This is a genomic window from Mesorhizobium sp. RCAM 05104 (genome assembly GCF_059683645.1).
On sequence record NZ_CM185033.1, the window covers coordinates 5838235 to 6286440 of the forward strand.

General features: G+C 63.9%; 431 protein-coding genes, 1 tRNA gene, 1 other RNA gene, 7 pseudogenes and 1 riboswitch (2 of these 441 cut by a window edge). Of the genes and pseudogenes, 252 read left to right on the forward strand and 188 right to left on the reverse strand.

The features are described 5' to 3' along the window. The 6 genes from ligD to AC56QP_RS28590 all read left to right on the forward strand — a co-directional run. A protein-coding gene (ligD, locus tag AC56QP_RS28565; RefSeq protein ID WP_489862445.1) for a DNA ligase D crosses the window boundary here: on the forward strand, positions 1–1583 show its 3' portion. 907 nt of this gene lie to the left of the window's left edge; the window shows 1583 of its 2490 coding nt (coding positions 908–2490); the start codon falls outside the window, past its left edge; the stop codon is at positions 1581–1583. A 116-nt stretch (positions 1584–1699) separates the two neighbouring features. Further along, positions 1700–1987, forward strand: a complete 288-nt coding sequence (locus AC56QP_RS28570; RefSeq protein WP_489862444.1) for a GIY-YIG nuclease family protein — start codon at positions 1700–1702, stop codon at positions 1985–1987. A 303-nt stretch (positions 1988–2290) separates the two neighbouring features. After that, complete coding sequence (gene ku / locus AC56QP_RS28575) at positions 2291–3196, forward strand: non-homologous end joining protein Ku (RefSeq protein WP_091585560.1); 906 nt, start codon at positions 2291–2293, stop codon at positions 3194–3196. Further along, complete coding sequence (locus AC56QP_RS28580; RefSeq protein WP_489862443.1) at positions 3193–4320, forward strand: tetratricopeptide repeat protein; 1128 nt, start codon at positions 3193–3195, stop codon at positions 4318–4320. Before ku ends, AC56QP_RS28580 begins: the two co-directional genes overlap by 4 nt. Before the next feature lie 189 nt (positions 4321–4509). Further along, on the forward strand, positions 4510–5148 hold the full coding sequence (locus AC56QP_RS28585) for an alpha/beta hydrolase family protein (protein WP_489862442.1): 639 nt from the start codon (positions 4510–4512) through the stop codon (positions 5146–5148). A 241-nt stretch (positions 5149–5389) separates the two neighbouring features. Continuing rightward, positions 5390–6160, forward strand: coding sequence for an exodeoxyribonuclease III (locus AC56QP_RS28590; RefSeq protein WP_489863495.1), 771 nt, complete (start codon positions 5390–5392; stop codon positions 6158–6160). A 39-nt stretch (positions 6161–6199) separates the two neighbouring features. On the opposite strand, the gene AC56QP_RS28595 is transcribed toward AC56QP_RS28590, so the two are convergent. Beyond that, on the reverse strand, positions 6200–6676 hold the full coding sequence (locus AC56QP_RS28595; protein WP_497100962.1) for a hypothetical protein: 477 nt from the start codon (positions 6674–6676) through the stop codon (positions 6200–6202). A 72-nt stretch (positions 6677–6748) separates the two neighbouring features. Beyond that, positions 6749–7405: a DUF6064 family protein gene (locus tag AC56QP_RS28600; protein ID WP_489862440.1), complete on the reverse strand. Its 657-nt coding sequence runs from the start codon at positions 7403–7405 to the stop codon at positions 6749–6751. Between the two features lie 210 nt (positions 7406–7615). Here AC56QP_RS28600 and AC56QP_RS28605 point away from each other — a divergent pair, with 210 nt between their 5' ends. From AC56QP_RS28605 to AC56QP_RS28615, 3 genes are all read left to right on the forward strand, one after another. Further along, on the forward strand, positions 7616–9232 hold the full coding sequence (locus AC56QP_RS28605; protein ID WP_489862439.1) for a WD40 repeat domain-containing protein: 1617 nt from the start codon (positions 7616–7618) through the stop codon (positions 9230–9232). A 143-nt stretch (positions 9233–9375) separates the two neighbouring features. Beyond that, positions 9376–10113, forward strand: a complete 738-nt coding sequence (locus AC56QP_RS28610) for a hypothetical protein (RefSeq protein ID WP_489862438.1) — start codon at positions 9376–9378, stop codon at positions 10111–10113. Positions 10114–10232: 119 nt separating this feature from the next. Next, positions 10233–10784, forward strand: coding sequence for an isochorismatase family protein (locus AC56QP_RS28615; protein ID WP_489862437.1), 552 nt, complete (start codon positions 10233–10235; stop codon positions 10782–10784). Positions 10785–11318: 534 nt separating this feature from the next. Here the strand turns inward: AC56QP_RS28615 and AC56QP_RS28620 are convergent. The 6 genes from AC56QP_RS28620 to AC56QP_RS28645 all read right to left on the reverse strand — a co-directional run bounded on the left by AC56QP_RS28620 (position 11319) and on the right by AC56QP_RS28645 (position 16095). Further along, positions 11319–11579: a hypothetical protein gene (locus tag AC56QP_RS28620; protein ID WP_489862436.1), complete on the reverse strand. Its 261-nt coding sequence runs from the start codon at positions 11577–11579 to the stop codon at positions 11319–11321. 76 nt (positions 11580–11655) lie between these two features. Beyond that, positions 11656–11862 (reverse strand): hypothetical protein, encoded by a 207-nt coding sequence (locus AC56QP_RS28625; protein ID WP_497100961.1) that lies wholly within the window; start codon positions 11860–11862, stop codon positions 11656–11658. A gap of 396 nt (positions 11863–12258) precedes the next feature. Continuing rightward, positions 12259–14046, reverse strand: coding sequence for an ATP-dependent helicase (locus AC56QP_RS28630; protein ID WP_497100960.1), 1788 nt, complete (start codon positions 14044–14046; stop codon positions 12259–12261). Continuing rightward, positions 14028–15644 (reverse strand): AAA family ATPase, encoded by a 1617-nt coding sequence (locus tag AC56QP_RS28635; RefSeq protein WP_489862432.1) that lies wholly within the window; start codon positions 15642–15644, stop codon positions 14028–14030. The genes AC56QP_RS28630 and AC56QP_RS28635 overlap by 19 nt, the downstream gene beginning before the upstream one ends. A 26-nt stretch (positions 15645–15670) precedes the next feature. Further along, positions 15671–15811, reverse strand: coding sequence for an AAA family ATPase (locus AC56QP_RS28640; RefSeq protein WP_489862431.1), 141 nt, complete (start codon positions 15809–15811; stop codon positions 15671–15673). A 77-nt stretch (positions 15812–15888) separates the two neighbouring features. Next, positions 15889–16095: a hypothetical protein gene (locus AC56QP_RS28645; protein WP_489862430.1), complete on the reverse strand. Its 207-nt coding sequence runs from the start codon at positions 16093–16095 to the stop codon at positions 15889–15891. A gap of 137 nt (positions 16096–16232) precedes the next feature. Between AC56QP_RS28645 and AC56QP_RS28650 the strand changes: the two genes are divergently transcribed. Further along, the gene (locus tag AC56QP_RS28650) at positions 16233–16493 is read left to right on the forward strand and encodes a hypothetical protein (RefSeq protein WP_143019543.1); all 261 of its coding nucleotides are present in this window, start codon (positions 16233–16235) and stop codon (positions 16491–16493) included. 3 nt (positions 16494–16496) lie between these two features. Next, the gene (locus tag AC56QP_RS28655; protein WP_143019542.1) at positions 16497–16757 is read left to right on the forward strand and encodes a hypothetical protein; all 261 of its coding nucleotides are present in this window, start codon (positions 16497–16499) and stop codon (positions 16755–16757) included. Here AC56QP_RS28655 and AC56QP_RS28660 read toward each other — a convergent pair. After that, positions 16754–17467, reverse strand: a complete 714-nt coding sequence (locus AC56QP_RS28660; RefSeq protein ID WP_489862429.1) for an SOS response-associated peptidase — start codon at positions 17465–17467, stop codon at positions 16754–16756. The two genes, AC56QP_RS28655 and AC56QP_RS28660, sit on opposite strands and share 4 nt — an antisense overlap. A 763-nt stretch (positions 17468–18230) precedes the next feature. Between AC56QP_RS28660 and AC56QP_RS28665 the strand changes: the two genes are divergently transcribed. The 3 genes from AC56QP_RS28665 to AC56QP_RS28675 are packed head-to-tail and all read left to right on the forward strand — an operon-like array spanning position 18231 to position 19730. Beyond that, on the forward strand, positions 18231–18533 hold the full coding sequence (locus tag AC56QP_RS28665) for a DUF1236 domain-containing protein (RefSeq protein ID WP_489862428.1): 303 nt from the start codon (positions 18231–18233) through the stop codon (positions 18531–18533). 8 nt (positions 18534–18541) lie between these two features. Then, a complete protein-coding gene (locus AC56QP_RS28670) occupies positions 18542–18922 on the forward strand; it encodes a hypothetical protein (RefSeq protein WP_489862427.1) in 381 nt (126 codons plus the stop codon). A 10-nt stretch (positions 18923–18932) separates the two neighbouring features. Next, the gene (locus AC56QP_RS28675; protein WP_489862426.1) at positions 18933–19730 is read left to right on the forward strand and encodes a hypothetical protein; all 798 of its coding nucleotides are present in this window, start codon (positions 18933–18935) and stop codon (positions 19728–19730) included. A 50-nt stretch (positions 19731–19780) separates the two neighbouring features. Here AC56QP_RS28675 and yghU read toward each other — a convergent pair whose 3' ends face one another. Then, positions 19781–20647, reverse strand: a complete 867-nt coding sequence (yghU, locus tag AC56QP_RS28680) for a glutathione-dependent disulfide-bond oxidoreductase (protein WP_489862425.1) — start codon at positions 20645–20647, stop codon at positions 19781–19783. Between the two features lie 371 nt (positions 20648–21018). On the opposite strand from yghU, the gene AC56QP_RS28685 reads away from it, so the two are divergent. Then, complete coding sequence (locus AC56QP_RS28685; protein ID WP_489862424.1) at positions 21019–21924, forward strand: S1C family serine protease; 906 nt, start codon at positions 21019–21021, stop codon at positions 21922–21924. A gap of 16 nt (positions 21925–21940) precedes the next feature. Next, on the forward strand, positions 21941–22915 hold the full coding sequence (locus AC56QP_RS28690) for a LysR family transcriptional regulator (protein ID WP_489862423.1): 975 nt from the start codon (positions 21941–21943) through the stop codon (positions 22913–22915). Positions 22916–22932: 17 nt separating this feature from the next. Here the strand turns inward: AC56QP_RS28690 and AC56QP_RS28695 are convergent, their stop codons facing one another. After that, positions 22933–23661, reverse strand: coding sequence for an SDR family oxidoreductase (locus AC56QP_RS28695; RefSeq protein WP_489862422.1), 729 nt, complete (start codon positions 23659–23661; stop codon positions 22933–22935). Positions 23662–23966: 305 nt separating this feature from the next. Here AC56QP_RS28695 and AC56QP_RS28700 point away from each other — a divergent pair, with 305 nt between their 5' ends. Further along, positions 23967–24566 (forward strand): YdeI/OmpD-associated family protein, encoded by a 600-nt coding sequence (locus tag AC56QP_RS28700; protein ID WP_489862421.1) that lies wholly within the window; start codon positions 23967–23969, stop codon positions 24564–24566. Positions 24567–24572: 6 nt separating this feature from the next. Here AC56QP_RS28700 and AC56QP_RS28705 read toward each other — a convergent pair whose 3' ends face one another. Both AC56QP_RS28705 and AC56QP_RS28710 read right to left on the reverse strand, forming a co-directional pair. Next, positions 24573–25202, reverse strand: a complete 630-nt coding sequence (locus AC56QP_RS28705) for a glutathione S-transferase family protein (RefSeq protein WP_489862420.1) — start codon at positions 25200–25202, stop codon at positions 24573–24575. 99 nt (positions 25203–25301) lie between these two features. Continuing rightward, the gene (locus tag AC56QP_RS28710; RefSeq protein ID WP_489862419.1) at positions 25302–25862 is read right to left on the reverse strand and encodes a LysE family translocator; all 561 of its coding nucleotides are present in this window, start codon (positions 25860–25862) and stop codon (positions 25302–25304) included. Positions 25863–26084: 222 nt separating this feature from the next. Between AC56QP_RS28710 and AC56QP_RS28715 the strand changes: the two genes are divergently transcribed. Beyond that, positions 26085–26792, forward strand: a complete 708-nt coding sequence (locus AC56QP_RS28715) for an SDR family NAD(P)-dependent oxidoreductase (protein ID WP_489862418.1) — start codon at positions 26085–26087, stop codon at positions 26790–26792. Between the two features lie 347 nt (positions 26793–27139). Further along, positions 27140–28240 (forward strand): transporter substrate-binding domain-containing protein, encoded by a 1101-nt coding sequence (locus AC56QP_RS28720; RefSeq protein WP_489862417.1) that lies wholly within the window; start codon positions 27140–27142, stop codon positions 28238–28240. Between the two features lie 101 nt (positions 28241–28341). Here the strand turns inward: AC56QP_RS28720 and AC56QP_RS28725 are convergent, their stop codons facing one another. Both AC56QP_RS28725 and AC56QP_RS28730 read right to left on the reverse strand, forming a co-directional pair. After that, positions 28342–28623, reverse strand: a complete 282-nt coding sequence (locus AC56QP_RS28725) for a hypothetical protein (protein ID WP_489862416.1) — start codon at positions 28621–28623, stop codon at positions 28342–28344. A 33-nt stretch (positions 28624–28656) separates the two neighbouring features. After that, positions 28657–28944: a hypothetical protein gene (locus AC56QP_RS28730; protein WP_489862415.1), complete on the reverse strand. Its 288-nt coding sequence runs from the start codon at positions 28942–28944 to the stop codon at positions 28657–28659. Between the two features lie 410 nt (positions 28945–29354). Here AC56QP_RS28730 and AC56QP_RS28735 point away from each other — a divergent pair, with 410 nt between their 5' ends. Further along, positions 29355–30977, forward strand: a complete 1623-nt coding sequence (locus AC56QP_RS28735; RefSeq protein WP_489862414.1) for an ABC-F family ATP-binding cassette domain-containing protein — start codon at positions 29355–29357, stop codon at positions 30975–30977. A gap of 84 nt (positions 30978–31061) precedes the next feature. Here AC56QP_RS28735 and AC56QP_RS28740 read toward each other — a convergent pair whose 3' ends face one another. Next, positions 31062–31502 (reverse strand): lipid-binding SYLF domain-containing protein, encoded by a 441-nt coding sequence (locus tag AC56QP_RS28740; RefSeq protein ID WP_489862413.1) that lies wholly within the window; start codon positions 31500–31502, stop codon positions 31062–31064. A gap of 214 nt (positions 31503–31716) precedes the next feature. Between AC56QP_RS28740 and AC56QP_RS28745 the strand changes: the two genes are divergently transcribed. Then, the gene (locus AC56QP_RS28745) at positions 31717–32082 is read left to right on the forward strand and encodes a hypothetical protein (protein WP_489863494.1); all 366 of its coding nucleotides are present in this window, start codon (positions 31717–31719) and stop codon (positions 32080–32082) included. A 59-nt stretch (positions 32083–32141) separates the two neighbouring features. Here the strand turns inward: AC56QP_RS28745 and AC56QP_RS28750 are convergent, their stop codons facing one another. The 8 genes and pseudogenes from AC56QP_RS28750 to AC56QP_RS28785 all read right to left on the reverse strand — a co-directional run bounded on the left by AC56QP_RS28750 (position 32142) and on the right by AC56QP_RS28785 (position 41034). After that, the gene (locus tag AC56QP_RS28750; protein WP_489862412.1) at positions 32142–32783 is read right to left on the reverse strand and encodes a glutathione S-transferase family protein; all 642 of its coding nucleotides are present in this window, start codon (positions 32781–32783) and stop codon (positions 32142–32144) included. A gap of 141 nt (positions 32784–32924) precedes the next feature. Next, on the reverse strand, positions 32925–33641 hold the full coding sequence (locus AC56QP_RS28755; RefSeq protein ID WP_489862411.1) for a hypothetical protein: 717 nt from the start codon (positions 33639–33641) through the stop codon (positions 32925–32927). Between the two features lie 218 nt (positions 33642–33859). Next, entirely contained in the window at positions 33860–34456 is a 597-nt protein-coding gene (locus AC56QP_RS28760; RefSeq protein WP_489862410.1) for an alpha/beta hydrolase, read from the reverse strand. Beyond that, positions 34456–35433 (reverse strand): glutathione S-transferase family protein, encoded by a 978-nt coding sequence (locus AC56QP_RS28765; protein ID WP_489862409.1) that lies wholly within the window; start codon positions 35431–35433, stop codon positions 34456–34458. The genes AC56QP_RS28760 and AC56QP_RS28765 overlap by 1 nt, the downstream gene beginning before the upstream one ends. Positions 35434–35584: 151 nt before the next feature. Next, positions 35585–36214 (reverse strand): NADPH-dependent F420 reductase, encoded by a 630-nt coding sequence (locus tag AC56QP_RS28770; RefSeq protein WP_489862408.1) that lies wholly within the window; start codon positions 36212–36214, stop codon positions 35585–35587. 109 nt (positions 36215–36323) lie between these two features. Continuing rightward, positions 36324–37223 carry a LysR family transcriptional regulator gene (locus tag AC56QP_RS28775; RefSeq protein WP_497100959.1) on the reverse strand — a complete coding sequence of 300 codons (900 nt, stop codon included), beginning with the start codon at positions 37221–37223 and terminating at the stop codon, positions 36324–36326. Between the two features lie 141 nt (positions 37224–37364). Next, a pseudogene (locus tag AC56QP_RS28780) lies at positions 37365–39999 on the reverse strand (bifunctional diguanylate cyclase/phosphodiesterase). Positions 40000–40140: 141 nt separating this feature from the next. Then, on the reverse strand, positions 40141–41034 hold the full coding sequence (locus tag AC56QP_RS28785) for a LysR family transcriptional regulator (RefSeq protein WP_489862405.1): 894 nt from the start codon (positions 41032–41034) through the stop codon (positions 40141–40143). A gap of 103 nt (positions 41035–41137) precedes the next feature. Here AC56QP_RS28785 and AC56QP_RS28790 point away from each other — a divergent pair, with 103 nt between their 5' ends. The 3 genes from AC56QP_RS28790 to AC56QP_RS28800 are packed head-to-tail and all read left to right on the forward strand — an operon-like array spanning position 41138 to position 43036. Beyond that, a complete protein-coding gene (locus tag AC56QP_RS28790) occupies positions 41138–41890 on the forward strand; it encodes an SDR family oxidoreductase (RefSeq protein ID WP_489862404.1) in 753 nt (250 codons plus the stop codon). Positions 41891–41900: 10 nt separating this feature from the next. Next, positions 41901–42794, forward strand: coding sequence for an SDR family oxidoreductase (locus AC56QP_RS28795; RefSeq protein WP_489862403.1), 894 nt, complete (start codon positions 41901–41903; stop codon positions 42792–42794). 29 nt (positions 42795–42823) lie between these two features. Further along, complete coding sequence (locus AC56QP_RS28800) at positions 42824–43036, forward strand: tautomerase family protein (RefSeq protein WP_489862402.1); 213 nt, start codon at positions 42824–42826, stop codon at positions 43034–43036. A gap of 47 nt (positions 43037–43083) precedes the next feature. Here the strand turns inward: AC56QP_RS28800 and AC56QP_RS28805 are convergent, their stop codons facing one another. Then, on the reverse strand, positions 43084–44040 hold the full coding sequence (locus tag AC56QP_RS28805) for an AraC family transcriptional regulator (protein WP_489862401.1): 957 nt from the start codon (positions 44038–44040) through the stop codon (positions 43084–43086). Positions 44041–44158: 118 nt separating this feature from the next. Between AC56QP_RS28805 and AC56QP_RS28810 the strand changes: the two genes are divergently transcribed. Beyond that, entirely contained in the window at positions 44159–45199 is a 1041-nt protein-coding gene (locus AC56QP_RS28810) for an SDR family oxidoreductase (RefSeq protein WP_489862400.1), read from the forward strand. A gap of 21 nt (positions 45200–45220) precedes the next feature. Here AC56QP_RS28810 and AC56QP_RS28815 read toward each other — a convergent pair whose 3' ends face one another. Beyond that, positions 45221–46108 carry a hypothetical protein gene (locus AC56QP_RS28815; RefSeq protein WP_489862399.1) on the reverse strand — a complete coding sequence of 296 codons (888 nt, stop codon included), beginning with the start codon at positions 46106–46108 and terminating at the stop codon, positions 45221–45223. Positions 46109–46234: 126 nt separating this feature from the next. Next, complete coding sequence (locus tag AC56QP_RS28820) at positions 46235–47899, reverse strand: acyl-CoA synthetase (protein ID WP_489862398.1); 1665 nt, start codon at positions 47897–47899, stop codon at positions 46235–46237. Positions 47900–48116: 217 nt separating this feature from the next. Here AC56QP_RS28820 and AC56QP_RS28825 point away from each other — a divergent pair, with 217 nt between their 5' ends. Continuing rightward, positions 48117–49244, forward strand: a complete 1128-nt coding sequence (locus AC56QP_RS28825) for a KamA family radical SAM protein (RefSeq protein ID WP_489862397.1) — start codon at positions 48117–48119, stop codon at positions 49242–49244. A gap of 35 nt (positions 49245–49279) precedes the next feature. Here the strand turns inward: AC56QP_RS28825 and AC56QP_RS28830 are convergent, their stop codons facing one another. The 3 genes from AC56QP_RS28830 to AC56QP_RS28840 are packed head-to-tail and all read right to left on the reverse strand — an operon-like array spanning position 49280 to position 54897. Continuing rightward, positions 49280–50374 (reverse strand): GNAT family N-acetyltransferase, encoded by a 1095-nt coding sequence (locus tag AC56QP_RS28830; protein ID WP_489862396.1) that lies wholly within the window; start codon positions 50372–50374, stop codon positions 49280–49282. 19 nt (positions 50375–50393) lie between these two features. Further along, the gene (locus tag AC56QP_RS28835; protein WP_489862395.1) at positions 50394–54524 is read right to left on the reverse strand and encodes a Pls/PosA family non-ribosomal peptide synthetase; all 4131 of its coding nucleotides are present in this window, start codon (positions 54522–54524) and stop codon (positions 50394–50396) included. Between the two features lie 46 nt (positions 54525–54570). Next, positions 54571–54897: a hypothetical protein gene (locus tag AC56QP_RS28840; RefSeq protein WP_489862394.1), complete on the reverse strand. Its 327-nt coding sequence runs from the start codon at positions 54895–54897 to the stop codon at positions 54571–54573. 39 nt (positions 54898–54936) lie between these two features. On the opposite strand from AC56QP_RS28840, the gene AC56QP_RS28845 reads away from it, so the two are divergent. From AC56QP_RS28845 to AC56QP_RS28890, 10 genes are all read left to right on the forward strand, one after another. Next, the gene (locus AC56QP_RS28845; RefSeq protein WP_489862393.1) at positions 54937–55176 is read left to right on the forward strand and encodes a DUF680 domain-containing protein; all 240 of its coding nucleotides are present in this window, start codon (positions 54937–54939) and stop codon (positions 55174–55176) included. A 42-nt stretch (positions 55177–55218) separates the two neighbouring features. After that, positions 55219–55437, forward strand: a complete 219-nt coding sequence (locus AC56QP_RS28850) for a DUF680 domain-containing protein (RefSeq protein WP_489862392.1) — start codon at positions 55219–55221, stop codon at positions 55435–55437. A 129-nt stretch (positions 55438–55566) separates the two neighbouring features. Next, positions 55567–56538: an MBL fold metallo-hydrolase gene (locus tag AC56QP_RS28855; protein WP_489862391.1), complete on the forward strand. Its 972-nt coding sequence runs from the start codon at positions 55567–55569 to the stop codon at positions 56536–56538. 31 nt (positions 56539–56569) lie between these two features. Continuing rightward, positions 56570–57049: a tetratricopeptide repeat protein gene (locus tag AC56QP_RS28860; RefSeq protein ID WP_489862390.1), complete on the forward strand. Its 480-nt coding sequence runs from the start codon at positions 56570–56572 to the stop codon at positions 57047–57049. 253 nt (positions 57050–57302) lie between these two features. Then, positions 57303–57827, forward strand: a complete 525-nt coding sequence (locus AC56QP_RS28865; RefSeq protein WP_489862389.1) for a DoxX family protein — start codon at positions 57303–57305, stop codon at positions 57825–57827. A 127-nt stretch (positions 57828–57954) separates the two neighbouring features. Then, positions 57955–58569: a BA14K family protein gene (locus AC56QP_RS28870; protein ID WP_489862388.1), complete on the forward strand. Its 615-nt coding sequence runs from the start codon at positions 57955–57957 to the stop codon at positions 58567–58569. A gap of 610 nt (positions 58570–59179) precedes the next feature. Then, complete coding sequence (locus AC56QP_RS28875; RefSeq protein ID WP_489862387.1) at positions 59180–59434, forward strand: hypothetical protein; 255 nt, start codon at positions 59180–59182, stop codon at positions 59432–59434. A gap of 297 nt (positions 59435–59731) precedes the next feature. Further along, positions 59732–60049 carry a DUF2934 domain-containing protein gene (locus tag AC56QP_RS28880; RefSeq protein ID WP_489862386.1) on the forward strand — a complete coding sequence of 106 codons (318 nt, stop codon included), beginning with the start codon at positions 59732–59734 and terminating at the stop codon, positions 60047–60049. A 20-nt stretch (positions 60050–60069) separates the two neighbouring features. Further along, the gene (locus AC56QP_RS28885; protein ID WP_013894378.1) at positions 60070–60219 is read left to right on the forward strand and encodes a hypothetical protein; all 150 of its coding nucleotides are present in this window, start codon (positions 60070–60072) and stop codon (positions 60217–60219) included. Between the two features lie 189 nt (positions 60220–60408). Continuing rightward, positions 60409–60834 carry a globin family protein gene (locus AC56QP_RS28890; RefSeq protein ID WP_489862385.1) on the forward strand — a complete coding sequence of 142 codons (426 nt, stop codon included), beginning with the start codon at positions 60409–60411 and terminating at the stop codon, positions 60832–60834. A gap of 112 nt (positions 60835–60946) precedes the next feature. Here AC56QP_RS28890 and AC56QP_RS28895 read toward each other — a convergent pair whose 3' ends face one another. From AC56QP_RS28895 to AC56QP_RS28905, 3 genes are all read right to left on the reverse strand, one after another. Then, positions 60947–62104, reverse strand: a complete 1158-nt coding sequence (locus AC56QP_RS28895) for a sulfite oxidase (protein WP_497100956.1) — start codon at positions 62102–62104, stop codon at positions 60947–60949. Positions 62105–62387: 283 nt separating this feature from the next. Further along, entirely contained in the window at positions 62388–64250 is a 1863-nt protein-coding gene (locus tag AC56QP_RS28900) for a CHASE2 domain-containing protein (RefSeq protein WP_497100955.1), read from the reverse strand. 7 nt (positions 64251–64257) lie between these two features. Further along, the gene (locus tag AC56QP_RS28905) at positions 64258–64788 is read right to left on the reverse strand and encodes a FecR domain-containing protein (protein ID WP_489862384.1); all 531 of its coding nucleotides are present in this window, start codon (positions 64786–64788) and stop codon (positions 64258–64260) included. 371 nt (positions 64789–65159) lie between these two features. Here AC56QP_RS28905 and AC56QP_RS28910 point away from each other — a divergent pair, with 371 nt between their 5' ends. Continuing rightward, a complete protein-coding gene (locus tag AC56QP_RS28910; RefSeq protein ID WP_489862383.1) occupies positions 65160–65309 on the forward strand; it encodes a hypothetical protein in 150 nt (49 codons plus the stop codon). Between the two features lie 152 nt (positions 65310–65461). On the opposite strand, the gene AC56QP_RS28915 is transcribed toward AC56QP_RS28910, so the two are convergent. The 4 genes from AC56QP_RS28915 to AC56QP_RS28930 all read right to left on the reverse strand — a co-directional run bounded on the left by AC56QP_RS28915 (position 65462) and on the right by AC56QP_RS28930 (position 70369). After that, positions 65462–66556: a hypothetical protein gene (locus AC56QP_RS28915; protein ID WP_489862382.1), complete on the reverse strand. Its 1095-nt coding sequence runs from the start codon at positions 66554–66556 to the stop codon at positions 65462–65464. Positions 66557–66744: 188 nt separating this feature from the next. Then, positions 66745–68694: a DUF3732 domain-containing protein gene (locus AC56QP_RS28920; RefSeq protein ID WP_489862381.1), complete on the reverse strand. Its 1950-nt coding sequence runs from the start codon at positions 68692–68694 to the stop codon at positions 66745–66747. Then, positions 68691–69179, reverse strand: coding sequence for a three component ABC system middle component (locus tag AC56QP_RS28925; protein WP_489862380.1), 489 nt, complete (start codon positions 69177–69179; stop codon positions 68691–68693). Before AC56QP_RS28925 ends, AC56QP_RS28920 begins: the two co-directional genes overlap by 4 nt. Continuing rightward, entirely contained in the window at positions 69176–70369 is a 1194-nt protein-coding gene (locus tag AC56QP_RS28930) for an ABC-three component system protein (RefSeq protein WP_489862379.1), read from the reverse strand. Before AC56QP_RS28930 ends, AC56QP_RS28925 begins: the two co-directional genes overlap by 4 nt. Positions 70370–70792: 423 nt before the next feature. On the opposite strand from AC56QP_RS28930, the gene minC reads away from it, so the two are divergent. From minC to AC56QP_RS28950, 4 genes are all read left to right on the forward strand, one after another. Next, positions 70793–71602 (forward strand): septum site-determining protein MinC, encoded by an 810-nt coding sequence (minC, locus tag AC56QP_RS28935; protein ID WP_489862378.1) that lies wholly within the window; start codon positions 70793–70795, stop codon positions 71600–71602. A gap of 79 nt (positions 71603–71681) precedes the next feature. Then, positions 71682–72497 (forward strand): septum site-determining protein MinD, encoded by an 816-nt coding sequence (minD, locus tag AC56QP_RS28940; protein WP_091585454.1) that lies wholly within the window; start codon positions 71682–71684, stop codon positions 72495–72497. Then, on the forward strand, positions 72494–72766 hold the full coding sequence (gene minE / locus AC56QP_RS28945) for a cell division topological specificity factor MinE (protein WP_091585453.1): 273 nt from the start codon (positions 72494–72496) through the stop codon (positions 72764–72766). Before minD ends, minE begins: the two co-directional genes overlap by 4 nt. Positions 72767–73075: 309 nt before the next feature. Beyond that, positions 73076–74524: a coiled-coil domain-containing protein gene (locus AC56QP_RS28950; RefSeq protein ID WP_489862377.1), complete on the forward strand. Its 1449-nt coding sequence runs from the start codon at positions 73076–73078 to the stop codon at positions 74522–74524. Positions 74525–74660: 136 nt separating this feature from the next. Here the strand turns inward: AC56QP_RS28950 and AC56QP_RS28955 are convergent, their stop codons facing one another. Continuing rightward, the gene (locus AC56QP_RS28955; protein ID WP_489862376.1) at positions 74661–75902 is read right to left on the reverse strand and encodes an ATP-binding protein; all 1242 of its coding nucleotides are present in this window, start codon (positions 75900–75902) and stop codon (positions 74661–74663) included. Then, positions 75899–76627, reverse strand: a complete 729-nt coding sequence (locus tag AC56QP_RS28960; protein WP_489862375.1) for a response regulator — start codon at positions 76625–76627, stop codon at positions 75899–75901. The genes AC56QP_RS28955 and AC56QP_RS28960 overlap by 4 nt, the downstream gene beginning before the upstream one ends. 214 nt (positions 76628–76841) lie before the next feature. On the opposite strand from AC56QP_RS28960, the gene AC56QP_RS28965 reads away from it, so the two are divergent. From AC56QP_RS28965 to AC56QP_RS28995, 7 genes are all read left to right on the forward strand, one after another. Next, on the forward strand, positions 76842–77573 hold the full coding sequence (locus AC56QP_RS28965; protein WP_489862374.1) for a hypothetical protein: 732 nt from the start codon (positions 76842–76844) through the stop codon (positions 77571–77573). Between the two features lie 113 nt (positions 77574–77686). Further along, positions 77687–77815, forward strand: a complete 129-nt coding sequence (locus AC56QP_RS28970; RefSeq protein ID WP_489862373.1) for a hypothetical protein — start codon at positions 77687–77689, stop codon at positions 77813–77815. A gap of 378 nt (positions 77816–78193) precedes the next feature. After that, positions 78194–79462 (forward strand): efflux RND transporter periplasmic adaptor subunit, encoded by a 1269-nt coding sequence (locus AC56QP_RS28975; protein WP_489863493.1) that lies wholly within the window; start codon positions 78194–78196, stop codon positions 79460–79462. A 3-nt stretch (positions 79463–79465) separates the two neighbouring features. Next, the gene (locus AC56QP_RS28980) at positions 79466–82618 is read left to right on the forward strand and encodes an efflux RND transporter permease subunit (RefSeq protein ID WP_489862372.1); all 3153 of its coding nucleotides are present in this window, start codon (positions 79466–79468) and stop codon (positions 82616–82618) included. A gap of 10 nt (positions 82619–82628) precedes the next feature. Then, the gene (locus tag AC56QP_RS28985; RefSeq protein ID WP_489863492.1) at positions 82629–84161 is read left to right on the forward strand and encodes an efflux transporter outer membrane subunit; all 1533 of its coding nucleotides are present in this window, start codon (positions 82629–82631) and stop codon (positions 84159–84161) included. A gap of 389 nt (positions 84162–84550) precedes the next feature. Further along, positions 84551–85015, forward strand: a complete 465-nt coding sequence (locus AC56QP_RS28990; protein ID WP_489863491.1) for an Hsp20 family protein — start codon at positions 84551–84553, stop codon at positions 85013–85015. Positions 85016–85091: 76 nt separating this feature from the next. Next, entirely contained in the window at positions 85092–85571 is a 480-nt protein-coding gene (locus tag AC56QP_RS28995) for a hypothetical protein (protein WP_489862371.1), read from the forward strand. 150 nt (positions 85572–85721) lie between these two features. Here the strand turns inward: AC56QP_RS28995 and AC56QP_RS29000 are convergent, their stop codons facing one another. After that, positions 85722–85937 (reverse strand): hypothetical protein, encoded by a 216-nt coding sequence (locus tag AC56QP_RS29000; protein ID WP_489862370.1) that lies wholly within the window; start codon positions 85935–85937, stop codon positions 85722–85724. Between the two features lie 182 nt (positions 85938–86119). Here AC56QP_RS29000 and AC56QP_RS29005 point away from each other — a divergent pair, with 182 nt between their 5' ends. Beyond that, positions 86120–86422, forward strand: coding sequence for a hypothetical protein (locus AC56QP_RS29005; RefSeq protein ID WP_489862369.1), 303 nt, complete (start codon positions 86120–86122; stop codon positions 86420–86422). Positions 86423–86497: 75 nt separating this feature from the next. On the opposite strand, the gene AC56QP_RS29010 is transcribed toward AC56QP_RS29005, so the two are convergent. Together AC56QP_RS29010 and AC56QP_RS29015 are read right to left on the reverse strand one after the other, a co-directional pair. Then, the gene (locus AC56QP_RS29010; RefSeq protein ID WP_489862368.1) at positions 86498–87001 is read right to left on the reverse strand and encodes a hypothetical protein; all 504 of its coding nucleotides are present in this window, start codon (positions 86999–87001) and stop codon (positions 86498–86500) included. Between the two features lie 52 nt (positions 87002–87053). Further along, positions 87054–87458: a host attachment family protein gene (locus AC56QP_RS29015; protein ID WP_489862367.1), complete on the reverse strand. Its 405-nt coding sequence runs from the start codon at positions 87456–87458 to the stop codon at positions 87054–87056. Between the two features lie 368 nt (positions 87459–87826). Here AC56QP_RS29015 and AC56QP_RS29020 point away from each other — a divergent pair, with 368 nt between their 5' ends. From AC56QP_RS29020 to AC56QP_RS29030, 3 genes are all read left to right on the forward strand, one after another. After that, the gene (locus tag AC56QP_RS29020; RefSeq protein WP_489862366.1) at positions 87827–88708 is read left to right on the forward strand and encodes an EamA family transporter; all 882 of its coding nucleotides are present in this window, start codon (positions 87827–87829) and stop codon (positions 88706–88708) included. 154 nt (positions 88709–88862) lie between these two features. Beyond that, the gene (locus AC56QP_RS29025; RefSeq protein WP_489862365.1) at positions 88863–90245 is read left to right on the forward strand and encodes an NfeD family protein; all 1383 of its coding nucleotides are present in this window, start codon (positions 88863–88865) and stop codon (positions 90243–90245) included. Beyond that, a complete protein-coding gene (locus tag AC56QP_RS29030) occupies positions 90242–91012 on the forward strand; it encodes a slipin family protein (RefSeq protein ID WP_489862364.1) in 771 nt (256 codons plus the stop codon). Before AC56QP_RS29025 ends, AC56QP_RS29030 begins: the two co-directional genes overlap by 4 nt. Before the next feature lie 53 nt (positions 91013–91065). Here the strand turns inward: AC56QP_RS29030 and AC56QP_RS29035 are convergent, their stop codons facing one another. The 6 genes from AC56QP_RS29035 to AC56QP_RS29060 all read right to left on the reverse strand — a co-directional run bounded on the left by AC56QP_RS29035 (position 91066) and on the right by AC56QP_RS29060 (position 98775). Beyond that, the gene (locus tag AC56QP_RS29035) at positions 91066–93360 is read right to left on the reverse strand and encodes a xanthine dehydrogenase family protein molybdopterin-binding subunit (RefSeq protein WP_489862363.1); all 2295 of its coding nucleotides are present in this window, start codon (positions 93358–93360) and stop codon (positions 91066–91068) included. After that, positions 93357–94340, reverse strand: a complete 984-nt coding sequence (locus AC56QP_RS29040) for an FAD binding domain-containing protein (RefSeq protein WP_489862362.1) — start codon at positions 94338–94340, stop codon at positions 93357–93359. The genes AC56QP_RS29035 and AC56QP_RS29040 overlap by 4 nt, the downstream gene beginning before the upstream one ends. Then, positions 94337–94810 (reverse strand): (2Fe-2S)-binding protein, encoded by a 474-nt coding sequence (locus AC56QP_RS29045; protein ID WP_489862361.1) that lies wholly within the window; start codon positions 94808–94810, stop codon positions 94337–94339. Before AC56QP_RS29045 ends, AC56QP_RS29040 begins: the two co-directional genes overlap by 4 nt. 164 nt (positions 94811–94974) lie before the next feature. After that, the gene (locus AC56QP_RS29050; RefSeq protein WP_489862360.1) at positions 94975–97233 is read right to left on the reverse strand and encodes a xanthine dehydrogenase family protein molybdopterin-binding subunit; all 2259 of its coding nucleotides are present in this window, start codon (positions 97231–97233) and stop codon (positions 94975–94977) included. Continuing rightward, a complete protein-coding gene (locus AC56QP_RS29055) occupies positions 97223–98281 on the reverse strand; it encodes an FAD binding domain-containing protein (protein ID WP_489862359.1) in 1059 nt (352 codons plus the stop codon). The genes AC56QP_RS29050 and AC56QP_RS29055 overlap by 11 nt, the downstream gene beginning before the upstream one ends. Further along, entirely contained in the window at positions 98278–98775 is a 498-nt protein-coding gene (locus AC56QP_RS29060; protein WP_489862358.1) for a (2Fe-2S)-binding protein, read from the reverse strand. Before AC56QP_RS29060 ends, AC56QP_RS29055 begins: the two co-directional genes overlap by 4 nt. 289 nt (positions 98776–99064) lie before the next feature. On the opposite strand from AC56QP_RS29060, the gene AC56QP_RS29065 reads away from it, so the two are divergent. The 8 genes from AC56QP_RS29065 to AC56QP_RS29100 all read left to right on the forward strand — a co-directional run bounded on the left by AC56QP_RS29065 (position 99065) and on the right by AC56QP_RS29100 (position 109500). Continuing rightward, positions 99065–99694 carry a TetR/AcrR family transcriptional regulator gene (locus AC56QP_RS29065; RefSeq protein ID WP_489862357.1) on the forward strand — a complete coding sequence of 210 codons (630 nt, stop codon included), beginning with the start codon at positions 99065–99067 and terminating at the stop codon, positions 99692–99694. Between the two features lie 267 nt (positions 99695–99961). Continuing rightward, positions 99962–101620 (forward strand): ATP-grasp domain-containing protein, encoded by a 1659-nt coding sequence (locus AC56QP_RS29070; RefSeq protein WP_489862356.1) that lies wholly within the window; start codon positions 99962–99964, stop codon positions 101618–101620. Positions 101621–101657: 37 nt separating this feature from the next. Beyond that, a complete protein-coding gene (locus tag AC56QP_RS29075; RefSeq protein ID WP_489862355.1) occupies positions 101658–103190 on the forward strand; it encodes a hypothetical protein in 1533 nt (510 codons plus the stop codon). After that, entirely contained in the window at positions 103190–104704 is a 1515-nt protein-coding gene (locus AC56QP_RS29080; protein WP_497100954.1) for a pyridoxal phosphate-dependent decarboxylase family protein, read from the forward strand. Before AC56QP_RS29075 ends, AC56QP_RS29080 begins: the two co-directional genes overlap by 1 nt. Before the next feature lie 89 nt (positions 104705–104793). Then, entirely contained in the window at positions 104794–105534 is a 741-nt protein-coding gene (locus AC56QP_RS29085; RefSeq protein ID WP_489862354.1) for a DeoR family transcriptional regulator, read from the forward strand. Positions 105535–105686: 152 nt separating this feature from the next. Next, positions 105687–107258, forward strand: a complete 1572-nt coding sequence (locus AC56QP_RS29090; RefSeq protein WP_497100953.1) for a sugar ABC transporter ATP-binding protein — start codon at positions 105687–105689, stop codon at positions 107256–107258. Beyond that, on the forward strand, positions 107255–108262 hold the full coding sequence (locus AC56QP_RS29095) for an ABC transporter permease (protein WP_489862352.1): 1008 nt from the start codon (positions 107255–107257) through the stop codon (positions 108260–108262). The genes AC56QP_RS29090 and AC56QP_RS29095 overlap by 4 nt, the downstream gene beginning before the upstream one ends. Positions 108263–108342: 80 nt before the next feature. After that, positions 108343–109500, forward strand: coding sequence for a substrate-binding domain-containing protein (locus tag AC56QP_RS29100; protein ID WP_489862351.1), 1158 nt, complete (start codon positions 108343–108345; stop codon positions 109498–109500). A 107-nt stretch (positions 109501–109607) separates the two neighbouring features. Here the strand turns inward: AC56QP_RS29100 and AC56QP_RS29105 are convergent, their stop codons facing one another. From AC56QP_RS29105 to AC56QP_RS29115, 3 genes are read right to left on the reverse strand one after another with little or no spacing between them, the layout of a single operon-like run. Further along, positions 109608–110033, reverse strand: coding sequence for a VOC family protein (locus AC56QP_RS29105; RefSeq protein WP_489862350.1), 426 nt, complete (start codon positions 110031–110033; stop codon positions 109608–109610). A 53-nt stretch (positions 110034–110086) separates the two neighbouring features. Beyond that, positions 110087–110506 (reverse strand): BA14K family protein, encoded by a 420-nt coding sequence (locus tag AC56QP_RS29110; protein ID WP_489862349.1) that lies wholly within the window; start codon positions 110504–110506, stop codon positions 110087–110089. A 38-nt stretch (positions 110507–110544) separates the two neighbouring features. Then, positions 110545–110955 carry an EF-hand domain-containing protein gene (locus tag AC56QP_RS29115; RefSeq protein WP_489862348.1) on the reverse strand — a complete coding sequence of 137 codons (411 nt, stop codon included), beginning with the start codon at positions 110953–110955 and terminating at the stop codon, positions 110545–110547. A 259-nt stretch (positions 110956–111214) separates the two neighbouring features. Here AC56QP_RS29115 and AC56QP_RS29120 point away from each other — a divergent pair, with 259 nt between their 5' ends. From AC56QP_RS29120 to AC56QP_RS29160, 9 genes and pseudogenes are all read left to right on the forward strand, one after another. Further along, the gene (locus AC56QP_RS29120) at positions 111215–111649 is read left to right on the forward strand and encodes an EF-hand domain-containing protein (protein WP_489862347.1); all 435 of its coding nucleotides are present in this window, start codon (positions 111215–111217) and stop codon (positions 111647–111649) included. A gap of 41 nt (positions 111650–111690) precedes the next feature. Then, a complete protein-coding gene (locus tag AC56QP_RS29125) occupies positions 111691–112074 on the forward strand; it encodes a hypothetical protein (RefSeq protein ID WP_489862346.1) in 384 nt (127 codons plus the stop codon). Between the two features lie 96 nt (positions 112075–112170). Next, positions 112171–112755, forward strand: coding sequence for an RNA polymerase sigma factor (locus AC56QP_RS29130; protein WP_489862345.1), 585 nt, complete (start codon positions 112171–112173; stop codon positions 112753–112755). Continuing rightward, positions 112752–113201 (forward strand): hypothetical protein, encoded by a 450-nt coding sequence (locus AC56QP_RS29135; RefSeq protein WP_489862344.1) that lies wholly within the window; start codon positions 112752–112754, stop codon positions 113199–113201. The genes AC56QP_RS29130 and AC56QP_RS29135 overlap by 4 nt, the downstream gene beginning before the upstream one ends. Then, positions 113198–113599, forward strand: coding sequence for a periplasmic heavy metal sensor (locus AC56QP_RS29140; RefSeq protein WP_489862343.1), 402 nt, complete (start codon positions 113198–113200; stop codon positions 113597–113599). Before AC56QP_RS29135 ends, AC56QP_RS29140 begins: the two co-directional genes overlap by 4 nt. 89 nt (positions 113600–113688) lie before the next feature. Next, positions 113689–114849 (forward strand): hypothetical protein, encoded by a 1161-nt coding sequence (locus AC56QP_RS29145; RefSeq protein WP_489862342.1) that lies wholly within the window; start codon positions 113689–113691, stop codon positions 114847–114849. Further along, positions 114842–115600: an ATP-binding cassette domain-containing protein gene (locus AC56QP_RS29150; protein ID WP_489862341.1), complete on the forward strand. Its 759-nt coding sequence runs from the start codon at positions 114842–114844 to the stop codon at positions 115598–115600. The genes AC56QP_RS29145 and AC56QP_RS29150 overlap by 8 nt, the downstream gene beginning before the upstream one ends. Before the next feature lie 140 nt (positions 115601–115740). Further along, positions 115741–116215, forward strand: a pseudogene (locus tag AC56QP_RS29155) (carboxymuconolactone decarboxylase family protein). Then, positions 116212–117072 carry a sigma-70 family RNA polymerase sigma factor gene (locus AC56QP_RS29160; RefSeq protein WP_489862340.1) on the forward strand — a complete coding sequence of 287 codons (861 nt, stop codon included), beginning with the start codon at positions 116212–116214 and terminating at the stop codon, positions 117070–117072. The pseudogene AC56QP_RS29155 and the gene AC56QP_RS29160 overlap by 4 nt, the downstream one beginning before the upstream one ends. A 36-nt stretch (positions 117073–117108) precedes the next feature. Here AC56QP_RS29160 and AC56QP_RS29165 read toward each other — a convergent pair whose 3' ends face one another. The 3 genes from AC56QP_RS29165 to AC56QP_RS29175 all read right to left on the reverse strand — a co-directional run bounded on the left by AC56QP_RS29165 (position 117109) and on the right by AC56QP_RS29175 (position 118761). Next, positions 117109–117381, reverse strand: a complete 273-nt coding sequence (locus AC56QP_RS29165; protein WP_489862339.1) for a hypothetical protein — start codon at positions 117379–117381, stop codon at positions 117109–117111. Positions 117382–117525: 144 nt separating this feature from the next. Beyond that, a complete protein-coding gene (locus AC56QP_RS29170) occupies positions 117526–117780 on the reverse strand; it encodes a hypothetical protein (RefSeq protein ID WP_489862338.1) in 255 nt (84 codons plus the stop codon). Positions 117781–118011: 231 nt separating this feature from the next. Then, on the reverse strand, positions 118012–118761 hold the full coding sequence (locus tag AC56QP_RS29175; protein ID WP_489862337.1) for a DUF899 domain-containing protein: 750 nt from the start codon (positions 118759–118761) through the stop codon (positions 118012–118014). Between the two features lie 324 nt (positions 118762–119085). Between AC56QP_RS29175 and AC56QP_RS29180 the strand changes: the two genes are divergently transcribed. From AC56QP_RS29180 to AC56QP_RS29190, 3 genes are all read left to right on the forward strand, one after another. After that, a complete protein-coding gene (locus AC56QP_RS29180; protein ID WP_489862336.1) occupies positions 119086–120306 on the forward strand; it encodes a helix-turn-helix domain-containing protein in 1221 nt (406 codons plus the stop codon). A 36-nt stretch (positions 120307–120342) separates the two neighbouring features. Next, entirely contained in the window at positions 120343–120975 is a 633-nt protein-coding gene (locus tag AC56QP_RS29185) for a Vgb family protein (protein WP_497100951.1), read from the forward strand. A 170-nt stretch (positions 120976–121145) separates the two neighbouring features. After that, positions 121146–121976 carry an aldo/keto reductase gene (locus AC56QP_RS29190; RefSeq protein WP_489862334.1) on the forward strand — a complete coding sequence of 277 codons (831 nt, stop codon included), beginning with the start codon at positions 121146–121148 and terminating at the stop codon, positions 121974–121976. Positions 121977–122077: 101 nt separating this feature from the next. Here the strand turns inward: AC56QP_RS29190 and AC56QP_RS29195 are convergent, their stop codons facing one another. Together AC56QP_RS29195 and AC56QP_RS29200 are read right to left on the reverse strand one after the other, a co-directional pair. Beyond that, positions 122078–122383, reverse strand: a complete 306-nt coding sequence (locus AC56QP_RS29195) for a hypothetical protein (RefSeq protein ID WP_489863489.1) — start codon at positions 122381–122383, stop codon at positions 122078–122080. A gap of 404 nt (positions 122384–122787) precedes the next feature. After that, on the reverse strand, positions 122788–125355 hold the full coding sequence (locus AC56QP_RS29200; RefSeq protein WP_489862333.1) for a caspase family protein: 2568 nt from the start codon (positions 125353–125355) through the stop codon (positions 122788–122790). Positions 125356–125782: 427 nt separating this feature from the next. Here AC56QP_RS29200 and AC56QP_RS29205 point away from each other — a divergent pair, with 427 nt between their 5' ends. Next, the gene (locus AC56QP_RS29205; RefSeq protein ID WP_497100950.1) at positions 125783–127285 is read left to right on the forward strand and encodes a helicase HerA domain-containing protein; all 1503 of its coding nucleotides are present in this window, start codon (positions 125783–125785) and stop codon (positions 127283–127285) included. A 419-nt stretch (positions 127286–127704) separates the two neighbouring features. Here the strand turns inward: AC56QP_RS29205 and bla are convergent, their stop codons facing one another. Further along, positions 127705–128694: a subclass B3 metallo-beta-lactamase gene (gene bla, locus AC56QP_RS29210; RefSeq protein WP_489862332.1), complete on the reverse strand. Its 990-nt coding sequence runs from the start codon at positions 128692–128694 to the stop codon at positions 127705–127707. A 571-nt stretch (positions 128695–129265) separates the two neighbouring features. On the opposite strand from bla, the gene AC56QP_RS29215 reads away from it, so the two are divergent. After that, positions 129266–129952 carry an NHL repeat-containing protein gene (locus AC56QP_RS29215; protein WP_489862331.1) on the forward strand — a complete coding sequence of 229 codons (687 nt, stop codon included), beginning with the start codon at positions 129266–129268 and terminating at the stop codon, positions 129950–129952. Between the two features lie 7 nt (positions 129953–129959). Beyond that, positions 129960–132257 (forward strand): endonuclease/exonuclease/phosphatase family protein, encoded by a 2298-nt coding sequence (locus AC56QP_RS29220; RefSeq protein WP_489862330.1) that lies wholly within the window; start codon positions 129960–129962, stop codon positions 132255–132257. A gap of 264 nt (positions 132258–132521) precedes the next feature. Here AC56QP_RS29220 and AC56QP_RS29225 read toward each other — a convergent pair whose 3' ends face one another. The 5 genes from AC56QP_RS29225 to AC56QP_RS29245 all read right to left on the reverse strand — a co-directional run bounded on the left by AC56QP_RS29225 (position 132522) and on the right by AC56QP_RS29245 (position 137521). Next, positions 132522–133721 carry a mandelate racemase/muconate lactonizing enzyme family protein gene (locus AC56QP_RS29225; RefSeq protein WP_489862329.1) on the reverse strand — a complete coding sequence of 400 codons (1200 nt, stop codon included), beginning with the start codon at positions 133719–133721 and terminating at the stop codon, positions 132522–132524. A 9-nt stretch (positions 133722–133730) separates the two neighbouring features. Beyond that, a complete protein-coding gene (locus tag AC56QP_RS29230) occupies positions 133731–134057 on the reverse strand; it encodes an NIPSNAP family protein (protein WP_489862328.1) in 327 nt (108 codons plus the stop codon). 103 nt (positions 134058–134160) lie between these two features. Then, on the reverse strand, positions 134161–135519 hold the full coding sequence (locus tag AC56QP_RS29235; protein ID WP_489862327.1) for a mandelate racemase/muconate lactonizing enzyme family protein: 1359 nt from the start codon (positions 135517–135519) through the stop codon (positions 134161–134163). A gap of 70 nt (positions 135520–135589) precedes the next feature. Further along, positions 135590–136756 carry a mandelate racemase/muconate lactonizing enzyme family protein gene (locus tag AC56QP_RS29240; protein WP_489862326.1) on the reverse strand — a complete coding sequence of 389 codons (1167 nt, stop codon included), beginning with the start codon at positions 136754–136756 and terminating at the stop codon, positions 135590–135592. Positions 136757–136810: 54 nt separating this feature from the next. Then, the gene (locus tag AC56QP_RS29245) at positions 136811–137521 is read right to left on the reverse strand and encodes a GntR family transcriptional regulator (RefSeq protein ID WP_489862325.1); all 711 of its coding nucleotides are present in this window, start codon (positions 137519–137521) and stop codon (positions 136811–136813) included. Positions 137522–137752: 231 nt separating this feature from the next. On the opposite strand from AC56QP_RS29245, the gene AC56QP_RS29250 reads away from it, so the two are divergent. The 6 genes and pseudogenes from AC56QP_RS29250 (at position 137753) to AC56QP_RS29275 (ending at position 144235) form a co-directional block, all read left to right on the forward strand. Then, positions 137753–139231, forward strand: a complete 1479-nt coding sequence (locus AC56QP_RS29250; RefSeq protein WP_489862324.1) for an ABC transporter substrate-binding protein — start codon at positions 137753–137755, stop codon at positions 139229–139231. Between the two features lie 77 nt (positions 139232–139308). Continuing rightward, positions 139309–140268, forward strand: coding sequence for a carbohydrate ABC transporter permease (locus AC56QP_RS29255; protein ID WP_489862323.1), 960 nt, complete (start codon positions 139309–139311; stop codon positions 140266–140268). After that, on the forward strand, positions 140265–141155 hold the full coding sequence (locus AC56QP_RS29260; RefSeq protein WP_091581481.1) for a carbohydrate ABC transporter permease: 891 nt from the start codon (positions 140265–140267) through the stop codon (positions 141153–141155). The genes AC56QP_RS29255 and AC56QP_RS29260 overlap by 4 nt, the downstream gene beginning before the upstream one ends. Positions 141156–141167: 12 nt before the next feature. Then, positions 141168–142265: an ABC transporter ATP-binding protein gene (locus tag AC56QP_RS29265; RefSeq protein ID WP_489862322.1), complete on the forward strand. Its 1098-nt coding sequence runs from the start codon at positions 141168–141170 to the stop codon at positions 142263–142265. Between the two features lie 33 nt (positions 142266–142298). Continuing rightward, a pseudogene (locus tag AC56QP_RS29270) lies at positions 142299–143461 on the forward strand (mandelate racemase/muconate lactonizing enzyme family protein). A gap of 24 nt (positions 143462–143485) precedes the next feature. Then, positions 143486–144235: a ribonuclease activity regulator RraA gene (locus AC56QP_RS29275; protein ID WP_489862320.1), complete on the forward strand. Its 750-nt coding sequence runs from the start codon at positions 143486–143488 to the stop codon at positions 144233–144235. A 277-nt stretch (positions 144236–144512) separates the two neighbouring features. Here AC56QP_RS29275 and AC56QP_RS29280 read toward each other — a convergent pair whose 3' ends face one another. The 8 genes from AC56QP_RS29280 to AC56QP_RS29315 form a co-directional block, all read right to left on the reverse strand. Then, positions 144513–145646 (reverse strand): substrate-binding protein, encoded by a 1134-nt coding sequence (locus AC56QP_RS29280; RefSeq protein WP_489862319.1) that lies wholly within the window; start codon positions 145644–145646, stop codon positions 144513–144515. A gap of 70 nt (positions 145647–145716) precedes the next feature. After that, a complete protein-coding gene (locus AC56QP_RS29285; protein ID WP_091581466.1) occupies positions 145717–145989 on the reverse strand; it encodes a hypothetical protein in 273 nt (90 codons plus the stop codon). 90 nt (positions 145990–146079) lie between these two features. Further along, the gene (locus AC56QP_RS29290; RefSeq protein ID WP_489862318.1) at positions 146080–147657 is read right to left on the reverse strand and encodes an HD domain-containing phosphohydrolase; all 1578 of its coding nucleotides are present in this window, start codon (positions 147655–147657) and stop codon (positions 146080–146082) included. Between the two features lie 239 nt (positions 147658–147896). Next, a complete protein-coding gene (locus tag AC56QP_RS29295; RefSeq protein ID WP_489862317.1) occupies positions 147897–149216 on the reverse strand; it encodes an HlyD family type I secretion periplasmic adaptor subunit in 1320 nt (439 codons plus the stop codon). Positions 149217–149218: 2 nt separating this feature from the next. Continuing rightward, entirely contained in the window at positions 149219–150982 is a 1764-nt protein-coding gene (locus tag AC56QP_RS29300; protein WP_489862316.1) for a type I secretion system permease/ATPase, read from the reverse strand. A 33-nt stretch (positions 150983–151015) separates the two neighbouring features. Beyond that, positions 151016–152440, reverse strand: a complete 1425-nt coding sequence (gene eglC / locus AC56QP_RS29305; protein ID WP_489862315.1) for an endo-1,3-1,4-beta-glycanase EglC — start codon at positions 152438–152440, stop codon at positions 151016–151018. A gap of 481 nt (positions 152441–152921) precedes the next feature. Beyond that, on the reverse strand, positions 152922–153344 hold the full coding sequence (locus AC56QP_RS29310) for a hypothetical protein (protein WP_489862314.1): 423 nt from the start codon (positions 153342–153344) through the stop codon (positions 152922–152924). Between the two features lie 75 nt (positions 153345–153419). Beyond that, complete coding sequence (locus AC56QP_RS29315) at positions 153420–154427, reverse strand: NADP-dependent oxidoreductase (RefSeq protein WP_497101025.1); 1008 nt, start codon at positions 154425–154427, stop codon at positions 153420–153422. Between the two features lie 102 nt (positions 154428–154529). Here AC56QP_RS29315 and AC56QP_RS29320 point away from each other — a divergent pair, with 102 nt between their 5' ends. Beyond that, entirely contained in the window at positions 154530–155468 is a 939-nt protein-coding gene (locus AC56QP_RS29320) for a LysR family transcriptional regulator (RefSeq protein ID WP_489862313.1), read from the forward strand. A gap of 145 nt (positions 155469–155613) precedes the next feature. Here AC56QP_RS29320 and AC56QP_RS29325 read toward each other — a convergent pair whose 3' ends face one another. The 8 genes from AC56QP_RS29325 to AC56QP_RS29360 form a co-directional block, all read right to left on the reverse strand. Further along, a complete protein-coding gene (locus AC56QP_RS29325) occupies positions 155614–156600 on the reverse strand; it encodes an ABC transporter permease (RefSeq protein WP_489862312.1) in 987 nt (328 codons plus the stop codon). 10 nt (positions 156601–156610) lie between these two features. Beyond that, complete coding sequence (locus AC56QP_RS29330; protein ID WP_489862311.1) at positions 156611–157585, reverse strand: ABC transporter permease; 975 nt, start codon at positions 157583–157585, stop codon at positions 156611–156613. Next, the gene (locus AC56QP_RS29335; RefSeq protein WP_497100948.1) at positions 157582–159141 is read right to left on the reverse strand and encodes a sugar ABC transporter ATP-binding protein; all 1560 of its coding nucleotides are present in this window, start codon (positions 159139–159141) and stop codon (positions 157582–157584) included. The genes AC56QP_RS29330 and AC56QP_RS29335 overlap by 4 nt, the downstream gene beginning before the upstream one ends. A gap of 248 nt (positions 159142–159389) precedes the next feature. After that, a complete protein-coding gene (locus AC56QP_RS29340; protein ID WP_489862309.1) occupies positions 159390–160424 on the reverse strand; it encodes an ABC transporter substrate-binding protein in 1035 nt (344 codons plus the stop codon). A gap of 187 nt (positions 160425–160611) precedes the next feature. Beyond that, positions 160612–161526: a sugar phosphate isomerase/epimerase family protein gene (locus AC56QP_RS29345; RefSeq protein WP_489862308.1), complete on the reverse strand. Its 915-nt coding sequence runs from the start codon at positions 161524–161526 to the stop codon at positions 160612–160614. After that, positions 161523–163106: a mannitol dehydrogenase family protein gene (locus tag AC56QP_RS29350; protein WP_489862307.1), complete on the reverse strand. Its 1584-nt coding sequence runs from the start codon at positions 163104–163106 to the stop codon at positions 161523–161525. The genes AC56QP_RS29345 and AC56QP_RS29350 overlap by 4 nt, the downstream gene beginning before the upstream one ends. Beyond that, on the reverse strand, positions 163103–163885 hold the full coding sequence (locus AC56QP_RS29355) for an SDR family oxidoreductase (protein ID WP_489862306.1): 783 nt from the start codon (positions 163883–163885) through the stop codon (positions 163103–163105). Before AC56QP_RS29355 ends, AC56QP_RS29350 begins: the two co-directional genes overlap by 4 nt. A 78-nt stretch (positions 163886–163963) precedes the next feature. Next, positions 163964–164857 (reverse strand): MurR/RpiR family transcriptional regulator, encoded by an 894-nt coding sequence (locus tag AC56QP_RS29360; RefSeq protein ID WP_489862305.1) that lies wholly within the window; start codon positions 164855–164857, stop codon positions 163964–163966. Between the two features lie 351 nt (positions 164858–165208). Here AC56QP_RS29360 and AC56QP_RS29365 point away from each other — a divergent pair, with 351 nt between their 5' ends. Both AC56QP_RS29365 and AC56QP_RS29370 read left to right on the forward strand, forming a co-directional pair. Further along, positions 165209–166396: a Gfo/Idh/MocA family protein gene (locus tag AC56QP_RS29365; protein ID WP_489862304.1), complete on the forward strand. Its 1188-nt coding sequence runs from the start codon at positions 165209–165211 to the stop codon at positions 166394–166396. A 174-nt stretch (positions 166397–166570) separates the two neighbouring features. Beyond that, positions 166571–167104, forward strand: coding sequence for a sterol desaturase family protein (locus AC56QP_RS29370; protein WP_489862303.1), 534 nt, complete (start codon positions 166571–166573; stop codon positions 167102–167104). Positions 167105–167157: 53 nt separating this feature from the next. Here the strand turns inward: AC56QP_RS29370 and rsgA are convergent, their stop codons facing one another. The 4 genes from rsgA to AC56QP_RS29390 form a co-directional block, all read right to left on the reverse strand. Next, positions 167158–168192 carry a ribosome small subunit-dependent GTPase A gene (rsgA, locus tag AC56QP_RS29375; protein WP_489862302.1) on the reverse strand — a complete coding sequence of 345 codons (1035 nt, stop codon included), beginning with the start codon at positions 168190–168192 and terminating at the stop codon, positions 167158–167160. Positions 168193–168532: 340 nt separating this feature from the next. Continuing rightward, a complete protein-coding gene (locus tag AC56QP_RS29380) occupies positions 168533–169054 on the reverse strand; it encodes an SRPBCC family protein (RefSeq protein ID WP_489862301.1) in 522 nt (173 codons plus the stop codon). A 235-nt stretch (positions 169055–169289) separates the two neighbouring features. After that, the gene (gene dinB, locus AC56QP_RS29385) at positions 169290–170537 is read right to left on the reverse strand and encodes a DNA polymerase IV (protein ID WP_489862300.1); all 1248 of its coding nucleotides are present in this window, start codon (positions 170535–170537) and stop codon (positions 169290–169292) included. A gap of 153 nt (positions 170538–170690) precedes the next feature. Then, complete coding sequence (locus tag AC56QP_RS29390; RefSeq protein ID WP_489862299.1) at positions 170691–171119, reverse strand: winged helix-turn-helix transcriptional regulator; 429 nt, start codon at positions 171117–171119, stop codon at positions 170691–170693. A 153-nt stretch (positions 171120–171272) separates the two neighbouring features. Here AC56QP_RS29390 and AC56QP_RS29395 point away from each other — a divergent pair, with 153 nt between their 5' ends. After that, positions 171273–171860: a dihydrofolate reductase family protein gene (locus AC56QP_RS29395; protein WP_489862298.1), complete on the forward strand. Its 588-nt coding sequence runs from the start codon at positions 171273–171275 to the stop codon at positions 171858–171860. Positions 171861–171986: 126 nt separating this feature from the next. Here the strand turns inward: AC56QP_RS29395 and AC56QP_RS29400 are convergent, their stop codons facing one another. The 5 genes from AC56QP_RS29400 to AC56QP_RS29420 all read right to left on the reverse strand — a co-directional run bounded on the left by AC56QP_RS29400 (position 171987) and on the right by AC56QP_RS29420 (position 175614). Next, complete coding sequence (locus tag AC56QP_RS29400; protein ID WP_489862297.1) at positions 171987–172730, reverse strand: 2OG-Fe(II) oxygenase; 744 nt, start codon at positions 172728–172730, stop codon at positions 171987–171989. Further along, positions 172727–173281: a methylated-DNA--[protein]-cysteine S-methyltransferase gene (locus AC56QP_RS29405; RefSeq protein WP_489862296.1), complete on the reverse strand. Its 555-nt coding sequence runs from the start codon at positions 173279–173281 to the stop codon at positions 172727–172729. The genes AC56QP_RS29400 and AC56QP_RS29405 overlap by 4 nt, the downstream gene beginning before the upstream one ends. Positions 173282–173431: 150 nt before the next feature. Continuing rightward, positions 173432–173665, reverse strand: a complete 234-nt coding sequence (locus tag AC56QP_RS29410; RefSeq protein WP_489862295.1) for a hypothetical protein — start codon at positions 173663–173665, stop codon at positions 173432–173434. A 21-nt stretch (positions 173666–173686) separates the two neighbouring features. Beyond that, complete coding sequence (gene ada, locus AC56QP_RS29415) at positions 173687–174820, reverse strand: bifunctional DNA-binding transcriptional regulator/O6-methylguanine-DNA methyltransferase Ada (protein WP_489863488.1); 1134 nt, start codon at positions 174818–174820, stop codon at positions 173687–173689. 101 nt (positions 174821–174921) lie between these two features. Continuing rightward, entirely contained in the window at positions 174922–175614 is a 693-nt protein-coding gene (locus AC56QP_RS29420; RefSeq protein WP_091581431.1) for a winged helix-turn-helix transcriptional regulator, read from the reverse strand. A gap of 177 nt (positions 175615–175791) precedes the next feature. On the opposite strand from AC56QP_RS29420, the gene AC56QP_RS29425 reads away from it, so the two are divergent. Together AC56QP_RS29425 and AC56QP_RS29430 are read left to right on the forward strand one after the other, a co-directional pair. Then, a complete protein-coding gene (locus tag AC56QP_RS29425) occupies positions 175792–176118 on the forward strand; it encodes a DUF1330 domain-containing protein (protein WP_489862294.1) in 327 nt (108 codons plus the stop codon). 109 nt (positions 176119–176227) lie between these two features. Next, positions 176228–176764 carry a hypothetical protein gene (locus AC56QP_RS29430; protein ID WP_489862293.1) on the forward strand — a complete coding sequence of 179 codons (537 nt, stop codon included), beginning with the start codon at positions 176228–176230 and terminating at the stop codon, positions 176762–176764. 54 nt (positions 176765–176818) lie between these two features. Here the strand turns inward: AC56QP_RS29430 and AC56QP_RS29435 are convergent, their stop codons facing one another. Further along, the gene (locus AC56QP_RS29435; RefSeq protein ID WP_489862292.1) at positions 176819–177904 is read right to left on the reverse strand and encodes a phosphatase PAP2 family protein; all 1086 of its coding nucleotides are present in this window, start codon (positions 177902–177904) and stop codon (positions 176819–176821) included. A gap of 274 nt (positions 177905–178178) precedes the next feature. After that, positions 178179–178628, reverse strand: coding sequence for an ester cyclase (locus AC56QP_RS29440; RefSeq protein ID WP_091581423.1), 450 nt, complete (start codon positions 178626–178628; stop codon positions 178179–178181). A 281-nt stretch (positions 178629–178909) separates the two neighbouring features. On the opposite strand from AC56QP_RS29440, the gene AC56QP_RS29445 reads away from it, so the two are divergent. Further along, a complete protein-coding gene (locus AC56QP_RS29445) occupies positions 178910–181006 on the forward strand; it encodes an EAL domain-containing protein (RefSeq protein WP_489862291.1) in 2097 nt (698 codons plus the stop codon). 49 nt (positions 181007–181055) lie between these two features. Here AC56QP_RS29445 and AC56QP_RS29450 read toward each other — a convergent pair whose 3' ends face one another. Then, positions 181056–181250: a hypothetical protein gene (locus AC56QP_RS29450; protein WP_489862290.1), complete on the reverse strand. Its 195-nt coding sequence runs from the start codon at positions 181248–181250 to the stop codon at positions 181056–181058. A gap of 189 nt (positions 181251–181439) precedes the next feature. Between AC56QP_RS29450 and AC56QP_RS29455 the strand changes: the two genes are divergently transcribed. Continuing rightward, positions 181440–182165 carry a 3-keto-5-aminohexanoate cleavage protein gene (locus tag AC56QP_RS29455; protein WP_489862289.1) on the forward strand — a complete coding sequence of 242 codons (726 nt, stop codon included), beginning with the start codon at positions 181440–181442 and terminating at the stop codon, positions 182163–182165. A gap of 13 nt (positions 182166–182178) precedes the next feature. On the opposite strand, the gene AC56QP_RS29460 is transcribed toward AC56QP_RS29455, so the two are convergent. Together AC56QP_RS29460 and AC56QP_RS29465 are read right to left on the reverse strand one after the other, a co-directional pair. Beyond that, positions 182179–183693 carry an AMP-binding protein gene (locus tag AC56QP_RS29460; RefSeq protein WP_489862288.1) on the reverse strand — a complete coding sequence of 505 codons (1515 nt, stop codon included), beginning with the start codon at positions 183691–183693 and terminating at the stop codon, positions 182179–182181. Positions 183694–183736: 43 nt separating this feature from the next. Further along, positions 183737–184552 (reverse strand): p-hydroxycinnamoyl CoA hydratase/lyase, encoded by an 816-nt coding sequence (locus tag AC56QP_RS29465; RefSeq protein WP_091581651.1) that lies wholly within the window; start codon positions 184550–184552, stop codon positions 183737–183739. A 112-nt stretch (positions 184553–184664) separates the two neighbouring features. Here AC56QP_RS29465 and AC56QP_RS29470 point away from each other — a divergent pair, with 112 nt between their 5' ends. Together AC56QP_RS29470 and AC56QP_RS29475 are read left to right on the forward strand one after the other, a co-directional pair. Beyond that, on the forward strand, positions 184665–185153 hold the full coding sequence (locus AC56QP_RS29470) for a MarR family winged helix-turn-helix transcriptional regulator (RefSeq protein ID WP_244529728.1): 489 nt from the start codon (positions 184665–184667) through the stop codon (positions 185151–185153). 94 nt (positions 185154–185247) lie between these two features. Beyond that, positions 185248–185823 (forward strand): cytochrome b, encoded by a 576-nt coding sequence (locus tag AC56QP_RS29475; protein ID WP_489862287.1) that lies wholly within the window; start codon positions 185248–185250, stop codon positions 185821–185823. 112 nt (positions 185824–185935) lie between these two features. Here AC56QP_RS29475 and AC56QP_RS29480 read toward each other — a convergent pair whose 3' ends face one another. Together AC56QP_RS29480 and AC56QP_RS29485 are read right to left on the reverse strand one after the other, a co-directional pair. Further along, on the reverse strand, positions 185936–186748 hold the full coding sequence (locus AC56QP_RS29480) for a class I SAM-dependent methyltransferase (protein ID WP_489862286.1): 813 nt from the start codon (positions 186746–186748) through the stop codon (positions 185936–185938). A 253-nt stretch (positions 186749–187001) separates the two neighbouring features. After that, complete coding sequence (locus AC56QP_RS29485; RefSeq protein ID WP_489862285.1) at positions 187002–187904, reverse strand: LysR substrate-binding domain-containing protein; 903 nt, start codon at positions 187902–187904, stop codon at positions 187002–187004. Between the two features lie 128 nt (positions 187905–188032). On the opposite strand from AC56QP_RS29485, the gene AC56QP_RS29490 reads away from it, so the two are divergent. The 4 genes from AC56QP_RS29490 (at position 188033) to add (ending at position 191642) form a co-directional block, all read left to right on the forward strand. After that, positions 188033–188737, forward strand: a complete 705-nt coding sequence (locus AC56QP_RS29490) for an SDR family oxidoreductase (RefSeq protein WP_497100947.1) — start codon at positions 188033–188035, stop codon at positions 188735–188737. 133 nt (positions 188738–188870) lie between these two features. Beyond that, complete coding sequence (locus tag AC56QP_RS29495) at positions 188871–189320, forward strand: hypothetical protein (RefSeq protein WP_489862284.1); 450 nt, start codon at positions 188871–188873, stop codon at positions 189318–189320. A gap of 34 nt (positions 189321–189354) precedes the next feature. Beyond that, a complete protein-coding gene (locus AC56QP_RS29500; protein WP_489862283.1) occupies positions 189355–190413 on the forward strand; it encodes a Gfo/Idh/MocA family protein in 1059 nt (352 codons plus the stop codon). Between the two features lie 236 nt (positions 190414–190649). Beyond that, positions 190650–191642 carry an adenosine deaminase gene (gene add, locus AC56QP_RS29505; RefSeq protein ID WP_489862282.1) on the forward strand — a complete coding sequence of 331 codons (993 nt, stop codon included), beginning with the start codon at positions 190650–190652 and terminating at the stop codon, positions 191640–191642. A gap of 72 nt (positions 191643–191714) precedes the next feature. On the opposite strand, the gene AC56QP_RS29510 is transcribed toward add, so the two are convergent. Beyond that, positions 191715–192947, reverse strand: a complete 1233-nt coding sequence (locus tag AC56QP_RS29510; RefSeq protein WP_489863487.1) for a cytochrome-c peroxidase — start codon at positions 192945–192947, stop codon at positions 191715–191717. A gap of 245 nt (positions 192948–193192) precedes the next feature. Between AC56QP_RS29510 and AC56QP_RS29515 the strand changes: the two genes are divergently transcribed. Next, positions 193193–194731 carry an acid phosphatase gene (locus tag AC56QP_RS29515; RefSeq protein WP_489862281.1) on the forward strand — a complete coding sequence of 513 codons (1539 nt, stop codon included), beginning with the start codon at positions 193193–193195 and terminating at the stop codon, positions 194729–194731. A 31-nt stretch (positions 194732–194762) separates the two neighbouring features. Here AC56QP_RS29515 and AC56QP_RS29520 read toward each other — a convergent pair whose 3' ends face one another. Next, positions 194763–195359, reverse strand: a complete 597-nt coding sequence (locus tag AC56QP_RS29520; protein WP_489862280.1) for a DUF922 domain-containing Zn-dependent protease — start codon at positions 195357–195359, stop codon at positions 194763–194765. A gap of 110 nt (positions 195360–195469) precedes the next feature. On the opposite strand from AC56QP_RS29520, the gene AC56QP_RS29525 reads away from it, so the two are divergent. Beyond that, on the forward strand, positions 195470–195964 hold the full coding sequence (locus AC56QP_RS29525; protein WP_489862279.1) for a hypothetical protein: 495 nt from the start codon (positions 195470–195472) through the stop codon (positions 195962–195964). Positions 195965–196009: 45 nt separating this feature from the next. Here the strand turns inward: AC56QP_RS29525 and AC56QP_RS29530 are convergent, their stop codons facing one another. The 3 genes from AC56QP_RS29530 to AC56QP_RS29540 all read right to left on the reverse strand — a co-directional run bounded on the left by AC56QP_RS29530 (position 196010) and on the right by AC56QP_RS29540 (position 197166). Beyond that, positions 196010–196210: a YjiS-like domain-containing protein gene (locus tag AC56QP_RS29530; protein WP_489862278.1), complete on the reverse strand. Its 201-nt coding sequence runs from the start codon at positions 196208–196210 to the stop codon at positions 196010–196012. A gap of 62 nt (positions 196211–196272) precedes the next feature. After that, positions 196273–196803: a hypothetical protein gene (locus AC56QP_RS29535; protein WP_489862277.1), complete on the reverse strand. Its 531-nt coding sequence runs from the start codon at positions 196801–196803 to the stop codon at positions 196273–196275. An 87-nt stretch (positions 196804–196890) separates the two neighbouring features. Continuing rightward, on the reverse strand, positions 196891–197166 hold the full coding sequence (locus AC56QP_RS29540) for a DUF4242 domain-containing protein (protein WP_489862276.1): 276 nt from the start codon (positions 197164–197166) through the stop codon (positions 196891–196893). A 147-nt stretch (positions 197167–197313) separates the two neighbouring features. On the opposite strand from AC56QP_RS29540, the gene AC56QP_RS29545 reads away from it, so the two are divergent. The 4 genes from AC56QP_RS29545 to AC56QP_RS29560 all read left to right on the forward strand — a co-directional run bounded on the left by AC56QP_RS29545 (position 197314) and on the right by AC56QP_RS29560 (position 201680). Continuing rightward, entirely contained in the window at positions 197314–199035 is a 1722-nt protein-coding gene (locus AC56QP_RS29545; protein WP_489862275.1) for an AfsR/SARP family transcriptional regulator, read from the forward strand. Between the two features lie 186 nt (positions 199036–199221). Further along, complete coding sequence (locus tag AC56QP_RS29550) at positions 199222–200421, forward strand: aminotransferase-like domain-containing protein (protein ID WP_489863486.1); 1200 nt, start codon at positions 199222–199224, stop codon at positions 200419–200421. A gap of 336 nt (positions 200422–200757) precedes the next feature. After that, complete coding sequence (locus AC56QP_RS29555) at positions 200758–201186, forward strand: VOC family protein (protein ID WP_489862274.1); 429 nt, start codon at positions 200758–200760, stop codon at positions 201184–201186. Positions 201187–201401: 215 nt separating this feature from the next. Further along, a complete protein-coding gene (locus AC56QP_RS29560) occupies positions 201402–201680 on the forward strand; it encodes a PilZ domain-containing protein (RefSeq protein ID WP_489862273.1) in 279 nt (92 codons plus the stop codon). 65 nt (positions 201681–201745) lie between these two features. On the opposite strand, the gene AC56QP_RS29565 is transcribed toward AC56QP_RS29560, so the two are convergent. Continuing rightward, the gene (locus AC56QP_RS29565; protein ID WP_489862272.1) at positions 201746–202495 is read right to left on the reverse strand and encodes a hypothetical protein; all 750 of its coding nucleotides are present in this window, start codon (positions 202493–202495) and stop codon (positions 201746–201748) included. Between the two features lie 324 nt (positions 202496–202819). Here AC56QP_RS29565 and AC56QP_RS29570 point away from each other — a divergent pair, with 324 nt between their 5' ends. From AC56QP_RS29570 to AC56QP_RS29580, 3 genes are all read left to right on the forward strand, one after another. Beyond that, on the forward strand, positions 202820–203437 hold the full coding sequence (locus tag AC56QP_RS29570) for a cysteine peptidase family C39 domain-containing protein (protein WP_489862271.1): 618 nt from the start codon (positions 202820–202822) through the stop codon (positions 203435–203437). Between the two features lie 18 nt (positions 203438–203455). Further along, positions 203456–204535: a D-alanine--D-alanine ligase family protein gene (locus AC56QP_RS29575; protein WP_489862270.1), complete on the forward strand. Its 1080-nt coding sequence runs from the start codon at positions 203456–203458 to the stop codon at positions 204533–204535. 205 nt (positions 204536–204740) lie between these two features. After that, positions 204741–206723 carry an AI-2E family transporter gene (locus tag AC56QP_RS29580; RefSeq protein ID WP_489862269.1) on the forward strand — a complete coding sequence of 661 codons (1983 nt, stop codon included), beginning with the start codon at positions 204741–204743 and terminating at the stop codon, positions 206721–206723. Positions 206724–206821: 98 nt separating this feature from the next. Here the strand turns inward: AC56QP_RS29580 and AC56QP_RS29585 are convergent, their stop codons facing one another. The 4 genes from AC56QP_RS29585 to AC56QP_RS29600 form a co-directional block, all read right to left on the reverse strand. Further along, positions 206822–207052 carry a DUF378 domain-containing protein gene (locus AC56QP_RS29585; RefSeq protein ID WP_489862268.1) on the reverse strand — a complete coding sequence of 77 codons (231 nt, stop codon included), beginning with the start codon at positions 207050–207052 and terminating at the stop codon, positions 206822–206824. 143 nt (positions 207053–207195) lie between these two features. After that, the gene (locus AC56QP_RS29590; protein ID WP_256754080.1) at positions 207196–207441 is read right to left on the reverse strand and encodes a DUF982 domain-containing protein; all 246 of its coding nucleotides are present in this window, start codon (positions 207439–207441) and stop codon (positions 207196–207198) included. Positions 207442–207612: 171 nt separating this feature from the next. Next, positions 207613–207813 carry a hypothetical protein gene (locus tag AC56QP_RS29595; protein ID WP_489862267.1) on the reverse strand — a complete coding sequence of 67 codons (201 nt, stop codon included), beginning with the start codon at positions 207811–207813 and terminating at the stop codon, positions 207613–207615. Between the two features lie 105 nt (positions 207814–207918). Next, on the reverse strand, positions 207919–208227 hold the full coding sequence (locus AC56QP_RS29600; RefSeq protein ID WP_489862266.1) for a hypothetical protein: 309 nt from the start codon (positions 208225–208227) through the stop codon (positions 207919–207921). 271 nt (positions 208228–208498) lie between these two features. On the opposite strand from AC56QP_RS29600, the gene AC56QP_RS29605 reads away from it, so the two are divergent. After that, positions 208499–208720 (forward strand): hypothetical protein, encoded by a 222-nt coding sequence (locus AC56QP_RS29605; RefSeq protein ID WP_489862265.1) that lies wholly within the window; start codon positions 208499–208501, stop codon positions 208718–208720. A 240-nt stretch (positions 208721–208960) separates the two neighbouring features. On the opposite strand, the gene AC56QP_RS29610 is transcribed toward AC56QP_RS29605, so the two are convergent. Beyond that, complete coding sequence (locus AC56QP_RS29610; RefSeq protein WP_489862264.1) at positions 208961–209137, reverse strand: DUF982 domain-containing protein; 177 nt, start codon at positions 209135–209137, stop codon at positions 208961–208963. A gap of 397 nt (positions 209138–209534) precedes the next feature. Here AC56QP_RS29610 and AC56QP_RS29615 point away from each other — a divergent pair, with 397 nt between their 5' ends. Both AC56QP_RS29615 and AC56QP_RS29620 read left to right on the forward strand, forming a co-directional pair. Next, positions 209535–209837: a DUF982 domain-containing protein gene (locus AC56QP_RS29615; protein WP_489862263.1), complete on the forward strand. Its 303-nt coding sequence runs from the start codon at positions 209535–209537 to the stop codon at positions 209835–209837. Between the two features lie 273 nt (positions 209838–210110). Beyond that, on the forward strand, positions 210111–210791 hold the full coding sequence (locus AC56QP_RS29620) for a Crp/Fnr family transcriptional regulator (protein ID WP_489862262.1): 681 nt from the start codon (positions 210111–210113) through the stop codon (positions 210789–210791). Between the two features lie 367 nt (positions 210792–211158). On the opposite strand, the gene AC56QP_RS29625 is transcribed toward AC56QP_RS29620, so the two are convergent. After that, positions 211159–211232: transfer RNA gene (locus AC56QP_RS29625), tRNA-Gln, on the reverse strand. A gap of 74 nt (positions 211233–211306) precedes the next feature. Then, positions 211307–211600: a hypothetical protein gene (locus AC56QP_RS29630; RefSeq protein WP_489862261.1), complete on the reverse strand. Its 294-nt coding sequence runs from the start codon at positions 211598–211600 to the stop codon at positions 211307–211309. Between AC56QP_RS29630 and AC56QP_RS29635 the strand changes: the two genes are divergently transcribed. The 4 genes from AC56QP_RS29635 (at position 211560) to AC56QP_RS29650 (ending at position 213830) form a co-directional block, all read left to right on the forward strand. Then, on the forward strand, positions 211560–211904 hold the full coding sequence (locus AC56QP_RS29635) for a hypothetical protein (RefSeq protein ID WP_497101067.1): 345 nt from the start codon (positions 211560–211562) through the stop codon (positions 211902–211904). The two genes, AC56QP_RS29630 and AC56QP_RS29635, sit on opposite strands and share 41 nt — an antisense overlap. 169 nt (positions 211905–212073) lie before the next feature. After that, a complete protein-coding gene (locus tag AC56QP_RS29640; protein ID WP_489862259.1) occupies positions 212074–213144 on the forward strand; it encodes a sensor histidine kinase in 1071 nt (356 codons plus the stop codon). Positions 213145–213302: 158 nt separating this feature from the next. Further along, positions 213303–213605: a hypothetical protein gene (locus tag AC56QP_RS29645; RefSeq protein WP_489862258.1), complete on the forward strand. Its 303-nt coding sequence runs from the start codon at positions 213303–213305 to the stop codon at positions 213603–213605. Positions 213606–213695: 90 nt separating this feature from the next. Next, complete coding sequence (locus AC56QP_RS29650; RefSeq protein ID WP_489862257.1) at positions 213696–213830, forward strand: hypothetical protein; 135 nt, start codon at positions 213696–213698, stop codon at positions 213828–213830. A gap of 102 nt (positions 213831–213932) precedes the next feature. Here the strand turns inward: AC56QP_RS29650 and AC56QP_RS29655 are convergent, their stop codons facing one another. From AC56QP_RS29655 to AC56QP_RS29670, 4 genes are all read right to left on the reverse strand, one after another. Continuing rightward, positions 213933–214178: a DUF982 domain-containing protein gene (locus AC56QP_RS29655; protein WP_489862256.1), complete on the reverse strand. Its 246-nt coding sequence runs from the start codon at positions 214176–214178 to the stop codon at positions 213933–213935. Positions 214179–214190: 12 nt separating this feature from the next. After that, complete coding sequence (locus AC56QP_RS29660) at positions 214191–214427, reverse strand: DUF982 domain-containing protein (RefSeq protein WP_256754068.1); 237 nt, start codon at positions 214425–214427, stop codon at positions 214191–214193. Positions 214428–214764: 337 nt separating this feature from the next. After that, complete coding sequence (locus AC56QP_RS29665; RefSeq protein ID WP_489862254.1) at positions 214765–214944, reverse strand: DUF3606 domain-containing protein; 180 nt, start codon at positions 214942–214944, stop codon at positions 214765–214767. A gap of 528 nt (positions 214945–215472) precedes the next feature. Then, a complete protein-coding gene (locus tag AC56QP_RS29670; protein ID WP_489862253.1) occupies positions 215473–215664 on the reverse strand; it encodes a hypothetical protein in 192 nt (63 codons plus the stop codon). Positions 215665–215878: 214 nt separating this feature from the next. On the opposite strand from AC56QP_RS29670, the gene AC56QP_RS29675 reads away from it, so the two are divergent. Then, positions 215879–216838, forward strand: a complete 960-nt coding sequence (locus tag AC56QP_RS29675; protein WP_489862252.1) for a prohibitin family protein — start codon at positions 215879–215881, stop codon at positions 216836–216838. Between the two features lie 55 nt (positions 216839–216893). Here the strand turns inward: AC56QP_RS29675 and AC56QP_RS29680 are convergent, their stop codons facing one another. After that, the gene (locus AC56QP_RS29680) at positions 216894–217262 is read right to left on the reverse strand and encodes a VOC family protein (RefSeq protein WP_489862251.1); all 369 of its coding nucleotides are present in this window, start codon (positions 217260–217262) and stop codon (positions 216894–216896) included. Between the two features lie 202 nt (positions 217263–217464). Here AC56QP_RS29680 and AC56QP_RS29685 point away from each other — a divergent pair, with 202 nt between their 5' ends. Continuing rightward, positions 217465–217890 (forward strand): DoxX family protein, encoded by a 426-nt coding sequence (locus AC56QP_RS29685; RefSeq protein ID WP_489862250.1) that lies wholly within the window; start codon positions 217465–217467, stop codon positions 217888–217890. Positions 217891–217903: 13 nt separating this feature from the next. Here the strand turns inward: AC56QP_RS29685 and AC56QP_RS29690 are convergent, their stop codons facing one another. Both AC56QP_RS29690 and AC56QP_RS29695 read right to left on the reverse strand, forming a co-directional pair. Continuing rightward, positions 217904–218209 carry a hypothetical protein gene (locus AC56QP_RS29690; protein ID WP_256754061.1) on the reverse strand — a complete coding sequence of 102 codons (306 nt, stop codon included), beginning with the start codon at positions 218207–218209 and terminating at the stop codon, positions 217904–217906. 114 nt (positions 218210–218323) lie between these two features. Then, entirely contained in the window at positions 218324–218593 is a 270-nt protein-coding gene (locus AC56QP_RS29695) for a hypothetical protein (RefSeq protein WP_256754060.1), read from the reverse strand. A 245-nt stretch (positions 218594–218838) separates the two neighbouring features. On the opposite strand from AC56QP_RS29695, the pseudogene AC56QP_RS29700 reads away from it, so the two are divergent. Continuing rightward, a pseudogene (locus tag AC56QP_RS29700) lies at positions 218839–219034 on the forward strand (CrcB family protein); the annotation flags it as partial. A 95-nt stretch (positions 219035–219129) separates the two neighbouring features. Here the strand turns inward: AC56QP_RS29700 and AC56QP_RS29705 are convergent. From AC56QP_RS29705 to AC56QP_RS29720, 4 genes are all read right to left on the reverse strand, one after another. Further along, positions 219130–219654, reverse strand: a complete 525-nt coding sequence (locus tag AC56QP_RS29705; protein WP_497109001.1) for a hypothetical protein — start codon at positions 219652–219654, stop codon at positions 219130–219132. Between the two features lie 151 nt (positions 219655–219805). Continuing rightward, positions 219806–220039: a DUF2188 domain-containing protein gene (locus AC56QP_RS29710; protein WP_489862248.1), complete on the reverse strand. Its 234-nt coding sequence runs from the start codon at positions 220037–220039 to the stop codon at positions 219806–219808. Between the two features lie 216 nt (positions 220040–220255). Next, the gene (locus AC56QP_RS29715) at positions 220256–220486 is read right to left on the reverse strand and encodes a hypothetical protein (protein WP_489862247.1); all 231 of its coding nucleotides are present in this window, start codon (positions 220484–220486) and stop codon (positions 220256–220258) included. A gap of 177 nt (positions 220487–220663) precedes the next feature. Next, the gene (locus AC56QP_RS29720; RefSeq protein WP_489862246.1) at positions 220664–221083 is read right to left on the reverse strand and encodes a hypothetical protein; all 420 of its coding nucleotides are present in this window, start codon (positions 221081–221083) and stop codon (positions 220664–220666) included. Positions 221084–221190: 107 nt separating this feature from the next. Here AC56QP_RS29720 and AC56QP_RS29725 point away from each other — a divergent pair, with 107 nt between their 5' ends. The 4 genes from AC56QP_RS29725 (at position 221191) to AC56QP_RS29740 (ending at position 223040) form a co-directional block, all read left to right on the forward strand. Beyond that, positions 221191–221583 (forward strand): hypothetical protein, encoded by a 393-nt coding sequence (locus AC56QP_RS29725; protein WP_489862245.1) that lies wholly within the window; start codon positions 221191–221193, stop codon positions 221581–221583. After that, positions 221576–221959 (forward strand): hypothetical protein, encoded by a 384-nt coding sequence (locus tag AC56QP_RS29730; RefSeq protein ID WP_489862244.1) that lies wholly within the window; start codon positions 221576–221578, stop codon positions 221957–221959. Before AC56QP_RS29725 ends, AC56QP_RS29730 begins: the two co-directional genes overlap by 8 nt. Continuing rightward, entirely contained in the window at positions 221916–222620 is a 705-nt protein-coding gene (locus AC56QP_RS29735) for a terminase large subunit domain-containing protein (RefSeq protein ID WP_489862243.1), read from the forward strand. Before AC56QP_RS29730 ends, AC56QP_RS29735 begins: the two co-directional genes overlap by 44 nt. Before the next feature lie 63 nt (positions 222621–222683). After that, positions 222684–223040, forward strand: a complete 357-nt coding sequence (locus tag AC56QP_RS29740; RefSeq protein ID WP_489862242.1) for a hypothetical protein — start codon at positions 222684–222686, stop codon at positions 223038–223040. 760 nt (positions 223041–223800) lie between these two features. On the opposite strand, the gene AC56QP_RS29745 is transcribed toward AC56QP_RS29740, so the two are convergent. Together AC56QP_RS29745 and AC56QP_RS29750 are read right to left on the reverse strand one after the other, a co-directional pair. Beyond that, positions 223801–224073, reverse strand: a complete 273-nt coding sequence (locus AC56QP_RS29745) for a hypothetical protein (RefSeq protein ID WP_489862241.1) — start codon at positions 224071–224073, stop codon at positions 223801–223803. 134 nt (positions 224074–224207) lie between these two features. Next, entirely contained in the window at positions 224208–224915 is a 708-nt protein-coding gene (locus AC56QP_RS29750) for a hypothetical protein (protein WP_256753518.1), read from the reverse strand. Between the two features lie 348 nt (positions 224916–225263). On the opposite strand from AC56QP_RS29750, the gene AC56QP_RS29755 reads away from it, so the two are divergent. Together AC56QP_RS29755 and msrA are read left to right on the forward strand one after the other, a co-directional pair. Beyond that, positions 225264–226838, forward strand: a complete 1575-nt coding sequence (locus tag AC56QP_RS29755) for a glycosyltransferase family 39 protein (RefSeq protein WP_497100945.1) — start codon at positions 225264–225266, stop codon at positions 226836–226838. A gap of 144 nt (positions 226839–226982) precedes the next feature. Then, a complete protein-coding gene (gene msrA / locus AC56QP_RS29760; RefSeq protein WP_269907251.1) occupies positions 226983–227501 on the forward strand; it encodes a peptide-methionine (S)-S-oxide reductase MsrA in 519 nt (172 codons plus the stop codon). Between the two features lie 54 nt (positions 227502–227555). Here the strand turns inward: msrA and AC56QP_RS29765 are convergent, their stop codons facing one another. After that, on the reverse strand, positions 227556–228224 hold the full coding sequence (locus AC56QP_RS29765; protein ID WP_497104099.1) for an SDR family oxidoreductase: 669 nt from the start codon (positions 228222–228224) through the stop codon (positions 227556–227558). A 222-nt stretch (positions 228225–228446) separates the two neighbouring features. Here AC56QP_RS29765 and AC56QP_RS29770 point away from each other — a divergent pair, with 222 nt between their 5' ends. The 9 genes from AC56QP_RS29770 to AC56QP_RS29810 all read left to right on the forward strand — a co-directional run bounded on the left by AC56QP_RS29770 (position 228447) and on the right by AC56QP_RS29810 (position 235471). Beyond that, positions 228447–229367, forward strand: coding sequence for a LysR family transcriptional regulator (locus AC56QP_RS29770; protein ID WP_489862238.1), 921 nt, complete (start codon positions 228447–228449; stop codon positions 229365–229367). Positions 229368–229432: 65 nt separating this feature from the next. Beyond that, entirely contained in the window at positions 229433–229528 is a 96-nt protein-coding gene (locus AC56QP_RS29775; protein ID WP_489862237.1) for a putative RiPP precursor, read from the forward strand. A gap of 681 nt (positions 229529–230209) precedes the next feature. After that, a riboswitch (TPP riboswitch) is annotated at positions 230210–230323 on the forward strand. Further along, the gene (locus AC56QP_RS29780) at positions 230314–230922 is read left to right on the forward strand and encodes a YkoF family thiamine/hydroxymethylpyrimidine-binding protein (RefSeq protein WP_489862236.1); all 609 of its coding nucleotides are present in this window, start codon (positions 230314–230316) and stop codon (positions 230920–230922) included. Its footprint overlaps the riboswitch before it by 10 nt. A gap of 45 nt (positions 230923–230967) precedes the next feature. Beyond that, positions 230968–231786, forward strand: a complete 819-nt coding sequence (locus AC56QP_RS29785) for an ABC transporter permease (RefSeq protein ID WP_489862235.1) — start codon at positions 230968–230970, stop codon at positions 231784–231786. After that, positions 231783–232562, forward strand: a complete 780-nt coding sequence (locus AC56QP_RS29790) for an ABC transporter ATP-binding protein (protein ID WP_489862234.1) — start codon at positions 231783–231785, stop codon at positions 232560–232562. The genes AC56QP_RS29785 and AC56QP_RS29790 overlap by 4 nt, the downstream gene beginning before the upstream one ends. After that, positions 232555–233577 carry an ABC transporter substrate-binding protein gene (locus tag AC56QP_RS29795; protein ID WP_489862233.1) on the forward strand — a complete coding sequence of 341 codons (1023 nt, stop codon included), beginning with the start codon at positions 232555–232557 and terminating at the stop codon, positions 233575–233577. The genes AC56QP_RS29790 and AC56QP_RS29795 overlap by 8 nt, the downstream gene beginning before the upstream one ends. 189 nt (positions 233578–233766) lie before the next feature. Continuing rightward, on the forward strand, positions 233767–234555 hold the full coding sequence (locus AC56QP_RS29800) for a methyltransferase family protein (protein ID WP_489862232.1): 789 nt from the start codon (positions 233767–233769) through the stop codon (positions 234553–234555). A 302-nt stretch (positions 234556–234857) separates the two neighbouring features. After that, positions 234858–235022, forward strand: coding sequence for a DUF3309 family protein (locus AC56QP_RS29805; RefSeq protein WP_091581271.1), 165 nt, complete (start codon positions 234858–234860; stop codon positions 235020–235022). A 275-nt stretch (positions 235023–235297) separates the two neighbouring features. Further along, the gene (locus tag AC56QP_RS29810) at positions 235298–235471 is read left to right on the forward strand and encodes a hypothetical protein (RefSeq protein ID WP_489862231.1); all 174 of its coding nucleotides are present in this window, start codon (positions 235298–235300) and stop codon (positions 235469–235471) included. Positions 235472–235643: 172 nt separating this feature from the next. Here AC56QP_RS29810 and AC56QP_RS29815 read toward each other — a convergent pair whose 3' ends face one another. The 3 genes from AC56QP_RS29815 to AC56QP_RS29825 all read right to left on the reverse strand — a co-directional run bounded on the left by AC56QP_RS29815 (position 235644) and on the right by AC56QP_RS29825 (position 237670). Further along, the gene (locus AC56QP_RS29815; RefSeq protein WP_489862230.1) at positions 235644–236714 is read right to left on the reverse strand and encodes a sensor histidine kinase; all 1071 of its coding nucleotides are present in this window, start codon (positions 236712–236714) and stop codon (positions 235644–235646) included. 189 nt (positions 236715–236903) lie between these two features. Further along, complete coding sequence (locus tag AC56QP_RS29820; RefSeq protein ID WP_489862229.1) at positions 236904–237197, reverse strand: hypothetical protein; 294 nt, start codon at positions 237195–237197, stop codon at positions 236904–236906. A gap of 215 nt (positions 237198–237412) precedes the next feature. After that, on the reverse strand, positions 237413–237670 hold the full coding sequence (locus AC56QP_RS29825; protein ID WP_489862228.1) for a hypothetical protein: 258 nt from the start codon (positions 237668–237670) through the stop codon (positions 237413–237415). Between the two features lie 71 nt (positions 237671–237741). Between AC56QP_RS29825 and AC56QP_RS29830 the strand changes: the two genes are divergently transcribed. The 10 genes from AC56QP_RS29830 (at position 237742) to AC56QP_RS29875 (ending at position 246679) form a co-directional block, all read left to right on the forward strand. After that, a complete protein-coding gene (locus tag AC56QP_RS29830) occupies positions 237742–238032 on the forward strand; it encodes a DUF982 domain-containing protein (protein WP_497100943.1) in 291 nt (96 codons plus the stop codon). A gap of 211 nt (positions 238033–238243) precedes the next feature. Continuing rightward, positions 238244–238969, forward strand: a complete 726-nt coding sequence (locus AC56QP_RS29835) for a GntR family transcriptional regulator (protein WP_256753534.1) — start codon at positions 238244–238246, stop codon at positions 238967–238969. Between the two features lie 3 nt (positions 238970–238972). Then, positions 238973–240013: an ADP-ribosylglycohydrolase family protein gene (locus AC56QP_RS29840; RefSeq protein WP_489862226.1), complete on the forward strand. Its 1041-nt coding sequence runs from the start codon at positions 238973–238975 to the stop codon at positions 240011–240013. Beyond that, a complete protein-coding gene (locus tag AC56QP_RS29845) occupies positions 240010–240993 on the forward strand; it encodes a PfkB family carbohydrate kinase (RefSeq protein WP_489862225.1) in 984 nt (327 codons plus the stop codon). The genes AC56QP_RS29840 and AC56QP_RS29845 overlap by 4 nt, the downstream gene beginning before the upstream one ends. 39 nt (positions 240994–241032) lie before the next feature. Then, a complete protein-coding gene (locus tag AC56QP_RS29850; protein ID WP_489862224.1) occupies positions 241033–242094 on the forward strand; it encodes an ABC transporter substrate-binding protein in 1062 nt (353 codons plus the stop codon). A 67-nt stretch (positions 242095–242161) separates the two neighbouring features. Next, on the forward strand, positions 242162–243031 hold the full coding sequence (locus tag AC56QP_RS29855) for an ABC transporter permease (protein ID WP_489862223.1): 870 nt from the start codon (positions 242162–242164) through the stop codon (positions 243029–243031). Then, positions 243031–243819, forward strand: a complete 789-nt coding sequence (locus AC56QP_RS29860) for an ABC transporter permease (RefSeq protein WP_489862222.1) — start codon at positions 243031–243033, stop codon at positions 243817–243819. The genes AC56QP_RS29855 and AC56QP_RS29860 overlap by 1 nt, the downstream gene beginning before the upstream one ends. Continuing rightward, the gene (locus tag AC56QP_RS29865; RefSeq protein WP_489862221.1) at positions 243819–244886 is read left to right on the forward strand and encodes an ABC transporter ATP-binding protein; all 1068 of its coding nucleotides are present in this window, start codon (positions 243819–243821) and stop codon (positions 244884–244886) included. Before AC56QP_RS29860 ends, AC56QP_RS29865 begins: the two co-directional genes overlap by 1 nt. A gap of 72 nt (positions 244887–244958) precedes the next feature. After that, positions 244959–246209: an aconitase X gene (locus AC56QP_RS29870; protein ID WP_489862220.1), complete on the forward strand. Its 1251-nt coding sequence runs from the start codon at positions 244959–244961 to the stop codon at positions 246207–246209. Then, entirely contained in the window at positions 246206–246679 is a 474-nt protein-coding gene (locus AC56QP_RS29875) for an aconitase X swivel domain-containing protein (RefSeq protein ID WP_489862219.1), read from the forward strand. The genes AC56QP_RS29870 and AC56QP_RS29875 overlap by 4 nt, the downstream gene beginning before the upstream one ends. On the opposite strand, the gene AC56QP_RS29880 is transcribed toward AC56QP_RS29875, so the two are convergent. Together AC56QP_RS29880 and AC56QP_RS29885 are read right to left on the reverse strand one after the other, a co-directional pair. Beyond that, positions 246640–247725 (reverse strand): SIP domain-containing protein, encoded by a 1086-nt coding sequence (locus AC56QP_RS29880; RefSeq protein ID WP_489862218.1) that lies wholly within the window; start codon positions 247723–247725, stop codon positions 246640–246642. The genes AC56QP_RS29875 and AC56QP_RS29880 overlap by 40 nt on opposite strands. A gap of 2 nt (positions 247726–247727) precedes the next feature. After that, positions 247728–249851, reverse strand: a complete 2124-nt coding sequence (locus AC56QP_RS29885) for a TonB-dependent hemoglobin/transferrin/lactoferrin family receptor (protein ID WP_497109002.1) — start codon at positions 249849–249851, stop codon at positions 247728–247730. Positions 249852–250034: 183 nt separating this feature from the next. On the opposite strand from AC56QP_RS29885, the gene AC56QP_RS29890 reads away from it, so the two are divergent. Further along, positions 250035–250988 carry a heme/hemin ABC transporter substrate-binding protein gene (locus AC56QP_RS29890; protein ID WP_489862216.1) on the forward strand — a complete coding sequence of 318 codons (954 nt, stop codon included), beginning with the start codon at positions 250035–250037 and terminating at the stop codon, positions 250986–250988. Between the two features lie 9 nt (positions 250989–250997). On the opposite strand, the gene AC56QP_RS29895 is transcribed toward AC56QP_RS29890, so the two are convergent. Beyond that, the gene (locus tag AC56QP_RS29895; RefSeq protein WP_489862215.1) at positions 250998–252026 is read right to left on the reverse strand and encodes a LacI family DNA-binding transcriptional regulator; all 1029 of its coding nucleotides are present in this window, start codon (positions 252024–252026) and stop codon (positions 250998–251000) included. Positions 252027–252361: 335 nt separating this feature from the next. Here AC56QP_RS29895 and AC56QP_RS29900 point away from each other — a divergent pair, with 335 nt between their 5' ends. From AC56QP_RS29900 to purU, 12 genes are all read left to right on the forward strand, one after another. After that, on the forward strand, positions 252362–253975 hold the full coding sequence (locus tag AC56QP_RS29900) for an extracellular solute-binding protein (protein WP_489862214.1): 1614 nt from the start codon (positions 252362–252364) through the stop codon (positions 253973–253975). 82 nt (positions 253976–254057) lie between these two features. Next, on the forward strand, positions 254058–254918 hold the full coding sequence (locus AC56QP_RS29905) for a carbohydrate ABC transporter permease (protein WP_489862213.1): 861 nt from the start codon (positions 254058–254060) through the stop codon (positions 254916–254918). Next, positions 254915–255874, forward strand: a complete 960-nt coding sequence (locus AC56QP_RS29910; RefSeq protein ID WP_489862212.1) for a carbohydrate ABC transporter permease — start codon at positions 254915–254917, stop codon at positions 255872–255874. Before AC56QP_RS29905 ends, AC56QP_RS29910 begins: the two co-directional genes overlap by 4 nt. After that, positions 255871–256962 carry an ABC transporter ATP-binding protein gene (locus AC56QP_RS29915; RefSeq protein ID WP_489862211.1) on the forward strand — a complete coding sequence of 364 codons (1092 nt, stop codon included), beginning with the start codon at positions 255871–255873 and terminating at the stop codon, positions 256960–256962. The genes AC56QP_RS29910 and AC56QP_RS29915 overlap by 4 nt, the downstream gene beginning before the upstream one ends. Positions 256963–256965: 3 nt before the next feature. Then, positions 256966–258042, forward strand: coding sequence for an ABC transporter ATP-binding protein (locus AC56QP_RS29920; protein WP_489862210.1), 1077 nt, complete (start codon positions 256966–256968; stop codon positions 258040–258042). 35 nt (positions 258043–258077) lie between these two features. Then, the gene (locus AC56QP_RS29925; protein WP_489862209.1) at positions 258078–259166 is read left to right on the forward strand and encodes a Gfo/Idh/MocA family protein; all 1089 of its coding nucleotides are present in this window, start codon (positions 258078–258080) and stop codon (positions 259164–259166) included. Between the two features lie 35 nt (positions 259167–259201). Next, positions 259202–260116 carry a sugar phosphate isomerase/epimerase family protein gene (locus tag AC56QP_RS29930; RefSeq protein ID WP_489862208.1) on the forward strand — a complete coding sequence of 305 codons (915 nt, stop codon included), beginning with the start codon at positions 259202–259204 and terminating at the stop codon, positions 260114–260116. 58 nt (positions 260117–260174) lie between these two features. Further along, on the forward strand, positions 260175–261356 hold the full coding sequence (locus AC56QP_RS29935; protein ID WP_489862207.1) for an aldose 1-epimerase family protein: 1182 nt from the start codon (positions 260175–260177) through the stop codon (positions 261354–261356). A 73-nt stretch (positions 261357–261429) separates the two neighbouring features. After that, the gene (locus tag AC56QP_RS29940; RefSeq protein WP_489862206.1) at positions 261430–262524 is read left to right on the forward strand and encodes a fatty acid desaturase family protein; all 1095 of its coding nucleotides are present in this window, start codon (positions 261430–261432) and stop codon (positions 262522–262524) included. Positions 262525–262563: 39 nt separating this feature from the next. After that, on the forward strand, positions 262564–262875 hold the full coding sequence (locus tag AC56QP_RS29945) for a MocE family 2Fe-2S type ferredoxin (RefSeq protein ID WP_489862205.1): 312 nt from the start codon (positions 262564–262566) through the stop codon (positions 262873–262875). Positions 262876–262921: 46 nt separating this feature from the next. After that, entirely contained in the window at positions 262922–263722 is an 801-nt protein-coding gene (locus tag AC56QP_RS29950) for a 3-methyl-2-oxobutanoate hydroxymethyltransferase (RefSeq protein ID WP_489862204.1), read from the forward strand. After that, complete coding sequence (gene purU / locus AC56QP_RS29955; RefSeq protein WP_489862203.1) at positions 263719–264600, forward strand: formyltetrahydrofolate deformylase; 882 nt, start codon at positions 263719–263721, stop codon at positions 264598–264600. Before AC56QP_RS29950 ends, purU begins: the two co-directional genes overlap by 4 nt. Before the next feature lie 11 nt (positions 264601–264611). On the opposite strand, the gene AC56QP_RS29960 is transcribed toward purU, so the two are convergent. Both AC56QP_RS29960 and AC56QP_RS29965 read right to left on the reverse strand, forming a co-directional pair. Beyond that, on the reverse strand, positions 264612–266093 hold the full coding sequence (locus AC56QP_RS29960) for an HAL/PAL/TAL family ammonia-lyase (protein ID WP_489862202.1): 1482 nt from the start codon (positions 266091–266093) through the stop codon (positions 264612–264614). Then, on the reverse strand, positions 266090–267091 hold the full coding sequence (locus AC56QP_RS29965; RefSeq protein ID WP_489862201.1) for an ornithine cyclodeaminase family protein: 1002 nt from the start codon (positions 267089–267091) through the stop codon (positions 266090–266092). Before AC56QP_RS29965 ends, AC56QP_RS29960 begins: the two co-directional genes overlap by 4 nt. A 121-nt stretch (positions 267092–267212) precedes the next feature. Here AC56QP_RS29965 and AC56QP_RS29970 point away from each other — a divergent pair, with 121 nt between their 5' ends. The 7 genes from AC56QP_RS29970 to AC56QP_RS30000 all read left to right on the forward strand — a co-directional run bounded on the left by AC56QP_RS29970 (position 267213) and on the right by AC56QP_RS30000 (position 276514). Then, positions 267213–268646, forward strand: a complete 1434-nt coding sequence (locus tag AC56QP_RS29970) for a DHA2 family efflux MFS transporter permease subunit (RefSeq protein ID WP_489862200.1) — start codon at positions 267213–267215, stop codon at positions 268644–268646. A 272-nt stretch (positions 268647–268918) separates the two neighbouring features. Further along, entirely contained in the window at positions 268919–269905 is a 987-nt protein-coding gene (locus AC56QP_RS29975; RefSeq protein ID WP_489862199.1) for an ABC transporter permease, read from the forward strand. 59 nt (positions 269906–269964) lie between these two features. Beyond that, positions 269965–270990: a sugar ABC transporter substrate-binding protein gene (locus tag AC56QP_RS29980; RefSeq protein WP_489862198.1), complete on the forward strand. Its 1026-nt coding sequence runs from the start codon at positions 269965–269967 to the stop codon at positions 270988–270990. An 85-nt stretch (positions 270991–271075) separates the two neighbouring features. Continuing rightward, the gene (locus tag AC56QP_RS29985; RefSeq protein ID WP_497100942.1) at positions 271076–273199 is read left to right on the forward strand and encodes an ABC transporter permease; all 2124 of its coding nucleotides are present in this window, start codon (positions 271076–271078) and stop codon (positions 273197–273199) included. Then, positions 273196–274251 carry an SMP-30/gluconolactonase/LRE family protein gene (locus AC56QP_RS29990; protein ID WP_489863484.1) on the forward strand — a complete coding sequence of 352 codons (1056 nt, stop codon included), beginning with the start codon at positions 273196–273198 and terminating at the stop codon, positions 274249–274251. The genes AC56QP_RS29985 and AC56QP_RS29990 overlap by 4 nt, the downstream gene beginning before the upstream one ends. Then, a complete protein-coding gene (locus AC56QP_RS29995; RefSeq protein WP_489862197.1) occupies positions 274251–275747 on the forward strand; it encodes a sugar ABC transporter ATP-binding protein in 1497 nt (498 codons plus the stop codon). The genes AC56QP_RS29990 and AC56QP_RS29995 overlap by 1 nt, the downstream gene beginning before the upstream one ends. 359 nt (positions 275748–276106) lie before the next feature. Further along, positions 276107–276514 (forward strand): carboxymuconolactone decarboxylase family protein, encoded by a 408-nt coding sequence (locus tag AC56QP_RS30000; RefSeq protein WP_489862196.1) that lies wholly within the window; start codon positions 276107–276109, stop codon positions 276512–276514. A gap of 10 nt (positions 276515–276524) precedes the next feature. Here AC56QP_RS30000 and AC56QP_RS30005 read toward each other — a convergent pair whose 3' ends face one another. The 12 genes and pseudogenes from AC56QP_RS30005 to AC56QP_RS30060 all read right to left on the reverse strand — a co-directional run bounded on the left by AC56QP_RS30005 (position 276525) and on the right by AC56QP_RS30060 (position 287298). After that, the gene (locus AC56QP_RS30005) at positions 276525–277412 is read right to left on the reverse strand and encodes an amidohydrolase family protein (RefSeq protein ID WP_489863483.1); all 888 of its coding nucleotides are present in this window, start codon (positions 277410–277412) and stop codon (positions 276525–276527) included. Further along, complete coding sequence (locus tag AC56QP_RS30010; RefSeq protein ID WP_489862195.1) at positions 277412–278539, reverse strand: vWA domain-containing protein; 1128 nt, start codon at positions 278537–278539, stop codon at positions 277412–277414. The genes AC56QP_RS30005 and AC56QP_RS30010 overlap by 1 nt, the downstream gene beginning before the upstream one ends. Beyond that, positions 278536–279417 carry an AAA family ATPase gene (locus AC56QP_RS30015; RefSeq protein WP_489862194.1) on the reverse strand — a complete coding sequence of 294 codons (882 nt, stop codon included), beginning with the start codon at positions 279415–279417 and terminating at the stop codon, positions 278536–278538. Before AC56QP_RS30015 ends, AC56QP_RS30010 begins: the two co-directional genes overlap by 4 nt. 9 nt (positions 279418–279426) lie before the next feature. Continuing rightward, the gene (locus tag AC56QP_RS30020) at positions 279427–280431 is read right to left on the reverse strand and encodes a xanthine dehydrogenase family protein molybdopterin-binding subunit (RefSeq protein ID WP_091581178.1); all 1005 of its coding nucleotides are present in this window, start codon (positions 280429–280431) and stop codon (positions 279427–279429) included. A gap of 1 nt (position 280432) precedes the next feature. Continuing rightward, a pseudogene (locus AC56QP_RS30025) lies at positions 280433–281799 on the reverse strand (xanthine dehydrogenase family protein molybdopterin-binding subunit). A gap of 11 nt (positions 281800–281810) precedes the next feature. After that, complete coding sequence (locus AC56QP_RS30030; protein WP_489862192.1) at positions 281811–282293, reverse strand: (2Fe-2S)-binding protein; 483 nt, start codon at positions 282291–282293, stop codon at positions 281811–281813. A 59-nt stretch (positions 282294–282352) separates the two neighbouring features. Beyond that, positions 282353–283147, reverse strand: coding sequence for an FAD binding domain-containing protein (locus tag AC56QP_RS30035; protein ID WP_489862191.1), 795 nt, complete (start codon positions 283145–283147; stop codon positions 282353–282355). Positions 283148–283168: 21 nt separating this feature from the next. Beyond that, entirely contained in the window at positions 283169–283612 is a 444-nt protein-coding gene (locus AC56QP_RS30040) for an SRPBCC family protein (RefSeq protein WP_489862190.1), read from the reverse strand. A 117-nt stretch (positions 283613–283729) separates the two neighbouring features. Next, the gene (locus AC56QP_RS30045) at positions 283730–284557 is read right to left on the reverse strand and encodes a helix-turn-helix domain-containing protein (protein WP_489862189.1); all 828 of its coding nucleotides are present in this window, start codon (positions 284555–284557) and stop codon (positions 283730–283732) included. A gap of 179 nt (positions 284558–284736) precedes the next feature. Continuing rightward, positions 284737–285504 (reverse strand): SDR family oxidoreductase, encoded by a 768-nt coding sequence (locus AC56QP_RS30050; RefSeq protein WP_489862188.1) that lies wholly within the window; start codon positions 285502–285504, stop codon positions 284737–284739. 13 nt (positions 285505–285517) lie between these two features. Next, positions 285518–286516: an ABC transporter permease gene (locus AC56QP_RS30055; RefSeq protein WP_489862187.1), complete on the reverse strand. Its 999-nt coding sequence runs from the start codon at positions 286514–286516 to the stop codon at positions 285518–285520. A gap of 41 nt (positions 286517–286557) precedes the next feature. Beyond that, positions 286558–287298, reverse strand: a complete 741-nt coding sequence (locus AC56QP_RS30060; RefSeq protein ID WP_489862186.1) for an ATP-binding cassette domain-containing protein — start codon at positions 287296–287298, stop codon at positions 286558–286560. A gap of 470 nt (positions 287299–287768) precedes the next feature. Between AC56QP_RS30060 and AC56QP_RS30065 the strand changes: the two genes are divergently transcribed. Together AC56QP_RS30065 and AC56QP_RS30070 are read left to right on the forward strand one after the other, a co-directional pair. Beyond that, entirely contained in the window at positions 287769–288758 is a 990-nt protein-coding gene (locus tag AC56QP_RS30065; protein ID WP_256753587.1) for a sugar-binding protein, read from the forward strand. Between the two features lie 183 nt (positions 288759–288941). Further along, a complete protein-coding gene (locus AC56QP_RS30070; protein ID WP_489862185.1) occupies positions 288942–289724 on the forward strand; it encodes a FadR/GntR family transcriptional regulator in 783 nt (260 codons plus the stop codon). A gap of 24 nt (positions 289725–289748) precedes the next feature. Here AC56QP_RS30070 and AC56QP_RS30075 read toward each other — a convergent pair whose 3' ends face one another. Continuing rightward, on the reverse strand, positions 289749–290687 hold the full coding sequence (locus AC56QP_RS30075; protein ID WP_489862184.1) for an NAD(P)-dependent oxidoreductase: 939 nt from the start codon (positions 290685–290687) through the stop codon (positions 289749–289751). Positions 290688–290834: 147 nt separating this feature from the next. On the opposite strand from AC56QP_RS30075, the gene AC56QP_RS30080 reads away from it, so the two are divergent. Together AC56QP_RS30080 and AC56QP_RS30085 are read left to right on the forward strand one after the other, a co-directional pair. After that, positions 290835–291731 carry an NAD-dependent epimerase/dehydratase family protein gene (locus AC56QP_RS30080; protein WP_489862183.1) on the forward strand — a complete coding sequence of 299 codons (897 nt, stop codon included), beginning with the start codon at positions 290835–290837 and terminating at the stop codon, positions 291729–291731. 102 nt (positions 291732–291833) lie between these two features. After that, positions 291834–292610: a FadR/GntR family transcriptional regulator gene (locus AC56QP_RS30085; RefSeq protein WP_489863482.1), complete on the forward strand. Its 777-nt coding sequence runs from the start codon at positions 291834–291836 to the stop codon at positions 292608–292610. Positions 292611–292790: 180 nt separating this feature from the next. Here AC56QP_RS30085 and AC56QP_RS30090 read toward each other — a convergent pair whose 3' ends face one another. Beyond that, the gene (locus AC56QP_RS30090; protein ID WP_489862182.1) at positions 292791–293078 is read right to left on the reverse strand and encodes a DUF3175 domain-containing protein; all 288 of its coding nucleotides are present in this window, start codon (positions 293076–293078) and stop codon (positions 292791–292793) included. 172 nt (positions 293079–293250) lie between these two features. On the opposite strand from AC56QP_RS30090, the gene AC56QP_RS30095 reads away from it, so the two are divergent. The 7 genes from AC56QP_RS30095 to AC56QP_RS30125 all read left to right on the forward strand — a co-directional run bounded on the left by AC56QP_RS30095 (position 293251) and on the right by AC56QP_RS30125 (position 301253). Next, entirely contained in the window at positions 293251–294480 is a 1230-nt protein-coding gene (locus AC56QP_RS30095) for an MFS transporter (protein WP_489862181.1), read from the forward strand. Between the two features lie 179 nt (positions 294481–294659). After that, on the forward strand, positions 294660–295688 hold the full coding sequence (gene gntR / locus AC56QP_RS30100; protein ID WP_489862180.1) for an HTH-type transcriptional regulator GntR: 1029 nt from the start codon (positions 294660–294662) through the stop codon (positions 295686–295688). 301 nt (positions 295689–295989) lie between these two features. Beyond that, complete coding sequence (locus tag AC56QP_RS30105) at positions 295990–297117, forward strand: sugar ABC transporter substrate-binding protein (protein WP_489862179.1); 1128 nt, start codon at positions 295990–295992, stop codon at positions 297115–297117. 77 nt (positions 297118–297194) lie between these two features. Beyond that, a complete protein-coding gene (locus tag AC56QP_RS30110; protein WP_489862178.1) occupies positions 297195–298742 on the forward strand; it encodes a sugar ABC transporter ATP-binding protein in 1548 nt (515 codons plus the stop codon). Continuing rightward, positions 298739–299719, forward strand: a complete 981-nt coding sequence (locus tag AC56QP_RS30115; RefSeq protein ID WP_489862177.1) for an ABC transporter permease — start codon at positions 298739–298741, stop codon at positions 299717–299719. The genes AC56QP_RS30110 and AC56QP_RS30115 overlap by 4 nt, the downstream gene beginning before the upstream one ends. Next, positions 299716–300702: an ABC transporter permease gene (locus AC56QP_RS30120; protein WP_489862176.1), complete on the forward strand. Its 987-nt coding sequence runs from the start codon at positions 299716–299718 to the stop codon at positions 300700–300702. Before AC56QP_RS30115 ends, AC56QP_RS30120 begins: the two co-directional genes overlap by 4 nt. Before the next feature lie 2 nt (positions 300703–300704). Continuing rightward, positions 300705–301253, forward strand: coding sequence for a gluconokinase (locus AC56QP_RS30125; protein WP_489862175.1), 549 nt, complete (start codon positions 300705–300707; stop codon positions 301251–301253). Here the strand turns inward: AC56QP_RS30125 and AC56QP_RS30130 are convergent. The 10 genes from AC56QP_RS30130 to AC56QP_RS30175 all read right to left on the reverse strand — a co-directional run bounded on the left by AC56QP_RS30130 (position 301248) and on the right by AC56QP_RS30175 (position 316962). Further along, a complete protein-coding gene (locus tag AC56QP_RS30130; RefSeq protein WP_489862174.1) occupies positions 301248–302396 on the reverse strand; it encodes a hypothetical protein in 1149 nt (382 codons plus the stop codon). The two genes, AC56QP_RS30125 and AC56QP_RS30130, sit on opposite strands and share 6 nt — an antisense overlap. Positions 302397–302478: 82 nt before the next feature. After that, complete coding sequence (locus tag AC56QP_RS30135) at positions 302479–302928, reverse strand: RrF2 family transcriptional regulator (protein WP_013530871.1); 450 nt, start codon at positions 302926–302928, stop codon at positions 302479–302481. Positions 302929–303184: 256 nt separating this feature from the next. Then, entirely contained in the window at positions 303185–304171 is a 987-nt protein-coding gene (locus AC56QP_RS30140; RefSeq protein ID WP_489862173.1) for a sulfate ABC transporter substrate-binding protein, read from the reverse strand. Positions 304172–304400: 229 nt separating this feature from the next. Next, positions 304401–305441, reverse strand: a complete 1041-nt coding sequence (locus tag AC56QP_RS30145; RefSeq protein WP_489862172.1) for a sulfate/molybdate ABC transporter ATP-binding protein — start codon at positions 305439–305441, stop codon at positions 304401–304403. 69 nt (positions 305442–305510) lie between these two features. Further along, positions 305511–306395, reverse strand: coding sequence for a sulfate ABC transporter permease subunit CysW (gene cysW, locus AC56QP_RS30150; RefSeq protein ID WP_489862171.1), 885 nt, complete (start codon positions 306393–306395; stop codon positions 305511–305513). Continuing rightward, on the reverse strand, positions 306388–307239 hold the full coding sequence (gene cysT / locus AC56QP_RS30155; RefSeq protein ID WP_489862170.1) for a sulfate ABC transporter permease subunit CysT: 852 nt from the start codon (positions 307237–307239) through the stop codon (positions 306388–306390). Before cysT ends, cysW begins: the two co-directional genes overlap by 8 nt. Before the next feature lie 36 nt (positions 307240–307275). Continuing rightward, a complete protein-coding gene (locus tag AC56QP_RS30160) occupies positions 307276–308301 on the reverse strand; it encodes a sulfate ABC transporter substrate-binding protein (RefSeq protein WP_489859980.1) in 1026 nt (341 codons plus the stop codon). A gap of 223 nt (positions 308302–308524) precedes the next feature. After that, positions 308525–309247, reverse strand: a complete 723-nt coding sequence (locus AC56QP_RS30165; RefSeq protein ID WP_489862169.1) for a M15 family metallopeptidase — start codon at positions 309245–309247, stop codon at positions 308525–308527. Positions 309248–309265: 18 nt separating this feature from the next. Further along, positions 309266–311356: a penicillin-binding protein 1C gene (gene pbpC, locus AC56QP_RS30170; protein WP_489862168.1), complete on the reverse strand. Its 2091-nt coding sequence runs from the start codon at positions 311354–311356 to the stop codon at positions 309266–309268. Between the two features lie 107 nt (positions 311357–311463). Next, a complete protein-coding gene (locus tag AC56QP_RS30175) occupies positions 311464–316962 on the reverse strand; it encodes an alpha-2-macroglobulin family protein (RefSeq protein ID WP_489862167.1) in 5499 nt (1832 codons plus the stop codon). Positions 316963–317234: 272 nt separating this feature from the next. On the opposite strand from AC56QP_RS30175, the gene AC56QP_RS30180 reads away from it, so the two are divergent. The 6 genes from AC56QP_RS30180 (at position 317235) to AC56QP_RS30205 (ending at position 331848) form a co-directional block, all read left to right on the forward strand. Continuing rightward, on the forward strand, positions 317235–319163 hold the full coding sequence (locus tag AC56QP_RS30180) for an autotransporter assembly complex protein TamA (protein WP_489862166.1): 1929 nt from the start codon (positions 317235–317237) through the stop codon (positions 319161–319163). A gap of 3 nt (positions 319164–319166) precedes the next feature. Continuing rightward, positions 319167–325220 carry a translocation/assembly module TamB domain-containing protein gene (locus tag AC56QP_RS30185; RefSeq protein ID WP_497100941.1) on the forward strand — a complete coding sequence of 2018 codons (6054 nt, stop codon included), beginning with the start codon at positions 319167–319169 and terminating at the stop codon, positions 325218–325220. A 265-nt stretch (positions 325221–325485) separates the two neighbouring features. Beyond that, the gene (locus AC56QP_RS30190; protein WP_489862164.1) at positions 325486–327138 is read left to right on the forward strand and encodes an ABC transporter substrate-binding protein; all 1653 of its coding nucleotides are present in this window, start codon (positions 325486–325488) and stop codon (positions 327136–327138) included. 225 nt (positions 327139–327363) lie between these two features. Continuing rightward, positions 327364–328398: an ABC transporter permease gene (locus tag AC56QP_RS30195; protein ID WP_489862163.1), complete on the forward strand. Its 1035-nt coding sequence runs from the start codon at positions 327364–327366 to the stop codon at positions 328396–328398. Positions 328399–328410: 12 nt separating this feature from the next. Further along, positions 328411–329568 (forward strand): ABC transporter permease, encoded by a 1158-nt coding sequence (locus AC56QP_RS30200; protein ID WP_489862162.1) that lies wholly within the window; start codon positions 328411–328413, stop codon positions 329566–329568. Positions 329569–329631: 63 nt separating this feature from the next. Then, complete coding sequence (locus tag AC56QP_RS30205) at positions 329632–331848, forward strand: dipeptide ABC transporter ATP-binding protein (protein WP_489862161.1); 2217 nt, start codon at positions 329632–329634, stop codon at positions 331846–331848. 27 nt (positions 331849–331875) lie between these two features. On the opposite strand, the gene AC56QP_RS30210 is transcribed toward AC56QP_RS30205, so the two are convergent. Continuing rightward, complete coding sequence (locus AC56QP_RS30210) at positions 331876–332466, reverse strand: transglycosylase SLT domain-containing protein (RefSeq protein ID WP_489862160.1); 591 nt, start codon at positions 332464–332466, stop codon at positions 331876–331878. Positions 332467–332683: 217 nt separating this feature from the next. Here AC56QP_RS30210 and AC56QP_RS30215 point away from each other — a divergent pair, with 217 nt between their 5' ends. Further along, positions 332684–334222 carry a trimethylamine methyltransferase family protein gene (locus tag AC56QP_RS30215; protein ID WP_489862159.1) on the forward strand — a complete coding sequence of 513 codons (1539 nt, stop codon included), beginning with the start codon at positions 332684–332686 and terminating at the stop codon, positions 334220–334222. A 64-nt stretch (positions 334223–334286) separates the two neighbouring features. After that, positions 334287–336713: a GcvT family protein gene (locus AC56QP_RS30220; RefSeq protein WP_489862158.1), complete on the forward strand. Its 2427-nt coding sequence runs from the start codon at positions 334287–334289 to the stop codon at positions 336711–336713. Between the two features lie 22 nt (positions 336714–336735). On the opposite strand, the gene AC56QP_RS30225 is transcribed toward AC56QP_RS30220, so the two are convergent. Continuing rightward, positions 336736–337128, reverse strand: a complete 393-nt coding sequence (locus tag AC56QP_RS30225; RefSeq protein ID WP_489862157.1) for a DoxX family protein — start codon at positions 337126–337128, stop codon at positions 336736–336738. Between the two features lie 199 nt (positions 337129–337327). Here AC56QP_RS30225 and AC56QP_RS30230 point away from each other — a divergent pair, with 199 nt between their 5' ends. Beyond that, the gene (locus tag AC56QP_RS30230) at positions 337328–337816 is read left to right on the forward strand and encodes a hypothetical protein (RefSeq protein ID WP_489862156.1); all 489 of its coding nucleotides are present in this window, start codon (positions 337328–337330) and stop codon (positions 337814–337816) included. Positions 337817–337898: 82 nt separating this feature from the next. Here the strand turns inward: AC56QP_RS30230 and AC56QP_RS30235 are convergent, their stop codons facing one another. Beyond that, positions 337899–338675 (reverse strand): VOC family protein, encoded by a 777-nt coding sequence (locus AC56QP_RS30235; RefSeq protein ID WP_489862155.1) that lies wholly within the window; start codon positions 338673–338675, stop codon positions 337899–337901. 179 nt (positions 338676–338854) lie between these two features. On the opposite strand from AC56QP_RS30235, the gene AC56QP_RS30240 reads away from it, so the two are divergent. From AC56QP_RS30240 to otsB, 11 genes are all read left to right on the forward strand, one after another. After that, positions 338855–339571 (forward strand): gamma-glutamylcyclotransferase, encoded by a 717-nt coding sequence (locus AC56QP_RS30240; protein ID WP_489862154.1) that lies wholly within the window; start codon positions 338855–338857, stop codon positions 339569–339571. Between the two features lie 141 nt (positions 339572–339712). Beyond that, complete coding sequence (locus AC56QP_RS30245; RefSeq protein ID WP_489862153.1) at positions 339713–341068, forward strand: NAD(P)-dependent oxidoreductase; 1356 nt, start codon at positions 339713–339715, stop codon at positions 341066–341068. 5 nt (positions 341069–341073) lie between these two features. Continuing rightward, positions 341074–341916 (forward strand): class I SAM-dependent methyltransferase, encoded by an 843-nt coding sequence (locus AC56QP_RS30250; protein WP_489862152.1) that lies wholly within the window; start codon positions 341074–341076, stop codon positions 341914–341916. A gap of 12 nt (positions 341917–341928) precedes the next feature. Further along, positions 341929–343242 carry an NAD-dependent dihydropyrimidine dehydrogenase subunit PreA gene (gene preA, locus AC56QP_RS30255; RefSeq protein WP_489862151.1) on the forward strand — a complete coding sequence of 438 codons (1314 nt, stop codon included), beginning with the start codon at positions 341929–341931 and terminating at the stop codon, positions 343240–343242. Positions 343243–343351: 109 nt separating this feature from the next. Then, positions 343352–343870 (forward strand): RrF2 family transcriptional regulator, encoded by a 519-nt coding sequence (locus AC56QP_RS30260; RefSeq protein WP_489862150.1) that lies wholly within the window; start codon positions 343352–343354, stop codon positions 343868–343870. A 10-nt stretch (positions 343871–343880) separates the two neighbouring features. Continuing rightward, complete coding sequence (locus tag AC56QP_RS30265) at positions 343881–344339, forward strand: carboxymuconolactone decarboxylase family protein (protein WP_489862149.1); 459 nt, start codon at positions 343881–343883, stop codon at positions 344337–344339. A gap of 68 nt (positions 344340–344407) precedes the next feature. Next, positions 344408–344785 carry a DoxX family protein gene (locus tag AC56QP_RS30270; protein ID WP_489862148.1) on the forward strand — a complete coding sequence of 126 codons (378 nt, stop codon included), beginning with the start codon at positions 344408–344410 and terminating at the stop codon, positions 344783–344785. 157 nt (positions 344786–344942) lie between these two features. Continuing rightward, a complete protein-coding gene (locus AC56QP_RS30275) occupies positions 344943–346004 on the forward strand; it encodes a glycosyltransferase family 4 protein (RefSeq protein ID WP_489862147.1) in 1062 nt (353 codons plus the stop codon). A gap of 50 nt (positions 346005–346054) precedes the next feature. Continuing rightward, on the forward strand, positions 346055–348217 hold the full coding sequence (locus AC56QP_RS30280; protein WP_497100940.1) for an amylo-alpha-1,6-glucosidase: 2163 nt from the start codon (positions 346055–346057) through the stop codon (positions 348215–348217). 163 nt (positions 348218–348380) lie between these two features. Further along, positions 348381–350159 (forward strand): alpha,alpha-trehalose-phosphate synthase (UDP-forming), encoded by a 1779-nt coding sequence (locus tag AC56QP_RS30285; protein ID WP_489862146.1) that lies wholly within the window; start codon positions 348381–348383, stop codon positions 350157–350159. Beyond that, the gene (otsB, locus tag AC56QP_RS30290; RefSeq protein ID WP_489862145.1) at positions 350156–350896 is read left to right on the forward strand and encodes a trehalose-phosphatase; all 741 of its coding nucleotides are present in this window, start codon (positions 350156–350158) and stop codon (positions 350894–350896) included. Before AC56QP_RS30285 ends, otsB begins: the two co-directional genes overlap by 4 nt. Before the next feature lie 437 nt (positions 350897–351333). Here the strand turns inward: otsB and AC56QP_RS30295 are convergent, their stop codons facing one another. Both AC56QP_RS30295 and AC56QP_RS30300 read right to left on the reverse strand, forming a co-directional pair. Beyond that, a complete protein-coding gene (locus AC56QP_RS30295; RefSeq protein ID WP_489862144.1) occupies positions 351334–352056 on the reverse strand; it encodes an SDR family oxidoreductase in 723 nt (240 codons plus the stop codon). Next, positions 352053–352898, reverse strand: a complete 846-nt coding sequence (locus tag AC56QP_RS30300; RefSeq protein WP_489862143.1) for an SDR family NAD(P)-dependent oxidoreductase — start codon at positions 352896–352898, stop codon at positions 352053–352055. The genes AC56QP_RS30295 and AC56QP_RS30300 overlap by 4 nt, the downstream gene beginning before the upstream one ends. 103 nt (positions 352899–353001) lie before the next feature. On the opposite strand from AC56QP_RS30300, the gene AC56QP_RS30305 reads away from it, so the two are divergent. Beyond that, positions 353002–353880 (forward strand): helix-turn-helix transcriptional regulator, encoded by an 879-nt coding sequence (locus AC56QP_RS30305; protein WP_489862142.1) that lies wholly within the window; start codon positions 353002–353004, stop codon positions 353878–353880. 16 nt (positions 353881–353896) lie between these two features. On the opposite strand, the gene AC56QP_RS30310 is transcribed toward AC56QP_RS30305, so the two are convergent. Next, entirely contained in the window at positions 353897–354520 is a 624-nt protein-coding gene (locus tag AC56QP_RS30310) for a TetR family transcriptional regulator C-terminal domain-containing protein (protein WP_091580580.1), read from the reverse strand. Between the two features lie 254 nt (positions 354521–354774). On the opposite strand from AC56QP_RS30310, the gene aptA reads away from it, so the two are divergent. The 5 genes from aptA to AC56QP_RS30335 all read left to right on the forward strand — a co-directional run bounded on the left by aptA (position 354775) and on the right by AC56QP_RS30335 (position 359801). Next, a complete protein-coding gene (gene aptA, locus AC56QP_RS30315; protein WP_379103532.1) occupies positions 354775–356103 on the forward strand; it encodes an omega-aminotransferase AptA in 1329 nt (442 codons plus the stop codon). Between the two features lie 136 nt (positions 356104–356239). Next, complete coding sequence (locus AC56QP_RS30320) at positions 356240–356653, forward strand: endonuclease domain-containing protein (RefSeq protein ID WP_489862141.1); 414 nt, start codon at positions 356240–356242, stop codon at positions 356651–356653. Then, the gene (locus AC56QP_RS30325) at positions 356654–357904 is read left to right on the forward strand and encodes a Zn-dependent hydrolase (protein WP_489862140.1); all 1251 of its coding nucleotides are present in this window, start codon (positions 356654–356656) and stop codon (positions 357902–357904) included. Between the two features lie 65 nt (positions 357905–357969). Then, positions 357970–359421, forward strand: coding sequence for a dihydropyrimidinase (gene hydA, locus AC56QP_RS30330; protein ID WP_489862139.1), 1452 nt, complete (start codon positions 357970–357972; stop codon positions 359419–359421). Continuing rightward, a complete protein-coding gene (locus AC56QP_RS30335) occupies positions 359421–359801 on the forward strand; it encodes a hypothetical protein (RefSeq protein WP_489862138.1) in 381 nt (126 codons plus the stop codon). Before hydA ends, AC56QP_RS30335 begins: the two co-directional genes overlap by 1 nt. Before the next feature lie 23 nt (positions 359802–359824). Here AC56QP_RS30335 and AC56QP_RS30340 read toward each other — a convergent pair whose 3' ends face one another. Further along, positions 359825–360229: a cupin domain-containing protein gene (locus AC56QP_RS30340; RefSeq protein ID WP_489862137.1), complete on the reverse strand. Its 405-nt coding sequence runs from the start codon at positions 360227–360229 to the stop codon at positions 359825–359827. A 130-nt stretch (positions 360230–360359) separates the two neighbouring features. Between AC56QP_RS30340 and AC56QP_RS30345 the strand changes: the two genes are divergently transcribed. The 4 genes from AC56QP_RS30345 to AC56QP_RS30360 all read left to right on the forward strand — a co-directional run bounded on the left by AC56QP_RS30345 (position 360360) and on the right by AC56QP_RS30360 (position 364335). Continuing rightward, positions 360360–361151 (forward strand): ABC transporter ATP-binding protein, encoded by a 792-nt coding sequence (locus AC56QP_RS30345; RefSeq protein WP_489862136.1) that lies wholly within the window; start codon positions 360360–360362, stop codon positions 361149–361151. 141 nt (positions 361152–361292) lie between these two features. After that, entirely contained in the window at positions 361293–362171 is an 879-nt protein-coding gene (locus AC56QP_RS30350; protein WP_489862135.1) for an ABC transporter permease, read from the forward strand. Further along, positions 362168–363322: an ABC transporter permease gene (locus AC56QP_RS30355; protein WP_489862134.1), complete on the forward strand. Its 1155-nt coding sequence runs from the start codon at positions 362168–362170 to the stop codon at positions 363320–363322. The genes AC56QP_RS30350 and AC56QP_RS30355 overlap by 4 nt, the downstream gene beginning before the upstream one ends. A 41-nt stretch (positions 363323–363363) precedes the next feature. Then, positions 363364–364335 (forward strand): ABC transporter substrate-binding protein, encoded by a 972-nt coding sequence (locus AC56QP_RS30360; RefSeq protein WP_489862133.1) that lies wholly within the window; start codon positions 363364–363366, stop codon positions 364333–364335. A 43-nt stretch (positions 364336–364378) separates the two neighbouring features. On the opposite strand, the gene AC56QP_RS30365 is transcribed toward AC56QP_RS30360, so the two are convergent. Continuing rightward, complete coding sequence (locus AC56QP_RS30365) at positions 364379–364837, reverse strand: Lrp/AsnC family transcriptional regulator (protein WP_489862132.1); 459 nt, start codon at positions 364835–364837, stop codon at positions 364379–364381. After that, the gene (locus AC56QP_RS30370; RefSeq protein ID WP_489862131.1) at positions 364818–364961 is read right to left on the reverse strand and encodes a hypothetical protein; all 144 of its coding nucleotides are present in this window, start codon (positions 364959–364961) and stop codon (positions 364818–364820) included. The genes AC56QP_RS30365 and AC56QP_RS30370 overlap by 20 nt, the downstream gene beginning before the upstream one ends. Between AC56QP_RS30370 and AC56QP_RS30375 the strand changes: the two genes are divergently transcribed. Together AC56QP_RS30375 and AC56QP_RS30380 are read left to right on the forward strand one after the other, a co-directional pair. Beyond that, positions 364960–366243 carry a cystathionine gamma-synthase family protein gene (locus tag AC56QP_RS30375; protein WP_489862130.1) on the forward strand — a complete coding sequence of 428 codons (1284 nt, stop codon included), beginning with the start codon at positions 364960–364962 and terminating at the stop codon, positions 366241–366243. The two genes, AC56QP_RS30370 and AC56QP_RS30375, sit on opposite strands and share 2 nt — an antisense overlap. 185 nt (positions 366244–366428) lie before the next feature. Continuing rightward, a complete protein-coding gene (locus AC56QP_RS30380; RefSeq protein ID WP_489862129.1) occupies positions 366429–366869 on the forward strand; it encodes a CHRD domain-containing protein in 441 nt (146 codons plus the stop codon). Positions 366870–366907: 38 nt separating this feature from the next. Here AC56QP_RS30380 and AC56QP_RS30385 read toward each other — a convergent pair whose 3' ends face one another. The 3 genes from AC56QP_RS30385 to AC56QP_RS30395 all read right to left on the reverse strand — a co-directional run bounded on the left by AC56QP_RS30385 (position 366908) and on the right by AC56QP_RS30395 (position 370795). Continuing rightward, entirely contained in the window at positions 366908–368557 is a 1650-nt protein-coding gene (locus AC56QP_RS30385) for a thiamine pyrophosphate-binding protein (protein WP_489862128.1), read from the reverse strand. Beyond that, a complete protein-coding gene (locus tag AC56QP_RS30390; protein WP_489862127.1) occupies positions 368554–369729 on the reverse strand; it encodes a CaiB/BaiF CoA transferase family protein in 1176 nt (391 codons plus the stop codon). The genes AC56QP_RS30385 and AC56QP_RS30390 overlap by 4 nt, the downstream gene beginning before the upstream one ends. 133 nt (positions 369730–369862) lie before the next feature. Further along, on the reverse strand, positions 369863–370795 hold the full coding sequence (locus tag AC56QP_RS30395; RefSeq protein WP_489862126.1) for an alpha/beta fold hydrolase: 933 nt from the start codon (positions 370793–370795) through the stop codon (positions 369863–369865). Positions 370796–370985: 190 nt separating this feature from the next. Between AC56QP_RS30395 and AC56QP_RS30400 the strand changes: the two genes are divergently transcribed. Then, positions 370986–371999: a ribonuclease T2 family protein gene (locus AC56QP_RS30400; RefSeq protein ID WP_489862125.1), complete on the forward strand. Its 1014-nt coding sequence runs from the start codon at positions 370986–370988 to the stop codon at positions 371997–371999. A 129-nt stretch (positions 372000–372128) separates the two neighbouring features. Here the strand turns inward: AC56QP_RS30400 and AC56QP_RS30405 are convergent, their stop codons facing one another. Then, positions 372129–373415 carry a GGDEF domain-containing protein gene (locus tag AC56QP_RS30405; protein WP_489863481.1) on the reverse strand — a complete coding sequence of 429 codons (1287 nt, stop codon included), beginning with the start codon at positions 373413–373415 and terminating at the stop codon, positions 372129–372131. Between the two features lie 256 nt (positions 373416–373671). Between AC56QP_RS30405 and ettA the strand changes: the two genes are divergently transcribed. The 5 genes from ettA to AC56QP_RS30430 all read left to right on the forward strand — a co-directional run bounded on the left by ettA (position 373672) and on the right by AC56QP_RS30430 (position 378469). Beyond that, on the forward strand, positions 373672–375321 hold the full coding sequence (ettA, locus tag AC56QP_RS30410) for an energy-dependent translational throttle protein EttA (RefSeq protein ID WP_489862124.1): 1650 nt from the start codon (positions 373672–373674) through the stop codon (positions 375319–375321). Between the two features lie 65 nt (positions 375322–375386). Beyond that, on the forward strand, positions 375387–376157 hold the full coding sequence (tam, locus tag AC56QP_RS30415; RefSeq protein WP_489862123.1) for a trans-aconitate 2-methyltransferase: 771 nt from the start codon (positions 375387–375389) through the stop codon (positions 376155–376157). A 115-nt stretch (positions 376158–376272) separates the two neighbouring features. Beyond that, positions 376273–376608, forward strand: coding sequence for a hypothetical protein (locus AC56QP_RS30420; protein ID WP_489862122.1), 336 nt, complete (start codon positions 376273–376275; stop codon positions 376606–376608). 105 nt (positions 376609–376713) lie between these two features. Beyond that, entirely contained in the window at positions 376714–377835 is a 1122-nt protein-coding gene (locus AC56QP_RS30425) for a beta-ketoacyl-ACP synthase III (RefSeq protein ID WP_489862121.1), read from the forward strand. A gap of 217 nt (positions 377836–378052) precedes the next feature. Continuing rightward, entirely contained in the window at positions 378053–378469 is a 417-nt protein-coding gene (locus AC56QP_RS30430) for a GFA family protein (RefSeq protein ID WP_489862120.1), read from the forward strand. Positions 378470–378495: 26 nt separating this feature from the next. Here the strand turns inward: AC56QP_RS30430 and AC56QP_RS30435 are convergent, their stop codons facing one another. The 4 genes from AC56QP_RS30435 to AC56QP_RS30450 all read right to left on the reverse strand — a co-directional run bounded on the left by AC56QP_RS30435 (position 378496) and on the right by AC56QP_RS30450 (position 380655). Then, complete coding sequence (locus tag AC56QP_RS30435) at positions 378496–379062, reverse strand: methyltransferase family protein (RefSeq protein WP_489862119.1); 567 nt, start codon at positions 379060–379062, stop codon at positions 378496–378498. A gap of 143 nt (positions 379063–379205) precedes the next feature. Continuing rightward, positions 379206–379715 (reverse strand): hypothetical protein, encoded by a 510-nt coding sequence (locus AC56QP_RS30440; protein ID WP_489862118.1) that lies wholly within the window; start codon positions 379713–379715, stop codon positions 379206–379208. A gap of 93 nt (positions 379716–379808) precedes the next feature. After that, positions 379809–380207: a VOC family protein gene (locus AC56QP_RS30445; RefSeq protein ID WP_489863480.1), complete on the reverse strand. Its 399-nt coding sequence runs from the start codon at positions 380205–380207 to the stop codon at positions 379809–379811. 25 nt (positions 380208–380232) lie between these two features. Further along, positions 380233–380655 carry a tautomerase family protein gene (locus AC56QP_RS30450; RefSeq protein ID WP_091580250.1) on the reverse strand — a complete coding sequence of 141 codons (423 nt, stop codon included), beginning with the start codon at positions 380653–380655 and terminating at the stop codon, positions 380233–380235. 239 nt (positions 380656–380894) lie between these two features. Between AC56QP_RS30450 and AC56QP_RS30455 the strand changes: the two genes are divergently transcribed. Both AC56QP_RS30455 and AC56QP_RS30460 read left to right on the forward strand, forming a co-directional pair. Beyond that, positions 380895–381419: a TetR/AcrR family transcriptional regulator gene (locus tag AC56QP_RS30455; RefSeq protein ID WP_497103811.1), complete on the forward strand. Its 525-nt coding sequence runs from the start codon at positions 380895–380897 to the stop codon at positions 381417–381419. Between the two features lie 4 nt (positions 381420–381423). Then, positions 381424–382041: an MOSC domain-containing protein gene (locus AC56QP_RS30460; protein WP_489862116.1), complete on the forward strand. Its 618-nt coding sequence runs from the start codon at positions 381424–381426 to the stop codon at positions 382039–382041. Positions 382042–382090: 49 nt separating this feature from the next. On the opposite strand, the gene AC56QP_RS30465 is transcribed toward AC56QP_RS30460, so the two are convergent. After that, complete coding sequence (locus AC56QP_RS30465; protein WP_489862115.1) at positions 382091–382933, reverse strand: SDR family oxidoreductase; 843 nt, start codon at positions 382931–382933, stop codon at positions 382091–382093. 132 nt (positions 382934–383065) lie between these two features. After that, positions 383066–384028, reverse strand: coding sequence for a D-amino acid aminotransferase (locus AC56QP_RS30470; protein WP_489862114.1), 963 nt, complete (start codon positions 384026–384028; stop codon positions 383066–383068). Between the two features lie 158 nt (positions 384029–384186). Between AC56QP_RS30470 and AC56QP_RS30475 the strand changes: the two genes are divergently transcribed. Further along, positions 384187–384684 (forward strand): hypothetical protein, encoded by a 498-nt coding sequence (locus AC56QP_RS30475; protein ID WP_489862113.1) that lies wholly within the window; start codon positions 384187–384189, stop codon positions 384682–384684. Between the two features lie 14 nt (positions 384685–384698). On the opposite strand, the gene AC56QP_RS30480 is transcribed toward AC56QP_RS30475, so the two are convergent. Together AC56QP_RS30480 and tsaA are read right to left on the reverse strand one after the other, a co-directional pair. Further along, positions 384699–385013, reverse strand: a complete 315-nt coding sequence (locus tag AC56QP_RS30480) for a DUF2293 domain-containing protein (RefSeq protein ID WP_489862112.1) — start codon at positions 385011–385013, stop codon at positions 384699–384701. Continuing rightward, a complete protein-coding gene (gene tsaA, locus AC56QP_RS30485; protein WP_489862111.1) occupies positions 385010–385534 on the reverse strand; it encodes a tRNA (N6-threonylcarbamoyladenosine(37)-N6)-methyltransferase TrmO in 525 nt (174 codons plus the stop codon). The genes AC56QP_RS30480 and tsaA overlap by 4 nt, the downstream gene beginning before the upstream one ends. Positions 385535–385712: 178 nt before the next feature. On the opposite strand from tsaA, the gene AC56QP_RS30490 reads away from it, so the two are divergent. Together AC56QP_RS30490 and metF are read left to right on the forward strand one after the other, a co-directional pair. After that, positions 385713–386735 carry an ArsR/SmtB family transcription factor gene (locus AC56QP_RS30490; protein ID WP_489862110.1) on the forward strand — a complete coding sequence of 341 codons (1023 nt, stop codon included), beginning with the start codon at positions 385713–385715 and terminating at the stop codon, positions 386733–386735. Then, complete coding sequence (gene metF / locus AC56QP_RS30495; protein ID WP_489862109.1) at positions 386735–387652, forward strand: methylenetetrahydrofolate reductase [NAD(P)H]; 918 nt, start codon at positions 386735–386737, stop codon at positions 387650–387652. The genes AC56QP_RS30490 and metF overlap by 1 nt, the downstream gene beginning before the upstream one ends. A gap of 487 nt (positions 387653–388139) precedes the next feature. Here the strand turns inward: metF and AC56QP_RS30500 are convergent, their stop codons facing one another. After that, positions 388140–389057: a DMT family transporter gene (locus AC56QP_RS30500; protein ID WP_489862108.1), complete on the reverse strand. Its 918-nt coding sequence runs from the start codon at positions 389055–389057 to the stop codon at positions 388140–388142. A gap of 207 nt (positions 389058–389264) precedes the next feature. Between AC56QP_RS30500 and AC56QP_RS30505 the strand changes: the two genes are divergently transcribed. Continuing rightward, the gene (locus AC56QP_RS30505) at positions 389265–390485 is read left to right on the forward strand and encodes an alanine racemase (protein ID WP_091580275.1); all 1221 of its coding nucleotides are present in this window, start codon (positions 389265–389267) and stop codon (positions 390483–390485) included. 38 nt (positions 390486–390523) lie between these two features. On the opposite strand, the gene AC56QP_RS30510 is transcribed toward AC56QP_RS30505, so the two are convergent. Next, positions 390524–391702: a lytic murein transglycosylase gene (locus AC56QP_RS30510; protein ID WP_489862107.1), complete on the reverse strand. Its 1179-nt coding sequence runs from the start codon at positions 391700–391702 to the stop codon at positions 390524–390526. Positions 391703–391829: 127 nt separating this feature from the next. After that, a complete protein-coding gene (locus AC56QP_RS30515; RefSeq protein ID WP_489862106.1) occupies positions 391830–392624 on the reverse strand; it encodes a glycoside hydrolase family 25 protein in 795 nt (264 codons plus the stop codon). 283 nt (positions 392625–392907) lie between these two features. Between AC56QP_RS30515 and AC56QP_RS30520 the strand changes: the two genes are divergently transcribed. Beyond that, complete coding sequence (locus AC56QP_RS30520; protein WP_489862105.1) at positions 392908–394287, forward strand: serine hydrolase domain-containing protein; 1380 nt, start codon at positions 392908–392910, stop codon at positions 394285–394287. A gap of 4 nt (positions 394288–394291) precedes the next feature. Here the strand turns inward: AC56QP_RS30520 and AC56QP_RS30525 are convergent, their stop codons facing one another. Genes AC56QP_RS30525 through AC56QP_RS30535 form a run of 3 tightly spaced genes read right to left on the reverse strand, consistent with a single transcriptional unit; the run spans position 394292 to position 399916 of the window. Continuing rightward, entirely contained in the window at positions 394292–394957 is a 666-nt protein-coding gene (locus AC56QP_RS30525) for a class I SAM-dependent methyltransferase (RefSeq protein ID WP_489862104.1), read from the reverse strand. Continuing rightward, the gene (locus AC56QP_RS30530; protein ID WP_489862103.1) at positions 394954–396252 is read right to left on the reverse strand and encodes a BtaA family protein; all 1299 of its coding nucleotides are present in this window, start codon (positions 396250–396252) and stop codon (positions 394954–394956) included. The genes AC56QP_RS30525 and AC56QP_RS30530 overlap by 4 nt, the downstream gene beginning before the upstream one ends. A 31-nt stretch (positions 396253–396283) precedes the next feature. Then, complete coding sequence (locus AC56QP_RS30535) at positions 396284–399916, reverse strand: hydantoinase B/oxoprolinase family protein (protein ID WP_489862102.1); 3633 nt, start codon at positions 399914–399916, stop codon at positions 396284–396286. Between the two features lie 179 nt (positions 399917–400095). Between AC56QP_RS30535 and AC56QP_RS30540 the strand changes: the two genes are divergently transcribed. From AC56QP_RS30540 to AC56QP_RS30570, 7 genes are all read left to right on the forward strand, one after another. Beyond that, positions 400096–400302 (forward strand): hypothetical protein, encoded by a 207-nt coding sequence (locus AC56QP_RS30540; RefSeq protein ID WP_256751097.1) that lies wholly within the window; start codon positions 400096–400098, stop codon positions 400300–400302. Between the two features lie 170 nt (positions 400303–400472). Then, entirely contained in the window at positions 400473–401192 is a 720-nt protein-coding gene (locus AC56QP_RS30545) for a J domain-containing protein (RefSeq protein WP_091580597.1), read from the forward strand. After that, positions 401189–401944: an N-acetylmuramoyl-L-alanine amidase gene (locus AC56QP_RS30550; protein WP_489862101.1), complete on the forward strand. Its 756-nt coding sequence runs from the start codon at positions 401189–401191 to the stop codon at positions 401942–401944. Before AC56QP_RS30545 ends, AC56QP_RS30550 begins: the two co-directional genes overlap by 4 nt. Positions 401945–402199: 255 nt before the next feature. Further along, positions 402200–402862 (forward strand): lytic transglycosylase domain-containing protein, encoded by a 663-nt coding sequence (locus tag AC56QP_RS30555; protein WP_489863479.1) that lies wholly within the window; start codon positions 402200–402202, stop codon positions 402860–402862. Between the two features lie 133 nt (positions 402863–402995). After that, an RNA gene (rnpB, locus tag AC56QP_RS30560) (RNase P RNA component class A) lies at positions 402996–403394 on the forward strand. 173 nt (positions 403395–403567) lie between these two features. After that, positions 403568–403843: a type II toxin-antitoxin system ParD family antitoxin gene (locus AC56QP_RS30565; protein ID WP_489862100.1), complete on the forward strand. Its 276-nt coding sequence runs from the start codon at positions 403568–403570 to the stop codon at positions 403841–403843. Continuing rightward, positions 403840–404142, forward strand: coding sequence for a type II toxin-antitoxin system RelE/ParE family toxin (locus AC56QP_RS30570; RefSeq protein ID WP_489862099.1), 303 nt, complete (start codon positions 403840–403842; stop codon positions 404140–404142). The genes AC56QP_RS30565 and AC56QP_RS30570 overlap by 4 nt, the downstream gene beginning before the upstream one ends. An 8-nt stretch (positions 404143–404150) precedes the next feature. Here AC56QP_RS30570 and AC56QP_RS30575 read toward each other — a convergent pair whose 3' ends face one another. After that, entirely contained in the window at positions 404151–405266 is a 1116-nt protein-coding gene (locus AC56QP_RS30575; protein WP_489862098.1) for a cystathionine gamma-lyase, read from the reverse strand. 407 nt (positions 405267–405673) lie between these two features. Between AC56QP_RS30575 and mraZ the strand changes: the two genes are divergently transcribed. The 23 genes and pseudogenes from mraZ to AC56QP_RS30690 all read left to right on the forward strand — a co-directional run bounded on the left by mraZ (position 405674) and on the right by AC56QP_RS30690 (position 433012). Beyond that, positions 405674–406132 (forward strand): division/cell wall cluster transcriptional repressor MraZ, encoded by a 459-nt coding sequence (gene mraZ, locus AC56QP_RS30580; RefSeq protein WP_489863478.1) that lies wholly within the window; start codon positions 405674–405676, stop codon positions 406130–406132. After that, positions 406129–407145, forward strand: coding sequence for a 16S rRNA (cytosine(1402)-N(4))-methyltransferase RsmH (rsmH, locus tag AC56QP_RS30585; protein WP_489862097.1), 1017 nt, complete (start codon positions 406129–406131; stop codon positions 407143–407145). Before mraZ ends, rsmH begins: the two co-directional genes overlap by 4 nt. Before the next feature lie 4 nt (positions 407146–407149). Next, positions 407150–407545: a cell division protein FtsL gene (gene ftsL / locus AC56QP_RS30590; RefSeq protein ID WP_091580313.1), complete on the forward strand. Its 396-nt coding sequence runs from the start codon at positions 407150–407152 to the stop codon at positions 407543–407545. After that, positions 407542–409251 (forward strand): peptidoglycan D,D-transpeptidase FtsI family protein, encoded by a 1710-nt coding sequence (locus tag AC56QP_RS30595; protein WP_489862096.1) that lies wholly within the window; start codon positions 407542–407544, stop codon positions 409249–409251. Before ftsL ends, AC56QP_RS30595 begins: the two co-directional genes overlap by 4 nt. A gap of 54 nt (positions 409252–409305) precedes the next feature. Beyond that, positions 409306–410760 carry a UDP-N-acetylmuramoyl-L-alanyl-D-glutamate--2,6-diaminopimelate ligase gene (locus AC56QP_RS30600; RefSeq protein ID WP_489862095.1) on the forward strand — a complete coding sequence of 485 codons (1455 nt, stop codon included), beginning with the start codon at positions 409306–409308 and terminating at the stop codon, positions 410758–410760. Continuing rightward, positions 410757–412190 (forward strand): UDP-N-acetylmuramoylalanyl-D-glutamyl-2,6-diaminopimelate--D-alanyl-D-alanine ligase, encoded by a 1434-nt coding sequence (locus AC56QP_RS30605; protein WP_489862094.1) that lies wholly within the window; start codon positions 410757–410759, stop codon positions 412188–412190. The genes AC56QP_RS30600 and AC56QP_RS30605 overlap by 4 nt, the downstream gene beginning before the upstream one ends. Before the next feature lie 24 nt (positions 412191–412214). Next, positions 412215–413297, forward strand: a complete 1083-nt coding sequence (gene mraY, locus AC56QP_RS30610; RefSeq protein ID WP_027029717.1) for a phospho-N-acetylmuramoyl-pentapeptide-transferase — start codon at positions 412215–412217, stop codon at positions 413295–413297. A gap of 9 nt (positions 413298–413306) precedes the next feature. Then, positions 413307–414707, forward strand: a complete 1401-nt coding sequence (gene murD / locus AC56QP_RS30615) for a UDP-N-acetylmuramoyl-L-alanine--D-glutamate ligase (protein WP_489862093.1) — start codon at positions 413307–413309, stop codon at positions 414705–414707. Next, positions 414707–415858 (forward strand): putative lipid II flippase FtsW, encoded by a 1152-nt coding sequence (ftsW, locus tag AC56QP_RS30620; protein WP_091580325.1) that lies wholly within the window; start codon positions 414707–414709, stop codon positions 415856–415858. Before murD ends, ftsW begins: the two co-directional genes overlap by 1 nt. 6 nt (positions 415859–415864) lie before the next feature. Beyond that, positions 415865–416992, forward strand: coding sequence for an undecaprenyldiphospho-muramoylpentapeptide beta-N-acetylglucosaminyltransferase (gene murG, locus AC56QP_RS30625; protein ID WP_489862092.1), 1128 nt, complete (start codon positions 415865–415867; stop codon positions 416990–416992). Continuing rightward, positions 416989–418395, forward strand: coding sequence for a UDP-N-acetylmuramate--L-alanine ligase (gene murC, locus AC56QP_RS30630; RefSeq protein WP_489862091.1), 1407 nt, complete (start codon positions 416989–416991; stop codon positions 418393–418395). The genes murG and murC overlap by 4 nt, the downstream gene beginning before the upstream one ends. Then, positions 418392–419357: a UDP-N-acetylmuramate dehydrogenase gene (murB, locus tag AC56QP_RS30635; protein WP_489862090.1), complete on the forward strand. Its 966-nt coding sequence runs from the start codon at positions 418392–418394 to the stop codon at positions 419355–419357. Before murC ends, murB begins: the two co-directional genes overlap by 4 nt. Before the next feature lie 302 nt (positions 419358–419659). Beyond that, positions 419660–420586 (forward strand): D-alanine--D-alanine ligase, encoded by a 927-nt coding sequence (locus tag AC56QP_RS30640; protein WP_256751111.1) that lies wholly within the window; start codon positions 419660–419662, stop codon positions 420584–420586. After that, positions 420574–421515 carry a cell division protein FtsQ/DivIB gene (locus tag AC56QP_RS30645; RefSeq protein WP_489862089.1) on the forward strand — a complete coding sequence of 314 codons (942 nt, stop codon included), beginning with the start codon at positions 420574–420576 and terminating at the stop codon, positions 421513–421515. Before AC56QP_RS30640 ends, AC56QP_RS30645 begins: the two co-directional genes overlap by 13 nt. Beyond that, positions 421512–422818: pseudogene (ftsA, locus tag AC56QP_RS30650) on the forward strand (cell division protein FtsA). Before AC56QP_RS30645 ends, ftsA begins: the two are co-directional and overlap by 4 nt. 67 nt (positions 422819–422885) lie before the next feature. Beyond that, positions 422886–424564: pseudogene (ftsZ, locus tag AC56QP_RS30655) on the forward strand (cell division protein FtsZ). 282 nt (positions 424565–424846) lie between these two features. Beyond that, complete coding sequence (gene lpxC, locus AC56QP_RS30660; RefSeq protein ID WP_489862086.1) at positions 424847–425797, forward strand: UDP-3-O-acyl-N-acetylglucosamine deacetylase; 951 nt, start codon at positions 424847–424849, stop codon at positions 425795–425797. A 262-nt stretch (positions 425798–426059) separates the two neighbouring features. After that, complete coding sequence (locus tag AC56QP_RS30665; RefSeq protein ID WP_489862085.1) at positions 426060–426929, forward strand: outer membrane protein assembly factor BamD; 870 nt, start codon at positions 426060–426062, stop codon at positions 426927–426929. 120 nt (positions 426930–427049) lie between these two features. After that, the gene (gene recN / locus AC56QP_RS30670) at positions 427050–428723 is read left to right on the forward strand and encodes a DNA repair protein RecN (RefSeq protein ID WP_497100939.1); all 1674 of its coding nucleotides are present in this window, start codon (positions 427050–427052) and stop codon (positions 428721–428723) included. Positions 428724–428981: 258 nt separating this feature from the next. Next, a complete protein-coding gene (gene ligA / locus AC56QP_RS30675; protein WP_497100938.1) occupies positions 428982–431186 on the forward strand; it encodes an NAD-dependent DNA ligase LigA in 2205 nt (734 codons plus the stop codon). Further along, complete coding sequence (locus AC56QP_RS30680) at positions 431186–431878, forward strand: DUF2461 domain-containing protein (protein WP_489862084.1); 693 nt, start codon at positions 431186–431188, stop codon at positions 431876–431878. Before ligA ends, AC56QP_RS30680 begins: the two co-directional genes overlap by 1 nt. A gap of 112 nt (positions 431879–431990) precedes the next feature. Next, positions 431991–432719 carry an AzlC family ABC transporter permease gene (locus AC56QP_RS30685; protein WP_489862083.1) on the forward strand — a complete coding sequence of 243 codons (729 nt, stop codon included), beginning with the start codon at positions 431991–431993 and terminating at the stop codon, positions 432717–432719. Next, on the forward strand, positions 432716–433012 hold the full coding sequence (locus AC56QP_RS30690; protein ID WP_202353569.1) for an AzlD family protein: 297 nt from the start codon (positions 432716–432718) through the stop codon (positions 433010–433012). Before AC56QP_RS30685 ends, AC56QP_RS30690 begins: the two co-directional genes overlap by 4 nt. Positions 433013–433139: 127 nt before the next feature. Here the strand turns inward: AC56QP_RS30690 and AC56QP_RS30695 are convergent, their stop codons facing one another. From AC56QP_RS30695 to AC56QP_RS30705, 3 genes are all read right to left on the reverse strand, one after another. Beyond that, complete coding sequence (locus tag AC56QP_RS30695) at positions 433140–434984, reverse strand: aminopeptidase P family protein (RefSeq protein WP_489862082.1); 1845 nt, start codon at positions 434982–434984, stop codon at positions 433140–433142. A gap of 130 nt (positions 434985–435114) precedes the next feature. Then, a complete protein-coding gene (locus tag AC56QP_RS30700; RefSeq protein ID WP_489862081.1) occupies positions 435115–435987 on the reverse strand; it encodes a 50S ribosomal protein L11 methyltransferase in 873 nt (290 codons plus the stop codon). A gap of 86 nt (positions 435988–436073) precedes the next feature. Next, entirely contained in the window at positions 436074–436652 is a 579-nt protein-coding gene (locus tag AC56QP_RS30705) for an SCO family protein (RefSeq protein WP_489862080.1), read from the reverse strand. A 193-nt stretch (positions 436653–436845) separates the two neighbouring features. Between AC56QP_RS30705 and AC56QP_RS30710 the strand changes: the two genes are divergently transcribed. The 3 genes from AC56QP_RS30710 (at position 436846) to AC56QP_RS30720 (ending at position 438744) form a co-directional block, all read left to right on the forward strand. Further along, entirely contained in the window at positions 436846–437334 is a 489-nt protein-coding gene (locus AC56QP_RS30710; protein ID WP_091580363.1) for a CreA family protein, read from the forward strand. An 85-nt stretch (positions 437335–437419) separates the two neighbouring features. Continuing rightward, positions 437420–438061: a DapH/DapD/GlmU-related protein gene (locus AC56QP_RS30715; protein ID WP_489862079.1), complete on the forward strand. Its 642-nt coding sequence runs from the start codon at positions 437420–437422 to the stop codon at positions 438059–438061. Between the two features lie 257 nt (positions 438062–438318). After that, a complete protein-coding gene (locus AC56QP_RS30720; RefSeq protein ID WP_489862078.1) occupies positions 438319–438744 on the forward strand; it encodes a low affinity iron permease family protein in 426 nt (141 codons plus the stop codon). Between the two features lie 87 nt (positions 438745–438831). Here the strand turns inward: AC56QP_RS30720 and AC56QP_RS30725 are convergent, their stop codons facing one another. Further along, a complete protein-coding gene (locus tag AC56QP_RS30725) occupies positions 438832–439698 on the reverse strand; it encodes an SDR family NAD(P)-dependent oxidoreductase (protein WP_489862077.1) in 867 nt (288 codons plus the stop codon). A gap of 156 nt (positions 439699–439854) precedes the next feature. On the opposite strand from AC56QP_RS30725, the gene AC56QP_RS30730 reads away from it, so the two are divergent. Then, entirely contained in the window at positions 439855–440136 is a 282-nt protein-coding gene (locus tag AC56QP_RS30730; protein WP_091580374.1) for a hypothetical protein, read from the forward strand. Positions 440137–440219: 83 nt separating this feature from the next. Here the strand turns inward: AC56QP_RS30730 and AC56QP_RS30735 are convergent, their stop codons facing one another. Next, positions 440220–440795: a TMEM175 family protein gene (locus AC56QP_RS30735; RefSeq protein WP_489862076.1), complete on the reverse strand. Its 576-nt coding sequence runs from the start codon at positions 440793–440795 to the stop codon at positions 440220–440222. A 168-nt stretch (positions 440796–440963) separates the two neighbouring features. Beyond that, positions 440964–442436, reverse strand: a complete 1473-nt coding sequence (locus AC56QP_RS30740; protein ID WP_489862075.1) for an MATE family efflux transporter — start codon at positions 442434–442436, stop codon at positions 440964–440966. Between the two features lie 263 nt (positions 442437–442699). On the opposite strand from AC56QP_RS30740, the gene AC56QP_RS30745 reads away from it, so the two are divergent. Beyond that, positions 442700–443488: a L,D-transpeptidase gene (locus tag AC56QP_RS30745; protein WP_489862074.1), complete on the forward strand. Its 789-nt coding sequence runs from the start codon at positions 442700–442702 to the stop codon at positions 443486–443488. A gap of 55 nt (positions 443489–443543) precedes the next feature. Here the strand turns inward: AC56QP_RS30745 and AC56QP_RS30750 are convergent, their stop codons facing one another. Then, a complete protein-coding gene (locus AC56QP_RS30750) occupies positions 443544–445022 on the reverse strand; it encodes an esterase-like activity of phytase family protein (RefSeq protein WP_489862073.1) in 1479 nt (492 codons plus the stop codon). 303 nt (positions 445023–445325) lie between these two features. On the opposite strand from AC56QP_RS30750, the gene AC56QP_RS30755 reads away from it, so the two are divergent. Together AC56QP_RS30755 and AC56QP_RS30760 are read left to right on the forward strand one after the other, a co-directional pair. Then, on the forward strand, positions 445326–447740 hold the full coding sequence (locus AC56QP_RS30755; protein WP_489862072.1) for a GcvT family protein: 2415 nt from the start codon (positions 445326–445328) through the stop codon (positions 447738–447740). A gap of 12 nt (positions 447741–447752) precedes the next feature. Then, positions 447753–448206, forward strand: partial view of a trimethylamine methyltransferase family protein gene (locus AC56QP_RS30760; RefSeq protein ID WP_497100937.1) — the start only. It continues 1100 nt past the right edge of the window; only the first 454 of its 1554 coding nucleotides appear in the window; it begins with the start codon at positions 447753–447755; its stop codon lies off the right edge, out of view.

The window sequence follows — 448206 nt, forward strand, 5'->3', positions numbered from 1 at the left end:
ACGCCAAGGGCATCAGCCGCTTCGCGTTGCTGCAGGACGCGCTGGCCGAAGGCGCCGGCAGCAAGCTGCATTTCTACGCCTTCGATCTTCTCCATCTCGATGGCTGGGACCTGACGAAAGCGCCGCTCGTCCGGCGCAAGGCGCTGCTGGCCGAATTGCTCGCCGGCCTCGGCGCCAATTCCGCCATCCAGTTCTCCGATCATGTCGAAGGCTCGGGGCAGGGGCTCTACGACCAGGCATCCGAACTCGGGCTGGAAGGCGTCGTCTCCAAGCGGGCGACCGCGACCTATCAGAGTGGCCGTACCAAAAGCTGGACCAAGACCAAGGCGCTGCAGAGCGGCGATTTCGTCATTGCCGGCTACACCACGTCGGACGCGGCCGAGGGGCTGGCGGCACTGGGCCTCGCCGAATTCGATAATGGCGAGCTGCATTATCGCGGCAAGGTCGGCACCGGCTTCGATGCCGGGACCGCCAGCGAGCTGCTTTCCCGGCTGGAGCCGCTTACATCAGGCGCGTCCGCGCCCGAGGGCGTGCCGCGCGAAATCATGCGCGAGATGAACTGGGTGAAGCCGCTGTTCTCTGCCCGCATCCATTATGCCAACCGCACGGCGGACAATGCGCTGCGCCACGCGGTATTTCGCGGCCTGCGCGATGTCGGCCTGTCGACGCCGGTGTCGGCCAAACGCAAGCGGCTGATCTCGGAGGCCGACCTTGCCACCATCTGGGTGACCAACCCGACGCGGCGGCTGTTCGGCAAGACCGGCCCGACCAAGCTCGACATCGCCGTCTACTACGCGCTGGTCGGCGATTTCATGCTGCCGCATATCCTCGGCCGCCCGGTGTCGCTGGTGCGCTGCCCGACCGGCCTGCCGAAAGACTGCTTCTTCCAGCGCCACGCCTTCACCGGCATGCCGCCTTCGGTGGTGACCTTCGAGGCGACCAATTCCGAGGGCGAGACCAAATCCTATCTCTCGGTCGAAGGCGCCAAGGGCTATCTGGCGCTGGCGCAGTTCGGCGTCGTCGAGTTCCACACCTGGGGCACCCACCGCTTGAGCCTCGACAAGCCCGACCAGATCGTCTTCGACCTCGACCCGGGCGAGGGAATTTCCTGGCGCGAGGTGGTCGAGGCCGCCGTGCACATCAAGGCCGAGCTGGAGGGTCTGGGGCTGGTGCCCTTCGCCAAGACGTCCGGCGGCAGCGGCATCCACATCACCGTGCCGGTGACGTGCAAGCAGAACTGGAAGAAGCTGCACCAGGCAACCAGTGCCATCTCCACGCGTCTGGCGGCCACCGCGCCCGACACCTTCACCACCACCATGGGCAAGGACAACCGCAAGAGGCGCATCTTCATCGACTATCACCGCAACGCGCGCGGCCACACCTCGGCGGCGCCGTACTCCTTGCGCGCCCGCACCAACCTGCCGGCCTCGACACCGGTGAGCTGGACGGACCTGGAGAGCATCGATGCACCGCAGGATCTGAACTATTCCTCCCTGCCGGGGCTGTTGGCGACTTCGGGCGATCCGTGGGCGGATATCGGGGATTTTGCGCGGGATTTGCCTACCCATCTTTCGTCATCCTAGGGCGTAGCAAGGAGCGAAGCGACGCGGCGCAGACCCTAGGATCCATGCCGTGACGTTGACCCTAGAATGCGCACATCAGGATGGTTGGCGATCGTGCTATTCGTTATCGTGACCACATGACCGGCTACGTCTATATGACCGCGAGTCAGAAACGCGGCACGATCTACATCGGTGTGACCAACGACCTTGGCCGACGCATGCCCGAACACAAGTCTGGCCAAGGCTCGCGCTTCACCAGTATCTACGGTGTGCAGCGACTGGTATGGTACGAGGAATATTTCGACATCACCGACGCCATCCAGCGGGAGAAATCACTCAAACGCTGGCCGCGCCAGTGGAAGATCGACCTGATCGAGAAGGCGAATCCAGACTGGTTCGAACTCTTTCAGGGAACTGGATGGTGAGCTTTCCGCACCGTTGTGGGGCTCTCAGGTTCCGGCATGGATCCTAGGGTCTGCGCCGCGTCGCTTCGCTCCTTGCTCCGCCCTAGGATGACGAAGGGAAGGACGGCTACTTCCTCGCCCGCCATCGACGCTTCCGACAATTTGAATTATTCTCCGCCCCCGACCCCTCCGGCGAGATGGAAGATTTCGTCAGGGATTTGCCGGTATCGTGCGGGGTCGGTGTAGGATTTGCGCAGCCTTGTTCGTCCTTCGGACGAAAAGCGCTGCAGTCAATGTCAGTGCATGGCCGCGTAGGAGTGTTTCATGGCGCCCAGGGCAAGTTGGAAAGGTTACCTCAAGCTCAGCCTCGTCAGCTGTCCGGTCCGGCTCTATCCGGCGACGACGACCAGCGAGCGCATCAGCTTCAACCAGCTGCACAAGAAGACCCACAACCGCATCAACATGAAGCCGGTCGACCCGGAACTCGGGCTGGTCGAGCGTTCGGATCTGGTCAAGGGCTACGAATACGAGGACAAACAGTACATCATCATCGATGATGCCGACCTCGACGCGGTGCGCATCGAATCCAACCACACTATGAACATCGAGGCTTTCGTCGACGAAGGCGAGGTCGACGTCATCTATCAGGACGCGCCCTATTACCTGGCGCCGGATGGCGCCATGGCGGAGGAAACCTTCGCCGTGCTGCGCGAAGCCATGCGCAAATCCGGCAAGCTGGCGATTGCCCGCCTTGTGCTGTCCAGCCGCGAGCGGGTGGTGACGATCGGCGCGCGCGAAAACGGCATGTTCGTGTGCACCTTGAGGAACCCGAACGAAGTGCGCGGCACGGCTGAGTATTTCGGCAACATCCCGGCCGGCAAGCCCGATCCGGAAATGCTCGAACTGGCCGAAGCGCTGATCAAGCAGAAGGAAACCACCTTCGATCCGAAGAACTATGAGGACCGCTACGAGATCGCGCTGATGGCGATGATCCGCGAGAAGCTGAAGGGCCACAAGCCGATCATCGCGGCGGCGCCCGAACGCGGCAATGTCATCAATTTGATGGACGCGCTGAAGGCGAGCCTGTCGCAGTCGAAGCCGCCTGCCAAGTCGAAGAGCAAGGCCGACGAGGCAGCCAAGCCCGCCGCCAAGAAGGCTGCCGCGGGTGGTGCGGCTGAAAATCCGCTGAAGGCCAATCTGCTCAAGGCGGTCGGCAAGAGCAAGAAATGACGGCACAAGCCGTCCTGGTGCCGGGGGCCGTCTTCGGCACGATCGGCGCGCTGGCGGCGTTTCCGCTGAGACTGGCGGCGCGCGAGGTCGAGCGCCAGCATGGCCAGTTGCGGCGCGGCGTCACCAGGCGCACCACGCATGTCGTGTTCGGCCGGACTTTTCTCGCCAAGGCCGGGCCGGCCAAGAACGGCGATGCCGAGATCGAGCGCCGCGCTGCCGCCGAGCGCACAGCCGGGCGAACGCTGATCAGCGAGAACGGTTTCCTGCGCCTGCTCGGGCTGATGAAGGCGCCGGAGGCCTCCTCGCTGTCGCGGCAATCGCTGATCGAGCAGTCGCGGCTGTCAGGTGCCGACCTCGATTTGCTGTCGCTGTTCGACGCCTTCGAGCATGACAATGAACCCTATTCCTTCCGCGACCTGATCCTGGCGCGCAAATATGCCGGGCTGGTGGCCGGCGGCGCGACTTGGGGATCGATCGCGCGCTCCGTGCACCGCTCCGGCCCGGTCGCTTCGCTCACCGCCAAGTCGCTCAATGTTGGTTCGCAGTATGGGCGATCCGATGCGATCTACCTCGAAGGCGGGCAGAGCGAACTCGACGGGCAGTTGCTGTTCGACCTGGGCAATGCCGGGTCAGCCGGCGACGACACTTTGGAAGAGCTGTTTGCCGAGGCCGAAGCGGCGGAGGAGGGCGGCGACCATGATGGGGCGGCCGCGCTCTACCAGCGCTGCCTTGCCATCGACCCGAGCGACGCCATCGCCGCCTTCAACCGCGCCAACTGCCTGCGCGCCGGCGGCCACGCGGCGGAGGCCGCGCACGACTATATCGGCGCCATAAAACTCGACCCGGCCTTCGTCGAAGCCTGGTTCAACCTCGCCGGGCTGATGAGCGAGCAAGGCCGCGACGCCTCGGCGCGGAGGCATCTGCAGAAGGCGATCGCGCTCGACAAGACCTATGCCGATCCGGTGTTCAACCTGGCGCGGCTGGAGTTCGACGCCGGAAATCTGCTGGAGGCGCGCCGGCTGTGGGCGCGGTATCTCGAACTCGACGCGGAGTCCGAATGGGCGCGCGTGGCGGCCAAGGGAGTGCAGTTCGTCGATCTGCAGCTGGCTCGGACGGCGGGGTGAGGGGCGCTGCGCAGGTTGTTCCTTCTCCCCTTGTGGGAGAAGGTGGATCGGCGCGCAGCGCCGAGACGGTTGAGGGGTGCTGGACGGAATGAGACGCTGGTTTTCCCTGGAACACCCCTCATCCGACCTCGCTGCGCGAGGCCACCTTCTCCCACAAGGGGAGAAGGGAACATCGAGGTCGGAGTCCCCATGACACACTTCCTCTTTGACGGCTTCGACACCGCCCCCGTCACCATCCTGCTCGCGCATGGCGCGGGCGCGCCGATGGATTCTCCTTCGATGACCGCGACGGCCAAGGCGCTGGCGGCGGCCGGCTTCCAGGTCGCCCGCTTCGAGTTCCACTACATGGCCGCACGCCGTTACGGTCATCGCAAGCCGCCGCCGCGCGCCGAAACGGTGAACCCCGAATACATCAAGGCGATCGCCGACCTCCGGGCCAAGGGCGTGGCTGGTCCGCTGATCATCGGCGGCAAGTCGATGGGCGGGCGCGTCGCTTCGATGGTCGCGGACGAGATGTTTGCCAAGGGGGAGATTTCGGGTCTGCTGTGCCTCGGCTATCCCTTCCATCCGCCCGGCAAACCTGACCAGTTGCGCACGAAGCATCTGATAGGGCTGAAGACGCCGACGCTGATTTTTCAAGGCACGCGCGACGAGTTCGGCACGCGCGATGAGGTGGCGACCTACGACCTTTCCGACAACATAGAGGTCATCTGGCTGGAGGATGGTGACCACGACCTCAAGCCGCGCAAGAGCGTTTCGGGCTTTTCGACGGCCGATCATTTGATGACGCTGGCCGAGACTGTGAAGGCGTGGACGGCGCGGATTTAGGAAGATCGGTCGAGCCACTCATTCCGATGTTGGCGCTGCCCCTCACCCTTACCCTCTCCCCGTGAAGAACGGGGAGAGGGGGCGCCAGCGCTGGAGCTTGACCCTTCTCCCCGTTCTTCACGGGGAGAAGGTGCCGGCAGGCGGATGAGGGGCAGTACGGACAGTGGCCATTGGCCAGCACCCAACGCATAAGTTCAACCACCCTTGCGACCCTCTTCAGCTTCCTGCTTTCATGCACGCAATGAAAATCGCCACCTTCAACATCAACAACATTAACAGCCGGCTCGAAAACCTCCTGGCGTGGCTGGTGGCGGCAAAACCCGATGTCGTCTGCCTGCAGGAACTCAAGGCGCGCGACACGCAGTTTCCGCGTACCGCGCTCGCCGACGCCGGCTATGGCGCTGTGTGGAAAGGCGAGCCGACCTGGAACGGCGTCGCCATCCTCGCGCGCGGCGCCGAACCCGTCCTGACCCGCGATGCCTTGCCCGGCGATGATGCGGACCGGCAGAGCCGCTATATCGAGGCAGCCGTCAATGGCATCGTCATTGCTTGCCTCTACGCCCCGAACGGCAACCCGCAGCCGGGGCCGAAATTCCAGTACAAGCTCGCCTGGCACGCGCGGCTCGAGGCGCATGCCGAACAACTCATCGACACCGGCCTGCCCGTCGTGCTCGCCGGCGACTACAACATCGTGCCCGAGCCGCGCGACATCTACCCCACCCGCTCCTATGACGACAATGCGCTGGTGCAGCCGGAAAGCCGCGCCGCCTTCGCAGCGCTGCTGGAGCAGGGCTGGACGGATGCGCTGCGCAAGAAGCACCCGAAGGAGACGCTCTACACGTTCTGGGATTACCGCCGGAACCGCTGGCCGCGCGACGCGGGCTTGCGGCTCGACCACATATTGCTGTCGAAGACGCTGGCGCGCCGGCTCATCGCCGCCGGCATCGACCGCGACGTGCGTGGGCAGGACGGCGCCAGCGACCACGCGCCGGTGTGGGTGGCGTTGCGATAGCCAGCGAGCGCCGGCGAGTCCGCGGACGCCTACCTGCGCCTAGGGAACAACGCCAACGCCCGCATATATCAAGCCGGCGAAGAACAGGGGAAAACCGACCAGACAGGTGGCCATGACGACGACAACGGCGTTGGCTATCCGCTCGCCTCGCCGGCAAAGCGCGTCGGCGGCGGCATCGTCTTGCGGGATGAGCACTCGCAAGAAATCCACAACTTCCTGGTTCGCGGGTATCTGATTGTCGTTTGCGGGCAGGGGGGCCGGAGCCTTGGAAATAGGTGTCTTTGGAACTGGATTCACACTTTGCCTCACAATCGATCGCGTGCCCCAAACGTCGAAACCCGGCAATGGTTCCGGATCTAAATTAGCAATAACCGCCGTTCGAGGGGCGTGAGTGGCGTTTTGCGACACGATGTTGGCGCTGATAGTCTGACTGTACGGTCCGAAACCCGGCGAGCGGAGCCCGATGAACAGGTCGGCTGACAGGTTGCTTGCGCATGCCCTGGCTGTGGTCGCCATCGGCTGCCTGGATGGCGCAAGCGGTCATTCGCCGGTCTGGGTGAAACCGGGTGAGGGCGAACCATGGCACCGCTAGCCGGTGATCTTGGCGCCCGACGGATGTCTGTCGCCGAGGGCGATCAACGGAACCGCAATGATGCCGCTGGCGAGCAGCAGCCAGTCCTGGGGCACACCCAGAAGGAATGCCGCACTTCCTCCAATCAAAGACCAGATGAACGGGATCGCAAGCAGCCACCGCGTCAGGGGTGGCTTGGCGAGGAGGAAGAATCCCAAGGTGAAGATCGTCACCGGACAGGGGGTGACACCGAACGCCGGCATTTCCGGATAAGGGTGACCCATCCAGATGCCGAGAAGAGGATAGAGCATGGTTGCGTAGGCGACAAAGGCAATCCCCACACTCACGGCAAGCCCGAAATCCCGGCCGAAACGCAGCTGTCTCCTGAAGACGCCGCAATAGACCAGCAAGGCTCCCTGGGTGACGAACATGGCGCCAAAGATCAACGCGGCCTTGTTGATCTCGGTGAAATAGAGCCAGTGATATACGATGCCGGTCCACAGCCACATAACCGCCAGGATAACCGCGACCGGGCGATCCGCCATTCGTGGCCGCCAGAGGAGCAGGACCATGGCGAGGGTGCCGCATGCGAGTGCCACCGGTTGCATTGGCCAGATCGCTTCATTGTAGGCAACCAGATTGGCAAGAAACTGGTCACTGGTGAACGGCAGCATCGGGGAGCCTCCAACATGCCTGACGCTAGCCAGGGCCGTGGCATGCTTCATTGATCTGGCACAATTTTTCCTTGCTTGCGCACCGGCCGCACGACAGGGTGTGGTTCGGCGCGGATGTAGTTATGCGCCGGCTGCCTGGGTCCTGAACCGTGCGACGGGGCAGGACTCGCGATGCGGAGCGGGCGGTGCAGGCGGCAGCGAGGGGGCGCGATGGACAGGTTGGCTGAGCGGCTGTTTGCGCTTCCCCTGCTGGCGGCTTCCCTGGCTTGTCTGGTTCGCGCCTATCTGCTCATGGGCGGCAGGGATTTCGCTTGGGGCGGGGTCGTCCGTATGCTGCGTGGTCCGGCCACATTGTGGCCGGTGGTGTTCCTGGCGCTGGGCTCTCTCTGCCTGCTTGGCGCCTTGTTGTTCTGGGCTGGACTGTTGCCCGGCCGGCCGGGCCGTCCCACCGGGACGCCACTTTTTGGCCGCGACGCCGAGATCGATCCCAAGGGCCGTCCGGGCTTGCGGCGCGCCTTCCTTGTCCTGCCGGTGATTGCCGTGCTGACGCTCATGGCCGATCAGGTCCTGTGGCGGGGGCAAGGTTCGGGCAGCGAGGTGGCCTCGCCAAGCCAACCCAAGGCCAACGAACCAAAAACCCCCGAACCTAAGGGCAGTGAGCCCAAGGAGCAGGATGTCGCCAGCGCGCCACCGGCACCGGAGCCGGCAGCCCCGCCAATAGCCTCGCCGCCAGCGTCGCCACCCGTGCCTGCTGCACCGCCCGCTTCGCCACCGGAGGCCGCCAACCCGCCGGCGGCACCGGTGCCACCGCCGCCCGCGATCGTGCCGCCGCCGCCCGCTGCCCCGGCACCGCCGGAGGTCGCGGTCATTCCGCCGCCCACCGTGGCGCCCTTGCCGCCACCGCCGCCGGCCGCTCCGACGCTGCCCGACGGCCATCGTGACGCCGTCGTCTGGCTATCGGTGGCGCCCGACGGGCGCTCGATCCTCAGCGCCAGCACCGACCATGTGATCAAGCTGTGGGACATCGGCGGCAAGCATCTGATCCGCAACCTCGGCGTCCACAAGGACATGGCGCGCACCGCGCTCTACATGCCCGACGGCCTGCGCGCGCTGACGGGGGGTGACGATGGCGAGATCGTGCTGCGCCAGCTTTCCGACGGCGCGGTGCTGCATGTCTTCCAGTCCGGCGGCAATGGCGGCGTCAACAAGCTCGCCATCACGCCGGATGGCAAGCGCGCCGTCAGCGGACACGATACCGGCAACGTCATCGTCTGGGACCTCGCCAACAACGCCGTGCTGCACGTACTGACCGGGCATGACTGGTCGATCAGCGCGGTGGCCGTCTCGCCCGACGGCACCCGCGCGGTTTCAGGGAGCATCGACGGCACGTTGAAACTCTGGGATATCGAGAGCGGCAGGCAAGTGCGCAGCTGGCACGGCCATGAGCAGGGCACTTATGGCGCCGTGTTCACCGCCGACGGGCATCATCTGATCACCGGCAGCGGCGACCTGACGATCAAGGTCTGGGATCTCGACAGCGGCCGCGAGGTGAAGCGCTTCGAGGGCCACGAGGGCACGGTCTACACGCTGGCGCTGTCGGCCGACGGAAGGCGGCTGCTGTCGGGCTCGCTCGACGGCACCGCACGGCTGTGGGACATGGAAACCGGCAACCAGATCGCCATGTTCGACAGCCAGACCGGCCCGATCTACGCGGTGGCCTTCGCCGCCGACGGCACCGTGCTGACCAGCGGCTACGACCGCACTATTCGCGACTGGCCGGCCACCGGCGGCGACGGCGTGGTGCTGTTTGCCGGGGCGCCGGGATGAGCGGTGCCTGCGTCATGAGCGGCAGTATCGGATGACAGAGCGGCGCTAGTCTGCCAAGTTGGGTCGACAAGGCTGAGCAAGTTGTGTGAGTAATGCTCAGGAGGGGTTTTGTTGTGTATGGGTCGGCTCCGCTGAGCGCTCAATTGCGTTCGAGATTGTTGCAGGTCATCGGGGTGTTTGGCGCCCTGGCGTGCCTGATCGAGGGCTGCGCGAATCCGCGCATCATTGAAAGCGCCGTGCCGACGGCTCCTCCGGCCGAGGCCCAGCAATCCTGCACCGCGCAATGGCATGCCCGAGGCCATACGACCCAGGCCGAGGCACAGGCATTCGCCAGGAAATGCCTCCATGCGCAAGGCGCGCTGGAAAAGCAATTCGACAACAAGACCGTAACCCGCAAGGTGACGGCGCTGATCGATGCCGATCAGCCGTTGACCGCCCTCGAACCATCCGACGTCGCCATCTTTTGTCCGGGCTATTTGCTGCAAGGCAGGCAAGGGCGCGCGGTTTTCTGGCGCACGTTGATTGCCAACCTGGCCGGCGCGGAATCCGTCAACAACAGCGCGGCTGCCTTTTGGGAAGCGGACCAGGACCAGTACTCCATCGGGCTGCTGCAGCTCTCGTTGGCCGACGAGGGGAGATACCGATGCGGTTTCAAGTCGGAGGTCGACATCACCGATCCTGACCGCAATCTCGCCTGCGGCATCAAGGTCGTGACGATGCTTGTCAGGGCGGACGGCATGATCGGCGGCGGCGCTGGCCACGAGATGAAAGGCGCCGGCGCCTACTGGCAGAACCTTCGCCAGCCATCCGAAGTGCGCAACCGGCTGATCAACGCCACCAAGGCGGTCGCGGAGTGCAAGCCGGACCCCCGAAACGCCTAGAGCGGTCGGAAACCGTTGCGCACTTTTCCCGGAATTGCTCTGCATGCGAATAGGGATCGACAGCCTGCGTCGAGCGGTTTTATCTTTGACCACTAACCCCCAAGGCAATCTTCGCAGCCATGTCAGCAAACATACCTTCCGCCACCGCGCCGCTTGTCGTCATCGATCTCCAGACCGGCATGTTCGACGGCGTGCACGAGCCGCCGATCCATGATGCGCCGGGTATCGTCGAGCGCACGCGGGCGGTGATCGACTGGGCGCGGCGCGGTGGGCGCAAGGTCGCTTTTATCAGGCATGACGGACCGGCGGGCGACCCGCTGGCGCCAGGCGAACCGGGCTGGCCGGTGTGGCCCGCGCTTGGCCAGGCCGAAGGGGAGCCGACCTTTGCCAAATCCGTGCGCGATGCCTTCAGCAATCCCGCTTTTGCCGACTGGGTGGCCGGGCAGGGCGCCGGCGCGGTCGTGCTCCTCGGCGCGCAGACCGATTTTTGCGTGGCGGCGACCGTCAAGGGCGCGCTGGCCAGGGGGCTCGGCGTGACCGTGGTTTCCGATGCCCACAGCACGCTGGACAGCGCCAGCGAGAGCGCGCCGCAGATCATCGCGCGCCACAATGCCGGCTTCGCGGGGGACGGTGTCGATCTGGTGACGACGAAGGCGCTGGTCGGCGGCTGAAGCCAGGGGGCAGGATGATAACGCCAAGCGCTTCCTGCCGTGGTCGACACGGACGGGGGGGCGCATTGTTGGGGTGAGCTTGGCGCCCGCGTCGACCAGGGCGGCTCCTCGCCGCAACAAAAGCATCGCATATTGCCCGCCGAAAGAAACTTCCGCGAAAGCGGAATAGGCCGGGCTGAAATACGCAATCCGCGTCGGTCCATCAGGATGGTGGCGCGTTGACCGCATCGCCGAGCGAGCGCGAACTTCAGGAAAAATGGCCCGGCGGCCAGGTGCAAGGGCAGGCACGCCGGGCCCAGCCGGCTTCTGGCGGTCGCCGACCGACTTTTATATTCGCAATCTCTAATGTTTAGAGCAAGGCGGCGCCGAACCTCTCCTGGGGATAAAGGCGTCTAGTCCTCAGAAGCCGGCCGCTCCCGTCACCATCAACACCAGCATGACGACCGCCGCGCTCCAGACGGCGGCCGTTGCCAGGGTTGTTGCGTTTGGACGAATTCTGCGATGGGCCCTGGGCGGCGGCGATTTTGGCATCGCTCAGTAGCGGCGCAATTCGCAGACGCGCACCTTCTCGATGACCCAGTGATGATGGCGCCAATGCTTCCTCACCTTCACGAAGCAATGGCGATTATGATGCCTGCGCCAATGATGATCGCGCCAGCGATTGTCGCGCCAGTGGTGCCGGCCCATATTGCCATTGTCCGTCGTGATGACCAGGCTTGCGGCTTGCGCCGGAGCGACGATGACCGGGGACACGACGGAGATCGCGACAAGTGCCGAAAGAATAAAGTTTTTCACAGTGGATATCCTCCGTTATTAGCATTTGCTCATGTCAATTCGAAAGGCGGCTAAATGTTCCGCCGGCCCTGCGGGATCAGTTCGCCGCCCTCCGGTCGGCCGCCTGAAACGATCGGGCGGGCGGGGAAGACAGTGCGCGTTGATCCGATGGCTGCTCGTTCAGGTAGAGCGAGCCCCCCAGAACAAGGAACACGGTGCCCACCGCCAACAGTCCCGCCATCAGCACGGCAATCGCCGTGTCCGGCCCGCGGCCTGTCTTGACGATGGTGGATCGATGGGGCATCGCGCTTTCCTCCCGAAATGGGTCCGGCGGCGCCGGAGACCTCGCAGCAAACGACAAGCGTGGCCGGATGTTCCATTGGCTGGCTCCAGTCCCGCCGCGTCGGGCTATTGCGTTTTCGCATCGGACCAAGGTCTGAGGTGCCGGCCGCAAAGGTCCGAAGGCCCTGTTCGGTTCCGGCAATGTCCATTGGACGTTCCGTTATTTTAGTCAAAACTGATATAATGGTGTGACCCGGTCGTCATGCCGTTGTCCATCGATCCCCAGGGCCGAGGCCTGCCCCGCAGTCTCATGGCAGCCGGCGCGGCCAGCTCAAAATGATTGACCAAAAGGTCGAAGCCGCGACGGCCTAATGGGCCAAGATGCGGATGTGGGCTGCCAAAACGTCTCGCTTTCCAGTTACCGCTGAAACAACCCTATCCCGCCGGAGCCCAGGAAGGGACTAGGAGGGTTCCCGAACCGGTCGGGGGCAGATACATACATTAGCACACGCTCAGCCCTTGTCAGGCCAACGTAAAGAAGTCGTTTGTCCTCATCGATCGATGCGGGTGTACGGCTGTAGTAATGGGGGTATTTTCCATTGGTGACGTCAATGATGGCTACACCTTTGTATTCCCGTCCTTTTGCATGGTGTATAGTTGAAAGGCGTAGTGCCCTATCAGGGCTCGCAAACAACCCGAGGTCTTCGACACTCAAGTTCCGTAGGTCCACATTTTGCCGCACGATGTCGGCCTTCATTTCTTGAGCTGAGGCATAGAACATTCCTGCTTGGGTTTCGTCGACAAACCCAAGCTCTCGAAGCACCTCACCCGTGGCGACACTCATCTGGTCTAAAAAGACAGATGCCGAACCGTTCTCGGCAGAAGATCGCGCCTGTTTTAGAAGTCGCACAATGGCAAGTCGGCCATCGGTCGAAGAAATATTCAGCCGTGCGTCGCCTGTGGTATCGCGAACTGCGTGAAATAGGGCGCGTTCGACTTGGCGAAGGGTGTCTGCCGACGGGTCAACAACAGCTCCGCAAAGTTGTTCAGCAAGGGATGCGAATAGTCGCGAGCGTTTATACGGCCTTGCTCCAGGGCCAACAACGGGTATGCCCGCATCCCGAAGTCCTCTCGCTAGCGGTATTAGGGGGCCCCATTCGCGGCAGAGAATAGTCGCCTTACCGAAGGCAATCCCCGCGTCAGCCAACGCCGGGAGAAACCTCTCGGTAATCGCAGCGAAGTTTGAACGGTCCCGAACGAGGATGGGTTCGATTGTGGTTGTACGTTCGGCTCCCTCAGCGGTCATAGGGGGGACTCGCGGAAAGAGGCGATTGGCTTGCGCGACTATCGGAGTACTGGAGCGATAGTTGGCAGAAAGAGACAGATCGGAACGCGCGTCGATATGCTTGCCAAAGGGGCTTACTAACTCCGGGCGTGCGCCCGCAAATCCAAAAATGGATTGCGCGAGATCGCCGACGATAAAGAAGCTAGACAGGCCAACAGAGTTAATAAGTTTCAGTATCTCAATCTGAAGCTCGCTAGTGTCCTGAAATTCGTCAACCAAAAACCATTTATACTTTGCCCCAAGCGCCCGACCAATCATCGCATGGTCACGTATCAATTCGTACGCCTCATAGACTATTGCACCGAAATCAATGTAGCCGAGTTCCCGACATCGCTCCCAAAAGTGTGGGGCGGCACGGCTCACGGCCTCGTTTTGAGCGGCGATGCCAATGAGCTTTCCTTGTGCATTCAGCGCGATTGACTCAAACGCCTCGTAGTCTTTACTTTGGAGGTTGAAGAAATTAACCTTTCCTGCCGCATGTCGAGCGATAACCTCGAACTGAGGGTCTTCTCTGGTTAACACCTTTCGATCCGCCAAGAATCCTGGTTTTAGCCAGCCGAACGGCCGGATGATCTCGTTCAGACAGAATGAGTGGATTGTTGAAACAAGAACGTTTTGTTCGTCTCCCGGAGAAAGCTGTTCCAGCGCACGATGCTCAATTTCCTCTACCGCAGTGTTCGTGTAGGTGATGCAGCAAATAGCGCGAGGTGATCCACGCAAATCCTCGAGTTCGTGGACGAGCTTCGCAATTAGCGTGCGCGTTTTACCGCTACCCGGACACGCTGCCAGAAGTACGTTGCCGCCTGAGACAACCGCATCTCTTTGCTGATCAGAAAGAGGTTTTAGTTTCTCAGCAGCCACGAAACAGCCTTTTCGATGTACGGTGGTACATGGGCGTCATCATCCAAATGTCGCGCGAAAATCTGCGCGAACCTAGCCTTGCCGAAGCGTTTTGCAGTGCGGAGAACCAAGTCCTTAAGGTCCGGTGGTATCTCTCCGCCGGACCTTAGCTGACCCACTATAGCGTTGCGCATTTTAGGCGCCCCCAGTGTTATCGCCGTCTTAAGAAGTATAGGAAGGTTATCTGGATAGACAAGCTCGCGCTCAAAGGTCGATTCGCCGAGAAATACTTTTACAAAATCCCCCTGCAGTGCCATCAGATTGAGTTTTTCAGGAGCATCTCCGTCAAGTTCGTTTATTTCATCTTGATTTAGATCCGCATCCGCTACGATAGCACATGGTTTGGGCATACTCGTTTCGCTGAACAGTTTCGTGTAGGCAGCGAAATGAGCTCCATGGATAGCCAGAACTGAAATGCCATTGCGCTCAAGATCAATGTCGAGGGCAGCCTTTACCAGGGGAGGGATCAGAAGCAGCTCAGCTGCTCCCTCGACCAACATAATCCGCTTTGCGAACAGTAGGTTGGATTTTGTGGCATCGAGATATCGTTCCAGATCCTGTGTCTCAGCGGCGGTAAGGTTGCCGCCTTTGGATGGGACGCTGGCTAATGGGGATTTTCCTGGGCGGCTAGTTATGATGACGAACGACGAGAGCGACGCCTTGGAGGTCACCTGCGTACTGTGGGTGGTCATTATGGTCTGAAATGGCATTTCCACAAGCGACTGAATCAGAGTGTTCTGTAGTTGAGGATGCAGATGAGCTTCTGGTTCTTCGATAAGGATGAGTTCCCCGGCGGAATGGCCTTTGGTTGCTCGTTGTCGGAAATGTTCTACCAAGATCGCAATGTAGAGAATGTTGTTCAGTCCAAGCCCGTTTCGGCGTGGTTCAAACTGCCTGACCAAATCATTTGTCAGAAGGACGATCAGGTTGCGTACTATCGACTGAAACGTCGGCGAGGAAAGCCCGAGGTCAATGTCCAACCCAAAGGCAGGCCCTGTGATTTCGTTGAACGAGGTATTGATCGAACCGGCTACTGCTTTAATCGCGGGTGAACTCTCGATGCTATCGTTGGCTGCCTTCACGATGGCCACAAGTGAATCTTGCTCGGACCTGCTAATTCCTATGGAGTCAATAAGGCGCGCAAGCGGGGATCGACGGCTTTGCTGCAGATCGCTTTCAACGTCGCGAAGCGCTGGGAGGAAAACAACCTGATAGGTCTGGAGGTTCTGTAACTGAAAGCTAGTAGCCCCAAGAGTCGAGAGATCATCATCCCATTCAATATCAGCTAGATCGACTTTCGGATTTCCTGAACCTGCCATTTCCCAGCTAAAATCATCAAGCGTGAGGTTTAGGTCGATCCCTTTAGCGAGGGCCTCGCGTACTGTTCGCTTGGGTCTAAATCGGTAGAACAGGCGCGCGCGGTCCGGCTCGATTTGTGTACCAAGAAGCAAAGCCTCTTCATTCTCATTGCCCGCAAAGCCCGCAAACTCTACGCCAATAAAAACATGAAATGGCTTGGCTTGGTCCACCTGGCTGAAAATGTCTTCCTTAAGGAGCATGCGGTATGAAGACGGCAAACCTACGTCTAAACAAATTCGCAATGCGTGAATGAAGTTGGATTCCCCACATTGTTCTCGCCGATAACGACTGTCGGTTGGGCTGAGAGTGGCACATCCACATTCTCCAACGACCGGAAGTTCTTTATTACGACACGACTTATGTGCATTTTGCCGACTCTCCCAAGAGATCAGTATATCTTGAGAAAATCGACATGGGAAAGCTAACTTAGGGCCAACCATGGAGTTATCCGATGACAACGGGCGTCATCTGGACCCGATCTTCACGGTCACGCCCCTCCACCGCATCCAGCCTTTTCTGCAGATGCCCGTTCAGCACGATCATCTCCTTCAGCGCCTTCACCGCGTCGCCCTTGTGCTGGGCGATGAATTTGTCGGCGACGGCTTGAAGGGCGGCTTCCTGGCGGCTGTCCAGCGTTACGATGTGGGCCATTTCGGCACCTCCTGATGTCTGGTGGGGGTAGTGAACAAAAACGGAACAAAACTGTCAAGCGCGAATTGACTTGGCGAGGAATGCGTTCCTATTTGTCAGGAGGTGGGGCGGTTGCTCGCAAGCCGAGGAGAGCCGCGATGGGCAGACGGAAGAGCCGCTATGACAGATTGTTTGCAAGCGATGCGGAGGCGATCCTGCGGGATGCGCTGCGCCTGCGCACCACGGTGCTTGCGGCGCAGCTGAACCTCAAGGCCAATGGAGAGCTGTTCTGGCACCTGTCGGGGCTGACCGACAAGCTGCATGCGGTGATGGGAATAGTCGCGGAAAAGGAGCCCGATTTCCGCACGGCGTGGCTTGGCCTGCTGCCGCTGCCCGAGGACTATTCCACCCGGAAATGAGCCATGGCCGGACCAATGGACAGCGTCGGTCGGGCCGCCAAGGCCAACATGCTGCTTGTCGTCGAGTGCGGCCATTGCTGGCATGTCGGCCGCTTTCGCGCCAATGACGTGGCCAAGGTGGTGGGCTGGAACAAACCGCTGGAAGCCATTCGCTTCCGCTGCAAGCGCTGCAGCCGCAAGGATGCAACGGTGAAGACCCAGTTCATCGACCAGGACCATCCGCCGAAGGGCTATATCTGGGTGCTGCAGAAGGCGAGGGGTTAAAACAGCGAACCCTGCACCGGTGGCGGCGGAGCCTGTGGCGGGAACTTGATCTGCGTGGCGGGCTTGTCGACAATCACCAGTGCGTCGTCGGGCGCGGTGCGCTGCAGGTGCCTTGCCTGCGACCACGGCGCGGTCAGCCAGGTCTCGGTTTCCTCCGGCGTGGTCAGGATGACCGGCATGGCCTTTTCGTGGATCGGCGCGATCAGCGCGTTGGGCTTCGTGGTCAGGAAGCCGTAGAGCTCGAAGTCGCCCGGGCCGTCCTTGACCTTGCGCACGCCTTGCCAGCGCGTCCACAGGCCAGCGAAGAAGAACAGCGGCTTCTCCTTGTTCAAGGCGAACCAGACATTGCGCTGGATACCGGTCTCGGGGTCCTTGTCACCGGGTGTCGGCGAGGGCTCGGCGAAGCTGGTCACCGGCACCAAGCAGCGGTTCTCGATGCCGACATATTGCTGCCAGTGGCCATATTGCGGGTTGCGGATGTTGGTGGTGCCGTAGTCGGCCTTGCCCTTCACCCGCTCGATCGGCGTCGGCATGCCCCACAGAAGGTTGGCCAGTTCGCGCTGCCCGTCCGGCGCGTTGCGCGCGACCGGGCCGGGCTGGTTGGGATAGATATCGATCGAGGGTTCTAGGTTGCCCAGGATGTCGCGCAGCGCGCGCGTCCACTGGCGGATCGCCTCCTGGCTGGTGGTGAGATTGTAGAGGTTGCACATCTCAAGCCCTTCCCCGATGCCCGCGCATCTTGTGGGAAAGGGCCGGCAATTTCCAGCCGTCGCTCGCGTCTCGTCGAGTCGGTCTTGGCAGCGTGTCCTGGCGCGTCAGACGGGTAGACATGGCAACGCCCGACGGTAAATTAGCAGCCTGCAAGCGCGGTCCCTACCAGCCCATCCACTCGCGCGTGCGCCAGGCAAGGCCGGCAAACGGCGCCATCAACGCGATCACGACAAACATCAGCGTGAAGGGATGCCTGGTCACTGGGGGTCGAGGAGCCATCTGGTCGTCATCCTTGCTGGTGATTTTTGCCACAACGTCATCGAGATCACATGGTTGCATGCCGACCAGACCGCATTTCATGCGGGGGCAGACTGGCGCCAGCGATGGTGGAACCAAGCCGCGACCCTTGCGTTTTTCGATCGCGACCCGCGAGGCTGCCACCTCCATCGGGCGCCGTTGAAGGCTCGCCCTGCTCCCGGCGGGGCGGGCCTTTTTCGTATTCCGGAGAGGCACGCGTTCACCTCTGGGGGTACTCGCCCATGCGACGCTATTAATATGTCTGCTTTTAGATTGAAATTTATCCACAGCTTTCGAAGCATATATCGCGACAGATGCGCCATTGACTCGAATGGTTTTAAATAAGTGAACCTCTCTGCGGCCTGTTAAACAAACATTTATTTCACAATTTGAGATGGAACCTCCATGGATCGATCGAGTTTCCACACAGGGCGGTTCTTCAGATAGCCCTTTATGGAGATTATCATGAAACATTATCTTTCGAGTACAGCGGCCGCGATCCTTCTGATGAGCGGCATTGGTGCAGCGGTGGCGCAAGACGTCGTCGTCGTCCAGCCGGAACAGGAGACGGTCGTTCGCGAATACGTCAAGAAGCAGCCGCTGGCATCGGTGAACCTTCTGGGCGTGGAGCTCAAGCTCGGCTCGCCGGTACCGGACACCGTTGAATTGCGCGAGGTGCCCAACGTCAAGTACCGCGTCGCCGTCATCAACGACCAGACTGTCCTGGTGGATCCCGAGACCCATCAGATCGTCGAAGTCCTGAACTGATTGATGGCTTGACGCCGGGGGCGGGAGTTGCCCGCTTCCACGCCAGGCTGGCCTTGGGAAAAGCCCGTCACGACTTCGCGTCGGTGGCGGGCTTTCGTTTTAGGGCCGGCCTTTCCGTCGCCTACTGGGCGGCGGCCGCCATGCGTCTTCGTTTCGAAGTCGCCGCGTCGCGGTGCTGCCGCGGTTGGGATGACCAGGTCGCCGAAGGCACGGTCGACCACGTCCCGCGCTCGACAGAGGGGCGCGCCAGCGGCCGCATGCATTGGGCTGGAAAATCGGCCCGCCAAGGTGCAGGGTGTGGCCATGCGGGACATTCGCGCGCCGGCTTCCGCGCCGAAGCCGGCACCGATGCATCGCATGTGCGGCCGGCCTTTGCGCGGAAGACCTGAAAGCCCTTCGATGACCATTCAGCCAGTCGAGACGAGTGTTCGCGACAACGCGCCCCGCATCATGCTTTTGCTTGGCAGTGCGCCCGACGCGGTGCGTTGCGAGCCGTGGCCGAAGCAGGCCTTCAGCAGGATCGTCGCCATCAACAATGCCTGGCGCGTGCGCCCCGACTGGGATTTCCTCGTCCATGCCGGCGATTTCCCATCGGAGCGGCTGCCGCACGATGCGACCTTGCGGCAGGCTCGGATATTCAGCGCCACGCAGTATGTTCCGGCGCAGAACGCCTTCGGCGGCTTCGTCTATGCCGGCGCCACGATGGCGCTGACCGCCGCCTACTGGACCATTCACAGCCAGAAGCCCGATGTGCTGGCATTCCTGGGCTGCGACATGATCTACGACCGGCCGGACAAGACACATTTCTACGGCATCGGCCGGCCAGATCCATTGCGCGACGACGTCACGCTGCGCAACCTCGAGGCCAAGTCGGCGCGCCTGCTCGTGCAGGCGCTGAAGCACGGCTGCCTGTGCATCAACCTGTCGGACCTGCCGCGCAGCCGGCTGGTCTTTCCCAGGCTCGCCTTCGACGCGCTTGGCGGCCTTTCGCTGGCGCGGATTGCCGAAATGAAGGCGGAAATCCTTGGCAACATCCGGCTCGACAAGGCCGAAAAGGCCGAGGAGATCGAGAAGGACCTCGGCTATTTCTACGAGGACGGCATGTACTGGAACCATCTCGACGAGATCGACGAGACGTTCCTTGCCGACATCGACCGGCTATGGATATCGGCCGTCGAGAGGGAGCAGGTGGGCTGAAGCGGTCAACCTCCCCCGCAGGGGAGGGAGGTTGACGCGTTTCGGCCGGGTTACTCGGCCGCCAGCTTGTCCTGCGTCTTCGTGTCGAAGTCGCTGGCGTCGTGGCGCTCGTGCAGTTGCAGGGCCGGTTCGCCAAAGGCGCGGTTGACCATGCGGCCGCGCTTGACAGCCGGGCGGGCGTCGATCGCCCGCGCCCAGCGCTGCACGTGCTTGTAGTCCTGCACGGACAGGAATTCGCCGGCATCATTGTACATGCGGCCAAGCGCCAGCCCGCCATACCAGGGCCACACCGCCATGTCGGCGATCGTGTAGTCCTTGCCCCCGAGATATTCGGTCTCGGCTAGGCGACGGTCGAGCACGTCCATCTGGCGCTTCACCTCCATCGAGAAGCGGTCGATGGCATATTCGAACTTTTCCGGCGCATAGGCGTAGAAATGGCCGAAGCCGCCGCCCAGATACGGCGCCGAACCCATCTGCCAGAACAGCCAGGACAGGACTTCGGCGCGGGCCGGCTGTTCGGTGGGCAGGAATTCGCCGAACTTCTCGGCGAGGTAGACGAGGATCGAGCCGGATTCGAAGACGCGGACCGGCGTCTTGCCGCTGCGGTCCATCAGTGCGGGAATCTTGGAGTTTGGGTTGACCTCGACGAAGCCGCTGCCGAACTGGTCGCCATCGTTGATCCGGATCAGCCAGGCGTCGTATTCGGCGCCCTTGTGGCCGCGCGCCAGCAGCTCCTCGAGCATGACCGTCACCTTGACGCCGTTTGGCGTCGCCAGCGAATAGAGCTGCAGCGGGTGCTTGCCGACCGGCAGTTCCTTGTCATGCGTCGGCCCGGCGATCGGCCGGTTGATGCTGGCGAAGGCGCCGCCATTTGCCTTGTTCCAGGTCCATACTTTCGGCGGGGTGTACTCGGTCATCTCGGAGCCTCGTGTCTTGGGGAAAGGAAGGGGCGGTCCATCTACAACTAGGGCTGCAAACGAGAAAGTTCAACTTGTGTTGAACTATTGTTTATGTCGGCGCCGCCCCTCATTGCCCTGCCGGGCATTTCTCCCCGTAAAGTGACGGGGAGAAAGACGCCGTCGCCACCGATTTCGCCAACTGTTGGCATTGCAGATAGGGCGCCGAAGACCGCGACAGCCTCCCCTTCTCCCCGTCACTATACGGGGAGAAGGTGCCGGCAGGCGGATGAGGGGCAGCACAAACCTAAAAGACAGTGCCTTCGCCCTCGGCTCTTGCACCATCCCCGGCGTGGCATACCTATAGAAACACCACGTACCAGGAAGACAGAATGACCATCACTCCCAATCCGCGCTCCGTCGTCGCCGTCCGGGCCACCGTTCCCGATGATGCGTTCACCGCCAGCGCCCTCGGCACGCTCCGGGAAGGCAGCGGGGTCGTCATCCGTGACGACGGGCTGGTGCTGACCATCGGCTATCTCATCACCGAAGCGGAAGAGGTCTGGCTGACCAGCCAGGACGGCCGCGTCATCCCCGCGCACGCGCTGGCCTACGACCAGGAATCGGGCTTCGGCCTGGTGCAGGCGCTGGCGCCGCTCGGCCTGCCGGCCGTGGCGCTGGGCGATGCCGGCAAGGCCAAGGTCGGTGACGCCGTCGTGCTTGCCGACGGCGTCGGCCGCTCGGTCCAGTCCAGGATCGTCACCAAGCAGGAATTCGCCGGTTATTGGGAGTATCTGCTCGACGAGGCAATCTTCATCGCGCCGGCGCATCCGTCCTGGGGCGGTGCCGGGCTGTTCGGCGCCGATGGTTCGCTGCTCGGCATCGGGTCGCTGCGCCTGCAGATGAGCCGCAACGGCGAAGTGGCCGATATCAACATGGTGGTGCCGATCGATCTGTTGCCGCCCATTCTCGACGATCTCCTGACCCGCGGCCAGGTGGCCAAGCCGCCGCGCCCGTGGCTCGGCGCCCTGTCGGCCGAAAGCGATGGCAAGGTGGTGGTGATGAGCGTGACCGAAGGCGGCCCGGCGGCAAAAGCCGGCCTGCGCCAGGGCGACGTCATCTCCGACATCCGCGACGGCGCGGTCGACGGGCTCGCCGATTTCTATCGCAAACTGTGGGAAAGCGGCTCGGCCGGCGCCGAAATCCCGATGCGGGTGGTGCGCGACGGCCGCGAAACCTGGCTGCGGGTCAAGTCCGCCGACCGCGGCAGTTTCCTGAAAAAGCCGCAGCTGCAATAGGCGCGTCGGCCCGTCGATGCATCCAAGACTGCTCAAGACCTTCCTGGCGGTGGCGCGCAGCCGCAACATCACCCGCGCCGCCGAGGCGGTGCACCTTGCCCAGTCAAGCGTCAGCGACCAGGTCCAGATGCTCGAGGCCGAGCTTGGCACGGCCCTGTTCACGCGCGCGAAAACGGGCCTGGAGCTGACGCCGGCGGGGCTGGCGCTGAAGCCCATCGCCGAAGACCTGCTGCGGCTCGATGGCGAGGCGCGCACTGCCGTGCAGGCGGCGGCCGGGCAGATGAAGGGAATGCTGACCATCGGCGCGCTGGAGACGATCGCCTCGGCCCGGCTGGCGCCCTGGCTGCCAGGGTTCCAGGCCAGCCATCCCGACATCACTGTGCGGATGAAAGTGACCGACAGCGGCACGCTGCTGCGCCAGCTCGAGGACGGCGACGTCGATGTCGCCTTCTGCTTCGATCGTCGCGGCTTTGCGAAGGGCGCGTCCGATGAACGCCTCGCCAGGCGCACCATCGTGGCCGAACCGCTGGTACTGGTCGCGGCTCCGGGGCAGGGCACCGCGCCAGGCGGCCTTGCCGCGCTTGCCACACTGCGCTTCGTGGCGACCGAGCCCGGATGCATCTACCGGCACATGTTCGACAGCGCCTTTGCCGAGGCGGGTTTCGACGCGCCAAAACTTGCCGCCGAAGTCGGCAGCATCAGCGCCATAGCGCGGCTGGTGGCTGCCGGCGCGGGCCTCGGCCTCGTTCCACGCCTTGCCGTCACCGATGCGCTGGCGCGCGGCGACATCGTCGAACTGCCGTGGCCCGGCCAGGCGCAGACCGCGCCGCTGACGATGATCTGGCGGCGCCGGCGCGTTCAGCCGCCGGCGCTCCGGCAATTGCTTGCCGCCGTGCGCGAGACGCTGGCGCCGGTCCCCTCACGCTTCGAGGCGAGTTCAGGACTTGAATCGGCCGATCGTTCCAAGGCCTTGTTTGCAAACAACTCCTGACGGAAAACCGACGCCGCCTAGACCAGGCGATGTCCGCCTTCGACATGCAGGGTCGTTCCCGTCGTGAACCCGTTGCCGATCAGGAAGAGGATGGCGTCGGCGATATCATCGGGTTGGCCGATCCGCCCGACCGGCAGCCGCTCGGCCATCGCACCAAGCGTCTCGTCTTTCCTGTCGCCGGCAACCTTCGCCCAGATCGTGGTGTCGACCCAGCCGGGCGACACGGCATTGACGCGGATCGGCGCCAGTTCCACCGCCAGCGCCCGCACCAGTCCTTCGAGTGCGGCATTGACCGCGGCGACCACCGAGCCGCGCGCGGTCGGCCGGTAGGCGGCGATACCGGAGACGAAGGTCATCGAGCCGGTGACGCCAAGCAGCGGCGCGCCGTGCTTGGCGAGCAGCAGCGGGCCGTAGAGTTTGCTCTCGACCACGCGTTGCGCCGCCTTGAGTTCAAGCGCCGGCAGCAGCTGGTAGGCGCCGTCGATGTCGGCGGCGGTGCTGACGATGTGGTCGAGCCCGCCGATCCCAGCGAAAAGTGCTATGACCTCGTCCTCACGGGTGATGTCGATAGCGGTTACCTCCAGGCCGGCGGGATTGCCAAGCGCCTCGCGAGCCTGTTGCAGCCTGTCCTTGCCGCGTCCGGCGATGATGGTCTCGGCACCGGCTTCCACGCAGCGCCTGGCCAACGCCAGACCCATGCCGGAGCCGCCACCGACGATCAGGATTTTCTGGTTCGAGATGTTCATATCCGCTCTGCCTCTGTTTGGATGGACAAGGGCAGGGATTGGCAGTTCGGTATGCTGACGGGAAACGGAAGAAACCGATGGTGTTATCGGAGATGCCGATGGTGGCGCGGTGAGGGATGGAAGCTTGGCCAAGTTGCGCGAAGGAACGCCGTACGCGCCGACAAGTTTGCTGACGCAAACTGACAGGGACCCATGCCAAGATGCCGGCCGATGACGATGGCCGCGATTCTGGCGGCTGAAGCGACAGGGAAAGCGGGAGACAAGGTGATCCGAGCCGCAACAGCACTGAACGGGCAGGCCGGCTGATGGCGCCCGTCAAGGTCGACCCGGACAAGGTCAGGGAATTCCCGGACCCGGCCAGCTTCCATGCCTGGCTCACCAAGCATCACGCCACCGAAACCGAAGTGTGGATCAAGGTGCACAAGGTCGGGTCGGGGCTGAAGTCGATCACGCCCAAGGAAGCCATCGACGTCGTGCTGTGCTTCGGCTGGATCGACGCGGTGCGCAAGGGGCTCGACGACAACAGCTTCCTGCAGCGCTACACGCCGCGCGGCAAGAAGAGCATCTGGAGCCAGATCAACATCGACAATGTCGCGCGGCTGGTCGCGGAGGGCCGCATGACCGAGCATGGGCTGAGGGAGGTCGAGGCGGCCAAGGCGGACGGGCGATGGGCGCGCGCCTATGGCAGCGGCAAGGCGATGAAGATCCCCGACGACCTGCAGGCGGCCATCGACGCAGAACCGGCAGCCAAAGAAATGCTGGGCAAGCTCAGCGCGCAGAACCGCTTCGCGCTCGCCTTCCGCACGCACAACATGAAGACCGAGGCCGGGCGCAAGAAGAAGATCGAGACCTTCGTCGCGATGCTGAAGCGCGGCGAGACGATCCATCCGCAGGGCAAGAAATAGGGCCCTTCAGGCGCCCGAGTGCGGATCGATGCTGTATGGGTGCACCGGGTAACCAGGACCGATGGCGTCGCGCACGCGGTCAGCCCATGCAACGAATGCCGGGTAGTCCGAGAGACGGAAGCCGCAATCCTCGGCGCGATGGCTGTAGGCATAGACAGCGATATCGGCGATCGTGAAGTCGTTGCCGATGAGAAACGGCGTTTCGCCGAGGCTGCGATCCAGGGCGGCGAGTGTGCGAACGCCGGCTTCGCGCTTGCCCGCAACCATGCCCTGGTTGCGCTCGAGCCGTCCGGTCAGCGCCCAAAAGCGCAGCGAGCCGATGACCGGCTCGACATTGTATTGTTCGAAGAACAGCCACTGCATGACCTTTGCGCGCCGATAGCGGTCCGCCGGCAAAAAGGGCGTCCCTTCAGCGAGGTAGGTGAGGATCGCATTGGATTCGGAGATGGCGCTCCCGTCTTCGAGCTGAAGCATGGGGACCGCACCGGCCGGATTGAGTTCAAGGAAGGCGTCAGTGTGGCTTTCGCCCTCGAAGATCGAGACGATGCGACTGTCATACGGGATGTCGAGCAGCCCGAGCAGGACCCGCACCTTCCAGCCATTCTGCGATGGCAAATAATCATGGAGCGTGAGCATGGCCCGTCCTTCCGCCGCTGTGGGGATAGCGTCGCATGCGGCCTCGCCACTCGCCACCCGATTCCTGCGCCGGGCATCCGGCGCCGGTCCGAGGCGGCGCTACAGGCTGCTGCCGGCAAGGATGATGCCGAAGCCGGCAAGGCAGATGGCGCTGGCTCGGCGCAGCGACCGCTGGCTGAGCAGGTTTGAACCGTTGCGGCGGACCACCAGACCAACGGCGATCCACGCCGCTCCGGCAACAGCGACCAGCGCGGCGATGGTGGCCAGAAACTGGGCTGTCATGCCTTCGCTCTGTACCAGCAGCGCGACGATCATCGCCTTGGGGTTGATCAGCGTGGTGACGAAAACCTGCCTCACCGTGACCAGCCGGACCTCGGCGCCGTCGTCCTTCGTGGTCCAGACGCTGTAGGCGAGCCAGAGCAGCCACAACACCGCACAGATCCTTACGCCGGTCCGCAGTTCGACCTGGTTCGCGGCCGGGATCAGGGCGGCAAGCGCCGCGACCGCCAGGATGATCGCCATATAGGCAAGCACGACCGCCGCCAGCATCGGCACCGTGCGCCGCACTCCGGACGAAACGGCCGAAAAGGCCAGAAGGATGTTGGTTGGTCCGGGCGTCAGCAGCAGCCCGCCCAGTGCCAGCAGATCAAGGTCGAGCATCCGAGGCCCCGCATCGTGTCAATCGGCCGGGACTGTTAGCGGCAGCGGCGCCAGGAGTCGAGTTGACACGCTGCCGCTGCGCGCGCCCAATTCATGCACTGCATCGAACAAGGATTGCCATTCCCGCGCCCTAATCAATCTATCCAGCTCGTGCGATTGTTGCGCGTGGTTGCGGTCCGCGGGAGCGGACGGGACCGGGCAAGACCCAAAGGGAGCCGCGTGATGACCGGGCAGACAGCGCATTCGGGCAAGGTCGCCCTCGTCACCGGCGCCAATCGCGGCATCGGCCTGGAAACCGGGCGCCAGCTGGCAAAACTCGGCTTCGCCGTGCTGCTTGGTGTGCGTGATCTCGCCAAGGGCGAGGTGGCGGCGAAAGGACTTGATGGTCAGGTCGAGGCCGTCCAGTTCGATGTCGCGGCACCTGACGCGGCATCGCTGGCGGCCACTGAAGTGCGGCGCCGGTTCGGTCGTCTCGACGTGCTGATCAACAACGCCGCCATCCACTATGACACCGGCGCACGGGCGCTGCGGCCGGACTGGATGGTGATCCGCGAAGCGTTCGAGACCAATGTGTTCGGCGCCTGGCGGGCGGCGTCCGCCTTTGCGCCGCTGCTGAAGGCCAGTGGCCATGGCAGGCTGGTCAACGTTTCCTCCGAGGGCGGCTCGCTGGCCTCGATGGGGGCAGGGGCGCCGGCCTATTCGACGTCGAAGGCGACGCTCAACGCGCTGACCTGCGTGCTGGCGGCGGAACTGCGCGGCACCGGCGTGCTGGTCAACGCCGTCTGTCCGGGCTGGGTCGCCACCGATATGGGCGGACCGGGCGGACGCCCGGTCGCGCAAGGGGCGGCAGGGGTCGTCTGGGCCGCGACTTTACCGGACGATGGCCCGACCGGCGGCTTCTTCCGGGACGGCAAAAGGCTGCCGTGGTGAGCAGCGATCCTGCCCAGGAGGAGGCGAAGATGAAGATCGGAATTCTCGCGCACGGGCATGATCGGCGGCACGGTCCGTCGGCTCTGGGCCGAGGCCGGGCACCGGCGTCTTCGACCGCAATATGAGCGGGCCGCAAGTTCGGGCGGCGCTTCGCGTCGCTCGAGGCGGTTCAACATCTGAATCGTGAAATTGCTCTAACTGCTTGTTTTTAGCCAAGTCGTAGCCTGGGCCGTCGTGCGTCGAGCGGTGGGCGTCGACATCGCCGATGGACGAAGCACGGCACGGCGACTATTTTTCGAAGGCCGCGATGATCGAGCGGCAGAACTGGTCGCTGGGAGCCGTTGCCGGTGAGAAGAGTTGCTTCGTGGACGATGGCACTGGTTGCCATTGTCGTCGTGGCGTGTGTCGGGGCTGGCGCCACGGTCGCTCAGACTTCCCCCGACCTGTCTTCGAAGGAGATTTCGGTCGGGATAAAGGCCGCGCCGCCTTTCGCCTTCAAACTGCAGGACGGCAGTTGGTCCGGACTGAGCATCGACCTCTGGCAGAAAATAACCGGGCGGCTCAACCTTCGTTTCCGTTATGTCGAGGTGCCGACCGTGCAGGACCAGATCGATGGCGTCGTCAGCGGCAAGTTCGATGCGGCGATGGCCGCGATCACCGTCACGGCCGACCGCGAAAAGGCCGTCGACTTCACGCAACCCTTTTTCTCGACCGGGCTCGGCATCGCGACACCGCTCAACAATCAACCGTCATGGCGGCCGGTGATGAATGCACTGACGTCGTTCGGTTTCCTGCAGGCGGTGCTGGCGCTGATCGTCATATCGGTCGTTGTCGGCGTTTTGATCTGGCTGTTCGAACGTCGCCACAACGATGATTTCGGCGGCGGCGTCGCCAAGGGCCTGTTTTCCAGCATGTGGTGGTCGACCATCGCCGCGACGCAGGCCAGCACCGGCGACTTCGGCCCGCGAACCGTGCCGGGACGCGTGCTCGCCGCGATCTGGATGATGGGATCGATCATTGTGATTGCGGTGTTTACCGCGGGCGTCACATCGGTCCTGACCGTAACGCAGATGGAAGGGATGGTGCAGGGCGAAGGCGACCTCGCCACGGTCAGGGTCGGCAACGTGCGGGATTCGTCGACGGCTTCCTATCTGGATTCGACGCATGTCCGCCATCAAGGCTTCGCCTCGATCCAGGAGGGTCTCGACGCGCTACGCGCGGGCAAGATCGACGCGCTGGTTCACGACAAGCCGCTGCTCGGCTGGCTCGTTGGGCAGAACTACGCGACGAGCCTGCAGGTTCTCGACGCGACCTTCGACCAGCAGCAATATGCCATCGCGCTGCCGCTCGGCAGTCCGTTGCGCAGGCCTCTCGATGTCGCCTTGCTGCAGACCGTCGAAAGCGACTGGTGGAAGCAGGCCGTTTTCCAGTATCTGGGTGAAAAGTAGCCCGACAGGGCTTGATCCCCAGGGGCTGCGCGCAAGAAAAAAGCCGTCCTCGCTTTTGCGAGGGCGGCCTTTTTCCGGAAGGAAGTCAGGAAGAGAGGCGATCAATAAGCCTTGGCATGCTTGTTGCCGTGCTTCTTGCCGGTGTGCTTGTGGGTGTGCTTCTTCACGTGCTTGCGGTGCTTCTTGACGTGCTTGACATGCTTCTTGACGTGCTTGTGCGCGGCGGCCTGGACCGGTTTGTTGACGGCAGCGGACGCCGCCGGGGCGGCGCTCGACGCGGCCGTGGTGGTCGCGGCCGCGTTGGCAGTGCTGGCGCCGACTAGCGGCATGGCGAGGCCGAGGGCAATGGCCAGGGCGAGCGCGGAGAGGAGGGGCTTGTTCATGATAGGCATTCCTTCAGGGGTTGATGGTTGCTGTCACTGGTTCAGATCGACCGGTGTGACTCCAAGAAGTCTCAAGGCGTTGGCCAAGGTCCGGATGCCTTGTGCCTGCTTGCGCTCGGCACAAAACCGGTTCGCCTTGTTCTGGAGTGCCGTTGCCTCGGCGATCTCTGTCGCATTGGCACCGGGGCTTGCTTTGGTTTCGATGGCCTCGTCGAGTTGAAGACTGAGCCGGCTGCAATATTCGCTTCGGGTCACCGCCGCTTCCGCACCCGACTGTGCGACCGCAAACATGGCGAGCGAAATGCCGATCAGGGCACCCATCCATCCGGTCGAACGTCGTTGCATCTCTCGGGACCATCCCTTTGCGTTGTGCGGCGACCCGCTTCGGCCGCCGCGGGATGGTTATGACACGCGATTTTTTCGCCAGTTTTTCCGGACTGTTGAATCTTGTTTCTGGAGTGTGTCTGGCAGGCGATCTTCCTTCTCCCCTTGTGGGAGAAGGTGGCCGAGCGAAGCTCGGTCGGATGAGGGGTGTTCCAGGGAAAACCAGCGTCTCATTCCGTCCAGCACCCCTCAACCGTCTCAGCGCTGCGCGCCGATCCACTTTCCCCCACAGGGGGAGAAGGAAGAGCGCCGCGCCTGCTGCGGCGCTTGCACCTCTTCCTCTGGCGCTCGCCATCGCGTATGGCCCCGGGGAAAATCCTCCCAAGTTCCAATTCCCCGGAAACCGCATGATCAGACTCGAAAGCATCAGCAAGCAGAACGGCCGTCAGCTTGTCTTCATCGAGGCGTCGGCCGCCCTGCAGAAGGGCGAGAAGGTCGGCCTTGTCGGCCCCAACGGCGCCGGCAAGACGACGCTGTTTCGCATGATCACCGGACAGGAGCAGCCGGACGAAGGCCAGGTGCAGGTCGATCGCGGCGTCACCATCGGCTATTTCAGCCAGGATGTCGGCGACATGGAGGGCCATAGCGCTGTGGCCGAAGTGATGAACGGCGCCGGACCGGTCAGCGAAGTCGCGGCCGAAATGGCGGCACTCGAGGCGGCCATGGCCGATCCCGACCAGGCCGACCAGATGGACGAGATCATCGAGAAATACGGCGAGGCGCAGCACCGTTTCGAGGAACTCGACGGCTATGCGCTGGACGGCCGTGCGCGCGAGGTGCTCGACGGGCTCGGCTTCAGCCAGGAGATGATGGACGGCGATGTCGGCAAATTGTCCGGCGGCTGGAAGATGCGCGTGGCGCTGGCGCGCATCCTGCTCATGCGCCCCGATGTCATGCTGCTCGACGAGCCGAGCAACCATCTCGACCTCGAAAGCCTGATCTGGCTGGAATCCTTCCTGAAGGGCTATGACGGCGCGCTGCTGATGACCTCGCACGACCGCGAGTTCATGAACCGCATCGTCAACAAGGTGGTCGAGATCGACGCCGGTTCGCTGACCGCCTATTCCGGCAATTACGAATTCTACCAGCAGCAGCGGGCGATCGCCGACAAGCAGCAGCAGGCGCAGTTCGAGCGCCAGCAGGCGATGCTGGCCAAGGAGATCGCCTTCATCGAGCGCTTCAAGGCGCGCGCCTCGCACGCCGCCCAGGTGCAGAGCCGGGTGAAGAAGCTCGACAAGATCGACCGCGTCGAGCCGCCCAAGCGGCGTCAGATCGTGAATTTCGAATTCCAGCCGGCGCCGCGCTGCGGCGAGGATGTCGTCACCTTGAAGAACGTGCACAAGGCCTATGGCAGCCGCACCATCTATGAGGGGCTCGACTTCCAGGTCCGCCGCCGCGAGCGCTGGTGCATCATGGGCGTCAACGGCGCCGGCAAGTCGACGCTGCTGAAGCTGGTGGCCGGCGCTTCCGACCCGGACAACGGCACGGTCGCGCGAGGCCCGAGCGTCAAGATGGGCTATTTCGCCCAGCACGCCATGGAGCTGCTGGAAGGCGAGCGCACCGTGTTCCAGACGCTGGAGGACGCGTTTCCCCAGGCTGGCCAGGCGCCGCTTCGGGCACTCGCCGGCTGCTTCGGCTTTTCCGGCGACGAGATCGAGAAGAAATGCCGGGTGCTGTCAGGCGGTGAAAAGGCGCGGCTGGTGATGGCGCTGATGCTGTTCGACCCGCCCAACCTTCTGGTGCTGGACGAGCCGACCAACCACCTCGACATCGCCACCAAGCAGATGCTGATCGAGGCGCTGTCGCAATATGAAGGCACAATGCTGTTCGTCTCGCACGACCGGCATTTTCTGGCCGCCCTCTCCAACCGCGTGCTGGAGCTGACGCCCGAAGGCATCCACACCTATGGTGGCGGCTATACGGAATATGTGGAGAGGACGGGGCAGGAAGCGCCGGGCTTGAGGAGCTGAACGAAGGGGCGGTGTCGACTCGAAGCCGGCACCGCCCCTTGAATATCGTCCGTGTGTGAATATCGTCCGTGTGGAATGATGGCCTTAGTCGAACGAGATCGCCATGCCGCTGAGGTCTGCGTTGACCTGCAGACCGACCTGCTTGCCTGACAATTCGAGCTGGGCGCCCTTGTCGTTGGTCATGATGATCACCTGGGCTCCCTTGCCGATCGTGCCGCCGCCGCCGGCCGCTCCGTAGACCCCGGTCACGTCGCGGGCCCGGCGGATGTGGCGCACGGTGCCGCGGAAGTATGTCTTGGAAACACCGAAAGCCAGGCCTCCGGACACGGCGCCGACCGAGATCGGGTAGCTCTTGCCATGAAAGGTGAAGGTGCCTTTTCCGCCGGAGCCGCCGACGAAGAAGGCCGCCTTGTAGACGGCGAAGCGGATCGTGCCGCTGTCGGCATGCGCGGCGCTGGCGACGCTGACTGCCCCGGCGGCGATGACGGCAAGCGAGACGGAACGAATTGTGGACGAAATATTCATGATGGGAGCTCCTGGAGGTCGCCGCTTACCCGGCCGGGCTTGCCAGCGTCATATGAAAGTTACAACTGAACAGTCTCGCCCGTCATTGGTTCCCGGCACGCGGCGAATGGCGGTTTCGACCGACAAGCGTATCCCGACCTGTCTCATCGAAGCTGTCTGCCTTGTGGGAAGAAGAGTTCTGTGTACTCTCCCCACTGGTTGGGAAGGGCTCGGGATGAGAATTGCGATAAGAATTGCAATGTCGGTCGCATTGGCCGCGACGCTGGCTGGATGCGCGACCTCTCCGGTCGACTATGGGACCTCGCTTTCGCCGCAGGATCCGAAATGGACGTCGCCGGAATGCCAGCAGGCCCGGGCGGCGGCTTCGGACTACGCGGTTCGCGAGAAACAACATCCGGGATGGGAATTCGCAGCCCTTGGCCCGTATGGGCTGGGGATCATAGCGGCCACCAAGGAGGCCGAGCAGAAGCAGCGGAAGCTTTACGCCCGCAACGTACACCAGCAATGCTCGAGCCTTCCGCTGCCGAAGGAATTGCAAGGCGATCTGAACCCTGCGGTCGCAAAGGCGAAATATCCGTAGCCCCCGTGAGCCCAGAGGCTCGGCGGCATGCTGACTTCAAACCTGCTGTCGGCCCAGCTTTATGATGGCGCATTGACCGCAAATTGCGCGGCGAAAGCCCTGGCATAAGCGGGCCGGGCTTCCCCACGCGCCACATAGGCAGACAGGTTCTGATATTCATCCAGAAGGCCTGACATACGCAGTCGCAGCAGCACCGATACCATCAACAGATCGCCCGCGCTGAACGCGCCATCAAGCCAGTCGGCGGCGCCCAGGTAGACCGAGAGCTTGTCCAGCCGCGCGCGAACGCGGTCCTTGACCAAGGGCAGGCGCACCTCGCTCCAGGACCTTTCAGCTTCGAATATCCTTGCCGTCGTCAATTCGAGGATCGGCGGCTCGACGGTGTTGAGCGCGGCAAACATCCAGGTGATGGCGCGCGCCCGCGCATCGCGGTTTTTGGGCAGCAGGCCCGCATGCTGCTCGGCAAGATGGAAGACGATCGAGCCGGTCTCGAACAGGCACAGAGACCCTTCCTCATAGGTGGGGATCTGGCCGAAGGGATGGATGGCCAGATGCTCAGGCGCCTTCATCCCGGCGAAGGAAACGAGACGAACCTCATAAGGCTGCCCGACTTCTTCGAGCGCCCAGCGAACGCGCGTATCGCGCGCCAGTCCCTTGCCGCCATCGGGCGATCGTTCAAAGGCGGTGATGGTGGGGATCATGGGAGGCTCCGGGTGGTTGGTCAGGTGTCCGGTTCTTGGTTGCACCCAAAGGACGCACGGCGGAGGTGCTTCCCGACACCCTACCTCGTTTTTCGACCATCTGGATTTCGCGACCCGAACCGAAGGCGCGCGTCCCCGGTCCTAGCGCAGCAGTCCTTCCGCCTCGAATGTGTCCCAGCCTTCCAGCTTTGGCCGTGGAGCATCATCCTTTCCCGGATTCCTGACACTGCGCACCTTGCGCTCACGCTTTCCTGCTCGCGTCAGAGCGGCCTTGCCGGCACCGCGCCGTCTGTTTTCGGACGCTTCCTGTGTATCCTCCTCCCGCCAGGTGCTCGCCAGGTCACGATCGAGAATGTCCTCGATGTGGCGTGGATCGAAGACATGGAAGGTCACAGCTTTGGATCGCCCGCGCATCTTCACGGTGCGGGTGCCGATGCTCTTCAGGCGACCGTCCTTGAGCCATTTGTGGCGCTCGCGGGCGGAGATGGTGAGAATGTCCTCTGCCTCGCGCGGAAGCACGGCCAGAGCTTCGATGCCCTCCAGCGTCCTGGAGATGGTTTCGGAGGCGGCCTGGAACGCATCCGCGTCGGTTCGCAACATGCGCAACACGATACGGCCCGTCTCGGCCTTGGCGAACTTCCTCACCGCCCAGGGCAGGCGGGCTCGAATTTCACGTTCGATCCCCTTCAGGCGCAAGGAGGAGCCAAGCGTTGCCGATGGCGGCAGCGGCCATTCCGCGACCACTGACGCTGTAGCCGTGCTCACGCCGGGCTCGGACGTGCGATCAGGCGCGGCGGCAATTGCCGCCACGATGCCACTCAGGATCTTTCGAAAAGAGCCGCGCTTCTTGACTGCCATGTTTCATGTTCGCTCATCGGGTGCCCTCGTGGAATGTAGGTTGCACAGCAGACAACCGAAATCAGGCTCAAACAGTTCCTTTGGCATGCGCAAGCACCTATTCGGGTTCGCCAAACCATCGTGCCGCGGCCTGGGCTGCTTCCTCGATGTTCGGGCGCGCTGCGCCATAGCGTTGCGTTTTGCCTTGTTGCTGCGCCGTCCGCACACGGCTGGGATGATCAGGGCAGCACGTCGTCGAGGAACCTGGCCGCCTCGGTGAGGCCGCCGTTTGAAACCTGATGGCCCAGACCGGGCTCAATCGCGATCCTGGCCCGGACACCGGCCGCCTTCAGCTGCTCCGCCGCCCGGATGCTCTCGCCCGAAGGCATGATCGGGTCGGCGTCGCCGTGAACCAGGAGCAATGGCGTGCCGGTCGCGGGCGCCAGGGGTGGCGGGGATGCCAGGCGGCCCGAGAAAGCGACCACCGCCCCTACAGGCCAGCGCCCGCTGGCCAGCGCGTCGAGCGCCATGATCGATCCTTGTGAGAAGCCGAGCAGCGCCACGCGATCAAGCACATTCGAGTAACCGTGTTTTGCGATCAGAGCGGCGACAGTCGCGTCAAAACCGGGCCGCGCCGCGACGACGCGCCCGGGGCGATTGGCCTCGCTGACGCCGATGACGCTGAACCACTCGCGATGCGGGCCGCTGCCATGGGGCGCATCAGGGCTTTCGAAGACGAAACCGGGCAGTGCGTGTGCCAGCGCCCGACCGAGCACTGCCATGTTGGCGCCGTTGCTGCCGACGCCGTGCAAGAGGATGACCAGGCCGCGATCCATCAGCTCTGCCCTGTCACGGAGACGGGCGCGAGGCCCGGCAGGTCGGGCCCTTTCGGCACGATGCCGTTAGGGTTGAGGGCCTTGACCGAATAGTAGCCGGCCTTGATGTGCTCGATGCTGACGGTTTCAGCGACCCCCGGCACGGCCAGCATCGCAGCCATATAGGCACTCAGCGCCGGATAGTCGGCGAGGCGCCGCAGATTGCATTTGAACAGGCCGTGATAGGCGGCGTCAAAGCGCACCAGGGTGACGAACAGCCTGATGTCGGCCTCGGTCAGGGCATCGCCCAGAAGGAAAGGCCCACCCTTGACGAGCCGGGCCTCGAGACTTTCCAGCATCGAGAACACGTCATCGAAGGCTTCCTCATAGGCGACTTGCGTGATGGCGAAGCCGGCGCGATAGACGCCGTTGTTGAGCCGTGGATAGATATCCGCGTTGAGCGCGTCGATCTCGGCCCGCAACGGCGCGGGATAGAGGTCCGGTCCACTTGCGAGGTCGCCAAAGCCCGAGTTGAGCATGCGCATGATATCGGCGCTTTCGTTGTTGACGATGGTGCCAAGCTGCTTGTCCCAAAGGACAGGCACGGTGGCGCGCCCGGTATAGAGCGGGTCGGCCCTGGTGTAGATTTCATGCAGATGGCGGGCCCCGTTGATGTCGTCGGGGCCAGTGCCGGGATAGCCGCCGAACGCCCAGCCTTCATCATCCAGGCGGGGGTTGACGATGCTGATGGAGATGGTGTCCTCAAGCCGCTTGAGCTTGCGCGCGATCAGCGTGCGGGATGCCCAAGGGCAGATGAGTGCGACATAGAGATGATAGCGGCCCGCTTCGGCTGCAAAACCAGCATCACCCGTCGGTCCGGCGCTGCCGTCAGGCGTCACCCAGTTGCGAAAGCCGGAAACCTGCCTGATGAAGCCGCCCTTGGCATCGCTTGCCTGCACCGGCTGCCAGTTGGCCGTCCATTTTCCTTCAATGAGCATCGTCTTCGTCCTTCACGCAATCACTGGGGGATTGTCCACGGGTGCAGCGGCGCGCCACTTGACCGATATCAAGTGGCGCGTCGCGGCTTGCTATTTTGTTCTTCGATGGCGCGTTCCGGCCGCCGAGGCCGCAGCGCGATCAAGGCCTGGATCAGATGCCGACCCAGGTCGGAGCGATATCGGTGCCTTTTCCCTGGCCGTATCCGAGGCCGATGTTGAGGGCGGCGACAGCCTCGATGTTGCGCGACGCCGCCAAGGGGCCGGCGACGATGGCCTTGAGGCCGGCTGCTTTCACCAGCGCCTCGACCTGGGCAACGGCGCCCGCGTCGTCGCCCGCGAGCAGCACCGTTGCCGGAGTGCCGGCGACCTTGCCGCCATTCTGCAGCACCGACGCAAACAAGGTGTTGAAGCCCTTCACCACCTTGGCCTGCGGGGCGAGCCGCGCGATTTCTTCAGCGGCGCTGGTCGAGAAGCCGATGGCCAGGCCGGAAAAGTCGGCCTTCATGGGATTGGTCAAGTCGACGACGATCTTGCCCGCCAGGCCTCCGGCGGCTTTCACCACCGCGGCGGCGGCATCATAGGGCACGGCGAGAAAGACAATGTCGGCCTTGGCGACGGCGTCGGGGATCGAGGCGGCGGACACGGTGTCGCCGAAGCCGCTGGCGAGCGAGGCTGCCTCCGACGGATGGCGCGAACCGAAGACGATGGCGTTGCAGCTGCCCGAAAACACTGTGGCGAGGCCTTTGGCCATATTACCGGTACCGATGATTGCGAGTGTCATGTCCTGTGCTCCTGTCAGCTTGCCCTGCGGCGATGACGGGAATATGGACCTGTTCCGTATCGACTTCTATCTGGCGAAATCGCAGAAGATTTCTTCCAAATTGGAAAGTCTACCAGCCCTGGTCCCAAGGCGGGCTGTCCTGAAAATGCGAGACGAGGAAATCCACCATCACCCGCACCTTGGCCGCCAGGTGCCGGCCGGTGGTGTAGACGGCCCAAAGAGCCATCGGGTCGGCCTCGTGGTTGGCCAGCACGGGAATGAGCTGACCGGTCCGGATGCGCTCGCCGGCGACGAAGCTGGGGCCCTGCACCAGACCCAGGCCGATCGCCGCCGCGGCCGCGCAGGCCTCGGCGTTGGAGAAGCGCAGCCGGCCACGGATCGGCACCGTCAAGCCGCGCGCAAAACGCCAACTGGCCCCGTCGGCGAAGTTGGTGTCGAGGATGCAGGCGTGCCGGGTCACGTCCCCGGGACGGTCCGGAGCGCCGAATGCGTGCAGATAGGATGGCGCCGCCGTCGTCACCAGCCGGATCGGGCAGAGCTTTCGCGCAATGAGGGTGCTGTCGCGCAAGGTGCCGATACGCAGGGCGAGGTCGAAACCCTCTTCCACGAGGTTGACGACGCGGTCGGAGAACGACACGTCGAGCTCAATCAGCGGATGCGCCCGCGCGAACTCGGCCAAAAGCGGCGCAAGGACCTGGGTGCCGAAGGTAATCGGCACGGACATGACCAGTCGCCCACGCGGTGCCCCCGACGTGCTGCGGATGGTGGAATCCAGCTCGTCCATCTCCTCGAGCAGGCTTTTGATCCGCTCGAAATAGGCGCGCCCGGCCTCCGTGGGAGAGACGGAGCGGGTCGTGCGATGAAGCAGCTGCACGCCCAGCTCTTCCTCGAGCCGGGAAACCAGCTTGGACGCCTGACCCGAACTCACGCCGAGTTTTTGCGCAGCGGCGGACAGGCTCCGGCGCTCGATGACCGCAACCAACATCCGGTCACATGCCAGTCTGTCCATGCTGGGAACCTCAATCGCGGCGACTGTCGAGTATCTACCATAACCGCAAATGGCGCGAAGGCGCACGCACGGGCTTCGTAACGATACGTCGGGCCGCTGCCGTCGAGCGGACCGGGGCGCGAGGCGAGCGGGGTGGGCGCACTACCCCGTGGCCAGCCATTTGCGCGACTGGGCGAAGGCCTTGAAGGCCTTGGCCTCCATCGGGCGGCCCAAAAAGTAGCCCTGCAGGATATCGCAGCCAAGCTCTTTCAGGATGCGCGCGTGCTCCATCGTCTCGACCCCCTCGGCAACCACTTCGATGCTGAGTGACTTGCCGATCTCGATGATCGACGACACCAGGTGCCGCTGCGCGCTTGAGCCGGTGATGGGCGTGACCAGCTGACGGTCGATCTTGAGGCGGCGCGGCTGCAGCTTGAGCAGGGAGACGATCGAGGCGTGGCCGGTGCCGAAATCGTCGATCTCGATGTCGATGCCGAGCTCCTTGATATGCTCGATGTTCCAGGTGACCAGATCGTCGTTCTCGTCGAGGAAGATGGACTCCACCAGCTCGAACGACACGGTTCCTGCCTTGATACCGAGCTTGCGCAAGCCACTGATCAAGTCCTTGTCCTCCAGGCGCCTGGCCGAGACATTGACCGACACGCGCGGGATGTTGAGGTGGCCGCGCGACCAACGCCCGAAATTCTCCAGCGCCTGTTCGAGCACGGTGCGGTCGATCAGCGCCACGACATTGAGCTCTTCGGCCACCTTGAGATAGGTGTCGGGGGGCAGGATGCCGCGCCGCGGATGCTTCCAGCGCGACAACGCCTCGACGCCGACGATCTCGAGCGTCTTGGCATCGAACTGCGGCTGGTAGTAGGCGATGAATTCGTTCCGCTCCAGCCCGCCAAGGATCTCATCGGCGATCTGCTTGGTCCGCACGATCTCGCTCTGCAGCTCTTTGTTGAAGAACTCATAGCGGTTGCGACCGCGATCCTTCGCCCGGTAAAGCGCGAGATCGGCGTTGACGAGCAGCTGCCTGGCGTCGATGCCGCTGTTGGCGGCAATGCCGATACTCACTCCGAACCGGCACGGATGGCCCCGATAGTCCACAGGCTGGCGCATCTCCTCGATGATGCGGTCGGCGAGTGCCGCCAGCTGGTGATCGTCGAGCCCATGGCTCACCACGACGAACTCGTCGCCGCCGATGCGCGCAACGAAATCGTTGCGGCCCACATTGGCCTTGATGACCTTCGAGGCATGCACCAGCATGGCATCGCCCGCGGCGTGGCCGAGCGTGTCGTTGATCTGCTTGAAGCGGTCCAGATCCAGATGCAGCAGCGCCGTGTGGCGGTCCGGTTCGCCGGTTTCGGCCAGCAGCTCGTCGAGATAGCGGCGGTTGGGCAGGCCGGTCAGCGAGATCGTGCAGCGCCGCATACTCGATATGCGCCTTGGCGAGATTGAGTTCGGCGTTCTTCGATTCCGTCAATTGGCGCTCGCGCATGAGGGTCTCGTTGAGCAGCACGTCGCTGGTCACGTCCCATTCGGCGCCGATCAGCTTTGGCGTGCCGTCGATATCCTGGAAGAAGCTGGCGCGGGTGCGTACATGGCGGACGGTGCCGTCGGGGCGCAGGAGCCGGTATTGTGAGGAGTAGGGGCCTTTTTTCACGGTGGCCAGATCGAAATCCCGCAGCGCCCGCCCGATGTCTTCAGGATGGATCGCCTGTGCCCAGTCGTCATAGCCGCGCGGCTTGCCGTCGGCCGGCTTGCCGTAGATTTCGTTGACGCGGTCATCCCACACCATTTTGTGGGTGGCGAGGTCGTGTTCCCAAACGCCGATGCCCGAGGCCTCCAGCGCCAGCTCCAGGCGCCCGGACAGGCGTCTCAGCTCGGCGTAGTTTTTCTGCCTTTCGCCGAATAGCCGCCCGGCCACCATGATCGGCAGCACCACAAGCGCGCCGGCGAGCAGCATGAGCGCCCGCAGGGCCAACTCGTTCTTCGGGGCGGCTGGCCAGCCGCCTTTGGGGATGGCCGAAATCTGCCAGGAGCCTGAAGGCAGCTGCACGTCGGTCGAAACGGGATTTCCGGCGATGACATTGCCGCCGCCGAAGAAGCGTTCGCCGCCGCCGCCCAGCGCATCCTTGCCCGTGAGTGCGACATCGATGTCAAGATCCGGGTCGGTCAGCCCGCTCGCCGCGTAGAGCCGGTCGACATCGACCACCGCCGAGACGATGCCCCAGAAGCGGTCGCCGCCGCTCGCCGTCGGCACGAACACCGGAATGCGGCCGATGAAGCCGCGCCCACCCTGGGCAAGGTCGACGGGGCCGGCAAACACCATCACGCGCTGGTCGCGCGCGCGAAATGCCGCCATGCGTTGCGCCTCGTTCTTGCGATAGTCGAGGCCGATCGCCTTCTCATTGCCCTTCAGAGGGTACATCAGCGAGATGACGAGGTCGGGCGCGCCGGCGATGTTGCGCAGTTGCGATTTCTGCTGGAACAGATTGGTCGCGAGCGAGGCAAATCTCTGCTGGCCCATGTAGGGCTCCGTAACGATGGTCGAGACGAGGCCCTGAACAAGCTGGAGATTGCCGCCTATGTTGCCTTCAAGCTTGGCGCGGATGATGTTGACCTTGGCCAGCACATCGGCGCGCGCCAGTTGATCGGAGACCCTGCTGTTCTGCTGGTCGGCAATGATGGCGCAAGCCAAAAGCACAACAAAAGCAATGGCCGCCGGCAAGTTGGCGGAAGAGAAAACGGCCTGTTTGACACGGCCGAGATTGAATCTCGTTATGGCCAATTCGACCTGAATACCTTTCCTGAACAGCAGCCCCCGGTCGCACCTTAGTAGAAAACGCTTAAATTTGAACTTCCAAGCTGAATGTAAGTTTCGGCATCGGGATTTCGGCTCGCAGGCTGAGCCAGGGCTTAATGGACGGGACTACAGGTTCGCCTCGGCGAAGATGCGCGACGCCCAGTCGAGGAAGACGCGAAGGCGTGGCGAGAGCTGCCTATTCTGCGGGTAAAGCGCCGACAGCGGCGTCGGCGATGGCGGGTAGTCGGCCAGCACCTCGACCAGCGTCCCGTCGGCAAGGTCCCTCTCGAAACGATAGCGCGGCGCCTGGATCAAGCCCAGCCCAAGCCGCGCCAGATCGGCGGCGGTGTCGGAATTGTTCGCAGCGACGCGACCCGGCAGCCGGATTTCAACGGTCTTGCCACCGACGGTGAATTCGAACGGGAGGGTCTCGCCGGTCCGCGACGAGACGAAACCCACCGCCTGGTGCCCATCGAGCGCATCTGGGGAGGTGGGTGTGCCGTGCCGTTCGAGATAGGCGGGACTGGCGCAGGTGATCTCGCGGATCATCGCCAGCCGCCGCATGATCATGCCGCTGTCGGGCGGCTCGCCGACGCGTATGACGCAGTCGACACCCTCGCGCACGAGGTCGACCAGCCGGTCGCTCTGGCCGATCTGCAGGTCGATCCTGACATAGCGGGCGAGGAATTCGGGCAGGCGCGGCAACAGGAATGTGCGGGTGAGCAGCGTGCTGGCGTCGATGCGCAGCAGGCCGAATGGCTCGGCATTGCGGAAGGCAGCCTCGGCATCCTCGATCTCGGCCAGGATCGACAGGCAGCGGTGATAGTAGGCCTCGCCATCCTGCGTGGCGTTCACCTGCCGTGTCGTTCGCTCCAGCAGCCGCGCGCCGAGATGCTCCTCGAGCCGCCTGATCGCTTCCGTCGCGGTTGAACGCGGCAGGCCGAGATCGGCGGCGGCAGCGGTGAAGCTGCGCCGCTCCAGAACGCGAACAAAGAGCCGCATCGTGTCCAGACGATCCATGGCCTTTGTTCGCAATTTCCGAATAGTGATGTCAATAGGCGGCCGATTATCCGGGAAACGGGTTGGCCTATATCCGTGTCACCAACAACACGGAGAGACTTCCATGACAAATCAGCAAGCGATCCAACAAACCAGAACGGCGATCGTAACCGGCGCCTCCAAGGGCATCGGCGCGGCCATCGCGCAGCGGCTGGCCCGCGACGGCGTCGCCGTCGTCGTCAACTATGCGCGGGGCCGCGCGGAGGCCGGAGAGCTTGTGCGTGCGATCGAAGCCGGCGGCGGCAAGGCGATCGCCGTTCAGGCCGATATCGCCGATCCGGCTGGCATCGCCGCTCTTTTCGACGCCGGCGAAAAGGCCTTCGGCGGCATAGACATCCTCGTCAACAATGCCGGTATCATGAAGATCTCGCCGATCGCGGGTACCGACGACGCCTCGTTCGACACGCAGATCGCGATCAATCTCGGCGGCGTGTTTCGCGGCATGCGGGAAGGCGCGCGCCGGCTTCGCGAAGGCGGCCGCATCATCAATTTCTCGAGCAGCGTCGTCGGCCTCTACCAGCCGGGATACGGCGTCTACGCGGCCACCAAGGCGGGCGTCGAGGCGATGACCCACATCCTGGCCAAGGAGCTTGGCGCGCGCCGTGTCACCGTCAACGCGGTGGCGCCGGGGCCGATCGAGACGGCGCTGTTCCTGGACGGCAAGAGCGAGGCGCAGATCGAGGCCATCGGCAAAATGATCCCGCTTGGCCGGCTCGGCCAGCCCGACGACATCGCAGGCGTGGTTTCGTTCCTGGCCGGGCCGGACAGCTTCTGGGTCAATGGGCAGATCATCCGCGCCAATGGCGGCGTGATCTGAGGAGATGACCATGCAACAGACAATCCTGATCACAGGCGCTTCCAGCGGCTTCGGCGCGATGACGGCGCGGGCGCTGGCAAGGGCGGGCCACACGGTCTATGCCTCGATGCGCGACCCGGCGGCGCGCGGTGGCGTGGCGGCGGCCGAAATGGAGAAATTCGCCCGCGACGAGGGTCTGGCGCTCAAGCCCATCGCGCTCGATGTCACTTCCGATGCTTCCGCCGAAGCGGCGGTCCGGCTGATCCTGGGCGAGGCCGGCCGGCTCGATGTGCTCATCCACAATGCCGGGCATATGGGGTTTGGACCGACCGAGGCTTTTGCGCCCGAACAGCTGGCGCAGCTCTATGACGTCAATGTCGTCGGCACGCAGCGCGTCAACCGTGCGGCCTTGCCGCATATGCGCTCCCTCGGCAGGGGGCAGATGATCTGGGTCGGCTCGAGCAGCACGCGGGGCGGCACGCCGCCATTCCTCGCGCCCTATTTCGCGGCAAAGGCCGGCATGGATGCGCTGGCGCAGAGCTACGCGCTGGAACTCGCCCGCTTCGGCATCGAAACGACGATCGTCGTGCCGGGCGCCTTCACCAAGGGTACGGAGCATTTTCACCACGCCGCCGCGCCCGTGGATGCGGAGCGAGCCGCGCTCTACTGGTCCGGGCCCTACGCCGATGTCGATCAGCAGGTGCTGAAGGGGCTGGCTTCGCTTGAGCCGGCGGATGCCGATCCGGCCGATGTCGCCACGGCGATCGTCGACCTCGTCGCCATGCCGCACGGAAGGCGCCCGCTGCGCGTGCACATCGACCCCTCCGACGATGGCGCGGCGATCGTCAACGGCATCGCCGACCGCGTGCGTGCGCAACTCATGGAGCGGATCGGCCTTGCCGACCTGCTTCATCCCAAAGCCTGAACCCCACCCTCAAAGAGAAGGAAACGATCATGCCATTCGCCAACATCAAGATGCCGCAAGCGGCTCTCTCCAAGGCGCAGAAGGAAGACCTCATCCATCGCACGACGGCGATGTTCGTCGAATTTTTCGGCGAAGGCGTCCGACCCTACACGATGGTGCTGGTGGAAGAGGTCGCCGATGGCGGCTACGGCCGCGCCGACGAAGTCTTCATCGTGCCGGAAGCCTATCGCGCCAAGGAATAGCGCATCAACAGGAGAGGGGGCGGCAGCCTGTTTGCCCCTGCCCCCTCTCAGGACGCCAGGCTCAACGACCGCGATGCCGTCTCGTCCGGGCGGGCGGCTCGCCTGGCCAACCGGTAGCGCTTGGGTGCGCTGCCGGTGACGCGCTTGAAGGCGTTGCTGAAGGCGCTTTCGGAGGTGTAGCCGAGCGAGCGGGCAAGAACCGCCACGGGCACGTCCTCCTCGCGCAAGGCGCGTTCGGCCAGATGCATGCGCCATTCGGTCAGGTAGGTCAGTGGCGCCACGCCGGCGGTCTGCCTGAAATGGAAGGCGAAACTGGTGCGCGACATGGCTGCGGCCCTGGCGAGTTCCTCGAGATGCCAGGCGCGGCCGGGATCGCCATGCATCAGCCGCAGTGCGGGCGCCAGACGCGGATCGCCGAGCGCACGCAGCCAGCCGGCGGGCATCAGGCTCGACGTCTTCAGATGCGCCCGCAACACCTGGATGAACAGGAGCTGGGCGAGCTGCGCCGAGGCGAGGCTGGCGCCCGGCTGATCCTCGGCCTGCTCGCTGACCAGCTGGTCGAGAATCCAGCGCAGGATCGTCGCCTGCGGCGATGAAGCGTGAATGTGGATCCATGGCGGCAGCACATCGGCCAGCAGCCGCCCGCTCGCCTGGTCGAGAAGGACATGGCCGCCGATATGCGCGAAGTCATTGCCGTCGCCGAGCCGCGCGATCTTGCAGCCGGCAAACACCGCCATCGCGTCGAGCGGCGGGACGGACAAGTCGCTGGCGAGGATGAAGGAGCGCCGAGAAGCGAGCAGAAGCACGTCTCCGGTCCGCGCGTGCACCGGCTCGTCCTCGCCCTCGAGGCGGATCCAGCAATCGCCCTTCACCACGGCGAAGAACTTGATCTTGTCGGGCGCCGGAAAGCGCAATGCCCATGGGCCGCCGGCGGTGAAGCCGCCGGTCACCATGGTTTCGGCGCTGGTGAATTTGAGGATGTCGGAGAACGGGTCAGCGGCCATTTCCGTACTCTGGCGCAACTTATGCGGATTTTCAAGCATTCACAATCCGAGCACTCGCGCATAGCTGATAGGTCCATGAACGCACCGCCTGGAGCGGCGGACACATCAGGAGACCGACATGAACGACGAACTGGTGCTGGTGACCGGTGGCTCCGGCTTCATTGCATCGCACTGCATCCTGAAGCTGCTCGACGCCGGCTATCGCGTGCGCACGACCCTGCGTTACCTGAAGCGGGAAGGCGAGGTGCGCGCGATGCTGCGGCAAGGTGGCGCCGAGCCCGGGGACAGGTTGTCCTTCGTCGCCGCCGACCTGTCGGCGGATACCGGCTGGGCGGATGCTGTGGCGGGCTGCACCTACGTGCTCCACGGCGCCTCGCCGACGCCTTCGGGCAGCCAGACGCGGGAGGAAGATTGGGTGCGGCCCGCCGTCGACGGCGTGCTGCGGGTGCTCGGCGCCGCACGCGATGCCGGCGTGAAACGTGTCGTGCTGACTTCGGCCATCGGCGCGGTCGCCATGGGTCATGCGCCGCAGACCAGGCCTTTCAACGAGACGGACTGGTCCGATCTCAGCGGCAATGTCGCGCCCTATCAGAAATCGAAGACGCTGTCGGAACGCGCCGCCTGGGATTTTGTCGCCAGGGAAGGGCGGGGTCTCGAACTGTCGGTCGTCAATCCGCTCGCGGTGCTCGGCCCGGTTCTCAGCCCCGACTATTCGCATTCGATAGGGCTGATCAAGCGGCTGATGGACGGCATGCCCGGCTGTCCCCGGGTCAATTCCGGCTATGTCGATGTGCGCGACCTTGCCGATTTGCATCTGCTGGCAATGACCAGCCCTGCGGCAAAGGGCGAGCGCTTCATCGGCATTTCGGGTCACAGCCTGTGGATGGCCGATGTCGCAAGAGTGCTGCGGCGCAGAATGAGCGCGGCCGCGGCCAAGGTGCCGACCCGGGAAATCCCCAACTGGGTGATCCGCCTGCTGGCGTTGCGCGGTGATCCGACGACGAAGATGCTGGCCAGGCATCTCGGCGTGATGATGGACGCCACCAGCGAAAAGGCGACGCGCCTGCTCGGCTGGACGCCGCGACCGGCCGAGGAGGCGATCGTCGCCACGGCCGAAAGCCTGCTGCGGCTGGGGCTTTTGGGTGGTTCGAACGCGTAGGCGACGCGCCAGGGGAACCGCCTACTTGCCGGCCATGTGATCGGCAAGCTCCTGCGCCTGGCTGAGAAGCGCCGGGAAGACCGGGTCGCTCGGCAGGCGCTCGCCCATGCACTTGCGGTAGTCGCCGTCACCTTTTTCCCAGGCGGCGTTGGCGGTGTCATATGCCTTTTCATCCTGCTGCTCGGTAGCCTGGGCGGCCAATTTCTGGGCAGCGGCGTCGGCCGAGGTCCATATGGCCTCGCAGGCCGCGATCTTCGGAACAGGCTGCGCGGCGGGCGCCGAGGCAATCATGACGCTGTTGCCCTTGACGAGCGTGACGATGACCTGCTGTTCCTGGATAGGCCCCACGTCCTGCGTCCAGCCGCCAAGCCGCGCAATGGCGATGTCGGCGCCCTCGGGCTTCTTCAGCGGAAAGTCGAGCGTCCCCATGAACGCGGCGTCGCTGTTGATCGCCTGGGTGTAGAAGGCATCGAGTTTCAGCGCCTCGTCGATGCCGGTGGGCAGTTTGAGACTCGCGTCCGTCTCGGTGGCCCTGGAGCGAAGCCAGCGATCGAGTAGCCCTCGCGTCGTCGCCACGAGGCTCGGACCGTCGTCAGTCCTGGCGTATCTCAGCCCGTCGAGCATGCCGTATCCGATATCGGCGTCGCTCAGGCTTTCGAGATTGCTGGTGCCGGTCGCCGGAAAACCCGCAACCGCCAGGGGGCCGAGAAGAGAGGAAAGGCGCCCTTCAAGATCGGCGCGCGCCTTGGCATCGGCAGCATCGAGCGTTTCCACCGGAGCATTCGCGCTGTTGAGTGCGGCGATGGCGGCAATCGCCTTGTCGCGCGCGGCGATATAGTCGTCCTCCGGCGAGGCCGCGAAGGCCACGCCGCTCGCCAGCGCGAACACGATCGTCCAGACCAACCGCATGACCCAAGCCTCCCGCTTTTTTATCCTGGCTTTGGGAGCCTATCGGGCGTCTTGTGGCTATTGTGCGGCACCACGTCAACGAGAAGCGTCTCGCGACGCCCGGACGATCGAAAGCCTCGCCATCCGTCACACTCCCTTCCGCTTCTCGACCTCGGCCTTGCGCAGCAAAAATCGCTGGATCTTGCCGCTCGGTGTCTTCGGCAGTTCTGTCACGAAATCGATCTCGCGCGGATAGGCGTGGGCCGACAGGCGTTTGCGGACATGCTGTGCGAGTTCCTCGGCGAGTTCCGGGCTGCCTTGCCAGGAGGGCGCCAGGATGACGAAGGCCTTGACGATCTCGGTGCGCTGCGGGTCGGGCACGCCGACCACCGCCGCCTCGTTGACCGCCGGGTGCTCGATGAGCGCGCTTTCGACGTCGAACGGCCCGATGCGATAGCCGGAGGAGGTGATGACGTCATCCGACCGGCCGATGAAGCTGATCGAGCCATCCGGCTCGAACTCGACCGTGTCACCGGTGCGGTAACATCCGCCCGATATGGCCGGGGTTTCCGCCTGGTGATAGCCGCCGAACCAGCGCAACGGCGAGTTGGCGATGTCGACGGCAAGGACGCCGGGCTGGTTGGGGCCAAGCTCGTGGCCGGCCTCGTCCAGAACGACGATGCGGTAGCCCGGCATGGCAAAGCCGGCCGAACCCGGGCGCACGGGGTGCGACAGGCCGTGATGGTTGTTGACCATCATGCCGTTCTCGGTCTGGCCGTAATGGTCATGGATCGGTGCGGCGAGATGGGCGTCGAACCAGCGGATCACTTCCGGGTTGAGCGGCTCGCCGGCGCTGCTCACCACGCGCAGGCGGCCCTGGATGCGGGCGGCGGCCTCGGGCCCTTCGGCCAGCAGCAGGCGGAAGGCGGTGGGCGAACCGGCGAGGCTGGTGACGCCAAGGCGCTCGATGATGTCGTAGGTGCTTTTGGCGGTGAAGGCGCCTTCGTTGAAGGTCGTCGCGACGCCGAGCAGCAAGGGACCGGTGATGGCGTAATAGAGGCCGTAGGCCCAGCCGGGATCGGCGATGTTCCAGAAGACGTCGTCCGGGGTGAGCCCGATCGCGTCGCGCATATAGACGCCGAAGGCCATCAATGCGCTCAGCGGCACTGGCACGCCCTTGGGCAGGCCGGTCGTGCCCGAGGTCGACATCATCATGAACAGGTCGTCGCCCGTGCGCAGGATGGGCTCGCAGTCGGACGAGGCGGCGGCAAAGGCCGCGCGGAAATCGATGTCGCCCGCCGGCAAGGCTTCGCCAAGAGCGAGGATGGTCGCAACCCGGGGGCAGTGCTCCACCTCGTCGAGCTTGCCGCGATTGGCCGTGTTGGTGACGACGAGCTTGGCGCCGCTGGTCTTCAGCCGGTGGTCGATGGCCTTCGGCCCGAAGGCGGTGAACAGTGGCTGATAGACGGCACCGATGCGCCACGTGCCGAGAATGGTCGCCACCAGTTCGGGAATGCGCGGCAGCATGCCGGCGACGACATCGCCGGGGCCGACGCCTGCCGCCTTCAGCAGATTGGCGACGCGGCCCGACATGTCGTCGAGATCGTCGAAGGTGAATTCCCGCAGCTCACCGCTGGCGGAGATCGCGCGCAATGCCAGCCGGTTCTGCCCGGTGTGGCGGCCGCAGCATTCGACATAGGCGTTGATCCCGGTCGCGGGATCGCCAGAAAGACGCGCTACTTCATCCTCGATGCGGAACCGCGCAACGGCATCGTCATAGCGCGGCAACCGCGCCGGAGTTGTTTGGGTCATGGCAGTCCTCCCTGGCGGCGCCCATCTCCTCCATGGGCGCTGTCGGTTCATTAGATGCATGAAATCGCGCTGTTGGTCGATGCGGCGAAAGTTGGTGGCGGGGTAGGTCTGTGCTCCCTGAAGGATCGCGGTGCTGACGATCTGCGGCAACCATTGCCATTGACCGCGCCAGCCTTCCGGCCGATAGCTCCGCGCGATTTGCGACTCCGAGACCTCAATGACCTCAGACGCCAACCTCCACGATATGGCCACTGCCGAAGAACGCGCCCTCAACGCCGACGCCGCCTGGCAGGACGATGTTCGCCAGGGCGTGCGCCATGTGCGCGATCTCGCTTCGCTGCCGCTGTCGCCGGGCGAGCGCGCGGCGGCTCAAGGCGCGGCGGCGAACCACAAGGTTCGCATCCCCAAAGCCTATCTCGACCTGATCGACTGGAACGACCCCGCCGACCCGATCCGGGCGCAGGTTATCCCGGAGCCGCACGAACTGATCGAGCAGGACGGCGAGCTCGGTGATCCGATCGCCGACCATGATTTCAGCCCGGTGCCGCGGCTGACGCATCGCCATGCCGACCGGGTGCTGTTGTTCCCAACCTATCAATGCGCGGTCTATTGCCGGTTCTGCTTCCGCAAGGAATCGCTGACCGCGATCGGCCGCGGCTACACGCGCGAGGCGCTGGAGCCGGCGCTGGCCTATATCGCCGGTCATCCCGAGATTCGCGAGGTGATCCTGACCGGCGGCGATCCGCTCTCGCTGCCCGACAAGGCGCTGGCCGAAATCTTCGCGCGCATCGAGGCGATCGCGCATGTGCGGCTCGTGCGCATCCACACGCGCGTGCCGGTCGCGCTGCCGTTGCGCATCACGTCAGGGCTGGTCGAGGCCTTGCAGGGCCGGCTGATGGTCACCGTCGTCACCCATTTCAACCATGCCCGGGAGATCACCGATGCCGCCGAGGCGGCCTGCCGCAGGATGCGGCAGGCGGGCTTCGTGCTGCTCAACCAGAGCGTCCTGCTCAAAGGCGTCAACGACACGGTCGAGGTGCTGGAGGAGCTCTGCCGCGAGCTGATGTACCGCCTCGGCGTCAAACCCTATTACCTGCACCATGGCGACCTCGCGCGCGGCATGGCGCATCGGCGCACGACCATTGCGCAGGGCCAGGCGCTGGCCAGCGCGCTGCGGGCGCGCCTGTCGGGCATCTGCAACCCCGTCTATGTGCTCGACCTGCCGGAAGGCGGCGGCAAGGTGCCGCTCGGGCCGTGTTATGTCGAAGCACAGGAAGGGGAGCGCTGGCGGATGCGGGGGCTTGATGGCGAGGTCCGGACCTATACGGAAATCGTCGGGACGTAGAACACCAGGCCACGCGTAGCGCCCGGTTCCCGATCCTAACCCGCACCCCGTTCAACAAAGGCCAAGACGACCACACGCGGGGCAACGCAGTAGGCGAGGCTGACCCTGCGGCCGGTCTTTGTCGTCGCAGAACCTGTATTGAGGTCCACTGTGATGTCCTCATAGCCGAGGATCTCGCGATCAAGCGGATAGGCCGCCTTGTAGACCGCTTCCTTGGCGGCAAAGAGGATACGACCGGCAAGATGCCGATCCGCCGCGTCCGTCCGGTCCGCAGGGATTGCGACGAGCGCGAGGATGTCGTCGGGCAGGGCCAACGCGGGCTCGACGTCGATGCCGAGGGAGGCGATGTGGCCAACAGGCGCAACCGCCGCCACGGCCATGTCGTCGTCATGGGCGAGCGAACCCGTTATCCCGTCGGGCCAGACCGGCGCGCCGGATGGCGCGCGAAGGATGGTGGCGTCATTGATGCCAAGCTCCGCCAGCAGTTCGTGCGCGATCCAGCGGGCCGCTCCGCTCGCGCGCCGCATGGCTGGCTGGCGCGCGGGGATGGAACGCGCTTCCTCGGGCAGCAGATGGGCTTCGTCCGCGTCGCGTATGACCCGGCATCCGATGCGAACACTGCCTGGCGCGATGGCGGCCATCGCCCGCAGCAGGGATGTCTGCGCAAGCGGCAGGACCAGATCGGCGATCATTTCTCCGTCCTCGTCGAGCCCTTCTTCCACGAAGCCGGCGGCGCGATAGAGTTGTCGTGCCGCGTCATTCTCCGGTTCGTAGCAAATGGAAACGTGCCTGACATGGCCGAGACTGCGGATTTCGCCCAGCACTTCGCGCAACGCGGCCTTGCCATAGCCTTTGCCCTGGCTGGCGCGGTCGATCATGAAGCGGTAGATGCGCGCCTCGTCGTCATCCTGCGGCGCCTCGTACATCAGGAAACCGATGACACGATCCCCGGCCATGACGACGCGCGGCCGCGCGTCGTCATCAAGGCCGGCCTCGTCCAGGGACTCCGCATTGCTGGCGACGAAATCCATCTGGTCCGGGGCCAGCTCCAGGGACGCAACCGAGGCCCAGTTGGCCTCGGTCACCGGGGCGAGACGGATTTCCACGCCCTTGCGGGGCCCGTTCGTCAAGCCGCGGCCTCCAACGCAATCAAGCCGATGTCTTGGCGCCATCGTCCGTGACGGGGGTCACGAACCGGTGCAGCTTGGCCGGGTTGCCGCGCCATATGGAGTAGGGCTCGAGCTCTTCGCCCTTCATCACGAAGGAATCGACATCGGCCACCGACCCTTCGCCCATCACCACGCCGTAATGGACAAAGGCGGAAGGTCCGAGCGTGCAGCCCTTGCCGATGCGGATGTAATCGGACTTGAACGCGCCTTCCTCCAGCGAATGGGCCTGGATGACGCAGCCCTCGTTCAGGGTGACGTCGTCGCCGATCTCGACCAGCGAGCGTTCGGTCAGGTTGCTGCCGCCGTCATAGACCCGCTTGCCCACCTTGACGCCCAGCAGGCGCAGGATCATTGGCCGGAACGGCGTGCCGCCGAACAGGTTGACAATCGGCGAATCCGCGAGCTTCCAGTGGCGTTCGTGGCGCCAGAACGCAACGTCGTAGATCGTCGTCATCTGAGGCTTCAGCCTGCCAAAACCAAGGCTTGCCCGCTCGACCAGGATGTAGAACGGAATGGTGATCGCCGAGGTCAGGAGCACGGCGACGAACAGCGCGACCTCCGCCCATTCGGTATAGTAGTTCAGCGCCCGGTCCCAGATCGCCAGCGTGGCGAACAGCATGACCCATTGCGTCGCGATGAACAGGATGATCGTCACCGCGTTGTGAAGGTTCTTGTGCGGGATGCGCTGGCGCCGGTCCGCCTCGTCGACGCCGGCGATGAGCTCCTTGTCGCGGTTGACCATACGCGGGATTTCAAAGGCAGGCGAACCGAGAAGCCCGACATTCTCGCGCAACGGCCCGTCGATGGGGATCATCACCTTGGTGCCGAGCAGGACATTGTCGCCGGTGCGGCCATCCGGCGGATAGTAGATGTTGTTGCCGAGATAGTTGCGCTCACCGATCCTTGTCGGCTCGAGCCGAAATGCGGAAGCGGACTTGTGCATGTTGATCATGAACAGGCCGTCCGACACCATGGTCTCGGTGCCGATCTCGCACAGAAGCGGGTTCTCGTGCTGCTGGTTGGAGCCGAAGTTGGAACCGGTCTGCACCACCTTGTTGAGGTTCCAGCCGATGGCACGCATGTAGTGCACGATGGCCGAGCTGTCGCCGAACAGCAGACCCAGGATACGGGAATTGCTGGTGAATTCGGTGGCGGCCTGCAGCCAGTAGCGGAAACCGTAAAGCGCGTAGGTACGGCCTGGCTTCAGCACCAGGCTGGTCAGGCGGGGCAGCAGTGTCGCCGCCAGGAAGGCCGCGGCGATATAGCCGAAAAGCGTGACCGTGGTGCCGATCGCGACGAGGCCGATCGTCTCCTGATAGTCGTCGCCGACATTCTCCCAATAGCTGTGGAACAGCAGCGGCAGCGGGATGACAATGGCAAATAACCCAATCAGCTGGACCGCTTCGAAGAGGAAGCGCCGGATGTTGGAAGGGTTCTCATTGCGCACCTTGCAATAGTCCGCCGTGGTCGGCACGGCCGGCGATCCATGCCAGTGTTCACCGTCCGGGATGCTTTGCCCGCGCAGCAGCGCGGACGCATGGCCGAGCTGGGCGCCGTTGCCGATCGCGGTGTCGATGTCGAGCGTCGAGCCCACACCCACGAAGGCATCGCGGCCGATGGTCAGCGGACCCATATGGATGTAGCCGGACTGGGCGCGAAAGCCGAGGATCAGCGATTCCTTGCGCAGGATCGTATTGGCGCCAATTGAAATCAGATCCGTGCAGACGGGTACGGATTTGGATTCGATGACGGCGTTTTTCCCGATCCTGGTTCCCAGAAGCTGCAGATAGAAGCTGTAGAGCGGGCTGCCGCGGAACAGGACGACGGGTGCTGTGCGGATCAATGTCTTGACGATCCAGAAGCGATAGTAGCGCACGCCCCAGATCGGAAACGCCTCGGCCTTCCAGCGGCCGACGAGCACCCATTTCGCAAGGACGGCAAAGCCCGTCATGCCAAAGAACACGCCGGCCGAAAGCGCCACGCACCTGATATAGAGCTGCAGCGGATCGTCGAGCGCGTCATACATCCAGTTGAGGCCGATGTTGATCGCCCACAGGGCCACGTAGCTGTAGATCCCGTAGAACAGGAGCTGTGCCGCGCCGCAGGTCCAGTAAGCGAAATTCGAGGCCCGCCGGGTGAGAACAGGCTCGTTGGTGGCCGCCGTCATCTCCTCCGGCACGCCCAGATGCCGCGCGAGGCGCGCCACGGTCGGATAGAGATAGATGTCGCGCATGGACGTCGTCGCCCATTCCTTCCTAGTGCGCACGCGCGCGCAGAAATGCGCCATCAGCAGGGAGTTGGCGCCGAGATCCTCGAAGAAATTGTCCTCGACCGACACCTCGTCGAATTTCAGCACCGACGCCAGCGCTTCGGCCAGGAAGCGCTCGTCGTCATTGCCTGGCGCAACCATCTCCCGGTCGGCCGAAAGCCGGACGCTTGTCGGCTTCGGCAACTGGCGAAGGTCGACCTTGTTGGAGACCGTCATCGGGATCGCCGGTAGCTCCTCCAGATAGGAGGGCACCATGTAATCCGGCAGGCGCCGCTTCATCGTCTGGGCGAGATCGGCACGCGAGATCGCCGGCGCGCCGGCCTTTCTTGCGTAATAGGCAACCAGTTCGACGCGGCCAGGCTCGATCTCCCAGGTGGTGACGGCGGCCTGCGCGATCTCCGGCTGGTCTAGCAGCACCGCCTCGATCTCGCCGAGTTCGATGCGATAGCCGCGGATCTTCACCTGGGTGTCGATGCGCCCGGCATATTCGATCTCGCCGTCGTCATTGATCCGGCCAAGGTCGCCCGTCCGGTAGATGCGCCTCGACGGATTGTTCGGCAGGCCGACGAAATCGGCGATGAATTTCTGTTCGGTGAGGTCGGCCCGGTTGAGATAGCCGACCGCAAGCCCGATGCCGGCGATGCCGATCTCTCCCAGTTCACCAGGCTGGGCAAGCGCGGGCATCTCGGGGTCGAGAATGACGATGGAGTAGGTGGGCAGCGGCGCGCCGATGGTGACGGGCTTGTCCGGCGTCAGCACGCCCATCGTTGCGGTGACGGTTGCCTCGGTCGGGCCATAGGTGTTGAGGATCCGCCGCCCTGGCTTCGACCAGCGCACCACCAGATTGTGCGGGCAGGCCTCGCCGCCCACCAGGAGCGTGCGCAGGCTGGGCACGTCCGATGTCATCGACGACAGCAAGGTCGGGCTGCAGGCCATGCAGGTGATGTCGTGGTGGCGCAGGAAATCGGCGAGCTCTTCGCCGACAAGAGGCAGCTGGCCAGGTGCGGGCACCACCGTCGCGCCGGCGACAAAGGGCACCCAGATCTCCTCGGAGGAAAAGTCGAAGGCGATGGTCATGCCCTGGTAGACGCGATCGCCCGGCCGGTAGCCGTAGGACGCGGCGGCGACATGGATGAAATTGACGAAGCTCTGGTGCTTGATGACCACGCCCTTGGGCCTGCCTGTCGTGCCCGAGGTGTAGAGGATGTAGCAGGTGTCGTCGACCGCAGTGGGGGCCGGCGCCTTGTGGGGCTTCAGCGGCGCGCTGGACTGTTTGGAGATCTCGGCGGCGGCGCTGTCGATCAACAGGTGGGGAACGGGCAGTTGACCGGCGCGCGACGCATAGGCGGCGATGCTGACGATCAGGCTCACGCTGGCGTCTTCGATGATGAGCGCCATGCGCTCTTCGGGAAACGCGGTGGCCAGCGGCACGAAGGCCGCGCCTGCCTTCATCACCGCGAGCAAGGCAACATAGGTCTCGGCCGACCGGTCGAGAATAAGCCCGACGCGGTGGCCCGGCCGCACGCCGCGCTTGATCAGCACACGGGCGAACTGGTTGGCCCGCTTGTCCAGCTCCTGATACGTCCAGACACGTCCGTCGGAGATCACCGCCGGCGACGAGGCGAATGTCTCGGCGAGCCGCTCGAAGACCGTGTCGAGCCGCTCACCGGGCTGACCTGCCCGGGCGAAGTCCGCGCCCGCCAGGACCTGGCTGCGCGCGATCAACCCGGGATCGGAGGCAATCCTTACGAGCGCTTCGATGCTTCCGAGGCCGGCTTCGGGCTCTCTGCCCGGTCTTGCCGTGTCCCTGTCCAGTTCGGCGATATCGACACCGTGATCCATTTCCAAACTTTCTCGTCCTGGCCGAGCTGCGCCAGGAACATCCCGATCATGCCGCCGCGACGCCAGGCATTGTCGGCTGCGCCGCCGCTGCAATTTGACCCTTGTTGATGGAGGACCGAATCTTCCGAAACGGAAGAACCCGGAATCCACTCCGTCCGCGGTAGTGCCGCGGGCTTTTTCCGGCCGCTGCGGGATGGTTATGCCATCCGATCTTTTCGCCATTTTTTCCGAACTGTTTAATTTTGTTTCTGGATTGTGTCTCGGCGCTCATCCGCATGGCCGTTGCCGCCAGTTTCTGCTCTTCCCAAAAAAAATCTGACACCTCCCGGGAATAAAGCGCGGCCCTCCCGGGTCTTGTTGTCAGCGGGGCCAATCTCCCGGCCCGCGACCCGAAGAAACAAGGACCTATGACATGACCAAGCTCGCTTTCAGCGTGGCTGCGATGCTGCTTGCCTCGAGCGCTGCCTTTGCCGGCAGCGATCATTTCGGCGCCAACAATGCCAACCAGCCTGTCGCCACCGTCGACACCAACGCCACTGCCTCGATCCCCGCGCGCCAGTACGTCGACACGAAGGTGACGACAGGGCCGAGCCAGGGGTCGGTTCAGGACATCATCGTCCGGCACAACAACGACAGCCTCTGGGGCCGCTGAGCGCGCCTTCAAGCAACTTCTCAACAAACAGGAACCATCGACATGAAAAACATCGCTCTCACCGCCGCCGCCATCCTCGTCGCCACCACCGGCGCCTTTGCCGGCAGCGACCATTTTGGCTCGCGCACCGCAGACCAGACGGCCATCGACACCACCACCACCACCGCGTCGATCCGCAAGGCGGACATGGTCCGCCACGGCATGCAGGCGGCGATGCAATCTGATGCGGAGGAACCCGGCCAGGGCATCTGGGGCCGCTGAGTTCAAGGGGCCGGCACCGGATCCCGACCGTGCTCGCCCCAATCCGCAATCAGCGACGGAGGGCCAGGGGCTTGGCCCTCCGTCATTTCCTTCGCGACTTTAGCCACCACTCAACCGAGGAGAACATCCATGTTCAGCATGACGCGTCGCACAGTTCTTCAATCCGCCGCCGCCGCTGCCGCCTTCGGGCTTGCCGGCAGGCTGGAATTCACCCCGCCGGCCTTTGCCGAAACGCCGGTGGAGCCGACCGTCGGCTTCTACAAATACAAGGTCGGCGATATCGAGATCACCGCCATCTATGACGGCATCTGGCGCAAGCCGCACGACCCGGCCTTCATCAAGGATGTGTCCGTCGACGACACCAAGGCGGCGCTCGCCAAGGCGGGGCTGCCCACCGATTTCATGCCCATCCCGCTCACCGTCGTCGTGCTCAAGATGAACGGCAAGCTGATCATGATGGATGCCGGCTCGGGCGTCGGCCAGTGGCAGACCAACGCCACGCATCTGCCGGCCAACATGGCTGCCGCCGGCATCGACTACAAGGCGATCGACACCATCATGATCTCGCATTTCCACCCCGACCATGTCTGGGGCCTGATGGAGAAGGGCACCAACGCGCCGGTGTTCCCGAATGCGGAGCTGATCGTCAACGCCACCGAATACAATTGGTGGACCGACCCCGGCCGGCTGGCCAAGCTGCCCGAGGGGCGCAAGCCGGCGGGCAAGCGCATCGCCGAGAACTTCCCGAAATGGAAGAACTGGAAGCTGGTCGAGGACGGCGCCGAGGTCGCGCCCGGCATCCAGATCATCGCCGCCCCGGGCCACACGCCCGGCCACTCGGTGTATCTCGCCAACTCCGGCAAGGAGCAGATCATGATCTCGGCCGACACCATGTATGTGCCCGCACTTCTGGCGCCGCATCCGGAATGGCAGGGCGCCTACGATCAGGACGGGCCGACGGCGATCACCACGCGCCACAAGATCATCGACCGTGTGATTGCCGACAACATCCGTATCTCGGGCTCGCACTTCCCGTTCCCGGGCACCGGCGTCTTCGTCAAGGACGGCAAGGCCTACGGCTTCACCCCGGTTCAAATATGAGCGTGAGCTCCCAACCCAAGCGAGAAAGACAATGAAACCTTCCCTTTTTGGCAGGAATGCCCTGTTCGGCCTGCTCGGCGCGGTTGCCGTGCTGACCGTGGTTCCCGTTGCCACCGTCATGCCGGCCTATGCGGTCGACAACATCGAGGGCGGCGACGCGCCCGACCTCACCGCCGTCAAGGCCAAGATCGAGGCCAAGGACTACCAGGGCGCGCTGGCCGAGCTGCGCGACCTGGCGCAGGACACGCAGCAGCCCGACGTCTACAACCTGCTCGGCTTCACGCTGCGCAAGACCGGCGACTACAAGACGGCGCTCACCTACTACACCAAGGCGCTGGAGCTGAAGCCCGACCACAAGGCCGCCCGCGAATATCTGGGCGAGCTCTATGTCGAGACCGGCGACATGCCCAAGGCCCAGGAGCAATTGGCGTCGCTGGAAAAACTCTGCCCGGCCGGCTGCGAGGAGCTATCGGACCTGCAAAAGGCCATCGACACCAAGGTGACGAAGTAAGGCCGCGGCGCATTTCCTCTCCCCCACGGACGTGGGGAGAGGTGGCCGCGAAGCGGCCGGAGTGGGGGCCTGGCGCCAAGCCCGGACCCCAACTCACCGTATTTTTGGGCGCTGGTGGCTGGCGCCCAAAAACCGGAGCCGGCGTCTCTCCCTCCGCCGGCTCCACCCTTTCAAGGATCGGACGTTGCAGCGCCATTGCGCGCGTCCGGCCGGGCGCGCCGCGCCCGCCTGTTACCAGAATTGGAGCCTGACCATGACACGGACCGAATTTGCCGCGAAGCTGCACCTCCTCGCCACCAGGCACCAGGCCAGCGACGTGACCCTGCTGGCCGGCCGGCTGCTTCTGTCTCTCATCTTCCTGCATGAGGGCGTGACGCTGGCCACCCATTTCGACGGCGCCGCCAAGGCGATGGCCGCCTTGGGAGTCGGCCTGCCGCTGTTTGTCGCGACCATCGCGCTGCAACTGGGGGCAGGGCTCTGCGTCGCGACAGGCCTGCTGACGCGGCTGGGCGCCATTGGGCTTGGCCTGTTCTGCCTGGCAACGGCCACGCTGTTCCACACCAATTTCGCCAGCCAGAACGAATTGCTGCATTTCGAAAAGGATCTGGCCATCGCCGGCGGCATGTTCGTGCTGGCGGTCGCCGGCGCCGGCACGTTCTCGCTCGACCGGCTGGTCGCCGGCTATCTGCGTCAGCGGCAGCGCGACAAGGAGATGGTGGCGGCGCTGCTGGCGGCGGAAAACCAGATGTCCCTCGGGGAGGTGAGGCTGCCGGTTTGAGGGCTTGAGGCTCGCGGCCTTGCGCATCGGCATGCCGGCGAGAAGGCGCCACATCTGCCACAAGCTCGCCTGCTGGAACCAGTAGCGATGCCCCGCATTCTATTGGCTGAGGCTCAAGGAGTGTGGGATGAAAGCGATATTGGCACTGGTCGGCGGCTTCGCGCTGACCCTCGCGGTGTTCGCCAGCGGGCTGGCCTTCGCTGCCTGGCTGCTGGTCGCCAAGCCCTCGCATCAGGCAAGGCCCGCCGACAGTGTCGCCGAGCTGTGGACCAAGGGTGCGCAACCGGTGGACAAGGCCGCGCAGAGCCTGGAGCGAGTGGCCGCCGCGCAGCCCGCGGCGCCCGATGCCGCCGCCAGGGCGCAGGCGGTGCCGCCCGACCCAGCCGTAATAGGCGCGGTGGCGTCCGCGGCGGGCGAAGAGCAGGCCGGGCTGCCGGCTTCCCATGTCAGGTGGTGCCTGAGCCGCTACCGCTCCTACAATCCGGACGACAACAGCTACGTGTCCTATGGCGGGGAACAGCGCCCCTGCATCTCGCCCTATCTCGACGCCGGCGCCGTCGACCAGGCCGTTCAGCCGTCCACCCAAGTCAGCTTTGTCGAGGGGGGCGCCGCCGCTCAGGCCGCCACGCTCGAGGTTTCCGCCAGCCACGTCCAATCCTGCTTCAGCCGCTACCGCTCCTACCGGCCCGAAGACAACAGCTACCAGCCCTACACCGGTGGACCCAGGCGCCAGTGCGAGTAGGCGCCGCCTGCCGCTTGCCATCGCCGGTGCGGGCAGTATTTCGCTGGACAGGTTGGTCGCCGGCTCCCTGAAGCGGCGGCAAGCGTGACGCTGCCGGTTTGAGCGCGCGCAGACCATCCCGGCTGCGTCCGCCGGGCTTTTCGGCCAAATTCAACGCAAAATTCCACTCTTGCGGCGCTTCGTCCCACGCCCTCTCCCACGCCCGCGCCCACGCCATGCCCCTATTCTATTACCGTTACCGTTGATCACGTCGATCATCGGCATGTTCCCGTGCAGCATTTGCAGGGCGTCGAAGCAATTCGGACCCGATGCCGGCACGGGGGGCGAGGTGGAGCGTGAGGCTCCCCCGTCGCACGGATCGCGGCCGGATGGTTCGGCTGCGGCCTTGGAAGAGGAACCAGCATTCTCGAAGAGTTCGGCTGCCTTGAGTAGCCCTTCGAACAGCGCACGAACGGACCAAGACGACGTGCGCTGAACGGCCTGCCGCCGCAAAATCCATTGGGGATGGCGGTTGGTCGATTTCGCCCCAAGAGTGTGAAGAGACGGCCTCATGAACGCGGTGCGGGCGGCGCGCCGAGGCCAAATGTCAACTTTCAAGAGGAGAATTGAAATGAAGAAGATCGTTCTTAGCCTTGCCACGCTTCTGTTTGCTTCCGGCATGGCTTTTGCCGGCAGCGACCACTTTGGCGCGGACTACATCCCTGCCGCCGGCAGCTATCCGACTGCCGGTTCGCATTCGATGGTGTTCGGCGGCGCCAACGCGGTCGACCTGAGCGGCACAAAAAGCGTCACCGACAGCACGGCGTGGAATGCGAACTCCGGCATGCCTGCACCGGGCTACGGCCAGGGCATCTGGGGACGCTGACAACAAAGCCGGCCGCCACGGCCGGCATCCAGGCGGCGGGGGATCCCGCCGCCTGGATCATCTCGCGGCCGTCGGCGGCCGCGCCGGTTCGAGCGGACCGCAAGACGCAGGTTCCTCGCCCCCGCCAATCCCAAGGCCGCGCCATTCCCCCTCTCCGTCTCGGGCTTCGCCCGAGCCACCTCTCCCCCATTTCATGGGGGCGGGGGACCTTCGTCCCGACCAGCCAACGATCACGCAAATTTTTTGGATCGTTCGGATTGGTGCGGCGTTCTTCCTTGACGCAAAGGAGGAATGACCATGGGCGACGACCGGCACGAGAAGATCCAGAAGCGCGCATACGAGCTGTGGGAACGCGACGGCGGTGGCGATCCGGAGCGGCACTGGTACCAGGCCGCGACCGAGATCGACAGGGAGGCGGCGCTGCCGCTGACGGCCGACGATGCGCTGCCGCAAACCCGCGAGATCGCCAGCTCCGATGTCCTGACAGTCGAGGAACTGGCGGTGCGCACCGGCATATCCGGCGACGAGGCGCAGGAACTGCTCGACAGGCTGGGCAGCGACCGCGCCGCGACCGAGCAGGCCGCCCGCAACCTCACGGGCAAGCGGCGGTCTTAGCCAGGAGCTGGGAGAGCGAGATGATCCGGAAACTCAAGGACGGGAAATACCGCCTCTATTCGCGCAAGAAGGACGAAAAGACCGGCAAGCGGCGCAATCTCGGCACGTTCGAGACCCGCGAGGCGGCGGAGAAGCACGAGCGCGAGGTGCAGTACTTCAAGCGGCATTGAGGCGGCTGGCGGCTGCCGAGCCGGAAGGGTTTGGTCACGTGAGGCCCAGCCCTGGCGGCGAACGATAACGCAACCTGAGACCAGATCGAGACCGGGCTGAAACGCCCGGACGCGACTGGCGACATGCATGCGAAACACTCCGGGAGGATGGTCGCGGCTCACCGAGGCCAGCACCAAAGGAGCGCGCCGATGACGCCCGACCAGATCAGACTTGTCCAGGATAGTTTTCGTGAAGTCGTCCCGATACGCGTGGCCGCCGCCGCCCTGTTCTATGAACGCCTGTTCGCCATCGACGGGAACCTTCGGGCGCTGTTTCCGGTGAGGGACATGACCAAGCAAGGCGCCAAGCTGATGGCGAGCCTGGGCTTCGTCGTGCATGGACTGGATCGTGCCGACACCATCCTGCCCATCGTGCGCGAACTCGCCAAGCGTCACGTCGGCTACGGTGTCGAAGAGCATCATTACCCGATCGTCGGGCAAGCGCTGATCGAGACGCTGGCGGCCGGCCTCGGCCCCGCTTTTACGCCGGCGGTGCGCGAGGCCTGGGCGGCAGCCTACGCCTTGCTCGCGGGTGTCATGATCACGGCCGCCCGCGAGGTCCAACTCGCGGCGTGAGGGCTGGTACGCACGATGTGACGACGCCTCGAATTGTCATGCCGCGCGGCGACGGCATGACAATTTTCGCCGCTTCGTCGGCCTCCCGCGGGCTTGCCGGCGCTTTGGCTTCTCAACCGATCTTGACGTGCCGCGTCACCTGGCCATTGCTCTCCCAATATGTGTGCTTCTTGGCAATCAAGGGGTCGTCCATCGCGGGTTGAATTTGTCCCGTGGTGCTGACCGCGCGCGAGGTCACGGTGTGTTCCCCCGGCGAGGGGTTCGCCCATGCCAGGGACCAGATCTTCCAGGCGTGTTCGGCCTCCTCGCTGTGGTCGATGGTCGCCGGCATCCAAGGCGCTTGATCGATCTGCACTTCGACCCGGTCGATCGGTGCCCCCCAGGCTGCCCCGACGATGGCGTAGTCCGAGCCTTTCCGGGTGACCTTCGCCGGGGCCGACTTGATCAGCGCCCGGCCCACCGAGGTCTCGGCCCATACGGTCTCGCCATTGTGGTCTTCCTCCCGGATGGTGACATAGTCGCGGGCCATCAGCAGGCTCATGAACCGGGTGTCGCGAACCTCGATGCGCTTCAGCCACTTGACGTTGGCGATCCCGTACCAGCCCGGAGCAATGAGCCGCAGCGGGAAACCATTGGCCGCCGGCAAGGCGGCGCCGTTCATTTCATAGCAGAGCAGATTGCCGGGATTCATGGCGTCGGCGAGCGACATGCTGCGCGCGAAATTCTGCTTCATCTTGACGTCGCGTATCGGGATCTCGCTTTCGTCGGTGCCGAAAAAGACCACCTCGATGCCATTTTGCAGCACGCCGGCCTCCTCGAGGATCGGCGCGAGCGGCGTCCCTGCCCAACGGGCATTGCCGATGCCGCCGGTGAAAAAGGGAAAACCGTGGTTGCCCGAGCATTCCACCGTGAAAACGACCTCCTGGCGCGGCCGCGCCCGGATGTCGGCGAGCGTCAACTTCAGGGGTTTCTTGACCAGCCCCTCGATCTGCATGGACCAGGTCTTCTCATCGATCGTTGGTCGATTGAAATGCGAGATGCTGAAGAACTTGTCGTTTGGCGTTATCCAGCTATCCAGATCCTCCCAGACAAGCTGCGTCTTGATACCCGCTGGATTGGGATTTTCGGTCGGCTGATCCAGCCACGGAACAACCTCCCCGCCCGCCTGTGTTGGAAAAGCGTAGGCGCGACGCGAGGTATGAAGAGCGGCGATCGCGACAAGAGCCGCGCTTCCTTGAACAAGAAGTTCCCTGCGTTGAAAATTATGCATGTTGTTACCTCCCAGTTGATCCGGAACAGGCTGCAACGTGCGTTAGGCCATAGCCTGGTCACGGATAGGCGACACAATGAGAATCATACCCAGCCGGAAGTATCCGGACAGGTCGGACAGTCACCGACGCACCTCAAGCATGCGAAGTGTTGGGCGAAACTCTGGCATGCGTTTCGCAATCCAAGAGTGCGCCTTTGAAAAGGAAGTGTCCACAACCTGGACGGGACATGATGACTTTGTAGCATTGCCGAGCGGGACGCCCGCCGGTCACGCTGTCCCCGATCTATTGCGGCGTCCGCGCACTTTGCCAAAACCAGATCGCGAGCAAGCCGGATCGGCCACGGATCTGTGTTTCCACGGGTCCTCTCAGGGCGCCGGATTTGAACAGCGCGCAGTCGCGGCCGGCGGCCTCGAGCATCTTGTCACTCACCGCGACCTCGGCATTGTGGTCGGCCGCGATCTCCATCAGGCGGCTGGCGACGTTGACCGTGTCGCCAATGGCCGCGATGTGCTGACGGCCTTCGCCGCCGAGCCGAGAGGCGACGATCGTTCCGTGGTGGGCGCCGATCTTGAAGCCGAGCCGCGACGCGGTCGATGCCGGCAGCGAGGCGAGCCAGGCATTGGTGCGGCTCGACAGCCCCACGCAACAGCGGGCGGCATTGAAGGCGTCATTTGCTGAGGGTTGCGGCAGGCCGAACAGGATCATGGCGCCGTCGCCCATGAAACTGGTGACGACGCCACCGCAGGCCGTTACTTCCTCGTCGACCAACGCATGAAAACTGTTCAGGAGTTCGCGTGTGGCGATCGGTCCCAATGTTTCACTCAGCCCGGTGAAGCCGGACAGGTCGATGAACAGAATGGCGGCGTCTCCCCGGACGGGGTCCGAGAGGAAGTCGCCATGCCTGGCGAGCCACTCCCCCATGCCCGGGGCTTCGACGCGTTGCAGCAATTGGCTCTGCGTGGCGAAAAATTGCGCCCGGCTCCTGCCCAGCCAAAGCTGCGCCGCCCCGAACAGGATGGCCGGCGGAACGGCGGCGGTGATCGGCAGCGCGGCGCTCAGCCAGATATGGTGTGAGAAAGCCGTCATGTTGACCACGACCCAGAGCAGGACCACGCCGGCGACCGCCGCCAGGCCGCTGGCGTTTCGCCGCCACGCCAAGAGCCCGACAAGAAGCATGGGCAGCACCACCGCGAAGCCGGCATCGGCAAGGCGAACGGAGCGGTCGCGCACGATCCCGTCGCCGGTCATCAGATGGGCAATCGCCGTCGACATGACTTCGACGCCCGGGAGCACGGGATCGAACGGTGTCGGGAAAACATCGCCGGTGCCGGTCGCGGTCGCTCCGATCAGGACAATCCGATCCCGGATGATGCCGGGATCGAGCTGGCCGTCCAGCACGGTGGCCGCGCTGATCGTGCGGATCGTGCCGCGCGGGCCATAGAATGCCAGGGGCAGGATGTGACCGATGTCCGTCCGGATCGACCGTCCGCCCAGCGACAGATGATCGGGGGCGATTTCTGGATCCTCTCCCGCCGCCACGGTGGCGACACGCAGGGAGAAGGACGCTTCTAGCCGGTCCGCGGCCCGAAACAGCAGCGGTACGAAGCGGGGCGTTCCCGTCCGGTCGGTGATCACATTGACGACGCCGACAGCGGCGGCATCCGAGAACGCCCTGAGCGGCCACAGGAACCGCTCGGCATCCGGCACGCGGGCGAGGGGGCCTTCGCCCAGTGTCCATTGCCTGCCTCCGGGGTAGACCGCCGCGGCAGCGATGACGCTTCTGCTGCCGCCCAGCGAACGCGCCAGCGCCTCGTCATTGTCCTTTGCCCCGGGGTCGACCAGCAGCAGGTCGAGCGCGATGGCTTTCGGGCCAAGGCGCCCTATCGTGTCGACGATCCGGGCCAGCGTGGCGCGGCTGAGCGGATAGCTGCCCTCGTGCCGCACGGCTTCGTCGTCTATCGCGACGATGGTGACCAGATCCGGTGGCGTTGCCGGTCCGCGAAAAAGCGTTCGAAGATCGGTCATCGTCGCTTCGAAGCGATCGAGAAACGCCATGTCGCCGCGCCAGTGCGCGAAGCCGAGGCCGGCGCCCCACAGACCCGCCAGGACGAGCGCGATAAGCGTCGGAAGCGCTCGTCGGCTCATTGCGGGTTCACTGGCCGAAACGGGCCATCAATGCGGTGACGCGCTTGGTGGGCCAGCGCTTGACGGTCAATGGTGCTGTCCCGGCTTCGACGTCGACGCCTTCGCCCGGTGCGAGGACCACGCCGGCGGTGGAGGCCGGCCTTTGCACGGCGACGCGACCCCTGAGGACGAAAACGGACGTCTTGCCCTGGCCGACGTCGACGACCCATTTTGTCCCGCGCACCGCGGCGATCGCCTGCGGGGTGACAACCGCGAAGCCACCCGGGACCGAGCCGGACGGAGCGTCGAGCAGCAGCGCCTTGCGCCGCAACTTGACCGCATCGGCATTGCCGTTTCGATCGCTGTCCTTCAGCGTGAACCGAGCGCCGTCTTCCATGATGATGGTAAGGCCTTCCCGACACTTCAGGATCTGCCGGGTCGTACCGGCCACCGGCACCAGCCCGCACCCCGCGTCTTGCGCCAGGGCGGTCTCCGCCAGGCAGACGCCGGCAAAGAGGCCTGCCACCAGGCTACGGAAAAATCGGCCCCTTGCGCTCATCGACGTCTCCTTGCTCTTGCGAAATTCGCGGCAAAAATCTTGCCGGCGGCCTGGCGGTCTATTCATGCGTACGAACCGGCTGCGTACGAACCGGCGCTTGGCGGCCGCGTTGCGCTGAAGCAGCCCGACGGGCAATCCTAGCACGACAAGCTGCTTCGACAGCAAGGCGCGGGGGCGAATGTCGGCACGACGCTCACTGCCGGCGACACGGTCAAGGTGGGCGCCGGGAGCTGATGCACCGCCCCGACGTCGAGCCACGGCGGCGAAGGAGTTGATCGACCGCCTGGGCACCTGCGCCGCGACAGAGCAAGTCGCCCGCAGCCTTAAGGCCAAGCGGAAATCCTGATCGGGCCTAGCCAAGAGAGAGCGAGATGATCCGCAAACTCAAGGACGGCAAATACCGGCTTTGTTCACGCAAGAAGGACGAGAAGACCGGGAAGAGGCGGAATTTGGGGACGTTCGAGACGCGCGAGGCGGCTGAGCAGCACCAGCGGGATGTGCAGTATTTCAAGCGGCATTGAGGGGGCCGTTTGGCTCTTGCGTTGACTGTCGCAATGGCTATACGCCGCACGCTTCCGTGATTGGTTTGATACAGCGGAGGCTGTGCGCCTCATTATCCTGAGGTTGGAGCATATGTCTTTCGCGTGAAGCAACATAAAAAATCTCCAACAACTCACGACCACATAGGGTTTCCTTCTCGTTGTGAGCTAGCCTGATAAGCCATCTGAAGAACCTCCCACCAGAAATTTCCCATCGAGATTGCTTCTTCGATCCTTCTATCGCCTGTGAAGAAGCTGGTCATCGACATAAATGGAAAGAATTCTTTGTTCGATTTGACGCTGTATACACCGCTCCCGTCAATACTTGCTTCAGAGACAGCGCTGAATAGACCTTTGACAATCGGATGAGTCGCGTTGGGGTTGTGGAAGAACACAGCTTCTTGTCCCCAAGTCTCTTCCGGAGCATTCTCCTGCGCGACCATGTATACGAAGGGCAGTGGCGCATGGGCGTTGGGGTCCCAGTCGTAGTAATTCCCGTATCTTAGAGCAATAACATCATCACTCGGATAGGTGCTGCCCAGCCCCATTCGCGTAAATTTCGGGACAGTGCCGGCATTCGACCAAAGAATGCCAGATATGTTTTCAGCATCTGGCTGGTAAAAAAAGCCAGACCGAATTTTCTTACCGTCAGATTTTCTAACATGCTCTGATAAAGGTTGCGATTTGACAATCAGGTTGCCGTCATCGTCCCATTCAGGACGATGAGCGATGCCATAAAGGTATTCGGCTACGCCTGCATCACTGAAGCTGAGCGAACCATCCTCGTGAAACGTTTGAACCGCAAGGATGAACGGCTTGTCGAGGCAGTGGGGTAGCTCCCAGTATTTCACCCGGTTCTCGCCGACTTTCACGCCTTTCATCATCTTGGAGTGGAGGGCGCCACCGACTCTGATTGGAATCTCATTGTGCGAACGATCCTTGACATCATCCAGAGAAGCGTCGCGGTCGTTCATGGGGCGATAGGGCGTCAATCGAGCCCCGTTGCCACTGTCCGTAGGATTGGCCGTCGTGCACTCGATAGTAAGCGAAACGCCGTTCTTTGAAGCCTGGAAATCTGGCTGAGGCTCCGCGCCGCTCAGAACGAAACCCTCCGATCTGAGCAATTCGCTTACGTAGAGTTCGAACGTTCTGCTGTCGAATCCTGTCGTTTGAAATTGTTCAACGAAATTGCCGTCACGATCAGGAAACCGACCAAACGCTTCTTCCATCAACGACCGACCAGAGGCGAGCCTTGGGTCGTCCCGCAACCTGACGAAGCTAGGATGAAGCTCATTGTCTGGTCGCGATGTCTGAAAGAGCATAGGTCATCAAATCTCAATGAGCGTTCAATCTATCTGAAGCCAGACAGATCGCCAATCGTCTGCGTTGGTGACGCGCGACGCCATGTGCTAGGCGGTCACGCCAGAGGTAGTTCAGGCCAGTCGTCGGGAACCAAGGCTGGCGGTTTCGTCCATGGATCTTCGACCAGCGCTTCTTGGAACCAGTCGTCACGCAGGTTAGCATGCTCAGTAACGATCAACTGGAAACCAGGCGCATCTTCGGTGGTGAAGCGCCGAAGCAACTCAAACAGACGACGTACTGCCGCGAGATCGGCGTCGGGCGCTTGCTCGGTCTGTTCAACAGACCCGTCAACGGACTTGTACGCGCTTTCGGATGGAAAGTAGACTTGTGTAGGCTGGTCAATAAGCATGAATCTAGGGAGTGGCTGATCGTAGTTCGAAGCGAAACGGTGAAGGGAAAGAAGTGCCGCCAGATGGTAGGCGAGGTGGTTCTGTCCTCCCCCCGATTTATTCATGTAGACTGGTCTTCCCGGTCGATCAATCACTACCGTAAGATTGTGAAGGTCCAGCCTTGCGGGGTACTGACTGAATTCGCCATGCAAATCCCGGATGTATCCCGACATGTGCATGGCAATATTGCTCAGCGTCGAAGCTAGGCGCGAGTCGGATTCGTCAGCACCCAAGCGATTTTCTAGATCCGCGACGCGCGCCTTAAGCCGACGTTGCTCGTTCAAAAGTCGCGTCAATTCTTCATCGGTGACTAGGTTCTCCAAGAAAAGGCTTATGCGTCCAACCACACGAGACGCGGCGTTATTTCTGTTGCCCAGTTGCGCGATAATCTCGTTTGTGGCGATTGCCGAGGCCAATTCGATTTCCTTGCTGCGCATCTGATCTGTTAAGGAAGCGACCTCCTTAGTTTGGCTGAGTAGATATGCCTCCAGGGCTGGTCGCTCGCCTGTCACAGCTTCCAATTCTCTGTCTAGATTCTCCAGCTCGAACAGCAATGCTGAGGCGATGGGTGTTTCCATACCCATATTTTGTTGGGCAAACGGCCATTGCCATTCGCCGGTCTCCTTATTGAAAGGCAGCGCCTTTATCGAAGTGAGGCGGTCTCGTTGCTCAAGAACCTCGCCTTGAAATCCATCTGCGCGCTTGGCGAACTGTTGAGCGCTTTCAATCTGCTTCTGGAGATCGCGCCGGTGGATATGCATGGAAGCTAGTTGATCCTCAATAGATGCGACACGATCGCTGTCGTCATCTGGAACCGTTTCCGGTTGCCAATTGAGAGCCTGGCGCAACATGTCGATGACCTCTGCACCACCGCCTGTTCTAACGGGAATGCCCGCCGCCCTTGCTTCAGAAAGCAGACCGATTGCCCGTTGCTCCGAATTGTCAACGGCTTCCTGTGCCTGCTGGACGAGCTTGGCGTTCAGACGGAGATCACGTTGCGCCGTTCGAAGTTGGCCCTCCAAAGTAAATTTGTCCTTTCCCGACACACCTATGAGAATGGGAAGAGTGTCTTTGATCGCTTGAGGCTGGAACTGTTCATTTTGCCGATAGAAGAGCTGATCTTTGTTGGTAACAATTCCTTGTTTCTGAAAAAGATAGTAGTAAGTATGCTTGATATTTGCGTCATAGCTCTCACGACTGCTCTCCAACGGCACATCGGTCGTGTTCTCTGGGATGCCTAGGAGTTGGGACAAAAGCGCTATCACGCCGTCATCGCTATCATTTATGGCGAGTTCCCCAGGCTCCGGCGCACGAACATCGGCACCTCGTCTGAGCATCACGCTGCTAGAGCTCAACGCGCCTGGCGCCGGTGCTGGTTTCGCCACCAAGACCTCTTCGCCTCTGAAGCGGAAGATGACTGCGTACCAGGCGACTTTATCCCGGATCACACCTTCCGGGATATTGAAGGTTGATCGACCCATACAATACTCAATGATTTCCGATAGGGCGGACTTACCAGTGGACGACTGCCCGGTAATAACGTTGAGGCCATCATGAAACGGCAAATCCCGCTTCCGACCGTCGTCACTGTAGATGTGTATCGATTTGATCTTCATGGCCGTATGCCTAACGTTGAGTAGACCGTGCTATCGTGACCGATTTTCGCGAACTCTTTCCCCAAATACACCGCAGTGCGCTGACAGGTTTTAGACTCATCAGTGCCAGCGATTGTTCGTTTCACACCTTCCGGCTGGACAATCAGACGACCACCAGTCTGAACCTCCATGACGCGCAAACTCGTCAGCACACCCATGGCCTCCATCGTAAAGGGAAAGATGTCCGTGCATCGCTTTGCAAAGCCGATTTGAAGTTCCGGGTGCTCGGCTAGGACTTTGAGGAAGTGGCTTCGACTGCCATGTTGGAGGATTTCACGTGATTGGCGCTGTAGGGTCAACGGCAGGATCAACAGTGACAACGAAAAGGACATTCCCCTACGGTCACGTTCTTGGAAGGCACTCATAGATCGAAAAAGAACCAAACCACAGAAGGCCGGATTGAAAAGGTTTCGCACTTCGATTGGACGTTGGTCCCAGCGTTTCATGCTGCTGGATCCAAGATCTTGGCCAGATGCTCTAGGAATCGCGGATGCCAGTGGACTTTCGGCTCCGGCCTATCGTTGGCGAGCATTTGAAAAGTGCCGCGCACTACGTATCCTTCGGTCACTCGCTCACGAATTCTGAGGTGATCCGTGTGAGAGATCGCCCAAGTGTAGAGCTCGTTGCCGGCTGCGGTGCAGGTATCATCGTGGGTGCTGTCGTCAATCTTCTCGCAAACAACCGCTTTATGCCGCTCCCACTCTTCCACCAAACGATCTTCGTACTCTTCGAGTTCACCGGCTACTACTAAGCTCTCGCGTGCCCAGGCCGAACGTTGTTCGAAAGCTCTATAGTAGTCGATGATTGCGTGCCGAATCCTGAGCTCTGACAGCCTCAATGCACGAAGTTGCGCGACGAATGTGCGATTGTCGTTTTTGGCATCGATTTCGTTCGGCTTCTTGTTGCGGAAGTCTATAGGAAGATTATCAGATCGGAATTCTTCGTTTAGCAATGCGAGCTTGTCGCTAACATCCTGCACCCTAATAGCAGGCCCGACTTTGCCAGTAAGAACATTGATCACCAAATCCGACCACCAGCCCTCCAGTCTCAGGAACAACGGCATACGGAGTTCCTTCCTGATCAGGCGCCACCGGGGCTCGATCAGCCCGGGCACTTCATCAATGCGGGGCGCAGGAGGAGCGATAGTTATGCGGCCGTAGAAATCCTGTGCTTCCTCGGCGCTGAGGTCGCTCAGATCTGCTTTCACTTTCTCTATTTCTTTGGATGCACTCGAAGCAAGAATTGCTGCGGCCTTGGCAGTGCGCACTTCATCAGAGGCACCTTCACCAACGAAATCCTCCAGAAACGATCCGCGCGAAACAGTCGCGGTGCTATAGAGGATGAAAGACGCATCAGATCCTACCCGGCCCGATTTCTTGTAATGATTCACCCATACCCGCACCGACTTCCAGAAGTCGACCGACAAGTCCGATAGATGCTCACCTACAGCCTTGTGTTTGAGCGATCCAAGCGAGATTTTGCCGTCTGTGGCGACAAACTCGACGTCGTCATTTCGCTCTATGTATACGTGACTATCTTCACGAAGCTCCAGCGCCTTCAGAAGTGCGAATCTTGATTGGTAAATGTAACCAAGGCCAGGCTCCGCGGCTGAGAATTGATTCGGGTTGCCGGCCATGCTGTCAGAAGACCGTGCTCATGCGGTTTTTGAAACTAGTCAATTGCTTTTCCCCCCGAAGCATACGAATCGACATTGATGCTTGCGCGTTCAGGAATCAATCGAAACAGCATGAAAAACTTTCCACGATCCTTGCTGGTTGTGGACAGATGGACGAAGTGCTGAAAGCACAAATGCGTAGATGTGGGCGCAACGACGCTACTCCCGACGCCCACGATGGCGGTTTTGGCCCATAGGACGCTGAAAAGCTGCCAGTCAGCAAACCGCCACCAAGACATTCGGTGCCTCGCCTAGTAGAGGCCTTAATTAGCGGTTGGCCGACCTGCGAATCGAACTGCTGCCCAGTTGCACCAATCCGTCCCATTAACCATTCGTTAACCATTCCCTCGCTAGCGTTTACCTATCAGTAAGGATTCGCCAGCCGTGACCTTTGCCGCTCCCCTCGAGGCCAAATCCATTCGCTTTCGCGCCCGCTCCTTCGTCGCTTTCACGCTGACGCCGGACGCGCCCCTGGCGGCCTGGCTGGAGGGGCTGGACCACTGGATCGGCAACTCGCCCGGCTATTTCAGCGGCCGCCCGGTGCTGCTCGATCTCAACACGCTGAAGCCGCAGCCAGGCGAGATCGCCGCACTGGTGGCGGAGCTGGCGACGCGCGGCATCCGCATCTATGCCATCGAGCTTGAAGGGGCAGCACTCGGCGCCGAACTGCCGCCGCTACTGGTCGGCGCCAAGGAGGCGACGACGGATGGCCTGCTGCCCGGCCGCAAGGCGAGGGCGGAGGTTTCGGACAAGGCCGAGGGCAAGGCGCCCGAACACGCTGTGGGAGCGGGTCGCGAAGATGCGGCCAGCGCGGGCAAGCCTGGCGCAAGCAAAGCGGGCGAAAGCGAGCCGCAGCAGGAAGCTTCGGGCACGCTGATGATCAAGTCGCCGATCCGCTCCGGCCAGGCGATCGTGCATCCGCATGGCGACGTCATCGTGCTCGGCTCGGTCGCGTCCGGGTCGGAGATCATCGCGGCGGGCTCCATCCATGTCTATGGCACGCTGCGCGGGCGCGCTTCGGCGGGTGCGCTCGGCAACAAGGGCGCGCGCATCTTCTGCCGCCGCAACGAGGCCGAGCTCCTGGCGGTCGACGGCTGGTACGTCACCGCCGAGGAGATGGAAGGGTCCTCGCGTGGCAAGCCGGTGCAGGCGTTTCTCGACGGCGAGAGCCTGCGCGTCGCGCCGCTGAGCTGACATTCGTTTCGATAGATACCGGGCGGCCGGCAAGGAGCCGCCCGACCGACAACAAACAAACAACAACGGAGGCTTTTCAATGGGCAAGGTAGTGGTGGTCACCTCGGGCAAGGGGGGCGTCGGCAAGACGACCTCGACGGCGGCCCTTGGGGCGGCCGTGGCCAAGACCGGCAAGAAGGTGGCGCTTGTCGACTTCGACGTCGGCCTGCGCAACCTCGACCTGATCATGGGCGCCGAGCGGCGCGTGGTGTTCGACCTGGTCAACGTCATCCAGGGCTCGGCCAAGCTGTCGCAGGCGCTGATCCGCGACAAGCGGGTCGAGACGCTGTTCCTGCTGCCGGCGTCGCAGACGCGCGACAAGGACGCGCTGACCGAGGAGGGCGTCGGCGAGGTCATCGACAAGCTGCGCTCGGTGTTCGACTACGTGTTCTGCGACAGCCCGGCCGGCATCGAGCGCGGCGCGCAGCTCGCCATGCGCTTCGCCGACGAGGCGGTCATCGTCACCAATCCGGAAGTGTCGTCGGTGCGCGATTCCGATCGCATCATCGGCCTGCTCGACGCCCGCACTTTGCGGGCCGAGCAGGGCGAGCAGATCGCCAAGCACGTGCTGGTCACCCGCTATGACGCGGCGCGTGCTTCGCGCGGCGAAATGCTGTCCATCGACGACGTGCTGGAAATCCTGTCGACGCCGCTGCTCGGCATCATTCCCGAGAGCCAGGATGTGCTCAGGGCCTCCAACCTCGGTTCGCCGGTGACGCTGTCGGAGCCGCTCAACGCGGCCGCGAAGGCCTATCTGGACGCCGCAAGGCGACTGGAAGGCGAGGACCTGCCGGTCGTCGTGCCCTTCGAACGCAAGGGTTTCCTCGATCGTCTTCTGGGAAGGAGGGCGGCATGAGCCTGCTCGACATCTTCAAGCGGCGCTCCAGCGCGCCGGTGGCGCGCGAGCGGCTGCAAGTGCTGCTCGCCTATGAGCGCCGCAACCGCAGCCAGCCCGACCTCGTCTCCATCCTGCGCGAGGAGATCATGGCCGTCATCGCCAAGCACGTGCAGATCGACCAGGACTACCTGCAGGTGTCGATGGACCGCGGCGAGACCATGTCGACGCTGGAAATCGACATCCAGATCCCAAACAAGAGCGCCAGGCCGCTGGCGATGGCGGGGTAGCGCGGACGCCATTTCCTCGCCCCCGCAAAGCGGGGGAGAGGTGCCTCGCGTAGCGAGGCGGAGAGGGGGCCTGCCACACCAGCGAGCTTCCTCTGAATTCATTTGAGGCCGAGCCTTTCCTCCACTCGTGGGGGCGAGGAACCCAAGCTTTTCCACGGCCGCGGCATGGTTACTCGCAGTATCCAAACCCCCAAATGTCCCGGATCACCCTCCCACCAATGGGGGGCTTCCCCTATGCAATCAGTGGATGTAGGGTCATGTTAGCAATTCGTTAAGTACCGGGTTGGTGATGAGTGGGGGAGTTCGGGCATGAACTTCAAGGCATTGATCAAGCGTGCTGAAGACGTAGACAAGACATTCCAGGACTTGCAGATCGAACTGGCTGACGCGCTGAAATCGGATCTCGACGCCGAGGGCCGGGCGCCGCCAAGGAGCGACGATGTCGCGGATCCCGCGGCAGGGCCCGACGAAGCGCCGCCCGAGGCGAATGCGGCAAATCCGGAGAGTGCGGACAATACGGACAGCCCCGAAACCGCGCCGCGACTGACGTCCCATACCCAGACCCGGCTGGCTGCGTTGAATGCCTTTGAAGGGCTCTTCCATGATTCCAGGGAGTATCTGGAGGAGATCAACAGCAAGCTCTCGGAGGTCGCGACCTCATACCATCTGACGCGCGAATTCCTCAACATCCTCCACAGCGACATTCTTCGCGCGAACGAGCTGGAGCTTGCAAATACCGGGCTGGGCGCGGAACAGAGAACGCTGTCGGAAAATCTGCACGACGCGTTGAGAAAGCTGCGCGAGCGTGAAGGCGCCTACGAAGTGCTGCAACAGCGCGAGACAAGCCTGGTTCAGGAGAGGGAGGCGCTTCGTGCCGCGCTTGCCGCGGTAAGGCTGGAACTCGTGGAGACAGCCAATGCGAGCGCAAGACGCGAGGCGGAGTTCGGCGACATCGCCAAGCGGCTGACCGCCAGGACGGTCGAGGCCAACAGGCGCTTGCGCGAGAGCAAGATGCTGCGGGAAAAGCATGTCAGCCTGTCGCTCGATCTCGACAAGGCGCTGAAGCGGGAATCCCAGGCGCGCCACAGGCTCGACGAGCTCTCGACGGTCCATGCCAGCGATGCAGCGCGGCTCGCGGAACTGCTGGCCGCGCTCGGCAAGAGCGAGAAAGAGGAGATGCGGCTCCAGAAGGCGCTTGAGGCCGCACAGGCGAAGCTGTCGGAAACAATCGAAGCGGCCCGCATGGCGGAAGGCGACAGGGAAGCCGAGCTGGCTCGCGGTCAGGCGGAAATGCGCGGATTGCGTTCGGAGATCCAGGACCTGCAATCGCGACTGGAGCAGGCCTCCAACGAGAACAGCGAGGCCGCCGGCGAAATCGCCAGGCTCAAGACCGAATTGAACGACACCATGGCCGAAAAGAAAATCGCCGACGAAAGATTGGCTGCTCTCACCCATGAGAACGAAAACGACAAGATGAACCTCTCGAAAGTGAACGCCAACCTTTCACAGCTTACGCTGCAACAGGCATCGGAACAGATACAGCTCGATGTCCAGAGGCAGGAATGCGAGGACCTCAGGGCCGAAATCGCGACACTGAATGCCCGGATCAAGGAATTGCTGCCCTACGAGCGGCTCCACAAGGCCACCAACGGCAGACCGCGCGAGGGCGGCGTGGTCGAGATTGCCGGCGTGGTGGCGGAGAAAGCACGTGCAACGGGCAGGCGGCGTATCCGCAGGAACCTCCGCGTGGCGCCGTAGCCGACTTCGCCATTCCCGGGTTCCCGCGACGTCGCCTCGCTCTCCGTCTCGACTTCGCCGAGGCACCTTGCCGGGGCGAGCCACGGGGTCTCGCCCCTCCTTCGGACCCCCACAAAGGGGGAGGTGGGGCGCCAGTTCACACCGCCGCGAACACCACCGTCTGGGCCAGCCCGCCGCCCTTGCGGTTTTCCAGCGTCACGGTGCCGCCGTAGCGCTCGATGATTTCCTTGGCGATGGCCAGGCCCAGCCCGGCGCCCGGAATGGATTGCAGGCGGCCGGGATCGGCGCGGAAGAAGGGCTCGAACGCCTTGTTGAGCAGCTCCTGTGGAATCCCCGGTCCATGGTCGGAAATGGTGAGCACGGCGCGGCCGTCGGCCGCGGCAAGGTCGACGCGGCACGCCTTGCCATGGGTGGCGGCGTTGATGATCAGGTTGCGCAAGGCGCGGCGCAGGCCGAGCGCGCCGGCGCGCACCGAAACCGCATCCAGATGGCCGATCGCCACGACATGGCCGAGCGATACCATCTCGGTCGCGATGTCTCGCACTATCCTGTCCAGCTCGACCGGTTCGACGGCATCCTGGTTGACCTCCTCGCGCACCAGCCGGATGGCGCTGTCGGCGATGCGGTCGAGCTCGTCGAGGTCGTGAAGCCATTTGTCGCGCTCGTCGTCGAGGAACTCGGCGCGCAGCCGCATGCGCGTCATCGGCGTGCGCAAATCGTGGCCGGCGGCGGCGACCAGCCGCATGCGGCTCTCCATGGCGGTCCGCAGCCGCGACGAGAGCTGGTTCAGCGCGTGCGCCGTCGCCTTGACCTCGGCCGATCCCACTTCCGGCACCGCGGCCAGCACGCCATCCGACCCGATCTTGGAGACGGCCGCCTCGAGCATTTCGAGCGGCCGGATCAGCACCGAGGTGAAATAGACCGAGACGGCCGTGGCGCCGGCCACGATCAGCGAGATCCAGCCGGCGAGAACCAGCCACTCGCGATTTGGCGGGTCGATGTGGGGAACCTGCATGATCGCCCAGCGACCGTCGGGCAGGCGCACCGAGGCGATCTGGCCGGGCTTGTCCACCCTGTCGCTGACGATGGCGGCAACGTCGAAGCCGCGGCGGTGCAGGATATCGCCGAGCATCGCCGTTTCCGGCCCGGCCACCTTGCCGCCCGCCGGATGGTCGCTGAAGTCGACCCGCAGGACGTCCGGCAACGGACCAGGCAGCAGCCGCATCACCAGTTCCATCTGCTGGGCAACCCAGGGCACGGTCAGTTCCGGCGGCGGCCCTCCGCCCCGGACGCTGATGACGGCGGCCGTCGCCAGGCCGACGACGCCGACGATCGAGATGACCAGCAACAGGATGAGGCGACGCCGCAGCGAGTTCACGCTTGGCCCTCCACCGTCTCGACGCGTGCGGTGAGCTGGTAGCCGCCATTGCGCACCGTCTTGAACAGCGGCCCGTCGCCGGTCTCGGTGAACTTGCGGCGTAGCCGGCTCATCAGCACGTCGACCGAGCGGTCGAGCGGATCGCGCTCGCGGCCTTGCGTCAGGTCGAGCAGCTGGTCGCGCGACAAAAGCCGGCCGGGACGGTCGAGGAACACCTGCAAAAGGTCGAACTCGGCGCCGGTGAGGTCGACGGCCACCCCTTGATCATCCGTCACCTTGCGGGTGTCGGGCTCCAGCCTGTAGCCGGCGAAACGGTAGGCGCGGGGGCGGGGCGCCACGGGCGCGTCCTCGGGCGATGAGCGCCTGAGCACGGCGCGGATGCGGGCGGTGAGCTCACGCGGATTGAAGGGCTTGCCGAGATAGTCATCGGCGCCGAGCTCGAGGCCGATGATGCGGTCGACATCTTCCTTCAGCGCCGTCAGCAGGATGACCGGCATGTGCGGCTTGCGGTCGCGCAAGCCGCTGCAGATATCGAGGCCGGAGCCGTCGGGCAGCATGACATCGAGCACGAGCAGGTCGAACTGGCCCGCGCCGAGCTTCTGTTCGCATTCGCGCCGGTCCGCCGCCACCGAGACGCGAAAGCCCTGGCCGTCGAGATAGCGCTGGAGAAGCGTCCTGATCTCGCGGTCGTCGTCGACGACAAGGATATGGGGTTGTACCTGCATTGCTCGCCCGTTTGCCTGTTCGTTTCGGATTATAGGGAGAGCCGCCGGCAAACGGCATGGAAAATTGCAACGCAATGTTGCCAGTGCCCCGCTGGAAACATTGGGAAACAAATCTCCTTTTTGCGGAAACCTTGGGAAACACACCGAAACAAAGCGGAAAAGGATGGTTCCTATCCTCCTGGCCATACGAAGCATGAGAGAAAGGAACAACATCATGCGAAGCACACTTCTCGCGCTCGGCCTGTTTTCCGCCGCGGCCATCCATCCGGCGCTGGCGGCGCAGCCTGATCCCGCCGCGCCCGGCGATGCGCCACCGATGATGGCAATGCAGGATGGGGCAATGCAGGATGGACCGGACCACGGCCCGATGGCCTGGTTCGGCCAGAATGGGCCCGGCCCGCACGGGCCGACACGGCAAGGTCCGCAAGGCTTTGGGCCGCAAGGTTTTGGCCCGGAAGGCTTCGGCCCGCACCGCATGGGACCGCCGCCGGAATTCATGCTGGCGACGCGGCTTGCCGCGCTCGAGACCCGCATTGGCGTGCGGACCGAGCAGCTCGATGCCTGGCGCGACTACACCAGCGCGTTGCAGGCGATGCTTTCGCCGCCACGTCCCGATCACGGACCCGGCGGTCCGGGCGGACCTGGCGGGCCGGAGGCGAAAGGCCCCGATGCGGCGGGCGGCAAGCCCGATGCCTTCGCCTTCCAGGAAAGGCTGGCGGACGACGTCACCGCCCGCGCGGTTTCGGCCGGCAAGCTGAAGGACGCCATCACCGTGCTGCGCACCAAGCTGACCCCCGACCAGCTCGAAATCCTCGCCTCGGCGGAACGCCCCCACGGACCACCCCCCGGCCCCTGGGGCGGCCCGCCGAATGATGCAGCCGGGCCCCGGGGCCTGCCCGACAGGCAGCTCCCGCCGCCCCAGCCCGGGAACGGCGAGCAACCCTGACCGGCTGCGCCGGCCGGCCCGGTACCCAACCCGTTCCCGGGCCGGCCGGTCCCCTTGGTGGGATGGCGCCCCGCCATCCCACCGCTCGAAATCCCCGAAATGGAAGTACGACAATGTGGGAAGCCATGATGCCGCACCGGCTGATCGCATCGGTCGGCCCCAAATTCTCGATCGGCCATGCCGGACGCGGCTTGCCGCTGACCGCGCGTGCCATGCCGACGGCCCTGCCGGTCAACGGGTGAAGGGCCCGATCCGCCTGAGCTTCGCCGCCTCGTGCCTCCGCTTTCGGAGCGGCCCATGGCGGCCATGGCCGCACGATCGCGAAAGGCTTGGCTTGTCGCCGCTGATCGGGATACTGATGCCGATGGGCAGCGCGGCCAGGAACTCGCTTTTTCGTCGGGTACGCTCCGGGGGCGGAGAAGGAACGCGACATGAGCCGCCTCAGGGCATTGCTCGACGCCGCCCACGGATTGGCGCGGCCCGTCATCATGACGGCGATCGCCATGATGGCGGCCCCGCAGCCGTGCCCAGCCTCGTCTCGGTTGGCTGGCTCCTGGCGGAACGATCCGATGCCGACAGCCAGGCGGCGACCGCAACTCCAGCGAAACATCATCCAGGACATGTCCATGCAGTCTAGCCAACCCCCTTTGCCGGCACGCCGGCGCGCGCCCCGGGCCGCAATGCTGGCCGTCGCCCTTCTTCTGGCGGCCTGCTCGCAGGAGGAAAGCAAGACTCCCGCCGGCATGGGGGCGGCCGGGCGTCCCGAAGTCAGCGTGGTGACGGTGCATCCGCAGTCGGTGGCGATCACCGCCGAATTGTCGGGGCGCACGTCGGCTTCGCTTACGGCGGAGGTGCGTCCGCAGGTCAACGGCATCATCCAGGCACGCCTTTTCCAGGAGGGCAGCGAGGTCGTCGCCGGACAGCCGCTCTACCTCATCAATCCGGCAAGCTATCAGGCGGATTACGACAGCGCGGTGGCGTCGCAGCAGAAGGCCGAGGCCTCGGTGCCGAGCGCGCAGGCGAAGTTCGACCGCTATGCCGGCCTGATCCAGCAGAATGCGGTCAGCAAGCAGGACTATGACGACGCGGCGGCATCGCTGGCGCAGGCCAAGGCCGACGTCGCGTCCGCCAAGGCAAGCGTCGAAACCGCGCGCATCAACCTCGATCACACCAAGATCACCGCGCCGATCGGGGGCCGCATCGACAAATCGTCGCTGACGCCCGGCGCCCTGGTCACCGCCAACCAGGACACCGTGCTGACCACCATCCGTGCGCTCGATCCGATCAATGTCGATGTCACGCAGTCGAGCACCAATTTGCTCAACCTGCGCCAGGCCATCACGGAAGGAAGGCTGAAGTTCAGCGGCCCCAATGTCAGCGTCAAGCTGAAGCTCGACAACGGCACCATCTATGCGCAGACCGGCAAGATGGAGTTCGCCGGCGCCAATGTCGACCAGACGACCGGCACATTCGCACTGCGGGCCGAGTTCCCGAACCCGGACCGCCTGCTGCTGCCGGGCATGTATGTGCGCGCCGTCGTCGAAGAAGGCGTTGCGCCGAACAGCTTCCTGGTTCCGCAGCGCGCCGTCAGCCGCAACGCCAAGGGCGAGGCCACGGCAATGGTCGTCAAGGCCGACGGCAAGGTCGAGGAACGCATCCTTGCCGTCGGCAACAGCGTCGGCAACAACTGGCTGGTGAGCCAGGGTGTCAGCGATGGCGACCGGATCATCGTCGAGGGCATGCAGCTGGTGCGCGCCGGCGCCGAAGCGACGCCGGTCGAGGTGACGATCGACGAGGCGACCGGCGAGGTCAAGGACCGCGCGCAGGGGACTTCGGCCGTCACCACCCCTTCCAAGACGGCCAGCACCGGCCAGTCGACCGGGAACTGAGCCATGTCCGCATTTTTCATCAACCGGCCGATCTTTGCCTGGGTGATCGCCATCGTGATCATGCTGGGCGGCCTGCTGGCGCTCAACTCGCTGCCGATCTCGCAGTACCCGCAGATCGCGCCGACCACGGTGAGCATCAGCGCCACCTATCCCGGCGCCGACGCCCAGACCGTCGAGAATTCGGTGACCAAGGTCATCGAGCAGGGCATGACCGGCATCGACAATCTCGACTACATGACGGCGACCTCGACCTCGACCGGCTCGGCCTCGATCACGCTGACCTTCACCACGGCCGCCGATCCCGACACTGCCCAGGTGCAGACGCAGAACAAGCTGCAGCTGGTCCAGTCGCAGCTGCCGCAGGTGGTGCAGAACAACGGCATCACCGTCTCCAAATCCTCGACCGGCTTCCTGATGGTCATCGGCTTCGTCTCCAGCGACGGCAAGATGAACTCGACCGATCTCGCCGACTATGTCGACGCCACCGTCAACGACACGCTGAAGCGCGTCGAGGGCGTCGGCACGACCCAGCTTTTCGGCTCCGGCTATGCCATGCGCATCTGGCTCGATCCCGACAAGCTCGCCAAATATGCCCTGATGCCGAGCGACGTGGCCTCGGCGATCGAGGCGCAGAACACGCAGGTCTCTGCCGGCCAGCTCGGCGGCCTGCCGGCGCGCAAGGGCCAGCAGCTCAATGCCACGGTGACGGCCAAGAGCCGGCTGCAGACCGCCGAACAGTTCCGCAACATCATCCTGAAGAGCCAGACCGACGGCTCGCTGGTTCGCCTCAACGATGTCGCCACCGTCGAGCTCGGCGCCGAAAGCTATACGACGCAAGCCCACTACAATGGCAAGCCGGCGGCGGGCCTCGCCGTCAGCCTGGCGACCGGCGCCAACGCCATCAACACCGCCGAGGCCGTGCGCTCGACGATCAACCGCCTGAGCTCGACCCTGCCGCAAGGCGTCGAGGTCGTCTATCCCTACGACACTTCGCCCTTCGTGCGGCTGTCGATCGAGGAGGTGGTCAAGACGCTGGCCGAGGCGATCGTGCTGGTGTTCCTGGTGATGTTCATCTTCCTGCAGAACCTGCGCGCCACCATCATCCCGACGATCGCGGTGCCGGTGGTGCTGCTGGGCACGTTCGGCGTGCTGTCGCTGTTCGACTATTCGATCAACACACTGACCATGTTCGCCATGGTGCTCGCCATCGGCCTGCTCGTCGACGACGCCATCGTCGTCGTCGAGAATGTCGAACGCGTCATGCAGGAGGAGGGCCTGTCGCCGAAGGAGGCGACGCGCAAGTCGATGAACGAGATCACCGGGGCGCTGATCGGCATCGCCACCGTGCTGTCGGCGGTGTTCGTGCCGATGGCCTTCTTCGGCGGTTCCACCGGCATCATCTACCGGCAGTTCTCGGTCACCATCGTCTCGGCGATGGTGCTTTCCGTGCTGGTCGCGCTGGTGCTGACGCCGGCACTTTGCGCCACGATCCTGCGGCCGCCCAAGGACCATGCGATGCAGACCGGCCCGTTCGGCTGGTTCAACCGCGTCTTCGACCGCGGCGCAACAGCCTATCGCGACGGCTCGCATGGCATCATCAACCGCGCCAAGCGCTCCCTCGTCGTTTTCCTCGCCATCGTCATTGCCATGGGCTGGATGTTTGCGAGGCTGCCGAGTTCGTTCCTGCCGGAAGAGGACCAGGGCATTCTGATCACCAGCGTGCAGCTGCCGGTCGGCGCGACGCAGGACCGCACCGAGCGCGTGCTGACCCAGGTCACCGACCACTATCTGAAAGAGGAAAAGGACGCGGTCGAAGGGGTGTTCAGCGCCTCCGGCTTCGGCTTTGGCGGCGCCGGGCAGAATGTCGGCATCGCTTTCGTGCGGCTGAAGGATTTCAGCCTGCGCAAATCGACGGCCATGGCCGCACAGGCGATCGCCGGCCGCGCGATGGGCGCCTTCTCCAGGATCAGGGACGCGCAGGTGTTCGCGCTCGCCCCGCCCGCCATCCAGGGGTTCGGCAACACCAACGGCTTCGATTTCTACCTGCAGGACGTCAATGGCGCCGGCCATGACGCGCTGCTCCAGACGCGCAACCAGCTTCTGGCCCTGGCCGGGCAGAGCAAGGTGCTCGCCAACACCAGGCCCAACGGCCAGGAGGACCAGCCGCAATTCTCGGTTGACATCGACCAGGAAAAGGCCAGCGCGCTCGGCGTTGGCCTGTCGGACATCAACGACACGCTTTCCACCGCCTGGGGCAGCGACTACGTCAACGATTTCATCGATCGCGGGCGGGTGAAGCCGGTCTACCTGCAGTCGGACCCGAATTTCCGCATGCAGCCGGAAGATCTGGAGAAATGGCAGGTCCGCAATTCCAGCGGCACCATGGTGCCGTTCTCGGCCTTCGCCTCCAGCCACTGGACGTTCGGCTCGCCCAGGCTCGAACGCTACAATGGGTCGGCGGCCGTCGAGATCCAGGGCGCGGCGGCCACCGGCGTCAGTTCGGGCGCCGCCATGGACGAGATCGACAAGCTTGTGGCGCAACTGCCCGCCGGCTATTCCCACGAATGGACCGGGCTGTCGCACCAGGAGCGGCTTTCCGGCAACCAGGCGCTGTCGCTCTACGCGATTTCGGCGCTGGTCGTGTTCCTGTGCCTGGCCGCGCTCTATGAGAGCTGGTCGATCCCGTTCGCGGTCATGCTCTCGGTGCCGATCGGCATCTTCGGCGCGCTTCTGGCGGCGACCCTGTTCGGCCAGTCCAACGATGTCTATTTCAAGGTCGGGCTGCTGACCACGATCGGCCTCGCCGCCAAGAACGCCATCCTCATCGTCGAGTTCGCCATCGAGCGGCAGACCGCCGGCATGGGGCTCGTCGAGGCGACGCTGGAGGCGGCGCGACAGCGGCTGCGGCCGATCCTGATGACGTCGCTGGCCTTCATCCTCGGCGTCACGCCGCTGGCGATCGCCAGCGGCGCCGGCTCGGGGGCGCAGAACTCCGTCGGCATCGGCGTCATGGGCGGCATGATCGCGGCGACGGTGATCGGCGTGTTCCTGGTGCCGCTGCTGTTCGTGACGGTGCGCCGCATCTTCAGGGGCGGGGCGGCCAGGCAGGATGCCGCGACCGAGACCAGGCCCGAGGCGACGATCCATGACAATTGAGGGTAAGGGTATGACGGGTGATGATATCGCCAGCAGGGGGGCCTTGGCGCGGATCGGCAGCGCACCGGCAAGACGCGCTGTCGGGGCGCGGCTGATCGTCGTGACGCTGACGGCGACGGCGCTCGCCGGCTGCGTCGTCGGCCCGGATTACCAGAAGCCCTTGCTGGCGATGCCGGCAAGCTGGAGCGATCACAACAAGGCCACGCCGGCCAAGCCGGCGCAATTGTCGAAATGGTGGCAGCGGCTGCGCGATCCCGAGCTGAACACGCTCGTCGACGAGGCGGTTGCCGGGAATCTCGACGTCGCCACGGCGAAGGCCAAGATCCGCGAGGCGCGCGCCAGCTATCGCCAGAGCAGCGCGGCCCTGTTCCCGTCGCTGGACGGCTCCGGCTCGGCCACCCGCAACAAGTCGGCCGCGACCACGTCGGGCTCGAGCACCGTCTACAGCGAATATCAGGCCGGCTTCGACGCCAGCTGGGAACTCGACCTGTTCGGCGCCAACCACAGGAGCGTCGAGGCGGCCCGCTATGGGCTGGACGCGTCCGAGGAGGAGCTCCGCTCGACCCTTTTGACCCTGGTTGGCGATGTCGCCTCGTACTATGCCCAGGCGCGCGGCTATCAGGCCCGCGTCGCGCTCGCCCGGCGCTCGGCCGCATCGCAAAGACAGACCGCCGAACTCACCCGGACCATGGCGCAGGCCGGCACCGCGACGGCGGCCGATGTGGCGAAAGCCATGGGCCAGGCAAGCAGCACCGAAGCCGACATCCCGACGCTGGAGGCAAGCTATGCCGAGGCCGTGCATCGTCTTTCCGTGCTCACCGGCCGTCCGCCGGCGGCGCTGAGCGAGCGGCTGAAGCGCGGCGCGCCGATCCCGGCGCCGCGGCTGCCGATGCCGACCGGCATTCCCGCCGACATCCTGTTGTCGCGCCCCGACGTGCGCATGGCGGAACGGCAATACGCGCAATACACCGCCAAGATCGGCCAGGCGGAGGCGGCGCGCTATCCCTCGGTCAGCCTGACGGGGGACATCAGCACTTCCGCCTACAAGCTTGGCGACCTCGGCAAGAATTCGTCGATCGGCTGGTCGTTCGGGCCGACGCTCAGCGTGCCGGTGTTCAATGCCGGGCAGCTGAAGGCCGCCGTCGAGGTCGCCGAGGCCCAGCGCGATCAGTATTTCATCGCCTACCGGTCATCGGTGCTGAGCGCGCTCGAGGATGTCGAGAATGCGCTCGTGCTTCTGTCGCAGGAGCGTATCCGGATCGGCAAGCTTGCCTCGTCGGCGAAATCCTACGGCGAGGCGGCACGCATCGAAGGCACGCTGTTCAAGGCCGGCGAGACGAGCCTTCTCGACGTGCTCGACGCCCAGCGCTCGCTCTATTCGGCCGAGGACACGCTGCTGCAAAGCCGCGTCCTGCTGGCGACCAACTACATCGCCCTCAACAAGGCGCTCGGCGGCGGCTGGGACGGCGTCGTCGACACCACGACGCCGGAGATCATCGACGTCAAGACCGGCCCACGGCTGGCGAAGCTGGCGGTGCCCTGACCGGTTGCAAGCTGCAGGGTGAGGTATCGAACGGCCCCCATCCGGCACGGCCTTTCGACGCCCCACCGCTGTTCATGCTCAGGCACGCATGCGGCGCGCCCAGCCCCGCTCGAAGACCACGCCGCGAGGGGCACCTGCAGAGCTCTTGTACGACTTCTCCGGGCCCCCTGCACGTGTATCGCCGAGGTCGTTCGCAGATCTTGTGAACCTCCTCCCGGCAGGCGGTTTTCTCACCATGAGGAGCTCTTATTTTTTCTTGCTCGAGGCTCTTGAAGCTGTTTTCGACGGTCCCCAAATCGTTTGCCGTCGAGGCTTCAAAGCTCGACAGCAGGCGGCGCCGCATTGGGCGGCGCACCTTGTACCCATGTTGCTTCAAGGAGAATGTGGCTATGAGAACCTTTGACTCGCTTTATCGCACCACCGTCGGCTTCGACCGTCTTTTTGACATGCTCGACAACAGTAACCGGACCGACTGGCCGCCTTACAACATCGAGAAGACGGGCGAAAACGACTATCACATCGCCATGGCTATAGCGGGCTTCAGCTCCGATGAGGTGGAATTGACGCAGAACGGTCACGAGTTGGTGGTCGTCGGCCAGAAAGCCACCAGCACGGAGGGGCGCCAGATCCTGCACCAGGGCCTTGCCTTGCGGAACTTCAGACAGGTATTCAAGCTGGCCGACCATATGAAGGTGGTTGCGGCGAGCCTCGAAAACGGCCTGCTCAGCATCGACATCGTCCGGGAAATCCCCGAGGAACTGAAGCCTCGCCGCATAAGCATCGGCGCCAGCGATGCCGTGGCGGTCGGCAAGCAGATCAGCCAGGACGTGGAAAAGTCGCGCAAGGTTGCCTGACGGCCAAGCTTTCAACCCCTAACGCTGCGGTCCCCTCCCGGTTTCGGCCGGGAGGCCCTGATTGCGGAGATTGGAGATGAACCAGCAGACTGAAATATCCCGCGCTGCAACCAAGCGCGCCACTTTGTTCGAAGGTCTTTCTTTCCTTCTCGACAGTCCCGAGCGTGTGCTCAACCATTCGCGCATGAGCCTGGATGAAAAGCGTGCCGTGCTCGCATCGTGGGCGTCGGACGCTTGTGCAGTCGAAAACCAGCCCACCTTACGAAAACTGGACAACGGGACGATTATCCCGCTCGAGGAAATACTGTGTGGGCTGCGGGCTCTCGATCAAGACGGTGGTCGCGGCAAGCGTCCGTTGCATCGGGTCATGCCGTCGCACACCGCGTTTGATCGCCGCAGCGCCCTCATCAGTGGATGGAGGCGTAAATGGCGGTTTACGGGCAAGGATGATGAGGATGATCCACCGCCATGCCCGGCGTCGGTCGCCCCACGCTGGCCCCGCGGGGGGCAAAGTGGCCCTTGCGTGGCGGCTGACCGCGAACCAATTTATGCCTGATGGATAGGCTTCCCGCTTGACGCAAGCCATATCAAACCCGCTGCGCCGGCCCGCAGCGGGTTTGGAGTCACGTCCTTGCGCTGCAGAGCAAAACAAAAGAGCACACTGCGCCGACGGATTTCAAGAAGATGATCCGACGCCTCCAAGAGGCTATTTCTTCCGGATAGTGCCGTGATTCAGGTCGAAGGCCTGGGTGTGCCCGGCCTGCTTTTGAAAATCATCTTGCAACTCGCCCCATTCGCCGAGGTAAGCGCCGCAAAGACTGCAATGAATGGCGGTGTGTTCTTCCGCCTTGTCCGGGATGTCCATCAGGATTGTGCCGCAAGCCTTGCAATCCAGCTTGTGGTCGAGCCGCTTGCCGTCCATCGTTGCTGGAACCCTCCGCTCGACAAGGGGTTATTTTATCCGCCTGCCTGTGCACAGTCCACACGTTTCACAGCGGGCGAGGGGGCGGTCACCATTGTTGACTCCGGCGACCCCGAAAGCGTAAGTCGTGGTTCGCGTCTCGCGTCCAAGGCGCTGCGTTTCAACCGTAAAGGCACAATAAAATGGACGAAAAATATTCCAATGCGCGCGAGCACTTTTTCGCTGCAATCAGGACGCTGGCAGCCTCTGCCGACAGCGTTCAAACGCGCCTGATCGATGCCAATTTGAACATTTTGCACGTTACGATCGACGAATTCGATGGTGATCGCGAGCTCAAATTCAAGTTTGCAAAAATACTGGACCTAATGGCCATCGATCAGGACGATATGGAAACGGTCGCTGTCGAGACAGCCGCGCACATGACGGATTTTGAAGCCATTAAAGTCGCGGATCTGATTTGCGATTTCTACTACGAGCTAACATAGTTCGGCGGCATCGGCGGACGTTTGAGCTTCGCCCGCCTGCCGGCCCGAATGTAGGATGTCGGCCAATCAAAAACGCTATTTGCGGTTGAGGTTGATCTCGCTGATCGTGATGTTCTTGCCGGTGGCCGGGTCCTTGTCGATGGTCGTCAAACGCATCCCGTTGTCTCCAACCTTTTCCAGCTTCAGCTGGGCGGCCCGGTCGCCATTGACTTCTTTTGCCCAATGGATGCCGAGGACCAAAGCGTTGCCTGAGCGATTGCCGCTCAGGCCTGCCGGGCCTGTGCTCGATCCGGTGTATGTGCCGGCATATGTTTTGCCATCGGTCTTGACGTCGGCGCCGATCGCTCGCGAGAAGACCACGTAACCTGTACATTTGCCATCAAGGGACAACGAGCTCTCGGTTGCGTCGGACGCGAATTTACAGTTGATCTTGATGGGCTGAGAATCTGCGTCGACTTTGACCGTGCCCTTGCCAACCCAACTGCCTGCGAAAGATTTCAGAAAGGACCCGTCAGACGCCTGGGCGGGGACCGCGATGCAAAGCATCGCTGTGGCCAATAAACCAAATAATCTTGTCATGATTGATTGTTTCAATCCAATGGAGGAATAGTAAAATTGGGATGTGGATGGCTTAGGCGGCGGCAACGACTTTCTCGATCTCCTGCGCCGAATGACCGGTGAGATCTTTTGCGATTTCGCCAACAAGCACCGCCGAAAGTTTCTGATGATAGTGCTTGCGCAGTTCCCCAAGCGTCCGGGGAGCGGCGATGATGATGAGATTGGCGATCTGTCCGCCGAGCACCTGCCGGTTGAGGAGATCGGCTGTTCCCGCAGCGAAACTATCTTCCTCGATCTGACTGCTGTCCGGATTGGCGGAACTGCTCTGATGGCGCGCGCCGGAGCCCTTGTTGTCGTTTGTCACGTCTTCAGCCACCGAGGCCGTGAGCTTTGGATTGGCCTCGTCTCCCGAGTTCCGGAACAGGTTGAGCCTCTCGCCGTCAGCTACCGCGACGGTCGCACCCTTGGGAATGTCCATTTGTGAGTCTCCGCTATTGCGCCAGTCGTTGGCTAAACCGATGGATTGCCTGCTGACATTGTTCTCAACGCCTCAAGTCGACATTGGATGCCTTGTGTCGGAGCCTTTGTTGCAATCGCTCCATGGCGGCTGACCTATGATTGACCGGCGGATTGCTGATGAGGTCGTCGCGATGTCGAAGCAGCGGCGCCTGCCACGCGAACAGGAAAGCGACTGATCCCGGCAGGCGTTTGTCCCGCACTTGCTCTCCAGCACCTTGCCCTATTAGCCAGCCGCCTGCTGCCTCACGACAGCCAGGCCAGTTCAGCCTATCCCCATGCCACTGGGCCGCGCGGATGCCCGACAGGGCAGGGAAGGATGAAACCAAAGTGACATCGACGCCGATTGCCCGTCGTGAAGCGGCGCCCTTGCCCATAGCGGCGCTGATGGGCGCCATGGTGTCGATCCAGATCGGCGCCACCTTCGCCAAGGGGCTGTTCCCGCTGATCGGCGCGCAAGGCACCACGACGCTGAGGCTGGTCATCGGCGCGCTGATGCTGGTCGCGGTGCTGAGGCCGTGGCAGAGGCAGCCGTCGCGCGCCACCTTGCCGTGGCTGGTCGCCTATGGCGTGACGCTCTGCGCGCTCAACCTTCTGTTCTATGCCGCGCTCGCCAGAATTCCGCTCGGCATCGCGGTGGCGCTGGAGTTCTCCGGCCCGCTCCTGGTGGCGACGGCGACCTCGCGGCGCGCCAGCGACTTTGCCTGGATCGTGCTGGCGGTGGCCGGCATCGTCTTGTTGTCGCCCTTCGTCCGTTCGCTCCAGCCGCTCGATCCGACCGGGGTGATGCTGGCGCTGGCGGCCGGCGGCTTCTGGGCACTCTACATCGTGCTCGCCCAGAAGGCCGGCGCCGAGCTTGGCACCCGCACCACCGCCTACGGCATGGCGATCGCCGCCGTGCTGGTGTTGCCATTCGGCGTGGCGCAGGCGGGAACCGCGCTGCTCGCGCCGTCGATCCTGGGAAGTGCCTTGCTCGTCGGCCTGTTCTCCAGCGCGCTGCCGTTCTTTCTGGAGATGGTGGCGCTGACCCGGATGCCGGCGCGCATCTACGGCACGCTGACCTGCCTGGAGCCGGCGCTGGGCGCGTTGGCCGGCTTCCTGTTCCTGCATGAAACCCTGACCGCGCCGCAACTGGCCGGCATCGCCGCCGTCATTGCCGCCGCCTTCGGCACCGCGCTGACATCGCGGCCGCCGGTGCCGTCGCCGGAATAGGCTTTCCAGATCTCGCAATTTGCCGCGCCCAACCTTGCTCAAGGAGACCGGTGGGGCCGTGGCCGACCACAGCTTCGCAAGCTTGAAGGACACCACTGCTCCCCCATGGACTTCTCCAAAATACAACCCATATGGATTCCGTGGAGCTTTGAGCGTGACCTTCGCGCGGGTGGCCCTTCTTGCCGCGGCCTTTGTCGCCGTGGCTGTCTTTTCTCCCTTCTCTTCGGCCGGGAGCGAGAGGGTCGCGCTGAGCGTCGCCATTGACGGCGCCATCGGGCCCGCAAGCACCAGGCAGCTCGAGGAAGCGCTTGACGTCGCTGCCAGGCGGGACGCCGCGGTCCTCATCCTTCAACTCGACACGCCCGGCGGACTGGTCACCTCGATGCGCGAGATGATCGCCGCCATTCTCGCTTCGCCGGTGCCCGTCATTGGCTATGTCGCGCCGGCCGGCGGCCATGCGGCGAGTGCCGGCACCTACATCCTCTACGCCACCCACGTGGCGGCCATGGCGCCCGGCACCAATCTCGGCGCCGCGACGCCGGTCGAGATGGGCGGCCTGCCGTCGCTTCCCGGCGGCGAGAAGGACAACGGCCCGGCCAAGGACGAGAAGGACGCCACCGGGCGGCCGGCGGGCGACGCGATGATGGCCAAGGTGACCAATGACGCCGTCGCGCTGATCCGCTCGCTCGCCGAACTGCGCGGGCGCAATGGCGACTGGGGCGAGAAGGCCGTGCGCGAGGCGGCAAGCCTGTCGGCCAATGCGGCGCTGCAGGAACATGTCATCGACTTCGTCGCCCGCGACACCACCGAGCTGTTGCAACTGGCCGATGGGCGCACCGTCGACGTGGCCGGCAAGAAAGAGGTGCTGGCGACGAAAGGGCTGCCGGTCGAGACCCTGGAGCCCGGCTGGTTCATCCGGCTGCTCGCCATCATCACCGATCCCAACACCGCGATCATCCTGATGCTGGTCGGCGTCTATGGCATCCTCTTCGAATTCATCAGCCCAGGTGCCGTGGCGCCCGGCGTCATCGGCACCATCTGCCTCGTGCTTGGCCTCTATGCGCTCAACCTCCTGCCGATCAACTATACCGGCCTTGCCCTGATGCTGCTCGGCATCGCCTTCCTCGTCGTCGAGGCCTTCAATCCCACCGTCGTGCTTGGGCTCGGCGGCGTGGCCGCCTTTCTGTTCGGCGCCGCCATGCTGCTGAGGGTCGAGGGGCCAGGCTTTGCCATGTCATGGGCCATCATCGGTCCAGCCGCCGCGCTGACGCTTGGGCTGGCGCTGCTGACCGGCACCTATGTCTGGGCGGCGCGCCGGAATCCGCCGCGCGTCGGCGGCGAGGCCATGCGCGGCTTGCCGGCCAAGATCCTCGACTGGCAAGGCGGCGAGGGCCACGTGCTGGCCCAGGGCGAGCGCTGGCGGGCGAAGGCCGACGAACCTATCGCACCCGGCGACAGCGTCGAGGTGACCGATGTCAGCGACCTCGTGCTGACGGTGCGGCGGCGCGATGCGGCAAGGAACGGAGCAAAACAATGAGCATCGGTTACGTGGCCTATCTGTTGCTTGCGCTGGTCGTGGTCATATTCCTGTCCGCGGCCATCCGCATCCTCAGGGAATATCAGCGCGGCGTGGTCTTCACGCTCGGCCGCTTCACCGGGGTCAAGGGTCCCGGTCTCATCATCCTCGTTCCCTTCGTCCAGCAGATGGTGAAGGTCGACCTGCGCGTGGTGGTGCAGGACGTGCCGCCGCAGGACGTCATTTCGCGCGACAACGTCTCGGTGAAGGTCAACGCGGTGCTCTATTTCCGCATCGTCGACGCCGAGCGGGCGGTCATCCAGGTCGAGGACTTCATGGCCGCCACCAACCAGCTGGCGCAGACCACGTTGCGTTCGGTTCTCGGCAAGCACGAGCTCGACGAGATGCTGGCCGAGCGCGACAAGCTCAACAGCGATATCCAGGAGATCCTCGACCAGCGTACCGACGCCTGGGGCATCAAGGTCTCCAATGTCGAGATCAAGCATGTCGACCTCAACGAGAACATGATCCGCGCCATCGCCAAGCAGGCCGAGGCGGAGCGGCTGCGGCGCGCCAAGGTGATCAACGCCGAGGGCGAACAGCAGGCGGCGGCGAAACTGGTCGAGGCGGGCCGGATGCTGGCGGCCGAGCCGCAGGCCATGCAGCTGCGCTATTTCGAGGCTTTGCACGACATCGCCGGCGAGCGCTCGTCCACGGTGGTGTTCCCGCTGCCGGTGGATCTGCTCAGCCAGTTCATGAAGGGGCAGGGTGGAGGCGGAGGCGGCTGAGCGCGCAATCTCCCCGCAAGGGGGAGATCGGCAGTTTCGGCGTCGGCAGATACTTAAATCAGTTTCTCCAGCGTGATCGGCAGGTCCCGCACGCGCTTGCCCGTCGCGTGGAACACCGCGTTGGCGATCGCGGGCGCGACGCCGACGATGGCGAGTTCCCCGACGCCCTTGCCGCCGAGCACCGAGGAGTGCAGGTCGGGGATGCCGACCGAGATCACCTCGATGTCGGGAATATCGGCATTGGTCGGCACCAGATAGTCGGCGAGGTTGTTGTTGACGATGCGGCCGTGGCGGCGGTCGACGATGCCTTCCTCCAACAGCGCCTGGCCGATGCCCATGATGATGCCGCCCTTCCACTGGCTTTCGGCAAGCTTCGGATTGTAGAGGCGGCCGGAATCCAGCGCCGACACCACGCGTGATACGCGCACCGTGCCGAAATCCTCGTCGACGCGCACCTCGATGAAATGCGCGCACCAGGAGTGGCGGGAATAGTCGCCCTCGGTGTGCGGCAGCGACATGGCGATGGTGGTGTAGTTCTTGTAGCGATCCTCGGCGGTCGAGTTGACCGGCATGGTGTCGCCGGTGGCCTCGATGTGGTCGCGGCCGATGCTGGCCAGCAGTTCGGCGATGGAGAGATCGGGGCCGTCACCGCGCGGCGAAGCTATGCGGCCGTTGGCGACGACCAAAGTGTTGGCCTGCAGCGCGTGGAAGGGCGAGCGCGGATCGCTGATCGCCAGCCCAACCAGCTGGTCGAGCGCGGAGGTCGCCGCCTTGTAGACGGCGCCGGTCATGACACCGGCCAGCCGCGAGCCGCCGGTGACGCCGGCGCGGGGAAAGCGGGAGTCGCCCAGTTTCACCACCACGTTGTCGGCCGGCACGCCGACCGTCTGGGCGGCGGTCTGCGCCAGGATGGTGTAGGTGCCCTGGCCCATGTCGATCGAGGAGCTCTCGACCTCGACCGAGCCGTCGGCGAGGATGCGCACGATCGCCTCGCCATAGGCGCGCCGCACCGGATAGGTGCCGGCGGCGACGCCCCAGCCGATCAGCTGGTTGCCGTCGCGCATCGAGCGCGGTTCGGGTGTCCGCCTCGCCCAGCCGAAGCGTTCCGCTCCCGCTGCAAAAGCCTCGCGCAACTGCCTGGTCGACCAGGCTTTTTTCGCATGGGGATCCTGCTCAGCATAATTCCGCAGCCGAATCTCCAACGGGTCGATGCCGACCTCGTAGGCGAGCTCGTCGATGGCGCTTTCGATGCCGAAGGCGCTAGGGTTTTCGCCCGGTGCGCGCATGGCGCCCGGCACCACGGAATTCACCCGCACGACATTCTGCCGCGAGGAGAAATTGGGCGTCGCGTACATGATCGAGGTGACCGATCCAAGCGGCTCGACCCACATGCCGTCCATGGAGGTCTCGTTGACGCCGCGATGCACGATCGACTGGATTTTTCCGTCATGGTCGGCGCCGAGCGCCACCGTCTGCCGCGTCGCCGCGCGCCCGCCATAGCTGGTGAAGGTCTGCGGCCGCGTCATCACCAGCCGCACCGGTCGGCCGAGCATCTTGGCGGCACATGCCGCCACCGCGCCATGGCTGAGCGCCAGCGCCTTGGAGCCGAAACCGCCGCCGATATAGGGCGAGAGCAGCCGCACATTCTCGAACGGCACGGCGAACCATTCGGCATAGGTGCGCGCCATGCCGTCCAGCCACTGGCTCGGCTCCCATACGGTTAGCTTGTCGCCTTCCCAGCGCGCGATCAGGCCATGCGGCTCCATCGGCGCCTGGTATTCGCGCGGCGTGTTGTAGGCGGCGCAGACCCGGACCGGGGCCGAGGCGAAAGCGGCTTGCGCGTCGCCCCATTCCTTGGTCATGGCGTCGATCGGAATGCCGTCGCCGGCCTTGCCGTCGCTGAGGTCGACGATGGTTGGCGCCTCGTCGTAACTGACCTTGACCAGGGCGGCCGCGGCGACCGCCTGCTCGAAGGTTTCCGCCACCACTGCAGCGACGTGCTGGCCCGAGAAGGTGATGTCGCGCGCCAGCGGGCAATAGGGTTTGTCGGGTGGCGGCGTGCCGAACCAGTCCGAGGCGGTCCTGAGGCTGATGATGGTGTCCGGTGTCAGCACTTGCAGCACGCCCGGTGCGGCTTCAGCGGCGGTGGTATCGATCGCGCGCACCTTGCCCGATGCAATCGTGCTCTCGACCAGCACGGCATAGGCGAGGCCTTCGAGCTGTTGCTCGACGGCGTATTTCGCGGCGCCGGTGATCTTGGCCGGGCCGTCGACGCGCGACAGCCGGCCGCCGACGGCTTCCGCCGTCACGCCATCCGAAGCATCGCCATGTCTTGTGTGAACGGTCATGCCGTCTCTCCCAATTTGAGGATGGCGCGCGCGACGACGCGCGGCGCGAGCTCGATCTTGTAATGGTTGGCGCCATGGTCGACGGCGCCTTCGACGGCGAGCAGGCTGGCCGCGCGGACGGTTTCCGGTTCCAGCACCTTGCCTTTCAGCGCCGCTTCCACGGCGCGCGCACGCCACGGCTTTGTGGCGACACCGCCGAGCGCGACGCGCAGGTCAAGGATGGTGCGGCCGTCCGCCTCGAACTCGATGCCGACGGCCGCACTGGCCGCCGCAAACTCGTAGGATTGCCGATCGCGGATCTTGAGGTAGGTCGAGCGGCGGGCAGCGGCGGTCCCGGGGATTTCGATGGCGGTGATCATCTCTCCCGGTTCGATCGCGTGTTCCCTGTCGGGCGCGCTGCCGGGCAGCAGGAAAAAGTCGTCGACCGAAACCCGGCGCTCGCCGAGATGGACGGCCGCGTCGAAGGCGACCAAGGCCACGGCGAGGTCGCCGGGATACATGGCGATGCAGGCCTCGCTGGTGCCGAGCACGGCATGTCCCCTCGTGACGCCGCCGATCGCCGAACAGCCCGAGCCGGGTTCCCGCTTGTTGCAGGCGGGGAAATTCGAGGGATCGCGGAAATAGGGGCAGCGGGTGCGCTGCATCAGATTGCCGCCCATGGTCGCCATGTTGCGGATTTGTGCCGAAGCCGCCTGCCACAACGCTTCCGAGACGGCGGGGAAGCGGCTCTTGATATCGGCATGGTCGGCGACATGGCCCATTTTGGCCAGCGCGCCGATGGTGGCGCCGCGCTCGGTCACCTCGATCGAGTCCAGCCCCTTGAGATGGGTGATGTCGACCAGGCTGTCGGGTTCTGCAACGCCGCATTTGGCGAGGTCGATCAGCGTGGTGCCGCCGGCGAGCAGCATGGCGCCGGGCAGGGCGGCCGCCTCGCGTGCCGCATCGACCGAGCCTGCGCGAAAATAGGAAAAATCCCTCATGATGCGACCTCCAAAGCTGCCTGGCGCACAGCGGCGACAATGTGCGGATAGGCGCCGCAACGGCAGAGATTGCCGGCCATGTATTCGCGGATTTCGTCATCGGAGCCGGCATGGCCCTCGCGGATGCAGGCCACCGCCGACATGATCTGGCCTGATGTGCAATAACCGCACTGGAAGGCGTCCTGCTCGAGGAAGGCAGCCTGCACGGGATGCAGTTCGCCCTCCCGTGCAAGCCCCTCTATAGTGGTGACGGCGCGGCCCTGAGCCTGAGTGGCCAGCGTCAGGCAAGCCAGCACGCGCTCGCCGTCGACATGCACGGTGCAGGCGCCGCACTGGCCGTGGTCGCAGCCCTTCTTGGTGCCGGTCAGGCCGAGCCGGTCGCGCAAGGCGTCGAGCAGCGTGACGCGCGGCTCAAGCTCCAGTTCGTGATGGTTGCCGTTGATGTCGAGATGGACAGGGATTTTCGTCATGGGCGTCTGGCTCCAGTTGCTTGACGCGAAGTCGGTTGATCTCATGTTGGGCAGGCGGGACAGCCGGCGGCCCTAGCGCCAGCCGTCCGGCCCATCGCTTTCGCTCCGGGTGTTCGTCGTTCGGAAAGCCAGGCCCTGGCTTTCCGGTTGTTACGCGGTCTCCCTCAGATCAGCAGGTCCTCGATGCGGATCGGAAAGCGCCGGGGCCGCACGCCGGTTGCGTGCCAGACCGCATTGGCGACCGCGCCGGCGGTGCCGGTGATGCCGATTTCGCCAACGCCCTTGATGCCGAGCGCGTTGACGTAAGGGTCGTCCTCGTGGACCAACAGCGCCTCGACCGACGGCACATCGGCATTCACCGGGACATGGTATTCGGCGAGGTTGGCGTTCTGGATGCGGCCCGAACGCCGGTCGGTGATGGCTTCCTCATGCAGCGCGAAGGAGACGCCCCAGATCATGCCGCCATAATACTGGCTGCGCACCAGCCTGGGATTGATGACCCGTCCGGCGGCGAACGCGCCGACCAGCCTGGTGACGCGGATCTGCCCGAAATCGGGATCGACCTTCACCTCGGCGAAGACGGCGCCATGCGCGTGCTTGGCGTGGGTCTCCTGCGATGCCGGATCCGGAGCGCCCTTGCCACGGCCTTCGATCTCGGTGAGACCGGCGCGCGCCAGGATCTCGGCATAGCTTTCGCCGCGGCTTTCATCGTCGCGCCGGTACAGGCGGCCGCCGCGCGCCAGCACGCCTTCATTGCCCGCGCCGAACAGCGGCGAGGCCTCGTTGCCGGTGGCGAGATCGGCGAGCCTGGCGATGACGGCGGCACCCGCATTGTGGATCGCCATGCCGGCCGTCGCCGTGTGACCGGAGCCACCGGCAATGCCCGCATTGGGCAGATCGGAGCTGCCGGCCCTGAAATCGACCTGGTCGATGTCGAGCCCCAGTCCGTCGGCGGCGATCTGGGCAAAGGCGGTCCAGGCGCCTTGCCCCATGTCCTGCGCGCCAGTCTCCATCAGGCCGCTGCCATCGGCCCTCAGCACCGCACGCGCCTCGGCCTGGAACATGATGGCGGGGAAGGTCGCCGTGCCCATGCCCCAGCCGGTGAGGAAGCCGTCGGCGTCGCGCATCAGCCGCGGCTGAAGCGGGCGGCTCGCCCAGCTAAACGCCTCAGCGGCTTGGCTGTAGCATTCGCGCAGCGCCTTGGAGGAAAACGGCTTGCCGGTCATCGGCTCGACCTCGGCATAGTTCCTCAGCCGGAATTCCAGCGGGTCCATGCCGCAGGCGTGAGCCGCCTCGTCGATGGCGCTCTCCAGCGCGATCGAGCCGGTGGCTTCGCCGGGCGCCCGCATGAACAGCGGCGTGCCGGTGTCGAGCCGCACTGCCTCATGCGACGTGGTGATCGCCGGGCTGGCATAGAGCGTGTGCGAGGCGTCCGCCGCCGGTTCGAAGAAATCGTCGAACGTGCTCGACGCGGTCTTGGCGTGATGGTGGATGGCGGTCAGCCGCCCCTGGCCATCCATGCCCATGCGCAAGGTCTGGCGCGTCGGCGCGCGATGGCCGACCGGCCCGTACATCTGCTCGCGCCGCAGCACCAGCTTGACCGGACGGCCGACCAGCCGCGCCGCCAGGATGCCCAGCACCTGCGGCCCGGAGATCAGGCCCTTGGATCCGAAGCCACCGCCGAGGAAGGGGCTGCGGATGTGGATGTTTTGCGGCGCGATGCCGAACAGGCCGGCGATGCGGCCCTGCGCCATGGCCAGGCCCTGGCTCGGCGTGTCGATCGACAGCCTGTCGCCCTCCCAGGCGACGACGATCGCATGCGGCTCCATGGCGTTGTGGTACTGGGCCGGTGTCTCGTAGGTCGCCTCGATCCGCGTCCTTACCGATTTGAGGCCGGCCTCGCTATCGCCCTTGTGCTGCACCGCCGGACCGCCGACGCCGACACCGCGCGGCACGAAGCTTTCGGCGTCGTCGAGACCGACGCGCGCCGGCAGCGCTTCATAGCGCGGCGACAGCAGCGCCGCTCCTTCGGTCGCCGCCTCAAGCGTCTCGGCGATCACCACGGCGATGGTCTGGTTGGGGTAGCGGACCTGATCGTTCTGCAACAGGTCGAGCCGGAACATGAAAGGATGGTCCTTGGCATCCGGATCGGCGGCCAGCGCCGGCCGGTTCGTGGGCGTCATCACCTCGACCACGCCCGCATGCGCCTTGGCCGCCTCGATATCCAGCGCGGCAACGCGGCCGCGCGCGATGCTGCTGACGGCCAACACGGCATGGAGCATGCCGGGCGGATGGTTGTCGGCCGCGTAGCGGGCCGCGCCGGTGACCTTGAGGAAGCCATCGCGACGGGTCAGTGGCTGGCCGATGCTGGAGCCCTGCCGGGCATGGGTGGGTTGCTGGTTGAGGCTGAGTTCAAGCGTCATGGCGCGCTCCTGGAATGTTCGAGAACGGGGAGGCGGGAAGGGCCGGCAGCCGCTCGGGCGTTCCCGCCAGGGCAGACATCAGCGCCCTGACCACGATGCGGCGGGCAAGCTCGATCTTGAAAGCATTGTCGCCGGAGGGGCTGGCATCGGCCAAAGCGGCATCGGCAGCGCTGGCGAAGGTTGCCTCGTTCGCATCGGCGCCGAGCAGGACGGCTTCCGCCGAACGCGCCCGCCATGGCTTGGCCGCGACGCCACCCAATGCCAGCCTTGCGGCGCGGATCTTGCCGCCGTCGACGACAAGTGCCGCGGCGGCCGAGGCGACCGCGAAGGCATAGGAGGTGCGTTCGCGCACTTTCAGGTAACGGGCATTGGCGGCGAAGGAGGCCGCCTCCGCCGGCAGCCGCACCGCCACGATCAGCTCGCCGGGCTCCAGCGCATTCTCCCGCTGTGGCGTGTCGCCGGGAAGCCGGTGGAATTCCGCCAGCGTGACGTGGCGCCGGCCCTCCTTACCCTCGATCTCGAGCACGGCGTCGAGCGCCACCAGCGGCACGCAGAAGTCCGACGGATGGGTGGCGATGCAGGCATCGCTCCAGCCAAGCACGGCGTGCAGGCGGTTTTCGCCGCCAAGTGCCGCGCAGCCGGCGCCGGGCTCGCGCTTGTTGCAGGCGCTGGCGGTGTCGTAAAAATAGCTGCAGCGCGTGCGCTGCAGGAGATTGCCGCCGACGGTGGCGGCGTTGCGAAGCTGCGCCGAGGCGCCCGACAGCAGCGCTTCTGCCACTGCCGGATAAGCCTTGGCGAACGCCGCGTCATGGGCGAGATCGGCGTTGCGCACCAGCGCGCCGATGCGCAGGCCGCCATCGTCGAGCCGTTCCATGCGGTTGAGCTCCGGCAGCCGCGAGATGTCGACGATGCGCTCGGGGCGGGTGATGCCGCCCTTCATGAGATCGAGCAGATTGGTGCCGCCGGCGAGATAGGCCGAACCCGGCTCGGCCGCCGCCGCGATGGCATCGGGAATGGTGGCGGGCCTGACGTAATCGAAGTCTCTCATGCCGCGGTCCTCCGGTCGGCTTTGGCAAGATTCTGCTGGGCTTCCAGGACGGCCTCGACGATGCCGCCATAGGCCGCGCAGCGGCATATGTTGCCGCTCAGCCCCTCGCGGATGCGTTCGGGATCGTCGCCGGCCTGTCCTTCGGCGATCAGGCCAAGCGTGCTCATGATCTGGCCGGGTGTGCAGAACCCGCACTGGAAGCCGTCATGGGCGATGAAGGCGGCCTGCACCGGATGCAGCTCTTCACCACGGGCGACGCCTTCAATGGTCATGACATTGGCACCGTCCTGGCTGACCGCCAGCGTCAGGCAGGAATTGATGCGCTTGCCGTCGACCAGCACCGTGCAGGCGCCGCACTGGCCACGGTCGCAGCCCTTCTTGGTGCCGGTGAGATCAAGCCGTTCGCGCAGCAGGTCGAGCAAGGTTACGCGTGGATCGACCTCCAGTTCGTGTCGGTGTCCGTTGATGGTAAGCGTGATGGGAAGGCTGGTCATGGGCGTCTGGCTCCAGTTTGCTTGACGCGGATGGGAAATGAACTGGTGCCTTGCCGGCGAAGGGCAAGGTAACCTTGTGGTCAGGTGTTGGCGGAAGTGGAGATGGCAGCGAATCTCGCGTGAGACAGGCGGGCAGGGGAGATGTCGGCTTGCAGGTTTGAAAGACGTGACATACCGGTTCCCCTGATTATATGATAAAGGTGCTCCACTAAAGCGGAGGCGCCTCCGTTTATTACGTGGGGGTTGACCCGACTGGGTTCAAGCCCTCGACACGACGTGGAGAAAGAAATTGGCCGCAGAGCCGTCCAGCGCTGGACAGAAGACCGACGCCGCCGAGGCCAAGCGGCTGCGTGCCGATGCGCAGCGCAACCGCGACCGGCTGGTCGAGGTGGCCGCGATCGTCTTCGCCGAGCGCGGCATCGATGCCTCGCTCGAAGAGGTCGCGCGGCGTGCCGGCGTCGGCATCGGCACGCTCTACCGGCATTTTCCGACGCGCGAGCATCTGGTCGAGGTGGTCTACCGGCGCGAGGTGGAGGCGCTGTGCGCGGCCGCCGGCGAGCTCGCCGAAAAACATCCGTCCGATGTCGCGCTGGAGCAGTGGATGCAGCGCTTCGTCGACTACATCGCCACCAAGCGCGGGCTGGCGACCAGCCTGCGCATCCTGCTTACCACCAATTCGACGCTGTTTTCCGACACGTCGGGAAGGGTATCGCAGGCCCTGCGGCAACTGGTTGACGCAGCGGTGGCCGACGGTACCATCCGCGGCGACGTCGACGCCTCCGACGTGCTGCACGCGCTTTCGGGCATCTATTCGGCCCCCGACACCCCGGAATGGCGCGACCGCTCGCGCCGGCTGGTCAAGCTCTTGATGGACGGGTTGCGGTTCGGGGCGGGGACCTCGACGAAGAGTGGCGAGTGAGGCATAGCCTTCCGCGACCGCGAAACCACCGAAACCACGCAAAGTCCGATGCACGCCCGAGCCTGTAATCCCTCAAGCCACGCATTCTTCCGACCTGCGCATCAGGACGCCACAAGGCTCGCACAAGCGCGGGGAGCCAGAGTGGAGCCGCACATCGTGCAAGCGGCGTGGAGGCTGAACCGGCCGTAACCACCGCGTGACGGAAGGCTTGAGGGCTTGAAAAGCGCGGCAGTTCAAATCGAGGTCCTTGACGAACCGAATCTCATCATGGGCAAGGCGCCCATCGTGCGGGCCGTCTTCGAGGGGCGCAATATTTCTCCCTTGTGGGACACGCTGTTCGGGCGCATTTCGGCCGATATCACCGACGCCGGGGCGTTCCTGGATGTGTCGATCCTGCTTCATGCGATCGGCGAGGAAGACAAGGCGGCGCTCAGCCAGAAGGCCGCGCTCGAGATCAGCCGCAAATATCTGATACGCAACGGACGCGGTACGGGACCGAGCGTCCTTGTCTTCATGACGGCCGGCGACTTCATGGCCAACACGCCGATCGAATTCCTGCTCGAGCACTCCGACGCGAACCTGCTGCTCTACTATGTCGACGCCGACACGGCGGACCTCGGGGATGTTCCCGAGCACGATGTCGCCTTCGTGGCTGTCGGCGAGTCCGCCGAAAACCTGGCCGTGCTGGCAAACCTCGACCGGCTGCTGCGCGACTGGACCGGCCCGATCCTGAACAACGCGCCGCGGCTCATCATGGCGCTGTCCAGGGACGGCGTCGCGGAAGCGCTGAAGGACGAACCCTCGATCCTTGCGCCTGCCGCCGCGCGCGTCGATCGGACCGTGCTCGAGAAACTGGCGTCCGGCGACATCGAGGTCGACGCACTCCTCGTGGCGAAGGCGTTTCCGGTGATTGTCCGCCCGCTCGGCACGCATGCCGGCAAGGGAATGGAGAAGATCGCCACCCGAGCGGAGCTTTCGGCCTATCTGAATTCGCACGCCGAGACCGAATTCTATGTCACGCCCTTCATCGACTACAGCGGGACGGACGGCAAATTCCGCAAGCAGCGCGTCGCCTTCATCAACGGGCGGCCCCATGCCAGCCATCTCGCGGTTTCCGAGCACTGGATGGTCCATTATCTCAACGCCGGCATGACCCAGCACGAAGACAGGCGTGCCGAGGAAGCGCTGTGGATGGCCAATTTCGACAGCGATTTCGCGGTGCGCCACGCGCGTTCCTTCGATGCGCTGCATCGACGTCTCGGGCTGGACTACTTCGCCATCGATTGCGCCGAACTCGCCGACGGCCGCCTGCTGGTGTTCGAGGCGGATGTGGCGATGATCGTCCATTCCATGGATTGGGAGAGCATCTTTCCCTACAAGAAGGGCGCCATGCGCAAGCTCTTCGCGGCATTCGAACACGCGCTGGCACGGCGCGTGGCGCGGACGCTGCCAACACCGACGACCGAATGTGCCCATACCGGAAAACCGGCCGTCTACCAGAGAACCCACGACGACTGCCTGGTCTGTGCCCTGGCGATGCTCACCGGCCGAACCTACGAGGAGATCGAGGACATCGCGCGAGGCTGCGATCCGGCCTATCCGCTTGGCGGCCCGATGAGCCATTCGATCATGCGCGGCGTTGCCAACAAATGCGGTTTCGTCCTCCTGAGCAGCATCTACATGCTGTGGGCCAAGCCGGCGATCATAGGCGTGGTGTCGCCGACCGTTCCCAACACCGGCCACGCCGTTTTCTGGGATGGCGAGAAGATCATCGATCCGGGTTTCTGCGAACGCGTCGATCGTGCCTATGTCGACCGGTGCGGGTTGGAATTCACGCAGCGGGCGAGCGATCTGCAACCGCTGATCAGCCATGACATCCAGATCTCCTACCTGGCCGGTGCCGTGGCGGCCAATGAACCGCTTTGATCACCTCGCTACCGCAGCCCTGACCACGGAGACCATCATGCCTGCAACTCAGCGCGGGATCCTGCAGGTGCCGGCGAACCCGGTCCCGGAAACGGAGGGCCCGGAGCGCCGTTCCCCGGCCTCCGTTTCCTTCCTGCTCGGCACGGGTGGCGACAGGCGCATCTGGCCGGATGCGATCACGCGCCGCAACCGCTATGGAACGCGCGCAACCCCGGCCGACGACGAGATCTCATTCTCATCGACAACGGCAAGCAACATCTCGCGTGAGGGTTTTCAGGCGGCCGGGGTCGAATTGGCGCGCCTCATGGATATCGCGTCGCCTTTCCCTGTAGATCAATGGTTCGCCGACATTCGCGACCGGATTGCCGGCAATCTCGGCTGTGCGGGGGCGGACGTCGTTCTCGCCGCCTCCGGAACGGATGCGGAGCTTCTCGCGCTGTGCATGATTGCAGGCGTCTCCAGGCGCCCCTTGACCAATGTGCTTGTCGCGCCTGACGAGACGGGGAATGGCGTGCCACGCGCGGCGGCGGGGCGTCATTACTCGGATCTGACGGCACTCGGCAGCGCCGTCGAGGCTGGCGCGCCGCTTGACGGCCTGTTGCCGGACCGTATCGAGGTGCGCACGATCGCCATCCGCAACGAGGCGGGCGAGCCTCGCCATCAGCACGAAATCGACGCCGAGATCATCGCCACCGTCGAGCTGGAATTGAGGCGGGATCGCGATGTCCTCGTCCACGTGCTCGATGCGTCCAAAACAGGTTTGCCGGCCGTAACGCGGCAGGCCGCGCGCCATGTCGCGGCGCTTGCCCCTGGACGGGTGCGGGTCATCGTCGATGCCTGCCAGTTCCGCGGCTCGATTTCGCGGCTGGGGCAGGATCTGGCGGATGGCTTCGTGGTGGCCTTGACCGGCTCCAAGTTCATCGCCGGCCCGCCTTTTTCCGGCGCGCTTCTCATCCCCCCGGCACTGGCCGAGGAGCTTGCGGCGAGGTCCGATATCCCGGTGGGCCTGGCGGAATACACCGCGGCGCAAGACTGGCCGGCGGCCCTTCGCCAGCGGATGAGCTTCGCGTTCAAGTCGGAATTGAATTTGGGGCTGGGTTTGCGCTGGGTCGCGGCGCTCGCCCATCTCGAGCGCTATGCCGCGATCGACGAGGCCCGGCAAAGCCTCGTCAAGGATGAGTTCGTCCGACTGGTGCGGTCTCGCATCGACGCCGTGAAAGGCATCTCACTGCATCAGGACGATGAAGGCGATCATCTCGGCTCACGCGCCATGGTCCCGTTGACCGTCACGAACCGCGCCGGCGCTTTCGCGTCGTTCGAGGAGTGCCAGGTCATTCAGCTGTCGATGCGCGGTCTCAACGGAGGCCCGATCTGCCATGTCGGGCAAGCCGTGCGCCTGGGCTCGCGCACGGTGCTGCGTGTTGCCGCCTCCGCTCCCGATGTGATCGGCGTTTCGACGCGACTGTCGGCCGGCCAGTCGCTGCAGCAGGCGTTTGGTCCGATCGAATCCAGGCTCGACGTTTTCTTCCAGAAACTGGCGGCGGTCCTGCACCATCCGCGAGATGCCTGATGCCGCGATCCACCGAGCAGAGCGACCCGGCCGCCGATAGTGCGGCCGAGACCAGCCTCGATCCAGCGGACTGGGATCAGTTTCGCAAGACCGCGCACGGCATGCTGGACGACATGATCACCCACATCGAGACGATCAGGCAGAGACCGGTGTGGCAGCGGCCGAGCGATGAAACGCGCGCGCGGTTTGCCCGGCCACTGCCGAACGGACCTCGCGAACTGGGCGATGTCCTCGATGATGTGCGCATGCACATCATGCCGTTCGCAACCGGCAATTTGCATCCCTCGTTCATGGGTTGGGTTCACGGCGCGGGCACGCCGATCGGCATGGTGGCGGAAATCGTCACGGGCGGCCTGAACATGAATTGCGGCGGCCGCGACCATGCCGGTCTCGTGGTCGAACAGCAGATCGTGCGCTGGATGAGCGAGGCGCTCGGCTACCCCAGTGGAGCGAGCGGCTTGTTCCTCACAGGATCCTCGATGGCAAACTTCGTCGCGCTGACGATCGCCAAGACCGAGGCACTCGGCCAGTCCGTCCGCGAGACCGGCCTGCGCGACTGCGACCGCCAGTTGGTTGCCTATACGTCCACCGAGGCGCATTCCTGCATCGCGCAGGCAATGCAGCTGTCCGGCATCGGATCGGCAAATCTGCGGACCATCGCGGTCGACGATGCCGGAAGGATGCTGCCGGGCGCATTGCGTGCGGCGATCGAACAGGACCGCACCGACGGGTTCCTGCCATTTCTGGTCGTAGGCACCGCGGGAACGGTGAACACCGGGGCCATCGATCCGCTGGCCGACATCGCCGAAATCGCATCGAGGGAAAAACTCTGGTTCCATGTCGATGGCGCGATCGGTGCGCTCGCCGTGCTGTCCGATTCCTTGCGCGGATTGTTCAAGGGCATCGAAAAATCGGCATCGGTGGCGCTCGACTTTCACAAAGGGGGCCAGGTTCCCTACGACGCCGGGTTCCTTCTGGTGCGCGATGGCGATGCCCACAAGCGCGCGTTCGCACAGCCGGCCGCCTATCTGCAGCGGGCAAATCGCGGGCTTGCCGCCGGCGAAACATGGCCCTGCGATCTCGGCCCCGACCTGTCGCGCGGGTTCCGCGCCTTGAAAACATGGATGACGATCGAAGCGCTCGGGACGGACCGCATCGGCGGCTCGATCGCTCACACATGCCTGCTCGCCCGCCATCTCGCCAAAGCTCTGCAACGCCATCCGGCATTTGAATTGAAGGCGCCCGTGGCGCTCAACATCGTCTGTTTCGGCATTCGCGGCGCGGACTCCGAATTTGTCCGCAACCTGGTGCTGGATCTTCAGGAATCCGGCCTGGCCGCGCCTTCGTGGACAACCATCAGCGGCGAGCTGGTCGTGCGCTGCGCCATCGTCAACCATCGCACGACGGTGGCCGATATCGACGCGTTCATGGATACGCTCAACCGGTATCTGCCCGATCGCGGCTTTCCTCCTGCCTCATCCCCTGAACCGTCAATTCGGCCTGTCCGTTCATGACAGCAGGGCGGCTCGGCACACCGCGCTTGCAACTGAATGCGAGCAGTTGTTAAGTTCCTCACATTTCACGTGACCAACAGGCCCGACGCATGACTTCTCGCAAAGCGCAAAGGACAGCCCGGCTGATCCATCTGCTGTCGGAACGGCGGGTCATTCATCTCAGCGAAGCGGCAATTCTTCTCGGCGTCTCAGAGATGACGGTGCGGCGTGATATCGCCACCAACCAGGGACAGATCGCCTATCTCGGCGGGCATATACTGGCGGCGGCCGAGATCGACACCGACGCTCCTTACGAACTGGCGACCGCGGCCGACAGCCATGCGGCCGCGAAGCGCGAAGCCTGCCTGCACGCGGTGCGCAAGATACGGCCCGACGAGACGATCTTCATCGACTGCGGCACGACGCTGATCCATCTGATCGACCTCATTCCCGATAATTATCAAATAACGGCAATATGTTACGCCATGAATGTCGCGGAACGCCTGACCCGCAAGGCCAATGTGACGATCATCATGCTGGGCGGTGTCTATCACCCCGCCTCGGCGTCTTTCTCGGGCACGCATGATTTCGACATCTTGAAGAGCGTTGGCATCAACGTCGCTTTCCTGTCGGCCTCGGGCGTCGATGCCAAGCGCGGCGCCACCTGCGAGCATTTCCACGAAGCGGTGGTGAAGCAGAAGGTGATGAGCCTGGCGCGCGAAAACTACCTGGTTGTCGACTCGAGCAAGATCGGCAAGCTCAAGCGCGCCTTCTTCGCGCCGATGGACGGCTTCGACGCCGTCATCACCGAACATGGCGAGGTCGGGCCGGAATCTTTCAGCGAGGCCTGAGCTTGTTTCAAAATGCCTCATGCGGCGACCAGCCTTCATTTGACATTTCGTATCACTGATGGAAAAGTTACAAAAAAAGTAAGAGAAGTCTCAAAAAGACGATCTCGTCATGAAGGGTAGGGGACGCGTCAACGGGAGGAAGCGCAGGCGTCATGGTCGAACAGGGTTCGATTGTGCTGATGTCCGAGGCCCCCTTGCTGCGCGTCGAGGGCGTCAGGAAGCGGTTCGGCGGCGTCAATGCGCTGCGCGGCGTCAGTCTCGAAATCCGGTCCGGCGAAGTTCACGCCCTGCTTGGCGAAAATGGAGCCGGCAAGTCGACGCTCATCAAGATCCTGAGCGGCGTGCATGTGCATGATGGCGGCTCGATCGAAATCGACGGCAAGTCGGTCTCTTTCGTTTCGCCCGCCCAGTCGCGCGGCGCCGGCGTGGCGGTCGTCTACCAGGATCTGAGCCTGGTCGAATCGCTTTCGGTTGCCGACAATCTGCTGCTGGGGCGAGAGCCGAGGACCCGCTTCGGCTTCCTGAAGAAGCGCCAGCTGGTGGCGCAGGCCGAAGCCTTCCTGAAGTCGCAGAACATCCCGCTCGATGCCCGCGCCATGGTCGGCTCGCTGCCCTTTGCCTATCGCCAGATGACCGAGATCGCCAAGGCGCTGATGGGCGACGTTCGCCTGCTCATCCTGGACGAGCCGACCTCGGCGCTGACCGACGATGAAGAGAAGATCCTGTTCGAGGCGATCCGCGCGGTCGCCGCGCGGGGCGTCGGGGTGATCTACGTCACCCATCGCCTCAACGAGGTCTTCCGCATCTCGAACCGGGTGACCGTGTTCCGCGACGGGCAGAACGCCGGAACATTTGTCACGGCGCAAACCAATATGCGGCAATTGGTCGGCGCGATCGTCGGGCCGGATCACGCCGTTCTGAAGGCGGACGGCGGGCCAGCTGGGCAAAGCGTGCCATCCTCCACTGGTTCTCCTGAAAAGCTGGTGCTCGAACTGAAGGGCGTCGGCAACGACCGGCTGGACCGGACCGATCTCGAGCTGCACAGCGGCGAAATCCATGGCCTTGCCGGACTGATCGGCAGCGGACGCACCGAAATCCTGCAGACGATCTTCGGCCTGCGGCCCGTGCAGTCGGGCGAGGCCAGCCTGGATGGCGTTTCGCTGAAGGGAACCGATCCCGCGGCGGCAATACGACAAGGCATCGCCCTGGTGCCGGAGGACCGTCACGTCCAGGGCCTGGTGCTCGAACATTCGATCGAGCGCAACCTGACCCTGCCTCGGTTGCCCTATTTCTCCCGCCTTGGCTGGCTGCAGCGCCGTCCGGCGAACGAGCACGCCAATGCCGCGATGCGCAGACTGGCCGTCAAGGCGCCAGGCGCGTCGACCACGGTGAAGAACCTGTCCGGCGGCAACCAGCAGAAGGTCGTGTTCGGCAAATGGAACGAGCCGCGGCCGCGCGTGCTGTTGCTCGACGAGCCGACGGTCGGTGTCGATGTCGGTGCCCGCGAGGAGATTTACGGCGTCATTCGCGCAGCGGCGGCGGCTGGCAGCGGTGTGCTGCTGGTGTCTTCGGATCTGTCCGAACTGCTTCAGCTCTGCGACCGCATCTCCATCGTCGTCGATGGCCGGATCATCAGGACGATTGCCAGAAAAGACCTCGGCAGCGCCGAGGACCTTCATCACCTCATCCAACTTTCGCAGCCATCGGAAGAGCACGCGGCATGACCGACACAAAAAGCCCGGCGAAGGCACCAATGGCAAGCGTGGCAGGTGCCGCCAACCAGCCGGGCGGGCGCGCCACGCTGCGGCATCTGCTTCAGGGCGAGCGGCCCTACATGCTCTACGTCGCCTTCGCCATCATGCTGATCGTCTTCAGTCTGGCATCGCCCTGGTTTCTGTCGATCGACAATTTTCTCAACATCGGCCGGCAGACGACATTGGTTTCGATCATCGCCGTCGGCATGACGTTCGTCATCATCTCCAGGCAGATCGACCTGTCCGTCGCCTCGACGCTGGCGCTTTCGGGCATGAGCGCGTCACTGGCCATGGCTTTCGTCGCCAACAACTGGGTCGTCGGCGCGGTGGCGGGACTGGGCACCGGGGCGCTGATCGGGCTGATCAACGGTGTCTTGACCACCCGCCTCGAAATCCCGTCCTTCCTGGTGACGCTCGGCACGTTGAGCGGCGCGCGCGGCCTGGCGCTGATGGTCACCAACACCAAGCCGGTCATCATCACCAACGAGTATTATTTCGCGATCTTCGGCGAGGGCTCCCTGCTTGGCATTCCGGCGCCGATCCTGTGGACGCTTGGCGTCACCATCGCCGGCATCCTGCTCCTGCACTACAGCGTCTACGGACGGCAGGTCTATGCGGCGGGCGGCAATCCGACGGCGGCACTCTATTCCGGCGTCCACATCAAGCAGGTCACCACGCTGGCCTTCGTGCTGACCGGGACGCTCGCAGGCCTGGCATCGCTGATCCTGTCGGCGCGTTCGCACGCGGCGCGGCCCGACGTGGTGCAAGGCATGGAGCTCGATGTCATCGCCTCGGTGATCCTCGGCGGCTGCAGCCTTTTCGGCGGCCGTGGCTTCGTGCTCGGAACGCTGCTCGGCAGCCTGATCATCGGCACGCTCAACAACGGACTGGTGTTGCTCGGCGTCAGCTCGTCACTGCAACTCGTCATCAAGGGAGCAATCATTGTCGCCGCGGTCGCGTTCACGAGGAGGTAAGGCGCGCATCCCGCGGATATCAGCAGAAAATTGTCGGCTCCAAACGGCAACGAAACGTCAACGATCAACGGAGGAAAGTCATGAAACAATCGGCACGGATCCATTCGCTTTTCTGTACATTGAGCCTCGCCGCCAGCGCGTTCGCGCTGTCGACGTCCATGAGTTTTGCGCAGACGCCGGACACATGTGTTACCGGCGTCGACCTGGCCACGCTTGGCCCCAAGGGCATCGTCGGGCAGGGCCCGCATGGCGAAAAGGCAGCCTCGCCGGACGAGCTGAAATTGAGCGACGACGAAGCCGCCAAGGTCAAGGCCGGCAAGTTCAAGGTCGGCATTTCCATGCAGACGGTGAACCTCGACTGGTCGCAGCTGCAGGTGCAAGGCATCAGCGAAACGCTGGCCAAATATGGCGTGACCGTCACTGGCGTGGCGTCGGCCGAATATCAGGTCGACAAGCAGATCGCCGATATCGAGAACACCATCCAGCAGCATCCGGACGGCATCATTTCCATCCCCGTCGATTTCACCGCCACGGCGCCAACCTACAAGAAGGTGGGCGAGGCCGGCATCAAGCTGGTGTTCATGGACAGCATCCCGGTTGGTCTCGAATCTCCAAAGGATTTTGCCTCGATGATCTCGGCCGACAGCCAGGGCAATGGCCAGATCGCGGCGCAGATCCTTGCTTCCTGTATGCCCAAGGGCGGCACGATCGGCCTGGTGAATTTCGGCGTCGACTATTTCAGCACCAATGAGCGCACCAAGGGCGTCAGTGAGTGGATGAAGAAGAACCGGCCCGACATTGTCATGAAGCAGGTCGACTTCACCGACCCCTCGAAGGTCTCGCAGATCGCTGGCGACTTCCTGACCGGCAATCCCGACGTGAAGGGTGTGTTTGCGGTGTGGGATCAGCCGGCGCTCGACACGCTGTCCTCGATGCGCGCGCAAGGCATCGATATCCCGATCACCACGGTCGATCTCGGCCTGCAGTCGGCGATCGAGATCGCCAAGGGCGGCCCGCTCAAGGCAACCGGTTCGCAGCGTCCCTATGACCAGGGTGTCGCCGAGGCGCTGGCGATGATGAAGGCGCTTATCGGTGAAACCACGCCCGCCTGGGTTGGCGTAAAGTCGCTGCCGGTGGTGCAGTCCAACGTGCTGGAATCCTTCAAGACCGTCTTCCACAAGGATCCGCCGGCCGAGCTGGTCGACGCCTGCAACAGTGCCAAGCCGAAATGCAACTGAGGTCATGAGACAGCCATGGCACCCGGGGCGATCCTGTGCCATGGCCGTTATGCCGTCCGTGGTGTCGGCGCCAGCCAGCACGACGGACCGGCGTCGGCCGAGGCCGCTCAATTGCCGATGGCAATGCCACCCCAGTCCTCCGGCGCGACATCGGCGATCGACTGCGAGAAGGTCCAGTCATGGCCGCCGAGATCGCGGCAGGAATATTGACGCTCGCCATAGGGATAGCTCGTCGGTGGGCTCAGTATGGTGGCGCCATGGCGCGCGGCACGACGATGGTGGGCATCGACATCCTCGACGCGCACCATCACGGCGAATGGCTTGGCTGTCCGCGCCTCTATCCGTTCGCCACTCTTCAGTTCGGTGACGACGACAGCCCCGTCACCGAAGCCGAGCTGGGCCCGGTGGGTGCCGATCATCAGCCGCGGCTCGAAGCCGAAGGCCTTGCAAAGCCAGCGGCTGGCTTTCTCGACATCGGGATAGGAAAGCACCGGTATGACCGCGCTCGCGGGCATGGAGCGATTGTCGATCATGTCGTCCCCCGTGCCGCGTTGAACAGGGCTCTTCGTGAGGAGCTTTCATCGCCTCAGCTGTAGGGCGACCAGCACTGCTGGCGCGGTCCGTCGTAGGGCTGGTAGCTGTTGTCCCAGGCGCGGTAGGAGACGTAGCGCTCGTGACACCAGCGCACATGCGCGGCGGCCAGCCGGGCGGCCGGACGTGGCGGCACGGTCGCCGCCGCGACGCCGGCGGCAAAGGCGGCGGCGGGGAACCAGTAGCCATTGTAGTAGCGGTAGCCGGGCCGCACGCGGACATAGCCCCGGTAGCCATTGTAGTAATAGCCGCCGCCGACGACGTAGAAGCCGCGCCGGAACCAGACCGGCGTCGGCGCGGTGGTGGCCGATACCGGACCCGAGGTCGGCACGATCGGCAAGGCCTCGGCCGGTGAGGCCAGCACCGAGGCGCCAATCATCAGGCCGCAAAACGCCGTGAGTGTCCGTTTCATCATCTCTCTCCTTTGTTGGGTGGTGTGGAAGGTCTCGGGGATCACTGGCGCCGGAGCGCCCGCAGTTCGGAAATCGAAAGCGCGCCGTCGCCGTTCGTGTCCGCCCGCACCAGCCGGTCGGGAATGAAGGCGGCAAACTCGTCGCGCGAAATTTTTCCATCGCCATTGCGATCCATGCGGTCCGCTTGCGCCTGGACGCCGGCGAACTGCGCGGCCTGGAAGTCGCGCTTCGACTTCACCTGCTCCACGGCCGCGCGCACTTCGCCCGCATCGAGCAGGCCGTTGTGGTTGGCATCCATCCGGTCGAACATCTGCGCCCGTGCCGCCTGGATCTCGCTGAATTCGAGCCTGCGGTCGCCGTTGGTGTCGATGCGCCGGAAGAGTTCCCGGGCGTTGCCGCCATCCGCGGCACAGGCGCTGCCCGCGCCAAGCAGCAGGCCGGCAAAGGCCATGACGATCTTGTTCATGTTGGTCTCCGCGTTGGGTTGGACGACCCGCCGCGGCGCGTCCTGCTGGGCCTTCTACGCACCGCCTCCTCCGCCCCTACGCGGCACGCGGTGTTTTTTTTGAGGGCGCCGCCGGGCGCAACCGCCGGCCTCACGGATTGGCAGCCTCGGCAAAGAATCTTTCGCGCCGGGCGTAGGGGCAGGGCGCTTCCTGCGTATCGGTCAGCAGTCGCCCCCGCGACCTGACAACGAAAGGACCATCATCATGAAACGCTCAACACTTGCCGCGGCCCTGCTTCTGGGGCTCGCACCACTCTCCGCCGCGCAGGCACAAGACATGCCGGGTCAGCGCATCCTGCAACGGATCGACACCAACGATGACGGCGCCATCTCGAAGGACGAGATGGCGGCCGCCCGCGAGCGCCTGTTCAAGAAGCTCGACCGCAATGGCGACGGCGTCATCGACGAGAAGGAGATCGAAAGCGCCCGCGATGCCATCATGGATCGGGCAGATGCCGCGCAGGCGAGGCTCGGCAACCGCTGGCGGCGCCTGGACACGAATGGCGACGGCAAGGTCTCCGACCAGGAGTTCGCCAGCAGCATGCCGCTGTTCGACCTCGCCGACCGCAATGGCGACGGCAGGCTCTCGGCCGACGAGATCGCGTCGGTCCGCAAGCTGATCGCCGAGCGTGCCAACTGACGATCCACGGCGATCATCCCTATCAAAACCAGGAGTACAAAATGCTCTCTTCAGCCAAATTCCCTTTGCTCTGTCTTGGCGCGATGCTCGTCTGGTCGGCTGCCTCGCCAGCCGCCGCCGAGGAATGGAAACGGCCCACGGCGCATGGCGGCGAGATCAGCCGCAGCGTCAGCAAGGATGGCAACATCCATACCGGCTCGACCACCCGCACCGGCCCCAATGGCGGCACCTATACATCGAGCTCCAAATGCGTCGGAGGCGTTGTTGACCGCTGCGCCAGAAGCTATTCTGGAACCGGACCCGACGGGCAGTCCTTCTCCGGAGAGCGGGTGTCGGCGCGTGGACCGTTCCGTGGTCGTTCGGCTGGCAGCTTCACCGGCCCGAACGGCAATACAGTCCACGGCTTGCGCCGCTGGCGCCGCTGACATCTGGTGTGATGGATTTGCATCCGAAATTCGTTTCTGCGCTTATCCGGATCGATGCGTTTTTCGGATTCGCCAAGCCGACAGGTGCCTGCCGCCGTGTCGCATGAGAGGGCCCGTGGCGACGACGACCTTCTGGCGCGCATCGCGGCGGGCAGCCAGGGCGCGCTGTCCGAGTTCATCGCCCGCCATGGCCACGGCCTGCGGGTGTTTGCCGCGCGCTATCTCGGCAATGCCGGCGACGCCGAGGATGTGGTGCAGGAGGTGTTCGTGACTGTCTGGAAACAGGCCGCTCGGTTTGATCCCGCCAGGGCGCGGGCCTCGACCTGGCTGTACCGGATCACCGCCAATCGCTGCATCGACCAGCGCCGCCGCCGGGCGTTGCGCAGCTTCATCGGTCTCGACGACATCAGGGATGAAGTCGCCTCGCCGGAGGCCGACGCCGAGGCGACGACAGCGGCGCGGCAGGAACTGGCGATTGTCCGCGACGGCCTCTCGCGCCTGCCGGAGCGGCAGCGCATGGCGGTTCTGCTCAGGGCCGTCGGCGACCTCGATATCGCGGCGATCGCCGAGGTGATGGGCGGCAGCGTCGGTTCGGCCGAGCAACTGCTTGTCCGTGGCCGGCGCGCACTCAGGGATCATATGGCAATGGCGGCCGCGGGCCGCGAAAGGAAGTCCTCATGACACGGGACGAATTCGAACGAAACCGGCGCCGCTTCGGCGACACCGTCGAGGCATGGCCGGCGCCTTTCCGGCAGCAGGCATTGGCCTTCATGGCGGACGAGGCGCCGCCTGAGGACGATCCGGACGCCGCGCTCGACCGGCTTGTGCTCGAAGCGACGCTGATCGAAGGCGACGACCAGGCGCTGGCGCGCAAGGTGCTGGCCCGTATCGACACCGGCTCGGCGCGCCCCCCGTCCTTGCTGCCGCGCTTCCTGTTGGCGCCGGCAGGGCTGGCGGCCTGCGCCGCGGCCATTCTCATCGCGGTGACGCTGGCGGGCTACCAGGCGGCGCGGCTGCAGGACGATCTGCAGGATTCGGAACTTCTGGCGCTGGCGTCCGGGGCGCGGCTCTCCGGCGATGGCGGGGCCGACATGGCGGCTGACCCAGCAGAGGAGGATTCGCTTTGAGGCGCTCCTGGCTATGGACGGCGACGCTGGTGCTGCTCGCCCTGTCGCTCGCCCTCAATTTCTTCCTGGTCGGTTATGCCATGCATGGCCTGCGGCAGGGCGCGGCGGCGCGCGTGCTCCTGTCGGAAATCGCCAGCAGCTATCCGCCCGAGGTAAGGAAGGAGTTCCGTGGCGTGCTGCGCGACAACCGGGCGCGCACCTTCCAGGCGCTGCGCGAACTGCGCACCGCACGCGCCAATCTGGCGGCGGCGCAAAAGGCCACGCCCTTCGACGAAGCGGCGGTGAAGGACGCGATGGCGGCGGTGCGCACCGCCACGACCAGCCTCCAGGCGACCATGCAGGACTATCTCCTGACCGCCCTGAAGAACGTCAATGCGAACTCCGCTTCGGGAAGTTGAGCCGCGTTGGCCCCACTGGTGGCACAATCGTCGCCGACTTATGTCGGGTGTCCAACTGGCTTGCGAGGCCTGATCGCGAAGATGAAACCATGCGGCACGACAGGCTTGTCCTGACCCTGCTCTGGCGCGAGCTGCTGGCTGGCTTGCGCTCGATGCGTCGCCGCGACCTTGCCTGGATCGGGCTGGGCGGTGGCGCTCTGCTGGTCTACGCGATTGCCGACATCGTTCTCGCCCTGCAAAAGGCGGCGGCCACGCTACGGCAGGCGTGGGCATTGTGGATGTTCGGCCTGCCCGTGGTACTTCTTGGCCTGGGATGTTTCGCGGGCAGCGCACTTGCCGACCTTTGCCTGTCGCGCGCCTCCGCGCCCTTCCTGAGGGCATTGCCGCTGTCGCTCGGAGCGCGCCGGCGCATGGCGGCGGTTGCGGCTTTTGCCATCGGCGGTCCGCTGGCGATGATGGTCGCGGCGGCGGTCGGGCTTGGCTGTGCCGTCATCGCAAAACCGCTGGCGCCGGTCTGGGGCTTTGGCGCCGCGATCCTGTTTGCCGCCGGTTTCGGCGCGGCGGCCAGATGGCGCCTGCTTTGGGGCCGCGACATGATTTACATCGATACCGCGGCCTTGGCGGGCGAGGGGAGTGGGCGCCGGCCTTGGCTCGGTGCCTTCGATCTTTCGACACCCGCCTGGCTCTCGAGCTGGGCGTGGAACCTGCCTGCTGGCCGCATCCGGCCGTCATGGCGCCTGACCGGCGCTGCCGTCCTGCTCGGTGTCGCCGCCGGCCTTGCCGCTGCGACCAGCCTCATCCACCGCAACGCCGCCCCGGCAGCCATGGCCGCCCTAACCGGCGGCCTTGTCGTGTTCATGCTGAGCGCGCGTTTCCACCCGCTCGGCTCGCCTGTGCTGCGCACCGCTCCGCTTGGCTTCGCCAGGGCCTGGCTGCGCCTGGCACGGCTGCCCCTGCAATTGTCCGTCGCCTTCTTCGCACTGCCGGCGAGTGCTGCCCTGGCGGCGGAGCCGTCGGCATGGGCGTTGCCGGTTGCCAGTGGTTTATGGCTGCTGGCGCTGAACGGCGCCTACGCGGTCTTTGCCGCCTATTTCATGACCACGCCGTTCGTCGCCGCGCTGAGCTTCCTCGGCGCCATCGCCTACGCCACCTACGAGTCGCTCGAATATGGGCGCACCGTGCTGATCGGCATTGCCGCCCTTGTCCTGTGGCTATGGCACCGGGCGCGCCTCAGGTATCGCCATGGATAGTACCGCCGATGTGCCCGAGATCCTCGCTGTTCGCGGTCTCGGAGCCGGCTATGGCGGTCGGCCGGTTGTTGGCGGCATCGAGATCACGCTCAATCCGGGCGACGTCCTCGGCCTTCTCGGCGCCAACGGATCTGGCAAATCCACCTTGCTGAAAGCCGTCACCGGTCAGATCCGCCTGCTTGCCGGGAGCGTCGCGATCAACGGCGTCGATCTCACCGGCGCGCCGGAACGCGCCAAGGCCGGTTTTGGTCTCGCCATCGATCCGCCCGACCTGCCGGCGGCGCTCACCGGCCGGCAATATCTCCAGCTCGTCGCATCGATCCGCGGCTGTGCGGAGGACGATTGGCCTGGCGCCGACGTCGCCATGCGGCTCGGGCTGGGGCGCTGGATGGAGCGGCCGATCGGCGAATATTCGCTGGGCACGCGGGCCAAGATCGCCATCGCGGCGGCACTGCTGGGCGTGCCGCCGCTGTTGATCCTCGACGAAGCCCTGAACGGCCTTGATCCGCTCGCGGCCTTCGAGGTCAAGCGCATGGTCCTGGCCCTTGCGGCGGGCAGCCGCCATGCCGTCATCATCTCCACCCATGTCGTGGAAGCCGTGCCCGGCCTGTGCAACCGCGCCCTGCTTCTGGCCGAGGGCCGCGTGGCGCGACAGTGGGATGCCCGGCAACTGGCCGAGGCCGGACGCGTGCCTGGCGCCTTCGAAGCCAGCGTCATGCAGGCGCTTGCGACCCACGGCGCCGAGGCATGAGGCGACAGTCGCAGGCATCGCCGCGTGCAATCGTGGCGTTGAACCTCCCGGGCGGCACGCATCAAAAAACCTTGGTGTGCATGTCACATTGGCGGACGCTGTCTCGTCATGATGCCGGAACCAACAGAAGGAAGCCAATCATGACCGCCAAACTTGATCTCTTCGCCGCTGCCCCCTCGCTGATGAAGGAATGGCAACGCGCATCCTTTGCCATTTCCTCAAGCCTCGAGCCCAGCCTGAGCGAACTGGTGAAGATCTCGCGCGTCCCAGATCAACGGCTGCGCCAACTGCCTCAACATGCACACCGTGTTTGCCCGCGAAGATGGAGAAACCGAGCAGCGCATCTATTTGCTGTCGGCCTGGCGCGAGGCCCCTTGCTATACCGATCGTGAACGCGCCGCGCTCGGCTGGACCGAGGCGCTGACGCGGCTCTGCGAAGGACATACGCATGAAAGTGCCTATGAAGCCCTGAAGGCCGAGTTCACGCCGGAAGAGCAGGTCAAGCTGACGTTGATGATCAACGTTATCAACGGCTACAACCGCCTCGCGGTTGGTTTCGGTGGCTGGGCCGATCCGGCGGCGATAAGGTCCGCTGCCAAGGCGGCCGCCGCTTGACGGCGAATGCGGGATTCGAGGACGCAGCAGCGAATTTCGAGCCGCTGCGTCCAAAGCTCATGCGTGTTGCCTACCGCATGCTCGGCTCCGTGGCGGACGCCGAAGACATGGTGCACGAGGCCTTCATCCGCTGGATGAGGACCGACCGCGGCGAGGTGCGCGAGCCCGAGGCGTTCCTGCGCCGCACGGTCACCCGGCTCTGCCTCGACCAGCTCAAATCCGCTCGACGCCAGCGCGAGAGCTACGTCGGTCCCTGGCTTCCCGATCCCGTCGTGGAAGAGGACGACGAGGAAGACGTCACCTTGCCGCTGCTGCTTGTGCTGGAGCGTCTTTCTCCGCTCGAGCGGGCGGCCTTCCTGCTGCACGATGTGTTCGGGCTGGGATTTGTGGAGGTCGCGGCCGCCATCCAGCGCGAACCCGCCGCCTGTCGCCAGCTCGCTGCTCGCGCGCGCACCCATGTCCGCGAGGCGCGGCCTCGTTTCAAGGCGGAAAAGCAGCAAGGCCTCGCGCTTGCCGAGGCCTTTTTCGCCGCCTCGCGCAGCGGCGACATGAAGGCGCTCGGAGCGATGTTGACGGCCGATGTCAGCGCCCATGCCGATGGTGGCGGCAAGCGTCCAGCAGCCATGGAAGTGGTCCTGGGCCACGATGCCGTCATGACCCAATATGAGCGCGTGGCGGCCTGGCTCCAGGAGAACGGCTCAAAACTCGTCCGTGTTGGTTTCGTCAACGGATTGCCCGGATTCATCACGCTGGAAGCCGATGGCGAACTGCAAACGACCGCGCTCGAAATCGAGAACGGAAAGATCGCGGCAATCTACGTGATGCGCAATCCCGACAAGCTCAGGCATCTGCATTAGGTCCACCGCCGAACGGGGAACAGCGAGCCGGAGCAGCTATCCCTTCTCTTCGACCAGGATCACCAGCGATTCCGGCACCACGCCATCGTGGGCCATCGCGTCGGCGGCTGCCTTGGTCTGCATCAGCGCGGCCATCTTGTCCATGTCCGGAACGTCCATCATCACGGCCACCCGTTTCGGGTTCTGCGGATCGACGAACGTGCGGATGTTGGTGATCCCAAGCGCGCCGAAAAGCTCCTTGCGCTTGGGTGAACCGAGCCAGTGCTTGCTATCTTTCGTGATGTTGTGATGGCCAATGACAGTTGGCATGGCACCCTCCCCGAGGTGACGCCGGCGGTCGATGTCGCCCGCCTGATGCTGCGATCCACCTCTGCGTTCCAGTCAGCGCCGTTTCTTCCAGACTGTCAATTAGCTGTTGCTGATGGATTGTTTCCGGATCGGATGGCGCGGCCGCTATTGCCGGCCGGACATCACCCGCAGCCAGGGCGCCAGGTGGAAGGCACTCATCAGGAGATACATCGCCGCCATGCCGGTGAGCGGCGAGGCATTGGCGCCCATGCACAGCATGGCGGCGTCGCCACCCTGAAGACAGGAGAGCAGCGCCATCACGGCGAAGGTGGGTGCCGCCGCGAGGCATAGCCAGTCGGCGATGCCGAAGGCGGTGTTTTCAGGGGTCGCGCCGCCGGCGCTTGTGTGGATATTGCTCATCGTCTTTTTCCTTTGATGGTTGCGACCCGTCAGAACCAGGGTTCCTCGCCACTGCCAAAGGCGGGGGGTCCAAAGGACGGGCGAGACCCGAGGCTCGCCCCGGCAAGGTGGCCGCGTAGCGGCCGGAGGGGGCTCTCGTAGGGCGCGGCCCCTCTCCGTCTCGGCTTCGCGAGCCACCTCTCCCCACTCCGTGGGGCGAGGAACCCAAGCTGGATAGGCAGCCAGTCCTTCTTACTCACCCTTGTCCCGGAACGCGGCTTCGCCGGCAGCCGACACCTCGGCCCATTTCTTGTCGTGTCCGGCGTCGTAATTGTCGTGCCAGTTCCACCACGAGTAGAGAGGGGTCTGCGGATAGCCTTCGGGCGAGTCCTCCCAGAGCTCCTGGCGGCCGAGCGGGGTGGCGTCGAGATAGCTCCAGACCGTGCCCATCGCCTCGTCACCGCGGCTGTTGATGAAATAGGTGCGGAAGATACGGTCGCCGTCATGGAAGAACACGTTGTGGCCATGCCATTCGTCGACGCCGAAGTCTTTGTCGAAGCTGTCGGTGATGGTGTACCAGGGCATCTCCCAGCCCATGCGCTTCTTCAACCGCGCGATGTCGGCCTGCGGGGCACGCGAGGCGTAGGCGAGCGTGGTGTCGCGGGCGTTGAGATGGGCGAGATGGCCGACCTGGTCGGCGCCGAGCGAGCAGCCGCGGCAGGCGTGATCGGGCCAGCCATACACGCCGGGTTCGAAGAAGGCGCGGTAGACGATCAACTGGCGGCGGCCTTCGAACAGGTCGAGCAGGCTCGCCTTGCCATTGGGGCCCTCGAATAGATAGGCCTTGTCAACTTCCATCCATGGCATGCGCCGGCGCTCGGCGGCGAGCGCGTCCTTGGCGCGCAGGGTCGCCTTCTCCTTTACGAGCAGTTCTTCGCGCGCGGCCTCCCACGCCTGCCGTGAAACGATCGGCGGGGTCTTCATCGTGACGTGCTTGGTCATTGGTCGTCTCCTTGTCAGTTTGCCGTCGCGCCGTCGCGACGTGTTGCTGCTTGCTGGTCGTGAGGTAGGGTAGGGCGGTCAGGTGCTTCGGTGGGAGTTACAAGTGTGACGGGATTTGAATCGTCTGGCCCGCCGCAGCAGGGGTGGCGCCCGGCGTGCTTGGCCGCGTCTATTGTCGCGTCGAGGGGCAGATCGGCTGAACTATTCATCTTCTTCTCCTTTGGCGCGCCGTCGGTTGCCAGCACGGCTTGCTGGTTGACGGTGCTGGCTTAAGCTAGGGCGGCGCGGCGCGGGGGTGGGAGTTACAAGTGTGACGGGATTTGAATGGACTCGCTGATCACGGCGGCAGGCATGGCGCTGGCCGCGGGCGATCCGCTCGGCGCGCTCGACCGCGTCGCCTTGCGCGACGATGCGCCGGCGCTGGCGCTGCGCGGCATCGCCATGGCGCAGCTCGGCGACCTCGAACGCGCCAAGGCGCTGCTGCGGCGGGCCGCGCGCGCCTTTGGCCCGAAAGAGGCGGTGGCGCGCGCCAGATGCGTCGTCGCCGAGGCCGAGATCGCGCTGGTCTCGCGTGACCTCGGCTGGCCGGCCAGGGCGCTCGACGCGGCGCGGACAACGCTGGAAAAGCATGGCGACCGGCTGAACGCCGCGCATGCCGGCCACCTCAAGGTGCGGCGGCTGCTCTTGATCGGGCGGCTCGACGAGGCCGAGCACGTGCTGGCCGGGCTCGATCCGGCGCCGCTTCCGCCGGCCTCGAGGGCCGCGCACGAACTGGCCGTCGCCGGCATCGCGATGCGGCGGCTCAAGACGAAGACGGCGCGGACGGCACTGGAGTGGGCACGCCACGCCGCCCGCCGGGCCGGCATTGCCGGCCTCATGGCGGAGGTCGACAGTGCGTTCCTGGCGCTGGACACGCCGGCGGCGCGGCTGATCGCGCGCGGCCAGCAGCGCCCGCTGCTGCTCGAGGAGGTCGAGGCGCTGCAGGCGTCGCCGGGGTTGGTCGTCGATAGCTTTCGCTATGCCGTGCGCAGCGGCGAAACGATGATCTCACTGGCAACGCGCCCGGTGCTGTTCGCGCTGGCGCGCACGCTCGCAGAAGCGTGGCCGGGCGATGTGTCGAGAGAGGAACTCGTGGCGCGGGCCTTTGGCGGCAAGCACGCCGATGAGTCGCATCGCGCCAGGTTGCGGGTCGAGATCGGCAGGCTGCGCGCCGAGTTGCGGACGTTGGCCGACATCGGCGCGACCAAGCGCGGCTTCGCGCTGGCGCCGCGCCAGGCTGGCGAGGTGGCGGTGCTGGCGCGGCCGATCGAAGAGCGGCACGCGGCGGTGCTCGCCTTGCTCGCCGATGGTGAATCCTGGTCGAGCTCGGCGCTGGCGCTGGCGCTTGGAACCGGCCAGCGCAGCGTGCAGCGGGCGCTCGAGCAGCTTTGCGAAACCGGCAAGGTGCAGTCGTTCGGCCACGGGCGGGCGCGCCGCTGGATGACGCCTCCGGTGGTGGGATTCACGACCACCTTGTTACTCCCCGCACCGCTGCCGAATGGTTAGAAAGGGGCACGACCAACACGGTTTGAGGATCAAGACATGAAACATTCAGCGGCCGAAATCCTGCGGGAGTATGGACCGTTTCCCGGCGTGGAGCGGGTCGGTGGCGTAAGCTTTGATGGCAAGAACGTCTGGTTTGCCTCGGGTGACAGGCTGAATGCCTTCGATCCCGCAAGCGGACAGTCGCTGCGCTCGATCGATGTGGCAGCACACGCCGGCACGGCCTATGATGGCAGGCATCTCTTCCAGCTCGCCAATGATCGCATCCAGAAGATTGATCCTGACACGGGCGAGGTGCTTTCCACGATCCCGGCACCTGGCGGCGGCCGCGACTCCGGGCTGACCTGGGCCGAAGGGACGCTGTGGGTGGGGCAGTACCGCGAGCGCAAGATCCACCAGATCGACCCCGAGACCGGGGCAATCCTGCGCACCATCGAATCCAATCGTTTCGTCACCGGGGTGACCTGGGTCGATGGCGAGCTGTGGCACGCCACCTGGGAAGGCGATGACAGCGACCTGCGCCGCGTCGACCCGCAGACCGGCAAGGTTCTGGAGACGCTGGACATGCCGGCTGGCATGGGCGTCTCGGGGCTGGAATCCGACGGCGGCGACCGGCTCTTCTGCGGTGGCGGATCGGTAGGGGTGGTGCGGGCGGTGCGCCGGCCGAGGTGAGGGCAAGGCGCCGGTGACAATGGCGAAGGTTGGTGCTCCACGCCAACCTTGCATCATATCGCCAGCCGACAAATGTCCCTCGATGGCTGGCCATCCGACCACCTCGCACCTAGTTAGGTTCTGCACCGGGCGGACCGCGCCCCGAGACATCTTTGCAGAAGGACCTGACCATGCCCGAACAGATTGCGTTGAACGACGGCGCCACCATTCCTCAACTCGGCCTTGGCGTCTGGCAGGTCGATCAAGCCATCACCGCCCAGGTGGTGCGCTGGGGGATCGAGGCCGGTTATCGCCTGATCGACACCGCCGAGGGCTACCAGAACGAGGAAGGGGTCGGGGAGGCGATCCGGACCGCCGGCGTGCCGCGAGGCGAACTGTTCATCACCTCGAAACTGCGCAATGGCGCGCACCAGCCCGATGCGGCTCGCAAGGCCTTCGACGAGACGATGAAAAAGCTCGGCATCGAGCAGCTCGACCTGTTCCTGATCCACTGGCCGGTGCCCAGCCAGGACAAATATGTCGAGGCGTGGAAGACCCTCATCGAGCTGAAGCAGGCCGGTCGCATCAAGTCGATCGGTGTTTCGAATTTCAACCAGGACCATCTGGAGCGGATCATCAGCGAGACCGGCGTCACGCCCGTCGTCAACCAGATCGAGCTGCATCCCCGGTTCCAGCAGCGCGGCATCAGGGAGTTCCACGCCCGGCACGGCATCCATACCGAAAGCTGGAGCCCGCTGGGCAGCGGCCGGCTGCTGAGCGACCCGACCCTATCAGGTATTGCCAGGAAACACGGCAAATCCGTCGCGCAGACGATCATCCGCTGGCACCTTCAGCAAGGGTTGATCGTCATTCCAAAGTCGATCCATCAGGATCGTATCACCGCCAATTTCGACGTCTTCGATTTCGAGCTGGACGCGCAGGACCTGGCGCTCATCCGCGGCATGGATTCAGCCACCGGCCGCGTCGGAGCGGACCCCGCCACGGCTTCGTTCTTGTTCTGAGGGCGAGCCGGCGGCGAAGCTGCCAATCCCCCCGTGTGGGGGAGATTGGCGCTTCGTCCTTTTCGCTAATCTTCAGCCATGGCGGTTGGCCTCGCGGCCCCTCAAATCCCCGAGCCGTCGAGTTGCTGGGCGTCGTCGCCTTCCCAGGGCGCCGGCATCGAGGCGCGGCTGAGGTTGGCCGTGGGCAGCGGCATCCAGCATTTCAGCTCCGGTTCGGCGTATTCGATGACGCGTCCGGGTGAGGAATCCGACGCGCGCCAGCCTTCGCTGGCGAACTGGTCGCCGCGCGACCAGTAGGCGAGATCGACTTCCGCCGGCCCCTGTTCGGACGGACGAACCGTGACCAGGATGCGGCTGCCATCCCTCGGCGCCGTCGACATGTGGCGCCACCGTTCGGGCTCGTCCATCGCAATTCCTCCTCGCGCCTGCGCGTCGGGCAAGTCCAGGCCAGCCATGGGCATCCCCGGAAGTGCTCTTCGGGTGAAGTGTCGCCTCGCGATCCGGGCCGGTCAACCCCGGCTTTGCGCCAGCAGACGGGTTTCAGTTGGCGGATCCAGCGCCGGGGCTCGACAGGCACCGTGAAGCTGGCTGTTGCCGCGCGAGAAGAACCAGGGGTGGCGACCGGCGCATACTGAATGGAGAGAACTTGAAGGCGCCGGCCGCCATTGGGGGCGTTGGGGACGCATCACATTGGGGGGTGATGCAGGGTCAGGCTACGCGGATGCCGGATGCCTTCAATCGAAACGCCGGCCCATGGTAAACATCTGGTTACTATCCACAGGCCTTGCACGGGCCGGCGTTGCCGTCCGGTTCATTTCGCCTGGGCGAGTTGCTGCTCCACGAGGTCGAGTTCCTTCCGGTAAAAGCCCTCGAAGCCGGATGAGTAATGCTGCTCGCGGAAGATGTCGCGGGCGGAGATGAAGGCGTCGCGGGCCGCCAGCAGGCTCGCTCTGTCGTGCGTTCTTGTGCCGATGGCGAGCAGGATCTCACCGCGCACCGAATGGGTCTTGCCCCAGATGACCGGCGACTTGTCGCGCGTCAGTTCGGTGAGCGCGAGGTCCATCCGTTCCAGTGCCTTGCGGTAGAGCGGCACGCTGTTTTCGGTATCGCCGATGAAGCGGTAGGCACGGCCCTGGTTGTAGGTGATGGTCGCCCAGGTGAAGGGATCCAGCTTGCGGGTGATCACCTCATGCGCCTTGTCGAAGGCAGCGATGGCCTGCGTGAAACAGTCGGGGCACTTGCCGCGCTGGCCGAGCGACAGGAGCACGGAGCCGAGATTGTTCTGCGTGTTGGCCCAGTCGACCGGCTGCGTTTGCCGGGTGCGGAACTCCAGTACGTCCTGAAAAGCGGCCCGCGACGCTTCCAGTTTCTCCGTGTCGTCCGCGATGTCGCCGAGCTTCTGCAAGGAGACCGCGAGGTTGCCCAGTGCCATGGCCCACTGCATCGGCACCTTGTCGCGGGTCCAGACGGTGAGCGCGGCGTGAAAGGCCTCGATCGCGGCAGTGTAGTTCTTTCGGGCATCACCGGCATCGCCAAGGGCGGTGAACTCGTTGCCGATGTTGTTTTGCAGTCCCGCCCATTCGTCGGGATTGGTCTTCTTCGTGTAGACCTTCGTCGCCTGACGGAAGACCTCCATGGCCTTGGCATAATAGGCCGTGCCGCCGGCGCGCTGGCCCATCAGGTCATAGGCGTTGCCGAGATTGATCAGCACGGTGGCCCACAGCACCGGCGTGCGTTTGCGGGTGAAGATATCAAGCGCGTCCTCGTAGACCTTGATCGCCTGCTCGACGCGCGCCGTGCCGTTTTCGCGCGCGGCGAGCGCCGTCAGCGTGATGCCCTCGTTGATGGCGACGCCCGCCGGGCCGCCGGTGAAGACGGTGACGCCGGGCAGCAGCTTGGCCGCTTCGTAGACGTCGACCGCCTCCGACAGCGCCGCGTTCTCGCCCTTGATCATGCCCTGGTCGGTCAGCGCGTCGGCCTCGAAGATCTTGTAGATGAAGGCGGTCTTCGGATCCCAGCGCTCGGCCTGGCGGAAGGCGTCCTCGTAGCGCCGGGCGGCGGTGCGATAGTCGAAATTCAGGATTGCGGTGCGGGCATGGTCGGCGAAGGTGTCGGCCAGTTCCAGCCGTCGCTGCCTGATGTTGGCCTCGGCCTCGTCGAGCTGCTTGTCGATCTCCTCGGCGCGGAAGCTGGCCCTGGCGCGGAAGGTCAGCGCAAGCTGGATCGCGCCTTCCGATTGCGCACGATCGGCAAGGCCGGAAAGCCGAATCAATTCCGGATCCTGCCTGGTTTCGGTGTCGTGCTGGGTGAGGATTTCGTGCAGCTTCTGCGCGCCCGCCGCGAGCTGCGCCTGCAGATCGCCGGGTCCGGCCGATGTGTCGACCCGCAGGGCGCCCAGCATGCCGTAGAGCTGGTCGAGCGGCACTTCATTCTGTGCCGCCACGGTCTCGACCATGGAGCGCTGCTCGGCCGGTGTCGCGGCGATGGTCAGCAGAAGCTTGCGCCGCTCGGAGCGGATCGAGGCCTCGTCGCCGCCGGTCTCTTCCGGCGCCTGGCCGAAATAGAGCAGGCGCCGCAGGCTGGCATTGGTCCATGGCAACTGCCGGCCGCCGGTCTTCACATAGACCTCCTCGGCGACCATGGTCATGACATCGCCGAAAGCGAAGCCGCCGGCGGCGAGATGTTTCAGCAAGGCGGCGGCATAGGGGCTGTTGCCGCCGGGCTCGCCATCGAGCGCCGCATGGCCGGGCTCGGCGGCGAAACCGATCACCTCGCCCAGGCTTTGCGGCGCGCCGGATGCATCGGCCAGCGGTGCGGCGCCGCGCGCCAGATCGAGCCCTGCGGCGGCGACGGGTGACGCGCCGGACGGGGCGGCAAGCGTCGCGCCCGGCGGAAACGGATTGGTGCGGCAGGCGTCGAGCAGCACGATCGCCACGGGCACGCTGGCCTTGAGCTGGGCTAGCAAGGCCGAGACCGGAACCAGCCGGTTCGCCGGATCGGAAAGCGAGGAGGCGTCCGCTTCGACGGGGACAAGATAGTTCTCGCCGCCGGCCTCGATGCCATGGCCGGAATAATAGAGCAGTGCGACATCGGCGCCGGCCGCGTCCTCGACGAAGTGTTTCAGGCCACGCGCCAGGCGAGGACCGTCGCCATCGGGGATCGAGCTGACCTCGAAGCCGAGACCGCCGAGCAACTGGGCGACGGCACGCGCGTCGTTGGCCGGGTTGGGAAGCGCGGGCAGGGACTCGTATCTGGACTCGCCGATGACCAGCGCCACGCCGCGCAACGGCCTGGCGTCTTCAGCGGACGCCGGCCATGCCAGCAGCAGCTGCATCAGCAGCAATGCCGCGAAAACGGTGACGCGATGCCAGCCCGCCATGCCCAACCCCGATAAGCCCAGCCCATGCTAACCGGCACAAAGTGGCGGCTCAATGACGGATGTTCGAGGTGGTTTGAGGGGCAATCGGCAATTGCCGAAGCCGGAGTAGCCCCTCACCTGCCTGCCGGCATCCTCTCCCCGTAAACGGGGCGAGGGAGGCTCCCGTCGATTGTTTCGCCAATTACCAGCGTCGCAGATGGTGCCGGCGCTACGGCCAGCCTCTTTCTCCCCGTTTACGGGGAGAAATGCCCGGCAGGGCAATGAGGGGCGGCGCGAGCGTCTTGAATCGAGCAGTCTCCGGGTCGTGCCGCTTATCCAGGCCAGCGTCATCCACAGCTGTGCGCAACACCGGGCAGGCGGGCATCGGTGCTCGACGGGCTATCCTGGGGTTGATAAGTCCGTGGGCGAAGGAGCCTTGAGTCGAGACATGACCGTTGCGATCGAGATGGGACACACGACCGCCGGCGCCCCGGCGACCCTGGATCTCGAGGAACTGCTGGCGACCCGGCTTCTGGTGCAGGGGAATTCGGGATCCGGCAAATCGCATCTCTTGCGCCGGCTCCTGGAGCAGAGCGCCCCCTGGGTGCAGCAGACCATCATCGACCCCGAAGGTGACTTCGTCTCGCTGGGCGACCGTTACGGCCATCTGGTGATCGATGCCGAGGAGCATACCGAGCGCGGCCTGCAGAGCGCCGGCGAGCGGGCGCGCATCCATCGCGTCTCCACCGTGCTCAATCTCGAAGGGCTCGACGCCGAGAACCAGATGCGGCGCGCCGCCGCCTTCCTCGGCGGCCTGTTCGAGGTCGCGCGCGACCACTGGTACCCGATGCTGGTGGTGGTGGACGAGGCGCAGCTGTTCGCGCCGGCGGTGGCCGGCGAGGTTTCGGACGAAGCGCGCAAACTCTCGCTCGGCGCCATGACCAATCTGATGTGCCGTGGCCGCAAACGCGGGCTTGCCGGCATCATCGCCACCCAGCGGCTGGCCAAGCTCGCCAAGAATGTCGCCGCCGAGGCGTCCAATTTCCTCATGGGCCGCACCTTCCTCGACATCGACATGGCGCGCGCGGCCGACCTTCTGGGCATGGAGCGGCGGCAGGCGGAGGCGTTTCGTGACCTGGAGCGCGGGCAGTTCATGGCACTCGGCCCGGCGCTGTCGCGCCGTCCACTGGGCTTGCGCATCGGCCCGACCGATACAAGCCCGCGCAATGGCACGCCGCGGCTGATGGCGATGCCGGAGTCAGCGCTCGAGGACGCGCGCGCGATCATCCTGGCCGCCCCGCCGCCCGAAACCGTGCGGGCGCAGCGCCGGTCCTCGCCAGACCTGCTCGATCAGCTGATGGCGGCGAAGTCGGCGGCGCTGGAAATCCGCCCCGAACCGGCGGAGCCGCAAATCAGCGCCGAGGACCTGGCGGAGCGGCGTGAGCGCGTCGACCGTGTCCTGCGCGCCATCCTGGCGCAGCCCGACGCGGGTTTTCGGGTGATCGGCGTGCTCTACCAGGAGTTCGTGGTCCGCTGCCGCATCGAGGGCTTGGCCTCGGTGGTGCCTGACCTGCCGGAGTTCCGCCGCATGCTGACGCGCGCCCGCGCCGGGCTGGGCTCCGACATGACAGCGGGCGATGACGCCTGGCAGGACGTATCGGTGCGCGCCTCGCTGCTGCCCGACGACATGCAGGGCGTGTTCATGATGATCGCGCGTGCGGCCAAGGAAGGCTGGCCATGCCCGAGCGACGCCGCCATCGCCCGCGCCTATGGCTCGCACTCGCTGCGCCGCGCCCGGCGCCTCTTGACCTATATCGAGGAGCAGGGCCTGATCGTCTGCCAGCTCGACGGGACCGGAAGGCGCACCGTGACGCTGGTGGAACTCGCCTGGGCGACCGCGCCGGGCGACCCCAATGCGGGGGAGGTGGAGCAGGGGAGTTTGGCGCTGTGAGGGGATAATAGGAAAATACCCTCAAGCCGTGGCTGTAGCCAAACGGCAAATGCAGCGCCGAAGTCTGCATTGCGCCATGAGCGGTCATTGACCGAGCAGATGTTCTGATGTCGCCTTTGGGCACGAAGGTGGACTGGCGGCTCCCGGGCCGAAGTTACCGACAAGGAGCCGTGCCGCTGACGACCTCTTTCGGTCATGCAACGGATCCGCCAACAAACTGCTCGACCGAGCCAGACGTCCTTTTCTCCCTCGATGCCCCGTCCTGAACGAAGTAAGCCAAACGCCAACAGCTGTCGAAACATGACATCCTGCTAGCGGCAGATGGGTCATCCGCGGCTTTGGCCGCCGCATTCTATCCTTGACGGCCGGTGGACCCGACTCGCAGCTGACGAAAACGGCCAGCTGACTTGGGTTGAACCCTATTTTTTGGTGACCGCCACTCCCAATTCCGAATCGACCTCATCTTCAAATGCGCGCTTCTTGCTGGCGATAAACTCGCGATAACCTTCGGGATCCACCCAGGCATTTACTCCCTCGGTGGCGGCGCGCTTGAGCTTGCCTTCCATGTTGAAATACTCGGTATGGAAGCCAAACCAGATGTCTGGTTTCAGCATCTCGTGAAAATGATGCGTGCGGCGGAAATCATCGGCAATTCCCGGGTAATCGGCCTTCGGACCGACGAGACGATAGCCGGGGTTGAAGCCACCTCCGTCGGGAAAAACAACCTCATAAGTCTTGCCTGCTTCTGTGACGTGCGTGATCCAAGTCGTCGATCCCCGGGTATGTCCGGGCGTGTTGTAGCCAGTCAAAGTGACGTCGCCGAGGCTGACCCGATCGCCGTCACGTAACACGCGATCGACGTGGACCGGGTCCTGTCCCATCACTTCCCAGTCCTTGCCGTAGTGAAAATCGCTCTTGCCGCCGTCCTCGATCATTGCCACGTCTGGCTCCATGATCGCGAGTTGTGCATCGGACAATTTCTTCAGGTAGGCGAATCCGCCTGCGTGATCCGAATGGCCGTGACCATTTATCATGATCTTGATGTCTTCGGGCTTGAAGCCAAGCTTTTTGATGGAGGCCTCGATCATCGGGCCCGATTTGGTATCGCCGGTGTTGAGCAGAATATCCCCCTGAGACGTTACGAAAAGGAACGAACTCAGGCCGCGCGTGCCGACAAAATAAAGCGGCCCGGCAATGTGAAAGGGCTCCTGCGGTTCTTGCCAGTGCAAAAATTTTGTCGCGAGGGTGATGAAGAGCTTGTTGTCCTGGGCCAGTCTTTCCTTGGTGATTCCCTCCTTGGCGATATCCTCGGCAGTGAGTTTCTCTTCGCTGGAGATGTCTTGAGCCATCGCGATGCAAGAGATCATTGAAAAGCAAGCTATTAGAATGGAAAGCGGCATTCTGAACATGATCTTCCCCTTTCGGAGTACGTGAAGCATGATCGTGTTTGTGCCAGCGGGATTATCGCGTCCCGGACTATTCGCGATGCAATCATACCAGAGTATATAGCTCGAGACGAGTACACGCTCGATGGCATTGAAGCTCAGCAAACAACGCGAATGCTTGGCGTGGCAGTAGTGCTGGACCACGCTCGGAGCGACCACGCGCGTGGCTTAACCTCCAGCTGCGCGCACCGGGCTCTGTGAACTGGGCCTAGACGCAGGGCCTAAAGACGCCGACATCAATCATCATTGACTGGGATCGGCTTCAGCCGCACATTTAGTCTCGCCTGTCTCAGTGAGCTGTTTCACACCGGTGTCTTGCTGGTTGCAGTATTCAATGGCAACCAGGGCTGGAGAGTCATCGACTGGCAGCTGGAACAACCGCGGCTGAGATTATGAGATGGCTAGACTTGCTGTTTCCGACCTGAGGCGAGGAGTTTCAATCCTCGAGGCGAATCCGTCCGATCCCCCGGCTGACGTGCCGGCGCCCGCTGGTTTCGGCCTTCCGTATGGCTTGGCCCGCATTCCGGACGGACGGTTGTTGACAGCCGACCGCAACCAAAGCCGGATCATCGCCTGCGCCGAAGACGGCACGAATTGGGAAAGTTTCGGGTCGCAGGGTGCCGGGGTTGGCCAGTTTCAAAACCCGATGGGAGTTGCCGTCTCCGACGAGGGACGGATTTTCGTCGCCGATACCGGCAATTTCCGAATAGTCGCCATGGATGCCTTTGACGGAACCGGTTGGCAGACTTACGGCCAGAAAATTGCCGCAGGCTCCGTCGGGCCGGGCAGGTTCGCAGGTCCGGCCTGCATCCAGCACGGACCGGGTGGGCTGGTAGTAGCGGATCCAGCGGCGGCGCGTATCGTGCAGCTTGCTCAGCTCGACGATGCTCATTGGGATGTGAGTTCGCAGGGCACGTTCCGAAATCCCGCCGCGGTCGCCGTGCTGCCCGACGGTACGATCATTGTGGGAGACCTGACACGCGAAGGACTATCCATCATGGCCTCGCCGTCAGGCGGGATCACGGAGACGATCCTCGGGGATGTCTTGCGCTATCCGGCGGCACTTGCCGTGACAAGCGCGGATTCCTTGGCTGCATTCTGCCTTCCTACGCTTGCGCTCTGCTCTGTTGTTCGCGACGCCTCGGGCTGGAATGTGTCCCTCGATGCCAGGCTCGATCAAGTCGGCATTCGCCGGCCAACCGCCCTCTGCCAGCTGCCTTGAGGACAAGATGAGCGCGTCGATCAGAGTTCTGACCTACAATGTCCAGATGCGGTCGTGGGCCATGGAAGCCGGCGCGCAAGGATCCCTGACGCCATACGAGAACGTCGAGGACCGCGCCAAGCTAATTTCGAAGAGGGTTCTCGGCAGCGAGTGGGACTACGACGTCTTGTGCTTCCAGGAAGTATTCGACGAGGACGGACGCGATGCGTTGATCTCGCATCTCAAGGGCAAATACCCGTTCCGCGTCGAGAAGGCGCAAGGTGACTCGGTTTCAACCGTGTGCGCGACGCTTTTGGGTGTTGCCGGCTATGCGGCGACCATTCCCGGCGGCGCCGCGCTGTCGATTGTCGCAGGCGTCATCGGACTGATCCTTATCCCTTTCAGCAAGTTCGAAGACTCGGGTCTGATGATTTTCAGCCGCATTCCGTTCGACGGCATACCGGTCCCAGCCGAGTTGCAGGATATTGTTGGACAGGACAAGATCCCCATCGTCGCGTTCGTGGAATACGAAGACTCGGTTTGGGACGATTCCGCCGCCTCCAAGGGAGTGCTGTACGCCAAGCTCGTGCAGGATGGGAAGGCATTCCATCTGCTGAACAGCCACACACAGGCCGACGCGACCGACAATGTCGAGGCACACAAGGACATACGCCGCAAGCAGCTAAACCAGGCCTTCGATCTCATCAAAACAATGACGGGCAACGTCGAGGATGCCGAGATCCTGATGTGCGGCGATCTCAACATCGACGGTATGAGCCATCCGACCACTGGTTTCCGGCAGGAGTGGACCGAACGCTTCAACACGCCCGGCGCCCCTTTCACGAAGGTGCTGCACGACTCGTGGATGCACGAACAGTCGCCGGGCGACGTGCGCCTCGGCATGCTGACTTTGCCTGATTGGTTCGACCGGGGAATGACGGTGCACAACCAGCGGCTCGACTACGCGTTGCGCGGCCGTGGCCCACTGAACGGACGGCGGGCGATGCAGCATATGTGCATCGCCTATGACATTGCGACAGACGCGACGAATCCGACGTCCTATGTTAGCGACCATCTTCCGGTCCGCATCGATCTCGACCTTGACCGACCCTTCGCGTCGATAGCCACGTCCGAGCAGATCAACATGCCGATCGGAAGCGGCGACAAGATATTCAACGGCTTCCTCGTTGAAGGCCAGATGCACTGGATCTGCATCAAGGATCCCGGCGGCTATGCGATCGACCTTACGCTCGGCGGCCCCGACGTGAGGATGGACATCTTCACCGCCGACAATCTTTCGGTTCCGGTGAAACCATTCAGCATCCAGGACGAAGGCGGGCCGCGCCAGGAAAAGATGACGCGCTTCGCATTGCCACTTGCTCCCTTCCTCATCCGCATCGCCCATCCAAGTCGGCGCGGCGAACGACGCTACAGGGTGCGGGTCCATCGCTATGCTGGCACGAGCCGCCTGGACGCCATTCCCTTGCAGCGCAACGTGCCGTTTGTTGCCCAAGCCAAGGTCGGTGCACCGCACTCGCTAAATGACCCGTCCACGCCCGATTTCGATGAGATGGACACCGTCTGGTTCTGCGCGGCGCTAGACACCGAGCCGGATGGCAGCCTGAACGCCAACTCGACCATATCTATAAGCAATTCGGACATGGATGCATTCGGCCTGCTCGTGGTCGCTTCCAAGCCCGGATCGACCGACTTGGCTCTATTGGACAAAGTGGATGCCGGCCCTGCTGTCGTCTCGCAGGTAGGCTATGACCGCCCGCTGAACGGCTATTTTCTGGCGCAACGTCACGATCCAAGCTTTACTGCAGAGCGCTTCACCATCACGCTGAAGTCGAACGTCAGCTACCTCTACGGCAACCCGAACAACGCCGGCTCCCGCGCCCGGACGATGGCGCGCCTTTTCTGCCGCGACGAGACGGACGGCTTCCTGGGAAGCGAGGCTGGTTCCGATGACATCCAGATCAATGTCAGCGTTGGTGGTCAGCTTCGCGTTCATATCCCAAACAGCGACGAATTGGAGTTCGACGACGATTCGTTCCGCGATCTGCCTCAGATCAACATGGTTCGGTACATCGATTCGGCTGAATTCGAGTTGGTCGAACTGGACGACCTCAGCCCGGCTGACCGGACGTCCATCCAGATACCTTCCTTCGACATGCTGGCCAACACGGATAAAGTTCTGGAGGGAATAGGCGCCAGTCTCACAGTTCAGCTTTCCCTGGTCTTCAACCCGGCTGAAGACGACGATGACGACGATGACGGGGTATATGACCTTCAGATCACCGTATCGTGCGAGCCGCCCCCATAATTGGCGGCGAGTTTCCGTCTTTACCCCATAGACCGTCATTCCGCGGCAATCGCGGAGCGTTCGCTTCTGGGCGCGATCAAAGTTCAACCGAATGTCGGACTTGAGACGCATTGCCGCCGGCATCATTGGGGCCGAGTGCAGACCGTCAGCTTCAAGATGCAAATTGTCTGAAGCGGACGTTGAGGCACCCCGCTTGCATAGCCGTGAATGATCCGAAGCGGTCATTGCGGATACCAGGGTGCTGGGTGGCGAAGGAGGAATGGTTCAGTCGAAGAAGCCCGCATCCTCTTCCCTGAGATACTTCCTGGCGGCTTCGGCGTCGATATCGAGGCCAAGCCCCGGCGCCTCCAGCAGGTCCACCATGCTGTCCTTCACGATCTGGGAGGGCAGGCCGATTACGAGGTCCTCCCACCAGGGGTCGGAGGCGCTCGGGTATTCGAAGGCGACGTAGTTGGCGGGCAAGGTGGCGCAGACATTGATCAGCGCGCCGAGGCCGAGCAGGCCATTCGCGGTGCCGTGCGGCGCCATCAGGATCGAGTGCATGTAGGCATGCTCGGCGACCCATTTGAGCTCGGCGATGCCACCAATATCGGCGGGATCGGGGCCGATGACGCGCACCGCCTGCGTCTCGATCAGCTCCTTGAAATTGTGCCGCAGGTAGATCTGCTCGCCGGTGTGGATTGGCGTCGAGGTGGAGGTGGTCAGTTCCCGGTAGGCCTGCGGATTGACCCACGGCACATAGTCGCCGGTCAGCATGTCCTCCAGCCACATCAGATTGTACTTCTCGACCGCGCGAGCGAACTTGATCGCATCGGGCAGCATCCAGCCCGGGCCGCAGTCGAGCGCCAGGCTGACCTTGTCCCCCAGCACTTCCTTCATCGCGATCACGCAGTCGAGCATGTGATTGAAGCCGCGCTCGCTGATCACGCCCTGATCCATGGCACCGTGATAGCCGGCCTTCTTCTGCGTCACGCCGTAGTGGAAGCCGTCGATGCTGTCCTTCATGTTGGAGTGGAACGAGATTCCTTGCTTGACCATGAAGAAGTTCTGCGGCTGCTCCATCATCCATTTGACGTCGGCGGCATAATCCTCCGGCCGGTCGCCCGTGCGCTTCTGGCGGATCGAGCCATTGTAGACGCGGACCTTGTCGCGCACCTTGCCGCCGAGCAGTTTGTAGGCCGGAACGCCCGCCGCCTTGCCGGCGATGTCCCACAAGGCATGCTCGATGGCGGAGACGGCGGCGCCATAGGGCTTGAACGAACCGCGCTGGCGGATCTTCAGCATGACCCGCTCGACGTCGGTCGGATCCTCGCCGATCAGCGCCTCGCGGAAATGCAGCACGAAGGGCTTGAGGTAGGTCTTGGTGAACTCGACTTCCCCAAGGCCATAAAGGCCCTCGTCGGTAACGATGCGGACGATGGGATGCTTGCCGATGACGGCGCAGCGGAGGTCGGTGATCCTCATGGCGCGGTCCTATTTCACAGACGAGAAAGCTGTCGGCGTGAGCAGCTGGCTGCTGATATTGGCAATGATCTGCCCGTCGCGCTCAGACTCGTCCCGGGCCCTGTGCCATGCCGGATCGGTGACGAAGGCCGCCCATTTCGCCTCACGCTCGGCCAGCGATTCCCAGGCGAGGAAATAGGTGAGGCGATTGCTGTTTTCGCCGATCGTCGTGGTGAAGAACCCGGCTTGGCGGATGCCATGCCTCTCCCAGATGGCCAGCGTCTGGTCGGAAAAGCGCTTGAGCAAAGCCGGCAGCCTGCCCGGCAGGCAGTCATAGATACGCAGTTCGTAGATCATGGTTTCGTCCGTTTCTTTCTTTGCCTCTCCCTTGGGAGAGGTCGACACGAATGCTCGGTCGTTGGCCCTGTGTGCCTGAGGAAATGAGGGAAGGGGGTCTGGGCTAACTCCAGGTCCGGTCCCAGCTATATTCATTGTCCCAATGCTCGGTGGATTGCCATATCCCCGTGACACCCGGTTGCAGGTGCAGCGAGATTACCTCGTCGACGACGTCGTCAATCCCCAGGCCCGGCTTGTCCGGAACAGTGATAAAGCCGTCCTTAACGAGCGGCTTGGGCAGGCCGGTGACGATATCGTCCCACCAGTCGACATCGGCGGAGTGGTATTCGAGCGCCATGAAGTTTTCGGTCGCGGTGGCGACATGTGCGGCGGCCATTGCGGCGATCGGGCTTTCTGCCATGTGGATCGCCATGGCGACGCCGTGGTCCTGCGCCATATCGCCGATCTTCTTGGTCTCGAGGATGCCGCCGCTGGTGAGCAGGTCCGGGTGGATGACGGAGAGGCCGCCGCTCCTGAGCAGAGGCTCGAACCCCTCCTTGAGGTAGATGTCCTCGCCGGTGCAGATCGGCACCGTGGTGGCGTCCTGCAGCTGTCGGTACTGCTCGGTGTATTGCCAGGGAATCACATCCTCGAGCCAGGCAGGGACGTATTTCTCGATACGGCGCGACAGGCGTATGCCGTCCTGCAGCGAGATGTGGCCGACATGGTCGATGGCGAGCGGGACCTCGTATCCGATGACCTCGCGAACCTCGTGGATATACTGCTCGAGCAGGTCGATCCCCTTTTCGGTGAAATGCAGGCCCGTGAACGGGTGCTGCACGTTCTGCGCATCGTAAGCGAGATTGCGAGCCTTGCGCTCGTCGAGCGTGCCGCCACGGCCACGTGGATTGGCGTGAAACCCTTCGAGCACGCCGGCGGGCGCGACCACGGCGCCCGGGACATGGGCGATCTGCATCAAGCCCAGGTCCATCTTGAGGAAGGTGAAACCGCGGTTCATGCGCTCCTTGAGGCGCTTTCCGGTTTCGGTGCCGCTCGGTTTCTCGGCGTCGGTATCGCAATAGACGCGCACGCGATCGCGAAACTTGCCGCCGAGCATCTGGTAGACAGGGACGCCATAAGCCTTGCCGGCGAGATCCCACAGCGCGATCTCGACCGCCGAGACGCCGCCGCCTTGCCGGCCGTGCCCGCCGAACTGCTTGATGCGGCGAAACAGGCGATCGATATCGCAAGGGTTCTCGCCAAGCAGCCGGCTCTTCAGCATCAGCGCGTAAGTGGCGCTGGCGCCGTCGCGCACCTCGCCAAGCCCGACGATGCCCTGGTTGGTGTAGATCTTGAGCAGCGCCGAGGTGAACGGCGCGCCGACGATCTCGGCTACCCGCATGTCGGTGATGCGAAGCTGGGAGGGCTTGGAGTTGGTGTTCACCCGATTGAGCGCCGCGTCGGCTCCACCCGTCTTTGGCATGACCTATCCTCCTTCTGGTGGCTTCTGGTCGCGAGGCTTGTCGCCCGCACGCTGGCGGCGCAGAGCGTTGTTAGCCCAGCTCAATCTCGTGGGCCTGCAGGTACTCGCGGTTCATCTCAACGCCGAGACCAGGCTTCGACGTCAGCTTGAGGCTGCCGTTCGAAACGTCGAGCGGTGTGTCGATCAAGTGATCGTATTTGCCCAGGTTCCACTCCGACGTTTCGAGTTTGTAGAAGTTGGGAACGGTCATCATCACCTGCGCTCCCGCAACCACGTTGATCGGTCCCGCGGCGTCATGCGGCGAAACCGGGATGTAGTAGGCTTCGCACAGGGCGGAAATCTTCTTGAGTTCGGTAATGCCGCCGGTCCAGGTGACGTCAGGCATGATGTAGTCGGCGAGCTTGTTTTCGAGCACCGGCACGAAATCCCACTTGGTGTGGCCGCGTTCGCCCCACGAGATCGGGGCACTGACCTTGTCACGAACCTGCTTGAGGGCGTTCAGGCTCTCGGGCGGGCAGGGCTCCTCGAACCAGTCGATCTGGCCGGCTTCCTCGAGGCTCCGGCAGAGGCGAATGGCGGTGGGAACGTCGAAGCGGCCATGCGCATCGATGAGAATATCGACATCGGGCCCCGCCGTTTCGCGGATCAGCGCCGTGAGTTCGGCGGCCTCGCGCTCGTCCTTGCGGGTCATGCTGCCATCGAGATAGCCGTCGCGCTGTTCGCGGGACAGGCCATCGGCGGTGCGGCCCTGGTGCGGGAAAGGATCGAACTTGAGCGCGGTGTGTCCGGACTCGACGATGTCCAGGATTTCGCGGACCACAGCCTCCTTGCTGGTGAACTTGGCCTGGTTGGGATGGGTGTAGAGCGCGATTTCCTCGCGTACCGGTCCGCCCAGCAGCTCGTAAATCGGCTGGCCGAGGACTTTGCCGCGGATGTCCCAGAGGGCTATATCGATGGCGCTCACGCATTCGACGGCGGCGCCGCGGCTGCCCATATAGGTGAAGCTGCGGAAGATCTTGTGCCACAGATGCTCGATCCGCGCTGGATCCTCGCCGGTCACGGCGGCACCGATCTGCCGCAGGATCGTGCAGAGAGCACGGTTGGCGAGCTTGGTGGTGGTGGTGATCTCTCCCCAGCCACTCACCCCCTCATCGGTCGTCACTTCGACGAACAGGTACTCTCCCCAATAAGAAGCATCGGATTTGATCAGCCACGGCCGAATGCTCGTGATTTTCATCTCTCAACTACCTTTATCTGATGGTCAGGCTAACGATGTTCCTGAGGGGAAATTCTATCCGGCCCGAGCGGCGTTGCGCGCGCGCATCTGTTCGAGAACATGCCGGCCGGAACCCTCGACATGACGGGAAATGAGTTCGGCGGCCTTGTCTGCCTCTCCCGCCTTGACGAGGGCGATGAGTTCGCGGTGCTCGCGCATGATCGCGGCACGCCGTGCGAGCGTGAAATTGAAACGACGGCTCACGGCTCGCAGCACTTCGCGATGCTTCCACCAAAGCTCGGCGGCATGGCGGTTGTAGTGCCGCTGGTACATCACCGTGTGGAAGGCGGTATCCAGCTCGCTGTGCCTGAACGTGTCGGCGAAGTTGTTCTCTTCGATCAGGCCCTGGAGACGTTCGAGTTCGGCGATGTCCTCGCTGGTGGCCATGTTCACGAACCATCGCGTCAGGGCCGGCTCGATCAGAACACCGATCTCGTAGATATCCCGGACAAAATCCTGATCTATGGGCCGGACGCGCGCCCCGCGGTTGGCGACAAAGGTGACAAAGCCCTCTCCGCGTAGCAACTGCAGAGCCTCGCGGACGGGGTTGGTCGAGGTGCCGTGACGCCGGGCGAGGTCGGTGACCACAAGCCGTTCGTTGGCGGCGAGCCGTCCCTCGATGATGTCTTCCCTGATCCGTTCATAAAGCGAGGCGCCCTCGCTGGAGGCCCCGATAGGGTCAATCCCCGCCGGTGGCTTGGCTTTAAAATAACTTGTTTCGGCCAAGGCCCCGGCTCCCCCAATTAATACATACTCTGCCCGATATCACACACGGTTTTCACAAACAATGTACGATCTAACGCGTTGACAGGCAATCTACGATCTGAAAACGTACGAAGTGATCGAAGGGATACATCGAAAGGAACGTTGAGCAGAAAGACGCGTCCCCGCGGTTGAACAAGCAAGGACCGCTCGCCTCGATGCAGAGCGGCATGGGAGAGAACCTGGAGGATACCTATGACGAGGATTACACTCGGCGGTGCCGTCCTGCGCGGCACTGTCTCCGCTGCTTTAATGGTATCGCTTATGTCCGCGTCGGCGCTGGGTGCGGCGCCGGTCGATTTGAGCAAGTGGTCGCCGGAATATGTGCGCTCCATTGCGGGCACACAGGATTTTGATACGGCGGCCGATTGCGGCAAGGTCACCCCGCTCGACTACAAGGGGCGGCTGACTTTCTGGTATCAGGGCGTGTTCGAAGGCGACCCCGATCTCCTGCGCCAGTATTACAAGGAGTTCTTCGAGACCTTCCGCAAGACCTATCCGAACATCCAGCTCGAGGAACAGGCGCTCACCTACAACGACCTTCTCGACAAGTTCCGCACGGCGCTCCTGGGCAATGCCGCGCCGATGGCGGTGCGCCTGCAAATCCTGGGGGGTACCGAGTTCGCCGCAAAGGGCTATCTGCAGCCGCTGAAGCCCGAGGACGTGGGGTATTCGACCGAGGACTTCTGGCCCGGCGCCTTGAAAGCCGTGACCTGGGACGGGGTAAGCTACGGCATTCCGACCAACAACGAGACGATGGCGTTCATCTGGAACGCCGACATCTTCAAGCGCGCGGGCCTCGACCCGGACAAGGCTCCGGCAACCTGGGACGACGTCGTCAAGTATTCCAAGCAGATCCACGACAAGCTCGGCATTGCCGGCTACGGCCTCGTGGCCCGCAAGAATGCCGGCAACACGCCGTACCGCTTCATGCCGCAGCTGTGGGCCTATGGCGGTGGCGTCTTCGACGAAGCCACCGCGAGCCCGACCTACAAGGAGGTTCAGCTCGATAGTCCGCAGAGCAAGGCGGCGCTGCAAGCCTCCTACGACATGTATGTTCGCGACAAGTCGGTTCCGGTTTCGGCACTCACCAACCAGCAGGCCGATAACCAGCCCCTGTTCCTCGCCGGCCAGCTCGGCATGATGATCTCGCACCCGTCCGACTACAACGTCATGCTCGACCTGCAGAAGAAGGCGACGGGCACCGACAAGGACAAGGCGCAGACCGTCATCGACAACATGCGCTACGGGCTGATTCCGACCGGGCCCGACGGCAAGCGCGCCGTCGTCTTCGGCGGCTCGAACATTCACATCCTGAAGCCCGAATATGTCGAGGGCGGCAAGGTGGACGAGCCGGCTGCGAAGGCCATCATCTGCATGTGGACGAGCCCTGAATGGTCGCTGAAGATGGCTTACGCCGGCTCGAACCCGGGCAACCTCAACGGCTTCAAGACCAAGTGGATGAAGGAACGCCTGGACAGCATCAAGTTCCTTGATGTCACGACCTCGATGCTGCCTTACGGCATCCCGTTCCCAGCGCTGCCGCAGTCTCCCGAGATCATGAACATCATCATCCCGGACATGCTGCAGAATGCCCTGACCGGAGCGATGACCGTCGATCAGGCAGCTAATGACGCGGCCCAGAAGGTAAAGGACCTGATGGGCGGACTCTAGTCCGAGCCGGACCCACGATCTGACCGGCTGCGCCGAAGGTGCGGCCGGTTCGTTCCGAAGAACAAGGGCACGCCACAGTGACGATCGTGACCGGCAAGACCGAGGCTCGCCGAAGATTGCAACCCGGTATGTCCGGCGTGCTGCGGAAGATCTGGGAGCATCGCGCTGACTACGCGTATGTGCTGCCTGCGATCGCCATTATGCTCATCGTGATCGCCTATCCGATCTACTACACGATCGAGCTGTCGTTCTTCAGTACGCCGCCCGGCCTGCAGCTCCGCGACAAGACCTTCATCGGCTTCGACAACTACACGGCCATCCTCACCAGCGCGGTGTTCTGGAAGGTCACCTGGAACACCCTGATCTGGACGGTGGGATCCACCTTGATCTCCTTTGTCCTGGGGTTCGCCGCCGCGCTGGCGCTCCACCGCGACTTCATCGGCCGTGGCGTCCTGCGCGCCATCCTGATCATTCCCTGGGTCATCAGCGCGGTCGCCGCCTCCTATATCTGGAAGTGGATCTACCATTCGGACTTCGGCATCATCGGCGCGGTGCTGGTCGGCCTCGGATTGGCCGACCGGCCACCGAATTTCATCGACAGCGTCAGCACGGTGCTGCCCTCCCTGATCGTCGTTAATATCTGGCGCGAATTTCCGTTTGCCATGATCATGATGATGGCGGGCCTGCAGACAGTCCCCGACCAGTTGCTGCGCGCCGCCAAGGTCGACGGGGCCAATGCGTGGCAGCGCTTCTGGCACGTCACCTTCCCGCATCTGAGCAATGTCTCGACAGTGACGATCCTGCTGCTCGCAGTCGCCAACTTCAATTCCTTCATCATCCCCTGGATCATGACCGGCGGCGGGCCGTCGAACGCATCGCATATCTGGATCACCCACATTTATGAGCTCGCCTTCGGCCGGCAGCGCTGGGGGGTGGCATCGGCCTATTCGGTGCTGCTGTTCCTCATCCTGATGACGCTGGGCTACTTCTACGTCCGTGCGCTGAGCGGCAACGAGCGGAAAGAGGGGGGCGCATGAGCACGATTGCCGAGACAGCCCCTCGAGGCCAGACCCGCCGCCGCATGCGCGTCGACGGATGGCGGTGGGCCGGGCGCATCTTCCTCGTGTTCATGCTGCTTTACACCGCGTTGCCGATGATCTGGATGCTGATCACTTCGATCAAGTCCGGATTCGCGGCGATGCAATTCCCGCCGCAATGGTGGCCTGACGAGCCTACCCTTGCCAGCTACCAGAAGCTGCTCGATCCGCAGAACAGCGTCGGCCAGGACTTCCTCCGCTTCTTCTGGAACAGCCTTTACGTCTCGACCGTCACGACGATCCTGTCGGTGATCGTGGCTGTCCCCGCGGCCTACGCGTTTTCGCGCTTCACTTTCCCGGGCCGGAACTTCCTGTTCTTCGCCGTGCTGCTGCGCAACATGTTCCCGGCGGTGATCTTTCTGGTGCCGCTCTTCATCCTGATGCGCGCGCTCGGGCTGGTGAACACACATGGCTCGCTGATCTTGACCTATCTCACCTTCGGCCTGCCGCTGGCGATCTGGCTGCTCAAGGGCTTTTACGACAACATCCCTGTGCAACTCGAGCAGGCGGCGCGCATCGATGGGGCAACGCGGTTCCAGGCCTTCATCCTGATCGTGATGCCGCTCTCGACGCCTGGAATCATCGCCACGGCGATCTATTCCTTCATCGGCGCGTGGAACGAGTACATCTACGCCTACACCTTCCTCTCCAAGAACGAACAGTTGACGCTGCCGGTCGGCATCCAGCGCTTCTTCTCGGAAAATACAACGGACTTTCCGGGCCTGATGGCGGCCAGCTTCATGATGAGCGTGCCCGTCGTGGTGCTGTTCCTCGTCCTGCAACGATACTTCGTACGCGCCCTTACAGAAGGCGCGGTCAAGCATTAGGGAGTCCCGCCGATGGCCCACGTGGTCCTCAAAGATCTCGTCAAGACCTATGGCAATTTCAAAGCTGTCAACGACGTCTCGCTGACGGTCAATGACGGCGAGTTCGTCGCGCTCGTCGGCCCTTCAGGCTGCGGCAAGACCACCACGCTCAATCTCGTCGCGGGGCTGATCCCGATCACATCGGGCGACATCGTCATCGGGGACCGGGTGGTCAACGACCTCGACCCCAAGGACCGGGACATCGCGATGGTGTTCCAGAACTACGCGCTCTATCCGCAGAAATCGGTTTACAAGAACCTGGCGTTCCCGCTGCAGATGCGCAAACTGCCCAGGGACGAGATCGACAAGAAGGTCAGGGAAGCGGCGCGAGTGCTCGACATGACGCAGCTGCTCGAGCGCAAGCCACGCGAACTTTCGGGCGGGCAACAGCAGCGCGTGGCCCTGGGCCGCGCGCTCGTTCGAGATCCGGCGGTATTCCTGATGGACGAACCGCTCTCTAATCTCGACGCAAAGCTGCGCGTGCAGATGCGGTCCGAAATCAAGCGGTTCCATCAGGACCTCAAGGCGACCATCATTTACGTGACGCACGACCAGCTCGAGGCCGTGACCATGGCCGACAGGATGGCCGTGATGAACGGCGGCTATCTGCAGCAATACGATTCGCCGGCGCAAGTTTTCGCCCATCCCGTCAACATGTTCGTCGCGAGCTTCATAGGCAGCCCGGCGATGAGCCTTATTCCGCTGGAAGCATCGACGGCAAACGGCAACACCGTTCTGACGAGCGCGGAAGGCTGGAGCCTCGAGTTGTCGCAGCCAAACGCGCGCAAGGTCCAGAAAGCGACCACCAGGAAGGTCGTGCTCGGTGCGCGCCATTCGACGATCAAGCTGCACAAGAGCGCGGTCCCCGGTGCCATTCCGGCCAAGGCCTATACGGTGGAACCAACCGGAGACGTCACCTTCGTGCAGGCGTTCCTCTCCGGCGCCATCGTCAACATCAGCGTGTCCCCCAACATCGCCGTCAAACCCGACGAGCAGATCTGGCTCGAGTTCGACCAGGAGCGGATACACCTGTTCGACGGCGAAACTGAAATGGCTCTCGAGGCCAACTGAGACAGGGTGGATGCGTTTGGGACGTGGGCGTGGATGACGACGAAGCTTAAGATCACCGCGATCAAGCCTTATCCAGTGTGGGTAGGAACGCGCAACCAGATGCTGGTCAAGGTCGAGACCGACCAGGGCATCCACGGCTGGGGGAGAGCGGCTTGAGCGGCCGCGAGAGGGCCGTGGCCGGCGCGGTCGAGCACTATCGCGAGTTTCTCATCGGCCGCGACCCGATGCAGATCGGCCGGATCTGGCAGGAGCTCTATCGCAGCCAGTACTTCGAAGGCGGGCGCGTTCTGCAGGCGGCGATTTCGGCCGTCGACATCGCGCTGCACGATATCAAGGCCAAGGCGCTGGGGGTGCCGGTCCATGAACTGCTGGGCGGCAAGCAGCGCGACCGCGTCCCCACCTTCGCCTCGACCGGTGACGAGGCCGAGGGCGATGTTGCCATCGAGCGAGCCCGCGAGCTGCACGAACTGGGGTGGCAGGCGATCCGCTTCTTTCCCTTTGGGCAAAACAGCAAGGACATCTTCGAGCCGCGCGAGTCGATCGGCGCGACCGCGAGGATGCTGAACAAGGCACGCGAGTCGCTGGGCGACGACGTGGTCCTCGGCCTCGACTACCATCATCGGCTGTCGGTGGCGGAGGCGGCGAGCTTCTGCAACAAACTCGGCCGCGGCGTTCTCGATTTTCTCGAGGAGCCGATACGCGACGAGACACCGGAGGCCTACGAATCCCTGCGCACGATGACCGACGTTCCCTTTGCCATCGGCGAGGAATTTGCCAGCAAGTGGCAGTTCCTCCCCTACATCGAGCGCGGCATCCATCAGTTCAACCGGCTCGATGTCTGCAATGTCGGCGGGCTCACCGAGGCGATGAAGGTCGCCGGCTGGAGCGAGGCGCACTATGTCGACCTGATGCCGCACAATCCGCTTGGTCCAGTGTGCACGGCCGCGACCGTGCATCTCGCCGCCGCTGTACCCAACTTCGCGTGGCTCGAGACCAGGGTGCCCGAAACAAAGCTTGGCTTCGACAATTCCGACTTCTTCCCCGTGCAACCACGGCTCGACGGGACCGACTATCCGGTCGGCGATCTGCCGGGGCTCGGCGTCGAGGTCAACGAAGCGGCTGTCCAGGCGCAGAGCTTGCGTTTCTGGGAAGCGCCTCACCTCAAGCGCCGCGACGGTTCCGTCACGAACTGGTAGTTCCCTTTCAACCGGAGTCCGATAATGACGCATACCCCCGACATCACCCGGCCGCCCAAGGACCTGATCGACGCGCTAAGGGAGATCGGCGCCGCGACGGTTGCCGGCACGCTTGGCCACATGGGTTTCCGCAATCCGCACATGGTCGGTCCGGTGGCGCAGAACCACGGCAAGTCGATCGTCGGGCCGGCGCTGACGCTGCAGTTCCTGCCGCAGCGGCCGGACCTCTTTAGCGAGGGAGAATATGCCGATCCGGAGACGCAACTGCACCGGCACGTGCTCTATCACGCGCGGGAGGGCGATGTGGTCGTGGTCGACGCGCGCGGCGACATGAGCTCTGGCGTCTTCGGCGATATGATGTCGACCTATTTCAAGGGCAGGGGCGGCGCGGGCATCGTCATCGATGGATGCATGCGCGACCGGCCCAATGTCGAAAAGCTCGACCTGCCCCTGTGGCTGCGCGGCTGGACGCCCAACTACCATGTGCAGACCAGCATCTATCCGAACGCCGTCAACGTTCCAATTGCCTGCGGCGGTGTCACGGTGATCCCCGGCGACATCATCGTCGCCGACGACGACGGGGTGGTCGTGCTTCCCGTCGCAATGGCCGCCAAGGTGATCGAAGAATCCCAGAAGCATCACGATTGGGAGGAATTCTCGCGAATGAAACTCATGCAGGGCGCGCCGTTGCAACGCTATTATCCGCTGCATGACGATGCCCGCGGGGAGTACGAGGAGTGGCGCAAGACAAACCGCTTGGACAACGCAAGCTAGCGCATGGGTCACCCGGCCGTCGGGCGTCAGTTTCGATCTCGCGGCCGGGATAGGTGTATTGCCACCCGCGGCCTTTGGACCGTTTGCGGACTGTCCGTCTTCGGGATGGCGAGATTGGAAAGCGGACCGACGCGTCCAGCGTATCGCGGACCGCAACGCACCGGCGCCGGAGATAGCGCCCGATAATCTTCAGTTGCTGTGCTATTGCCCGGCTGGGTGGCAGGGCAACTTGCTGGCCGCCCCACCACCTGGAAGAACAGTCATCGACGCGGCCGTCTCAGCCCGCTTTGCTGAGTTGGAGTTCGTCGGCGAGCACGCGTTCGTTGGGATCGATCGGACCCAGGTTCTTGACGACCCGGAAGCGACCGCCCTGCGCCTGCGCGATGTACATGTTCATGCGAACATGGTGCTGGCCGGGAACCATTTCGGCCGGGCCACCCGGTCCCTCGCTGATCCGCGCGTGATCGAGCGCCCGGATGACCTCATCGCGCTCGACCGTGCCGGCCTCATTGACAGCCGCTTCCCACATCTTGATCGCCCGGTAGTGGCCGGTGCAGCCGCTGCCCGAGGTCAACATGGCGCTGCCGGGGAAACGGTCCTGGTAGCGACGCAAGAGCGCGCGGCCAAACGGATCCTCGAGTTCCTGATAGTAGTCGAGGCAGCTGTAGAGGCCTTCGATCTGCTCGGACGGCACGAGATTGAAGAAGTTTTCGTCGAAGTAGGTGCAGATGATCTTGCCGCCGCGTTTGCCGAAACCGGCCTTGTGCAGCTCGTCGAGGAACGGCGTCAGGCCCGGCGGGACGAGGGTGTTGAATACGACGTCGGCGCCGCTCGCCATGATCTGCTCGACCGTGCGCCGGAAATCGACGGTATCGAGTGGGAAATACTCCTCACCGACGATCTCACCGCCGCTTGCGCGCACCACCCGGCTCGCGGCCTTGTTCAGCAGATGGGGCCAGATGTAGTCGGCCGATGGCAGGTAGAACTTCTTCGCCCCGGTGCTCTTCATGAACCATGGGATCAGCGGCTCGACCTGCTGCGCGGGCACCGGACCGGTGCAGAAGATCAGCGGATCGTTTTCCTGTCCCTCATACTGCTCGGTGTAGATGTAGAGCGTCCTCCCGCGCGCGACCGCCTCGCTCTTGATGGCCTGGCGGGTCGAGCTGTAGATGCCGCCGACGACCAGGTCGACCTTGTCGACATCTATCAGTTTCGCGGTCCTTGCCTTGGCGGCGCTGTCGTTGGTCTCGCCATCCTCGACGATGACCTTCACCGGCCGGCCCAGCAGGCCGCCTTTGGCGTTGATGTCGTCGACGAGCATGGTCGTCAGGTTTGCGTTGGCGACGCCCATGAAGGACAACGGGCCGCTGAGTTCGGCGATAAGGCCGATCTTGATGGGTTTCGGATCCATTTGATTTCTCCAAATCTGGGGGTTCGTCGGGGAGGCGCCGCCGCCGGGCGGCAGGCGGCGCGCGGGGACCTCAAGCCTCGTAGTGGCCGAGCAGCAGTGCCGCCTGTGGCTTGCCGACATGGCCGGCTTCCTGCAGGATCGCGGGCACCTCCGGATCCGACACGAAATTCTTCCAGCCCTCGGCGTCCCAGTCGAAGATCGCCCAGACGCGGTCGGGCTCGCTGGGGTCGCGGAAGACGGTTGCGCCGTTAGAGCCGTGCAGCCGGCGCTTGTCGGCGCCCTTGGTTGAAAAGATACGGATGAAGCGGTCGACGTCCGCCACCTTGGTTGTTGCGAGAAGCATCTGATTTCCTCCTGTCGGTCGCGGCCACCATCGGTCCGTCGACAGGATCACGATGCGCGCCCCGGAGCGGGCGCACATGGGGTGTATTCCCTATGCCTGCGTCTCGCCCGGCCGGACAAGGCCATGCTCGACCGCGTAGAGTGCCGCGGCGGCGCGGGTGGTCACGCCGATCTTGGCATAGACGCTCTGGATATGATGGTCTGCGGTCTTGGGCGAGATATCCAGCTTGCGCGCCGCTTCCTTCGCGGTAAGGCCGGCGGCGATCAGGCGCAGCACCTCGATCTCACGCGGCGTCATTCCGGCCAGCGGCCGGGGCGGCGCCCGGCGCGACGGCTGTCCGGCGAAGGACAGCACGGCCTCGGCGGCATCGGGGCAGATACAGCCCTCGCGAACGGCGGCGCGCAGCTGCGTTGCCGCCGCCTCGCTGGACAGCGCCTTGCGGTGCGGACGTTCCTCTCGCGACGTCTGGAAGGCTTCGGCGGCGGCCAGGATCCTCGCCGCCGGCGACAGGTCGGAGCCGTGGACCTTGCGGTGATAGCCCGAGCCGTCCAGGCGTTCGTGATGGCGAAGGACGAGGGCGGCCATCGCATCGCCCTCGCGGCCGAACGAGGCCAGCGCCCGCTCGCCATAATAGGCGTGCAACTGCGCCGCGTCGCGCTCGCGGACCGACAGCGGACCATTGCGCATCCAGGTGGCCACCGGCACCACGAGTTCGCCGATGTCATGGATGCAGCCCGACCAGTGCAGCGCGCGGACGTCAGGGTCGGGCAGCCCGATCCGTTTGCCCGCGCCCGTGGCCAGTTCCGACACCATCCTCGAATGGCCCTGCGTAAACGGCATGCGCATGTCGATCATGTCGGCGATGGCGAGGAACGCCTCGTCGCAAGCCTCCTCGTCCAGCGTCACCGGAGGATCGGGCTCGAGCGCCAGGATCGTCTCGCGGTCGACCGTCGCGCCGATGCCCGCCATCAGCGCCGGCGCGTTGGCCGAGACGAGCCGGGCCAGTTCCGCTTCATATGGGCCGTCAGCACGGCTGGCGATGGTTTCGGCCATCCCGTCGATGCCGACGGCATCGCAGAGCGCAATGGCGTCCTGCGCCAATGTGATCAGGCGCACGGCTGGCAGGACATCCTCGCCGCTCAGCCCACGCGGCAGGCCCTTGCCGTCCCAGCGCTCGTAGATCTGTCCAAGATTGCGTCGTATCTCCTCCGACAGGCCCAACCGCTCGCCGATCCGCTGCGCGACCTCGCAATGCGCGGTCAGGACCGGACGGGCGACGGCGATCGCCTGCGATAGCCCAGCCTCGATCGCCTTGGCCTGCGCGTCGGGCTCAAGATCGTAGTAGAGCCGCTTGAAAGCCTGGACGAAGACCTTGCCCAGTTCCGCCCGGTTGCCCATATCGAGACCGACAAGATCCTGGCGGAGCGCAATTTCGTCGCCGAAGGTGGCCGACAGGAGGTCCGTGTCGGCATTGCAACCGACATAGCGGAGCATGGACTGGTGGTAGGCGTTGCGCCGAACCTCATCGGAAACGCCAGCAAGATCGGCGATCCGCATCGCAAGCACGCAGGATTTCAGTGCGAAGTCGCGAGAATGGCCGGTGGCAAGGTCCGACGCATAGGCGAGGACCATCATGAAATCCGCCCGGCGGATCGAGACGTCTGTCATCGCCCACCTCCCAGTGGCGCTACGCTAGCCCCGCCTGCCGTTTATGCCTAGGGAAAAAACCCCAACCCTGGTTGTGCTATCCGACGAGAAACAGAACGTTCCGTTTTGGGGCCGAAGGCGGACCGGCGGCTTTGGGCCGCGAATCTTCAGGAGCGGATATTCAAGTTGGGGTGGGCATCGTGCGGCCTGACCCTTGGCGATATTGACGGCGTGCCGACGGACACTGCGGTCCGCGAGATCTACCGCTCCGTGAAAGCGCGAGCGAAGGAATCGAGCATCGGTCGTGCGAGATACTCGAAGAAGGTCCGGTCGTCGGTGCTGATGAACGCCTCGACCGGCATTCCAGGGTAAAGCTGCTCCGCTTTCACGCCGGGCGGCAGGTCGGGGGCAATCTTCAGCTTGGCGCGGAAATAGGGTTCATGCGTAGCCTCATCGATGAGCCGGTCCGCGGAAACCTGTGTCACCTCGGCTGAAATCTCAGGCGTGAGCCGCATGTTCAACGCGGACAATCGCAGTTTTGCCGGCTGGCCGACACGAACCTGATCGATGTCCTTCGTCCGCAGCCGTGCATCGACGATCAGGCCCGACGCCGTGGGCAGGATCTCCATGATCTTCTGTCCGGGGGCAATCACGCTTCCCTTGGAATTGTAGGTCGACGACACCACGATGCCCGCGGCCGGCGCCTTGATCGTTGTCCGCCTCAGCACCGCCTCGGCTGCCCGGATCTGTTCCTCTATGTCGGCCAGGTTGGTACGGACGTCGTCCAGCTTGGTCAGCGCTTCCTCCACGCGTTGCGTGGTCGCACGCTCGATCTGCGCCTGCGCTTCGACGATCTGGGTGGCGGTCGCCGCAACATCCGCCTCCAGCGCCCCTGCCTGCCCGACAAGATCGGCCTCGCTGCGCAAAAGCTGCGAATATTCGCTGCGATTGGTGAGGCCCTTGTCCAACAGGCTGGTCTTGATGCCGAGCTCTTTCTTCACGATTTCGGCCTGTTGCTGGATGGCGAGTTTCTGGGCCTGCAATCCCACGACCGACTGGCGATGCATGGCAACCCGTTGCGTGAGGATCGATTGTTCCGATCGAAAGCGGGCGAGCCTGGCGTCGAATTCCTTCTGCTGTTCTCGAACCAGAGTCTCGAAATCGTGCTGGAACGGTGCCGGCGCGGTCCCTGTGACTGGTGCAAGCCGGTCCAATCCGTCGCGTTCCGCCTCGAGCCGCGAGGCGCTCGCCTTGAGCGCGATCGACTGTCTCGTCAGCCGGTTGAACTCGGCCTGCGCGGCTGTTCGATCGAGCAGGATCAGATCCTGGGCCTGTTGGACGCGATCACCTTCATGGACCAACAACTCCTGGATGATGCCGCCTTCGGGGTGCTGGATGAGGATGTTGCCACCCGTCGCCGAGATCGTGCCTTGCGTGATCACCGCGCCGGCCAAGGGCGCGCTGACGGCCCAATAGCCAAAGCACCCCGCCAGCAGCGCTATTGCGGCGTAGCCAGTGAAGGCCACCCGTCGGATGTCGGTGCGTGGTCGGCCTTCCCAGGCCAGGCTCTGCGCCGCCATCCTCACGATCCAAAGCGGACGTTGTGCGAGGCGCCGCGGATCGTCGTGGCGAACGACCCTGTCACCACCGTGTTGCGCTGTGGGGGAAGGCCCTTGCCGGCGGTCGACTGCCGCAACACGTCGCCGCTTGGACCCAAGGCTTCGACCACTCCACCGCGCAGAAGCATCACGCGGTCGCAGGCCGCGGCGATCGAAGGGCGGTGCGTTATCACGATTGTCGTGACGCCCGCTGCCTTGGCGGCGGAAAGCACCGCTTCGAGCGCCGCTTCGCCGCTGCCGTCGAGATGGGTACTGGGCTCGTCCAGAACGAGAATGCGCGGATTGCCGTAGAAGGCGCGCGCCAGTCCGATCCGCTGGCGCTCGCCACCCGACAGCGTCGTGCCGGATGGACCGATGGTGGCCTGGTAGCCGTCGCGCAGCGCCAGGATCAACTCGTGCGCCTCGGCGCGCCTGGCGGCCTCGACGATCGCGGGGTCATCGGCATCGGGGTCGAAGCGGGCGACATTCTGCGCGATCGATCCGGGAAAAAGCTCCACTTCTTGCGCGAGGTAGCCGATGTGCTTTCCGAGCTGGTTTTCGTCCCAGGTCCTGAGGTCGGCGCCGTCGATCCTGACCGAGCCGCCGGTCGGCTGGAGCGCGCCGACAAGCAATTTCGCCAGCGTCGATTTGCCGGCGCCGCTCGGGCCGATGATTGCCACCGCCTCGCCGGCGCCGATCACAAAATTCAGCCGCTTGAGGATGGGTTCCGTGCCGAAGGAGGCGTTCGGCGCGATGAAGAAAAGGTCCTGCGCGGTGATCGCGCCGGAGGGGTCCGGCAATGTCAGCTTCCGCGCTTCCGTCGGACGGGCCGCAAGCGCGGTCTCCAGCCGCTTCCACGAACGCCTGGCATCGACGATCTGCCGCCAGGACCCGATCAGCTGGTCGAGTGGCTGCAGCGCGCGCGACGACACCAGCGAGGACGCGAAGATCATGCCGGCTGTCATCTGCCCCTGCAGCACCAGCCATGCGCCGGCGCCCAGTATTGCCAGCTGCAGCATCATGCGCAGCGCCCGCGACGCCGCGCTGAAGATGGCGTTGGCGCCCGATGAACGGTCATGCAGGGTGAGCGCTTCCGCGACGTGCCTGCCCCATACCTCGGAGGCGGCTCGCACCATGCCCATGGCGCGCAGCGTTTCGGCATTGCGGGCAAAGGCCTGCTCCGCCTGGCTCGCGGCGGCCGAGCGTTCCGCCGACAGGGCATCGTTCCTGCCAATGGCAAGCTGATTGGCCACGACCAGAAGAAACAAAAGCACCGCGCCGGCGAGCGTCAGCCAGAACAGCACCGGATGGATGAGATAGAGCAGGGCGAGAAAGACAGGAGCAAAGGGCAGGTCGAACAGCACCGCCACGCCGCGCGACCTGATGAAGGCGCAGACCGAGGCAAGGTCGCGCAGCGGCGACAGGCCGCCGCCGGCATATTTGGCGCCAAGCGAGGCGGCGAATGTCGTCGCCCCCAGCTTCTGATCGACCGCAGCGGCGACGCGCTGCGTGTAAAAGGCGCGCACCGCGTCCAGCAAGCCGAGGAAGGCGAGCGCGACGACCGCCATGGCCGACAGATAAAGCAGCGTCTCGACGCTGGAGGATGGCAGCACGCGATCATAGACCTGCAGCAGGTAGAGCGGGATCACCAACAGCAGGATGTTGATCAGCAGCGAGAAGACGCCGATATCGGCAATGGCGCGCATGAACACCGGCCGCAGGCCCTGCTGCCTCGTCGCATCCCTCAATGGCGCATGATCCCGCAACATCGCACTGGTCGCCTAGACCGTGTGCTCGCCTGTTATGCTCAGATGGCTCTGCTGCACATCATCCAGCGTGTAGGCGCGGATATAGTCGATCTTCATTTGTGCCGGCGTCGCTAGATGGTCGGGAGGCGCGCCGGCGAAACCGCCGACCGCGAGATCGACCAGCATATACATGGGGCTATGCATGTCCGACGGCGTCGCGGCTTCGGCGACCTTGACGCCATCGTAGGTCCAGATCAGCTGGTCCGGCGTCCACAGCAGGCCATAGGTGTGGAAGCCGTCGGTGCTCGAAACATTCACCGAGGACGAAATCTTGGTGTGCTGTCCCGTCTCGTTGGTGTGCGCCGTCATCTGCAGCGTGTTCGGTTCCTGGCCGCGCATTTCGAGCACGTCCAGCTCCGGCGGCCACGAGCCGTCTTCCGGCAGCAGCCAGAAGGCCGGCCATGCTCCGGCGGTTTCGGGCAGGTCGGCGCGCATTTCGAAATAGCCATAGGTCTGCGAGAAGGTGTCGTGCGTCGTCAGGATCCCGGACGTGTATTCGTAGTTGTTGATGAGCGGCTTGATGTCGTCCGGGGCCTGCGCCGCGGTGATGGTGAGAACGCCGTTTGCCACGCTGAACGGGTGGACCGAGCTCGTCGGGCCGTAACTGGCGTCGATGTACCATTGCAGCTCACCGTTCTGGGTCAGCGTGCTGCCGTTCGGAGCGCCCCACCAGAAGTTGGAATCCCAGGTGCCGCTGTGGCCGTTCCAGAGATTCAGCGTGTTGAAGTAGTCGACGAAGGACACCGTCATACCTGTTTTGTCGATCGGCAGTTCGAACTGGGCGGGCTGAAACTTGTCGATCGTGGTGTTGTTGAACACCAGAACCTCGCTGGAGCCGAGGTTGAGCTGCACATTCGCTCCCGCCTGGACCATGTTGGCCTGCACGGCCTCGAACGAGGTGAGGGCGTAGCCATTGAGACGCACGGTGTCTGTCGCGCCGAAATCGAAGATCAGGTCGCTTCCATTGCCCTTCGAGACGATGAAGACATCGGCGCCGTCGCCGCCGATGAGGACATCATTGCCCTTGCCGCCATCCAGCGTCTGGCTGCCGGCGCCGCCCGTGATGATGTTGTTCAGCGTATTGCCGAACGCGTGGCGGCCATCGCCGGTGACGACGAGGTTTTCGAAATTGGCGGGCAGCTTGTAGCTCATCCAGGTGTCGATCGTGTCGACACCTGCCCCAGGATTTTCGACCGCCTTGTTGATCGTGGAATAGAGATGGTAGTAGTCGTCCCCCGCGCCACCATACATCGTGACATTGACACTGCTGTCTCCCCAGAAGGAGTCGTTGCCGGGAGTGCCGTGCAGTTCCGGTCCGGACCCTGTCGCCGAGTACCAATGGGTGGAAGCACCGGTGTAGGGAAGAGGGATGCCTTTGGCGTTCGTGACGGTGCTCATCAGAAATCCTTCCTCGTGGTGCCTGGCCTGCTCAAATCATTCGATAAGAGTCCCGGCGACCGCTTCCCGAGCAACGTTGCAACGAACAATATCGTTCCAGGGAATCGTCACTCGATTCACCATAGCATTGGCTCTTCGGAAGACATACCCTGAATAAGCAGCAAAGAGTCAGCCCTGTTGCCGACAGCAAGACATAATGACCATAAAGATATTTATTAAAATTTTGCATATCATGCCAAAATTATAGGCAGATTTGCTTGAATGGGGCCAATTAATATTAGTCTATGCTAACACTTTGAGGCGCACGTATCTGCGGTGGAGCAGGGGAGTTTGGCGGTGTGAGGCGAGGGTGCATTGGAAAAACACGCCTCATCAAAGGGAGTACGCCGCAACGTTGCCCTCCTTTAGTTCTCCAATCTTCCTGGCGAGGGATCGCCCGCGATCAGCAGTCCAGGCAGAAGTCCCGTCCCCACCTCGCGAGCTAAATTGTACGGCTCACGATAGGATCGTGCACCGCGTTCAGCCAGCCGCCCATCCGCAAAGGGTCGCCCTCCACCCGCATCTCCCCCGTGCTCAAAAAGCCCTGGAGCGCGGCGGTATAGTTCGGATCGGCACTACGCAATGTGTTCAGCTCGCGCGCCGCCGCGGCCGTTATCTCGATCATCACGTCCGCCCGCTCGTCCCGCCGCGCCCCGACCCTGAACGACGGCTTGCCACCGAGGATGTCGAAGCGAAGGCCTTGAACAAGGCCTTCGGACAATTCGACGCCGTCAGTGTAGCGCTCAACCAGCGACAGACTGAGTTCTGGCGAAAGTCCGGACTGCGAAGCCGCCTCGCTCATCAACGTTCCCACCATCTCGAACCAAGCCGTCGTTCCCTGGCAAACCTTCGCGTCCATGGTCATCAAACCGCTTCTTTCATCAGGTGTCACTTTCGCGACGAGGCGTCAGTCAAAGGACGATCCTTCAAGCTTCGGCCTTCAATCCACGTTGAGCACGATCTTGCCTTGAATGTGCCCTTGGGCCGCCCGCTCGTGCGCCTTGCGAGCGTCGGCGAGCGGATAGATGCTGTCCAGGACGACGCGAATTGTCCCGTCATCGAGCAAATGGGCGACGTCCCTCAACTGAGCCCCGCTCGAACGGACCTGGGTAGCCGAAACCGTGACGCCCAGCCTCTCGGCCTCCTCGGCACCGGAGAAGCCCAGGGGAAACACTGGGAACAATGCGCCGCCGCGCTTCAGCGTGCGCAGGAAACGACCGGTGCTCGGTCCGCCGAGGGCGTCGATGACAAGATCAATGTCATGCGCCAGGTTCTCAGGAGGCGTTTTTGTGTAGTCAATGAACTCGCCAGCACCGAGATCGCGCAGAATTGACTCATGTTTAGCCGATGCCACGGCGATGACGTGCGCACCTTTCAGCTTCGCTATCTGCACCGCGAAGTGCCCCACACCGCCTGCGGCGCCGTTTACGAGGACGATCTTCCCCTCGAGCGGCACCGGCTCATGCTGGTTCGGCTGAAGCGGGTTCGGCTCATTGTGCCCCAACTCCACCAGGAACTGCCACGCGGTGAGCAGCGACATCGGTGCTCCAGCGGCATGCACATGATCGATGCCGGTCGGCTTGAGCGCGACTTCCGACGCTGGCGCGCTGACGTACTCGGCATAAGCCTTGCTGTCCCCCGCAAGGCCCACGGGGAAGCGAACCATTGAATACACTTCGTCTCCGACGGAGAAATTCTCAACATCGTCAGCGATCGCCTCGACAACGCCCGATATGTCTGTTCCCAGAATGACGGGGAACGACACCTGCGGTTGCCACGCGGGAGGGAGCATCTTGTACCCGTCGCGCAGATACCAGTCGGGGGGATTGATACCGATCGCGTGAACGCGGACGAGCACCTCGCCCGCCTTCAGCTCAGGTTTCGGCGCATCCTCGTAGCGCAGCACCTCGGGACCGCCGAATGCATGTAATCGGATCGCCTTCATCATATCGCTCACTAGAATCTCCACGAGAACGCATATTGCTTCAGCGGTCATGTATGCTGTAACCGTGGGGTTGATAATTGCAGCCAATTTCGTTTCAATAATGCCATGAAGGAACAAATGGCTTTCGAACGATTGACCGGCTTGATCGCTTTCGCGCGCGCTGGGTCGATGGGAAGCTACACCGCCGCCGCCCGGTCCCTGTCGATCTCGCCCTCGGCCGTCAGCAAGAGCGTGCAGCGGCTCGAGCAGCATCTGGGCATTTCGCTCTTCACCCGCACGACCCGCTCGCTGACGCTCACGCCAGAGGGCCGCGAGCTGCATGAGCGCGCGCTCAGACTGCTGCGCGACGCGGAAGAGATTGAGCAGGCGGCGATGACGGCGCGCTCAGAGCCGTCGGGTACCTTGCGGATAGCAGCGCCGTTGCCGATCGGCGTCCATGTGATAGCGCCCGCGCTGCCGGCGTTCCGCAAGCTCTACCCCAAGGTGATGGTCGATCTGCGGCTGAACGACCAGATCGTAGATATCATCGAGCAGGGGATCGACATCGCGGTACGCATTGGCGACCTCGCGGACTCGCGGTTGTTGTCGCGCCGGCTCGCACCGCATCGGCTCTGCGCCTTTGCTTCGCCAGCCTATCTGGCAGCGCGTGGCACCCCGATGCACCCGGACGAGTTGGAGGGGCACGACACCGTCAACCTTCGCTACCAGAGCACGAGCCAAGCCTTGCGCTGGCCTTTTCGGATCGGCGACCGGGTGATCGAGATCGTGCCGCGGTCCGGCCTCGTCGTCGACGTGAGCGATGCGCTGGTCGCGACACTCGTGGCCGGCGGCGGGATCGGCATCAGCGCGACCTTTATCGCGGCGCCCTATGTGGCGCGTGGCGAACTGGTCCCGGTGCTGTCCGAATTCGCCGTCGAGCGGCACAATATCACCGCGCTCTGGCCGGAAAGCCGCCGTACCAATCCCGCCGTGCGGGCCTTCCTGACCCGGTTGCAAGAGGTCTTTCAAGAACGGATGAAGGCCGCGGCCAGAGTGTCGGTCTGACCGCGTCCTTGTCAGAGAGCGGGCAGTCGTTGCTGCTCAGTTGGCGCGGCCTGAACGAAAGGCAAGCTATCAGGATCTCGCGCGCCGAGCGACGGAGATGCCGTTGGCGGCGGCTTCGGGCAAAAGCAGCCCTTCATTCGGCCCCCTACCGCTCCTCGACAATCCGCAAATACGCCGCCGTGACGAACAGCACGATCAGCCCGAACAGGATCCGCCTTGCCCCCTCGGGCATTTGCAGGATGGTCAGCAGGGTGGTCAGCACGGTGAGGATGAGGGCGCCGATGATGGTGCCGGTGTAGCCGCCGCGGCCGCCGAAGATCGAGGTGCCGCCGATCACGGCGGCGGCCACCGAGGGCAGCACCAGCGGTTCGGCGAGCGACAGGGAGGGGGCCTTGATCAGGCCGATATAGAGCAGGCCGGTGATGCCGGCGAGCAGGCTGGAGATGATGTAGAGCGCCGATATCACCTGCCAGTAGCGCACGCCGGACAGGCGCGTGGCGTGCTCATTGTCGCCGACGGCGTAGAGCAGGCGGCCGAAGCCGGTGCGGCTCAAGGTGAAGACGATGAGGGCGGCCAGCGGCACGAACAGCAGCAGCGCGTTAGGGATGCCCCAGCTCAGGCCGGTGCCGAGCCAGGCGAGGAAGTCGGGGATCTTGGCGCCCGACGCGATCACCGTGCGCTGGTAGACCTGCAGGCAGCCGGTGCCGATCAGGCTGGTGCCCAGCGTCATGATCAGCGGGTGGACGCGGAAGACGCCGACGCCGATGCCGTTGACGAGGCCGATCAGCACCGCCGGCATCATCGCCAGCAGGAAGGCCACCGCCGGGTCCTGGTTGACGACTTGCGTGGCCATGATGAAGGCGCTCATCGTCGCCACCGTGCCGACCGACAGGTCGATGCCGCCGGTCAGCATGGTCATGGTCTGGCAGCCGGCGAGGATCGCCAAGGGAATGGCGAACTTGATGGTGTTGGCGATCCAGCGCTCGTTGACGATGCCGGGGCGCAGGATCTGCAGGATCACCACCAGGATGACGAGCAGGATGATGAGCGGGACCAGCGGCCGGTCGGCCATGAAGCGTTTTACGCGGCGGCCGAAGGGGACGGATTGAGAGATGGTTGCGGCGTTGCTCATGCCCATATCCTCATGACTGCCGCCCCCTCATGGTGATGAAGGCGCCGAACATCACCACGGCGACCATGATGGCGCCTTCGATGATGGCGGTGACGTTGGGATCGATGGCGAGCAGCGTCAGGTCGGTGCGCACCAGACGCAGCACGAAGACGGCGACGATGGGACCGAGCAGGCCGCCCTTGCCGCCGCCGAGCGCCACGCCGCCCAGCACCACCGCCGCGACGCTGGCGAGCAGATAGGGGCCGGGGATGGGGGCGCCGATGCCGGTGCTCATGGTCAGCGCCAGCCCGCCAAAAGCGGCGAACAGGCCAGACAGCGCATAGGCGATGATGCGGGTGCGCGCCACCGGCACGCCGCTGCGGAACGCCGCCAGCTCGCTCGAGCCGATGGCGTAGATGGAGAGGCCGAGCTTTGAGCGCCGGAGCGGGATCCAGATGATGCAGATGCAGATGATGAGCAGCAGCAGCGCCTTCGGGATCCAGGCGTCGATGCCGTCGGGCAGGCCCGGTATCGGCACGGTGCCCGAGATCAGCGCCTTCAGCCATTCGGCGGCCGCACCGCCCGGCGCGTCGAGCACCAGCAGGGCGGCGCCCTGCAGCACGAACAAAGTGGCGAGCGTGACGACGATGTCGGGCACGCGGGTGACGACGATCAGCAGGCCGTTGACGGCGCCGAGCACCAAACCCATGGCGAGCACGAAGGGCACCACGAACAGCGCGTATTCCTCCGAGGCACCATTCATCATCGAGGCGGCGGTGACGCTGGTCAGCGCCATCATGGCGGCGACCGACAGGTCGATGCCGCCGGCGATGACGACGACGGTCTGGGCGGCCACCGCGAAAGCGTAGGGCAAGACGGCCCGCGCGAGCGAGCCGAAATCGCCGCTGCCATAGGCCGGCTGGATCAGCCTGGTGATGACGAACAGGACGACGAAGAGGGCGAACAGGCCGGCGACCCAGCCCTGGCGGCGCAGGAAGTGGCTCATGGCGTCGTCCCCGGCGCGGTCGAAGCGTTCGAGGTTTCCGGGGAAGAAGAGTGGGGATCGGCCAGAATGCCGATATCTGCCTTGGCGCCGCGCGGCAGGCCGTAGGCGGCGCGCATCAGCGTCGGCTCGTCGGCCTCCTCGACCGGAAAGATATCGACGACGCGGCCGCCGAAGATGACGATGACGCGGTCGCAGACACGCTGCACCTCTTCGAGTTCCGAGGTGTAGAACAGCACCGACTTGCCGTTGCCGGCGAGCTCGCGCAGCAGCTTGTAGATCTCCTGCTTGGTGCCGACATCGATGCCGCGCGTCGGGTCGAAGCACAGGATGGTGCGAGCGTCGGCCGCAATCCAGCGGGCGATGGTCACCTTCTGCTGGTTGCCGCCGGACAGGCGCTGCACTTCCCCTTGCGCGCGGGTGTCGATCCGCAGCCGCTCGATGGCGCTGACCACTTTGGCGCGCTCCTGGCGCATGTTGATCGGGCCCCAGTTGCGGAGCGCGGCGCTGAAGGGCAGGGCGATGTTCTCGCGCACCGAGCGCTGCATGGCGAGCGCCTCGGCGCGGTCGCCCGGCACATAGGCGAGGCCGGCGCGGATGGCGTCGATCGGGTGCGTGAATTTCACCGGCTGGCCGTCGACCTCTATTGTGCCGCCCGAGGGCCGGATCGAGCCGGCAAGGGCGGCGAACAATTCGTCCTGGCCCTGGCCCTCGAGCGCGACGACGCCGGCGACTTCACCGTCAGCCAGATCGAAGGAGACGTCGTTGAGCTTGGTGCCGACGCGCAGATTGCGCACGCCGAGGCGCGGGCGGCTGGCGGCGGCCTGGCTGGCGTTGCGCGCGGCGACGTGGGTCTTGACGATGCGGGCGCCGAGCATCAGCTCGACGATCTTTTCCTCCACACCGGGCACGATGTCGACGACGCCGACGGTCTCGCCGTCGCGCAGCACGGTGGCGCGGTCGCACAGCGCCGAGATTTCGACGAAGCGGTGCGAGATGAAGATCACGGCGCGGCCGCTGTCGCCCTGGCGGCGCACGACTTCCAGCACCTTTTCGGCAAGATTGGCGGGCAGGGCCGCGGTCATCTCGTCAAGCAGCAGCACGTCGGGTTCGACGGCCAGCGCGCGGGCGAGGTCGAGCACGCGCAGCACGGCCAGCGGGATGTCGCGCGCGGTGTCGCGGATGTCGAGATCGGGAATGCCGAGTTCGCGCACCCAGGCGCGGAACGGCTCGACCGGCGTGCCGGTGAGGCGCAGGTTGGAGAGCACGTCGAGATCGGGAATCAGCGACGGCTCCTGGTAGACGGGCAGCAGCCCGGCGCGGCGCGCGGCGGCGGGCGAGCGCACGTCGCGGGCCTCGCCACGGATCAGGATGCGCCCGGCGGAGGCAGGAACCGCGCCGGTCAGGATCTTCACCAGCGTCGACTTGCCGGCGCCATTGGCGCCCATCAGCGCATGAACTTCGCCCGGCAGCACCGACAGCGACGCGTTGCGCAGCGCTGCCACCGCGCCGTAATTCTTGGCGACGCCTGACGCGTCGAGGAGGGGGGTGCTGGTCAAATCGCAGAGTTCTCGATTCATGAGGCAGGGTTATCGCGTGTGGAGAGGCCCCCTCATCCGACCGCTTCGCGTCCACCTTCTCCCCGTGGGGGAGAAGAGGTTGGCGCTTGTGCCGGCTCCCTCCTCTCCCCTCGGGGAGAGGTCGGATTGCCCCGAATTGCCCTTTGCAATTCGGTTGGCAATCCGGGTGAGGGGGCCTTTGCCATATGTGATATCCCCAACCCTTCCAAGGCAGGGGATATCGAGACTTACTCGCCCGGGCCCTTGCACGCCACGATCTGGTCCTTGGTGTAGGTGGTCCAGTCCGGGATCGAGATCGACACCGGCCATTCGGGGCTCAGCGACGGGTCGGCCGCTGCCTTCAGCTTGGCCTTGCCTTCCTCGGTGGCGTTCTCCCACAGCTGCGGCTCGACCAGCACGGTCTGCTGTGCCGGCTTCTTGCCGTCGAGGATCTGCAGCGCGAGCGTCACGCCGGCACCGCCGATCGAGCCAGGATTGGTCACCGCCGCGCCGACGAGGGCCTTGACCGAGCTGAGCTGGCCGACGAAGCCGGCATTGTCGGCGCCGACGATCGGCACCAGCGGCGCCTGCGATTCCACCAGCGCGTCGACGATGACGTTGTCGATGCCGGAGGTCCAGATGCCGTTGATCGGCGTTCCCGTCGACAGGAAGGAGAGGATCTGCTGCTTGGCCTGGTCCTGCTGCCAGCCGGTGAAGACCTCCTGCGCCACCTTCACATCGGGGAATTCGGCCAGCGCCTTCTTGAAGCCCTTGTCGCGGTCGCTGTCGGCGGACGCGCCGGCGGCACCACGCATGTAGAACACCTCGCCCTTGCCGCCCATCTGCTGGAATAGCCACTTGGCGCCGAGATAGGCGTATTGTTCCTGGTTGTTGGAGATGATGTAGGCGGACGGTTCGGTGACCGCCTGGTCGACGGCGACGACGACGATGCCGGCCTTGGTGGCTTCCTCGAGGCCAGCCTTGATGCCGGCCGGATCGGCCGGGTTGACGACGATGGCGTCGACCTTGGCGCTGATCAGGTTGCGGATGTCTTCCAGCTGGCCGGCCGCGTCGGTGTTGCGGTGGGCGATGTTGAGCTTGGCGACCTCGCCGGAGGCCAGCGCCTGCGCCTTCATGGCGCAGACCATCTCCTCGCGCCAGCCATTGCCCTGCACGGTGTTGGAGATGCCGATCGTGTATTTGCCCGCGGCGGACGAGGCGCCCACCGAAGCCAGAAAGGCCGCGCCGGCAAGCAGCGGGACCATGGTCAGGTATTTCTTCATTTCAGTACTCCTCCACATTGATTTTCAGTTTCAATTCCAAGTCGTTGAAGCGCGTCGCTTAGAAAGAGAGTCAGGCGCCGTGCTTCAAGTCTTTGTCCTCCCCATGTCGTCGCCGACATGCGCTCTCCTCACCCATGTCGTTGTCCCAAAACCGCAATGCACTTTTGGGCGACATGCATATCCGCCGTCACTTGACGAAGGGACGCAACACATCGCGGGCGAGCAGGAATCCCCGCTTCATCTGATCGTCGCTGCCCTCGAACCGCCGGTCCTCGTGCTCGATGATGATGGGGCCGTCATAGCCGGCCCGGTAGAGGCCGGAGAAGAAGGCATTCCAGTCGACATCGCCGAGCCCCGGCATGCGCGGCACCTGCCAGCCTATGCCAGCCGAAAGGATTCCGCGCTCATAGAGTCCATCATGATCAATCATCAGGTCCTTGGCGTGGGCATGCAGCATGTAGGGGCCGAATTCCCGGATGAAGCGGGCCTGGTCGATCATCTGCCAGACCAGATGCGAGGGGTCGAAATTCATGCCGACTTCGCCGCCCCAGGCTTCGAGGATGCGGCGCCAGACCAGCGGCGAATAGGCGATGTTGTGGCCGCCCGGCCACTCGTCATAGCTGAAGATCATCGGGCAGTTCTCGAAGGCGAGCTTGACGCCATGGTCGCGCGCATGGGCGACGATTTCGGGCCAGACCTTGAGCGCCTCCTGCCAGTTGACGTCGACGGTTTTCGAGGCATCGCCGCCGCAGAAGGTGTTGACGACGGGCACGCCCATAGTGGCGGCCAGCACGATCACCTTCTTCAAATGGCCGATCACCGCCTCGCGGTGGGCGGCGTCCGGGTGCAGCGGATTGGGATAGTAGCCGAGGCCCGAGACCGACAGGTTCTTCTCCGCCAGCGAGGCAACGATCTCCTTCGCCTGTGTGGCGGAAGTCGAGGCGGCGTCGATATGGCTGGTGCCGGCATAGCGGCGGCTGGCGCCCGATGATTTCGGCCAGCAGGCGATTTCCAGCGCCTCGAAGCCGGCACCACTTGCCCAGTTGGCGACCTCGCCAAGCGGCGTCTGCGCGAATGGCGCGGTGAGCACTCCAAGTTTCATCGTGCCTCCCCTTGTCGTGAATTCACGGCCGATACCGATAATGCCGATTGTGAGGGCGGCTTCAACCGTGCGGCCTCGCCCTGTTCCAGACTACGCCTGACGGCTGCCATCGGATCGTTCGAAAGCAGCCCGTCGAGCGCTGACGTGACGGCCGTGCGGAACGTCTCGTTCGCGGCAAGGCCGGGGTCGAAAATGGTGTCGATGGCAAGGATGCCGGCGGCCAGTGCCTTGGCGTCGTGGCCGATCGCGTCGGCGATATCAGCGACCTTGACGGCGTAGGGGTCCGACACCGGCCAGCGTGTGCCGAACCGTGCCGAGGCCTGGATCAGATAGGCCATCCAGCCGGCGACCGGCACCGCCAGCAGCGCGATGCTTTCGCCCTGGCGCAGCCGGTCGCGGATCGGGTTGAGCAGGCGCTGCACGATCTTCTGCGAACCGTCGGTGGCGATCTGGTGGTTGCGGTGGCGGATCGCGGTGTTGCGCAACCGGCCGAGGCTCTGCTCGACATAGGCCAGCGGTGAAACGCCGGGCACCGGCGTCAGCGTCGGCAGCGTCTCTTCGACAAGCATGCGGCGGACGAAATCCGCCAGCAGCGGATCGGCGATGGCATCGAATGTGTGTTCGAGCCCGGCCAGCACGCCGAGCGTGGCGAGCGTCGTCTGGGCGCCATTGAGCACCCGCATCTTGAGATGCTCGTACGGCGTGACATCATCCACGAAACTGGCGCCGACCAGGTCCCAGCGCGGCGTGCGGCCGGCGAATTTCTGCTCGATGACCCACTGCCGGAACGGCTCGCCGACGACGACGGCTGCATCGCGGTAGCCGAAACGCTGCTCGACGCTGTCGAGGTCGGCCTGCGTGACCGCCGGCGCGATGCGGTCGACCATGGCCGAAGGGAAGGCGGCGTTGGCCGATATCCAGTCGGCAAGGCCATTGCCGCGCCGCTTGGCAAAGGCCTGCACGACATTGGCCAGGATGACGCCGTTGGTCGGGATGTTGTCGCAGGACAGCAGCGTCAGCGGCTGGCCGTGCGTGGCCCGGCGCAGTTCCAGCGCCCTCGCGAGGATGCCGGGCACGCTGCGCGGTGTCTCGGGGCTGGCGAGATCATGAACGATGTCGGGATGGTCGAGATCGAGTTCGCCGCTCGACGGGATGTGGCAATAGCCCTTCTCGGTCACCGTCATCGTCACCAGTTCGATGTCGGGTGAGGAGAGCACGTCGAGCGCGGGGACGGCACTGGACTGGCTGTCGACCACCTTGACGATGCTGCCGATGACGCGTGCCTCCATGCGTTGGTCTTCGCGGATCAGCCTTGTGTAGAGCCCGCCTTGCCGGCCAAGCGTGTCGGCGAGGCTGGGTGGCCGGATGTTGATGCCGACCACGCCCCAGCGGTCGAACCGGAGCGAGAGCAGATCGTCGGTGTATTCGGCCTGGTGGCAGCGGTGGAAGGCGCCGACGCCGAGATGCGCCATGCCGGGCACCAGCGCCGCGCGGTCATAGGATGGCTTCTGGACAGCGGCAGGCAACCGGTCGAGCAATGCCGGCCCGAGGGTTTCCAGCGATGCGGAAGCACCGATCACCGGTTCGCCCCGATCACCGACTGCTCCTGGTCGATCACGGCGCCGGTCATCGGGCCGGCCGCGTCGGACAGCAGGAAGACGGCAAGGTTGGCGACGTCGCTTGGTGTCAGCAGCCGGCCGAAAGGCTGCGCGGCGTTTGCCGCATCGAGCCAGCCGGGACCATGGCCCAGCCTCTCCGCCTGCATGATGCGTTCGGCCGGGGTGTCGGTCCAGCCGACATTGATGCCGTTGACGCGGATGCGGTCGAAGCGGTGGGCGTTGGCGGCATTCTTGGTCAGCGTGGCGAGCGCGCCCTTGGTGGCGGAATAGACGGCAAGCTCGGGCGAGCCGCAATGCGCGTTGATCGACAGGATGTTGACGATCGCGCCGGGCTCCCCACGCTTCCTCATGTCGGCGATGGCAGCCTGCATCAGGAAGAACGGCGCGCGCGCGTTGACGGCGAACAGCGACGCCCAGTCGTCGAGGCTGGCATCGAGGAAGGAGGCGCGGTCGGTCAGTCCGGCGGCGTTGACGAGACCGTCGATGCGGCCGAAGCGCTCGATGCAGGCTTGCGCCAGCAGGGCGGGCGCTGTGGGGTCCCCCAGATCGGCGGCGACGAAGAGTGTCGGCGTACCGAGCCGCGAAAGCTCTGCCGCCACCGCGTCGCCGCGCGCCTTCTCGCGGCCGGTGACCAGAAGGCCAGCGGCACCGGAGCGCGCCAGCGTCTCGGCGATCGCGCGGCCGATGCCTTGTGTTGCGCCGGTGACCAGCACGACCTTGCCTTGAAGATGAAGCTCCATTCCTCCTCCCGGAACAAAGTTTCTATTTTTCCGAATATGGAACGGCAATTCCCGATAGTCAATTGTGCCAGCAGCGCCTCATGTGCCGCGGCGCGCGACGACGCCATGGACCAGTGCCATGCCGACGGCCAGCGACGCGGCCAGCGAACGGAAGCCGGCAAAGTCGGACTCCACCACCTCCAGCCAGCTGTCCGACAGCTTGATCAGCGGACTGAAGGTGCTGTCGGTGATGGTGACGATGCGGGCATTGCGTTCATGCGCCACCGCGACGAGGTCGGGCGTGATCGAATTGTAGGGGCTGAAGGAGACCGCCAGCACGGCATCCTGCCTGCCGATGCAGCCGACCTGATCGAGCGCGGTGGAGCCGACATTGTCGACCAGCACATTACGCACGCCCTGCTGCGACAGCGTCAGCGACAGATAGGTGGTGACCGGAAAGGCGCGCTTGGAGCCGATGACATAGATCAGGTCGGCGCCCGCCAGCAGCGCCACCATCTTCTCGAAGCTCTCGACGTCGAAGCCGCTCTCGATACGGCCAAGCGAGGCCTGCGAGGCGCCGACCATGCCGTGCAGGAAATGCAGGTCGGCATTGGGCTCGGCCGCCGTCCGTTCCTGGCCGCGTCCTTCCGGCCAGGACCCCTTGACGTGGTCCTTGAACAGGCCCTGGAAATCGGAAAAGCCGGAATAACCGAAGATCTGGGCAAAGCGCACCAGCGTCGACGGCTGCACGCCGGCCTGTTCGGCCACCTGGGCGATGGTGCCGAGCGCGACGTCGCTTGGATGCTGCCACAGGAAGATCGCGACCTGGCGCAGCCGCTTGGGGAAATGCACGGTGCCGGACGACAGCACCGCGCGCAGTTCCTCATAGGTTTGCGGCTTGATGTAGCCGAGGGCGGCAAGCGAGCGTCCGCGTTTGCGGGTCGCCGCCTCGTCGGCAGCCGATCGTCCCGATGATTTGCGCGCCCCACTCATGATTTCAGGCTAGCGCGATACGATCGTTTTACAATATGGAAATTGGAAATCCTGTTCGAAAGTGGTAGGGGGCTTGGTAGCGCGGAAGGTGGACTGGAGAATACTGTTGTCGCCGTACGCAGGGTTGGCGAAAGCCCTTCTGACGTCGTCATCCTAGGGCGAAGCAGGAGCGTAGCTCCGTCGCGGAGACCCTAGGATCCATGCCGCGACGGCTGTCGAGGAATGCGGCGGAAGAGAAGATTCTGCACGGCCACAACGCCTTGAAGCCACGGCATGGATCCTGGGGTCTCCGCGTCGCTGCGCTCCTTGCTCCGCCCCAGGATGACGAAGCGATAGGTGGAGGAGTTTGAAATGGTCTATGCAACATCGGACGGATCGGCGGGCAAGCGCCTGAGGGTCGGCATGGTCGGCGGCGGGCGCAACGCCTTCATCGGCGCCGTGCACCGGCTGGCCATGCGCCTTGACGACCAGATCGCTCTGCTGGCCGGCGCGCTGTCCTCGGATCCCGACAACGCCGCCGCCTCGGCCGCCGAGATCGGCATCGCGCCGGAGCGCAGCTATGCCGACTATCGCGTGATGGCACGGGCGGAAGCGGCGCGGCCGGACGGCATCGAAGCCGTCGTCATCGTCACGCCCAACCATCTGCACGCGCCGATCGCCACCGCCTTCCTCGAGGCCGGCATCGACGTGATCTGCGACAAGCCGCTGTCGACGACACTGGCCGACGCGGAGGCACTGGTGGCGCTGGCGCGGGCGAGAAAGCGCCGCTTCGTCGTCACCCTCAACAACACCGGCTACGCCATGGTGCGGCAGGCGCGCGAGATGGTGGAGGCGGGCGAGCTTGGACGGATCGTGTCCGTGCACGGCGCCTACATCCAGGACTGGCTGACTAGGCCGATCGACGCCGAGGGCCAGAAGCAGGCGGAATGGCGCACGGATCCGGCACGCGCTGGGCAGTCGGCGGTGCTGGCCGATATCGGCGTGCATGCCTTCAACCTGGCGAGCTTCATCTCGGGCTGCGAGGCCGAGGCGGTGTCGGCCGACCTGTTTACCGCCGTGCCGGGGCGCCGGCTCGACGATAACGCGCATGTGATGATGCGCTGGACGGGCGGCGCACGCGGCACGATCCTGGCCAGCCAGACATCGCCCGGCCACTACAACGATCTCTCGGTGCGCATCTATGGCGACAAGGCGGGGCTCGAATGGTCGGGCGCGCGGCCGGAGGAACTGCGCTTCTCCCGCTATGGCGAGGAAACCCGCACGCTGGTGCGCGGCGGCCATGGCTCGACTGAGGAAAGCCGGCGCGTGTCGCGCATGCCGGCGGCGCATCCCGAGGGCTATATCGAGGCCTTCGCCAATTTCTATCGCGACGCCGCCGACATCATCCGCGCCCATCGCTCGGGCGGCGTGGTCGATCCGGTCCGCGCGGCGCAGGTGCCCGATGTCGTCGACGGCGCGCGCGGCGTGAAGTTCGTCGCGGCGGCTGTGGATTCGAGCGCGGCGGGCGGGGCGTGGACGCCGGCGCGGTTTGCCGGATAACAATACGATCCGGCCCTCACAGCGCCGACTGTCCCCGCAAATCCTTTGGCGTGGGCTTGCGCCGGGTGACTGCGATGCTATGTCAGGTGCACCTGCATTGCTCCTCAGCCGCCGGGCTGGCAATCTGATGCCATCTTCTGTTGGCGGCACCGAAAGCTAGGTGAGGCGTCTCGGATGCAACTCGGTCTTATTGGCTACTACAGCGACTTCGTGGTCTATCCGCTGGTGATCGCCGTGCTGGCGGTGGCCGGCCTGATCGAGGCCGGCGAAGAGAGTGCGCCAGGCTGGATGGGCACGGTTCTCGCCTGTCTTGGCCTGTGGACGTTGATCGAATATGTCCTGCACAGGTTCGTCCTTCATCACATCCCCTACATCAGGGACTTGCATGACCGCCACCATGTCGAGGAGCGCAGTTCGGTGGGGACGCCGACCTGGCTCAGCCTCGGGGTGCATGCGCTGGTGGCGTTTTTGCCGGTATGGATGGTGTCGGATTTCGCTACCGCGAGCGCGGCCAGTTGCGGGCTGATGCTGGGCTACCTCTGGTACATCAGCATCCACCACATGATCCATCACTGGCATCCCACCCATCCGAGCTATCTCTACACGCTCAAGCGCCGCCACGCCGTGCACCACCATGTCGACGAAACGGCCAATTTCGGCGTGACGTCAGCCTTGTGGGATCGGGTTTTCGGCACGGCGCGGCTCTAAGGGCAGTAGGCAGTAGGCAGTAGGCAGTAGGCAGTAGGCGGTAGGACGGTCGTTCAGCGCCGCCTGCCGCGGCCGGCGGGAGACTTGGCGCCGCGAGGTCCTGTCTGGACCGGCGTGTTGTGCTGGTTTTCGTCGGACAGTTTTCGCCAGCGGGCGAGGCGCTCGGGATCGAGCGTACCAGCCTTCAGGGCAGCCTGCACCGCGCAGCCCGGCTCATGCACGTGGGTGCAGTCGCGGAACTTGCACAGCGGGGCAAGCTCGGTGATTTCGGCGAACAGCGTGTCGATGCCGGAGGCAACGTCGCTGACATGCAGCGTGCGCATTCCCGGCGTGTCGATCACCCAGCCGCCACCGGCAATGGCGTGCAGCGATCGTGCGGTGGTGGTGTGGCGTCCCTTGGCATCGTGCTCGCGGATGCCCGCGGTCTGTTGCGGCAGTTGCTGCGCCGCGCCGGCCAGCGTGTTCACCAGCGTCGATTTGCCGACGCCGGAGGAACCGACCAGCGCGACCGTCTGTCCCGGGCCGCACCAGGGAGCGAGGGCGGCCGCGGCATCCGATGTGCGCGGGTTCAGCGTCACGACGGGCAATCCGCGCTGCAGCGCGCTCGCCTGCTTGTGGTACGCCTCGGCGTCTTCAGCGGTATCGGCCTTAGTCAGCAGGATCACCGGGGTCGTTCCAGCCTCGTTGGCCAGCGCCAGATAGCGTTCGAGCCGGGCGATGTTGAAATCGGCGTTGCAGGAGGTGACGATGAACAGTGTGTCGACATTGGCCGCGGCAAGCTGCGGGACCCTGCCGCCCTGGGTGCGGCGCTCCAGCACCGTCTTGCGGGTCAGGCGGCGCCGCAGCAGGCGGCTATGCGGCTCGACCAGCACCCAGTCGCCGACGGCATAGTCGCCGGTGTTGGCTTGCGGCGGCAGTGTCAGGTCCGTTTGCCCGGTCTGAGACATGCCGCTCAGGCGGTCACGATGCACCATGGCAATGCGTGTCGGGACGAGGTTCGCCTCATCGGGACCGAGCTGATCGCCAAAAAAATCCGACCATCCGAGGCTTGCAAGCGACAGTGACGGGGTGTCGGGAGAGGGCTTCACGGCTTTGACCAAGGGTAGGGCGTCGCAGACATCGGACAGTATCCCCGGCGAAATGAGAGAGGGCGCGGACCTCTCGGGACAGGCGATCCACCCGAGAGGGTGTATGGGCGGCATGACGGGATTTGGCAAGCATTGCTGGCGAGAAGGGGCGGCTGGATGGTTGGGTGAGGGGCGGGGCGAGACGTGGATCCGCCCCCCATGCAGACCTAACCGCTTCAATTCGGGCCAGAAAGACCAGGGACCAACGGCCGATGCCGGCTACGGACTGGGACCCAACCCATCCCGATGGAATCGGGATGGGTTCTATCAAGGATCACAGCCGTGCCGACCCTCGCCTCGCTCAGCCTGTCGAAGGGGCTGGCTGCGCCCCCGCCGTCTTGAAATAACGGGCTGCGTCTTTCGCCATCCGGCCTGTGCACCAGCGTGCGTATGCATTCGCAAAGATCAGGCCAAGCCAACGGGCCGGCGCCGCTTCCGGCAGGTCGTATTCGATGAAGACCCGAAGCCGGGACCATTTCGCCTCGGGTGCTATTTCAAAACCCATCCGATAGCGGCCGACTACCCAGAGATTTGGTGTTCCGATGATTTCCCAGACCTTCAGTCTGGGAGGCATCCGGATCGTGACCACCTGTTCCGCAGACAGTGCAATTCCAAGTATTTTTCCATGGAAACCGAACTTGGAGCCGACCAAACGAGCTTTCCCTGCGTCGAACTCGTAGTCCATTTTCGAACCGAGCATCATCCAGGACGAGGCGCTCATGTGAGCCCCGAGGTGCCTGTGGTCGTCGAGATAGGCGAACACGGTCTCAGCCGTGGAGTCTATTGTGGCAGTAGCCTCGGTGGAACGCGAGAATGCCGGCATAATCTCACCTCCGGTTCATCCCCACGTTTCAGGGAAACTTGGGAAAAATCCGATCCTGTCGAATGAGACTTGGCAAACTAGCGCTACCCAAGGTGCACGGCATTGATTTGTGTCAAGCAGCGATGCGCAATCGGTGCCGTGCTGAACAGTGTTCTCGGCTTGGTGTGTCGGTGGCCTCATGGCGGCGTCTTGTACGTCGCTCATGAGCACCCGACTGGCGCGCTCCGGGCACGGCTCACAATTCCTTCTCCGCCAGTTCCCTGAACTCGTCGGGCACCGAGCGCGCCGCCTCCAGCGCAACCGTGCCGTAGCCGACCGCCTGCTTGCCGAAGCGTTGGCGGATTTTGTCGATGGCGCGGTCGGCGCCGAAGCGCGTCAGGCCCTTGCGCGTACCGGGCCGGCGCTTCTCGTCGGCGAGGCCGAGCGGCAGTTCGAGCTGCAACTCGGCGCTTTCCTCGAGATGCGAGACCGAGATTGCCAGCAGCGAGATCGTTTTCTCCTGGCGGTGGTCGGCGAGCACGCCGCGCACCAGATCGCCGGCGATCTCGGCCAGCATCGTTGTCGCCGAGATCGGCTGGTCAAGCGTGATCGAACGGGTAACGGCGCTGAGATCGGCGAAGCGCACGCGCACGGTCACGGTGCGGCCCGGCCGCGCCTTGGCGCGCAGCCGGCAGGCGACACGGTCGGCCAGATGCAGCAGAGTGGGCACGTAGACGTCGGCCACGGCCGGTTTGCGGCCGAGCGCCGACTGGGCGCCCGCGGAGCGCGCCCTGCGCTTCGTCTCCAGCTTTCGCGGGTCGCGGTTCCAAGACAGCGCGGCGAGCTTTTCGCCGGCCGCCGGACCGAGCAGGCGCGTCAGCGCGCCGCTGTGCGTCCGGGCCAGCTGGCCGATGGTCTCGACGCCGATGTCGGCCAGCCGCGCCTTGGTCGCCGGGCCGACGCCCCACATCAGCGAGACCGGCAAATCATGCAGGAAGGCCAGTTCGGTGCCGGGATGGACCACCACCAGCCCGTCGGGCTTGGCCACTTGCGAGGCGATCTTGGCCAGATGCTTGGTGCGCGCCACGCCGATCGAGATCGGCAGTCCGAGTTCGGCCCGGACGCGGCGGCGGATCGTCGTGGCGATCTCTTGCGGCGAACCGAACAGATGCGTGCAGCCGGCGACATCGGCAAAGGCCTCGTCGATGGAAATGCGCTCGACCACGGGTGTGAAATCGTCGAGCACCTTGATCGCCGCGTCGCCCAGCCGCTGGTAGTCGCCGAAATTGCCGCCGACGAAGATCAGTTGCGGGCAGAGCTCGCGGGCCTTGCGCCCCGGCATGCCGCCGCGCACGCCGAAGGCGCGCGCTTCATAGGAGGCGGCAAGCACGACGCCGCCGCCGACCGCGATCGGCTTGCCGCGCAGCGACGGATCGAGCAACTGCTCGACCGAGGCATAGAAGGCGTCGAGATCGGCATGCAGGATGGTGGCTGTCGTTTCCATGCCGACCATTCGCTCGCGGTGCACCGGCCGCATATCCGGAGTTGCTTATGAATAGGAACAAATAGAGAACAAAGATAGCTCGCTGTCAAGCTGATGAGACCGGCGTTGGCGGGCTCGGCGCTTCATTTCCTCCGCGCGGGAAAGCGCGGTGCCTCAGCCTGTCGACTGGCCGACATGCTCGGTCCGCAACGCCATTTTCATGCGATCGAGCGCTGCCTCGCCACCCGCCGCCAGGTCGTCGGCGATCCGGGCGAGCCTGTCGTCGGCGTTGCGGTGCTTGCTCCCCCAGGCGCCGAGCGTTGCGAGCACGGGCAGAAGGTCGATGCCGGCCTCGGTCAGCCGGTAGACCGTCTTCAGCCCATGCGTCGGGTCGTCGCTTCTGGTGAGGATGCCTTCGTCCTGAAGGGTCTGCAGCCGCTCGGCCAGCGTGCGCGACGAGATGCCCTCGTCGGACTGCAGGAATTCGCGAAAATGCTTTTTCCCGGCGAAGACCAGGTCGCGGATGATGAGCAGCGTCCAGCGGTCGCCGAGCAGTTCGAGCGACAGGTTGATCGGGCAGCCGGACTTTCTCCTGGTCGACATCGCTATGCTTCCATTTGTAAATCACTTTACTATTGACACCATTATCGGCATGCGTCAAATGGTTCCAAAAGTAAATCGTTTCCAACCGTGACGGCTCGCCAGGAGCACAATTTCGCGCGTCCCTTTGATCGCAAGCGAACGAGGAGAATGACGATGAGAAAGCTCATCCTTCAGATGCAGATGTCGGTCGACGGCTTCGTCGGCGCCTTCGAGGACCATCACTGGCAGCTGTGGGAATGGGGCGACGACAGCGCCTGGGACGACGAGCTGAAAAAGGACTTCAACGCCGTCTTCGCCGGTATCGACACCATCCTGCTGAGCCGCAAGATGGTCGAGGAGGGCTATCTGACCCATTGGGGCAACGCGGCGAGGAACTATCCGCGAGACCCTTTCCATGCCTTTGCGCAACGTGTCGTCGAGGTCGACAAGGTGGTGCTGAGCGACAGGCTCAAGGTCTCGCGGTGGGAACGCACCACGGTCGCCAGCGGCGACCTACCGCGCGAGGTGGACGCGCTGAAGAAGACCAACGGCGGCGATATCGCGGTGTTCGGCGGGGCGGGGTTTGCGTCGGCGCTGATCGCGGCCGGGCTGGTCGACGAGTTTCAGCTGTTCATCAACCCGGCGGTGCTGGGCGAGGGGCGCCGGATCTTCGACCTGCGCGGTTTCCAGAAGCTGCGCCTGCTCGGTTCGAAGGCCTATGCCTGCGGCATGGTGGTCAACCGCTACGCGCCGGCCGGCTGATACGGAATGCCGCGCGAAGGCATCGCGCGGCGGAAAATAGTGTTTGGGTGGAATCGCTTGCCCGCTTTCCTTCGTTTTCAAGATGCGGTCACCGGCGGAGCGGCCGCATCGGATCGCGGAGGCCACTTACCTGGCATCGTGAAAGATGATGCCGACGGTGTGGCGCATGCCTGAGCGCAGCCGGCTGACGCCGTGGCGCAAATTGACGCGGTAATTGCCTTTCGTTCCCTGCACCGGCCGATTGTGGACGGCGAAGGCAACCGCATCGCCCTGGCGCAGCGGCACCACTTCGACCCGGCTCTGCATGCGCGGCCGCTGCTCGGTCAGCGCGAATTCGCCGCCGGTGAAATCCTTGCCCGGCTCGGAGAGCAGGATCGCCACCTGCAGCGGGAAGGCGAGGTCGCCATAGAGGTCCTGGTGCAGGCAGTTGAAGTCGCCGGGGACATATTGCAGCAGCAGGGGCGTCGGCCGTGTCTGGCCGGCGGCGTGGCATTGTTCGAGAAACTCGGCATGCGCCGCGGGGTAGCGCATGGCGAGGCCCATGCGTTCGTTCCACCGGTTGGCGACCTCGGCCAGCCTGGGATAGAGCGCGCTGCGCAGGCCGCCGAGCAGGTCCGGCAAGGGATAGCGGAAATAGCGGTACTCGCCCTTGCCGAAGCCGTGCCTGGCCATATGGATGTGGCTGCGGAAATGTTCTTCCTCGGGATAGAGGCCGGCGATCCGCCGGCATTCCTGTGGCGACAGCAACTTTTCCATCACCGCGCAGCCGAAGCCGTCGAGTTCGGCGCTCAATGCCGGCCAGTCGTAACCGGCGACGCGTGTTTCCGCTGCCTCGACGACGGATGCGGCAACCTCGGTGTGGGTGTTCATATGGTGGCCTCCTTGTCGAGCAGAGCGCGCTTGCGTTCGGCCCCCCAGCGGTAGCCGGCCAGCGTGCCGTCGGTGCGCAGGACACGGTGGCACGGAATGCCAAGCGCGATCGCGTTGGCGGCGCAAGCCGTCGCCACGGCGCGGGCGCCGTCCGGCTGGCCGAGACGCCGGGCAAGTGCCGTGTAGGTGATGGTGGCGCCGCACGGGATGGCGCGCAGCACGTCCCACACACGCTGCTGGAACGGCGTGCCGTGGCGCATGTCGAGCGGCAGGTCGAGACCGACGCCGGGCGTTTCGATGAAGCGCGCTATCGCGGCGAGATCGTCGTTCAAGGTAGCCTCGTCCTCGACCAGCATCCTGTCGGGGAAACGGTTGGCGAGGTCCAGCTCCAGCGCGTCGGCGTCGGAGCCGATCAGGATGGCGCAGACGCCGATATGGCTGCGGGCCGCCAGGATTTTGCCGATCTCGGATTCGCCGATCGCATAGGCAATGGTGTCGAGGGCGGCAGCGTAGGGGGCAGCCGTCTTCCCACTGGTTTGCATGAGGTTCATTGTCTTCACTCCTTTGTCTGTGCCTGAACCCTAGCCAGGTGCCGGCCGGCCCTCACTCCGGTGCTTGCTTTCAAATTCAAATCTCAGAATCTGGGGTCTGAATGGCGCAAAGTAGCTGCTCTATGGCGCTGATTCTGAACCGTTCGCACTTCACGCGATACGAGTGACGGAGACCTCGCCGAGCAGGAACACTTCGCCGGTCAACAGCCGCAGCTCGATCTCGCCGGTCGCGGTGCGGTTCCACTCGGCTTTGCCGTCATCGACAAGCGCGCCGATGGTGGCCATCACCAGGGACTTCGCGTTGGAGGCGCGCCGGCTGCCGGCGGCTTGGGTCTGGCTCGTCGCATCGGCGCTGCTCTCGGGAGACCTTGCCATCGCGCCCATTGCCGCCAGGTCCTCCTGCTCTCAGGCCGGTGAGGAGCGGTATGCGTCATCGGGTGCCTTCACCGATCCGCCGGGCGCGGCCTCGCGGTCGAGCAGCGCGCGCTTGCGCTCCGCTCCCCAGGCGTAGCCCGACAGCGCGCCGTCCTTGCGGATCACCCGGTGGCAGGGAATGGCCACGGCAAGATTGTTGGCGGCGCAAGCGGCGGCAATGGCGCGGGTCGCCTTGGGCGACCCGATGCGCTGCGCGATCTCGGCATAGGAGACTGTCCGGCCGGCCGGGATATCCTGCAAGGCTTGCCAGACACGCTGCTGGAACGCGGTGCCGCGCACGTCAAACGGCAGGTCGAGACCGAGCGCCGGCGCCTCGACGAAACCGACGACGCGAGCGACCAGCGCTTCATAGTCGCGGTCGCCGCCGATCAGCAGCGCCTTGGGGAAACGGTCCTGCAAGTCGCGCACCAGCGCGTCGGGATCGTCGCCGAGCAGGATCGAGGCGACGCCCTTCTGGCTCGACGCGACCAGGATGGCGCCGAGCGAGGATTCGCCGACGGCGAAGCGGATCTCCTCGTTGGCGCCGCCTGCGCGATAGCGTGTCGGCGTCATGCCGAGCATGCCGGTCGATTTCTCGTAAAAACGCCCGCTCGAATTGAAGCCGGCATCGTAGATCGCCGTTGTCACGCTGGCGCCATCTTCCAGGCCCTGGCGGACCCGGGCGGCGCGGTGGGCGGCGGCATAGTCCTTCGGCGTCAGCCCGGTGACGGCCTTGAAGATGCGATGGAAATAGCCGGCGCTACGGCCGGCGGCGTCGGCCAGTTCGCCGAGCGACGGTTCTTCCTCGCTCTGTTCAATGAAGCGGCAGGCATCGGCGACCATCGCGGCGTTGCCGGCCTCGAGCGAAGGGCCATCCGGATTGCAGCGCCGGCACGGGCGAAAGCCGGTCGCCCTGGCCTGATCCAGCGTGTCGTGCAGCTGGACATTCTTCGGGTTGGCGCGCCGCGACGGGCAGGAGGGCCGGCAATAGACGCCGGTCGTCGCCACCGAATACCAGAATTGTCCGTCGGCCGATTTGTCGCGCGCGACGATGCGCGCCCAGCGCGGATCGTCGGCAACCGGCAGCGGCGTGGCTTTCAGGTCTCTTGCCAGGGTGATGAACATGGCCGCATTGAAGCCGCCAGAAGCCGGCCTCGCCACCCGTTTCCTGACAAGTGTCAGGGTGGGCAAGCTTCCGGCCCCCTATCCTCAAGCCCTCGGCTCTCCTACGCCGCGCGCTTGGGCTCGATCGCGAACGGGCTGAGGCCGAGCCAGGTCTGCATCTTCTTGCCGATAGCCTGGTCGCCGGTCAGGGAAACCTTCGCTCCGGCCTTCTCGACCGTAAGCAAGCCCATCCAGATCGCCGTCATCGTGTGCAGGTCGGTCGAGACGTACAGGTCGACATCGAAGCCCGGATCGTACCAGCACAGATCGACCTCGCCGTGCTTTTCGACGATCAGCCACCACGACCGTTTGGACGCCGGTAGATCCTGATACAGAAATTGTATCACCGTGCGCCCCTCGGGTAGCGGCGAGGGGTTCAAGTTGCGCCGCATGTCCCACATCAGCAGCGACGGATCGAGGTTCTTGAGCGACAGCCGGGACTCGACCCATTTCTGCCCCCAGAAGCCCATCGCCTCGACGACCGGGCGCAAATCCCGGCCGGCCTCGGTCAGCCGATACTCGGAGATGCCTTTCTCGCCCGGCACTTCCTTGCGCTCGATGATCCCCGCCAGTTCGAGCTCCTTCAGCCGTTGCGACAGAAGGGTGGGCGACATTTTTGGCACGCCGCGGCGCAGGTCGTTGAAGCGGGTCGAGCCCGCCACCAGCTCGCGCAGCAGGACCATCGTCCAGCGTGTGCACAGCACCTCGGCGGCCATCGATAGCGGGCAGAACTGTTTGTATCCGTGCTGGGCCATGATTTGTGGTCCTCCCTCGAAGCTGGGCCGAACATTAGCCCTTCATGATTGAGGCGGCGAGTACAGAAACTGTACCAGCCCAGTACAGATCGCGGACTGGTTGGCGCGGGCCCTGCCATGCGAGCCCTTTGGCCGGTTGCACGGGATACCCCTGTGCGCCGCAACCAGGAGACCACCATGACCACTTACGTTATCGCAGACATCAAGATAAACCACCCGCAGTGGGTGCCGGCCTATGCCGCCTCGGTGCACGACCTCGTCCACAAGCACGGCGGCAAATATCTGTCGCGCAGCGGCAATGTGAAGACGCTTGAAGGCAAGCCGCTCGACACCACGCTGATCGCCCTGATGGCATTCCCGTCGGAAGCGGCGGCGCGCGCCTTCACCAACGATCCTGCCTATGCGCCTTTCGTTTCGGCCCGTCAGGATGGCAGCGACAGCCGTTTCCAGATGATCGACAACACCGATCTGGCCGGAACGATCCCGTATCTGCCGAAGGGATGATCGGCATTCGTCGCCTCGGGATATCCAAGCAACAACAGCCACGGCGCTTGCCTGCCGGGCCTCCGTATTTTCGGCGGCCGGCCCGCTGTGCTTTTTCAAGAAGAATGGAATGAACATGATAACAAACTTTCGCAACAGGCTTCTCATGGCGGGGGCCATGCTGGCCGTCTGCACCACCTTCGCTCAGGCGCATCAGGAAGCAGTTGCGCCCGCGGCCGGCTCCAGTCCGCTGGCCGACAAGGTGCGTGCCGCCAACAGCCGGTTTCTCGACGTCAAGGCCGCGACGGCCGAGGGCTATGCGCCCATTCCCTGCGCCAGCGGCATCACCGGCGGCGCCATGGGCATCCACTACGTCAACGGCCAGTATCTTAAGGACGACAAGATCGACATCGCCCGCCCCGAAGCGGTGATGTACGAGCCGATGGCCGATGGTACGCTGCAGTTGGTGGCGGTCGAATACATCACCTCGAAGGGGCCGGCGTCGCTGGACGGACAACTGTTCAACTTCAACAGCGCGCCCAACCGTTACGGCCTGGGTGAATTCTACGAACTGCATGTCTGGGCCTGGAAGGGCAACCCGACCGGTACCTTTGCCGACATGAACCCGAAAGTGTCGTGCGAACACACGATGGCGCCGAGCCAGTAGCCGGCAAGGCCAGGCGGCCAATGCCGTCTGGCCACTCTTCCACAGCCAACGGCGTCAGCTGAGCTCGCTCACCGCGGCGCCGGGGTCGGGAAGGGCCAATCCCGCGTCGGTGGCGCCCCGGCTCGCTTGCGGCAAAACGAAACGCCCGGTCAGGTACCAGAGCAACGACACGACAAGGATCGAGAGGTAGCCATCCACGGCATAGTGCCAGCCGGCGTAAACCGAGCCGAACAGGATGAGCGCCGCGAAGGACCAGCCGGCCATGGCCCACCGGCGTCCGAAACCGGTCAGGAACAATGCGTTGAGCGTGACGAAGGCGACATGCATGCTTGGCATCGCCGAGATGCCGGTGCCCAGTTCCGGGCGGCCACTTTCGTAGGTTGCAAGCAGGTAGTTGGCATAGGCATGGACCGGCATGGCGTGGCCGTTCTGCGCCAGGGCGATTTGCAGCCCGGCAAACCGGTCACCGCCGTAGAGCTGGTCGTAGAATATCGGGCCAGCGGACGATAGCAGGGTGGCCAGAACGGTACCGCACAGGATCGTGGTCAGCGCGAACGCCCATAGATAGCGCAGGCGCCTGGCCGGGCTGTTCCAGAAGGCGACGAAGAGCAAGGTGCCGAACCATTGGGCGAACCAGCCAAACCCATAGCTGGCAAAAATTATGGCCGAGACCGGTTCGGACACGACGCCGTGCGCCCACGCCCAGGGATCCGTGCCATGCAGCCGAAGATCAAGCCCGGCCAGGACCCGGTCGGCATAGAATGGCACGACGTCGGGGATGGCGACCTTCAAGGTGGTGAAGGCGGTGATGCCGAGAAAGAACAAGACGATGACCGGCGCGGCGCCCAGCCAACGCTGCGTGAGCATGTCGAGCATGAACCTTGTTGGAGCATGCCGGGCAAATATCAGCGCCGCCACGCCAAGGCCAGCCGCCAGCAGCGAGGGCAAGAAGAAGACGAACGGCTCGGCATAGGACTGCGCCAGATGCAGGTAGCGATGCGGCTGCAGACAAAGAGCGGCCACGGCATAGGTCAGACACAGAGCAACCAGCAGCCAACCGCCCCTGGTTGCCGCCACGTCAAGATCAAGAATGGAGGCTGAGCGGCCATTGCCACCCCGCTGCTCGCCATACGCACTCATCGAAGGACATCCCGCCAGCTGTCCAGAAGACTGTTATGGGTATTTCACAGGCAATGTATTACCATCTGGTTACACTTGGAGTTTTGTTAAATTTCTAATATTTTTAGTCGATAATATTTTGTTTGACACTAACGAACCGTTGATGAAGAGGTTGCGTGGCAACGCAACAGCAACATTCGTGGCCGCCGCGATTTTCAACTGTAGAGCGGCCTTGTCATCGGGCTTCGACCGCGATTGAAAGTGGGCCATCGCCTGGACGGCGATGGCCCCGCAATCACGCGGCCTTGATCAGGCCGAGCTGGGTGAGGGCGGCAACGCCGTCGTCGAGGCCGATCTCCTCGACGATCCGGCCGTCGACAAGCTTCAGCACGGTGGTGCCGGTGAAGCGCATGGTGCGGCCGGTGGCGGCGGGCAGCGAGCCGACGAGGAAATCGCTGAACGCCGGGCCGGTATGCGTGCCGCCACCTTCCCACTGGCCGACGACATGGTCGCCCTCGGCGATGAGGTCGGCGGTGGCCCAGAAGTTGAGGTCCGGGAAGGCGGCGCGAAAGTCGGTCATGAAGGCCTTGATGTCGTCGCGGCCACGGCGCGGCTCATGCAGCGAGTATTTCAGCAGCATGTCGGGCGCGGCGATATCGTCGACCACCGACAGGTCGCAGGTTTCACCCCAGAAGTCGGTGAACCATCTGACGACGACGGCCTTGTTGTCTTCCTGTTTGGTCATTGGGAGGTCCTCTTGTTGCTGTCAGGGATCGCCGGCTGGCCGGCGACCCCGGGATCAACGGCTGGCCGGCGACCCCGGGATCACCGGACTTGCCGGCGACCTCGGGCATCACTAGGACGATCCAGTGGCCGCAAAACTCCGGTTCTTGCCGGCCAATCGAAAGGCGAACGATGAGGATGGTGGAGGAGAGGCCGGGTCTGCCGTCCGTCCGCGACCAAGTAACGCTTTCTTCTCTGGTTTTGCTGCAGATTGCCGCTTGATGGAGGTGAGCGAAACAGAAGATGACGGGTCAGGACAAGAAAAATCGCAATGGGGCCTTCTGGGCGAAGGCGCTGGAACGCGCCCATCTCGGCGTCTGGGACTGGGATCTTCGGACCGGAGAATGCTTCTATTCCGCGACCTGGGCGCGGATGCTGGGCTATGATGAAAGCGAACTTGCCAACACCAGCGACCTGTGGCTGCAGCTGACCCATCCCGATGATCGCGAGCGGGCGCTGGCCAGCGGCGACCGTCACATCGCCGGACAGACCGACGCCATCGAGACCGAACTGCGGCTCCGGCACAAAGCCGGCCACTGGGTGTGGGTGCTCGATCGCGGTGGCATCGTCGAGCGCGACGCGTCCGGGAAACCCGTCAGGCTGATGGGCGTGCAGACCGACATCTCCAAGCAGAAAGCCGCCGAAGCCGAGCTCGAGCAGGTCAATGTGCGCTTCCGCCTGGCGCTCGCCGCCAGTGGCACCGGCATCTGGCATCACGACCTAGACACCAACAAAAGCTATTGGGACCAGCGCACGCGCGACATCTTCGGGCTGGTCTCCGATACCGACGAGGTGACCGACGACCTCTGGCATACGTTCCTGCATCCCGAGGACAAGGCGGCGACCGAGCAGGCGCATCTGGCACCGATCGGCACGCAGGACGTCGTCGCCGTGCAATACCGCATCATCAAGCGCGACGGCGAGGTCCGCCATGTCGAATCGCTGGTGCGGTTCATCGCCGACACGCAGTCGGCGGGCCAGATCCTCGGCACCGTGCGCGACATTACCGAGGAAAAACTGCGCGAGATGGAGCTTGCCTATGCGGCCCGTCATGATGCGCTGACCGGCCTGTGGAACCGCTCCGCCTTCGATCGGCTGCTCGCCGACCATATCGCGGCGGGTGCGCCGCTGGCGGTGTTCTATGTCGATCTCGACTACTTCAAGGCGCTCAACGACTTTGCCGGCCACGCGGCCGGCGACCAGGCGTTGAAGAGCGTTGCCGCCGGCATCCGCGCCAGCCTGCCGCGGGCGGCGCACGCGGCACGGCTGGGCGGCGACGAATTCGCGCTGCTGGTGCCGCATTGCGATGCCTCGCAGGCCGAGCGGATCGCAACCGCCGTGCTCGGCGCGGTGCGTGAGGCCGACCTTGGCACGGCCGCGTCGGCGCGCAAGCTGGCGGCCTCGATCGGCATCGCCTTCATCGACGACGCCACCACCACGGTCGCCGACGCACTGGCTTGCGCCGACGACGCCTGCTACGCGGCGAAGGCTGCCGGGCGCAATCGTTTCGCGGTGTTCTCCGCGACGGTGGAATCGGGGTCCGGCGGGCTCAACGCGGCGCGCGTCGCCGCCGACACGGTCGACGCCATGGAAGACGGACGGCTGAAACTGTTCGGCCAGGAAATCCATCTGCTCGGCAGGCCCTGGCAAGAGAGCCGCCATGTCGAAGTGCTGGCCAGGCTCGTCGGGCGCAACGGGCGGCTGGTGCCGCCGGGCGAGTTCATTCCAGTTGCCGAGCGGTTCGGCATCGCCTCCAGGCTCGACCGCTGGATCATCCGCACCGTTTTGTCGCGGCATGGCGCGGCCCTGCGCTCGGGTGCGCTGACGCTCGGCTTCAACCTGTCGGCGCAGACGCTGAGCGATCCGCAGCTCTGGGAGTTCGTAGACAGCGTCATCGACGAGACCGGCGCGCCGCATTCGGCCATCGGCTTCGAGATCACCGAGACCGCCGCCGTCACCAATTTCGACGCCGCCGAGCAGTTCGTGCGCAAGGCGCGCGAGCGCCGCTGCCGGGTCAGCCTCGACGATTTCGGCGCCGGCATGAGTTCGTTCGAATATCTCCGGCGCTTTCCTGTCGACACGATCAAGATCGATGGCTCTTTCATCCAGCACATCACGGAAAGTCGCTTCGACCGTGAGATCGTGCTGGCCATCACCAGCATCGCTCGCAGCCTCGGCTGCAATGTGGTGGGCGAAAAGATCGAACGGCACGACACACTGACGATGCTGAGCGACATGGGCGTCGCCTTCGGCCAGGGATTTTTGCTGCACCGGCCGGAGCCTCTGGAGCAGATTGTCGCGCGCGCGACTGGGGTGGCGACGGCCCGCAAGGCCTCGTGACCCGCGGCGTGTCGAGGTTCAGGTGAGGCCGGCCTCACCTGAACACGTTTCAGCCGGCTTGCCGCGCCGGCGATAGCGGAAACTCCAGCACACCGGCCTTGGGTCGCATGTGCTGGGCTTCCGTCACCGTTTCGATCAACAGATCGAGGGTGTCACATGCCGCGCGGCTCGTTTCGTCGTCGCCACGCAGATAGTAATAGGCTCGTTCGAGGTGGACACGGGCTGCCGAAAAATCGCTGGTCAAGGGTCCCTCCATGATCCCGCCCTAATATAGGTTGCCGGACGGGGCGGAACGCGAGGTAAATATCCACAGGCGGCTTTTATTCAAATGCCGCCAAATCTTGCCAGGCCTGTCAGGAGTCGCGCCACCCAACTCTTTGCCGTGCCTTGCCGCGCGGCTAGAGTGCGGTCACTCTTGACCGAGGCGAGATCAATGATTGTCCAGGCCTGCATCAACGGCGCGCGCTCGCGTGATTTCCACCCGAGGCTGCCGCTCGACGCACAGGCGATGGCCATCGACGCGGCGGCCTGCGTCGCCGCCGGAGCGGCAGAACTGCACATCCATCCGCGCGGCGCCGATGGGCACGAAAGCCTGGCGGCTGTCGATGCGACGGTCCTCGCCGTGCGCCAGGCCTGCCAGGGCACGCTCATCGGCGTGTCGACCGGCGCCTGGATCGAGAACGATGCCGAGCGGACCCGCGCCGCGATCGCGGGCTGGCGGGAACTGCCCGACTACGCCTCGGTCAATCTGTCGGAGGCCGACGCGCCCGGGGTGATGGAGCTGCTGCGGCAGCGCGGCGTCGGGATCGAGGCCGGGCTCGCTACCGTTGCCGATACCGAGCGTTTCGTTGGCGTTGCCGGCCGCGACCGGGTGCTGCGCATCCTGATCGAGATCGACATCCAGGACCTGCCGGCCGCGCTGGACGAGGCGCATGGCATCGCCGCCGTGCTCGAACGCGCCGGGGTGCGGCGGCCGATCCTGCTGCATGGCGTCGACGCCACGGTCTGGCGGTTCGTCGAGCTTGCGCACCGCAAGCGTTGGTCGACGCGCGTCGGGCTGGAGGACGGCAAGACGCTGGCCGATGGCGGGACGGCGAGAGACAATGCGGCAATCGTCGAGGCCGCCGCGGCGATTTTTCGCGGCGCGCCGGCGGGCTGATTGGTGGTCTGCTTCAGTTGTGCCCGCTGGCTGGTGCTGTCCAGGTGTGCAAAATGTGTTTTTGGATCTTGCCGGATGCGGTGCGGGGCAGGACATCCGTGATCAGGAATTCCTTCGGCACTTTGTAGCGGGCGATGCGGGCGCCGCAATGGCTGGCCAGCGCCGCCGGATCGGCAACACGACCTGGCTTCAGCACGACGAAGGCGCGCCCGACTTCACCCCAGCGCCGATCGGCGACACCTATCACGGCTGCCTCGGCGATGTCGGGATGGTCGAGCAGCACCATCTCGATTTCGACCGGATAGACGTTCTCGCCACCGGAAATGAACATGTCCTTGCGGCGGTCGACAAGGGTGACGAAGCCTTCGTCGTCCCGCCGCGCGATATCGCCGGTGCGGAACCAGCCATCGGCAGTGAAGGCGGAGGCCGTCTCTTCCGGCCGGTTCCAGTAGCCTGATGTGATGGAGGGACCGGACAGCCATATCTCGCCTGGCTCGCCGGCGGCGACGTCGCGGCCATCCTCGTCGACGATGCGCAGGCCGATCGTTGGCGCCGGCAGGCCGGCCGAGCCCGCCTTGCGGGCGATCCGGTCGGCCTCGACCGGCATGCCAAGCACCGTGCCTGCTTCCGTCATGCCGAAGCCGTCGACCATGCACACGCCCTGTTCCAGCCACCAGTTGATATTGGCGGCCGGATTTGGCGCGCCGCCGGTGAAGATGGCGGTGAGCGATGTCCAGCGCGCCGGCGCAAAGTCCGGATGTTCACGCAGCATCCTGGCCATCTGCGGGACACAGAAATAGTGGGTGACGCCAACGGTCGGATCGGCGAGGCGACGGTTGGTGAGACCGGCATCGAAGCCGGGTGAGATCAGCACCGTGCCGCCCTGCAGCAGCGGCGGACGCAGGCTGGTGATGAGGCCGATGACATGAAACATCGGCGCGTCGCAGAGAAAGATGCTGGCATTGGCGACCCGTCCCAGCACGCCGAAATTGACCGCGGTCGCCAACGCATTGCCTTCCGTGACGATGACGCCCTTTGGCCGGCCCGACGTGCCCGATGTGTAGAGGATGATCGACGGCGCGTCGCCTGCCGGTAAGGGGCGGCGCGGCGCCGGTGCCCGCGCCGCGACCGCTTCAGCGAAGGCCGGGACTCCGATTGGCATGCAGCCCCTGGGCAACGCCATTTCGGGCGCGGCGTCATGCAGCAGCAATACCGGATCGCAGTCCTCGAGGATCGCCCGCTGTTCCGCACTGGCGAGCCGCCAGTTGAGCGGCACGAAGATGGCGCCGAGCCGCATGGCGGCCTGTTGCAGGATCAGGAGATCGGCGCTGTTGCGGGCAAGCGTGGCGATCCGTTGCCCCGGTTCGATGCCGTGGCCGGTTTCAAGGACGCCGACGGCGCGCTGGATGGCTGTATCTAGCGCCGCATAGGTCCATTTTCGGCCCGATGCCAGGTCGACGCAGGCGACACGATCCGGCTGCGTCCGGGCGTGCAGGGCCACGGGATCTGGCGTCGTCCAGGCCGGCATTTCGCATCTCCTCCCAGATTGCGGCGATGGGTTTATCGTGGCGTCATCTGGCCTTGTCGTAAGCGCCGAGGCCCGGCTTGTAGCTCTTTTCGTCGATGAACTGGCGGATGCCTTCCTTGCGGCCCGAATTGTCATGGAAATTGGCCGCCTCCTGCGCCCGCACCAGATAATCCTCGGCATTGTCGTAGGTCATCTCGGCGACGCGACGGATGGCATCCTTGGTCGCCTTGAGCGCAATCGGGTTCTTCTTCAGCAAGATGTTCGCAACCTCGGTGACGCGCGCCTTCAGGTCGGCCAGAGGCAGGCTTTCATTGACCAGCTTCCAAGCGGCGGCCTTCCTGCCGTCGATGAGTTCGCCGGTCAGCGCGTGGTACATGGCATCGCGCATCGACAGCAGGTCGACAACCACCTTGGTGGCGCCGCCGCCCGGCAGGATGCCCCAGTTGATCTCGGACAGGGCGAACTGCGCCTCGTCGGCGGCGAAGGCGAGGTCGCAGGCGAAGAGTGGGCCATAGCCGCCGCCGAAACACCAGCCATTGACCATGGCGATGGTCGGCTTGCCGTACCAGCGCAGGCGCCGCCACCAGCCATAGGCTTCGGACTGCGCCTTGCGGACGGCGCCGAGCCCCTTGGCTTCGGTCTCGCGGAAATACTCCTTCAGGTCCATGCCCGCCGACCAGGCGCTGCCTTCGCCCGACAGTACGAGCACGCCGACATCGTCACGGAATTCCAGCTCGTCGAGAACCTCCATCATGCGCCGGTTGAGCGCCGGGTTCATGCAATTGCGCTTGTCCGGCCGGTTGAAGCGCACCCAGGCGATGCCATTCTCGACATCGAAGGCAACGGTCTCTTCGGTCATGGTCAGCGTCCTCCCGTTTCGCATCGACATTGATGAAAATCGCTATGTAACATAGCTATCACGATTGCTATGTCGCATAGTCTTTTTCGCTTGACAAGAGGAGGCGATCGCGGTGATCGATTATACCATGGATGACACAGAGGTTCACGCCAGTACAGCCGCGCGGGGTGCGATGGCCGAGGACGCGCTCGACGCGCAGATCGGTTACAATCTGAGGCGCGCCTCGGCCTTCGCCTTGAATGATTTCGCGGTCGAGCTGGCCGATGCGGCGCTGCGCCCGGTCACTTATGGCATGCTGGCGCTGATCGACGAGAGGCCCGGCATCCGCGCCGCCGAACTGTGCCGCCTGCTCGGCATGAAGAGCGCCAACATGGCGCCGCTGCTGGCCGAGCTCGAGGAGCGTGGGCTGGTCGAGCGCGACGACCATGCCGAGGACAAGCGCGTACGGGTGCTGACCCTGACGCCGGCCGCGAGGGAGGCTATGCCCAGATGGCGGCAACAGGTTCGCCGGCACGAGGACCGGTTCCTGCATCGGCTGACGAAAAAGGATCGGGCAACGCTGCTGCGCATGCTGCGCCTGATCTGGACGGACGAAGACTGAGGAGCTGCCGCATCGCCTTCGATGTCGCTTGAGGAACGATTGAAATGGGGGCACGGTGCGGAGATCGTCCGCCGCTGCGTTCAGGAGTTCTCGCATGTCGCTATCTGGTACCGCAACCCGCTACGGAAGCCTCGCCCAGGCGCTTCACTGGCTGACGGCCTTGCTCGTGCTCATCGCCTTCCTGGTCTCGGAAGGTGGTCCCGCCACGCGCGTCTATTCAACCGCCAACGCCTCGACGCTGCTGCTTCACGAGTCGCTCGGCTTCGCCGTTTTCTGGTTGCTGGTCATCCGCCTGATCTGGCGTTTGTTCGACCGCATTCCGGACGCTCCTCCCATGCCCGGGTGGATGGACCTCGCCTCGAGGGCAACACACTGGGCGCTCTATGCGCTCCTGTTCGCGGTTCCGGCGACCGCTATGCTCGGCGCATGGTTTGGCGGCCACCCGGTGACGGTCTACGGCCTCGGAGCGATCGGCCCGTTTTCCGGCACATGGGGCACGTCGCTGGCGGAGATCCATGGCACGCTCGGCGACATCATCCTGTGGCTCGCAGGCTTGCACGCCGCGGCCGCCATCTACCACCACGTCATCCTTCGCGATCGCGTGCTGAGCCAGATGGTGCCGGGCCTGGCCAACCCCTCGTCCGGGCTGGGGCGGCAAGCGCGGCCCTGATGCCCGCCCCGGAATGTCGAGAAGTGCCGGAACCGGGTGTTCCCGCACCTCTATCTCTTCGTCCTGACCCAATTCCGGACGAAAAACCGCTCACGGTCTTTCGTGGATAGCCCTAGACCTGAGCCACGACTACGTGTGCCTGAATCTTGGCGGCAACCTCGCCGCTGCCATGTCTGTCCGCAATCGCGGAGGCGGCATAGTCGGTTGCAGCTTCCAGCTTTCCCGGGTCCCTGGCCTCGATTTCGCTTCGAAGAACAGTTCCCTGGCAGTAAGCAACGGCCGGAAGGCGCGGCGAGGAGGCACGGCTTTGTTCGGCCCTCGTTTCGATCACCACACGGGAGAAACCCGCGTCTTCCAGATCGCTGCGGATCAGTGCCGTATCGTGGTAGCCGTGCGGCGTGCGTGCCAGAAAGCGCGGCGGATCGTCCGGAAACATCCTTGCGAGAGCATTTGTCACATCGTCGGCAAAGACATTCTCCTCGATGCGATCCCACACGTTGAACAAGAAATGTCCTCCGGGCTTCAGGACTCGCTTTGCCTCGCGGTAGGCGGATGTGCGGTTGGGGAAGAACATCGCGCCGAACTGACAACAAACAAGATCGAAGGCCGCATCTTCAAACGGCAGCGCCATGGCGTCCGCCTGGCGCCATTCGATGCGACTGTCGGGCGCTTGTCGCGAAGCGGCGTAGTCGAGCATCGGCTGGTTGAGGTCGGTCACGACATAGGTTGCGCCAGGGGACAGTCGTGGCGCCAGTGCGCGGGTGACAACCCCGGTGCCCGCGGCGATTTCCAGGACGGCGCCGGGCGACAAGGACGCTGCTCGTTGTGCAAGATCCGCGGCGAACGGCTCGAAAATCAACGGCACCATATAGCGGTCGTAGTTTTCCGGAATCGAGCCAGCAAAAACCTTGTCCGCTTCCAACATCGCTATCTCCCGCCGTTGGTTCGATGGCTCGCGAGATTAACATATAAATATTGCCCTGGGTCGCTTTCGACCGAAAGGCATCCAACAGCATATGTGGGCCATGTCGGCTTAACTCCGCGTAAGTGTCCGGGAGAAGCATGCCTACGCGATCGCCAATGGGAAGCCGGACGCCTTGCCGCCGATCCAGCCGGAGCATGATCCCGATAGCGGGTGCCGGTCTTCGGAAAAGCTCAAACAGGCAGAGAGCGGGGGCTCACGACAAAGGCTGTTTCTCTCCCGCATCGAGCAGCCATTGCCGCACGGCCCGCGTCGGCTCGGGATGGCGCTGTCTTCTCGGCACCACGAGTTGGAAATCCTGCGTGCCGCGCATTTCGCCGCTCACCGGCTGGATCAGCCGGCCGGCGGCGAGATCGGCGGCGACGAGAAAGCGGCTGGCCAGCGCGATGCCCTGGCCGGCGATGGCGGCGTCGATGGCCAGGCTCGTCTGGTTGAAGCGCATGCGCTTCAGTTCGGTCGTCATCTTCAGGCCGACCACCTTTTCCATGAATTCCGGCCACAGATTGTGCGCGTCGTGCAGCAGGACATGATGCTGGATCTCGGCCGCCGCGATCTCGACGGCGCCGTGCGGAAGCAGGGCCGGGCTGCAGACGGCGATGATCTGCTGCGCGAACAACAGGTCGACGATCAGGCCGGCGCCGAAGGGAGGGCGACCTTGCCGCACCGCGATGTCGACGCCATCGGCTTGAAAACTCGACAGGCTTTCGCTGGCCAGGACACGCAGGTCGACCAGCGGATTGTGCGCCATGAAGTCCTGCAGCCTGGGGATCAGCCATTTGGTGGCGAAGCTCGGCGTCACGCTGATCGTCAGTCGCGCCGGCTCGGGGCGCAACAGCAGCGTCGCCTCCGAGATCAGGTCGAAGGCGCGGCGGATGTTGGGCACATAGGCGCGGCCCTCGTCGGTCAGCGCCAGGCCGCGCGGCAGCCGCTCGAACAGTTTTGTGCCGAGATCGGCCTCCAGCCCGCGAATGTGCTGGGCCACCGCGCCTTGCGTGACGTTCAATTCCTCGGCGGCGATGCGGAAGTTGAGATGGCGCGCCGAGGCCTCGAAGGCGCGCAGCGCATTCAGTGGCGGCAGGCTCAGGAAGGCTTCGGGCATGCAGGAGCTTTTCTACAGGCTGATTTCAGGCATTCTGGTTCGAACCGGGCGAGAAAACCAGCTATATCACCGCCCGGATCCCGAAAACACTGCTTGCAGAGTCCTGCCAACCCCGAGAGGAAAATCCAATGAGTGTAGAAAAAGTGGCTGTTGTGGTGGCTGGCGGCAGCGGCATGGGGGCGGCGGCGGCGAAGCGCCTGGCGGCGGACGGCTTCAAGATTGCCATCCTGTCCTCGTCGGGCAAGGGCGAGGCGCTGGCCAAGGAGTTGGGCGGGCTCGGCGTCACCGGCTCCAACCAGTCGAACGACGATCTGCAGCGTCTCGTCGACCTGACGCTCGAGCGCTTTGGCCGCATCGACGTGCTGGTCAACAGCGGCGGCCACGGGCCGCGCGCGCCGATCCTCGAAATTACCGACGAGCAATGGCACACCGGCCTCGATGTCTATCTGATGAACGTCATCCGGCCGGTGCGCATCGTGGCACCCCACATGGTCAAGCAGAAGGGCGGCGCCATCATCAACATCTCGACGGCCTGGGTGGTCGAGCCCAGCCCGATGTTCCCGACCTCGGCGGTGTTCCGCGCCGGGCTTGCCGCCTACACCAAGATATTCGCCAACACCTATGCCGCCGACAATGTGCGCATGAACAACGTGCTGCCCGGCTGGATCGACAGCCTGCCCGCCACCGAGGAGCGCCGCGACAGCGTGCCGATGCAGCGCTACGGCACGAGCGAGGAGATCGCCGCGACCATCGCCTTCCTGGCGTCGGAAGGCGCCGGCTACATCACCGGCCAGAACATTCGTGTCGACGGGGGCATCATCCGCGCTATTTGATGGCAAGCCAATGACAGGCGCCGCATGTCGGCGAGCACTGACATCAAGTAGTGGTCGTACCTGGTCAATCGGCAGTCGGCCATTGCGTGACATGCTTCGAACCGTCATCCTCGACTCATGATGAGGAGGGGCCATGTCCGACACGTTTCTGCGCCTGGTGCCGAATGAACCGCACTGGCATCCCGACGAGACGGCTGCCACGGCGGCCGTGAAGGTTGCACGCGGTTTGTTCCCGATGGCCGGCCATGTCGCCGTCGAATATGAGGAAGGCGTGACGTTCTTCGACGCCGGAGCCAACACGGAAAGCGTTCATTGCCCGTTCTGCGCCAGCGATCTGGAAGATTGGTGGGGTGAAGCGATGAATGAAGCCGCGGCGTCCCGCTTCGAAGATCTGTCCGTCACCATGCCATGCTGCCACAGGAATACCTCGCTGAACGACCTGCGGTATGTCTGGCCGGCGGCGTTCGGCGTCTGCGCTCTTACGGTCGTCAGCCCTGGGGTGACCTCCGTTGCCAGTGAGCAATTGCGGGCGATCGAGCAAGCCTTGGGCTCGCCGTTGAAGGTGATCTGGCAGCACCTTTGAGACGGCGAATTCCGATATCCTCAGGGAGCAACACATGCGGCTTTTGATACTCGGCACCGGCTGGATGGCGCAGGAACATGCCCGCCGCTTCAGCGCCATCGAGGGCGTCGACATCGTCGGTGCCGTCGATGTCGATGCGGCGCGCGTCGGCGAATTCGCCGACAGCTTCAAGATTCCCAACCGCTTCACCTCGCTGGAGGCGGCGCTGGAATGGGGTGCCTTCGACGCGGTGGCCAATGTCACGCCGGACCGCATCCATCACCCGACCACCATGGCGCTGATCGCCGCCGGCAAGCCGGTGCTGTGCGAAAAGCCGCTGGCCGAGAATTTCGGCAAGGCCACCGAGATGGCCGACGCCGCCGAGGCCGCCGGCATCGTCAATATGGTGAACCTCACCTATCGCAACGTCGCGGCGCTGCAGAAGGCCCGCCAGATGGTGCAGGTGGGCGAAATCGGCACGGTCCGGCATGTCGAGGCCTCCTACCTGCAGAGCTGGCTGGTGTCGAAATTCTGGGGCGACTGGCGCAGCGATCCGAAATGGCTCTGGCGGCTGTCGCGCGGCCACGGTTCGAACGGCGTGCTCGGCGATGTCGGCATCCATATCCTCGATTTCGCCAGCTACGGTGCCGCTCTCGACATCGATCACGTCTTCTGCCGGCTGCGCGCCTTCGACAAGGCGCCCGGCAACCGCATCGGCGAATACGGGCTCGACGCCAATGACAGCTTCGCCATGACGCTGGATTTTTCCAACGGTGCCTTCGGCGTGGTGCATGCCAGCCGCTGGGCGACCGGCCATCTCAACGAACTTCGCCTGCGCATCTATGGCGACAAAGGCGGCATCGAGGTGGTGCACAATCTCGACGGTTCGGTGCTCAAGGCTTGCGTCGGCGAGAATGTCGAGAACGCCAAATGGGAAGTGCTCGACGCCGGCACGGTGGCGACCAACTACCAGCGTTTCGTCGAGGCGGTGAAGAGCGGCGTCCAGGCCGAGCCGTCCTTCCGCCATGCCGCCGGGCTGCAGAAGGTGCTGGACCTGGCGGTGGTGTCGGATGAGAAGCGCGCCGAGCTGAGGGCCAACGCGGATACGCAGTAGCTCCTTTCCTCGCCCTCGCCAGAGGCGGGGGAGAGGTGGCCGCGAAGCGGACGGAGAGGGGGCTTTCGTAGGGCGCGGCCCCTCTCCGTCTCGGCTTCGCCGAGCCACCTCTCCCCCACTTCGTGGGGGAGAGGAACCAGCTCCCGTGCAGCGCCGCGCAATTCTTTCAATCATTTCTTGAAACGGGGGCCGGTCGTTTCATGATTTGATGACGCTTGCCAATATGGGAGGCGTCATTGACCGACTTCATCGGACTGCCGAAGGCCGAAGTGCATATCCACGTCGAGGGCTGCTTCGAGGCCGACGATGTGATCAGGAACTGCGAGGAGGCCGGCATTCCGCTGCGTGCGCCGCGCGACAGGCTCTTCGAAGCCCATGACCTCAAGAGCTTCCTCGAGATGCTCGACTGGTTGTGCGGCACATTCCGGACGCGCGAGCAACTCGCCACCACGGCCTACAAGTTCGCGCAGCGCATGGGCCGAAGCGGCGTGCGTTACGCCGACGTCATCGTCAACCCGACGCACTGGCCGCATTGGCACAAGAACATCCCCCGGATGATCGACGCATTCGATGCGGGTTTCGCGGCCGCCGAGCAGGACGGACACCCGCCGGTCGGACTTTGCGTCAGCCTGCTTCGCACCCAGTCGGCGGCGGAAGCGATCGAACTGGTGGAGTTGCTGAGCGCGATCAGGCACAAGCGCGTCGTTGCCCTGTCGATCGACGGCAACGAAGCGGCTGCCGGCCGCACCGGACCGCGCTTCGCCGAGGCGTTTCGCCGTGCCGGCGCGGCGGGCCTGCGGCGCACCGTCCATGCGGGCGAGTCGAGCGGCCCGGAAGGTGTTCGCGACGCGATCGAGCTGCTGGCCGCCGACCGTATCGACCACGGCGTGCGGTCGATCGAGGACCCGGAGCTCGTCGACTTGCTGGCGCGCAAGCGGATTCCCCTGGGCGTCTGTCCGATCTCCAATTTGGCGCTCGGCGTCTATCCGTCGCTTGCCGAACATCCGCTCGACGCCCTTCGCAAGGCCGGTGTCCTCGTCTCGATCAACACCGATGATCCGTCGCTGCTCGACACCACGCTCGAAGCCTCCTATGCCGCCTGCGCCGAGGCCTTCGCCTGGGACAGCGAAACCATCCGCCAGCTCGCCGCGACATCCGTGCATGCGAGCTACGCCGACCCAGCGTTGAAGGCGCGGATCCTGGCCGATCTGGCGGTCTGGCGGAGTTAGGGGGCCGCTACCGGTTCCTGGCCATTCCGGCAGGAAGGTCCTTGCGGTTCTTCCAGCCCAACCGGCAAGGATTCAATTCGCCGGTACCGGCTCGGCCTGCTGGTCCGCGTCCGTCAGCGTCTGCAGGAACGCGACGATGGCATCGATCTCGGGGTCGGTCAGTGCAGGCTTGTCGCTGGGCTTCCCGCCGAAGGGCGGATCCTGGTTGAGATTGGGCCAGTAAGCCTTTGGCAGATCGTCATATTCGCGCACCGTGCCATCGGCGTTTTTCGGGTACCAGCGGCCGGGATCGCTGTCGCGGCTGGCATAGAAGGCGACCGCGTCGCGCAGCGTGTGGAAGTATCCGTTGTGGAAGAAGCTCTTTCTCAGCGCGACGTTGCGCAGCGTCGGCGTCTTGAACAGGCCGCAATAGTCCGCCCGGCCGAGGAAGTCGGTGCGCAGCGGTCCGCACAGGCCAAGATCGAAATAAGCGGGGTCGGCATTGGCCGATATGGCCGGGTTGCGCGGCACGGCGACGGCGATCAGGCCATAGTCGGTGAACTGCGGCGGTTCGCCGTCATTGGCGGGTTCGCTCAGATGGCAGCTGGCGCAATTGCCCTTGGTCTCGTCCTCGAACAGCGCGCGGCCGCGCAGTTCCTGCGCCGTGAGCGTCGCCTTGCCGGCGAGGAAGGCGTCGTAGCGGCTGGAGTAGGGATAGAAGTCGGCGGCACTCTGCTCGAAGGTGCCCAGCGCCTCGGCGGCGGCGTCGAAGGCGTCGTCCGGGTGGTCGAACACGTCGTCGCCGAAAGCAGCCTTGAATGCATCGGCATAGGCGGCCCTGCGCAGGGCAACGGTGACGGCGGCGGCGTCCTTGTTGGCCATCTCGAATGGCGACAGCAGCGGGATCTTGGCCTGATCCTTGCCGCGGTCGACGCGGCCGTCCCAGGTCAGGCCGCCGGTCGGGCCGTTGTCGACGCTCTCGTCGCCTTCGTCCTCGGAATCATGGAAATGCTCGGTGAAGGCAGGCACCGCCTGCAGGTAGCGAAGCGAAGGCACGGCGCGCAACCCCGGCCGGTCGAGACGCGGCCCGCCCATCTCGACCGGTGCCGCCGAGGCCGGGCCGAAGGCATGATGCGGGTCATGGCAGGACGAGCAGGCCTGTTTGCCCGAGGCAGACAGTGACGGATCGAAGAACATTTTACGGCCAAGCGCCGTCAGGGCCTGCGCCCTGGCGAAGGCATCGGCCCGCGACATCGGCCCGGGATGGACGCTGCCGGTCCCGGCGCGGCCAATGCTTGCCGACAAAATCGCGGCGCTGCCGAGCATCGATGCGGCGATGATGATCCTCTTCCATTGTCCTGCCGCCATGTCGTCCGGTCCGCCTTTTCGCCCGGGACTTAAGGCCGCACTGCTACGGATTCATGACCGGTCTGCCCGCTCACGCAACCGTGTTCGCAGGCAAGGCAAATGTCACAAAGGTGACAAGGCACCGATCTAACGTTTTCATCCATGGCTCGTCGAGCGACCATGCATTGCCCCTCCAGCCATCCCCCAAGCCACGAGGCAACCCGATGACGACGCTGAAGTTCCTTACCTCGCTTTGCCTCGCCGGCACGGCGCTGGCCTCCGTTCCGGTCACCGCTTCCGCAGCGCCCCCCAACTACGACAAGATCGACACCGTCGTCGTCATCTATGCCGAGAATCGCAGCTTCGATAATCTCTATGGCGGCTTTCCCGGCGCCAACGGCCTGGCCAATCTGTCGTCCGGCCAGGTGCGCCAGCTCGACCGCGACGGCAAGCCGCTCGCCGAGCTGCCGCCGGCCTGGGGCGGCCTGACCGCCAAGGGGGTGACGCCGCCGGTGACCGAGGAGCAGTCGGCGCACCTGGCCAATGCCAGCTTCGCCATCGACGATCCCAAGGGCTTCAACGAACAGACCTCGGTGATCACGCGCGATCTCTGGCACCGTTTCTACCAGGAGCAGATGCAGATCGATGGCGGCCACAACGACAAGTTCGTCGCCTGGGCCGATTCAGGCAGCCTGGTGATGGGCCATTATGACGGCTCCGGTTTGCCGATGTGGGCGGTGGCCAGGAAATACGTGCTCGCCGACAATTTCTTCCAGGGCGCCTTCGGCGGCTCCTTCCTCAACCATTTCATGCTCGCTTGCGCCTGCGTGCCAGTCTATCCCAATGCCGATACGAGCCCGGTAAAGGGCCAGATCGCCGTCGTCGAGGCCGACGGCACGACGCTGAAGGTCGCCGACAACTCGCCGGCCTCGGCGCTTGGCGGCGCGCCGAAATTCGTCAATGACGGCGCCATCACGCCCGACTTCCATGCCGTCAACACCATGCAGCCGCCCTATCAGCCGAGCAACAACAAGCCGGCCGCGGGCGGCGATCCGGCCTTGGCCGATCCGTCCGCGGCGAGCACGCTGCCGCCGCAGCACGACATCACCATCGGCGACCTGCTGTCGCTGAAGGGCGTCGGCTGGGCCTGGTATGCCGGCGCCTGGCAGGCAACGCTCGACGGCAAGAACGCGACGCCGGTGCCGAACTTCCAGTTCCACCACCAACCGTTCAACTACTTCGCGGCTTACGCGCCTGGCACCGCCGCGCGGGTCGAGCATTTGCGGGATGGCGGCATGGACGGCGCTGCGTTCATCAAGGACATAGACGACGGCAAGCTGCCGGCCGTCACCTTCTACAAGCCGCAGGGCAACCTCAACGAACATGGTGGCTATGCCGATGTGGCAAGCGGCGACCAGCATCTCGCCGATGTCGTCTCGCATCTCGAGAAAAGCCCGCAATGGAGCCACATGCTGGTGGTCGTCACCTATGACGAGAATGGCGGCTTCTGGGACCATGTCGCGCCGCCGAAGGCCGACCGCTGGGGGCCGGGCAACCGCATCCCCGCCTTCATCATCTCGCCCTATGCGAAGATGGGTACCGTCGACCACACGCAATATGACACGACGTCGATCCTGCGCTTCATCACGGCGCGCTACGACCTGCCGGTGCTTCCCGGCATCGTCGCCCGCGACAAGGCACTGCGCAACAACGACCAGCCGCCGATGGGGGATCTCTCCGCCGCGCTCGACCTTAGCCGGTAGGGGCCGGGCGGGCCCTTGGCACGATGTGTTTCTAGCCGCCATTCACCAGGGCGAGAATGAGCTTCTGGAGATTGCCGCCCTGGCCGAACTCGACGCGATCGAAATCGCGGCTGGCCTGCCGCTGCGCCTGCGACAGTTCGGACAGCCGCTTGGTCATCTCGACCCGGATCTTGCTGCATTTGGGATCGTCGGCAACGCTGAGGCCAACGGTCGCCGCCTCGATCTTGCGCACCATGTCGACGATGGTCTCGCCATGCACCTTCTCGTGGGCGCTGACGCCGGCGATGAAAACCTCCCAGTTCTTCTGGATGGCTGGCGGCAGGGGCGCGGACGGGCTGGGCAAGGTGTAGGTGATGATGAGCTTCGGCCTCGCCGACACCAGCACGCAGGCTTCGGCTCGTGCCTGATAGTCCCTGGTCCAGGTCAGCTTGAAATTGGTGTGGGCGATGGCACGGACGACACCGAGCTTGGGGCCGTTCTCGCCGATCGATTGATAGAGCTCCGGCCCGGACTGGCCTGATATGGCGTAGGTCTCGACCTTCTCGACCGGCTTCCAGTCGGCACGGGCGGCGAGCGGCAAGGCCAGCAGGGCGGCCAGCAACAGACACAGACGAACACAGGCTCTCAACACCGCTCTCCGCGAAATCAGGACGACCCTGCCGCAGCGGGCAATGCCATCGGAAGACTTTTGCTATATGCTGCCAAGGGGTGAGGCCGCAAATGGGGAGGGGGAAAATCATGAGAGCGAACTGTCTCATAGTCGCCGGTGCGGTGGCGGCGCTGCAGGCCGCGCAGCCGGCGCTTGCCGCGTCGTGCAGCGGCTGGAGCGCGAAGATGGAGGAAGACGAGGGCGGCAAGGTGCTGACCGCTTCGGTCTGCGGCGGGCCGAAAGGCGATGCGCATCTGATGCTGGTCTGTTTCGACACGCCGGTGCTGAGCTACGACCTCGGCACCGCCGGCCAACAGTTGGAGCCCGGCATCAGCGGCTCGTTCGACTTCAAGGCCGACGGCAAGACGGTGGCGAAAACGCTGCAGCTGGAGGCCATGTACAACTATTTCACGGTGGACCTGGCCCGGGCCGATCCGCTGCTGGACCTGCTGCGTTCGAAGGGCGAGGTCAGCGTCAGCGCCGCCAAGTATGGCCACAGCAGCTTTCCGCTGAAGGGCTCGAACGCGGCAATCGGCAAGGTGCTGGCGCAGTGCGGCAAGGCCAAACCTGCGGATGGGGACTGATTGGCGGGCCTTCCGGCACCGCCAACGCCTGGTGTGACGCGGCATCTACCGCCTGGTCTCGCCATGCGCCGCGACATGGTCGATATCGGACCGGCTGATGCCGATGTCCTTGAGCATGAAGTCCGGCATCGCCTCCAGGTGACGCCGGTCACGACGGTGGCGCCAGCGGCGCAGCAGGCGTGCCAGCAAGATTGAAGCAAAACGCCATTGTCGGGCGCGCCTCGGAACGCTTTCGGTTTGGGTCATGGCTTCCTCGAAAATCCAGCGCGAAGGGCTTGCCGGCGTGGCGCCGGCAAGCCCTGACGGCTTCAATCGCCCATCTTCATCGCGTCGCACGACACGTTCGGGTTCATGTCGGCGAAGGTGCCGGTCGGGTTCCTCTTCCAGGCCCAGACATGCAGTTCATAGAACGGGCCGAGGCCGTAGCGGTTGGGGGCGCTGTTGAAGTTGAACAGCTGCCCTTCCAGCGACGCCGGGCCTTTCGAGGTGATGTATTCGACCGCCACGAGCTTGAGCTTTCCGTCGGCCATCGGCTCGTACATGACAGCCTCGGGCTTGGCGAGCTCGACCGCATCGTCCTTGAGATAGCCGGCATTGACATAGTGGATGCCCATCGCGCCGCCGGTGATGCCGCTGGCGCAGGGGATGGGTGCGTAACCCTCGGCCGTGGCCGTCGCCACGTTCTCGAAGCGGCCGTTGGCGGCACGCACCTTTTGCGCCAGGACATTCGTGTCACCGGTTACAGAGGTGTTGGCCCCATGGGCATGAACCGCCGTCAACGCGATGGCTGGCAGCATGGACAGGGCGGCAAGGCGCCGGGTCCAAGGAAAGATAATCATGTTAGCTCCATAAGTTTGCTATCGCACCGCCCTCTTGGCCCGGGCGCCCCGGTCGTGGACGGACGCGTGGTCCGCCCGGATGGCTGGTCAGGATCCTGCGGTCTGCGGGCCGATGAAGGCGGCGATCTCGGTCACCTTGTTGGCGGGAAAGCCGCCCTCGCGGGCATGCCTCTCGACCACGTCGGCGCTTTCGGCCTCATGAATGCAGTAGATCTTGTCGCCGGCGACATAGGAGGTGAGCCATTTGTAGGGCACGCCGAGCCCGGCCACGACCTCGTTGGACTTGGCCGAGATCTCCTTGAGTTCGCTGGCGCTCAATCTGTCGGCGCCAGCGATTTCGCGTTCGATGATGAAAGTTGGCATTGTCGGTCTCCGTTGTGATTGACGGCCCGATAAAACCGATCGACGTTGGACCCGGCGTGCCGCTCGCCAAGGAAACAGCGCGAGGATGGTCACACGCTTCGTCCCACGGCGGCGGCGCATGCCCCGTACGAGGATGGGCAAGCGCATATGGTGGGACAATTGGGTGGTACGATCAGGCTTCTCGGCGAACCCGCCATTCTCGATGCGGATGGGCGGAGCCAGCCGGTGCGTGGTCATCAGGCCTGGGCGCTGCTCGCCCGCGTGCTTCTGGCGCGCACGCCGCTCGACCGACGCGCACTCGCGATCGAGCTGTTTCCCGAAACCGTCGATCCGCTGGGTTCGTTGCGCTGGTGCCTGGCCTCGCTGCGCAAGGCGCTCAACACCTCCGACTGTCTGAATGGCGACCCGATCGAGGGTGGCTTTGCCGATGATATCGACATCGACGTTTTGCGGCTCGACCGCGACGATTTCGACATCGAGGCCGCCGGCCCGCTGCTCGGCGCGCTGGAGCCGCGCTGCAGTCCGGAATTCGCCACTTGGCTGCTGGTGGAGCGCGCGCGCATCGCCGGCATCGTCGAAGCCCGCATCCGGCAGGAAACCATCCGCGCCATGTCGGTCGAGGATCATGCCCGCGCCACGCGGCTGGCCGAACTTGGCGTGCGGCGCAATCCCTATGACGAAAGCGCGCATATATTGCTGGTGAAGAGCCTGGCGCTGGCCGGCCGCTACCAGGCGGCGCTCGATCAGGTCGAGGCGACCGAGGCGGTGTTCATGGCCGAGCTCGGCGAAAAGCCGTCCGCCGCGTTGCGCAGCGCCGCACGCCGCACCATCTCGTCGCCGCCCAGCGGCATCTCGCGCCAGGCCTTCGTCACCTCGCTCATGCAGTCGGGCCTGGCCGCGCTTTCGGCGGGTGCGGTGGATGCCGGCATCGATTGCCTGCGCCGCGCCGTTCGCGACGCGGAGAAACACAAGGACGCGCAACTGACGGCACGCGCCATGTTCGAACTGGGCACGGCGCTTGTGCATTCGGTCAAGGGCTATGATGACGAAGGCTCGGTGCTGCTGCGCCGGAGCACGGAACTGGCGCGCCAGGCGGGCAACGCGGCGATCGCCTCGGCGGGGTTTCGCGAACTCGGCTATGTCGAGGCGCTGGCGGGGCGGCGCCCGTCGGCCGCGACCTATCTGGCGCAGGCGCTGGAACTGGCCCTTGGGGGCGAGAATCTTGCCGGCATTCATGGCGTCATCGGTTTCAACCTGGTCGACTGGGGTCGGCTCGGCGAGGGGCTCGACCACTACGCGCTGTCGCTGGAGCATGCGCGCTCGGCCGGCAACCGCCGCCGCGAGATCTGGTCGCTGGGGCTTGGCGGCTGGGGTCTGCTCGCCGCCGACCGGCTGGAGGAGGCCGATCGCTGGCTGGAGGACTGCCTGGCGCTGGTCGAGGAGCAACGCTGGATATCGTTTCGGCCCTGGCCGGTGGCGGTGCTCAGCGAAGCCCGCACGCGACGGCAGGCGCGCCCGGATGATCTGCGTCCCCGGCTGGAGGAAGCCTTCGCCCTGAGCTGCCAGATGAACGATCCCTGCTGGGAAGGGGCGGTCGCCCGCGCGCTCGCGCTGACCTACGCGGCGGAAGGGGCATTCGTGCCGGCCATGGAATGGTTGGGCGAGGCGCGCCGGCGCTGCATGCGCGACATCGACAGCTATGCCGGGCTGCAGGTGGAGATCCTGGCGAGCCAGGTGGACGTCAATCTGAAGCTGGAGCGGCCTGAGATGGCCGACGCCATCGCGCGCGAATGGCTGGCGCTGGCGGCGCGCACGCATCGCGACGCGCATGTCGCCCGCGCCGCCGCGTTTATCGCGCGGCGCAACTGAACCGCCAGCCATCCCGGCTGCAAGATGACTTTTCAGGCGCTCGCGACCTTCTGCCGGTTCCGGGCCGGCAGCGACTGGCGTATACCGGAAGTCGCCCAGGCTCTATTCAAATTGCCGGGGAGGGCTGATATAGGTCAGTCAGGTTGACCTATATCCAGTTGTCGCGGGAGGCGCGCTTTGACCTTGATGAATCTGTTGGCTTCGCGCTCGTCGCGCATGAAAGCGTCCGAAATCCGCGAGCTGCTGAAGCTGCTCGACCAGCCCGACATCATCTCGTTCGCCGGCGGCATTCCCGATCCGGCGCTGTTTCCGACCGAGGCGATCCGCGATGCCTATGCTTCGGTGCTGGGTGGCGGCGAGGCGGGGGCGGCGCTGCAGTACCAGGTCTCGGAGGGCTATCTGCCGTTGCGGCGTTGGCTGGCCGGGCAGATGGGCAAGCTCGGCGTTGCCTGCGACGAGGCTAACATCTTCATCACCTCCGGGTCGCAGCAGGCGCTGGATTATCTCGGCAAGCTGTTCCTGTCGCCGGGCGATACCGCACTGGTGACATGGCCGACCTATCTCGGCGCGCTGCAGGCCTTCAACGCCTACGAGCCGCGCTACGACCGGCTGCGGCCCGAAGGCGGAAACATGACGCCCGATGCCTATCGCGCGGCCGCCGCCGCGAATGGCGGCAAGGTCAAGTTCGCCTATCTGGTGCCGGATTTCGCCAACCCGACCGGCGAGACCCTGAACCGCCAGCAGCGCGAGGCGGTGCTCGACCTCGCCGGCGAACTCGACATCGCCGTCATCGAGGATGCCGCCTATCGCGCGCTGCGCTATGACGGCGAAGGTGTGCCGCCGATCCTGGCGCTCGATTGCGCCCGCTCCGGTGGCATCGACAAGGCGCGCACGCTCTATTGCGGCTCGTTCTCGAAAATCCTGTCGCCTGGCATGCGCGTCGGCTGGGTGTGCGCACCGCGCCACGTGGTCGAGAAGCTGGTGCTGATGAAGCAGGCTTCCGACCTGCACAGCCCGTCGATCAACCAGGTGGTGATGCACCGCGTGGCCGAGACCGTGTTCGACTGCCAGGTGGAAAAACTCATCGGCGCCTATCGCGAGCGCCGCGACGGCCTGCTCGCGGCACTCGAGGCCAACATGCCGAAAGGCGTGACCTGGAGCCGCCCGGAAGGCGGCATGTTCGTCTGGGTGACGCTGCCCGAAGGCTCCGATGCCACCGCGCTTCTGGCACGGTCGGTGAAGGAGGCGCGCGTCGCCTTCGTGCCCGGCAACGCCTTTTATGCCGACGGCAGCGGGCGCAACACGCTGCGGCTGTCGTTCACGCTGGCCGACCGCCGCGCGGTGAGCGAGGGCATCCCACGGCTGGCCGCCATCCTGAAGGGGTAAGGCCTGGTCTAGATAATGCGCCTCCGGTTTGTGCTGGGGGACGAGCTAATAGCCGAAGTTGGCGCCGCCCCTCATCGCCCTGCCAGCCCCTTCTCCCCGTATAGTGACGGGGAGAAGGGGCTGGTCGCAACATTGGTGCCCTTCTTGCACCGGTTGTGATTGGCGAACCATCGATGGCAGCCCCCCTCTCCCCGTTCTACGGGGAGAGGATGCCGACAGGCAGGTGAGGGGCAGCGCAAACGCCCGGAGATGACGAAGTCGCCCTGGCCCGCTAGTTCCCGCATTGACGGCGCCCCGTCCGAACCTAAATTCGCAGCCTTGCGAGGAGGAATTTGCATGGAAACCCAGGAACTGCATCGCGGCCGTCTCATCGATCATATCCATCTGGTGGTCAGGGATCTTCCTGCCAGCCGGCGTTTCTACGAGGCGGTCTTGCGGGCGCTCGATGTTCCGATCGGTGGTGTCGGCGAGGACTATTTCTGGGCCGATGAACTGTTCGTCTCCAGTGCCGACAGCCGGGCGGCCCTGGGACAACTCACCGGCCGCCACCATCTGGCGTTCCAGGCCAGGGACCGCGCCATGGTCGATGCCTTCCACAAGGCGGGGCTCGCCGATGGCGGCAAGGACAATGGCGCGCCGGGCGAGCGACCCTATCATCCCGGCTACTACGCCGCCTTCCTGCTCGATCCGGACGGCAACAACATCGAGGCCGTCCATCACGGGCCAGCCACGCGCAGCGCGGCCTCGGTGAAGATCACATTCTGAGGGACTGTTGGAAATTCCACTCCGGCGGAGCGGCGTTTTCCGCGCTTCCGGTTTCGTGCCGACTGAAATTCACCTCAGCACGGTCAGATCGGGAAACGGTGACCCCGGAATTCTCTCGATCCAGACCACGGAAGGGCGATTGGATGTTGCGCTCGACCGTCCAGCAGCAGACGCTATTGTGAACGATCACTTCAGGATTCCGGGAGGAAAGAGCCATGAACCCCATTGATCCTCCAATAGAGCGACGCTCACACCCACGTGGAATTGTTCTGAAGGATGCGACCATCATCACCGATGACGCGAGGATCAGCTGCTCCGTGAGAAATCAGCACCTTCACGGCGCGGAACTGAAGGTGGACCCCAGCGTGACAATTCCCGATCGCTTCGTCCTTCACGTGCCTGCTGATGAGGCCAGCTATCGTGCCGTGGTGCGGTGGAGAAAGAACGGACGGCTTGGCGTGCAATTCTATGGTGCCGACAATGGCCGTGGCTGAGAAGGACCAGGAACGCATGCCATCGGCGTGGATGTGTGGTTCGCCGGCGCGTGTATGGCGAGGACTTATCTGCCGGCCACAAATGCCATCCGGCGTGCAGACGGCGCAGGTGGTCGCGCTCTAAGGTAGGAGCGTGACAACACGACGGACGTCATGACGATTTGATAGGCGGTAATACTGGCGCCGACGACCGGCAGAACCAGGGACAGGGACCCTGGATTTTTGGCATCGATGCCCAGTAGTGAGAACAGCAGCATCAATGTCGCTATGAACAGGACAGTGATCAGGCCGAACGAGATGAGCAGACGCGGAAACGCATAGCCGAACACCTTGGAACCGCGCTTGCCGGCAACCGCAAGTGTTTGATCATCATCGGCAATGACGGCAGGCAACATCGTACCCCATTTTGCGAACGCAGCGATGCCGGAAAAAACCCAGACAAGAAGTGCCGCCAACAGGGCGACGGACGGATGAACGCCGCCGACGACCATGGCAATCCCAACCGCAATGGGAGCTATCGCGCCGAGGAAGCCGAGCAAGAGGCAACGTCTTACGAAACTGAAAAATGCCTTAGGCCTTTCCTTCAGCCAATTGGATACCTGGTCGGCATCAAGCTGCGTCAAAACGGCGATGTGGGCAGGAATAGCCAAGAAGGTCGACGTCATTACGCCGATGAAGATTGAAGCTCCTGAATTGACCTTCACGAAGCTTTCAAGCACCGCCAGCCCGCCAGCCAAAACGATGTATCCGAGAACCCATTTCCGGTTGCGGATATAAATTTCGAGCGAAGCCACCCAGATATTGTCTTCGACCATCACCTAATCCCCCCTAGTCACCCCTGACGTGCAAGCAGTATCGGCACCGCGTTGCAGTTTTCTTAATTGCAGGGACGAATCTTTATCTTTGCAAAAGGAGTTAATTAGGGACGGCTAACTAACACTACTTGCCGCGAATAAGTGGATAAGGCATTACTTTTTCACCTGGACAGTCTACCGAACAATCCTCGTCGCCAGAGGGCACTATGAGGCCGGCACTCCCGAGTGATGCGGCCCAGACCTGCCGCGTTTTCGCTGTGCTGGTGGCTTTTCACCAATCTCGTATTCCCGTATACGAGATCGGATTGAGCCCCAAGGAGTCGCATGAAGCCCCTGACTGAAACCGTGCCGTTTTTCAGCCAGTGGGAAACTTCGGACCTGACGCTGGACGTGCTCGCCGAAGGCGCCGAAGTTGCCCTCAGGCGCGATCCGCTGTGGCGGGGTTCAGGCGCCGAAACGCTCGACGAATACGCGGTCTGGGCCGCAAACATCTGCGGCATGGCCTGCCTGAAGATGATCCTGGCGACGCGCGGCGAGATCGTTCCGACGATCGAACTCGCCAGGCAATGCACCGGATATGGCGGCTATGTCGTCAACGAGGGATCGATCAAGGGGCTGATCTACGCGCCCTTCGTCAGCTTCGTGAAGGAGGCCTTCGGCCTGCGGGCCGAGGTGATGACCAATATCGCGGCCTCGGACATACCTGCGATCCTTTCACGGTCGCGCTTCTTCATCGCTTCGGTCAGCAGCTGGATCCGCTGGCCCGAGCGCGAGCCGCCGTCGAAGGGCGGGCATCTGGTGCTGGTCACTTCCGCCTCGGACGAGGCTTTCCGCTTCCACAATCCATCCGGCCATATCCGCGCCACACAGGCAAACGCAGTGTTGGCGCCAGCCGATGCCGACCGTTTCTTTGCCAATCGCGGCATCGCGGTCACCATTTGATTTTTTGAGGGATTTTCGATGAAGGACAAGACAAGCGTTGCCATCCTCTATGGCGGGCGCTCGGCCGAGCATGACGTGTCGCGCCTTTCGGCCGCCAATGTGCTGAAAGCGATCGACCGGACGCGCTACGAGGTGATCCCGATTGCCATTTCCAGGGATGGCAAATGGCTGCTGCAACCGTCGTCGGTTGCAGCCGGTGACGGGGCAGGGGCTCCAGTGTCAGAGGATGGTGTAGAGGTCGCCCTGCTGCCTGGCGGCAAGGGCAGGCTGGTGGCCGCGCCGCATGGTGGCAAACAGCCCGATCTGCCGCCGGTCGATGTCGTCTTTCCCGTGCTGCACGGGCCGTTCGGCGAGGACGGCTCGGTGCAGGGCTATGCGGAAGTCGCCGATGTCGCCTATGTCGGCTGCGGCATCCTGGCTTCGGCCGCCGCCATGGACAAGGATGTCGCCAAGCGGCTGCTGCGCGAGGCCGGGCTTGCCGTCGCCCGCTCCGTCACCTTGCATCGAAACGACACGCGTTCCTTCCAGGAGATCGCCGGGGCGCTTGGCCTGCCGTTCTTCGCCAAGCCGGCGCGCCAGGGCTCATCCTTCGGGGTGAGCAAGGTGAACGACCGGGACGGTTTCGAGGACGCTGTCGCAACGGCTTTCCGCTATGACGGCAAGGCGCTGATCGAGGAGTTCGTCGACGGCCGCGAGATCGAGTGTTCGGTGCTGCAGCGGGCCGATGGCTCGCTGACGGTGTCGCTGCCCGGCGAGATCATTCCGGCCGGCAAGCATGGCTTCTACACCTACGAGGCCAAGTATCTCGATGCCGACGGCGCGGTGGTAAAGGTGCCGGCCGATGTCCCGGCCGCGGTCGCCGACAAGGCGATGGCGATGGCGCGGCAAGCCTTTCTGGCGCTCGGCTGCGAAGCCATGGCGCGCGTCGATTTCTTCCTGCGCGCCGACGGCAGCCTGCTGGTCAACGAGGTCAACACGCTGCCCGGCTTCACCGACATCTCGATGTATGCCAAGGCGCTGGCGGCGATCGGCATCGGCTACAGCCAGGTCATCGACGTGCTGATCGAGCACGCACTGGCAAGGCACGCAGCGCGCTGAGCCGCCCTGTCCAACGTCACGCCGAGGTTGCCGTCCGCCTTGGAACGTCAATCCCGATGCGCGGCAGACTCATTTTTCTCCATTCCCTCGGACTGGGGGAACATACCGACCGGCCCGGCATTGAAGGTAACCAGCGGTTCGGCTGCGAAGGTTGCAAGCCGGCTCAATATGCAAGACCATGGCCGCCGGCAGGGGGAGACATCAAGTGGCGGCCAATCGTCGAAACGGGACGGCGTCTCCGGCACATGGGCTGGAGGAGATTCTTTCGGCCGCCGCGCCTCACCCGCGGACGTCATTGCCCACTGTGGCGACCATCGTCACGACGGTGGCGGCGCTGTATTTCGGGCGCGAGGTCTTCCTGCCGATCGCGATCGCGCTGCTGCTGACCTTCGCGCTCGCGCCGCTTGTGTCGGCGCTCAAACGGATCGGCATTCCCCGGATTGCCGCTGTCATCGCCAGCGTGCTGGGCGCTTTCGCGGCACTCGCCCTGTTCAGCTTCATTGTCGTCACGCAAGTCAGCGAACTGGCGCAGAACATCCCGGTCTACCAGACCAATATCGTGGCCAAGATCCGTTCGCTCAAGGAAACCGGGGTCGGGGGAGGGATCATCGCCAGACTGAGCCGCGTGGTCGAGCGTGTCGGCCAGGAGATCGACCGGCAGGATGCTTCGCTGCCGTCCGCCACCCAGGACAAGCCGCCGCGCGAGCCGATGCCCGTCGAGATCATCGCGCGCGAAAGGCCGCTCGAGGTGCTGCAGAACATAGTCGGTCCGCTGATCAGCCCGCTCGGATCGGCCGGGCTGATCATCGTCGTCGTCATATTCATGCTGCTCGAGCGGGAGGATTTGCGCGACCGTTTCATCCGGCTTGTCGGTTACGGAGACCTCCACCGCACCACCGAGGCGCTTCAGGATGCCGGCAAGCGGGTGGGCCGCTATTTGCTCATGCAATTGGTGGTCAACATCGTCTACGCCATACCGATCGCGATCGGGCTGTGGGTGCTCGGCATTCCAAATGCGCTGCTGTGGGGGTTGCTGGCGCTGGCGCTGCGTTTCGTTCCCTATATCGGCCCGGCCATAGGCATGCTGCTGCCGCTGCTCCTGGCGCTGGCCGTGGCGCCCGGCTGGTCGCTCGTGCTGTGGACGGCCGCCCTGTTCGTGGTGATGGAGCTGGTCACCGGCAACGTCGTCGAACCCTGGCTTTACGGTTCGCGAACGGGGCTGTCACCGCTGGCGATCATCGTTGCGGCCATCTTCTGGACGTGGCTCTGGGGGCCGCTCGGACTGGTCCTGTCGACACCGCTCACCGTCTGCCTGGTGGTGCTGGGCAGGCACGTGCCGCAGTTTGAATTCCTCGACGTGCTGTTCGGCAACGAGCCCGTGCTCGAACCCCATGCGCGCCTCTACCAGCGGCTGCTGGCTGGCGATCCGGACGAAGCCACCGACCACGCCGAGGAGATGCTGGAGGAGAAATATCTGGTCGAATTCTACGACAAGGTCGCCATTCCGGCGCTTCTGCTGGGCGAACGGGACCGTGCGCGCGGCGTTATGGGCGACCTGCAGAGACGGCAGGTGGCGGCGAGCGCACTGACGCTGGTGGCCAACCTCGACGACGATGCGCAGGAGGAAGCGGGCGAGGAGGATATCCCGCCCGTGGAGGCGGGCGACCAAGGCGATGCCGCCGGCGAGGAAGAGGCCGACCTGCCCGATGGCACTGGTATGTCGGTGCTTTGCGCCGGCGGGCGTGGCGAACTCGACGATGCCGCCGCCGCGATGCTGGCGCAGGTGCTGGAAGTCCAGGGCGCGACAGCGACGAAGGCTGGCTTTGCCGATATGGAACCCTCGAACATCCGCCGCCTTGGGCTCGAAACGGTGAACACTGTCGTGGTCGGCTTCCTGAACCGGGATTCCGTCAAGCACGCCCGCTTCCTGGTTCGCCGGCTGAAGCGTGCGAAGGCGGCGCTGCGAGTGGGAATCGTGTTCTGGTCCGAGGCCGGCAACGGGGACAAGGAAACGGCCGCCAGGCTGGCCCATGACATGAACGCGGATTTCGTGGCGAATGGCATGGTGGATGCCGTGATGGGGGCGCTGTCGAACGAGCCCCCCGTCACCCTCAAGCTCATCGCCAAACGGCGCGTACGACGTCAGCGGGCCGCGCCGAAGAAGGTTCCGGCCGCGGCCGCGAGTTAGGGCGCGCCTGCCAACCGGTCGTCGCCATGGTGCGCGGCGGCCAGCCGATCGGCTTCACGCAACAGGGCGGCGGATTTTCCGCCGCCCTGTTTTACCGGTCACGAATGATGGACATGCCCTTCGGCATCGACTTCCCCAACCGTGAGGCTCTGGAAGCCCGGCATGAGCTGCCATATGGCTGCAAGGCCGATGATCAGATAGGCCATACGGGCCAGGGTGGCACCCCCGAAAGCCGTGCCGATTATGTCATAGCCGGTTAGGCCCATGGACAGCCAGTTGAGACCGCCAAGGATGATGAGGGCGAGAGTGACGAGGTTCATGATGCGCATAAACGCCTCCTGAATGTTGCCTGACAAAACGCCTGCCAAAAACGCCTGTCGTAAAAAAACGCCTGTCGTTTCAGGCGGTTCCCTCGATCACAACATTGTGAACGGCGCAGACGTGCCGTGAACGCAGGCTCGCTTGATCAAGCTCATTCGAGAAGGATATGCGCCTCGCGCGCGGCCTCGACAAACGCCTCCCTGGCGACATCGGGGGCGACGTCGCCGCTTGTCGCCCGGCGGCAGGCGCGCAGCGCGGACTGATGTTTCTGGCTGCCGGTGTCGCGCCAATGTGTCGTGAGCAATTCGATGGCCTGCTGTGTATTGGACAGATGGCGAATGGAGCCCGTGACGCCGACCGAAACCACCACGGGTTTGGAAAACCATGCGGTTTGCATTGGAACCTCGACTGCGTTGCAGTCGTAAAACGCCCCTCGCGACGCAAGGTTTCATCCCGGCCAATCACTGTGGCGTGAGGCCGCCGACATCCGCCGGCGGCGAAGGCAATCGTCCCAAGCCGGCTAGGGAGAGGCTTATCAGGCCGCCTTTCGACGGCCTCGCGCAATCACTCACATATTCGAGGCGACGTCACGGGCGGATTTCGGCTTGGGCTTGTGGACTGGGCGCTGCCTTGTCGTCCGTTCGGCGAGGCGGGGAGCGGCCTTGACCGTCTTCACGTCGACCGTCTTCACGTTGTCAGGTGCTTGCGCCTTGCGGCGCTTCAGCCAGTTCGAAGACATTTCGACAAGGAGCCTGCGCAGGTCTTTCACGACGTCCTCCGCTTTCAAGACGACATGGTAATTTCCGAAGACCGGGCTTGTTCCACGCCGGCATATATCAAGCGCTCGCCTGCGCGTACCGGCTCCGTCGCTCGGTTATTGCATCGAGGCTGGTTGAGGGAAATCGAGCGGGCCGGTTGCGTGCTCGTCACCATCCTCGACGAGGCCATCTCCAAGCAGAGCCATATCGTTGCCCAGGCCGTCGAATTCGATTGCCGCGCCAACGAGTTGTGCCGCCTGCAGGACCAGGTGTTCTATGTCCTCGAGGGCAACATTCTCGGCCAGATTCCTGACCCTGACCTGCTCCGCGACCATGGTGATGTTGACGATGCCCGCTGTCTTGCACGCCCTCTGGACCGAGGAAATCACGTCTTGGCGCAGGCACTCCGAGTAATCATACCGCATTGAAACCTCCCTGGGGGAATGGGCTCTTTCCAGGTTCCAGCTTGCCTCTGTCGCTACGAAATGGCAAGTAACAATATAAATATTATCCAAACAAATCAACTAGTTAGCATAGTGATCAAAATGCGGGGACAACGCTTGATGCTCATCCTGTGCGTGATGCGCTCTTCACGCATCGCAGGCTCTTGACGCATTATGAGTAATTTCCTAATTTTGAGCTGAATGAGTTAAATACTAACTCGATGTATTTTTGGTCCTGAGCGAGGAAACGCACATGGCTGAACTGGAACGCCCGGAACGATTGCAGATCATGCTGACTTCGGATGAACTGGCGGCTCTGGAAAACTGGCGCTACGACAAGCGCATGCCGAGTCGCTCGGCCGCGGTGAGGGAGCTGTTGAGGCGCGGTCTTGCCTCCGACGGCTTCCTGACGGCGGAGCAAGGCCTCAAGTCGCAGGATTATGGAATCCTGCCCACCGACGGCGACGCGAAATAATCGCAATTTCGCTGTCGGCAGGGCTCTGCAACTTAGTGGCGCTTCATTTCGTAGAGCAGTAGTTGCTCCATTGTTCGCTATACCGGAGCGACAGGCTCGCCGGGGAGGGTTGGGGTTGCCCCGGCGAGCTACAGCCTCGTCGATGATGCCGGCACCGCCTTGCGCGGTTTGGTGTTTGGCCTCGATTGCCGAGCCTGTTTTTATTTTGCCTCGCGCGGCCTGACGTGCAGGGGGCGGCTTTCAATTTTCCATGAAGGCGTCGGGAAGAACGTCGGCTTCGATCGCCGCGCTGATGAAAGCAATACGCACTTGTTTTGGACTGCATCGGCCGACGCGTTGCTCGACAAGGGCCGACAGCGCGGCCAGAAATTTGGGGCCGTTGGAGGGCCAGTTGCCGTCGGTCAGGATGTCATTCATTTCGAAGAGATTTCGAACGACGCGAACGCCGTGGATGCCTTTGATAGGCACGCCGCCGAATTGTTGGGTCATGGTCTACAACGGATGGAGGGGAATATGCGTTCCTTCGAGGGAGCATTCGCCAACAACTCGGCCCGAGCGCCCAACCCATTCATTGCGGTGTGCAGAGCTGCGACGACCGTAGCGAGGGGATCTTTTGGCGTGCCCTCAAGGCCAGCCAGCTCGATGGTTCGAATGTTGTCAGAGGGCTGGTTAACCCGCTGGATTCATCCCCTCGCGATGGCGATGAGTCAAATTCTTGACAGCCATGATCCCGCTTATCATATTTTTTGCGCTCAGGGCTGCGTCAAGCCGGGGCAGTTCGTCTCAAAAACTCGTTCAACGGATGGAGGAGTCTATGAACGGCAGGATTTTCGAGCGGCCCGTTCTGGTCAAAAACGGGCAGTTTGTCGTCGAGGAAATTGGAAGTTTGGCCGACGCATTCGAGTTCCTGGAACGATGGCCCGAGAACCGGCGGGGACCGATTTATCAGACCGCGCTTCGGGCCTGTCTCCGCGCCCATGACGGTCACGTGCCGCTTTCCGTGGCGCGCGACGCGTTCGCCGGGTTTGCCAGATCGGTCAAAATCCTCGAGCCCGTGTCCACCGCGTTACCCTGGATGGCCGGGGCGAAATCGGGTCGCGGTGGGGTGCCGGCATAATCCGCGAGCGGAGGGTCAAAAGGACGATGGGGCCACTTCCCCGCTGTGGGACAGCGGCCAGGACGCATTGCCGTTCCGAGCATTCGAATGGCAAACGGCTGGCTGCGGTGTTGCCCCATCACCGTTGATACGCCGGGCTGACAGGTGGTCATGGCCATTACGTCGTTGCCGTTGCCATAGCGGCATTCGCCGGGGCGAGCTGTCTTCATCAATCCAGGTGATTTCCGGACGCGGCCTGCGTTAGAATATCACCTTACCGAATGGAGACCCGTCGTGGCCAAGGCTGACAAGCACCTTTTCAATGTGAACGCCTTCCTCAATACGGTGGACGGCGGAAGGACCGTGGCGACGTATCGAAAGAATGAGACTGTCTATTCGCAGGGCGACCCGGCGGATTCCGTCTTCTACGTCCAGAAAGGCAAGGTCAAGGTCTGCATCGTATCAGAGCAGGGCAAGGAAGCGATCGTCGCCCTCCACGAGAGCGGAGACTTCTTCGGCGAAGGCTGCTTGTCCGGCCAGCCGCTACGGTTGGCTACAGTCTCCGCGATGGTGGACAGCGTCGTCACGCGGATTGACAAAGCATCCATCACGCGGGTGCTCCGTGAGGAGCCGAAGTTCTCGGAGATGTTCATATCGTACCTGCTGGCGAGGAACGCCCGCGTCGAAGAGGACTTGGTGGACCAGCTTTTCAATTCGAGCGAGAAGCGTCTCGCGAGGTTGCTGCTTCTGATGGCGAATTTTGGCAAGGAGGGGGACCCGCAAACCGTCATAGCGAAGATAAGCCAGGAGACGCTCGCCGAGATGGTTGGCACCACCAGGTCGCGCGTGAGCACCTTCATGAACAAATTCCGCAAGCTCGGGTTCATCGAATACAACGGACATTTGAAGGTTCATAATTCTCTGCTGAACGTGGTCCTGCACGACAATCCTCACCTCAGGGGCAGGGACCTTTGAGGCACCTGTTCCTTATGGAACAGTCGAACCACTTGGACCTGTGTTAGATTTTATGCCGGTCCAACCCTCTGGACCGGACCTGCAGCCCAAGATCGTCTTGATGCAACGACATGACTGCCGGCATAACAGCGGACCCCCCCGGTCATGTCCTTCGGCAAGATGGTGCGGCGTTGTCGGTGACCACACGGCGCGTCCGACCCAAGCCCCCCCAACGCCGGACGCGCCGGCCCCCTTTTTGCGCCGTGGCCGATGGCATTTGGAAAGCCCTTAGAGGGAACCCAGGGCGCCTGATCGGTGCGCCGCAAGACTACGAAGAATCCGCAAAGGATTGGATCAGGACGGACCTGACTCATCCTGCGCCGCGTGCTGGTTCCCGCTCATGGGCTCGAACCACGATTCACGCCTTCAAAGGGCGCTGTCCTACCATTAGACGAAGCGGGAAAAGCGGGCAGGCGCACCACCCCTAGCCGGTTCGCGCGCCGGGATCAACGCATGCCGGCGGCCGGCGCCAACAATCAGTTGGGGAAGTTGGCGACCGGTTCCTCGCAGCGGTAGACCGGGCAGTTGCCGTCGCGGGTCGGGACATAGGCCGACATCGGCACCTCCGGCCAGTCGCATTCGTTGCCGAACTGCCTGACATAGCGGTCATAGGTGTTGGGGCCGGTGGTCAGCACCACGGCGCGGTGGCTCTGGATCAGTTGCCGAAGCTGCCCGCAATTCATCGTGCGCGTGTCAGGCCTGGCATTGGCAAGACCCGTCGCGGCCAGCATGATGGCTGCTGTCAAAGGAACAATCCGGCGGATGGGCATGGCGATTATCTCGAACGGGCGTGTCACCGGAAACTCGCATCCCGGCCAGCGGTTCCGCAACAGCCAGAAGGCGGTCTTTTTGCGGCGCAACCAAATGGCACGTCGCGCATTGCTGGGGATGGACAGCAGAAAACCCTACGAGACACCGAAATGGTGGCCTGGCGGCGACGATCGCGAAGCCATGTGCTGTTCCTTCTGCGGGGGCCGCGACCACCGCTATGAGCAATGCCCGCAACGAGACCCCGAGGTCGATCCATCCTCCGACACCGCGGACGACACCATTCCCAGGTTCCCCAGGTTCTGAAGTCGAATCCAGGTTTGTCAGTGCGCAATGTTGCTCCCCCTTGCAACCAAAATGTCCCGCCTGCATTGCAGGGAATGGGCGGAAATCCATCACGCAAGCCTGAAATACGCTTGAGAGGGCGAGGGCCAGGCGCGAGGCGGTTGGGCGTGACCGAGGGATGTCGGGGGCAATGACGGAATTGGCAAGCGTGAACGGCCCGATAGAAGCCACCGCCGACGCAAGGCTGGCGGCGATCGTCGATTCCTCCTTCGACGCCATCATCAGCAAGGATCTGAACAGCGTCATCACCAGCTGGAACGGCGCGGCGCAGCGGATGTTCGGCTACACTGCCGAGGAGGCTGTCGGCCAATCGGTGCTCATGCTTATTCCCGATCACCTCAGGGACGAAGAGGCCGACATCATCGGCCGTGTCCGCAATGGCGAACTCGTGGCCAGCTACGAGACGATCCGGCGCCGCAAGGATGGCGGGATCATTGCCGTGTCGCTGACCGTCTCGCCGATCAGAAATGGATCAGGCAAGATCATCGGCGCCTCGAAGATCGCACGCGACATCACCGCGACCAAGGAGAGCGAACGGCGGATCAGGCTTTTGATGCGGGAGGTAAATCATCGCGTCAAGAACCAGTTCGCGGTGATCCTCTCGATGGTCAGGGAAACAAGCAAACGCTCGACGGATCCGCGTGAGTTCGAAGCGCTTGTCCGTTCCCGCATCATGGCGCTGTCGCGTTCGCACGATCTGCTGGTGAACTCGGAATGGGCGGGCGCCAGCCTCTTCGACCTCATCCAGGAACACCTCAAGCCGTTTGGCCATGAGGAGCAGGTATCGCTGTCCGGACCGCTTCTGACCCTGCAGCCGAACGCCGTGCAAAATCTCGGCATGGCATTTCATGAGCTCGGGACCAACTCATCCAAATATGGCGCGCTGTCGGGGGAAGCCGGGAGGATCGACATCACCTGGCTGATCGCCACCGGCGTCGCGGGCAAGCGGGAAATCCATCTCGTGTGGGAGGAAACCTCGCCAGTCCCCGCCGATGAGCGGCTAGACGACAGCACGCGCAAGGGTTTCGGCACCGTCGTCCTGCAGCGGGTTTCGCCACAATCGCTGAACGGTTCGGCGGTGCTGGATCGTCGCCCGGGCCGTCTCAGCTGGTCGCTGACGGCGCCGCTGGAATCGATCATCGTTGCGCAACTCGGCGACGAAATGCCTGTCGACGACAGAGATCGGTCCTTCAGCCCTTGAAGGGACCGGCATCGGCCAGGCGACGGCGGGGGAGAAATCCATTGGAGGCGTGATCCGATTTCCACGCGGGCGGAAATGGCCAACCTTTTTCGTCGGCGGGCGTTGTTCCTGTGAAGGCAAGGCCGCCGCGGGTGGCCGTGACAGGAAAGGAGGCCGGGATGAGAAGTCTCGCCATCGTGCCGTTCAGCCTGGTGCTGGCACTGGCCGCGCCAGCCGCGGCCCAGACGGATTCGCAGCAGGACAGCCAGTCGCCGCAGGCGGACAAATGCCGGGCCCAGACAGAGCAAGGCAACAAACAGCAGCCTGCAGGCGGCGATCTGACGGAGACGCTCAGCGATTGCGGCGGCGTCCTGAAACCGCCCACCACCGGTGACCAGGGGATGACGGCCCCGGCTCCAGACGAGGGCAAGACGCCGGTGATCAAGCCCGGCGAGGTGCCGGTTCAGCCGCCCGCGCAGTAGAAGCCGATTTCGTCGACGGCGTCGCCGGGCGGGAACCTCGCACCGAACGAAACGTTTCCGTCACGAGTTGATTTTGAAAGGACGAGACCCGTGAGAGATATCGCCGGCACCGCAACATTGCTTGCGTCCATCGCCATCGTGATCGTGGTGGTGCTGTTGGCGCCGAAGGGCTTCGGGCTCGAAACCACCCAGCCGATTGTACAGGGCGATCCGCTAGAACAGTAACAGGGCGGATTCACCGCGAAAAAGCAGGCGAGGCATTGTGCCCCGCCTGCTTTTTTCATGCTTTTCCAAAGCAATTCCAGGAAAGCGTGAAACGGAACCGGTCTAGCGAACCAGCACGCCCGCGTGATTGCACAGCGCCGTGAAAGCTTCGTGGGCCTGTGCGGCGCTTGTCTTGCTTTCCAGCGCGGCTTCAACCTGTTCGCGCGCCGCCTGATAGAAAGGGCCACGCTTGGCATGGGGCCAATCGATCAGGACTTCGCTGGCATCCTTCAGCGTAATGATGTCGCGGATCGTGTCCGTGCCATGTGGCTTGATCCGCAACGGCGGCGATAGCATCAGCTCAGCCATCTTTGTTTCCCGCTATTGGAGGAGCCGCGCTTCGCGCGCGGCGTCGATCATCGCCCGCATCGCCTTTTCCGGCGGAGTCCAGCCGTCCAGTGCATCGCGACAGCTGCGCAACGCCGCCCGGTACCGCCGACCCTGGCCCGCCGGCCAGTCGCCGAGGCACTCCAGGCCTTCCCAGGCGCTGCGCACGACGCGCTCCCGCTCGGGGGCAAATTTCAACCTGATGGGCCTTGGGAACATCTTGTCGTTCAAGCTCTCGTCTCCGGGTCTGTGAAGCGTCGTATAACGTACGCGACAGGGGAGGGTTCCGTGCTCGAAAATCAAAATTCGGTCGTGCAACATGCGTCCCGAAGGCTTGGGCGCGGCCAGACGCAAAAGGCTGACAAAGCGCTGTTCCGGGCGGCGCGCCGCTGACCGTCAAGCGCACGCCGGCGCTGGCGGCGGCCGGTCCAGCGCATGGTCTCGGCCATGGTTGCGACTTCCATGCCATACCTCCCAAAGTGCGGGGGACTGGTTCGGCCGGAGGGCTCGCGGCTGCTCGGACACCGAGACGGGCGCCCACCCCGATCGCATCGGGATGGGGTAGGCTCTATCCCCGAGCGGCCATATAGGCGTCGAGCTTCTTTCTCGATGGCCCATAGCGCTTGATGATGGTCTGCGCTTCGCTCGGCGGAATGCCATATTTCTTGGCGAAGGCAGCAACCTCGTAAGGCTCCTCGCTCGAAACCAGCTTGCGGTCCTGCTTTGTTTTGGACTTGTCGTCAGCCATCTCAGGCCTCGCTTTCTGTTTTGGGTAGGCGCATCGGCGCGGCCGTTGGCGGGCCCCACCTTGCGGCCAACAGGACATAACACAGATCGGCGTCGCGGGTTCCACGGGCATGACAATAATGCCGGCCAGGAAGGCCCTGTCGTCAGCCGGCTTTGTTCAAGCCGACCGCTGCATCGGATCGATATCGGAAAGGTGGCCGCCGTCACATTCGGTGCAGGGCGCGCTTACGCCCGGGCAGCCACGCTGCTGGGTACCGGCGGGACAGCAATGGCCGTTGGAACTCGTCCAGCGCGGACACTCAAAGACCTGGCCCGCGCCACCGCAGCCGCTGCACTCCAGCACCGTGGACCGGACGACATGGAATCTTGCCCCAAACCCGACGCTCGCGCCCAATTCTCAAACCCACCCAAAAACCTGCACTGGCACCGCTGTGCATTAGCCCCAGCTTAACAATACCACGATGCTGGTTACGAACAAGTTTCGCGATCATTAATTGTTCGTGAAGGCCGCCGCGGCTGTGACGGGGCCTCAGGCGGGCTTGAGCCGCATCGCGGCGAGATACATGAGCGCCGATGCGGCCTGCCCGCGGTCCCAGCCGGCCGCCTCGGCCTTGTCGAGCAAAGCGTCGAGATGGGGGACAAGCATGTCCCTGCATTCCTGTTCATAGGCGGTGGTCATCGCCGGATGTTGCGGCGCGCCGATGGTCAATGCCTTGGCCATGTCCGATTCCTCCCCTCTGAGCGGTGCGGTACTATACCATCAGCGGGCAAACCGGAATCGGCTTTTTGCCGGCACTGTGCATGGAATCAAGGAGTTAGCTTCCTGGACATGCGGTGGAGCGGCGCAAAAGGCCGGGGCACTCGACATCATGGCAATCTTGGCGCCATGATTTCAGGCAAGTCCGGAATCGGACAGGGATCATGGGGGGTGGGCAATGACCGACACGCAAGGCAATTCGAACCGTCTCCAGCAGCATGTCGTCGCCGGTTCGCGTCCGATCGGCAGCGGCATCGTCGCGCTGGCCATCGTGCTGGCGCTGATCGCCGCCGTCATGGGGTCCTGGTACACGATCGACCAGGGCGACCGCGGCGTGCTTCTGACCAATGGCGCGTTGAGTTCGGTCGTCGATCCCGGCCTGCATTTCAAATTGCCGTGGCTGCAGCGCGTCGAGAAGATCAGCCTGCGCCAGCAGGTCATCAAATGGGGCTGCGAGAACCAGAGCGACTGCGGCAACCTGCCGGCGATGCAGGCCTATTCGCGCGACCAGCAGCCGGCCAACATGCGCGTCACCGTCAACTTCCACGTGCCGGCGGCCGAGGTCAGCAACGTCTACATCAATTACGGGTCGATCGAGGCGCTGGCGGACCGCGTCATCGCCCGCAAGGCGCCACAGGAGATCAAGACGGTGTTCGGCCAGTATGACGCGGTGTCGGTGATCCAGAACCGCGCCAAGTTCAACAAGGATGTCGCCGACGCCATTTCGGCGGTGACCGACGGCCCGGTGATGATCGACAGCGTGCAGGTCGAGAACATCGACTTTTCCGATGCCTATGAACAGGCGGTCGAGGCGAGGATGACGGCGCAGGTGGAAGTGCAGAAGCAGGAGCAGAACCTGCAGCAGGAAAAGATCAAGGCCGACATCGCGGTGACGCAGGCCAAGGGCCGCGCCGACAGCGTCAAGGCGGAAGCCGAGGCCAGCGCCTACAAGACCAGGATCGAAGGCGAGGCGACGGCCGAAGCGATCAAGGCCCGCGCCGGCGCGCTCGCCAACAATCCGCTGCTGGTCGAACTGACCAAGGCCGAGAAGTGGGACGGGCAGTTGCCGAAATCGATGATCCCGGGCTCGACGGTGCCGTTCCTCGAACTCGGCACGCCGGCGCCGGCGGCGAACTGAGGGCGGAGCGCCAACGATCCAAACCCATGATCCCGAACCTGCGGTTCGCGAGGGATCATGCCTTGGGTTCAAAGAGCTCGACCACGTTACCGGACGGGTCTTCGCAAAGAATCTGACGGCCGCCCGGGCCGTCGACGATCTCGTTGCGGAACGGCACGCCGGCCTCGCGCATCCGGGCGGCGTGCGCCGGCAAGTCCTGAACCTCGAGGACGATGCGGTTCCATCCGCCGGGCTCCGGCGTACGGCCATCCGGCATCGGTCTCGCGGCCGACGCCGTGGGGCCCGCGAGCCAGAATGTGAGATCGCCGCGCTTCAGGATGGCCATCGCCGGACCGAACTGCTGCTGCAACGCGAACCCCAGATGCTTCGTGTAAAACGCTATGGACAACTCGACATCGCTGACGAGATACCGGACCGTCGCCATCCGCTGGCTCCTCACAACAGATCAAGCACCCCCATGCAAGGAATAGCGTCCAGGGCAGGTCGCGGCAAGGTTCGAGTGCCATCGCGCGGTGAGCTGGTCCATCGTGCCGCAGGTGCCCGACGAAAAGTTTCCGGCCGGTGTCGGAACTGCCCAGGGTCACCCGTCCTTGGGTCGAAATCCATTGCAACCCTGGAGAGACAGCATGTCGGATAGCATTCAATCGCCGTGGCAGACCGCGGCCCTTCTCGTCGCCCGGCTGATCTTCGCCGCCGTCTTTCTCATGGCGGTGACCTTCAAGTTCATGGGCATGGAGGCGACCGCCGGCTACATCGCCGCCGCCGGCTTTCCGTTCCCGCTGTTTCTGGCCTGGTGCGCGGCGATCCTGGAGGTCGCACTCGTGCTGTGCTTTCTGAGCGGCGCCTTCTTCACGCAGGCGGCGCTGGTCGCGGCGGCCTATGTGCTGTTCCTCGGCTTCGCCTTCCACGGACCGAGCCACTGGGCCGGCAACCAGGCGGAGTTCGGCTTCTTCGTCGACCATTTCTCCTTCCTGGCCGGCCTTCTGTTCGCCGCCGTGCACGGGCCGGGCAAGGTGCTGGCGCTGAACCTGGGATGGCCGGGCCGGGCGTGAGCGGGTCTGGGCCTCACATCTGGTCGTTGTACGGCTCCTTGATCTGGCCGACCATGCGGGCAAGTTTCGAAAAAGAGGGGATGTCCGCCTCCGGCTGGCATTGATTGGCGAGCTCCAGCAACCGGATCGGAAAGTTGACGGCGTCACGGCTCGACGCCGACATGCCGCCTGATCGCTCCTGGCTGGTTTCGCTGGCTTCGGCCTTGCGCAGGGCGACGTCGATCTCCTCTGCCGTCAGCACCCCCTTGCGAACCAGCACGTGGTTGATCGATGCGACGGCCATCAGCAGGCCTTCAAGTTGCAGATTGGCGACATTCATGACGATTGCTCCCGTGGCTAGGCTCGAAACGCGCGAGCGGCGTTTCCGATCCGGAAGATGGCGCGGAACTTCGGTTGGGGATGGCTAGCCGGGAGCAGGCCGCGGTCAAATGGCCTATTCCAGCGTCCAGTGCTCGCCATATTCACGCCATAGCGCCTTCGCTTCCAGGCTGCCGAGGCGCGGGGCCGACGGATCGCCAGGGATGATGGCGACGGCGCTGATATCATAGTTTGGAAAGGCATTGGCGACGAAGCGGATTGCTTCGCCAAGCGAGCGCACGCGGATGATCGGATCGGCCTGGCCTTGGCCGGTGCTGCGCACACCGGAAACCGTGGCTGGCGCGTGCCGCATCCTGAATACGGATGCCATGGTTGGTCTGTCCATCGTCCTCTCCCACAAGGCGACGCGAATCATTCCATGAGCTCTAGCTTATGATTCCACAGTTGCCGGCTCATGAAAAGCCGGCCGAAAAGTCGATCCTCGAGGCTCGGCCTGTGCCGCTCGGGTTGTCCGGTGAGGGCATTTGTGCTATTGTTTCGGGTATGGTGCTGATTTGCGCCAACGACCTCTGGACCCGCCGCGAAGGCGGGTTTTTGTTTTCCAGGCCTTCTGATCTCGTCGCCGACGACTTGTTCGTGATGATCGGCCTGTGCGGCGGCTACACCACCTCTTCGTTCAGCCTACAGACGCTAGACCCTTTGCGCCGACGGCTTCGACCGGGCGGCGCTCAACATCGGCCTGTTGGTGGTGCTGTGCGTGGGAGCGGTCGCGCTCGGCCATATCATCGCGGCCCGGATCAATGATGGCGCTACGCAGGTCACGAGGAGGCTTAGATGTAATGCAAGCCGACAGGTCGGCATTCATCACAGAAGAAATACAATCACTTTCCACCGCGCTTTTGCTTGACTGCCTTACGCTTGTCAGAATCGCGCGCGGGTGCGAGACGGAAGAGACGGGAGAAGATTTTTGACCATGAGAAAACGGAAGAGTTCTATTCCCGCAGAGTAAATGAATCCGGCGTCGGCCCTGATCGCGTCGAGTGATACTGGCGTTACATCGACATTGACGCGGGAGCGCGCTTGAGCGCGAACTTGAAAGACTTCTTTTGTCTCTTCATCTATGCACCACATGTGATGCACTATCTGGTTTCGCTTATTAGCTGCCTCACTCACCCTCGCCAAAAGGCGATCAAACTTCTCAATGTCAGTCAGATCGTCGAATTTGATGTCGGTGAGTGACTTCAGCACACTCTCTCTTAAAGGAAGAGTCATGTGGGTCGTAACGGCCCAGCCGGTCTCCATATCGACGCCAAGCAGCCCGGCTATGGCCATCTGGACGTGGTCTTCTGTCTGGGCGTAGCAGGTGCACGCCATCCCGATTGCCTCTAGGTACTCTTTGGGTAAGTTCCTTGGATCAAAATCGAGGTCACGGAATTTGTTGTCCATGTCGGAAACTCCTAAAAACAAAGACCAAGAAAAAGGGCGACGAAGTATTGCGCCGCCTGTTGGAGACACCGCCGAAGCCGCACGAGACCGTGCTGGCACCAAAGAAAAAGGGCGGCTCCGTGAAACCGCCCTCGACTGCAACCAAAAAGCGTTAGCCGCGTGGCGGATACGGGTCGTGACCGTAGGTCCATTCGGTCCGGAATTCATGGTTAGGACGCTGCACTAGGACTTGGGCATCATGGCCGCCGCTGCCGGCCTTGTGCGCCGCATCAACAGCGGCAGTGATCGCATCGGCTTGTGTCCGATACGGACCGTAATGCTTTCCGTCGAGCTTAACTTTCCATTCATTCTCATGGAAGACAACAAAGTACTGGGCGCGGGCCATCAGGCACCTCCGTTGATTCGGGTGATGCAATATTAGGGGAATGACGATGCCGAGTCTAACCAAACGGACGGCTGTTACTTATCCGCCAGAGTTGTTGCCACGTGCTCGCAGCAACGCAGACGTTTGGGTGTGCGTCTCGCATGATGAAAGCAAGTGCGACGCAAGCTGCCGCCATTGCCGTTTGGTGACGGACACCGGTTCCGAGAAATCGTTGAATTAAAGCTTCTTGCGTTTGCGCAGGAACTTGCGCGCCGCCTGCTTAGGCGTGACTGGCTTCACCAATCCGCCGATGGGTGAGTCGTTTGTCGCGGGCCATGCGAGGCCGATCTTGGACTCGTCAGTGTAGAGGGTCGAGGCGCGGTCTGAATTGCGCACCGGGATATCGCGCGATGTTTTTCGTGGTGTGCTGGACATGGAACGAACGGACAGCGCCGCCGCACTCGACAAGGGAGACACCGACACGCTTCCGCCCACCGCCGGCTGTACTTAAATGCATCCAGGAATTTTTTCCTAGAAAATCGTTGACTGGGTGAGGGCAGCCATGCTACATATTTGCCCATGGTGCTGATTTGCGCCAACGACCCGCCGCCGAGGCGGGTTTTGTGTTTCTGGCACTTGCAATGGTCACATCCAGGGTGTGGCGCCTGACGCGTCTCTTTCGGAAATCCTTACCCGGTTGATCACCTCGAAGCTCGGTTCGCTGACGGATAGAATATCCACGCAAGCCCAGCCGGTGACGAAGCGATAGTGGGTCGCCGGTGACCGTGTCGATCGCCAGGTTTCGGATTGCGTGCTCTCGAAGACTGCGCCTTCCACCCGATAGCCGAAGTGGTTCGCGACAAGTCCTTCCTTGGACGTGCTCTCATGCTCGGTGCTGAGCGCCATTTCATCAAGGATGCGTACGATCACCTCGTCTCGAAATTGCACGCGCAGCATATGATGTTCGTCATCGGGGATGAGGAAGTCCGCGACCACCGCCTCATTCGTCCAGCGCAATTCCAGCAGGTCGCTCCGATTGCAGTCGAGATCGGGATGAACATCCATCGGATAATATCGAGGCAAATCAGGCTCGCTTTCTGCCGGGCCTCTTGTAATCGGCCGAGCGCTGAAAGTTCTTTGAACAACCGTATTGAAGCCTTCAAGAGAAGACCATGCCCCATCGCTACGCCACCATCATCACCGACGATGACGGCCGCGAGATCGTCAGCGCCATTGGCGAGTTCGAGGGGGCGGCGCCACGGACGCGTCTGGGCCGTGTCGAGCAGGTGGCGCCCGGCGTGCTGATCGGCATGGTGCGGGACGCGGCTGGTGGCTTCTCTTTCCCGCAAGCGGGGATTGGTGGCCTCGCCATGGCGCGCCTCAGGGCCGGCGCGGCGAAGCCTGCCCAGGCGGCGAAGCCTGCCCAGGTGGCGAAGCCTGGGACGGCAAGGCCGAAGCGTGCCAAGAGGGCCGGGAAGAACCGCTCGAAGAAGCCGGGCAGATCGATGCCGAAGGCTGGCATCTCCGCCAGCGATGCCGGCGCCATGGGGCAGGCCGATGGCTGACGATACCGCCGCCGGGCCAAGGCGCGGCAAGGCGAAGCCGGCAAGGCGTCAGCCCACCGCCGGCCCGGCGTCCCGTCCGAAGCGGATGAAGAAGACGCTGGGCGATGACTTTCTCGCCGCCGTGCGCGCCGATTTCCGCGCCCATGGCGCCGGCGTCATCGCCGAGGTGCGCGCCGACAAGCCGGACCAATATCTGAAGATCGTGCTTTCGGTGCTGCCCAAGGATTTACATGTTTCCCTCAACCAACTGGACGCGCTGAGCGATGAGGAGATCCGCAGCCGCATCCGTGGCCTCGAAGCCGTCCTCAGGCCGTTCCTCGAAGAACCCGCTGATGGCGGCGAGGGCGGAATATCTGACGCTGCTGGCGGAGCTTGACCGCAGGCGCCGCACAAATCTTCTGGCGGCCTACAAACCGTATCAACGCCAGGCGGAATTCCATGCGGCAGGCGCGGTCAATCGCGAACGGCTGTTCATGGCCGGCAACCAGCTTGGCAAGACCAGGGCCGGCGGCGCCGAATGGGCGATGCACCTCACCGGCCGCTATCCCGCGTGGTGGCAAGGCAAGGTCTTCGACACGGCGGTCCGGCTGTGGGCCGCCGGCGTGACCGGCGAGGGCACGCGCGACAACCCGCAGCGCGTGCTGGTCGGTCCGCCGCAACAGCAGGCGGCCTGGGGCACCGGCATGATCCCGGCCGATGCCATCGCGCAGACCATCATGGGCCGCGGCGCACCGGGCGCGCTCGACAGCGTCATCGTGCGCCATGGCGGCGGCGGCGATGTGCAGGCCGGCGAGAGCGTGCTGTCGTTCAAGAGCTTCGAGAAGGGCCGCGAGAAATGGCAGGGCGAGACGCTGCACGGCGTCTGGTTCGACGAGGAGCCGCCGCTCGACATCTATTCCGAGGGGCTGACCCGCACCAACGCAACAGGCGGCATCACCATCGTCACCTTCACCCCGCTGCTCGGCATGTCGGATGTGGTGCTGTTGTTCCTGTCGGCCGAGCAGGTGGAAGGGATGGCAACTCACCTGAAACCATGATCCGCGATGCCGCTTGGAATGCAACCGAGGGGCGAGTAGCGTCCGCCGCGATCGGAGGCCGACATGCGCAATCCTGCAAGACTGCTCCTGCTGTGCGGTGTCATCAGCCTTGCCGCCTGTACTGCAAAGGACTGGCGCGCCGAGGCGATCGCCAATGCCCAAGACACGATCCGTGCGCAGGTGAATGACCCGGCGGCGGAATTCTCGCACCTGCAGATCACCGGCGACAGCTCGTCAGGGCAGACATGCGGCTTCGTCACCGCGAAGGTCGGCGCTCTGACGAAGGGAGCCCGCTTCATTGTCTACATCGATGGCGCCGGCCCGTTCGTCGAGGCCGGCATGGGCCGCACGCCCATGTCGAAGGCCGATTTCGACTGGGCCTGGCAGAACGACTGCCTGAAGGAAGGCTATAAATCCTGAGCGCTAACGGCTTCACTCCGTCTCCTGCGCCACCATGCGGTCAGCATCTGCGCCATCGAAGGCTGCTCAATCTTGGCGAAGCGCGCCAGCTCCTTCTGTGACATCGCTCCGCCGTCGCGCAGGAGATAGAAGTGGGGGAGAGGTGGCCGCGCAGCGGCTGGAGAGGGGCCTTCGGAGGACGCTGGACGCGCTAGGACCGGCTCAAGCAGCGTCGCCCCCGTGATGTTCCCGATGGCCGATCAGGTCGAGCTGGGGGTCAAAAGGTGGATGGAGTCGAATCAAGGGTATTGGCTGCCCGCAAGCTGCCTGGCGCGGGCCTTCGGATCGGTTGCTTTCCGGGTGAGCGGTTGGCACCATATCCTTTCGTCGCCCGAAATCGGATTGAACCAGACATTGCATACTTTGTTCGGCGTGTCCGGGGCACAAACTTTGTGTTGGTGCCCGCTGAGCTCGTACATCTTGCAGGTCTGCTTACTTGTATCGTATGGAACGTTCGATTGGCATGCTGATGTACTGGCGGCAATGGCCACAACGATTGCTATGCGGATCATGTATCTCCCCCGATTCATCAGCAACTTCGCATTGATGAACAGTATTATCAATGGCTGCAAATCGTCACGGCGGCTAATTACGGCAAGCTCATATGACCCGTCACGTCACCTTCATGACCATCGACGATGCCGAGCATTATTCGCCCGGGGAGCGCGCGGCGATCGTTGCCGCCTTTCGGATATTCTGTTCGAGTTCGTGGTGAGGAGGTTCAAGCCGTCCGTGGAAGAGTAGCTCCGACTCCAGTACGGTCCACGCAAGCGTGTGCGAGTGCTTTCGACTGCGACGGCGATTTGCCTAACGGAAGGTCCGCCAGGGCAAGATTGCCGCGCTGAACGATGTCCTCGGTTGCAACAACATCCTGAGCGGCAATGTTGTCTCGGGCATTCTCAACGGCATCAAGACCAGCCTTGTCGGCGGCGTTCTGAGGGGAATTGACGTCAACCTGCCTGGCGGTAACTGCTTCAGGCTGGGCAAGCGCCACCAACGCGTCTCCATCTTTCGAAGGCAATTCAATAGCCCGTCCGGTTCGCCGGGCGGGCTATTTTGCGTTTCGGCTCGTGAAGCCCTGGCCATCCGCTCAACGAGCCTTGCGTCAGCGACCCGGCTTGGCAAGCCTCAAGCCAGGATGTTGACCGCGCGCGCGGCGACCAGCGCGATGGTCAGCAGCGAGATCATGGCCTCCGCCATCATCAGCAGCTTGGCGCGCTGCGAAAGTGGCAAGGTATCGGTCGGCGAAAACGCCGTCGCATTGGTGAAGGCAAGGAAGACATAGTCGACGAAACCTGGCAGCCAGTCGCGAAGCTCGCGGTCGTTCAGGGTCATCTGCGCAAACAGGAAATCGGCCTGGGCGAGCTTGACGAGGCCGCAGGTCGGCGGTCCGCCACGATCGGTGCTCCAGAACCACAAGGCGAAGACGATGACATTGGTCACCCAGATGTTGAGCGCGTCGATCAGGAGCGTCGTGCCGCTGCTGCCGGCATGGCCCTCCAGCAAGGCACGCACCAGCAAGACCAGCGAACCGCAATTCATGATGCTGATGACGGCTGTCATGGTCAGTGCCGTTCTGCGGATCATGACGCGAAACTGACCGATCGCGTGCCACTCGTGATCCTCGACCGCCTTTCTGGTGGCGGCCTGCGTCCAGGCCGTTGCCACCGACAAGGGCAGCAACAGGGCGGCTTCCAGTGCCGGCGCCAGCCAGCGTGGCCCGAATGACAGGTTGTTGATGACCAGAAGCTGCAGGCAGATGATAATGAGGACGGCGGCACGGGCCATCCAGAAGTCGAGCGCTCGGTAGTGAATGACGGCATGCTGGTGGCGCATTGTAAATCCTGGCGAACTTTGAAGGTTTGGAGCTTGGTGGGCTGATCCGCTCAGACGCAGGCGACGTCCGCCGCCATCTCGCCCGGCGCGTGGCTGGGATCACAGGCGTCGTGGGTCAGAAATGAACCGCCCCGGTGCGTAGTTTTCGACGGGCTGCCTGGTGGCGTCTTCCATGGCCGTTCTGCTTGTATTTCGAGGTGAGGGACAGCATCAGGGCGCGAAACTCCGCCTCAATCTTGGTTTTGCAATGGTCATGTAAGTATACATTTTCGTAAGCTTCGATTTCTGGGCTGTTCGGAAAATGGTCCGGTGTGATTTACCCACCGCATGGCGAGAATCGATGAATCCATGGACAACTGGCTGCCGGTCGGCCTGCCCGTTGCGAGTGGCCGGCACCAGTCGTCGATCTGGTCGAGTCTGACCCGTTATCCGGAAGTCGTTCTCGCGCTTTTGTGCCTGATGCAGATCCTGTGCTGGACCGTGGTACCGGCGCTTGTCGACGCCGCGCCGCCTGGCGATGTCGTCGAGGGCTTCATGTGGGGACGCGAATGGGTGCTGTTGACCTACAAGCACCCGCAGCTTCCGGCATGGCTGCTCGAGGCCAGCCATCTTCTCACCGGATCGTTCCGCTGGCCGCAATATCTGCTTTCGCAGCTTGTCGTTTCGGCAACCTTCATCTTCGTCTATCTGCTGGCCCGCGACATGCTTGGGCGAACCCGAGCTCTGGCCGCCGTGCTTTTGATGCCGTCGATCTATTTCTTCGGCTGGCCCACCCCGCAGTTCAATCATGACTACGCGCAGATGCCTTTCTGGGCCGCCATCTCATGGCTTTTGTGGCGCGCAACCCGGGACCCTGGCTCGAAATGGTGGTGGATTGTGCTGGGGCTGGTGTCCGGGGTCGGGCTCTACGCCAAGTTTTCCACCGGCCTGCTGTTGCTGTTTGGCGCGATCTGGCTGTTGTCGGACACACGGGCACGCACTCGGCTCGCCACGCTTTGGCCATGGCTCGGGCTCGCCGTGTTCCTTGTCGTCGCCGCGCCGTTGGCCGTCCAACTCTACCGCATCGACTTCCTGCCGCTGACCTATGTCGCCGGTCGCGATGACTGGGTGATGGCCCACCGCGCCCGTCTCTACTACATCGGTGTGCAATTGGCCGGGCTGACAGGCTTCCTTGCCGTTCTCGCCATATCCGGGCTGTTGCGGCGCGAGCCGCCGCGCAAGGTCGTGGCATTGCGCATGGCGCCAATCGGGCCGAGGGCGTTCACTTATCTGCTATGGATCGGGCTTGGTCCGGCTATTCTCGTCATGGTGGCTTCGCTGTTCACGGGAGCGGGGGAGGCGTGGGGGGCGCCGATGTACAATCTTGTCGGCGTCGTGGCCATTGCCTGTCTTGGTGACAGGCTCGGCATCGCCGAGATGCGCAGGCTGGCGATCTGCGCGCTCGTGTGCGTCATCGGCGTATCCGGAGCCTACGCGACGATCCGATCGACAAGCTGCAATGTCCTCGGACACATGCAACCCGTCTGCTGGCCCGCGCAATTGGTGTCCGATGAAGCGGAAACTGTCTGGCACGAGGCCAGCAAAGGTCGGCTGGGCATCGTCGGCGGTGACACAGGACTGGCCATGCTTGCCGGGCTGAATGCCTATGACGAGCCCTCGATCTTTACCGGCCTCGACATGCGGTTTGCGCCATGGATCACGCCAAAACGGCTGCAGGACCAGGGCATGCTGCTGATCTGGCAGGGGAGCCAAACGCCGCCGCGGCGGCTCATGCCATGGATCAAGGCACTTCCGGTCAAGACCGTCATGCTCGGCTGGTCACGCCAGGCGCCGCCCGTGGCCATCAACTTCGTCGTCATTCCCCCGGGCACACACGATCTGCCGAGTGATCCGCCGGCCCCGCCTGAAGATCAGGACAATTGACTGCTGCCCGCCGCGTCCTACGTTGGCGACTGGACGAAGCCGGCGACAATGCCCATTTATGGGAAATCCAATTCATTTTTGCGCAATTCCGGACGGAAAACCGCTAGACACTTTTCCTGGAATTGCTTTGAGAGGAGACGTGATATGGCGACTTCGACCGAACGCGCAGTGCTTGCCGGTGGTTGCTTCTGGGGCATGCAGGATTTGATACGGCGCTATCCCGGCGTCATTTCCACCCGTGTCGGGTACAGTGGCGGCGACGTGCCCAACGCCACCTACCGCAACCATGGTACCCATGCCGAAGCCATCGAGATCAATTTCGATCCGGCCACGATCAGCTATCGCACATTGCTGGAGCGGTTTTTCCAGATCCACGATCCGACGACGCGCAACCGCCAGGGCAACGATGTCGGGATGAGCTATCGCTCGGCGATCTATTACACCAGCGACGAGCAGAAGCGCGTTGCCGAAGACACCATCGCCGATGTCGATGCCTCTGGTCTGTGGCCGGGCAAGGTCGTGACCGAAGTCGCGCCGGCCGGTCCCTTCTGGGAAGCCGAACCCGAGCATCAGGACTATCTGGAGAAATACCCCAACGGCTATACCTGCCATTTCGTCAGGCCGGGCTGGAAGCTGCCCGTTCGCGAGAAGGCCGTTTCATAAGGTTCACAGGATCGGGGTCAAGGCCCCGACCCTCGCCTTGCCTTCTGTCGCGGATCAAGCCTGTTGTGTCGGGTAGAGCGTCAGGATGTTGACGTTGACCCGTGGCGGCTGCGACACCGCATAGAGCATCGCGGCGGCGATGTCCTCGCTCTCCAACTGCTCCATGTCGCCCAGCCGGTGCTCGACCGCCAACCGCACATCGTCGCGCATGTTGGCGGTGAAGCCGGTCCTCACCGCGCCCGGTTCGATCACGGTAACCCGGATGCCGTCCCTGCCGATTTCGCGGCGCAGCGATTCCGCCATGGCGCTCACCGCGTGCTTGGTGCCGGAATAGACGACCGAAGGGTGGATGTAGCGGCCGGTGCCGGACGAGACGATGACGATATGGCCTGATCCCTGCCGCTTCATCGCCGGCAGTGCCGCGTTGATCGTGTAGAGCAGACCCAGGACGTTGATGTCGACCATCTCCCGGTACTCACGGGGGGTGGTGTTCTGGAAGGGGGCAGCGACCCCGACGCCAGCGACGTTGAACAGCATGTCCAGGCGGCCGTAGTGTTCCAGCACACGCCGGACCATGGCGGTGGCTTGTTCCTCGTCGGTAATGTCGGCCTCGATGGTGAGCGCCTCGCCACCGGCATCGCTGATGCGCATGGCCAGGTCATCAAGCCGCTGCCGGCGCCGCGCCGCGATGGCTACGGTGGCTCCTTCTGCCGCCAGCGCCAGCGCGGTGCCGCGCCGATGCCAGAGGACGCGCCGGCCACCAGAGCGATTTTTCCGTTGAGTTTCCGCATGTTCGTTGCTCCTGCTCAGAAGGAGATTCAGATGCGCTCGATGCCGGACCGGTCCTGATCGGATGCCGTTCGAGCGTCTCCGCAAAACTAGGTGACAGACGCCGTGCGGAAAATGCGGTAGAATTTGACGACACTCATTGGAGAATCTACCATAATGCGCGGCAGCGACTATGCGGAACTGAAGGCCTTTGCCACTGTTGTCACGCATGGCAGCTTTGCCCGCGCCGCGGAAGATCTCAGGATTTCCGCGTCAACGCTCAGCCAGACGATCCGTCAGCTCGAAGCGCGGCTTGGCCTGCGGCTGCTCAACCGCACCACCCGCAGCCTGTCGCTAACCGAAGCCGGTGTGCGCCTTCATGCGCGCTTCGCGCCGGCCATGGCCGAGATGGAGGCGGCGGTTGGCGATGCCGTTGCCTTGCGCGACACGCCGGCTGGCGTTCTGCGCGTCCATATGCCGAGCGTTGCCGCTGCCACCTATCTGGAGCCTGTGCTCGGCCGCTTTCACGAGGCATGGCCGGACATCGTCCTCGATTTGACGATCGGCGATGCCGCCATCGACATTGTCGAGGCTGGCTATGATGTCGGCGCGAGACTCGGCGAATTCCTCGAAGCCGACATGGTCGCCGTGGCGCTTGGCGGCAAGCAGCGCCAACTCGCCGTGGCCTCGCCGGACTACATCGCCCGCCACGGATCACCGTCGGCACCGCCGGATTTGCTACAGCATCGCTGCATCAACTGGCGCCGGCCGGGCGGCAGTGGCCTCTACAAATGGGAATTCGCCAGGGAAGGCCAATGGTTCTCGGTCGCGGTCGATGGCCCGCTTGTCGTTTCCAGCCGTGACATGGCGGTTGCCGCCGCGGTGCAGGGGGTCGGCATTGCCTTCTGGGCGGAAGATCTGCTGCGCCCGCTGATCGAGGCCGGCAAACTGGTGCCGCTGCTGGACGACTGGTGCGCGACCTTTCCCGGCTGGTTCCTCTGCTACCAGAAGCAGCACCATACGCCGCCGGCCGTGCGCGCCTTCGTCGATTTCCTGCGGCATGCCAATGCCGGCCGCCAAACCCTGTCTGGCGGTTGACAGTTTGCTGTGCCGCTGGCGAACTGCGGATGCTGATTTGATTTCAGTTTTCTTTCGGAGTGAACATGAAGAGGATCTACGAAAAGCCGGTGCTGGTGAAACGCGAACGACTTTCGGTCGTCACCGCCGTGGGGGCGCTTTTACCCAAACCGGCTGGCTGACAGGCGCGGCTCGACCCTGCTCGGGCGGTTCGTGAGGTCGGACTGGATCGCCGGTCGCAGAATGGTGGCGAGGAAGGCACTGTTTGACCGGACGCCGGAAGATGAATTCGACTGACCCCACCGGTCGTGGAGGGCCGATCAGCGCCATTTTCATGCCGGACCGCTGCTTGCCGGCTCGGTGGAGGCGGGAAACCACATCGGCGCGATCGTCGTGCCTGGCTTCCGGCGGCGACCCACCGACTGCGATGCGGATGCTGGTGGGCGAGGCGGCGCCGGCCTACTGCAAGGGCGCCTTGTCAGGGGCGCCGCAGCCAGGTCAGGCGGCTAGGCCTGCCAACCGGCAGGGCGCCGGTCAGGCGATGGGGAAGCGTGGAGTTCGACCTTGCCGACGGCAGGGTTTTGCATCGCACCTACAGCCGTCTGCTGAAACGGCTCCTGAAAGTGCGAAGTATGTTCGCACGCGCTCCAGTCACGGAAGCGCGCCCGGTAATGCGACTTTTCGGCAAAGTGGAAAGCAAGCCCGGGCAGAGATGATCGTCCGCCGCAGGCCTGTAGCCCACTTGCCACAATTGCTGTCGGCGAGGTGGCGCCGGCGGGCTGCCGTCGGCGCCTGGCGCAATGGTTTTGGCGCAGTACGCTGAAAAAACGGCTTTCCCAATCGCTCGAATGGTGCTTTAACTCCCGCATCCACAGGGGTGCTCCGTACGGTCGGGGCTGAGACGGGGGCGGCAAGCCCACAGACCCTAGAAGCTGATCTGGGTAATACCAGCGGAGCGAGGCGGGCGATGTTTTCAGGCGCACAAATTTCCCTGTATCCCATGGCCGACGATTTCGTCGGCGTCATTCTTGGTGCGCTCGGTGCGCTCGATCCCTATCGCGACAGGCTCAGGATCGAGACCGATGATATCTCGACCTTGCTTGTCGGGCCGCCCGAAGTCCTGTTCCCGGCTCTTCGCGATCTGTTCGTGGCGGCAGCGCGCAGCGGCAAGCATTGCGTCCTGTCGGCGGCCATTTCGCGCGGCTGTCCGGGCGAGCCGGACGATCCGATCTGCCGCTCCGATGCGTTTGACGGACCTGTCGGGCCGCTCGGCCCGCGCAAGGAGGCAGCCATCCGCGCGGTGCGTGAAACCGCTGTCGCTGGCCAGCCGGCGGCAGCGCAGTTCTCGCTCTATGTGATGGGCACCGACGACCACATGGACGAGATCTATGGCTGCATCGATTTCCTGAAGCAGTCCGGCGTCTATGAGCGCTCCAAGAATTTCTGCACCAAATTGCGCGGAGATGCCGGCGCGATCTTCGTGGCGCTGAACGAGGCTTTCTGCCGCTTCGGGCCAGGCGCCGGCCACGTAACCCTCGACGTCACGGTCTCCGCCAACAGCCCCAGCGCTGTCTGAGCCTGCCCGCGCCTGCGCGCGAGCGCCCGTCCAAGGACATCTCCCGTGGTCTCATCGTCGTCCAGCCGCTCGCGTCAACTCGCGGGTCTCTTCGCCAAGGCAGCGCCGGCGGTGATCTCGGTCGGGCTGCTCCTGCTGGCGTGGGAGCTTTGCGCCCGTTATTCCGGCATCAAGCAGACGATACTGCCAGCGCCGTCGCGCGTCTTCGCGCAGGCGATGCTCAATCGCGAAGCGCTGGTCGACAACGCCATCCCCACCATCCGCGCCACGCTACTCGGCTTTGCCTGTTCGCTCAGCGCTGCCTTTGCGCTGTCGATGCTGGTCGACTTTTTCCAGCCGCTGCGGCGCGCGCTGTTTCCCGTGTTCATCATCAGCCAGACGTTGCCGCTGGTCGCCATCGCGCCGCTGGTGGTGCTGTGGTTCGGCTTCGGGCTGATGCCCAAGGTCCTACTGGTGGCGCTGGTCACCTTCTTTCCGATGCTGGTGGCCCTGGTGCAGGGCTACGAGGCGACCGAGGCCGAGATCGGCCAGGTGCTGCGCGCCATGGGGGCAGGGCGCTGGCGCGTCTTCGTGCTGGCGCGGCTGCCTTCGGCGCTGCCCTATTTCTTCGCCGGCTTGAGGATCTCCATCACCTATGCCGTGGTCGGCGCCATCTTCGCCGAATATGCCGGTGCCGCGAAGGGGCTGGGCATCTACATGCTCAATGCCAAGAACAATTTCCGCCCCGATCTGGTGCTGGCCGCCGTCGGCGTCAGCGCCGCGCTCACGCTTATCCTGTTTGGACTGACGGTGCTGCTGCGGCACCTGGCCATGCCCTGGGAACGGGCCGACAGGCAAGCTCAGGGGAAGGGGCCACGGCGATGAGCCGGCTCGAACTGCGGCATGTGCGCAAGGCGTTCGGCGGGCTGGAGGTACTCGCCGACATTTCGCTTCGCGTCGGCGCCGGAGAATTCGTCTCCATCCTTGGTCCTTCGGGCGCCGGCAAGTCGACGCTGTTCCAGCTCCTGACCGGCGCGCAGCACGGCGATGGCGAGATGTTCTTCGACGGCACGCCGCTCGACGATCACGGCAGGCATTTCGCCTTCATGCCGCAACGCGACGCGCTGATGCCATGGCGGCGCATCCTCGACAACGTGACGCTCGGGCTCGAAGTGCAAGGCGTCAGGCGAAAGGCAGCGCGGGCGCGTGTCGCACCGCTCTTTGCCGAATTCGGGCTTGCCGGCTTCGAGCGGCATTTTCCGGCGCAGCTTTCGGGCGGCATGCGCCAGCGTGCAGCGCTGTTGCGCACAGTGGTGCAGGAGCGCGACATGCTGCTGCTCGATGAGCCGTTCGGCGCGCTCGACGCACTGACCCGCACCGCCATGCAGCGCTGGCTGGAGCAGATGTGGGGCCACCACCGCTGGACCGCGCTGCTGATCACCCACGACGTGCGCGAAGCCGTGTTCCTGTCTGACCGCATCTATGTGCTGTCGGCGCGCCCGGCCCGCATCGCCCGTGAAATCAAGGTGCCACTGCCGCGCCCGCGCGGCCTTGGCGGCGATGCCGCGCGGCAGGCGAGCGCGCTCGAAGCCGAGATCCTCGACACCATTCTCAATCCCGAACTCGACCCGCAACCACCCGAAGGATACGATCATGACTGACTTGACGCGCCGCCAGGCCCTGTTGCTGACCCTTGCCACGAGTCTTCCGCTTGTTGCCGGAGCGGGCCGGGCTCAAGCGCAATCGGCGGCGCAAAAGGTCACCGTCGCACTCGACTGGACGGTCAACACCAACCACATCGGGCTGTTTGTCGCACGCGACAAGGGGTTCTACCGCGAGGCCGGCCTCGAGGTCGATATCCTGCCCTACAGCGACACCGGTGCCGGCACACTCGTCGCCGCCCGCGTCGCCGATTTCGGCATCAACGGCACCATCAGCCTCTTCACCCAGAAAACCGCCGGGGCCGACTTGAAGGCCGTCTATGCCGTTGTGCAATCCGAAACCGGTCGAGTGGTCTTCAATGCGGCGCGCGGCGAGATCAAAAGCCCGAGGGACCTTGACGGCTTGACCTATGGCGGCTTCGGCAGCGCCTGGGAAAACGCGCTGATCGGCACCATCATCCGCCACGACGGCGGCAAGGGCAATTTCGAGACGGTGACGCTCGGCACCTCGGCCTATGAAGCGCTGGCCAACGGCTCGGTCGATTTCACGCTCGAGGTCGCGACCTGGGAGGGTGTCGATGCCGAGCTCAAAGGCATCAAGCAGCGCAGCTTCGTCTATGCCGACCATGGCGTGCCCGACGAGCACACGACGCTGATCTCGTCGAGCGAAGCCTATCTCCAGGCCAATCCGAAAGTCGCGGCCGGCTTCGTCCAGGCGACGCGGCGCGGCTATCAGTTCGCCGTCGATCATCCCGATGAGGCTGCCGCACTGTTGATCGCGGCCAACAAGGATGCCTTGACCAATCCGGCGCTGATCCGCGCTTCGCTGAAGGCACTGATCGATGGTCACTTCTTGCGCAGCCAAAGTGGCGCCATCGCCACCATGGATCCGGCCAAGATGGAAGCAATCGGCGACTACCTGTTCGCCGCCGGCATTTTGCGTGACCCCGATGGCAACGTTGTCAAGCAACGTCCGAATTTTGCGGGGTATTTCAGCAATGCGTATCTGGGGTAGGGCAGGATTCTTGAACTCAAAAGTCGCATGGGGAGCACATCGTCACGCGTCGACGGACGATGACGCTGAGGCGGCCCTTAATAGGGACTGGACGAGCTTTGTATCGCGAAGCTGCCAAGGCAGGAACGTCCAATCCCGTACGCCGCATAGATTGCATGAATAGAGGAAGGCAACCCCTGCCTGGTTTCGGTGATATATATCCGGTTTAATACCGATCTGATCTTGTCAATTAACTGCCCGGCAATGGTTGCGTGCAAAGGTCGGCCCGAGGGGAACATCGGGGTGCTTGCATTGCTTCTGTCAAAAAGTGAAACGCTTTCGCGGGCCAATGAGGACGAGATTTTGTCCGCGGCGCGAAAGCGCGAAATCCTGATCGACCTGCGGGAGGGCTTCTTTCGCGCCTGCGCGCTGGCTTTCGCGGCGCTCTTTGTCTACCGCGGCGTGTATCACTTCGTGCAGGATCCGACCCGGCTCAACATCGCGCTGATGGCGATTTCCGAGGTGTTGACCTTCACCTGGCTGCTGCTGTCACGGCGGCCGGTGACGCGCGACTGGAACCCGCTCACCGTGGTCGTCTCCGTAATCGCCAGTTTTGGCGCCGCCTTCATCACCCTTGAGCCGGGCATCACCATTATCCCGGTTTATGTCGCCGCACCTCTGCAGTTCCTGGCGTTGTGGTTCGTCATCTGGGGGAAGATATCGTTGGGGCGTTCCTTTGCCATCCTGCCCGCCAATCGCGGCGTGATGACCGGCGGTGCCTACCGTCTGGTGCGACACCCGATCTATGCCGGCTACCTTGCTGGCCATATCCTGTTCCTGCTGTCGGCTTTTTCCTTCTACAATTTGGCCGTCTACGCCGTGATCACTTACCTCCAGCTGTATCGCATCCTGCGTGAAGAGGCCCTGCTGGCCACCTTGCCGGAATACCGCGCTTACATGCATCGCGTGCCCTACAGGCTGTTCTACGGGATCGCCTGACAACAAGGCCGCATGAACGCTGACGCCTGCTGCCCGCCCGCCCGCCGCCGAGGCCAAAAGAGCACCGGGATCGGAAGTACAGAAGCAGCCGGGGGGCTTTGACCGCACTCTCCTGGCATCCGGCCAATCGGAAGGCCCGCCACTCCAGGCGGGCATTCCGCGTGAATCAGGTTTTTTCCGCCGATTCCGCTACCGACAGGTCGCGCGGAACGCTAACGCGCTGAAAGCGTTCATTCCCAGCAACATGCGAATGGCGCGATGTTGAGACCGGCGCATCGGCGCCTACAGGAGCGGGAAAACCCATGAGCTTAGGCACCATACTAATCATCATTCTTATCATTGCACTGCTCGGCGGGTTCAGTGGCCTTGGCGGCGGTCCGTTCTACGGAACCGGATATTATGGCGGCGGTGGGCTTGGACTGGTGCTGCTGATCATCATCGTGCTCGTCGTGCTCGGACGCATCTAGCCGTTCCGCCCGGTCATCGCCGGGCTCGCAATCTCGTGACCGCGCCAACACCGCGGCGCACCGGATTGTGATGAGTTCAGGTCGGCTTGTGATCCGGCGTTCCGCAAGGATCTCTTATGGTGGTTGCGGTCCACACCCCCCGTGGAAACAAGAGGAGAGGGTCCCACCCCTTGTCCTCCTCCAAGGCCCGCTCCGGTTTTGCCGTGGCGGGCTTTGCTTTTTGCGGTCGAGGGAACCGGCTTGCGTTGGTACCGTTGAGTTGTGGAAGGCTGATAATGCCCCTGACGCTCCGGACAACACTCTGCGAAATTCGCGATGATCTTCACGCCCTGCGACGGATGGTGGCGGCGCGCGGTCATATCGAGACGATCCAGGGAATCGATGCGCTGATTGGGGTGGCGGAGGCAGAGACCATCAAGGCCATCCGCCGTATTGATCGCACTGTCTGAGCAAAAAAGACTCGGATGAACGCCAGGGAAGACGACGCTGCAAATTTGCCTGGTCGCTGCTGGCAATGCGCGGCAGTTTACCAGGGCCGGATGCGCTGAAGTCCCGACGGTTTTGGGCAGCCATCCCCTCAACCAGATCAGCACTCGGGAGGCATGTATCGTGGCAGTGGTTTCAAGCCGCCCGCGGCACCCGTGAGGTAAACGTCGCCCGGGTCACCGACACGCTGGTGCCGTCGGTGTCGCTGACGACTTCCACCTTGGCCTCCAGTTGCTTCACCAGCGCCTCGACGATGGCCGTTCCAAGGCCGGTGGCCGGCAAGTCATTGGCGATCTTGCCAACGCCATTGTCCGAAACCGTCAGCTTCCAATCGCTGCCCGCGGTCTCGAACGTTACCTGGATACGGGCGTCGGTCTTCTCCTTGGGGAAGGCATATTTGATGGCGTTCAGAACGAGTTCGGTGACGATCAGACCGAGGCTGACGGCGCGCTGCGAATCGATCCTGCCGCCTTCGGCGATAACGGTAACGTCGATCGGCTGGACTTCGCCAATCATCGATGCGGCAAGGCTGCCGCACAGTTTCGAAAGGTAGGACCCAACGTCGATCTCGTCGATGCCGGCCGAAGTGTGAAGATGGCGCTGCACTTCGGCCACGGACAGAACCCGTTGATGGGCGTCCTTGAGATGCTGGCGCGTCTCTTCCGACGTGACCGAGCGCGCCTTCAGCAACAGGATGCTGGCAATGATCTGCAGGCTGTTGGCAACCCGGTGCTCCATTTCGCGCAGCAGGACGTCTTTCTGGTGGAGCAGATCTTCGGTACGCTTGAGCAGATCTTCCTTTTCCCGCTCAATGACACGACGGGCGGTTATGTCGTTGAAGGCCAGAAGGATGGTGATGGCTGAACTATGGTCGTAAAGCACCTTGCGGGCATTGAGCAGCATGGTGCGGCGGCCAATCCGTGGGAAATCATGCTCGACCTCGAAACCGTCCATGGCGGTCTTCTCGGGAATGATCGTCTCCAGCAACAAGCGAAGGGCGGGAATATCCCATTGACCGTCACCGAGCGCGTAGAGCAGCGAGCCCTGGGTCTGCGCGGGGTCGACTTCGAATGTCTTGTAGAAGGAGCGGCTGGCCGCCAGCACGCGAAACTGCTCGTCGAGGACGAGAAACGGCTCGGTGATCGTGTTGACGATGGCCTGCGCCAGCGTCTGCGCGTCTTCGATATTCGCGATGGGTTGAAACATGGGGCACTAAGCCAGACGAGCGGCGTTTTGCCTCTCCAAACGTGGACATATACCTTTACCCGCCCGTTGTCGCGAATTGAATCCGCTTGGCATCGGTGATGTGATTCCACATCGCGTTGAAAATAGGCGGGCACTTGGCCCGCCTATTTCGGCTGTCTTGGTTCGGGCATGCGCCCAAATCGAAGTGCGTCAGTTCGCGCCGCCGAGCTGCTTGGTCATTTTGCAGAAATTGTCATGGGACTTGGCAATGGCCTCGTCGCCACATTCTTTCATCATGCCCGCACGGTCTTCTTCCTTCATGGCCATCCAGGCGGCCTTGAATTCCGCCTCGGATTTCATGGTCTTCATACCGGCGTCGGTGAAGAAGGGCGACATCTTTGCCGGATCGTCGAGCGCGGATGTTCCGGTGCTGCCGCCGGCAAGGGCCGAACCAGTCATCATTGCAAGCGCCATCGCGCCCATAGCGAGCATCTTGAAGTTCATCTGGATATTCCTCTCTGTGGAGGTCATTGGAATAAACGACCTAGAAACAAACGGGACCGAGAGAAAACAGTTCCTTCAAGCGAGCAAATATTAAAACGAGATTTTATTTTTTCGGCTTGGCCTAGTGCGCCGCCTAGCCAGTATCGGCGTTTTAGCGATATTTCCGGGCTTGGCCGTCGGTATTAAGTGCGGGCCAGCATCCAGGCGCCGATTCTTTACTCCATGTCCGGTACGTCGCCGCTGACAAACAGCGTGTTCGGCGGGCCGTATTCGCCCATCGTTGGGTCGGCCTCGCGGCTCCAGGCGATGACGCCGGCATGTTTTGACGCCAGAGCCCTGGCGGTGCGTATGGCGCGGTCCTCGCTCTGCTGGTCGGCAGGGCCGAAGGCCGCAAACAATTCGCCGTCCTCGCCACGATCGAACGCGACCACGACGATCAGCTTGGGACTTTTCTGGCCATTGGAATCGGACATCTTGCACCTTCTTTCCGGAACCTATCACAATAGCGGAAATTAGGTTGGCACGTTCGATTTCGGGAGGTGAGGTGGTGCGGGACCAGCGTTTCGACGAGCCGGTCAGGATTGCGCTCGGCCGCTCGGGGAACACGATCTTCAACGTGGAGAGGGTCGCTCAAGCCGCCGACATTCTGATGAACCGGTGGCCGGTTGCGACAGGGCAAAGGCACATGGTCGCTCGCAAGGCCTGCCTAGCGGTGCTTGAAGGGAAGAAAGAGGCCTCGGTGGCGCGCGCGGCGTTCATCAATGCCGCGATCGAGGCCGACATCCTCATCGAGCCCCGTGAGGTGTCTATGCCTGCGCCAGTTCGATCAAGCTGATTCAGGATTTGCCTCTATCCTCCTGATTGATCGGGATTTTTCGGCAACCATGTTAGGGCTTTCGGCGTCTTGCCGTCCGGCCGCATAACCCGCTTTGTCCGCATTTCCGCAACGTTCGCTGCTCGTTTGGCCTGCCTCGGCATCCCGTTGACACGAGACCCATGTCAATATATTGAACAGGACTATACAGGTTTACTGAACAGGTACCCATATGAAACGGCGTGCGGTTCAACTGTCTCCCGGCACGGGCAAGCCCGAGCAGATAGCTACCGTCCTGGAGCATGAAATCCGCTCCGGGGTTCTCGGTTTCGGCGACCGCCTGCAAAGCGAGAACGAGCTCGTCCAGCGTTTTTCCGTCAGCCGCAACACCGTGCGCAAAGGCCTTGAGGAGCTGTTGAGCCGCGGGCTGATCACCACAAAGGTCGGAATCGGCTCCTTCGTCACCTTCGACGGCAAGCCGGTCGATGACGCGGTCGGCTGGTCGCGGGCGCTGGCCAATGCGGGCGCCAATGCCGAGACCCGCACGCTGCGACTGGAGGTCATCGAGGACGCCGATCTGGCATCCCTGCTTGGCATCGAAAGCCCTTTCTTCATCGCTGTCGACCGGGTGCGCACCAATGCCAGCGATGGCCACGCGATTTCCATCGAGCGCAGCCGCCTGCCACTGTCGCCCGAACTGGAAGACGTGCCGTTGCGCGGCCTGCGCGAAGGGTCACTGCACCAGACGCTGCGCGGCGCCGGGCTCATTCCCGACCATGGCGAGGAATGGGTCGGCATCGAAATGCTCAATGCCGAGGACGCCGCCATTCTCGGCTGCCCGCAAGGCACGCCGTTCCTGCGCGGCCGCCGGCTGACGCGTGCCGCCGACGATCGGCCGATCGAATATGTGACCAGCCTGCTCAACCCGGCGCATTTCGCGCTGCATATGAGGTTCTGAGCGATGCCGGACACCACCAGGGACACGCTCGATCGCGCCATGGGCGCACTTGTCGGCGGAGCGCTGGGAGACGCGCTCGGCATGCCGACGCAGCTTTTGTCGCCAGCCCGGATTGCCGACCTCTACGGACATGTCGAGGATTTCATCGCACCCTTCGCCGATCATCCGGTGTCCAAGGGACTGCTCGCCGGCACCATTACCGATGATACCGAGCAGGCGCTGCTGCTCGGCCGCATTCTCGTTGAATCGGGCGAGCGCTTCGACCACACGCGCTGGGTCAACGCGCTGCTCGACTGGGAGCGCGAGGTCAAGGCGCGCGGCAGCTACGATCTGCTGGGGCCGTCGACCAAACGCGCCATCGACGCCATCAACAACGGCGTGCCGGCGGAAGAGGCGGGGCGCGGCGGCGATACCAATGGCGCGGCCATGCGCATCGCGCCGGTCGGCATCATGATGCCGCCGGAGCCGCTCGACGCGCTGGTCGCCAAAGTCGCCGAGACCTGCCGGGCGACACACAACACCTCGATCGCCATTGCGTCGGCCTCCGCCGTCGCGGCCGCCGTCAGCCGTGGCGTTGCCGGTGGTGACTGGCGCGCCGCTTCCGACAGCGCCGTCGCGGCGGCGAGGCAAGGGGCGACGCTCGGCCATTGGGTGACCGGTGGCGACATCGCCGCGCGTATCGTCTGGGCGCAGGGTATCGTGCGCGGCAAGGCGACGGGGGATGCGATCCGGCTGATCACCGACCTGGTCGGCACCGGCGTCGCCAGCCAGGAATCCGTTCCCGCGGCTTTCGCGGTACTGGAAGTCGCCGGCGGCAATCCGTGGCAGGCGGCGGTCATCAGCGCCAATCTCGGCGGTGACACCGACACGATCGGCGCCATCGCGGCCGGCATGGCCGGCGCCTGCATGGGCTTTTCCCAACTGCCGCAGCAGCATATCGCGCGGCTAAAGGGCATCGACTTGGCTGAGCTTCGCGCGCTGGCCGCCGACCTCGTCGCGGCAAGAGTGGCGAAAGCCGGGTCCGGCAAGGACGCAGCGGCATGAGCGGGCGTCTCGTCCATATCGGCAGCGCGGTGGTGGATTATGTCTACCGCATCGATGCCTTGCCGACGCTTGGCACGGAAAAGACCGCATCGAGCTTCGCCCAGGTCGCCGGCGGCGGCTTCAACATGATGGTCGCGGCGGCCCGCACCGGCATGAAAGTGGTGTTCGGCGGCCAGCTCGGCAGTGGGCCGAACGGAGATTTCCTGCGCGCTGCCTTCGCCGCCGAGGGTATCGAGACGTTGACGCCGCCATCGCCCGTCATGGACAGCGGCAATTGCGTCGCCATGATCTCGAGCGACGCCGAACGCACCTTCGTCTCGTGGCCCGGCGCGGAAAGCGTGCTCAGCCTCGACATGATGGCGCCTGTCTCGGTCGCGCCGGGAGACTGGGTGTTCACCTCCGGCTACACGCTGAGCTATCCCAGGAGCCGCGACGCGCTGACCGACTGGATCGAAGCGCTGCCGTCCGAAATCCCTCTCGTCTTTGATCCGACGCCGATCGTATCGGACATTCCACGACCGATCCTGTCGCGAGTGCTCGCCCGCACGACATGGCTGAGCTGCAACACGGCGGAGGCGGTCGAGATCGCCGGTCCGGGCGGTGTCGAGGCGGTCGCCGCACGGCTGCTGGCCGACCACTGCCCGAAGGCAGCGGGCGTTATCATCCGCGCCGGCGCGAAGGGCTGTCATGTGTGGCTGGCCGACGGCACCGCGCAAACCATTTCCGGATTCGAGGTCGCCGCCATCGACACCAATGGCGCCGGCGACACCCATATCGGCGCTTTCGTCAGTGCGTTGGCGCGCGGCGTGCCTCCGTTCGAGGCAGCGCGCTACGCCAATGCGGCGGCGGCTATTTCGGTCACCCGCCACGGCGGGTCATCGGCGCCGACCGACGACGAGATCCAGACATTCCTGCGCCATGCCGACGGTCCGTCGACCGGCGAGCCAGGCCAGAACCGGAAGGCCCATCAGACAGCCTGACAAGCCCGGGAAGCGGGCAAACCAAAGAGAGGAACGAACATGCGCATGCCTGATTTGACTGCCCTGTTGACGGCGACCGCCGTCTTCACCTCAGCACTCGCCTTCGCAGCCAAGGCCGACGAAGTGCATGTGCTCAACTGGAAGGGCTACGGTGCCGACGAACCATGGGCCATCGCCGCCTTCGAGAAGGCGACGGGCCACAAGGTCGTCAACGACTTCTTCAATTCCGAACAGGAAATGCTGACCAAGATCCGGACCAATCCCGGCCTCTACGACGTCGTGATGATCAATGCCGCCTTCAACGACCAGGCGATGGCCGAAAAGCTGATCCAGCCGATCGATACGTCCAAGCTGCCGAACTATGCCGACATCAGCAAGGACAAGGCCAGCTCGCCGATGCTCGACCACGACGGCAAGGTCTATGGCGTGCCGTGGGTCTGGGGCCTGACCGCGCTTGCCATCAACGAAAAGTCGTTCGACAAGCCGCCGACGAGCATCGCCGAAATGTGGGACCCCGCCCACAAGGGCCGCGTCGTCATCCGCGACGACGCCGTCGAGGCGGTGCAGTTCGGTGCCATCGCCACTGGCCAGAACATCAACGACATCAAGGATATGGACGCGGTCAAGACGAAGCTCACCTCGCTGATGCCACAGATCAAGACCTTCTGGAGCTCGGAGAACGACTGGAACCAGATGGTCGCCTCCAACCAGATCGACATCGGCACCTACTGGAGCGGCTCGGCGGATCGTGCCAAGACGCACTTCAAGCTGCCGGTCTCGCTGGTCATCCCCCAGGAAGGCGCCGTCGCCTGGCTCGACGCTTTTTCCATTCCGGCAGGCTCCAAGAATGTCGCCGGCGCCGAGGCTTTCATCAACTACATGATCGACCCGAAATTCTATGTCGAATGGGTCACCAAAGTCGGCGCTCCGGTGTCCGCCAACACCAAGGCGGTGGAAGCACTGCCCGAGGATGCCTTCAACCGCAAGGTGATGGGTGATCCCGAGGTTGCCAAGCGCATCCAGTTCCAGGCGCCGATAACCGACGCGCAACGCGAGGCCTATCTGGCGCTCTGGCAGCAGCTCAAGGTCGACGTGAAGTAAAGCCGACGTCCGGGCCGGCCGGCGGTTCGCGCCGGCTGGTTCTTCCAATCCTGGGGAGGAGGGTATCATGGCAGCGCAGGGTGCGACCGCATCGCGCGGCGGGCTGAGATCGGCACTACCGCTGCTGGCACCCGCCTATCTCTGGCTGACGGTGGCGATCTTCCTGCCATTGTCGGCCATGGTGTTCTTCTCCTTCATGACCGAGCTGCCGCTGTCGGGAAAGCCCTGGGCGTTCACGCTCGGCAACTACGCCGCCTTCTTCTCGCAGGGCCTTTATCTGACGCTGCTCCTGGCCTCGCTGCGGCTTGGCCTCGAAGTGACTTTGTGGTGCATCGTCATCGGCTATCCCGCTGCTTATGTGCTCGCCAAGGTGTTGAAGGGCCGTAGCCGCGAGGCGATCTTTCTGCTTGTCATCCTGCCGTTCTGGTCGAACGGGCTGGTGCGCATCTTCTCCTGGGCGATGGTGCTGCGTGAAGGCGGCATTCTCGACACGGCACTCAACGCGGTGCTGCCGTTCAAGATCAACATTGATCTGATGTATTCCTATCCGGCCGTCATCATCGGGCTGGTGCACTCCTATGTGCCCTACATGGTGCTGACCTGCTACCTCACCCTGCAGGCGATCGACGACTCGCTGATCGAGGCGGGGCGCTCGCTCGGCGCCTCGCGGCTGCAGGTGCTGAAGCGGGTGATCATCCCGCTGTCGATGCCGGGGCTGGTGGCGGGCGCGGCGCTCATCTTCGTACCTGTCGTCGGCTCGTTCATGGAGCCGCGCATCCTTGGCGGGCGCACCGGCACCTTTTACGGCACGGTCATCGAGGACCAGTTCGTCGCGGTGTTCAACTGGCCGCTCGGTGCCGCGCTCTCCTTCATCCTGCTGGCCGTCGTGCTGGTCATCCTGGCGCTGGCGGCGCCGGTGCTGCGGAGGGCTGCCTGATGATGACGACGCGCATCCTCGAATGGCTCGGCCGCCTCTACATCTGGCTGCTGCTCGCCTTCCTCTATCTGCCGATCATCATCATGGCGCTGATGTCGTTCAACGTCTCGCCTTTCTACCAATTGCCGTTCGAATGGACGACGGAATGGTACGCCTCGCTGTGGCAGAACGACCAGCTGATCTCCGCCACCTGGAACAGCCTCGAAATCGCCGTCATCACCACCATCATCTGCACCGTCCTCGGTTCGGCGGCGTCGCTGGCGCTCTATCGCTCTGAGTTCCGTGGCAAGAAATTCCTGCAGGCGCTGTTGTTTCCGCCGATCGCCATTCCGTGGCTGATCACCGGCACGGCAATGCTGATCTTCTTCTTCGGCGTCGGCATCGGGCGCGGCCTGTTCGCCATCCTGCTCGGTCATGTCGCGCTGGCCTTGCCCTATGTCATCGTCGTCGTCTCGGCCCGGCTGCAGACCTTCGCGCCGGAGCTTGAAGAGGCGGCGCGCTCGCTCGGCGCCAACCAGTGGCAAGTGACGAACCGCGTCACGCTGCCCTGGATCATGCCCGGCGTCATCGCCGGCGGGCTGTTTGCGTTCGCCGTATCGTTCGACCAGTTCGTCGTCTCCTACTTCCTGGCGACGCCGGGCCAGACGACGCTGCCGGTCGAAATCTATGCCGCGATCCGCAAGGGTTTCACGCCCGAGATCAATGCGGTCTCGACGATCATCATCGTCGTGTCGATGGCGCTGATGCTGCTCACGGCGCGGTTCTTCAAATTCGGCGGAGAGAAATAATGGCCGGCGTGCAGGTATCGAATGTCTCCCGCAGCTTTGGCGCGCACAAGGCACTGGACGATGTCTCCATCGATTTCGACGATGGCGGCTTCTATGCGCTGCTCGGGCCGTCGGGCAGCGGCAAGACCACGCTGCTGCGCCAGATCGCCGGTTTCGATTTTCCCGACTCTGGTCGCATCGCGATCGGCGGCGAGAGCGTCGAGCGGGTGCCGGTCGAGAAGCGGCGCATCGGCATGGTGTTCCAGAACTATGCGCTGTTCCCCAATATGAGCGTCGCCGACAATGTCGCCTTCGGCCTTTCGGTGCGTGGTGAGACCAAGGCAGTGATTGCGACGGAAGTGCAACGTGCGCTCGACCTCGTGCAACTCGGCAAGCTCGGTGCCCGCCGCCCGCATCAACTGTCCGGCGGCCAGCGCCAGCGCGTCGCACTCGCCCGCGCCATCGTCACCAAGCCGCGCGTGCTTTTGCTCGACGAGCCGCTCGGCGCGCTCGACAAGGCGCTGCGCGTCGACATGCAGATCGAACTGAAACGCATCCAGCGCGAGATCGGCATCACCACGATCTTCGTCACCCACGACCAGGAAGAGGCGCTGACGATGAGCGACCGCATCGGCATATTGCGCGATGGCAGGCTGGTGCAGGAAGGGCCCCCGGAGGAGATCTACGACCGGCCAAAGAGCGAGTTCGCCGCCACCTTCCTTGGCGACGCCAACATCTTTCGCGGCGACACGACGGGCAACGGCATTCGCCTGCCGGACGGCACCGCGATTGCAGCTGGAGCGGGTGCCAAGCTTGCCGCCGGCGCCAAAGCGAGCTGCGCCGTGCGCCCCGAACGCATCCGCATCGCCACCGATGCCGGGGCTCCGGATACGGCCAACGCCAACATGCTGAAGGGGCAAGTGTCGAAGCGCATCTTCGCCGGCAACAACAGCACCTATTTTGTCGAGCGTGCCGGCCAGACGCTGAAGGTGATCGTGCAGAATACCGGCGCTGACAGGCTGGCGGAGGGGCAGGACGTGGTGCTGCGCTGGTCGCCGGATAGCACGGTGCTGATCGCGGCGGGCTGATGCTCACGCCGGCTCTTGCCAGACTGTTCGCAATCAGGGACAGCATAACCGGGCACAAGCCGGAGCATACCGATGACCTTGGAACTGAGTGCGCGAGACCGATCCATGCTCGACGGCGAACAAGGTTCGTCGGCTGCCGCCGCGATGAAAATCCTGGTCGCGTTTTCCAATGCGGTCGGGGCAGGCAGCCTGCTCGATATTTCCGGCTCCCACATCGATGGCTGCCTTTACCATGGCAAGGCAGGGCTTGATTTCGTCGAGCGGCTGGTCGAGGGCGGTGGCCGCGTGCAGGTGCCGACGACGCTCAATGTCGGCTCGTTCGACCTCATCCATCCCGGCATGGTGAAGATGCCGGCGGTGGAAGAGGCGCCGGCGCGGCGGCTGATGACGGCGCATATGGAGCTCGGCTGCCAGGCGACCTTCACCTGCGCGCCCTACCAGACGCGGTTCCGGCCAAGCTTCGGCCAGCAGATCGCCTGGGGTGAATCCAACGCCATCGTCTTTGCCAATTCCGTGATCGGCGCGCGCACCAACCGCTATGGCGATTTCATCGATCTGTGCTGCGCCATGACCGGACGGGCGCCGGCCTGGGGCCTGCATCTAAGCGGCAACCGGCGCGGGCGGATTTTGTTCGAGCTGGCCGTTCCCGAGCCGGAGCCAAGTGACAGCCTGTTCGTCGGCGTCGGGCTGATCATCGGGCAAGCCAGCGGCGACCGCATTCCGGTGATCTCAGGCCTGCCTCGGCCCCGCGACGAAGACCAGTTGAAGGCGCTGGGGGCGGCGGCGGCAACGACCGGCGCGGTGGCGTTGTTCCATGCGGTCGGCATCACGCCCGAGGCGAGGACGCTCGATGAAGCGTTTGATGGCCACGCTCCGGAGGAAACGGTCCGCGTCACCCGCGCCGACATCGACCATGCGCTGGCCAGGCTGTCGACCGTGCCGGATGGCGTGCCGTTGGCGGCCGTGTCGCTCGGGACGCCGCATTTCTCGCATGAGGAATGGATGCGCCTGTTGCCGTTGCTGCGCGCGGTCGCTCCGGGCAGGGGCATCCCGATATACGTCAACACTGGGCGCGCGACGCTGACCCGGCTGCAGGAGGAGGGCGCGCTAACCGGCATGGAAGCATTCGGCCTCATCCCCGTCGCCGACACCTGCACCTATGTCACGTCGATCCTCGAGCGTCTCGACGGGGTGGTGATGACCAATTCCGGCAAATGGGCGCACTACGCGCCGGGCAATATCGGCGTGTCCGTCGCCTTCGCCGAGATGAAGGATTGCATCCGCTCCGCGGCAGTCGGACATGTCATGCGGAGCGCCTCATGACGCAGCCGGTGGAAACAAAGTCCGTCGAACGGACCGGCACTTTCCAACTGGCCGGGGAAGCCGCAGGACAGGCCCTGGTGTTTTCGCAGGCGCTTAGCTTCTGGGGCGGCATAGATGCGGAGACCGGCGACGTCATCGATCATTCGCATCCGGACCTTGGCCAGAATGTCGCCGGCAGCATCCTGGTCATGCCGAGCGGGCGCGGTTCGTCGTCCTCATCCTCGGTTCTGGCCGAGGCGATCCGCAGGGGCACCGCGCCGGCAGCCATCCTGATGGAACGGCCGGACCCGATCCTGGCTGTGGGCGCCATCGTCGCCGAGTTTCTCTACAATATTCATATGCCGCTGGTGGTGTGCGATATTTCGAGCATCGCCTCCGGCGACCGGATCACAATCAGCTCAGGCGAGGGTGGCCGGGCGACCGTCGGCGTTCAGCCAGCCATCAATCCCGCGGAGCCGCGTCGCCAGTAGGCAGCGGCGAGCGTTTGATCGCGGCCAAGCCCCAGCGTGTCGCGCCAGTGCTCGCGCACGATCTTCGCGGCGGCGGCTTCGGCCGCGAACCAGCCGAAGGCCGACCCGCTCTGCGGCCACGCCACCGAGCGAACGGCCTCGGCCAGCAGCTTGTCCTCGCCTACCGGCGCGCCGTCCCTTGTAAGCCAGTGCAGCTCGATGCCGGTGGCGTTAGCGATCTCCTGCCTTTCGGCATGATCGGCGATTTCGACGAAGGCAAGGCCCTTGGTTTGCGCGGGCAGCGTTTCCAGCAGCCGCGCCAGCGCCGGCAGGCCGGTTTCGTCGGCGCCCATGACATACCATTGTGCTGGTCGCACCGGGCGGCCGACTGGCCCCATGATACCGACCTTCATGCCGGGTGCCGCCCGCATGGCCCAGGCCGAGCCGACGCTCTCGCCGGGATGGACGAGGAAGTCGACATCGATGATGCCCTTGTCCGCATCGAGCGCGCGGATGGTGTAGACGCGCGCCACCGGCCGCCGGTCGGCGGCAGGCCACACCGGCAAGCCATTGCCGCCGAGCCTCGGCCACAGCGGGTCGGGCACTTCCCCGGTTGGGAACAGCATGCGGATATGCATGCCGCCGAACTTGGCGAAGCGGGTGAGATCGTCGCCCGCCAGGCGGATGCGGCGCATATGTGGGGTGAGGTGGCGAACATCGGTCACCACCATCTCGCGGAACTGGGCGAGGCGGGTCTCGCCGGCGAGATCGCCGGTCCAGACGATCTCGGGGTTTTCCTCCCTGGCATACACCTCCACCGCCGTAGCGAGCAGGTCCTTGATGCGGGCGAGGCCGTCTCGGTCGGTGGCGTTGGCCCGCATCACCAGACGCTCCATGTCGAAGGAGGCGCCGCCGAAGGCGAAGCGGAAATCGATGCGCTGCCCATGGTGCGAAGCATCGGCCTCGAAACTCCGCAGCCTGTCGCTGATGCGGTCCATGTAGTCGGGCAGGTGCCGCAGGTCGAGACGCGCCTCGCAGGTCAGTTCGCTCGCCGATGCCTCGCTCATTGTCAGCCTCCGATCCTGCCTGTGAGGGCCACCTTGAAGGTGCGGCCCTTGCCTTGTTCGGTAGCCGCCGTGGTTGACCATGCGCTTTGCGGGTCGGTGTAGGCGGTGTTGAAGACGTTATCGACACCGAAATCGAGCCTGGCGTTGTCGTTGATGCGCCAGTTGGCGAAGACGTTGACCAGATCGAAACCGTCATCGACGACCGGCACGGCGTCGGGATTGCTGCGGCTGGTGCGGGTGATCTTGCCGACGCTGAGATATTGCGCACCGACTGTGAGCTGATCCTCCAGCATGCGGAACCCGAGCGTGACCGAGAAACGGTCGAGCGGCGTGTTGTTGAGCGCCTGACCGGCATAGACGCCGCTGATGACCTTGGCGTTTATCAGCGCGCCGGCGAGATTCACGAAACCGCAGCCGTAGTCATAGACCATCTCGGCCTCGACGCCCTTCAGACGCGCGTCGCCGATGTTGATCGCCGTGCGCGGCAGGACGGTGAGATCGACGTCGATATAGTCCTCGACATCGGTGTGGAAGACGTTGAGTTTGGCGCGCAGCCGGTCGCCCGCCGTCAGCACATCGTCGTATTTCACGTTGATGCCGGCCTCCCAGTTCTTTGCCGTCTCGGGCTGCAGCAGGAGATTGGGCCGGTAGCTGTCGGAGCCGCCATGCGCGCCGCCGCCACGGAAGACATCCTGCAGGCCCGGTGCCCGGTAGCCTTCGGAGTAGGTGCCGTAGAGCTGGAAGCCTTCGAAGGGCGTGACACCGACGGTCAGGCGCGGCGACCAGCGGTCGCCGGAGATCGACGCCTGTTCCGGCGGCACGGAGCGGGTCTCGCCGTCGAGCTGGTAGCCGTCATAGCGCAGGGCCGTGATCACCTGCAGCCAGGTCTCATAGTCGCCTTGCCATTGCAGGAAGCCGCCATAGCCCTGCTGCTCGCCGGCGCCGAAATGCGCGGCTTCCGAGGACGCCTCGAGATAGTAATAGTCGAACCCGTAAGTCAGCGTATGGGCTAACCCCCAGGCGTCGAAGCGCGAGGAGTTCTTTACATTGAAGCCCGACGTGGCGACGTCGTAGAAGCGGAAATTGCCGATCGCCGAGGTGGGCCAGACCTGCGTCTGCTCGGCTCGGGTGCGGTTGTGGTAGGCATTGGCGCTGAGGTCGATCAGCTGGTTGTCGTCAGGCTTCCAAGTGTAGGCGGCCGTGTAGGTCTGGTTGGTGGTGTTGGTATCGTAGCGGCTCAGCGTCGGCGAGGTCGAGCCACTCGAGCCGGTGATCTGGTCGTTGTAGCGCTGCAGGATGGCGCCGAGCTTCAGCTCGTGGCCGTCGGCCGGGCGCAGCGTCGTCTTCAAATAGCCGCTGGTCACCCGCTCGCCGGTCCAGGGCACGGTTTCACCATTGCCGTCGGTGTAGCTGTCGCGGTCGCGATAGACGAGGTTGCCGATGATGTCGGCATCGTCGCTGAAGCGGTAAGCGCCGGTGGTGCTGGTGGTGAAGCCGTCGCCATTGTCCTCGTAGCCGAGCTTCTCGCTCAGCGCCCAGCGCTCGTCCTTCTTGAGGAAATCGCCGGCATCCTTGGTCTCGAAGGAGACGACGCCGCCAATGCCGCCCGAACCATAGGCATTCGACACCGGGCCGCGAATGACGGTGGCTTCCTTGATCAGGTCCGGCTCCACGTAGAACGAGCCTGAACCGTGGCCAACGCGCCAGTAATCCTGGCGGGCGCCGTCGAGCGTCACGACGACGCGGCCATACTGTTCCAGGCCGCGAATGTTGATGGCTGTCGCGGGGTCGTCGCCGTTCATCGAGGCGGCGACGCCAGGCGTGGTGCGGAAGATGTCGGCGGCGGTGTCTGGTTGGATGCGGTCGAGCTCGTCAGAATCGACGGCGCTGATGGCGGCCATCGATTCGATGACGGCGGTCTTGATCATCGTCGCCGAGATGGTGATGAGGTCGAGCACCGTTGCAGGCTGGTTCTGCCCGGCAGTGGCTGGTGTCAGGCGGGCGGTCTTGGCGGTCGCCCCCTTCTTTTCCGGCTCCTGCGCGCCGGCCTGTGGCGCCGCGCACAGGCCGAGCACGAAGGCAAGCGCCGTGCTCGCCATCAAGGTCGTGTTTGTTGTCGTTGTCATGCAGCCCCCAAGCAAAAGCAAAACTGCTGGCGATGGCTGAACGGGCCTTGGCTGGCATGATGGAATCCCTCGACCCAAGTGGCCGGGACCAGGCTCACATATTAAAACATGATGACATAAGTCAACTTTAAATTTATAGGCCCGACATCTTCATCGAAAAGGCAATTGGACAGGAGCAGAAGCATGGTCGGGAGTGTGGGTGAGGGCAGGCGGATCGGTTGGTTCCAGCCAGGCAGGATCGCAGCGATGCTGCTTCTGGCGCTGTCGGTGCTGGCGCCTTCCTGCGGCTTCAAGGCCCTGGCCGGTGAAAGTGTTGTCGACGCGCTGGGCCGAACCGTCGCGCCGGGAGCGGCAGCCAGAATCCTGACGCTTGGCTCCGACGTCACCGAGATCGTCCATGCGCTCGGTGCCGGCGAACGGATCATTGCCGTCGACCGGGGCAGCAAGTATCCGCCATCGGTGACTGCGAAGCCCAATGTCGGCTATCGCCGCCAGCTTTCGGTCGAGGGGCTGGCCGAACTGCGTCCCGATCTGATCCTGGCGGCCGAGGATAGCGGGCCGCCCGAAGCGCTTGAGGTGCTGAAGTCGCTGGCATTCCCGATCGTCTTCATCCCGCAGGACAACAGCCCGCAAGGCATCGAGCGCAAGATCGCGCTAATCGCTGCCAGCCTGGGGCTCGAGGAAAAGGGCAGGACTGTTTCCGCCGAGGTGCTGACAGCCTTTCAGGCGGCCGCCGATCTGGCTGCAAGAATCCCGCCGGAACGGCGCAGAAAGGTGGTGTTCTTCCATGGTCTCGAGAAGTTGAGCGCCGCCGGCGCCGGCACCTCGGCCAATGCCATTATCCGCTATGCCGGTGGCCTCAACCCGATGGATGTGGTCGAGGGCTACAAGGCGGCGTCGGAGGAAAAGCTGATCGAGATGGCGCCTGACGTGATCCTGATGATGAGCGACGGCAAGGGTGGACCGACGCCCGAGCAGGTGTTCGGCAACCGTGCACTGGCGGCAACGCCGGCGGCGGCAAACAAGGCACTGATCGTGCTCGACGGCGCCTACATGATTGGCTTCGGCCCACGCACCGCCGACGCAATCCGCGATCTGGCGAAGGCGCTTTATCCGGAAACGGAACGCCCCGACTAGGCCCGCCCATCAGATCTCCGGAATGTTCTCCTTGAAGATCACCTGCAGCCTTGGCTGGTGCAATTCGTAGGGCAGCCCCCTGACCGCATGGGTCAAGGTGTTGAGCGCCTCGCGCGCCTCGACGCGCGGGTTCTGGTCGATGACCGCGTCGAGCGTGCCGTCGAGCAGAAGATCCTTGGTGCCTTCAGTCACCTCATGGCCGAGGAAAACCATGGACTGCGCGCGGCCGCGCTCCTTGAGCGCGCGGGCGATGCCGGTGTTGCCGGCGCCGACATTGTAGATCGCGGCAAGATCCGGGTGCCGTTCCAGAAGGGCGGACGCCTCCGAATAGGCCTTCTCGCGGTCGTCGAGCATTTCGCGCATCTCGACGATCTGCAGATTGGGCGATTCCTCGGTCAGGATATGGCGGAACCCCATCTCGCGTTCTTCGTGGCCGCGATAGGAAAGCGAGCCGGCGAACAGCGCCACCTTGCCCGGACGCCCTGATCCCATGAAGCGGTTGAGCAGATAGCCGGCGAGGCGGCCGGCGGCGCGGTTGTCGATGCCGATATAGGCGACCCTCGGCACATGCAGGATGTCGGAGGCGATGGTCACCACCTTGATATCGTTGGCCGACAACGACCGGATCGCCTCGCGCACCGTCGGATGGTCGAGCGCGATGACGCCGACGCCTTGCGTCTGTCCGCGCAGGTCCTGCAGCAAACGGGCGAGCCGGTCGGGATTGAAGCCCTCTATGGTGGCGATGTGCACATCGAGGTCGGGGCGCGCAAGGGCCTGCGCCTCGATCTGGCGGTGCAGCATCTTGATAAAGGAATTGGTGCCGGCGGGCAGCGCGAAATCGAGCCGGATGATGTCGCCTGGCAAGGGCCTGGGCGGCGCTCCGTTCGGGCTCTCGGCGATGTAGCCAAGCCGCTGCGCCATTTCGAGCACGATTTCACGCGTGCGCGCCCGAACGCCGGGGCGGTTGTTGAGCACACGATCGACCGTGGCGGGTGAGACACCAGCTTCCCGGGCTATGTCAGTCAGGGTGGACCGCACCGTCTTTCATCTCCTGTATGCGTCAGGTCGTCTGGCGACGGCTTCCGAGCCATCCGCGATTCTGATGGGAAATGATGTATCCGGCCTTGGCCGATGTGCAAGCTGCGGGGCTAAATCAATTCGTCCGACAGGAATGAGCGGGGTTTGGAGGGGGAGTTTCCCATCAAATCGAGGCATCAGGAGTGGCGTGTGGACCGCGGTACGATGCATTTCCTCGCCTTCGTGCAATGTTGTGATGTGTTTTGATTATTTATGATGTTGACAGCCTTACCGTGCTGCCGTCAATATCCCTCATAGGGTCGTGGAGGAAACGTGGCCCTGAGGGAGGAGTTCCAATGTCCAATTTGATCCGCATGTCGCGGCGCCGCTTGTTGGCGTCCGGAGGAAAGGCGGCCGTCATCATGGCTGCCGCAGGCATTGCACCGAAATTCATTCGTCCCAGCCGCGCCTATGCGGCGGACGCGCTGGCGCCAGGCATGATCGGCGGCCCGACGGGCTTCGACGGAGCCGAGCGCTACCAGTACGGCGCCGACACACCGGAAGGCCGCGCCATCGAGGCCGCCAAGGCATTGAAGGGGGCCGGCAAGGCACCAGCCAAGATCGTGCTCGGTCTTTCGGATGGCTCGATCGGCCAGCTGACGCAGCCGTTTCCGGCCGGCGCGCTGTCGATCAAGGATCTGTGGGAAAAGGAGACCGGCATTCCGATCGAAATCGTCGGCCTGCCGAACGGCCAGGAATTCACCAAGACGATGCAGGACATCTCCACCAAGGGTGGGGCCTACGACATCTACTCGACCGAATGGAACCGCCTCGGCGACCTCGCCGAGACCGGCGGCATCGCCAAGCTCGACGACTTTGTCGCGCAATACAAGCCGGAATGGGACGATCCCCAGAACGGCTATGTCGACGGCGCCAAGGGCGTGTCGCTGCTCAACAAATATCGCGGCTCCAACTATGGCGTGTCTCTGGATGGCGACTTCCAGACCTGGGTCTACCGCACCGACCTGTTCGGCGACGAAGCCGAGAAGAAGGCCTTCAAGGACAAGTACGGCTACGACCTGGCGCCGCCGAAAACCTGGAAGCAGCACGGCGATATCGCCGCCTTCTTCCAGCGCCCGGACAAGGGCCTGTTCGGCTCCACCGACCTGCGCAACCAGGGCTGGGGCTACACCAACTGGTATCAGCGCTACGTCTCCATGGCTTCGCCCAACCAGTTCCTGTTTGGCGATGACGGCAAGCCGCTGATCAATTCCGAGCAAGGCATCGCCGCCACCAACGAATATGTCGCGTCGCTCGCGCACCATTCGCCGGACGCGATCTCGTGGGGCTGGCCGGAACAGTATGGCAATTTCGCCAAGGGCGGGGCGGCGATGACCTGCGCCTTCTCCAACCTGCCGAAGTTCCTCGACAATGCCGGCAACAAGGATTCGGCTGTCACCGGCAAGATCGGCTCGATGCTGCCGCCCGGCCGCGAGATCGACGGCAAGCTGATCAGCCGTTCCGTGCTGTGGTTCTCGCTGACCGGCATGGTCTCGTCGCAGTCGAAAAACCAGGAGGTCGCCTACCTCCTGCTGCAATGGCTGGGCTCCGCCCGCATCTACGCCTGGATGAGCGCCAACCCAGGCGGCTATCTGGATCCATTCCGGCTTTCGGATTTCTCCGATCCGCTGGTGCGCCAGACCTACCACGCCTACCACATGGACATTGTGCGCGAGACGGTCGCCCGCACGGTGCCGACCATCAACTATCCCGGCGCCACCGCCTTCCACAATGCGTTGGACGAAAACCTCATGGCCTCGCTGACCAAGGCGAAGACATCAGAGCAGGCCATGGCCGACACCGAGACCGAGTGGAAGAAGATCGCCCGGCGCATCGGCGAGGACAAGCTTCTCGAAGCCATCAAGACCAACAAGGAGGCCTGGCCGACCGTTCTCGATCCGATCAGCTGATCCGTCTCCCTGGATCAGAGCCGGAGGGGAGGAGCACCTGCTCTTCCCCTCCGCAACCGACGCCACCAGCAAAAGCAGCCAGATGAAGCGTTCCATCCCCTTCGAGATTTTCCGCTACGCCGCGATCCTCGCGGCGATGGCGGTGACGCTGGTGCCGATCCTGTGGATGGTGTCGATGGCCTTCAAGCCGATCGCCGAATGGTCGGCGACCGGGGCCGACCTGACATGGTGGCCGAAGAACCCGACGCTCAGCAATTTCCGCTTCGTCTTCGGCGAGTCGACCAACAATCTGATCGTCGCGCTCGACCGCACGGCGCTGAAGCCGATCCTCTCATCGCTGCTGTCGGCGGTGTTCGGAACGGCAATCGCCATGTCGGCTGGTACGGCCGCGGCTTACGGGCTGTCGCGCTTCGGCTCCGGCCAGAACCTGCCGCTGGCGCTGATCCAGCTCAGGCTGTTTCCGCCGATGGCGGTCATGATCCCGGTGATGATCATGTGGTCGTTCCTCAATTTCACCGACAGCTGGTGGGGGCTGTCGCTGATCTACGGCATCGTCACCCTGCCTTTCGCCTTCTGGCTGATGAAGACCTTCTTCGACGACATGCCGCGCGAGATCGAGGAGGCGGCCCTGGTCGAGGGCTGTTCGCGGTTGCGCGTCTTCACCCGCATCACGCTGCCGATGATGCGCGCGCCGCTGGCCAGTGCCGCGCTCTTCGTCTTCATCCTCAACTGGTCGGACTATCTGATCGCGCTGCTGTTAACGACGCGCGAATGGGTGACGATCCCCGTCTACATGGCCTCGCTGTCATCCTCGATGACCGGACAGCTCTACGGCGCCAAGGCAGCGCTCGGCCTGATCGCCGCCGTGCCGCCAGTCATCATGGGCATCGCCATCCAGCGCCATCTGGTGCGAGGGCTGACCTTCGGGGCGCTCAAGCAATGAGCGCGGTGACTGGGACGATTTCGGAGGACGTGATGAAAGCCGTCCAGGCAAGACCGGCTCCGCGTGACGAGGGCGCTAGGCTCGGCTTCCGGCTGACGCTGCCGGCGCAGATCCTCGTCCTGTTCATCTCGGCCTTCCCGCTGTTGATGCAGCTCTACATCAGCGTCACCGACTGGTCGCCGCTTTCGGGGCTCGGCTGGTGGAATGCCTGGGAGATGTGGAACAGTTTCGCCAACTACACCGACCTTGCCGCCGACGCGCGCTTCTGGAGCGCGCTGAAGCGGACTGCCATCGTCATGGTCGTCTGCGTGCCGGCGGAACTCCTGCTTGGCCTGGCGCTGGCGACGCTGTTTGCAGACGATTTTCCGGGCAAGCGTATCTTCTATTCGATCCTGCTGATGCCGATGATGGTGGTGCCGGCGGTGGCCGGCTACATGTTCTTCATGCTGTTCCAGTCGGGTGGCCCGGTGAACGACATCCTGTCGTCGCTCACCGGTTCTCCAGTCACCATCGCCTGGCTGTCGGACCCGACGCTGGCGCTGATCGCCGTCATGGTCGCCGACATCTGGCAATGGACACCGCTGATGTTCCTCATCCTGCTTGCCGGCCTGGTCGGCGTGCCGGAGGACCAGATCAAGGCGGCGACGCTGCTCGGCGCCAATCCCTGGCAACGCTTCGTCACCATCGTGCTGCCGAAGATGAAGACCATCATCATCATCGCCCTGGCGATCAGGGTGATCGAGAACTTCAAGATCTTCGACACGCTCTACATCATGACCGGCGGCGGCCCCGGTGTCGCCACCGAGACCATCTCCGTCTACATCTACAAGCTCACCACGCAGGACCTGATCTGGGGCTATGTGGCGGCGATCGCGCTGGCCATACTGATCGTGCTGTCCATCATCGCCGTTTTCGCGATGAAACGCATGGCGCGGGCAGGGCAGGTGCCGGCATGAGCGCGATCCACCTGCAGAACCTGGTCAAGAAATTCGGCGATTTCACCGCGCTGAAGACGATGGACCTGGCCATCGACGACGGCGAGTTCATGGCGCTGCTCGGGCCGTCGGGCTGCGGCAAGTCGACGACTATGAACATGATCGCCGGCATGGAGGAGCCGACCGACGGCAGGATCCTGTTCGGCGAACGCGACATGGCAGGCGTGCCGATGGGGCGGCGCGGTGTCGGCTTCGTCTTCCAGAACTATGCCATCTTCACCCATATGACGGTGCGCCAGAACCTCGCCTACGGACCGAGGATGCACGGCGCGGCGAAAGCCGAGATCGACCGCCGTGTCGGCGCCATCGCCGAAATGCTGCAACTGACGCGGCTGCTCGACCGCAAGGCCGACCGGCTGTCGGTCAACATCTTGCAGCGCGTGGCGATCGGCCGTTCGGCGATCATGGAGCCGGCGATCTTCCTGCTCGATGAACCGCTCTCCAATGTCGATGCCGCCTTCCGGGCTGTCATGCGCACCGAGCTGAAACAGTTGCAGCGCCAGTTCCGCCAGACCATGGTCTACGTCACCCACGACCAGCTCGAGGCGATGACCATGGCCGATCGCATCGCGGTCATGGACCATGGCGTACTGCAACAGGTCGGCACGCCACTCGAGGTCTACAACGATCCGGCCAATGTCTTCGTCGCGCGCTTCATCGGCGCGCCCGGCATGAATCTTCTCAAGGGCAGGCCGGCGGAGAGCGACCGGGGGGTGGTCGTCGATCTCGGACCCCTGGGCGTCACGCCGCCGCTGCCGGGCGCACTCGCGGCCGCACTGCGTTGCGCGCGCGGCGACGTGCTTTACGGATTTCGGCCGGAACAGGCCTCGCTGGTGCAAGATGGGCAGGGCCTCGCCATGCAGGTCAGCTTCGTCGAACGGATCGGTGCACGCACCATCGTTCATCTCGGCCAGGGCGAGGCTGCTGTGAAGACGGTGTTCGACAATGACGTCGGACTGGCGATCGGCGACATCGCCGTTGTCGCGCCCGCCGCGTCGTCGGTGCGTATCTTCGATGCCGCTACCGGCGTTGCGATGAAGGCGGGTTGAGGCATGGCTGATATCGTCTTTCGCAATGTGACCAAGCGCTACGGCGGCACGCTCGCCGTCGACGACGCCTCGTTCACGGTCAACGACAACGAGTTCTTCTGCTTCTTCGGGCCGCCGCTGTCGGGCAAGTCGACAATCCTGCGCCTGGTGCTCGGGCTGGAGACGCCGGATACCGGAGACATCCTGATCGGTGGCAAGCTGGTCAACACGGTGTCGCCGGCCGAGCGCAACGTCGCCATGGTGTTCCAGAACCTGGCGCTGTTCCCGCATATGAGCGCACTCGACAATGTGCGCTTCCCCCTGGTCGAACGCGGGGTCGCCGAGGCCGCGATCGGCAAGCGGGTCGCCGATGTCGCGGCGAAGCTGCATATAGGCCACATCCTGCACAAGCCGCCGGCGCAGCTTTCGGGCGGCGAGCGGCAGCGCGTGGCGATCGCGCGTGCGCTGGTGCGCGATCCCAATGCGTATCTGATGGACGATCCGATCTCGGCGCTCGACGCCAGGCTGCGCGAGGAGACGCGGGTCGAGTTGAAGCGCATCCAGCGCGAACTCGGCAAGACGCTGATCTATGTCACGCATGACCAGGAAGAGGCGATGTCGGTTGCCGACCGCATTGCCATCCTGGAGCATGGCAGGATCAGGCAGATCGGAGCTCCGGCCGAGATCTACGACCGCCCGGCCAGCACCTATGTGGCGCGGCTGCTCGGCTCGCCGATGATGAACATATTGAAATCGGCGCGCGGCGAGGGCGGCGTCGAGGCCGCCGAAGGCACGATCCGCATTGCAGACAAGACGGCTCCCGCCGATGCCGTCGAGATCGGGCTCAGGCCGGAAGACATCAAGGTCAGACCGTGGGCGGAGGGGGGCGGGGCTGACGGGGTGTCAGGCCGCCCGGCGCGAGTGTTCGAGGTCGAGCCGCTCGGTGGCTACACCGTGGTGACCCTCGAAGCCGGGCAGGCACGGCTGAAGGCGCTGTTGCGCGGCCAGCCCGACATCAGGCCCGATGCAATGGTGGCGATATCCTGCGAGCCGGCCAGAGTGCATTATTTCGGACAGAGCGGGGGAGCGCTGGCACGATGATTGCGGCCGCGAGGAAAGAGTTTCGGGAGGATAACATGGCAGGCAAAGGCTTCGAGCCGGACGTGAAGGTCCGCACGAAAGAATACAGGATCGGTTGCGTCGGCGCCGGCATGATCATGGCCGAGTGCCATCTCGCTGCCTACAAGGAAGCGGGCTTCCCGGTGGTGGCGATTGCCTCGCGCACCAGGGCGAATGCACAGAAGGTGGCCACGCGCTGGGGCATCCCGATCGTGCACGACACGCCGGAACGGCTGATCGAGGACACCAATGTCGAGATCATCGACCTTGCCTTTCCGCCCGATCAGCAGCCGGCGTTGATCCGCCATGCGCTGAAGCAGAAGCACATCAAGGCGATCCTGGCGCAGAAGCCATTGGCGCTGTCGGTCGAGGAAGCGGTCAAGCTGCGTGACGAGGCGGCGAAGGCCGGCAAGATCCTCTCCGTCAACCAGAACATGCGCTACGACCAGTCGATGCGCGTGCTGAAGCAGATCATCGACAGCGGTGCGCTTGGCGACATTGTCTTCGCGCAGATCGACATGCACGCCATCCCGCACTGGCAGGCCTTCCTCGAGGATTACGACCGGCTGACGCTCGCCAATATGAGCGTGCACCATCTCGACGTGCTGCGTTTCCTGTTCGGCGACCCGGATGAAATCACGACGCTGACGCGCAAGGATCCGCGCACGAAATTCGACCATTCCGACGGCATCACCGTCTCGACGCTGCGCTTCCCGTCCGGCGTGCTCGCCGTGTCGCTGGAGGATGTGTGGTCCGGCCCGCGCCAGGACGGCTACAAGGACGACCAGCATATCAATTGGCGCGTCGACGGCACCAAGGGCGTCGCCAAGGGCACGATCGGCTGGCCGACGGGTTCCGCCTCGACGCTGACCTACGCCTCGACCGAGACCACCGACGGCAAATGGGTGACGCCCAGCTGGGACACGATGTGGTTCCCGCATGCCTTCATTGGCGTGATGGAGCAGCTCCAGCACGCGGTGAAGACCGGCACGCCGCCGGCGCTGTCGGTCGCCGACAACGTCAAGACCATGGCGCTCGTGGAGGCGGGTTACCGCTCGATCGAGGAGGGCCGCACGGTCAGGCTTTCTGAAATCTCGACAAACTGAATCAACTGAATCGCTTACAGGGAGGAATTCACACCATGATGCAGGCAGGTATTTTCACGGGCTATTTCCCGTACGGTCTCGAAGAGACGGCGAAGAAGATCCGCGGGCTCGGTTTCAACACGGTGCAGCTCGACCTGCACTTCAAGGATGTCGACCTGTCGGCCGGCCAGATCACCAAGGACAAGGCGAAGAAGGTCCGCGACGTCTTCCGTGACAACAACCTGCCGGTTTGCTGCGTGTCGGGCTACACCAACATCATCCATCCCGACAAGGCCGAGCGCGACAAGCGCGTCGGCTATCTGAAGGAAATCATCCGTTACGCCCGCCATTTCGGCTCGCCTTACGTGATCTCGGAGACCGGCACCTACAACACCGAATCCGACTGGGTGCATCACCCCAAGAACAAGACCGAGGAAGGGTTCGAGGAATGCCGCAAGGTGATCGCCGACCTCGCCCAGACCGCCTATGATCACGGCGCGGTGTTCCTGCTCGAGACCTATGTCAACAACGTCGTCGGTTCGGTCGAGGAGACGGTGAAGATGTTCGCGCAGGTCGACCATCCCGGCCTCGGCCTGTTGATGGATCCGACCAACTATTTCGAGACGCACAACATCGACAAGATGGACCAGATCCTCAACCAGGTGTTCGACACGCTGACCGACAAGATCAAGATCGCGCACGCCAAGGACGTCAAGCGCTCGGGCGGCGACAAGTCCGAGAAGCACGCCGATATCGGCGACGAGGACGCGCTGGAAAGCCACACCTTCCGCGGTGTCGGCGAGATCGAACTGCCGGCACCTGGCCTCGGCTCGCTGAATTACGATCTCTATCTCCAGCGGCTGGCGCAGAAGCATCCGAACATCCCGGTCATCATCGAGCATCTGTCGGAAGACGACGTGCCGCGCGCCAAGAAATTCCTCGACGGGAAGTTCCGCGCCAACGGCCTGTGATGGCCGGTTGCGGCGCCGGCTGAGGGGACGACAGTGCAGTGAATGAAGCGGCCGTCACATGGTAGAGCTCTACGGCAAGACGCTTTCGCGCAGGCAGGTCCGGGAACGCTCCGGCATGCTGTCGCAATTCGCCGGCGTGCGGCTGATGACACTCGGCGACGGGGTGGAGCGCGGCATCCGCATGCTGGAGTTCCGCACCGGTTCGGGCCTGCGCTTCACCGCGCTGGCCGACCGTGCGCTCGACATCGCCGATTGCGAATTCAAGGGCCAGGCGATCGGCTGGCATTCGCCGAGCGGCTTTCGCCATCCGGGCCTGCACGACTACGAAGGGGAAGGGGGGCTGGCCTGGGCGCGCTCCTTTTCCGGCCTGCTTGTCACCTGCGGCCTCGACCACATACTGGGCCGGGAAGAAGTGCCGGCCGACAGCTACAACTACCCGGGCAGGAAGACCGTGGTTCATTCGCTGCATGGCCGCGCCGGCACCATTCCCGCACGGCTGACGGGCTATGGCGAGAGCTGGGACGGCGACCGCTGCGTGCTGTGGGCCGAAGGCATCGTTCAGCAGTCGGCCGTGTTCGGCGAAGACCTGCATCTCATCCGCCGTATCGAGGCCGATGTCGGCGGCAACGAGATCCGGCTCTTCGACCGTGTCGTCAATCACGGCTTCAGCCGCACGCCGCATATGTATTTCTACCATGTCAATGTCAGCCATCCCCTGCTCGACGAGGGTTCGCGCTATCTGGCGCCGATCCGGGACGTTGTCTGGGCCGGCCATGATGGCGAGTGTTATCGGGCACAAACGGTCGGCTACCGCACCGTGCCGGCGCCGCAGCTGGGTTTCAGCGAACAGGTCTGGCAGCATGAGATGACGGCCGATGCCAATGGCGAGGTGCCGGTCGCGCTGGTCAACGATCGCATCGGCCTTGGCTTCGAAGTGGTGACGCGCAAGGACCAGCTGCCTTGCGCCTATCAATGGCAGAATTTCCAGGCGGGGCAGTATGCGTTGGGCATCGAACCTTCGACGCATCATGTGCTGGGCAATCTCGCCGCGCGCGAACGCGACGAGATGATCTGGCTGGAGCATGGCGAAGGCCGCTCCTATGATGCGGTGTTCCGCGTTCTCGACGGCGCGAGCGAAATCGCCGCCTGCGAGCGGCGGATCGCGGCGATCGCGATGCAGCCGCAAGAGGATTACCCGGCGCCGTCGGGCAATTTTCCGACCTTGAGGGGCAGGCCGTGATGTCGATGACGAGCCCATGCCGCGGCAAATGGCAGGTTGTGGATCAGCCTGCCCGATTTACCATCCGGAGGCCATGATGACGGCTGGCAAGACGAAGCGCGACTACAGCCTGGTCGGTGAAAGCACGCGGATCGCGATCGAAACCGGGCTGGCCTCGGCGGAATGGTATCACACCGATGTCCCGCGCAAAGCGATGAAGGAGCTGATGCAGCGTTCCGACGGCCCGGCGATCCGCGACACGCTGATCTGGATCGTCGCCATATTGGCTTCCGCCGCTGGAATCATCTGGTTCTGGGGCACGTGGTGGGTTGTGCCGTTCCTGTTCGTCTACGGCGTGCTCTACGGTTCCTCGAGCGACTCGCGCTGGCACGAATGCAGCCATGGCACCGCTTTCCGCACACGCTGGATGAACGACGTGGTCTACCAGATCGCCAGCTTCATGCTGATGCGCAATCCCGTGCAATGGCGCTGGAGCCATGCCCGCCACCACACCGATACGATCATCGTCGGCCGCGACGCCGAGATCGCCGTCATGCGGCCGCCAGACCTCCTGAAGGCGGCACTGGCCTTCACCGGCATCCTCGATTTCCGCTATTCATTGCCGATTTTGGTGCGCCAGGCGTTCGGCAGACTGTCGGACGACGAGAAGAGCTATATTCCGGAGATGGAGCAAGGCAAGGCGGTTGTCGCGGCCCGTTGGCACATCGCCATCTACATCGCGACGCTTGCGCTTGCGCTCTACACACGCTCGTGGCTGCCGCTGGTGCTGATTGGCCTGCCACGCCTTTACGGTACCTGGCACATGGTGACCACCGGCCTGCTGCAGCATATCGGGCTCGCCGACAATGTCGTCGATCACCGGCTCAACACGCGCACCGTCTACATGAACCCGATCAGCCGGTTCATCTATTGGAACATGAACTATCATGTGGAGCACCACATGTTTCCGATGGTGCCGTATCACGCACTGCCCAGGTTGCACGAACTGATCAAGCACGATCTGCCGCAGCCCAACCCGTCGATGTGGCATGCCTATCGAGAGGTCTGGCCGGTCCTGCTCAGGCAGCTGAAATACGAGGACTATTACCTCAAGCGCGAATTGCCGCCGACGGCCAGGCCCTATCGTGGCGAATTCCACAAGGTCGATATGTCGGCGGCCGCCGAATAGTTTGAGGGGCCGCAGAGGCTGGACCACGAGGAGACGCAAATGGCCGACTGGGTAGAGGCGTGCGCCGTGAGCGACGTCGACGAAGAAGACGTCATCCGCTTCGACCATGGCGGACGAACCTTCGCCATTTATCGCAGCCCGGATGATGAGTTCTTCGCCACCGACGGGTATTGCACGCATGAGAAGGCGCATCTGGCCGACGGCCTGGTGATGGACGACATCATCGAATGCCCCAAGCACAATGGCCGCTTCAACTACAAGACGGGTGCCGCCAAGGGCGCGCCGGTCTGCGTCAACCTCAAAACCTATCCAGTGAAGATCGAAGCTGGCAAGGTCATGGTCGAGATCTAGAGCAACACCTGCGGCCGTACCCCAAGCAACAAGAGGAACCATGCCGATGAGCCGAAAGAGACCGACGGTGGCGGACCTGCGCGCCATGAAGGGCAAACGCCAGCTCACCATGCTGCGCGTGCTGACGATGGATGAGGCCGAGGCCGCCGAGCGGGCCGGGGTCGACATCGTCTCTGTGCCGCCCGAACTGGTGCTCAATCCGCAATATCGCGATGCGGCGCCCAGCCTGTTCACCATGCCGGGCGAGAACTTTTTCGAGATCGGCACATCAGACGATTTCGTGCGCTGGGCCTTTCGGCTCTACAAGGCGAGCGCCGACGCGGTCTATTGCAGCGCCGGCTATGCCACCATCAAGCGGATGGCGGACGACGCCATCCCGGTCATCGGCCATGTCGGGCTGATCCCGTCGCGCGCCACATGGACCGGTGGCTTCAAGGCGGTCGGCAAGACCGCCGACACCGCGATGCAGGTCTTCGAGGCGGTCAAGCAACTGGAGGCCGCCGGCGCCATCGGCGCCGAGATCGAAGTGGTGCCGGTGGAGGTGGCGAAAGCGATCTCGGAGCGCACCTCGCTGATCATGCTGTCGATGGGGGCGGGCACCGGCTGCGACGCGCAATATCTGTTCGCCGACGATATCCTCGGCCAGAATCGCGGCCACATGCCACGCCATTCCAAGGTCTACCGCAATTTCGCGACCGAATACGACCGCCTGCAAGCGGAACGGATCGCCGCTTTTTCCGAATATGTCGCCGACGTCAACAGTCTGGCCTATCCCGAGGACAAGCATGTGGTGCATATGGATCCGGCTGAGCTCAGCCTGTTCATGAAGAGGGTCGACGGGGCGTGAAATCTCAAGGCAATGATGCGACGGCCGAGGCAGCGCCGGTATATACTCTGACCCTGTCCTGCGAGGACCGGCCGGGGATCGTCGCCGCGGTCACGGCGGAGCTTGCCGCGAACGGCGCCAACATCGCCGAAAGCAGCCAGTTCTGGGACCGGCAGACGAACCGCTTTTTCATGCGGATCGCCTTCACCAGCCCGCCGGGCTCGAGCAAGGACAGTCTGGAGCGGGCCCTGAAATCAAGCGTTGACCGCTTCGGCATGAAGACCGTGCTGGTCGACCAGGCGCGCCGCCCGAAGATCGTCGTCATGGTCTCGAAATTCGACCACGCGCTTCTCCATCTGCTGTACCAGATCAGGGTCGGCTGGCTGAACGCGGAGGTTGCCGCCGTCGTCTCCAACCACGAGGATGCCCGCCGCTTCGCCGAGCTGGAGGGCATCACCTACCACCATTGGCCGACCACGAAGGAAAACAAGGCCGAACAGGAACAGAAGCTGCTGGACCTGGTGCAACGGACGGGAGCCGAGCTGGTGATCCTGGCGCGCTACATGCAGGTGTTTTCAAAAGGCCTGTCGGACCGGCTGTTCGGACGGGCGATCAACATCCACCATTCCTTCCTGCCGAGCTTCAAGGGCGCCAAGCCGTACCACCAGGCCTTCGACCGCGGCGTCAAGCTGATCGGCGCGACAGCGCATTATGTCACCTCCGACCTCGACGAGGGCCCGATCATCGAGCAGGAGACCGAACGCGTCACCCATGCGATGAGCGCCGAGGATTTCGTCGCGGTCGGGCGCGACATCGAGAGCCGTGTGCTGGCGCGCGCCGTCAAGCTGCATCTCGAGGCACGCGTCATGCTCAACGGCCACAAGACCATCGTCTTCTGAGCGAAGCCGCGTTAGACCGGCCAACTTCCGCCGGCCAGCGCTGCGTAGAGCGCCTCGGCGTCGATGCCGAGCGGCCGATCCTCTTTCAGGGCAGGGACGAGCGCGCGTGTTGCCGTGTGGACCGTGGTGGTGCGGGGCGCTAACGTGAACCCGTCGCGCAGGTCGACTGCCTGCGCGGCCGCCATCAGCTCGAAGGCGATCAGCCGCCGCCACAGCGCGATCATCACAGCACATTTGGCAACCGCCAGCGGCGTCTGCGCGGCATGGTCCTCGACGCCTTCCGATACGGCCAAGAAATCGAGCATCATCGGATTGGCCTTGTGGCGGATGGCGGCGAGCACCGATGTCACCGTCTTCTGCAACGGCACGAAGCCGGCCGAGGCGCCGCCGACCGGCGACAGATATTTCGGCAGGCCGTTGCGGCCCGACCCGGTGAGCTGGATGAAGCGGGCGGCACTTGCGGCGGCGCATTGAGCGATCGCCAGGCCGAGCGTCTCGAAGGCGAGCGACAGCGCGGCGGTGTGGAAATTGCCGGTCGACAGCACCAGCTCGTCGTCGCTTAGCACCAATGGGTTGTCGGCGGCGGCATTGAGCTCGATCTCGACGGCTTGTCTCGCCTGACCGATCGCCTCGATCAACGCGCCATGGATCGACGGCATGCAGCGGATCGACAGCGGGTCCTGCAAGGTGGTCGGCGCCGGCGCCTCGTCGCGGGCGAGCAGATCGTGAAGGACCTTGGCGGCCTCCTGCTGGCCGGCCGCCGGACGCGCCATATGCAGCCGCGGATCGAGGATGGTGCGGTTGGCGCCGATGCCTTCCATGGTCAGCGCGGCGGCCTGCTGCTGCTGGGCAAGGGCGGACAGCGCATCCGTCACCGCCAGTGCGCCGCTGCCGGCGGACACCGAGGAAGCATTGATCAGTGACAGCCCGTCCTTGGGTGCGAGGGTGACCGGGGCGAGGCGGGCCATCATCAGCGCCTTGGCGGCCGGCATGCGCCGGCCCTGATATTCGGCTTCGCCTTCGCCGATCAGCAGGCGCGCAAGGGACGTCATCAGCACCAGGTCGCCGGCGCCGACCGAGCCAAGCGACGGCATCACCGGATGAACGCCGGCATTGAGCGCGTCGACCAGGGCGACAAACACGGCAGGAGAAAGGCCGGAGCCGCCGACGGAGAGCATCGCTACCCGGGCAAACATGGTTGCCCGCACGGCCTCGACCGGCAGCGCTTCGCCGACGGCGCCGCTGCGTCCCTCCAGCAACTGGCGCTGGAAGGCGCTGGCATCGCCCTCCACCGCAGTGCCGAGATTGGCGCCAAGCCCGGTGTTCAGGCCATAGATCTGCTGGCCGGACGCGGCAGCCTGGTCGAGCACTTTTCGCGCCTTCGCCAATCCGCCGATGATTTCGGGCGCGATCTCCACCTTGCGTGCCGCGCGCGCGACGGCGGCGACATCGCCAACACCGACCCTGGCTCCGGTCAGGACGAGCGCGCTCATGCGAAGCGCAGCCTCTGGCCGATGCCTTGCGCCTGCGCCTTCGCCAACATCGCCTTGCCGAGCGCGATGTCGGACAGCGACAGGCCGCGATGCCAGAACAGGATCGTCTCGCCGTCATTCTCTCGCCCGACCTTGAGCCCGGCGGCGATCTGGCCAAGCTCGGCATGCAGCGTCTTCTCGCTCAGCCGTCCGGTCTCGACATGGGCACGCAGTGAACCGAACTTGCCGGCCTTGCACTGGCCCCAGTCGTCGACGACCATCTTCTGCATGATGTCGGTCAGCGACAGTTCCACCGCGCTCATCGTGCCATAGGGCACGACCAGCGCGCCGGGCTTGATCCATTCGGTCTTCAACAAGGGTTGCGGCTCCAGCAGCCGCGAAGCCTCGACAACGATGTCGGCGCCCTCGATGCAGCTCTTCCAGTCGGCTACCGCGGTCACCGTCTTGCCGAGGTCGGCGGAGAGCTTGGCGGCGAAATCGTCGCGGCTTTCCGGGCGGCGCGAATGGACGCGGATTTCGTCGAAGTCAAAGAGATGGTCGAGCAGACGGACGTTCCAGTAGGCGGTGCCGCGCGCGCCGATATGGGCCAGCACCTTCGAATTCTTGCGCGCCAGATGTTTGGCGCCGATGGCGGTGACGGCGCCGGTGCGCATGTCGGTGATGACGGTGGCGTCGAGGATGGCGCGCGGCGTGCCGGTGCGCGGGTCGAACAGATTGAGGATGCCGAATTCCGAGGGCAGTCCATGCAGGTAGTTGTCGACATAGTCGCCGACGATCTTGACGCCGGCGGTGTCGAGCGGGGCGACGTAGCCGCGCAAGACATTGAAATGACCGTGGAAGGACGGGTCGGGCTCGAGATGGACGCGTGGCTCGATCACCGTCTGGCCCTTGCCTTGCGCGACCAGGCCGGCCTCGACGGCGGCAATGATTTCACCATCGGTCATGGCAAGCGCATCGATGTCGAGGGCATTGAGGTAGTCGATATAGATGGGCTTCATTTTGCGCGCACACTTTCCTCGGTCGCCCCGCTCATCCCATAGCAGCCCGCGGCGCGACACGAAAGTTTGTTGCGCCATCTCTGGACGCAGCCGGCCAAATGCTGTTCAAACCGGTTCCGTCATGACTGCCATTCCCGAGACCGAAACCTTACCCGAAACGGCCACGAATGCGCGGCGCGTGGCGCTGATCGTCGCCATCGCCTTCTTCATGCAGCTGCTGGATTCGACGATCATCTCGACCTCGTTGCCGCAGATGGGCGCCTCGTTCGGCGTGCCGGCGGTGGCGATGAGCATCGGCATCACCGTCTACATGCTGACCATGGCGGTGTTCGTGCCGCTGTCGGGCTGGCTCGCCGACCGTTTCGGCGCGCGCAACATCTTCCTCGTGGCGATCGCGCTGTTCACGCTGGCCTCGCTCGCCTGCGGCTTCTCGCAGAACCTGACCGAGTTCGTCGCTGCCCGCGCCGTGCAGGGCCTGGGCAGCGCACTGATGACGCCGGTCGGCCGTATCCTGGTGCTGCGCAACGCCTCGAAGTCGGAACTGCTCAACGCCACGGCGCTGATCACATGGCCGGCGTTGTTTGCGCCCGTGGTCGGACCGGTGCTTGGCGGCTTCATCACCACCGCGCTGTCCTGGCACTGGAATTTCTTCATCAACATCCCGCTCGGGGCGGTTGGGCTGGCGCTGGTCGCCCGCTTCATTCCGGGTGACCGCGAAGCCGATCCCAAACCTCTCGACTGGCCCGGCTTCGTGTTGACGTCGGCGGGGCTCGCCTCGATGCTCTACGGTCTCGAACGCATTGCGCATCCTGAGGATGGCGTCCTGCCGACGGTGCTGCTGATCGCCGCCGGTATCGTCATCGGCTGGCTGGCGGTACGCCACCTCTTGCGCGCCCGGCATCCACTGCTCGACCTCTCGTCGTTCAAGGTGCTGACCTTCGCCATCTCGACGCTGTCGGCTGGCACCAACTTCCGGGTGGCGATCAACGCCACGCCGTTCCTGTTGCCGTTGCTGTTCCAGGTCGGCTTCGGTCTCAGCCCGATCGACGCCGGCATGATGATCCTTGCCTATTTCCTTGGTAATCTCGGCATGAAAACGGTGACGACGCCGACGTTGCGGCGCTTCGGCTTTCGCCGGGTTCTGGTCATCAACGGACTGATCGCCTCCGCATCGATCATGGCCTGCGCGGCGATCTCGCCGCAGACGCCGCAAGCGCTGGTGATCGTGTTGATGCTGCTCGCCGGCCTGTCGCGCTCGATGCAGTTCACCGCGCTCAACACGCTGGCCTTCGCCGATGTCGCGGCATCCCAGCGCAGTTCTGCGGCGACCTTGTCCAGCATGCTGCAGCAGGTGGCGATGCTGTTCGGCGTCGCGGTGGCGGCGGCGATCCTCAACCTGTCGCAGATCGCCAGGGGCCGGACGGCGCTCGACCTCGTCGATTTTCGAATCGCGTTCCTGGTGATCGGCGCCGTCGGGCTGGTGACGTCATTCCGTTTCCTCGCGCTGCCGCCGGGTGCGGGCGCCGAGGTTTCCGGCCACGCGCCGGGGAATTGAAATCGAATTTTTCCGCCTGATGCGGAGATAAATTCCGCCTTGTCCCTTCGCCTTGAGGCGGAGCTTTCGCGAGCCGCCGCAACGGCGCAATCAATTGTCAAAAATGCAGGAGTTTCCGGGCATTGCGCCAGTTTTGGCAATCGATGCGTCCACTCGATGAATATCGCCGTGGACGAGGCTTGCGAGCGCGGATTCATTTGACGAACCGGCGCTGAGCCGATTAGCTTTTGTTCTTCGGGGATGGCAGCGCTGCCATCGGGGCGAAAGCAGACATGAACTCGATAGGCTGGCCGAATTTGAGGAGCCTGAATCAGGAAGGCATTGTCTTTGCCATCGCGGTGGCGCTGTTCGTTGCCGCGGCAATAGGCCTGCCGGGCTTCATCGATCCCAACAATCTCGTCGCCATCGTACGTTCGGTGTCGGTGCTGGGCATTCTGGCGCTTGGCATGGCCGTCGTCATCATCGGCCGCGGCATCGACCTTTCCGCCGTTGCGATCATGGCGATGTCGGTCGCCTGGTACCTGCAGTTGCTCAACACCGGGACCTCGGATGGGCTGGCCTTTGCCTATGTGCTGGCCGGCGTATTGGCCATCGGCCTGCTCAACGGCTTTCTCGTCGCCTATGCCGACGTGCCGGCGATCTTCGTGACGCTGGCGACCGGCTCCTTCGTCTTCGGCTATGTGCGCTCGCAACTGATCACCCAGGATGCAGTGCCGGTGCCGCAGGGGCATTGGGTCGAGTTGCTCGGCGGCCTGCGCTTCCTCGACATTCCCATCGAGGTCTTCGTCTTCGCCGGCCTGGCCTTCCTGTTCTTCCTGTTCCTGCGCTACACCAAATGGGGCCGCTACATCTATTTCGCCGGTGACAATCCGACCGCTGCGCGCAACATCGGCATCCCGGTGCGGCCGATGCTGGTGCTGCGCTATGTGCTCTCCGCCTCCGTCGCTCTGATCGCCGGCCTGCTAACGGCGGCCAGCCTGCATTCGATCAACACCCGTGTCGTCAATTCGACGCTGCTCTACGACATCGTGCTGGTGGCGGTGATCGGCGGCATCGGCCTGTCCGGCGGGCGCGGCGGGGTGCGCAACGTGCTGGTGGGGGCGGCGCTGATCGGCATCCTGCTCAACGCCATGACCATCATCGACATTCCGTTGCTCTACCAGAACCTGATCAAGGCGGCGATCCTGCTGGGGGCGATCATCGTCGACGGCATCATCAATCCACGTGACGAGCAGACCGCCCAGCAGGGCGATATCTAGACCAGACGCGGACGGTAGGGGCCGGCCGTGAACAACAACAGCAAAACAGAGGATGTGACATGAAACTGATCAGAACACTCATGGCCGCCGCCACGGCGCTTGCCGTTACCGCCTTCGTGGCGCCAACCTTCGCCGCCGACGATCCGGGCCCGGCCGCCTACGCGCAGGCGCTCAAGGGCAAGCGCGTGATGCTGGTGCCGCTGGCGATGGGCTTCGACCTGGCGCAGGGCTGGGCCCATTACCTGAAGAAGGAAGTCGAGGCGTGGGGCGGCACTTTCGAAACGCGCGATCCGAACTGGGTCGTCGATGCCGGCGCGCAGGCGATCACCGACGCCATCTCCTCGGACACAAGGCCTGATGTGCTGATCATCCATGCGCCGGATCTCAACTCCTATTCCAAGCTGATGAAGAAGGCGCAGGCCGCCGGCACCTATGTGCTCTTGGTCGACAATCCCGCCAACTTCCCGGCCGATGCCTTTGTCGGCAGCGACTGGGACCGGCTTGGCCAGCTTGAGGCTGAAGCGGCGATCAAGGGCTGCGGCGAGAACTCGTCGAAGAAGATCGGACTGGTGCAGGGCGACCAGGCGAACTCGTCGAGCCTCTACCAGTATGCCGGCATCATGAAGGTGCTGGACAAGCATCCCGACTTCAAGGTGGTGGCCAAGCCCGATTCCAACTGGGACGCGACGACCTCGCGCAACGTGACGACGACGATGCTGCAGCAGAACCCGGACATCTGCTCGATCATCGATTTCTGGGATGGTGACGCCACCGGCGCGTCCGCCGCGATCCGCGACGCCAAGCTCGACGGCAAGGTGTTTTTGGTCACCACCGGCGGCGGCGAGAAGGCGGCTGACTGCGACAAGCTGCAGGACGGCACCTATGGCGCGGTGGTGATGACCGAGCTGGCTCGCCAGTCGGGCGACATGAATGCGATCATCAAGTTCCTGCTGCAGAGCGGCCAGCCGGCCGGCACCTCGCACACCTACATCTATACGCTGGAGAAGGCGACGACCAAGGCGGACCTCAAGCCAGACAGCTGCTGGGACCTGAAGGCGCTGCAGGCAGAAGCAGCGGCGAAGTAAGCCGATCCTCGCCAATCGATATCAACGAGGTGGCCGGACTGCCGGCCACCTCTTTTTCCTTTTCTCTCGCGGCAGCAGTGACCTGATGTCCTTTCGCGAACGCCTCCAGTCCTGGCGCTACAATCTCGTGCCCGACCATCTCGTCGGTGAGATCCTGACCAAACGCTGGACCGATAACGCCATTCCGTTCCTGGCGCTGGTGGTGACATTGGCGACCTTCGGCTCGGTCATTCCAGGCTTCTTCAAGCTGACCTCGCTGCAGGAATCGACCCGCCAGCTCGGCGAGTTCTCGATGGTCGTCACCGGCATGACGGTGGTGATGCTGGGCGGCGGCATCGACCTGTCGGTCGGTTCGATCTTCGCGCTGTCCTGCTTTTCCGCCGTCTATGTCTTCTTCATCCTCGAACAGTCGATCTGGCTGGCGCTGGCCGCGTCGATCGCCACCGGCCTCGTGTTCGGCGCCATCAACGGCTATCTAGTCGGGTATCTGCGGCTGCGCGCCTTCCTCACCACGCTGGTCACCTTCATCTTCGGGCGGGCGCTGTTCGACATCCTCGTCACCACCTACGCCGCCGACGTGCAGCTTTCGACCGCCACATCGGATGTGCTCGATTTCATCGGCGACAGCACCTTCTGGGGGCTCTCCGTCTCGGTGTGGCTGGCCATAATCCTGGCCATCGTCACCCACATCGCGCTGACGCGCTCGCGGCCCGGCTGGCATGTGGTGGCGGTCGGCGGCTCCAGGCGCTCGGCCCACAATGCCGGCATTCGCGTGCGGCGCACCGTGTTCATGACCTATGTCTTCTCCGGCTTCTGCGCCTCGATCGGCGGCTTTCTCATCGCCTGCCGCTTGAGCGGGGCGGGGCCCGGAACCGGCCTAAACCTCGAGATCATGGCGCTGACGGCGGCGGTGGTCGGCGGCGTCAGCCTTGGCGGCGGGCGCGGTTCGGTGATCAAGGGCCTGATGGGTGCCATCATCGTGCTGACCATGACCAACGGGCTGATCCGGCTTGGCTACGGCACCGGCACCAACCAAATGGTCCTCGGCATCATGCTGGCCGTGGCGGTGACCATCGACATCCGCTGGCTGAAGAACCGCCACAAGGTGCTGAACGAGGTCTATGTCGCACCGGTCTATCTCAAGATGGGCGCGACACAGTCGGCCGCACCCGGCTCCGGCACGCCCTACGAACTCGACAACAGGTTGTCGGCAGCCGACCATATCGGGCTTGGTGAACTGGAGGGACCGGAGGACGTCATCCTCGACCGCGACGACCACCTCTATTGCGGCACGCGGCATGGCGAGATCGTTCGTTTCTTCGCGCCGGACTACGTCAAGGCGGAAGTGTTTGCCCATATTGGCGGCTTTCCGCTGGGGCTCGCCTTCGACAGATCAGGCAATCTGATCAGCTGCGTCGGCGCCATGGGACTCTATTCCGTATCCCCGGATCGCGAGGTGAAACGGCTGTCGGCCGAGACGTCGCGCTCCTGGACTTCGATCATTGACGATGCGCGGCTGCGAGACCCCAATGATTGCGACATCGCTCCCGATGGCCGCATCTATTTTACGGACTCCACGAAGCGCTACGATGCGCATGATTGGGCGCTGGACTCGATCGAGAACCGCGCCACCGGCCGCCTGCTGGTCTATGACCCGAAGGACGGTTCGACGAAGACGCTGCTCGATGGCTATCGCTACACCAATGGTGTCTGCATAGCGCATGACGGCAAGTCGCTGTTCTTCGCCGAAAGCTGGGCCTGCCGGGTGCATCGCTACTGGTTGGAAGGGCCGAAAGCCGGCACCGCCGAATGCGTCATCCGCGACATGCCGGGCTACCCCGACAACATCAACCGCGCGTCCGACGGCAATTACTGGATGGCCTGGCTCGGCATGCGCACGCCGAGCTTCGACCTGTCGCTGCGCCACCCCGACATGCGCAAGCGCATGACGCGCCGGCTGCCGCAGGACGAATGGCTGTTCCCCAACATCAACACCGGCGGCGTGGTCAAATTCAACGAGAAGGGCGGCATCGTCGAGGCGATGGGCGACCTCTCAGGCGGTGCGCACCCGATGGTCACCTCGATGCGCGAGCACAAGGGTTTTCTGTTCGTCGGCGGCATCCTCAACAACCGCATCGGCCGCTACAGGATTTCGGGCGCCGACCCGAACTGGACCAGCCCGGCTTCCTATTGGGGGGCAAAACCATGATCCTCGATCCGATCCTGGATATCTTTCGCGGCAAGGCCGTCACCATCCCGCCGCTCGACGGCGCCTTTCGGCCCAACACGCGGCTCGATGATGCGCCGGCTTTCGCCGAACTGTCCGAGCCGGACAATCTGCTGGTCTCCGGCGACAGGCTGCTCGCCTCCAGCGGCAACGCCATCTATTCGATTGCTGTCGGCGCCGCGCCCGTCGTGGCCGAGACCTTTCCATCTCCCGTCACGGCGCTGGCGCTTTCACCATCGGGCGAACTGACGGTCGGGCTGGAAAGCGGCAAGTTGGTGATTGCCGGCAAGGAAGTCTTGCTCCCGGCTGATGTGCGCTGCATCACGGCACTTGCCTATGCAGACGATGGCACACTTTGGCTGGCCAACGGTTCGGCCGAGCACGCGCCGTCGCAATGGGCCGCCGACTTGATGAAGAAGGGCGCCTCCGGTTCGCTGTGGCGATGCGGGCCGGGAGCGATCGGCTTCCAGAAAGTCGTCGGCAACATCGCGTTCCCATACGGTCTTCATCCGATCGGCAAGGATGTGCTGGTCAGTGAAAGCTGGCGCCATCAACTGGTGCGTTTCGACGGCGCGACAGGCAACCGTTCGACCGTTTTGACGCATCTGCCCGGCTATCCCGCGCGCCTTTCCCCATCCCCCGATGGCGGGGCTTGGCTGACCTTGTTCGCGCCACGCAACCGGCTGATCGAATTCGTGCTGCAGGAGACGCACTACCGGCAGGACATGCTGGCACAGGTGCCGCCGGCCTACTGGATCGCGCCGGCGCTGGCTTCCAGCCGCAGCTTCCTCGAACCGCTGCAATGCGGCGGCATCCGCATCATGGGCATTCACAAGCCGTGGTCGCCGAGCCGCTCCTACGGGCTGGTGGTCAGGCTCGACCGGGAGATGCAGCCGCAGTTCAGCCTGCACAGCCGCGCCAACGGCACGCGCCACGGCATCTGCAGCGCCGCCGAGAAAGACGGCCGGCTGTTCATCGCCTCTAGGGGCGGCGATTGCGTGCTGGCGATCGACCTCGCGTCGGGAGGTTTTTGATGGAACCGATCGTCCGCCTGGAGAATGTCACCAAGAATTATCGCGGCGTGCCCGCGGTGAAGAATGTCAGCTTCGAATTGCGCAAGGGCGAGATCCACGCACTGCTCGGCGAGAACGGCGCCGGCAAATCGACGCTGACCAAGATCATCGCCGGCGTGGTCGATGCCACCTCCGGCAAGATGTTCCACAAAGGCGCCGAGATCGCTTACGCCTCGCCGCATGCCGCCCTCGAGGCAGGCATTGCCATGGTGTTCCAGGAAACCAGCCTTGTGCCGTCGATGACCGTGGCACAGAACCTGTATCTCGGTACTGAAAAATTCCTCAACCGACTGCGCGGCACGTATATTTCAGCACAGCAGTTCCTGCAGTCGCTGAATTTTGCGGTCGATCCGAACGCCATGGTGGCGACGCTGGGAGCGGCCAAGCGGCAGATGGTCGAGATCGCGCGCGCCGTGCACCACAATGCCGAGATCATCATCTTCGACGAGCCGACCGCGACACTGACGCCGGAAGAAAAGCGCCACTTCTTCGCGTTGATCCGCCGGCTGAAGGCGAGCGGCGTTTCCATCGTCTTCATCAGCCACGCTCTGGAAGAAGCGCTGATGATCGCCGACCGCATCACCATCCTGCGTGACGGCGAGCTTGTGATCACCGACGACACATCGGCCTTCGACCGCGACCGGATTGTCGCCGCCATGGTCGGGCGCACCTTGTCGGGGCAGATCTACCGGCAGCGCGATGAGGCGAAGCTGCGCAAGGCCGGCAAGAAGGTGCTGTCGGTGCAGGACATCTCGATGAGCAATGTCGTGCGCAACAACTCCTTCTCGATCTTCGAGGGCCAGATCACCGGCGTGTTCGGGCTGATCGGCTCGGGCCGCACCGAGACGTTCAAGATCGTCTCCGGCATCTACAAGCGCGATTTTCTGCGTGGTGGCGCCATCGAGCTGGACGACAGGCCGGTGCGCTATCTCGTGCCGAGCGAGGCGGTGGCCGACGGCATCGTCTACGTCACCGAGGACCGAAAGAGCGAAGGCATCTTCGAGACGATGGGCATTGCAGAGAACCTGTTCGGCGGGCTGCTGGCGGCGGGCCGCGAAAAGGCCTGGGTGATCAACCAGCAGGAGATGCGCACCCTTTCGGCCGAATGGACGAAGACGCTGAACATCAAGGCGATCAACGACAATGCGCGCGTCGTCGAGCTGTCCGGCGGCAACCAGCAGAAGGTGGTGATCGGCAAGGGACTGGTGCAGCAGCCGCGCATCGTCATCTTCGACGAGCCGACGCGCGGCGTCGATGTCGGCGCCATCGCCGAGATCCACCAGATCATCAACCGGCTGGCCGACGAGGGCCTCGCCGTCGTCGTCATCTCATCCTACCTGCCGGAGATCATGAACCTGTCCGACCGCATCCTGGTCTGCCGCCAGGGCCGCATCGTCGAGGAGTTTTCGCCGGCGGAGGCGACGGAAGAGAAGATCATGTACGCGGCGGTGCATTAGGTTTCTGGCTGGTGCCTGGTGGGTGCGTATACGTTGGCAATTGGCGAAAACGCCTGTCCCTTCGTCATCCTGGGGCGTAGCAAGGAGCGAAGCGACGCGGCGCAGACCCCAGGATCCATGCCGGGACTCGGAAGTGCCACCACGGTGCAGGATTCTGCTCCGCTGCACACTTCGAGAGACGTCACGGAATGGATCCTAGGGTCTCCGCGACGGAGCTTCGCTCCTGCTTCGCCCTAGGATGACGAAAGTGAGGGTTCGCCAGATTTCCACTGTGTTGCGCTCAGCAAAAACTGAATCATCCAAGTCGATTGCCTGCAATTGCTCAAGACCTGATTCAATTCATATGAAAGGACCCAATCATGGCCACCACAAGACTTCTCAGCGATGCCGAGGTGGAGAAAATCCCGGCCGTGAAGGCCGTGTTCGAAGACATCCGCGCGACGCGCAAATCCGATTTCGTCAACAATTTCTGGCGCGGGCTGGCCAATGATCCCCCAGCGCTGAAGCGGATCTGGGAACAGCTGAAGGTGGTGATGGTGGCCGACAGCGCCATCGACCCACTCACCAAGGAGATGATCTACATCGCGGTGTCGACCGCCAATGGTTGTTCCTACTGCGTCCACTCGCACACGGCGGCGGCCCGCGCCAAGGGCATGACCGACGCGCAGCATGGCGAGCTGGTGTCGATCATCGGCCTTGCGGGGCAGACCAATCATCTGGTCACGGCAATGCAGATCCCGGTCGATCCGCAGTTCGAGGTGAAGTGAGGCGGAGGCGCTACACCGGCCGATAAACCTTCTCCGCCGTGTTCCAGAAAATATCCGCCTCCGCCGCCGCGCCATGCCTGGCCACCGCATCCCGGTGCGCCTTGATCAGCTCGGCGTGGCTGGTCCACAATTTCTCGATCGGGAAGTTCGAGCCGAACATCAGGTGGTCGCTGCCAAGGATGTCGATCGCATGGTCGACGATGTAGGCAATCAGCGCCGGGTCGTTGCGGTGGACGAAGGTGCCGAGGCCGGACAGCTTGGCGTAGAAATTGGGCGCGGCTGAAAGGGTGCGCAGGCCGGCCTTCCAGGCTTCGGTGGTTTCCGACTCCATGCCGGTCAGCATGCCCGCATGGGTGAGGATGAAGTTGGTTTCGGGGTTCTCGCCGACCAGCGTCAGCCCGTCCTTCATCTGCGCTGGGAAAAGTTGCAGGTCGAAGGACAGGTCGTAGTCCTTCAGGCGCGCTATATTGGCGCGTACCTTCGGGTCGATGACTTGGTCGGCCGAAGCGGCGAAGCGGAAGGCCGGCGTCTCGTGCCAGTGCAGTTGCATGCGCACACCACGCAGCAGCGGATATTTTTTCAGCCGGTCGATCTGCGGCCTGACATCGTCGACGGTCATGTCGGTATAGCCGACAATGGCATGCGGCCAGCCAGTCTCGTCGGCGGTTTTCTGCAGGAAGGCGACCTCCTTCTCGAAATCCTCCTTGGCCCAGTTGGTCTGGACATAGACGGCCTTCTCGACGCCGGCGCCCCGCTGGTCGGCCAGAAACTCCTCGATCGGGTAGTCGCGACGGATCGGCTCGTAAGGGCCGAAGATGCGCGGCACCATCGGTCCGACCAGCCAGGGCTGGTCCTGCTGGCGCCAGATGTGGAAATGCGCGTCGATGGCTTTCTGCATCATGAAACCCTCTTCCAGATTGCCGCCGCCGCTGGAGCCGGGCGGGCAAGCGACAGGATGAAATCGGTGAGACCGGCGAGCGACGAACCGTCGACGAGATCGTCGAGCACTGGCAGGATGGCGCGAAGTGCCGCCGTTGCCGGCTGGAAGCGTGGGTCGCCAGCCAACGGTGTCGCCAACGAGAGCCGGAAGGCACGGGCGCTCAGCCGGCGCATCGCCGTCTCCAGCTCGGCGTGGTCGCCGCGCTCCAGTGCGTCGGAAAGGATGACGACGGCGGCACCGCGCGCGAAGGCCGAGAAGCGCGGCACCGAGAGGAAGGCCAGCAGGGTTGGCCCCATTCGGGTGCCGCCGTCCCAATCGTCGACCAAGGCCGTCGCACGCGCCAGCGCCTGGTCGCGGTCGCGAATACGCAGCGCTGAGGTGATGCGGGTCAGCCGTGTGCCGAAGGTGAAGATCTCGACGCGATCTCCACCTTGCACGGCGGCATGGGCGAGCTTGAGATAGTCCGCGGTGTGCAGTTTCATCGATCCAGAGACGTCGATGAGCATTAGCAGCTTGCGCGGCACGGTCTGACGGCGGCGCAGCAGCGGCGAGGGGACGTCGCCATCGGCGCTGATGATTTCCCTGAGCGACCGGCGCAGGTCGAGCTTGCCGCGCGCGTGGGTGCGCACGGTGCGGAAGGAGCGGCGGGCGGGTAGGGCAGAGGCGAGCTTGCGTCGAAAACCGGTCAGCCTGTCGTCGTCGCGCTGGAAGTCGCGCGTGCTCAGCTGTTCGGCGCCGGAGGACAGTTCGCCGCCTTCCTGCGGGCTGACCACCTCGATCTCTTGCTGATCCGAGCCGCCATCATCCTTGATGCGGGTTTCCTCGTCGGTGTCGCCTTCGACCACGGCGGATGTGTTGCCGTAGAAATGGCTTTGGAAATGCGCTTCGAATTCGTCGCGGCGGTCCGGCGGCGGTGCCAGTGTGGCAAGGGCAGCCTCGCGGATATCGGCCATGGAGCGTGGTCCGAGCAATGTCACCGCCTGCATGAAGCCTGACACCTGCTCCGGCGCGATGGCAAAGCCGTAGCGGCGCAGAAGGCGACCGAAGCCTAGGAGGGGTGCTGCGGCGCGAGGTAGGGCGCTCACGCCAGTGCCTCCTCGACGATCCGGCCAAGCTCCGGCGCGATGTAGGAGAGGTCTTCCTCATCCTTGATCAGCACGCCGATGGCGCGGCGAAACGCTTCCGGCCAAGGGCTGCCGCCCTTTTCCAGAATGGTGGCGGCATTCGCCCATTCGACTGCCTCGGCGATGCCGGGCGGCTTGGCGAGCGGGCGTGCGCGGATGGTCCGCACGGCTGCCGCCACCGCGCGTGCGGTGGCTTGTGCGACATCGCCGGCGCGCAGCATGATGATGGCGGCTTCGCGCTCGGCGTCGGGATAGCCGATCCAATGATAGACGCAGCGGCGGCGCAGCGCCTCGGCCAACTCCCGGGTGCGGTTCGAGGTCAGGATGACGATCGGCTGCGCGGCAGCGCGGATGGTGCCGCGCTCGGGAATGCTGATCTGGAAATCGGAGAGGAATTCGAGCAGAAGCGCCTCGAATTCATGGTCGGAACGATCAATCTCGTCGACCAGCAGCACGCGCTGCTCCGGCGCCCTCAACACCTGCAGCAGCGGCCGGGCGATCAAGAAACGGTCGTCATAGATGTCGATTTCCTTGTCGCCGGCATGGCGGATGGCGAGCAACTGGCGCTGGTAGTTCCATTCGTAGAGCGCGTGCGCGGCGTCGATGCCTTCGTAGCATTGCAGCCGCACCAGGTCGCGGCCGAGCAGGCTGGCGATCGCCTTGGCCGCTTCCGTCTTGCCGACGCCAGGCGCGCCTTCGAGCAGCAGCGGCTTGCCCAGCCGGATGGCCAGGAAGATGGCGGTGGCCAGGCTCTCATCGGCCAGATAGCGCGAGGCGGCGAGGTGCTGCGCCACCGCCTCCGGCGAGGTCGCGACAGTCTCGGCGTTCACCTCGAGCATTGTCAGCACTCAATTCGGTGCTTGCGCCTTGAGCGCGCGCAGGATGCGTTCCGGTGTGATCGGCAGCGTGTCGATGCGCACGCCGACAGCGTCGAAGACGGCATTGGCGACCGCTGGAATCTGCGGGTTGGCGCACATTTCGCCCGGTCCCTTGGCACCGTAAGGTCCGTCGGCGGAAGGCCGTTCCAGCACGATGATCTCGGTTTCGGCAAGATCGCCGGGACCCGGCATCAAATACTGGTTGAAGTCGGTGCCGCCATGGTCGCGGTTGGGGTAGTAAGGCTCGGTCGTCTCGTAGAGCGCGTGGCTGATGCCCATCCACGAGCCGCCGACGAGCTGCTGCTCGACCATTTTCGGATTCAGCGCGCGGCCGATCTCGAAAATGTTCTTGACCGTCAGCACGGTGACTTCGCCGGTCTCGTCATCGACCTCGACCTCGGCCACCGTGCAGGCATGCGCGTAGCAGGTCGACGGCTTCATCGCGCCGGTCTCCTTCTCCGGATAGGAACGCGGGATCAGGAACATGCCGCGGCCGGAGATCGAGCGGCCGCGCTTGAAATGCGCCGACAGCGCGACATCGAAGATCGAGATCGATTTCTGCGGGGCGCCCTTGACCAGGATGTTGCCCTGGCCGTCGGTCTCGAGGTCGGAGGCGTTGACTTCCAGTTCCTCGGCCGCCACTTCCAGCATCACCTGGCGCGCTTCCCTGGCGGCCTGGATGACGGCGTTGCCGGCGCGGTGGGTGCCGCGCGAGGCAAACGTGCCCATGCAGTGCGGGCCGGTGTCGGTGTCGGCGGTGTCGACGACGACGCGGTCGGTCGGCACGCCGATCGTCTCGGCGCAGATCTGAGCCATGATCTGCTTCATGCCCTGGCCGAGATCGACCGATGACAGCGTCACCATGAAATTGCCGGTCGGTGTCGAGTGGACCAGCGCCTGGGTCGGATCGCCGCCAAGGTTCATGCCGGTCGGATAGTTGATCGCGGCGACGCCGCGTCCGCGTCTGATCGCCATCTCAAGCTCCCTTCGCGTAGGAGGACATCGCCATATACTTCTCCGCCACCGGCCAGTTGGCGGCGCGGGAGGCTTCCTGCATGCACTCGATTAGCGCCGCCCCCTCCGTCGGCTGGCGATGCGCCTTCATGTCACCGTCGCGATAGGCGTTGATGAAGCGGAATTCGAGCGGATCCATGCCGATCAGCCGCGCCAGCTTGTCCATCTGCACTTCCAGCGCGAAGTCGCCGATGGTGACGCCGAAGCCGCGCATGGCGGAGGAGGGCGTACGGTTGGTGTAGACGCAATAGGTGTCGATCCAGACATTGGGGATCGTGTAGGGGCCGGGATAATGCCCGGCGCCTTTCTGGGCGCCATAGGGCGAGTGGCGCGAATAGGCGCCGGCATCAGTATAGCCGGTGACTTTGCGGGCGACGATGCGGCCGTCCTTCATGACGCCGTCCTTGATGACGACCTTTTCGGCCGCGCGGGGTGACGATATCTGCATCTCCTCCTCGCGGCTGTAGATGAAGGAGACCGGCCGACCAGTCAGCTTGGCGCCGAGAATGGCGATCGGCTCGACGATGACGTCGACCTTGCCGCCAAAGCCGCCGCCGACGGTGCCGCCGACGAAATGCAGTTTGTTGCCGGGCATCTGCAGGATGATCGAGGCATTGTCGAGGGTGAAGAACATCGCTTGCGTATTGGTGTAGCAGGTGAAGCGGTCATTGCCCTCGGGCGCGACCACGCAGCCGGTGGTCTCGGTCGGTGCATGCTCGATCGGCGAGGACTGGTAAGTCTGCTCCAGCACATGATCGGCGCCGGCAAAGCCCGCCTCGACATCGCCGAAGCGCACCTTGCGGCACTCGCCGCTGTCATAGAGGTAGTAGTTCTGGCCGTGGTACTCGTTGACCAATGGCGCGCCGGGCTTCAGCGCTTCCTCCATGTCGAAGACGGCCGGCAGCACCTCATAGTCGACCTTGACCTTGGCCGCCGCCTCCTGCGCCGCGCGCTCGGTCTCGGCCAGCACCGCCACCACGGCCTCGCCCTTCCAGCGCACCTTGCCGTCGGCCAGCACCGTCTCGTCCTCCGGCCCGATCTGGATCAGGATCAGGATGGTGTAGACATTGTGCGGCACATCCCTGGCGGTCAGTACCTTGACGACGCCCGGGTGTTTCTCGGCCTCCGACGTGTCGATCGAGCGGATGCGGGCATGGTGGTGCGGGCTGCGCACCATCTTCAGGTGCAGCATGCCGGGGAAATTGCGGTCGGCGAAAAAGGCGGTCTTGCCGGTGACGTGGCCGGGGAATCCGAGCGCGGCCGTGGCTGGCCGATCTCGTTCAGATCGTCCTTGCGCACATCGGCGAAGTAGTTCTTGCGCAGTTCCATGGTTGCTTCCCTCAGGCCGCGTTCTGCGAATTGGAGCGGGCCGCAAGCAGCACCGCCTTGATGATCGGCTCGTAGCCAGTGCAGCGGCAGATGTTGCCCGACAGCGCCTCGACCACCTCTTCGCGGCTGGGATTGGGCGTGTGGTCGAGCAGCACCTTGGCGGCCACGATCATGCCCGGCGTGCAGAAACCGCATTGCGTGGCGAAGGCGTCGAGGAAGGCGCGCTGCAGGGGATGCAGGACGCCACCTTCCGAAAGCCCCGATGTCGTGGTGATCGCTGCGCCATTGCAGGCCTCGGCCAGCGTCAGGCAGGAGAGCCTGAGCTCGCCATCGATGATGACCGAGCAGGCGCCGCAGGTGCCCTGATGGCAGCCGCCTTTCGGCGAGGTGTCACCGATCTTGTCGCGCAAGGCGTTGAGCAGCGTCGTGCCGCTGTCGATGAATTCGGCCTTTTCAGAACCGTTGAGCGTGAATTGAACCGGGACCTTTGCCATGTTTCCTCCTTGCGCGCCTGCCCGAACGATCGGACAGACGCGCGCCCCCCGACAGGTGATTAGCTGAGCAACAGCCGGCGCAGATGGACCGGCAGGACTTCCGCGCGATACCAGGCGCTGGCGATCGGATCGGTGATCGGCGAGGTGCCTTCACCGGCAGCGGCCAGCGCCGGCGCGATGCCGTCCTGGTCAAGCCTCCTGCCGAGCAGCGCCTTCTCCGCCACCTTGGCGCGCATTGGCCGGTCGGCCATGCAGCCAAGTGCTATCCGCGCCGACGACACGGTGCCGTCACCAGCCTGTTCGAGCATGGCGGCGATGCTGAGCACCGAGATGCCTTTCGGCTTGACCCGCGACACTTTCAGGAAGCGAAATCCGTCAGCCCCCGCAAGCGTGAAGCCGACCGAGGTGACGATGGCGCGGCTGCCGTCCCGATTGGCCAGAAAGGTCTCGATCGGCGTTTCGCCATCGTCGGTGCTGACCGTGGCGCCAAGCGCCAGCAGGGCGACAGCGAAATCGCCATAGGGAGCCGGTGCGAACAAATTGCCGCCGACGGTCGCCATGTTGCGGATCGCCGGGCCACCGACGGCGCGGGCGGCCCTGGCAAGGGTGCCGAGGTCCGGATGGCGGGCGATCGCCGCCATCGTCACCGAAGCGCCGATGCGGACCTTGCCGCCCGCAATTTCGATGGCGGACAGGGCTGGATCGGTCGAGCGGACGAGGCCGGAAACCGAAACATCGCCTTCATTGGCCGCGCGGACCACGAGTGTCCCCCCACCAAGATAGCGGGTGCCAGCGGCCTTCAGCGCCACGTTGGCGTCCTTGACCGTTGCGAAAGTCTGCAGTGCTAGCGCCATGGCATGCCCCCGCGTTGCGGCTCAATTCTGGCCGGCGAAATGGCTCTTCAGGGCGTTGAAGCCACCCTGGAAGACATTGGCGCCCATGCCCTCGGCCAGCTTGTCGGCTTCCTCGGGCGGCGCGTCGAAGCTGGCGGTCCATTCGGCATAGGTGCGGTCACCATCGGTGACGCGCCGCAATTGCAGTGTCGCCTTGTGGTTGGTCAGCGGCTGCGGCGTCTCCAGGATGGAATAGCTGACGAGGAAGTTCGCGTCGGAGAAGTCGAGCAGCTTTTCACGGATGCGGGCGCCGCTGGCGAGCTGGAAGTTGCGCACGCAGCCGATCGTGCCGGCGTCCTTGCCGTCCTCGATATGGCTTTCGACCATGCGCGGATGCCAGCTCGGCAGTCCGTTGAAGTCGCGTATGCGCGCCCAGACCTGTTCGACCGGCGCGTCGATTACGCTGGAGATGGTGACTTTCGCCATATGGATGTTCCCTTGCAATGCGACACTTGGGCAAGGGTAGGGCGGCCGTCTCCGGGGCGCTTATCAATGCGTCTTGAGTGCGTATCAAGGAGTCTGAAAAAGGTGGCGGCAGGTGGTTCAGGCGATCGCCCGCGCCGCCTCGCGATAAAGCGTCGGCGGCACGCCGACATGGTCGCGGAAGAAGCGCGAGAAATTGCCCTGGGTCGTAAAGCCGAGATTGCAGGCGACCGAGATCAGCGGCTCCTGCGACCACTGCAACTGCCGCACCGCTTCTTCCATGCGCAGCGTGTTCCAGTAGACATTGGGCGTCAGGTTTGTCTGTTCCTTGAACAGGGCGAAGAAGTGCGGCCGCGACAGGCCGACGCTGCGCGCCACCTCGTCGAAGCAGATGCGCTCGCAGACGTTGGCCCTCATCAACTGGATCGCCTTGCGGACGCGGAAATCCTGCATGGTGTTTATGCGGATGCGCGCCTCTTGCGGCGCCGAGGCATTGGCGGCATCGAGCACGCTGTCGATGAAGCGTTCGATCTCGTAGTTGGCGACATCATCGACGCTCTCATTGTCGCTGAGATGGTCGAGCAGGTTGGCGGCGGCCTGGTGCAGCCACGGCTCGAGGTTGATTGCCGCCTGCGAGAACAACGGCGCGGAGGAAGGCAGGTCGCGGCGGCGGCGCGCCCAGTCCGGATCGATGTAGAAAGCGAGGAACAGGCCCGGCGTGCCGTTCTGCGACAGGACGTGGCTGTGCGGCTGGAAGGAGTTGATGCCGGCGGCGGTGCGGGGGCCGAGCCGTACCGTCTCGCGGCCGACGGTCATCTCGCCGGCGGTGCCTTCCAACCAGATGATCAGATGTGCCTCGCCATGGGCATGGGTGACGAAGTCGCTTGCGACATTCAGGACAGAAACATGTCCGAACCGGCCCCAGTAGAGCCTGATCGCTTCCGTCATGGGTATATCCTCCCGCAGACGACTGGCCTCCCTTCGCCTGCAGTGGGGATTGTGCGGCCGAGTTCGGGCGCGCGTCAAGGCGGGGTCGCTGTGCGGACACCCACAGCCGGCCACGACAGAGGATTTTCAGACTGAGCGATAGGTACCTGAACGAATAGCGCCCGGGAGCGAATTGCCCCTTAAACCGAGGCCGTCATGCCGCCATCGACATAGAGTGTGTGCCCATTGACGAAGGACGATGCATCGGAGGCCAGGAACACGGCGGCGCCGATCAGCTCGTCGACATTGCCCCAACGCCCGGCCGGCGTGCGCTTTTCCAGCCAGGCGGAAAACTCCGGATTGTCGACCAGCGCCTGGTTCATCTCGGTGCGGAAATAGCCGGGCGCGATGGCATTGATCTGCAGGCCATGTTTCGCCCAGTCGGTGCACATGCCCCTGGTCAGGTTGCGGATCGCGCCCTTGGTTGCGGTGTAGGGCGCGATGTTCGGCCGGGCCAGTTCGCTCTGCACCGAGCCGATGTTGATGATCTTGCCCTTGCCGCGCGGGATCATGTGGCGGGCGACGGCCTTGCCGGCATGGAAGGCGCCCGACACATTGGTCTTGAACAGCCGCTCCCATTGCTCCTCGGGAAAGTCCTCGAGCGGCGCGCGGAACTGTATGCCGGCATTGTTGACGAGGATGTCGATGGCGCCGATCTCGGCCTCGATGCGGGCGACATCGGCGTTCACTGCCTGAAAGTCGGTGACATCGAAGACCGAGGCATGCGCCTTGAAGCCGGCATCGCGCAGCTTTTCGACGGCGCTGTCGATCCTGGCGCGGTCGCGGCCGTTCAGCACCACGCTCGCCCCGTGTTCGGCGAGGCCGCGCGCCAGGGCGAAGCCTATGCCCTGGCCGGAGCCGGTCACAAGCGCCAGCCGGCCCTCGAGACTGAACAGGGAGCTTGCCATGGACCGTTTCGGCCTAGTCGCTGCGGCGGAAATTGCGGATGCGGTCGAACAGCACCGCCAGCAGAATGGCGCCGCCGATGAACACCCCTTGCCAGAAGGCATTGATGCCGAGCAGGCCGAGGCTGTTGCGGATCACTTCGATGAGGGCCGCACCGACGATGGCGCCGAAGGCGGTGCCGACGCCGCCGGCAAGGTTGGCCCCGCCGATGACGGTGGCGGCAATCACCTGCAGCTCCATGCCGGTGCCGATGTTGGTGGTGACGGCCCCGAGCCAGCCGGTTTCGATGACGCCGGCGATGCCCGCCGAAAGCGCCGAGATCATGTAGACCGCAACCTTAATCTGGCGCACCGGAACGCCGGTCAGCGTCGCCGCATGCTCGTTGCCGCCGATGGCGAAGATGTGCCGGCCGAACTTGGTCCAACGCAGGATAAAGCCGGTGATCAGCGCCAGCACGATGGTGTAGAGCACCGGATTGGCGATGCCGAACACCCAGGCGCCGCCGCCCAGCGACAAGAGCTTGGCGTGGTCCGGTCCGAACTGGAAGACGACTGTGTTGTTGGAAGCGACCATGGCCAGGCTGCGGGCGATCGACAGCATGCCGAGCGTCACCACGAACGGTGGAAAGCCGAGATAGGCGATCATTATGCCGTTGAAGGCGCCGATGGCGAGCGCGGTGGAGATAGAGGCCAGGATGCCGACCTCGATCGAGTAGCCGGCATGCATGGTGACGGCCAGCACCATCGACGACAGGCACAGCACCGAGCCGACCGACAGGTCGATGCCGCCGGTGATGATGACGAAGGTCATGCCGAGCGCGATGATGGCGACGAAGGTGATGTTGCGGGTGATGTTGTAGAGGTTCTTCGAGGTGGCGAAGGCGTCGGTGGCGAACGACAGGAACAGGCAGGCGAGGATGACCGCGATCACCACCCAGAAGGTCTGGCTGGCAAACATCCGCGCCGGCAAGGATTGCCGTTTGTGTTCGATCGGCTGGTCAATTGTCAGTGCCATCGTCGACCTTCATCTGCTGTGCGTGGTGAAAACGCCTGAAATCAAACCTGTTCGATGGCGCCGGTGATCAGCCCGGTGACTTCCTCGGGCGAGCTCGACGCGATCGTCTTGTCGGCGACCTTGCGGCCACGCCGCATGACGATGACGCGATCGGCGACGGTGAAGACGTCGGGCATGCGGTGGCTGATCAGCACCACGGCGATGCCCTGGTCGCGCAGATGGCGGATCAGGTTCAGCACTTCCGCCACCTGCCGCACCGAGATCGCCGCCGTCGGCTCGTCCATCAGCACGATCTTGGCTTGCGACAGCATGGTGCGGGCGATCGCCACCGCCTGGCGCTGACCACCGGACATCTGCTTGACGAGGTCGCGTGGGCGGGTTTCGGACTTCAATTCGGCGAAGATCTGACCGGCGCGCTTGTACATCGCGGCATAGTCGAGAATGCGAAACGGGCCAACGCCCTTGCGCAGTTCGCGGCCGAGATAGACATTCGCCGCCGCCGTCAGGTTGTTGCACAAAGCGAGGTCCTGGTGGACGATCTCGATGCCGTGCTGGCGCGCCTCGACCGGCTTGTGCAGGATCAGCTCCTTGCCGTCCATCTGCATGGCGCCATGGCTCGGGCGGAAATTGCCGGCGATCATCTTGACCAGCGTCGACTTGCCGGCGCCATTGTCGCCCATCAGGCCGACCACCTGGCCGGGCTCGATCGACAGCGACACGTCGTTGACCGCCTGGATGGCGCCGAAATGCTTCGATATATTGGTGAGTTCGAGAACCGCCACCAGCCTGCTGCCTCCCCGTGCTTTGTGACCCGCCGCTGTTCCCGGCGTGGATGCCGGCGCTGCTTTGGCCCTCGCTCTCCCCAGCTCCTCCCGGAAACAGCGTTAGCGTTCTTTTACGCAAAAGCCGGCGCGCGTCAATCAATTGTCGGACGAATCAAGGTCGGATTATTTCAAAAATCCGTTTTGTAGGACAAATAGCATTGACGTTGGCGGCGAGCCGATATTAGCTAAGCCTCGGAGGAGATTATGCCGATCCCTTCGGGCGGTTCGCCCGGTGGAATCGGCGAAGATATATCGGTCGAGGTTCCGGCTGCACCCATGTGGTTGAGCCGGTCCGAAACCGCATCTGGAAATGCTTATCGATCTGTCTTGGCGACACGAGTGCTCGCGAAACGAACCTCTGTCATCACGCGTCCGGTCGATTTGTGTGGCGGGCACGCCGTGTCCGTCTGTTTCAAGGGAGGACTAACATGAGGAAATCACTTTTGCTCGCCGCCGCCGCCATGATGGCGCTTGGCGCCGGGCCGGCATTGGCCAAGAAACAGCTCGTCATTGTGGTGAAAGGTCTCGACAATCCGTTCTTCGAAGCCATCCATCAGGGCTGCGAGAAGTGGAACAAGGAAAACGCCAGCTCGGAATATGAATGCTTCTACACCGGTCCGGCGTCGACTTCCGACGAAGCCGGCGAGGCACAAATCGTCCAGGATATGCTGAGCAAGGCGGATACGGTGGCGATGGCGATTTCGCCGTCCAACGCGCCGCTGATCGCGCAGACGATCAAGACCGCCAATCCGACGATCCCGATCATGACCGTCGATGCCGACCTCAGCAAGGAAGATGCCGCGCTGCGCAAGACCTATCTCGGCACCGACAATTACCTGATGGGCAAGAAGATCGGCGAATACATCAAGAAGGCAAAGCCGAATGGCGGCACGATCTGCACCATCGAAGGCAACCCGGCGGCCGACAACATCCTGCGCCGCGCGCAAGGCATGCGCGACGCCCTGACGGGCAAGGAAGGCCTCGCTGCACTTGCCGGCGAAGGTGGCTGGACCGAAGTCGCCGGCTGCCCGGTGTTCACCAATGACGATGGTGCCAAGGGCGTGCAGGCGATGACCGACATCCTCGCCGCCAACCCCAAGCTCGATGCGTTCGGCATCATGGGCGGCTGGCCGCTGTTCGGCGCACCGCAGCCCTATCGCGATCTGGTCGGACCGCTGAAGGACAAGCTGGCCAGCAACGACTTCGTCATCGGCGCCGCCGACACGATCGGCGACGAAGTGGCGATCGCCAAGGACGGCCTGGTGACCGCTTTGGTCGGCCAGCGGCCGTTCGAAATGGGCTACAAGGCACCGTCGGTGATGATTGATCTCATCGAAGGCAAGGCCGTCGCCGATCCGGTGTTCACCGGCCTTGACGAATGCACCAAGGACACGGTCGACACCTGCATCCAGAAATAGGTTCTCGATTTCGGGGCGCCCGGCAACGGGCGCCCCGCCAACTCTCGAACAGGACGCGGTGGTTGGGGGCAACAGGCTCCAGCTTTGGCGCGCCCAGGATTTGGATTTTTCGGCAACGAGATCGGCGCGCCGCGCAGGTTCGGACCATTCCGGACGACAGACGGCCGACGTATTGGAACGTGGATGCCGGACAAAAAGTCAAAGAAGCGGCCCAGCCGGACCAAGGTGCAAACCAGTCGCCATCCGGCCGCCGTGCGCAGTGCCGGTTCGGCGCATGTGCCTGGAGCGAGCGTCCATGCCTCGCTGGCCAGCGAGATTGGACTGAGGATCGTGCGTGGCGACTACCCGCCCGGCACGATCCTGCCCAACGAGGCCAAATGGGCGCAGACCTTCAATGTCAGCCGGTCAGCGGTGCGCGAAGCCATCAAGATGCTGATGGCCAAGAGCCTTTTGGCGTCACGCCCCAAGATCGGCAGCTGGGTCGAACCGAAAGAGCGCTGGAACCTGCTCGATCGCGACGTGCTGGCCTGGTACGCGACCGCGCCCGATCGTGAGGCTTTCCTGCGCACAGTGCAGGAGTTCCGCCACATCATCGAACCGGAAGCATCGGCCTTCGCCGCCCTGCGGCACAGCGACGAACAGATGGCCGAGATCAGCCTGGCCTGCCGCGAGATGGGCGAGGCCTTGAGCCTGCCGGAGCGTATCCGCGCCGACACGCGCTTCCATCTCGCCATCCTGCGCGCCTCCGGCAACGACCTTCTGGTGCCGCTCGGTGTGCTGATCGAATCGGCGCTCGACCATCTCTTCGCGTTCACGACGCAACAGGTCGGCGATCAGCGCCAGGCACAGAAGCTGCATGAGGCGATCGAGAAGAACATCCGCCTGCGACGTCCGGCAGCCGCGCGTAGCGCCGTGCACAGGCTGCTGGCCAACACCGACGACGGCATCGGACGGTCAAGGCGGTGATTGGCGCCCGCGCTCGGCGATCCCTCAAATCGTCTGTTTCTTGCCATCCTTGGTCGGCATCAGGTCTATGCCGTTGACCTTGGCGATGTGCGTGGCCAGCATCGGCACGAACTGCTCGGCCGGACCGGTGGCATGGGCGCCGGCGAAGGAATTCTTGGTGGCATTGCCGAGCGGGTTGGCGATGCCGGCCGCACCGGCCATCGATTCGAGATAGGTCAAGTCCTTGAAGGCGTTGGCGATGGAGAATTTGTGGGCGTCGCGGTCGCCCTCCAGCGTCCAGCGCATGAAGGTCTGGTAGAAGCCGCAATCCATGCGGCCGTTGCGGATGACGCTATCGAAGCGCGGCGGCGAGATGCCGACCTTCTGCGCCAGCGCCAGCGCCTCGGAATAGATCGCGGCGTAGCCCAACGAAATGAAGTTGTTGAGAAGCTTCATGCGGTGGCCATCGCCGGTGTCGCCGATATGGACGATGCGTCCGGCCCAGGTTTCGAGCACCGGCTTCAGCCGCGCAAAGACGGCGTCCGGCGCGCCGACCATGGCATCGAGCGTGCCTTCCCAGGCTTCCTTCGGCGTGCGGCTCAGCGGTGCATCGACATAGTCGACGCCGAGCGCCTTGAGCTCGGCGGCAATCGCCACCGTCGAGACCGGATCGGAGGTCGAGCAGTCGACGACGACCGAGCCTTTCTTCAAGCCCTCCTTGAGGCCGCCGGGACCGCGAATGATGGCCTCGACCTCGCGCGAGCCGGTGACGCAGATGAAGACGATGTCGGATGCCGCTGCCACGTCGCGCGAGGTGGCCGCTTCCACGGCGCCCCGGCCAGCCAAGTCTTCCGCGGGCTTGCGGTTCTTGCGGCCGAGAAAGGTCAGGCTGTAGCCCTTGTCGACGATGTTCTTGGCAATCCCGTGTCCCATCAGGCCAAGGCCGATGAAACCGATCTTTTCGCTCGCGGCGGTCGTGTTCATGTCGTGTCGTCCTGTTTGCAATGATTGATATTCAGCGCTGCCATTTTCGCAGGCGAGGCGGGTTTTTGCCGCAGGCGGTGGCAGGTGATTGCGGAATGCCTTATTGTCTGACAATACACATAAATCCCAGAGGATGTGGAGAGCAAAATGGCGAAGCGGATCATGTTCACCGGCGGCAGCGGCAAGGCGGGGCGACATGTCGTGCAATATCTGGTCGAGCAGGGCTGCCAGGTGCTCAACATCGACACCAAGCCGCTCGACAATCCCAAGGTGCGCACGCTGATCACCGACATCACCGACAGCGGCCAGGTGTTCAACGCGCTGTCGAGCTATATGGGCCTGCATGAGTTCGACCCGTCGCTGCGGGCGCAACCGGTCGATGCCGTGGTGCATTTCGCCGCCATCCCGCGCATCATGATCACACCCGACAATGAAGTGTTCCGCATCAACGCGCTCGGCACCTACAATGTCATCGAGGCGGCGGTGAAGCTCGGCATCCGCAAGGTCATCATCGCCTCCAGCGAGACGACCTATGGGCTCGTCTTCGCCAACGAGCCGCGCGACCCCAAATATTTCCCGCTTGACGAGGACTATGACGTCGACCCGATGGACAGCTACGCGCTGTCCAAGATCGTCAACGAGAAGACGGCCCGTGCCTTCGCGCAGCGCAATGGCACCGACATCTATGCGCTGCGTATCGGCAACGTCATCGAACCGCATGAATATTCGCTGTTTCCGAAATGGTTCGCCGATCCGGGTTTCCGTAAGCGGATCGCGTGGAGCTATGTCGATGCGCGTGACCTTGGCCAGATCACGCTGCGCGCCATTGAGAAGGACGGGCTCGGCTTCCAGGTGTTCAATGCTGCCAATGACGACACCTCGTCCGACCTGCCGACGGCCGAACTCTTGCAGCGGTTCTATCCTGGCGTGCCGGTCAAGGGCGAGCTTGGCGAATACGAGACCCTGCTGTCGAATCGCAAGGCGCGCGACATGCTCGGCTTCCGCCCGGAGCACAGCTGGCGCAAATACGTCAAGATCGCTTGAGCGGGGGGCAATTCGCGGGTGAATTGTGCATAGCCGCCGGCTTTGCGGGTCAACCCGCTTGCCGCGCTTGACAGCTTGCCCAAACCGGACTTTCTGGTGCCCATGCGGGACGCAAAGCCGAACAAGGAAAAATCGCCGTCGAAAGCGGCGGCCGCCGAGCGCCCGGCCGGCGTTCGCCGGCCCGACGCGGCGCGCATTCCGGGCGCCAGCGTGCACACATCGCTGGCCAACGAGATTGGCCTGAGGATCGTGCGCGGCGACTATCCGCCCGGCACCATCCTGCCCAATGAAGCCAAATGGTCGGAGACCTTCAGCGTCAGCCGCTCGGCGGTGCGCGAGGCGATCAAGATGCTGATGGCCAAGAGCCTTTTGGCCTCCCGACCCAAGATCGGCAGCTGGGTCGAGCCGAAGGAGCGCTGGAATCTCCTCGACCGCGATGTGCTCGCCTGGTACGCGACCTCGCCGGACCGCGAGGTGTTCCTGAAAACCGTGCAGGAGTTTCGCCACATCATAGAGCCGGAAGCGAGCGCCTTTGCCGCCATGCGGCGGACCGACGAGCAGATGGCCGAGATCAGCCAGGCCTGCCGCGAGATGGGCGAGGCGGCCAGCCTGCAGGAGCGCACCCGCGCCGATACCCGGTTCCATCTGGCGATCCTGCGCGCCTCCGGCAACGATCTTCTGGTGCCGCTCGGCGTGCTGATCGAATCCGCGTTCGATCATCTGTTCGCCTTCACCACCCGGGCCGTTGACGATCTCAATCATGCGCAGAAGCTGCATGAGGCGATCGAAAAGAACATCCGGCTGCAGCGCCCTGATGCGGCGCGCAACGCGGTGCGCAAGTTGCTCGCCAACACCGACGGCGTCATCCGATCCAGGTAAGTCGATAGCCAACCCCCGTACGGTGCAGGGCCTCGACGAAGGCTTCGCCATAGTCGGCGCGGGGGTCCCTTGTCATAGCGTGTGACGGATGGATTGATGCCCTTCCCGACTGTCTTGCCGCCAGACCCTTGCAGCTTCTGGATGAGGCCCCAAGGTGGCGGCAGAAGGTGGCGCGGGCGACTAACCTTCCTTGTCACGCCCGAAGGCGGCGCGCAGTTCAACCTTGGCGTCCTCGAGAACTTGCCTGCGCCTGGCGGGCAGGTTCTTGCCGGCGCGGTTGATGTAGAAATTCAGCATCGACATCGCGGACTGGAAGGGTTCGGCCTTGCGCCGGTGACTGTGTTGGGCGGATCGCTTGAGAGAGGCGGCAATCTTCCTGGCGTCGTCGGATTCAAAGATGTGATCCTCGAGATCCATCGCGTCGCTGTGCTCGGTCACCTCGGCCGACCATTTCTTCTTCGCGGTCATGACAGGACTCCCTTGCAGGGTGGCTTGTCGGAAAACTCCGTACATTGGCGTCGGTTCCGCGTGGGAAGTCTGGAGCCACGGATTTGCCCGCTGTGGCGCTGCTGCGCGCGGCGAATGCGCCGATAGTGGTGCAGACGGCAGCCGGTTTTCGAGCCCGCCGACAGGAAACGCCTTGACCCGAACAGATACCAGCCGGCCGAGCTCCGGCATCGACAGCCCCTATGCCTGGATGCGGCTTGCCATCTCGATGTTGCTGGCGACGATCGGCGCCGTCGGCATGTGGGCGGTGGTCGTGGTGCTGCCCGCCGTGCAGGCCGAGTTCGGCGTTGATCGCGCCGCGGCCTCCATGCCCTATACCGCGACCATGGTCGGCTTTGCCGCCGGCAACGTGCTGATCGGCCGCGCCATCGACCGTATGGGCTACTGGATCCCGGCGCTGCTCTCCTCGGTCGCGCTCGCCGCCGGCCTTTTGCTCGCGGCGCTGTCGACCTCGATCCTGCAGTTCACCCTTGCTCAAGGGGTGCTGATCGGTGTCGGCACCTCGGTGATCTTCGGGCCGCTGATTGCCGATATCTCGCACTGGTTCAACCGTCGGCGCGGTGTCGCGGTGACCGCGGCGGCGGCCGGCAATTACCTTGCCGGAGCGATCTGGCCGACCATCATTCCGACGCTGATGAAGGCGGAAGGCTGGCGATTCACCTATGCAGCCATCGGCGTCTTCTGCCTGGTGACCATGGTGCCGCTGGTGCTGATGCTGCGGCGCGGCGCTCCGGCGGCTGCCGCCGCCGGTTCGCCGGGAAGCCGGCCGGTGCAACCGATCTCGCTGTCGCCGGCGGCCTTGCAGGTGCTGCTGGTCGTTGCCGGCCTCGGCTGCTGCGTGGCGATGTCGATGCCGCAGGTGCATATCGTCGCCTATTGCATGGATCTCGGCTACGGCGTGGCGCACGGCGCCGACATGCTGTCGATCATGATGGCAGGCGGCGTCGTCAGTCGGTTGGCGTCCGGCTTCATTGCCGATCGCATCGGCGGCGTGAAGACACTGCTGATCGGTTCGGTGCTGCAATGCCTGTCGTTGCTGTTCTACATTCCCTTCGACGGGCTCGTCTCACTCTATGTCGTGTCGCTGGTGTTCGGCCTGTCGCAAGGCGGCATCGTGCCTTGTTACGCGATCATCGTGCGCGACTACATGCCGGCCAATGAAGCCGGCCAGCGTATCGGCATCGTGATGATGGCCACCATCTTCGGCATGGCGATCGGCGGCTGGATGTCGGGCTGGATCTACGACCTGACCGGCTCCTATGCCGCGGCCTTCCTCAATGGCATCGCCTGGAATGTGCTGAACCTGCTGGCGATCGGGCTGTTGGTGTGGAAGGCAAGGCGCAGCGCCGCCGTGATGGCCTGAAGCGTCTTTCCACCATATCGCCAGGGAACCGCGCGCCTTGACATCCACCCAAGGCTGCGCGACCCCAGAAACCGGGTGGGTGCGGCAACAGGCCGGTTTGGCATGGCGACAGTGGCAAAGACGCTGAACTTGGTTTCGCGAGTGCGTGGCGGCACCGGCCTGGCGCGTGGAGCGCGCCCTTGATCAAGCCGCGCTCACGCCGCGGCGGCGGCCGCCCCACGATTGCCGATGTCGCGCGCAAGGCCGGCGTCGGTGCCATAACCGTGTCGCGCGCCTTGCGCGAGCCGGAGCGTGTCTCGGAAGAACTGCGTCGCCAGATCCAGGCCGCTGTCGACGAACTCGGCTATGTGCCGGACCCGAATGCGCGGGCGCTGGCCTCGGCGCGCGCCGAGGTGTTCGGCGTGCTGGTGCCTTCGCTCACCAACAACGTCTTTGCCGAGGTGGTGCGCGGCATCTATGACAGCCTGTCGGACAGCCCGTTCCGCATCCAGCTTGGCAACACCCATTATTCCGGCCTCGAGGAGGAGCGGCTGCTGCAGGTGTTCGCGCCGCAACGGCCGGCAGCGCTGATCGTGGCCGGCATCGACCAGACGCCGACCTCGCGAAAATTGCTGGAGAATGCCGGCTGCCCCGTGGTTCAGGTCATGGAGACCGGGCCCGATCCGGTCGACATGATGGTCGGCTTCTCGCACTTCGATGGCGGCAGGACGGCGACCGAACATCTGATCGAGGTGGGTTACCGCCGGATCGGCTTCATGGGCGCGCGCATGGACCCGCGCTCGCAGCGGCGCCTGGCAGGCTATCGCGCGGCGATGGGGGCCGCCGGCCTGTTCGACCCGCGCCTTGTCACCACCACGCCGGTGCCGTCCAGCGTGTCGCTCGGGCGTGAACTGTTCCGCGACGCGCTGGCCAAGGTGCCGACGCTCGACGCGGTGTTCTGCAACAATGACGACATCGCGCTTGGCGTGCTGTTCGAATGCCATCGCGCCTCGATCGCGGTGCCGAAGACGATCGGCATCGTCGGCTTCAACGACCTCGACATGATGCAGGTGGCGTTCCCCTCGATCACCAGCATCCGCACCCACCGCTATGAGATCGGCAGGCGCGCTGTCGCCATGGCGCTGGCGGCGATCGCCGGCAACAGGCCGGAACAACGGGTCGTCGACCTTGGCTTCGAGCTCAAGCGCCGCGAGAGCTCCGCTCGTTGAAACACACAGAAGCGACTGTGCGAATGCCGGTTTACAGGCTGATTTGGTAGCGCTACCATTTTTGTCGAGCAGGCGTGGAACATAGAGGGTAGTGCCTGTTTATTATACATAAGTAACAACTAATTCTTGTTTATTATGTATAATATGATAGTTTTCGCCGTGCTGGCGACGACGAGGGGAGGGACCGGGTCGGCCATCACCGGCGACCAAGACGTGCTTGGCAAGGCAGGAGGTGCCGGCCCATCGCGCGAGACTTCGCAAAGCGAAACAACAATCAGAACTGCAACTGGGAGGAATATCGATGATCAAGTCACTTGTTGGTGGCATCGTTGCCGCCACTGCATTCGTCGTGTTGAGCTCGTCGGCGATCGCCGCCGGCCCGGAAATCGTCAAGGGCCCGGCTGCCGAGCCGGATTGCTTCGCACCGTGGGCAGCCGACACGCAGTTCTTCAAGTTTCCCAAGAAGGAAGGCCCGTATCGCATCGCGCTTGCCAACGGCTATATCGCCAACACTTGGCGTATCCAGATGGTGCAGACCGCCAAGGCCTATGCGGCACAGAAGGACGTTGCCGCGAAGCTGAAGGAATTCAAGGTTGTATCGACTGGCGAGGACGTGCCGGCGCAGATCTCGGCAATCAACAACTTCATCGATTCCGGCTTTGACGCGATCGTCGTCAACGCACAGAATCCGACCGCGTTCGGGCCGGTCATCAAGCGCGCCAAGGAAGCCGGCGTCGTGCTGGTCGCCTTCGACAACATCCTCGACACCAAGGACGCCATCAACGTCAACGTCGACCAGAAGGGCCTTGGCGAATTGTGGGGCAAGTGGCTGGTCTCGCATGTGCCGAACGGCGGCAAGGTGCTCGAGGTACGCGGCGTTGCCGGCACTTCCGTCGATACGGACCGTCACGCCGGTATCCATGAGGTCTTCGACGCGTCCGGCAAGAAGTGGGATGTCACCGAAGTCGTCGGCAAGTGGGACGATGGCGTGGCCCAGAAAGCGACGGCCGACGCGATTGCCACCAACGGGCCCTTCGACGGCATCACCGGGCAGGGTGGCGATACCGGCATCGTGCAGGCGATGATCGATGCCAAGCATCCGTTCGTTCCGTTCGGCGGCGAGACCGAAAACGGCTTCCGCAAATTTTGTGCCGCGCATGCCGGCGACGGACTGAAGTGCTCTTCGGCCGGCACCGGCCCGGCCCAGGTGGCGGTTGCCATCAAGACAGCGATTGCCGCGCTCGAAGGCAATGTCGTGCCGCAATCGGTGAAGCTGCCGCTCGCCATTGTCGAGGATCCGAACTTCAAGGAAGGCCAGGATTTCTTCCCCGACCAGTCCGACAATTTCTTCGTCGGCAACTCCTTCCCGACCTGCGGCATCAATTTCACCGCGCAGGAGATCATGGGCCAGACCAAGGAAAACAAATAGTCTGACCAGCCGATGCCGCGGGAGAAAACCCGCGGCATCGGCTGCCTGATGTCAATCGCAAATGCCTGGGAGGGCTGATGGACGGCGCGGTTCCGCTCTTGCGCATGGAAGGCATATCCAAGCGCTATGGAGGCGTGCGGGCGCTGGAGAAGGCTGATCTGTCGGTCTCGGCCGGCAGCATCCATGCCATCCTTGGCGAAAACGGCGCCGGCAAATCGACGCTGATCAAGGTCATGGCCGGTGTCGTGGCGCCCGACGAGGGCCGTATGATGCTGGACGGTCGCGAGGTGACCTTCGCTTCACCCGGTGCGGCGAACAAGGCCGGCATCGTCTGCATCTTCCAGGAGCTGTCCCTGGTTCCTGAACTCAGCGTCGCCGACAACATCGTCATTTCCGACCCCCCGACCCGCTTCGGCATGATCGACCGCAAGGCGCAGCGCCGCATCGCGGAAGAGGCGCTGGCGCGCGCGGGTGCCGCCGACATCCATCCGCTGGCGCTGGTCAAGGACCTGCCATTGTCGCGCCGGCAGATGGTCGAGATCGCCAAGGCACTGGCACGCAAGCCACGCATCCTCATTCTCGACGAGGCGACCTCGGCGCTGACGGCGGCGGACGTCTCGAAGATCTTCGCGGTGCTGAAGCGGCTGCGCTCGGAAGGGCTGGCGCTGCTCTACATTTCGCACCGCATGAACGAGATCGCCGAACTGGCCGACCAGTGCACCGTTTTTCGCAACGGCCGTAACGTCGCCAGCTATCCGGCGGGCTCGAAGAGCGACAATGAAGTGGTCGAGCTGATGATCGGCCGCGAATACAGCCATATCTTTCCACCCAAGCCGGTGGCGGCATCCGCCACCACAGCGCCGGTGCTCGAAGCCCGCAAGCTCTCCTGGGCCGACCGGCTGCACGACGTCTCGCTGACCGTCAGGGCTGGCGAGGTGGTCGGCCTTGGTGGCCTCGACGGCCAGGGCCAGCGCGAGTTGCTGCTGGCCTTCTTCGGCGTGCTGCGCGGCCTGTCGGGCCAGATCCTCATCGACGGCAAGCCGGTCGCCATCGCCAGCCCCGCAGCCGCGCGGGAAGATAGCATCGGCATGGCGCTCATTCCCGAGGACCGCAAGACCGAAGGCCTGATGCTGCCGATGACGGTGCGCGAAAACCTGTCCTTCGCCGCCCTCGACAGGCTGTCGAAAGCCGGCGTCATCGACCGCGCCGCCGAGCAGCGGCTGATCGACGACATGGTCGGCCTGCTTGCGATCAAGACGGCGGGCCTCGACATTCCGGTCGGCGCGCTGTCGGGCGGCAACCAGCAGAAGGTGGTGATCGCCAAATGGCTGATGCGGCAACCGCGCATCATCCTGCTCAACGATCCAACGCGCGGCATCGACGTCGGCACCAAGCAGGAGCTCTACCTGCTGATGCGCAAGCTCGCCGACGCCGGTGCCGCGATCCTGTTCTATTCGACCGATTATGACGAGCTGATCGGCTGCTGCGATCGCGTGCTTGTGCTCTATGACGGGGCGGTCAAGCGCGAACTGGTCGGCGCCGGGATCACCGAGCGGGCGCTGATCGCCAGCGCGCTCAACATCCATGGCGAGGACAGCCCGGTGACCCAGGGAGCGGACGCGTGAAGGATTGGCGTTATTGGCTGGCCGAACAACGCGGGACGCTGCTGGCGCTTGGCATCTTCATCGCCATGTTCGCCATCTACACCTCGAACCACCCGGCGGGCTTCACCGCCAATGTCGTGCAGACGGCGGCGAACAAGGGCGTGCTGCTCGCCTTCGTCGCCATGGCGCAGACGCTGGTGGTGATCACCGCCGGCATCGACTTGTCGGTCGGCATGATCTTCCTTTTGACCAACTGCCTGGCTTCCTGGCTGGTGGTGGGCACGCCGATGCAGACGACGCTCGGCGTCATCGCCGTGCTGGCGGTCGGCCTGCTCTGCGGCGCCATCAATGGCGCCATCGTCATCTATGGGCGGCTGCAGCCGATCGTCGCCACCATTGCCACCGGGGCCGTCTATTACGGCATCGGCCTGTTGCTGCGGCCATTCCCCGGCGGTTCCGTCAATGAGAACCTGGCCGATGCGCTGACGGGCCGCGTGTTCGACGTGGTGCCGGCGAGCCTTGTTGCCCTGCTTGCCATCGTGCTGGTGATCTGGGTGCCATTCAGCCGCTCGGTGCTAGGCCGCGCCGCGTATGCGGCGGGATCATCGGAAACCGCGGCCTATATGTCCGGCGTGCCGATCCGGCGCGGCAAGTTCGCCGCCTACACGCTGGCCGGATTGCTGGCGGCGATCGGCGGGCTGTTCCTCACCTTCTTCACCTATACGGGCGATGCGGCCTATGCCAGCGGCAACGCCTACACCCTGTTCTCGATCGCCGCCGTGGTGCTCGGCGGCGTCTCGCTGTTCGGCGGCAAGGGCAGCGCCATCGGCGCCATCTTCGGCGCGCTCGCCTTCCGCACCATCGGCGACCTCTTGTTCGTGTTCGATTTCGATCCGCTCTGGCAGCCTTTGTTCCAGGGGGTTATCCTTTTGGTCGCGGTCAGCCTCGGCGCCTTCGCCCTGTTCAGGGTCCGCAACCGGCTGGAGTGGTTCCTGTGAGCGAAACGACCATCGGCGGTATTGCCGGACGCATGCCGAAATTCATCCGCCGCGCCGATCCGGCCGTCGTCACCGCCTTTGCCTGCATCGTGCTGCTGCTATTTCTCGGCAGCCTCTATTCGCGCAGCTTCCTGTCGCCTGAGTATCTGCTGCAGCAGCTCAAGGTGGCGTCGTTCCTCGGCGTCATCGCCACCGGCATGATGCTGGTCATCCTGCTCGGCCAGATCGACCTGTCGGTGCCGTGGTCGGTGGCGGCGGGTGCCATGATGGCCTGCGCGGCCGCCGCCTATGGTCCGGCCGGCGTGGCGCTGGCGATCCCGTTCGGCATCTTCTGCGGCGTGCTGATCGGCGTCGTCAACGGCATCGGCGTCGCCTATCTGCGCATCCCCTCGATGATCATCACGCTGGCCACCAATGCCGTCGCGCAAGGGCTTATGGTGGTCTACACCGGCGGCTTCTCGCCGCAGGATTCCGCGACGGGCGCGATGCGCTATCTGGCGACCGGTTTTGCCATTCCGGGCGTGCCCAACGCAGTCGTCATCTGGGCGCTGATCGGCGCGGCGATGGTGTTCGTGCTGACCCGCACCAGCTTCGGCCGCACGGTCTACGGCATCGGCAACCGCGAGCGTGCCGCCTATCTCTCGGGCATCGACACGCGGCGTGTGGTGATGGTCGCCTTCGCCGTCTCCGGCGGCCTGTCGGCCTTTGGCGGCGTGCTGCTGGCCGGCTATGCCTCCAAGGCGGCGCAGTCGATGGGAGACGCCTATCTCTTGCCGTCGATCGCGGCCGTCGTGCTTGGCGGCACCTCGATCCTCGGCGGGCGCGGCTCCTATCTCGGCACCGTCGCCGGCGTCATCCTGATCACGCTGCTGCAGTCCATTCTTTCAGTCATGCAGATGCCGGAGGCGGGGCGGCAGATCATCTATGGCGTCGTCATCGTCGCCATGCTGTTGCTCTACGGCCGCGCGCCAGCAAGCCGCTGATCGTGGACGAAAAGGCAGCACAGGCGCCGACTGGCGCTCCCGGTTCGGTGCCTCCGGTCATAGTGGTGATGGGTGTCGCCGGCTGCGGCAAGTCAGCCGTCGGCGCCTCGCTGGCGGCCGCGCTGGGCGCAGTGTTCGTCGAGGGCGACAGGCTGCATCCACCCGAAAACGTCGCCCGCATGGCAAGCGGCGAACCGCTCACCGATCAATTGCGCGAAGGCTGGCTCGACGCGATCGGCGAGCGCATCGCGACGCTGGTGGGGCAGGGACAAGGCGTGGTTGCCGCCTGCTCGGCGCTGAAGCGCAGCTATCGCATGCGCCTGAGCGGCTTTCGCCAGGATATCGTCTACCTCTATCTGGAGATCGACCCCGCCACCGCGCGGCGGCGTGTCGGCAACCGCAAGGGCCATTTCATGCCGGCGAGCCTTGTCGACAGCCAGTTCGCCATCCTCGAGCCGCCGGCGGCGAATGAGCGGGCCTTGACGCTCGACGCGACGCGCCCGGTCGGCGAACTCGTCGCTGACGCGGTCCGTCGGATACGCCGGTCATGAACCTTCATCATCGGTGCCGAGGCTGGTCCCATCCTGGCGCTCGGTCAGCCGCTGGTGGCGGGACCACGACATCATCTGCTCGGGATAAAGCTTCAGGGCCTCGATCAGGCGGTCGCGCTTGAGCAGGATGTAACGCGCCTGCAACGCCATGCTCTTGGCACCGTCCCTGGCCATGCCCGCGGCCGAGACGGTCGATGGCGCCGGCACCAGCTCCTGGCTCAGGACGGCCCGGTATTCGCGGAAGGGAACCACTTCGAAAGTCGACATGGCAAACAACGCCGTCTTGCCCCTGGCGGCGAAATTCGCCGGTGCCGAGGCGAGGTACGTCCAACCGCTCTCGCCCATGGCGACCTCGGCGAAGGTCGAGCCGGCATGGATGGTGTTGGTCATCATCACCACGCCATTCTCCTTCAGGATCTTCTGGATGCGGATCGTGACCTGATAGGTGCTGTCGCGGTCAAAGACGATCCGACTTTTGAGGAACCGGTTCTCGACATTGATCAGCGGCGGGTTCAGGAAGCGCAGGCCGAATGCCGTTTCGGAAACACCGTGCGTGTTGACGCTCGCCTGATGTGCTTCGACACCGGCTTCGTGCAGGGCACGCTTGCCGATCATGGTCTGGGCGGTGAACTGATCGCACCAGAGGATGGCGCCGTGGCCGCGCAGCAAAGCTGACCTCAGCCCATCGAGCCCCTCCAGGCGGATCGTCGGCGACCAGCGGCCAGGGACCAGATGCGCGGCCAGCTGCAGGTGGCGGCGATGGCGTGCCGCCAGCAACGCCTCGAACAGCCTGCGCGGATCGATGCCGTCGCCGAGCACCGCGCGCGTGGCGGCTGCATAGTCCGCAAATTCCTTGAGCATATGGCGCTTCAGGCGAAACCTCGACACCCGGTCGCAGACCTGTGCCCACCAGCGCATCGGAAGCGCCGCCGCCACCGTGATATAGAAGACCGACAGCAGGCTTTCGCGAAGATCCCTGTTCGAGAAACGGCGAAGCCTGCCAGGGTGCACCAGCTTGCGGCTGAAGAAGCGGACATCCTCGGCATGGTCGGGGACGAAGACGTCGGCGATGATTTCAGTACGGAATGTGGCTGCCGATGTCAGCTTGCGGTTGCGGGATTTTGCGAACCACGACAGCCTCATCGGTCTATCCTGTCTTCTAAACCCGCTGTACCGCGTCGGCATGGGCCTCGCAACCTTGCGACGGGAAACGTCGCGTGGTGGTCTAGATTTGCGACGTCAGCTCGACCGGGAAATCGTCATTGTCGGCATCGCGCATGGCGGCGAGGCTGCGATTGTCCAGCACTTCGGCGATCGCCTGGCGCACCTCCAGCATCATGTGCCGGACCTGGCAGGTCGCCTCGTCGCAATCCTCGCAGCGCTGATACTGCGTGCGGCTGGCGCATGGGATCGGCGCCAGCGGCCCGTCAAGCACGCGCACGACATGGCCGATCTTGATTTCGGAGGCTGGCCGGGCGAGGCGATAACCGCCTTCCTTGCCCTTGCGGCTCTGCACGAAGCCTGCGTTGCGCAACTCGCCAAGGATGGCATCCAGGAATTTCTTAGGGATGTTGTTGGCCACCGCGATGTCATTGACGAATGCGAGTTGGCCGGCCGGCAGGCCAGACAGATGCACGAGGGCCTTGAGGCCGTATTTGCCTTTTTTCGTCAGCATGCCCGAGTCAACCCATAAAGCCCCAACCACTCGCCTCTGGCGACTGTTTGTGTGCAAATGATGACGTTTTTATCACGCGATGAGGTTTCGCCCAAAAACAAGCCGTCCGATGACACGTTAGGCACAAACGCGTTGATTCTTTGTAACGTTTTGCACGGATGACGCCGATATTTCGCCGGAAACCGGGTTTGCGGCATATGGAACGAAAAAGCCGGCAAAGCGCCGGCTTCCTTATTGATCGCGGATGTTGCCGATGTCAGCGGCTGCCGTAGGTCTGGTCGAGCAGGCCGCCGGCGGCGAAATGCTCCTTCTGGATCTTGTCCCAGCCGCCGAAGACGTCTTCCACCGTCAGCAGGCGGACATCGGGAAACTGGGCCTTGTATTTGGCGGCGACGGCTGCGTCACGGACCCGGTTGCCGTTCTGGGCGAGGATGTCCTGGCCTTCAGGCGTGTAGAGGAAGTCGAGATAGGTCTTGGCGAGATCGCGGGTGCCGTGCTCGTCGGCGACCTTGTCGACGATCGCCACCGGGAATTCGGCCAGCAGGCTGACCGAAGGCGTGACCTGCTCGAACTTGTCATCGCCATATTCCTTGCGGATGCCGCGTGTCTCCGACTCGAAGGTGATCAGCACGTCGCCGATTTCGCGCTGCACGAAGGTGGTGGTCGCGGCGCGGCCGCCGGTGTCGAAGATCGGCACGTTGTTGAACAGCTTGGTGATGAATTCCTTCACCTTGGCGTCGTCGCCCTTGAAGGCTTCCTTGGCGTAGGCGGTTGCCGCCAGATAGGTGTAGCGCGCATTGCCCGAGGTTTTCGGGTTGGGAAAGATCACCTGCACGTCGTCGCGCACGAGATCGTTCCAGTCCTTGATGTGCTTGGGATTGCCGGCGCGAACCAGGAAGGACGGCAGCGAATAGAAGGGCGAGGCGTTGTTTGGGAAATCCTTCTGCCAGTCGGCGGAGACAAGACCCTTCTTGACCAGGAAGTCGATGTCGATGACCTGGTTGAAAGTGACGACATCGGCGCCAAGGCCCTCGGCGATGGCGCGTGCCTGCGCCGAGGTGCCGGCATGCGACTGATCGATGGTGACGCCCGGATGGCCTGCTATGAAGGCCTTGTTGACCTGAACGAACAGCTCGCGGCCGACATCATAGGAAGCGTTGAGCAGCTTGTCGGCCGACCAGGCTTGGGAGGATGCGAGGAACAGGCCGGCGACGGTGGCGACGCCAAGGAAAAATCGCTTCATGAAAACGGGCTCCGGATGCAATGCGTTTGTGGCTCGAAGATAGCCGTGATGCATGGTGCGCGACGAGGCACACTCCGCGGCTCCGTGGCCGCACCCCGAGAAAAGATATCGCTGGAACAGCCGGTTGTTAGGATCTCCTTCCAAGGAGAGTCATTCTGGGCACCTTGGCAGCGGCGCCGACGCCCCTTGCGCGCACAATCCTTCTAGAAGCGATGGAACGGCTGAGAGTTCAAGCGGCCGGGAAGAGGGTCCATCGACCGGGCCGGAAGGCGACGCGGCTTTTCTGCGCGGCGGGATGGTCGACGGGCAGTTCGATCTCGACCCGCTGGCGGTCGCCGCCGATTTCGAGCTCGACGCGCCTGGTACCGGCGACGCGGCGGCTGGCGGCCACCGTGCCGACGATGCAGCCGCTGCAGCCATCCAGCAGTTCGACATCGTGCGGGCGGAAGTACAGCGTCGCCTCGCCCGGGGGCTGGTTGGGCGCGGCAAGCCCGATCGGCCGGTCGGCGATCCAGACCTCGCCATTGTCGATCTTGACGGGAAGCGAGCTCGATTCGCCGATGAAGCCGTAGACGAACGGCGAGTTCGGCGTGTCGTAGATGTCGTCGGCGGTGCCGACCTGCTCGATGCGGCCCTGGCTCATCACCACGACACGGTCGGCAAGCTCGAGCGCCTCTTCCTGGTCGTGGGTGACGAAGACGGTGGTGTGGCCGGTGGCGTCATGGATCTCGCGCAGCCAGCGGCGCAGTTCCCGGCGCACCTGCGCGTCGAGCGCGCCGAACGGCTCGTCGAGCAGCAGCACCTTGGGTTCGATCGCCATGGCGCGCGCCAGCGCCACGCGCTGGCGCTGGCCGCCGGAGAGCTGCGCCGGATAGCGCTTCTCCAGCCCCGAAAGCTGCACCAGATCGAGAAGCTCGGAGGCACGGCGGCGGATCTCCTGCGCCGGCGGGCGCGACGGTCCGTGCCGGACCTTCAGGCCGAAACCGATATTGTCGGCCACCGTCATGTGCCGGAACAGCGCATAGTGCTGGAAGACGAAGCCGACATTGCGCTCCTGGATCGACCGGTGCGAGGCGTCCTCGTCGCCGAAGAAGATCTTTCCCCGCGTCGGCCGCTCCAGCCCGGCGATCAGCCTGAGCAGCGTCGTCTTGCCGGAACCGGACGGCCCCAGCAACGCGATCAGCTCGCCCGACTTGATGTCGAGCGAGACGTCGTGGAGCGCCGGAAACCGCTCGAACTCCTTGCGCACGTTGGCAACGCGAACTTCCATCTACAGTCCCTCAGCAGGCGATGCCTGTCATTGTCCCAAAACCGCTACACACTTTTGGGCGACAGGCATCTAGTGTCCGCGCGCCGCGGCGATCTCGGCGCCGTAGCGCATCTCCAGAAGTGTTTTCAAGACCAGCGTGACGAGCGCCAGGCCGGCAAGCAAGGACGCGACGGCAAAGGCGCCGACGGCGTTGTACTCGTTGTAGAGGATCTCGACATGCAGCGGCATGGTGTTGGTCAGGCCGCGGATGTGGCCCGACACCACCGAGACCGCGCCGAACTCGCCCATGGCGCGGGCGTTGCACAAAAGCACGCCGTAGAGCAGCCCCCATTTGACGTTGGGCAACGTCACATACCAGAAGGCCTGCCAGCCATTGGCGCCAAGCGAGAGGGCCGCCTCCTCGTCGCCACTGCCCTGTTCCTGCATCAGCGGGATCAGCTCGCGGGCGACGAAGGGGAAGGTGACGAAGATGGTGGCCAGCACGATGCCCGGCACGGCGAACAGGATGACGATGCCATGCGCCTTCAGCCAGCCGCCGAGCAGCCCCTGGGCGCCGAACAGAAGCACATAGACCAGGCCCGATATGACCGGCGAAACCGAAAAGGGCAGGTCGATCAGCGTGGTCAGGAAGGCCTTGCCCTTGAACTCGAACTTGGCGATGGCCCAGGCGGCGGAGAGGCCGAAGACGATGTTGAGCGGCACCGCGATCGCCGCCACCAGCAGCGTCAGCCGGATCGCCGAGCGGGTGTCGGGATTGCCAAGCGCCTCGGTGTAGGCGCCGATGCCCTTGGCCAGCGCCTCGTTGAAGACGACGATCAGCGGCAGCAGCAGGAAGATGCCGAGGAAGGCGAAGGCGATGGCCATCAGCACGGCCTGCGCCGGGCGGCTTTCGGTCACCGCCGCCGACTGGCTCTCATGGTGCGGTTCGTAGGATTTGATCTCGGGATCAGCCATAGCGCTTGCGGCTCCATGACTGCGCCAGATTGACGACCAGGAGCATGACGAACGACAGGGCCAGCATGAGCGCGGCGATCGCGGTCGCCGCCGGGTAATTGTATTCCTCCAGCCGGATGACGATCAGAAGCGGCGCGATCTCGGATTTGTAGGGCAGATTGCCGGCGATGAAGATGACCGAGCCGTATTCGCCGACGCCACGGGCGAAAGCCAGCGCGAAGCCGGTGACGATGGCCGGCGCCAGACCCGGAAACAGGATGCGGGTGATGATCTGGAAGCGGCTGGCGCCAAGCGTGGCGGCGGCTTCCTCCACCTCCTTGTCGATCTCCTCCATGATCGGCTGCACGGTGCGCACGACGAAGGGCAGGCCGATGAAGACCAGCGCGATGACGATGCCGAGCGGCGTGTAGGCGACCTTGATGCCGAGCGGCATCAGCAGTTTGCCGATCCAGCCGTTCGGCGCGTAGAGCGTGGTCAGCGCGATGCCGGCCACCGCCGTCGGCAGCGCGAAGGGCAGGTCGACCATGGCATCGACGATGCGGCGGCCGGGAAAGCGGTAGCGCACCAGAACCCAGGCGACGAGCGTGCCGAAGACGACGTTGACGGCCGCCGCGATGAAGGCGGTGCCGAAGCTGATCTCCAGCGCGTTGACGGTGCGCCGGTCGGCGGCGATGGCCCAGAACTCGGTCCAGCCAAGTGCGGCCGAGCGCCAGACCAGCCCCGACAAGGGAATGAGAATGATCAGCGTCAGGTAGGCAAGCGAGAAGCCGAGCGTCAATCCGAAACCCGGAATGACACTCGGCTGTCTGAACCGCCACCCCGCAGGAGCGGGTGCTATGGTCATATCGTCCTGAATATCGACTGCTTAAATATCGACTGCTTACTGGGGCTTGTAGATCTGGTCGAATATACCACCGTCGCCGAAATGATAAGGCTGGGCCTTCTTCCAGCCGCCGAAAAGCGGATCGTCGATGGTGATCAGCTTGATTGGCGGCAGCTTGGCGAGGTCCTCGGCCGGCACCAGGTCTGGCTTGGACGGACGATAGTGGTTCCTGGCGATGATCGTCTGCGCTTCCTTGGAATAGAGCCAGCCCAGATAGGCTTCGGCGACCTTGCGCGTGCCCTTGGCGTCGACATTGGCGTCGACCACCGCCACCGGCGGCTCGGCCAGGATCGAGGTCGGCGGGTAGACGATGTCGAAATTGTCGGCGCCGAACTCGTCGAGCGCCAGATAGGCCTCGTTCTCCCAGGCGATCAGCACGTCGCCGAGGCCTTTTTGCGCGAAGGTCACGGTCGAGCCGCGCGCGCCGGTGTCGAGCACCGGAACATTGGCATAGAGCTTGCCGACGAATTCCTTGGTCTTGGCTTCGTCGCCGCCATCATTGGCGTTGGCGTAGGCCCAGGCGGCAAGATAGTTCCAGCGCGCGCCGCCGGAGGTCTTGGGGTTGGGGGTGATCACCTGGACGCCGTCCTTGACCAGGTCGTTCCAGTCGTGGATGGCCTTGGGATTGCCCTTGCGGACAAGGAAGATGATGGTCGAGGTGTAGGGCGCCGAGTTGTTGTCGAATTTGCCGCGCCAGTCCGCATTGATCTTCTTCGACTTGGCGACGATGGCGTTGATGTCGCCTTCGAGCGCCAGCGTCACCACGTCGGCGTCGAGGCCGTCGATCACGGCGCGGGCCTGGGCGCCCGATCCGCCATGCGATTGCTGGATGGTGACCGTCTCGCCGGTCTCGGCCTTCCAGTGCGCGGCGAAGGCCTCGTCATAGGCCTTGTAGAGCTCGCGTGTCGGATCGTAGGACACGTTGAGGATGGTGGTGTCGGCGAACGCGAAACCGAGCGTGCCGAACTGGACAGACGTGGCGACCAGCGCGCCGAGCAGTTTCCGGAAATGAGGTTTGGTCATTTCTGCCTCCGTTGAACCCGCGCCAAATCTACCGAATTGATAGAAATAAGATGCATTGAATGTTGCCTTTTTTGCCCTCGTGAAGAAAATTTTCGACGAGATTCCGCCGTTTTGGAAAATGTTTTCCTCGGCGTACCCTGTGCGACGAATCCGCGCCCCCACTTTGGCCTATCTAGAAATGAGGCGTGTTGAGGCAAGGCCGGATGGGATTGGGTCCCGCGATTTACTCGGCAATAACCGGAAAATCGAAGCGCTCTTTCGCGAATAGTTCATCTGCCAGCGTGAAGTGCCACCATTCGCGGCCATAGTTCACAAAACCGCCGGCGCGCATGGCATCGACAAGCATCTTGCGGTTTGCCGGCGCTTCCTTGCCGAGCGGGCGGTGGGCGGTTTCACTCATCGGGTCAAAACAGTCGAAGCCGGTGCCGAAATCCAGCGTGTCGGCATCGACAGCGCCGCAGGCCGGTTTCGGGCTGGACCCGTGGTCGGTTCGGGCGATGGCGAGATCGACGGTCGAGCCGCGCGAATGCGCCGACAGGCGGGCGACATAGCCCTTGGCGATGAGATCGCCGCGCCTGACTTTCGGATACCATTGCGGATCGGGTGGTCCGCCTTTCTTCGTCCATTCGCCCATGTCGGCCACGGCGCGGACAGGGCGATAGCAGTCGAACACAACCAGCGTCAGGCCCCTGGCGGCAATTGCCTTCTGAACTACGGAGAGGGCTTGCGCCGCCTGTCGGGTGAGGATGCAGACCGGCGCATCGTAGCCGGTCACCTTGCGGTGCAGGAAATTGTCGGATCCGGCGTAGCGGATGTCCTGGCGGATCGAGGCATCGATATGGGCAAGCCGAACAAAGCCGGCGGGCAGGGTGTCGGCATGTGCCGGCAGAACGAAGGCTGCAACCGTCAGAGCGCAAAAGCCAATGCGTTGAATCGCCTGGCGCATTCTATTCAAGGAGCGCTTTCACTCGACGAACACCTTCACGCTGGCCGCACGTCCCGCAGCGTCGATGACGGTCAGGGTCGAATAACCGGTCCCATCAGGTTGCCAGGTTGCGGTGCGGCGGCGGTCGATGCCGGTGAGCGGCTTGCCATTGGCCAACCAGCGGAACGGCGCGCGGCCGCCTTGCAGCTTCAGCACCAGCGGCGAGGCATCGGCCGAGTTGGTGCCGAGATCGACGCGGGCGCCGTCAGGCGGAAAGATGATGGTCGGCGCGGGTTCGGTCACCGTTGCCTGCACCAGGCCGTCCGCGCCGGCGCCGAAGCGGGCGAGCGTTACCGGCAGGTCCTCCCGCTTGGGACTGAAGACGCCGGGTGGCTTGCCCGACAACGGCACGGTGGCCAGGCCCGAGCGGACGAAACCCTCGAACAGGATGGGGGCGGCCGAGACATAGCCGGACAGGCCCGGCACCGCGCCGGCATCGGGGCGGCCGACCCAGACGCCCAGCACATAACGGCCGTCGAAGCCGACCGACCAGGCATCGCGGTAGCCGTAAGAGGTGCCGGTCTTGTAGGCGATGCCGCGCTGCGAGGCACCCTCGGGCGGCTTGACGCCCGACAGGATGTCGATGATCTGCCAGTTCGCCTGATCGTCGAGGATGGTGGCCGTGGTGCGCTCGGCGTTTGCCGGCTCGGTGCCGTCATGCAGCGTGTGCGTCTTGCCGCCGTTGGCGAGCCCTGTGTAGAGCTGGACGAGATCGCGCAATGTGACGCCGACGCCGCCAAGGCCGATGGCGAGGCCCGGCGCCTCGTTGACCGGCAGTATGGGGTTTACACCGGCCTGGCGGAAACGTGCGGTCAGGCGTGCCGGGCCGACCGCGTCGAGCACGCGGATCGCCGGCACGTTGAGCGACAGCTGCAGCGCCTGGCGGATGCTGACATCGCCCTGGTAGCCCATGTCGAAATTCTTCGGCCGGTAGCCGCCGAAATCGACCGGGCTGTCCTCGATCAGCGTTTCCTGCGCCACCAGGCCTTGCTCGAAGGCAAGCCCGTAGATGAACGGCTTCAGCGTCGAGCCGGGCGAGCGCACGACCTTGGTCATGTCGATCCAGCCAGAGCGGCTGGCGTCGAAGAAATTGGCCGAGCCGACCTCGCCAAGGATATCGCCGGTGCGGGCGTCGGCCAGCACCATGGCCACGGACAGGCGGGGTCCAAGCTTGGTGGCGGCGTCCCGCGCCACCTGTTCCAGCCCTTCCTGGACGCTTTTGCGGATCGTCAATCGCAAGGGTTGGCCGGGCACCGCCTTGGGCAGCATCGCATAGGCGGCGTGGGCGGCGAGCGTCGGCAGCGTGCGGCGCAGGCCCGACACATCATCGAGCGCGGCGCGCGCGGCCTCGCGTTCGCCGAGCAGGCCGGAAGACACCATGCGGGTCAGCACCCGGTCGCGGGCGGCATGCGCAATCCGCAGATTGCGGTCGGGCCGGCGCTTTTCCGGCAGTTGCGGCAGAGCGACGAGCAGGGCGGCTTCCGAAACGGTCAGCCGCTTCGGTTCCTTGCCGAAATAGGCAAGCGAGGCGGCGCGCACGCCTTCGAGATTGCCGCCATAAGGCGCCAGTGTGAGGTAGCGTTCGAGTATCTCGCGCTTGGACAGCCGCCGCTCGATCTGGATGGCGCGCAGCATCTGCTTGATCTTGGAGCCGAGGCTGCGGCTTTCGCGGGGTTCGATCAGTCGGGCCAATTGCATCGACAGCGTCGAACCGCCGGAGACGATATGGCCGCTGCTGGCGAACTGACCGGCGGCACGGGCCAGCGCCAGCACGTCGACGCCCTCATGATCCCAGAAGCGCTTGTCCTCATAGGTGACCAGCATGTCGACGAACTGCTTGTCGACCTGGTCGAGCCGGGTTTCGAGCCGCCAGTAACCGTCCGGCGTGGCGAAGGCGCGCAACAGCTGGCCATCGCGGTCCTGGACTTCGGTGGAGACGGTGAGTTCCGCCGGGAGCGGGGGCGGGAAGGCGCGGTCGAGCTCCCACAGGGAGGCGACGGAGAGGATTGCAAGGCCGGCGCACGAAGCTGCGGTTATGGCTGCTCGGCGGAAGAATTTCTTGGAGAGCATGGCGCCGCCCCTCATCCGGCTGCCGCCACCTTCTCCCCGTATAGTGACGGGGAGAAGGGAGCTGTGATGAGCGCAATCGCCATTTGCATGATCGCCACCATCGGGCCTTACGGAGCCTTGATCTCCATCATGCCGGTGGCGGTGCGGGCCGAATATTGCGGCCGGTACATGTCCTCCACCGTTGCCGCCGGATGGGCATAGGTGCCCGGCGTCACCGCGCGCACGACATAGGCGAGCGTGATGTTGCGGTCGCCGTCGCCCTCATTGGGGTTGAAGGCCGCGACGAAACGGTCGTCGCGGAATTCGAGGTGGGCGGCATCGGTCTGCGCCAGCCAGGAGAAGTTCGACAGTTGCGCGCTGGAGACCAGGCCCGGATTGTCGATCTCGAAACCTGCCGGCAACAGGTCGGTGATCAGCAGGCGCGAAGGCCAGCTGTTCTGCTCGTAGATCTTGAGCACGACAACATAGCGTTCGTTCTGGGTCGCCTCGGTGACGTTGGCTTCGGTGCCATCGAGCTTGTAGTAGGTGCGGTCGATGGTGAAGCCGTCGCCGCTTGCCGGCAAGGGCTGGATCGGCGACGCCACCGTGGTGACGACAGCCTGCAGCGGGGTCTTGCCGGTGTTGGCGATGGTCAGCGGGCTGTCGACCAGGTCGCTACCGTTGATCTGGTCGGAATAGCCGCCGGCATGCGCCGCGCCATTGACGGTCAGCGTGATCGAATCATTGCCTTCCTTCAATGCACGGGCCGCCAGCAGCATCCAGGAATCGTCCTGAGTGCTGGTCCAGCGGGCTTCGGCGCGTTCCCTGGTCACCAGCTTGATCAGCTCCGGCACGATCGTCGGCACCGGCTTCGATTCCGCCGCCAGCGCCAGCATCGCCGCGCCGTCACGCAGCGGCGAGCCATAGTCGGAGCGGTAGTAATCATACTCGGTGGTCGACTTGGCGAGCTGCAGGGCAGTCCGGAACGTCGCTTCCGAGCGCGGCGTGTCGCCGTAGAGCGCCAAGCTGGCCGCCAGCTGGGCAACCGCCATCGGGCTCGAGAAGGCTTCGAGCTGCGTGTCGGCATAGTAGCGCAGATCGCCGATCGAGGCCTTCTTGTTGCGGGCCAGGACGTAGAGGGCGTAGGCGATCTCGCTGCCACGGTCCTGGACGCTCTGGTCGTAGCCCAGCGAGTTCTGCAGGTTGCCCAGCGCCTGGTTCATGGCCAGGCTCGGCACGTCGTATTTCTGCTCGCGCGCCCTGGTCAGGAAGTCGGTGACATAGGCGTCGAGCCACAAATCGCCGGAGCCCGGACCCCACAGGCCGAAGCTGCCGCCCGCGGCCTGGTAGCTCAGCACCTTGTAGATGGCGTCCTGGACGCGGCCATGCAGGTCGGGGTCGCTGGCCATGCCGATGCCGGATGCCATCTCGTTGACGTAGAGAAGCGGCATGGCGCGGCTGGTGGTCTGCTCGGCGCAACCATAGGGGTAGCGGTCGAGCGTCATCAGCAGCGACGGCACGTCGAAGGCCGCCGCCTGCGAAACGCCGACACTGACCGAAGCGCCGTCAAGCAGGCTTGCCGCCAGGAGCTCCTTGTCGACGCGCAGCGCGCCGCCATTGCCCTTGAGGTCGACGACCAGGCGGGTGGTGACCGGCAACTGCGCCGGGCGCACCGGCACATAGAGCGTCTGTTCGACGGCTGTGCCGTCGGCATGGGCAAGCTTGATGGTGATCGAGGCATTGCCCGCCGTCTGGGCGACCAGCGGCACGGTCAGCGTCTGGCGTTTGCCTTTTGCGAGCGTCAGCTTTTCGGGCAGCGGCCTGTCGCCGGTCGATAGATCACCCGTCGTATCGATCGACAGCTTGTAGTCGCCGGCCGGACCATCGGTGTCGGCGACATCGAGGCGCATAACGGCGGCGTCACCAGGCGAAAGGAAGCGTGGCAGGCCGGCGGTGATCACTATGGGATCACGCACGATGACGTCCGTCTGGGCATGGCCGACCGCTTCCTTGGTCCAGGCGACAGCCATGACGCGCACGGTGCCGTTGAACTGCGGGATGTCGAAGTCGATCCGCGCCTTGCCGTCGGCGTCGAGCTGGACGGGGCCGGAGAAGAAGGCGACCAGCTTTTCGGTCGGCGGGCTGCCTTGCGCCTGCATGTTGGCACCGTCGCCGCCGGTCCTGAGCTTGCCGGCGTTGCCCAGCGAGCCGTCGATCAGGCGGCCGTAGATGTCGCGGATCTCCATGCCCAGCATGCGCTGGCCGAAGAACCAGTTTTCCGGGTCCGGCGCCTTGTAATTGGTCAGGTTGAGGATGCCGACATCGACGGCGGCAACCATGACATAGGCGTTGCTGCCCGGCTGCACGCCGGCCACGGAAACCGGGATCGACAGCTGCTGGCGCGGCATGGTCTTGTCCGGCGGCGTCAGGGCAACAGTGAGCTTCTTCGAGCCCGGATCGACCTTCAGCCATTTCACGCCGATGGCGCGGGCCGGCATGCGCGTTTCCTGCGCATCGCCGGGCCGGAACAGGGTTGCCGTGACATAGGCGCCGGCGCCCCAATCATCACCAACCGGGATGTCGACGGTGCTGCCGCCGGCCGGCACGGTTGCCGTGACGGTTTTCAACAGCTTGTCGGCGCCGATGTTGATCAGGAGTTCGCCGGCAAAATGCGGCGAGACCTTGAGTTTGGCCACTTCGCCGGCGGCGTAGGTGTCCTTGTCGAGGGCGATTTCCAGGCCATCGGGCGTTTCGGTGGTGGTCGAGGCGACGTACCAGCCGGCATCGAACTCGTAGCTGGTCGCCGGTCCCTCGGGATCGGATGTCTCGACCTCGAGGCGGTACTGGCCCCAATCGACCGGCACGGAGACTGTCGCGTCGCCATCGGCGCCGAGGTCGACCTGGCCGTCGGCGATCGACTTGGTGAAGGTGACCGGCTCATAGTTCCAGGAGTTGTTGGAGCGGTACCATTGGTAGTTGCGTTCGACCTTGACCAGCGTCCATTGCGCGCCTTTCAGCGCTTCGCGCTTGCCGTCGGGGTCGACGGCGATCAGGCTGAACTTGGCCGTGCCGCCTTGCGGCACTTCACCATCGGCGAAGTCCGGACGGATGCCGATCATATGGCCTTGCGGACGGATGCCGATGTTGAGCGAACGCTCGATGGCGCGGCCACCGGTTTCGCGCATGCGCACCGTCACCTTGGCGTCGACCAGCTTGGTGGTGGAGGGCAGTTGTTCGACGGAGACCGGGAAGGTCACCTTGCCGTCATCGCCAACCACCGGCAGACCGGTGAGGGGGGTGACGGAGGGTTCGGCCGACTGCTCGTCGGCGAGGCCGAAGGAAAAGCCCTGGAAGCGGTCCCAATCGCGGGACGTCGACAGCGTCAACTCGCCTTCCAGCGCAAGGCCCGCCGCCGGAGCGCCATAGAGGAAGCGGCCGTCAATGTTGATGTTGGCGGTTTCGCCCTGCGCGATCTCCTTTTTGTCGGCGGTCATGTCGAATTCGATGCGATCCGGCACGAAATCCTCGACCAGGAACATATGGCTGGCCACCGCCGGCTGCTTGGGATCGGTGTAGATCGACACCGACCAGGTGCCGCGCATGGCGTTGGGTTCGAGCGGCAGGTCGACGGCATGGCCGCCAGCCGATGCGCCGTCGCTGACGATGCGGCGGTCCTCGACGCCGTCGGGGCGCGAGAAGATGAAGGTCAGCGGCAGGTTCTCGACCGCCTTGGCAGCGCCGTCGCGGGCAAGGGCGGCGACATGAACATCCTCGCCGGCGCGGTAGATGCCGCGTTCGGTCCAGGCATAGACGTCGAGCGCGCCGGGCGCCGCGCGTCCGGTGACGCCGCGGTCGGACAGGTCGAAGCCGGCTTTGGACATGTCGAGGAAGACAAAATCATTGTCTCCCTGCTTCGCCATCAATACGGCCGGCACCATGCCGCCATCGCCGCGCGTCAGGCCGGGGTTGAAGACGGCATGGCCGTCGGCATCCGATGTCGCGGTGCCGAGAACCTCGTTGTTCCTGGCAACCAGCGTCAGTTCGGCGCCCGCTATCGGCTTGGCGCTGCCCAGCGAACGGGCAAAGACATTGAGCCCGTCCTGGCCGGTATAGGTCGACAGGCCGATATCGGAGACGACGAACCACTGCGTGGCCATCGAATTGTAGTCGTCGCTCTTGTCGTTGACGGCCTGGGCGGTCAGTACATAGACGCCCGGCTTGCGCTGCGGCAGTGCTTCGTCGACCGGGAAGGAGGTGGTGACCTCCTTGTTGAGGTCATTGACGATGTCGAGCTGGCCCTGCCAGACCGGCGCGCCCATCTGCTCGGAAATGTTGGAGATGTCATAGCCGTCGAGCTGGTGCAGGAACTGGTAGCCCGACAGAAGCTGGGCCAGCGATCGGTCGCCGATGCGGTAGAGCTTCATCTCGGCTGCGTTCATGTTGACGGTGACGACCGGAATGCCGCGGCGCGCGCCGGCCGGCAGCACGAAGCTGTCGCCGGTGAAGCGGGCCGACGGCGCCCGGTCCTGCACATAGATAGACAGCACCACGGGCGCGGCGGTCACTTCGCCTATTGCGGCCGGCAGGCCGGCGCGGAAGGTGACGTCGTAGTGCTGGCCGTGCTCCAGTCCCTCGACGCAGATCTGCTTGTCCTTGGCCTCGACGCCCTTGGGCGGCGCGTTGTCGACGGTGACGAACTGCGCGTAGTCGACGCCGGTCTTGACCAGGTCTTCGGAGAATTGCGCGCAGATGCGCGGCGCGCTGGTGTCGGCATCGACGGTGTGGTCGATGACGCGGAAACCCTTGCGGGCTTTCAGATCGGCATAGTCGGCCTGGACGGCCGGCGAGGGCACCAGCGCAAGGCTCGCCTCATAGGCCTGCAATGCCGGCCGGTAAAGGTCGCGCTTGTCGAGGCCGTTGCCGAGCAAAGCCAGGACCTCGGCGCGCGTCTTGGCGGTGCGCAGCAACTTGTAGGCGTTGAAGGCGGCAGAAGTGCCGTTTGCCGGCAAGGTGGAGGCATCGGATGTGTTGGCGGCGGGCTGCACGGCCAGCGTTTCGCGCGCCAGGGCAAGCCATAGCTGGCCATCATCGGGCATGACCGACACGGCGCCTTCGTATCTGAGCATGGCGGAGCGGTGGTCGCCGGTAAGCACGGACTGCTCGGCGGCGCTCGTCAGCGCAGCCAGCCCGTCGGTCGGCTTGATATAGGCCGGGCCGAGCAGCTTGTTGCGGTACTGCTGGGCCTGGTCGGCCATCCAGTTGGGGAAGAAGGCGAGTTCCGGCGGCGCGCCGATGTCGGGGTCGCCGTCGACTTTGACGACCTTGCCGGCGACCGCGCCGTTGAAGGGCTTGAGCTGGTTATAGTCGGATTTGAGGAAACACCATTTGGCCTTGGTGTTGTATGTGAATGCGCGGCAGGCCGGATCGCCCAGGCATGTCGTCTTGCACTGATCGAGCGTGACATTCTGGTCGGACCTGAGGTCAAAGCCGAAATAGTCGGAATTGACGGTCGTTGCGATTCGCCGGGCTTCGGCCGCTTGCGCGACGCCACTCCAGGCGAAGACATTGGCCCAGGCGAAAAAGAGAAGGATCAGGATCGACAGACCACGAGCCGCGCGCATTGTCATAACACCCTCCAGACACTGCTGACGTCCGGGCATGATCAAGCTTCAGTCAAGCTTGTCAACACAGGGACGCGGCAGGGTTCCGCCTGCCAACGGTTTCCTTTCCGGCCAATGACCGGTAGTACCTCCATAGGACAGGGGATCACGCTTTCTTGCGGCAACGCAAAGAGGTGTGAATTCCAAGCCCGTGCTATTTCAGACAATTGGATTGTGGCCCCTTTACGAGCGCTTCAGAACTTCATTCCAATTTTAGTTTTATAACCTAGGTTGTCTTAATGCCGGCGCATGAAGAGCAGATGTCAGGAGGTACCGCGCCAGGGCGTGTGCTTTCGCGCGCCCTGCTTTTGGCCGTGATTTGCTCGACCGCGCTTGTCGCCGAATCGAGGCCGGCGGCCGCTTTCGAGCTTTTCGGCATCAAGCTGTGGGGTTCCTCCAGCGACGCGGACGCCGACATCGTCGATCCGCTGCGCTATGCCGTGACCATCAATGCGCCCGACGCCGACAAGGATCTGGTCAAGAGGCTCGAAAACGCCTCGACGCTCAAGGGCGACGAGGGGCACCCGGTCTCCGGGTCGCTGGGGCTGCTGGCCAAGGCGCGCAGCGATCGCGAACAGCTTGTCGCCGCCCTCTATGCCGATGCACGCTACGAGGGCGTCGTCACCATCACCATCGACGGCAAGCTGCTTGACGATTTGCCGCCGGATGCCGAATTCAAGGGCCCGCAGCCGATCCCGGTGGTCGTCGACGTCGCCAGCGGCCCGAAATTCACCCTCGGCAATATAAGGCTGGAAGGCGATGCGGCGGGGCTGATGAGCGCCGACTACGGCCTGATCACCGGCGGTGACGCCGGGTCCGGCGCGGTGCTCAAGGCCGAGGCGCTGATCGTGCTGGCGCTGAAGCAGGAAGGCAGGCCTCTGGCCAAGGTGACGGATCGGCAGATCGTCGCCGATCATGCCACCTCGACGCTCGACGTGACGCTGACGGTCGCCGCCGGACCGGTCGCCGGCTACGGCGATACCACGGCGGAGGGCACCGAGAAGGTCGATCGCGACTTCACCGAATACATGACCGGCCTCAAGCGCGGCCGGCAATACTCTCCCCAGGAGATCAGCGATGCGCGCGACAGGCTGCTGGGGCTCGAGGTCTTCAACAGCGTGACGTTGAAGGAAGCCGACAAGCTCGACGCCGACGGCAACATTCCGATCGGCGTCCAGGTCAGCGAGCGCAAGCCGCGCTATTTCGGGCTTGGCGGTACCGTTTCCAACACCGAGGGGCTCGGCCTGGAAGGCTATTGGGGCCACCGCAACCTGTTCGGCCGGGCCGAAAAGCTGCGCATCGACGGCGCCATCAGCGGCATCGGCAGCAATGATCTGTCCAAGCTCAACTACAATGCCGGCGTCATGTTCGAAAAGCCGGGCGTGATCGGGCCGGCGTCGAAATTCTTCGCCCGCTTCAAGACCGTGCTCGAGCATCCGGACGCCTACGACCATTTCTCGGTCAAGGGCAGCACCGGCCTGTCCTACGAACTGACCAAGAAACAGACGGTGTCGGCCGAGGTCGCGCTCGACTATTCGCGGATCCACGACGCCTTCGGCAAGCACAAATATCTGATCGCCAGCATTCCGCTGCAATATGTCTATGACAACAGGGACAATCGGCTGAACCCAACCAGCGGCTTCCGGTTGCTGGCCTACGCCGAACCAAGCTACGACATCTTGAGCGGCGCGGCCTTCCTCAAGCTGAAGGGTGAAGGATCGGCCTATCAGTCGCTCGACACGGCTTCGAAATTCGTTCTGGCCGAACGTGTTACGGTTGGCTCGATCGTCGGCACCGGGCTTCAGAACGTTCCGGCCGACCGACGCTTCTACTCCGGCGGCGGCGGCTCGGTGCGCGGCTACGCCTATCAGGGCATCGGCCCCAAGGATTCCACCGGCCAGCCGATCGGCGGCCTGTCCTTCTTCGAGACCTCGGTCGAGATGCGTATTGCCGTCACCGACACGATCGGCATCGTGCCGTTCGTCGATGCCGGCACGGTGTCAACCAGATCGGTGCCCAACTTCTCCGACGTCAAGGTCGGCGCCGGTGTCGGCCTGCGCTATGTCACGCCGTTCGGGCCGCTGCGCATCGACGCCGCCGTGCCGCTCAACCGGGATCCGGGCGACCCGCATTTCGGCATCTATGCCGGCATCGGACAGGCGTTCTGAGCGATGAAGATACTCAAGCGCATCCTTCGCATTGTCCTTTACGCACTGCTCATCGTCGTCGCCGGGGCGATCGGCGCGCTCGTCGTGCTGACCAAGACCGAGCGCGGCCGCGACAATCTCGCCGGCATCATTTCGCGCCTGGCATCGAGCGACGACCGCAAGATCACGGTCAGCGGCATAAACGGTATCTGGTCGGGCGCCTTGACGGTGGATGATGTCGTGCTTGAAGACCGCGAGGGCGCCTGGCTGGTGGCCCGCAAGGTCGCCGTCGACTGGTCACCGCTGGCGCTGCTGTCGAAGAATTTCAGTGCCGACCGCATTGCCGCCGACCGTATCGAACTGGCTAGGCTGCCGGTGGCCGGTACGCAACAGCCGGCGCAGAGCGGTACCACGACGCTGCCTGTCTCCATCGACATCAAGCAGATCGACCTGCCTGAAATCGCGCTTGGCCAGCAGCTGGCCGGCAGCGGCATCGCCGAACTTGCCGCCAAAGGAATGCTCAAGGCCGATGCCGCGCCGCTGGCGGTCGAGACGAAACTCAACATCGCCCGCCATGACGGCAAGCAGGGCAATGTCGACGCCAAGATCCACTTTGCGCCAGCGGACAACAGGCTCGACCTCGACCTCAAGGCCTCGGAGCCGGCAGGCGGTATCATTGCCAACCTGCTCAAGCTGCCCGATACGCCGCCAGTCGACATAACCGTCTCGGGCACGGGACCGCTCGCCAACTGGAACGGCATCGCCACGTTCACGGTCGACGGCAAGATTGTCACTCAACTGACGGGCCGCCACCAGTCGACCGACAAGGGCAGCCATGTCGAGGCCAAGGGCGACGGTGAGTTCGAGCGTTTCCTGCCCGAAAATCTGAGGCCGCTGTTTGCCGGCAAGACCAGCTTCGATGTCGCCGGCACCGCAACGTCGGCCGGTGGCATCAGTATCGATCGGGCCAGCATCGACACCGATGCCGTGCATGGCACCGCGACCGGCATCGCCGATCCCGCCGGCGCCAGCGATCTGTCGGTTGAACTCGCCGCCAAGGGCGCGCCCGTGCAGATCACCGTGGGAAGCGCCGCGCAGCCGATCGCGCTGGCGATCAGGAATGCCACCGCCCGCGCGTTCGGCGACGGCAAGGCGCCGATCGTCGATATCAGCGCCTCGCTGGCTTCAGTGGTGGCGGGCGGCACCCAGCTGAACGATCTGGCGGCGCAGATACACTCCGACGGCTTCGATATCCAGAACCGTGCCGGGCCGGTTGCCGTCAAGCTGCAGGCGGGCGGCCTGAAGACCGATGTCGCGACGCTGGCGCCGCTTATTACCGGCAAGGTCGATGTCGACCTGGCCGGATCGATCAGCAGGGATGCCATCGCCATCGACCAGGGTACGTTGCGCTCCGACGCGCTCAACGCCTCGCTCACCATGACGGTCGCGCTTGCCGATCTGTCGATGCAGCTCAAGATGAATGCCGACGCCGTGTCGACGGCCTTGCCGCCACAGATCAGCTCGGTGCTCGGCGAACGGGTGAAATTCTCGGCCGCCGCGACGCGCGATCCGCAGGGGTCTTTTTCCGCCAATTCGATCTCATTCACCTCCGGTTCGCTCAGCGCCAGTGGCACCGCCAGCGTGCAAGGCACCGACATCCAGGCCGATATCAAAGGCAGGCTGGGCGACGTCTCGGTGCTGTCGCCGATGGTCGGCGTGCCGGTTGCCGGCGGCGTCGATTTCGCGCTGTCGGCCAGCGGACCCAGGACCGCTCCGGATTTCACGGTTTCCGCCGACAGCGACAGCCTGACGGCGTCTGGACGAACGGTGAAGGCGATCAAGCTCACCGCGAGCGGCAAGGCAGACATATCAAGCCCTTCCGCTGACGTTTCGCTGACCGGCTCCGTCAACAACCAGCCGCTCGACATCAAGGCGGCGCTGGTGACCAGCGAGGGCAAGCGTTCGATCAATGGCTTCCTGGTTTCGCTGGGCGACAACAAGGTTTCGGGCGACCTGGCGCTGGACGACAAGTTCATGCCGTTGGGCACGCTGACGCTCGACGCGCCTGCCATCGATCAGTTGGCTGCACTTGCCGGCCAGGCGGTGACGGGCGACATCAATGGCACCATCCGCTTCGCCAAGGAGGGTGACGCGCCCTCCGTCGCCATCGATGCGAAGAGCACGTCGATCGCGCGCGGCGAGGTGACGGCCAAGGCCATCACCGTCAACGCGCTGATCGCCAACTATCTCAAGGCGCCGGCGATCTCCGGCACCATCAAGGCCGACACCGTCACTTCGGGCACCACTGAAATCAGCGGCATCGGCGTCGACCTGAAACGCGATGGCGACTGGACCAATTTCACCGGCGGCGCCACCATAGCAAGCATTCCGGCGACCGCGGCCGGCCGGGTGAAGATCGCCCAGGGCACCACCAGCGTTGAAATCGCCTCGGGCGAGGCCACCGTTCGCGGCATCAAGGCGGCAATCGCGGCACCGTCGACGCTGACCATCGCCAACGGCACGACCAGCGTCGAAAAACTGGCGCTTGATGTCGGCGGTGGCTCGGTGACCTTGTCCGGCACCGCCGGCCAGACGCTCGATCTCGCGGCACAATTCTCCGCGCTGCCGGCAGCGCTTGCCAATGATTTTTCGCCCGGCCTCGATGCCGTGGGCACACTCGGCGGCACGGCACAGGTTACCGGTTCGCCGTCCGCTCCCGAGGTTCGGTTCAACGCGCAACTGGCTGGCGTCGAGACCAGCCAGACCCGCCAGGCCGGGCTCGGGCCGCTCGCAATCGACTCGGCCGGCAGCTACACCATGGCCGGCGGCGTCGTTCTCGACCATGCGACGTTGTCCGGCGACAAGATTTCAGGCAAGGCAGCCGGCACCATCAATCCGAACGGCAGCAGCGATTTCGCCGTCGATCTTACCTCGTCCGGTCCCAGCCTGCCGCTGACGTTCGGCAGTGCCGCGAGCCCGGTGAAGATCGAGATCCAGTCCCTGTCGGCAAAGGTTGCGGGCGAAAGCACGAAGGCCCGCCTGGATGTCTCCGCGATCCTGCCGTCAGTCACAACCAGCCCGGCCAGGGTGGACGGGCTCGTCCTGGCATTGCATTCGGACGCGTTCGATCTCAAGAGCCGCGCCGGACCGGTTTCCGGCACGGTGTCCGTGGATAAGGTTGGTCTCGACAATGCCACCATCGCGCCTCTGATTGCCGGCAAGGTCACGGCAGCGCTCAACGCCCGGCTGACATCGGACGCCGTCGCCATCGACAGCGGTTCGCTCAAGAGCGATGCGCTCAACAGCCAGGTCGCTGGCCAGGTATCCCTCAGCGACGGCGCCATCGACCTCAAGCTGAGCGCGGATGCCCCGTCATCAGCCTTGCCGGCGGCGGCGCGGGGTATCCTCGGCGAACGCGCGCAGATCAGCGCCACACTGAAGCGCGACCCGAACGGCGGCATCAATGTCGATGGGCTGAAACTGGTCTCGGGCGCACTGACCGCACAAGGGCAGGCGAGCCTTGCCGACAACAAGCTGGCCGCTGCCATCACCGGCTCTCTTACCGATATCTCGTTGCTGTCCAAAGACGCCAAGGGCGCCATTGCCTTTGCGCTGAACGCACAGGGGCCGGCCATCGCACCGGATTTGTCGCTGACGGTCAACAGTGATCGGCTGCTGGTGGCGGAGCGCGAGATCACCGGGCTGAAACTCACCGCCACCGGCAAGGCGGATGCGGCCAATCCGGCGGCGAATGTGCAACTGACCGGCAATGTCGCGGGACAGGCGCTGCAGGGCAGCGCTGTGCTGGCTACCGCCGACGGCAAGAGCGCCATCAACGGCCTGCTGCTGTCGCTCGGCAAGAACAGGATTTCCGGCGATCTGGCGCTGGACGAGAAGTTCGTGCCGGTCGGCACCATCTCGCTCGATCTGCCGGATATCGGACCGCTTGCAGCACTGGCGCTGGAAAAGGCCGAAGGCGACGTGCGCGGCACGATTGCCTTCTCGAAGAATGGCACGGCACCCCAAGTCGCGATCAAGGCGGCGGCTGCCTCGATCACGCGCGGCGACCTCCAGGCGAAGGCCGTCTCGGTCGATGCGCTGATCGCCAATTATCTGGCGGCACCGGTGATCTCCGGAAAGATCCGCGCCGACACCGTCATCTCAGGCGCCACCGTGATCAGCGGCATCGACGTCGACCTGACGCGGGACGGCGACTGGACCGGTTTTTCCGGTGGCGCCACCGTCAAGGGCATTCCGGCCAAGGCCGCGGGTCGGGTGAAGGTTGTCAACGGCACCACCACCATCGAGCTTGCATCCGGCCAGGCCACCGTCCAGGGCATCAAGGCGGCCATCGCCCAAGCCTCGACGATCAGCATCGTCAATGGCACGACGACCCTGGACAGGCTGGTGCTCAATCTCGGCGGCGGGACGGCGACGGTGACCGGCAAGGTCGGTCAGGCGCTCGACATCAACGCGGCGCTGGCGCGGGTGCCGATGTCACTCGCCAACGGTTTCTCGCCGGGGCTCGACGCCGCCGGTTCGATTTCGGGTACGGTAAAGGTGACGGGCGCGCCTGCAAACCCCGCCGTTGCCTTCAATATCGACGCGGCCGGCGTGCAGACGTCGCAGACCCGTGCCGCGGGTCTCACCGCGCTGAGCGTTTCCTCTTCCGGTGCCTTTGCTGCCAACAAGCTGACCTTCAATGCCAATATCGGCGACGGCGCCGGCCTTGGCCTCAAGGGCGGTGGCACGGTGACGACGTCGGGCACGCCGGCGCTGGTGCTCGACTTCAATGGCGGCGTGCCGTTTGGTATCCTGAGCCAGAAGCTCGCGGCACTGGGCCTGTCGCTGAGCGGGACGGCCAATGTCAATGTGCAGGTGCGCGGTCCCGCGACATCGCCTGTCATTGGCGGCAGCGTCAGCACGTCCGGCGCCCGCCTGATCGATGCGCGCTCGGGGCTTGCCGTCAACAACATCACGGCCGACGTGTCGATCGGCGGCGGCGTCGCCAGGATCAACCGGCTGACCGGAACGCTGTCGACGCGCGGCAGCCTGTCGGCCAGCGGCACGGTCGGTATCAATCCGGCGCAGGGCTTCCCGGCCGACCTGTCGATCAAGCTGGTCGACGGCCGCTATACGGACGGCCGAGTGGTGACCGCCAATCTCGGTGGGGACCTGACCATCAAGGGACCGCTGACGTCGGCGCCGGTGATTGCCGGAACCATCAATCTCGCCAAGACCGTGATCACGGTTCCAGACAAGCTGCCGGGCTCGCTGGCAGCGCTCGACGTCAAGCACAAGAATGCGCCGGGTGCGGTGCGGGCGCAGGACAAGGCGTTGCGCCCGGCGACGACCAGCGGCGGTGGCGGCGGCAGCGGTCTCGCTCTTGATGTCACGGTCAACGCGCCGAACCAGATCTTCATTCAGGGCAGGGGCGTCGATGCCGAACTCGGCGGCTCGCTCAAGTTGACCGGCCCGGCCTCGTCGCCGCAAGCGGTCGGCACCTTCACCCTGCAGCGCGGACGACTTTCGATTCTCGGCAAGCGGCTGACCTTCACTGAAGGCACGGTCGGCTTTTCCGGCTCGCTGGTGCCCTATCTCAATCTGACGGCGACAACGACGACGACCAGCGCCACCGTCACCATCGTCGTTTCGGGTGAAGCGACCAATCCGAAATTCACTTTCTCCTCGGTGCCGGCATTGCCGGAGGACGAGGTGCTGGCGCAATTGATCTTCGGTCGCTCGATGTCGAACCTGTCGCCGCTGCAGATTGCTCAGCTCGCTGAAGCGGCCGGGCAGTTGGCCGGCGTCGGCGGCTCGACGTCGCTGCTCGAAAACCTGCGCAGCGCCATCGGCGTCGACGATCTCGACGTTACCACCGACGACAAGGGCGGCACCGCGGTCTCGGCGGGCAAGTATCTGAACGACCGCACCTATGTGACGATCCAGAAAGGCGACAAGCCGGGTTCGGGCAAGGCGACCATCGACCTCAATGTCGGGCGCGGCGTCAAGCTGCGCGGCGAGGCCAACGACGCCGGCGAAGCCAAGGGCGGCATCTTCTACGAGAAGGAATATTGATGTTTCGGCCGGGTTTTGGCCTTATCGCGGCTTGAGACTGGCGCTGTCCGGGCGTGGGCAAATGTCTCAGTCTAATCAACTATCGAGATTCCAGCGGAATCCGTCGGGCAGTAGCAATTTTGCGCCAAGACTGTCGTTATCACGCGAACCGCCCCCCTTCCAAAGTTGCACATTCCTGGACATGTTCCCAATCCATGTCGTCTTTGACATCAGGGCCTGGATGCGGAATGTTAAAAGGCGGAAAGCCAACAATGGGAGTTAAGTCATGACGATCTACAAGAGTAATGGCGATCGCGTTCCGGATCACATCCTGGCCATGGCCGAAGAAGCCAAGGCAGGTAAGGTCGATCGCCGCGAATTCCTGGCCATGGCCAGCGTGTTCGGTGCATCGACGGCGATGGCCTACGGCCTGCTCGGCCTCGCCGACCCGACGCCGGCCAAGGCCGAAGAGGTAAAGGGCAAGAAGGGCGGCACGCTGAAGGTCGCGCAGTGGATCAAGGATCCGAAGGACCCGCGCAAGTCCGACTGGTCGGAAATCGCCAATGCCGAGCGCCAGGCGCTCGAGCCACTGGTCAAGTACACCACCGAATACACGTTCCGCCCCTATCTGCTGGAAAGCTGGGACGTGAACGACGACGCCACCGAATACACGCTGCATGTGCGCAAGGGCGTGACGTGGTCGAACGGCGATGCATTCACCGCGGACGACGTCATCTTCAACCTGAAGCGCTGGGGCGACAAGAAAGCCGAAGGCAATTCCATGCCCGGCCGTCTCGGCTCGCTGGTCAAGGACGACAAGCTCGACGAAAGCGCAGTGACCAAGAAGGACGATCACACGGTCGTGCTGAAGCTCAGCAAGCCCGACATCGCGCTCATCCCGAACATGTGCGACTATCCCGGCCTCATCGTCCACAAGAGCTTCGACGAGAAGGGTGGCGACTTCAAATCCTGCCCGATCGGCACTGGACCGTTCGAGCTCGTCTCCTACGATGTCGGCCAGAAGGTGGTCTACAAGCGCCGCGCCGACGACAAGTGGTGGGATGGCGAGGTGTTCCTCGACGGCATCGAGTTCATCGACTACGGCACCGATCCGGCGGCCATGGTCAGCGCCTTCGAAGCCGGCGAAGTGCACACCAACTTCGAAACCTCGGCCGACTATGTGTCGATCCTCGACGGCATGGACCTGGTGAAGTCGGAAGTGGTGACCGCGGCGACCATCGTGTGCCGCACCAACATCAAGAACAAGCCCTATGACGACCAGAAGGTGCGCAACGCGTTGCAGCTCGGTGTCGACAACAATGTCGTCCTCCAGCTTGGTTACGGCAATGCCGGCACCGTCGCCGAGAACCACCATGTCTGCGCCATTCATCCGGAATACTTCCAACTGCCGCCGATCAAGCGCGACCCGGCCAAGGCGAAGGCCCTGATGGCCGAGGCCGGCCAGGCCGATTTCGAGCACGAGCTGATCACCGTGGACGAGGACTGGCACAAGAACACCGGCGACGCGATCGCCGCCCAGCTTCGCGACGCCGGCATCAAGGTGAAGCGCACCGTGCTCCCGGGCTCGACATTCTGGAACGACTGGACGAAGTATCCGCTGTCGATGACCAACTGGAACATGCGCCCGCTCGGCGTTCAGGTTCTGGCCATCGCCTACCGCACCGGCGAAGCCTGGAACGAGGCGGCCTGGTCGAATCCTGACTGGGATGCCAAGCTCAACGCCGCGCTTTCGGTCGCCGATGCGGCCAAGCGCAAGGAGATGATGAAGGATATCGAGCAGGTGCTGCAGGATTCCGGCATCATCATCCAGCCGTACTGGCGCAAGCTCTTCAGCCACTCGGTCAAGGCGGTGCAGAACTACAAGATGCACCCGACCTACGAGCATGACTACGGCAAGGTCTGGCTCGACCAGGCCTGATCCGGATGAAGGGGAAGGGGGCGTTGCCCCTTTCCCCTCACTCTTTCGCAGCGATCTGAAGCCACGAGTGTGCACTGCAAAAAATTGCGGACTCCCCGGACAAGATCGTGCAATAAATCAAGAGCGGATCGCATCCGAGGGCTTGTTTGACAGCCGCCCCGCCGGCAACGGCAGGCAAGGCTTTGGAGCCGGCTCAAACCCCAACCCCGTCGGCAGGGGGCCGCCATGCTTTCTTTCGTTATCAGGCGTCTCGGCACCATGGCATTGACGATGCTGTGCCTGACGATGATCGTCTTCTTCCTGATCAATCTCGAGCCCAATCTGAAGAAGCTGGCGATCAGCCAGACGGAGATGCACACGTCGGCAGAGCAACTCGAAGGATGGCTGGCCAATCACGGCTACCGGCAGAACTTCTTCGTCCGCTACGGGCAGTGGCTGGGCATCCTGCCCAAGCAGCCGGTGACCGATCCCACGACAGGCAAGCCGGCGCAGCGTTTCACCTTTTGCAACGATCCGGTCGTGCCGACCTTCTCCGGCGTTCTCGAAGGCGATTTCGGCTGTTCGACCAAGTTCAAGGCGACGGTCGCCTCGAAGCTGTTCCCCGCTCTTGGCGCCACCGGCATCCTGATGTTCTGGGTGCTGGCGGTGATGGTGCCGATCTCGCTCTTGATCGGCATCCTGGCCGGCATGCGCGAGGGGTCGCGAACCGACCGGGTGCTTTCGGTGGCCTCGATCGCCTCGACGGCGACACCTGAATATGTGTCGGGCGTCATCTTCACCGTCATCTTCGCCTCATGGCTCGGCTGGCTGAACGGTTCGGCCGCATCGGCCAGCCAGGGCATCACCTTCTATAATTTCACGCTGCCCGTCATGACGCTGGCGATCTACGGCATCGGCTATATCGCCCGCATGACGCGCGCTTCGATGGTCGAGGTGATGACGCAGCAATATATCCGCACGGCCCGATTGAAGGGTCTCTCCTTCGGCAGCGTGGTGGTGAAACACGCGTTGCGCAATGCGTTGATCGCGCCCTTCACGGTCATCATGCTGCAGTTTCCGTGGCTGCTCACCGGCGTCGTCATCGTCGAGGTGATGTTCCGCTACCAGGGCTTTGGCTACACACTGGTCGAGGCGGCCGGCAACAACGACATCGATCTCTTGCTCGGCTGCTCGCTGGTCTCGGTGTTCATCGTCTTGATCACGCAGCTCATTTCCGATGTCGGCTACGCGTTTCTCAATCCGCGTATCAGAGTCCAGTAGGAGATCAGGCGGATGCAGATCGAATATATCAGCGCCGTCAGTGTCGTGCTCGGAGTGCTGTCACGCTTCTGGCCGGTGTGGATCGCGCTCATCATCGTCATGGGGGCAAGCTTCGCCTACAAGAAGAAGCTGGCGCTCTACGGCCAGCTGTTCGACAGCGGCGTCGGCATTGTCGGTGTCGGCATCTGCCTGTTCTGGCTGTTCACGGCGATCTTCGCATCGACCATCTCGCCTTTCGATCCGCTGGCCCAGGTCCCGGAGATGAAGGACACGCTGCCGGGTGCCATCGAGGCGAAATCGGGACTGGTCTATCTGTTCGGCGGCGACAAGCTGGCCCGCGACGTCTTCTCGCGCATGGTCTATGGCAGCCAGATCGTGCTGATCATCGCGCCGGCAGCGACCGGCTTCGCGCTGATGGTCGGCATCACGCTCGGCCTGCCGGCCGGCTATTACGGCGGCAAGATCGATACCGTGCTGTCGTTCCTGGCCAATCTCGTGCTGGCCTTCCCGGTCATCCTGTTGTTCTACCTGCTGGTGACGCCGGGCATCATGGACACGCCGATCCCCTATGGGTTGGCCGGCGTCTTCTTCCTGTTTCCGATCATCTTTTTCAGCGTGCTGTTCTGGACGCGCTTCAAGAACCGGCCCGACCGGCTCTATATCCTGCTCGGCCTGACGCTTGTCATCGGCGGCTGGATCTATGTCGGCCTCGTGTTCGACCGTGACCCGCTGCACATCGTGCATATCGATCCCAACCAGCTCAACATCTTCGTGGCGGTGGTGTTCGCCTCCAGCCCCGGCGTGTTCCGCATCGTGCGCGGCCTGGTGATGGACATCAAGACACGCGACTATGTGGCGGCGGCGCAGACGCGCGGCGAATCGCCCTGGTACATCATGCTGTGGGAGATCTTGCCAAATGCGCGCGGGCCGCTGATCGTCGATGCCTGCCTGCGCATCGGCTACACCACCATCCTGCTCGGCACGCTCGGCTATTTCGGCCTGGGCCTGGCGCCGGAAAGCCCGGACTGGGGCACCGCGATCAAGGACGCCAGCCGCCTGCTGCGCTCCTTCATTCACCCGGCGCTGCCGCCGACGATCGCGCTGATGTCGTTCGTGCTGGGCCTCAATTTGCTCGCCGACTCTTTGCGCGAACAATCGATGAAAGACTGATGGGCTGGCCTTCGACCCCAAGAGCGAAGAGCCGGACCTGAGAACCAAGGATTGGAGCGACCCATGAATGAGGCAGTTCGAAATCCCGGCAAGCCGACCCCTGGGCCGACCAATGGGCCGATCATCGAGATCGAGAACCTGTCGATCTCCTTCTTCACCCGCAAGGGCGAGATACCGGCGGTCATGGATTTTTCCTGCACCGTCATGCCGGGCGAGGCGATGGGCATCGTCGGCGAATCCGGCTGCGGCAAGTCGACCGTGTCGCTCGGCATCATGCGCGACCTCTCCAACATCGGGAAGATCGTCGGCGGCAAGATCAAGTTCCAGGGCAAGGACATGGGCGAGCTCTCCGACGAGGAGCTGCGCTCCATCCGTGGCAACAAGATCGCCATGATCTACCAGGAGCCGATGGCAAGCCTCAATCCGGCGATGAAGGTCGGCCAGCAGCTGATGGAAGTGCCACTGATCCACGACAAGGTGTCGAAGGAAGAGGCTTATAAACGAGCGCTCGAAATGGTGCGCTCGGTGAAGCTTCCCGACCCCGAGCGCATGATGCGCTCCTATCCGCACCAGCTGTCAGGCGGCCAGCAGCAGCGCATCGTCATCGCCATGGCGCTGCTGTCGAAGCCGGCGCTGCTGCTGCTCGACGAGCCGACGACGGCGCTCGACGTAACGGTGGAGGCGGGCATTGTCGATCTGGTCAAGGGGCTGGGCGAGAAGTTCGGCACCTCGATGATCTTCGTGTCGCACAATCTGGGTCTCATCCTGGAGACCTGCGACCGCATCACGGTCATGTATTCGGGCGAGGCGGTCGAGACCGGCAAGATCAAGGACGTGTTCGACCGGATGCGCCATCCCTACACGCAAGGGCTGTTCCGCTCGATCCCGCTGCCTGGCGCCGACAAGAATTCGCGGCCGTTGATCTCCATCCCCGGGCAATTGCCGCTGCCGCACGAACGGCCCAAGGGCTGCAATTTCGGCCCGCGCTGCCACCATTTCGTGGAAGGCGTCTGCAACGCCGCCGAAATCCCGATGATCGAGGTCGCGGGCCACGAGGGCCATTTCTCACGCTGCGTGCGCTTCAACGAGATCGACTGGGAAGCGCTGCCGCCCGGCGCCAAGAAGGTCAATGAGCGCGTCGTGCCCGGCGCGCCGGTGCTGAAGATCGAGGACCTCCGGAAGTACTACAAGGTCGGCGGCAACGAGGTCTTCGGCTCGAGCGAGGGGCGTGTGGTCAAGGCAAACGAGACGATCTCGTTCATGGCGCGCGAATCCGAGACCGTCGCCATTGTCGGCGAATCCGGCTGCGGAAAGTCGACGCTGGCCAAGGTCCTGCTCGGACTGGAGACGGCAAGCTCGGGCACTGTCACGCTGGGCAACAAGGAAATCCAGTCGACCGGCATCGAGAGCCGCAGCGTCGATACCGTGTCGTCGATCCAGATGGTGTTCCAGAACCCGTTCGACACGCTCAACCCCAGCCATTCGGTCGGCTCGCAGATCATCCGCACGCTGGAGAAATTCAAGGTCGGCAAGACGGTTGCCGACCGCCGCAAGCGGATGCTGGAACTGCTCGACCTGGTGAAGCTGCCGCGGGCTTTCGAGACCCGCAAGCCGCGCCAGCTTTCGGGCGGCCAGAAGCAGCGCATCGGCGTGGCGCGCGCCTTTGCCGGCGACGCCAAGGTGGTGGTGGCCGACGAGCCGGTCTCGGCGCTCGACGTGTCGGTGCAGGCCGCGGTGACGGAACTCTTGATGGACATCCAGCGCAAGAACAAGACGACGATGCTGTTCATCAGCCACGACCTGTCCGTCGTGCGCTACATCGCCGACCGCGTCGTCGTCATGTATCTCGGCTATATCGTCGAGCAAGGCACGACCGACCAGATCTTCGCGCCGCCCTATCACCCCTATACCGAGGCGCTGCTGTCGGCGATCCCGATCGCCGACACCAGCGTGGTGAAGCGGCACATCGTGCTGGAGGGCGACATCCCGTCGGCAATGAACCCGCCGTCCGGCTGTCCGTTCCAGACGCGCTGCGGCTACAAGAAGCTGGTGCCGGACAATCTCTGTGAGACCAAGGTGCCGCCGGTCAAGCATCTCGGCAACGGCCATATGAGCCTGTGCTGGCTTTCCGACGACGTGCTGGCCAAGATGGAGCCGGTGATCAAGTTCGACAAGGAGCATGCCGCGCATGAGGGCGTGCCGGAAGACGCGCCGCATGCCAGCGGCCCGGGTTTTGCCGGCGAGCCACCGAAGCGTCCGCGCGGCAAGAAGCCGAGCTGACCGATCGAGGTTAGAGGCACGGCGCGTTCAGTTGCCGCACTGGCTCAGCTGCTGCGCATAGTCCCGCGCCATCTTTTCGGTGGCCCGGGCATAGCCCCGGACGCCGGCGTCGCCGCGGTTGCCGCGGCCATAGGCGGTCCAGCCGAGATAGTAGGCGAGATAGAGATTGTAGGTGTCGTTGCGGGCGACACCGTAGGTGTCGGCGGTCTTGGAATGGTACCAGCCGACGAAATCGACGGCATCGGCGAATTTCGTCCGCCGCGCCGCCCAGTTGCCGGTTTCGCTCTGATATTGCGACCAAGTGCCGTCCAGCGCCTGCGAGAAGCCGGTGGCCGACGAGACGTGCGTCCACGGAATGAAGCCGAGCAGCTTGGTGCGCGGCGGCCGGGCATTGCTCTTGAAGCCGGATTCCTTGCGCACCGTCGCCATAAGCACGGGAACCGGCACGCCGTATTTCTGCTGCGTGCGCTCGGCCGCCGACTGCCAGTTGTCGAACCAGCCGTCGTTCTGATCGAAGACAGCACAGACATTGTTGATGTGGCTGGGTGCCGTCGCGCAGGCCGAAAGTGCCAGCAGCACGCCAACCGCTACAATTTTACTAAAACTCGACCTACGCATTGGCAGAGCAATAGGCCGAAATCATAAAGGGAATCTTGCTGCCGGCGTTAACGTTTCGTCGGCGCATCTGCCCGGGAAGATATCGTATTGATAATCCGACGCAATTCGTCGTTTTTTCTAAACAGATATTGCAGAAATGCCGCCTTGGCTAAAATCGCGCCCGCAAGCGGCGTATTTCTGACAGCTTGGCTGGTTGCCCGGGGCTTTGATGCCGGGCATGAACGAGCCAAGACGTAAACGCGGTGCCGAGCGCACCAGCAACAGGGGCCCGACGCCCATTCCGCAACTGCCGCTGCGGCGGGTAACCAATCCCTATCCGCCGATGGCCCTGCTGTCGTCCGACCAGATCGAGCAGATCCACCAGGCGTCGATGCACATATTGGAGAATTTCGGCATCGAGGTGATGAGCCCGCGGGCGCTGTCGCTGTTCGAGAAGGCAGGGGCCACAGTCGATCATGCTACGGCCAATGTCCGCATCGATCGAGGCATGGTAGGCGAAGCGCTGAAAACGACACGGTCCAATTACACTCTGACGCCACGCAACCCGGCCAACACCGTTCATCTCGGCGGCAACACCATCAACTTCACGCTGGTTGCCGGGCCGCCCAATGTGCATGACATGGAGCGCGGCCGGCGCGCCGGCAATCTGCGGGACTATGCTGATCTCACCCGGCTGGCGCAGCATTTCAACTGCATTCACATGCTCGGCAACCAAGTCTGCGCGCCGGTGGAACTGCCGGCCAATTCCCGTCACCTCGACACCTATTTCACCAATCTGACGCTGAGCGACAAGAGCTTCCATGTCTCGGCGATCGGCCGGGGCAGGGCGCTCGACGGCATCGAGATGATGGCGATCGCGCGCGGGCTGACGCTGGATGAGATGCGCGACGATCCCGGCATCGCCACCATCATCTCGGTCAACTCGCCACGACGCTTCGACGAGATGATGGCGGAGGGGCTGATGACGATGGCCGAGTTCGGCCAGTCGGTGGCGGTGACGCCGTTCACGCTGATGGGGGCGATGAGCCCAGTGACGCTGGCCGGCGCGCTGGCACAGCAGAATGCCGAGGCGCTGTTCGGCGTGGTGCTGACGCAGCTGGTGCGTCCCGGTGCGCCGGTCATGTATGGCGCCTTCACCTCCAATGTCGACATGAAGTCGGGCGCGCCGGCCTTTGGCACGCCGGAGAACACCAAGGCCAACGTCGCGTCGGGGCAACTGGCGCGGCGCTATGGGCTGCCTTACCGCACGACGCCGGGCTCGGCCTCCAACGCCGCCGACGCGCAAGGCGCCTATGAGACGCTGATGGCGCTATGGGGCGCGGTGCTCGGCCACGGCAACCTCGTCTATCACGCCGCCGGATGGCAGGAGGGCGGGCTCACGGCATCGTTCGAAAAATTCATCATCGATGTCGAGATGATCCAGCACATGATGGAGTTCTTGCGCCCGATCGAGGTCAACGAGGCCGAGCTTGCCGTCGAGGCGCTGGGCGCGGTGCCGACCGGTGGCCATTTCTTCGGCGAGCCGCATACGCTGGAGCGCTATGCCACCGCCTTCTACCAACCGATGCTCTCCAACTGGCAGAACTACGAAGCCTGGCAGGAGGCTGGCGCGCTCGACGCCACGGCGCGCGCGACGCGGCTGTGGAAGAAGGCGCTGGAAGAGTACGCCGAGCCGGTGATGGATGTCGCCGTGCGCGAGGCGCTGGAGGCCTATGTGGCCAAGCGCAAGGAAGCGATCGGGCAGGGCGAGCCGTGATGCGCCAGTCTTCCTGCCTTGATTCACTTCCTTCATCCAACTCACTGAAATAACGAGAAAACCTATGAAGTCGCATGCAAAGGTCGTGGTCATTGGCGGTGGCGTCGTCGGGTGCTCCGTGCTGTTCCATCTCGCCCGACACGGCTGGACCGACGTCGTGCTGCTGGAGCGCGACGAGCTGACCTCCGGCTCAACCTGGCACGCGGCCGGCGGCATGCATACGATCAATGGCGACCCCAACGTTGCCAAGCTGCAGAAATACACCATCAGCCTCTACAAGGAGATCGAGGAGCTTTCCGGCCAGGCAACCGGCGTGCACCTGACCGGCGGCGTGCTTCTGGCGGCGACCGAGGCACGCCTCGACTGGCTGCGCGGCGTCGTCGCCAAAGGCCGCTATCTCGGCATCGAACTGGAAGTGATTTCGCCGAAAGAGGCGGCCGAACTGATGCCGCTGCTCGACCCCAAGCAGTTCGTTGGCGCCGTCAGAAACAAGGAGGACGGCCATCTCGATCCCTCCGGCGTCACCCATGCCTATGCCAAGGCCGCGCGTAAACTCGGCGCCGAGGTCGAGCGCTTCACCAAGGTCGAGGACATCGTGCGGCGTGCCGACGGGATGTGGCGTGTCATCACCAACAAGGGCGAAGTGGTGGCCGAGCACGTCGTCAACGCCGGGGGCCTGTGGGCGCGCGAGGTCGGCCGCATGGTTGGCCTCGAACTGCCGGTGCTGGCGATGGAGCACATGTACCTGATCACCGAGGACATGCCGGAAGTCGCCGCCTGGAACCAGAAGACCGGTACCGAGATCATGCATGCGGTCGATTTCGACGGCGAGCTCTATCTACGCCAGGAGCGCGGCGGCATGTTGATGGGCACCTATGAGAAGGCCAACAAGCCGTGGTCCGAATTCCAGACGCCATGGAATTTCGGTCATGAACTGCTGGCGCCCGACATCGACCGCATCGCGCCGTCGCTGGAGGTCGGCTTCCGGCATTTCCCGGCTTTCCAGGACACCGGCATCAAGCAGATCATCAACGGCCCGTTCACCTTCGCGCCGGACGGCAACCCGCTGGTCGGGCCGGTGCGCGGTCTGCCGGGCTTCTGGGTGGCCTGCGGCGTCATGGCCGGCTTTTCACAGGGCGGCGGCGTTGGCCTGGCGCTGTCCAACTGGATGATCGAGGGCGATCCCGGCGCCGACATCTGGGCGATGGATGTCGCGCGCTATGGCGACTGGGCGACGATGGCCTACACCAACGCCAAGGTGCGCGAGAATTACTCGCGCCGCTTCTCGATCCGCTTCCCCAATGAGGAGCTGCCAGCGGGGCGGCCGCTGAAGACGACGCCGGTCTATGATCTGTTGTCGGCCAAAGGCGCACAGTGGGGTGTCGCCTATGGGCTGGAGGTGCCGCTTTGGTATGCACCCGAAGGCGTCAAGGACGAGTTCTCATGGCGCCGCTCGAGCGATTTCACGCATGTGGCCAACGAGGTGAAGACCGTTCGCACCGGTGTCGGCCTGTCGGAGATTTCGAGCTTCGCCAAATACAAGGTGACGGGTGAGGGGGCGGCGGCGTGGCTTGATCGCCTGCTTGCCTGCAAATTGCCGAAGCCCGGCCGCATGACGCTGGCGCCGATGCTGAAGGAAGATGGCAAGCTGATCGGCGATTTCACGCTGGCCAATCTCGGCAGTGACGGCTGGTTCCTCGCCGGTTCGGGTGTTGCCGAGCAATACCACATGCGCTGGTTCGAAAAGCACCTGCCTGACGACGGCTCGGTTCGTATCGAGGCGCTGGGGCAAAAGCTCACCGGCTTGTCGATCGCCGGGCCGAAGGCGCGCGATGTGCTGGCGAAGGCCACGCGCTCGGATGTTTCGAATGCGGCGTTTCCGTTCATGGCCATCGCCAGGATGGATATCGGCATGGCGCCGTGCCTGGTCGGCCGCGTCAGCTACACCGGCGATCTCGGCTACGAGATGTGGGTGGCGCCGGAGTATCAGCGCGCCGCATTCCAGGCCCTGATGGCGGCGGGTGAGGAATTCGGCATCGGCCTGTTCGGTTCGCGCGCGCTCAACGCATTGCGGCTGGAGAAGAATTACGGCTCATGGGCGCGCGAATACCGGCCGATTTACGGGCCGCTTGAAGCCGGCCTCGACCGCTTTGTCGCCTATGGCAAGGAGGCCGATTTCATCGGCAAGGCAGGAGCGCTGGCCGAGCGCAAACAAGGCGGCAAGCTGCGCCTGCGTGCCTTCATCCTCGATGCCCGCGACGCCGATGTCATCGGCGACGAGCCGATCTGGTTCGGCGGCGCCGTGCGCGGCTGGGTCACCTCGGGCGGCTACGCGCATCATTCGAAAAAGTCCGTCGCCGTCGGCTATGTCCCGAAGGAGATCGCCGACGAGAGCGACGGGTTCGAAATCGAGTTGCTTGGCAAGCGTCACGCGGCGCGCATGCAGGCGGCGCCGCTCTTCGATGCGAATTTCGAGCGCATGAGAGGGTGAAGGCTCACCCTCTGTTCCGGCCTCACCTGTTATCGCGGTTGTCCAGCGCGAAGGCGCCGGCGCCGGCAAAGAACAGATAGAGGAAGATGAAGCAGAACGAGATTGCCGAATCGCCACCATTGTTGACCGGGAAGAAGTCACGCGGCATGTGCGCCATGAAATAGGCGATCGCCATTTCGCCGGCCAGAAGGAATGCCACCGGCCGAGTGAAGAGCCCCAGCGCCAGCAGGATGCCGCCGGCGAATTCGAGGATGGCGGCGGTGAGCGTCAGCCCGGAGAGGGCGTGGGGGTCGGCACTGACGGGGAAATTGAACAGTTTCTGGCTGCCATGTTCAATGAACTGCAGCGCGGTCATGATGCGCAGCACGCCGAGCGCCTGCGGCTGGTATCTGGCAAGGCCTTCAAAAAGCTTCATCTAAAACTCCATTTCACCCTCCCGACCCGGCCATAGATTATCGCCCGGCAATGGACCATTCACTTCCCGTGGAGTGCCATCAACAATCGGTGAGTGGAAATGTTCCCCAGTCCGACTCTCAAATGTTCTCGTCAGGGTTGCATTCATATCGCTATGGTTGTATCAGTAGGGACACTCTAAACATCTGGGTCCCTTCGCCATGAAAAAAGTCATCATCAGCCTATTCGCAATCCTTGCAGGCACCAGCTTCGCCATGGCCGAAGACGCCGGCTGCGAGGCCTTCAAATGGCCGGTGACGCGGGAACAGGCGCTGTTTGCCACGGCGCCCGCAACGCCGTCTGGAGCGACGCTGGTGGTGGGCGCTGCAGCGGATCTGGCCCTGGTCCCGGCGGAGAAAGCCGATTTTACGCTGCCGCCCGAACGCGCCCCGGCAGAGGGCACGTTTGGCGCCGTCGCCAGCGTCGAGGTGCCGTCCGAGGGGGCCATTCAGATCAGCCTCTCAGGCGAGGCCTGGATCGATGTCATCCAGGACGGCAAGGCCATCAAGTCGGCGGGTTATAGCGGCGTGAAAACCTGCCCCGGCATCCGCAAGAGCGTGCGCTTCAAGCTCGCGGCCGGCCCGGCCACCGTCCAGTTCAGTGGCGCGAAAAAGGCTGAGCTGAAGGTCGCGGTGCTGACCCCGGAATAGGACGGGCCAGGCAGAGGAACGCGGCCTTTCATCCGTGGTGCGATGAAAGGCCGTCGCTTCGTACCAGCGGTGTTTATCGCCGTCAGCGCACCGGCGCCATCAGCGCGAAATGCGCGCCTTGCGGGTCCGCGCATTGCACGATCCAGCTGCCGCCGGGAACTTCCATTGGCCCCATCAGGATCTTGCCGCCATTGTCGGTGACGCGTTTGGCCGCCGCGTCGATGGCCGGGACGTTGAAGTAGAACTGCCAGACCGGCACCGGGATCTGTTCGGGCTTGTTCATGATGCCGCCGCCGGATTCGGGGCCGGCCGTAAAGGTCTGGTAGATGCCCATCGGGCCCATGTCGAAGTCACCCGCATTGGCCCAGCCGAATTGGCCGGAATAGAAATCGAACGCGGCCTTCCAGTCCGAGGTGTACAGCTCGTGCCAGCCGATATGACCCGGCGTTGCGGCCGGCACGGTGGGCTGGTCGGGGCCATTCGGCTGCAGGAACATGAATGTTGCGCCTTGCGGATCGGCGACGACGGCAAAGCGGCCGACGCCCGGAATGTCGTCGGGCTCGCGGTGGACAGCTCCGCCGGCAGCCTTCAGTGCCTTGGTCGAGGCATCAACATCCTTGGTGTGGATATAACCGAGCCAGGCGGGCGGCATGCCCATCTTGGCGGCGTCCTCGGGCATCGTCATCAGGCCACCTACGCCACGCTCGCCGATATTCATGACGATATAGCGCGGCATTCCGGGGGCCTTGTCGAAAGGCTGCGCCGTCCAGCCGACCACCTTGGTGTAGAACGCCTCGGCGGCGTCGAGGTCTGATGTCATCAATTCGTACCAGAAGAAGGGCATCGGGGATTTCGGCATTGTCGGTCTCCTCACCTTATGCATCGATCGTTGTCCGATCGATCCTAGGACGATCTTCACGATGGAATTCCGACACCCGCCTGGACAACAATCGTCCACCCGGAGCAAATGTTCCCAGGCTTGCGCGCGCCGCTGTTTTCGATTTCTCTGCGACAAAGACAAAGAGGGGACGTCGTTTCATGCGCCGGATGTCGCTCACGCCCGAGCTTGTCGCACTGTGCCATCGGGAAGAGGCCGATCCCGGCCCGGATCCGAGCTGGACGCCGTTGGACGACCAGGATTTCCGGACCCTTGCTTCGCGGCTGTCCGATGAAGCCGACGCGGGGCCACTATGGGTGTTCGCCTACGGATCGCTGATCTGGAAGCCGGAATTCGAGTCGGTCGAGCAACAGCTCGCCACGGCCTTCGGCTGGCACCGCTCCTTTTGTCTCGACATGGTGCGTTGGCGCGGCAGCGCCGAGCAGCCGGGGCTGATGATGGCGCTCGAACGGGGCGGACGCTGCAACGGGGTCATCTACCGCTTGCCCGAGGGCGAAAAACCGACCCAGATCGAAAGGCTGCTGCGGCGTGAGATCAACGACCACGAAAGCATCGACTCGGTCAGATGGCTGCCGGTGCATACGGGCCAGGGCGCGCTGCGAGCGCTTGGCTTCTGGGTCGGCGTGAAGGGCAGGGGAACGTCACTGAGCCAGCCGCTGGAGAGGGTGGCCGGCGTACTGGCCAGGGCTTGCGGACATATCGGATCCGGCGCCGAATATCTCTACAACACGGTCAGTCATCTCGAAGCGTTCGGCATCCACGACCGAAATCTGTGGCGGCTGCAGGAGCTGGTCGCCGACGAGGTCCGGGCCATTCATGGCCATGCGCTCGATTTCGGTCGTCCGACGATGCTGTAAACGCAACCTCTTGCGCATAACATGAGTGAAAAAATCATGTTATTGCACAGTCTTTTCAGTGCTTTGCGCCGAAAATTGACCAATTGATAAAAAAATAAAACGTGCTAGCCTTTCCCAAAACGAAAACATGGGGAACTGAGAATGCCAGAAGGCCAGTTCAGGGAAGGCATTGCAGGCGGAAGGCTCGCGGCCGACCAGTACGCGGACAATTTTTCCGACCTGCACCCGCCGCTCGATCACCACGAGGCTCTGGTCGAATCCGACCGCTGTTATTTCTGCTACGACGCGCCGTGCATGAATGCGTGCCCGACCTCGATCGACATTCCGCTGTTCATCCGCCAGATATCGACCGGCAATCCGATCGGTTCGGCCAAGACGATCTTCGACCAGAATATTCTGGGCGGCATGTGCGCCCGCGTCTGCCCGACCGAGACGCTGTGCGAGGAGGTCTGCGTGCGCGAGGTGGCGGAAGGCAAGCCGGTGCAGATCGGCCGTCTGCAGCGCTACGCCACTGATATCGCCATGGCCGAGAACAAGCAGTTTTATCCGCGCGCCACGCCGACCGGCAAGACGGTGGCCGTGGTAGGCGCAGGGCCGGCCGGCCTTGCCGCCGCGCACAGGCTCGCCCGCCATGGCCACGACGTCACCATCCTGGAAGCGCGACCGAAGGCCGGCGGGCTCAACGAATACGGCATCGCAGCCTACAAGAGCGTCGACAATTTCGCCCAGGCCGAGGTCGAATACGTGACCGCCATCGGCGGCATCGACATCCAGAACGGCAAGGCGCTTGGCCGTGACTATCAACTGTCCGACCTGATCCGCAATTACGACGCGGTGTTTCTCGGCATGGGGCTTGGCGGCGTCAACGCGCTGCGCGCCGATGGCGAGGACGCCGACGGCGTCACCAATGCGGTGGAGTTCATCGCCGAACTGCGCCAGGCCAGCGATCTCGCCAGCCTGCCGGTTGGCCGCCGCGTCGTTGTCATCGGTGGCGGCATGACGGCGATCGACGCCGCCGTGCAGTCGAAACTGCTTGGCGCCGAGGAGGTGACGATCTGCTACCGGCGTGGCCAGGAGCACATGAACGCTTCCGAATTCGAACAGGATCTGGCCGCGGCCAACGGTGTCACCATCCGCCATTGGCTGCAGCCGAAGCGGGTCATTTCCGAAGGCGGCAAGGTGTCGGGCATCGAACTCGAATACACCGCGCTCACCGGCGACAAGCTCGCCGGCACCGGCGAGACGCTGACGCTTACCGCCGACCAGGTGTTCAAGGCGATCGGCCAGAGCTTTGTGCCGGCAGCGCTCAATGGCAGCAGTGCGGCGATCGAGCTTGAAGCCGGCCGCATCAAGGTCGATGCGGAAGGTCGTACTTCGCTGGCCAATGTCTGGGCCGGCGGCGACTGCATCTTCGGTGGCGACGACCTCACCGTCTCGGCGGTGGCGCAAGGCCGCGACGCGGCGGAGAGCATGCACAGGAGTCTGATGCAGGGATAGGGATCATGGCCACGCTGGAACCTGGCATCGCCCGTCACTACGACATATCGGGCCTGGAGGAACGGATCCTTGCCGCGCTCGCCGATACTGGCGTGGACGTTGCCCATCTGCGCGCCGGCAATCTCGAAGCGGCCGACGAATTCCATATTGGCGGCGTGGCCGCCACCAAGGAACTCGTCGATCAGATGGACCTCAAGCCCACAGCCAAGCTTCTCGACATCGGCTCCGGCATCGGCGGTCCGGCCCGCTTCGTCGCGAACAGCGCCGGCGCCGAGGTCACCGGCATCGACCTGACGCAGAGCTATGTCGATATCGCGACAAGCCTGTCGAAGCGAACTGGAATGGCTGGCAAGACGCGCTTCGTGCAGGGCAGCGCGCTGGACATGCCATTCGCAAACGACAGCTTCGATGCGGCTGTCATCCTGCATGTCGGCATGAACCTTCCCGACAAGCCGAAGCTGATGAGCGAGACTGCCCGCGTGCTCAAGCCGGGCGGCATCTTTGCCGTCTACGACGTGATGCGGCTGAAGGATGGCGCGCTATCCTATCCCTTGCCTTGGGCATCCGATGAAACCATGTCCTTCGTCGCCACGCCCAACGACTATCGCGCGGCTGCCGCCGCGGCGGGTTTCTTGGTGAAGGCAGAGCGGCAACGTGGCGTGTTCGCCGTCGAATTCTTCGCCACGATGCGTGCCGGGATGGCCGCCGCGCAAGCGGAAGGCAGGAAGCCGCCGCCCGGTGTCGGCCTCGTCATGGGCGAGAACGCCCGCACCAAGATCGCCAACCTTACCGCCGCGCTTGAAGGCGGCATTCTCGCACCCGTCGAATTGATCCTTCGTCTCGGCTGAAAGGGACCTGTCATGGCAGACATCCGCAACAATTTCGTGGGCATCAAGTCGCCAAATCCGTTCTGGCTGGCCTCGGCGCCGCCGACCGACAAGGCTTACAACGTCATCCGCGCCTTCAAGGCCGGCTGGGGCGGCGTGGTGTGGAAGACGCTGGGCGAGGAAGGCCCTCCGGTGGTCAATGTCAACGGCCCGCGCTATGGCGCCATCTGGGGCGCCGACCGCCGCCTGCTCGGCCTCAACAACATCGAGCTGATCACCGACCGCGACCTGCAGGTCAATCTGCGCGAGATCAAGCAGGTCAAGAAGGACTGGCCCGACCGCGCCATCGTCGTCTCGCTGATGGTGCCTTGCGTCGAGGAGGCCTGGAAGGCGATCCTGCCGGTGGTCGAGGAGACCGGCGCCGACGGTATCGAGCTCAATTTCGGCTGCCCGCACGGCATGTCGGAACGCGGCATGGGCGCCGCCGTCGGCCAGGTGCCGGAATACATCGAAATGGTGGTGCGCTGGTGCAAGCAGAACACCCGCATGCCGGTCATCACCAAGCTGACGCCCAACATCACCGATGTGCGCAAGCCGGCGAGGGCTGCACTTGCCGGCGGCACCGACGCGGTGTCGCTGATCAACACCATCAATTCGATCACCGGCGTTGACCTTGACAGTTTCGCACCACAGCCGACCATCGACGGCAAGGGCTCGCATGGCGGCTATTGCGGCCCGGCGGTGAAGCCGATCGCCATGAACATGGTGGCCGAGATCGCGCGCGATCCCGAAACGCATGGGCTGCCGATCTCCGGCATCGGCGGCATCACCACCTGGCGTGACGCGGCCGAATTCATGGCGCTGGGCGCCGGCAATGTGCAGGTGTGCACGGCGGCGATGACCTACGGCTTCAAGATCGTGCAGGAGATGATCGCTGGCCTGGAAAACTGGATGGACGAGAAAGGCCATGCCTCGCTCGACGACATTGTCGGCCGCGCCACGCCAAACGTCACCGACTGGCAGTATCTCAACCTCAACTATGTCGCCAAGGCGCGTATCGACCAGGACGCCTGCATCAAGTGCGGCCGCTGCCACATCGCCTGCGAGGACACCTCGCACCAGGCGATCACCAGCATGGTCGACGGCGTCAGGCACTTCGAGGTCATCGAGGCCGAATGCGTCGGCTGCAATCTGTGCGTCAATGTCTGCCCGGTCGAGAACTGCATCACCATGGAGCCGCTGGCGGCGGGCGTGATGGACCAGCGCACCGGCAAGCCGGTGTCGCCGATCTACGCCAACTGGACGACGCACCCGAACAACCCGATGGCCAAGGTGGCGGCGGAGTAGCCGCGCCTTCTGATGAAAAAGCGGCGCCTTCGGGCGCCGTTTTTCACTTTCCTATTGCGGATAAAAATTATCCACGATAAAATATATCCATGAATAGGAGAGCCACACCATGAAGCTGGGCGAGGGCGTCGAGGCGGCCATCCACTGCGCGGCCACGCTGGCGAGTGTCGAGGGCAACAGCACCATGCCCGGCTCGGCCCTTGCCGAGTCCTTCGGCCTGTCGCCGAGCTATCTCCTGAAGCATCTCAATATGCTGACCGCCGAGCGCATCCTGGAATCGGTATCGGGTCCGGCTGGCGGCTACCGACTGGCGCGGCCGGCCGAACGCATCACGCTACTCGACATCGTGCTGGCGGTCGAAGGGCGCGAACCGGCATTTCGCTGTGGCGAGATCCGCCGCAACGGTCCGGTCAAGCTCGATGCATCCGCCTACGTCAAACCCTGCGGCATCAATGCAGCGATGCTCAGGGCTGAGCGCGCCTATCGAGCAGCGCTCGCCGAAACAAAGCTGTCCGACATCGTGGCGGACTACGCGGCGGAGGGCGATCCGAGATCCTTTGCCGCGAGCTGCGCCTTCGTGGCGCGCCATCAGCGACCGCAGAAATCCAGTTCAACCAAGCTGACGTGAAAGGAAGACGATGAAACAGAGGCTGCAATTTTTCGCCAAGGCGCCGGAAATCATGAAGGCGGTGTCGGCGCTCAACAAGGCGGTGGACGAATGCGGGCTCGAGGAAAGCCTGCTGCACCTGATCAAGCTCAGGGCCTCGCAGATCAATGGCTGCTCCTACTGCGTCGAGATGCACAGCCGCGAGGCGAGGCGCGACGGCGAGACCGAGCAGCGGCTCTATCTGGTTTCGGCCTGGAAGGAATCGCCGCTATTCTCCGAGCGTGAGCGCGCCGCCTTCGCCTGGACCGAGGCCGTGACCCTGATCGCCAACAACGGCGTGCCGGACGAACTCTACGCACGCACGCTCGAGCATTTCTCGGAAGAGGAACTGGTCAAGCTGTCGGTGGCGCTTGGCATGATCAACACCTGGAATCGACTGTGCATCCCGTTCCAGGCCATTCATCCGATGCCGGCGGCCAAGGCTGCCTGATCGACCGATTGTGCCTTGGGAGCGCCGTCGAGAGGCGGCGCTCCAACTGTTTTCAAAGGGAGAGTTTGGTGTCCACCGTTTTGCCTTCGACCTTGTTGTTTCTTGGCCGCCTGTTGCTCGGCGGCGCCTTCGTCTTCGCCGGCCTGCGCAACATCCAGAATGCCGCCTTTCTGACAGGGCTCATGGCCGCGCGTGGCGTGCCGCAGGCGCGATTGGCACTGTGGGCCGGCATCGTCCTGCAGATCATTGCCGGCCTGTTGGTGACCGCTGGCCTGTGGACCGCGACTGCCTGTGCGGTGCTGATGCTGTTCCTGATCGTCGCCACGCCGATGTTCCACAATTTCTGGGACCATCAGGGTCCGGATCGCGCCGCGCGCATCAATGGCTTCGTCGGCAACGTCGCGTTGAGCGGTGGTTTTCTGACGCTGATCGCGCAGTCTGTTTGACAAGTCCCGGCAGCGGCTTAAGGCCGTCGCCATTTTCTTGATCAGCGTTTCCCTAACGACGGCAGACGTGCAGCGCCGCCGGGATCGGTCATTAAATCGGAACCAATCCCGCCGTTGACGCATTTCGCACCTGTATGCCGAGCATCCAGGATGAAATATGAAGATCGCCCATGTCGCGCCGCTTTATGAATCGGTGCCGCCCAGACTCTATGGCGGCACAGAGCGCATCGTTTCGTATCTGACCGAAGCGCTGGTCGATATGGGTCATGAGGTGACGCTGTTTGCCAGCGGCGACAGTCAGACCTCCGCAAAGCTGGTGGCTAGCCGCGAATGCGCGTTGCGCCTCGATCTGCGCCCGTTGAAATCCGAGACGGCGGCGCATCTTTCGATGCTTGCCGAAGTGAGGCAACGCGCGCGCGAGTTTGATGTCATCCACTTCCACCTCAGCCACTTCCTGCACTTTTCCTTCTTCGAGGACATGGCGCAGCGGACGGTGACGACGCCGCACGGCAGGCTCGACTACGTCGACCTGGCGCCGGCCTATGAGCGGTTTCCGCGTTTTCCGATGATTTCCATTTCGCGCAGCCAAAGGGCAGGCCTCGCCAAGGCCAACTGGCTGGCGACGATCCACCACGGATTGCCGACCGATATCTACGAACCGACTTTCGAGGCCACGACGGAAGAACCCTATCTTGCCTTCCTCGGCCGGTTTTCACGCGACAAGCGCCCCGATCGCGCCATCGAGATCGCCTTGCGTTCGGGGCTGAGGCTGAAGCTTGCGGCAAAGATCGGTGATGACGATCGCGCCTATTTTCACGAGGTGGTCGAGCCTTTGATCGACGGCGATCGCATCGACTATGTCGGCGAGATCGAGGAGGACCAGAAAGCGGAGTTTCTCGGCAAAGCGGCCGGCCTGCTGTTCCCCATCGACTGGCCGGAGCCGTTCGGCCTCGTCGCCATCGAGGCAATGGCCTGCGGCACGCCGGTGATCGCCTGGAATTGCGGCGCGCTGCCCGAGATCATCGATCACGGCGTCACCGGCTTTATCGCGGATTCGGTGGATGGCGCCGTCGCCGCCGTGCCGGATCTGCTGCGGCTCGACAGGCGGAAAGTGAGAGCCGTTTTCGAGAATCGGTTTTCCGCCAGAAGAATGGCGGGCGACTATCTGGCTGCCTATGCGCGCCTGGTCGGTGTCTCGACGCAAGCGAAGGCGTCGTGAACAGCGTCGCGTCCTGGCGACGGGAACGAAACGACAGGGATCTGTGACGAATGGCCCAACTCGACGAGCGCCAACTCGATCCCGCCATAGCGCTTGCATCGCTCGACGCGACCGCCCCGCGTGAGCCGCACCGGCTGTTCGCGCTCAAGCAGGGCGACTGCTTTGTCGTCGCCGATGCCTATGGCGACATACGTGGCGCCGGCGATGGTTTCTTCCGCGACGACACACGCGTGCTCTCCGAATTCCGCCTGACTGTCGGCGGCAGGCAGACATCGTTGCTGGGCGCGTCGCTCAGCCAGGACAATGTGCTGTTCACCACCAACCTGACCAACCTGCCGATGCTAAGTGCCGGGGGCCACGACATTCCGCAGGGCGCGATCCATGTCGAACGCGTCCGGCTGCTTTGGCAGGACCGGCTGTTCGAACGCATCACCCTTTCCAACTACAGCCGGGAGAACTCGACGATCGGGGTTTCCCTGCACTTTGCCGCCGATTTCCGCGATATGTTCGAAGTGCGCGGCTCGACACGGCTCAGGCGGGGCATGACCCATGCGGCCGAGACGGGTGTGGCATCGGTCCTGCTGCGCTACGACGGCTTGGACGGGCTGGCACGCGCATCGGCGATATCGTTTTCGCAGGCACCGGATCAACTGACAGCCGATCGCGCCGATTTCCTGCTCGCGGTGACCAAGCGCACCAGCAAGGTGCTCTATGTCGAAGTCGGTGCCGAGGCGGCGGACGCGCCTGATCGCGACCGGTTCCGTGCCGCCGCCGCCCGGGCGCGCTTTGGCATGCGGGCCAAGCGTCGCCATGGCGCGACGGTGCACAGCTCCGGCCGCGTCTTCAACGACTGGGTCGAACGAGCCCGCGCCGATGTCGCGCTGCTGACCACCGAGCTTGCGACCGGACCCTACCCCTATGCCGGAATTCCCTGGTTCTCCACGGCGTTCGGACGCGACGGCGTCATCTCGGCGCTGCAGATGCTCTGGCTCAATCCGGGCCTTGCACGAGGCGTACTGGCCTTCCTTGCCCAGCATCAGGCGACCGAGACGTCGCCGTTCAGCGATTCGCAGCCTGGCAAGATCATGCATGAGACTCGCAAGGGCGAAATGGCGGCGCTGCTGGAGCTTCCCTTCGGCCGCTATTATGGTGGCGTCGACACGACGCCGCTCTACATCCATCTCGCCTGTGCCTATGCCGATCGAACCGGTGACATGGCGTTCATCGACAGCCTTTGGCCGTCGCTGTGCGCCGCGGCCGAATGGACGGAGGAGGCCGGCCGCGAGACCGGGTTCGTGACCTATCTGCGGGCGGCGGAGTCCGGCCTCGCCAACCAGGGGTGGAAGGACAGCTTCGATTCCATCTTTCATGCCGATGGCCGCATCCCCAAGGGTCCGATCGCCCTGGTCGAGGTGCAAGGCTATGTCTTTGCCGCCTTCCGGGGCCTGGCGAAACTTGCCCGTCGCCGTGGCGAGGACGAGAGAGCCGATCACTGGGACGGCGCCGCCGAGACCATGCGGGCCGCGGTGGAACGTGATTTCTGGCTGGATGATCTCGGCTTCTATGCCGTGGCGATCGACGGTTCCGGGGAGCCGTGCAAGGTGCGGACCTCGAATGCGGGACATCTTCTGTTTGTCGGGCTTCCCGAGCCGGCGCGGGCGCAGATGGTCGCCGAGCAGCTTCTATCCGCCTCCTTCCATTCCGGCTGGGGCTTGAGGACGCTTGCCGACGATGCCGTGTTCTTCAACCCGATGTCGTACCACAATGGTTCGATCTGGCCGCATGACACCGCGCTCTGCGGTGCCGGCCTGGCGCGTTATGGCGAACGTGAAAGCGTGGTTCGCCTGATGAGTGGCACGTTCGAGTCGGCGGTCCATTTCAACATGCGGCTGCCCGAACTGTTCTGCGGTTTTACGCGCGCCCCGGGCGAAGCACCGATCGCCTATCCCGTAGCCTGCCTGCCGCAAGCGTGGTCGGCGGGTTCGGCCTTCATGCTGATGCAAGCCTGCCTTGGCCTGGAGATCGACGGCTGGGACGGGGAAATCCGCGTTACCCGCCCCAGGCTGCCGATCGGCATCGATACGCTCACGCTGCGGCATCTGGGCGTTGGCGACACAAAGGTTGACCTGACGTTCCAGCGGGTTGGCGATCGGGTCGTCGCTTTTCTCGCCGACCGGCATGAAGGGCTGGTGCCGCTCATCGTCAGGACATGATCCGGGTCAGGACATGATCCGGGCCAAAATTGGCCGGAACCGATCCCGTCCTTGTGCGTTGCAAAATGCGGGTCCGAACGGCGGCCAAGTCGCCGACGTACAACTTCAGACCAGAAACACGAACAAATCGGCCGCCGAACGGCCGGAAACGAGTTGGCATTCAATGACAGACTATGGCGTGGACCTGCTTTGGGTTCTGATTCTTGCGAGCCTCGGCTTTTCCGCTTTTGCTGTTTACTTCTCCATATCGCGGCAACGCCGCGGTCATCCTCCGGCGGTTATACATCCCGCCGGCGAAGACGTCGCCGCGGAGGCGGCGCGCAAGGTGATACGCGAGTTCGAAAAGAACGGCCAATCGGTCGATGCCGCCCTGGTGACATGGTCGCCCGAAACCCTGCGCAAGATCCTGGCCGACGATCTGCCGGATGCCCAGGTCATCGTGGTGTCCAACCGCGAGCCCTACATCCACAATAGCAAGGATGATGGCATTGAATTGCTGGTGCCTGCCAGCGGCCTGGTTTCGGCGCTCGAACCCATCACCCGCGCCTGTGCTGGCACCTGGATTGCCTATGGCGGCGGAACGGCGGACCGTCTCACGGTCGACAAGGACGACCGCGTGCAGGTGCCGCCCGGCAACCCCTCCTACACGCTGCGCCGGGTCTGGCTGACGGAGGAAGAGCATCAGGGCTACTATCTCGGCTTCGCCAATGAGGGCCTCTGGCCACTTTGTCATATCGCCTTTACCCGGCCGATCTTTCGCGCTTCGGACTGGGAGGCCTATGAAGCCGTCAACCGGAAGTTCGCCGATACGGTGGTTGCCGAAGCGCGCAACGAGCGGCCGATCGTGCTGGTCCAGGACTACCATTTCGCGCTGTTGCCACGGATGATCCGCGAGCGCCTGCCCGAGGCGATCGTCATCACCTTCTGGCACATCCCGTGGCCGAACTCGGAGGTGTACAGTATCTGCCCGTGGCGTGAGCGCATTCTCGAGGGGTTGCTCGGCAGCTCGATCATCGGCTTCCACACCCAGTTCCACGCCAACAATTTCACCGAGAGCGTCGACCGCTTCCTGGAGAGCCGCATCGAGCGGGCCGATGCGGCCATCTCCTATGGCGGACAAACAACGCTGGTGCACGCCTACCCCATCTCCATAGAGTGGCCGGCGGAACTTCTGGCAAAACTGCCTGATGTGGATGCGTCCCGCGCCAGCCTGCGCGAGCGGTTCGGGCTGAAGGCGGACGTCAAGCTGTGCGTCGGGGTCGAACGCCTCGACTACACCAAGGGCATTCTCGACCGTTTCCAGGCGCTGGAAGAATTGTTCATCAAACACCCCGAATGGGTTGGGAAGCTGGTTGTGCTGCAGATCGCGGCCCCCAGCCGCGGTACGCTGCCTGCCTACAAGCAACTCCACGACGAATGCCACCGCTATGCCGAAGAGCTTAACCAGCGCTATGGCAGCGAGGGCTATAGGCCGGTGGTCATGGTGGCCGAGCATCACTCGCAGGAACAGGTCTACGAGATCTACCGGGCCGCCGACATATGCATGGTCACCAGCCTGCATGACGGCATGAACCTTGTCGCAAAGGAATTCGTCGCGGCGCGCGACGACGAACAGGGCGTGCTGTTGCTCAGCACGTTTGCCGGAGCCTCGCGCGAGCTGCTCGAGGCCCTGATCGTCAATCCCTACGATCCGGCAATGATGAGCGAGGCGCTGTTGCAGGCGCTGACCATGACGCCCGACGAGCAGCGCCAACGCATGCGGCCCATGCGCGAGATGGTCCGCAACAACAATGTCTATCGCTGGGCCGGCAGCATGCTTCTGGATGCGGCGCGCTTGCGCAAGCGCGGTGACGTCGATCGGGCAACCAGCACTGCCGACCGGCCGCCCGGCATCGACAATGTCGTTTCCATGTTCGAACGCAAACGGGTGGCAATGTCATGAGCGACACCTTGCAAAGGCCGCAGGCCTTGCTGACAGGCGAATGGGCGCTGTTCCTCGACATCGACGGCACCCTGCTGGAACATGCGGAACACCCAGACGCTGTCTCGGTCAGTGACGAGCTTCGCTCTTTGCTGCGAGGCCTGGATCACAAGTTGAACGGGGCATTGGCCTTTATCACCGGCCGCTCCGTTGCGGCAGTAGACCATTTGTTTCAGCCTCTGAAACTGCGCGCAGCCGGGCTTTATGGCCTGGAACACCGGCTCCTGCCGGACGACGATGTCGAGGTTGCGGGAGAGCCGGCGGATATTGCCGCACTTGCCGAAGAGATCGAGGCGGAGCTCGGTCGTGGGCAGGTCTATATCGAACGCAAAGGCCGGGTGCTGGCCATCCACACACGCGCCGCCCCGCATCTGCTTCCACGCGCGACGCAGCTTGTCGAGCAAGCGCTGGCCAGCCTGCCCAAGGGCTACCGGGTGGTTCCGGGCAACGCCGGCGTGGAACTTTTGCCGCTCGAGGCCGCCAAGGGCGCCGCGATTCGGCGTTTCATGGACATCGCGCCCTTTACAGGCCGTCGCCCGGTCTTCCTGGGCGATGACACGTCGGACGAAAACGGCTTCGAAGCCGTGAATGATGCCGGCGGCATATCAATACGGGTCAGACCGCCAGCACATACCACCGCGCGGTACGGCCTTGCCGGTGTTGCCGAAACGCTCGCCTGGCTGAGAGGTCAACTTTAGGGCCAGCCGAGGGACGCAACCGCGATCAGGCATCTTGGAAAAGGTATTTCGGCCAGGAAAGGAACGTCAATGGGACGCTTTGCACGTTTGGTTCGCGAGATCACGCCGAGCTGGCTTAGCCCTCAATCCTCCCGCCATGGGGCCGCCGGCGCGTCACTGTCCGGCGACGCGGATTCGAGTTGGCGGGAAGCGATCGACAACAAGATGTATGGGGCCGATACGTCGGACTATTCCCATGTCCCGGAACAACCTGCTTCAGGTGCGGCAAGACCGGCCGGCGACAGGCCCCTGGACGGCAAGAATATGCCTCCAAGGAAGGCCAAATGAGGTAGCAGGTCCTGTCGGTGCCTGATGCTCGCGGCGATCTCGTTCGCCGCGCCGGCTTTTGCCACTTTGACAGGCCGGGGGCGGCCTCACGACCGCCGCAATGACATCCGTCAGGCTGCAAACCGCAGGCCGCCGTCGCAGGTCAGCACCTGGCCGGTCATGAAGCCGTTCGAGACGAGAAAGGCGATGGCGCCGGCGACGTCCTCGGCGCGGCCGATACGGCCGACCGGGGTCTTGCCGGCATAGTCGGCAAAGATTGCCTGTCTTTGCTCTTCGCCCAGAAAGTCCCACCAGGGCGTGTCGATGACGCCAGGCGCCACGACATTGACGCGCAGTGGCTTCAACTCCACCGCCAGGATCGGCACCACGGTCAAAAGCATGCCGTTGATGGCGGCAATGCCTGCGACACCCGGCATGGCGAGCTGAGCCGAGACCGCCGAGATGAAGGTGACCGACCCGCCCTTGTTCAGGGTCGGCAAGGCGGCCTGCAGGCAGGACAATTGTGGCCTTACTTTCTCGTCGACGCCGCTGCCGATGTCGGTCAGGTCAAGCGTCTGGAAGGGGCCAAGGCCCTTGCCGCCGCTGGCCGCCAGCACCAGGTGATCGAAGGGGCCGAGACCGCTGAAGAAGCTGTCGACCTCGTCCGGCTTCGAGGCATCGAAAGCAGCCTTCTCGGCGGCGCCGCCAAGGCTCTTCCACGCGCTGTTGAGCTTGTCCTGGTTGCGGCCGGTGATGGTCACCTTCATGCCCGGCCCAATCAGCTTGCGCGCGGTCGCGAGGCCAATGCCGGAAGAGCCGCCGATGATGACGGCGTGTTCGATCTTGTTGGTCATGAATGCTGTTCCTTGGATGTTGGTGAAGCTGGGCCGACGAGGTCTAGGCTCAAGGCTCGCAATTGCCGTCTTGCCCTGGCGTCGTAGGCCTGGGCGTCGGCGCGGGATTCGCGCAGGCCGTCGAAATAGAGGCCGCTGCGCCCTTCCAGTGCCGGGGAGGTGGCCAGATTGAGGATGGCGTCGGCGCCGGTCTCGACCGAACTCCATGGCGTCACGCCGGCCTGGCGGACCATGGTGGTGTTCATGTAGCTGGCCGGATGCAGCGCGTTGACGGTGACGCCGCTGCCTTTCAGGTCCTGCGCCAGGTCGACGGTGAACAGGATCTGCGCCAGCTTGCTCTGGCAGTAGGCGCGTACGCCGTCATAGGAACGGGTCAGCATGACGTCGCTGAAATCGATCGCCTGCTGGCCGGCCGAGGCGACGTTGACGATGCGCGCCGGCGCGCTGGCCTTGAGCAACGGCAGGAGCTCCGTGGTCAGCAGGAAACCGGCGAGATAGTTGACCGCGAAGCGCAGTTCGGAGCCGTCGGCGCTGACCTGTCTTTTGGCGCCTTGGCCTGCCGTGCCGATGCCGGCATTGTTGATGAGGATGTCGAGCCGGTCGGTTCGGGCGCGTACAGTCTCGGCAAGGCGGCGGACCTCGGCCAGCGAGGAGAGGTCGGCGACCAGAAGCTCGGCCTTGCCGCCGGCGGCTTCGATTTCGGCCACGGTCGCCTTGCCGCGCGCCGCGTCGCGGCCGTGCACCAGGACGCGGGCGCCGGCGGCGCCGAGCCTGTGCGCCACGACACGGCCGACGCCGTCGGTCGAGCCGGTGATGAGGATTGTCTTGTCTTTCAGTTCCATGTTCGGAGCCTCCATTTCGTCGCTCCGAACCAAAGATGGGGCAGCTTGCGCGCGCCAAACAGTTCAAACTTTATCCTGGTATCAATACTGCTATAATAGACTCATGGAATCCCGATCCCCCACTCAGTCCGCTGAAGACAGCCGCCGACGTGAGCTCGGCGCTTTCCTGCGTTCGCGCCGTGAAAGGCTGACGCCCTCGGCAACGGGCATCGCCACCGGATTGCGGCGGCGCACGCCCGGGCTTCGGCGCGAGGAGGTGGCGATGATCGCCGGCGTCGGCACCACCTGGTACACATGGCTGGAGCAGGGGCGGGACGTCAGGCCCTCCGTGGAAGTGCTGACGGCCCTCGGCGAGGCATTGCGCCTCGACGCCGCCGAAAAACAGCATCTGTTCATCCTCGCCGGCCGCCAGCAGCCGGAGCGTCGTGCCGTGGCGCCGGAAAAGGTCGACGGTCCCTTGCTGCACATGCTGCAAAGCCTGGTCCTGCAGCCAGCCTATGTGATCGGCCGGCGCTGGGATGTGCTGGCCTGGAACCCGGCGGCGGTGGCGGTGTTCGGCGACTATGGTCTGCTGGAGGGGGACGCCCGCAACATCGTCCACATGGTGTTCACCAACCCGTACCACCGGCGCCTGCTGGTCGACTGGGAGCAGCTGGCGCGCACCGTGCTGGCCTCGTTCCGGGCCGCAAGCGCCAGATATGTCGGCGATCCGGATTTCGAGCGGCTGATCGAGTTGATGACGCGATCAAGCCCGGAGTTCCGCAGTTGGTGGCCGCAGCGCGACGTCGCGCGCCGATTGTCGGGGGTGAAGCATGTCCGGCACCCGATCGCTGGCGCGATGACGTTCGAGCATATGAGCTTTTCGATCGACGACGGCTCCGACATGAAGCTGATCGCCTACACGCCGCTTGCCGAGCAGAACTCGGTCGCCAAGCTGCAGACATTGCTGGACGCATTGCCGGCCGAGCGGCGCAGCGCGTGAGCCCCTTGGACAGGGGTCAGCTTTTCGGCTTCAGCCCCTCGAGGAACAATTGCTCCAGGAAGCGGGCAGCATCCTCGAAACGGCCGTCGCCGCCGCGGTTCGGCCCAAGCACGGCGCGGACCTGGACGTCGAAATCGGCATAGTGCTGGGTCGTTGCCCAGATCGAGAAGATCAGGTGCCAGGGGTCGGTCCTGGCGATCTTGCCGGCGCGCATCCAGCCCTTGATGACGGCTGCCTTCTCGTCGACCAGCGTTTTCAGTTCGCCGGCCAGCAGCGGCATGATGCGTGGCGCCCCTTGCAAGATCTCATTGGCGAACAGCCGGCTCTCGCGTGGAAAATCGCGTGCCATTTCCAGCTTGCGCCTGATGTAGCTGCGCAATTCGGTCAGCGGATCGCCGATGTCGTCCAGTTCGCGCAGCGGCGCCAGCCAGGTATCGAGCAGCCGCTGCATCAGCGCCTCGTGGATGTCCTCCTTGCGGCGGAAGTAGTAGAGCAGGTTCGGCTTCGACATGCCGGCGGCTTCGGCGATCTGGTCGATGGTCGAGCCGCGAAAGCCATGGGTGGAGAACACCTCGAGCGCCGCCTCGAGTATGAGTTCACGCTTTTCCTGCTGGATGCGGGTGCGGCGGGGGGCGTCCATGCTGGTGTTCACCGTTGCGGGCCCTCGCGTTGACGGTCATCTGGACCAATTCTCTGGACCAGTTTTTCCTTAGGCTGTGGAGCGCGCTTCCGATGCCGCATTTCCGCTAGTAATCCCTTGACCGCCGACAGGGCGGTGCTAACGTTTGTCCAATCGGTCAAAAATTTGCGTAGCATGAAAACGTCGCGAAGACCAACAGTTGGGAAGACCAAGCGTTAGGCGCACCGAAACAGTTACAAGGGGAAGTCTTGGTCATGTCCAACCGGCTGAAAGTCACGCCGAACGATCTCAGCGCATTCTGGATGCCGTTCACGGCAAACCGGCAGTTCAAGCAGGCGCCACGCATGATGGTGTCCGCCAAGGACATGCATTACACGACGAGCGATGGCCGCAAGGTGCTGGACGGTACCGCTGGCCTGTGGTGCGTCAACGCCGGCCACTGCCGGCCCAAGATCACCGAGGCGATCCAGCATCAGGCCGCCGAGCTCGACTATGCGCCGGCCTTCCAGATGGGCCATCCGATCGTGTTCGAACTGGCCAACCGCCTGGTCGATCTCGCGCCGAAGGGCATGGACCATGTGTTCTTCACCAATTCCGGCTCGGAATCGGTCGAGACCGCGCTGAAGATGGCGATCGCCTATCACCGCGCCAAGGGCGAGGGCTCGCGCACTCGCCTGATCGGTCGTGAGCGCGGCTATCACGGCGTCAATTTCGGCGGTATCTCGGTGGGCGGCATCGTCACCAACCGCAAGATGTTCGGCACGCTGCTCGGCGGCGTCGACCACATGCCGCACACGCATCTGCCGGAGAAGAACGCCTTCACCAAGGGTGTGCCGGAACATGGCGCGGAACTCGCCAACGAACTGGAGCGCATCGTCGCCCTGCATGACGCCTCGACCATCGCCGCCGTCATCGTCGAGCCGGTCGCCGGCTCCACCGGCGTCATCCTGCCGCCCAAGGGGTACCTGCAGAAGCTGCGCGAAATCTGCACCAAGCACGGCATCCTGTTGATCTTCGACGAGGTCATCACCGGCTTCGGCCGCCTCGGCACGCCATTCGCCGCCGACTATTTCGGCGTCACGCCCGACATCATGACCACCGCCAAGGGCGTCTCCAACGGCGTCATCCCGATGGGCGCGGTGTTCGTGAAGAAGGAAATCCACGACGCCTTCATGACCGGCCCCGAGCACATGATCGAGTTCTTCCACGGCTACACCTATTCGGGCAACCCGATCGCCTGCGCGGCGGCACTCGGCACGCTCGACACCTACAAGGAAGAGGGCTTGCTGACCCGTGGCGAGGAGCTGGCGCCCTATTGGGAAGACGCGCTGCATTCGCTGAAGGGCGAGCCGAACGTCATCGATATCAGGAACATCGGCCTGATCGGCGCGATCGAGCTGGCGCCGATCGCCGGCCAGCCGACCAAGCGGGCCTTCTCGGCCTTCGTCAAGGCGTTCGAGCGCGGCGCGCTGATCCGCACCACCGGCGACATCATCGCGCTGTCGCCGCCGCTGATCATCACCAAGGGCCAGATCAACGAATTGATCGACCATGTGCGCGATGTGCTGAGGTCGATCGATTGACAAATTGGGCGCGGATATCCCTCCCCCTCGAGGGGAGGGTGGCCGCGAAGCGGTCGGGTGGGGTCGGTACGACGGGGCGCCGACCTGATCTTTTGCGAGGCCGCCACTAATGCCCCGCACTCGCGTGAGTTTCGAAATGCGCCAGAAGGCGCGGGCGCTTCGAGTTCACGCGACCAAGGGCGAATCCCTGCTGTGGTATGAACTGCGGGACCTGAAATCGGCCGGCATCAAGTTTCGCCGTCAGTGCCCGATTGGGCCGTATATCGTCGACTTCGCCTGCTTCGGTGTGAAGCTGGTGGTCGAGGTGGATGGCGATCTGCACGAATACGAAAAGGGCAAACGGCACGACGCCGTTCGTGATGCCTATCTGCGTTCGCTCGGGTTCGATATCTTTCGCGTTGACGAGCCCGATGTCATAAACAGCGCGTGGCATGTCGCGCAGGTGGTCAAAGGGAAGGTCGAGCTTATGTCAGGCGACCCCACCCGACCGCTTCGCGGCCACCCTCCCCTCGAGAGGGAGGGGGACCCCGCGCAATTGGAGAGGTTTTGAATGGCCGCGCCCGGCGAGAATCTGCGAATCAATTCAGACCGTTTGTGGGATTCGATAATGGAAATGGCGAAGATCGGCCCCGGCATTGCCGGCGGCAACAATCGCCAGACCGTGACCGACGAGGACGGCGAGGGCCGGCATCTGTTCAAGCGCTGGTGCGATGCGGCAGGGCTCGAAATGGGCGTCGACGAAATGGGCACCATGTTCGCCCGCCGCGAAGGCACCGACCCCAGCCTGCCGCCGGTCTATGTCGGCAGCCATCTCGACACGCAGCCGACCGGCGGCAAGTATGACGGCGTGCTCGGCGTGCTCGGCGGGCTGGAAGTGGTGCGCTCGCTCAACGATCTCGGCATCAAGACCAAGCACCCGATCGTCGTCACCAACTGGACCAACGAGGAAGGCGCGCGCTTTGCGCCTGCGATGATGGCGTCCGGCGTGTTCGCCGGCGTGCTCGACCAGGCTGATGTCTACGAACATGTCGACAAGGACGGCAAGAAGTTCGGCGAGGAACTGGAGCGCATTGGCTGGAAGGGTACCGAGAAGGTCGGCGACCGCAAGATCCACGCCTTCTTCGAACTGCATATCGAACAGGGACCGATCCTCGAGGACGAAGGCATCGACATTGGCGTCGTCACCCATGGCCAGGGGTTGAAGTGGCTGCAGGTGACGCTGACCGGCAAGGAGGCGCACACAGGGTCGACGCCGATGCCCAAGCGCCGCAATGCCGGGCTCGGCATGGCGCGGGTGATCGAGCTCGTGCACGAGATCGCCATGGACTACCAGCCCGACGCCGTCGGTGCGGTCGGGCACATGGAGGTCTATCCGAACTCGCGCAACATCATCGCCGGCCGCACCGTCTTCACCATCGACATCCGCTCGCCCGAGAAGGAAGTGCTGGATGCGATGGACGGTCGCATCCGCGAAGGCATCGACACGATCTGCGAGGCACTGGACATCCAGTACAAGATCGAGCAGGTCGGCCATTTCGATCCGGTCACCTTCGACAAGGGCTGCGTCAAGGCAATCCGTGATGCCGCCGAACGGCTCGGCTATACGCACCGCAACATCGTCTCCGGTGCCGGCCATGATGCCTGCTGGATCAATCGCGTCGCGCCGACCGCGATGGTGATGTGTCCCTGCGTCGACGGACTGTCTCACAACGAGGCCGAAGATATCACCAAGGAATGGGCCTCGGCGGGCGCCGACGTGCTGTTCCATGCAGTGGTGGAGACAGCTGTCATCGTGGAGTGAGCCTAGAGATCTACATTCCAAACGCCGCTCACAAAGAAGCGCGAAGAGAACAGGGGAACGAGAAAATGACCAAAGTCATCAAGAACGGCACCATCGTCACCGCCGACCGCACCTGGAAGGCCGATGTGCTGTTCAGCCACGGCAAGATCGTCGCCATCGGTTCGGATCTGCATGGCGACCACGAGTTCGACGCCACCGGCTGCTACATCATGCCGGGCGGCATCGACCCGCACACCCACCTCGAAATGCCGTTCATGGGCACCTACTCGGCCGATGATTTCGAATCCGGCACGCGGGCGGCGCTCGCCGGCGGCACCACGATGGTGGTCGATTTCTGCCTGCCGGCGCCGCAGCAGTCGCTGCTCGAAGCCTTGCAGATGTGGGACAACAAGACCTCGAAGGCGTCCTGCGACTACTCCTTCCACATGGCGATCACCTGGTGGGGCAAGCAGGTGTTCGACGAGATGGCCACCGTTGTCGACAAGGGCATCACCTCGTTCAAGCACTTCATGGCCTACAAAGGCGCGCTGATGGTGGACGACGACGAGATGTATGCGTCGTTCCAGCGCTGTGCCGACCTCGGCGCGCTGCCGTTGGTGCATGCCGAGAATGGCGACGTGGTCGCAGCCCTGTCGCAGAAGCTGTTGGCCGCCGGCAACAATGGGCCGGAGGGGCACGCCTATTCGCGGCCGCCGGAAGTGGAAGGCGAGGCGACCAACCGCGCCATCATGATCGCCGACATGGCCGGCGTGCCGCTCTATGTCGTGCATGTCTCCTGCGAGCAGAGCCATGAGGCCATCCGCCGGGCGCGCCAGAAGGGCATGCGGGTGTTCGGCGAACCGCTGATCCAGCACCTGACGCTGGATGAGAGCGAATATTTCAACAAGGATTGGGACCATGCGGCGCGCCGCGTGATGAGCCCGCCTTTCCGCAACAAATTGCACCAGGATTCGCTCTGGGCCGGCCTGCAGGCCGGATCGCTCCAGGTGGTCGCGACCGACCATTGCGCCTTCACCACCAGCCAAAAGCGAAACGGCGTCGGGGACTTCACCAAGATCCCCAACGGCACCGGTGGTCTGGAAGACCGTTTGCCAGTGCTGTGGACCACGGGCGTCAACACCGGCCGACTGACGATGAACGAGTTCGTCGCGGTGACCTCGACCAACATCGCCAAGATCCTCAACATGTACCCGAAGAAGGGCGCCATCGTGGAAGGCGCGGATGCGGACATCATTGTCTGGGATCCGAAGCGCAAGAAGAAGATTACGGCCAAGAAGCAGCAGTCGGTCATCGACTACAATGTCTTCGAAGGGTTCGAGGTGACCGGACTGCCGCGCTTCGTCTTCTCGCGCGGCGAACTGTCGATCCAGGAAGCTGAGGTCAAGGCCAAGCCCGGCCATGGCGAATTCGTCGGCCGCGAACCGAATGCGGCGGTCAACCGGGCGCTGTCGACGTGGAAGGACATCACCGCGCCGCGCAAGGTGGAACGCAGCGGCATTCCGGCGACCGGGGTTTGATGGTGAGGCGCGCGGGGCTCTTTTCAGCCGCTCTTCTTGTCCTGGCCGCGGGCCATGCGTCGGCTGCCGGCATCGATCTGTCCAAGCCCTATGGCAACAAGTCCGGCTGTATCAACAAGAACGGCCAGCAAGTCTATGCGGAGGACATGCTGCTGCTGAACGATACGGAATTCATCACCGCTACCAGCGCCTGCACCTTTACCGAGAAGAAGACACAGGCTGACGGTTCGCTGGTGGTGAAGTCAATGTGCGAGGCGGAAGGCGAGGAGGGTCAGTCGCCGATACAGTTCACCGTCAAGCGCAGCCGCAAGAATGCCAAGAAGCTGGTGATTGCCGACGAGGACGGCACTGTCTACGGAGAAGTGTCCCGTTGCCGATGACGGCCTCTGCATCGATGCCGGCTTCAGGCGACCAGCGCATCCAGATCTGGCAACAGGACGACGCTTTCCTGTTCGTTGGGATCGGTGCGGGCAATGACGGCCGAGGCGGGAGCGCCGCTCAGATTGGCCGGCAGATGCGGCACACCGGCGGGAATATAGAAGAGATCGCCTGCCTTGACGACGATATGATGCTCCAGCCGGTCGCCGTACCAGGTGTGGACTTCGCCGGAGAGCACGTAGATCGCCGTTTCATGGCTTTCGTGCATGTGCGCCTTGGCACGGGCGCCGGGCGGCATGGTCAGCATGTGCATGCAGATGCCGGAGGAGCCGACCGTTTCGGCGGCAATGCCGGCGAAATAGGTCAATCCCTGCTTGCCTTCATAAGAGCTTTCAGGGCGGATAAGATGACAAGTCGGTTTAGGCGACATCGGGGAAACTCCGGGCGTCGATCGAGTGGGACAAGACCAGTGGGACGGGGCGAGTGGAAAACAACATCGCGATAAAAGCAATCGGAATCCAGCCGGCGCCCCAGGGACGGGAACAGGCAGGCCGCAGCCGATGACAGGGACCTCGCCAGCCGTCGTTGCGGCAAGCAGACTCGGACTGACCTTCCAGACCAATGACGGGCCGGTGCAGGCGCTGTCCAATGTCGACCTGACCATCGGCAAGGGTGAGTTCGTCTCCTTCATCGGGCCTTCGGGCTGCGGCAAGACCACCTTGCTGCGCGTCATCGCGGATCTGGAGAAACCGACATCGGGGACGATTTCGGTCAACGGCATGACACCCGAACAGGCGCGCGAGAAACGTGCCTATGGCTATGTCTTCCAGGCAGCGGCCCTGTTTCCCTGGCGCACCATCGAGCGCAATGTGGGGCTGCCGCTTGAGATCATGGGCCTGTCCAAGGCTGAGCAGGCGGAGCGCATCAAGCGCACGCTCGACCTCGTCAACCTCTCTGGATTCGAGAAGAAATATCCCTGGCAGCTTTCGGGCGGCATGCAGCAGCGCGCCTCGATCGCCCGTGCGCTGGCCTTCGACGCCGACCTCCTGTTGATGGACGAGCCGTTCGGCGCGCTGGACGAGATCGTGCGCGACCATCTCAACGAGCAATTGCTGGAACTGTGGGGACGAACCAACAAGACCATCTGCTTCGTAACCCACTCCATTCCCGAAGCCGTCTATCTGTCGACGCGCATCGTCGTCATGTCACCGCGGCCGGGCCGGGTCAGCGACATCATCGAATCGACGCTGCCGAAGCAACGGCCGCTCGACATCCGCGAGACGCCGGAGTTCCTGGCGATAGCGGCGCGGGTTCGTGATGGCTTGAGGGCAGGGCACAGCTATGACGATTGAGCGCCCTGACGAGCGAGCGGCCAGCCACGCCTTGGTCATCCTGGGGCGGAGCAGCCGCGAAGCGGCATGCGCAGACCCTGGGATAACGAAGAATGGGTGTCGTCGCTCGCTTCCGTCAAGGGGAAGAGGGGAGCGCTCCTGATGGACTCTTTCCGCGACAAGGTCATCCCAGTTACCTCGATTCTCGCTGGCGTGGTCGTCCTCTGGTACGTTTTCGCCGTCATTCTCAACACGCCGTTCCAGCGCGATCTCGACCGCCGCGCCAATGAAACCCCTGCCTTGAGCGAATTCATCGGCAAGACGCTGTCGCAGCCGAAGCCGACGCTGCCGGCGCCGCACCAGGTGGCGGTGAATTTTTTCGAGAACACCTTCCTGCGGCCAATCAATTCGAACCGCAGCCTCGTCTACAACGCCTGGGTGACGCTGTCGTCGACGCTGCTCGGTTTTGCCTTCGGCACGGCGCTGGGCATCATCATTGCAGTGGGCATCGTGCATGTGGCGACGCTCGACCGCAGCCTGATGCCGTGGATCATCGCATCGCAGACCATTCCCATCCTGGCGGTGGCGCCGATGATCATCGTCGTGCTGGCGGCGATCGGCATCACCGGCCTGATCCCGAAGGCGATGATCTCGACCTATCTGTCGTTCTTCCCGGTGACGGTGGGCATGGTGAAGGGGCTGCGCTCGCCCGAGATCATGCATCTCGACCTGATGCACACCTACAATGCCAGCGGCGCGCAGACCTTCTGGAAGTTGCGCGTGCCGGCCTCGGTGCCATTCCTGTTCACCTCGATGAAGGTGGCGGTGGCGGCAAGCCTTGTCGGCGCCATTGTTGGCGAACTGCCGACCGGTGCGGTCGCCGGCATCGGCGCCAAGCTGCTGGCCGGCGCCTACTACAGCCAGTCCATCGACATCTGGTCGGCGCTGGTCGCAGGCTCGGTGGTGGCGGCGCTTCTGGTCATGGTGGTCGGCATTGCCGGCCGCATCGTCGACCGCGCCATGGGCGGGAGGCCGGCATGAGCTGGTTGAAACCCTCCTGGCAAGCGGTGTTGGCCATCGTGCTGTGCGTGACCGGACTTGCGCTTGGCGCGATCGCCGCGCCAAAAGTCGATCCGCTGGCGCAGCCCGCGGGGACGTTGATATATCCGTATGCGGCGACGAGCTGGCTGATCTTCGGCGCGCTGCTTCTCGCTGCTTTGATCTCGATGGCCAGAATGCCGTCCGTCGTCGAGGCTGTCGTGCTTTTCATCGGTGCGCATCTGGTGGCCTGGCTGCTGATTGGTGGCATCGCCGGCTTCGAAGGTCTGGCGCGGGCACCGTATTTCCTTCTGCTCACGGCTGCCTGGCTGCTTGGCTGGCGCTGCGTCGCCGTGCTGTCTGGGCTTCGGCCGATGGCGAGCTGGGCCCGGAGCGCGCTGCGCCTGATCATCCCGGCTATCTTCGGCGCCTGGATTCTGATCATCTGGGAGGCGGTGACGCGCGGCGCCGGCATCCCCTTCATCCTGTTGCCGCCACCGAGCGCCATCGGTGCGCGCATCGCCAGTTCGCTGCCGGTGCTCGGCGCCGATGTCCGGCAGACCATCTTCAAGGCGGTGATCTTCGGCTACATCGTCGGCAGCGGCGCCGGCTTCATCACCGCCGTGCTCGCCGATCGCGTGCCGTTCCTGCGGCGCGGGCTTTTGCCGATCGGCAACATGGTCTCGGCGCTGCCGATCATCGGTGTGGCGCCGATCATGGTCATGTGGTTCGGCTTCGACTGGCAGTCCAAGGCGGCTGTGGTCATCATCATGACCTTCTTCCCGATGCTGGTGAACACGGTCGCCGGGCTTGCCGCTTCCGGCCATATGGAACGCGACCTGATGCGCACCTATGCGTCGGGCTACTGGCAGACGTTGCTGAAGCTTCGGCTGCCGGCCGCCGCGCCCTTCATCTTCAACGCGCTGAAGATCAACTCGACGCTGGCGCTGATCGGCGCCATCGTCGCCGAGTTCTTCGGCACGCCCGTCGTCGGCATGGGCTTCCGCATCTCGACCGAGGTCGGGCGGATGAACATCGACATGGTCTGGGCCGAAATCGCAGTTGCAGCACTTGCGGGTTCGGTCTTTTATGGCGTGGTCGCTCTGGTCGAAAGAGCCGTCACGTTTTGGCATCCCTCTGTCCGTGGTGGATAGGGGCGGTGGGTTTAAGGGTGCTAACTTCAGAGGGTAAAAACATGAAAAGACTTGTTATTCCTGTTCTGGCCGGCGCGATGTCGCTGGCCGCGTTCCAGGCGATGGCCGCAGACAAGGTGACGTTGCAGCTGAAATGGGTCACGCAGGCCCAGTTTGCCGGCTACTACGTCGCCAAGGCCAAGGGTTTCTATGAGGCCGAGGGTCTCGACGTCGACATCAAGCCGGGCGGCCCCGATATCGCGCCCGAGCAGGTCATCGCCGGCGGTGGCGCCGATGTCATCGTCGACTGGATGGGCGGTGCGCTGGCCGCGCGCGAAAAGGGCGTGCCGCTGGTCAACATCGCCCAGCCGTTCAAGAAGGCCGGCATGGAGCTGGTCTGCCCGAAGGACGGCCCGATCAAGACCGAAGCCGACTTCAAGGGCCACACACTCGGTGTCTGGTTCTTCGGCAACGAATATCCGTTCTACGCCTGGATGAACAAGCTTGGCCTCAAGACCGATGGCGGCCCGGATGGCGTCACCGTTCTCAAGCAAAGCTTCGACGTGCAGCCGCTGATCCAGAAGCAGGCGGATTGCATCTCGGTCATGACCTACAACGAGTACTGGCAGCTGATCGACGCCGGCTACAAGCCGGAACAGCTGACCGTGTTCAACTATTCGGCGATGGGCAACGACCTGCTCGAGGACGGGCTCTATGCGTCGGAAGACAAGCTCAAGGATCCGGCCTTCGAAGACAAGATGGTGCGTTTCGTGCGTGCCTCGATGAAGGGCTGGAAATACGCCATCGACAATAATGACGAGGCAGCAAGCATCGTCATGGACGGTGGCGGCCAGGACGAGAACCACCAGAAGCGCATGATGAGCGAAGTCGCCAAGCTGATCGACAATGCCGACGGCAAGCTCGACCCGGCGACCTACGAGCGCACCGCCAAGGCGCTGCTTGACCAGAAGATCATCACCAAGGAGCCGAAAGGCGCTTATACCACCGCCATCACCGACAAGGCAGTCAAGTAAGCCTAGCCGGCAACATCTTGGGAACGGCGCCTCTGGCCAAGTGTCAGAGGCGCCGTTCCTTTATGGTGTTCATGACGAAGCTGGTTTCGATCGAGGCGACGCATTTCAGCCGCGCGATCTTTTCCTTGATGAAGCGCTCGTATTGTTCGAGGCTGCCTGTCACCACTTTCAGCACATAGTCGCGCGAACCGGTGACGAGGTGGCATTCCAGCACTTCTTCCCAGCCGCGGATCGCGTCCTCGAACATGACGATCTCGTCCTCGTTCTGGCGGCCGAGCCGAATGGTGGCGATGGCGACCATGCTCCAGCCGAAGGCGGACGGATCGACCAGCGTGGTGTAGCCCCTGATAATTCCGGTCTCCTCCAGCCGCCGCACCCGCCTCAGGCAGGGCGACGGCGACAGGCCGATGCGCCCGGCAAGCTCGTTGTTGGTGATACGGGCGTCGGCCTGCAGTTCACGCAGGATCTTGCGGTCGAAATCGTTAGCTATCTTCTGCTGCATTTTTGCGCTCTTTCAGCAATTCGTTGCGCAAACGCAGCCATGGCAGCCCAGAAATAGCAAGGACTGCGTGCTGGAGATCGAATAAATTGCCGCGCAACACGCTCGAAAAGTAGGAAAAAGCCATGCCCGCGCCGCGCCCGTCGAAAACCCATATCGGCAACCACAAGCTCCATCCGGAGACGCTGATGCTGAGCTATGGCTTCGATCCGCAGCTTTCGGAGGGCGCGGTCAAGCCACCGGTGTTCCTGACCTCGACTTTCGTGTTCAAATCGGCCGAAGAGGGTCGTGATTTCTTCGACTACACGTCCGGTCGCAAGGAGCCTCCAACTGGCACGGCGTCCGGTCTGGTCTATTCGCGCTTCAACCACCCCAACAGCGAGATCGTCGAGGACCGGCTGGCGATCTATGAAGGGACGGATGCCTGTATCCTGTTTTCGTCCGGCATGTCGGCGATCGCGACGACGCTGCTCGCCTATGCCCGTCCGGGCGACGTCATCCTGCATTCGCAGCCGCTTTATGGCGGCACCGAGACGCTTTTGACGCGCACGCTTTCCGGCTTCGGCGTCGGCGCTGTCGGCTTCGCCGATGGTGTCGACGAGACGGCGGTGCGCGCGGCCGCCGACGCTGCCGCCGCGAAGGGCCGCGTTTCGGTCATCCTGATCGAGACGCCGTCAAATCCGACCAACAGCCTTGTCGACATCGCGCTGATGCGGAGGATCGCCGACGAGATCGGCGCGAACCAAGGTTCGACGCCGATCGTCGTCTGCGACAACACGCTGCTTGGCCCGGTGTTCCAGCGGCCCATCGAGCACGGCGCTGATGTTTCCGTCTATTCGCTGACCAAATATGTCGGCGGCCATTCCGACCTGATCGCGGGCGCCGCCATGGGCAGCAAGGCGGTCACCAAGCCGATCAAGGCGCTGCGCGGCGCGATCGGCACGCAGCTGGACCCGCATTCCTGCTGGATGCTCGGCCGCTCGCTGGAGACGTTGTCGATCCGCATGGAGCGGGCCAACGACAATGCGCGCCTCGTCGCCGAATTCCTGCGCGATCATGCCAAGGTCGAGAAGGTGCATTATCTGCCGTTCCTGGGCGAGGATACACCCGCGGGTCGCGTTTACCGGATGCAATGCAGCGGCGCCGGCTCGACATTCTCCTTCGATATCAGGGGCGGGCAGAAGGCGGCTTTCGCCTTTCTCAACGGATTGCAGATCTTCAAGCTGGCGGTGAGCCTCGGCGGAACGGAATCGCTGGCCAGCCACCCTGCGGCCATGACCCATTCGGGCATTCCCTTCGACGTGCGCCAGCGCATCGGCGTGCTTGAGACCACGGTCAGGCTGTCCATCGGTGTCGAGCACCCCGACGACCTGATCGCTGATCTCACTCAGGCGCTGGCGGCCGTCTGACCATTGCCTTTCGCTTATCGAGGCGTCGATGGATGATCTGGGGTGTGCGGGCGACCGCCTCTTTTGTTCCATTGGTCATCACATATGCGTGCGCCCGCGGATACTTTTGGCCAGCCGACCGTTGTGCTGATACATCCATGCGGCCGGGGGGCCGCAAGGGTGTTACATCCAACGGAGGTTCTAAAATGCGAATGCATTCCTTTTCGCCGATCGTTTCGGCACTTGCCGTCTCTGCTTCCATCTTCCTTGCCTCGCCGGCCCTGGCCGACATGGAAAAGTTCAAGGCGACGCTCGATGGCGCCCAGCAAAATCCGCCCGTCACCACGAAAGGCAAGGGAACTGCCACTTTCACGTTCGACACGGCCAAGAAGAAGCTCAGCTGGAACGTCAAATATTCCGGCCTAAGCGGGCCGGCGGTGGCTGGGCACATTCACGGCCCGGCGGCGGTGGGTGAGAACGCCGGACCGGTGATCCCGTTCAAGAAGCTCAAGAGCCCGATCAAGGGTTCGGCTGTCTTGACCGATGCCCAGGCGGCTGACCTGGAGGCCGGCAAATATTACGTCAACGTCCACACCGCCGCCAACAAGGACGGCGAGATCCGCGGCCAGATCGAAAAGGCGATGTAGGGAAGCCACAACGCAAGGGGCGGGCAACCGCCCCTTTTTTACGCTTTGTCGCGAATTTGCGTCATCGTCCGGGTTGGCGTGATCGCCTCCGGGTCGAGCCTGATCTCGACGATTGCAGGCTTGCCGCTGGCGCGGGAACGCTCGAAGGCCGGGGCGAAGTCCGCCGTCTTCTCGACCGTTTCGCCATGACCGCCATAGGCGCGGGCTAGGGCAGCGAAGTCGGGATTCTTGAGATCGGTGGCGACGACGCGGCCGGGATACTCGCGCTCCTGGTGCATGCGGATGGTGCCGTAGATGCCGTTGTTGACGACCACGACGATGATCGGCAGGTCATACTGCACAGCGGTGGCGAATTCCTGCCCGTTCATCAGGAAGCACCCGTCGCCGGCGAAGGCGACCACGGTGCGGTCCGGAAACAGCCCTTTCGCGGCGACCGCGGCAGGGGTGCCATAGCCCATCGAGCCCGAGGTCGGCGCGCCCTGGGTGGCGAAGCGGCGGAAGCGATGGAAACGATGGACCCAGGTGGCGTAGTTGCCAGCGCCGTTGGTGAGGATGGCGTCGTCGGGCAGCATCTTTTCCAGATAGTTCATGATCGGCCCCATCTGGACCGAGCCGGGGCCGCTTTCCGGCGGTGTCGACCAGTCGAGATAGGCGGCATGCAGCTTTGGCGTCTCGCCTGCCCAGACGGGTGCCGAGGCCGGCTTGCGCTTGGCGAAGGCTTCGACGAAGGCGGCGGGCGAGGCGTTGATCGCCAGTGTCGGCCGATAGACGCGGCCGAGCTCTCCGGCGTCGGCATGGATATGGACCAGCGTCTGATCGGGGTAGGGGCTTTTCAGGAGCGTGTAGTCGGAGGACGGCATCTCGCCCATGCGGCCGCCGACGAGCAGCAGGAGATCGGCCTGCTTGATCGCCGTCGCCAGTTTCGGATTGATGCCGATGCCGACATCGCCGGCATAGTTCGGATGCAGATGGTCGAACAGCATCTGGCGGCGGAAGGAACAGCCGACCGGCAGGGACCACGCCTCGGCGATCGTTCGTATCCGCGCCACGGCCTCAGCGTCCCAGCGCGTGCCGCCAAGGATGACGAAAGGCCGCTTGGCCTTGCCGAGCAGCTTTTCCAGCGCATCGAGTTCGGCTTCGCCCGGCCGTGTTTCGACCGGCGTGTGCGGCAAGGCAGCGGGCGCATCGACGACACTGGTCAGCATGTCTTCAGGCAGCGAGATGACCACGGGACCGGGACGGCCCGATGTCGCCACCGCGAAGGCGCGGGTAACGAATTCAGGGATGCGCGAGGCATCGTCGATCTCGACCACCCATTTGGCGATGGCGCCGAAGAAGCGCTTGTAATCCACCTCCTGGAAGGCTTCGCGCTCCTTGGCGTGGCTGGCGACCTGGCCGATGAACAGGATAAGGGGGATCGAATCCTGCATGGCGATGTGGATGCCGGCCGAGGCGTTGGTGGCGCCGGGGCCGCGGGTGACAAAGCAGATGCCGGGCTTGCCGGTCAGGCGGCCATGACAGTCGGCCATCATCGCCGCACCGCCTTCCTGGCGGCAGACGATGGTGCGGATCGGCGAGTCGTGCAGGGCGTCGAGCACCGCGAGGTAGGATTCTCCGGGCACGCAATAGATACGGTCGCTGCCATTGGCTTCGAGTGCGTCGACGATCAGCTGTCCGCCGGTCTTCATTTCTTGGACCTCTCCAGTTCGGCAAGGATTTCTTCGGTGTGTTCGCCCAGGCGCGGCGAGGGGCGCTCATAGACCAGCGGCGTGCCCGACATGACCATCGGCGCGCGCACCGAAGGCAGGAGATTGCCGTGGCCGTCGTCGAGATCGAGCCGCATGCCGCGAGCGATCGTCTGCGGGTCGGCGAACATCTGGCCGATCGTGTTGATCGGGCTCGCCGGCACGCCTGCCGCTTCCAGTCTTGCCAGCAGCGGGTCACGATCAAAAGTCTTCAGCGCCTCGATCACGTGTTCGCGCAGCTTTACCCGGTTGGCGACCCGTGCCGGATTGGTGGCGAAATCGGGATTGGTCGGCAAATCGTCCAACCCGACGGCAGCGCAGAATTTGGCGAACTGGCCGTCATTGCCGACCGCCAGGATGATGTGGCCGTCCCTGACCGGCACCACCTCGTAAGGCGCGATGTTCATGTGCGCGTTGCCCATCTGGACCGGCGACTTGCCGGAGACGAGATAATTGAGGTTCTGGTTGCCGAGCGCCGAGATCTGGGTGTCGAAGAGCGCCATGTCGATGTGCTGACCCTCGCCGGTCTGTTCGGCATGACGCAATGCGGCCTGGATGGCGATGACGGAGTAAAGACCGGTGAAGATGTCCGATATGGCGACGCCGGCTTTTTGCGGCTCGCGGCCGACCTCACCGGTGATCGACATCATGCCGGCCATGGCCTGGATGATGAAGTCGTAGCCGGCGCGCGGCGCATAGGGCCCATCCTGGCCGAAGCCGGTGATCGAGCAATAGACGAGGCGCGGGTTGATCCTACGCAAGCTGTCGTAGTCGAGCCCGTATTTCTTCAGGCCACCGAGCTTGAAGTTCTCGATCAGCACATCCGACGTGGCGACCAGCCGGCGCACCGTCTCGGCGCCCTCAGGCGTCGAGAAATCGATGGCGATAGAGCGCTTGCCGCGATTGCAGGAATGGTAATAGGCGGCCGACAGGTTCTCGCCGTCCTTGCTGATGACGAAGGGTGGACCCCATTTGCGGGTGTCGTCGCCACCATCGGGACTTTCGACCTTGATGACGTCGGCGCCCAGATCGGCAAGCAATTGCCCGGCCCACGGCCCGGCAAGGATGCGGGCGAGTTCGACGACGCGGACGCCTTTCAGCGGGGGTTCGGCCATAAATCACCGTGGTTGCCGCAATCACCGTGATTGCTGCGAAAGCAGAGCCTCTATCAAGCTGGGCAGTGGCTGTCACGGCCCTTGCGATGGGCCAACGGTCCGGTTCGAAAAAGAGACGCGCCGCGTGACCGGGTCACGATTTCAGCACGCCGTCGGCCCAGGCGGCGAAATCGGCCATGATGATGTCGCGATTCACCTCGTTCAGGCTTTCGTGGCGAGTGTCGGCGTAAACCTTTGAAACGAGATTCGAAAAGCCCATCGCGCGCATGCGTTTCGCGAGGTGGTCGACAGCCTTGCCGTAGTCCGAGGCGGGGTCCTTCTCGCCGCCGACGATGCTGACAGGCAGGTTGCGTCGCATCCCTGCAAAGCCGGCATCCTTGCCGCCGTTCAGCGCCATGCCGACGACGTCGCGCCACATCGATACCGAGGCGTCCCAGCCGCACAGCGGGTCGGCGATGTATTTCGCCACCTCGGCCTCGTCGCGCGACAGCCAGTCGAGCAATGTGCGGTGGTTGGGCACCGCCTTGCCCCAGGCCTGAAAGGTCAGCCTGGGCAAGATGCGCGACGGGACGTCGGAGCCGAGCCGGAACCGCTCCCAGGCGAGGATGCCGAGCGCCACCTGTCCGAGCAGGCCGGCCGAGAAATTGCCGTTCCAGATGGCGGCAGCGTGAACGCGAGCGGAGTGGCGCAACAGGAAGTTCAGCGCCACGGACGCACCCATCGAATGGCCGAAAAGGATGACCGGCAGGTTTGGCTGTTCGCTGGCGATCAGATCGTGAATGGCATTGATATCGGCAATCACCTTGGCAGGGCCGTCCTTGTCGGCGAACCTGCCGAGCGGTGCGTCGGGAGCCTTTGTAGCGCCATGGCCACGGTGGTCGTGTGCATAGACATGGAAGCCGCGCTCCCCAAGGAAATCGGCAAAGCGGGCGTAGCGCGCGGCATGTTCGGCCAGTCCGTGATTGATCTGGACGACAGCGCGTGGCCGGCCATCGGCCTGCCTGATGAAAAGATTGAGGTCGGCACCGGTCGGCGAGCGAACCATGCGCTGCTGGCTGAATGACATGCCGCTCGGTCTCCAGGTTCCGCCGACCTTCGCGGCGCAGGCATTGTTTGCGCCGGCGCCGGTTTTGCGTCAATCCGCCACGGCTGCTTTTGCGCGACGATGTTTCTTGCGCTTGACCGGCGAAATATCGCAATTCTGACACGGAGACAGCGGCAGTCTGTCGCCCACTTTCTTCAGCCGGGGATTCCATATGCGCATTGGTTTTGTTTTCGGATTGGCCATGCTGGCGGCGTCGCTGGCCAGTGCTGCGCGTGCCGACGTCAAGCTGAGCGGCACCTTCGTTGCCGACGCTGCCTGTCCGGCAACGCAGGCCATCAAGAACGGCAAGAATCCAGGCAATGTCTCGACCGATGCCGGGCAGGGCTACCAGCTGCTTGCCGGCAACAAGGATGCGCCGACGCACTATCTCATCCTGGTGCCGGGCGCCAATCCCGAGCGCCGCTGGGTGAAGGTCAGTTGCGGCCATGTGTCCGGCAGCAGCGCAGCGACAGTGCCGGCCGCGCCCGGCGGGCAGGGCAAGCCGGCGACATCCGCCTCGGGGAAACCCGACTATGTCTTCGCCCTGAGCTGGCAACCGGCCTTTTGCGAGACCAAATCGAGCAAGACAGAATGCAGGGCGCAGAGCGCGAACGATTTCGACGCGACGCATTTCACCTTGCACGGCCTGTGGCCGCAACCGAGCGGCAATTTCTATTGCCAGGTGACGGCAGGCGACAAGGCCAACGACAATCCTGCCCACTGGAAGGATCTGCCGCCGGTCAATCTGGATGCCAACACTCGCTCGGAACTCGACCGGGTGATGCCGGGTACGGCTTCCCAGCTCGAGCGGCATGAATGGATCAAGCACGGCACCTGCTACGGCAAGAGCCAGCAGGAATACTTCTCCGACGCGCTCAACCTGATGCGTGCGGTGAACAGCTCGCCGGTGCGTGACCTCTTTGCCAAGAACATTGGCGGCAAGCTGACGGCGGACCAGATCCGCGGTGCCTTTGACACTGCCTTCGGCGCTGGAGCGGGCGACCGCGTGCGCGTGTCCTGCGTCATCGATCCGTCGAGCGGCCGGCGGCTGATCGGCGAACTGACGCTGGGCCTTGCCGGCCCGATCGGTCCCAACAGTTCGCTCAAGGATCTTTTGCTGGCCTCGGTGCCGACCAACAAGGCCGGTTGCCCGACAGGCACCGTCGACGCGATCGGGTTCCAGTAAGTACGGGGCGCGGACCCCAGTAAGCCGGCAGGGACTGTCGTCTCGCCCGCGAGGTGGTGCTATGCTGCCTCGCGCATCATTCGGCGGGACAGGCATTCGGCGGCAGAAGAAGCCGCAGCAAGAATACAATTACAGTTGCGCGGGCTTCGTCCATGCAACGGCGGTATCGGCCTCATGGCCAACGGGTTCGCCGACGACGCGATCGCGTCCGGTCGACTTGGCCCTGTAGAGGCGCTGGTCGGCAAGCGCGAAGATATCGGCAAGGCTGCGGGTCGTTTCGCTGACGCTGGAAACGCCGGCACTGACCGTCAGCTCGAAGCGGCTGGTGGTGGCTGACGTCTTGACCGCGTTGCGGATGCTTTCGCCGAACAGCCTGGCGACCGGGTGCGGGCGCGAGCTGAGGATGGCGAATTCCTCGCCGCCGATCCGGAACACCTGGTCTTCGGCACCAGCCATTTCGCCAAGCAATGCCGCAACGGCTTTCAGCACCTTGTCGCCTTCGGCATGGCCGAAACGGTCGTTGATCGACTTGAAGTGGTCGACGTCGATGATCAGCAGGCTGAGTGGCCTGGCCGTGCGCAGGCTGGCCTGAACCGCGGCTTCACCGTCGCTGTCGAAGCGCCCCCGGTGCAGCAGGCCGGTGAGGCCGTCACGGCCAACATGTTCGACCAGGGCTTCATAGCGCTCGCGATAGGTCAGCGTGTCGAAGATGTCGGTCAGCCCACGCGGCACCGAAATCTCCCGGGCTTCGAACCATCTGAGATAGGCCACGAGCATGCCGCTGAAGGCCAGCGCCGCCGCCATCTTGGCAAACCAGCCACCGAAAAAGACCGCGATCGGCGCGCCAGCAACGAAATGCAGCGCGGTGAAGAACCCGGCCTGGTCGAAGGTGAGCACGCAGGCGACCGAAATCAGGATGCGCGCGAACTGTGCCCTGCGCAGGGTGCGCCCAAGCTTTTCATAGAGCAGGATGATCAGGATGGCGTCGACGAAGAGCAACGTCGTGCCCCACACCATCAGCCAGCCCATCTCATCGATGAAGCCGATGTCGGGGAGCCTGCCATCGGGAAGCGCGGCGATGGCGTGCAGGCGCAGGAGCAGCACCAGCGCAACCATCAGCGTATTGCCGAGCAGCAGCCCATAGATCGGCTGACGGACGGTGGCGGCGTCTTCCTTCATGTAGAGCAGCAAGAGCATCACCAGCTTGCCGGAAAACAGTACCGCCGAGCCCGGTGAGACCATGCCGAACGGCAGGTCGACATAGAAGACGCTGGCGAGATAGGTCTCGAGGAAGTGCATGACGCCGAGCGCGCAGACGAACACGCCGAGGCCGATACGCTTTCTGAAGCGGAAGAGCGTCACCATGACGCTGAAGTAGACGACCGCCTCGGCAAGGAGCAGGAAACTGTTCAGCAATGCCGTCGATCCGATCTCTCTCTCGAAATCGCGGCCAGCCAGCGATTCCACCCCATCCCTGTTTTGACGCGGAAGGGTTAACCGGAGCTTTCAGCGGGTTCGGTGGCCGGTGGAAAACCGCCCGGTTCGGCGGACACTTCCTCGTGTGACCGGACCGAAGCGGCGAAAGCGATTGCCGTTCGCCGCTGCATCGCCTACATAGCGGCCAACCTCCATTCAATTTGACAATCCAGTCAGTTTTTCAGGGAAAGCGCGCGTGGCACGCCAGTTCATCTATCACATGGCCGGCCTCAACAAGGCCTATGGCACCAAGAAGGTGCTCGAGAACATCCATCTGTCCTTCTATCCAGATGCCAAGATCGGCATTCTCGGCCCCAACGGTTCGGGCAAGTCGACGATCCTCAAGATCATGGCCGGGCTCGACAAGGAGTGGAGCGGCGAGGCCTGGCTGGCTGAAGGCGCCACCGTCGGCTACCTGGCGCAGGAGCCGGCGCTCGACGCGAACAAGACGGTGTTCGAGAACATCATGGAAGGCGTCGCCGCCAAGACCGCCATCATCGAACGCTACAACGAATTGATGATGAACTATTCCGACGAGACGGCCGACGAGTCGGCCAAGCTCCAGGACGAGATGGACCGGCTGAACCTGTGGGATCTCGAACAGCAGGTCGAGATGGCGATGGAAGCACTGGGCTGCCCGCCCAAGGATGCCGACGTCACCAAGCTGTCGGGCGGTGAGCGCCGCCGCGTCGCGCTCTGCCAGCTTCTGCTGCGCCAGCCCGATCTTCTGCTGCTCGACGAACCGACCAACCATCTCGACGCCGAGACGACCGCGTGGCTGGAAAAGCATCTGCGCGCCTATCCGGGTGCTGTCATGATCATCACCCACGATCGCTACTTCCTCGACAATGTCACCGGCTGGATCCTCGAGCTCGACCGTGGCCGCGGCATTCCCTACGAGGGCAACTACACCAAGTACCTCGAAGCCAAGGCCAAGCGCCTCAAGCAGGAAGGCCGCGAGGACGACGCCCGCCAGCGCGCGATCGGCCGCGAGCGCGAGTGGATCCAGTCCAGCCCCAAGGCCCGCCAGACCAAGTCCAAGGCGCGTATCCAGGCATTCCAGGATCTGCTGGATGCCGCCGACAAGCGGCGTCCGAGCGATACACAGATCGTCATTCCGCATGGCGAACGGCTTGGCAATGTGGTGATCGAAGCGGAAGGCCTGTCGAAGGGCTTTGGCGACACCTTGCTGATCGACAATCTGTCGTTCAAGCTGCCGCCGGGCGGCATCGTTGGCGTCATCGGCCCGAACGGCGCCGGCAAGACGACGCTTTTCCGCATGATCACCGGCCAGGAAAAGCCGGACGCCGGCACGATCCGCATCGGCGAAACGGTCAAGCTCGGCTATGTCGACCAGAGCCGCGACCAGCTCGATCCTTCGAAGACCGTGTGGGAAGAGATTTCCGGTGGTGCTGAAGTGGTCAAGCTCGGCAAGTTCGAGGCCAACACACGCGCCTATTGCGCGTCGTTCAACTTCCGTGGTGGCGACCAGCAGCAGAAGGTCGGCAACCTGTCCGGCGGCCAGCGCAACCGCGTGCATCTGGCCAAGATGCTGAAGACCGGCGGCAATGTGCTGCTGCTCGACGAACCGACCAACGATCTCGACACCGAAACGCTGGCCGCCCTTGAAGACGCGCTGGAAAACTTCGGTGGCTGCGCCGTCATCATCTCGCACGATCGCATGTTCCTCGACCGTCTGGCGACGCACATCCTCGCCTTCGAGGGCGACAGCCATGTCGAATGGTTCGAGGGCAATTTCGAGGACTACGAGCAGGACAAGATCCGCCGGCTCGGGCCCGATGCCGTCAATCCACACCGCATGACCTACAAGAGGCTGACGCGGTAGGGGATCACTCTGAAGCGGTAAGGGCATTGGGGCGGCGAATTCTCAAGGTGATATGAGGAGTTCAAATGGCTGATTGGTCCGCCGCCCAATATCTGAAATTCGAGGACGAGCGCACGCGGCCTGCGCGTGATCTCGTCGCGCAAGTGCCGGTGGACTTCCCGCGCCGGGTCGTCGACATCGGCTGCGGGCCAGGCAACTCGACGGAACTTCTGGTCGAGCGCTGGCCGGATGCCGAGGTGAGCGGCTTCGACACCTCTCCCGACATGATCGAAAAGGCGAGGGCGCGGCTGCCTGAAGTCAGCTTTGACCTCGCCGATGCGTCCAAATGGCAGCCGGCGGAGCCGGTCAACGTGATCTTCGCCAATGCGGTCTTCCAGTGGCTGCCCGAGCACCCGGCGGTGTTCCAGCGGCTGATGGGCTTTCTGGCGCAAGGCGGCGCGCTCGCCATCCAGATGCCCGACAATATGGGCGAGGACTCCCATCGCCTGATGCGGGAGACCGCCGCCGAAATGCCGTTTGCCGCAAAGATCAAGGGTGCGGCGCGCGCGCCGTTGCCGCCGGTGTCGTTCTATTATGACCTCCTGTCGCCGCTCAGCGATCGGCTGGACATATGGCACACGATCTACAATCATCCTCTGGCCGACGCCGAAGCGATCGTCGAATGGGTGAAATCGACCGGCCTGAAGCCTTTCCTCGATCCGCTGGAAGCCGGCGAGCGCAAGATGTTCCTCGACAGCTACACGGCCAAGATCGCCAAGGCCTATCCGAGGACGGTGAACGGCAAGGTGCTGTTGCGCTTCCCTCGTATTTTCATCGTCGCCAAGCGGGCCGGCTAGGAAAGAATTATCTACATCGCCAGCAGCCAATCGCGGCTGCTTGACCCCGTTTCGCCACCGTGCGCATTTCATTGCCGCGGGAATTCCGTCAAGCTCGCGTGGCAGGGGGTGGATGATGACACTGGGAAAATTGCTCTTCGCCGGCAGCGTGTGCGTGGCGACATTTCTGGCCTTGTCGGGCTCGGCCGAGGCCAAGCGGGCGCGCTGCTTCACCAGCGATGACGGTTATTTTCCGTGCAGCTATCGCGCGATCGACGGTGCCGGCAGCTTCCGCATCTCGGCGCCGGGCTATCCGACCTATGTGCTGGAGGTCGACGGCCCAGGCTTCGCCTATGGCTATGTCAATCTCGGCCGCCGCAACGTGCCGCTGCCGGGACAGTTCGTGCGCAGCCGCGACGATGGCGCCTGCTGGAACAATCCGCAGACCAACACCAAGGTCTGCGCCTGGTGAAGTCACGTTTAAGTTGGCGTAAACCGCCTCAGTGAGAAAAGTGTTGCGCCGGAGCGTTACGGCGCCCACATGAAGCCGCAACGCTGCGGATGGGACAGACTGGACATGCATCGCGTCATCATCGGCGGCATCGGCGTTGAAATTCCTGAACCCTCGATCACCAATGAAGAACTGGTCGCCAGCTTCAATGCCTGGGTCGACATGGAGAATGCGCGCCGCCAGGGCACCGACGAGCCGCCGCTGCAGAAATCGGACAGCGACTTCATCGTCCACGCTTCGGGCGTGCGCACCCGCCATGTGATCGAGCGCGAAGGCATTCTCGATCCGACCCGCATGACGCCGCGCATTCCAGCGCGCCCAGACGATGCGCTGTCGCTCGAAGCCGAGTTCGGCATCGCCTCGGCCAGGAAAGCGCTCGACCATGCTGGGCTGCGGCCTTCCGATATCGACCTGATCATCTGCTCGGCCTCGCATCACCAGCGACCCTATCCGGCGATCGCCATCGAAATGCAGGAGGCGCTGGGCACAAAGGGCGCCGGCTTCGACATGGGGCTTGGTTGTTCGTCGGCGGCGGCAGCCCTTCACATGGCGGTCAACCTAGTGCGCTCGGGCGCGCACAAGCGCATTCTGGTGACGACACCGGAAATCATCACCGGTCATCTCAATTTCCGCGACCGGCAGACGCATTTCATCTTCGGTGATGCCTCGGTGTCGATGGTGGTCGAGGGGCTCGCCCTGGGCGAGAGGCGACCGGGACGCTTCGAGGTGCTCGACACGCGGATCTGGACGCAGATGTCGAACAACATCCGCACCAATCTTGGCTACTACACCCGTACCGCCCAGGATGATCCCTATATGATCAATCTGGAAGGCAATCTGATCAAGCAGGTCGGCAACAAGGTGTTCAAGGAGGTCACCGTCGCCGGGCACAAATTCATTGTCGAGTTCCTCGCCGAGCACGGGCTGACGCCGCAGGCTGTCAGGCGCTTCTGGTTGCATCAGGCCAATGCCCGCATGAATGCCATGATCCTGAAGCTGTCGTTCGGCCATGAGGTCGACCATGACCGCGCGCCGATGGTGTTGGAAAAACTTGGCAACACGGCAGGCGCCGGCGCCATCGTCGCGCTGTCGCAGAACCATGCCGACATGAAGCCAGGTGACCACGGCCTGATCTGCGCCTTTGGCGCGGGATACTCGATAGGTGGCGCGCTTCTCAGAATGCTCTAACGTGTGCTGATATTCAGCCGGCCTGCGGAAGGCGGCGTCCCGCACTTCCTTACCAAGGCACGCTTCGTTCGGAGTCTTGAAATCCGCCCAGTCTGGCCGATTCGCGCCTGCCTTCCACTCCCCTCAGCCTGACCTCAATCTCGACTGCTCCCGGCGTTCGGGAGGGGTCTCACTTTGAAATCAACGCGATCTCACTTCAAAAAAGGAGAGTTTTCCAATGGCTGATGCCCGATGCAGTTGCGGGGCTCTCACCTTAACGCTTCCAGGAGCGTCGAAACTGGTTGTCGCCTGTCATTGCCTTGACTGCCAGCGCAGAACCGGCGCGCCATTTGGCGTCGGCGCTTTTTATCCGGTCGACGCCGTCGTCATTTCCGGAACTGCCAAAGAGTTCACCAGGGATGCGGCAAGCGGCGGGAAGGTCCACAGCTACTTTTGTCCAAACTGCGGCTCAACGATCTATTGGAAGGCCGACAGGTTGCCGTCGCTGATCGGCGTTGCGGTCGGCGCGCTGGCGGACCCAAAACACCCACCCCCCATCAGGTCGGTTTTTGAGCAGTCGAAACATGACTGGGTTCAAATTGACGGTGCCGTCGAACATTTCCAGCAAGGCAGCGTGGCAAAGAATTCAAACTGAGCTGGCGTTCAACATATCTTGTCGCTTCAGACTGGCGCGAACGGCACCAGCATCGGCACGCGCCTGGCGTAGTCGTCATAGGCGCTGCCCAGTTCGCCGCGCAGGAAGCGCTCTTCCAGTTTTGCCTTCATGACGATGCCGATGGTCAGCAGAATGGCGCCGGCAACACCCCAGACAGTGCCTTTCGCCGCCATGGTGGCGAAGATCGCCAGCAGCAGTCCGGTGTAGATCGGATGGCGGACGAGACGGTACGGGCCGGTGTCGACCACATGGTGCTCGGCCTTGGCGGTGACCGTGCCTGACCACAATCGACCGAGATGCACGCGCGCCCACCAGCAGAAGGCGAGGCCGACGGCAATCAACGCGGCGCAGATCCAGGCCTCGGCAAGATTGGGAAACCACAGGCGAAGCCGCCCGACATAGCCGTGCGCCGGAATGAAGAGCAGGATGGTGCCAAGCATCAGGACCGCCCGGTAAGGCGCCTCGGCCTGAAAGCCGGCGCGCTTCTCGACCCGGTCGGCCCAGAAGGCGGCGGCGGCCCATGTCGCGGCCCAGAACAGCCAAAGCAGTGTAATTGCCGTCCCCGGACGCATGATGAGATCCCTCCTATCTGGGCGGTATCATCAAACCGGCATGGCGCGGCGGCAATGCGGCGCGGTACCGAAACAGGTCGGTTTCAGGTAAGAAGGTCGTGATCGAATCCCTATGCGTTCGCGGGGCCGGAGCATTCGCCCGCCTATCCCCAGATAAGGATCACCGGGGAGGCCAGGAACAGAATGCCGGCAAGGATCCACCGGCTACGGCCGTAAGATTGCACCTCCGAAAGCGGCAGCCACCAGCGTACCAGCGCATAGCCGACGGCGATGGCTATGCTGTAGATCAACGCCCACAGGAATATGTGCCACCCCCCACCAAAAAGGCCGATGGCTAAGCCGAAGCCCGTCAAGGCGCCAAGAACGCCATAGCCAACGTCGAACATCAGCGTCGTGGTCATGGAGAGCGGTCGCCAGATTACAGGAAATGCAATCGCGACGGCGGCGGTCAGAAGCCAGATGCTGATGATCGCCTGAAGCGTGGCGGAACTCGCGATCGAGGCGGCAACACCGGTAAGGTGATCGGGTGTGGAAAGGCGCACAATCTGCGCAATCCGATCAATGAGCGCGGCCCAAATCCATAGCAGGAACGCGCAAGCAGCAAAGATCAAGAAGTTTCCGGCTGATCGTTTTATGATTTCACTTTGTTCCATTGCCGCCTCCTGCTGTTCTGAAAGCTAGCATCGAAACCGACGCACTGGAACTTCGATGGCTGGAAGCCCTCCTGATGGAAGAGCCTGGCAGCATCAGCCGCCAGAACAGCTGAACATCCATTGCACGCCAAATGGGTCCACGATCATGCCGAAGCTGGTTCCCCAGTATTGCGGCGCCAACGGCACGGTGATCCGGCCACCCGCCGCCATACGATCGAAGAGAGCCCGCACGGCGGCGAGGTCGTCGAAGTCCAGCATCAATGCCGAGCCTTTCATAGGCTCCGCGTCATCATTGTCGGAAGCATGAAACAGCACCCCTGGACCTTCGAACCGGGCATGCAACACCTTTCCACGCATGGCTTCCGTGCGCACCGGCATGTTGTTGTCGCCCCAGCGCAGCAGGATTGTTCCCCGGCCAAGGCCGCACTGTTCATAGAAGGCCAGCGCCAGCTCGCAATTGGTGGTGAAGAACAGCGAAGGGGAGAGCCGCATGGGTTCGCTTCCGCTCATCGCCAGATCAGTGCGCGGCTGCGGTGGCGGCAGCGACAAGCGCGTCCCCGGTATATTGCCTGTTGCCGATACCCCAGCCGCCATCGGGCGCGTTGACGATGTTGATCCAGGTGTTTTCAGGCCGGTGGCCGGGCACACAGAGCTCTTCGACAATGCCGCAGGCAGCGGTGATGAAGTCCTTGCGGGCTTCGATCGAGCCAAGGCCGATGTTGGGCAATTTCAGTTCCACCATGACGACCGGCCGATTGGCGCCGCCGGCATAGATGTGGTGAGGCGGCAGGACGTGGACCGTGCCGCCGACGATCGCGGTGAAGAACGAATTGCCGGTGGCGCCGGAGGCTTCGATGAGGGCGGCGCTAAGACGCGGCAGGATTTCGCGCTCTCCCGCCGGGGTCAGTACGCCTTCCGGCGCGGTCACGGTGATTGGCATTTGGCTCTCCTTGCCTTTGGTTGCATGGCCTTGCTGGCAGGATTTCATTCTGCTTGCCATGTTTCGTATCAATTGTTACGTTATGGGGGCAAGGCGAGTCAATAGGTTTCGTATCGATCACTATGGATAAATTGGAAAAACCTAGGGGTGGCCGGCCGCGCGCATTCGACCCCGATCGGGCGCTGGATGCGGCGATGCATCTGTTCTGGGAGCATGGCTATGAGGCAACGTCGCTGGCTATGCTGCGCGAGGCGATGGGGCTGACGCCGCCGCAGATCTACAACGCCTTCACCGACAAGGAGACTTTGTTTCGCAAGGCGCTGACGCGCTATCACCAGACCGAGATAGGGTTTGCGCTCGAGGCATTGAGCGCGCCGGTGCCGACGCGGGAGGCGATCCGGCGGTTGCTGCTGGGCGCGGCAGAGGCCTATTCCCGGCCCGGCAAGCCCGGCGGATGTCTGTTCGTCAGCGGTGCGCTGGCGACCTCGCCGCAGGCACAAGCGATTGCGGATGAGCTCAAGACCTATCGCAAGGCGAGTGAGGCAGCGATCGCGGACCGGCTGGCCAAGGGCAAGGCAGTGGGCGACCTGCCGGAAAACCTCTCGGTCGAGGGCTTCGCCAAATACCTGGCAGGTGTCATGAACGGGATGTCGATCCAGGCGCGGGACGGCGCTTCGGTCGAGGAGTTGCGCGTTTTGGCCCAAACCGCCCTTGCGGCCTTGCCGGCAGAAGGGCAAAACCAAGCGGCGTCATCCAAGGAATGAAGCCATGCTGGATCTCTTCCCCGAGGCTGAAAAGCCGGTCGAAATCATCCCGGCGCGAAAGCTTGCCGCCAAGGCGGCAGCGCTTTACCTCGCGCCATCGGATCATTTCGAGACACGCCCAGTGGAGGAGTTGCGCCTGGGCTTCGACGGCATATCAGGCGATTTCCATGCCGGATCGACGCGGCGTTCGGGCGGCCGCGAGCCATGGTATCCGCGCGGCACCGAGATGCGCAACGAACGGCAATTGTCTATCGTGGCGGCGGATGAACTGGCCGTCGTCGCCGAACGGATGGGGCTCGCCGAAATCAAGCCGGAGTGGATCGGCGCCAATCTGGTGATCGAAGGCGTGCCGCATTTGTCCATGCTGCCGGCCGGCACGCTGCTGTTCTTCAAGGGCGGCGCGACCATCAAGGTCGACGCGCAGAACGGACCTTGCCGCATCTCCGGCCGATCGATCGCCGAAAACGCCGGCATGGCCGACGTTGAGGCCGGCGCGCTGTTGTTCCCCAAGGCCGCCAAGCGGCTTCGCGGCCTCGTTGCCTGGGTCGAGAAGCCGGGAACGATCAGGGCAGGCGAAGAAATCTCGGTGCGCGTGCCGGAGCAGTGGATCTATCCGGCTTAGCAGGGCAGGGCTACGCCACCGGAGGCGGCGTAGCGGGATTTTGCATCGTCTAGGCTGCCTTGCGGTTCTTCTTCGCGCCTTGCGCCATGACGGAAACGTGGTCCCACTTTTCCCAGGTGGCGAGACGGTTGGCGTATTCCTGTTTGATCATCGGCAGGCCGCCATCGCCGAAGAACACGCGCGGCGGCGGCTCGGCGGCGTCAACGATGGCCAGCATCGCCGGGCCGGTGGCCTCGGGATCGCCGGCGACCGAATTGGCGCGGCGCTCGGCCATCTTTGCGCGCGCGGGAGCGTAGGCTTCGATCGGTTGGGAGACCTTGGCCGAGGGGCCGGCCCAGTCAGTGGAGAAGCCGCCGGGCTCGACCAGCGTCACATGGATGCCGAATTCCGCGACCTCGATGCTCAACGACTGGCTGAAGGCTTCCAGCGCCCATTTAGAGGCGTGGTAGAGGCCGAGCGAGGCAAAGGCATTGACGCCGCCGATCGACGAGATCTGGATGATGTGGCCGGAACGCTGCGCCCGCATGATCGGCAGCGCGGCCTGGGTCACCCACAGGGCGCCGAACACATTGGTTTCGATCTGGTCGCGGGCTTCCTGTTCGCTGACTTCCTCGATGGCGCCGAAATGGCCATAGCCGGTATTGTTGATGACGACGTCGAGCCGGCCAAAGCGCTTGTGCGCCTCCGCTATCGCGGCATCGACGGCTTGCTTGTCGGTGACGTCGAGCTTTATGGCGGCAATGTTGTCGCCGTATTTCTCGACGAGATCGGCGAGCGTGCCGGCATCGCGAGCGGTCGCGGCGACGCGGTCGCCTCGCGCCAGTGCGGCCTCGGCCCAGACGCGGCCAAAACCCTTGGACGATCCGGTGATGAACCAAACCTTGCTTGTCATGATGGGAATCCTTGCCCCTGCGGGCGCGATTTTTCTGATGAAAGCGGAGGCTTCTCCGCTTCCGCGCATATACTGCGGATCCCGGGATTTTCCAGAGGTGAGGGAAATTTTTTGGGCAGCCGCCCCGTTTGATCAGGGATAGCGCACCGGGCTCGACCATGCCGGATCGTCATGCTTCTCCCAGTAGCGCGCCATCAGCCGGCTGGTGATCGCGCCGACCTTGCCGTCCGCCACCGGGGCGCCGTCGATCCGCGTCACCGGCATGATGCCACCGGCGGTCGAGGTGATGAAGACTTCGTCGGCCGCCTTGAGGGAGGCGACGCCGACATCGGCGGCCGTAGCGACAAGTCCGGCCTCGGCGCAGAGATCGAATACGGTGCGGCGGGTGATGCCGGGCAGCACGCCGACGGCCGGCGTCGACAGTTTGCCGTCCTTGACGCAGAAGACGTTGAAGCCCGGGCCCTCGGCGACATTGCCGTTGAAATCGAGGATGAGCGCGGTCTCGGCACCACGGTCATAGGCATCATAGAGGCCGCGTACCAGGTCGAGCCAGTGGTAGTTCTTGATCGCCGGGTCGATCGAGGCTGGCGGAATGCGCACCTTGTCGCTGACCGCGACATGCAGGCCGCGCCGCAATTGCTCGGCATTGGCGACCGAGCCGAACGGCACGGCGAAGGCCATGAAGCGGTTGACCGCCTGGCGCGGGTCACGGCTGAAGGTCGGTGAGGCGCCGCGCGTGCACAGCATTTCGACATAGGCTTCGCGATGACCCGACAGCGCGACGCAATTGTGCAGGATTTCAGCCACGCCTTCGCGGTCGAAGGGGATCGTCATCCGCAGCTTTTCCAGCCCGCCGAAGAAGCGCTCGAGATGCAGGTCGAGGCGGAAGAAGCGGCCGTTCCAGACATGCACCGTGTCGTATGTGGCGTCGGAATGCAGAAAACCCCAGTCCAGCACTGAAATCCTGGCTTGCGACATCGGCAGGTACTGGCCGTCCAGGAAGGCGATGCCCTGGGGATAGGAATGCGGGTCGACGTGGCGGTCGCTGACCGCGGGCAGTGGCTTCGCGTCCTGTATTGCCGTCGTCTGGCTCATCGGGGCCTCCTCTCGCGCAAGGCGGAATCCGCAGGCTATCGGCCCCAGGCACAAGCGATAGAGCCACCCACCCGGCGCTGTTCGTCCTCCCTGGCGAACCGGCTGATACATTGGACTGAAATTGCCATACAATTGTGGGGCTCTGAACGGGAGGGGACATGGGCAGGCTTGGGACCGTCATCGCAGGCATGTTGATTTTCGCCGCCGCGGGCGAAGCCAGTGCGCAGTGCGCGAAAGAAGGCGAGGAACTGTGCCAAGGCGGCCAGACCTATCGCTGCGAGAAGACGGGCAGCGAATTGACGCCGATCTTCCAGAACGTTCCTTGCGGGGTGCCGACGCTGACCGGAACCTGGGTCGGCAACGGCCACCAGAGTCCGGCCGGCGACGCCGGCGCCGACTGGTCGATCGCCATGACGATCAATGAGGGCGGCGCATCGATCGATTATCCATCGCTCGGCTGCGGCGGATCGCTGTCGCAGACGTCCAGGGACGACACCTCGGCGCAATACCATGAGAGCATCACTTACGGCCAGGACAGGTGCATCGATGGCGGCGACATCACCGTCAGGTTTTTCAAGGGGAACCTGTCCTGGACGTGGGTCGGCCAGGCGGACGGCCAGCCCTACAATGCGGTCGCCGTCCTGACGCGGCAATAAGCGGACTTACTGTCTTATTCATCCTCGTCATCGGCGTCGAGCAGCCGTGTCGCGCGCCAGCGGGTGAGCACGGTGTTGGTCTGCTCGATGACGAAGAACCGCGCCGAGTCGCGGTCGTAGCCCTCGCTCAGCAGCTTCTCGTAATCGGTGTGCATGTGACGGATGTGGGCAATGGTCGCGAGCCACACGGCGATGGTCGGCGGCAAGGTCTTCATGTGAACCGCGCCGGCGTCGGTACGGATCTTCTCCATGTCGGAATAGGGTGCCAGCGGCAGAAGCGCGGTCAGCGCCTTGGCGATTGCGCGACGGCGGCCGGTCGGCGCTTTCATCGCTCGTCGCGCCCTTCCATGGTCGCCTCTGATATGGCGTCGGTCGAAGCGAAATAGGGCTTGATATCGATGACCGGCGTACCGTCGAGCACGTCGATGGCGTCAAGGTCGATGCGCCCGGTGGCGATGTTGAGTCCGACGAGCCTGGCCACATGCAGGCCGACCGGGTTCGGCCGGGCAGGGGAGCGCAGGCCGAATACGCCTTTCGCTTCAGCCGCATGGCGGGGTTTCTGCACAATCAGATTCCGCGGCGCGTGGTGCAGCCAGGACAGGATGATGACGTGGCTGGCGCGCTCCAGGCCCCGCAGGCCTTCACGGTAAGGCGCGTCGATGGTCAGCGTCGCCGGCTGCCCGGTCTCGCGCGCGGTGCGCATGTTCTTCGGGCAGATGTCCCGCGTCTTCCATGGCGAGGCGATGCGGCCGATGAAGACGATCCCGCCATCCGGCGGCATCGTTGCCGGGTCGGTTTCCAGTCTCTGCTCGCCTTCGCGTGCCTCGAACATCTCACGCGGTGCGGTCATTCTGCCCATCTTCCTGTTGGTGCATGTCCTTGTCCCAAGATCGCTACACCGTTTTGGAAGGCATGGAGCGGGAAATCACGCATGCGGCATTTTCTTGTCCGGAAACGACATAGCGCTTGCAAGGTTTTGAAAATCGACATAAACATATGTTTATATCTTTTTCAAAGAGAATACGCTGATGCATGTTTCGCTCGACACCATGGTGGACACACTGAAGGCGGCGGCCGAATCCAGCCGGCTGCGCATATTGGCCCTGTTGTCGCGCGGTGACCTCACCGTTTCCGATCTTACCGAAATTCTCGGCCAGTCGCAGCCGCGCGTTTCGCGGCATCTGAAGCTGTTGCTGGAGGCTGGGCTGATCGGCCGCTACCAGGAAGGGTCGTGGGCGTTCTTCCGCCTGTCGGACACCGATTCCGCGCGCGACTTCGTGATGGGGCTGGTTTCCGGCATTCGCGGTGCCGACCCGCAGGTCGAGCGCGACCTCGAGCGGCTGGCCTCGGTCAAGCGCAAGCGTCAGGACCGCGCCACCGAATATTTTTCGGTGAACGCGGCGAGCTGGGACCATATCCGCTCGCTGCATGTGCCGGACCGCGCCGTCGAAGCCGCGATGCTGAAGCTGGTCGGCAAGCGGCCGTTCCAGTCGATGCTCGACCTCGGCACCGGCACCGGGCGGCTGCTGGAGATATTCTCGCCGCTCTACCGGCGCGGTGTCGGCATCGACATGTCGCGCGAGATGCTGACCGTGGCGCGCGCCAATCTCGACAAGGCAGGCATTTCGAATGCGCAGGTGCGGCAGGGCGACATCTTCGCGCCGCCGGTCGAGCGCGATGCCTTCGATCTCGTCACCATCCACCAGGTGCTGCACTATCTCGACGACCCCGCCCGCGCCATCCACGAGGCGGCGCGGCTTTTGCGCCCGGCCGGGCGGCTGGTCATCGTCGATTTCGCGCCGCATGCGCTGGAGTTCCTGCGTGACGAACACGCGCATATGCGGCTTGGCTTTTCGGACCGGCAGATCAAGGAGTGGTTTTCCGAAGCCGGCCTCGATCTCGAGGATGCCCAAGAGTTCGAGCCGCGCGGCGGCAATGAGGCCAAGCTCACCGTCAAGCTGTGGCTTGGCCGCGACCGGCGCCTGCTGATCGCCGATCCTTCCAATGAAAGCCGCCAGGCCAAAGTTAGCTCGATAGGGGAAATCGCCTGATGAACCAGTTCCGTTTTTCCCGCCGCCCGGACATTGGCGACAAGGTCAGCGTTTCCTTTGAATTCTTCCCTCCGAAGACCGACGAGATGGAAACGAGGCTGTGGGATACGGTCACCCGGCTGGAGCCGCTGAAGCCGAAATTCGTCTCGGTGACCTATGGCGCCGGCGGCTCGACCCGTGAGCGCACCGCACGCACCATCGGCCGTATCCTGAGAGAGACCAGCCTGACGCCGGCGGCGCATATGACCTGCGTGGACGCCGCCCGCCATGAGGTCGACGCGGTGATCCAGGAATTCGCCGACATGGGCGTGAAGCGCTTCGTCGCCTTGCGGGGCGATCCGGCCGCCGGCGTCGGAACCGCCTATCGTCCGCATCCCGACGGCTACGCCAACGGCGCCGAACTGGTGGGGGCGCTGAAGGATGCCGGCGATTTCGACATCTCGGTTTCAGCCTATCCGGAGAAGCACCCGGAAAGCCCTGACTTTGCCACCGACATCGACATGCTGAAGCGCAAGGTCGACAATGGCGCGACGCGGGCAATCACCCAGTTCTTCTTCGACAATGATCTCTACGAGCGCTATGTCGAGCGCGCCCGCCGCGCCGGTATATACATCCCGATCGTGCCCGGCATCCTGCCGGTGCACAATTTCACCCAGGTCGCCAATTTCTCGGCGCGCTGCGGTGCGCTGGTGCCGGCTTGGCTGGCCGAGCGCTTCGACGGTTTGCAGAACGATCCGCAAACGCATGCGCTGGTGGCTTCGGCGGTGGCGGCCGAACAGGTGCTGGACCTGGTCGAGCGCGGGGTGGGCGACTTCCACTTCTACACCATGAACCGGGCTGACCTTGTCTTCGCGATCTGCCACATGATCGGCATCCGCTCGCATGAAGTGGAGGCAGCCGGGTCGGCCGCGGCATGAACCGGCTGAAAAAGCGAAAGGCCGGGTAAAACCCGGCCTTTCGAATCGGTTGGACTATTGGGTGCTGGTCTTCCCGTCTTGGCGGGTCAGGGAAGAAAGCCCATAATAAGGGCTCCGATGAAGGCGAACGCAGCACAGATCATCAATGCGTTGATTGGCCTCGTAAGTCCCATGATATAGCCTCCTCTTAAAGAGCTATGGCTGGGAGTCTAGGTTCATTTGTGCCACAGGCAAGCGGAAAATGTGCTGCATTGCGACGTGATTGTGGGATTTGCGACCTCGGTTTTGCCGTTAGGTGTTGAAACTCCTAGGCAAAAACCGGGTTCGGACCTGTGAATAAATTATGGCGGTGGTGTGTCGCTGCCGTGGCATGGCAGCGCTACCGCATCGACCCGGAAGTCGAATTCGACTTCCGGAAAGCACGAAGAGGCGATTCAATTGAAGGGGCTGGAGCGTCCTTCGCACGTCCAGTTGGACGCGCGGCGCTCTAACCTCGAGCGAACACTCGCCCGTCGATGGTGACGAGGCCAAGCGCGATCAGCACCACGCCGCCGATTTCGAACAGTTCGAGCCGCTCGCCGAGGAAAAGGAAACCAAGCATCATGGCGCTGGCCGGCACGATGAGCGTGACCAGCGAGGCGTTGGTGGCGCCGGCCGAGGCGACGAGGTTGAAATAGAGGATGTAGGCGAAGGCGGTGGACAGCAGCGCCAGCGCCAGCACCGCCGCCCACACCGGGGGCGACGCCGAGAACAGGCCAGCCGGGCCATAGGTGAAGAGCACGATCGGAATCGTGATGATGGTCGAGGCGGTCAGCTGTCCGGTGGCGATGACCGGCGAGGGCACGCCCTTGAAGCGGCGCGCGACCATCAGGGCAATCCCATAGGACAGCGAAGCGCCGATCAGCGCGAATTTGGCCCAGACCGGGCCGCCGAGCCCGGCAAGCAGCCCGGGACCGATCATCACCGCCGTGCCGGCGACGCCGAGCGCAATGCCGACGAGTTTGTTCCAGGAGAGTTTCTCGTCTGATGTCAGCGCGTTGGCGAGGATCAGCGTCCAGAATGGCGTCGTGGCGTTGAGCACCGAGGCGACACCGGCGCCAAGCTGGGTCTGGCCGGCGAAGATCAGCGAGAAGGGGATGACATTGTTGGTGAGCGCCAGCAGGAAGAACAGGCCGGCGTGAGGAAAAGCGAGCCGGAAAGACGGTCCGCGCAGCCCAAGATAGACCTGCAGCGCCATCGCGGCGATGGCGACGCGAAACAGCACCAGCACCAGCGGATGAAGCTCAGCCACCGCGATGCGGGCGAAGAAGAACGAGCCGCCCCAGATCGCGCCGAGCAGCAGGAGCTGTCCCCAGTCCTTGAGCACCATCGGCCCGCGTGGCGTGGATGTCGCGGCTATTGCCATGTGATCGTCCTCCCAGACGCCCTGAATGCCAGCCAGTCAGGCGGAAGGCATATCGGGTTTGGCGACAAGGGCCACCCGAAACCTGATTGATGGCAGACGTTGCCGTCAAAGACCTAGCGCCGCTGCGTCAGGGCCGCGAGACACAGAATTGTTTTCATTAGCCGCTAGCTTGGATTAATTGTGCGCAGCCGAGGTGAGGATTCGTCCATGCAGCGATTCGAGAATGCCCGCGAGGCGGCACTGGCGCTTCGCCCGGACGATCCGATCTATTGCTTTCGCCCGCAGGTGCTGAAGGCCGATGCGCGGCAGTTCATGGGCATGTTCCCGGGCAAGACCGCTTATGCGGTCAAGACCAATGGCGAGCAGATCGTGCTGAAGACCCTGGTCGAGGCCGGCGTCAATGCCTTCGACGTCGCTTCGCCCGGTGAGTTCGCCGCCGTGCGCGCCGTCTCCGCCGATGCCGAGATGCTCTACATGCACCCGGTCAAGGCGCAGTCGGACATCAAGCTGGCGCTGGAGAAGTACGGCATCCGCGTCATTTCGCTCGACCATGAGGACGAGATCACCAAGCTGACGCGGGTAGTGCGCGCGCTTGACATCGATCCGGGCTCGATCAGCGTGTTCGTGCGGGTGCAGACCAAGGGCCTCGCGGCCTACGAATTGTCGAAGAAGTTCGGCGCCGGGCCTGCCTATGCGGTCGAACTGGCGGAGCGGCTGAACCGCACCGGCTACAAGGTTGGCCTGTGCTTTCATGTCGGCAGCCAGATCGAGGATCCCGACACTTATGAGCGGGCGCTGGCCTCGGCCGACTGGGTACGCAACCGGCTGACCTTCGACATTGCCGGGCTCGATGTCGGCGGCGGTTTTCCGGCCGAATACGGGCACGATCCCAACCGCAAGCAGATCGAGATGCCGTCGCTCGGCCAGATCATGTCGCGGCTGTCCGGCGACCTGAAAGAATACCAGTTCGACCAGATGCCGCTGGTCGCGGAGCCGGGCCGGGTGATCGTCGCGCGTTGCCTGTCCCTGATCGTGCGCGTGCTGCTGCGCAAGGGCAAGCGGCTCTACATCAATGACGGCATCTGGGCATCGCTGTCGGATTCATGGACCGGCAAGATCACGCTGCCGGCACGCTTCATTCCCGACCCGGCGATCCGCTCGCGCAATGGCGAGGAAAAGAACATCGTGCCGTTCAAGGTCTGCGGGGCGACCTGCGATTCCGTCGACATCCTGTCGCGGCCGTTCTGGCTGCCGGAAACGGTCGACACCGGCGACTGGATCGAGATCGGCCATATCGGCGCCTACTCGCTATCGCTCAGGACCCGCTTCAACGGCTTTTATCCCGACACCTTCGTCGAGGTGACGACGCCGTTCGACGAGGGCGACGCGCCACAAGGGTTTGCCAGCCTGGAGACAATGGCGGATTAAGTTGCTTCCTTCTCCCACAGGGGGAGAAGGAAGAGGAGCTAAAGCCTCGCCAGCAGATCCGGCGTTGGCCAGCCATCCACTGGCAGGCCAAGCCGCATCTGCTCCTTGCGGATCGCTTCGCGGGTGTTGGTGCCCAGGATGCCGTCGACGGTGCCGACGTCGTAGCCCCTGGCTTCCAGCTTGGTCTGCAAGGCCTTCATCTGCTCGTTGTCGAGGCCGGTCTCGGGATCGCGCGGATCGAACTGCGGCGCGCCCGCCAGCCTGTTGGCGAGGTTGGCTGCGGTCAGCGCGTAGGTAAAGGACTGGTTCCACTCGAGATAGACGTCGAAATTGTCGTAGGTGAGGAAGGCAGGACCCTTGCGCCCCATCGGCAAGGCCAGGCCGGCCTTCAGGCCGTTGTCGACCAGCGGGGTGCCGTTCGGGTTGGTGACCCCCCACAGCGCCCATTGCGACAGCGGCAATTTGTTGGTGCGTCCGGTCTGGTCCCACGGCATGTCTTCGGGCAGGCGGACTTCCTCGATCCAGGGCTGGTCGCGCTTCCAGCCGCGCGACAGCACCTTGTTGGCCGTGGTCATGATGACGTCCGGGACACTGTTGCGCAGGTCGACCTTGCCGTCACCGTCGCCGTCGACGCCACGCGCCAGATAGTCCGAAGGCAGGATCTGCGTCTGGCCGATCTCGCCGGCCCAGGCGCCCGTGACGTTCTCCGGCAGCACACCGCGATCGATCAGCGTCAAAAGAGGGATGAGTTGCGGCCGGAAAAGCTGTGGGCGGCGGCAATCATGGGAGAGCGTCACCAGGGCGCTCAGCGTGTGGAAATCGCCCTGCACGGCGCCGAAATCGGTTTCCAGCGCCCAGAAGGCTGCGATGATCGGTGCCTGGACGCCGAACTGCTGGTCGGCGCGAGCGAAGACGTCGGCGTATTTCTTCAGGTTTGCCGCACCCTGCTTCAGCCGGTAGGCCGAGATCATGCGGTTGGAGAATTCGATGAAGGTCTGGGTAAAGACGCCCTGGGCGCGGTCGCGCGCCAGGACCTTGTCGTCGATGGTCGCATCCTCCAGCGCGTCGAGGCCGGCGGCGCCGACGCCAGCCGCCTTGGCTTCCGCCGCCACGCCCTGCTTCCAGGCTTCGAAGTCGCCGCCGCATTCCTGCGCCATCGCCGGCAAGGCCGTGGCGCACAAGAACAGCGCCGCGAGGGCTTTCGAACGCAGTCGCATCGGCTTCCTTTCGACATTCAGAATTCCAAGGCGTCCTTGCGCAGCCATAAGGGCGCGGAGCTTCGGAGTACCGGCGGTTGCAGACTTTACCGCTGGCTGTGTCGAAAAGCAGGCGGCAAGCCCGGTGTCAACGGGTGTTCTGCCGCAGCCACTTGTTCCAGGCGGCTTCACTGCCGTTGAAGACGTTGATGTCGGACTTGCCGGTCATGCCGGGAACGATGCCGGTTCCGGTATACTGCCAGAAGGTGAAGGGGTGGCTGCCGTACTTCTCGCGCGGATGGCCGGCAACGGAGCGCAACCAGTAGGGATAGCCGCGGAAGGTCGACAGCTGGTTGTCGTCGAAGAAATCGACCGAGGTGTAGATGATCGGTTTCTTGCCGTAGTGCCGTTCGACGATTTCGAGGAAGGTGGTCATCTCCGCGCGCACCGTGGCGGCGTCGGGGCGCAGCCTGCAGGTCGGCGATTTCGGGTTCCATTCCATGTCGAGGACCGGCGGCATCGCCGAGCGATCGACGGGGACATTCCGGATGAACCAGCGCGCCTGCTGGGCCGCGGGGGTGCAGAAATAGAAGAAATGATAGGCCGCGCGCGGAACACCGTTGGCTTTCGTGCGGGCCCAATGCTCGTTGAAATGGTCATCGAAGCGGTCGCCGCCCTCCGTCGCCTTGATGAAGGCGAATGAGATGCCGCTGGCCTTGGCCGCCGACCAGTCGACCGAGGTCTGGTATTTGGAGACGTCGGTGCCATGAACGGCATAGTTCCACGGCGCGCCACTGTCCCATTCATGCGGCTTGGAATCGCCGAAGCGGGGCGCGCGCACGGCAACCGTCTGGCTGCTGGAGGGCGACAGCGGCGAGAGATCGTCCACGGTCGAGCAGCCGCCGAGCAGCGTCAGCATGAAAAGGGCCGCAAGACGGCGCATCGCAATTCCCGAGCCGGATTCAGCCGGTCGCTGATGGGTCTGTGATTCGATGGCCGCCGCTTGGTCAGGCCCCCTCCGAGCGATCGCCCCACAGCATCGCCCAGCATCATTTCATGCATGTCGTTGTCCCGAAACCGCTGCGCACTTTTGGGCGACATGCATCCTGTGATCGCCGATCATGGTTGATAATCAGTTGACGGCGCTCGACAAGCACCACGATTTGCGGAAGCAATGGCGGCAAATCGATGACATAAGGCTCAGGCGAGAGCCTGGGGGGAAATAAATGCGGATCGTCGTCAAGCTCATCAAATGGCTTCTCGGCCTGATCGTGCTGGCGGTCGCCGCCTTGTTTGCCTGGCTTTACATCGCGCCGCCCGAATTGATCCGCGTCGGCGCGGGCTATTCGGCCAAGATCGTGTGCTCCAATGTCTTCATCGCCGGCCGCGACCCCAAAGAGGTGCTTGCCGTCGACGTGCAGGCGCCCGGCCATCCTTTGCTGCGGCTGATGCAGGTTTCGGTGGACAAGAACCGGGGCACGGTCTCGGCGGGGCTGCTTGGTTTCCTCGGCAAGAGCATCGCCGTCGCCCGCGACGGGCTGGGCTGCGCCTCGGTTCCCGATGGCGATGTCGGCAAGGCGCGGCACACGGTGATCCATGGCGAGCCGTCGGCGACCAGTCAGGATGCGCTGTGGCCGGAAGGCGAGCGGGTCGATGCATCGCAGGACCCGGTGATTGCAAAGCTGCTCGACGATGCGGCGCTGACCGGCACCGGCATGCGCGCGGTGGTGGTGGTCAAGAACGGCCGCGTCGTCGCCGAGCGCTACGGCGCCGGCTTCTCGGAAAAGACGCCGCTGCTCGGCTGGTCGATGACCAAGACTGTGAACGCCGCGCTCATCGGCACGCTGGTCAAGGATGGCAAGATGGCTGTCACTGACAAGGGGCTGTTCGCGCCGTGGAAGGCCGACGGCCGTGCCGCGATCACCCTTGCCGACATGATGGCGATGTCAAGCGGGCTGGAGTTCAACGAGGATTATGGCGACGTCGCGGATGTCACGCGCATGCTCTACCTGGAACCCGATATGGCGGGCTTTGCCGAAGCCAAGCCGCTGGTGGCCGAGGTCGGCAAGGTGTTTTCCTATTCGAGCGGCACGGCGGTGATGCTGTCGCGCCTCTGGCAAGGCGCGATCGGGGACAAGGCCAAGGCGCTGACGTGGCCGCGCACGGCGCTGTTCGAGCCGCTCGGCATGCACAGCGCGGTGCTCGAGACCGACGAGCAAGGCACCTTCGTCGGCTCGTCCTATCTCTACGCCACGGCGCATGACTGGGCGCGCTTCGGCCAGTTCCTGTTGCAAGGAGGCGTGTGGAACGGCAACCAGGTGCTGCCGGCCGGCTTCGTCGACTGGATGCGGGAGCCGGCGCCCGCCTCGAAGGTCTACGGCAAGGGTCAGCTGTGGATCGAGGCACCGGGCGACGAGGATAGCCCGGGCGCCGGTGTCGCGGCCGGCCTGCCCAAGGACACCTACTGGATGGAAGGGCATGACGGGCAAACGGTCACCATCATTCCTTCGGAGCAGCTAGTGGTGGTGCGGCTCGGACTGACGCCGGCCAACCTCGGCTACCGCCCGCAGACGATGGTGGGGGCGCTGGTGAAGGCGCTGCATTAGCAGCCTACCGGGGCAACCCTATCACGCCGAGCCAGGCATAACCGCGATAAAGCGTGCGGAACCGGAAGCTTGCGCCGGTTCGCCGAGATTCCGATTCCAGAACCTCGCGCAGGGTCGAGCGTGGTGCGACGTGGAATTTCCTGAGCCAGCCGCGCAGCAGGGTCCGGAACCAGCGCGGCAGGCCCTCCTGCTGGCCGAAGTCGACGACATGCAGCGAACCGTTGGGGGAGAGGGCGGCAAGTGCCGCGGACACCGTCTTCTCCCAGCCAGGGATCATCGACAGCGAATAGGACACGAAGATGCGATCGAAGCCAACGCGTCCGAACAGTGCCTTGGCATCGAATGCCGTGGCGTCGCCCTGGGCGAGCGTGATACGATCGACCAAGCCTTCGCGGGCAATCGCAGTGCTGGCCGTCTCCAGCATTTCGGCTGAAATATCGAGACCGAAGAAGCGGGCGTCTGGGTAGCGGCGGGCGGCGAGGACGATGTTGCGGCCGGTGCCGCAGCCGAGTTCCAGCACGGTGCCGCCAGCCGGAACATCCAGCCCGTCGATCAGCCGGTCGCGGCCGAGCAGATAATATTTGCGGGTCAGGTCGTAGATGTGGCGCTGCCAGCGGTAGACGCCGTCCATCAGTTCGGCATGGCTGGCCGGCAGCTCCGTCGTGCTCATGCGGCGCGCTTCACATAGAGGTGGAAGCCGCCATAGATGGCCGAACGGTCACGGGCCGAGAATTCGCGCGAGGCCTCGTTCTGGTAGTCCCACTGGTCGAGCAGCGAGGTGGAGACGCGGCCGGGCAACAGGCTGGGTTCGGCAGCGGTGCGGAAGATGACGCGAGCACCGGTGGAAGCGGTGCGGGTGATTTCCGCCCACAGCGCATTGAGCTGCTCGTCGGTCATCCAGTCCTGCGCGTCGAGCAGGACGAAACGGTCGACCGAGCCGGCATCCTTGCCGGCGAGGAACTCGATCAGATTGGCGTGGTGGATGGCGACGCGGTCGATGTTGCCGCGGATGGTGTCGTAATTCCGCTTTTCCAGATAGGCGGGCAGGGCGGCCTCGCCGGGTTCGGGATAGCGGCGGGCGAAGGCCTGCCAGGCGAAGTAGTTGCTCTGCAATGGGAAATCGCAGGCGAGCTTTTCCAGTCGGGCTTTCAGTACGCTGGCCATGGTGCCGTCACCCGAGGTGATCAGCGAATCGTACTGCGCTGGTGGAATGCCGAGGCCGAACAGCGAAGCCTTGCGCGAGGTTGCCCATTTCAGCAGCGGTTTGTCGAACACGGGCGCCAGCTCCTCGTTGAAGAAGCGACGCTGCTCGCCGATGTTGCGGGCCTGCATGATGCCGGCTGGGTCGACGCCGAAGAATTTTGCCGTGCGATGGCCCATGGCGATGAACAGGCCGAGCAGGCCGGTCTGGTAGAAATTGCTGTCAAAGACGGCGATGCGCCGGCGGCCGCGCCAGTTGCGGCGCTCCCAATAGTGACGGCTGACCGGATCGAGACGCGGTGCGATGAACCGGTCGTAGGCTTGCGAATTGTGGCTGGTGTCTGCGGCACCGAAGAAGCGGAACAGGTCGCCCTGCGACGGCAAATGGCGCACCGCCTCCAGCTTCATGCGGTTCAGCGCGATGTGCGCGGCGTTGAGGTCGACCGCGTCGACCCGTGCCGGCGAGCGGGTGAGGTAGGCCAGGATGTTGCAGCCGCCCGAGGCGATGGTGACGACACGGTGGCCCTGGCCAAGCTGCATGGCCTCCATGTCGACATCGGGGTCTTCCCAGATCTGCGGATAGACGAGGCCGGAAAACAGGAAGGCGAACAGCCGTTCCGAAATGCCGGCTTTCGACAGCGGGCGGTTCTGGTAGACGGCTTTTCCAACTTCCTTGCCGCGGCGAAAAACCAGATCTGCGGAAACGTCCGTCATGGCAAGCTGATTCCCCATTTGCTTTGCCGCAAGCGGGTAGCGCAGGGTCATGACAGGCCGGTGACAGCCTGTTGACGTCAGTTCAGGCCTTGCCGAATCCGCCCGGCGTCGGCGTCGTCAGAATGACGGCGTCGCCCGCCTGAAGCACGGTCTGGTCGCAGGCTTTCAGCATTTCGATCGTGCCGTTCTTGCGACGGATCTTGGTCGAGCCGACCTCGCCGTCGCCGCCGCCGTCCAGGCCTTGCGGAGGCCGATTGCGATGCGAGGACAGGATCGCGCACTCCATCTTTTCGAGGAAGCGGATGGTGCGTTTGGTGCCGTCGCCGGCATTCCATCGGCCTTTGCCGCCGGAGCCTTCGCGGATGTGGAAATCCTCGAGCAGCACGGGAAAGCGCAGTTCCAGCACTTCCGGGTCGGTGAGGCGCGAATTGGTCATGTGGGTGTGGACGCCGGAGGTGCCGGCAAAGCCGCGTCCGGAGTTCATGTGCCCGGCCGGTGAGCCGGAGCAGATCGTTTCGTAGTACTGGTACTGCTTGTTGCCGAAGGTGAGGTTGTTCATCGTTCCCTGCGCATTGGCCATGGCGCCCATGGCGCCGAACAGCGCGTTGGTGACATGCTGCGAGGTCTCGACATTGCCGGCGACGACTGCCGCCGGATAGGACGGTTTGAGCATGCAGCCGTCGGGGATGATGATGTTGATGGGCCGCAGACAGCCGGCATTCATCGGGATCATGTCCTCGACCATGACGCGGAAGGCATAGAGCACCGCGGCGCGCGCGACCGGTTCGGGCGCGTTGAAATTGTTCTTCATCACCGGCGATGTGCCGGTGAAGTCGACGGTCGCCTCGCGCTTTTGCCGGTCGACCGTGATCTTCACCTTGATGACCTGGCCGGTGTCGGTCGGGTACTCATATTGCGAGGAATCCGGCAGCCGTTCCAGCACGCGGCGCACGCTTTCGGCGGCATTGTCCTGGACATGACCCATATAGGCCACGACGACATCGAGGCCGAAATGCGCGACCATCTTGCGCAGTTCGGCGACACCCTTCTCGTTGGCGGCGATCTGCGCCTTGAGGTCGGCGATGTTCTGGTGCGGGTTGCGGGCCGGGTAGCGGTGGTCGGTGAGCAGCGTATGCAGTTCCTTCTCGCGGAATTTTCCACAATCGACGATGCGGAAATTGTCGAACAGCACGCCTTCCTCGTCGACCGTGGTGGCGAGCGGCGTCATCGAGCCGGGCGCCGTGCCGCCAATGTCGGCGTGGTGGCCGCGCGAGGCCGCCCAGAAGAGGATGTTCTGCTTGATGTCGTCGAAGACCGGCGTCACCACGGTGATATCGGGCAGATGCGTGCCGCCATTGTAGGGTGCATTGAGGGCAAAGACGTCGCCGGGGTGGATGTCGCCGGAATTGAGCCGGATGATGGTTTCGACCGAACGATCCATGGAGCCCAGATGCACCGGCATGTGCGGCGCATTGGCGACCAGGGCGCCGCTGTGGTCGAAGACGGCACAGGAAAAATCCAGCCTTTCCTTGATGTTGACGGAATAGGCGGTGTTCTGCAAGGTCACGCCCATCTGCTCGGCGATCGACATGAAGAGGTTGTTGAAGACTTCCAGCATGACCGGATCGGCTTCGGTGCCGAGCGCCGCCTGCCGGCGCTTTTTCTCGACGCGGCGCAAGAGCACATGGTTCCTGGCGGTGATCTGGGCCTGCCAGCCGGGCTCGACGACAACGGTCTGGTTTGGCTCGATAATCAAAGCGGGACCGGCAATGCTGTTGCCCGGCTTCAACGCGTCGCGAAGGAAGACGCCGGAAGCACGCCACGCCCCTTCGGTGAAGATTTCGCGGGTCTGCGAAGGGCTTAAGGTGAGATCTTCGGTTTCTGAATCATTTTCGTCGCGGCGAGCACCGCCGGTGTCGGTGCCTTCGACGCCGACTGTCTCGACGATCATCGGCTTGTCGTCATAGACGAAACCGAACTGCGCCTTGTGGGCGATTTCGAAATCGCGCTTGGCCTGGAAAATCGAGTCCTCCTCGAAATTCACCGGCAGTGTCGTGTCAGTGCCGTCATAGCGGATGTGCAGCACCGGCTTCGCGGCGACGGCATCCTCGGCGATGCCTTGCGCCGCGAGCTCGGCGATGACGGCTTTTCTCAAGGTGGCAATGAGGGTGGCGATCTCGGTTCTCGACTCTTCGGCAAGAGGCTTGAGCAGTGCCTGCTGGCGTGAGGCAAAGACCGAGGCCAAACCGATGCCGTAGGCTGAAAGCAGACCGGAGAACGGGTGGATCAGCACCGCCTCCATGCCGAGTGCGTCAGCGACCAGGCAGGCGTGCTGGCCGCCGGCGCCACCAAAGCAGTTCAGGAGATATTCGGTGACGTCGTAGCCACGCTGCACGGAAATCTTCTTGATGGCGTTGGCCATGTTCTCGACGGCGATGGTGATGAAGCCTTCGGCAACTGCTTCCGGCGGCCGGCCATCGCCGATCTCGGCGGCGAGCGCCGCGAATTTCTCGCGCACGATCCCGACATCGAGCGGCTCGTCCTGGCCGGGGCCGAAGATCGCGGGGAAGAATTCCGGCTGCAGCTTGCCCAGCATGACGTTGGCGTCGGTGACGGCCAGGGGGCCGCCGCGCCGGTAAGCGGCCGGGCCTGGATTGGCGCCGGCGGAGTCCGGCCCGGCACGGAAGCGGCCTGCCTCATAGTGCAGGATCGAGCCGCCGCCGGCGGCGACGGTATGGATGCGCATCATCGGGGCCCGAACGCGCACGCCGGCGACTTCGGTATCGAAGGCGCGCTCATACTCGCCATCATAGTGGGCGACATCGGTGGACGTGCCGCCCATGTCGAAGCCGATGACCTTCTCGAAGCCGGTGAGCTTCGCCGTCTCGACCATGCCGACAACGCCGCCGGCCGGCCCGGACAGCAGCGCATCCTTGCCCTGGAACATGTCGGCGGCGGTGAGGCCGCCAGACGACATCATGAACATGAGGTGCGGGGATTGGTCGCTCTTTCCCGCCGTGACGCCCAGCTCCCCCGCCACCCTTTGCACATAGCGCGACAGGATCGGCGACAGATAGGCGTCGACCACCGTGGTGTCGCCGCGCCCCACCAGCTTGATCAGCGGCGACACCTCGTGGCTGACCGAAACCTGGCCGAAGCCAAGCTTGCGGCAGATTTTTGCCACCGCCTTCTCGTGATCGGGATATTTCCAGGCATGCATGAAGACGATGGCGACGGCGTCGATGCCATCGGCTTTCGCCTGCTCGATCGCCGGCCGGCAGGCTGCGACGTCGAGCAATCGTTCGACGCAGCCGTCGGCGAGCACGCGCTCGTCAACCTCGATGACGCGCTCGTAGAGCTGCTCGGGAAGGATGATCTCCTTGGCGAAGATGTCGGGCCGTGCCTGGTAGGCAATCCTGAGCGCATCGCGAAACCCCTTGGTGATAAGCAACAGGACGCGGTCGCCCTTGCGCTCCAGCAATGCGTTGGTGGCCACCGTGGTGCCCATCTTGATGTCGCCGATCAAGCCGGGCGGGATCGCTGCGCCAGAGCGCAGGCCGAGAAGGTCGCGAATGCCCTGGATGGCGGCATCGGCGTAGGCTTCGGGATTTTCTGACAGAAGCTTGCGCGGATGCAGACCGCCTTGCGGGTCACGACCGATGACATCGGTGAAGGTGCCGCCGCGGTCGATCCAGAAATCCCACTTCGCGGTCATGCGGCATGCTCCGGCATTCTTGTCGATGCAATCTGTTAGTTCGCAATGGCTTAACCTGCAACGGCCATGCGCATGATGTTACATGCGGACACGCAACGTTACGAAACCCATATCCATCTGATGCATTTTCTCTTCGACCGCCTACCGGCAACGGGGGCGTTACTAGAAGGAGAGATATCATGAAGAAACTTATTCTTGCTTCAGTTTCGGCTCTTGCCTTGCTTGGCGTCGCAGCCTGCAGCGACAGCGGCAAAGATAACACCACCACCCAGAGCACCAACCCGCCGGCCGCCGAACAGCCGATGAAGCCTGCTGCTCCGGCCGACAATTCCACCAAGCCCGCCGAGCCGGCTCCGGCAACGCCTGCTCCTGCCCCCGCGCAGTAGTTAGTCCCAGTAGCAGTAGTGTGTATCAGTAAGTGTGTCTTGGGAGAGAAGGCCGGCCTCGCGCCGGCCTTTTCTTTGCTGGGGGTCCTCTTTGCGGGGGGCCTTCACAACCCCGACACCGGCCGTTATTGGCTTGATAGCGGGGACCGGTTGGCTCTATGAAGCGGGCCATGTCGATTTGGGATCGCCTCGGCGACTTCATCACGCGGGTTTCGTCTTCAGCCACGTCGGGTGTCGCCGACGTGGTCGAGGCCGTGCGCACGGTTTTCTCCGGCGATGCCGACCTGCGTCGCCGCGTCGCCTTCTCGGTGGCAATGATCGCGCTTTCGGCCAAGATGGCCAAGGCCGACGGCATCGTCACCCAGGATGAGGTGCGTGCCTTCCAGGAAATATTCGAAGTGCCGCAGAAAGAAGCGCGCAACGTGGCGCGGCTGTTCGATCTCGCCCAGCGCGACGTGGCCGGTTTCGAGACCTATGCCGAGCGGATGGCGCAGCTTTGCGGCTCGGGCCATTCGAACTGCGTGATGCTGGAGGACATACTCGACGGCCTGTTCCATATCGCCAAGGCCGACGGGCTGGTGCATGAGCGTGAAGGCGTTTTCCTGCACCGTATTGCCGAGATTTTCCGCATCGACGAGGCGCATTACGAAAGCATCATGGCGCGGCACGTCAATCTCGGCGCCGGGGATCCCTATATCGTGCTCGGCATCGAGCGCGGCAAGCCGTTCGAGGAAGTCAGGAAGCGGTATCGCAAGCTGGTTTCCGACAACCATCCCGACCGGCTGATCGCGCGCGGCCTGCCGCAGGAGTTCATCAAGATCGCAACGACCAGGGTCGCGGCGATCAACGCCGCCTATGAGATGATCGAGCGGGGCCTGCGGCACGCATGAGCGGCTTCCTGCCCGACGAGCCGCGTGCCGAGGTCAGGGTGTCGCCGAATTTCGGGCCAAGGCGCGACATGCTCAGACCCGACATGATCGTGCTGCATTACACCGGCATGGCGACAGGCGCCGGGGCTGAAGCGTGGCTGTGTGATCCGGCCAGCGAAGTCTCGTCGCACTATCTCGTCCATGAGAATGGCCACATCGTGCAGATGGTCAGGGAAAGCGACCGCGCCTGGCATGCCGGCAAGGGCTCGTGGTTCGGACGCACCGACATCAATTCCTGTTCGGTGGGCATCGAGATCGTCAATCCGGGACATTCGCTCGGCTATCGCGATTTCCCCGGGCGACAGATCGACGCCGTGATTGGCCTGTGCAAGGGGATCGCCAGGCGGCATTCGATCGTTGCCGAGCGGGTGCTGGCGCATTCCGACGTGGCGCCGGGGCGCAAGATCGATCCGGGCGAGAAGTTTCCGTGGAAAGCCCTGTTCGAAGCCGGTGTCGGCCATCTTGTGCCGGCGGCCCCGGTCAGGCGAGGGGCCGCGCTCAAGATCGGCGCCGTGGGCGCCGAGGTCGAGGCGCTGCAGTCGATGTTGGCACTCTATGGTTATGGTGTCGAAATATCGGGCATTTTCGACCAGCGCACGGAGATCGTCGTCGAGGCGTTTCAGCGGCATTTCCGGCCGCGCAAAGTGGATGGCGTTGCGGATGGCTCGACGCTGCGGACGCTGCAAAGACTGCTGGCTTCCGTGAGACCCTGACCCGGAGGAAGGTCTTGGCCAAGTAATCCTTTTCCAATCCTTAGGTTACAACGTGTCACGCAAAGTGACTTGCCCGGCCTTGTTTGACACCAAATCGAGCGTCAAACGGCTGACGTGCAGATATCGGACCCCCAGCCCCCCGGATGTTCCGATATTAATTGAGCGTTGCTGCGTGAATATCTTCGCGCGGTTCAGACAGAACAGGATCACATGCAGAAATTGACCGTTGTAACGGCAGCTCTTGCTGCCGGCGTAATGACTTTTGCGTTCAGCGCCGCGAATGCCGCGCCACTCAGCCAGCGGGGCGATCAAGGTTTCATCGCGGTATCCGCAAAAAGCGGCAAGGCCACGTTGGCCAAAGGCGGCAAGACGCAGGCAAGCCACGGCGCGAAGCGGATTTCCGCCAAAGCGGAAAAGGTAAGCTGGAAAAAGAAATCCACCGCCAAAAGGCCGACGAAGCGCGGCCGCAAGACCATCGACATGACGACAACGGCATCGATTGGTCTCAGGAACGCGGCGGCGTCGACAGCCGCGGTGGCCAGCAGTGGTCAGTATTCCGCGATCGTCGCACGCTATGCCGCGAGCTACGGCGTACCGGTTTCGCTCGCGCAGGCAGTCATCAGGATCGAGAGCAACTACCGGCCGAACATGGTCGGCAGCGCCGGCGAGATCGGCCTGATGCAGATCAAGCCGGCGACGGCACGGATGATGGGCTACAACGGTTCGGCCAAGGGGCTCTTCGATCCGGATACCAACATCAAATACGGGATGAAGTATCTCGCCATGGCGCAGGATCTCGGCGGTGGCACCACCTGCGGCACGATCCTGAAATACAATGCCGGCCATGCCGCGACACGGATGAACCCGGTGTCGGCCGCCTATTGCAGCAAGGTCAAGGTGCAGATGGCGGCGCTGTAGCCATTTGGCTGTGGGGAGCCGGCCGCTTAGAGCGACGTGTGGTCATTCGACCGCACAAAGTACGCTCTAACTCTTTGAGCTATGCCGGCTTTTTCGTTTGCGTTTTCGGACGTGAACCCCTTTATACGCCTTGCCAGCTGGCCGGGCGGCCGCACCCACAAATGCCGAAAGGCTGTGGGTGAGGAAAGTCCGGGCTCCATGGAAACACGGTGCCGGTTAATGGCCGGCGGGGGCGACCCCAGGGAAAGTGCCACAGAAAGCAAACCGCCACGGTTTACCGTGGCAAGGGTGAAAGGGTGGGGTAAGAGCCCACCGCGCGACTGGCAACAGGAGCGGCACGGTAAACCCCACCGGGAGCAAGACCGAATAGGGGCGGTGCGAGGGGAAACCCTCGAGGGCTGTTTCCGGCTCACCGTCCGGGTAGGTTGCGTGAGGCGCATGGCAACATGCGCCCAAGATGAATGGCCGCCACGTTCTCGCGCCGCAAGGGGCGAGGGCCATACAGAACCCGGCTTACAGGCCAGCTGGCAATTTTCTCCCACGATATCGAAGAGAAATCTTTTGAGATCAGCAGGTTGCGCTTTCGGGCGGGCCTGTTGATTCAAGCTGTCAGCTGTTTGTCTAGGCGATGTAGCACTGGTCGTTGCTTGAACCTGGTGCGATTAAATCGTACCATCGATTAGCGAATGCCATCAGGAGCCTATCATGGGACAGGTCGACAAACGCAGCATCACGCTGTCGCCGGAACTGGCGGCGGCGGTGGACGATGTGGTCGCCGCCGGCGAATATGCCTCGGCGAGCGAAGTGATCCGCGATGCGCTCAGGCAATGGAAGGACCGGCGCGATCTGCATGGCTACACCGTCGAGGAACTGCGAAAGCTGGTGCGGGAGGGAATCGACAGCGGGCCCGGACGATTTGCGTCGATGGATGAAATCAAGGCCGAGGCACGGAGACGTTTGCGATCTGACGACGCGGCATGAATTTGCTGCCCATCGTTCGGAACACGCGCACTGAAGACGATCTGATCGCGATCTGGCTCCATGTCGCGCGCGACAGCGAGGCTGCAGCTGACCGGTTGCTCGACCGCATCGAGGCACGGTGGCAGCAACTGGCAATCTATCCTCTCTCAGGCGCGCCGCGCGACGATATCGGGCCCGGCATTCGTCATCTGGTCGTCGGCGACTACCTCACCTTGTATCGTGTCGGTAGTGGCGCGATCGAAGTCATCCGCGTGCTGCATGGCAAGCGCAACATCGAAGCCGACGATCTTGGCCCGTAGCCCATTTCTCAGTCGCTGATTTTATCCAGCGATGCCTCGATCGCCTTCCAGAGTTCTTCCACAGGCTCGCAGCCGACCGACAGGCGGACGAAACCGGCGGGCACCGCATCGCCTCGCTTCAAGCGCCGTTCGGCGGAGGTGTGGACGCCGCCGAAGGACGTCGCGGCCTCGATCAGTTGGCAATTGTTGATGAAATCCTCGGCCTTGGCTTCCGAGGCGAGTTCGAAAGAGATCAGGAAGCCGAAGCGCTCCATCTGGGCGCGGGCAAGGTTGTGCGACGGATCGCTTTCGAGGCCCGGAAAACGAAGTCCGCTGATCGCCGGGTGGCCTTTCAGCCGCCGTGCGATCACTTCCGCCGACGAGCACATGCGGTCGAAGCGCACCTCCAGTGTTTCGAGGCCGCGATGCACCAGCCAGGCTTCAAACGGCCCGGGAATGCCGCCGGCCATTGCGCGCCAGTCCGTCACTTTGGTGACGATGTCGGCGTTGCGGCTGGCGACGTGGCCGAACAGCACGTCCGAGTGGCCGTTGACCGCCTTGGTGTCGGCGGAGACGACGAGATCGGCGCCGAAGTCGAGCGGACGCTGGCCGAATGGCGTCATCGTCGTGTTGTCGACGACAAGGATCCCGCCCTGTTCGCGGACAGCCTTGGCGACGGCCGAGATGTCGCAGATGTCCAAACGCGGGTTGGATGGGGTTTCCACGAAGACCAGCGAGTAGCCTTCGAAGCCGCCGTCAAGGAAGGTCGGCGTCGGCCTGGTGTCGCAGGTGACGCCGAGCGGCTTCAGGAAGCGTTCGGCCATGGCGCGCGTGGCATGATAGCCGTCCGCCGGCAGGAGCACGCGATCGCCCGATTTCAGCAGCGCGAAAAACACCGACGAAATCGCGCCCATTCCAGAAGGAAAACTCACGCATTTGGCGTCTTCCAAATGGCCGAGCACATGTTCCACGGCGCGCCAGGTTGGATTGTCGTAGCGGCCATATTGATCGACCCCGGTCTCGGCGCCCGGCGTGTGAAAGATCGAAGCCATGGTCAACGGCAAGGGGATCGGATCGCCGTTGGCAGAATCGCGGCTGCGCAAATGGGACAGTTCGGCGGCGCGTGACTTTGCCGTCTCGGACATGAACTCGATCCTTGTTATCTGGGCGGAAGATCTCGCTCGACGCTATGCGCGCGGGTGATCGGCGGCAAGCCACGTCTTTTGGGCCAGAGGGCTCTAAACGCTTCGTTAGGCTTAATGATCCATAAAGACGAGATGTGCCGTCAAGGCTGCTTTCATTGGTCGCGGTGCGCATGCTTGTGAAGCCTATTCCCGTTGACGCCCATAGTGCCCCATGATATCCCATTTCGACATCAAAGCCTTCGTTCCGCGTCGGGGTAAAGCGTACGCCAATCGGGCAGCCGCGGCGGCTGCGCGCTTGCCGGGTTTTGCCCATGCGGACGAGGCTGGTACGGGGCAGGGAACGCGCTGCGGCGGTGCGTTTGACAAGATGAAGAGGGGTGCGGCGGCGCAAGCGGCTGTAACGCGTGATGGACCGGTTTCTGTCAAACACGGTGAGCAGGATCGATGCGAAGGGACGGGTGTCCGTTCCGGCGCATTTCCGCGCCGTCGTGCAGAAGCGCGGCTATTCGGAGCTCTACGCGCTGCGCTGCCTGGACCTGCCGGCGATGGATGTCGGTGGGCTGGACCTGCTCGACCGCTACGAGCAGCGTATCGCGCTCGAGGATCCCTTCTTGCAGACGGCGGACGACATGTCGTTCTTTTGCCATGGCGACGGCACCTTCCTGAAGCTCGATCAGGACGGCCGCATCACGATGAGCGATTTCATTCGCGAGCACACCGGCATTTCGTCGGAAGTGGCCTTTGTCGGACGCGGCAATTTCTTTCAGATCTGGGAGCCGGGACGGCTTGCTGCCTATGGCGCGCAGGCGCGGGCCCGGCTTTTGCAGCTTCGGCAGGGGACGAAGCCTGGGGAGCGACTGGAATGACGGTGGGCCACGGCGATGACCTTCACGCCGTTGGCGGATCGGCCCGCCACATTCCGGTCCTCCTTGGCGAAGTGCTCGAGGCACTGGCGCCGGCGGAGGGCGACATCATCATCGACGGCACGTTCGGCGCCGGCGGCTACACCAGGGCCATTCTGGCCACCGGGGCTTCCGTGGTGGCCATCGACCGCGACCCCGACGCCATCGCCGCCGGGCGCGATCTCGAGGCGCAATCAGGCGGCAGGCTGAGGCTGGTGCAGGCGCCGTTCTCGACGCTGGACGAGCATGTCGAGAGCGCCGACGGCGTCGTGCTCGACATCGGTGTGTCCTCGATGCAGCTCGACCAGGCCGAGCGCGGGTTTTCGTTCCGCGCCGATGGACCGCTCGACATGCGCATGGCGCAAGCGGGCCTCAGCGCCGCCGACGTCGTCAACAGCTTCAAGCCGGGCGACCTTGCCCGCATCTTCGGCTTCCTCGGCGAGGAGCGTCATGCCGGGCGCATTGCCCGCATGATCGAGGCACGCCGCGAAAAGCGTCCGTTCGAACGCACGCTGGAACTCGCCGATGCGATCGAGACGCATGTCGGCCGCGCGCCGAAGGACAAGATCCATCCGGCCACGCGCGTCTTCCAGGCGCTGCGCATCTTCGTCAATGACGAGCTCGGCGAACTGGCCAAGGCCTTGTTCGCCGCCGAACGCGTATTGAAGCCGGGCGGGCGGCTCGCCGTGGTGACGTTCCATTCGCTGGAAGACCGCATCGTCAAGCGCTTCATCGCCGATCGCGCCGACGTCGCGACCGGCTCGCGTCACCTGCCCGAGGCTCATGCGCGCATCGCGACCTTCCGCAAGGCGGGTGGTGGCGTGACCGCCGGCGACGCCGAGGTCGCGGCCAATCCGCGCGCCCGTTCGGCCAGGCTACGCGCGGCGATCCGCACCGAGGCGCCGGCGCGCAGCAGCGACTTTTCGATCTTCGGCCTTCCAAAGCTTCCTGGCATCGACCGGCCGGGAGAGAGGTGAGCACGTGTTTCGTACCAGCGACATTGTCCTGATCGCCGTCATGGTTTCGGCGGCGGCCCTGACCTACAAGACCAAGCGCGAGGCCGAGGAACAGCTGGCGGCGGTGCAGAAGATCCACGCCCAGATCCGCTATGAGGAGGACACGATCGACCTGCTCAAGGCCGACTGGAGCCTGCTCACCCAGCCGTCACGGCTGCAGAAGCTGGCCGAACTCTACAAGTCGCAGCTCGAGCTCGAGCCAGTCAGCGCCCGCCAGATCGTCGGTATCGGTGATCTGCCGGCCAAAGCCCTGGACATTCAGGACATCCTGAAAGGACGCCAGGACGGCATGGCCGACAATTCCGACAAGGCGCCCTCGGGCGACAAGGATCCAGTGGTTACCGGAGGCATCGCCCAATGATCGGCAAACTGCTGAAACGCCGCGCGAGCACGGGTGAAGCCGGATCGATCGTGGTCGAGGGCGCCCGCAAGGCGACCGGCGGCAAGGGCAGGACGCGCATCATGATGACGATGGCGGTGTTCTTCGGCATCTTCTCGATCATTTCCGGGCGGCTGGTCTATCTCGGCTTCCAGACCCCCGACATGTCGGGCGGCCCGCAGAGCAGGGTGACGGCATCGCGGCCCGACATTGTCGACCGCAATGGCGAGGTGCTGGCGACGGACATCAAGACGGCGTCGCTGTTTGCGGAACCGCGCCGCATCGTCGACGCCGACGAGGCGATCGAGAAGCTGTCGACGGTACTTCCCGAGATCGATTACGAGCAGACCTACCACAAGCTGAAGAGCGGTGCCGGCTTCGTCTGGCTGCAGCGGCAGCTGACACCCAAGCAGCAGGCCGACATCATGCAGCTTGGCATTCCGGGCTTCGGCTTCCGCACCGAAAAGCGCCGTTTCTATCCGAGCGGCGAGACCTCATCCTACATTGTCGGCCTCACCAACATCGACAACCAGGGCATCTCCGGCATGGAGAAGTATATCGATGAGCAGGGCCTGAGCGACCTGCAGGCGTCGGGCCTGGCGGTGGCGAAGGATTTGAAGCCGGTGAAGCTGTCGATCGATCTGCGCGTCCAGCATATCGTGCGCGACGAGATCGCCGCCGGCCTGGAGCGCTATCGCGCCATCGGTGCTGGTGCCGTTGTGCTCAACGTCAAGACCGGCGAAGTGGTGGCCATGGGCTCGGTGCCGGATTTCGATCCGAACAATCCCTACAATGCACAGGAAAAGGACCGGCTGAACCGGATGTCGGCGGGCCTCTATGAGATGGGCTCGACCTTCAAGAGCTTCACCTCAGCCATGGCGCTCGATTCCGGCAAGGCGACGATGGCGAGCCGCTTCGACGCCTCGCATCCAATCCGGGTCGGCCATCAGGCCATTCACGATTTCCACGGCAAGAACCGCGTGCTGTCGTTGCCGGAGGTGTTCCTCTATTCGTCCAACATCGGGTCGGCCAGGGAGGCCGAGCTGGTCGGCATCGAGGGGCACCGCGAATTCCTGCATCGCCTTGGAATTTTGGACAGGATGCAGACCGAACTGCCGGAAGTCGCCCGCCCGACTGAACCGAAGGTCTGGAAACAGGTCAATTCGTTTACCATCGCCTTCGGTCATGGTGTGTCGACGACGCCGCTGCAAGCGGCCGTCGGCTGCGCGGCGCTGATGAATGGCGGCTACCTGATCGAGCCGACATTCCTGGTCCGCAGCGAGCAGGATGCGATGGCGGTGGCCAAGAAAGTGGTCAGCGACAAGACGGTCGAAGGCATGCGCTACCTTTATACGCTCAACGCCGAGAAGGGCTCGGCCAGAAACGCCAGGGTCCCCGGCTACCGCGTTGGCGGCAAGACCGGAACAGCCGAGAAGGTCATCAATGGCCGCTACTCGAAGGACTTGAATTTCAATACCTTCGTCGCCGCCTTCCCGATGGACGATCCGCAATACCTGGTGTTCACGATTGCCGACGCCCCGCACCCGGAAAAGCCTGGCATGACAGACGTCGCGGCCGCGAATGCTGGGGTTATAGCCGGCAATATCATCAGGCGCTCAGCGGCCATACTTGGCGTCAAGCCAGATTTCAGCCATGAAAATGGTGCAACGCTGGTTTCCTATCAGTGATTCTTGGGGCGCGCCGGCAACTGCGCGCTATTTTGTTGTGGTGAACGGGACTCGATGAAGCTCAGAGATCTAGCCGGTATCCTGCCAGTCGAAGGAACAGCTTCCGCCGATCTGGAGGTTACCGGGATTTCGTCGGATTCCCGCCAGGTAAAACCGGGCGTCGTCTTTTTTGCGCTCGCCGGCACCAAGGCGGATGGCGCGGCCTATGCCGCCGACGCGGCCGGGCGTGGGGCCATCGCGATCGTTGCAAGCCAGGGCAGTGACCTTGCCGGGCTACAGGTTCCAGTGCTGGCAGTCGATGATCCGCGCCTGGCGCTGGCGTTGAGTGCGGCACGCTATTTCGGCAAGCAGCCACAGACCATGGTCGCGGTGACAGGCACCAGCGGCAAGACGTCGGTCGCTGCCTTCACCAGGCAGATCTGGGAACAGGCCGGCCATGCCGCCGCTTCGATCGGCACCACCGGCGTCGTGGCGCCGGGCCGCAACGACTATGGCTCGCTGACCACGCCCGATCCGGTCGCGCTGCACCAACTGCTCAGGGAATTGGCGGACGCCGGCGTCACGCACGCCTCGATGGAAGCCTCCAGCCATGGGCTCGACCAGCGCCGCCTCGACGGCGTGAAGCTCGCCGCCGGCGGCTTCACCAATCTCGGCCGCGACCATATGGATTACCATCCGACGGTCGAGGACTATCACCGCGCCAAGCTGCGCCTGTTCGACACGCTGCTACCGAAAGGCGCACCGGCCGTCATCTTCGCCGACGATCCGTGGTCGGCGCCGACGATCCAGGCGGCGCAGGCGGCCGGGCTCGAGGTGCTGACGGTTGGCCGCCATGGCGATTTCCTCAAGCTGAAGCGGGTCGAGCACGAGCGCCATCGCCAGCGCGCCGAGGTCGAGGCCGACGGCGTGCTTTACGAGATCGACCTGCCGCTTGCGGGCGATTTCCAGATTTCGAACGCGCTGGTTTCGGCGGGACTTGCCATTTCCACCGGAACACCCGTCGCCAAGGCCTTGATGTCCTTGGAGAAACTTAAGGGCGCGCCGGGCCGGCTCGATCTCGTCGGCACCACCGCCAACGGTGCGCCTGTGTATGTCGACTACGCCCACAAGCCCGACGCGCTGGAAAATGTGCTGGCCTCGGTGCGTCCGTTCACCACCGGCCGTGTCATGGTCGTGTTTGGCTGTGGCGGCGACCGCGACCGCGGCAAGCGGCCGATCATGGGCGAGATCGCGACACGGCTCGCCGATGTCGTCATCGTCACCGACGACAATCCGCGCTCGGAAGTGCCCGAAACGATCCGCGCCGCCATTCTTGCCGCCGCACCCGGGGCGATCGAGATCGGCGACCGGCGCCAGGCGATCCACGAGGCGGTCGGCATGCTGCATGCCGGCGACACGTTGATCGTGGCCGGCAAGGGCCACGAGGAAGGCCAGACGATCGGCTCCGAGACCTTGCATTTCTCCGATCATGAGGAAGTGCGCGCCGCGCTGCTGGAGCGTGCCGCATGAGCTTGCTTTGGACCTCCGAGACTCTGGTTGCCGCCATGGACGGCCGGCCGCTCGGGCCGATGCCGGACGGCATATCGGGCATTTCGATCGACAGCCGCAGCCTGCAGCCGGGCGATGCGTTCTTCGCCATCAAGGGCGAGGCGATGGACGGTCATGACTTCGCAACCGCTGCCATCAAGGCCGGCGCCGGCGTGCTGGTGGTGGCCGAAGGCAAGCTGCCTTCGCTCGGCCGGCTGACGGCGCCGATCATCGTCGTCGAGGACGTGCTGGCCGCACTTGAAAAACTCGGTGTCGCGGCGCGCGCCCGCTCGAGCGCCAAGATCATCGCGGTGACCGGTTCGGCCGGCAAGACCACCACCAAGGAAGCACTGCGCCACGTGCTGTCGGCCGTCGGCAAGGTACATGCCTCGGCGCAGTCCTTCAACAACCATTGGGGCGTGCCGCTGACATTGGCGCGCATGCCTGATGATTGCGACTATGCCGTGTTCGAGATCGGCATGAACCATCCCGACGAGATCCGGCCGCTGGTGAAAATGGTGAGGCCGCATGTCGCGATCGTCACCATGATCGCGGCGGCGCATCTCGGCTTCTTCCGCAACCTGGACGAGATAGCCAGGGCCAAGGCAGAGATTTTCGAAGGGCTGGAGCCCGATGGCGCGGCGGTCCTCAACCGCGATGACGCGCGTTTCAAGCTTCTCGACAAGATGGCGCATGCCGCCGGCGTCGAGCATGTCTACGGCTTCGGCGAAAATGCGCGCTCGACCTTCAAACTGGTCAAATGCGAGTTGCATGCCGACCATTCCGACATCGCCGCCAGGATCAGCGGCCACGATATGATCGCTCGTATCGGCGCTCCCGGCCGGCATATGGTGCAGAATGTGCTGGCGGTGCTGGGGGCGGCGCATCTGGTCGGTGCCGATCTCGACAGGATAGCCTTGGCGCTGGCTGATCTTTCGGCCGAGCGCGGGCGTGGCAAGCGCCATGTGCTGCGTCATCCCAAAGGGCCGATCACGCTCATCGACGAGAGCTACAATGCCAATCCGGCGTCGATGGCTGCCGCCATGGCGCTGCTCAACGCGACGCCGGTGACGGGCGGGGGCCGGCGCATCGCCGTGCTCGGCGACATGCTGGAGCTCGGCGACCATTCTGCCAAGCTGCATGCCGCTCTGGCGGATCTTATCGTGGGCACCGGGACGCAGACCGTCTTTCTCGGTGGCCCGGAGATGCGCGCGCTGGCCGAGGCATTGCCAAGCGAGGTCAAGACCGAATACCGCGCTGGCGTCGAGGAACTGAAGCCGGTGCTGTTCGCCGCCCTGCAGCCGGGCGACGTGGTGATGATCAAATCGTCGAAGGGCATCGGTTTTGCAAAACTGGTCGATGCGCTGCTGGGCAAATTCCCGGCGGAATCCGCAACCAGCAAACTGACCTAGGTCAAGTCGGGGGACGAAAAGCGCATGTTTACACTGCTCGTCGATTTTGCGGACAAGATCTCGGTCTTCAATGTCTTCCGCTACATCACCTTCCGCACCGGCGGGGCGCTGATCACATCGGCGCTGATCGTCTTCATCTTCGGGCCGACGATCATCAATTCGCTGCGGCTACGGCAAGGCAAGGGCCAGCCGATCCGCGCCGACGGGCCGCAGACGCATTTCAAGAAGGCCGGTACGCCGACCATGGGCGGGCTGATGATCCTGTCGGGCATCATCGGCTCGTCGCTTTTGTGGGCGAACCTGTCGAGCATCTATGTCTGGGTGGTGCTGCTGGTCACGCTGGGCTTCGGCTCGATCGGCTTCTACGACGACTATCTGAAGGTGACGAAGCAGTCGCATCTCGGTTTTTCCGGCAAGGCGCGGCTGGCACTTGAATTCGTCATCGCCGGCATCGCCGCGTGGGCGATCATGCATAACGGCCAGGCGCCGTTCTCGTCGTCGCTGACATTTCCCTTCGCCAAGGAATTCATCATCAATCTCGGCTGGTTCTTCATTCCGTTCTCCTGCTTCGTCATTGTCGGCGCTGGCAACGCGGTGAACCTGACCGACGGCCTCGACGGGCTGGCGATCGTGCCGATCATGATCGCGGCGGCCTCCTTCGGCGTCATCGCCTATCTGTCCGGCAACGCCGTGTTCGCCGAATATCTGCAGATCCATTTCGTGCCCGGCACCGGCGAACTGGCTGTCGTGCTCGGCTCGGTCATTGGCGCCGGCCTCGGCTTCCTCTGGTTCAATGCGCCGCCGGCAGCGATCTTCATGGGCGACACCGGATCGCTGGCCATGGGCGGCCTGATCGGCACGGTCGCGGTCGCCACCAAGCACGAGATCGTGCTGGTTATCGTCGGCGGCCTGTTCGTGGTCGAAATCCTGTCGGTGATCATCCAGGTCGGCTACTTCAAGATGACCGGCAAGCGGGTGTTCCTGATGGCGCCCATCCACCATCATTTCGAAAAGCTCGGCTGGACTGAAAGCCAGGTGGTGATCCGCTTCTGGATCATCGCCGTGATCCTGGCGCTGGTCGGCCTGTCCACCCTGAAGCTGAGATAGGAAAATCCCTTGATCCCCGCCGCATCCTTCGCAGGCAAGCGCGTTTCACTCTTCGGGCTCGGTGGCTCGGGGATCGCTACGGCGCGCGCGCTGATTGCCGGCGGCGCGGAGGTGCTGGCCTGGGACGACAATCCCGACAGCGTCGCCAAGGCGGCGGATGTCGGCATCGCAACCGCCGATTTGCGTGGCGCCGACTGGGCGAAGTTCTCGGCTTTCGTGCTGTCGCCGGGCGTGCCGCTGACACATCCCAAGCCGCACTGGACGGTGGAGCTGGCGAAGGGCGCCGGTGTCGAGGTGATTGGCGATATCGAGCTGTTCTGCCGCGAGCGGATGCTCGGCGCACCAATGTCGCCCTTCATCGCCATCACCGGCACCAACGGCAAGTCGACGACGACCGCACTGGCCGCGCATATCCTGAAAGCCGCGGGACGCGACACCCAGATGGGCGGCAATATCGGCCGCGCGGTGATGACGCTCGATCCGCCGCAGCCCAGTCGACACTATGTGGTCGAGTGCTCGTCCTACCAGATCGACCTCGCGCCCTCGATCAACCCGACGGCCGGCATCCTGCTCAATCTGACGCCCGACCATCTCGACCGCCACGGCACCATGCAGCACTACGCTTCGATCAAGGAGCGGCTGGTGGCCGGCAGCGAGACGGCCATCATCGGCATCGACGATTCCTGGTGCGCGCAGATCGCCGAGCGGCTGGAGCGGGCGGGGCGGCATGTGATCCGCATTTCCAAGCGCCTGCCGCTGACCGATGGCTATTTCGCCGACGCTGGCAATCTGATGGAAGCGGTGCACGGCCGCTACAGCCGTGTCGCCTTCCTCGAAGGCATCGGCTCGCTGCGCGGCCAGCACAATGCGCAGAACGCGCTGGCAGCGGTTGCCGCTTGCCTCAGGGTCGGGCTGGACCTCGGCGAGATCCAGTCGGGACTGGAGAGCTTTCCCGGCCTCGCGCATCGCATGGAGCAGGTCGGCCGCAAGGACCATGTGCTGTTCATCAACGATTCCAAGGCGACCAATGCCGATGCGGCGGCACCGGCGCTGTCTAGCTTTCCGCGCATCTACTGGATTGCCGGCGGCTTGCCCAAGGAAGGCGGCATCGAACCGCTGCGCGGCTTCTTCCCGCGCATCGCCAAGGCCTATCTGATCGGCGAGGCGGCGCCTGCCTTCTCGGCGACCCTGGGCGAGGCCGTGCCCTACGAGATATCGGGCACGCTGGCGGCGGCGGTCGAGCACGCCGCGCATGACGCTGCTCGAGACGAAAGCGGCGAGGTGGTGGTGCTGTTGTCGCCGGCCTGCGCCAGTTTCGACCAATTCAAGAATTTCGAAGTTCGGGGCGAAGCCTTCAGGCAAGCTGCGAATGCTATCGAGGGTGTGAAACCCATCGGAGGGGCACGATAATGCAGAGCCGTCTCGACAAAAGCCCGGTTGCGACATGGTGGTGGACGATCGATCGCTGGTTCCTGGCGGCGTTCCTGTCGCTGATGGGGCTCGGCATCGTGCTTTCCTTCGCAGCCAGCCCAGCGGTGGCCGAACGCATCGGCCTCGACAGTTTCCACTTCGCCACCAGGCAGATCATCTTCACGGTTCCGGCGCTCGGCGTGATGCTGGCCGTCTCCTTCCTTGAATCGCGGCAGATCCGGCGCATGGCGCTGATCATGCTGTGCCTCATGCTGGTGCTGATGGTGGCGGTGCTCTACATCGGCGTCGAGGTGAAGGGCGCTCGCCGTTGGGTGTCGCTTGCCGGCCTGTCGATCCAGCCCTCGGAATTCCTCAAACCTGCCTTCGTCATCATGTGCGCCTGGCTGTTCGCCGAGCATAAGCGCCAGCCCGACATTCCGGGCAATCTGTTCGCCATGCTGCTGCTTGCCCTGGTTGTCTCGCTGCTGGTCGCGCAGCCGGATCTCGGCCAGACCATGCTGGTGACTGGCACCTGGGGGGTGATGTTCTTCATGGCTGGACTGCCATGGCTATGGATCATCGCGCTTGGAGGCGCGGGCGTTGGCGGTGTGTTCGCAGCCTATTCGGTGTTTCCGCACGTTGCCCTGCGCATCGACAAGTTCCTCACTGGCGAAGGTGACACCTTTCAGGTCGACATGGGACGCGAGGCGCTGATCAATGGCGGCTGGTTCGGCGTCGGGCCGGGCGAGGGTACCGTCAAGCGGGTCATTCCGGACAGCCATGCCGACTTCGTCTTCTCGGTCGCCGGCGAGGAGTTCGGGCTGATCATGTGCTTCTTCATCATGTCGATCTTCGCCTTCATCGTGCTGCGCGGTCTCAATACGGCTCTGAAGGAGCATGACGATTTCACCCGCTATGCGGTCGGCGGGCTCGTGACCGTCTTTGGTCTGCAGGCTGTCATCAACATGTGCGTCAACCTGCAGCTGGTGCCGGCCAAGGGCATGACGCTGCCTTTCATCTCCTACGGCGGCTCCTCGCAGATCGCCATCGCCATCTCGATGGGCATGGTGCTGGCGCTTACGCGCAAGCGGCCGGAAAAGCGCAAGCAGATGGGCTTTGCCCTGTCGCAACGCGCCGTGCCGGCGGAATGAGGCTGGATGTCCAAGGGTGTCATCCTTCTCGCGGCGGGCGGAACCGGCGGACATCTCTTTCCGGCCGAGGCGCTGGCGCATGAGCTGAACGAGCGCGGCTGGAAAGTGCATCTGGCGACGGATGACCGCGCCGAACGTTTTGCCGGCCACTTCCCGGCCGCCGCCGTCCATCCTATCCAGTCGGCGACGATGGGTCCCAAAAATCCTTTCGCCCTGCTTGGCGCCTTCTGGAAAATCTGGCGCGGGGTGCGCCAGGCCTCGGCCATCATTGCCAGGATCAAGCCGGATGCCGTCGTCGGCTTTGGCGGCTATCCGACCCTGCCGCCGCTCTATGCGGCGACGCGGCGCAAGGTGCCGACGCTGATCCACGAGCAGAACGCCGTGATGGGCCGCGCCAACCGGGCGCTGGCCGGCCGTGTCGACGCGATCGCCGGCGGCTTCCTGCCGCGGGACACGAGTGCGGCCGGCGTCAAGACGGTGACGACCGGCAACCCGGTTCGCCCGCAAGTTCTGGAAGCGGCCAAGACGCCTTATGTGGCGTCGACCGGGGAACAGCCGTTCCGCCTGCTGGTGTTCGGCGGCAGCCAGGGCGCCCAGTTCTTTTCCGATGCCGTGCCGGCGGCCATCGCGCTGCTTTCCGATGCCCAGCGCAAGCGGCTGGTTATCACGCAGCAGGCGCGCGCCGATGACGTGGCGCGGGTGAAGGCGGCCTATGCAGCGCTTGGTGTCGGTGTCGAGGTCTCGCCCTTCTTCACCGACATGGCAGCGCGCATCGCGGCGGCGCATCTGGTGATCTCCCGCTCCGGCGCTTCGACCGTCTCGGAGATCGCCGTCATCGGCCGGCCGGCGCTGCTGGTGCCTTATCCCTATGCGCTCGACCACGACCAGGCGGCCAACGCGGCGGCCCTTGCCTCCGCCGGCGGTGGCGAAGTGCACCCGCAATCCTCGCTCTCGCCCGAGCGCATCGCAACGCTCGTCGGCGGACTGATGGACGATCCCGAGCGGCTTGCGGCAATGGCCGCGGGCGCGAAATCGGCCGGCAGGCCGGACGCGGCACGGTTGCTCGCCGATCTCACAGAGGCTATTGCGTCGAAAAAAACGGTTTCGGATTTCAGGAAGGGGACGCACGCATGAAGATGCCGCAGACGATCGGCCTTGTGCATTTCATCGGCATTGGCGGCATCGGCATGAGCGGCATTGCCGAAGTGCTGCACAATCTCGGCTACAAGGTGCAAGGGTCCGACCAGGCCGAGAGCGCCAATGTTCAGCGGCTGCGCGACAAGGGCATCGAATGCTTCGTCGGCCACAAGCCCGAGAATCTCGGTGATGCCGAGGTCGTGGTCGTCTCGACGGCGATCAAGAAATCCAACCCCGAGCTGAAAGCCGCGCGCGAGAAGCTGCTGCCGATCGTGCGCCGTGCCGAGATGCTGGCCGAACTGATGCGCTTCCGCCAGGCGGTGGCGATCGGCGGCACGCATGGCAAGACGACGACGACCTCGATGGTGGCGACCTTGCTGGAGGCCGGCGGGCTCGACCCGACCGTCATCAATGGCGGCATCATCAACGCCTATGGCACCAACGCGCGCATGGGCGATGGCGAGTGGATGGTGGTCGAGGCCGATGAGAGCGACGGCACGTTCCTGAAGCTGCCGGCCGAGATCGCCGTCGTCACCAACATCGATCCCGAGCATCTCGATCACTATGGCAGCTTCGACAAGGTGCGCGAGGCGTTCCGCCAGTTCGTCGAAAACGTGCCGTTCTACGGCTTCGGGGTGATGTGCACGGACCATCCCGAGGTGCAGGCGCTGGTCGGCCGCATCGAGGACCGCCGCGTCATCACCTATGGCGAGAATGCGCAGGCGGATGTGCGTTTCACCAACCATCGCATGGCCGGTGCTGTTTCGGAATTCGACATCGTGATCCGCGACCGCAAGACCGGCGGCCATACGACGATATCGGACCTGCGGCTGCCGATGCCCGGCCGTCACAACGTCTCCAACGCGACGGCGGCGATCGCGGTCGCGCATGAACTCGGCCTGTCCGCCGAGGCGATCAAAAAGGGCCTGTCGTCCTTCGCCGGCGTCAAGCGCCGTTTCACCCATACCGGCTCCTGGAACGGCGTCGACATCTTCGACGACTATGGTCATCATCCGGTGGAGATCGCGGCGGTGTTGAAGGCGGCGCGCAGCGCCACCAAGGGACGCGTCATCGCCATTGCCCAGCCGCATCGCTTCACCCGGCTGCATGATCTGTTCAACGAGTTTTCCACCTGTTTCAACGATGCCGACACGGTGATGGTGGCGCCGGTTTACGCAGCGGGCGAAGAGCCGATCGATGGGGTGACCTCGGACGCACTGGTGTCGCGCATCCGCGCCGGCGGCCATCGCGACGCCCGCTACATCGACGGTCCGGCAGCAATCGCGCCGATCATCCGCGACCTGGCCAAGCCCGGCGACTTCGTTGTCTTCCTCGGCGCCGGCAACATCACCCAATGGGCCTATGCGCTGCCCAAGGAGCTTGGCGGGACCGTCTCATGATGCACGGCCAGGCTTTGATCGACAGACTTGGCGACCGGCTTGCCGGCCTGCGCGGCCGCCTCACGCCGAATGCCGAGATGGACAAGATCACCTGGTTCCGCGCCGGAGGGCAGGCCGAAGTGCTGTTCCAGCCGGCCGACGAGGAGGATCTTGCCGCGTTCCTGCGTGCGGTTCCCGAAGAGATCCCGCTGACCGTGGTCGGCATCGGCTCGAACCTCCTGGTCAGGGATGGCGGCATTCCGGGGTTCGTCATCCGGCTCTCGGCCAAGGGTTTTGGCGAGGCCGAGGTGATTGGCCCTACCACGATCAAGGCGGGGGCCGCGACGCCTGACAAGCGTGTCGCGGCAGTCGCCTACGAGGCCGGCATCGGGGGCTTCCATTTCTATCATGGCATTCCGGGCGCCATTGGCGGCGCACTTGTCATGAATGCCGGCGCCAACGGTGTCGAAACGCGCGAGCGCGTCGTCGAACTGCGGGCGCTCGACCGCAAGGGCAATATCCAGACCCTGAGCAATGCCGAAATGGGCTACGCTTATCGTCATTCGTCGGCACCTTCCGGGCTGATCTTCACCTCGGCCGTCTTCGAAGGTTTTTCAGAGGACAAGGCGGCGATCAAGGCGGCGATGGATGCGGTGCAGAACCACCGCGAGACCGTGCAGCCGATCCGCGAAAAGACCGGCGGCTCGACCTTCAAGAATCCCGAGGGAACATCGGCCTGGAAGGAGATCGACAAGGCGGGCTGCCGCGGTCTGATGATCGGCGGCGCGCAGATGTCGCCAATGCACTGCAACTTCATGATCAACACCGGAACCGCGACCGGCTACGACCTTGAATATCTCGGCGAAACGGTGCGCACGCGGGTGCTGGAGAATTCGGGCATCCGGCTGCAGTGGGAAATCAAGCGCATCGGCAATTTCCGGCCGGGCCATGCTGTCCAGGAGTTTCTTGGGCAGCTACTTTAGCACCGTTGAAGTTCAAGTGATGCATGAACTTCAACGGGACCAAAAATAACGGTGTGACCGTTGCTGTAATGGCTCAACGACACGGTTTTCGCATCCATTTTCTCAGAAAGTGAATCTCTCGGAATCGTAAGCACTTGCCAGTGAATCAACTCTCTGATTCTCTGCTGGAAAGCGTTTCCTGATTTGAGTCGTTCGACGCGTTACCCGCGTTTTCCGTCTGGGGGGCAACCTGCCGGGAGACTCGGACTCAATGTTGCGGAAAATCTTGGTTTTTGGTCCGCCGTGAGAGGGGATGCCGGGGAATGAAAAGCAAGCATGTGGCCGTCCTGCTGGGTGGTTTTTCGTCCGAGCGGCCCGTGTCTCTGTCCTCCGGAAAGGCTTGTGCCGATGAACTGGAGAAGGAAGGCTACCAGGTCACGCGCGTCGATGTCGGGCGCGACGTCGGGTCGGTGCTCGCCGAGCTCGGGCCCGATGTCGCCTTCAACGCGCTGCATGGTCCATTCGGCGAGGATGGCACCATCCAGGGCATCCTTGAATATCTCGGCATTCCCTATACCCATTCCGGCGTGCTCGCCTCGGCGCTGGCCATGAACAAGGAGCAGGCCAAGCGGATTGCCAAATCAGTCGGCGTCCCGGTCGCCGAATCGAAGGTTGCAAGCCGCTTCGCCATCCAGAGCAAGCATCCGATGAAGCCGCCCTATGTGGTCAAGCCGGTCAATGAGGGTTCGAGCTTCGGCGTCGTCATCGTGCATGAGGGGCAGTCGCATCCGCCGCAGGTCATCGGCTCGTCGGAGTGGAAATATGGCGATACCGTCATGGTTGAGCGCTACGTCCATGGGCGGGAGCTGACCTGTGCGGTGATGGGCGATGTGGCGCTCGGTGTCTGCGAGATCATCCCGACCGGCCATTCCTTCTACGACTATGATTCAAAATATGTCGCTGGCGGATCAAAGCACGAATGCCCCGCAAAAGTTTCACCGAATATTTACCAAAAAATACAAACACTGGCGCTCAAGGCTCACCAAGCGATCGGCTGTCGGGGCGTTTCCCGGTCGGACTTCCGTTATGACGATCGTCACTCCGAAAACGGCGAGGTTGTCTGGCTCGAGGTCAACACCCAGCCGGGCATGACGCCGACGTCTTTGGTGCCTGAAATCGCCGCCCAGGCCGGGCACTCGTTTGGCGATTTGTTGAGTTGGATGGTGGAGGACGCTTCGTGTCTGCGTTGAAATGGGGACAAGGCAAGGGGAAGGGCGTGGCTGGGCCGGCGCTGTTCGGTCTGCCGTTGTCGCCAGGCCATTTCGTGCTGCCACGTGTGCTTCGCCGCCCGGTGCGCATTCTGGCGCGCCTGGGCGTGGGTGATTTCCAGGCGCCGCGCTTTTCCGCCGCGATTCTGTCGGGCGTGCTGATCGCCTCGAGCAGTGCCTATGGCGCCTATCTCGGTGGTGATGTCGATGGCATCGTTCAAGGTATCACGGCCCGCACCGGATTCGCCGTCGATCAGGTCAAGGTGGTCGGCAATCGCCAGACTTCCGAGATCGATATCCTCGACAGGCTGGAACTCGACGGCTGGACGTCGCTGATCGGTTTCAATGCCGAGGCGGCGCGCGAGCGCATCTCCAGCCTGCCGTGGATCGAGGTTGCCGCGGTCCGCAAGGTCTATCCGCATACGCTGGAGGTGCGCGTCGAGGAGCGCGAGCCCTTCGCGCTCTGGCAGCAAGGCAATGATCTGTCCGTCATCGAGAAGGATGGCGCCGTGATCGCGCCGTTCTCGGGTGGCAAGCAGGTGCTGTTGCCGCTGCTGATCGGCGCCGGCGCGCCGGCCAAGGCGCCAGATTTCCTGGGCAAGATCGAAAAATATCCCGAGCTCGCGAGCCGGGTCAAAGGCTATGTCCGCGTCGGCGAGCGGCGCTGGGACCTGAAGCTGGACAACGGCATCACCGTCAAGCTTCCCGAGGATGGCGAGGACCAGGCGATCGCCGAGCTCGTCAGAATGGATCATGACAAAGGGCTGTTGTCGCGCGACATCGCCGCCGTTGATATGCGCCTGTCCGATCGGCTGGTCGTGCAGCTGACGCCGGAGGCGGCGACGCAGCGCGAAGCCGCACTCAACGAGAAACCGAAGAGCCTGAAGCGCAAGCCGGAGACGAAGATATGAGCTGGCTTGGCGGTCATGGCGATGCCTCGTCGCGCCGGTCCGGCACCTTGACGGTGCTGGATGTCGGTTCGAGCAAGGTCTGCTGCATGGTGGCGAAGCTGAAGCCGCGCGATGACGGCCAGTTGCTGCGCGGCCGTTCGCACCGCATCCAGGTGATCGGCATCGGCCATCAGAAGTCGCAAGGCGTGAAGTCGGGTGTCGTCATCGATCTCGACCGGGCCGAGCATGCCATCCGTCTTGCCGTCGACGCGGCCGAGCGCATGGCGGGGCTGACGGTCGATTCCCTGATCGTCAACATGACGGCCGGCCGGCTGAAGAGCGAAGCCTTCGCCGCCACCATCAACCTTGGCGGCCACGAGGCCGACGAGGCCGACATCAAGCGCGTGCTTGGCGCCGGCGCAAAGCAGGCGATGAAGGCCGAGCGCGAGGTGGTCCATTCGCTGCCCGTGGGCTTCTCGCTGGATGCCGAACGCGGCGTGCGCGATCCGCGCGGCATGGTCGGCGACGCGCTCGGTGTCGACATGCATGTGCTGACGGGTGACGCAGCACCTATGCGCAATCTGGAGCTTTCCATCAACCGCTCGCACCTGTCGGTCGAGCGCATGGTGGCGACGCCTTATGCGAGCGGGCTGGCGGCCCTGGTCGACGACGAACTGGAAATGGGCGCTGCCTGCATCGACATGGGCGGCGGCACTACGACGATTTCGGTGTTTTCGGAAGGCAAGTTCGTCCATGGCGATGCGATCGCCATCGGCGGCAACCATGTCACGCTGGACATGGCCAAGGGGCTTTCGACCTCGCTCGATGCCGCCGAACGGCTGAAGGTGATGCATGGTTCGGCGCTGCCGGGCAGCGCCGACGACCGCGACCTGGTTTCGATCCATCCGATCGGCGACGATGGTGACGTGCCGCTGCAGATCCCGCGTTCGGTGATGACGCGCATCGTGCGCGCCCGCATCGACGAGACGCTCGAACTGTTGCGCGATCGGCTGAACAAGTCAGGCTACGGCAATGCGGTGGGCAAGCGCGTCGTCCTGACCGGCGGCGCCAGCCAGCTTGCCGGCCTGCCGGAGGCGGCGCGGCGCATCCTGGGACGCAATGTACGCATAGGCCGACCGCTCGGCGTGGCTGGCCTGCCGGAAGCGGCGAAGGGGCCGGCCTTCTCGGCCGCGGTGGGGCTTCTGATCTATCCGCAGATGGCGAGCTTCGAGAGCCATCCGGCAAAGGAATTTCCGGTCTCAGGATGACCGGAACGGGCGGAAAACTGCATCGCATGAGTCAGTGGTTGAGAGACAGTTTCTAATTGACGGGGACAGCCCCAATAGGCGGCCGCGGCGGCGAAGCGGCGTGAAAGGCAAAGGACGGAGACAATGACCATCAATCTGCAAAAGCCGGACATCACCGAGCTTAAGCCGCGCATCACCGTGTTCGGTGTCGGCGGCGGCGGCGGCAATGCCGTCAACAACATGATCACCGCCGGCTTGCGCGGTGTCGAGTTCGTGGTGGCCAACACCGACGCGCAGGCGCTGACCATGTCGAAGGCCGATCGGCTGATCCAGCTCGGCGCGCATGTCACCGAGGGCCTCGGCGCCGGGTCGCAACCCGAAGTCGGCCGCGCGGCGGCGGAAGAATGCATCGACGAGATCATCGATCATCTGTCCAACACCCATATGTGCTTCGTCACCGCCGGCATGGGCGGCGGCACCGGCACCGGTGCTGCTCCGGTCGTGGCGCGCGCTGCCCGTAGAAGGGGATTCTCACCGTCGGCGTCGTCACCAAGCCGTTCCACTTCGAAGGCCAGCGCCGCATGAAGACGGCCGATCTGGGCATCGAGGAACTGCAGAAATGCGTCGATACCCTGATCGTCATCCCCAACCAGAACCTGTTCCGGCTGGCCAATGACAAGACCACCTTTGCCGACGCCTTCGCCATGGCCGACCAGGTGCTCTATTCCGGTGTTGCCTGCATCACCGATCTGATGGTCAAGGAAGGCCTGATCAATCTCGACTTCGCCGACGTGCGTTCGGTCATGCGCGAGATGGGCAAGGCGATGATGGGCACCGGCGAGGCTTCCGGCGAGGGCCGCGCGATGGCCGCCGCCGAAGCGGCGATTGCCAACCCGCTGCTCGACGAGACCTCGATGAAGGGTGCCAAGGGCCTGTTGATCTCGATCACCGGCGGGCGCGACTTGACGCTGTTCGAAGTCGACGAGGCGGCGACCCGCATCCGCGAGGAGGTCGACCAGGACGCCAACATCATCCTCGGCGCCACCTTCGACGAAGAGCTGGAAGGTGTCATCCGCGTCTCGGTGGTCGCCACCGGTATCGACAAGACGGCGGCGGAGATTGCCGCCGCGCCGATCTCGATCCGCACGGCGCCGCCGAAGCAGGCCAGCCGTCCGGCCGTTGCCGCGGTGGAAAGCCGCCCTGCGCCGGTCCAGCAGGCAGCGTATGAGCCGCGCGGTATGGACCCGGTCGCCGAAGCCATCCATCTGGCCGAAGCCAATGCCGCGGCCATGGCCCAGGCCCGCCCGGCTCCCGTCGCCCAAGCGGACGATTTCCGCCCGCAGAGCAAGATCTTCCAGGCGCCGCCCGCACAGCCGCAGCCTGCGGTCCAGCAAATGACGCAGCCGGCTCCGCAGCCGCGTGAGATGCTGCAGCGCGAAGCTCCGCAGCCGGTTGCTATGGCACCGCAGCGCATGCCTCGCGTCGAGGACTTCCCGCCCGTCGTGAAGGCCGAGGTGGATGCCAAGAGCCGTCCGGCCGACCATGAAAACAACAGCGGACCGATGGGCCTGCTGAAGCGCCTGACCAACGGCCTGACCCGCCGTGAAGAAGAACCTGCAAGGCTGCAGCCGGCCCAGCCGCGTGAACCCAAGCTGCGCCAGGCTGCACCGGAAGTGCGCCGTCTCGCCAGCCAGGACGCGCAGCTCTATGCGCCGCGCCGCGGTCAACTGGATGACCAGGGCCGCCTGACGCCGCAGGTCAGGTCGACTCAGGACGACGATCAGCTGGAGATTCCGGCGTTCCTGCGCCGCCAGGCCAACTGATTGGTAAACGGGTTGTAATAATTATTAACAGGCGAGCAAGGAATTGCTTGCCTGTTAACGTTTTAAATCCTGTGATTTCAAGCGCTTACAAAGTCGCGCACGTTCCATCTCGCGGTTACAAAGGGTAAGAAACCGTGATTTGGAGACTCCCTCCCGGGACATTATCTTCGCTGCCTACCATAGTCGGTTTGCCGGGATTTCGGGGGAAGTAGCCCTGCCTGCCGATTTCAAACAAGAGCCGCGCCCTCGGGCTGGAGAAGCGGACCTAGGCATTACGGGCTTATGGGGATTGTCTTGCACGACTATCAGACGACATTGAAGACGCGCGCGTCGCTTACCGGCACCGGCGTCCACAGCGGCAAGGAAGTTTCCATCAGCTTTGTGCCAGCGGATGCCGACACCGGCATCGTTTTCCAGCTTTTCAAGGGTAGCGAACAGGGCCGCGAGTTCCGCGCCCTGGTCTCCGAGGTCGGTGCCACCGACCTGTGCACCATGCTTGGCGATCCCGCCGGCGAGCACATCGCCACGGTCGAGCACATCATGGCCGCGCTGTTCGGGCTTGGCATCGACAATGTCGCCATCGAGATCGACGGCCACGAGGTTCCCATCCTTGATGGCAGCGCCATGGCGTTTGTCGAAGCCATCGACCAGGCGGGGATTGAGACGCTGCCGATCAAGCGGCGCTACATCAGGGTCATGAAGCCGGTCCGCATCGAGAACGGCGCCTCCTGGGCGGAATTCAGGCCCTATGACGGCACCCGCTTCGAGATCGAGATCGACTTCGAAAGCCCCGCAATCGGCCGTCAACTGTTCGCTTCCGACCTCAATGCCGATATTTTCCGCCGCGACATCGCGCGCGCCCGCACCTTCGGCTTCATGAAGGATGTCGAGCGGTTGTGGGCCGCCGGCTACGCGCTCGGCTCGTCGCTCGAGAACTCGCTGGTGATCGGTGACGACAACCGCGTCATCAACATGGGAGGCTTGCGCTATCCCAACGAATTCGTTCGCCACAAGACGCTTGACGCCATGGGCGACCTGGCGCTGGCCGGCGCCCGCTTCATCGGCTGCTTCCGCTCCTACCGCGGCGGCCACAGGTTGAATGCCGCCGCGTTGCGCCGTCTGCTATCGGACCGTGCGGCGTTCGAGATCGTCGAAACGACGCGCCGCGAGCGTGGCCGCGCGGCCGAGATGAACGCCGTCAACGCGCCCCTCTACGCGCCCTGGATGATCTGATTTTCTCAACTTTTCGGATTCCACGGCGGGGAGCGGGTGTTGCATGAATGCACCACCTGCCGGCGAAATAGCGTGGATGTTCAAGCTGCGTCCGACCGCCACAAAAATGTGCGATTGGCCGGAGATAGCGTTGCCGGGTAAGGCGATTATGGTTTATGGCTGCTGCCGTTGACTGGTGCATGTCGCCCAAAAGTGGGAGCCGGTTTTGCGACAACGACATGCAGAGCACATTAAAGTAACGCCGAAAGGGCGGAATCCAATCATGTTCTTCAAGCGAGTTGGTCAATCGAAAGCGCCGCAGCGGGCTGTTTTTCTGGCGCTTTCGGTGGTTGTTCCATCGCTCTTCCTGTCGGCCTGCATGTCGTCGGAGAAAGATATCGACCTGTCGACCTATGTCGACCAGACCGAACCGGCCGATGTTCTCTACAATCAGGGCCTCGCCAATCTGAATGCCGGGCGCCTGCAAGAGGCGAGCCGCAAGTTCGACGCGGTTGACCGCCAGCACCCCTATTCGGAATTCGCTCGCAAATCGATGGTGATGGGTGCCTTCGCCGACTATCGCCAGGGCAACTACGATGAGGCCATCGGTGCGGCCAAGCGCTATCTCACGCTCTATCCGTCGACCGATGATGCCGCCTATGCGCAATACATTATTGGCCTGAGCTATTATCGCCAGATCAAGGACGTGACGCAGGACCAGAAGGAAGCGCGCCTGACCATGCAGACGATGCAGGATCTGGTGACGCGCTGGCCGACATCGGAATATGTCGACGACGCCAAGGAAAAGATTCGCTTCGCCAACGATCAACTGGCCGGTAAGGAAATGCAGATCGGCCGCTACTATCTCGAGCGGAGAGAATACATCGCCGCGGTCAAGCGCTTCCGCAACGTGGTTGAGAACTATTCCAACACGCGCCATGTCGAGGAAGCGTTGGCTCGCCTGACCGAAAGCTATTACGCGATGGGGCTGACCTCGGAGGCGCAGACCGCCGCCGCCGTGCTTGGCACCAACTACCCCGACAGCCCGTGGTACAAGGATTCCTACAAGCTTCTGCAGAGCAATGGGCTTGCGCCGCGCGAGAATGCCGGGTCGTGGATATCCAAGGCCGGGAAGCTGATCACCGGCGCCTGACCCCAGAGCATCGGACCGAAGCGTGCGCAGCGGTTTTCGGATTGATCCGATGCTCAAACGAAAAGATAGTGCGGCGCTGCGATTCCAATTGGTCGCGTGCCGCTCTAGGTCCAGGTTCTGATGCTATCCAGACTGTCGATCCGCGATATCGTCCTGATCGAGAAGCTGGACATTGATTTTGCGCCCGGTCTTTCGGTGCTGACCGGCGAAACCGGTGCCGGCAAATCCATCCTGCTCGATGCCTTGTCGCTGGCGCTCGGCGCGCGCGGTGACGCCTCGCTGGTTCGCCATGGCGCGGCGCAAGGCCAGGTCATCGCCGTCTTCGACGTGCCGCGCAATCATCCCGCCCGAGCGCTGCTGGCCGACAACGCAATCGACGATGACGGCGACATCATCCTGCGCCGCCTGCAGACGGCCGACGGCCGCACCCGCGTCTTCGTCAACGATCAGCCCTCCAGCGTAACCTTGATGCGCGATGTCGGCCGCGCGCTGGTCGAAATTCACGGCCAGCACGATGAACGCGCCCTGGTTGATCCCGGCGCCCACCGCGAGGTGCTCGATGCCTTTGGCGGCCATCTCGGAGCCGTTCGTTCAACCGGCGAGGCATGGCGGCACTGGCGCGCCTGCGAGCAGGAGCTTTCCCGACATCGTGCCAAGGTGGCGGCAGCAGCGCGCGAGGCCGATTATCTGCGTGCGGCGGTCGCGGAGCTGACAAAGCTCGACCCGCAGCCCGGCGAGGAGACCGATCTTGCCGAGCTGCGCGCGTCGATGATGCGGGCCGAGAAGATCGCATCGGAAATCCATGACGCGCAGGATGTGCTTTCCGGCCCGTCTTCGCCCCTGCCGCAACTGGCGAGCCTGTTGCGGCGACTGCAACGCAAGGTGACGGAAGCGCCCGGCCTGCTCGATGACGTGGTCAAGTCGCTCGACGAGGCGATGCTGTCGCTCGACGCGGCGCAGTCGGGCGTCGAGGCCGCACTGCGCGCCACCGAATATGACCCGCAGCGGCTGGAGAAGGCCGAGGAGCGGCTTTTTTCATTGCGCGCGGCTTCCCGCAAGCACAGCGTCGCCGTCGACGACCTGGCGCAATTGCGAGATACGATGTCGGCCGATCTCGCCGATCTCGATGCCGGTGAAGAGCGCCTGCACGGGTTGGAGAAGCAGGGCGCCGCGGCGCGCGAGACCTACGACATTGCCGCCGCACAGCTCTCCTCGCTTCGTCATGCGGCCGCGGTCGGCCTGACCAAGGCCGTCATGGCCGAACTGCCGGCGCTGAAACTCGAGCGCGCCGCCTTCATCGTCGAGATGAAGAGCGAGGCCGAGAGCCGCATGGAAGAAGGCATCGACCAGATCGAGTTCTGGGTGCGCACCAATCCCGGCACACGGCCCGGGCCGATGATGAAGGTGGCGTCCGGTGGCGAACTCTCGCGCTTCCTTTTGGCGCTGAAGGTGGCGCTGGCCGATCGTGGCTCGGCGCCGACACTGGTGTTCGATGAAATCGACACCGGTGTGGGCGGCGCCGTCGCGGACGCCATCGGCCAGCGGCTGGCGCGACTGTCGAAGCGCGTCCAGGTGCTTTCGGTGACCCACGCGCCACAAGTGGCGGCGCGCGCGGCGACGCATTTCCTGATCTCCAAGTCGGGCAGCGCCGATCGCGTCGCGACCGGCATTGCCGAGATGGACCGACCGGCGCGGCAGGAAGAGATCGCGCGCATGCTGGCCGGCGCCACCATCACCGACGAGGCGCGCGCCGCCGCCGAGCGCCTGCTGCGCGAGAACACGGCCGCTTCCTGACCGCATGGTCGCCGGGCCGGCATGATCCGGGCTTTGGCACGGAGTCAGCTTGTGGCGCCATCCTGCTGTTTCGGCGCGGTTTTGTCAGAATTTTGGCTCCCTTGAATCCGAAAGCTGATCTATGGTCGCGGACCACAAAAGCGCGTCGCGTCCGAACGGATTCGGGCGACGCGCTTTGGGTCTTTGTTTTATGCATGTCGTTCTCCCAAAACCGGAGCCACTTTTGGGCGGCATGCACTGGGAGCCGGATCTGAAACCATGTCGGAAAAACCAGTCGATGCCCTGACGGAAAGCGAGGCCGAGGCCGAGCTGAAACGCCTGGCGGAGGAGATCGCCGAGCACGACCGGCACTACCATACCGAGGACGCGCCTGTTATCACGGACGCGGAATATGATGCGCTGACGCGGCGCAACCTCGCCATCGAACAGCGCTTCCCCTCGCTCGTGCGCGAGGATTCGCCATCACGCAGGGTGGGTGCAGCGCCGGCCGAAGGTTTTGCAAAGGTACGCCATGCCGTGCCGATGCTCAGCCTCGCCAAGGCCTATACCGATGAGGATGTCGCCGATTTCATCGAACGTGGCCGGCGGTTCTTCGACCGCGACAAGGACCTCGACATCGCCTTCACGGCCGAGCCGAAGATCGACGGGCTGTCGGCTTCGCTGCGCTATGAAGGCGGCGTGTTCGTGCAGGGCGCAACGCGCGGCGACGGCACGGTCGGCGAGGACATCACCGCCAATCTCAAGACCATCGCAGACATCCCCAAGACCTTGAAGGGCTCGGGCTGGCCGGAGGTCATCGAGATACGCGGCGAGGTCTACATGACCTATGCGGAATTCGAGGCACTGAAGGAACGATCGGCCGCGGCCGGCGGTCAGGATTACGTCAATCCGCGAAATACGGCGGCCGGGTCGCTGCGGCAGAAGGACCCATCCGTCACCGCCAGCCGCAATCTCAAATTCTTTGCCTATGCGTGGGGCTATACAACGGAGGATCCCGCTCCGACCCAATATGAATCGGTGCGGAGATTCGCCGATTGGGGGTTCAAGATCAGTCCGCTGATGGTGCGGGCGAAGTCGGCCGACGAGCTGATCGCGCACTATCATCGGATCGAGGAACAGCGCTCGTCGCTGGGCTATGACATCGATGGCGTCGTCTACAAGGTCGACCAGCTGGAACTGCAGCGCAGATGGGGTTTCGTCACCGGCGAACCGCGCTGGGCCGTCGCGCACAAATTCCCGGCCGAACAGGCGATGACGATCGTGCAGAAGATCGACATCCAGGTCGGCCGTACCGGCACGCTGGCACCGGTTGCGCGGCTTGCGCCCGTCACGGTTGGCGGCGTCGTGGTCGAGAATGTCACGCTTCACAACGAAGATTATATCAAGGGTCTGGACAGCACCGGCCAGCCGATCCGCGACGGCATTGATGTGCGCATCGGCGACACGGTGGTGATCCAGCGGGCAGGGGACGTCATTCCGCAGATCGTCAGCGTCGTCATCGACAAGCGTCCGCCCGATGCCGTGCCTTACGAATTCCCGCACACCTGCCCGATCTGCGGTTCGCCGGCCACGCGCGAGATCAACGAGAAGACCGGCAAGGAAGATTCGCGCCGACGCTGCACCGGTGAACTGATCTGTCCGGCGCAGGCCGTGGAAGGACTGCGCCATTTCGTGTCGCGCGGCGCCATGGATATCGAAGGCCTGGGCGCCGAGAACATCGATATCTTCTTCAATGCCGGACTGATCAAGACAGCCGCCGATATCTTCACGCTCAGGGATCGGCGCCCCGCCGTCACCAAGGCGCTGGCCGAGCGGCGCGAGGAGCAGGCCAGGCAGCGCGAGGCCGCCTCGGGCAAGACGCGCAAGAATGTGCGCAGTGTCGAGGAACGCAACTACGAAGGCCTCGACAAGCTCTTCGCCGCCATCGACGCTCGCCGCGAACCCGAACTCGATCGTTTCATCTTCGCGCTGGGCATCCGCCATATCGGCGAAACGACGGCCGCCGTGCTTGCCCGAACCTTTTCGACCATCGAGGAACTGATCCGTGTCGGCAGGGAGACAGCGGCGGCGGCCGATCCGCACACCGTTTTCCCATCGGTCAACGGCATCGGCGACACGGTGATCGGCGCGCTGCGCGATTTCTTCGGCAATGAACGCAACGACGATGTGCTCGAAGCACTGCTCGCGCAGGTCAAGCCGAAGCCGTACATCGTGAACGTCTCGGCTGACAGCGTGGTCGCTGGCAAGACAATCGTGTTCACGGGCTCGCTGGAAAAGATGACGCGCTCCGAAGCCAAGGCGATGGCCGAACGTCTCGGCGCCAAGGTGGCGGGCTCGGTTTCGGCGAAGACCGATCTTGTCGTGGCCGGGCCGGGCGCCGGCTCCAAGCTCAAGCTGGCCAGCGAACTCGGCATCGAGGTGATTGACGAGGACGCCTGGCTGGTGCGGATCGGCAAGGCGTGATGGAAAGTGCATTCAAAGGCTTCGGCCCAAAGGCCATTCCGTTCCTGAAGGCGCTCGATTTCCACCAGAGCCGGGAGTGGTTCCTGGAAAATCGCGACCTGTTCGAAAGGGAATTGCGCGAGCCGTTTGGCGATCTGGTCGAAACGCTGACGGAGCGTTTCACAGCCGCGGGGCTCGGCCTGCGCGGCGACCGCAAGAAGTCGCTGTTCCGGATCAACCGCGACGTGCGCTTCGCCAAGGACAAGCGGCCTTACAACCGGCATTTGTCCGCCATTCTGTCGCCCGACGGCACCAAGATGGAGCAGGGCGTGTTCTACGTCCATATCGGGCTTGAAGGTTGCTTTGCCGGCGTTGCCTGGTGGCAGCCGGGGGCCGTGCTGCTGTTGGCGATGCGCAGGGCCATCGCGACGCAGCCCGACAAGTTTCGCGCCATGGTGAAGGCGTTGAAGAAAAACGGGCTCGAACTCGACACCGAAGGCTGCATGAAGCGCACGCCACGCGGCTTCGATGATGTCGCCGACGCGGATCTTGTCGCCGCTATCCGCAATCGGCATTTTGTCGTTCGGCACGCAATCGATCCGGCTGGAATCCATGGTCCGGCACTGGTCGACGAACTCGTCGATTTTACCGTGCGCGCCAAGCCGCTGCTCGACTGGGGCAGGGCTATAGAGGGCAAAGTCCTTGCCGACTAGCCTTTCGACAGGGCGCCGTGACGATCATTTCCGCTGATCGTTTGGCTCAAGCGAATTCGTGTGACAAGGCAGGCGGCGCTTCCTACATCAGGCCCTTGCCCAGGGAGTGGTCATGACGGCAGAAGCAATTTCCGAAAGCCGCGCGAAGAGCGATTTCTGGCAGGGCGTGCGGCTCTCGATGCCTGTTGTCGTGGCGTCGGCGCCGTTCGCGGTGCTGTTCGGGGCGCTTGCCGTCGACAACGGATTTTCCGTGCTCGAAGCCTTTCTGATGAGCGCGCTGGTCTTTGGCGGCGCCAGCCAGATGGTCGGCATCCAGCTGTTCGGCCAGCATGTCGCGCCGTGGCTGATCGTGCTGTCGATCTTTGCCGTCAACTTCCGCCATGTGCTCTATTCCGCCGGCATCGGCCGGCGCATCGCGCACTGGCCGATCATTCAGCAGGCGCTTGGCTATTTCATCCTCACCGATCCGCAATTCGCGGTGGCCGAGGCGAGGGCGGCGTCCGGCCGGACGGTCGGCTTCGCCTGGTATCTGGGACTTGGCCTGCCGGTCTATGTGTTCTGGGTGATCGAAAGCGCGCTCGGCGCGGTGTTCGGCAAGCTCATCCCCGACACGCATGCGCTGGGCATCGATTTCCTATTGCCGATCTATTTTCTTGGCCTCGTGATGGGCTTCCGCAAGCGGCCCTTGTGGCTGCCGGTGGTCATCGCCAGTGCTTGCGCCTCCATCATCGCCTACAAGACGGTGGGCTCGCCTTGGCACGTCTCGATCGGCGCCGTTGCCGGCGTGCTACTTGCCGTCATCCTGCCGCCCCACCACAGCGGCGTGAAGGTGCGGCCATGAGCACGACATTCTGGATCATCATCGCCGGCGCGATCGCCACCTATCTCACGCGCATCGGCGGACATCTGGTCATCTCGCGCTTCGAGAACATCCATCCGCGCGTCGAGGCCGGCCTCAACGCCGTGCCGGCGGCTGTGCTGACGACGCTGGTGGCGCCGGAGCTTTTGAATGCCGGGCCGGCGGAATGGGCGGCGCTGGTCGTCACGGCCGTGGTTTCGCTGCGCGGCGGGCTGATGTCGATGTTCCTGGCGGGGGCAGCGGTGTTGATCGTCGCGCGGCAATTTGTTGGCTGATCTTCCAGGCGCGATCGCTTTGGACCGTTGGCGCTGCCCCTCATGCCGAGGCGCTGCCCCTCATGCCGAGGCGCTGCCCCTCATGCCGAGTATTTCTCCCCGTAGAACGGGGAGAAAGTGGCTCACCTCAGATCTTGGCGTCGTGCGGCAGCGGTGCGGTCGCTTTTTCCAGCCAGGCCAGCGTCTCGCCATCGAGCATCGGCCCGATCTCGGCCAGCACGCGCGCATGGTATGCGTCGAGCCATTGCAGTTCGTCGCGCGTCAGGAGGTCGGTGCGCACCAGCCGCTTGTCGATCGGCGCGAGCGTCAGCGTCTCGAAGCCGTGCATGGCGATGTCGCCGCCTTCGACCTGTGCCGCCGGAGTGACCAGGATAAGGTTCTCGATGCGGATGCCGTAGGCGCCTTCCTTGTAGTAGCCCGGCTCGTTGGACAGCATCATGCCCTCGAGCAGCTTTTCGGTTCCGGTGCGGGCGATGCGCTGCGGGCCTTCATGCACGGCAAGGTAGGAGCCGACGCCATGGCCGGTGCCGTGGGCGAAGTCGCAGCCATGCTTCCACAGCGCCATGCGCGCGACGGCATCGATTTCCGAGCCGCGCGTGCCGGCGGGAAAGCGCAGCGTGGAAATGCCGATCATGCCTTTCAGCACCAGCGTGAAGCGTTCTCGCATTTCCTGGGTCGGCTGGCCGACCGGCACGGTGCGGGTGATGTCGGTGGTGCCGTCCTGATATTGCCCGCCGGAATCGAGCAGGAACAGTTCGCCGGCCTGCAGCTTGCGGCTGGTGGCGCGCGACACCCGGTAATGCATGATGGCGCCGTTCGGGCCGGCGCCGGAAATGGTGTCGAAGGACACATCGCGCAGCGGCATCTGGGTTTCCTCGCCGGTCTGCCGGCGCGTCTCCTCCAGCCTGGTGACGACCGATATCTCGTCGAGCGAGCCCGGTTCTTGGCGCTCCAGCCAGCACAACAGCTTGGCCACCGCGGCGCCATCGCGGCGATGCGCGGCGCGAGAACCGTTGATCTCGGCCTGGTTCTTCGTCGCGCGCGGGATGCGGGCGGGATCTGGCGCGGCAATCACGGTGCCGCCATTGTCCTCGACCAGCATGCGCAACCTGTCGGCCGCCAGCACCGGGTCGAGCGCGATTTTCGCGCCACCCTTGGCGAGAGCCAAGATCGCCGCTTCGAATTCGTCGGGCTCGTGCAGATCGGCAAGCTGGGTGAGGTAGGCCGCGACCTGACGCGAGAATTTGCGCCGATCCATGAAAAGCTGGTGCGATCCGTCGGTCGCCAGTATGGCGAAGCCGAGCGCCAGCGGCGTGTGCGGCACGTCGCCGCCACGGATGTTGAAAGCCCAGGCGATGGAGGAAGGGTCGGTCAGCACGGCATGGGTGGCGCCGTCCTTGCCGATCGCCATCGCCAGCCGCGCCAGCTTGTCCTTGGCGAGTTCGCCAGCAAAGCCGATCGGGTGAAGCTCGACCAGGGCCACCGGCGCCTCGGGCTGATCCTTCCAGATGATGTCGATCGGGTTCTTGTCGAGTGGCACCAGCACGGCGCCGGACTTGTCGGCCGAGGCCTGCAACGCCTTGACCTCGCTTATGGTGTGCAGCCAGGGATCGAAGCCGAGCCGCGCACCCTTGCCGATGTTTTCCCGGAGCCAGGCAGCCGGCGGGTTGTCGACAAGGCTTTCGATCGAAAAGATGTCGAGATCGACCTCGCCCCGCACCTGCAGCGTGTAGCGTCCATCGACAAAGACGAAGGCGCGGTCGCGCAGAACGATGGCGACACCGGCCGAGCCGCTGAAGCCGGTCAGCCATTTCAGCCGCGCCGAACGGTCGGCGACGTATTCCCCCTGGTGCTCGTCGGCGCGTGGCACGATGAAGCCGTCCAGCCCGTTGGCCGCCAGCCATTGGCGCAGCAGCGCCACGCGCGGCTTGCCGACTGTCGGGTCGCCGGCGGAATCGAAGGTCTGGAACATGGTGGGCCTCCTTGTACTCGCGCGACCGTAGCGTATGGCCCTGGAAAGCGGAATCGATTTCCAGCCGGCGCAAACTGCTACAGCGCTGCCTGGCTGACAACCAAACGCGCTTGGTCCAGGCCGGCCGGTCTTAATGCTTGAGATGGATCGTTACCCAGCCTTCGCGGTGCAAGGTGCGCACGTGGCGGAAGTTCTGGCCGACATAGGCCGAGATCACGGCGTCGCGCTGGCGTTCGAGGATGCCTGACAGCACGATCGAGCCGCCTAGCGCGATGTGATCGGCCATTTGCGGCGCAAGCCGCATCAGCGGCCGCGCCAAAATGTTGGCGACGATGAGATCGAAAGGCGCGCGCTTGCCGAAGATCGGGTGATGAAAGCCCGGCGCGGTCACCGTTTCGACCAGCGCCTTGACGTGATTGAGCCGCGCATTGGCGGCAGCGACCCTCACGGCCACCGGATCGATGTCGGTGGCGAGCACCGGAATATGCGCCAGCTTGGCGACGGCGATGGCCAGCACCGCGCTGCCGGTGCCGAGGTCGAGCGCATTGCGCGGATGTTCGCGCCGCACGACCCTTTCCAGCATCTCCAGGCAGCCGGCGGTGGTGCCGTGGTGGCCGGTGCCGAAGGCAAGGCCGGCCTCGATCTCGATGGCGAGTTCGCCGCTGTGGCGCTTTCTGCGATCATGGGCGCCGTGGACGAAGAAACGCCCGGCACGCACCGGCTTCAACCCTTCCAGCGAGCGCGCCACCCAGTCGATGTCGGGCAGGGACTCACGTTCGACCGGCCTGGACAGCGCGAGGCCAGCAAGAACGTCCTTCACCCGCGCCTCGACCGCGTCGACATCGCCATCGGCATAGAGCGAGACTTCGTGGATGTCCTGGTCCTCATCGACCTCGAGCACGGCGATCGGCAGGCCCTCATCCTCGAAGGCGGCCTCGAACGCCGCGAAAATGAGGTCTGCCTCGCTCTTTCGGGTGATGAAATGAAGCCGCGTCTGGGTCATGAATGCATTTCTTGTTCGAGCATGATCTCTGGACAGACGGAACCGTTTGTCTGAGAAAACCGGTTCCCGCTCTTGGGGATCATGCTCTAGCCCTTCGCCGCCAACCGCTTCAATTTTGCGATTGCCGTATCCGCGCTTTCGCCATAGGCGATCGTGCCGGCGAATTCGCCCTTGGCATTGAGCAGCAGCACCGAGGCGGTGTGGTCCATCGTGTAGTCGCCGTCGCCGGTGTCGACCTTCTTCCAGTAGATGCCGAACGACTTGGCCATGGCATGGACCTTGTCCGGGTCGCCGGTGATGCCGGTGATGCGGTCGGAAAAATTGCTGACATAGGCGTTCATCACTTCCGGCGTGTCGCGCTCCGGATCGACAGAGACGAAATAGGCATGCAGGTTCTTGCCGTCGTCGCCGAGCGTCTTCAGCCAGCCGGCCAGCTCGAACAGCGTCGTCGGGCAGACCTCGGGGCAATGGGTGAAGCCGAAGAAGACGACGCTGGGCTGGCCCCTGAAGGCGCCTTCGGTGATCGGCGCGCCCTTCTGGTCGACCAGGGTAAAGGCGGTGCCGAAAGGCTCGCCGCCATAATGGCCGCGGTACCAGTCGAAGGTCAGCCAGCCGATGCCGGCCGCCATAAGTACGAGAATGCCGACCAGAATAGAACGCATCATCAGTAAGGTCCGTCCGCAGAAATCATCGGTGGCGCCGGCTCCATGCCGCGCCAGCGCGACAGTCTTAGCGGTTCGACCCCGTCCAGGCAAAGTGCCGCGTTGCCGCAATAGCATATGGTGTTGACGTATCTGCTTGCAAAGCCAAGCTGTTCGCCCCACCTGAGACCGGAAAACTCGAACCGCGGGAGACTCCTTGCGAAAACTGATCGGCGGCGCGCTGGCCGCATGTGTTGTCCTTGGCGCCGGTGCGGCCGTCGCCGAGGAAGTCGGCAAGGTCGGTGTCGACTGGCTCGGCAACGACATCATCGTCGAGGCGATCAAGGATCCGAAGGTGGAGGGCGTGACCTGCCACGTCTCCTATTTCGATCGCGGCATCATCGACCGCCTGCACAAGGGCAACTGGTTCGAGGATCCTTCCGATTCCTCGATCTCCTGCCGCCAGACCGGACCGATCACCATCGGCGACATCGACATGAGCGAGGCCGGCGAGGAAGTTTTCAAGCAAGGCATCAGTCTGATCTGGAAGAAGCAGGTGGTGAACCGCATCTACGACAAGGCCAACGAGACGCTGATCTATCTGTCGCATTCGCGCCAGGTGCAGAACGGCTCGGCGAAAATGTCGGTCACCACCGTGCCGCTTTACGGCCAGAACGTCGTGTGGACCAACGGCAAGCCGAAGTAGGTGGATCTAACTCTTTCCCGGAACTGGTCTGACGGACGATTGGCCCCGCTTGCGGGGCCAATCGTCCGGGGGTAAAGCCGCCGGCATGGATCGTTCAGAACGTCTCGTCCCGAAGGACCCCGAGCCGCGCATCCATCCGACCGCGGAATTGAAGGGGTGCAAGCTCGGTCGCTATGCCTCGATCGGCGAGCGGGTGGTGCTGCGCGAAGTGACGGTTGGCGACTTCTCCTATTTCGAGCGCCATTCGGAAGCAATCTACGCGACGATCGGCAAATTCTGCTCGATCGCCGCCAACAGCCGCGTCAATGCGCTGGACCATCCCATCGAGCGGCTGACCCAGCACAAGGTCAGCTACCGGCCGAACGAGTATTTTCGCTGGCTGGGCGTCGATGCCTCGTTCCGCGAGCGACGCCAAGCGCAAGCCGTGACCATCGGTCATGACGTCTGGATCGGCCACGGTGCGGTGATCATGCCGGGCCTGCGTATCGGCAATGGCGCCGTCATCGGTGCCAATGCGGTGGTGACGCATGACGTGCCGCCCTACACGATCGTCACCGGCGTGCCGGCCAGACCACTCAGGCCACGTTTCGTCGCCGACATCGCGGCGCGCATCGAGCGCCTTGCCTGGTGGGACTGGCCGGTCGAAAAGCTGGCGAGGGCGGTTCCTGACATGCAGGCCATACCGATCGAGGCCTTCCTCGATCGCTGGGAAGACAGCGCGGTCTAAGCCGCATGCGAGCGCTTGAGCGTTCAGGGCATCAACGGGCCTATGCTCCGCGCCATGCGGGGTGGCGCGACGGAAGGCGCTGGAGGCAAACGCTGTGAAGCGGAGGGAGCAGGCTCTCTGCCTGTGGGAGTGGGTGTGTTTTCCGCTTCTTCGCGCGAAGCGTGTATTGAATTGTGCCGGTTGTATTGTTTCCGGCGGGAACCTGAAGCGCCGCCAGTTGTTTCTCGTCGCACGGCAGCCATCGAGGGATCTCGATAATGGAAAAGCTCTTCACAAGGATCGCCAACACCGTCGCCCATCTCGCCGGCCTGCCGCCGACATTTGCCGCCTGTTGCCTGATCATCATCGTCTGGGCGCTGAGTGGGCCGCTGTTCGGCTTTTCGGACACCTGGCAGCTGGTCATCAACACCGGCACGACCATCATCACCTTTCTGATGGTGTTTCTCATCCAGAACACCCAGAACCGCGATGGCGCGGCGATCCAGGCCAAGCTGGATGAGCTGATCCGGGTCAGCGAGGGCCATAACCGCTTTATCGGCATCGAGCACCTGACCGAATCCGAGGTCGAGGAAATCCGCGACAAATGCGAGCGGGCGGCGAAGCGGCATGACGAGAAGATAGCAACGATGGCGGCAAAAAAGGCCGTGGCGCGCAAGCGCGGGCCGAAAAAGCAGGCGGCCTGAAGCGTCAGGGACTTAATTCGGAACCAGCATCGGTTTCTTGTTTGGCCATGATCTCTCCACGCCGGAGGTCAGTGCATGCAGTCATGTTCATTGTTTCATGAACGCAGCGAAGGGCTCCTTGTAGTCCGGATGCCAGCGCGACAAAGCGGGCCGGTTCTCGATGATGTCGCCGATCGCCCATGCCATGCGCTTTTCATCCAGCGGCCGTGCCGCCTCATTGTCCGGGCACAGGATGTAGAAGTCGCCCCTGGTCAGGGATTCCAGCATGAAATCAACAACCTGTTCGCCGGTCCAGGCGCCGGCCGGCTTCTCCGTCGCGCCTTCGGTCAGGCCGGTATAGGTGAAGCCGGGGATGAGCAGATGGGCGGCGACATGGGCGCCGGGTTCGTTGCGCAAGGCATGCGCCAGGCCTTCGGTGAAGGTCTTCACCCCGGCCTTGGAAACATTGTAGGCAAGATTGCCAGGCGGCGTGGTGATGCCTTGCTTGGAGCCGGTGTTGATGATCAGGCCGGGCTTGGCCGATGCCAGCATGCGCGGCGCGAACGCCTCGACGCCATGCACGATGCCCCAGAAGTTGATGTCCAGCAGCCGCTTCCAGGCGTCGCGGTTTTCCCAGGGCTTTCCCGGGTTGTTGCCGACGCCGGCATTGTTCATCAGCAGCGACACGTCGCCGAAGGCGCCGAACGCCCTGTCGGCGAGACGGTCCACGTCTTCCGCCTTCGAAACGTCGGCGGCGACAGGGAGCACCGCATCATCTCCGGCAATGGCCGCCACCGCGCGCGAGGCATCGTCAAGGCGTGCGCCGGCAACATCGGCGAGGACGATCTTCATGCCCATCAACGCAAGCCGTTTGGCGGCCGCAAGACCAATACCGCTGGCCGCGCCGGTGATGACGGCGGTGTTGCCCGGGCCAAGCGCGGGCAGGGCGGTCTGGATCTCGGCGTCGGTGATCATGGGCTATCGGTTCCTTCTTTCAGTGACGCCGAACTTAGCGCTGGAACGGGCTTGCGCAAGCCCGTCTCCACCCTTGTCCGCGTTCCACGGTTGTCCGGGTTGACCACTCCGGCCGAGGCTGCGCATGCTGCCTTGGCAAAAACGGAGATTTCCTGATTGACGGACTGGGTCGAAATTCTGAAGCAGCAGACCGCCACCGGCGACCAGATGGGCCGCGAGGTGCCACAGATGCTGGCCAACCCCGATATCAGCGAGGCACAGGTGAAGACGCTGTTTTCCGCGTTGGAGAAACAAGCCGAGTTCGTCGAGAAGCTGCGCATGGCGCTGGAAAAGTTCGGCCATGATTTCTCGATCATCAAGGCGGCGGAACGGCTGGAGGAACGCTATGCCGATCTTGCCGCTTCGGTGGCGGAAAAGCTGAAAGCGATGCGCACGTAGAGCAATTCCAGGAAAAGTGTGGAGCGGTTTTCCCGGGAAAAGCGCGTAACGCTTTCCCTTGGGAATTGCGTCAAACAAAAGAGCTACTTTTCGACCATCCGAGCGAAACGCGTATCCGGCACGAGCCATACGGTCGCGACCATTACGTAGATCGCGACGCCAATCCATTGGCTGACAAAGGTGAGCGGGATCGCCGCGAGGTAGAAGGCGAGCGAGATCTTGCCCTTGCGGTCGCTGCCGAGAGCCCTGGCAAAGGCGCTGTCGCCGCCGTGAAGCCGGTGCAGAGCGCTGGTCAGGATGTTGAAGCCAATAGCGCATAGCGCAAGGTCGGCGCCATAGACGGCGACCGGCACCGGCGCGAAATGATTCTCGCCCATGAATGCCGTCGTTGCCGGCATCAGCGACAGCCAGAACAGCAGATTGAGGTTCGCCCACAGCACGCGGCCGTCGACGCGCTGCACCGTGTGGAACATGTTGTGCAGATTGTTCCAGTAGATGCCGACATTGATGAAGGACAATACGTAGCAGAGGAAGACAGGCCACAGCGGCACCAGGGCTGAAAGGTCCTCGCCATGCGGAACCTTCAGTTCAAGCACCATGATGGTGATGATGATCGCCACCACGCCATCGGTGAATGCCTCGACCCTGCCTTTGCCCATGGAACTCCCCCGAATGTCGGGCGAAATCTACGCGATGGCGGGACGTGCGGCTACCCGCCATGTGGCCGGGCGACCGGAAGATGGCCCGCACTTTGTGCAGGCGGACCATGAGAGCCATTGAGTATTGCCTGGCCGGCGGTCGACGAACCCCCGCTGGTGCCAGATCGTTCAGCCGTTCGGTGTCTCGGGCGTCATATGCGCGCGCTGGCGTGGCACGCCAAGCCCGGTGTCCGGCGGCTCGCCGGCGGCCGGCCTGTTCTCGATCATGTGCATGGTGCGCCAGCGGCCGAAACGGTAGTAGGCCGCGGCCAGCATCAGCGACGTGATCGAGCCGGCTGGAAAACTCCACCACAGCGCCTCCTCGCCGATCACGCCGCGCATGAAATAGGCAAAGCCGGTGCGCACGACCAGCACAGAGATCACCAGGATGATCAGCGGCGGCATCACCGCACCCGTAGCGCGTACCGTGGCGAACAGCACGATGGTGATGCCGAACAGGATGAACGACCAGGAGGCGACCTTGTTGATGTGGGCGGCGATGTCGATCGCCGTGCTGTCGCTGCTCAGGAACAGGCTGAGGATCGAGCGATCGAAGACCCATAGCAGCGCGACGAGAGCGCCGGTCAGGACAAGGTTGAAGCCAACGCCGGAGGCGGCGATGCGGCCGATCCGGTCCCAGCGCTTGGCGCCGACATTCTGCGCCGCCATTGAGGAGACCGCCGCACCGATGGCGAGCGCCGGCATCTGGATGTAGGTCCATAGCTGGGCGGCGATGCCATAGGCTGCGGCGACCCGCGAGCCGTAGGAATTGACGATGCCCATCACGGTTAGTGCTGCCGCCGAGATGACGATCATCTGCAGGCCCATCGGCACGCCCTTGAAGACGACGATGCGCAGCAATGCGGGATCGGGCCGCAGCAAGGCGAGATTGGCGCCGGCCAGCCGCAACGGATGCTTGCGCGCATAGAGCACGACGAGGATGGCGATCACGCTCACCGTCTGGCCGATCAGCGTCGAGGTAGCCGATCCCGCGATCCCGAGTTCGGGAAACGGGCCGATGCCGCGGATAAGCAGCGGGTTGAGCACGATGTCGAGGACGACGGCGAGCGCCATGAAGATGAAGGGTGTGCGCGAATCGCCGGCGCCGCGCAGCACGGTCATGACGAAGGACAGAAGGTTCATCATCGGCACGGCGACGAAGATGATGCGCAGGTAGGAGCGGGCGAGCGGCAAGGCGTCGGCCGGCGTGCCGAGCGTGTTGAGGATGCCGTCGACCCAGATCCAGCCGCAGACGGCGAAGACGACCGAGACAAGGAAGAAGAAGGTGGCGCTGGTGCCGACGATGCGGCGGGCTTCGGGCAGGTCGCGGGCGCCGACCGACTGTGCCACCAGGATGGTCGCCGCCATGCCGATGCCGAACACCGTGCCGAGGATCAGGAACAGCACGAGGTTGGCATTGGAGGTGGCGGTCAGCGCCGCTTCACCAAGGAAACGGCCGACCCAGACGGCGTTGATCGAACCGTTGAGCGACTGCAGCACGTTGGAGCCGAGCACCGGCAAGGCGAACAGCAGAAGCGTGCGCGGGATCGGACCGCTGGTCAGGTCGCCGGTGCGCCGACGCGCGGGCATTTTTTCGTCCATGGCTGGCAACTCGGCGAAGCTTCCGTGAGTCCGGTTCGCGATGATCGCCGATTCAACGAGGCAGGTCGATGCGGCATCGGAAAAGATTGGCCTGAGATGATCTGGCGTGCCTCGATCCAATCATGTTCTCAAAGCCTCTGGAATAGGATATTGATCGTCGCCGCGTGGGGCCGCATATCTTTGTTTGAGCATGATCTTTCCGAAAACCGGTTTCCACTTTTCGGGATCATGCTCTGAAATCTGATGGATAGACCGGGGGGTTCATGTCCGATATTCCGCTTTTTTCTGAGCGCCTGAGCCGGCGCGCGTTTCTTGGTGCGTCCGCTTTGGGCGCGGCCTCCGTGGCTCTTTCGGCGTGCACCACGACGGAGGTGGTGACACCACCGGTGACAGCGCCGCCACCCGAGCCGGCTTTCGGCGATGCCGCAAGCATGTACGCGGCGCGCGTCGACGAGGGCTATCAACTGCCGGCAATCCCGGTGGCCAAGCTCGATCCGAAGTTCGTGCGCCAGATCGTGTCCGATCCGACCGGGGAAAAGCCTGGGACGATCGTCGTCGATGTCTCCGAGCACTTCCTCTATCTGGTGCGCGACGGCGGCAAGGCTATCCGCTATGGCGTCAGCCTCGGCAAGGCCGGTTTCGGATGGACCGGCAGCGCCGTGGTTCAGGCGAGGAAGAAGTGGCCAGTCTGGACGCCGCCGCCGGAAATGATCCAGCGCCGGCCGGAACTGGCCAAATACAAGGACGGCATGCCGCCCGGCCCGCAGAGCCCGCTAGGCGCCCGCGCGCTCTATCTGTTCCGCGACGGCAAGGACACGATGTACCGGCTGCACGGCACGCCGGAGTGGGATTCCATCGGCAAGAACGCATCGTCGGGCTGTGTGCGCTTCATGAACCAGGACATCATCGACCTCTACAGCCGCGTCAATGGACCCGCGCCGGTCTTCGTGCGCCCGAACCTGTCGCCTGCCGGCAAGATCATGGCCGTGTCGAGCAGGACGGCCGAGCCGATCGATGCCGGCGTGCCGAAGGACGCCGAGTTCTTGAAGTAAGCCTTCACCCTCTGCTCGGGCGGACGCGCCAAGCGCGCCCGCCCCGCAGCGATCGCTACTTCCTGGCGAGGCCTGGAAGCGTGACCTGATAGACCAGGAACATGGTGTCGACATTGGCGCCGTCATCGGCCTTGTAGGGCGCGCCGACCTGGAAACCGTCCTGGGTGAGGAAGTCGTTGTCGTTGGCGACGAACAGGAAATAGTCGTCGGGCAGCTTCGGATCGAGCACGCTGACCACCGACATCGCCTCCCATTTCTCGGACAGGTTGTTGTGGTCGTTCGGCGCGCCATTGTGCAGGCCGAAGCGGCCAAGCTCGGCGTTGTCGTTGATGTCGATGAACGGCGTCAGCTTGGCTGGTGTCACCGAGGGATCAAGCACGCCCTTTGGCGCCACCGGCTTGTCGGCAGAGTCGAAGGCGCCGCCGGCGATGTCGGTTGCCGAGGAGAGATCGACGATGTTGATCTCGCGGTAGAGCGAGGTGTCGCCTTTCAGCCCCTGGCCGTTGTTGCTGTCGCGCGTGATCATCAGAAACGTCTGGTCCGAGAGCGCCGCGATCTCGCTCTGCGCAGCGATTTTGGTCTTGCCCTTGGCATCGGTGAACACCGGCAGCGGCACGATATATTCATGCGCCAGCTTCAGATGGGCGAAGTCGGAGGCGTCATAGACCAGGGCGCGGGTGTTCTGGCGCGTCGAGCCGGAATCGCCGCCATCCTGCCTCGCCGCCGATTGCAGCACGGCGATCAGGAACTTGCCGTCCGGCGTCATCGCCATGCCTTCTAGGCCCTGGTTGTTCTGGCGGCCGGTGTCGGGATCCTTGGGATCGGGGTCGGCAGCGCCGGGGCCGGGGTTGTCCGAGGAGAAGTTCGGCGCGCCCTTGCGCATCGGTACCAGCGCTGTCGGCGGCTGGGTCGCCGACAGCAGGCGGCCTTCGGCGGAAAACCGGTAAATGTTCGGGCCATATTCATCAGAGATGAACATCGAGCCGTCGGGCAGCCGCACAATCGCCTCGTTGTCGAGGGCGAGCTTGCCATTGGTGGCGGCGGGCAGCAGCGGCATGTCGCCGGCGGCCGGACGGACATCCGACAACGGGTCGAGCCCGGTGGTGTCCGCGCCCTTGTCGTCGGTGAGAAGCAGGCTGTCGGCCAGCGTCGCCTTGACGTCTGTCTGCTCCTGGCCGGCAGCAGGAGCGGCGCCCGGCGCGACGGGGGAGAACTCGATGGCGATGGTGTTGAGGCGCGGCCGGTAGTCGGTGGTGCCGGCGACATTGTAGCCGCGATCCGGCAGTAGCCAGAGCGAGCCCTTGTAGCCAGCCGCATCATGCGTCCAGCCTGATGTGTCTATCGCCATGCCGGAGCCCGAGCCGAACGTCTCGCCGAACTTGTCGCGCAGACCGGCCGGGATGCGGCCGACGCCGACCAGGCCCTTGTTGACGAGGCCGCCGACGGTCGCGGTGCTGTCGGCGAGCGCCGGCGTCAAGGCGGTGAACAATGCCAGCGCGACGCCAAGCGACGCGGTTCGGTACAGGTGTTTCATGGATGATCCCTTGTGACAAAGCGAGCCGAAGCGGCCGAAGGATGAAAGCTGAAAGAGGCGCCACATCGACGATGCCGCGCGCGCCTCTCCAAAAACGGTCTACGGCGCGAACATGATGCTTGCGTGACAGCGGGCCACGCATGCCCGCCGGCTTGCTCACGCGCCGATAAAACCGTGCGCTGGCGCCACAGAATTGGTCACCCGGTCACGCATCGGTTCGATCAGGCATGATGTGTTCGTGTTGCACTGGACACTTATGTCCAGTGCATATATGGTGCTGCTTCTGACAGGGAGGGGGATGCGTTGAAATCGCGCTACCGTGCAGTCGTCATCGGAGGTGGCGTGGTCGGCGCCTCGGTGCTCTACCATCTGACGCGGTTCGGCTGGAGCGATGTGGCGCTGATCGAGCGTGCAGAGCTGACGGCCGGTTCGACCTGGCACGCCGCGGCCGGTTTCCACGCGCTCAATGCCGACCCCAACGTCGCTGCGCTGCAGGACTACACCATCAACCTCTATCGCGAGATCGAGGCCGAATCCGGCCAGAACGCCGGCCTGCACATGACCGGCGGCGTCAATATCGCCAGCGATCCCGCGCGCTGGGAATGGTTGAAATCGGCCTGGGCGGTGTTCCAGTCGGTCGGCATCGAGACAGCCCGCCTCGTAACGCCGGAAGAGATCAAGGAAATCTGCCCGATCGTCGATGTCACGGGTGTGCTCGGCGGCCTGCATGATTCCAACGAAGGTCATCTCGATCCCTATGGAACGACGCATGCCTATGCGGGCGCCGCGAAGAAGCGCGGTGCCGACATCATCCTGCGCAACCGGGTCGTCGAGCTGAAGGCGCGCGCCGACGGAAGCTGGGACGTCGTCACCGAACAGGGCACCATCGTCGCCGAGCATGTCGTCAATGCGGGCGGGCTGTGGGCAAAGCAGCTCGGCCGCATGGCCGGCGTCGACCTGCCGGTGACGCCGATGGAGCACCATTATTTCATCACCGAGGACATTCCGGAGGTTGCCGCTCTCGACAAGGAGCTCGGCCTTGCCGTCGATCTCGACGGCTTTTCCTATCTTCGGCAAGAGCGCAAGGGCGTGCTGCTCGGCGTCTATGAGCAGAACCCCAAGCACTGGAACATGGATGGCGCGCCGTGGGACTACGGCATCGAGCTGATCCCGGAAGATATCGACCGCATCAGTCCGGAGCTGTCCAAGGCCTATGAGCGCTTTCCTTGCCTGGCGACGGCCGGCATCCGCAAATGGGTCAACGGCGCCTTCACCTTCACCCCCGACGGCAATCCGATCGTCGGGCCAGTGCGTGGCCTCAGGAACTACTGGGTCGCCTGCGGCGTCATGGCCGGCTTCAGCCAGGGTGGTGGCGTCGGCAAGTCGCTGGCCGAATGGATGATTTTCGGCGAGCCGCAAGCCGACATTTTCGGCATGGACATTGCCCGCTACGGCGCCTTCGCCGCCAACCGCTGCTATCTCAAGCAGACGACGCGGCAATTCTATTCGCGCCGTTTCGTCATGACCTTTCCCAATGAGCGGCTGCCCGCCGGCCGGCCGCTGAAACGCCCCGGCGCCTATGACGGCATGACGGCGGCGGGCTGCGAATGGACGGCGTCATGGGGGCTGGAAATTCCGGCCTATTTCGCGCCGATGGGGTTTGCCGAGAACACGACGTTGCGGCGCTCCAACGCCTTCGACATTGTCGGCGACGAGGCGCTGCAGGTGCGGCGCGCCGCCGGCCTTGTCGATATCTCGGCCTATTCGCGCTATGCCGTGTCCGGGCCCGGCGCGGAGGCATGGCTCGACCGGCTGCTTGCCTGCAGGCTGCCAAGGCCGGGGCAGGCGAGGCTCGCGCCGATGCTCGGCCATGACGGGCGGCTGAAGGGCGACCTCACCGTCTTCAACTGGGGTGGCGGCGACTATTGGCTGATGGGCTCCTACTATCTGCGTGAGTTTCACATGCGCTGGTTCGAGAGCCATGCGGCGGCGGGCATCACCGTTACCGACCTTTCCGACACGATGAGCGGCTTCCTGCTGACTGGACCGAATGCGCGCAGGATCCTGGAACGCACGACGCATCAGGATGTGTCCGGCGCGGTACTGCCATTCATGGCCTGCGGCGCATTCGACATCGGCATGGTGCAGGCTCGCATGGCGCGGCTGTCGATCGCCGGCGAGCTCGGCTTCGAGATCAGTTGCCCGGTGACCATGCATGCCGGCCTGCGCGAGACTCTGCTGGCCGCCGGTGAGAATCTCGGTTTGGCCGAGATCGGCTACTATGCGCTCAATGCGCTGCGGTTGGAGAAAAGCTTCGGCATCTGGTCGCGCGAATTCACGCAGGGCTACACGCCGGGCCAGACCGGTCTCGACCGCTTCATCGCTTTCGACAAGGGTGACTTCATCGGCCGCGCGGCGGCATTGAAGGAGCGTGATGGCGGCGATGCTCGCCAATGCGTGGTGACATTGGAGATCGATGCCATCGACGCCGACGCCAGCGGCTTCGAGCCGGTCTGGCATCAGGGCCGGCGTGTCGGCTTCGTTACCTCCGGCGGTTACGGCTATGCGGTCGGCAAAAGCCTGGCGCTGGCGCTCGTCGACCGCGATTTCTCGGGCGAGGGCACCGCGCTTTCGGTCCATATCATTGGCATAGAGCGGCCGGCGCGCGTCATCGCGGCCTCGCCCTACGATCCCCAGGGTAAGGCGATGCGGCAATGAGGAGGATTTCCGATGATCGATGACGCGGCACGAGACAGCAGGCGCGAACGTCGGCGCGGGCGTACGGGCGAGGCCGGCAGCGAGAGCAGCCGCCATCCCAACTACCGTTCACTGAAGAACCCGTTCCTGCCGCAGCCGATCTTTTCGGACGATCAGGTCGCTTCGATCCACGACACGGCATTGCGCGTGCTGGAAGAGCTCGGCATCAAGGTGCTGCTGCCGCGGGCGCGTGAGGTTTTCGCCGACGCCGGCGCCCTGGTCGACCCGGACACCGACATGGTGCGCATCGGCCGCGACATGGTGACGGCGGCTCTGGCCTCGGCGCCGAAATCGATCCTCGCTCATGCCGGTTCTCGGTCCCGCGACCTCAGCCTCGAACTCGGCTCGATGACCTTCCTGGCCGGATGCGGGGCGCCGAACGTCACCGATCTCGAGCGCGGCCGGCGGCCGGGAACGCTGGCCGATT

Excerpts from the sequence above, each read along its gene's own strand:
- murB (WP_489862090.1), top strand. The coding sequence starts at position 418,392 with ATGATGCACGGCCAGGCTTTGATCGACAGACTTGGCGACCGGCTTGCC.
- AC56QP_RS28650 (WP_143019543.1), top strand. The coding sequence starts at position 16,233 with ATGGGCAGACGGAAGAGCCGCTATGACAGATTGTTTGCAAGCGATGCG.
- AC56QP_RS29240 (WP_489862326.1), bottom strand. The coding sequence starts at position 136,756 with ATGAAAATCACGAGCATTCGGCCGTGGCTGATCAAATCCGATGCTTCT.
- AC56QP_RS29910 (WP_489862212.1), top strand. The coding sequence starts at position 254,915 with ATGAGCGCGGTGACTGGGACGATTTCGGAGGACGTGATGAAAGCCGTC.
- AC56QP_RS29870 (WP_489862220.1), top strand. The coding sequence starts at position 244,959 with ATGACCTTGGAACTGAGTGCGCGAGACCGATCCATGCTCGACGGCGAA.
- AC56QP_RS30005 (WP_489863483.1), bottom strand. The coding sequence starts at position 277,412 with ATGCAGAAAGCCATCGACGCGCATTTCCACATCTGGCGCCAGCAGGAC.
- ada (WP_489863488.1), bottom strand. The coding sequence starts at position 174,820 with ATGTTCATCACCCTGGCAAGAGACCTGAAAGCCACGCCGCTGCCGGTT.
- AC56QP_RS29080 (WP_497100954.1), top strand. The coding sequence starts at position 103,190 with ATGCCGCGATCCACCGAGCAGAGCGACCCGGCCGCCGATAGTGCGGCC.
- AC56QP_RS30065 (WP_256753587.1), top strand. The coding sequence starts at position 287,769 with ATGAGGAAATCACTTTTGCTCGCCGCCGCCGCCATGATGGCGCTTGGC.
- AC56QP_RS29980 (WP_489862198.1), top strand. The coding sequence starts at position 269,965 with ATGAAACTGATCAGAACACTCATGGCCGCCGCCACGGCGCTTGCCGTT.
- msrA (WP_269907251.1), top strand. The coding sequence starts at position 226,983 with ATGGCGACTTCGACCGAACGCGCAGTGCTTGCCGGTGGTTGCTTCTGG.
- AC56QP_RS28815 (WP_489862399.1), bottom strand. The coding sequence starts at position 46,108 with ATGCGGTTGGTCTGGACGATCGTGTTCGCGCTGGCGAGCGGCGTGGCC.
- AC56QP_RS29810 (WP_489862231.1), top strand. The coding sequence starts at position 235,298 with ATGCCCCTGACGCTCCGGACAACACTCTGCGAAATTCGCGATGATCTT.
- murC (WP_489862091.1), top strand. The coding sequence starts at position 416,989 with ATGAAGATGCCGCAGACGATCGGCCTTGTGCATTTCATCGGCATTGGC.
- AC56QP_RS30750 (WP_489862073.1), bottom strand. The coding sequence starts at position 445,022 with ATGAAACACCTGTACCGAACCGCGTCGCTTGGCGTCGCGCTGGCATTG.
- AC56QP_RS29275 (WP_489862320.1), top strand. The coding sequence starts at position 143,486 with ATGACGCATACCCCCGACATCACCCGGCCGCCCAAGGACCTGATCGAC.
- murG (WP_489862092.1), top strand. The coding sequence starts at position 415,865 with ATGTCCAAGGGTGTCATCCTTCTCGCGGCGGGCGGAACCGGCGGACAT.
- AC56QP_RS30475 (WP_489862113.1), top strand. The coding sequence starts at position 384,187 with ATGGGCAGGCTTGGGACCGTCATCGCAGGCATGTTGATTTTCGCCGCC.
- AC56QP_RS28705 (WP_489862420.1), bottom strand. The coding sequence starts at position 25,202 with ATGCTCACGCTCCATGATTATTTGCCATCGCAGAATGGCTGGAAGGTG.
- AC56QP_RS29865 (WP_489862221.1), top strand. The coding sequence starts at position 243,819 with ATGGCCGGCGTGCAGGTATCGAATGTCTCCCGCAGCTTTGGCGCGCAC.
- metF (WP_489862109.1), top strand. The coding sequence starts at position 386,735 with ATGAACCAGTTCCGTTTTTCCCGCCGCCCGGACATTGGCGACAAGGTC.
- AC56QP_RS28755 (WP_489862411.1), bottom strand. The coding sequence starts at position 33,641 with ATGGCAGTCAAGAAGCGCGGCTCTTTTCGAAAGATCCTGAGTGGCATC.
- AC56QP_RS30185 (WP_497100941.1), top strand. The coding sequence starts at position 319,167 with ATGAAGATACTCAAGCGCATCCTTCGCATTGTCCTTTACGCACTGCTC.
- AC56QP_RS28965 (WP_489862374.1), top strand. The coding sequence starts at position 76,842 with ATGCGAAGCACACTTCTCGCGCTCGGCCTGTTTTCCGCCGCGGCCATC.
- AC56QP_RS28700 (WP_489862421.1), top strand. The coding sequence starts at position 23,967 with ATGGCGCCCGTCAAGGTCGACCCGGACAAGGTCAGGGAATTCCCGGAC.
- AC56QP_RS29250 (WP_489862324.1), top strand. The coding sequence starts at position 137,753 with ATGACGAGGATTACACTCGGCGGTGCCGTCCTGCGCGGCACTGTCTCC.
- AC56QP_RS30070 (WP_489862185.1), top strand. The coding sequence starts at position 288,942 with ATGCCGGACAAAAAGTCAAAGAAGCGGCCCAGCCGGACCAAGGTGCAA.
- AC56QP_RS28775 (WP_497100959.1), bottom strand. The coding sequence starts at position 37,223 with ATGGACAGACTGGCATGTGACCGGATGTTGGTTGCGGTCATCGAGCGC.
- AC56QP_RS29345 (WP_489862308.1), bottom strand. The coding sequence starts at position 161,526 with ATGAAACTTGGAGTGCTCACCGCGCCATTCGCGCAGACGCCGCTTGGC.
- AC56QP_RS29285 (WP_091581466.1), bottom strand. The coding sequence starts at position 145,989 with ATGCTTCTCGCAACAACCAAGGTGGCGGACGTCGACCGCTTCATCCGT.
- AC56QP_RS30320 (WP_489862141.1), top strand. The coding sequence starts at position 356,240 with ATGCGCCAGAAGGCGCGGGCGCTTCGAGTTCACGCGACCAAGGGCGAA.
- AC56QP_RS29640 (WP_489862259.1), top strand. The coding sequence starts at position 212,074 with ATGACGGAATTGGCAAGCGTGAACGGCCCGATAGAAGCCACCGCCGAC.
- AC56QP_RS29445 (WP_489862291.1), top strand. The coding sequence starts at position 178,910 with ATGACGGGTCAGGACAAGAAAAATCGCAATGGGGCCTTCTGGGCGAAG.
- AC56QP_RS29730 (WP_489862244.1), top strand. The coding sequence starts at position 221,576 with ATGGCTGACGATACCGCCGCCGGGCCAAGGCGCGGCAAGGCGAAGCCG.
- AC56QP_RS30355 (WP_489862134.1), top strand. The coding sequence starts at position 362,168 with ATGAGCTGGTTGAAACCCTCCTGGCAAGCGGTGTTGGCCATCGTGCTG.
- rsmH (WP_489862097.1), top strand. The coding sequence starts at position 406,129 with ATGACGGTGGGCCACGGCGATGACCTTCACGCCGTTGGCGGATCGGCC.
- AC56QP_RS28740 (WP_489862413.1), bottom strand. The coding sequence starts at position 31,502 with ATGAATATTTCGTCCACAATTCGTTCCGTCTCGCTTGCCGTCATCGCC.
- AC56QP_RS29290 (WP_489862318.1), bottom strand. The coding sequence starts at position 147,657 with ATGACAGACGTCTCGATCCGCCGGGCGGATTTCATGATGGTCCTCGCC.
- AC56QP_RS30035 (WP_489862191.1), bottom strand. The coding sequence starts at position 283,147 with ATGGCGCTAGCACTGCAGACTTTCGCAACGGTCAAGGACGCCAACGTG.
- AC56QP_RS28790 (WP_489862404.1), top strand. The coding sequence starts at position 41,138 with ATGACAAATCAGCAAGCGATCCAACAAACCAGAACGGCGATCGTAACC.
- dinB (WP_489862300.1), bottom strand. The coding sequence starts at position 170,537 with ATGGAAACGACAGCCACCATCCTGCATGCCGATCTCGACGCCTTCTAT.
- AC56QP_RS30000 (WP_489862196.1), top strand. The coding sequence starts at position 276,107 with ATGGCCACCACAAGACTTCTCAGCGATGCCGAGGTGGAGAAAATCCCG.
- AC56QP_RS30165 (WP_489862169.1), bottom strand. The coding sequence starts at position 309,247 with ATGCGCCAGGCGATTCAACGCATTGGCTTTTGCGCTCTGACGGTTGCA.
- AC56QP_RS30040 (WP_489862190.1), bottom strand. The coding sequence starts at position 283,612 with ATGGCGAAAGTCACCATCTCCAGCGTAATCGACGCGCCGGTCGAACAG.
- AC56QP_RS29460 (WP_489862288.1), bottom strand. The coding sequence starts at position 183,693 with ATGCCGGCCTGGACGACGCCAGATCCCGTGGCCCTGCACGCCCGGACG.
- AC56QP_RS29845 (WP_489862225.1), top strand. The coding sequence starts at position 240,010 with ATGAGCGGGCGTCTCGTCCATATCGGCAGCGCGGTGGTGGATTATGTC.
- AC56QP_RS28785 (WP_489862405.1), bottom strand. The coding sequence starts at position 41,034 with ATGGATCGTCTGGACACGATGCGGCTCTTTGTTCGCGTTCTGGAGCGG.
- AC56QP_RS30525 (WP_489862104.1), bottom strand. The coding sequence starts at position 394,957 with ATGAGCACGACGGAGCTGCCGGCCAGCCATGCCGAACTGATGGACGGC.
- AC56QP_RS30365 (WP_489862132.1), bottom strand. The coding sequence starts at position 364,837 with ATGCAGCAGAAGATAGCTAACGATTTCGACCGCAAGATCCTGCGTGAA.
- AC56QP_RS29100 (WP_489862351.1), top strand. The coding sequence starts at position 108,343 with ATGAAACAATCGGCACGGATCCATTCGCTTTTCTGTACATTGAGCCTC.
- AC56QP_RS28675 (WP_489862426.1), top strand. The coding sequence starts at position 18,933 with ATGACCATTCAGCCAGTCGAGACGAGTGTTCGCGACAACGCGCCCCGC.
- AC56QP_RS29805 (WP_091581271.1), top strand. The coding sequence starts at position 234,858 with ATGAGCTTAGGCACCATACTAATCATCATTCTTATCATTGCACTGCTC.
- AC56QP_RS30080 (WP_489862183.1), top strand. The coding sequence starts at position 290,835 with ATGGCGAAGCGGATCATGTTCACCGGCGGCAGCGGCAAGGCGGGGCGA.
- AC56QP_RS29565 (WP_489862272.1), bottom strand. The coding sequence starts at position 202,495 with ATGGTCGAAGACAATATCTGGGTGGCTTCGCTCGAAATTTATATCCGC.
- AC56QP_RS28660 (WP_489862429.1), bottom strand. The coding sequence starts at position 17,467 with ATGTGCAACCTCTACAATCTCACCACCAGCCAGGAGGCGATCCGCCAG.
- AC56QP_RS29515 (WP_489862281.1), top strand. The coding sequence starts at position 193,193 with ATGACGACGCTGAAGTTCCTTACCTCGCTTTGCCTCGCCGGCACGGCG.
- AC56QP_RS29815 (WP_489862230.1), bottom strand. The coding sequence starts at position 236,714 with ATGTTTCAACCCATCGCGAATATCGAAGACGCGCAGACGCTGGCGCAG.
- AC56QP_RS29875 (WP_489862219.1), top strand. The coding sequence starts at position 246,206 with ATGACGCAGCCGGTGGAAACAAAGTCCGTCGAACGGACCGGCACTTTC.
- AC56QP_RS30420 (WP_489862122.1), top strand. The coding sequence starts at position 376,273 with ATGACACTGGGAAAATTGCTCTTCGCCGGCAGCGTGTGCGTGGCGACA.
- AC56QP_RS28915 (WP_489862382.1), bottom strand. The coding sequence starts at position 66,556 with ATGGAAGAAGCGTTTGGTCGGTTTCCTGATCGTGACGGCAATTTCGTT.
- AC56QP_RS29060 (WP_489862358.1), bottom strand. The coding sequence starts at position 98,775 with ATGACCAGCCTTCCCATCACGCTTACCATCAACGGACACCGACACGAA.
- AC56QP_RS30135 (WP_013530871.1), bottom strand. The coding sequence starts at position 302,928 with ATGCTGACGAAAAAAGGCAAATACGGCCTCAAGGCCCTCGTGCATCTG.
- AC56QP_RS28920 (WP_489862381.1), bottom strand. The coding sequence starts at position 68,694 with ATGAAGATCAAATCGATACACATCTACAGTGACGACGGTCGGAAGCGG.
- AC56QP_RS29970 (WP_489862200.1), top strand. The coding sequence starts at position 267,213 with ATGACTGCCATTCCCGAGACCGAAACCTTACCCGAAACGGCCACGAAT.
- AC56QP_RS30375 (WP_489862130.1), top strand. The coding sequence starts at position 364,960 with ATGCCCGCGCCGCGCCCGTCGAAAACCCATATCGGCAACCACAAGCTC.
- AC56QP_RS30350 (WP_489862135.1), top strand. The coding sequence starts at position 361,293 with ATGGACTCTTTCCGCGACAAGGTCATCCCAGTTACCTCGATTCTCGCT.
- AC56QP_RS29440 (WP_091581423.1), bottom strand. The coding sequence starts at position 178,628 with ATGACCAAACAGGAAGACAACAAGGCCGTCGTCGTCAGATGGTTCACC.
- AC56QP_RS29950 (WP_489862204.1), top strand. The coding sequence starts at position 262,922 with ATGAGCCGAAAGAGACCGACGGTGGCGGACCTGCGCGCCATGAAGGGC.
- AC56QP_RS29480 (WP_489862286.1), bottom strand. The coding sequence starts at position 186,748 with ATGTTGGAAGCGGACAAGGTTTTTGCTGGCTCGATTCCGGAAAACTAC.
- AC56QP_RS30370 (WP_489862131.1), bottom strand. The coding sequence starts at position 364,961 with ATGGCTTTTTCCTACTTTTCGAGCGTGTTGCGCGGCAATTTATTCGAT.
- AC56QP_RS29010 (WP_489862368.1), bottom strand. The coding sequence starts at position 87,001 with ATGACAAGATTATTTGGTTTATTGGCCACAGCGATGCTTTGCATCGCG.
- AC56QP_RS30175 (WP_489862167.1), bottom strand. The coding sequence starts at position 316,962 with ATGACAATGCGCGCGGCTCGTGGTCTGTCGATCCTGATCCTTCTCTTT.
- AC56QP_RS29680 (WP_489862251.1), bottom strand. The coding sequence starts at position 217,262 with ATGGCGACGGTCCGGTATCTCGTCAGCGATGTCGAGTTGTCCATAGCG.
- AC56QP_RS29945 (WP_489862205.1), top strand. The coding sequence starts at position 262,564 with ATGGCCGACTGGGTAGAGGCGTGCGCCGTGAGCGACGTCGACGAAGAA.
- AC56QP_RS29405 (WP_489862296.1), bottom strand. The coding sequence starts at position 173,281 with ATGAACCTCATGCAAACCAGTGGGAAGACGGCTGCCCCCTACGCTGCC.
- AC56QP_RS28875 (WP_489862387.1), top strand. The coding sequence starts at position 59,180 with ATGAAGAAGATCGTTCTTAGCCTTGCCACGCTTCTGTTTGCTTCCGGC.
- AC56QP_RS30110 (WP_489862178.1), top strand. The coding sequence starts at position 297,195 with ATGGACGGCGCGGTTCCGCTCTTGCGCATGGAAGGCATATCCAAGCGC.
- AC56QP_RS30220 (WP_489862158.1), top strand. The coding sequence starts at position 334,287 with ATGAAGTCGCATGCAAAGGTCGTGGTCATTGGCGGTGGCGTCGTCGGG.
- pbpC (WP_489862168.1), bottom strand. The coding sequence starts at position 311,356 with ATGCTCTCCAAGAAATTCTTCCGCCGAGCAGCCATAACCGCAGCTTCG.
- AC56QP_RS30020 (WP_091581178.1), bottom strand. The coding sequence starts at position 280,431 with ATGGCGATCAGACGCGGACGCGGCGTCGCCGCGATCAACTATCCGACC.
- AC56QP_RS29395 (WP_489862298.1), top strand. The coding sequence starts at position 171,273 with ATGAGAAAGCTCATCCTTCAGATGCAGATGTCGGTCGACGGCTTCGTC.
- AC56QP_RS29110 (WP_489862349.1), bottom strand. The coding sequence starts at position 110,506 with ATGATGAAACGGACACTCACGGCGTTTTGCGGCCTGATGATTGGCGCC.
- AC56QP_RS29530 (WP_489862278.1), bottom strand. The coding sequence starts at position 196,210 with ATGACCCAAACCGAAAGCGTTCCGAGGCGCGCCCGACAATGGCGTTTT.
- AC56QP_RS29935 (WP_489862207.1), top strand. The coding sequence starts at position 260,175 with ATGGTAGAGCTCTACGGCAAGACGCTTTCGCGCAGGCAGGTCCGGGAA.
- AC56QP_RS30460 (WP_489862116.1), top strand. The coding sequence starts at position 381,424 with ATGCTGGATCTCTTCCCCGAGGCTGAAAAGCCGGTCGAAATCATCCCG.
- AC56QP_RS29985 (WP_497100942.1), top strand. The coding sequence starts at position 271,076 with ATGTCCTTTCGCGAACGCCTCCAGTCCTGGCGCTACAATCTCGTGCCC.
- AC56QP_RS28765 (WP_489862409.1), bottom strand. The coding sequence starts at position 35,433 with ATGCTCATTGAAGGAAAATGGACGGCCAACTGGCAGCCGGTGCAGGCA.
- AC56QP_RS28715 (WP_489862418.1), top strand. The coding sequence starts at position 26,085 with ATGACCGGGCAGACAGCGCATTCGGGCAAGGTCGCCCTCGTCACCGGC.
- AC56QP_RS30260 (WP_489862150.1), top strand. The coding sequence starts at position 343,352 with ATGAAGCTGGGCGAGGGCGTCGAGGCGGCCATCCACTGCGCGGCCACG.
- AC56QP_RS29015 (WP_489862367.1), bottom strand. The coding sequence starts at position 87,458 with ATGGACATTCCCAAGGGTGCGACCGTCGCGGTAGCTGACGGCGAGAGG.
- AC56QP_RS29790 (WP_489862234.1), top strand. The coding sequence starts at position 231,783 with ATGAGCCGGCTCGAACTGCGGCATGTGCGCAAGGCGTTCGGCGGGCTG.
- AC56QP_RS30450 (WP_091580250.1), bottom strand. The coding sequence starts at position 380,655 with ATGCCAATCACCGTGACCGCGCCGGAAGGCGTACTGACCCCGGCGGGA.
- AC56QP_RS28580 (WP_489862443.1), top strand. The coding sequence starts at position 3,193 with ATGACGGCACAAGCCGTCCTGGTGCCGGGGGCCGTCTTCGGCACGATC.
- AC56QP_RS28835 (WP_489862395.1), bottom strand. The coding sequence starts at position 54,524 with ATGGATCACGGTGTCGATATCGCCGAACTGGACAGGGACACGGCAAGA.
- AC56QP_RS29150 (WP_489862341.1), top strand. The coding sequence starts at position 114,842 with ATGGATAGTACCGCCGATGTGCCCGAGATCCTCGCTGTTCGCGGTCTC.
- AC56QP_RS28635 (WP_489862432.1), bottom strand. The coding sequence starts at position 15,644 with ATGCTCCTTAAGGAAGACATTTTCAGCCAGGTGGACCAAGCCAAGCCA.
- AC56QP_RS30050 (WP_489862188.1), bottom strand. The coding sequence starts at position 285,504 with ATGGCAAGCTCCCTGTTCAGTCTCGAGGGCCGGCTGGCGCTTGTGACC.
- hydA (WP_489862139.1), top strand. The coding sequence starts at position 357,970 with ATGACCAAAGTCATCAAGAACGGCACCATCGTCACCGCCGACCGCACC.
- AC56QP_RS28990 (WP_489863491.1), top strand. The coding sequence starts at position 84,551 with ATGAGAACCTTTGACTCGCTTTATCGCACCACCGTCGGCTTCGACCGT.
- AC56QP_RS29420 (WP_091581431.1), bottom strand. The coding sequence starts at position 175,614 with ATGGCCCAGCACGGATACAAACAGTTCTGCCCGCTATCGATGGCCGCC.
- AC56QP_RS30600 (WP_489862095.1), top strand. The coding sequence starts at position 409,306 with ATGAAGCTCAGAGATCTAGCCGGTATCCTGCCAGTCGAAGGAACAGCT.
- AC56QP_RS30510 (WP_489862107.1), bottom strand. The coding sequence starts at position 391,702 with ATGCGACTGCGTTCGAAAGCCCTCGCGGCGCTGTTCTTGTGCGCCACG.
- AC56QP_RS28710 (WP_489862419.1), bottom strand. The coding sequence starts at position 25,862 with ATGCTCGACCTTGATCTGCTGGCACTGGGCGGGCTGCTGCTGACGCCC.
- AC56QP_RS28690 (WP_489862423.1), top strand. The coding sequence starts at position 21,941 with ATGCATCCAAGACTGCTCAAGACCTTCCTGGCGGTGGCGCGCAGCCGC.
- AC56QP_RS29880 (WP_489862218.1), bottom strand. The coding sequence starts at position 247,725 with ATGAGCGAGGCATCGGCGAGCGAACTGACCTGCGAGGCGCGTCTCGAC.
- AC56QP_RS29040 (WP_489862362.1), bottom strand. The coding sequence starts at position 94,340 with ATGAGGGATTTTTCCTATTTTCGCGCAGGCTCGGTCGATGCGGCACGC.
- AC56QP_RS30465 (WP_489862115.1), bottom strand. The coding sequence starts at position 382,933 with ATGACAAGCAAGGTTTGGTTCATCACCGGATCGTCCAAGGGTTTTGGC.
- AC56QP_RS30490 (WP_489862110.1), top strand. The coding sequence starts at position 385,713 with ATGCATGTTTCGCTCGACACCATGGTGGACACACTGAAGGCGGCGGCC.
- lpxC (WP_489862086.1), top strand. The coding sequence starts at position 424,847 with ATGGGGATTGTCTTGCACGACTATCAGACGACATTGAAGACGCGCGCG.
- AC56QP_RS28725 (WP_489862416.1), bottom strand. The coding sequence starts at position 28,623 with ATGAACAAGCCCCTCCTCTCCGCGCTCGCCCTGGCCATTGCCCTCGGC.
- AC56QP_RS29965 (WP_489862201.1), bottom strand. The coding sequence starts at position 267,091 with ATGAAGCCCATCTATATCGACTACCTCAATGCCCTCGACATCGATGCG.
- AC56QP_RS29535 (WP_489862277.1), bottom strand. The coding sequence starts at position 196,803 with ATGATTATCTTTCCTTGGACCCGGCGCCTTGCCGCCCTGTCCATGCTG.
- AC56QP_RS30380 (WP_489862129.1), top strand. The coding sequence starts at position 366,429 with ATGCGAATGCATTCCTTTTCGCCGATCGTTTCGGCACTTGCCGTCTCT.
- AC56QP_RS29820 (WP_489862229.1), bottom strand. The coding sequence starts at position 237,197 with ATGAACTTCAAGATGCTCGCTATGGGCGCGATGGCGCTTGCAATGATG.
- AC56QP_RS29600 (WP_489862266.1), bottom strand. The coding sequence starts at position 208,227 with ATGCGGTATGATTACTCGGAGTGCCTGCGCCAAGACGTGATTTCCTCG.
- AC56QP_RS29770 (WP_489862238.1), top strand. The coding sequence starts at position 228,447 with ATGCGCGGCAGCGACTATGCGGAACTGAAGGCCTTTGCCACTGTTGTC.
- AC56QP_RS28685 (WP_489862424.1), top strand. The coding sequence starts at position 21,019 with ATGACCATCACTCCCAATCCGCGCTCCGTCGTCGCCGTCCGGGCCACC.
- AC56QP_RS28910 (WP_489862383.1), top strand. The coding sequence starts at position 65,160 with ATGATCCGCAAACTCAAGGACGGCAAATACCGGCTTTGTTCACGCAAG.
- AC56QP_RS30280 (WP_497100940.1), top strand. The coding sequence starts at position 346,055 with ATGGCCCAACTCGACGAGCGCCAACTCGATCCCGCCATAGCGCTTGCA.
- AC56QP_RS29310 (WP_489862314.1), bottom strand. The coding sequence starts at position 153,344 with ATGACCATGGACGCGAAGGTTTGCCAGGGAACGACGGCTTGGTTCGAG.
- AC56QP_RS29725 (WP_489862245.1), top strand. The coding sequence starts at position 221,191 with ATGCCCCATCGCTACGCCACCATCATCACCGACGATGACGGCCGCGAG.
- AC56QP_RS28810 (WP_489862400.1), top strand. The coding sequence starts at position 44,159 with ATGAACGACGAACTGGTGCTGGTGACCGGTGGCTCCGGCTTCATTGCA.
- AC56QP_RS29735 (WP_489862243.1), top strand. The coding sequence starts at position 221,916 with ATGGCGGCGAGGGCGGAATATCTGACGCTGCTGGCGGAGCTTGACCGC.
- AC56QP_RS30345 (WP_489862136.1), top strand. The coding sequence starts at position 360,360 with ATGACAGGGACCTCGCCAGCCGTCGTTGCGGCAAGCAGACTCGGACTG.
- AC56QP_RS29195 (WP_489863489.1), bottom strand. The coding sequence starts at position 122,383 with ATGGACGAGCCCGAACGGTGGCGCCACATGTCGACGGCGCCGAGGGAT.
- AC56QP_RS29465 (WP_091581651.1), bottom strand. The coding sequence starts at position 184,552 with ATGACCGAAGAGACCGTTGCCTTCGATGTCGAGAATGGCATCGCCTGG.
- AC56QP_RS29780 (WP_489862236.1), top strand. The coding sequence starts at position 230,314 with ATGTTTTCAGGCGCACAAATTTCCCTGTATCCCATGGCCGACGATTTC.
- AC56QP_RS30230 (WP_489862156.1), top strand. The coding sequence starts at position 337,328 with ATGAAAAAAGTCATCATCAGCCTATTCGCAATCCTTGCAGGCACCAGC.
- AC56QP_RS29555 (WP_489862274.1), top strand. The coding sequence starts at position 200,758 with ATGGAAACCCAGGAACTGCATCGCGGCCGTCTCATCGATCATATCCAT.
- AC56QP_RS29295 (WP_489862317.1), bottom strand. The coding sequence starts at position 149,216 with ATGGCGGCGCAGAGCCTGGCCTGGGAAGGCCGACCACGCACCGACATC.
- AC56QP_RS28600 (WP_489862440.1), bottom strand. The coding sequence starts at position 7,405 with ATGCTGCCGTTCACCAGTGACCAGTTTCTTGCCAATCTGGTTGCCTAC.
- AC56QP_RS28655 (WP_143019542.1), top strand. The coding sequence starts at position 16,497 with ATGGCCGGACCAATGGACAGCGTCGGTCGGGCCGCCAAGGCCAACATG.
- AC56QP_RS30015 (WP_489862194.1), bottom strand. The coding sequence starts at position 279,417 with ATGCTCGAGGTGAACGCCGAGACTGTCGCGACCTCGCCGGAGGCGGTG.
- AC56QP_RS28855 (WP_489862391.1), top strand. The coding sequence starts at position 55,567 with ATGTTCAGCATGACGCGTCGCACAGTTCTTCAATCCGCCGCCGCCGCT.
- AC56QP_RS29960 (WP_489862202.1), bottom strand. The coding sequence starts at position 266,093 with ATGAGCGCGCTCGTCCTGACCGGAGCCAGGGTCGGTGTTGGCGATGTC.
- AC56QP_RS30540 (WP_256751097.1), top strand. The coding sequence starts at position 400,096 with ATGAAGAAACTTATTCTTGCTTCAGTTTCGGCTCTTGCCTTGCTTGGC.
- AC56QP_RS29235 (WP_489862327.1), bottom strand. The coding sequence starts at position 135,519 with ATGCCAAAGACGGGTGGAGCCGACGCGGCGCTCAATCGGGTGAACACC.
- AC56QP_RS29360 (WP_489862305.1), bottom strand. The coding sequence starts at position 164,857 with ATGAGTGGGGCGCGCAAATCATCGGGACGATCGGCTGCCGACGAGGCG.
- AC56QP_RS30240 (WP_489862154.1), top strand. The coding sequence starts at position 338,855 with ATGCGCCGGATGTCGCTCACGCCCGAGCTTGTCGCACTGTGCCATCGG.
- AC56QP_RS30140 (WP_489862173.1), bottom strand. The coding sequence starts at position 304,171 with ATGAAGCGATTTTTCCTTGGCGTCGCCACCGTCGCCGGCCTGTTCCTC.
- otsB (WP_489862145.1), top strand. The coding sequence starts at position 350,156 with ATGAGCGACACCTTGCAAAGGCCGCAGGCCTTGCTGACAGGCGAATGG.
- AC56QP_RS29475 (WP_489862287.1), top strand. The coding sequence starts at position 185,248 with ATGTCGCTATCTGGTACCGCAACCCGCTACGGAAGCCTCGCCCAGGCG.
- AC56QP_RS29630 (WP_489862261.1), bottom strand. The coding sequence starts at position 211,600 with ATGCCCATCCGCCGGATTGTTCCTTTGACAGCAGCCATCATGCTGGCC.
- AC56QP_RS30310 (WP_091580580.1), bottom strand. The coding sequence starts at position 354,520 with ATGGACGCCCCCCGCCGCACCCGCATCCAGCAGGAAAAGCGTGAACTC.
- AC56QP_RS29135 (WP_489862344.1), top strand. The coding sequence starts at position 112,752 with ATGACACGGGACGAATTCGAACGAAACCGGCGCCGCTTCGGCGACACC.
- AC56QP_RS30725 (WP_489862077.1), bottom strand. The coding sequence starts at position 439,698 with ATGATCACCGACGCCGAGATCCAGACCGCCCTGCCCGCGCTTGGCCCG.
- AC56QP_RS29850 (WP_489862224.1), top strand. The coding sequence starts at position 241,033 with ATGCGCATGCCTGATTTGACTGCCCTGTTGACGGCGACCGCCGTCTTC.
- AC56QP_RS28695 (WP_489862422.1), bottom strand. The coding sequence starts at position 23,661 with ATGAACATCTCGAACCAGAAAATCCTGATCGTCGGTGGCGGCTCCGGC.
- AC56QP_RS28885 (WP_013894378.1), top strand. The coding sequence starts at position 60,070 with ATGATCCGGAAACTCAAGGACGGGAAATACCGCCTCTATTCGCGCAAG.
- AC56QP_RS28980 (WP_489862372.1), top strand. The coding sequence starts at position 79,466 with ATGTCCGCATTTTTCATCAACCGGCCGATCTTTGCCTGGGTGATCGCC.
- AC56QP_RS29315 (WP_497101025.1), bottom strand. The coding sequence starts at position 154,427 with ATGATGAAGGCGATCCGATTACATGCATTCGGCGGTCCCGAGGTGCTG.
- AC56QP_RS29265 (WP_489862322.1), top strand. The coding sequence starts at position 141,168 with ATGGCCCACGTGGTCCTCAAAGATCTCGTCAAGACCTATGGCAATTTC.
- AC56QP_RS29540 (WP_489862276.1), bottom strand. The coding sequence starts at position 197,166 with ATGCCAACTTTCATCATCGAACGCGAAATCGCTGGCGCCGACAGATTG.
- AC56QP_RS29340 (WP_489862309.1), bottom strand. The coding sequence starts at position 160,424 with ATGAAGAAATACCTGACCATGGTCCCGCTGCTTGCCGGCGCGGCCTTT.
- AC56QP_RS29225 (WP_489862329.1), bottom strand. The coding sequence starts at position 133,721 with ATGAGGATCACCGACCTCCGCTGCGCCGTCATCGGCAAGCATCCCATC.
- AC56QP_RS30440 (WP_489862118.1), bottom strand. The coding sequence starts at position 379,715 with ATGGAACAAAGTGAAATCATAAAACGATCAGCCGGAAACTTCTTGATC.
- AC56QP_RS30685 (WP_489862083.1), top strand. The coding sequence starts at position 431,991 with ATGACGGCAGAAGCAATTTCCGAAAGCCGCGCGAAGAGCGATTTCTGG.
- AC56QP_RS29320 (WP_489862313.1), top strand. The coding sequence starts at position 154,530 with ATGAAGGAACAAATGGCTTTCGAACGATTGACCGGCTTGATCGCTTTC.
- AC56QP_RS29125 (WP_489862346.1), top strand. The coding sequence starts at position 111,691 with ATGCTCTCTTCAGCCAAATTCCCTTTGCTCTGTCTTGGCGCGATGCTC.
- AC56QP_RS28870 (WP_489862388.1), top strand. The coding sequence starts at position 57,955 with ATGAAAGCGATATTGGCACTGGTCGGCGGCTTCGCGCTGACCCTCGCG.
- AC56QP_RS30075 (WP_489862184.1), bottom strand. The coding sequence starts at position 290,687 with ATGAACACGACCGCCGCGAGCGAAAAGATCGGTTTCATCGGCCTTGGC.
- AC56QP_RS30210 (WP_489862160.1), bottom strand. The coding sequence starts at position 332,466 with ATGCGTAGGTCGAGTTTTAGTAAAATTGTAGCGGTTGGCGTGCTGCTG.
- AC56QP_RS29590 (WP_256754080.1), bottom strand. The coding sequence starts at position 207,441 with ATGCAAACCGCATGGTTTTCCAAACCCGTGGTGGTTTCGGTCGGCGTC.
- AC56QP_RS30715 (WP_489862079.1), top strand. The coding sequence starts at position 437,420 with ATGGATCGTTCAGAACGTCTCGTCCCGAAGGACCCCGAGCCGCGCATC.
- AC56QP_RS30705 (WP_489862080.1), bottom strand. The coding sequence starts at position 436,652 with ATGATGCGTTCTATTCTGGTCGGCATTCTCGTACTTATGGCGGCCGGC.
- AC56QP_RS29230 (WP_489862328.1), bottom strand. The coding sequence starts at position 134,057 with ATGATCTACGAACTGCGTATCTATGACTGCCTGCCGGGCAGGCTGCCG.
- AC56QP_RS29890 (WP_489862216.1), top strand. The coding sequence starts at position 250,035 with ATGGTCGGGAGTGTGGGTGAGGGCAGGCGGATCGGTTGGTTCCAGCCA.
- AC56QP_RS30340 (WP_489862137.1), bottom strand. The coding sequence starts at position 360,229 with ATGTCGCCTAAACCGACTTGTCATCTTATCCGCCCTGAAAGCTCTTAT.
- AC56QP_RS29490 (WP_497100947.1), top strand. The coding sequence starts at position 188,033 with ATGAGTGTAGAAAAAGTGGCTGTTGTGGTGGCTGGCGGCAGCGGCATG.
- tsaA (WP_489862111.1), bottom strand. The coding sequence starts at position 385,534 with ATGACCGCACCGCGTGAGATGTTCGAGGCACGCGAAGGCGAGCAGAGA.
- AC56QP_RS29860 (WP_489862222.1), top strand. The coding sequence starts at position 243,031 with ATGATGACGACGCGCATCCTCGAATGGCTCGGCCGCCTCTACATCTGG.
- AC56QP_RS29000 (WP_489862370.1), bottom strand. The coding sequence starts at position 85,937 with ATGGACGGCAAGCGGCTCGACCACAAGCTGGATTGCAAGGCTTGCGGC.
- AC56QP_RS28800 (WP_489862402.1), top strand. The coding sequence starts at position 42,824 with ATGCCATTCGCCAACATCAAGATGCCGCAAGCGGCTCTCTCCAAGGCG.
- AC56QP_RS30385 (WP_489862128.1), bottom strand. The coding sequence starts at position 368,557 with ATGAAGACCGGCGGACAGCTGATCGTCGACGCACTCGAAGCCAATGGC.
- AC56QP_RS29720 (WP_489862246.1), bottom strand. The coding sequence starts at position 221,083 with ATGGATGTTCATCCCGATCTCGACTGCAATCGGAGCGACCTGCTGGAA.
- cysW (WP_489862171.1), bottom strand. The coding sequence starts at position 306,395 with ATGGCTGATCCCGAGATCAAATCCTACGAACCGCACCATGAGAGCCAG.
- AC56QP_RS28860 (WP_489862390.1), top strand. The coding sequence starts at position 56,570 with ATGAAACCTTCCCTTTTTGGCAGGAATGCCCTGTTCGGCCTGCTCGGC.
- AC56QP_RS28820 (WP_489862398.1), bottom strand. The coding sequence starts at position 47,899 with ATGACCCAAACAACTCCGGCGCGGTTGCCGCGCTATGACGATGCCGTT.
- AC56QP_RS29710 (WP_489862248.1), bottom strand. The coding sequence starts at position 220,039 with ATGGCCCGCGCCCAGTACTTTGTTGTCTTCCATGAGAATGAATGGAAA.
- AC56QP_RS29900 (WP_489862214.1), top strand. The coding sequence starts at position 252,362 with ATGTCCAATTTGATCCGCATGTCGCGGCGCCGCTTGTTGGCGTCCGGA.
- AC56QP_RS30360 (WP_489862133.1), top strand. The coding sequence starts at position 363,364 with ATGAAAAGACTTGTTATTCCTGTTCTGGCCGGCGCGATGTCGCTGGCC.
- AC56QP_RS30695 (WP_489862082.1), bottom strand. The coding sequence starts at position 434,984 with ATGTTCCAGACCTTCGATTCCGCCGGCGACCCGACAGTCGGCAAGCCG.
- eglC (WP_489862315.1), bottom strand. The coding sequence starts at position 152,440 with ATGAGCACCGTCACGAACGCCAAAGGCATCCCTCTTCCCTACACCGGT.
- AC56QP_RS29280 (WP_489862319.1), bottom strand. The coding sequence starts at position 145,646 with ATGGATCCGAAACCCATCAAGATCGGCCTTATCGCCGAACTCAGCGGC.
- ku (WP_091585560.1), top strand. The coding sequence starts at position 2,291 with ATGGCGCCCAGGGCAAGTTGGAAAGGTTACCTCAAGCTCAGCCTCGTC.
- AC56QP_RS29915 (WP_489862211.1), top strand. The coding sequence starts at position 255,871 with ATGAGCGCGATCCACCTGCAGAACCTGGTCAAGAAATTCGGCGATTTC.
- AC56QP_RS30200 (WP_489862162.1), top strand. The coding sequence starts at position 328,411 with ATGCAGATCGAATATATCAGCGCCGTCAGTGTCGTGCTCGGAGTGCTG.
- AC56QP_RS28665 (WP_489862428.1), top strand. The coding sequence starts at position 18,231 with ATGAAACATTATCTTTCGAGTACAGCGGCCGCGATCCTTCTGATGAGC.
- AC56QP_RS30145 (WP_489862172.1), bottom strand. The coding sequence starts at position 305,441 with ATGGAAGTTCGCGTTGCCAACGTGCGCAAGGAGTTCGAGCGGTTTCCG.
- AC56QP_RS29115 (WP_489862348.1), bottom strand. The coding sequence starts at position 110,955 with ATGGCCTTTGCCGGCCTGCTGCTTGGCGCGGGCAGCGCCTGTGCCGCG.
- AC56QP_RS29105 (WP_489862350.1), bottom strand. The coding sequence starts at position 110,033 with ATGATCGACAATCGCTCCATGCCCGCGAGCGCGGTCATACCGGTGCTT.
- AC56QP_RS29380 (WP_489862301.1), bottom strand. The coding sequence starts at position 169,054 with ATGCCGGCATTCTCGCGTTCCACCGAGGCTACTGCCACAATAGACTCC.
- AC56QP_RS29840 (WP_489862226.1), top strand. The coding sequence starts at position 238,973 with ATGCCGGACACCACCAGGGACACGCTCGATCGCGCCATGGGCGCACTT.
- AC56QP_RS30530 (WP_489862103.1), bottom strand. The coding sequence starts at position 396,252 with ATGACCCTGCGCTACCCGCTTGCGGCAAAGCAAATGGGGAATCAGCTT.
- AC56QP_RS30245 (WP_489862153.1), top strand. The coding sequence starts at position 339,713 with ATGCCAGAAGGCCAGTTCAGGGAAGGCATTGCAGGCGGAAGGCTCGCG.
- AC56QP_RS30505 (WP_091580275.1), top strand. The coding sequence starts at position 389,265 with ATGCAGCGATTCGAGAATGCCCGCGAGGCGGCACTGGCGCTTCGCCCG.
- AC56QP_RS29575 (WP_489862270.1), top strand. The coding sequence starts at position 203,456 with ATGAAGGACAAGACAAGCGTTGCCATCCTCTATGGCGGGCGCTCGGCC.
- AC56QP_RS29550 (WP_489863486.1), top strand. The coding sequence starts at position 199,222 with ATGAATCTGTTGGCTTCGCGCTCGTCGCGCATGAAAGCGTCCGAAATC.
- AC56QP_RS29085 (WP_489862354.1), top strand. The coding sequence starts at position 104,794 with ATGACTTCTCGCAAAGCGCAAAGGACAGCCCGGCTGATCCATCTGCTG.
- AC56QP_RS28625 (WP_497100961.1), bottom strand. The coding sequence starts at position 11,862 with ATGCCCCATCGATCCACCATCGTCAAGACAGGCCGCGGGCCGGACACG.
- bla (WP_489862332.1), bottom strand. The coding sequence starts at position 128,694 with ATGTTCAGAATGCCGCTTTCCATTCTAATAGCTTGCTTTTCAATGATC.
- AC56QP_RS29690 (WP_256754061.1), bottom strand. The coding sequence starts at position 218,209 with ATGAATGTCGCCAATCTGCAACTTGAAGGCCTGCTGATGGCCGTCGCA.
- AC56QP_RS30400 (WP_489862125.1), top strand. The coding sequence starts at position 370,986 with ATGCGCATTGGTTTTGTTTTCGGATTGGCCATGCTGGCGGCGTCGCTG.
- AC56QP_RS29355 (WP_489862306.1), bottom strand. The coding sequence starts at position 163,885 with ATGGAGCTTCATCTTCAAGGCAAGGTCGTGCTGGTCACCGGCGCAACA.
- AC56QP_RS28880 (WP_489862386.1), top strand. The coding sequence starts at position 59,732 with ATGGGCGACGACCGGCACGAGAAGATCCAGAAGCGCGCATACGAGCTG.
- AC56QP_RS29170 (WP_489862338.1), bottom strand. The coding sequence starts at position 117,780 with ATGAGCAATATCCACACAAGCGCCGGCGGCGCGACCCCTGAAAACACC.
- AC56QP_RS29525 (WP_489862279.1), top strand. The coding sequence starts at position 195,470 with ATGAGAGCGAACTGTCTCATAGTCGCCGGTGCGGTGGCGGCGCTGCAG.
- AC56QP_RS28570 (WP_489862444.1), top strand. The coding sequence starts at position 1,700 with ATGACCGGCTACGTCTATATGACCGCGAGTCAGAAACGCGGCACGATC.
- AC56QP_RS29635 (WP_497101067.1), top strand. The coding sequence starts at position 211,560 with ATGATGGCTGCTGTCAAAGGAACAATCCGGCGGATGGGCATGGCGATT.
- AC56QP_RS29045 (WP_489862361.1), bottom strand. The coding sequence starts at position 94,810 with ATGACGAAAATCCCTGTCCATCTCGACATCAACGGCAACCATCACGAA.
- AC56QP_RS30205 (WP_489862161.1), top strand. The coding sequence starts at position 329,632 with ATGAATGAGGCAGTTCGAAATCCCGGCAAGCCGACCCCTGGGCCGACC.
- minD (WP_091585454.1), top strand. The coding sequence starts at position 71,682 with ATGGGCAAGGTAGTGGTGGTCACCTCGGGCAAGGGGGGCGTCGGCAAG.
- AC56QP_RS29330 (WP_489862311.1), bottom strand. The coding sequence starts at position 157,585 with ATGAGCCACTTCCTGCGCCGCCAGGGCTGGGTCGCCGGCCTGTTCGCC.
- cysT (WP_489862170.1), bottom strand. The coding sequence starts at position 307,239 with ATGACCATAGCACCCGCTCCTGCGGGGTGGCGGTTCAGACAGCCGAGT.
- AC56QP_RS29905 (WP_489862213.1), top strand. The coding sequence starts at position 254,058 with ATGAAGCGTTCCATCCCCTTCGAGATTTTCCGCTACGCCGCGATCCTC.
- AC56QP_RS29995 (WP_489862197.1), top strand. The coding sequence starts at position 274,251 with ATGGAACCGATCGTCCGCCTGGAGAATGTCACCAAGAATTATCGCGGC.
- AC56QP_RS29075 (WP_489862355.1), top strand. The coding sequence starts at position 101,658 with ATGCCTGCAACTCAGCGCGGGATCCTGCAGGTGCCGGCGAACCCGGTC.
- AC56QP_RS30720 (WP_489862078.1), top strand. The coding sequence starts at position 438,319 with ATGGAAAAGCTCTTCACAAGGATCGCCAACACCGTCGCCCATCTCGCC.
- AC56QP_RS29050 (WP_489862360.1), bottom strand. The coding sequence starts at position 97,233 with ATGACGCTTGAACTCAGCCTCAACCAGCAACCCACCCATGCCCGGCAG.
- AC56QP_RS30425 (WP_489862121.1), top strand. The coding sequence starts at position 376,714 with ATGCATCGCGTCATCATCGGCGGCATCGGCGTTGAAATTCCTGAACCC.
- AC56QP_RS28585 (WP_489862442.1), top strand. The coding sequence starts at position 4,510 with ATGACACACTTCCTCTTTGACGGCTTCGACACCGCCCCCGTCACCATC.
- AC56QP_RS30550 (WP_489862101.1), top strand. The coding sequence starts at position 401,189 with ATGAGCGGCTTCCTGCCCGACGAGCCGCGTGCCGAGGTCAGGGTGTCG.
- AC56QP_RS30435 (WP_489862119.1), bottom strand. The coding sequence starts at position 379,062 with ATGCGTCCGGGGACGGCAATTACACTGCTTTGGCTGTTCTGGGCCGCG.
- AC56QP_RS29035 (WP_489862363.1), bottom strand. The coding sequence starts at position 93,360 with ATGACCGTTCACACAAGACATGGCGATGCTTCGGATGGCGTGACGGCG.
- AC56QP_RS29570 (WP_489862271.1), top strand. The coding sequence starts at position 202,820 with ATGAAGCCCCTGACTGAAACCGTGCCGTTTTTCAGCCAGTGGGAAACT.
- AC56QP_RS30570 (WP_489862099.1), top strand. The coding sequence starts at position 403,840 with ATGAATTTGCTGCCCATCGTTCGGAACACGCGCACTGAAGACGATCTG.
- AC56QP_RS28590 (WP_489863495.1), top strand. The coding sequence starts at position 5,390 with ATGAAAATCGCCACCTTCAACATCAACAACATTAACAGCCGGCTCGAA.
- AC56QP_RS30545 (WP_091580597.1), top strand. The coding sequence starts at position 400,473 with ATGTCGATTTGGGATCGCCTCGGCGACTTCATCACGCGGGTTTCGTCT.
- AC56QP_RS29455 (WP_489862289.1), top strand. The coding sequence starts at position 181,440 with ATGATTGTCCAGGCCTGCATCAACGGCGCGCGCTCGCGTGATTTCCAC.
- yghU (WP_489862425.1), bottom strand. The coding sequence starts at position 20,647 with ATGACCGAGTACACCCCGCCGAAAGTATGGACCTGGAACAAGGCAAAT.
- AC56QP_RS29425 (WP_489862294.1), top strand. The coding sequence starts at position 175,792 with ATGACCACTTACGTTATCGCAGACATCAAGATAAACCACCCGCAGTGG.
- AC56QP_RS28845 (WP_489862393.1), top strand. The coding sequence starts at position 54,937 with ATGACCAAGCTCGCTTTCAGCGTGGCTGCGATGCTGCTTGCCTCGAGC.
- AC56QP_RS29645 (WP_489862258.1), top strand. The coding sequence starts at position 213,303 with ATGAGAAGTCTCGCCATCGTGCCGTTCAGCCTGGTGCTGGCACTGGCC.
- AC56QP_RS28925 (WP_489862380.1), bottom strand. The coding sequence starts at position 69,179 with ATGAAACGCTGGGACCAACGTCCAATCGAAGTGCGAAACCTTTTCAAT.
- AC56QP_RS28960 (WP_489862375.1), bottom strand. The coding sequence starts at position 76,627 with ATGCAGGTACAACCCCATATCCTTGTCGTCGACGACGACCGCGAGATC.
- AC56QP_RS29545 (WP_489862275.1), top strand. The coding sequence starts at position 197,314 with ATGGTGGGACAATTGGGTGGTACGATCAGGCTTCTCGGCGAACCCGCC.
- AC56QP_RS29205 (WP_497100950.1), top strand. The coding sequence starts at position 125,783 with ATGACCGTTGCGATCGAGATGGGACACACGACCGCCGGCGCCCCGGCG.
- AC56QP_RS30575 (WP_489862098.1), bottom strand. The coding sequence starts at position 405,266 with ATGTCCGAGACGGCAAAGTCACGCGCCGCCGAACTGTCCCATTTGCGC.
- AC56QP_RS30235 (WP_489862155.1), bottom strand. The coding sequence starts at position 338,675 with ATGCCGAAATCCCCGATGCCCTTCTTCTGGTACGAATTGATGACATCA.
- preA (WP_489862151.1), top strand. The coding sequence starts at position 341,929 with ATGGCAGACATCCGCAACAATTTCGTGGGCATCAAGTCGCCAAATCCG.
- AC56QP_RS30195 (WP_489862163.1), top strand. The coding sequence starts at position 327,364 with ATGCTTTCTTTCGTTATCAGGCGTCTCGGCACCATGGCATTGACGATG.
- AC56QP_RS30700 (WP_489862081.1), bottom strand. The coding sequence starts at position 435,987 with ATGACCCAGACGCGGCTTCATTTCATCACCCGAAAGAGCGAGGCAGAC.
- aptA (WP_379103532.1), top strand. The coding sequence starts at position 354,775 with ATGTCCAACCGGCTGAAAGTCACGCCGAACGATCTCAGCGCATTCTGG.
- AC56QP_RS29510 (WP_489863487.1), bottom strand. The coding sequence starts at position 192,947 with ATGCTCGGCAGCGCCGCGATTTTGTCGGCAAGCATTGGCCGCGCCGGG.
- AC56QP_RS29400 (WP_489862297.1), bottom strand. The coding sequence starts at position 172,730 with ATGAACACCCACACCGAGGTTGCCGCATCCGTCGTCGAGGCAGCGGAA.
- AC56QP_RS28805 (WP_489862401.1), bottom strand. The coding sequence starts at position 44,040 with ATGGCCGCTGACCCGTTCTCCGACATCCTCAAATTCACCAGCGCCGAA.
- AC56QP_RS29940 (WP_489862206.1), top strand. The coding sequence starts at position 261,430 with ATGATGACGGCTGGCAAGACGAAGCGCGACTACAGCCTGGTCGGTGAA.
- AC56QP_RS30295 (WP_489862144.1), bottom strand. The coding sequence starts at position 352,056 with ATGACCAACAAGATCGAACACGCCGTCATCATCGGCGGCTCTTCCGGC.
- AC56QP_RS28770 (WP_489862408.1), bottom strand. The coding sequence starts at position 36,214 with ATGACACTCGCAATCATCGGTACCGGTAATATGGCCAAAGGCCTCGCC.
- AC56QP_RS30745 (WP_489862074.1), top strand. The coding sequence starts at position 442,700 with ATGTCCGATATTCCGCTTTTTTCTGAGCGCCTGAGCCGGCGCGCGTTT.
- AC56QP_RS28745 (WP_489863494.1), top strand. The coding sequence starts at position 31,717 with ATGAGAATTGCGATAAGAATTGCAATGTCGGTCGCATTGGCCGCGACG.
- AC56QP_RS30515 (WP_489862106.1), bottom strand. The coding sequence starts at position 392,624 with ATGCGCCGTCTTGCGGCCCTTTTCATGCTGACGCTGCTCGGCGGCTGC.
- AC56QP_RS29585 (WP_489862268.1), bottom strand. The coding sequence starts at position 207,052 with ATGCGCATCATGAACCTCGTCACTCTCGCCCTCATCATCCTTGGCGGT.
- AC56QP_RS29200 (WP_489862333.1), bottom strand. The coding sequence starts at position 125,355 with ATGGCGGGCTGGCATCGCGTCACCGTTTTCGCGGCATTGCTGCTGATG.
- AC56QP_RS30455 (WP_497103811.1), top strand. The coding sequence starts at position 380,895 with ATGCTGCGCGAGGCGATGGGGCTGACGCCGCCGCAGATCTACAACGCC.
- AC56QP_RS29605 (WP_489862265.1), top strand. The coding sequence starts at position 208,499 with ATGGCTGAACTGGAACGCCCGGAACGATTGCAGATCATGCTGACTTCG.
- AC56QP_RS28595 (WP_497100962.1), bottom strand. The coding sequence starts at position 6,676 with ATGGCGACCACAGCCAGGGCATGCGCAAGCAACCTGTCAGCCGACCTG.
- AC56QP_RS29145 (WP_489862342.1), top strand. The coding sequence starts at position 113,689 with ATGCGGCACGACAGGCTTGTCCTGACCCTGCTCTGGCGCGAGCTGCTG.
- AC56QP_RS30535 (WP_489862102.1), bottom strand. The coding sequence starts at position 399,916 with ATGACCGCGAAGTGGGATTTCTGGATCGACCGCGGCGGCACCTTCACC.
- AC56QP_RS30160 (WP_489859980.1), bottom strand. The coding sequence starts at position 308,301 with ATGACCAAACCTCATTTCCGGAAACTGCTCGGCGCGCTGGTCGCCACG.
- AC56QP_RS30470 (WP_489862114.1), bottom strand. The coding sequence starts at position 384,028 with ATGAGCCAGACGACGGCAATACAGGACGCGAAGCCACTGCCCGCGGTC.
- AC56QP_RS29495 (WP_489862284.1), top strand. The coding sequence starts at position 188,871 with ATGTCCGACACGTTTCTGCGCCTGGTGCCGAATGAACCGCACTGGCAT.
- AC56QP_RS30520 (WP_489862105.1), top strand. The coding sequence starts at position 392,908 with ATGCGGATCGTCGTCAAGCTCATCAAATGGCTTCTCGGCCTGATCGTG.
- AC56QP_RS30250 (WP_489862152.1), top strand. The coding sequence starts at position 341,074 with ATGGCCACGCTGGAACCTGGCATCGCCCGTCACTACGACATATCGGGC.
- AC56QP_RS29685 (WP_489862250.1), top strand. The coding sequence starts at position 217,465 with ATGTCGGATAGCATTCAATCGCCGTGGCAGACCGCGGCCCTTCTCGTC.
- AC56QP_RS29885 (WP_497109002.1), bottom strand. The coding sequence starts at position 249,851 with ATGACAACGACAACAAACACGACCTTGATGGCGAGCACGGCGCTTGCC.
- AC56QP_RS28985 (WP_489863492.1), top strand. The coding sequence starts at position 82,629 with ATGACGGGTGATGATATCGCCAGCAGGGGGGCCTTGGCGCGGATCGGC.
- AC56QP_RS28970 (WP_489862373.1), top strand. The coding sequence starts at position 77,687 with ATGTGGGAAGCCATGATGCCGCACCGGCTGATCGCATCGGTCGGCCCC.
- AC56QP_RS29090 (WP_497100953.1), top strand. The coding sequence starts at position 105,687 with ATGGTCGAACAGGGTTCGATTGTGCTGATGTCCGAGGCCCCCTTGCTG.
- AC56QP_RS29920 (WP_489862210.1), top strand. The coding sequence starts at position 256,966 with ATGGCTGATATCGTCTTTCGCAATGTGACCAAGCGCTACGGCGGCACG.
- AC56QP_RS29795 (WP_489862233.1), top strand. The coding sequence starts at position 232,555 with ATGACTGACTTGACGCGCCGCCAGGCCCTGTTGCTGACCCTTGCCACG.
- AC56QP_RS28750 (WP_489862412.1), bottom strand. The coding sequence starts at position 32,783 with ATGATCCCCACCATCACCGCCTTTGAACGATCGCCCGATGGCGGCAAG.
- AC56QP_RS29095 (WP_489862352.1), top strand. The coding sequence starts at position 107,255 with ATGACCGACACAAAAAGCCCGGCGAAGGCACCAATGGCAAGCGTGGCA.
- AC56QP_RS30190 (WP_489862164.1), top strand. The coding sequence starts at position 325,486 with ATGACGATCTACAAGAGTAATGGCGATCGCGTTCCGGATCACATCCTG.
- AC56QP_RS29610 (WP_489862264.1), bottom strand. The coding sequence starts at position 209,137 with ATGAATGACATCCTGACCGACGGCAACTGGCCCTCCAACGGCCCCAAA.
- AC56QP_RS29030 (WP_489862364.1), top strand. The coding sequence starts at position 90,242 with ATGAGCATCGGTTACGTGGCCTATCTGTTGCTTGCGCTGGTCGTGGTC.
- AC56QP_RS30480 (WP_489862112.1), bottom strand. The coding sequence starts at position 385,013 with ATGAAAGCGCCGACCGGCCGCCGTCGCGCAATCGCCAAGGCGCTGACC.
- AC56QP_RS29740 (WP_489862242.1), top strand. The coding sequence starts at position 222,684 with ATGCGCAATCCTGCAAGACTGCTCCTGCTGTGCGGTGTCATCAGCCTT.
- AC56QP_RS28645 (WP_489862430.1), bottom strand. The coding sequence starts at position 16,095 with ATGGCCCACATCGTAACGCTGGACAGCCGCCAGGAAGCCGCCCTTCAA.
- minE (WP_091585453.1), top strand. The coding sequence starts at position 72,494 with ATGAGCCTGCTCGACATCTTCAAGCGGCGCTCCAGCGCGCCGGTGGCG.
- AC56QP_RS29120 (WP_489862347.1), top strand. The coding sequence starts at position 111,215 with ATGAAACGCTCAACACTTGCCGCGGCCCTGCTTCTGGGGCTCGCACCA.
- AC56QP_RS29930 (WP_489862208.1), top strand. The coding sequence starts at position 259,202 with ATGATGCAGGCAGGTATTTTCACGGGCTATTTCCCGTACGGTCTCGAA.
- tam (WP_489862123.1), top strand. The coding sequence starts at position 375,387 with ATGGCTGATTGGTCCGCCGCCCAATATCTGAAATTCGAGGACGAGCGC.
- AC56QP_RS30225 (WP_489862157.1), bottom strand. The coding sequence starts at position 337,128 with ATGAAGCTTTTTGAAGGCCTTGCCAGATACCAGCCGCAGGCGCTCGGC.
- AC56QP_RS29260 (WP_091581481.1), top strand. The coding sequence starts at position 140,265 with ATGAGCACGATTGCCGAGACAGCCCCTCGAGGCCAGACCCGCCGCCGC.
- AC56QP_RS29675 (WP_489862252.1), top strand. The coding sequence starts at position 215,879 with ATGACCGACACGCAAGGCAATTCGAACCGTCTCCAGCAGCATGTCGTC.
- AC56QP_RS30055 (WP_489862187.1), bottom strand. The coding sequence starts at position 286,516 with ATGGCACTGACAATTGACCAGCCGATCGAACACAAACGGCAATCCTTG.
- AC56QP_RS30665 (WP_489862085.1), top strand. The coding sequence starts at position 426,060 with ATGTTCTTCAAGCGAGTTGGTCAATCGAAAGCGCCGCAGCGGGCTGTT.
- AC56QP_RS29925 (WP_489862209.1), top strand. The coding sequence starts at position 258,078 with ATGGCAGGCAAAGGCTTCGAGCCGGACGTGAAGGTCCGCACGAAAGAA.
- AC56QP_RS29220 (WP_489862330.1), top strand. The coding sequence starts at position 129,960 with ATGAGCGCGTCGATCAGAGTTCTGACCTACAATGTCCAGATGCGGTCG.
- AC56QP_RS29180 (WP_489862336.1), top strand. The coding sequence starts at position 119,086 with ATGGACTCGCTGATCACGGCGGCAGGCATGGCGCTGGCCGCGGGCGAT.
- AC56QP_RS29185 (WP_497100951.1), top strand. The coding sequence starts at position 120,343 with ATGAAACATTCAGCGGCCGAAATCCTGCGGGAGTATGGACCGTTTCCC.
- AC56QP_RS30285 (WP_489862146.1), top strand. The coding sequence starts at position 348,381 with ATGACAGACTATGGCGTGGACCTGCTTTGGGTTCTGATTCTTGCGAGC.
- AC56QP_RS28605 (WP_489862439.1), top strand. The coding sequence starts at position 7,616 with ATGGACAGGTTGGCTGAGCGGCTGTTTGCGCTTCCCCTGCTGGCGGCT.
- AC56QP_RS29615 (WP_489862263.1), top strand. The coding sequence starts at position 209,535 with ATGAACGGCAGGATTTTCGAGCGGCCCGTTCTGGTCAAAAACGGGCAG.
- AC56QP_RS28975 (WP_489863493.1), top strand. The coding sequence starts at position 78,194 with ATGTCCATGCAGTCTAGCCAACCCCCTTTGCCGGCACGCCGGCGCGCG.
- AC56QP_RS29070 (WP_489862356.1), top strand. The coding sequence starts at position 99,962 with ATGGGCAAGGCGCCCATCGTGCGGGCCGTCTTCGAGGGGCGCAATATT.
- mraY (WP_027029717.1), top strand. The coding sequence starts at position 412,215 with ATGTTTACACTGCTCGTCGATTTTGCGGACAAGATCTCGGTCTTCAAT.
- AC56QP_RS28760 (WP_489862410.1), bottom strand. The coding sequence starts at position 34,456 with ATGGATCGCGGCCTGGTCATCCTCTTGCACGGCGTCGGCAGCAACGGC.
- AC56QP_RS28730 (WP_489862415.1), bottom strand. The coding sequence starts at position 28,944 with ATGGGTGCCCTGATCGGCATTTCGCTCGCCATGTTTGCGGTCGCACAG.
- AC56QP_RS29705 (WP_497109001.1), bottom strand. The coding sequence starts at position 219,654 with ATGGACAACAAATTCCGTGACCTCGATTTTGATCCAAGGAACTTACCC.
- AC56QP_RS29485 (WP_489862285.1), bottom strand. The coding sequence starts at position 187,904 with ATGCCCGAAGCCTTCCTGAGCCTGCCGCCACTGAATGCGCTGCGCGCC.
- AC56QP_RS30640 (WP_256751111.1), top strand. The coding sequence starts at position 419,660 with ATGAAAAGCAAGCATGTGGCCGTCCTGCTGGGTGGTTTTTCGTCCGAG.
- AC56QP_RS28640 (WP_489862431.1), bottom strand. The coding sequence starts at position 15,811 with ATGCACATAAGTCGTGTCGTAATAAAGAACTTCCGGTCGTTGGAGAAT.
- AC56QP_RS30690 (WP_202353569.1), top strand. The coding sequence starts at position 432,716 with ATGAGCACGACATTCTGGATCATCATCGCCGGCGCGATCGCCACCTAT.
- AC56QP_RS28850 (WP_489862392.1), top strand. The coding sequence starts at position 55,219 with ATGAAAAACATCGCTCTCACCGCCGCCGCCATCCTCGTCGCCACCACC.
- AC56QP_RS29435 (WP_489862292.1), bottom strand. The coding sequence starts at position 177,904 with ATGAGTGCGTATGGCGAGCAGCGGGGTGGCAATGGCCGCTCAGCCTCC.
- AC56QP_RS30740 (WP_489862075.1), bottom strand. The coding sequence starts at position 442,436 with ATGGACGAAAAAATGCCCGCGCGTCGGCGCACCGGCGACCTGACCAGC.
- AC56QP_RS29990 (WP_489863484.1), top strand. The coding sequence starts at position 273,196 with ATGATCCTCGATCCGATCCTGGATATCTTTCGCGGCAAGGCCGTCACC.
- AC56QP_RS30305 (WP_489862142.1), top strand. The coding sequence starts at position 353,002 with ATGGAATCCCGATCCCCCACTCAGTCCGCTGAAGACAGCCGCCGACGT.
- AC56QP_RS28995 (WP_489862371.1), top strand. The coding sequence starts at position 85,092 with ATGAACCAGCAGACTGAAATATCCCGCGCTGCAACCAAGCGCGCCACT.
- AC56QP_RS29695 (WP_256754060.1), bottom strand. The coding sequence starts at position 218,593 with ATGGACAGACCAACCATGGCATCCGTATTCAGGATGCGGCACGCGCCA.
- AC56QP_RS28900 (WP_497100955.1), bottom strand. The coding sequence starts at position 64,250 with ATGAGCCGACGAGCGCTTCCGACGCTTATCGCGCTCGTCCTGGCGGGT.
- AC56QP_RS29975 (WP_489862199.1), top strand. The coding sequence starts at position 268,919 with ATGAACTCGATAGGCTGGCCGAATTTGAGGAGCCTGAATCAGGAAGGC.
- AC56QP_RS29370 (WP_489862303.1), top strand. The coding sequence starts at position 166,571 with ATGCAACTCGGTCTTATTGGCTACTACAGCGACTTCGTGGTCTATCCG.
- recN (WP_497100939.1), top strand. The coding sequence starts at position 427,050 with ATGCTATCCAGACTGTCGATCCGCGATATCGTCCTGATCGAGAAGCTG.
- AC56QP_RS28795 (WP_489862403.1), top strand. The coding sequence starts at position 41,901 with ATGCAACAGACAATCCTGATCACAGGCGCTTCCAGCGGCTTCGGCGCG.
- AC56QP_RS28825 (WP_489862397.1), top strand. The coding sequence starts at position 48,117 with ATGACCTCAGACGCCAACCTCCACGATATGGCCACTGCCGAAGAACGC.
- AC56QP_RS29500 (WP_489862283.1), top strand. The coding sequence starts at position 189,355 with ATGCGGCTTTTGATACTCGGCACCGGCTGGATGGCGCAGGAACATGCC.
- AC56QP_RS30265 (WP_489862149.1), top strand. The coding sequence starts at position 343,881 with ATGAAACAGAGGCTGCAATTTTTCGCCAAGGCGCCGGAAATCATGAAG.
- AC56QP_RS29430 (WP_489862293.1), top strand. The coding sequence starts at position 176,228 with ATGAACATGATAACAAACTTTCGCAACAGGCTTCTCATGGCGGGGGCC.
- AC56QP_RS29855 (WP_489862223.1), top strand. The coding sequence starts at position 242,162 with ATGGCAGCGCAGGGTGCGACCGCATCGCGCGGCGGGCTGAGATCGGCA.
- AC56QP_RS29835 (WP_256753534.1), top strand. The coding sequence starts at position 238,244 with ATGAAACGGCGTGCGGTTCAACTGTCTCCCGGCACGGGCAAGCCCGAG.
- AC56QP_RS28890 (WP_489862385.1), top strand. The coding sequence starts at position 60,409 with ATGACGCCCGACCAGATCAGACTTGTCCAGGATAGTTTTCGTGAAGTC.
- AC56QP_RS30325 (WP_489862140.1), top strand. The coding sequence starts at position 356,654 with ATGGCCGCGCCCGGCGAGAATCTGCGAATCAATTCAGACCGTTTGTGG.
- AC56QP_RS30595 (WP_489862096.1), top strand. The coding sequence starts at position 407,542 with ATGATCGGCAAACTGCTGAAACGCCGCGCGAGCACGGGTGAAGCCGGA.
- AC56QP_RS30130 (WP_489862174.1), bottom strand. The coding sequence starts at position 302,396 with ATGAGGCTGTCGTGGTTCGCAAAATCCCGCAACCGCAAGCTGACATCG.
- AC56QP_RS29670 (WP_489862253.1), bottom strand. The coding sequence starts at position 215,664 with ATGGCCAAGGCATTGACCATCGGCGCGCCGCAACATCCGGCGATGACC.
- AC56QP_RS28735 (WP_489862414.1), top strand. The coding sequence starts at position 29,355 with ATGATCAGACTCGAAAGCATCAGCAAGCAGAACGGCCGTCAGCTTGTC.
- AC56QP_RS30030 (WP_489862192.1), bottom strand. The coding sequence starts at position 282,293 with ATGGCAAAGGTCCCGGTTCAATTCACGCTCAACGGTTCTGAAAAGGCC.
- AC56QP_RS29055 (WP_489862359.1), bottom strand. The coding sequence starts at position 98,281 with ATGAGAGACTTCGATTACGTCAGGCCCGCCACCATTCCCGATGCCATC.
- AC56QP_RS29410 (WP_489862295.1), bottom strand. The coding sequence starts at position 173,665 with ATGGGCGCGATGGCAAGGTCTCCCGAGAGCAGCGCCGATGCGACGAGC.
- AC56QP_RS30180 (WP_489862166.1), top strand. The coding sequence starts at position 317,235 with ATGCCGGCGCATGAAGAGCAGATGTCAGGAGGTACCGCGCCAGGGCGT.
- AC56QP_RS29165 (WP_489862339.1), bottom strand. The coding sequence starts at position 117,381 with ATGCCAACTGTCATTGGCCATCACAACATCACGAAAGATAGCAAGCAC.
- AC56QP_RS28950 (WP_489862377.1), top strand. The coding sequence starts at position 73,076 with ATGAACTTCAAGGCATTGATCAAGCGTGCTGAAGACGTAGACAAGACA.
- AC56QP_RS28615 (WP_489862437.1), top strand. The coding sequence starts at position 10,233 with ATGTCAGCAAACATACCTTCCGCCACCGCGCCGCTTGTCGTCATCGAT.
- AC56QP_RS29560 (WP_489862273.1), top strand. The coding sequence starts at position 201,402 with ATGAACCCCATTGATCCTCCAATAGAGCGACGCTCACACCCACGTGGA.
- AC56QP_RS28905 (WP_489862384.1), bottom strand. The coding sequence starts at position 64,788 with ATGAGCGCAAGGGGCCGATTTTTCCGTAGCCTGGTGGCAGGCCTCTTT.
- AC56QP_RS30275 (WP_489862147.1), top strand. The coding sequence starts at position 344,943 with ATGAAGATCGCCCATGTCGCGCCGCTTTATGAATCGGTGCCGCCCAGA.
- AC56QP_RS30045 (WP_489862189.1), bottom strand. The coding sequence starts at position 284,557 with ATGACGGAAGCGATCAGGCTCTACTGGGGCCGGTTCGGACATGTTTCT.
- AC56QP_RS29825 (WP_489862228.1), bottom strand. The coding sequence starts at position 237,670 with ATGTCCGATTCCAATGGCCAGAAAAGTCCCAAGCTGATCGTCGTGGTC.
- AC56QP_RS29175 (WP_489862337.1), bottom strand. The coding sequence starts at position 118,761 with ATGACCAAGCACGTCACGATGAAGACCCCGCCGATCGTTTCACGGCAG.
- AC56QP_RS30735 (WP_489862076.1), bottom strand. The coding sequence starts at position 440,795 with ATGGGCAAAGGCAGGGTCGAGGCATTCACCGATGGCGTGGTGGCGATC.
- AC56QP_RS30215 (WP_489862159.1), top strand. The coding sequence starts at position 332,684 with ATGAACGAGCCAAGACGTAAACGCGGTGCCGAGCGCACCAGCAACAGG.
- AC56QP_RS30565 (WP_489862100.1), top strand. The coding sequence starts at position 403,568 with ATGGGACAGGTCGACAAACGCAGCATCACGCTGTCGCCGGAACTGGCG.
- ftsW (WP_091580325.1), top strand. The coding sequence starts at position 414,707 with ATGCAGAGCCGTCTCGACAAAAGCCCGGTTGCGACATGGTGGTGGACG.
- AC56QP_RS29775 (WP_489862237.1), top strand. The coding sequence starts at position 229,433 with ATGAAGAGGATCTACGAAAAGCCGGTGCTGGTGAAACGCGAACGACTT.
- AC56QP_RS30555 (WP_489863479.1), top strand. The coding sequence starts at position 402,200 with ATGACTTTTGCGTTCAGCGCCGCGAATGCCGCGCCACTCAGCCAGCGG.
- AC56QP_RS30335 (WP_489862138.1), top strand. The coding sequence starts at position 359,421 with ATGGTGAGGCGCGCGGGGCTCTTTTCAGCCGCTCTTCTTGTCCTGGCC.
- AC56QP_RS30390 (WP_489862127.1), bottom strand. The coding sequence starts at position 369,729 with ATGGCCGAACCCCCGCTGAAAGGCGTCCGCGTCGTCGAACTCGCCCGC.
- AC56QP_RS30090 (WP_489862182.1), bottom strand. The coding sequence starts at position 293,078 with ATGACCGCGAAGAAGAAATGGTCGGCCGAGGTGACCGAGCACAGCGAC.
- AC56QP_RS29190 (WP_489862334.1), top strand. The coding sequence starts at position 121,146 with ATGCCCGAACAGATTGCGTTGAACGACGGCGCCACCATTCCTCAACTC.
- AC56QP_RS30605 (WP_489862094.1), top strand. The coding sequence starts at position 410,757 with ATGAGCTTGCTTTGGACCTCCGAGACTCTGGTTGCCGCCATGGACGGC.
- AC56QP_RS30395 (WP_489862126.1), bottom strand. The coding sequence starts at position 370,795 with ATGTCATTCAGCCAGCAGCGCATGGTTCGCTCGCCGACCGGTGCCGAC.
- AC56QP_RS30500 (WP_489862108.1), bottom strand. The coding sequence starts at position 389,057 with ATGGCAATAGCCGCGACATCCACGCCACGCGGGCCGATGGTGCTCAAG.
- AC56QP_RS30105 (WP_489862179.1), top strand. The coding sequence starts at position 295,990 with ATGATCAAGTCACTTGTTGGTGGCATCGTTGCCGCCACTGCATTCGTC.
- mraZ (WP_489863478.1), top strand. The coding sequence starts at position 405,674 with ATGGACCGGTTTCTGTCAAACACGGTGAGCAGGATCGATGCGAAGGGA.
- AC56QP_RS29365 (WP_489862304.1), top strand. The coding sequence starts at position 165,209 with ATGGTCTATGCAACATCGGACGGATCGGCGGGCAAGCGCCTGAGGGTC.
- AC56QP_RS29390 (WP_489862299.1), bottom strand. The coding sequence starts at position 171,119 with ATGTCGACCAGGAGAAAGTCCGGCTGCCCGATCAACCTGTCGCTCGAA.
- AC56QP_RS28930 (WP_489862379.1), bottom strand. The coding sequence starts at position 70,369 with ATGGCCGGCAACCCGAATCAATTCTCAGCCGCGGAGCCTGGCCTTGGT.
- AC56QP_RS30680 (WP_489862084.1), top strand. The coding sequence starts at position 431,186 with ATGGAAAGTGCATTCAAAGGCTTCGGCCCAAAGGCCATTCCGTTCCTG.
- AC56QP_RS30445 (WP_489863480.1), bottom strand. The coding sequence starts at position 380,207 with ATGCGGCTCTCCCCTTCGCTGTTCTTCACCACCAATTGCGAGCTGGCG.
- AC56QP_RS29655 (WP_489862256.1), bottom strand. The coding sequence starts at position 214,178 with ATGGCTGAGCTGATGCTATCGCCGCCGTTGCGGATCAAGCCACATGGC.
- AC56QP_RS29665 (WP_489862254.1), bottom strand. The coding sequence starts at position 214,944 with ATGGCTGACGACAAGTCCAAAACAAAGCAGGACCGCAAGCTGGTTTCG.
- AC56QP_RS29750 (WP_256753518.1), bottom strand. The coding sequence starts at position 224,915 with ATGCGCCACCAGCATGCCGTCATTCACTACCGAGCGCTCGACTTCTGG.
- AC56QP_RS29005 (WP_489862369.1), top strand. The coding sequence starts at position 86,120 with ATGGACGAAAAATATTCCAATGCGCGCGAGCACTTTTTCGCTGCAATC.
- AC56QP_RS30430 (WP_489862120.1), top strand. The coding sequence starts at position 378,053 with ATGGCTGATGCCCGATGCAGTTGCGGGGCTCTCACCTTAACGCTTCCA.
- AC56QP_RS28865 (WP_489862389.1), top strand. The coding sequence starts at position 57,303 with ATGACACGGACCGAATTTGCCGCGAAGCTGCACCTCCTCGCCACCAGG.
- AC56QP_RS29755 (WP_497100945.1), top strand. The coding sequence starts at position 225,264 with ATGGACAACTGGCTGCCGGTCGGCCTGCCCGTTGCGAGTGGCCGGCAC.
- AC56QP_RS29325 (WP_489862312.1), bottom strand. The coding sequence starts at position 156,600 with ATGAGCAACGCCGCAACCATCTCTCAATCCGTCCCCTTCGGCCGCCGC.
- AC56QP_RS30300 (WP_489862143.1), bottom strand. The coding sequence starts at position 352,898 with ATGGAACTGAAAGACAAGACAATCCTCATCACCGGCTCGACCGACGGC.
- AC56QP_RS28895 (WP_497100956.1), bottom strand. The coding sequence starts at position 62,104 with ATGCATAATTTTCAACGCAGGGAACTTCTTGTTCAAGGAAGCGCGGCT.
- ligA (WP_497100938.1), top strand. The coding sequence starts at position 428,982 with ATGTCGGAAAAACCAGTCGATGCCCTGACGGAAAGCGAGGCCGAGGCC.
- AC56QP_RS30085 (WP_489863482.1), top strand. The coding sequence starts at position 291,834 with ATGCGGGACGCAAAGCCGAACAAGGAAAAATCGCCGTCGAAAGCGGCG.